A 461,373-nucleotide genomic window follows, 5' to 3' on the forward strand; every position below is an offset into this window, starting at 1 on the left:
TTATAGCCAAAACCTAGATAGGCTCGATTGATACTTCCAGTTCCAGTAAATCTAGAATATACGGTTTCTGTAATGCTACCTATTTCATAACCTACCGAGTTGAAAGGTACTAGGCCAAACCCAAAAGCTGCTTTTTTGCCCAAGGGAATACCTATGCTCACATATTCTATCGTAGTAGCAGAATAGGTATCGCTTTCTGTTTCAGTAGACGCCCAAGTTTCAGAATGAACTGCTCCTAACGCGTAAGTAGTAACTCTAAGGTTACCATAGGCAGCAGGGTTTCTCAAATTTATGTGAACACTGTCTACGTAAGTAAGCATGCTTCCCATACTACGATTTTCAATTGTGCCTTTAAATGTTTGTTGCCCTAAACCAAAGAAGGAGTAAGGTGATGAAGTGCGTGATTGTGCAAAGCAATTTATGCTTGTAAAAATTACTATCGCAATTACTAAACTTCTTATCATAGGTTCTTATTAAATAGGTATAAATTATAGATGCCGTAAAGCATCAAAAAAGGCGTGGCAAAGAAACGGTTTTTTAGTTGTTTTACCAATAGCTCGCTATCGCCTCCAGTTATTAATACTTTTAGGTCTTTATGTGCTTTTCTATATTGTTTTATGGCTCCTTTTAATTCAAGGGTCATTCCGAGTACAACTCCACTGTGTATCGAGGTTTCGGTATTGTAACCTGTAATATTTTTAGTGGGTTGAGGTTTTAATAACGGTAGGTTTTCTGTAAAATTATGAAGCGATTGATAACGCAACTGTAATCCTGGGGAAATAGCTCCGCCAAAGTAGTTTTTATCACTATCTATAAAGTCGTAAGTAACGCAAGTACCAGCGTCTATGACTAGTAGCGGTGTGTTGTTGCCTTCGGTAAACAAGCCTCCAGCAACAAGAGCTATACGGTCGTTACCCAATGTTAAGCTTTCATAACGATTGTTAAATGGAAGTTTTATTTGATGATTAATCTCAAAAACTACTTCAAAATTTACTTTTAAGAATTCTTTTAGTTCGTATGGAAAATCTCCTACATTGCAATAAGCAACTTCTTTAATATCTGGATAAACTTGCTTAAGATTTAAAATCTCATTTGTGAATGTAGATACATCTGAGCGTATAAGTTTATACACGTTTAAATGATCCATTACAGACAGTTTTATGGAAGTATTACCTATGTCAATTACTAATATCATCTAGTTATAAAATAGAATTGTAAAATACACTTCTTAAAACAAAAAGCCCGATCTTCAGATCGGGCTTTTAGTGGTACCTCCAGTACCACGTTAAATCCAACCTTGTTAAACGTAAATGAACTCAAATATACTAACAGTAGCTTATTGAGTCTTACACAGCCTTAATGTCAATTCTTTTTAATATCACAGAAATTTATAATTGCTCATCAATTGTTGTCCCTTTTGTTGTCTCTGATCTCTCAATAGCTTATCTTTAGTAATCTAAAAAAATATAAAGTGAGTAAAGTCAAGAGAACAACTGGTTCGATAAATTTCCGATTAAAAAAGGGTGCAAATATAGAGCAATCAATCTATATGGACTTTTCAAACGGTAGAGATTTTCGTTTAAAATATAGTATCGGATATGCAATTGATCCTAAGTATTGGGATTCTGCGAAAAAAAGAGTGAAGAATGTCGCTGTCGTTAGGAATAGTAATGAAATTAATGACTTAATGAGAGATTTAGAATCAGAGACTTTTGATTATGTGTCTGATTGTGACTCCAAACAGATTGCTTTTACTCGCAATGATTTAAAAGAGCATCTTAAACGATTTACAAATAAGTCTAGTGAGATTATTGAAGAGCAAGAGCCAACAACTTTTTTAGAATTTATCGAGAGTCACATCAATAGAAAAGAAAAAGAGCTGCCTGTTTCTAAGGGAAGGTCAATAAGTGCTACTGTTAGTACTTACAAGCAGACTCAAAACCATCTCATACAATTTGAAAAAGAGTCTGGTTATAAACTTGATTTTAATACTATTGATGAGGAGTTTTACTCAGAGTTTTTGGACTATATGAATAATAAAACGTATGGGAAGGATGATGATAAGTATTATAGTATCAATACTATTGGGAAACAGATAAAAAACCTTATTGGGTTTATGAATGCTGCATTATATGCTGAGTTACATACTAATTTCAAGTTTAAAAAGTTTAAGGTTTCTAAAGAAACGACTACGGCAGTTTTTCTAACAATGGATGAACTGATAACACTCTACAAAACTGAATTAGATAAAACTCATTATATTTTAGCAAGAGATGTATTCTTAATTGGTTGTGAAATTGGACAGCGTATTAGCGATTATCACGACTTAGCAAGTCAAGAGATTCAAATTAATGATGGGGTTAATTACATAAAGATTAAACAAGAAAAGACAGGGAAAGAAGTCCTATGTAGAATTACGCCTGTCATCCAACAAATCATGGATGATAGATATAATGGCGAATTACCACCTAAGATTGCTCCTCAGAAATTGAATGATTATATTAAAAAAGTAGCTCAAAAAGCAAAAATCAATCGAAAAATAAAAACTGAACAGACAATTGGAGGTAAAAAAATTACAAAATATACTGAAAAGTACAAACTCATAATGAGCCATACAGCCCGTAGAACCTTTTGCACACTTAAATATAAATCTGGTATGGATGTCCATCATATTATGGAGTTAAGTGGACATACTACAACAAAAGAGTTTTTAAAATACATCAGAGCTCCTAAAGACGATATAATAGCTCAAATAACAAGCACGAAAGAGTTTGAAAGCACTTCTATACCTATTGAGTAAATCATGAAAATAAACAATGATATAGACCATAACCTTGACTTTGACTCTTTAGTAAGGAATTTATTTTGGATTGACTCTGACATTAGACTGATTTCATTTTTTACCTCTTTATATTGTCTTCCTATGCCGATAGCAGGTTCATTGGATACAATAAATCCTTCATTGTATAAAAAAATACTAGAAGGTAGAATGATTGAGGAAATGCTTGCTGAGTATGAGAAAATGGAATCACAAGTTATTTTAGAGTGTCTTTATAGAAAGTATAGGAGAAGGTATATGAAGGCTGAATTCATAAATAATCTAAGAGATTTCAAAATCAGGTTTTATCAAAATAAGAGTTTGAAGAAATCAACTTTCGCAAATGAGTATATAGAGGAATTAATAGAACTTCAAGAGAAAATACATAAACATATCTCTAGCTATGGTAATTCGTTTTCTGAGATCAATCAAACTCATTTTTCTTTGAATCCGATGAAATTATATGACATTAGAGGGCTTAGGGCGGACTTAGTAAATAACAATCTTATTTCACCGAAGACCAAAACTGTCAATCTTCGACAAATTTTTATTTATCGAAAAAACCGAGTTCAGATTAATTGGATTGGTGGAAAAAATAAACTCGCTTGTTTTTTAAAGTTAATGAAAGGTAAAGATGCTTTTTTAAATAACTATATCTACTCAATAGCTAAATATATTTTTACCATTGAGGGAAACAAGATTGACAATCTAGTTCATCCAAAATCTAAAGACTATAAAAAGTATAGGGATAATATATCGGCTTTAATAGACCAAAATATATGTCTAAAAGATAAAAGGAACCGATCGTCTTTTTTATCTGACCAAAAGCAAAGTATTAAAAATCAGTAGTTAATGTGATTTTAGCCATTGGTCTTCCCCCCGAACTATTAAATTTTTTAAAATTCACTCTTGTCTGATTGAATAGTTTTGTACCATAATTTAAAAACAATTTATTATGAGCGAAATCGCTATTTCCCGACAAGGGACACAGAACGCCATCAATCTTGTGATTGACTCAATGGCTCAACTATTTTCTGAAAGAGTTTCAGAGAAATTAAAAGAAACAGGTTTTTTTCCTGTTCAAGAAATCGAGGTCAAAGCAGAGTCAGACCCAAACGAAGATGAACTTCTTAAAGTCCAAGATGTAATGGACATCTTAAAGGTCAAAAAGGGAGCTATTTATGATTGGAGAAAAAAGGGGATTCTTGTCCCTGACAGTTACGTAGGTCGTTCTCCTCGTTACAAGAGAAGTACCATAAACGATTATGTAAACACTAAAACTCCAATGATATGATTGACTATTTTAAAGGTAGGTTTACCTACAAAAATGAACTAGAAGAACTACTGAGGGCTAACAAATCTCTTGATTTAAATCAGAAATTTAAAGTAAACGATTCCAGTATAGAGTACCCTTTAAAAACTAATATTCAAAATTTAAGTATAAAAGTTTATGATGGGTATGCCTCAATAGAGCACTCACTACATACGTTTTTTAATAAAACTATTGGAGATGGAGTTGAAAACTCAAATGACTTTAGTTTCTGTGATTTACAAGCTAGTCTTGATAGGCTAGAAGAAACACTAGGTTATGACTTAGGGGATATAAGTTTAAATGTTCTGGAATTTGGATTAAATATAGATTTAGGAATTAATCCATCCCTGTTTTTAGAACGTTACGTTTTAATGCATAAGTTGAAAACCCCTTGCTATGATCCTAAGAATAACAAAAAAATGCGAATTAAAAAATTCACTTATGAAGAGTATGAGATTAAGATTTATGACAAATCACTACAGTTTGCAGGACTAATAAATAATCCTAATATTCTAAGGGTTGAAGTGAAGTATAAGACTAAAAAGCAACTTAATCGTTTAGGTATTTATAACCTTAATGACCTAAGAAGGTTTGATTGTATTCGTGTTTTATATCATGATTACTTAAATAAACTTAGTCACTTAAACATTGTAGATCGTTATGATGGAAATAGGCTAATGACTAAAAAACAATCAAATGAAATTTTGACTTATACACATCCGTCTTATTGGATTGATACTAGAGGTAATTTCAGTGCAAGTACTTTTCAAAAAAGGAAAGAAAAGTTTTCTAAACTTGTCAAAAAATTCAATTTAGATAGTTGGAAAAGTGAACTGTTTAAATTTATAAAAAGTAAGTTTACCCATTTGAGCTATTCCGATTGTGAAACTTATGATTCTGCTCCATTCCTTATGAATGATGAGTACTACTATTCCGATAATGTATTAATAGGATAAATGATATTATTATGCCAAAGGAATTAAAGCAATCCCTACTAGAAATTGAAGGGGTCATCAGAGTTGAATCGTATAAAGGGTTTAATGATAAAGGAACGATTAAATGTAAATGTTCCAATTGCGAAGTAAAAATCGATTATGGACACAATTACATTTTAAAAGATGAATCGAAAATTATGATATGTTATTATTGTAATAAGAAGGTTCACAATGAGAATGCATCAAATTTGAAATTTAAAAAAAATCTAAGTTGATGAAATATTTAAGATAGGAGAGGATAGTCGAAAGAGTGTCCTCTTTTTTATTGCTCAATTTTTTGTAGATTTTTATAAATAGCCTTTTTCAAGTATTGAGTTGAATTAACTTCTCTACCATAGTAAATAAGTATTGTACTAAAATCTTTATTTAAAGCTAATGTGTTGTCCCACCCATCTGTGAATACATAAAGGTCATTCTTAATTCCTTCAAATCTTAAAAAGCCACCTATTGCAATTGCACTATCGTTTCTTTTGTATTTGATTAGGTTCTTTGAAAAAGATATGTATGATGTTCCGTTCAAAGTGTTTAATTGCTCAAAATCCCCTGTATTGCTGTTATATTGAAAGTCCTTAATTTGACCAACGGAATAGACACCATTAACAATTTCATTTGGGCTTGATAAGTACCATTTAGATATTTCCTCAACATTTAAGATAATCTCTTTTAATTTTCTTTCATTGTTTTGCAGTTTTTTTATTAGCTCCTCAACTTGTTTAAAAGGCACATTATCTGGGTATTGGTCAATTATTAATTGCGGATTTAAAATCTCGATTTGTTTTCTATGAAGTTTAGATTCTTTGTAGTAGCCTTGGAATTGTTTTATGTATTCTAAACAGTTATCATAATATTCAAAACTATGATTGCGAACCTCTATTATTTTTTTACTATAATAATCATAGAGTTTCTGTTGTTGATTTCTATACTGCTGTTGCTTTTGTTGCATACTCGCAGATAATAAATCAAAGTCGTAAACTTCAATAGGATCGCCATATTTTCTAGGTGTGTATTGAGTAAAGTTATCAGAGTTTGACTTTTGGGAGTTTTTACCATCAAGAAAGCCTCTTTGGTATCCATCCTCATAGCTGTTGCTAGATTCGTTAATAGTTGGTAACGGGGATATAGGTGGGATGGGTGCAATGCATCCATAAATCTGGTAACAATGACCTTTTTTGTATCCTGTTTGATAACCATTTGAGAATGATGATTGTGCGATACTTATAAAGCTAGTTAATAGAATAAGTGAAAAAACTAAATTGTATTTGATATTTAAACTCATAATCACTTATTTCTTTTTACCCATGAAACTTCCCCAAACAAATAGCGCAAAAACGAATAAAACCAAAAGGACTATAAATCTCAATATTCCATAACTACTGGAAGAATTAGTGCCTTCATCAAAAGCGTGTTGAGCGTCCCACTGAGTAGAAGAGCCACCTTGTATTATATTGTTTAACATTAAAAATTTCATTGTAGTTGACATGTATGCTTACCCTTTGTGCTAAGATAAGGAGTAAAATTGACTTGTATGTCAACTCAGGATCAAGAACCTATTGAAATAAGTCAAAGCCAAAGAATAGCTTTTCAAAAAGCCTTTGGAAAAAGGTTAGCAGAGCTGAGAAAAGCAAGTGGTTTATCTCAACTTGATCTCGCATCTCTTATTAATGTTGAAAAGACTTCTATATCAAGAATAGAAAATGGTAGAGTCAATTTTACATTTTATACAGCAACTAGGTTAGCTTTAGCTCTAAACGTTGAGTTGTCTTCTCTTTTTAGTTTTTCTTTAAAATAAGGAAAGAGAGGTGTCTCTCAAACATTGGGTTAAATCCCTTTCCCTAGCTTTTTAATTCAAATAGGTAAACAACTAGTCACAACCTATCACTAAAATGAAAATTTGTCTCCTAAAAAAATATATCTTTGATGAATGGAAAAAGATGACAAAAAACTATCACTTAGCTTAAAGCAAGTTCAATTGATAATGTCATATCCGATCTACTTTCAGCATACTATTACGCAAGCTGCTTTGTTAGGAGAGTCAATTGAAGAGGTTGCAGAAGAGCTAGAAAAGGATTGGGCGTGTTTTACATGAAACTAAAAATAAACCTTTAAGATGTAGGATAAAACCGAATTAATGTATCATCTTTTTGTAAATGATAGTTTTTGATAAGCTTGGCTTCTTTAAGTTTTTTTGCAAGTGAAAGAAGTGGGGCTGTATTAGTAAATTTTTGTCTTTTGGTAGGCTCAAAGATGTTATTATGTCTTAAAGAGATGGAACTCAACAAATGTTGAATTTCTGAATTGCTTAGTTTCTGAAAATGATTATTAAGAATATTAACTTTTTCACTAGGCTTAATTTGTGTTTTATAAAAAACACTACTTAGCTCATCGTAAGTTAAATCATCTCTGTTAAATTTATTTGTTATTTTTCCTAAGGCAATAGAAATGGTATCACTTTCGGTAACTCTTTCTCTATTATATTTTTTAATTAATTGCTCTTTCATTAAATCGTCTACACTTTCCGAAAGTATAAGTCTGTCAACTTGCGCATTGTCTAAAGTCAATTCTTCTTTTGATAAAGAAAGTAGGATTTCTGAATTATTGTGTTCTAAAAATAAATTATCAAGACCTTGAAAAGAATCCTCAATTGAAGTAAGATTTTCTTCTGTTAATGATAGATTGTTGTTAATTATTAAAAACTTTACTTTTTCCTCATCTAAGTCGCTTATGTCGATATTTTTCCATCTTCTATAGGCTAACGGCAACAGCTCCATATATATTGAATAGGGAATTTCATTCAATTTGTTACACTTGATAAGTGACATGCTGAACGATTTTAGTTTTTTGTCTTCAATACTAATTAAACCATCATCTATTTTTTTTCCTTTAAGGCTTGTAAACACGCTTTCTCGATTTAAATACTCAATCAGTTCCTCATCTATTTCTTCATTAAGTTTTAAGTAAATCTCAATTATATTCTGCCAAGAATCACTTACCTTTTCATTCTTCATTAATATTTTACTGATTGATAGGTCTTCAATGTCCTTAATGTTATTGATTTTCGCCTTTTGCTTTGAGATTATTTTTGCTTTATTATCAATTTTGATATTAGAGTTGTTCAGTAAACGTAGAATCGAAATTTCACTTTCTTCTTTATTTTCTGTAATTCGTAATAACACAGATTCAACATACATGTTGATGTTTTTTTCTACATATTCTTTTAAAAACTTACAGTCGCTTTTTAAGATTGTAGTGTAATTAGCTTTGTCAAGTAAATTAATATCATTAGGTTCTAGTTCGGAATTATAAGCGACAAGTATTTCTCTGATATTTGTAGCAGATATTACATAGTGACAATTCTCGTAGATGTAATCATATAATGAAACATTTCGCTCATTTTTCTCTATCAGTTTTGAAAACTTAATTCCTAGTAATTGAATTAAAACCGCAAGTTTTTGAGCTTGATCTTGTTTAGAAAAAAGGTTGATGACTTTACTGTTTTCTGCTAAATAACTTTTAAACCTTTTGTTTTCTTTATTATTGGAAAAATCAGTAGGTTCTGAATGTTGTACAACTAACTTTATGTACTCATCAATTTGTTGTTGAGCAGTTGTGTTATTAGAAAGTAATGGATTCCATAATACACCTGTAAAGGTTGAAAGGATTTGAACTAATTCTGGAATTGAACCTGACGTCCTAGCTTTAGATTCTTCATTTGGATTTGTGTAAAACTGTATGTATCCGTCAACAAATTTAAAAATGTCTCTCTCTTCCTTAGTTCCAGACTTAACTGAACATAACTGTTGAATCAATGTGTTTTTTTTATCTTCAAATTCATCGCTCCACATGAGACTATACCCTAAAATATGATAATTAAGTATTTCTTTCCTTGAAAAATATCTATGAGGTATTTCTTTGATTACTTCACTCGGATCAGATAAAAAGTAATCGTAATTGCTCATTTGACCACTTTTAATTTTCTTAATGTAATTCTTATCAGTAAGAGTTAGTTTTGCTTCATGAAATAACGTTATGTATTCATTATAATTTTCGTCGATATATCCATTAGTAATTAAATTACCCATCAATTCTTCATATTTGAATTTTGATAGATAATTACCTATATCTAACTTTTTGAATATTTCAGTCAAAGTCCAAGATTGGATTTCTATTTTGAATTGTTTTTTAGACAAAAGTTGAGATTTAAGTTCTTCTATCGAGTCGTTATCTTTATTTTCTATATGCTCCTTTCGCTCTAGAAAGCTAAAATCCTTGTTGACTATATTTTGTAATGAACTAAAATCTGAATTACCATTTATTTTAGCGTATTCATACAATCCATCGTAAGAATTTCTTCTAAGTTTTCGATAAGTAAAGCTATCTTGTTCTATTAGAACTAATAGATTGTCATCCTGATATAAATGATTAAACCTAAACCATTCATTGTTTATTTGAATTTCTATCGCTTCTGTTTGTTCATATATGTTACTTATGTAAATATTTTTTAATTCTTCATATTCATTCACTCTTTCAGATTCTATACTTTGAATTTGAAATTCTAATTCTTTGATTTCCTTGTTTACTTCTTCGATTAGTTGCTTGACATAGCTTTTTTTACTATTCAGAAAATGGTATAAATTTCCTTTTCTTCTTGGTAACAATGTGAAATCGTTAGGATGTAAATTTTTATATAAAATAAGGGCAAATAAATTCTCGAAGTGTATTCCTGATCCCATTTGAATTTGGTAGATGCTGAATTCTTGAAAAACATTTGTGAGTAACCTCATGTCAATGTCATCGATATAGGTAACTACATCGTCAATAAATTCTTTTTTTAATTCACTTTCGAGTTTTTCGGCTTTGAGTAGATTATAAAATTGATCTTTTGCGTTAGAAGGATTAATAAAGGGAATTACAGGTACAATGTAATCAAAGAACTTTACTCGTTCGCTAGTCTCAAACATTTCATCTCTGATAGCATATATAAAAACAATCTTTCTATTTTGATTTCTTATTGATGAGGATTTATTTATTAGGAGATTGATTTCTCGCAACTTTGTAAAAATCTGTGTTGTCTTAAATCTGTCCACATCTTGAATAATTACAATATCGTATTTCGTTTGCTCAAAAAAGTATAATATTTCATCTAGGTGTTTGTTTAAAATTGATTTAGATAAATCTTTACCAAGCTCTACTTCTCCTTTAATATTAACCTTACTTATTTTGGAATTACTGAGAACTCTCCCAAGCCTAAACATAAAAAAACCTATTCCTAGTAAAAATATAGGAAGAGCTAAAAAGGACGGAAGGTCGAAATCATTTAGTTTAAACGTCCAATTATCTGGATTTACTTTATCAATACCATCAAATTTTAATAGTATAGCAGTTGAGATTAACCATAATACGCTTCCTATCGCAAACCATACTAAATCCGTATTGGAAAGTCCAACGATCCTTTGAAATCTAGAATCAGGTATTTCACTAGGTGGAGCTTGATATATTATTTGCTGTAGAATGCTCAGTTCTATTAATCTATCCGTATTATCAAAATCATGAGTTTCAGGATAATCGTCATGTACTATTTCTCTTTCGTCATCTTTAAAAGATGCAAGAGAAATATTTAAATAATTGAATTGAGGGTTTTGTTCTTCAAAAGTTAATAGAATAGTACTCTTTCCAGAGCCATAGTCGCCTGTTAAGGCAATATTTTTTACATCTGGTTCATCTATACCTTTTTTAAGAGAAACTAAGTAAGGTGTTATCTTTTTAAGCTTCTTACTTTCTTTTAAAACTTTAGGAGTTAAAGACCATATTGGTTTATCTAAAACATTTTTCTGTTTTGAGCTATCAGATTTATTACTCATTTAGTTTTTTTTAAAAATAGTCAAATAAATAGATAGAGTAACCACCCTCTTGAAACATGCCCAGTAGTAAAAAGTTTTTACCGTGTTACCCCTATCATTTGTTTAGCACAAAAAAAGTTACGATCGTGATTTTAGGTTCTTTTGTAATGATAAAAGTTTTTTAGACCAATAAGAAATTCCTTGATAAAGCTTTTTGAAAAGCATGTAAGTAAGTAAATAAGAAGTATTTGTCCCTTATGTTGTCCCTATTAAAAACAAGAAACCCACAATGTCTTGATAATAAGACGAATGTGGGATTTCATTGTGGTACCTCCAGGAATCGAACCAGGGACACAAGGATTTTCAGTCCTTTGCTCTACCAACTGAGCTAAGGTACCTTTTTGCTCGTAAGCGGTGGCAAATTTACATAATAATTGATTTGCTGAAAGCTTTTTTGTGTTTTTTTTGAAAAAACTTTAAAATACTTTCTAGTTTGTTTTTAAAATTTCTTCTAGTCCCATTCCTCTTGAACCTTTTATCAATATAACTTGTTCTTTATCAGTGTTCATGGAATAAGCATTATTGAATTCTTTTCTGGTTTTATATTTTACAGCTCTAGTGTTTAAGGTATTTTGAAAATTCTCACCAATTAAAAAGATGTCCTTTATTTTTAATTTTTCGGCTAAATCACAAATATTTTGATGTTCTTGTACGGCATATTCTCCCAACTCAAACATATCTCCTAAAATCGCCACTTTGTGCTTTTCTTTCTGACTAGCTAAGTTTTCCAAAGCTACTTTCATGCTGCTAGGATTTGCATTGTAAGCATCAAGAATAATTCTGGTGTTTTCTCTTTGAAGTATCTGAGAGCGATTGTTTTTAGGAATGTAGTTTTCTATACCTGATACAATATTATTAGGTTGTACATTCAGCAATTCTCCAACCGTATAAGCAAATAGCGCATTATGGTAGTTGTAAACTCCAGTTAGGTTAGATTTTATCAGTTGATTATTTACAATAAATGTGAGGTAAGGCGTTTCAGAGAAAATGAAGGTGTTTTCTGGTGTGAAGACTTGTTTTATTTTTGACGATCGTACAATTTGTTCTGGATCCCACCTTCCAACTATTACCGTTCCATCAGAGCTTTTTAAATAGTCGTACAGCTCGCTTTTGCTAGTTTTTACTCCTTCAATGCTTCCAAAGCCTTCAAGATGCGCTTTGCCGTAGTTTGTAATGAGTCCAAAATTAGGTCGTGCAATACTGCTTAACGTTTTAATTTCATTGGGATGGTTAGCGCCCATCTCAACAACACCTATTTCTATAGTGTCATCAAAAGATAATAAGGTAAGAGGAACGCCTATATGGTTGTTTAAGTTACCTTTTGTACCGCTAACTTTAAACTGAGTTGATAAAACCGAGAGAATAAGTTCTTTTGTAGTGGTTTTACCATTGCTACCTGTCAGTCCTATAATAGGAATATTTAACTCTAGTCGATGGTAAGTTGCGAGCTTTTGTAGACATTCTAATACATCAGTAACAACACTCACTCTTTTGTCGTCTTTCCATCGAGGATCGCTGGAAACGGCATGTAAGGCTCCTTTTTCTAGGGCTTTTTGAATATATTCATTACCATCAAAATTTTTTCCTGACAAGGCAAAAAATAAGTTTCCTTCTTTTAAAGACCTAGTGTCTGTGTTTACACCTGTGGAGCTTTTAAAAATATGATACAGCTTTTCAATCATATTAAATTTTAATTTTTAGTACCAAAAAAGCCCTTATAATAAGGGCTTTTTGTAATTGTGAAGAATACGTTTTAGTTACGTGGTCTTTTTGTTTTTTTAGCTTTAGAACCTACTCTAGACATTGCACAACGGAATCCTAAATCATCCTTAGCCATATCTTGTGGATAAGATCTTCTAGCGGCTGGATCTAACCAGTACGCTCTATCTCTCCATGAGCCACCTTTGATTACTCTCACTTCATTGTTGATAAGTGAAGTTCTATTAGAATCTTTATCGTATTGTCTGTCTAGATTTCCTATAGAATCAAAATCTACACTATGTCTAGGAGAGTTATACATTCTATTGTTCTCATCGTTAAGACGATCTCTTTTATCAAAGTACTTAGTTGATTGTGCATCTCCATCTCTGAAGTCTCTGTTATCACTTCTATCAAAGTTTGTTCTCAAATAAGTTTCATTATCATCCACAGATTCTCTTTGGATTTCACCTGGTAGAGCACGAGCAATTAATTTACCATTGCTCAATGTGTCGTAAGGAATAGAGTCAGCACTTACTACAGCGATCATTCCATCAGGACCTATTTTGTTTCTTGTATAAACATTACCACGGTAGTAGTTAAAGTCGTTGAATTCATCATCTACCATTGGACGGTATACATCTGCAACCCATTCTGACACGTTACCAGCCATTTCATAAACTCCAAAATCATTAGGCTCGTAGAATTTTACTGGAGCTGTAATATCTGCTCCATCATCACTCCATCCAGCGATACCACCGTAATCTCCATCACCTTGCTTAAAGTTTGCCATATGATCACCACGAGTCTTACGTTTTCCACTTCTTGTGTATTGACCATCCCAAGGGTACTTCTTTCTACCACGGTATGCGTTATATTCACGTACACTTCCTAATCCTAAAGCTGCATATTCCCATTCTGCCTCAGTAGGTAGTCTATAAGCTGGTAAAAGAATACCGTCTTTTCTTGTTACATAAAGTCCAGATACTTCACCATCGCCGCCTTGTTTTGCAGCTTTAGCAGTTTTCTTTTTTTCTAATGAAGCTGATCGTTTTCCACCTTTTGTTTTCTCTTCATCACCACCATAAGTTAATGTAGGTGCGTTTAAATACGTTTCTGTATTAAAAGTTGCGCCAGCTTCTTGGTTAGCTAGTGCTTCTTTTGAAGTATAACCTTGCTTGTTAAGAATAAGCTCATTAACACGCTCTGTTCTCCAGTTTGCATATTCTACTGACTGAATCCATGTTACACCTACTACAGGGTAGTTTTGATATGCAGGGTGACGTAAATAATTATTAGTCATCTCTTCATTATAACCTAAACGGTTTCTCCAAACTAACGTATCTGGAACTGCACCATTGTAGATGTTACGATATTCTTCATCTTCTGGTGGGAATACCGCTTTTATGAATTCTAGCATTTCAAGGTACATTCCATTAGTTACCTCAGTTTCATCTATATAAAAAGACTGAACGTGCTGTTGGTTTGGTGTGTTGTTCCAATCATGCATAGGGTCGTCTTTAACGCGTCCCATGGTAAAAGTTCCACCTTCAACAAATACAAGTCCAGGACCAGTTTCCTGTTCTTTATACTTAGTATTTAATTCAAATCCGTTTTTACCAGTTACGTCCCAACCGGTACCGCGAGATGTTGAGGTGTAATCGTTTCCACCACCACAACTCACTATCGCCATGCCGGCAAATAGTGCAAATACTGCTTTTACTACAAAGTACTTCTTCATTTTAAGAATTTATTTTGAAAAACGAGTCGCAATATAATTATTTCAATTAAATACGAAAGCATTAATTAACATTATTCGCACTACATTTGACAATCCATCATAATTAACGTCGACGAATAGTCTTTATTATACGTTTTTATGATTTTTTAAAAATTCATTCACATACTATTTAAAGTTAAGTGCCGTTAAATTATCGATGAAACATTTTTTAATCCTTACTCTTCTTCTCTCCAGTCTTTACATGAATGCTCAAAGAGGAAGCGAGTCCATTGAATGGAATGGATTCAAGTCTTTTGATATAGGAAGTCAACAGTTCAAGATTCCTTTTTTCAAACAGAACCATATTTATAATGGTGAAAAATTACTTTGGTCTAAAAGTTTTGAAACTGATCAAAGAGTTAGTGAGTTTTCCATACGTGTTACTAATGTGAAAACTCAGACTATTAATGAACGTGACTTGGGACAATTAGATACTTCTAGTATTCCTAATGAGTTTCAATATAGTTTGAGAAATGCGCTTTCGCGAAAGCGGAATTATGCAAAATTAAAAATATCTCCTATATATAAACAAGGTAATCAGTATAAAAAGGTGCTGTCATTTAGTTATTCATACGAGCAAGCGCAATTGCAAGCACAACAAAAGACGGCAAGTTTTGGAAATTCAATTTTAGCATCTGGAAATTGGTACCGTTTTAAAGTAGATAAAACAGGTGTGCATCGCATTAATCGTTCATTTCTTTCCAATTTAGGAATTGATGTCAATGCTATAGATCCTGCCCGAATAAAAATTTACGGTCATGGTGGTAAATCTTTACCTCTTGTAAGTAGTGAGGAGCAATTTTATGACGCGCCAGAACTTGCGATTACTGTAACTGGAGATGGTGACGGCTCCTTTGATAATGATGACCAGATCTTATTTTATGGAATTGCGACCGATACTGATTTTGTGTTAGAGAATGATAGTTTTATTAATCCTTATACAGATGATTCTTATTATTACATCACAGTTGATGGTGCAATAGGTAAAAGAATTCTCCCATTCATCCAGCCATCTGGAGTTCCAGCCGCTACCTACGATTATTATTATGGAAAACAACATCATGAAGTAGATGAGCGTAATATAGGATCAATAGGTCGTATATGGTATGGTGAGCGATTTGATTTTGAACCAGAACAAGTATTTGAGTTTGAATTTGAAAATGTTTTAAGCACTTTGCCTGCTCGAATAAGGATTACCGCTGGAGCTGTTGCTGATGACGTCACTAATATGTCTTTTTCCTTGAACGGACAGTCTTTAGGAGGATTAAGTTTATCTGGTATTTCGGGAACAAATATTTTCGCAGCCAGTAGGAGTGCTTTTTTAAGTACAAATACGAATATTTCTGACTCAAGCGTAAGTATTACTGTTACATATGACAACAACGGTAATCCTGGAGCGCGAGGTTTTTTAGATTATATAGATCTTCAAGTACCTCAAAGCTTGACAGGTACTGGTGACCAATTCAGGTTTAGTGTTCCTGATGCTTCTTCTCAAGCAGGTGTTGTTGCTTACCAATTTGCTAATTCTAGCGATATCGGAGAAATTTGGGATGTGACTGATCCTTATAATGTGCGTAAAGTTACCAATTCAAGTGCAGATGCTGCTTTTTCATTCACTGATGTAGGCGGAATGGTAAAAGAATATATTGCAGTAGATGATTCTGATTATTATAACGTCATTAGTATAAGCAATAGTAGAGTAGCAAATCAAAACTTAAAGGGTACCATATTTAATGATAGTTCTGGGAATTTTAGAGATATAGACTATTTAATTGTCACACCAGAATTTTTGGAAAGTGAAGCGCAGCGACTTGCTAATTATCATATTGTAGAAAGTAATCTCAACACCAAAGTTGTTACGTTACAGGAAATTTATAACGAGTTTTCTGAAGGACGTCAGGAAATAAGTGCGATAAGAAACTTTGTAAGATATATCTATGACAATGCTTCTTCTCCAGCAAATCGCATTCAATATTTGAATATGTTTGGTGATGCGAGTTATGATTATAAAGAAAGAATAAGAATACGAGATAATATTGTTCCTACATTTTTAAGTGCACAAAGTACTTCACTAATTACTTCTTTTTGTACAGACGATTTCTTTACTTTCATGGATAACGGAGAAGGAAATGTGGTTGCAAACGACTTGATGGATCTAGCGGTAGGACGTATGATAGTTAGTGATATACAGGAAGCTAGAGAAATGGTGGATAAAGTAATAAGTTATACTGCAGAGCCAGCATTTGATAAATGGAGAAATAATATTACCCTTATTGGAGATGATGTTGATGAGTTAGGTGATGCAATTTTGCAAGACAATGTAAATGCTCTAGGAGATGAGATTTTTACTAATAGACCAGACTACAATGTCAATAAAATACTATTAGATAGTTATCAGCAATTTAGTACGGCAGGTGGGCCTAAATATCCAGATGCGGTAGACGATATTCGTGATGCATTTGAGCAAGGCTCGCTGGTTATCAATTATTTTGGACATGGTAATGAAGATGGTTTAGCTAGAGAGTTTGTAATCACACAGTCTTTAGTTCAAAACTTAAGAAACCCTAATACATTACCTTTATTTATAACGGTAACTTGTGAATTTACTCGATACGATAATCCGTTGAGAGTAAGCGGCGGCGAGTTGACTTATTTGAATCCGCAAGGTGGTGCAATCGCTTCTGTTGCGACCAACAGATTAATTTTTGTGAGTGTAGGGGCTGGATTTAATAATATTCTGGATCAATATTTATTCGGTTATGATAATGTAGAGCCTATTTCTATGGCTGAGGCATTGAGGTTATCAAAAACAGATCCTAGTTTTCAAGGAGCTGGCACTCGTCGAGTTATCGCATTTATAGGCGATCCAGCTTTGAAACTAGCGTTTCCATTACCTAAGGTAGTGCTTACTTCGGTGAACGGTAATCCAGTTGCTACTAATACTGATGTATTACGAGCTCTTGACAGAGTGACTTTAGGTGGAGAAGTTCAAACCATTTCTGGAAGCCGTATTACTGATTACAATGGTACACTTGCGGTAACTGTGTTTGATAAAGAAATAAATCGAGAAACCCTGGGGAATGATAATACTGCTCCTACCAATCCACCAGGTCCAGTAATAATATTGCCATTTACCCAACTAGGTGAAGCGCTATTTAGAGGTCAAGCAACTATTACTGACGGCGAGTTTGAATTTGATTTTATCATGCCTCGAGATACTCAAATTCCCATAGGAGAAGGAAGAGTTTCCTTTTATGCAAAAAGAGATAATGTTCCTGAGGATCAAAACGGATTTTCCCAAGATCTTCAAATAGGTGGAATTAATCGCAATGCACCTGCTGATGATATCGGTCCAGAAGTAGAGCTGTTTATGAATGATACTAATTTCGTTTCTGGTGGGATAACTGATAGTGATCCATTTCTCCTTGCTTTTTTAAATGATGACAATGGAATTAATACTTCAAGTGGTATCGGTCATGACATTACAGGTATTCTAGATGGAGATGAGACAAACCCATATATTCTCAATGATTATTATGAAGCAAATGAAGATGATTTTACTCGCGGTAAAGTGTTTTTTCCGCTAAGAGATATTGAACCTGGTTTGCATACTTTAAAAGTAACTGCTTGGGATACCTATAACAATAGTGCGATGAATGAGATTCAATTTGTAGTTTCTGAATCTGATGGTATTGAGCTCACTAGAGTATTGAATTATCCTAATCCTTTTACTTCTTACACAGAGTTTTGGTTCAACCACAATAGGCCTTTTGAACCTTTAGATGTGCAAGTTCAAGTTATGACCATAAGCGGTAAACTAGTTTGGTCACAAAATAGAAATCTTACTACAACAGGTTTTACTTCTAGAGAAATAACTTGGGATGGAAGAGATGATTTTGGCCAGCGATTAGGAAAAGGTGTTTACGTTTATAAGATAACCGTAAAATCTACGTTAACTAACAAGTCTGCGAGCAAGATAGAAAAGCTCGTTATTTTATAATCATGCGGATTAACATATATTTGCGATCCGATAAAACTTATTGATGAAGAAGATATTATTACTTTTCATAGCAGCCACATTTGCAATTCCTAGTGTGAGCAAGGCTCAAGAGAACGATACAAGAGTTATAACAACAGCACTACCTTTTCTTAGAATAGCAGGAGACGCTCGTGCTGCTGGTATGGGAGATATGGGTGTAGCAACTAGTTCTGATGCTTGGTCTCAACAATGGAACCCTGCTAAATATGCTTTTAGTACTAGAGCACAAAAGTTTGGTATTGCCTACACGCCGTATTTAGGTAATCTAGTAGATGATATAGCAATCGCTCAGTTGGTTTATTCTAACAGAATTAATGAGCAAAGTGCATTTGCAGGAAGTTTAAGGTATTTCTCTTTAGGTTCTATCACATTAAGGCAAGATGCAGCAGATCCTGGTAGAGAAGAAAATCCTAATGAATTTGTATTAGATGGAACGTACTCTTTGAAGCTAAGTGAACAATTTGCAATGGCAGTAACAGGTCGTTTTCTTAGATCTGATTTGCGTATTCAAGGTGTAGATAATGATGCTAGCGCAGCAAATAGTTTTGCGGTAGATGTTTCTGGTTATTATCAATCTGAAGAAAATGCCTATGATAATTTTAATGGTCGCTGGAGAGCAGGATTCAATATAAGTAACATTGGTCCTAAAATCACTTATGATGCTGGTGGGCAAGAGAATTTTATTCCTACCAACCTTGCTTTAGGTGGTGGTTTTGACTTTATACTAAATGATGGTTTCAGTAAAATAGCAGTTACTGCTGAGGTGAATAAACTATTAGTTCCTACGCCTCCTATTAGAGAAGATGGTGATGCAAATGGAAATGGTGTTCCTAGAGAAATATTAGAAGGTGAAGATGATGATGTGACTTTTATTTCAGGAATTTTTCAATCTTTTGGTGATGCGCCAGGTGGTTTTAGTGAAGAGTTAAGAGAGTTTACATGGGCGTTAGGTGCAGAATATACTTATAACGAGGCATTTGCTTTACGTGCAGGTTATTTCAATGAGGCAGACGATAAAGGAGCTAGAAAGTTTCTATCGTTAGGTGCAGGATTTGAATTTTCACAGATCAATGTCGATTTATCATATCTATTCTCTACTAGTAGAATCAACAGTCCTTTAGAAGGTACACTTAGATTTGGTCTCACATTCAATTTTGGTGATGAATACACAGAATACTAGGTCATAAAAAAGCTAGAACTACATACTACATTAGCCGTCTATGATAATGCAGACGAGCTTAGCATACAAGATCGATCTTTAATGGACCAGGCGATAGAGGCAAGGCATAGAGCTTATGCTCCGTACTCTAATTTTACCGTTGGTTGTGCATTATTACTGGATAATGGCATTGTTGTAACTGGTAACAATCAAGAAAACGCTGCATACCCTTCTGGATTATGCGCAGAGCGTGTTGCGATATTTGCAGCTGGAGCTCAATATCCAGGTGTGGCAGTTTTAAAAATGGCAATAACCGCTAGTCCTAAAGATGATTCTTTTCATAAGCCGGTTCCGCCATGTGGAGCGTGTAGACAATCCATTGCTGAATATGAAAATAATCAGAAAGAGCCCATAGAACTCTACTTTATGGGTGCTGCTGGCAAGGTCATGAAATCAGACTCGATTAGTGATTTGTTGCCACTTATTTTTGATAAAAACTATTTATAACGTTTGCGTACATTTTTAACCCTTCAATAGGTTTTTCTTTCCCCTTTTTTCATCTATTTTTGTTATTCGCTTTGTCTTAGAGTTGGAATATGATCTTTATATTTGATCTTTAGTTCCGCTTTCGCGAAAGCGATATACCTAACAAATAATTACATGAAAAAAGTCACTAAAGAGGTATTACTCAATTGGTACGAGGAAATGCTATTCTGGAGAAAGTTTGAAGATAAACTTGCTCAAGTATATATTCAGCAAAAAGTTCGTGGATTTTTACACCTATACAACGGTCAAGAAGCAATTTTGGCAGGATCTTTACATGCAATGGATCTTACCAAAGATAAAATGATTACAGCTTATCGTAATCACGTTCAACCTATAGGAATGGGCGTTGATCCTAAAAGAGTTATGGCAGAGCTTTATGGAAAAGCAACAGGAACTTCACAAGGTTTAGGAGGTTCTATGCATATTTTCTCAAAAGAACATCGTTTTTACGGCGGTCATGGAATTGTAGGAGGACAAATACCTCTAGGAGCTGGAATCGCATTTGGAGATAAGTACCATAATGTAGATGCGGTTACACTTACGTTTTTTGGAGATGGTGCTGCTCGTCAAGGTTCTTTGCATGAAGCATTTAACCTTGCTATGTTATGGAACTTACCAGTAGTTTTCTGTGTAGAGAATAATGGATATGCCATGGGAACTAGTGTTGCAAGAACAGCAAACCATACTGATATCTGGAAACTAGGTTTAGGATATGAAATGCCTTGTGGACCTGTAGATGCAATGGATCCTGAAAAGGTAGCTGAAGCAATGCATGAAGCTATAGAAAGAGCACGTTCTGGTGGTGGACCAACTTTCCTAGAATTAAAAACCTATCGATACAGAGGTCATTCTATGAGTGATGCTCAAAAGTATAGAACTAAAGATGAGGTAGCAGAGTATCAAAAAATCGATCCTATTACTCAAATTAAGGATCGATTAATGAAAGAGTACGACGTAAAAGAAGACGAAATTAAAGTAATGGATAAGCGAGTAAAGTCTCGTGTTGCTGAGTGTGAGAAATTTGCAGAAGAATCTCCATTCCCAGAAAAGAATGTGATGTACGACGCCGTATATGAACAAGAAGATTATCCATTTTTACCAGCAAAATCATAACTCATGGCAGAGGTAGTAAATATGCCGCGATTGAGCGACACCATGGAAGAAGGTGTTGTGGCAGCGTGGCTCAAACAAGTAGGAGATAAAGTTGAAGAAGGTGATATTCTAGCTGAAATCGAAACCGATAAAGCGACAATGGAATTTGAATCTTTTCAAGAAGGAACTTTGTTACACATAGGTGTTCAGGAAGGAGAAACAGCTCCTGTTGATCAATTATTATGTATCATAGGTGAAGAAGGAGAAGATATTTCGGTTTTGTTAGAAGGAGACGCATCTTCAGATAAAAAAGAAGAAAAAGCTTCAAAAGAAGAGTCTTCTTCAAATGATGATAAAGATTCTTCAAATGATTCTGATGATAATTCTGACAGTGGTTCTAATTCTAGCTCATCTGATTTACCAGAAGGAGTTGTGATTGTAAATATGCCTCGCCTTAGTGATACTATGGAAGAAGGAACGGTTGCTTCATGGTTGAAAAAAGAAGGTGATGAGGTTGAAGAAGGAGATATTCTAGCAGAAATTGAAACAGACAAGGCAACTATGGAGTTTGAGTCTTTCAATGCTGGTACCTTGCTTAAAATAGGAATCCAGGAAGGAGAAACAGCAAAAGTAGACTCCTTACTAGCCATTATAGGTCCTGCAGGAACTGATGTTTCTGGAATATCAATGGATGCCGACACTACTCCAAAAAAAGAACCTAAGAAAGTAGAAAAGAAAGAAGAGCCTAAGAAAGAGGCTCCAAAAGCTGAAACTAAAAGCGAGCCTAAGGCAAGCACTTCAAGTACAAGCTCGAGTTCTGCTTCAAGTTCAAATTCTAATGGAGGAAGAATTTTTGCTTCTCCATTAGCAAAGAAAATGGCCGAAGAAAAGGGAATTAACTTAAGTCAGATTTCTGGATCTGGTGAGAATGGTCGTATCGTAAAAAGTGATATAGAAAACTTTACGCCTAGTGCTGCTGGAGCTTCAGCGGCTCCAAGCTCATTTGTAGCAGTTGGGACAGAAACTTTTGAAGAAGTACCTAACTCGCAAATGCGTAAAACAATTGCAAAACGTCTTGGCGAGTCTAAGTTTACGGCACCGCATTATTATCTAGGACTTGATTTAGATATGGATAATGCGATTGCTAGTAGAAAAGCAATTAACGAGTTACCAGACACAAAGATCAGTTTTAATGATATGGTGATCAAAGCGGCAGCTATGGCGCTTAGAAAACACCCTAAAGTAAATACGCAGTGGACTGATAAAAATACTATTATAGCTAAGCATATCCATGTAGGAGTTGCCGTTGCAGTAGATGATGGTCTTTTAGTACCAGTATTACCATTTGCAGACCAAATGAGTATGCAGCAAATAGGAGCTAAGGTTAAAGAACTTGCTAGTAAAGCTCGTAATAAGAAGTTGCAGCCTGACGAGATGCAAGGAAGTACTTTTACTATTTCTAACTTGGGTATGTTTGGTATCACAGAGTTTACCTCTATTATCAATCAGCCTAACAGTGCGATTATGTCTGTAGGAGCTATTGTTCAAAAACCAGTAGTTAAAGATGGTCAGATTGTAGTAGGCAACGTTATGAAAATAACGCTTGCGTGCGATCATAGAACAGTAGATGGAGCAACTGGAGCTGCATTTTTACAAACGTTTAAATCTTATATTGAAAATCCTATCGTGATGTACGTTTAGGAAATTTGAATAAAAATAGTGTAGATAAAGCTGAATCTCAGGATTCGGCTTTTTTTGTGCTTTGATTTTTTTTAATGAAAAACAGATTCATGATTGTGCCATCGATTTTTTATATGTTATCTAGGAGTTGGGTTCTTGTCTAGTTCATTATTATTGTAACATAAATCAATTATCTTTACTTTTTTACTAAACAACCAACATGAAAAAAATACTCTCCATTTTATTTATTGCATTCCTACTAGTCGCTTGTGGATCGCAAAAAAAAGCAGACCGCATAGGTCAGGCTTTAGATAAAGTAAATAAATCTACAGAAATAAAAATGCCTAAGGCTAGCCCGATACAAATCGCTCAAGATGTAGCTTTTCTTGCTAGTGACGATTTAAAAGGTCGCGATACAGGATCTGAAGGAATAGAGAAAGCCGCAATTTATATTTCAGAACGATTTCAGGAAATGGGAGTAAATCCTTTTAAAGGCTCTTATATGGACGATTTTCAAGCTAAAGGTACTGAGGCGTTTAATGTAGTAGGTGTCATTACAGGATCTGATAAAGATATGCTGGATGAGATCGTAGTAATAGGTGCGCATTATGATCATATAGGAGTGATGCAAGGCGTTCAAGGAGATAGTATTGCAAATGGCGCCAACGATAACGCTACAGGTACTGCTACAGTTCTCGCCATTGCAGAGAACTTCAAAAAATTAGAATTTAATAGAAGAACCGTGGTTTTTGCGCTCTTCTCTGCCGAAGAAAAAGGCCTCATAGGTTCTAAGCATCTCGCACAACGCATGAAAAAAGAAGGGATGAATGTCGTTGCAATGATCAATTTTGAAATGACAGGAACACCTATGATTGATAGTCCTTTTATAACTTATGTTACTGGCCATGACGGCTCTAATATGGCGGCTGTATTTAATGAGGCAAATGAGGATGTTACGGTTACAGGAAAATTAGAAAAAGCAGCAGAATTTAATTTGTTTATGAGATCTGACAACTATCCGTTTTTTCAAGAATTTAATGTGCCATCACAAACTTTTTGCACCTTTGACTTCACAAATTTTGATCACTACCATAAAGTAGGAGATGAAACCTCTCTTGTAAATACAGGTCACATGGCAAATGTTGTTGATGCAGTCATGCCCGGCGTGTTTAAGGTGGTAAACGGTGAAAAATTAAAATTAACGCCTCAACAACCTACTACTGATGAGTAAAAGAGTTATTGTTACAGGTGCAAGCCGTGGAATAGGATTTGAAATGATTCAATTATTTGCAAATGCAGGTCATGAGGTCATAGCGCTTTCGCGAAAGATAGATGCCATTCAATCACTTGATAACACTTCCATTCAAGCGATAGCTACAGACTTAAGTGCACAGTCTAGTATCGAGGAAACGGCTAAAACTATTCTAACAAAATGGGATCGCATAGATATTGTAATTCACAATGCAGGAATGTTAGTCAATAAGCCATTTCAAGAATTGACACCAGAAGATTTTCAGCAATGTTATGCGGTAAATATATTTGGAGTAGCATCATTAACCCAAGCACTATTACCAGCATTGACTAAAGATTCACACGTTGTTGCAATTAGCTCTATGGGCGGTATTCAAGGAAGCGCAAAATTTCCTGGTCTTGCGGCATATTCCAGCGCAAAAGGAGCTGTAATCACCTTATTTGAACTCCTCGCCGAAGAATACAAAGAAAACGGACCGTCATTTAATACACTTGCCTTAGGAGCAGTACAAACAGAAATGTTAGAAGAAGCTTTTCCAGGTTATCAAGCTCCATTAACAGCACCAGAAATGGCAAGCTATATCATGAATTTTGCCTTGACAGGAAATAAATTCTATAATGGAAAAGTGTTGCAAGTAAGTGCGAGCACGCCTTAGAGAAATTGAAATTGAACCTGAACTTGAAAAAATAAACAATCAATACAGAATATTGATTTAAGATATCAGATAATTGATTGGAGATGTTCGATTATAAAATTGTCAGTTCGAGCGACAGTCGAGAACGGTTTGAAGTCGAGAAGTTTTAAAATGAAGATCGTTTTAGCTAACAGTTAGGTTTTGCTTTGCAAACACTATTCAAATGCATAATGAATTCGTTCAGGCAGTCTCACAGATTGAGTTACTATTATGAGTAATTCGTAGTTATTAAAGAGAGCTATTAAAACATATAAATTGATAACAGTAAATCTTATCATCAAATGGCAATACTTGCCTACAAATGGTTGCGGCGGAGATTGCGTAACTCCTGATGTGTGGATGGTATTATCTGTCGTCGGACCTATTGTAGTGATAGGCTTGTTGTATTCATTTGTATTCAAAAAATGGATAGATAGAAGACAATAACTTTGGTACCAAATTTTAAAAATAAAATAGCGCTTCGAGGTTAAAGAGTTAATTGTGAGATAATAATGTTATATTAAAAAAATTATCAAATTAAACCTCCGCAACAACTCTTATTCTACCCTTCACCTTTTCGGCAAGCTCACGAGCTTCGACCACATCGCTAGCAACAACCGTAACGTGACCCATTTTTCTAAAAGGTCTGGTTTCTTTTTTTCCGTAAATGTGTGGTGTTACACCTGGTAACGCAAGTATATCTTCTATACCATCATAAATCACTTTGCCATTGTGACCTTCTTCACCTACTAGATTCACCATAACGCTAGCTACCGTACTTTCTGTTGCTCCTAAGGGTAAGTTGCATACACATCGTACATGTTGCTCAAACTGATCTGTAATGGCACCTTCGATAGAATAATGTCCAGAATTATGAGGTCTTGGCGCGACTTCATTAACAAGCAACTCGCCAGTTTTGGTCAAAAACATCTCTACTGCAAGCAAACCTACGTGCTCAAATGATTCTGATACTTTCAAAGCAAGTTCTCTAGCACGGTCAGATATATCCATGTTAATACGTGCTGGACAGATCACATACTCCACCTGATTTGCCTCTGGATGAAACTCCATTTCTACCACAGGATATGTTTTCATTTCTCCATCGTAATTGCGAGCAACAATAACTGCCAGTTCCAGATCAAAATCGATCATGTCTTCATAAATGCATTCTGCTTGAGGTAAATCGGTTAGATCACTAGCTTGTCTTATCACTTTGACACCTTTACCGTCATAACCACCTTCGGCACTTTTCCATATAAAAGGATAGGATCTCTCGTGACCTAAATTAGGTTTAGGGTAAACTTCAAATGCTGCAGTAGCAATTTGTTGCTTTTGATAAAAAGACTTTTGGCGTGCTTTGTTTCTTATAAGATTCAAAACTTTTGCACTTGGAGAAACAGCAATTCCTTTATCTTCCAGATCTTGCAAGGCTTGAACATTTACATTTTCGATTTCTATGGTCAGCACATCTACCTGCTCGCCAAATTCCATCACCGCTTCATATTGCATGATATCGCCTTCAAAAAATACATCGCAACCTTGAAAAGCTGGAGCTGTATCATCTTTGTCCATCACATAAGTTGCTATGTCCCATTTTCTAGTAGTGTAGAGCATCATTTTGCCCAATTGTCCACCGCCTAAAATACCTAGTGTAAAATCTGAAGAGAATTGTGTCTGTTTCATAATTCAAAAATAAGCGGTTCTCATGAATTTGAACTCGAACTCGAACTCGAATTTAAAATCAAATTAAAAAATAACGTTTGAGCCTTAACAAGCGCTGTAAACTGCAACAACATACTGTTCACTAATGATTATCTTTGCATAAAATTACCCATTGTGATTAAGATCGACGATCTTTATTTTAAACCTTTTTTGAGTGCGCAGGAAATTGCTGCTGCAATAGATAATTTAGCTTATCAAATTAACCGTGATCTTGCTGGAGAGAATCCTATTTTTCTAGGGATTTTAAATGGCAGTTTCATGGTACTTGCCGATCTTACACGCAAGTTCTCCCATGATTGTGAAGTAAGTTTTTTAAAAGCAAAAAGCTACGAAGGAACTAGTTCTACTGGCGTGGTATCTCTTGGTGACGAGCTAGATGTAAACTTAAAAGATAGGACCGTTGTAATCGTGGAGGATATTGTAGATAGTGGCTTGACAATAAGTACGCTTTCGCGAAAGCTACAACAGCATCAACCTAAAGAGTTAAAAATAGCCACCTTGTTTTTAAAACCAGAAGTCTATAATCAAGAGTTGAAAATAGATTATGTAGGAAAAAATATTGAAGATAAATTTGTCGTAGGATACGGCATGGATTATAATAATTTAGGGCGCAACTTGCCCGAACTTTACGTACAAACAGAACGCATGAAAAATATTGTATTATTCGGTCCTCCAGGAGCAGGAAAAGGAACTCAAGCAACACGTTTAAAAGATAAATATGGACTGGTTCATATTTCTACAGGAGATGTTTTCCGTTATAATATTAAAAATGGAACAGAATTAGGAACACTAGCCAAGTCCTATATGGACAAAGGAAATCTTGTTCCTGATGAAGTGACTATAAAAATGCTTAAAGCTGAGGTAGAAAAGACACCTGATGCTGAAGGGTTTATTTTTGACGGATTTCCAAGAACAGATGCTCAAGCAAAAGCTCTTGATGAACTCCTTGCTTCAAAAGGGACGGAAATTGCAGGAATGGTAGCTCTTGAAGTAGACGACGAGGTACTCGTAGAACGTTTATTAGAAAGAGGTAAAGACAGCGGCCGTGCAGATGATGCTAATGAAGGCGTTATCAGAGATCGTATTTCAGTTTATTATAAGCAAACAGCACCCTTGAAGAATTATTATGCAGCTCAGAATAAATATTACGGTGTTGACGGAGTTGGTGAAATGGATGCTATTACCGAACGTTTGAGTACAGAATTTGATAAATTATAAAAAACTGATTATATTAAACAACTCAAAATTAAATATTTACATATGAAACGATTTTTACTCACTTTAAGTTTAATTTGTTTTGCAACGATAGCCTTTGCACAAACAATAGGAATAGTAGGACCAGCAGCAAACGGCTGGCCTGATGCCGCAAATCCAACTCCAGATATCATGCTTACTGATAATGGTGATGGAACACACTCCATAAATGCGCTTACTCTTACTACCGGAGCAGCAAAATTTAGAGAAAACCAACAATGGAATACTAGTTATGGAGGAGATACTTTCCCATCTGGAATGGTTTCTGGGAATGATATTTCTGTTCAAGCAGGAATATATGATATCGTTTTAGACTTGAACACTAGTACGTATACTTTTATTTCAGTTTCTGGTTTTACAGATGTAGAGTTAGTAGGAACAGCGCTCAATGGAGCTGCTAGTCCTCAAATGGCTACTTTAGATGGAATCAGTTATGAGTTAACAGTAACCCAATTTGTAGCTGGTGATATTCAATTTCAAGAAGCTGGTACAACAACAACTTACGGAGGAAGCGCTTTTCCTTCTGGTACAGCAACTGCAGGGGCAACTAACATACCTGTAACAGCAGCTTATTACAAAGTAATGTTCAATTTAAATACATTGGATTATAGTTTTGAAATTCCAGACGTAGGACTAGTAGGTCCAGGAGCAGATGGATGGCCAGGAGCTACAGATACAGATATTACTATGAGCAGTACAGATGGTGACGTTTATACACTAGATAATCAAGTACTAACTACTGGAGCTGTTAAATTTAGACAAGACAAAGCTTGGAATTTAAGTTGGGGTGGAACTAGTTTTCCAAGTGGTACAGCAGATGTTAATGGTGCTGATATCAACGCAATGGCTGGAACTTATAATATCGTTTTCTCCAGAGGAGCACAAACTTATGCTTTCAACGAAATACTATCTACAGGTGAGGATAAATTTTCTAATTTTAAAGTATATCCTAACCCATCAAGTAACGAATGGTTTTTTGAAAATACAGATACGGCAATAAAAAGTATTACAGTTTATGATAGTCTAGGTAAGCAAATTTTGAACCTAACACCTGAAGCGACATTGACTAAAATAGATGCCAACTCATTTGTACAAGGTTTATACATTGCACGAGTTACATTAAACGATGAATCTGAAACCACAGTAAAACTTTTCAAAAAGTAGATTTTTAAGTTTTACGAATAATATTTGATCCAGTTGCTTTTAATATATAGTGCAAACAAAAGTGCTATTAAAAGAAACTGGATTTTATTTATCACGACATACATTAATCACAATTCTAATTTAAAATAAATTAGAAAAATATCGATCAATTTAATGGTCGGCTGAAAAAAGAATTATGACTGAAGGAAATTTTGTTGATTACACTAAAGTAACTATAGAATCTGGCCGAGGAGGAAAAGGAAGTACGCACTTGCATCGTGAAAAGTACATTGATAAAGGTGGTCCTGATGGTGGTGATGGTGGTCGTGGTGGTCATATCATCCTTAAGGGAAACAAGAATTTATGGACCTTATATCACTTTAAATATAAGCGTCATTTTAAAGCTGCTCAAGGTGGTAATGGAGCAAAACAACGTCGTACAGGTAATGATGGTGAAGACATTGTTATAGAACTGCCTTTAGGAACAGTTGTAAAGGATACTGAAACAGGTCAAGTAGTTCATGAAATTCTTGAAGACGGCAAAGAATTCATCATTTGTGAAGGAGGAAAAGGAGGAAGAGGAAACTGGCATTTTAAGTCGGCAACAAGGCAAACACCTCGATATGCACAAACAGGAATGGATGGGCAATCGCTTGACGTTACCTTTGAGCTTAAGATTCTTGCAGATGTAGGATTAGTAGGTTTTCCTAATGCAGGAAAATCGACTTTACTATCAGTTCTTACCGCTGCAAAACCTAAGATAGCTAACTATGAATTCACAACCTTAAAGCCCAACTTAGGAATTGTAGAATATCGTGATTTTAAGACTTTTGTCATTGCAGATATTCCAGGAATTATAGAAGGTGCTGCAGAAGGTAAGGGAATAGGACATCGTTTTTTAAGACATATAGAACGTAATTCTACCTTATTATTTCTGGTTCCAGCAGATTCAAATGACATCAGTGCAGAGTATGAAATTCTTGTCAATGAGTTGAGAAAGTACAATCCAGAGATGCTGGACAAAGAACGATTTGTCGTGATTTCAAAATGTGATATGCTTGACGAAGAATTAATGGAAGAAATGAAAGAAGAACTTGATAATGAAGGAGCTTTTAATGGAGCACCATACATGTTTATTTCATCTGTTTCACAAATCAATTTGACACAGCTCAAAGACAGACTTTGGGCGATGCTAAATGATTAAAAATAATAGTATTACTTTTCCAGTTCATAAATCAACACAATGAAAAAAATAACATTTATTGTAGCACTGTTTATCGCTATATCAGTGCAAGCTCAGGAATATCTAGGAACATGGAGTTTTGAAAGTGTAGATCGCTCTGCTATACAAGAAGAAGGTGCAGATGAAGCAGCGTTAGAGAAGAAAATCAAGATGGTCTCTAATATGTTTAGTTCTTTGAGGATGACTTTTGAAAAAGATGGCACGTATACTATGAGCTTTATGGGGCAAGAAGAAACAAAATCCTATACTGCAAATGAAAATATATTAGTTCTTGATAAAGGAGAAAAATTAGAAATTTTGACACCAAGTAAAGCGCGATTGTCTTCTGGTGACATGGTTTTACTACTTCAAAAAGGAGACCTCAGTGTTGAGAAAAGTTATACTTATCTGACAGAGGAATCTTATGAGACTAAAAAAATAGATCTCAAGGATCTTATAGGTAAATGGAAAGTTGAGGAAGTAAGAGTGAAAGATGGTGTCGAAGGAGCTGAGATGCAGGAGATGATTGCATTAATGATCACTTTTAATTTTATAACCGATACAGATATGGCTTTTGGAGCTATGGGAATGGAAACAGTAAAAAAATATGCTGTTGATCTAGAAACTAATGTTTTGACAGATAAAGACGCTAAGTCAGGTGTAGAGAAATCAACTTATACCATAAAAGAGTTAAATAAAGAGCACATGATTGTTTCTCATAATAAAGAGGGAACTTTATTATACTTAGTTAGGGAATAGTATTCACTATATAAAATTACAAAGCCATGAGGAATTCAATTCCTCATGGCTTTTTTTATGCATCACAACTTTCGGTAGCTAGACTCCAAATTGCTCAAAATGATGGTTCAAATGCTTCCATTGTAAAATGCCCCATTGTTCTTTAGTAAAAGTACCAAAAACGGGATGTGGCGTTCTATTTTCATTATCGCGATCTTCCCAAAGTTCCTGCATCCATTTCTTTAATTCAGCTTTTTCTTTTTCAAAATCAAAATCGCCTGTACTTCTAAATTGTGGTGGAGTAGGAGCGTTCTTTCTAAAAGGCTTGGGGCTGTAGAGCATCTTTTTAAAAAGTAGTTTTACTAACCAGTTAGGTTTTAAAGTCTTTTCAGATTTGTTTACCGCTATTTTGAGAGGTTCTTGACAGTGATTCATCATTTGCCCAGCATTCATTTTACCCCATAGCGGTTGTGAATCTGGTTTAATTTTTTCTAGACGTACTTCTAGCTCTTGATAAACTTCTGGTTGGAAAAATGATTTCATAGTCTTGGTATTATTCGTAAAGCAAGTATTTCACTCTCATTTTTTGATACTCTTCGAGTCCTTTCTCCCATGTAGCTGCGATTTCTTGAGCGCTCATGCCTTTCTCGATCTGAGCTTGCAGGGTTTCAGTTCCAGCGAGCTTGGTAAAAAAGGAGTTAAAGAACTTTGATTTGTATGGCGCTTTCGCGAAAGCGTCCACTAAAAATTCCAACTCGATATGATCAAGCTTTTCATATTCTCTTAGGTCTACACCGTAGCATTTCTTGCCGTTAAATAAAGGTCTTTTTGCTCCTACATTAGGCGTAGGAGTGAATTCAAAGTTGGTATATTTTACGAGAGATGGAGAGCCATAGACTTGAAACTGCATCTCTGTGCCACGACCTACGCTTACATCAGCTCCTTCAAAAAAGCACAGACTAGGATAGAGGTTTATAGATTGATCATTAGGTAAATTAGGCGACGGCTTGATCGGGATGCTATACGAAGAATCATGTGTATAATTTTTACATTTGATGATTTCAAGGTTGGCTCGTAATTCTTTTTCCAGCCATTTTTCACCATTGATCATTTGAGCATATTCTCCTATGGTCATTCCGTGAACTACGGGAACTGGATGCATACCTACAAAGCTTTGGTGTTCTTCTTCCAGAATAGGTCCGTCAATATAATGGCCATTTGGATTTGGTCTATCCAGCACAATTATTTTTTTGTTGTATTGAGCGCAGGCTTCCATTACATAATGAAGTGTAGAAATATAGGTGTAAAAACGAGCGCCTACATCTTGTATGTCAAATAAAACAATATCTACATCTTCCAGCTGTTCCTTAAAAGGCTTTTTATTCTTCCCGTAAAGCGAAATGATAGGAATTCCTGTCTTTGCATCTATTCCATCTTTAATGGTGGCACCAGCATCTGCCGTACCTCTAAAACCATGCTCTGGTGCAAAAACGCGTTTGATATCTATCCCATGTGCCAGTAATGTATCTACTAGATGTGTGTAGCGCAGTTTATCTTTAGATTTCCACTCTTTAGAAACAATAGTATCTCCGGTTCTTACAACGCTAGTTTGGTTTCCTACTAAAGCTACTTTTTTACCTTTAAGTTTACCGATCCATTCATTCAATAAATAGGCTGCGGGAACAGGCTCATTGTCATTTGTAGTAATAAGAACGTCCTTATAACGTTCTTCTGCTGTGACGATTTTTTCTTCCTTGGGAGATGTAGGAGAGTTATTGCCACTTACATGAGAATTACAAGAAGACATTCCTACAACCATAGCGATTATGGTATATTTGAATATTGAATTAGAAAAAGTGAATCTAGAGTATTTCATTGCTAAAAGGGTACAAAGTAGTACGAGCTATAAAAATAGCGTAAGTGCGCCGATAATAAAAATTGCGATAGCAGCAATTGCAATAGGTATCATTGTGATGTTGATCGCTATTGCCACTGGCGTCGGACTTCAAAAAAAGATAAAAGAAAAGGTAAGTGCCTTTAATGGTCACGTGAGTGTGTCACTTTTTGATCGAAATAACTCGATCACTACCATTAAACCTATTTCGAATAATCAAGATTTTTATCCAGATTTTACTGCTGTTCCAGAGGTAAGTCATATTCAAGCAGTAGCTACAAAAGGCGGAATGATACGCACAGCAACTGACTTTGAAGGCATCATTCTTAAAGGAGTAGGAAATGATTATGACTGGCAATATTTAAAGGGCTTCTTGCTGGAAGGAGCTTTGCCAGATGTTTCCTTAGAAAAAACATCTTCAGATATTCTTATATCAGATGATATTGCAGCGCGCTTGCAATTAAAAGTAGGTGAACAAGCGCCTACGTATTTTATGAATGCCAATGGTCAAGAGCCTATTGCGAGATTTTTTAAAGTCAGCGGTATTTATGACAGTGGTCTTGAAGAATATGATTCTAAGTTTATCATAGGTGATATAAGAAATATACAGCGCATCAATAAATGGGAGGAAGATCAAATAGGTAAATTTGAAATATTTATAGATGATTTTGATAGGCTCAATGAAATAGGTAGAGCGATTCAACTCAACACGCCGTCAGAATTAAACGCAACTACTATTGAACAAGAATTACCAGCGATCTTTCAATGGCTAGCCTTGTTAGATGGTAATATTTTTGGAATTATCGGTATCATTCTTATAGTGGGAATCATCAATATGATTACGGCATTATTGGTATTAATTTTAGACAGAACTAATATGATAGGCGTTCTCAAATCACTTGGAGCATCTAACTGGACCGTGCGCAAAATCTTTCTTTATAATGCAATGAATCTGGTCTTAAAAGGCCTAATTATAGGTAATGCCGTAGGATTAGGTCTTATTGCTATTCAATATTATTTCAGCCCGCTTACTTTAGATCCACAATCCTATCATGTGACCGAGATGCCAGTTTACATTTCTTTATGGCACGTTCTTGCTCTTAATCTTGGGACCTTTGCCGTTTGTTTACTTGCTTTGATTATTCCAACTTTAATCGTAAGTAAGATCAGTCCTGTAAAGGCGATGCGATTTGAGTAGAGTATTGATTAAAATTTTATAATAAACTTTACTATTTTGATAATCACCTTGTAATCAGCCTATGTTAGATAAACAAACATTTCCAGAATTTATAAAGCACATTTGCGAAAGACCTTTAATGTACTGCTTAGGAGAAACTTTTAATGAGGTTTCTGCATTCATAAATGGATATTCTTATGCAAAAGAAACACCAATAAGTGGAACTGATTTTCATCGTTTCGTTTGCTTGAAAAATTCATACCCAACAAATTATCATTGGGCTCACGTAATAAAAGCTCGTTCTAAAAATGATAAAGAAGCGTTAGAGATCATGGAATGTACAATTCTCAAATTTTGTGAATTAAAATTGCTGATGAATGAGGAAGAATTAATCCGCTACGCAACTGATAATAAAAAAATAGATTTTGAAAAGTAATTATTTGAATTCAAGTAACTAAAAAGATATACTGCTCAAATTTTTTTTGACTCTTCAATCAGATGTAATTTAATTTTGATAGTATCTCTTGATGCGATCTCTTATAAAATCACCATCCCTTAGAACTACTACTAGCCTCTAATTTATCTTCGATACTATCAGGAAGTGAAGCAAAAAAGTCGGTACCAGTAAGTTCTTCAATACGATCTACGCTGGTAATAAAATCATATATAGAAGCATCTGTTTCTTTATGAGGCATTAAAAAAGCGAGCATTTTACCGCCATTAGCATCGTTGCGGTATATAATTTTATAAAATCGCTCAGGAACAGACACTTTTTCTGTTCCTATCGTTTTCAAATTCTTTTTTAGAATAGAACCGGTAACTACATAAACTTCATCATATCGCTTTGCATAATACCTTGTTTTTTGTTCCAAAGTATTCCATATTCCTGCATTGAATTCATGAATTTGTGGGCTTATGTTAGATGTTAAAAATGTTTCATCATACGCAGCTTTTGTTGCTTTTCTATCTCCAGCAGGAACTAAATGGCCTCTATCATAACCGCTTTTCTTATAATTACGCCAGTGCGCCGTCTTTGTTTTTACTTTATCGTCTATTTCAAAATAGGGTCTTTTATAATCTCTACTTGTAATGTCGCTAGCTCTTAGAATATGAGCTGTCCATTCTGCTTGCTCGTGTTGTTCATTGTATGAAAGACTGTACGTGTGGTGGTGTACGATTTGATTTTCTGAACTAGGTAAAAGTGCTTTTCGCGTAAGCGGTATACTTCCATCGGAGTTATTTTCCTTACCATTTGTAATCTCTTCTAAACGTATGTTTTCTTCAGAATAGGCATCGCTACCGTTATCTTGATAAAAATAATAAGTCGCAGCGCATGCCAATATAATAATAGGGTAAATGTACTTTCTCATTTAGCTTGTTTTTACGTCCAAAGCATCTCTTAACGCGTTTCCTAGCAACATAAAAGCCATAACTAAAGTCATGATTGCAATGCCAGGAACGATCGCAAGATAAGCTTTGTCGAGAATGATATATTGATAATGATCTTTAATCATGCTGCCCCAACTAGGCATAGGCGGTCGTGCGCCTAATCCTAAGAAACTTAAACCACTCTCAATTAGTATGGAGGCTGCAAAATTTGCAGCGCTTATCACAATTACTGGAGCCATGATATTAGGTAAAATGTGTTTCGTAATAATTCTAAAGCTATTAAATCCTAAGGCTTTTGCTGCAGTAACGTATTGGTACTCTTTTGCAACGATCATTTGACCTCTTACCACTCGAGCAACTTCTACCCACATGGTTAATCCTACGGCGATAAAAACGGTTAGAAAACCTTTTCCTAATGCGATACTTATGGCAATTACCATGAGTAAAGTAGGGATGGACCAAGTAACATTAATGAGCCACATAATTGCTGCATCTATTTTGCCGCCGTAATATCCAGCAATTGCACCTAGCGAGATGCCTATAAGTAAGGATATCAGCACAGCGATAAAACCTATAGAAATACTTATTCTAGTACCTATTATCATACGACTCAAAAGATCACGGCCGTATTTATCAGTTCCTAAAAGAAATGTTTTTTGTGAAGTGTAGCTTTCGCGAAAGCGAGATAATTCCATCCCTTCTGGCACATTCCATCTTGTTTTTATAAAAGGCAATTCTTTACCATCGATATCAAACGGGCTATAGAAAACGGAACCGTTCTCTAGCTTTACTTCAGAAAAGGGAATTTCTTCCACATTTGAACTTTTGCCATTCCACCAATCCCAGAATTTTGGTTCTTCTTCATCTGTTCCTATACTAAGAAGGTCTACGGTAAATCCAGGCGGCTGAGAGTGTATAGAAATATGCATTTGATTAGCATACTTTGTGTCGTCTGGAGCAATCACATAAGCAAAAACTGCAATTAGTGCGTAAAAAAGAATGATCATAAAGCTCAAAACGCCCCAAAAATTCTTTTTGAACTTTTGAAGCGCTAATGAGCTTAATGATGTGGACTTATGAGCCATTAATCTTTAACGCTCCATTTGGTTTGATTTGCATTTTTGATATTGTTCATGCGTAAATCTTTAAGAACATTTACCGCTTCTGTAACGTAAATATCTTTCTTAAGATTTTTTATCCACGCATTACGTTTGTCACCCAAAGCACTATCTGTTTTTACCAACGCTTTTTCATAAGAAAGCATCTCAAAATTTAGGTTATTCTTATAGTCAGCTAAGGTTTCAAACTTATCGGTTTCTTTTTCTAGTCGATCTAATCGAGCAGCATATGCTTCAAAATTAAGTGGAATTTCATTATCCTCTCGTTGCTCGCTCAACCACTTTGCGTTATCATCTAAAAGTTTAAAGTTAGGATTTGCATCGATTCTTTCTTGCGCTTTTTCTATAGACTCTGCAAGGTTTGCGTAGCCTTGAAATTTAGAATAATCTGCTTTTGGGATTTCATCATAAGGTAGCGGGAATTCTTCATCTCTTTCACCTACATCAATATAACTAAATCTACTAGGAGTTACTACATCACTTTTAACACCTTCTAGTTGTGTACTACCTCCATTAATTCTATAGAATTTTTGAGTTGTTAGTTTAATGGCACCTAGATCACCGAATTGATTATTGCGCACCCATTGATTCAAATCTTCAAATACTTGAACCGTACCTTTTCCAAAAGTTTGCTTACTTCCTATAATCACTGCGCGATCATAGTCTTGCAAAGCAGCAGCAAGAATTTCACTGGCACTGGCACTAAATTCATTAACCATGATAACTAATGGTCCTTCCCATAAGATTTCACCACTGTCACTATCTTTAAGTGTGCGAACTCTTTTATCTTTTAAAGCAACTTGTACGACCGGTCCTTCATCTACAAATAGACCAGCCATTTCTATTACTTCTCTCAAAGAACCACCGCCGTTGTTTCTCAAATCAAGAATTAGACCGTCCATTCCTTCCGTTTTAAGTCTTTTTATTTCTTGAGCAATGTCATTTCCAGAAGCACGACCATTGACATCTTGTGGATCAAAATAGAATTTTGGGAGATTTATAAATCCGAACCTAAACTCATCATCTTGACCTATCAGAGATTTAGCAAATGTTTCTTCGATTTGCACTACATCTCTAGTTATAGTGATTTCTTCAATACTACCATCTACTTTTTTAAGGGTAAGCTTTACATTAGTTCCTTTAGGGCCTTTTATAAGTTCTACAGCATCGCTTATTCTCATTCCAACTATAGATGTAGCAATGGTATCTTTCTCTTGTGCTACTTTAAGTATTTTATCTCCTACCTCTATCAATTCACTTTTCCATGCTGGACCACCAGAAATAATTTCTAGTACACTGATGTAATCCATTTTTTTCTGTAGTCTAGCTCCTATACCTTCGAGTTTACCACTCATAGAAGTATCAAAACGATCTTTATTTTGTGGAGGGAAATAATTAGTATGCGGATCAAAATGTGTTGTGATGGCATTTACAAATAAAGAGAAATAATCAAGACGTTCTACGTCCTCATTTAAGTCAAAGTTTTCAAGCATTGATTTTTTAATTTCTGCTCTAGCTTCTTTTTCTAATTCTTCTAAGCTTTTCTTTTCCCCTTCAAAGTTCTCATCATTTTGCTCTTCGATCTTATCATAATAAGTCCCAATAGCAGAAAGTTTCATCATCTTTCTCCAGTGCTCTTTTAATTCTTTTCTATCTTTAGAATAAGCGATTTTTTCATAATCAGTATTGATATTCTCATCAACAGTAAAATCAAAAGGCATTTCAATTACCTCAGCAAATATTTTTTGAGACTCTTTTTGTCTTTGTACGAGTCTATCGTAAGTAAGATTAAATAGATCTACTTTACTATCTCGTATTTGATCATCGATAAGATATTCATAGGTTTTGAATTCTTCATAATCGCTTTCAAGAAAATATCTTTTTCCAGGATCTAAATCCTTTATGTAATTATTAAAGATGTCTTGAGAGAACTCATCAGTTAAATCTGCTGGTGAAAAGTGATTTCTTTTCAAAACATGAGAAATCAAATTTACAAGTAACTGTTCTTTTTCTTTGTCTCCAGGATCTATGCTATTGTTAGTGAAACTACAACTTGCAGTGGCTACAAGGAGTGTAAAAACTGCTAGTATAAAGTTGTTTTTAAGGAAATTCATAAGGATCTTCATTTGTCTTTTTCTATATAAGTAAAAACCGTGCCATTTTAAAGATGGTTAAAGTAAGGCAAGAATCTTATATGGTAAGGCTAATTTACTTAATTTTAACCACCTGAAAAATCTTATGGAAAATAAAAAGAAACCGCTCATTCTAGTAACTAATGATGATGGTATAACAGCTAAAGGAATAAGAACATTAATAAGTATAGCTAGAGAACTGGGTGACGTAGTTGTAGTCGCTCCAGATAAACCTCAAAGTGCAATGGGACATGCAATTACCATAAATGATACTTTATATATCAAAGAGTTTCTACAGCATGATTATGACCATAAGGAATACACAACTAGTGGGACACCGGTAGATTGTGTAAAAATGGCCAGTCATGAAATTCTTCATCGCAAACCAGATTTGTGTTTGAGCGGCATCAATCATGGAAGTAACAGTGCAATAAACGTCATTTATAGCGGTACGATGAGTGCTGCGATGGAAGCAGGAATAGAAGGTATTCCTGCAATAGGCTTTTCACTATGTGATTACAGTCACGATGCAGATTTTTCTCCAGCTCGCAATCATGTAAAACAAATCATTGAGCAAGTTTTAAAAAACGGAATGGCAAAGGGAGTAATTTTCAATGTCAACATCCCTAAAGCTACAAAGGAAGAAATTAAAGGTGTCAAAATCTGTAGACAAGCAAATGCGTATTGGGTAGAAGAATTTGATAAGCGTACTAACCCTTATGGAAAAGACTATTACTGGCTTACTGGTAAATTTGTTAATGATGATAAAGGTGAAGACACTGACGAATGGGCGCTAGCACACAATTACATATCTATCGTGCCTACACAATATGACCTTACTGCACATCATTATATAGGAGAATTAAACACTTGGGATTTTGGGAATTAAAATTTTAAAAGGATTTATCTTAGGACTTATAGCAAATGCTATTGGAACTTATTTGTATGTAGTTGTTTTCACCGCTTATGAGTTTGAAGATGCTATTAGAAGTGGTTATCAAGAAGGTTTTTTAGGTAAACTCATCGTTCTAGGAGCAGTTTTCAATTTGGTTTTATTTTTCTTTTTTCTCACTGGCAAGCTGGGTAATTTTATAAAACCCATTCAACATTATGAGGCTCGTGGCGTTCTTATGGCAACGATAGTTGCTGCAATTGCAGGATTCATTTTTAATTTTATGGTATGAAGTACTATTTGATTGCAGGAGAAGCCAGTGGCGACCTTCATGGCTCTTTGTTAATGAAGGAATTAAAAAAGCAAGATCCAAATGCCCAATTCCAATATTGGGGCGGCGATTTGATGCAACAGCAAGGCGGTACACTTGTAAAACATTATAAAGAACTCGCCTTTATGGGTTTTGTGGAGGTGTTGAGCAACCTTAAAACTATTCTCAAAAATATAGGTAGTTGTAAAAAAGATATCAAATCTTTTAATCCAGATGTAATTATTTACATCGATTATCCTGGATTCAACTTTAGGATTATGAAATGGGCACGTTTGAAAGGATATCGCAATCATTATTATATATCTCCGCAAATATGGGCTTGGAAAGAAGGTCGCATCAAGGATATAAAAAGAGATGTGGATGAGATGTATGTGATTTTACCCTTTGAAAAAGACTTTTATGAGCAAAAACATCAGTTTCCAGTTCATTTCGTTGGTCATCCATTGATAGACGCTATTTCTCAAAGACCACCAGTAGATCATGTGAATTTTTTAAAACAATATGACCTTGACGATAGGCCTTTAATCGCTCTCTTACCTGGAAGTCGTAAACAAGAGATTAAAAAGATGCTTGCAGTGATGCTAGAAGTAGTGGAGCAATATCCAGATTATCAATTTATTATTGCTGGAGCGCCTGGTCAGGATGCTTCATTTTACAGCACCTACTTAAAAAGTTATCCGGTCACTTTGGTTATGAATCGCACTTATGATTTAATGAGCTTGTGCCATGCTGCATTAGTTACTTCAGGAACTGCTACTTTAGAAACTGCTTTGTTTAAAGTTCCTCAAGTGGTTTGTTATAAAGGAAGTTCTATCAGTTATCAAATTGCAAAACGTGTCGTGAAATTAGACTACATCTCGCTGGTAAACTTAATTATGGATCAGCCAGTGTTAACTGAATTAATTCAATCTGATTTTAATATCAATAAATTAAAAGAAGAATTGGACTTGATTTTAAGTCCTACTCAGCGCAACCGTATTTTTGCAAATTACTATGATTTAGAAAAAAAACTAGGCGGTCTTGGTGCCAGTGAGAATACAGCAAGTCTTATTTATAAAGCTATTCAAAATTAGAATGAAGTTATTAGAACGCTTACTTTTTAGTTATAAATACGGGAGAGATTTTTTAAAATTCCGCTTTCGCGAAAGCGAGATCATACTACCTCACAAGACACTTCTTAATTCTTCAAAAAAAATTATTTTACTCACATTGTTTTCTTCAATTACACTGAGTATTACTTCCTGTGGTAGTTCAAAGCCACGCGTTATCACTACCAAAAAAGAAGCAGCTCGTATGGAAGGAAGAACTATGAAGAATCCTGCAACTAGAAATGACAGTAGAGCCAAACTAAGAAAACCAGATGAACAAGAGACTGAAGATAATGATGTAAAACCTTATGCTAGAAGTACCGATTTCATTGATGAGGTTGTGGAAAATGCAATGGATTATAAAGGTGTGAAATACCGTTATGGTGGTACAACTAGAAAAGGAATGGACTGCAGTGGGCTCATAGGAGTCGCTTTTGAAGAAGCTGGTAAAACGGTACCACGCACTAGTCGTGCTCTATATGCACAAGCCGAAGATATTTCACTGGATGAAGTGCGTAAAGGAGATTTTTTATTCTTTGCCACAGGTAAAAACAAACGACAAGTTAATCATGTGGCACTGATTACTAGAGTTACACCTGCCGAAATTGAATTTATTCATTCTACCACTTCCAGAGGCGTCATTACCTCTACATTAAATGAAGCTTACTGGCTCAATGCTTTTTTAAGAGCAGGAAGGATTGATTAAGAATTTGAACTCGAATTTGAACTCAAATTTAAATTGGGACTGGTCAAGCCGTTGTAGAGCGGCTTCGCTTTAAAATAATCTCGATGTTTTTATTTCGTATTTCCTAAGGGCAGAATTAATTCTGCCCTTAGGAATGGGATAACGGTCTTTGTAATCTATAAAAGTTTTAAAAACAAACCCCTTCGTTAATTCTAACTATAATGTGAGTTCGATATAAGAATTCTAGACATTTAAAGTTTAAAATATTGATGTTCAACTCCTCGCTTTAGAAAAGGCAAGGACAGATTGACCTCGTCGCACCAGCGACGATGCAATCAGGAGTGGTTGAAAGTCCCAAACCGTTGAAAGAATTCAATTCTATTTATTATAAAAATAAAAATCAAAATAACTTGTTGAATATCAATCATTATTACGTCGAACTCACGTTAACTATGACAATTTGAAATTTGCAACTTCTGCTTTGAATTATTATTAAATATTGATAATCAATTAGCTAAGATGAATTATATTTAATCATGCGATGGCTGGATTATCCTTTTTATAGAATTTTATTCTTTTTATTAGCTGGTATTGTATGTTCTAATTTTATAGAAATCAATACACAGCTATTCGTATATGGTATCGGTATATCCTTTTTGCTAAGTATTCTTTTTTTGATGTTGCGTAAGTATATGTCAATGGTGAAATTTCTATTTAATATTACAGTCTATACCTTTTTCTTTTTTCTAGGAGCGATTCATTTGCAATTTCAGAATGAGCTGTCAAACGATCACTTTATTCATAAACAAGTTCAAGGTCAAGATCATGTTTTACAACTTAAATTAAAGCAGCGATTAGCACCTAATAAGTTTAACGATAGGTTTTATGCTGAGGTGATAGCTCTAGATCAACTACAAGTTACAGGAAAGACTTTAGTATTGTTCAAAAGATCTGACAGTCTGGATTTTCAAGTAGGCGATCGACTTACGGTTTATGATGATGTTAATCTTCCTGCTTTTGAACGTAATCCAGGTGATTTTGATTATAGAAAATACTTGAAATCAATTGATGTTTACGGTCAGATTTATGTTGACACGCCAAAGATCTTAAGTTATGAAAATGGTTCTCAAGAATTAGGTTTTCTATTAGGGTTGAGAAATACTATTTTAGAAAAATTAGAGGATTCTGGTTTGAATGAAAATCCGCGTGGTGTGATTGAAGCGCTGGTCTTAGGACAACGACAAAACGTAGATCCAGAAGTTACCAAAAGCTTTAGAGACGCTGGTGTAATCCATATTCTTGCTTTAAGCGGTTTGCACGTAGGGATTATTCTATTAATTCTAAGAATTCTTACTAAGAGAATATTGAGAGTGAAATACGGTCGGTGGATTCAAAGTGTCGTCCTTATAATTCTTTTGTGGTCCTTTGCTTTATTGACTGGAATGTCTCCATCAATCATGCGAGCGGTTACTATGTTTTCTTTTGTTGCGATAGGATTAAATTTAAAACGCAAAGGCTCTGTTTATCATAGTTTGACTTTGTCTGCTTTTGTACTACTGCTATTTGATCCTCGATTACTATTCCAAGTAGGTTTTCAGCTCAGTTATATGGCGGTGTTCTCCATAGTTCTAATTCAGCCAGTTCTTGCTGGATTGTGGACGTGGCGCAATAAGGTAAAAGACTTTTTTTGGAACATATTTACGGTCACTGTTGCAGCGCAAATAGGAGTTGCTGGAATTAGCTTGTTTTATTTTAATCAGTTTCCAGGTTTATTTATTTTAGGAAATATGTTATTGTTGCCAGTTTTGCCATTGATAATTGGAGCAGCTTTACTTTTAATATTCTTGTTATTATTAGGTTTTCCTACAGACTGGTTGACTTCTGTTTTAAATGCGGTATTAGAATTTATTATTAATACAGTGGCAAGAATCAGTTCTTTGGATGCTTTTATTATTAAAGACATATATCTTACATTTTGGGAAACAGCTTTGATTTATGTCGCCTTATTTAGTTTTGTACTTTTCTTATTACCCTATTTTAAGCGAAGTAAAAGAGAACGTTTTTACCTCAAAAAACCCAACTGGATGTTGCATTTGAGTTTACTGTCTTTAGTGGTTTTGTTTGGTTTGAAAAGTTATGAAAAGCTAAATACTGATAAAGATTCTTTTTTGGTACTGCATCAAGCCACAGGAAGTGCGGTTAGTTTAAGTAATCAAGATCAAGCTACCTTATTTACAGATTTACACGTCATGGATTCTTTGCGAGCGGTAAATAGTTTAGAACGATTAAAAGCCATAGAAACTCACAGAGATAAGAATCTTTCTTTAGCTGATTTAAATAACCTCATTCAATATAGGAACAACCAGTTATTAGTAATAGGTGAAAACGGATTATATGATTCATCGATGAAGAATGCGACCGTTCTACTTTCTCATTCTCCTAAAATAAATCTCGAGCGATTGATTCTAGAAATCCAACCTAAACGCATCATTGCTGACGGTTCTAACTACCGCAATGTGGTAGAAGGTTGGAAAATTACTTGTGATAAAATGGGAATTGATTTGCTCAATACTTATGAAGTAGGAGCAGTGGAGTTGATGATTTCAAATGATTGATGAATATCATTTATCTCTTCAAAACTAGTTTCTTTAGGTTTATGTTTTTTAAAAGCCTTCGTTCGTAAGAATATCTAATATCGACGATTAATTTTAAGATCGTAAAACCTATCCGACCAAAACTCGCTACGGCTCCTTTTGCCCACCTTTCCTTTTTTAAGGAAAGGAGTTTGCTAGAATTTGTTATTTAGGAAAAATCTTTTAAGCTTATTTGCCCTGCAATTTATATTTAAAATTACGTTGGTAGTCGCTCCATTTTTGACCGGTATTGATGGATTTGTAGGTCTCATCTGCCAGCATGGTGATGTAAATTTCTAACTTTTTAGCATCTAGTTTTCCAGCTACTGGATTGATAATTGTTCCTTTTTCATCAAAGAAGACTAGTGTAGGATATTCAAATATCTTGATGAATTCGGCAAACTGATGTTGCGCGCGATCGTTCCTCTTCTTTAATGGATTTGCATAAGTCGCTCCTTTGTAATTGATGACTTCTGTTCCTTCTGCATTGAAACTTACGGGATAGTAATTCTCGTTGATGAATTTTGCTATGTCCGCTTTCGCGAAAGCGTACTTATCCATCCATTTACAATTAGGACACCAGTCTGTATAGGACTTCATCAAAATCTTGCGAGGTTCTTTTTTCTGTGCTTCAAGAGCTTCATTCATGGTCATCCAGTTCACTTGAGAAAAACCAAGTGCCGAAAACAATAGAAAAATAATAGGGAATAATTTCATGGTGCTAATTTACAAAATCATAAAAGCAAAAAACGCACCGTAATGGTGCGTTTTATGTTAAAATATAAAAATGGATTTTTATCTAATTCCGTGCATCATTTTTACAAGGAGCTTGCTTATTGCTAACATTATAATTCCTGCTGCAATAGGTATGATCGTGAAGATCATAAAGAAAGTAGCCATACCATAGTCTTCTACAATCGGATCAATAACGCTACCTGTAAGTCCAGCAGCAGTGTTTGCAATGAAGTTTGCTACAAACCAAATACCGAACATTAGACCGACAAGTTTAGCTGGGGAAAGTTTACTAACGTATGATAATCCTACCGGAGAAACGCAAAGTTCACCAAGCGTATGGAATAAATAAGCTAGAATTAAGAAAATCATGCTTACTGAAGCAGTTTTAGCTCCTAACGGAATTCCCATCGAACCAAATGCTAATATCCCAAAACCAATTCCCAATAAGATTAAACCGATAGCAAATTTTACTGGTCCAGAAGGGTTGTATTTAGATTCCCATATTTTTGAGAAAACAGGTGCAAAAGCTATGATAAAAAACGAATTTAAAATACCAAACCAAGACGCTGGAACTTCTGGAGCAGGATCAGTAAATTGTCTATATAACATCCAGATTACAATTGCCCAAATAACCACAAATCCAGATCCCAAAAGTATATTAGAAAGTGCATATTTTGAAAAAGTTTGTTTGAACAACATCCCAAGAACCCATGTTATTATAATCATAGGAATTACTGTAAGCAATGTGTTGAAGATTTTAAATATTAATGCGCCGTCACCTTCTAGAACTCTATCAGTATAATCTGCTGCAAAAATAGTCATCGATCCACCGGCTTGTTCAAATGCCCACCAAAAGAAAATGGTAAAGAATGCTAAAACTCCAATAACAATTAATCTATCAGAGGTAACTTTAGATTTTTTTGCTTGATCCATTGTTGCTTCAACAGCATCTTCAACATCTTCAAACGCTTCTTCAATTGCGTCATCAAAATCCTCAGCATCTTTAGGTGATAATCCTATTTTGCCAAAAATTTCTTGGGCGAAGTAAAATTGTAGCATTCCTATAAACATAAATATACCAGCAAGTCCAAAACCATAATGCCATCCTACAGATTCACCTATGTAGCCACACAATAGAATACCAAGAAAAGCACCAGCATTGATACCCATGTAAAAAATTGTATAACCAGCATCCTTTTCTTTGTCTTCAGTTTTGTAAAGTTTTCCAACCATCGAGGATATGTTAGGTTTGAACATACCGTTACCTATAATCAAAAGAATTAAGCCTAAATAGAAGAACGTACCTGTCAGGCCTTCTAATGCCATCGATGCATGACCTAGAGTCATTAATACAGCTCCTATAACAACTGCTTTACGGTAGCCGGTAATTTTATCTGCAATTAAACCTCCAAAAATAGGAGTAACATAAACTAAACCTGTATAAAAAGCATAGAGAGTTAAGGCGTCTGCTCGTTCCCAGCCCCAACCTTCATCAAATACAGAAGCAACTAAGAAGAGTACCAATAAAGCACGCATTCCGTAATAGGAGAAACGTTCCCACATTTCTGTAAAGAAAAGAACAAAAAGTCCTGATGGATGGCCGAGTACGGTCTTCTGGTTCGTTATAGAACCACCAAATTTATATTCCATAATTAAAGTTTAGTATTTTCAGATTAGTTGATTGTAATAATTATAAATTCTCTTTGATGAAGTTGGTCATCTTATTGTACAAATGAACCCTTGTGTTTCCACCGTATATTCCATGGTTTTTATCAGGATAAATTGCCCAGTCAAATTGCTTGTTTGCTTGTACCAGCGCTTCTACCATTCTCATTGTGTTTTGTACGTGTACGTTATCGTCTGCACTACCATGAATAAGCAAAAACTTTCCTTTTAATTTATCTACATGATTGATAGGACTATTTTCATCATAACCACTTGCATTTTCTTGTGGAGTTGTCATATAACGCTCTGTATAAATAGAATCGTAAAATCTCCAATTAGTAACAGGAGCAACAGCGATTGCCATACTAAAAGTTTCGTTTCCTTTAAATAAACAGTTAGAGCTCATAAAACCACCATAACTCCAGCCCCATATTCCTAAGCGATTTGCATCGATGTAATTCATCGCGCCAAGTTTTTTTGCAGCGGCGATTTGATCTTCTACTTCATATTTACCCAGTTCTTTTTGAGTGATTTTCTTAAAGTCGGCTCCTTTATAACCAGTACCTCTTCCATCTACACAAACCACTACATAACCTTCATTTGCTAGCATGCTGTACCAGAAGTCATTTGCACCATACCAGCTATTTGCTACAGATTGTGATCCAGGACCGCTGTATTGAGTCATGAATAATGGATACTCTTTATTAGGATCAAAGTCATTAGGCTTCATCGTCCACATGTTCAAATCATTTCCATTAATGTTAATCGTAGAAAATTCTTTTTGAGCAACTTGATAATCGTTTAATTTAAGTTTAAGATCGTTGTTGTTTTTGATTTCACGTACTTTCTCTCCATCTTTAGCATTATTCAAGGTGTAAACTGGTGGAGTAGTTGCACTGGAATACGTATTTATATAATAGGTAAAGTTTTTACTAAAAGAAGCACGGTTGGTACCTATTTGAGAAGATAGTTTTTTCTTCTTTTTCGCCTTGAGCGATATAGAATAAATACCACGATTTATAGATCCATCTTCTGTGCTTTGGTAGTAGATGCGTTTAGACTTTGTATCATATCCATAATATGAAGTTACATCCCAATTACCTGATGTAATCTGACGTTTTTCCTTACCGTTTGCATCATACAGATAGATGTGTCTCCAGTTGTCTTTTTCACTTGTCCATAGAAAACTACCGTCTTCTAGAAAAGTAAGATCATCTGTTACATCTACATAGGCCGCATCAGTTTCTGTGAAAGCAACACTAGCTTTACCATCAGGATTTACATAAAAAAAGTTTAATACATTTTGATGTCTATTAAGCAACTGAGCAGCTAGTTTACCGTTAGGAGAATATTTGATACGCGCAATATAAAACTCTTCATTTCTTCCCATAGAAACTTCTTTCCTACTACCTGTAGCAAGAGTAAAAAGATGAAGCGCTACAACAGCATTCTTTTCTCCAGCTTTTGGGTATTTAAAAACATAAGGCTTTTGATACAACTCATTTCCATAAACATCCATAGAGAATTCTGGCACTTCACTTTCATCAAAAGATATAAAAGCAATTTGCTCACTGTTAGGACTCCACTCATAAGCTTTTACAAAAGCAAATTCTTCTTCATAAACCCAGTCTGTTACACCATTTATAAGGGCATTAGTTACACCATCGTCAGTTGCTTGAATCACAGCGCCAGATGCTAAGTCTTTATAATAAAGATTATTTTCAAAAACGTAAGCGACTTTAGTCCCGTCTGGAGAAAAAGATGGACTTCTTACTAGATCGTCACTTAGTGAAGTCAATTTATTAGTTTCAAGGTTAAGGATATGAACCTTATCATAGGAACTACGTCTAAAGATTTGATTGCTCTCTGAGATAATCATCATTTGCTTTTCATCGTCGCTCAAGATATAATCTCTTATTGGCAAATTAATATCGGCACTGTTTACTAAAGTGGCTACTTTTTCACCAGTTTTGTAACTGTATTTATCTATGGTTTGAGTGCGATCTCTATTATAATTGAGAACGAGATATTCAGTTCCATTGTTTAAAGATGCTAGAGATTGAAGACCTTGGGTGCGAAACTCGCCTCTATAAATATCTTCAACGGTAATGTTTTTTTGTGCGGTAAGACTTTGACTTATAAATACAAAAGCCAATAAAATCATGCAATTCTTGATCATTCCTCAGTTTTAATTAAGTGTGACCTCAATTTTACTAAAAAAATACCAATAAAGCTACGGTTTTAGTGATTATCATGTGTCTACATATTCTCACTAAGTGATTGTATCTTTGCCGCTCAATTTTTACACCTATGCAACCTGTAACTGGATTTTCAAAACTTTCTAAATCGCAAAAGATCGATTGGCTTGTTTCAAACCATTTAAATGATGATGCGACAGCAAAGCAAACCTTGACGCAATACTGGAATGAAGATCAAAAGCTGCAAGATTTGCACGATGGATTTAGCGAGAATACGGTAACTAATTATTATTTTCCTTTTGGTCTAGCGCCTAATTTTTTGATTGATGGTGATTTAATTACCATTCCTATGGCGATAGAAGAGAGTAGTGTAGTCGCAGCAGCAAGTAAAGCCGCTAAATTTTGGCTGGATCGTGGTGGTTTTAAAACACAAATTAAAGGCACTAAAAAAGTAGGGCAAGTACATTTGATGTATCATGGTTTGAGCAGTGAAATGGATGCTTTTTACGCTTTCGCGAAAGCGGAATTACTACAATCCCTAGAACAAATAAATGCCTCGATGAAAAAACGTGGTGGCGGAATCCAATCTCTTGAATTGGTGAACAAGACCAAAAGCCTCGATGGATATTATCAATTGCATGCCACTTTTGAGACCAAAGATGCGATGGGTGCCAATTTCATAAACACCACACTTGAGCAACTGGCAAATACGTTAAGATTAAAAGCTTCAGAATTCAAAGGTTTTTCTAGCGATGCGCCAGAAGTGATTATGAGTATTTTGAGCAATTATGTGCCAGAATGTGTTGTGAATGTATCGGTTTCTTGTAAAATCGATGAAATCGGAACGATCAATGGAGTAACTGGAGCAGAGTTTGCTACGAAATTTGTTAGAGCAGTTGATATCGCAACAGTTGAGCCGTTCCGAGCGGTCACGCACAATAAAGGAATTATGAATGGTATAGATGCTGTTGTTATTGCGACTGGTAATGACTTTAGAGCGGTAGAAGCTGGAGTGCATGCTTACGCTTCTAGAGATGGACAATACCGCAGTCTGACCAGAGCAAGAATTGAGAACGACACCTTCATCTTTGAGGCCGATTTCCCACTAGCATTAGGAACCGTAGGTGGACTGACTTCATTACATCCACTTTCTAAGCTGGCTTTACAGATTCTAGATAATCCTAATGCTGAAGATTTAATGAAAATTACTGCGGTTGCAGGATTAGCACAAAATTTTGCTGCCTTACACTCATTAGTAACGACAGGGATACAAGCCGGACACATGAAAATGCATCTTGCTAACATGCTGGAACAAATAGGAGCAAACGATACAGAAAAAGAATCTCTACGTAAAGAATACAGCGATAAAACACCTAGTTTTTCAAGTTTGAGAGAAAGTCTGGACTTACTGCGTAAGTAAATTCGAACTTGAACTTGAACTCGAATTCGAATTTTAAATTGAATTCTCAATTTGTCAAGCCGTTGCAGAACGACTTCCCTTAAATGTGATCTAAGTTGGTAATATAACAACCGTTTGCTTGAGTAAATCATTATAGTTCAATAAATAAACGTTTTTGAAACTGCGATAGGGTTAGATCATTATTGTTACTCCAGTTGGCATACGACTTCTAATTGGATTGGAAACTTCAATATTCGATATTCGTTAATCTTTGATCGATATTCATTTTTCGAGTTCGAGTTCAAATTCTCTAGATCCAGTCCAGTTTATCTTTAGTCAACTTGTGCTCAACGTTACCTGTGTGTTTTATTGCTGCAGGTTCAAAAAGTAGTACATGAACCTCTTCTTTTGCAATGGGTTTGTGTTCAACACCACGAGGTACTATGTACATGTCTCCTTCATTAAGAGTAATGGTTTGATCTCTTAACTCGATAATAAGCTGACCTTTTATCACATAAAAAAGCTCGTCCTCATCTTTATGATCGTGCCATACAAATTCTCCTTGAAGCTTAGCAAGTTTTACATGCTGGCCATTAAGTTCTCCTATAACCTTAGGCGTCCATTGCTCTTGAAATAAATCGAGTTTTTGTTTTAGATTAATGACACTCATAGTTTTTCCATTAATTTTTTAGGGTTAGTGTAATAGATAGAATCGGCTGTGGGAATTTTTGATTTAATGTTTTCTAGAATTTCATCGTAAATTTCTATCTCTGGATGTATAGCAATACCACGTTCTTCCATGGAGTATTGTTGCAAGCTAATGAGCATTTTATCATTTTCGGGAGTGCGATCATATGATTTAAAACGATCTACTTTCTCTTCAATGATGAGATACCCACTTTTTGATTTTCCTGAATACAACATCATACTCAAATTTTCTGGAATCCATGTAACTTGAGATATTGCAGGCAAGAGCCAAAAGAAAAAGCCTAAGGTAATTATTAGACCTCTAGCAGCTCCTATTTTAAACTTACAGAAGGAGCTTTTCCTAAATAAAAATATTAGTACAGCTATCATCATCACGTTCCATGGGATGACAATGTAATTCCAGTCCAGCTTCCACGGGCCTAATTTCCAGATAATAATAAGATGCATGACTATGAGTAGGATACTTGCAAACTTTCGCGCAAGCGGAATCAATAAAAATAACCCTGCTACTGTTTCTAGTATAGCAAATGAATAGCCTATAGAATTGTTATAAGAAAATGGCAAAGAATGAAACCATAACCTAGGTGCGATATCAGTTACAAATCCAGCATTGAGTTTATGTAAACCACTAAATATATATATTCCTGAGGCAATGATTAAGAGTGCGGTAAAAAGCACACTGGAGTCGTATTTTAAAAGAATAAGTGATGTGAATATTCCCAAATACACTATCATATATGGTGTTAAACGATGTAGATCAAAAAGGATAAGTAGGGTGTAAACAAATACAGCTGTGATAAGCAACCATTTTGCAATTCTTACGTTTACAAATAAACCTATAACGGGAAAGGTAAAAGCAACTGCTCCTAAAATAGCAGTTAGACCATTACCTATCTGATAATTAATACTTGAAACCGTAAGTAAGTCGTGGGATTTAAAAAATCCATTGAATCCCAAAATAGCGGTTGCTAACCAGCAAATGATAAGCACAGCATTTAAAATATAACGGTTTGTGAAGTAAGATTTCAATCGCTCAAAGTTGATTTCAAGGTATAAAAAAAACGAGGAATTTACATTCCTCGTTTTAAAATTTCTTTTTTAAGATTAGTTCTCGTAAGAATGTTTGTAAGGCTGTCCAGTAACAATCTTCAACATATCTTTTTCAAGAGACTCTCTAGGTCGTTCTACATAACGTCCTATTTCTGTCCCATTACGGTAAAATATAAATGTAGGAACTCTTATAATATTATAATCAGATACTAACGCAACTGGCTTTTTCTTTGAACGATCTACTGTGATCATGGTAAGATTATCCATGTCGTAATAGGCTGCTTCTAGAATATTGTAAAATTGTGGAGTTTCCCTTTTTGAATCTCCGCACCAGGTTCCCATGTAAGCCCTAATCTCAACATCTTTAAGAGCAACTTTTAAATCTTCAATGGTTTCGGGATCTGCTTTATAAGATGCCATACGGCTGTTGAACCAAGAACTGAAAGGCTCTTGCATAAACGCATCTTTATCCACCTTGCCAGAAAGGTTTCCAGAAGCATCTTTAACATAATTAGAACTTGCTTCTATGGTTCCATCCACTTCAGCAATCTCTCTAGTTTTTTGAACAGTAGTAGAAGAAGTTGAGGTATTCGTTTTAGTAGTGGTTGCTTTTTGGGAACCACAAGCTGTTACTATTACAGCTGCTATAATTATTATTATCTTTTTCATAGGACTAAATTAAGGATTTTTGAGTCATTTCAATAGGTTGTTTAACACCTATTAACTTTAATACGGTAGGAGCAATGTCTCCTAAAATTCCATCTTTAACCTCTTTCAGGTCTTTATCTACTAAAATAATAGGTACAGGATTAGTCGTGTGCGCTGTGTTCACTGACCCATCTTCATTGAGCATTACCTCGCAATTACCATGGTCTGCTATTACAATTACAGTGTAATCTTGATCTATTGCTGCGGTAATAACAGCTTTAGCTGCTTGATCCACGGCTTCACAAGCTTTTACTGCTGCTTCCATAGAACCAGTATGTCCTACCATATCTGGATTTGCAAAATTTAGGCATATAAAATCTGCTGATTGCTTTTGTATCTCGGGAACAATTTTGTTTTCTACGCAATCTATTGACATTTCTGGCTGCAAATCATAAGTCGCAACTTTAGGCGAGTTACACATTAATCTATTTTCTCCTTTAAAAGGTTCTTCTTGACCACCATTGAAGAAAAAAGTCACGTGAGGATATTTCTCAGTTTCGGCAATGCGTATTTGTGTTTTTCCTGCGTTGGAAAGAACTTCTCCTAGCGTATTTTTTAAATTGTCTTTCTCAAAAATGACTTTTATGTTTTTATAACTATCGTCGTACTTAGTCATAGTTACGTAATATAAGTCAAGCGCGTGCGTGTTTTGCTCGTGATAATCTTGTTGAGATAACATTTGAGTTAATTCACGACCACGATCGGTTCGGTAATTAAAAAAGATTATCACATCTCCTTCTTCCACAAGTCCAGCTGGTTCTGTTCCATTAAGAACCACGATTGGTTCTATAAATTCGTCAGTTGTGCCATTTGCATAATTCTCCTCTACTGTGGCAACAGGATCATGAGTCGGAGCGCCCATTCCATGAACGATCACATCATAAGCTTTCTTCACTCGTTCCCATCTTTGGTCTCGATCCATAGCAAAATAGCGACCAGTAATACTGGCTAATTGAGCATTTGTCCCTGCAATGTGAGACATCAAATCCTGTACATGTCCTGCACCAGATTTAGGATCTACATCGCGACCATCAGTAAAAGCATGTACAAAAACATCTTTAACTTCTTGTTCTTGCGCCACATCAAGCAATGCTTTTAAATGATCAATATGTGCATGTACACCACCGTCAGATAGTAATCCTAAGAAATGTACTTTTTTAGAATTCGCTTTCGCGAAAGCGAGAGCATCCACCAGCACTTTCTCTTCCTTGAGCGTATCGTCTTTTATGGCTTTATTGATTTTGGCAAGATCTTGATATACAATTCTACCAGCTCCAAGATTCATGTGTCCTACCTCACTATTTCCCATTTGTCCTTCAGGAAGACCGACGTGTTCTCCATCGGTACGCAATGTCGCATGAGGATACTTCTTGTATAAACTATCTATGAATGGTGTGTTAGCTTGAGCGATAGCACTCACTTTAGAATCTTGTGTGATTCCCCAACCGTCGAGAATCATGAGTATGGTTTTCTTATTCAATGTTTCAAAATTTGAACTCCTAAATTACGAAAAATGCAGGTTTTAAGTTCAAGATTAAGAAATTGATTGATCGATTACTTACGAAAGCGATTGCGTTGTCTCAATAATTCTAAAACTAATAATATCGCAATTCCATTCACTTTATTTTAATAGCAATATTTTTTTTTGAAATTATTAATTAATAAGTATAATTGAATCCGAATTATATGTTTGATTAATAACACTTTAACTATAGGTTTTTTTACAGGGACAGGCGGTTTTTCCATTGAGTTTTTCTTGTAATACCTTAATAATTTCAATTTTCTTTATGGATCACTTCTCAAATCTTTCTCCGCTAGTTTTAATAATAATGATGATTTTATCATTTTCCATAGCATTGTTAATTCTCTTAGCTATAATTCCTGATCATAAAAGAACATCTGTTACTAGTAGCTTTGTTAAGATAATGAGATCAATTTTCAATAAATGATAGCCGATACTTTAGACTCTAGCAATCGCCCTCGCAATCATCCAGCCGCCAGTCCAGGCGTTTTGAAAATTAAAACCACCTGTTATGGCATCTATATTCAAAACTTCTCCAGCCAGATATAGATTTTTTTGTTTTTTTGAAGAAAAATTTTTGAAGTTAATCTCTTTTAGATCTACGCCACCAGCAGTAACAAATTCTTCCTTAAAGGTACTTTTGCCATTGATGGTAAATGTACTTGCTGTAAGAAGTGTAGCTAGATTTTGAAGGTCCACATTAGAACAGTCTGCCCAATTTTTTTCTGTTAGAGATATGCTTTCTACTAAGTATTTCCACAATCTTTTAGGAAGATCAAACAGCCACTCATTACCGACTTGCTTTTTGCTCTTTTTTCTTTTTGCGGCTAAAGTTTCAAAACATTCTTTTGTAGAAATGTAATTGAGCCAGTTGATAACCAAATCAAATTTATAACCAGAATCATGTAATTCTCGTGCGCCCCAAGCGCTCATCTTTAATATGGCTGGTCCAGAAAAGCCCCAATGTGTAATTAATAAAGGTCCTTGCGATTCAAGTTTTAGCTGAGGTATTTCTACTCGCGCTTCAATAGCGATTCCTGCGAGTTCGGTAATTTGCTTGTCGACTATATTAAAGGTGAAAAGTGATGGTACAGCATCTACAATCGTATGATCTAACTTTTTCATCATTTGCCAGACTTTAGGACTGCTTCCCGCAGTTACTACGAGATGATCACAAGTAAAGGTTTCGGTTTTAGTCTTGAGTTGCCAAGATTCTATTTTCTCAATGGAAGCTACATTCTGACTGGTAAGGATGTCTATGTGATGCTTTCGCGCAAGCGAGATAAAACAATCAATAATTGTTTGAGAAGAATTAGAAACGGGAAACATGCGCCCATCTTCTTCAATTTTTAATTCTACACCACGTTCTTCAAACCAGCTTATCGTGTCGCCAGTCATAAAACTATGAAATGGTCCCAGCAATTCTTTCTCACCACGCGGATAATTTAACGATAAAGGCTTCGGTTCAAACTGCGCATGAGTGACATTGCATCTTCCGCCACCAGAAATACGTACTTTTTGAAGGACATCTTTTCCACGTTCTAAAATCGCAATAGAATGGTTCTCGGTTTGCTCTGCTAGGTTAATAGCTGTAAAAAATCCAGCTGCTCCGCCGCCTATAATTATGGTGTTGTAGTGTGTTTTACTCAAAAGTTGGTAAAAATGAAGTGTTTAATTGATAAGCTTTATGTGCTGCGACAAAGTTAGTCGAATCATCAAACAATTCTAGAACAAACTCGCGGTCTACAAATGTTTTTACATCGTCTATAATTTCATGATACGATGACCATGGAAAAGAAATCGAATCTTCTACAAAGCCATCTTTTACTGGATTGCAATGAACATATAAAATCACATTTTTCAGATAGACTTCTGATTCAATCAATTTTCTTTTAAATGGTTTTTTAAATAAGCTGCCTGATCTGTTGTAGACTTTATTGTAGGCTTTTGCATAGCCAATAAATAAATTTGCAAAAGCTCTAGATTTTTTTAATTCTTCTATCTCTTGTTTTGTCTTGATGACCAGATGAAAATGATTTTTCATTAGACAAAAAGCAATGATCTCGCAAACTGGAGTTAAATGCTTTTCCATTTTATCAATAAAGAAAGGGTAATTGCGAGACTCTTTGAAGATATCGATCATACCATTTGCCTGATTGAAAATATGGTAATATTTATCGTTTTCAATTTTATGGTACATCTGGAAAAGATAAAGAGATCTTGTAAATCAACCAAACATGCCAAGACGCAAACTTGGCATGTTGGTTTCAAAATATTTTTTTGAAAAGAGTTTTTAAGATTTGACATGCCAACTATTCGTGTTGGCATTGTCTAAATCAAATCGGGATGCTGGTTGTTAGACCAGTATTTTAGTTTGTCGACATCAACCAAACATGCCAAGACGCATGTTAGTTTCGAAAGAGGTCTTGGCTGAGAAAAAGTTGGTAAGATTCGGCATACCAACTATTCGTTTTGGCATTGTCTAAACCAAATCGAGATGCTTGTTTTTAGACCAGTATTTAATTTTATCGATAGCAACCAAACATGCCAAGACAAATACTTGGCATGTTGGTTTCAAGAAGATGTTGGTTTTTAATTTATTTCTCTTTCCCTAATTCTACAGCTCGATCAAAAGCTGCGTAAGCTGCATCTTGAATAAGTTGCTTTACATTATTATCGTCCATTGAATCTATGGCAGCTTGAGTTGTCCCGCCTTTTGAGGCAACTTTATTGATCCAGCTTTTAGGAGAAATGTCAGACTGATTAAAAAGTTCAATCGCTCCTTCAAAAGTATTGCTTACTAAAACTTTAGAATCATAATCTGAAAAGCCCATTTTCAAAGCTGCATCCAGCATAGATTGCATAAAGTAAAAAACATAAGCCGGGCCACTTCCAGAAATACCAGTAGAGGCATCGATAAACTTTTCGGTTTCTACGTGAATAGATGTTCCAGTAGTGTCAAGTAAATGTCTTGCGGTTAATAATTCTATTCGAGACACTTCTTTTGCGCCTGTGTAAGAAGTTACTCCTTTACCTACTTTAGCAGGTAAATTAGGCATAGTTCTTATTACTTTAGAAACTTTTAGACCTTGTTGAATTGTGTCTATTGTAACACCAGCCATTAAAGATACAAACAATTGATCAGGTCTAACTAATGATTGCATCTCTTCAAAAAGATCTTGAGAATGATATGGTTTTACCGCTATAAAAACAATATCAGCTTGCGGCAAACAGTCTTCTAATGAAGTGTAGATGTCAAATTTATTTTCTTCTTGAAGCGTTTTAATTTTATTAGGATCGGTATCATAGATTCTTAACCTTTTACGCCCTAAAATCATGGAATCGCCCATTCCTTCGGCATAAGTAAGTCCCATGTTTCCTGCTCCTATAACTAATACTTTCATAACTGTTTTATGTTTTCTAGATAATTTGCAATTACTGTGCAATAGCCTTATGATACATAATTTATTTGAAATATAAAACCAAAAGTCCTTGAACCTCAGGCTGTAGTGGAAATTTAAAAAAATCATGTTTGAGAAAATACTGGTAACTGGTGACATCCTGTCGGTGACAGTTCTTAGTATTCGATACAAACATTCTTAGGTTCTGTAAAAAAGTCCAGTGCTTCAAAGCCTCCTTCACGACCTACGCCGCTGTCTTTCACGCCTCCAAAAGGTGTTCTTAAATCACGATTCAACCACGTGTTTACCCAAACAATTCCTGCATCGATTTCTTGCGTCATGCGCATGGTTCTCGATAAATCGTTGGTCCATAAAGTCGCGCTCAGTCCGTATTTGGTGCCATTTGCCAGTTCTAGTGCGTGCGCTTCATCTTTAAACGGCATGATGGTCACGACCGGCCCGAAGATTTCTTCTTGGTTCAATTTGCAGTCATTTGATGATACCTCGATTACGGTTGGTTCTAGGTAGTAACCGTTTTCAAAATTTGCAACGGTTACTCGATTGCCACCTGTTAAGATGGTGTAGGATTTGGGTTCCGCTTTCGCGAAAGCGAGATACTCTTCAATCTTTTCTCTATGAATAGCACTTACTACCGCACCGACTTTAGTGCTAGATTGCTCTGGATGGCCAACTCTAAGATCTTTCACACGATCAACAAAATCTTTTTTGAATCGTTCATAGATTTCTTGTTGGACAAAAATGCGACTACCACAAAGACAAATCTGACCTTGATTTGCAAAGGAAGAGCGCACGGTTGTATCTAACATTTTGTCATAATCGCAATCGGCAAAGATGAGGTTGGGATTCTTACCGCCTAATTCTAGAGATAATTTCTTAAACATGGGCGCAGCCGTTCTTGCGATGTGAGCGCCAGTAGTTGTGCCTCCAGTAAAACTGATCGCTTTGATATGTGGATGCGCCACAATCGCTTGACCGCAACTTGCTCCATTTCCATGCACGATGTTGAGAACTCCAGCTGGTAATCCAGCTTTTTTAACGATCTTGCCCAATAGATAAGCCGTCGCAGGAGTCACCTCACTAGGTTTTGCTACTACACAATTTCCAGCAGCTATGGCTGGAGCGATTTTCCAAGAAAATAAATATAAAGGCAAGTTCCAAGGAGAAATACAACCTACGACACCTATAGGTTTGCGCAACGTATAATTGATCGTGTTTTTACCTACACTTTCATGAGACTTGCTCGCGTACTGAGTGATCGCATTTCCATAGAATCTAAAGTTCGAACTCGCTCGCGGGATGTCAACAGCTTTGGCGAGCCAGAGTGGTTTTCCATTATCACGACTTTCGGCAGTGGCAAGTTCTTCTAGATTTTCTTCAATCAAGTCTGCGATGCGCAACATGATTTTAGAACGTTCATCAATGGTAGTTGTGGACCAAGATGGAAAAGCAGCAGCGGCCGCTTGATAGGCTTTTTCTACATCATCTTCATTAGAATTTGGGATATCGCCGTAAACTGTTCCCGATGCTGGTTCATAGTTATCCAGCCACATTCCCGATAGCGGAATCATTTCTTGATTATTGATGAAGTTTTTTATTTCCATGTTCCTTGCTTAGTGATTTTGTGAAGATACAAGTTGTGGCGAAAATAACTAGAATCGAGTTAACCTTTCCGTTAATCAAATAAGCTTTTTTAAGCTCCTCGCCTTGGAAAAGGCGAGGACAGATTTAACAGCTTTGCTGAAAATCAGGAGTGGTTGGATGCGGTATTTGAAAAAAGTCAAAGGTTCTTTTATAATCTAAAATGCATGTAACAAACATCGCATCCAACCTTTCCGACCAAAGCTCGCAACTGCTCGTTTTGTCCACCTTTCCTTTTCTTAGGAAAGGAGTTTTTTAATTATTTCAATTTTTAGGAAATAGTTCAGAGAATTATCAATTTACCCAATAACCCAATAACCCAATAACCCAATAACCCAATAACCCAATAACCCAATAACTCAAAATCTACTCCACTGTTATTTCATCCACAAAAATCCAAGCGTCACCATCATATGGATAACCTAAATGCCATTCAGGTAATTTACCATAGGTAACGGCTCTCATTTTTACAAAACGTACATTTTTTATAGAAGTTTTGATATCAACATCGTGAATGGCAACTATTTCTTCTTTATCGGTTTCTGGTAGTTTTTCTGATACATTCTTGAGCAGTTTTCTATTTTCGTCATATAGTTCAAAAACCACTTCCTTGGGGTAAAAAATCCAGCTGCGTTGATCTTTTAAGAAACTGGTACTTATTTGAGAAACATTCTTCGAACTTCCCAGATCTACTGTTGCTACGATATCTTCTTTTTGGGTTCCTTGCCAGGATCCAGATCGGAAATCTTCTGTTCCTTTCATTCCGTCTATTAATGCATCGTTTCCACCTGCACTGTACTCGTTTGCATATTCGTGCTCTAGCACAACCGACATATTCTTATCGTATTTAAAGAAATCTGTTGTTACCGTATAACTTATTTTATCGTTATGAATTGCGTAAATAGATAATTGAGACGGTTCTGAAATAGTTATAGGTTCTTGGTACAACTTAAACTCATCATCATTGATCTTGAAATAAATATCAGCATTTTCATCAATACTGTTCAATGAAATGGTAGTAGTGTCAGAAAATGAAATGTCTCCAGATTTAATATAAGGTACTGCTGGCATATGTTCTTCATTAATTGCACTTACTATTCTGTTTTCCTTTTCAGTCGCCCAATCTGTAGGTGTTTCACTCATGTTGTAGATCAATTTTCCAGATTTGGTAATCATTTCATGAGTTAGGAATGAACTCGAAATTAAATTTGAATTTGAACTCGAATCTATTTTGGATTCCGCTTTCGCGAAAGCGGAACTTGAATAATCAATTCCATCAATATACTTCCCATTTCCATTTTTAATCAATGTAAACTGCTCACCATTTTCTAGGTTGATCGTCGCTTTATCAAAAAGAGGCGTCCCAATCGCATACTGATTACTTCCTGGAGTTACCGGATAAAATCCTAGCGAACTCAACACATACCAAGCACTCATCTGGCCGCAATCTTCATTTCCAGAAACTCCATCTGGATCGTTGTGATATAAAGTAGTCAGTATTTCGTGAACTTTTTCTTGTGTTTTATGAGGTTTGCCTACATAATTATACAAGTATGCCATGTGATGACTCGGCTCATTTCCATGAGCATACTGACCTATGAGTCCAGTAATATCTGCTTGATGGCGACCAGAGGTTTCCATTTGTGCGGAAAACATATTATCGAGGTGTTTTTCATAAGCTGTAGCGCCACCCATTAAATTGATATGACCGGAAATATCTTGCGGTGCGTACAAGCTGTACTGCCAGGCATTTGCCTCGGTATAATTAAAGTTGACCTCTTCTGGTTTAAAAGGAGCAAACCAAGTATTGCGGTAGCGACCTTGCATAAAACCTGTTTGCGGATTATACATGTTTTTAAAATGCTGCGCTCGTTTGATGTATTCGCTATATTTTTCTTCATTACCCAAGGCTCTTGCCATTTGAGCAATAGACCAATCGTCATAAGCATATTCTAGCGTTTTAGAAACCGATTCACTTTCTTGTTCTACAGGAATGAAACCATATTTTTTATAAGATTCTAAACCTAATTTATCTTGAATAGAACTATGTAGCATCGCCTCAAAAGCTTTGTTAGTATCATAACCTCTGATTCCTTTTAAGTAAGCATCTGCAATTACAGGAACGGCATGATAACCTATCATACATCCAGTATAATTACCACTTAAATCCCAAATGGGCAGAATGCCACCTTCGTCATATTTTGCATTAAATGTGTTAATAAAATCATTAGTGCGTTCTTGCTCGATAATGGTATACAACGGATGTGCAGCGCGATACGTATCCCAAAGCGAGAATACGGTGTAGTAGTCAAAATCTTGCGTCTCATAAATTTCTAAATCCATGCCGCGGTAACGACCGTCCACATCTTGATATAAGTTAGGTGCAATCATCGTGTGGTACAATGCGCTGTAGAAGTTGACTTTATTATCGTAGTTCTCATCTTCAATAACGATTTTATTCAATTGTTTTTCCCAGGTGTCGTTTGCGGCTTTTCTGACTGTCTCAAAGTCTTTATCGCCTATTTCGGTCTCAAGATTAAGTTTTGCGCCAGCTTCATCTACTGGGCTGATTCCTATTTTGATGGTGATGGGTTCGTTGTTTGGGTTGTCAAATTCTAAAGCGATGACCTCGGGAATTGACTCCTGTTTTGCATTCCAATTTTTTATAGGGTGAGATGTTTTTACATAGAAAAATAGCATTTGATTTGTAGCCCAAGCGCTAGAAAATCTTTTGCCTTGAAACTCGGTTGAGCTATTGAATTGAAGGTCATGTTCTAGTAGCTTATCTCTATGTAGTAGATCTAGGATGACGTATTGGTTCTCGCTTTCGCGAAAGCGGTATTCATGTATTCCAGCACGTTCTGTAACTGTTAGTCGTACGTCTATATCAGTATCGTCTAGGTGTACTTCATAGTATCCAGGACTGGCTTTTTCATTGTTGTGAGAGAATTTTGAAGAGTAACCTTCATTTCCATCGGCTCCATTATTCAAGACTGGTTTGTTAGTAGGCATGAGTAAAATATCGCCATAATCGCTCACGCCTGTACCACTTAGATGTGTATGTGAAAATCCATAGATTACGTCATCACTATAATGGTAACCGCTGCATCCATCCCAACCGTCGAGTCTGGTATCTGGACTTAATTGCATCATCCCAAAAGGCATTGTGGCACCAAGATAAGTATGTCCATGACCGCCAGTTCCTATAAAAGTATTGACGTATTCGGTAAGTGGGCGATCTGCTGCGGCTTGTGAAATATCTAATTTTGTATCATCGGCTTTATTGCAGGAATAAAAGAGAGCACATGCCCAGAAGATGCTAATGAAGTTTTGTTTTACCATTTAAGATATTTTAAAATCCTAAAGATAATAGATATAAGTCGATCTGTTTTTAACGGACTTGATGATATAACAGAGTATGCAATACCTTTATCTTTGCACAAATGAATGAGATGAGATCACTATTAATTTTCTGTTTACTATGCTGTTGGATAGTTAAAACAGAAGCTCAGAATACGACGGTAAGAATAACTTTATTTGATCAAAATAGATTTGACAACGGTCTTTCTGCATCAGACGGATTGCTCATTGCGTTTGAGGCAGGTAATAATAACGGAGTAGATTCTTTTGATGCTCCTAAGATTTTTAATCTAGATGAATCATTTGCCAGACAGAATGGTACTAATTTATTAAGTATTGAGCGCAGGGATATTCCAGTTGATAATGAAACGCTACCATTCTTTATTACAAATTATAGAACTCAAGATTATGTTTTTGAGGTAACAGCGTTTCAATTACCAGGATTTTTGTGCTATATAGAAGACTTGTATACTGGCGAAATTTTTGAAATGGGAACTGGCCAAACAGAGGTAACAAGATTCAGCATTGATAACTCGATTCCAGAAAGTATAGATGTTAATCGATTTCAGATGACTTTTATGGAACAATCAGATTACATCTATGATAACACATGGATTAATCTTGATCCTTGTATTGCTCCTATCGCAGCAACAGATAATTTAAGTATTTTATCAGGTACAGCGATAATCGATTGTGATGCGGTTTTAAATAATCTTGCTATCTCAAATGGGGCAACTTTACAAATTGAATCTGGAAGAACAGTAACTATTAATGGAGAAGTATATAACTCAGGAGCTATTGAAGCACAAGATGCAACGGTTGTTTTAAATGGATCCTCTTCTGTTTTTTCTGCTAGCGCTCAATTAGGAAATCTCACTGTGACTGATAATAACAACATAGAACTCGCTGGTCTTTTTGATGTTTATGGTACATTAAAACATTCTGGAACTAGTGCATCCGTAGTTGATAATTCTAATGCCAATATCACCTTTAAAAGTTCGGTAAATAGAAATGCCTATTTTATTCCTACAGACGTACAATTAACGGCTCCTGTAGTTTCAGAAACCTATATGAGTGCCAAACGAGCTTATAGATTCTTGAGTAGTCCTGTAACAAGTAGTGGTAGTATTTATGAAAACTGGCAAGAGAATGGTGATGAATCTATCGTAGGTTTTGGAACCGATATCACTGGTACGGCTGGTGCTTCTGCTGGTTTTGACGTTACTGGAACAAATAATTCTTCTATGTTTGAGTGGGATAATGCTGGTCAAAACTGGACTGCACAAACTAGTACTAACAATGCAAGTGACATCATAGAGACTGGTAAGCCTTACCGTCTATTTATACGTGGTGATAGACAGGTAGATCTTACCACAAATGCTGATGCACAAAGAGAAACTGTACTTAGAACAAGAGGACTATTTGCTAATACAATCCCTACGCCTGTAATAAATACTACAGATGGTGCCTTTAATATGATAGGTAACCCTTTTCTTGCGCCATACGATTTAAACGGTATGTTAAGCAACCTTAATATGGGTGGTGTTCCTGTCGATGCGCCTAGTACTAGACCTACGTTTTTCTACGTTTGGGATCCTACAATTCAAACTAACGGTGCTTATGTAACTTATGATGTCATGGCTAATATGAATAACATGACGATAAGTGAAGTAAATGGTTATTTACAGCCGTATCAAGCTGCATTTGTTGTAGCTAACGGTAGTGCTGGCTCTTTTAATTTTAATGAGGCTTTCCTAGATGATAATCAAGGCAATGTACAAGTGTCCTCAACGCCTACTATCATGAGAGTAGAGTTATCAAAAAATGGCCATGTGAAAGATGGTGCTCTGATCAAATTTGATGCAACTTATTCAAATCAGCTTGATCTGTTTGATGCGACTAAGCTAGCTAATCTAGAAGAGAATTTATCAGTAAAAGAAGGTATTCAATTGACAAGTATAAATTCCAGAAACTATCCGGTTGCTGGAGAAATTATTCCTCTTCACGTAGAACAATTGACCTCAGGAACCTACTCTTTAAGCCTTTCACCTTTAGATTTTTCAAATTTAGATGCGTTTTTAGTCGACAACTTTTTAGGACAAACGACACCTTTGGATAGAACAACTATCACTAGCTACACTTTCGATTGGGATACTTTAAATTTTCAAAGTAGTGATGCTGCTCGTTTACAGATAGAGTTTTTAAATAGCACATTGAGTGTTGATGAGTCCGCTTTCGCGAAAGCGGTAACCATATACCCAAATCCATCTAAAAGCAGAATTATCAATGTAACGCTTCCTGAAGTAAGTCGTGTACAAAATATAGATGTATACAACACTTTGGGTCAAATGGTGAAGACTTTTAAAACCTTAGACCAAAATAATCAACTAGACTTATCTAGCCTGACAAATGGAGTTTATTTAGTAAGATTTGCTTTGGATGAAAGACTAGTAACTAAAAGAGTAATTCTAGAATAATAACAAGCTTTAAAAGATTGCTGTTTAATATTAAGATATGTTGACACCACTTTCAGAACAAGAATTGCATCAGCTTGCGATGAATATCGTTGGGAAAGAAATGGAAGAATTAGGTTTTGAGTTTTTATCAATCAATTCTAAACCAAAAAAAGATCCGCAGTTTGTAGCTTTAAAGGATAAATACCTGCATTTTGTAGTCGTGCGAGCGGTTACATATCCAGCAAATCCTGTTCAATATGATGAAAAATTAATGAACATGATGCGCGATCATGGTAACAAATACAAAGCGACTACATACTACGCAGGAGTAGGATTAGCAAATTCTCGTGATTATGAAATGCCAGTGCATCATGAAGATGATTATGTCGTAAATTTTGCAGGTTTGATTGAGATAAAATAAAATTAACAGTGTCAGTTCGAGCGCAGTCGAGAACGCTTTAAAATTGATAATGAGTCAATTTGCATTAGTATTAAAAATTTATTTATGAGAATTAGTCTTATTATAATATTGGTTTTAGTATTCGTTTCTTGTAAAAAAGAAGTTGAAAAACCTGTAGTTCCCGAACCACAAGAATTTGTAGGTCAGGCCATAGGTACTACGTACTCGATAAAACTCTTTGCAGAAGATGAGGTGACACTTAAAAGTGATGTGGATAGCATCATTGATATGTTTAATAATTCCATGAGCACTTGGGTAAAAGGTTCTTTGATTAATAGAATTAACGCTGGAGAAGATAGTGTGCTCGTAGGGAAACCATTCAAAGAAGTATTTGAACAAGCACAAGAAGTATATCGTAAAACCGATGGGTATTTTGACCCAACCGTTGGAAATCTTGTAAATGCTTATGGTTTTGGTGCTGATGGAAAACAAGAACGCATTCCTTCCCAAAAGAAAATAGACAGCCTAAAAAAGTTTGTAGGATTTTATAAAATGAATATAATTCCTTCTAAAGTTAAAGATTCTTTTTACATCAAATCCGATCAAAAAGGAATGTATCTAGAATTTAATGCCATTGCAAAAGGTACGCTAGTTGATTACATGGCGCGATTGCTCGATGATAAAGGAGTGGAGAATTATCTAGTGGAAGTAGGAGGCGAGCTAGTTACCAAAGGAATGAATTTAGAGCGCAACGGCAAATGGTCTGTAGGAATAGACGACCCAAATCAGAAACCAGGAGAGCGTGTTTATGTTACCGTGCTAGAATTGTCTAACGAGGCTATGGCAGGAAGTGGTAATTACCGCAAGTTTAAAATAGACGAAGAAAGCGGTCAGGAATTTGTGCATACGGTAAATCCTTTAACAGGAATGGCACAACCTAGCAACGTATTAGGAGTTAACGTCATCGCAAAAAATTGCACACTCGCAGACGGTTTTGCCACAGCATTTATGGCGATGCCGTTAGAAAAATCAAGAAAGCTGCTTAAAAACTTACCAGACTTAAACGTCGTTATTATGTATACAGACGAGAGTGGCTTGTTGAGATTTGAAACTACACCAGATTTTGAGAAGTTTGTGAAGAAGGCTGGGTAAATTTTATCCCGATTAACCTTATGAAGCGCAACAGTGTTATTCCCAAAGGGTAGAATTAATTCTACCCTTTGGGAAGTAAATGAGAACTTAATTCTAATTCAGAATTTACAGTTCCGTTGCTATGATGCATTTTCTGATTTCTGATATATTCTGCAATAAAGCTAATGTCTATTTTACTTACCGTAAAAGCCTCATAACCTCGAGACCATTCAAAGTAGTTACTTTGAGTAAGTTCGTTTAGAAACCTAGAATTTGGCGCTTTTAATTTTTTAACAACCGCTGCAACGGTTATGGTAGATGGTATTTTGATAAGTAAATGGACGTGATCTTGAATGCCATTAATCATTAGTGGCGTTAGTCCTAGTTCTAAAGACTTATTCCATAAAAACTGGTGAAGCTTACTCTCAACTCGATCAGTTATCAAGTAATCTCGATACTTAGTCACAAAAAACAGATGTATATAAAGCTGCAGATTATTTCTAGACATAGAATAAAATTACATTTTATTTCTTTAAGTGAAGAGAACAATATACTCAGGTTTTTGTTTTTCCTAAGGGTAGAATTAATTCTACCTTAAGGGAAAACTTTTGCTGTTAGTATCTGATACTAATTTGAGAAATGAGGTTTACTTTTTAACCACAGGAATCAATTCTCCAGCTGCGAGTCTATAGCGATCTACTCGTTTTGCACCTAAATCCTTGGTGTAATCGATTGCCTTTACTTCAAAGCCGACTTGAGCCAGTCTATCAAAGTAATCCATTCCATAAACTCTTACATGATCGTATTGTCCAAAAATTCGTGCTCGTTCTTTACGGTCGGTAATAGAATCGTCTTCAAAAGTCACCTCGCGATTATTTTCTAAAGGAATTTGAAGGATTGCAGTGCCGCCAGGCTTAAGAACTCGGTAGATTTCTTGCATCGCCTTAAAATCATCTGGAATATGTTCTAAAACATGATTACAAAGAATAAAATCAAACTCGTTATCTGTAAACGGTAAATCACAAATATCTGCAGGAACATCAGCTAGTGGAGAGTTGAGGTCTGTTGTGGTGTAGTTGATGGTCTCGCTTTCGCGAAAGCGTTTATAAAAACATTGCTCTGGTGCAAAGTGTAATAATTTTTGTGGTCGCGTTAATAAATCGGTCTCGTTTTGCAAATACAACCAAAGCAATCTGTGGCGTTCTAAAGAAAGTGTAGAAGGTGATAATACATTTTTACGTACATTTTCGTAACCATAAGGTAAAAAGCTTTTAAAAGTCTTCCCATCGATAGGGTCTTCATATCGATCACCTCGATACCACCATGCGATCAAAGGACGCACGTAATAACTTGCGCTAATGAGCCAAGGTCTTGGGATGAGGTTAAGGAAGAATTTGAAAATACGCTTCATTATTATAGTTGATCATTCCGCACTTGATGCGGAATCTGATTCAATCAGATTTATTTGAATTACTACAGAATAGTCTTGATCATTTTTTAAGTTTAAATTATCTGGGTGTTGGGTAGGAAATCATAATTTTTTCTAATTCTTTCAAAGTTGATTTGAAATAAGATTGATCACTAAATATTATAAAATTTAAAAAAGTATCAGAATTCAAATGCTGTTGATGTTTGCCAACTATTTCTATTTTTCCATTTGAATAAATTATTTCAAATTCGACGTCATATTCGCAAGATGAAAAATTTGCTTTACCATTAAGATTTATATTGCATTTATTGAGTTCATCATATAATTCGGATATTATTCCTGTTGATGAATAAAAAGTGTTTTTTAAATAGTAGCAATCACACTTGATTTCGATCTCCATTTTACAGCTATATCCACCTTCGAAGCATGTTGAGTTAGGAAAGCCGTATACTTCAAGAATTTCTAGCTTCAAATAGCCGTTTTCACCAGGGAATTCTATAGAATGATTCATTATTAACTTCTTTTACTCCTTCCATCGATAAGGATCTTCCTCATTTGAAGTAATTCCTAAAACTTCATAGATATAATCAAATGTACTTAACAATCGAGGCTCACCATCTACTATAGCAACATCGTGCTCAAAATGCGCGCTAGGTTTCATGTCTCTGGTTTTTATCGTCCAGCCGTCTGGATAGTGCTTGATGTTTTTAGTCCCTAAATTGATCATAGGCTCTATCGCAACCGTCATTCCTTCCACAAACTTCTTCCCACGCCCACGTTTACCGTAATTTGGCATTTGTGGATCTTCATGCATTACACGGCCTAATCCATGACCTACTAATTCACGTACAACTCCGTATCCAAATGATTCACAATATTCCTGTATCGCATGTCCTACATCGCCCACACGTTTGCCAACTCTAAATTGCTCAATTCCTATGTACAATGAGTTTTTAGTTCGCTCTAAAAGATCTAAAGTTTCTTGAGGCACTTCTCCTACCGTAAAGGTATACGCATGATCACCGTAAAAGCCATCTACTATCGCACCACAATCTATGGAAAGCACATCGCCTTCTTTAATAGCTACTTCTTTTGGAATTCCATGGACTACTTCTTCATTAGGCGAGATTAATAATGTACTCGGACAGTCGTACAACCCTTTAAAACCAGGAATTGCACCATTATCTCTTATATATTCTTCAGCTAGTGTGTCAAGGTGTAAAGTGGTAACACCAGGCTTGATTTCGGCAGCAATCATTCCTAATGTTTTACTTACCATTAAGGCTGCGCGACGCATAATTTCTAGCTCTTCTTTATTTTTTGTTACAATCATAATTTGTTGAAAGTCGCAAAGGTAATGATTCCGATAATCTTGATTCAAACAATATTCTATTTATCAAGCATCTTGTTACTTTTTCGCATTGCTCCAAAAAGTAACCAAAAAGATCTAGGCTGTGGAACACCTGTCTAAAAATTTCATTCTTTGCGCTAAAGAAAAATAAAACTCTTTAGAATTCAAATGCATTATCATTGATTTGTTTTTATAATATTCAAATCATATCCCTGAGAAATCAACAATTTTTCTTTTTTATGCTACATTCTTTTCATTTTTTACGACAGGCTTTCCAATGCCTTTTTAAAAAATCGACACACATCACAATTTTGTAACCCTATTAAGTGAATTAGGATAGATTTCGATAAAATTAATTAATACGGTTAACACTTAATTTTTATTTTCTCTAGGCAAAACGGTATTTTAAGGAGTTTTATAATCTTGTTGCTCTAGCTCGTAGTTTTAGCTTTCCTTTTTTGCATTTGAAGAGTGCAACAAGAGGGACGAACAATTACCTTAGTGGATTTAAAAAAAATGAACGTTATGAATTGTATGGGTTTTCTCCATTGGGGAAATGTACGCAGGACAATGGGGCTTGTGCATGAATGAAAAATCTGAAATCTTAATTTTTTAAATCTCCGTGTTCAACACTCTCGATTCTTATACCTCATAAAATATCTATTTTCCTTAAATTAGCCATATGAATATCAACTTAAAAGACAAAACTGCTCTCGTTTGTGGCAGCAGTACCGGAATAGGAAGGGAAACTGCAAAACAATTTGCTCAGGCAGGTGCTCGAGTGATACTACTCGCTCGCAACCCTAATAAATTGCAACAGGTTCTTAGTGAATTGGACACGAGTCATCGCGATGATCATACGTATTTAGTAGCCGATTTTTCTAACTTTAGAGAAGTGGAAGATGTGGTTTCCGCTTTCGCGAAAGCGAATCCTATACACATCATCATCAATAATACGGGCGGTCCTGCACCAGGATTTCTCATCGATGCTGAGGTAGATGCGTTAGAACAAGCTTTTACACAACATGTAAAATGCAACCAAGTTTTGATCAAAGCTTGTGCGCCAGGAATGAAAGAAGCTGGTTATGGTCGTGTGATCAATGTGATCTCCACGAGTGTAAAAGCACCTATCGAATTTTTAGGAGTTTCTAACGTAATACGTGGCGCTGTAGCAAGCTGGGCAAAAACTCTAGCGACCGAATTAGGACCACATGGTATTACAGTAAATAACATCTTGCCAGGATTCACAGCAACAGATCGATTAGATAAAATTATTTCTGGAAAAGCATCTCGTGCTGGTCACAGTGAAGAACAAGCTGCCGAAATCATGAAAAGCTACGTGCCAGCAAGAAGATTTGCACAACCAGAAGAAGTAGCAAATGCGATTACTTTTTTAGCAAGCGATAAAGCTGGCTACATTAATGGTATTAACTTGCCAGTTGATGGTGGAAGGACGAAGAGTCTTTAGGACATAGAATTAAATTGGATATATCATAAAGAGATAAAAAATGGCCTCACCTCTGATATTTGTTCTCGCCTTAATTCTGGCAATTTTTATAATAGTTCCAATTCTTTTTGTGACTAGAAGAAACAATAAGAAATTTGAGGCTTCTATTGATAAAGAACTGGAGCAACGAAAACTTCTTACTGATTCTTGGGATGATTTTTACGATTATTATTTGAAATTAGATTTTGAAAAGGACTTCATAACAGCCGTGGTAGATTCCGTAAAAATTTACTCTCCAATTGCTCAAATTATGATGTTACCTCATGATGATTTGTATAAGGATTTAAAACTAGATGCAGTAAACGAAGATGATGATGAAGTGATGAAACTTATTGAGAAGAAGATAGAAGGTTTTACTTATCAAGAAGGAGTATTGATAGATAATGATATCAATACTGTTTTTCAATTATTTAATTTTATTAGAGAGAAATAACGACTAATTTAAAAATTGTTCTTGAACCTATTGCTAGTATTCGAAAGTCTAGATTCTGCTTTTTAAGTCAAAATCTTTGTACTTTGTACTCCAGACTTAACACAGCCCCAAAATGAACAAAAAACTACGCATCAACGGTCATTCCCATTTACTTCCTTATCCAGAGCAAATTCCTGATTTCATGAGAGAAAAAGGGATTTTTTGGGTAGATCCAGAGCGTAAGAACATGCTGCAAAAAGACTGGTCACGTCCAGTTACTGATTCCAGTTTCTTTCTAGATGAAAAACTTGAGTGGATGGATAAGTACAAACTGGACCATGCTGTGATTCTTAATTTGAGTCAGCTATATGGAAATGGTTTGCGCCTGGAGGAAATGAAACAAGCATTACGTTTCCAAAATGATTTTAATGCCAAAGTACAACACGATCATCCTTCAAAATTCACGAGTGGTTTTGTGGTGCATCCAGGTTACGTGCGCGGTGCATTGTGGGAAATAGAGCGTTGTGTAAAAGTTTTAGGGATGAAGTTGCTTTGTCTGCCTACGCATTATATGGATACCATCGGGCAGTGGCGATGTATTTTTGATGAAGAAAATGAACCGATTTTTGAACTCGCCAGCGAGCTCAATCTTGCTATAGAAATTCATCCTTATGATGGAGAAAAATTTATAAAACTACAAAATACCTCTTGGCGTTTTCATTTGATTTGGATGCTCGCACAATGTGCAGATGCCTATCATTTTTTGACTTTAAACGGTTATGCTTTTAAATATCCTGGCATGCGTATATGTTTTGCGCATGGAGGTCAACTCGCTCAAATGAATCTGGGACGTAGAATTCAAGGTTTTGACGGTAGACCAGATTTATTTGAAGGTAAAACACACCCAAGAAAATCAGTAGGTCATCCTAATATTTTCTTTGATACGCTGGTTCATGATACTGGTTCTTTAAAGTTATTAGTAGAGAATCAAGGAGCCAAACAGGTTCTTGTCGGTCTGGACGATCCATATCCGCTTGGAGAAATGGATAGTGAAAAACAAAGTTCTTATCCTGGTAAAATTATTGATCTCGCCATGGAGCGCAACATTATTACACCAGATCAAGCAGACGATATGTGGGACGAGCATGTGGTGCGATGGCTTTTTGGTAGTGATGAAGCTGCTAAAAAGGTTTTTTATGAGCGTTTGAGAGCTTAGGTTCTTGAATTGTGTCTTCGTGTTTTGAGAAGCTACTTTAGTGATTATATGAAATAAACTGTTAAGATTATGGAACAAAAATTTGAACTTACAGAATCAGAAGAGCTTGGATACTACACAACTTTTAATAAATTATTTCCTGCGTTTCTATACCAAGACAGTAGCGAAAAAGTCCGAACTATTCAACTTAATTTTCAATTTACGGATGAAGATACACAACCTAATGAAGCTCAAATAGCTGCACATGATTATCTATTGACTCATTCTAATCAAATGCTTGAAAATTTAGTTGCATATCTCAAGCAAGATGAAGAGTATTTTATGGAGTTTTATGGAGTATATAGAGAAATTGACTACGAATATACCTTTAACGGAAAAAAACATACAAGCAAAAGCAAAAATGGTTTTCCAGCAGTTGAAAAAGCACAAGATTTTATAAATTTTTTATCAATAACTGGTATAAATATAAGTTCGTCTAATGAAAATGGAATTGCTTATATAGGTTTTACAGGTGAATGTCCATGGGATGTAGAACATGGTATTGGGGTTTCGTTCCATGAAAAAAAACTACTACATGTAGGTGCTTGGGATTACGGATATCATCCAAGTTGGGGAAGTCGTGAGGATCATGACTTGTTAACTAATAGTTTTTTAAAAGGTCATAACTTAGAACAATTAGATAAAAGAAGAAAACGATTATCCACAGCAAGTGAACTTATTCAAGTTAGTAATAGCGAGGAATATGACCGATTATTTGATTGGTTGGCAAAACATCAAATGATTTATGGTTATAGAAATAGTCATGTGGATTTAACTTCTAAGGAGAAAATAGTAGTTTTGAAAGAAATTAAAGAACTTTACTTAAGCGGTCAAAATATTCAAAATATCCCTGACTCTTTACATCTTTTAGAAAACCTTATTTCTTTGGAATTTTGGGTTAATAATTTAGGAATTATACCACCTCAAATATTTAAGTTACTAAAGTTAGAGAATCTTTCTATTAATAACAATCAAATAAAACTTGTTCCAGAAGAAATAGGTTTGTTAAAAAACTTAAGATCACTTAACCTAAGTAATAACGAATTAAATTCAATACCTGACCATATTTCACAGCTAGAAAAACTTGAGCATCTTGATTTATCGGGAAATCAACTTTATGATTTAAGCGTTTCTATTTTATTATTAAATAGATTAAAAACGCTTAATTTGATGAATAACAATTTAAGTGAAATTAATGAATCTATTTATGAACTTAAGAAGTTGGAACGACTAGATTTAAGGTATAATAAATTGTCCAAATTTCCTGAAACCATAATTGATAAATGGCATTCTCTCAACTTTATTTTTTTAGTTGGAAATCAATTTAGTATTAACGCCTTAGAGCGCATTATTAGATTCAACAATAGAAAAATAAATTCTGATATTGAAAAAGAGCTTTCTTTTACAAAAGATAAACTTATTAGAGAACTTAGGGAGGAAAAGAATAAATTAAACATAGAGAGAAGAGAAAGGCAAAAGCAAGAGAATTTAAAGTATCAGGAATTTAATAGAGCTCAATCTCAATCAAATTTGTCTGATTTTAAAAGCGATGATAAGCCTGAGACAAGGTGGTGGGAATTTTGGAAATAATTCTGATTTTATAAGTGATAATAGATAATCTATTTATTTTTCGCTTTCGCGAAAGCGGATTTTTTAAAAACATCTATCACAAATTCATATTTACTGTAGAGATTCACACTTATTTCCCATTTAGACATTTCTAAAATCCTATTTTTGCAAAACAAATACATTACATGGATTACGCAGAAAATATATTAGGTACTATAGGAAATACGCCACTTGTTAAAATGAACAAGTTAGTAGAAGATATTCCAGCATTAGTACTTGCTAAATACGAGACTTTTAACCCAGGAAATTCTGTTAAAGATAGAATGGGATTAAAAATGGTAGAAGATGCCGAAGCTGATGGACGCCTTAAACCTGGTGGTACCATCATTGAAGGAACAAGTGGTAATACAGGAATGGGACTTGCTCTCGCTGCCATTATGAAAGGTTACAAATTGATTTGTGTATTAAGTGATAAGCAGTCTAATGAGAAAATGGATATTCTTAGAGCAGTAGGTGCAGAGGTGCATGTATGCCCTACAGATGTTGCTCCAGATGATCCACAATCTTATTATTCTACGAGTAAACGTTTGAGCGAGGAAATTCCCAATTCTTGGTATGTAAACCAGTATGATAATCCATCCAATTGTAAAGCGCATTACGACAGTACAGGTCCTGAAATCTGGAAACAAACTGAAGGAAAAATAACGCATTTTGTAGTAGGAGTAGGAACTGGTGGAACAATTTCTGGTGTAGGAACTTTTTTAAAATTGCAAAATCCAAATATCAAAATTTGGGGAATTGATACTTATGGATCGGTTTTTAAAAAATACCATGAGACTGGAATTTTTGATGAGAATGAAATCCATTCTTATGTGACGGAAGGAATAGGTGAAGATATCTTACCATTAAACGTTCGTTTTGAAGTTATTGATGGATTTACTAAAGTAACCGATAAGGACGCTGCTGTTTATACAAGAAGACTTGCAAAAGAAGAAGGAATGTTTCTAGGTAACAGCGCAGGAGCTGCGATCAAAGGTCTAAAGCAGATTCATGAAGAAGTAGGATTCACTAAAGATGACGTGGTAGTTATTTTGTATCACGATCATGGTAGTCGTTATGTAGGTAAATTTTTTAACGATAACTGGATGCTAGAAAAAGGCTGGTTAAAAGAAGATGGCACCTACCATCCAGATGATAAGTAAACCGTAATACTGAAAAATTTACGAAGTAAATTTATTCAGTATCTCAAGCAATATAGCAACTACAGTTAATTCATAAAAACACCTCAAAAGCATTATGTTTTTGAGGTATTTCATTTCCCAAAGGGCAGAATTAATTCTGCCCTTTGGGAAAGAAGTTGGTTTCTATCGCAGCATACTTGCTTGTAACTCGTTTAAATTATTTAAATTATTTGAAATATTTGCTATATTTCATCTATGCAAGAAGATTTTATTCATTACCTCTGGAAGTTCAAGCAGTTGAGCGGTCAAGAACTCCTGACAACAGAAGGAAAAGAGATTAAGATAAAGTCTTTAGGAACGCACAATTTCTTTTCGGGACCAGACTTTTTTAACGGTCGTGTAGAGATAGACGGTCAGGATTGGGCAGGAAATATAGAAATGCATGTCAAAGCGAGCGACTGGTACCTGCACGGCCATGATGATGATCCTGCTTATGATAACGTTATTTTACATGTCGTCTGGATGCATGATGCCGAGATTACTCGCAGAGATGGAGTTAATATTCCTGTTTTAGAAGTTTCAAAATATGTTGATGAACATTTAGTACAATCCTATCGCAAGTTATTTGCTGTAAAAAATGACCAATTCATAAACTGCGAGAATCAATTTTCTAGTGTAGATGATTTTAAAAGAGATCAATGGTTAGAGAAGCTTTTCTTTGAACGACTAGAATATAAATCAGATCGCATTAAGCACATACTTGAGCAAAATAACAACGACTGGGAAGCGACTTTTTTTCAGTTGCTAGCCAGAAGTTTTGGAACAAAAACAAATGCCGATGCTTTTGAACAGCTTGCTAGCAGTATGGATCAAGCTGTGATACGCAAGCTTGCCAAAGATGCTTTTCAATTAGAATCTGTTTTATTAGGTCAGTGTGGATTGTTGAATGTTGAGAGAAAAGATCCTTATTATAAAGAGTTGGTTAATGAGTTCGCTTTCGCGAAAGCGAAATACAACCTACAACCTTCACTTACATCTATGAAGTTTTTTAGGCTGCGACCGGCTAATTATCCTACGATACGGATTTCACAACTATCAAGATTATATCAAAAGAATCCAATGCTTTTTGGTGAGGTTTTATTGGCTAAAAGCAGGAAAGAAATTCATAAGCTGTTTGAGGTCAAAGCTGCGAAATACTGGGTTACGCATCATGTATTTGATAAAAAAACGGAAGAAAGGGAGAAAACACTCTCCTCAGATTTTATTGATTTACTGATTATCAATTGCATCGTGCCTATAAAATTCATGCATGCGCAATTTGTAGGTAAGGATAAAACTGAAGAATTAATGGAGCTCATGTACGAATTGAAACCAGAGAAGAATACGGTTGTTTCAGGTTTTAAAAAACTCTTCAAGGTGGAGAACGCTCTGCAAACCCAGTCATTATTGCAATTAAAACCCAATTATTGTGATAAGAATTGTTGCTTAAATTGTGATGTAGGCGTTGCTCTTTTACGTAATTAGTATCTAAGTTTTAAACTATTGATCAAGTCCTGTTATTTTTGAGAGCTTTGGCTTAAATTTACATTATGGGAATAGTTACATATTTACGCACGCTTATGGAGAAATACGGTTTTTACGTATCTACTCGCGTTGCCGAAAAATTAGGTATGAAAGCTAGGAATGTAAGGTTAACGTTTATCTACTTTACTTTTGCCACTTTGGGAGCTGGTTTTGCCGTGTATTTAATAATGGCGTTTTGGATCAAAATCAAGGATCTTATATATACAAAGCGCAGTAGCGTTTTTGATCTTTAAACAAATCTTGTGCGCAGTAAACTTAAAATAGCATTTTCTCTATTATTTGTGATGCTCCTAGTAGGTGTGTTAGGGTTCAAGTTTACCATGGATTTGTCTTGGGTAGACTCTTTATACATGACGGTGATAACTATCACTACGGTAGGTTACAGAGAAATAGGAGAGCCTTCTCCACAAGCAAAGCTATTTACGGTTTTCTTTATTTTGATCAGTGTTATAGTTGTGGGTTATGCAGTATCTGCAATTACGGAGTATTTATTATCGCGCAATAGTCTGGCAGATTTAAGAAAAAAGCGAAAAATTAAACATTTAGAGTCTATGGAAAATCATATTATCGTTTGTGGATATGGTCGTAACGGTAAACAAGCCGTTCAAAAACTACAAGATTATAAAAGAGATTTTATTATCATAGAAAAAGACCAACAGGTTATAGATGATGCACCGCTGGATGAAGAAAATTTCTATCGTGGAAATGCTAATGAAGACGACGTTTTGCTAAGTGCAGGCATCGAAAGAGCATCAACTCTTATAACTGCGTTGCCTGAAGATGCTGATAATTTGTTTATTGTTTTGAGTGCTAGACAGCTTAATAAAAATTTGAAAATAATTTCTCGAGCAAGTGAAGAGAATTCTTATAAAAAATTAAAATTTGCCGGTGCAGATAATGTGATACTTCCAGATACGATTGGCGGACAGCACATGGCTTCTCTAATTGTAAGCCCTGACTTAATAGAGTTTTGGGATAATTTAAGCTACGGAGGTAATGAAGGTGTGAACCTCGAGCAAATTTCATTTGAGCAAATGTTTGATGAAGAAAGGGATTGCACCATTATCAACTTGAATTTAAGAAAAGAAACAGGCTGTACTATTATAGGTTATAAAGCTCCAGATGGCAATTATACCGTTAATCCAGACCCTACATTACCACTGGTGCCTGGTTCTAAAATCATTGTCGTTGGGAATTCTAATCAAATCGCAAAACTTCAAAAAGTTTATAGAATTAACAATGAGGTAACATAGTACTCTCAAAACTTTCAAAAAGCGATATTTTTGTGCATCTTGCTGGCTTAACCATAAAATTAATATTTATTCATATGAATCGTAATAATAAAGTGATGTTATCTATAGCATCGTTTTTACTGCCCGTTATTGGCTTTGCTCAGGAAGCAACAACAGAAGCTGCAGAAAAAGGAATTGATGAAAAAATCGATGACGCCTTTGGTTGGGCAACAGGTGATTACGTAAACGCCGTGTTTTACCAGATACCATTTACAGATGAGATTAAAATTTACTGGGTTTTATTTCCCTTAATTCTAGGTGCTTTATTCTTTACCATCTATTTCAAGTTTATCAATTTTACTGGGATATGGCGTGCTATTAAAGTGGTACAAGGTAAATATGAAGATATTGAAAAACATGGAGCAGAGATGCTTTATGGTGAAGATGGAATAGCAAATGGTGTTGACATTAATAAGGTCGATAATCTTGAGGAACATATCGACGAGGTTAGTGATGAAATCACTATTGATGGAGATATTAAAGATACGATCAGGGACGAAAGTTCTGATGGAGAGGTAACACACTTTCAGGCCTTAACGGCTGCTTTATCTGCAACCGTAGGTTTAGGAAACATTGCTGGAGTAGCAATCGCAGTTTCAGTTGGTGGAGCTGGTGCTACATTTTGGATGATTGTTGCTGGGTTCTTAGGTATGGCTTCTAAGTTTGTAGAGTGTACACTCGGTGTCAAATATCGTGACGTAGGTCCTGACGGTACTATTTACGGTGGGCCAATGTATTATCTTACTAAAGGTTTAAAATCAATGGGACTTGCAAGTTTAGGTAAAGTCCTTGCTGTTTTATTTGCAATTATGTGTATCGGTGGTTCCTTCGGTGGAGGAAATATGTTTCAAGCAAATCAAGCTGCTCAAATGGTAGAAAACATCACTGGAGGAACAGAATCATTCATGTATGGTTACCGTTGGGTATTTGGTCTGTTAATGGCAATATTTGTCGGAATTGTTATCATAGGAGGAATCAAATCAATTGCAAAAGTGACTGATAAAATTGTACCTTTTATGGTAGTAACTTATGTAGGAGCTGCGATCTGGGTGATTATTGCTAGATATGACATGATAGGAGATGCATTTATGCAAATCATTGATGGAGCTTTCAGTCCAGAAGGAGTTGCTGGTGGTGCCATAGGAGTTTTAGTTCAAGGATTTAGAAGAGCTGCATTCTCAAATGAAGCTGGAGTAGGATCTGCATCAATTGCTCACTCTGCTGTACGTACAAAATACCCTGCAAGTGAAGGGTTAGTAGCATTATTAGAGCCATTTATAGATACTGTTGTAGTTTGTACAATGACTGCTGTAGTGTTAATTATTACTGGTAACGTAAATCCAGAAAATGCAGGTCTTGCTGACGCTGATGCAATTCTTTTAACTTCTGATGCTTTTGCTTCAGTTATAAGTTGGTTCCCATATGTACTGACCTTAGCTGTTGTTCTTTTTGCCTTCTCAACAATGATCTCCTGGTCTTACTACGGTTACCAAGCTTGGGCTTACCTATTCGGTAGAACTAGCAGGACTGAATATACTTACAAAATCTTGTTCTGTATTTTTGTTGTAGTAGGATCGGCTGCGAGTCTAGGAAACGTTATAGGTTTCTCAGATGCGATGATCTTTTCTATGATGGTGCCTAACATGATAGGTATTGTTCTTCTTGCTCCTAAAGTTAAAAAAGAGATGTCTAAGTATATAGAGGCAATAAAATTAAAAAGACAAGCGATCGATTAATTTAATAATATGAGTATCATAAGATCCCTCTTTGCATTTGATAAAAAACAGCAAAGAGGGATTTTTGTATTGATGATACTTTTAATTATCGTTTTTTCAGGGTATATCTACTTGAAAAATATGCCTAAAGAACCCTTAGTTATTGAGGATTCTTCAGCTTATCAAAACAAATTAGATTCACTAGCAACAATTCAGCAAAGAAGAAAAGACACGATTTATCCTTTTAACCCTAACTATATTACAGATTATAGAGGATATAAATTGGGATTGAGTGTGGAAGAGATCGATCGATTGCACCGCTTTCGCGAAAGCGGAAAATGGATAAACTCCAAAAAAGACTTTCAACGTATAACTCAGGTTAATGACCGGTGGCTGGATAGCATATCTCCTTATTTTAAATTTCCAGAATGGGTGACTAATCCTAAGAAGTCATATACGAGTAATTACACGTCTTTTAAAGATCGAAAAGTTGTTGCAAAAGATATTAATACAGCGAGTCAAGATGAGCTTAAAAAAGTTTATGGTATCGGACCAGCGCTTTCTGGTCGAATTGTAAAAGAAAGGCAACTTCTCAAAGGGTTCATTGATATTTCCCAAGTTAGAGGAGTCTACGGCTTGACAGATTCTACGATGATTCAATTAAAGAAACACTTTTACGTTTCACCACCTTTAAATTTTAAGAAAATAGCACTTAATACTGCCACTGAAGAAGAGTTGTTATCTATTCCATATTTTGACGACTATCTAGTCGAGAAACTTATAGAACAAAGAACTTTGCGCGACGGATTTAAAAGTTGGGATAAAGTCTTGTTAACATCTAGGTTTCCACAAGAAAAATTAGGCTTAATTCAGCTATATTTGACGTTAAATTAATAATATCAGTTTTTACTGAGAATATCGCATTTAAAACGAGCTTTTAAATGTTTTTTAATAATTTACTTTATACTTTTTTATGTATTCAAAATATTTTACCGAAGAGCACGACGCTTTCAGACAAAGTTTTAGAGATTTCTTGAAAAAAGAAGCTGTTCCTCATATTGATAGATGGGAGGAAACAGGACAGATTGATCGTGAAATCTTTCAGAAAATGGGAGAAATGGGTTACTTCGGATTGTATTACCCAGAAGCCTACGGTGGTCTAGACTTAGACTTTTTCTACACCGTTATCTTTCTTGAAGAAATGCAACGTATTAATTCTGGAGGTTTTGCGGCAGCTATGTGGGTACAAGCCTTTCTAGGAGCACAACATTTGCTTAAAGAAGGAGATGAACGTATTAAGCAAGAATACCTTGTTCCTACACTTACAGGAGAGAAAATAGGTTGTTTAGGGATAACTGAGCCATTCGGTGGTAGTGATGTCGCGGGAATGAGAACTACAGCTGTAAAAGATGGTGACCATTACATTATTAACGGTTCTAAAACCTTTATTACAAATGGTGTGTACAGCGATTATCTCGTAATAGCTGCAAAGACTGACATGGACGCTAAAGGTCGCGGTATTTCCATTTTTGTAATGGATCGTGAGACGCCTGGTATAAGTGCCACAAAGCTTAATAAATTGGGATGGAGAGCAAGTGATACAGGAGAGATAGGATTTGATAACGTACGCATTCCTGCAGAGAATCTTATGGGTGAAGAAGGCAAAGGTTTTCCTTACATCATGCAGCATTTTGCCTTAGAGCGATTGATTATGGGTATAAATTCTCATGCCCGAGCAGAATATGCATTAGAATATACCATTGGGTACATGAAAGAACGTACAGCTTTTGGTAAATCTCTTGATAAGTATCAGGCATTGCGTCATAATCTTGCAGATATGATGAGCGAGGTAGAGATGGCAAAATGCTTTAACTATGCCATTGCTGAAGAGTTAGATAAAGGTTTGTATCCAGTAAAAGAAGCAAGTATGTCAAAATTAGTGACCACTAAAATTGCTGATGAAGTTATATATAAGTGTCTCCAGTATTTAGGAGGTTACGGTTATATAGAAGAATATCCATTGGCGAGAATGTGGCGTGATAGCCGCTTAGGTCCTATAGGTGGTGGAACTAGTGAGATCATGAGAGAAATCATTGCAAAAATGACTCTCGATGGTAAAGACTATAAGCCAGCCGCTAAGTAGTTTATGGGTTACGCTTTCGCGAAAGCGAGAACAAAAACTTGTTTTAAAACAAATAAAACTTTGAGATTGCAAAATAAAATGTATTTTTGCCGTCCCAAAGAAAGGAGGTGATGACACTATGTTAATAATACCAGTAAAAGACGGAGAAAATATCGATAGAGCCCTAAAGCGTTTCAAAAGAAAATTTGATCGTACAGGGAAGATGCGTGAACTACGTAGAAGACAGCAGTTTACTAAACCATCTGTTGCAAAACGTGCTCAAAACATTAAAGCAGCCTACATTCAAGGATTGCGTGACGCAGAGAACATCTAGATAATTTCTATCTAAAATATTTAACCGCTAGTTGTAAATTTATACATTTACAACTAGCGGTTTTTTTATGGACTTAGAATCATACATAGAGTATCTGGAACTGGAGAAGAATTATTCCTCTCACACTATAATAGCTTACAAAAAGGATTTAGATCTTTTTAATTCTTACCTCGAACTTGAAATGATCACCTCTGTAAAAGATGTTAATTTTAGTATAATAAGAGGATGGGTAACTTCATTACTAGAAGAAGGAATCTCAAATCGATCTGTTAATCGTAAAATGGCAGCTGTAAAATCGTATTTCAAATTCTTATTGAAGGTAGGTGTGATAAAATCAAATCCAGCGGCGGCCTATAAAAGTCTTAAGGTTGCTAAGAAGGTGCAAATACCTTTTTCTACAGAAGAAGTTTTAAAATTGCTGGATGCTCCTTATGATAAATCAAGTTTTATAGATTCTAGAGATGTTTTAATTATAGAACTTTTTTACGCAACTGGAATAAGAAGAGAGGAATTGATTAATATGAGTAAGAGCGATGTTGATTTAAATAACAAGACTATTAAAGTTATTGGTAAACGAAATAAAGAGAGAATTGTGCCGTTTGTAAGTACATTGATGCAACACATGGAGCAATATTTGTTATTGAGACGAGATGTGATTAATGGTCCAATTGATAATTTATTTCTGACCACTAATGGTGATAAAATTTATCCAAGCCTTGTTTATCGAGTTATAAAAACTTATTTTAGTAAAGTTTCTTTAAAGGTCAAGATCAGTCCTCATGTTTTGCGGCATACGTTTGCAACGCACTTATTAGATAAAGGAGCAGATCTTAATGCTGTCAAAGAACTTTTAGGACATACGAGCTTGTCTTCTACACAGATTTATACTCATTCTAGTATGGCAGTATTAAAAGGTGTTTATAGTAACGCTCATCCTAGATCAAAAAAATAATTAACCTAAACTATTAAATTATGAAAGTAAACACACAGGCAGTGAATTTTGATGCAGATGCAAAGCTGATTGATTTCATTCAAAAACGGTTAGATAAATTAGAGCAATTCTATAATAAAATTATCAATGCAGATGTGTATTTGAAAGTTCAAAAGACTTCTGCACCAGAAAATAAAATAACTGAGATACGACTTTTTGTACCAGGAGATGATATGGTGGTTAAAAAAACATGCAAGACATTTGAGCAATGTGTCGATGAATGTGCGGCAGCATTAGAGCGTCAACTGAAAAAAAGAAAAGAAAAATTATCAGCACACTAAAAAAAATAATAAAAATATTTGTGCAATTAAAAAATAGGCTTACATTTGCAGTCCGTTAGAAATAGCGGACTTTTTTTTGAATAAAAAGTTAAAGATTGCCGATGTAGCTCAGCTGGCTAGAGCAGCTGATTTGTAATCAGCAGGTCGTGGGTTCGAGTCCCTCCATCGGCTCTTTAAAATAGGAAGTTCTTTATGGACTTTTGGGGAGATACTCAAGCGGCCAACGAGGACGGACTGTAACTCCGTTGGGAAACCTTCGCAGGTTCGAATCCTGCTCTCCCCACAGAATATTATCTGAAAAGATAATTTGAAATATTGATTACCTTTTAGTTGTTAAAAACTAATAAATGCGAGAGTAGCTCAGTTGGTAGAGCGTCAGCCTTCCAAGCTGAATGTCGCCAGTTCGAACCTGGTCTCTCGCTCTAAATTAAACTCTATTTTTATTGAGTTTAAAGTCAAGTTGTCCTTTCCTTTAAAAAGGGTTTTGCCGGTGTAGCTCAGGGGTAGAGCGTTTCCTTGGTAAGGAAGAGGTCACGAGTTCAAATCTCGTCATTGGCTCATAAATAAAAATAGGTCTCATTTGAGACCATTACTAGTATAGACTGATTTGGTTTTAGCTCCGTATCTGTCTCTTTTAAATTGAAACACTAATATAAATTAAGATTTTAAGTTATGGCTAAAGAAACGTACGATCGTTCGAAACCTCACCTTAACGTAGGTACAATTGGTCACGTTGACCACGGTAAAACAACTCTTACCGCTGCAATTACGAAAGTACTTGCTGATGCTGGTTTTTCTAATGCAACAAGTTTTGACCAAATTGACAACGCTCCTGAAGAAAAAGAGCGTGGTATTACAATTAACTCATCACACGTAGAGTATCAAACAGAAAATAGACACTACGCTCACGTAGACTGTCCTGGTCACGCCGATTATGTAAAGAACATGGTTACTGGTGCTGCTCAAATGGATGGTGCTATTCTTGTTGTAGCTGCAACTGATGGTCCTATGCCACAAACTCGTGAGCACATCCTTCTTGGTCGTCAAGTAGGTATCCCTCGTATTGTTGTATTCCTTAACAAAGTGGATATGGTAGACGATGAAGAGCTTCTTGAGTTAGTAGACATGGAAGTTCGTGATCTTTTAAGTTTCTATGAGTATGATGGAGATAACGGTCCTGTTGTTTCTGGTTCTGCTTTAGGTGCTTTAAATGGAGAGCAAAAATGGGTAGATACTGTATTGGAATTAATGGCTGCTGTAGATGAGTGGATTGAAGAGCCAGTAAGAGATATGGATAAGCCTTTCTTAATGCCTATTGAAGATGTATTCTCTATTACAGGTCGTGGTACTGTTGCAACTGGTCGTATTGAAACTGGTGTAGCTAACACAGGAGATCCTGTAGAGATTATTGGTATGGGTGCTGAAAAGTTGACATCTACTATTACTGGTATTGAAATGTTCCGTCAGATTCTTGATAGAGGTGAAGCTGGTGATAACGCAGGTATCTTACTAAGAGGTATTGAAAAATCTCAGATTTCTAGAGGTATGGTAATTACTAAGCCTGGATCTGTTACTCCTCACGCAAAGTTTAAAGCTGAGGTTTATATCTTGAAGAAAGAAGAAGGTGGACGTCACACTCCATTCCACAACAATTACCGCCCTCAGTTTTACGTACGTACTACTGATGTAACAGGTAACATTGCTCTTCCTGATGGAGTAGAAATGGTAATGCCTGGAGATAATCTTACAATTACTGTTGATTTGATTCAGCCTATTGCACTAAACTTAGGTTTACGTTTCGCTATCCGTGAAGGTGGTAGAACAGTAGGTGCTGGTCAGGTAACTGAAATTTTAGATTAATTTCTAATTTAATAAACTAAGTATCCTGTCTTTTTAGGCAGGATACTTTCCCTATATATAAGGGATACATAACGTTCTTTAGAATGTTATGCGGGCTTAGCTCAGTTGGTAGAGCACTGGTCTCCAAAACCAGGTGTCGTGAGTTCGAGTCTCTCAGCCCGTGCACATTAATATACGCTCTTCTGCCGTGTTAATTATAATTGATTACCGATAAAGGAGTTTTGAATAACTAAAATATGAGTTTAATAACATACGTAAAGGAGTCTTATAATGAGCTGACTAATCATGTTACATGGCCGACGTGGGAAGAAACACAGAAGCTTACAGTAACTGTAGCAGTTTTTTCTATCATTTTTGCACTTATTGTTGCAGGTATTGACTATGTATTTAGCACTGCGATTGAAAACTACTTTAATTGGGTGAAGCCGCAATAATAATTTGATTATGTCAGAAGAGAAGGATTTAATGAAGTGGTATGTTGTTCGTTCTGTAAGTGGTCAAGAGAACAAAATTAAAGACTATATTGAGTCTGAAATTGCTCATCACAATCTTGGAGATTACTTAAAGAATATTTTGGTTCCTACTGAGAAAGTAGTTCAAATCAGAGATGGAAAAAAGTATAATAAGGAACGTGTTTACTTTCCTGGTTATATAATGGTTCAAGCTAGATTAGAAGGAGAAGTTCCTCATATCATTAAATCTGTAAATGGAGTTATAGGTTTTCTTGGAGAAACTAAAGGTGGAGATCCTGTTCCTCTAAGGAGATCAGAAGTTAACCGCATGTTAGGTAAAGTTGATGAATTAGCAGAACAAACAGATAATATTTCGATTCCTTACAAATCAGGGGAAACTATCAAAGTTATTGACGGACCTTTTAACGGTTTTAACGGGACTATCGAAAAAGTAAATGAAGAAAAGCGTAAGCTAGAAGTTATGGTTAAAATATTTGGCCGTAAGACTCCATTGGAGTTAAGCTATATGCAAGTAGAGAAAGTATAATATAAATGTTACAGTTTATAGTTGGTAAATAAGGCTTCCACTTTATTATCATCAAATAAGTGAAATAAATAAAAATGGCTAAAGAAGTATCTAAGGTTGTAAAATTACAAGTAAGGGGTGGAGCTGCAAACCCATCTCCTCCTGTAGGACCTGCTCTTGGTGCAGCTGGTGTAAATATCATGGAGTTCTGTAAGCAGTTTAATGCTAGAACTCAAGATAAAGCTGGTAAAGTTTTACCGGTAGCGATTACGGTTTATAAGGATAAATCCTTTGATTTTGTAATTAAAACTCCTCCTGCTGCAGTACAAATCCTTGAGGCAATTAAGTTGAAAGGTGGTAGTGGTGAACCTAATCGAAAAAAAGTTGGAACTATATCTTGGGATCAAATTAGATTGATTGCAGAAGATAAGATGCCAGACCTCAATGCTTTTACGGTAGATAGTGCTATGCGAATGGTAGCTGGAACTGCAAGATCAATGGGTGTGAATGTTAAAGGTGGCGATGCACCTGCTTAAAACTTGTAACAATGGCAAAATTGACAAAAAATCAAAAAGAGAGTCAAGCAAAAGTTGATAAGTCTACGACTTACACTGTTGCTGATGCATCTAAATTAGTAAAAGAAATTACAACAACTAAGTTTGACGCTTCTGTAGATCTTGCAGTTAGATTAAACGTAGATCCACGTAAAGCAAATCAAATGGTTCGTGGTGTGGTAACTTTACCTCATGGGACAGGTAAGGATGTAAAGGTATTAGCTTTAGTAACTCCTGATAAGGAAGAAGAAGCTAAGAATGCTGGAGCTGACTATGTAGGTCTAGATGAATATTTAGACAAGATCAAAGGTGGATGGACTGATGTTGATGTGATTATAACTATGCCTAGTGTAATGGGTAAATTAGGTCCTTTAGGACGAGTATTGGGTCCTAGAGGTTTAATGCCTAATCCTAAAACAGGAACAGTTACTATGGATGTCGCTAAAGCGGTTACTGAAGTAAAGGCTGGTAAGATTGACTTTAAAGTTGATAAGACTGGTATCATCCATGCTGCAGTTGGTAAAGCTTCTTTTGAAGCTGATAAAATTGCTGGTAACGCAAGAGAATTAATTAATACGCTAGTTAAATTAAAACCTACAACGTCTAAAGGTATTTACATTAAAAGTATCTTCATGTCTAGTACTATGAGTCCCAGTATTGAGATAGACGCTAAACGTTTTGCAGAAGACTAAAAATCTAGATCATGACAAGAGAACAAAAAGCAAATGTTATTCAAGATTTGACGGCTACGTTAGGCGAGAATTCAACTATATATTTAACAGACATATCTGGTCTAAACGCACAGGATACATCTAATTTACGTAGAGCATGTTTTAAAGCTAACGTAAAGATGTCAGTTGTTAAGAATACACTTCTTACAAAAGCAATGGAGGCTTCAGATAAAGATTTTGGCGAGTTGCCAGAATTATTGAAAGGTAATACATCGATAATGCTTTCTGAGGTAGCAAATGCTCCAGCAAAGGTTATTGAGAACTTTAGAAAAAAATCTAAAAAACCTGTATTAAAAGGAGCTTACATTGAAGAGGCTATTTATGTGGGTGACGATCAGATCGAGGCATTGAGTAATATCAAGTCTAAAGAAGAAATGATCGGTGAGATTATTGGATTATTACAGAGTCCTGCTAAAAATGTTGTTTCAGCACTTAAGTCTGGTGGTGGAAAAATAGCAGGAATCTTAAAAACACTTTCTGAAAGAGAGTAACAAATTAGTACGCAAACAATTATTTATAAATTTTATTAAAACGATAGAAAAATGGCAGATTTAAAAGATTTCGCAGAGCAGTTAGTAAATTTAACTGTAAAAGAAGTAAACGAATTAGCAGACATCCTAAAAGATGAGTATGGTATTGAGCCAGCAGCAGCGGCAGCTGTTATGGCAGGACCGGCTCAAGGTGGTGGAGAAGCTGCTGAAGAACAAACAGAATTTGATGTAATCCTTAAGGCTCCAGGTGGTGCAAAACTTGCTGTAGTTAAACTTGTAAAAGAACTTACAGGTGCAGGATTGAAAGATGCAAAAGCCTTAGTTGACGACGCACCATCTCCTATTAAGGAAGGTGTTTCTAAAGACGAAGCAGAAGCACTTAAAGCTCAGCTAGAAGAGGCTGGAGCTGAGGTTGAGTTGAAGTAATTCTACTTGATCATACATTATCGGTTTAGACCTGTGAGCAAGGCTCACAGGGCTAGACCATTTTGCGTATAAAGATGAGACGTCGTCGATAACGCTTTTTTTAATCATTTAATACCGTGCATTGATGCTAGCAACAAACACAGAAAGAATTAATTTTTCAACGGTAACTAACAAGGCAGAATATCCTGACCTGCTGGATATCCAAATTAAATCCTTTCAGGACTTTTTTCAGTTAGAGACTAAATCTGACAAGAGAGAAGTAGAAGGTTTGTATAATACCTTCATGGAGAATTTTCCAATTACTGATACTCGTAATCAGTTCGTATTGGAGTTCCTTGATTATTTCGTAGATCCACCTAGATATTCTATTCAAGAATGTATTGAACGTGGTCTAACTTATAGCGTACCTCTTAAATCGCGCTTAAAATTATATTGTACTGATCCAGAACATGAGGATTTTGAAACTATCGTTCAAGATGTATATTTAGGAACCATACCTTACATGACTCCTTCAGGTACTTTTTGTATTAATGGTGCTGAACGTGTTGTAGTTTCTCAACTGCACAGATCACCTGGTGTTTTCTTTGGACAATCTTTCCATGCAAATGGAACCAAACTATATTCTGCTCGTGTAATTCCTTTCAAAGGATCATGGATAGAATTTGCGACAGATATTAATAGCGTTATGTACGCTTATATTGATCGTAAGAAAAAATTACCTGTAACTACGTTATTTAGAGCAATAGGCTTTGAAAGAGATAAGGATATCTTAGGAATCTTTGATCTTGCTGAAGAAGTTAAAGCTAGTAAAACAGGTCTTAAAAAATACCTAGGTCGCAAGCTCGCAGCTCGTGTGCTTAGAACATGGCATGAAGATTTCGTAGACGAGGACACTGGTGAAGTAGTATCTATCGAGCGTAATGAAATCGTTCTTGACCGTGATACTATTTTAGAAAAAGAGCATATAGATGAAATTTTAGATTCTCAAGCTAAAACTATCCTTCTTCATAAAGAGGATAATATGTCTGCTGATTATGCGATTATTCATAATACATTGCAAAAAGATCCTACTAATTCTGAAAAAGAAGCGGTAGAACATATTTATAGACAATTACGTAATGCTGAGCCGCCAGATGAAGAAACTGCACGTGGTATTATCGATAAATTATTTTTCTCTGATCAAAGATATAATTTAGGTGAAGTAGGTCGTTACCGTATGAATAAAAAATTAGGTCTTGATATTGCTATGGATAAGCAAGTGCTTACTAAAGAAGATATCATTACTATAATTAAACATTTGATCATGTTGATCAACTCTAAAGCAGAGATTGATGATATTGATCACCTATCTAATCGTCGTGTACGTACCGTTGGAGAACAGTTGTCTCAACAATTTGGAGTAGGATTAGCTCGTATGGCTCGTACTATTCGTGAGCGAATGAACGTTAGAGATAATGAAGTATTTACTCCTATTGACTTGATTAACGCAAAGACTTTGTCTTCTGTAATTAACTCATTTTTTGGAACAAATCAGCTTTCTCAGTTTATGGATCAAACAAATCCATTGGCAGAGATTACTCATAAGCGTAGATTATCAGCTTTAGGGCCAGGTGGTTTATCAAGAGAAAGAGCTGGATTTGAGGTTCGTGATGTACACTATACTCATTACGGTCGTCTTTGTCCTATTGAAACTCCTGAAGGACCTAACATTGGATTGATCTCTTCACTTGCAGTATTTGCAAAGGTGAATGGGATGGGATTCATTGAAACTCCTTACCGCAAAGTAGAAAATGGCGTTGTTAATTTAAATGATGAGCCTATTTACTTAAGTGCAGAAGAGGAAGAAGGACTTCATATTGCACAGGCTAACTTACCTCTGTCCGACGGTAAGATAGATCAAGACAAAGTAATTGCACGTATGGAAGGTGACTTCCCAGTGGTAGAATCTAATGAGGTTGCATATGCAGACGTTGCACCTAACCAAATTGCTTCTATATCTGCTTCATTAATTCCTTTCTTGGAGCATGATGATGCAAACCGTGCCTTGATGGGGTCGAACATGATGCGTCAGGCGGTACCATTGTTAAGAGTTGATGCTCCTATTGTAGGGACTGGTCTTGAGAGACAAGTAGCTACAGACTCAAGAGTATTGATAAATGCAGAAGGTGATGGTGAGGTTGTTTATGTAGATTCTCAGAAAATCGTAATACGTTATGACCGTACCGAGAGAGAAGCTCTTGTGAGCTTTGAGCCTGAAGATACTTCCTATAACTTGATCAAATTCCGTAAAACGAATCAAGGTACAAGTATTACTTTAAAGCCTATCGTTGTTAAAGGAGATAGAGTAAGTAAAGGACAAGTTTTATGTCAGGGTTATGCAACTGAAGCTGGAGAACTTGCCTTAGGTAGAAACATGAAAGTGGCATTTATGCCATGGAAAGGGTACAATTTTGAGGATGCAATCGTAATCTCAGAAAAAGTAGTTCGTGAAGACATATTCACTTCCATACATGTTGATGAGTACTCACTTGAAGTACGAGATACTAAACTAGGTAATGAAGAGCTTACAGCAGATATTCCTAACGTAAGTGAAGAAGCTACTGCAAATCTTGATGAGCACGGTATGATACGTATCGGAGCCGAAGTAAAGCCTGGCGATATACTTATAGGTAAGATTACTCCTAAAGGAGAATCTGATCCTACTCCAGAAGAAAAACTTCTAAGAGCGATATTTGGTGATAAGGCTGGCGATGTAAAAGATGCTTCCTTAAAAGCTTCACCTTCATTAAGAGGTGTGGTAATCGATAAGAAGTTGTTTTCTCGTGCCGTAAAAGACAAGAGAAAGAGAGCTCAAGACAAAGAAGATATAGCGAGATTAGAACAAAAATATCAAGCTAAATTTGATGGTCTTCAAGAACGCCTTATTGAAAAATTATTTGAAATAGTAAGTGGTAAAACATCACAAGGTGTATTTAATGACCTAGGAGAAGAAGTTCTTCCTAAAGGAAAAAAATATACTCTTAAAATGTTGAACTCTGTAGATGACTTTACTCATTTAACTTCTGGTACTTGGACTACAAGTAGCGATGTTAATGATATGGTTGCAGATTTACTTCACAACTATAAGATTAAAGAGAATGATCTTCAAGGATCCTTACGTCGTGAGAAGTTTACGATTTCAGTAGGAGATGAGCTTCCAGCTGGTATTATCAAACTTGCTAAAGTTTACATTGCTAAAAAACGTAAACTTAAGGTAGGAGATAAGATGGCGGGACGTCACGGTAACAAAGGTATTGTTGCACGTATTGTACGTCAGGAAGATATGCCATTCTTAGAGGATGGAACACCTGTAGATATCGTATTGAATCCACTTGGTGTACCTTCTCGTATGAACATTGGTCAGATTTATGAAACTGTACTAGGTTGGGCAGGAGAGAAATTAGGTAAGAAATTTGCCACTCCTATCTTTGACGGTGCAACTCTAGATCAAATAAATGGTTATACAGATGAAGCTGGTATCCCAAGATTTGGTCATACTTATTTATATGACGGTGGTACTGGTGAGCGTTTTGATCAACCTGCAACAGTAGGTATTATCTACATGCTTAAACTGGGTCACATGGTAGATGATAAGATGCACGCACGTTCAATAGGTCCTTACTCATTAATTACACAACAGCCATTAGGTGGTAAAGCACAGTTTGGTGGTCAGCGTTTTGGTGAGATGGAGGTTTGGGCACTTGAGGCTTATGGTGCTTCCAGTACACTACGTGAAATCTTAACTGTAAAATCAGATGATGTAATAGGTAGAGCAAAAACTTACGAAGCAATCGTTAAAGGTGAACCTATGCCAGAACCTGGTCTTCCAGAATCATTTAACGTATTGATGCACGAGTTGAAAGGTCTAGGATTAGATCTAAGACTTGAGGATTAATTTTTCTGTGAGGATGGATACTTGTTCCGCTTTCGCGAAAGCGGAACTCTTAAAAGCCTCATTACTTTAAACTAAAAATAGTACCATTATTATGGCTAGACATAAAGAGAACCCAACACAAAAGAAATTTTCTAAAATTTCAATCGGTCTTGCATCTCCTGAAGCGATTCTTGCAGAGTCAAGAGGCGAGGTGTTAAAACCAGAAACGATTAACTATCGTACGCATAAACCTGAAAGGGATGGACTTTTCTGTGAACGTATTTTTGGTCCTGTAAAGGATTATGAATGTGCTTGTGGAAAATATAAGCGTATACGTTATAAAGGAATCGTCTGTGATAGATGTGGTGTAGAGGTTACAGAAAAGAAAGTAAGACGTGATCGTATAGGACATATTAATCTTGTAGTGCCTGTGGCGCACATTTGGTATTTCCGTAGTTTGCCTAATAAAATAGGTTATTTACTAGGGCTTCCTTCAAAGAAGCTGGATATGATCATTTATTATGAGAGATATGTAGTAATACAGCCAGGTATTGCAAAAAATGCCGAAGGTGAAGAGGTAAATAAATTAGATTTTCTTACCGAAGAGGAATATCTTGATATTTTAGATAGTCTTCCTCAAGAGAATTTATATTTAGAAGATTCAGACCCTAATAAATTCATCGCAAAGATGGGTGCAGAGTGTTTGATAGAGTTGTTGCAACGTATCGATCTAGAATCATTATCTTATGATTTAAGACATAAGGCAAACAATGAAACTTCTAAGCAACGTAAAACGGAAGCTTTAAAACGTCTACAGGTTGTAGAAGCTCTTAAAGATTCTAATGAGCGTCGTGAGAATAAGCCTGAGTGGATGATCATGAAAGTGGTACCAGTTATACCACCAGAATTGCGTCCATTAGTACCACTAGATGGTGGTCGTTTTGCAACATCAGATTTAAATGATCTTTACCGTCGTGTAATTATACGTAACAATCGTTTGAAGAGATTGATGGAGATTAAAGCTCCAGAAGTTATTCTCCGTAATGAAAAACGTATGCTACAAGAAGCGGTGGACTCACTTCTTGACAATACAAGAAAATCTAGTGCTGTTAAAACAGATTCTAACAGACCATTAAAATCATTATCAGATTCCCTTAAAGGTAAGCAAGGACGTTTCCGTCAGAACTTACTAGGTAAGCGTGTTGATTATTCTGCACGTTCGGTAATTGTTGTGGGACCAGAACTTAAATTATATGAGTGTGGTATCCCTAAAGATATGGCTGCTGAGCTTTATAAGCCATTTGTAATCCGTAAACTTATTGAGCGCGGTATTGTAAAGACTGTGAAGTCAGCTAAGAAAATAATAGATAAGAAAGAGCCTGTAGTTTGGGATATCTTGGAAAACGTTCTTAAAGGACATCCAGTTATGTTGAACCGTGCTCCTACGCTTCACAGACTTGGAATACAAGCATTCCAACCTAAGTTGATTGAAGGTAAAGCGATCCAGTTGCACCCATTAGTATGTACAGCATTTAATGCCGACTTTGATGGTGACCAGATGGCGGTACACCTGCCACTTGGGCCAGAGGCAATTTTAGAATGTCAGTTGTTGATGCTCGCATCTCACAACATTTTAAATCCTGCTAATGGTAGTCCTATTGCTGTTCCTTCTCAGGACATGGTATTAGGTCTATATTATATGACTAAATTACGTAGATCAGAACCTGGACACATAGTGAAAGGTGAAGGACTTACTTTCTATGGTCCAGAAGAATTAGTAATTGCTTTTAATGAGAAGCGTGTAGATATTAATGCTCCAGTAAAATGTAGAATCAATCTACTTCAAGGTGATGGTTCTTATAAAGCTGAAATCATTGAAACAACTGCTGGTCGAGTAATTTTTAATCAAAAAGTACCTGATGAAGCCGGATATATCAATGAAGTATTAACTAAGAAAGCTCTTAGAGATATTATCGGAGATATTCTTAAAGTAACAGATGTTCCAAGAACAGCTGCTTTCCTTGATGAAATTAAGGACTTAGGTTATGGATTTGCATTCCGTGGTGGATTGTCTTTCTCACTTGGAGATATTATGATTCCAGCAGAGAAGCAATCTATGATTGATGAGGCAAATACTAAAGTAGATGCTATACGTGGTAACTATGGTATGGGTCTTATTACTCAAAATGAACGATACAACCAGGTAATTGATGTGTGGACTGCGACTAATGCGCAGCTTACAGAATTATCCATGAAAAACATTAGAGAAGACCAACAAGGGTTTAACTCAGTGTACATGATGCTTGATTCTGGAGCGCGTGGATCTAAGGAACAGATCAGACAGCTTACTGGTATGCGTGGATTAATGGCTAAGCCTAAGAAATCTAATGATGGTGGTGGAGCAATTATTGAAAATCCTATTCTTTCTAACTTTAAAGAGGGACTTTCCATTCTTGAATACTTTATTTCTACTCACGGTGCTCGTAAAGGTCTAGCAGATACCGCACTTAAAACTGCAGATGCCGGTTACCTTACTCGACGTCTACATGATGTAGCTCAAGATGTAATAGTGAATCATGAAGACTGTGAAACATTAAGAGGTATTGAGGTCTCTGCGTTGAAGAAGAATGAAGAGGTAATGGAGAAATTAGGCGCTAGAGTTTTAGGCCGTACTGCATTACATGATGTTATTGATCCAGCGACACAAGATGTACTTGTTGAAGCCGGTCAATTAATTAGTGAGGATATCGCAGATGCAATTGAGGCATCAGATCTAGAATCAGTTGAAGTAAGATCAGCTCTTACTTGTGAGGCTCCAAAAGGTGTTTGTACTAAATGTTATGGTCGTAATCTTGCTACTAATCGTCTTGTAATGAGAGGTGAAGCAGTAGGTGTTATTGCTGCACAATCCATTGGTGAACCAGGTACACAATTGACATTGAGAACCTTCCACGTAGGTGGTGTTGCAGGTAACGTTTCTGAAGATAGCTCGATTGTTGCTAAGAATGATGGTATTCTTGAAATTGAAGATCTAAAGACAGTTAAAGGCGAAGATAATGAAGGTAATGCAGTAGAGGTAGTAATATCTAGAACGGCAGAATCTAAGCTACTTCATGAAAAGACTGGAATGTTATTGAACTCAAACAATATTCCTTACGGTTGTGAATTATATGCTAAGCCAGGAACAAAAGTTAAGAAAGGTGATCTAATTGCTAAATGGGATCCATTTAACGGTGTAATCATTTCTGAGTTTGCTGGTAAAATCAAATTTGAAAATATTATTCAAGGGGTTACTTTCCAAGTAGAAAGTGATGAACAAACAGGATATGAAGAAAAAGTAATTTCTGACTCAAGAGATAAAAAATTAATCCCTACTCTACATATCTTAGATAGTAAAGGAGACAATGTTATTTCTTACAACCTTCCAGTTGGTGCTCACTTGATGATCAATGATGATGAGAAAATTAAAGTTGGTAAGGTATTAGTTAAGATACCACGTAAATCTGCTAAAGCAGGTGATATTACTGGAGGTCTTCCTAGAGTAACAGAGTTGTTTGAAGCTCGTAATCCTTCTAATCCAGCTGTAGTAAGTGAAATCGATGGTGTTGTTTCTTTTGGTAAAATCAAGCGTGGTAACAGAGAGATTATCGTTACTTCAAAGACTGATGAAATCAAGAAATATCTAGTTAAACTTTCTAATCAGATCCTTGTTCAAGAAAACGATTATGTAAGAGCAGGTATGCCTCTATCTGATGGTTCAATTACGCCTAAAGATATTCTTGCAATTAAAGGACCTAGTGCTGTACAGCAGTATTTGGTAAATGAAGTTCAAGAAGTATATCGTTTACAAGGTGTAAAGATTAATGATAAGCATTTTGAAGTAGTAGTACGTCAAATGATGCGTAAAGTAAGAATCGTAGATTCTGGTGATGGAATGTTCTTAGAAAACCAATTGGTTCACAAGGAAGATTTCATTCTTGAAAACGATAGATTATACGGTAAAAAAGTGGTTGAACTAGCAGGTGACTCTGAGAACTTGAAAGAAGGTCAAATTATTACTTCAAGAGAATTGAGAGATGAAAACTCTATTCTTAGAAGAGAAGATAAAGCATTGGTAACTGCCCGTGATGTAATGCCTGCGACTGCAGAGCCTGTTCTTCAAGGAATTACTAGAGCATCTTTACAGACTAAATCTTTCATAAGTGCTGCATCTTTCCAAGAAACAACTAAAGTATTGAATGAGGCTGCTGTTGCAGGTAAGGTAGATACATTAGAAGGACTTAAAGAAAATGTAATTGTAGGGCACAGAATACCAGCAGGTACAGGTATGCGTAACTATGAAGACATTATCGTGGGTTCTAAAGAGGAATTTGAAAAGCTTCTTAATCAGAAGGAGGAACCTAAAGTGAATTATAACTAATAGTAATGGCAAAGAATAATCCTGATCATAAAATCAATATAGAAATTGATGGGGAAATTGCAGAAGGTCAGTACAGTAACCTAGCAATAATTAATCATTCAGTTTCTGAGTTTGTTGTAGATTTTGTTAATATTATGCCTGGTAACCCAAAATCAAAGGTTAAATCCAGAATTATTTTGACACCACAACATGCAAAACGCTTAGCCAAAGCTTTGCATGATAACGTGAGAAAATTTGAACAAGCTCATGGGGAAATTAAAGATCATGATCAACCGCCCATTCCTTTAAATTTTGGCCCAACAGGCCAAGCATAATTAAAAGCCTGATGATTTATCATCAGGCTTTATTATTTTAAAATAATAAGTAATAGATTTAACTTATAGTAAATTAATTTGAAAGCTCTATTACCGCTTTTTAAACGACTTTTTTCAGTTTTACTATAACATGTTTAGCTTCGTCTATTTTTACCTATCAAGGCTCTTTATTTTGCGTATTTGTATCCTTCTTCCGTTTTTTCAATCCTTTTATTTGATTTCATTTTTGCCTAACCATGATTCAAATTATTTCTTGTTCATATATATTTCAGCCTGTTAATGTTTTTAGACGACATTATAATGTCTTATATCGAAAGGCATTTACTTTACCTTAACTATTTGTTAATGAATATCGTTTTTATCTATATTTTCGTGTGTTAGTAAGATGTTGATAAGCTCAACACTTTATTCAAATAGATATATATGAGAAATTTTACCCCTTTCTTTATTGAAAAAGTAAAGTCCTTTTTGATAGTAATTTTATTGTTGAGTAGCTTTTTAAGTTATTCCCAGTTGACGTTAGATTTTCAAAACGCTACAATCAATAATGGAGGTCTTGATTTAGAAGTAGGTACCCAGTATCGTTTTGCTAACGTAGGAGTAGATCCTGAATCAGGAAATGCTGTGGATTGTTTGGTAACAATTGCTGCAGCTAATGCCTGTTCATTAACCCAATTTGATGATAATACCTCTATCTTGGCTACTGGAGTTTCGGATTTTAATCCAATCTTACAAATAGATGGAGCAACTATTGTAAATGGTTCTAGCGAAGGTGGTTACGTAGATTTTTTGTTTGAATTTGTTTGGAATGCTGATAACTCGGTACCTATTTTTATTGAAACCGATACATTTACTTATGATATTGATGGTAATAATGGTGATATAAGAGAATATATCGAAATTGACGGCTTTCGTAGTTATACCATTAATTCTCCTTCAGAATTAGACTTTGTTGCACCTAATCGATTTGAATCCAGAACTGATCTAGTAAATCCTGGCATCACGGCAGCAGATCAATGGATTGCTAGAACTCGATACTTATTTAATTCATCGTTTACGTACCGCGCTGGAGTAATGAGGGATGCTGGTACGTCGACAACAGCACGTTTAGTTGGTTTAGCTTTTCAACCGGTCGGATTTTCTAACCCTACAACAGTTACAGTTGATTCAGATGGTGATGGTTTAACCGACGATGTAGATCTTGATGACGATAATGATGGTATTTTAGATATCGTAGAATGTTTTACGGCGCCTACAGTAACTGGAACTTTTGATACCTCAAATACTTCGTTTGGTTTTACTGGTACGGGAGGAACTGGACCTGCAGAGCTTGATTTTGTGGAGATCAATTCGATACAATACAATAACTTTATACTTCCTGATACTTACGTTTCAAGTTTTCCAACAGCTGATGATGCAGATGTATACGAAGAGTTAAATAATACTAGTGGTCAAAATACTGGTCCCACTGGTGCTAACATAGAAAACCCCACTTGGGATAACCTCATTTTGGCAGCTTTTCGTGATCCGAATTTTAATCATTATCAGGCCCTATCTAACGGGATTCTTGCGACTGATTTCTATACTCTTACTTATGATACCCCAATTCCCGTTTCAGGAGAATCTTTTATATTAACCTCAGAGCGTGACGGTAATAATGGTTTTATCATTACTATGTTTGATGCAAATGGTAACACATTAGGAACTGAAAATATAGATCCTGCAGATGGTGATTATATTGATACTGGAATACCAACACGTCTTACTGGTCAAAATATTAATATTTCAGTAATTGCATTATCTGATATCGTTCCAGCTGGCTCTTTGATAAAGTCCATACGTGTTGCACCTTTAACTGCTGGTGATGGTGGTGATGGTAAGGTGTTTATAGTTTCAGGTGGATTTACTTGTGTAGATACTGATGGTGATTCTGTAATAGATAGTTTAGACTTAGATGCTGATAATGACGGTATTTATGATGCAGAAGAAGCAGGTCATGGCCAGCCGTATATTGACGGAAGAGTTACTGGTCCAGTTGGTACTGATGGTGTTCCTGATTCAGTTCAAGCAACTGGTCAAGAAGATAATGGTACAGTAAATTATACCATACAAGATTCAGATGGAGGTCTTCAAGAACCAGATTGGAGGGATACAGATTCTGACGAAGATGGTTGTTCTGATGCAAATGAAGCGTATTTTGATCAAAATGCAGACGGTGGGGATGATGGCCAGTATGGAGTTGATCCGGCGGCAGTAAACGGTTCCAATGGTTTAGTTATTGCTGCAAGTTATTCTACGGCAACACCTGTAGATTCAAATGGTAATTCCATTGATGACTATACCGAGAGCGGTCCAGATGTAGATGGCAATGGTGTTCCAGACAGTTGTCTTATCCCGGTAGATACTGATGGGGATGGTGTATTTGATAATAACGATATTGATGACGATAATGATGGTATTCTAGATATTGTGGAGTCACAAGGTTTGGGAGATCCATCTCAAGACAATGATGGTGATGGAATCTTGAATTATCAAGATGCAGATTTTTGTACACTGAATGTCAATGGTGTTTGTGCATTATTGGATGGTGATAACGATGGATTGCCTAATCATTTGGATTTAGATTCAGATGGCGATGGAATCCCTGATAACAATGAAGCTCAAGTAACTTTAGGTTATATAGCTGCAACCGATTCTAATAGTGATGGCATTCCAGATGTTAATGCAAATGGTCTACCTACAAGTTATGATTTTAATGGTGATGAACTAGGTTTATTACCTGTAAATACAGATACTGTAGATCAACCAGATTATTTAGATTTAAATTCTGATAATCAAGGTGCAAATGATACCATAGAGGCTGGACTAACTTTGTTAGGTGTAGACGAAGATAATGATGGTCTAGATGATGCTATTGATACTACGCCTGGTCCAATAGGAACTTATGCAGATCCTAATGGAACGATAAATGATACTGCCATTCTTCCAGATACAGATAATGATTTGAATGAAGGAGGAAATGTAGATTTTAGAGATCGACGTTTACCTAATGATGCTGATGGTGATGGAGTTAATGATATAGATGATCTAGACGATGATAATGATGGTATTACTGATGTTGTTGAAGGTTTTGAGTTCTTTACAGATAATTCAACGACATGTACCGGTCAAACTTATAATTTTACTGGCGCAACTTTAATAAGTGGAACTGCTGGTAACGTAGGTGCTAGGTATAGATTTCCGTCCGTAAGAACTGGAGTAGATGCGATCATAGAAATAACTCAAAGGTCTGCTGGTGCTACATTGAATAGCATAGATAATGCTTCTGGAGATCCTAATGCTTGGCAACCAGTTATTAATTATACAGCTGCTTCAAGTGGAGACCTGACTGTAAGTTTTAGAATAGAATTAGTAGATTCCGTTACCTCTTTGCCGGCAACTGTGGAGAGAATAGGTGGTTTTATACAGGACATTGATAGTGACGGTACAGGTAGGATTAGAGAGTTTTACAGACTTAATAACTTAGTAGGTTATTCTTTAAATGAGCCTACAAATGTGATTGCTCAAGATTTACCGGGCGGTCTTACTCAGTTTAGAGCAAATGGTACAGGTTCTGCTCCTATCGAGCCAGTTGATACAAATCCTGCATATAAAGTTTTCTTCCAAAGACAAGATGTTAATCAGTTTAATTATGTAATTGGAGTTACTAAAAATATAAATTCAACTGCAAGTAGGTTTTATAGTATTCAATTTGATGAATGTGTAATTGACGATTTTGGATCAAATCCTACGATTGTTATTTTAAATGCACCTGATCAAGACGGCGACTTGACTCCTAATTATTTAGATGATGATTCTGATGGTGATGGTTGTAGTGATACGGTAGAGGCTGGTTTTATTGACGCTTTCGCGAAAGCGGATGAGGACGGAATCCTTGGAAATGCTGCCCCTGAATCAGTGGATGGTAATGGTTTGGTTACTTCTGGAGAAATGGGACAAGGTTATACTTCTCCTGCAATGACTGGTACAACGACTTTTGACTTTTTAGATCCAGCGATAAATATTGCTTGTTCAACAACTTTAGATATTAATAAGACAAGTACTTTTAATCCCCTTACTGGGATTATCAACTATACTTACGAGGTTCTTAATTCAGGAACTAATTTTGCATTTGACATAGACGTTGTAGAAAACTTAGGAACATTTACAGGAAATAATACTCCTGTTCCTGTTCCTGTATATAGTTCTGGAGGTACTAATGAAGGAGGGAACCCAGCTATAATAGATTTAAGACCAGGAGCAACTTTGTTTTTTACAGCTACTTATACCATAAATCAAACAGATATAAATACTGGTCAAGTGGACAATCAGGCCACTGCATCAGCAACAGATGATAATGGCGACCCTATTTCAGATATTTCTGATGATGGAAATGATGGAGATGGTAATGTTGATGACGATATTACGGTAACTCTTTTACCTTCTGGATCAGTAAATGGACACTTGTACAGTGACATTAATGGAAATGGAACTCAAGACGTAGGAGAACCTGATCTCAATAACGTTGATGTTGTCATAACGCCTACTAATGGTAGTCCAGTTACTGTAACGACTGATGTAGATGGTAATTATATTGCCACTGTTCTAGTTGGTACCGCAAGTGTTGATATAGATAATACAGATCTTCCATTAAATTCAATTCAAACAGAAGGGACTGATCCTACCAATGTTACAGTGACAGATGGTAATAATGTTTTTGAGGAGGATAATGGATTTACATTACCATCAATCACGATTGGTAATGTAACGGTAACTGAAGGAACCGATGCAATAGCAACAGTACCAGTAAGTATTGATAATCCAAGCAGTGTAGATACGGTAGTAAGTATCACAACGGTAGATAACACAGCAGAAGATCCATCAGATTACACGAGTACGACAGTAACAGCAACGATTCCAGCAGGACAAACCACAGTAGATGTAACGATCCCAATTATCGATGACAACGTAGGTGAGCCAACGGAAGACTTTAATGTAAATGGAACAGTTGTAAGTGGTAACACCTCTAATACCGATCCAAGTGGAACAGTAACAGTATTGGATGATGATACGCCATCAGTAACGATTGGCAATGTATCTGTAACTGAAGGAACCGATGCAACAGCAACAGTACCAGTAAGCATTGATAATCCAAGCAGTGTAGATACGGTAGTAAATATCACCACGGTAGATAACACAGCAGAAGATCCATCAGATTACACGACCACGACAGTAACAGCAACGATTCCAGCAGGACAAACCACAGTAAATGTTAGTATTCCAATCACGGATGATAATGTAGGTGAGCCAACGGAAGACTTTAATGTAAATGGAACAGTTGTAAGTGGCAACACGAGCAATTCAAGTGATAGTGGAACAGTAACGATCACGGATAACGATACCCCAGCATTTAGTGTAGGAGATGTAACAGTAGCCGAAGATGGTGGAAGTGCCAGTGTACCAGTAAGCATTGATAATCCAAGCAGTGTAGATACGGTAGTAAGTATCACTACAGTAGATAACACGGCAGAAGATCCATCAGATTACACGACCACGACAGTAACAGCAACGATTCCAGCAGGACAAACCACAGTAAATGTTAGTATTCCAATCACGGATGATAATGTAGGTGAGCCAACGGAAGACTTTAATGTAAATGGAACAGTTGTAAGTGGCAACACGAGCAATTCAAGTGATAGTGGAACAGTAACGATCACGGATAACGATACCCCAGCATTTAGTGTAGGAGATGTAACAGTAGCCGAAGATGGTGGAAGTGCCAGTGTACCAGTAAGCATTGATAATCCAAGCAGTGTAGATACGGTAGTAAGTATCACCACAGTAGATAACACAGCAGAAGATCCATCAGATTACACGACCACGACAGTAACAGCAACGATTCCAGCAGGACAGACCACAGTAAATGTTAGTATTCCAATCACGGATGATAATGTAGGTGAGCCAACGGAAGACTTTAATGTAAATGGAACAGTTGTAAGTGGCAACACGAGCAATTCAAGTGATAGTGGAACAGTAACGATCACGGATAACGATACCCCAGCATTTAGTGTAGGAGATGTAACAGTAGCCGAAGATGGTGGAAGTGCCAGTGTACCAGTAAGCATTGATAATCCAAGCAGTGTAGATACGGTAGTAAGTATCACCACAGTAGATAACACAGCAGAAGATCCATCAGATTACACGACCACGACAGTAACAGCAACGATTCCAGCAGGACAAACCACAGTAAATGTTAGTATTCCAATCACGGATGATAATGTAGGTGAGCCAACGGAAGACTTTAATGTAAATGGAACAGTTGTAAGTGGCAACACGAGCAATTCAAGTGATAGTGGAACAGTAACGATCACGGATAACGATACCCCAGCATTTAGTGTAGGAGATGTAACAGTAGCCGAAGATGGTGGAAGTGCCAGTGTACCAGTAAGCATTGATAATCCAAGCAGTGTAGATACGGTAGTAAGTATCACCACAGTAGATAACACAGCAGAAGATCCATCAGATTACACGACCACGACAGTAACAGCAACGATTCCAGCAGGACAAACCACAGTAAATGTTAGTATTCCAATCACGGATGATAATGTAGGTGAGCCAACGGAAGACTTTAATGTAAATGGAACAGTTGTAAGTGGCAACACGAGCAACCCAAGTGATAGTGGAACAGTAACGATCACGGATAACGATACCCCAGCATTTAGTGTAGGAGATGTAACAGTAGCCGAAGATGGTGGAAGTGCCAGTGTACCAGTAAGCATTGATAATCCAAGCAGTGTAGATACGGTAGTAAGTATTACAACAGTAGATAACACAGCAGAAGATCCATCAGATTACACGACCACGACAGTAACAGCAACGATTCCAGCAGGACAAACCACAGTAAATGTTAGTATTCCAATCACGGATGATAATGTAGGTGAGCCAACGGAAGACTTTAATGTAAATGGAACAGTTGTAAGTGGCAACACGAGCAATTCAAGTGATAGTGGAACAGTAACGATCACGGATAACGATACCCCAGCATTTAGTGTAGGAGATGTAACAGTAGCCGAAGATGGTGGAAGTGCCAGTGTACCAGTAAGCATTGATAATCCAAGCAGTGTAGATACGGTAGTAAATATCACCACGGTAGATAACACAGCAGAAGATCCATCAGATTACACGACCACGACAGTAACAGCAACGATTCCAGCAGGACAAACCACAGTAAATGTTAGTATTCCAATCACGGATGATAATGTAGGTGAGCCAACGGAAGACTTTAATGTAAATGGAACAGTTGTAAGTGGCAACACGAGCAATTCAAGTGATAGTGGAACAGTAACGATCACGGATAACGATACCCCAGCATTTAGTGTAGGAGATGTAACAGTAGCCGAAGATGGTGGAAGTGCCAGTGTACCAGTAAGCATTGATAATCCAAGCAGTGTAGATACGGTAGTAAGTATCACTACAGTAGATAACACGGCAGAAGATCCATCAGATTACACGACCACGACAGTAACAGCAACGATTCCAGCAGGACAAACCACAGTAAATGTTAGTATTCCAATCACGGATGATAATGTAGGTGAGCCAACGGAAGACTTTAATGTAAATGGAACAGTTGTAAGTGGCAACACGAGCAATTCAAGTGATAGTGGAACAGTAACGATCACGGATAACGATACCCCAGCATTTAGTGTAGGAGATGTAACAGTAGCCGAAGATGGTGGAAGTGCCAGTGTACCAGTAAGCATTGATAATCCAAGCAGTGTAGATACGGTAGTAAGTATCACCACAGTAGATAACACAGCAGAAGATCCATCAGATTACACGACCACGACAGTAACAGCAACGATTCCAGCAGGACAAACCACAGTAAATGTTAGTATTCCAATCACGGATGATAATGTAGGTGAGCCAACGGAAGACTTTAATGTAAATGGAACAGTTGTAAGTGGCAACACGATCAACCCAAGTGATAGTGGAACAGTAACGATCACGGATAACGATACCCCAGCATTTAGTGTAGGAGATGTAACAGTAGCCGAAGATGGTGGAAGTGCCAGTGTACCAGTAAGCATTGATAATCCAAGCAGTGTAGATACGGTAGTAAGTATCACCACAGTAGATAACACAGCAGAAGATCCATCAGATTACACGACCACGACAGTAACAGCAACGATTCCAGCAGGACAAACCACAGTAAATGTTAGTATTCCAATCACGGATGATAATGTAGGTGAGCCAACGGAAGACTTTAATGTAAATGGAACAGTTGTAAGTGGCAACACGAGCAATTCAAGTGATAGTGGAACAGTAACGATCACGGATAACGATACCCCAGCATTTAGTGTAGGAGATGTAACAGTAGCCGAAGATGGTGGAAGTGCCAGTGTACCAGTAAGCATTGATAATCCAAGCAGTGTAGATACGGTAGTAAGTATCACCACAGTAGATAACACAGCAGAAGATCCATCAGATTACACGACCACGACAGTAACAGCAACGATTCCAGCAGGACAGACCACAGTAAATGTTAGTATTCCAATCACGGATGATAATGTAGGTGAGCCAACGGAAGACTTTAATGTAAATGGAACAGTTGTAAGTGGCAACACAAGCAACCCAAGTGATAGTGGAACAGTAACGATCACGGATAACGATACCCCAGCATTTAGTGTAGGAGATGTAACAGTAGCCGAAGATGGTGGAAGTGCCAGTGTACCAGTAAGCATTGATAATCCAAGCAGTGTAGATACGGTAGTAAGTATCACCACAGTAGATAACACAGCAGAAGATCCATCAGATTACACGACCACGACAGTAACAGCAACGATTCCAGCAGGACAAACCACAGTAAATGTTAGTATTCCAATCACGGATGATAATGTAGGTGAGCCAACGGAAGACTTTAATGTAAATGGAACAGTTGTAAGTGGCAACACGAGCAATTCAAGTGATAGTGGAACAGTAACGATCACGGATAACGATACCCCAGCATTTAGTGTAGGAGATGTAACAGTAGCCGAAGATGGTGGAAGTGCCAGTGTACCAGTAAGCATTGATAATCCAAGCAGTGTAGATACGGTAGTAAGTATCACCACAGTAGATAACACAGCAGAAGATCCATCAGATTACACGACCACGACAGTAACAGCAACGATTCCAGCAGGACAGACCACAGTAAATGTTAGTATTCCAATCACGGATGATAATGTAGGTGAGCCAACGGAAGACTTTAATGTAAATGGAACAGTTGTAAGTGGCAACACGAGCAATTCAAGTGATAGTGGAACAGTAACGATCACGGATAACGATACCCCAGCATTTAGTGTAGGAGATGTAACAGTAGCCGAAGATGGTGGAAGTGCCAGTGTACCAGTAAGCATTGATAATCCAAGCAGTGTAGATACGGTAGTAAGTATCACTACAGTAGATAACACGGCAGAAGATCCATCAGATTACACGACCACGACAGTAACAGCAACGATTCCAGCAGGACAAACCACAGTAAATGTTAGTATTCCAATCACGGATGATAATGTAGGTGAGCCAACGGAAGACTTTAATGTAAATGGAACAGTTGTAAGTGGCAACACGAGCAATTCAAGTGATAGTGGAACAGTAACGATCACGGATAACGATACCCCAGCATTTAGTGTAGGAGATGTAACAGTAGCCGAAGATGGTGGAAGTGCCAGTGTACCAGTAAGCATTGATAATCCAAGCAGTGTAGATACGGTAGTAAGTATCACCACAGTAGATAACACAGCAGAAGATCCATCAGATTACACGATCACGACAGTAACAGCAACGATTCCAGCAGGACAAACCACAGTAAATGTTAGTATTCCAATCACGGATGATAATGTAGGTGAGCCAACGGAAGACTTTAATGTAAATGGAACAGTTGTAAGTGGCAACACGAGCAACCCAAGTGATAGTGGAACAGTAACGATCACGGATAACGATACCCCAGCATTTAGTGTAGGAGATGTAACAGTAGCCGAAGATGGTGGAAGTGCCAGTGTACCAGTAAGCATTGATAATCCAAGCAGTGTAGATACGGTAGTAAATATCACCACGGTAGATAACACAGCAGAAGATCCATCAGATTACACGACCACGACAGTAACAGCAACGATTCCAGCAGGACAAACCACAGTAAATGTTAGTATTCCAATCACGGATGATAATGTAGGTGAGCCAACGGAAGACTTTAATGTAAATGGAACAGTTGTAAGTGGCAACACGAGCAATTCAAGTGATAGTGGAACAGTAACGATCACGGATAACGATACCCCAGCATTTAGTGTAGGAGATGTAACAGTAGCCGAAGATGGTGGAAGTGCCAGTGTACCAGTAAGCATTGATAATCCAAGCAGTGTAGATACGGTAGTAAGTATCACTACAGTAGATAACACGGCAGAAGATCCATCAGATTACACGACCACGACAGTAACAGCAACGATTCCAGCAGGACAAACCACAGTAAATGTTAGTATTCCAATCACGGATGATAATGTAGGTGAGCCAACGGAAGACTTTAATGTAAATGGAACAGTTGTAAGTGGCAACACGAGCAATTCAAGTGATAGTGGAACAGTAACGATCACGGATAACGATACCCCAGCATTTAGTGTAGGAGATGTAACAGTAGCCGAAGATGGTGGAAGTGCCAGTGTACCAGTAAGCATTGATAATCCAAGCAGTGTAGATACGGTAGTAAATATCACCACGGTAGATAACACAGCAGAAGATCCATCAGATTACACGACCACGACAGTAACAGCAACGATTCCAGCAGGACAAACCACAGTAAATGTTAGTATTCCAATCACGGATGATAATGTAGGTGAGCCAACGGAAGACTTTAATGTAAATGGAACAGTTGTAAGTGGCAACACGAGCAATTCAAGTGATAGTGGAACAGTAACGATCACGGATAACGATACCCCAGCATTTAGTGTAGGAGATGTAACAGTAGCCGAAGATGGTGGAAGTGCCAGTGTACCAGTAAGCATTGATAATCCAAGCAGTGTAGATACGGTAGTAAGTATCACCACAGTAGATAACACAGCAGAAGATCCATCAGATTACACGACCACGACAGTAACAGCAACGATTCCAGCAGGACAGACCACAGTAAATGTTAGTATTCCAATCACGGATGATAATGTAGGTGAGCCAACGGAAGACTTTAATGTAAACGGAACAGTTGTAAGTGGCAACACAAGCAACCCAAGTGATAGTGGAACAGTAACGATCACGGATAACGATACCCCAGCATTTAGTGTAGGAGATGTAACAGTAGCCGAAGATGGTGGAAGTGCCAGTGTACCAGTAAGCATTGATAATCCAAGCAGTGTAGATACGGTAGTAAGTATCACCACAGTAGATAACACAGCAGAAGATCCATCAGATTACACGACCACGACAGTAACAGCAACGATTCCAGCAGGACAAACCACAGTAAATGTTAGTATTCCAATCACGGATGATAATGTAGGTGAGCCAACGGAAGACTTTAATGTAAATGGAACAGTTGTAAGTGGCAACACGAACAACCCAAGTGATAGTGGAACAGTAACGATCACGGATAACGATACCCCAGCATTTAGTGTAGGAGATGTAACAGTAGCCGAAGATGGTGGAAGTGCCAGTGTACCAGTAAGTATTACTACTCCAAGCAGTGTAGATACGGTAGTAAGTATCACTACAGTAGATAACACAGCAGAAGATCCATCAGATTACACGACCACGACAGTAACAGCAACGATTCCAGCAGGGCAAACCACAGTAAATGTTAGTATTCCAATCACGGATGATAATGTAGGTGAGCCAACGGAAGACTTTAATGTAAATGGAACAGTTGTAAGTGGCAACACGAGCAACCCAAGTGATAGTGGAACAGTAACGATCACGGATAACGATACCCCAGCATTTAGTGTAGGAGATGTAACAGTAGCCGAAGATGGTGGAAGTGCCAGTGTACCAGTAAGCATTGATAATCCAAGCAGTGTAGATACGGTAGTAAGTATCACCACAGTAGATAACACAGCAGAAGATCCATCAGATTACACGACCACGACAGTAACAGCAACGATTCCAGCAGGACAGACCACAGTAAATGTTAGTATTCCAATCACGGATGATAATGTAGGTGAGCCAACGGAAGACTTTAATGTAAATGGAACAGTTGTAAGTGGCAACACGAGCAACCCAAGTGATAGTGGAACAGTAACGATCACGGATAACGATACCCCAGCATTTAGTGTAGGAGATGTAACAGTAGCCGAAGATGGTGGAAGTGCCAGTGTACCAGTAAGCATTGATAATCCAAGCAGTGTAGATACGGTAGTAAGTATCACCACAGTAGATAACACAGCAGAAGATCCATCAGATTACACGACCACGACAGTAACAGCAACGATTCCAGCAGGACAAACCACAGTAAATGTTAGTATTCCAATCACGGATGATAATGTAGGTGAGCCAACGGAAGACTTTAATGTAAATGGAACAGTTGTAAGTGGCAACACGAGCAACCCAAGTGATAGTGGAACAGTAACGATCACGGATAACGATACCCCAGCATTTAGTGTAGGAGATGTAACAGTAGCCGAAGATGGTGGAAGTGCCAGTGTACCAGTAAGCATTGATAATCCAAGCAGTGTAGATACGGTAGTAAGTATCACCACAGTAGATAACACAGCAGAAGATCCATCAGATTACACGACCACGACAGTAACAGCAACGATTCCAGCAGGACAGACCACAGTAAATGTTAGTATTCCAATCACGGATGATAATGTAGGTGAGCCAACGGAAGACTTTAATGTAAATGGAACAGTTGTAAGTGGCAACACAAGCAACCCAAGTGATAGTGGAACAGTAACGATCACGGATAACGATACCCCAGCATTTAGTGTAGGAGATGTAACAGTAGCCGAAGATGGTGGAAGTGCCAGTGTACCAGTAAGCATTGATAATCCAAGCAGTGTAGATACGGTAGTAAGTATCACCACAGTAGATAACACAGCAGAAGATCCATCAGATTACACGACTACGACAGTAACAGCAACAATTCCAGCAGGGCAAACCACAGTAAATGTTAGTATCCCAATCACGGATGATAATGTAGGTGAGCCAACGGAAGACTTTAATGTAAATGGAACAGTTGTAAGTGGCAACACGAGCAATCCAAGTGATAGTGGAACAGTAACGATCACGGATAACGATACCCCAGCATTTAGTGTAGGAGATGTAACAGTAGCCGAAGATGGTGGAAGTGCCAGTGTACCAGTAAGCATTGATAATCCAAGCAGTGTAGATACGGTAGTAAGTATCACCACAGTAGATAACACAGCAGAAGATCCATCAGATTACACGACTACGACAGTAACAGCAACGATTCCAGCAGGACAGACCACAGTAAATGTTAGTATTCCAATCACGGATGATAATGTAGGTGAGCCAACGGAAGACTTTAATGTAAACGGAACAGTTGTAAGTGGCAACACGAGCAACCCAAGTGATAGTGGAACAGTAACGATCTTAGATGATGACGCTATATCATTATTTATTGGAAACATTATAGTACCTGAGGATTCTGGAGTTGCTATGGTACCAGTAAGTATTACTACTCCAAGCAGTGTAGATACGGTAGTAAGTATCACCACAGTAGATAACACAGCAGAAGATCCATCAGATTACACGACTACGACAGTAATAGCAACGATCCCAGCAGGGCAAACCACAGTAAATGTTAGTATTCCAATCACGGATGATAATGTAGGTGAGCCAACGGAAGACTTTAATGTAAATGGAACAGTTGTAAGTGGCAACACGATCAACCCAAGTGATAGTGGAACAGTAACGATCACGGATAACGATACCCCAGCATTTAGTGTAGGAGATGTAACAGTAGCCGAAGATGGTGGAAGTGCCAGTGTACCAGTAAGCATTGATAATCCAAGCAGTGTAGATACGGTAGTAAGTATCACCACAGTAGATAACACAGCAGAAGATCCATCAGATTACACGACTACGACAGTAACAGCAACGATTCCAGCAGGACAAACCACAGTAAATGTTAGTATTCCAATCACGGATGATAATGTAGGTGAGCCAACGGAAGACTTTAATGTAAATGGAACAGTTGTAAGTGGCAACACGAGCAACCCAAGTGATAGTGGAACAGTAACGATCACGGATAACGATACCCCAGCATTTAGCGTAGGAGATGTAACAGTAGCCGAAGATGGTGGAAGTGCCAGTGTACCAGTAAGCATTGATAATCCAAGCAGTGTAGATACGGTAGTAAGTATCACCACAGTAGATAACACAGCAGAAGATCCATCAGATTACACGACCACGACAGTAACAGCAACGATTCCAGCAGGACAAACCACAGTAAATGTTAGTATTCCAATCACGGATGATAATGTAGGCGAGCCAACGGAAGACTTTAATGTAAATGGAACAGTTGTAAGTGGCAACACGAGCAACCCAAGTGATAGTGGAACAGTAACGATCACGGATAACGATACCCCAGCATTTAGTGTAGGAGATGTAACAGTAGCCGAAGATGGTGGAAGTGCCAGTGTACCAGTAAGCATTGATAATCCAAGCAGTGTAGATACGGTAGTAAGTATCACCACAGTAGATAACACAGCAGAAGATCCATCAGATTACACGACCACGACAGTAACAGCAACGATTCCAGCAGGGCAAACCACAGTAAATGTTAGTATTCCAATCACGGATGATAATGTAGGTGAGCCAACGGAAGACTTTAATGTAAACGGAACAGTTGTAAGTGGCAACACGAGCAATCCAAGTGATAGTGGAACAGTAACGATCACGGATAACGATACCCCAGCATTTAGTGTAGGAGATGTAACAGTAGCCGAAGATGGTGGAAGTGCCAGTGTACCAGTAAGCATTGATAATCCAAGCAGTGTAGATACGGTAGTAAGTATCACCACAGTAGATAACACAGCAGAAGATCCATCAGATTACACGACCACGACAGTAACAGCAACGATTCCAGCAGGACAAACCACAGTAAATGTTAGTATTCCAATCACGGATGATAATGTAGGTGAGCCAACGGAAGACTTTAATGTAAATGGAACAGTTGTAAGTGGCAACACAAGCAACCCAAGTGATAGTGGAACAGTAACGATCACGGATAACGATACCCCAGCATTTAGTGTAGGAGATGTAACAGTAGCCGAAGATGGTGGAAGTGCCAGTGTACCAGTAAGCATTGATAATCCAAGCAGTGTAGATACGGTAGTAAGTATCACCACAGTAGATAACACAGCAGAAGATCCATCAGATTACACGACCACGACAGTAACAGCAACGATTCCAGCAGGACAAACCACAGTAAATGTTAGTATTCCAATCACGGATGATAATGTAGGTGAGCCAACGGAAGACTTTAATGTAAATGGAACAGTTGTAAGTGGCAACACGAGCAATTCAAGTGATAGTGGAACAGTAACGATCACGGATAACGATACCCCAGCATTTAGTGTAGGAGATGTAACAGTAGCCGAAGATGGTGGAAGTGCCAGTGTACCAGTAAGCATTGATAATCCAAGCAGTGTAGATACGGTAGTAAGTATCACCACAGTAGATAACACAGCAGAAGATCCATCAGATTACACGACTACGACAGTAACAGCAACGATTCCAGCAGGACAAACCACAGTAAATGTTAGTATTCCAATCACGGATGATAATGTAGGTGAGCCAACGGAAGACTTTAATGTAAATGGAACAGTTGTAAGTGGCAACACGAGCAACCCAAGTGATAGTGGAACAGTAACGATCACGGATAACGATACCCCAGCATTTAGTGTAGGAGATGTAACAGTAGCCGAAGATGGTGGAAGTGCCAGTGTACCAGTAAGCATTGATAATCCAAGCAGTGTAGATACGGTAGTAAGTATCACCACAGTAGATAACACAGCAGAAGATCCATCAGATTACACGACCACGACAGTAACAGCAACGATTCCAGCAGGACAAACCACAGTAAATGTTAGTATTCCAATCACGGATGATAATGTAGGTGAGCCAACGGAAGACTTTAATGTAAATGGAACAGTTGTAAGTGGCAACACGAGCAATTCAAGTGATAGTGGAACAGTAACGATCACGGATAACGATACCCCAGCATTTAGTGTAGGAGATGTAACAGTAGCCGAAGATGGTGGAAGTGCCAGTGTACCAGTAAGCATTGATAATCCAAGCAGTGTAGATACGGTAGTAAATATCACCACGGTAGATAACACAGCAGAAGATCCATCAGATTACACGACCACGACAGTAACAGCAACGATTCCAGCAGGACAAACCACAGTAAATGTTAGTATTCCAATCACGGATGATAATGTAGGTGAGCCAACGGAAGACTTTAATGTAAACGGAACAGTTGTAAGTGGCAACACGAGCAATCCAAGTGATAGTGGAACAGTAACGATCACGGATAACGATACCCCAGCATTTAGTGTAGGAGATGTAACAGTAGCCGAAGATGGTGGAAGTGCCAGTGTACCAGTAAGCATTGATAATCCAAGCAGTGTAGATACGGTAGTAAGTATCACTACAGTAGATAACACAGCAGAAGATCCATCAGATTACACGACCACGACAGTAACAGCAACGATTCCAGCAGGACAAACCACAGTAAATGTTAGTATTCCAATCACGGATGATAATGTAGGTGAGCCAACGGAAGACTTTAATGTAAATGGAACAGTTGTAAGTGGCAACACAAGCAACCCAAGTGATAGTGGAACAGTAACGATCACGGATAACGATACCCCAGCATTTAGTGTAGGAGATGTAACAGTAGCCGAAGATGGTGGAAGTGCCAGTGTACCAGTAAGCATTGATAATCCAAGCAGTGTAGATACGGTAGTAAGTATCACCACAGTAGATAACACAGCAGAAGATCCATCAGATTACACGACCACGACAGTAACAGCAACGATTCCAGCAGGACAAACCACAGTAAATGTTAGTATTCCAATCACGGATGATAATGTAGGTGAGCCAACGGAAGACTTTAATGTAAATGGAACAGTTGTAAGTGGCAACACGAGCAATTCAAGTGATAGTGGAACAGTAACGATCACGGATAACGATACCCCAGCATTTAGTGTAGGAGATGTAACAGTAGCCGAAGATGGTGGAAGTGCCAGTGTACCAGTAAGCATTGATAATCCAAGCAGTGTAGATACGGTAGTAAGTATCACCACAGTAGATAACACAGCAGAAGATCCATCAGATTACACGACCACGACAGTAACAGCAACGATTCCAGCAGGACAGACCACAGTAAATGTTAGTATTCCAATCACGGATGATAATGTAGGTGAGCCAACGGAAGACTTTAATGTAAATGGAACAGTTGTAAGTGGCAACACGAGCAACCCAAGTGATAGTGGAACAGTAACGATCACGGATAACGATACCCCAGCATTTAGTGTAGGAGATGTAACAGTAGCCGAAGATGGTGGAAGTGCCAGTGTACCAGTAAGCATTGATAATCCAAGCAGTGTAGATACGGTAGTAAGTATCACCACAGTAGATAACACGGCAGAAGATCCATCAGATTACACGACCACGACAGTAACAGCAACGATTCCAGCAGGACAAACCACAGTAAATGTTAGTATTCCAATCACGGATGATAATGTAGGTGAGCCAACGGAAGACTTTAATGTAAATGGAACAGTTGTAAGTGGCAACACGAGCAATTCAAGTGATAGTGGAACAGTAACGATCACGGATAACGATACCCCAGCATTTAGTGTAGGAGATGTAACAGTAGCCGAAGATGGTGGAAGTGCCAGTGTACCAGTAAGCATTGATAATCCAAGCAGTGTAGATACGGTAGTAAGTATCACCACAGTAGATAACACAGCAGAAGATCCATCAGATTACACGACCACGACAGTAACAGCAACGATTCCAGCAGGACAAACCACAGTAAATGTTAGTATTCCAATCACGGATGATAATGTAGGTGAGCCAACGGAAGACTTTAATGTAAACGGAACAGTTGTAAGTGGCAACACGAGCAATTCAAGTGATAGTGGAACAGTAACGATCACGGATAACGATACCCCAGCATTTAGTGTAGGAGATGTAACAGTAGCCGAAGATGGTGGAAGTGCCAGTGTACCAGTAAGCATTGATAATCCAAGCAGTGTAGATACGGTAGTAAGTATCACCACAGTAGATAACACAGCAGAAGATCCATCAGATTACACGACCACGACAGTAACAGCAACGATTCCAGCAGGACAAACCACAGTAAATGTTAGTATTCCAATCACGGATGATAATGTAGGTGAGCCAACGGAAGACTTTAATGTAAACGGAACAGTTGTAAGTGGCAACACGAGCAACCCAAGTGATAGTGGAACAGTAACGATCTTAGATGATGACGCTATATCATTATTTATTGGAAACATTATAGTACCTGAGGATTCTGGAGTTGCTATGGTACCAGTAAGTATTACTACTCCAAGCAGTGTAGATACGGTAGTAAGTATCACCACAGTAGATAACACAGCAGAAGATCCATCAGATTACACGACCACGACAGTAACAGCAACGATTCCAGCAGGACAAACCACAGTAAATGTTAGTATTCCAATCACGGATGATAATGTAGGTGAGCCAACGGAAGACTTTAATGTAAATGGAACAGTTGTAAGTGGCAACACGAGCAACCCAAGTGATAGTGGAACAGTAACGATCTTAGATGATGACGCTATATCATTATTTATTGGAAACATTATAGTACCTGAGGATTCTGGAGTTGCTATGGTACCAGTAAGTATTACTACTCCAAGCAGTGTAGATACGGTAGTAAGTATCACCACAGTAGATAACACAGCAGAAGATCCATCAGATTACACGACCACGACAGTAACAGCAACGATCCCAGCAGGGCAAACCACAGTAAATGTTAGTATTCCAATCACGGATGATAATGTAGGTGAGCCAACGGAAGACTTTAATGTAAATGGAACAGTTGTAAGTGGCAACACGATCAACCCAAGTGATAGTGGAACAGTAACGATCACGGATAACGATACCCCAGCATTTAGTGTAGGAGATGTAACAGTAGCCGAAGATGGTGGAAGTGCCAGTGTACCAGTAAGCATTGATAATCCAAGCAGTGTAGATACGGTAGTAAGTATCACCACAGTAGATAACACAGCAGAAGATCCATCAGATTACACGACCACGACAGTAACAGCAACGATTCCAGCAGGACAAACCACAGTAAATGTTAGTATTCCAATCACGGATGATAATGTAGGTGAGCCAACGGAAGACTTTAATGTAAACGGAACAGTTGTAAGTGGCAACACGAGCAATTCAAGTGATAGTGGAACAGTAACGATCACGGATAACGATACCCCAGCATTTAGTGTAGGAGATGTAACAGTAGCCGAAGATGGTGGAAGTGCCAGTGTACCAGTAAGCATTGATAATCCAAGCAGTGTAGATACGGTAGTAAGTATCACCACAGTAGATAACACAGCAGAAGATCCATCAGATTACACGACCACGACAGTAACAGCAACGATTCCAGCAGGACAGACCACAGTAAATGTTAGTATTCCAATCACGGATGATAATGTAGGTGAGCCAACGGAAGACTTTAATGTAAATGGAACAGTTGTAAGTGGCAACACGAGCAACCCAAGTGATAGTGGAACAGTAACGATCACGGATAACGATACCCCAGCATTTAGTGTAGGAGATGTAACAGTAGCCGAAGATGGTGGAAGTGCCAGTGTACCAGTAAGCATTGATAATCCAAGCAGTGTAGATACGGTAGTAAGTATCACCACAGTAGATAACACAGCAGAAGATCCATCAGATTACACGACCACGACAGTAACAGCAACGATTCCAGCAGGACAAACCACAGTAAATGTTAGTATTCCAATCACGGATGATAATGTAGGTGAGCCAACGGAAGACTTTAATGTAAATGGAACAGTTGTAAGTGGCAACACGAGCAACCCAAGTGATAGTGGAACAGTAACGATCACGGATAACGATACCCCAGCATTTAGTGTAGGAGATGTAACAGTAGCCGAAGATGGTGGAAGTGCCAGTGTACCAGTAAGCATTGATAATCCAAGCAGTGTAGATACGGTAGTAAGTATCACCACAGTAGATAACACAGCAGAAGATCCATCAGATTACACGACCACGACAGTAACAGCAACGATTCCAGCAGGACAAACCACAGTAAATGTTAGTATTCCAATCACGGATGATAATGTAGGTGAGCCAACGGAAGACTTTAATGTAAATGGAACAGTTGTAAGTGGCAACACGAGCAATTCAAGTGATAGTGGAACAGTAACGATCACGGATAACGATACCCCAGCATTTAGTGTAGGAGATGTAACAGTAGCCGAAGATGGTGGAAGTGCCAGTGTACCAGTAAGCATTGATAATCCAAGCAGTGTAGATACGGTAGTAAGTATCACTACAGTAGATAACACAGCAGAAGATCCATCAGATTACACGACCACGACAGTAACAGCAACGATTCCAGCAGGACAAACCACAGTAAATGTTAGTATTCCAATCACGGATGATAATGTAGGTGAGCCAACGGAAGACTTTAATGTAAATGGAACAGTTGTAAGTGGCAACACGAGCAATCCAAGTGATAGTGGAACAGTAACGATCACGGATAACGATACCCCAGCATTTAGTGTAGGAGATGTAACAGTAGCCGAAGATGGTGGAAGTGCCAGTGTACCAGTAAGCATTGATAATCCAAGCAGTGTAGATACGGTAGTAAGTATCACCACAGTAGATAACACAGCAGAAGATCCATCAGATTACACGACCACGACAGTAACAGCAACGATTCCAGCAGGACAAACCACAGTAAATGTTAGTATTCCAATCACGGATGATAATGTAGGTGAGCCAACGGAAGACTTTAATGTAAATGGAACAGTTGTAAGTGGCAACACAAGCAACCCAAGTGATAGTGGAACAGTAACGATCACGGATAACGATACCCCAGCATTTAGTGTAGGAGATGTAACAGTAGCCGAAGATGGTGGAAGTGCCAGTGTACCAGTAAGCATTGATAATCCAAGCAGTGTAGATACGGTAGTAAGTATCACCACAGTAGATAACACAGCAGAAGATCCATCAGATTACACGACCACGACAGTAACAGCAACGATTCCAGCAGGGCAAACCACAGTAAATGTTAGTATCCCAATCACGGATGATAATGTAGGTGAGCCAACGGAAGACTTTAATGTAAATGGAACAGTTGTAAGTGGCAACACGAGCAATTCAAGTGATAGTGGAACAGTAACGATCACGGATAACGATACCCCAGCATTTAGTGTAGGAGATGTAACAGTAGCCGAAGATGGTGGAAGTGCCAGTGTACCAGTAAGTATTACTACTCCAAGCAGTGTAGATACGGTAGTAAGTATCACTACAGTAGATAACACAGCAGAAGATCCATCAGATTACACGACTACGACAGTAACAGCAACGATTCCAGCAGGGCAAACCACAGTAAATGTTAGTATTCCAATCACGGATGATAATGTAGGTGAGCCAACGGAAGACTTTAATGTAAATGGAACAGTTGTAAGTGGCAACACGAGCAACCCAAGTGATAGTGGAACAGTAACGATCACGGATAACGATACCCCAGCATTTAGTGTAGGAGATGTAACAGTAGCCGAAGATGGTGGAAGTGCCAGTGTACCAGTAAGCATTGATAATCCAAGCAGTGTAGATACGGTAGTAAGTATCACCACAGTAGATAACACAGCAGAAGATCCATCAGATTACACGACCACGACAGTAACAGCAACGATTCCAGCAGGACAAACCACAGTAAATGTTAGTATTCCAATCACGGATGATAATGTAGGTGAGCCAACGGAAGACTTTAATGTAAATGGAACAGTTGTAAGTGGCAACACGAGCAATTCAAGTGATAGTGGAACAGTAACGATCACGGATAACGTACCAGGAACAATAAGTGGAGTTGTCTACGAAGATATAAATGGAAACGGTGTACAAGATGCAGGTGAGCCAGGGATATCAGGAGTAGATGTTGTGATCACCGATTCTGCAGGAAATATGCAGACAGTAGTTACAGATGTGAATGGGGATTATACTGCCACGGTAGTAGCATCAGGAGACGCAACAGTTGATATTGATGAGACGATTTTACCGGCCGGCGCAGTTCAGACCGAAGGAACAGACCCAACGACAGTAACAGTAGTAGCTGGAGCAGACACTTTTGAGGAGAATAATGGATTCCAAGTACAGGGAAGCGTAACAGGTCATGTTTATGAAGACACAAATGGTAATGGAGTACAAGATGCAGGAGAGCCAGATTTAGTAGGCATAGATGTAGTTATCACCGATGTAAACGGTATTGTTCAGACAGTAATTACAGATGCCAATGGAGATTATACTGCAAATGTACCAGCTGGATCAACGACAGTGGATGTAGATGATACCACCTTACCATCAGGATCCGTTCTGACAGAAGGTACTGATCCTACAGTAGTGGATGTATTAGCAGGAGGAGTTAACTTCGAGGAGAATAATGGATACAATGTTCCGGTAAATGGAATAGTAACCGGTCATTTATATGATGATGTAAACGGCAATGGCGTTCAGGATGCAGGTGAGCCGGACTTATCAGGAGTATCAGTAGTTATTACGGATATGAATGGAGTTTCTCAGACAGTAGTTACAGATGTTAATGGAGATTATAGCGCAAGCGTTTTAGCAGGTACCGTAACGGTAGATGTAGATGATACTACGTTACCAACTGGAGCGGTTCAGACGGAAGGAACCGATCCAACCGTAGTAACAGTAACAGTAGGAGCAACTACGTTTGAAGAGAATAATGGATTTACGATTCCAACTAACGGAGTTGTAACAGGTCACTTGTATAATGATCTAAATGGAAACGGCATACAAGATGCAGGAGAACCAGACTTAACAGGAGTATCAGTAGTTGTTACTGATATGAATGGAGTTTCTCAAGTAGTAGTTACAGATGTTAATGGAGATTATAGTGCAAGCGTTTTAGCAGGTAGCGTAACGGTAGATGTAGATGATACTACGTTACCAACTGGATCAGTTCAGACGGAAGGAACCGATCCGACCGTAGTAACAGTAACAGTAGGTAGTAGCACATTTGAAGAAGACAATGGATTTACAGTTCCAACAGATGGAATAGTAGAAGGACATGTTTACAACGATTTAAATGGAAACGGAGTACAGGATGCTGGTGAGTTAGACCTATCAGGAGTATCAGTAGTTATTACGGATATGAATGGAGTTTCTCAGACGATTGTTACCGATATCAATGGAGATTATAGCGCAAGCGTTTTAGCAGGTGCTGTAACAGTAGACATAGATGAGACTACGTTGCCAGCGGGAGCAGTTCAGACGGAAGGAACAGATCCAACCGTAGTAACAGTAACAGTTGGTACTGTAACATTTGAGGAGAATAATGGATATCAAGTTCCGAATGAGTCAGGAACGATATCAGGACATGTATATAACGACTTGAATGGGAACGGCGTACAAGATGCTGGAGAACCAGACTTATCAGGAGTAAGTGTAATTATAACAGATACTTTCGGATTAGTTCAGACCATAGTTACAGATGCAAATGGAGATTACAGTGCTACGGTAAGAGCAGGACAGAATGCTACAGTAGATATCGATGATACTACGTTGCCAACAGGTGCAGTTCAGACCGAAGGAACAGATCCAACGACAATAACAGTAGTAGCAGGAGTAGATACCTTTGAGGAGAACAATGGATATAACGTACCAGGAACAATAAGTGGAGTTGTTTATGAAGATGTAAATGGAAACGGTGTACAAGATGCAGGTGAGCCAGGAATATCAGGAGTAGATGTTGTGATCACCGATTCTGCAGGAAATATGCAGACAGTAGTTACAGATGTGAATGGAGATTATACTGCCACGGTAGTAGCATCAGGAGACGCAACAGTTGATATTGATGAGACGATTTTACCGGCCGGCGCAGTTCAGACCGAAGGAACAGACCCAACGACAGTAACAGTAGTAGCTGGAGCAGACACTTTTGAGGAGAATAATGGATTCCAAGTACAGGGAAGCGTAACAGGTCATGTTTATGAAGACACAAATGGTAATGGAGTACAAGATGCAGGAGAGCCAGATTTAGTAGGCATAGATGTAGTTATCACCGATGTAAACGGTATTGTTCAGACAGTAATTACAGATGCCAATGGAGATTATACTGCAAATGTACCAGCTGGATCAACGACAGTGGATGTAGATGATACCACCTTACCATCAGGATCCGTTCTGACAGAAGGTACTGATCCTACAGTAGTGGATGTATTAGCAGGAGGAGTTAACTTCGAGGAGAATAATGGATACAATGTTCCGGTAAATGGAATAGTAACCGGTCATTTATATGATGATGTAAACGGCAATGGCGTTCAGGATGCAGGTGAGCCGGACTTATCAGGAGTATCAGTAGTTATTACGGATATGAATGGAGTTTCTCAGACAGTAGTTACAGATGTTAATGGAGATTATAGCGCAAGCGTTTTAGCAGGTACCGTAACGGTAGATGTAGATGATACTACGTTACCAACTGGAGCGGTTCAGACGGAAGGAACCGATCCAACCGTAGTAACAGTAACAGTAGGAGCAACTACGTTTGAAGAGAATAATGGATTTACGATTCCAACTAACGGAGTTGTAACAGGTCACTTGTATAATGATCTAAATGGAAACGGCATACAAGATGCAGGAGAACCAGACTTAACAGGAGTATCAGTAGTTGTTACTGATATGAATGGAGTTTCTCAAGTAGTAGTTACAGATGTTAATGGAGATTATAGTGCAAGCGTTTTAGCAGGTAGCGTAACGGTAGATGTAGATGATACTACGTTACCAACTGGATCAGTTCAGACGGAAGGAACCGATCCGACCGTAGTAACAGTAACAGTAGGTAGTAGCACATTTGAAGAAGACAATGGATTTACAGTTCCAACAGATGGAATAGTAGAAGGACATGTTTACAACGATTTAAATGGAAACGGAGTACAGGATGCTGGTGAGTTAGACCTATCAGGAGTATCAGTAGTTATTACGGATATGAATGGAGTTTCTCAGACGATTGTTACCGATATCAATGGAGATTATAGCGCAAGCGTTTTAGCAGGTGCTGTAACAGTAGACATAGATGAGACTACGTTGCCAGCGGGAGCAGTTCAGACGGAAGGAACAGATCCAACCGTAGTAACAGTAACAGTTGGTACTGTAACATTTGAGGAGAATAATGGATATCAAGTTCCGAATGAGTCAGGAACGATATCAGGACATGTATATAACGACTTGAATGGGAACGGCGTACAAGATGCTGGAGAACCAGACTTATCAGGAGTAAGTGTAATTATAACAGATACTTTCGGATTAGTTCAGACCATAGTTACAGATGCAAATGGAGATTACAGTGCTACGGTAAGAGCAGGACAGAATGCTACAGTAGATATCGATGATACTACGTTGCCAACAGGTGCAGTTCAGACCGAAGGAACAGATCCAACGACAATAACAGTAGTAGCAGGAGTAGATACCTTTGAGGAGAACAATGGATATAACGTACCAGGAACAATAAGTGGAGTTGTCTACGAAGATATAAATGGAAACGGTGTACAAGATGCAGGTGAGCCAGGGATATCAGGAGTAGATGTTGTGATCACCGATTCTGCAGGAAATATGCAGACAGTAGTTACAGATGTGAATGGGGATTATACTGCCACGGTAGTAGCATCAGGAGACGCAACAGTTGATATTGATGAGACGATTTTACCGGCCGGCGCAGTTCAGACCGAAGGAACAGACCCAACGACAGTAACAGTAGTAGCTGGAGCAGACACTTTTGAGGAGAATAATGGATTCCAAGTACAGGGAAGCGTAACAGGTCATGTTTATGAAGACACAAATGGTAATGGAGTACAAGATGCAGGAGAGCCAGATTTAGTAGGCATAGATGTAGTTATCACCGATGTAAACGGTATTGTTCAGACAGTAATTACAGATGCCAATGGAGATTATACTGCAAATGTACCAGCTGGATCAACGACAGTGGATGTAGATGATACCACCTTACCATCAGGATCCGTTCTGACAGAAGGTACTGATCCTACAGTAGTGGATGTATTAGCAGGAGGAGTTAACTTCGAGGAGAATAATGGATACAATGTTCCGGTAAATGGAATAGTAACCGGTCATTTATATGATGATGTAAACGGCAATGGCGTTCAGGATGCAGGTGAGCCGGACTTATCAGGAGTATCAGTAGTTATTACGGATATGAATGGAGTTTCTCAGACAGTAGTTACAGATGTTAATGGAGATTATAGCGCAAGCGTTTTAGCAGGTACCGTAACGGTAGATGTAGATGATACTACGTTACCAACTGGAGCGGTTCAGACGGAAGGAACCGATCCAACCGTAGTAACAGTAACAGTAGGAGCAACTACGTTTGAAGAGAATAATGGATTTACGATTCCAACTAACGGAGTTGTAACAGGTCACTTGTATAATGATCTAAATGGAAACGGCATACAAGATGCAGGAGAACCAGACTTAACAGGAGTATCAGTAGTTGTTACTGATATGAATGGAGTTTCTCAAGTAGTAGTTACAGATGTTAATGGAGATTATAGTGCAAGCGTTTTAGCAGGTAGCGTAACGGTAGATGTAGATGATACTACGTTACCAACTGGATCAGTTCAGACGGAAGGAACCGATCCGACCGTAGTAACAGTAACAGTAGGTAGTAGCACATTTGAAGAAGACAATGGATTTACAGTTCCAACAGATGGAATAGTAGAAGGACATGTTTACAACGATTTAAATGGAAACGGAGTACAGGATGCTGGTGAGTTAGACCTATCAGGAGTATCAGTAGTTATTACGGATATGAATGGAGTTTCTCAGACGATTGTTACCGATATCAATGGAGATTATAGCGCAAGCGTTTTAGCAGGTGCTGTAACAGTAGACATAGATGAGACTACGTTGCCAGCGGGAGCAGTTCAGACGGAAGGAACAGATCCAACCGTAGTAACAGTAACAGTTGGTACTGTAACATTTGAGGAGAATAATGGATATCAAGTTCCGAATGAGTCAGGAACGATATCAGGACATGTATATAACGACTTGAATGGGAACGGCGTACAAGATGCTGGAGAACCAGACTTATCAGGAGTAAGTGTAATTATAACAGATACTTTCGGATTAGTTCAGACCATAGTTACAGATGCAAATGGAGATTACAGTGCTACGGTAAGAGCAGGACAGAATGCTACAGTAGATATCGATGATACTACGTTGCCAACAGGTGCAGTTCAGACCGAAGGAACAGATCCAACGACAATAACAGTAGTAGCAGGAGTAGATACTTTTGAGGAGAACAATGGATATAACGTACCAGGAACAATAAGTGGAGTTGTTTATGAAGATGTAAATGGAAACGGCGTACAAGACGCAGGTGAGCCAGGGATATCAGGAGTAGACGTTGTAATCACCGATTCTGCTGGAAATATGCAGACAGTAGTTACAGATGCAAATGGAGATTATACTGCCACGGTAGTAGCTTCAGGCGATGCAACAGTTGATATTGATGAGACTACTTTACCGGCCGGCGCAGTTCAAACAGAAGGAACAGACCCAACGACAGTAACAGTCGTAGCTGGAGCAGATACTTTTGAAGAGAATAATGGTTATGTAAGTAATGGAACTCTTGAAGGATTTGTTTTTGAGGATATTGATGGTGATGGAATTTATGATCCTTCAGTAGATTTATTATTCCCAGCTGGTACAGTTGTGGTAATAACAGATTTAGCTGGTAATACTTTCAACACCACTGTAGATGCAAATGGAGACTGGTCAGTATCTGTTCCTGTAGGTGACTACACGGTAGATATAGATGAATCTACTTTACCTGTCAATTACCAACTTACAACAATTGGTTCTGATCCTGAAAACGCTACTGTAACCGGTGGTAATACAACATCTACTACAAATGATGGATATCAAGCCTTGCCAGATAACGATATGGATGGTATACCAGATGTAGATGATATTGATGATGATAATGATGGTATCTTGGATGTCTTAGAAGGTGGAGGAGATTCTGATGGGGATGGTATTCCAGATTGGTTTGATCAAGACTCCGATGGAGATGGAATTCCAGATAATGTTGAATCTCAAACATCTGCAGGTTATGTAGAGCCTAGTGGAGTTGATTCAGATGGAAATGGTCTAGATGATGCCTATGAGACTACACCAGGAAGTGGAGAAGGTATTGACCCACTAGATTTTGATGGTGATGGAGTGCCAGATTATTTAGATGACGATTCTGATAATGATGGTGTGCCAGATAGTACTGAAGGTTTTGACTTTGACAATGATGGTGTAGCTGATATTATGCCTTCTGGAAATGATGTAGATATGGACGGTATCGACGACGCATTTGACGGAGACTTGAACGGTTATGAAGATCCTAACGGTATAGTTGTAGTTAATGACCCTATATTTGATCTTAACAACACAGATCGAGATGGTGAACCAGATTACAGAGACATCGATGATGAAAATGATGGTATAGTAACAGGGCCAGATCCTATAGGTGATGACTTTGATGGAGATGGAATTCCTGATTATCTAGATGCAGACCCTAGAGTAGTAAGAGTATTTAACGCGATAACACCTGATGGTGATTCTCAAAATGATTTCTTCTTCCTTCAAGGAATTGAAAACTTTGAGAATACAGTACAAATCTTTAATAGATGGGGTGTTGAAGTTTATAATGCTGAAAACTATAACAATGCAAATAGAGCTTTCCGAGGTCTTTCTGAAGGTAGAGTAACAGTTTCTCAAGGGGAACAATTGCCGGAAGGTACTTATTTCTATGTTCTAGAGTATATTGATGATCAAAATCAGACCATCAGAAAAGCTGGGTATTTATATATTAATCGATAAAATTCGAGTTCTGCCTATTCCAGGCAGAACTTGTTTTAATAATAATCTGACATGAAGAAATTATTAACTTGTTTATTATTGTTCGCTTTCGCGAAAGCGGTAACAGCACAACAGGATCCTCAGTACAGCCAGTATGCTTACAATCCTATTGTAGTGAACCCAGCTTACGCAGGAAATCGTGGTGTTGCAAGTATTGTAGGATTGCACCGTAGTCAATGGGTAGGACTTGATGGGGCACCTCGCACGCAAACACTTTCCTTTCACACACCTATATCAAATAGTAGAGTAGGTCTAGGATTAAGTATCGTGAATGATGAAATAGGCCCGTCTGATGAAACTTATGTAGCTGCAGACTTTAGTTATACCATACCAGTAGGAGATGAAGCTCGATTAAGTTTTGGTTTAAAAGGTGGAGTTCATGTCTTGAATGTAGACTTTACTAGACTTAATATTTTCAACACGGGCGACCCAAGATTAACTGAAAATGTAGAGAATAAGTTATCACCTACTGTAGGTCTTGGATTATATTACCATACACAAAAGTTTTATCTTGGTTTGAGTAGTCCTAATCTATTGCAAACAGACCACTTTGACGATAGAAACGATTCAAGTAGCGCAACTTATATAGCTCGTGAACGTATGCATATTTTTGGTACAGCAGGATACGTCTTTGATGTGAGTGACGATATTAAATTTAAACCTGCAACTATGATAAAACTTGTTCAAGGAGCGCCTCTACAAGTCGATCTTACGGCAAGTTTCATATTCAATGAAAAACTTACAATAGGTGCAGCATATAGATGGAGTGCGGCCGTTACTGGTCTAGTTGGTTTTCAATTGAGTGATCAAATCTTGATAGGATTTGCATATGATAGAGAAACTACAGAGTTAGGGAACGCGGTTTTTAATGATGGTAGTTATGAACTATTCCTTAGATTTGAATTATTTAATAGTTACGATAGAATTATAACTCCTAGATTCTTCTAAAAAACAACTGAAAACGATGCTTAAAAAAATATCCATATTTGTGTTCCTTTTTACAGCGACTATTGTCTTTGGTCAAAAAGAGAATCTAGACAAAGGAAACAAAAAATATAAAGCCCTAGCTTTTATAGATGCTCAAAAGATTTATCTCAAACTAGCCGAGGACGGTTATGCAACTGCAGAAGTTCTTGCTAAATTAGCGGACACTTACTATTTTAATGATGAACTCAATCAAGCTCATAAGTGGTATGAAAAGCTATTTGCTCAATATGAGCAAAATGTAAAACCTGAGTACTTTTTCAGGTATGCGCAATCCCTTAAATCTGTAAATCGTTATGATGAGGCAGATCGTTTAATGGCAAAATTTAATACGTTCAAAGGATTTGACTCCAGATCTCAATTATATTCTGAAGAGCCTAATTATTTACAAATCATAGATTTTCAATCAGGAAGATTTGAAATAGCAAATACTCAAAAAATTAATACATATACCGTAGATTTCGGTCCTGCTTTTTATGCATCCCAAAATCAAGTAGTATATGCGACTTCTAGAGATTCTGGTTCTCTTGTAAATAGAAGACACTCCTGGAACGGCCAGGCATTCTTACAACTTTACACTGCAGATGCTGACGAAACTGGAAAATTGAGTAATCCTAAAAAGTTCTCGAGCCGCATAAATACAAAGTACCATGAAAGTACTCCTGCAATTAGTCCTGATGGAGAGACGATGTACTTCACACGTAATAACTACGAGAACGGTATTTATAGACAAGATATCGACGGAACTAATAAATTGAAAATTTTTAGATCCTTTAAACAAGAAGATGGCAAATGGAGCAAACCAGTGTCTCTTCCTTTTAATAATGACGAATACTCTGTTGCTCATCCAGCTTTGAGTCCAGATGGTAAATTACTATATTTTAGTAGTGATATGCCTGGGACATTAGGTTATGATATTGATGATGATTTCACAAAAGCTGATATTTGGGTGGTAGATATTTTAGAAGATGGTGGTTTTAGTGAGCCAAGAAACTTGAAAAATGTAAATACACCTGGTAGAGAAACCTTCCCATTTGTCAGCAAAAACAATACACTTTATTTTGCTTCAACCGGTCATCAGGGTTTAGGTGGATTAGATGTATTTGCCAGCTCTATTAAACCAGATGGTAGTACAAGCAAGGTAATTAACATAGGTAAACCTATTAATACTCCAGATGATGACTTTGCCTTCATAGTAAATGATGACACAAAAGTTGGTTACTTTAGCTCTAATCGTCCTGGAGGATCGGGCGATGATGATATTTATAGATTCATTCAATTAGAAGATCTTAGAGTACCATGTGAAATACTAGTGACAGGAACTGTAACAGATAGCAGATCTGGTGAGCCTATGGATCAAGCTACTGTTATGATTATGGATGCTAATAATAATAAAGTTGACGAACTTGTAACTAGTGAAAACGGTAAATATGCATTCAAAGTAGAATGTAATAAGCAATATTTTGTTAGAGCAGAAAAAGAAGATTATACCTCTGACGAGGAATTGTTCTCCACACCTAATAAATCTGATTTCATAGATTTACCTCTAGATATTGAAAATACACTTATAGCTGTTGTTGATTGTGATGATATTGCACCGCTGTTAGGTATAGAGCAAATATACTTTGACTTTGATAAATATAACATTCGTCCAGATGCAGAGTATGAGCTAGCTAAAATTAAAGCCTTTATGGAACTTTATCCTGACACAACTGTTGAGATTAGATCTCATACTGATAGTAGAGCTCCAGATGCTTATAATGTCACACTTTCTAATAATAGAGCTAATAGTACTATGAACTGGCTGGTTTCTAAAGGAATAGACGCCTCTAGATTGACGGCCAAAGGTTTTGGAGAAACACGATTAGTTAATGAATGTTCAAATGGAGTTCCTTGTACTGCAGCACAACATCAACTTAATCGTAGATCGGAGTTCATTGTTTCTGGTTTAGAAAAATTTAAAGACTGTAAATAATTATAATGTATTATTACAAAAAAGGATCTGTTCTCAATGTACAGATCCTTTTTTGTTTAGCTCAAAAGATACTTAATAGCTATCCGGACTCCATTTACTTGAGACTTGCTTCTGGTTCAAATTCAGAAATAAAGTGAAATTTAATACTTGGATATTTTTGCTGCGTCATTTGTAATGAGAAAGAAGAGTCGGCTAGAAACACCAGTTGACCTCGCTTGTCTTTGCATAAAAATTTTGATTTGACTCTTTTAAAATCAGTCATCTCTTCAGGTTTTGCAACAGATCCATCTACCCAGCATGCTTTATGAACGTTTAAATTCTCGTAAGAACAAGTAGCGCCATACTCATGCTCCAGTCGGTACTGTATTACTTCAAACTGTAAGGCACCTACTGTACCTATTACTTTGCGGCCGTTAAGTTCTAATGTGAATAATTGTGCTACACCTTCATCCATCAATTGGTCTATTCCTTTTGCAAGTTGCTTAGACTTCATAGGATCGGCATTGTTGATGTATCTAAAATGTTCTGGCGAGAAAGAAGGAATTCCTTTATAATGCAATTCTTCTCCAGATGTGAGTGTATCACCTATTTTAAAATTTCCAGTATCATGCAGTCCTACAATATCTCCTGGAAACGACTCGTCTACTATTTCCTTTTTCTCTGCAAAAAAGGCGTTAGGACTAGAGAACTTCAAATTTTTATCAAGTCTTACATGTTTATAGGCTTTATTACGCTCAAAGGTTCCACTTACGATCTTAATAAATGCAAGTCTATCTCTATGTCTAGGATCCATATTTGCATGGATTTTAAACACAAAACCACTGAAGTCTTTTTCATTAGGTTTTACCAGGCGTTCCTCAGCATTTTTTGCTCGTGGTGCTGGTGCTATTTCTATAAAACCGTCTAGAAGCTCTTTTACACCAAAATTATGTAAGGCACTACCAAAAAATACCGGTTGCAACTCACCATCAAGGTATTCTTGTCTATTGAATTCTGGATAGATTCCTGTAGCTAATTCTAATTCTTCTCTCAGAGTCTCTGCTGCTGGATCACCTATAAGTTGATTTAATTTCTCATCATTTAAATCGCTAATTGCGGTAGTACTATGAATGTCTTTTGAAGAAGCTCCAGTAAACAGGTTGACATTCTTTCTATGAATATTATAAATTCCTTTAAGATCATAACCCATCCCGATAGGGAAGCTAAGCGGTGTTACTCGCAGCTCTAGTTTTTGCTCAATTTCATCTAGTAAATCAAACGCATCTTTACCTTCACGGTCCATTTTATTTACAAAAACGATGATAGGTATTTGTCGCATCCTACAAACCTTCACCAGTTTTTCAGTTTGCTCCTCAACACCTTTTGCAACATCAATAACAACGATAACACTGTCTACTGCAGTTAAAGTTCTAAAAGTATCTTCAGCAAAATCTTTGTGACCAGGAGTATCAAGAATATTTATTTTCTTACCATCATATTCAAAGGCAAGTACAGATGTTGCGACAGAAATACCACGCTGGCGCTCTATCTCCATAAAGTCACTGGCGGCACCTTTTTTAATTTTATTACTTTTTACTGCACCAGCTTCTTGAATGGCGCCTCCATATAAAAGCAACTTTTCAGTAAGTGTTGTCTTACCAGCATCTGGGTGGGAAACGATCCCAAAAGTTCTTCTTCTTGCTATCTCGTCTGTAAACTTCATGTATATAATAAATCAGTTTGCAAAAATAGGCTAATCAAGCGTTTTATCAAGGACTTCTGTAGAACAGCTCTGTAATTGTTTTTAGAATCACGCCGAATAAAATAAATTTTTACTTTGTAAATTAATAATGATGTTCTCGCTTTCGCGAAAGCGGAATTTTTAACAAAACTAGAACAACCCTTTAAAATTTTAGGGATAGAAGAACGATTTAGTAATTAAATAGTAAATCTGCCTTATTTTTTAAGGGGTTTGTTAAATAATTATTAGTAATTCCATCATTTTATGGTTAGTACGTTTATGAAGCGTATGTTTGTTAATTCAATTTGTTTCATCCTAAAACTAGCAAATTATGATAACTCTTAAAGATCTTGCAGCAACGCTGGGTGTATCTGTTTCTACAGTTTCTAAAGCCTTGAAAGACAGTCCAGAAATAAGTAAAGACACGATAACTCGTGTAAAGGAAATCGCTAAAGAACTAAATTATAGACCTAATACTCTTGCCTTAAGTCTCAAGAACAGAAAGACTAAAACCATAGGAGTCATTATTCCAGATATTTTAAATACGTTCTTTGCTCGTATACTTTATGGAATAGAACAAGAATCTACCGCTTTAGGTTATAATATCATCACTTGCTTGTCTAATGAGACTTTTGAAAAAGAAAATAACAGTCTTCATTTATTAGCAAATGGTAGTGTAGATGGATTTATTATGTCAGTGTCTGAAGAAACGCAGTCTAAAGGAGAGGTAAAACACCTTAAAGAAACAATCAATCAAGATGTGCCTATTGTAATGTTTGATCGCGTGGCAAATGATGTCGATTGTGATAAGGTAATCATCGATGATTTTAACGCTGCTTTCAAAGCTACAGAAACCTTAATTAAGGAAGGTCGTAAAAAAATAGTTTTGGTTAATAGTTTAGGAGAATTGAGCGTTGGGAAATTGAGAGTGCTAGGATATAAAAAAGCCTTAGAAAAACATGATTCCTATACTGCCGATCCTATTGTGATTGAAGTAGACGACGATCAAGAGTTATTGAACGATCAGCTTGAAAAAATAATCACTGAACATAAAGACATGGATGGTCTTCTTTGTATTGATAATATAAGCGGTGTAATGTCAGTAAATATAGCGCAGCGATTAGGAAGAACAATTCCTAATGATTTGTCTGTAATAGGTTTTTCTTCAAATAAAATCTCGCATTTATCATATCCGCCACTTTCCACAGTAGCTCAGTATGCTGAAGAAATAGGGCAGGAGTCTGTAAAAATGCTGGTGGAACGTTTAGAAAATAAGACTAAAGGAAACACAAAAACGGTTACCATAAATTATAGTATAGAATTAAGAGGTACGACCTTGCCTGTTTCATAGTTTAAAGCATTTTGCAATTAATTATTTCAATTTTCATTTGATTTTATTGAAAAATAAATCAGTTGATCTGTAATTATAAATGGTTTTAACTACTTAATAAATGTTTAAGGAATCAGTTCATTTCCTTTTGTACTTTTGGTTTATAAATTTTAGAAATTATCGAACAAGTTATTTTAGTAAACGAGAACGACGAGCAAGTTGGTCTTATGGAAAAAATTGAGGCGCATGAAAAAGCTTTATTACATAGAGCTTTTTCTGTTTTTGTAGTAAATGATAAAAACGAAATCATGTTACAACAGCGCGCTTTGGGTAAATATCATTCTCCTGGATTATGGACTAATACTTGTTGCAGCCACCAGCGTGAAGGAGAAACAAATATTGAGGCTGGTAAACGCAGGCTCATGGAAGAAATGGGTTTTGTAACAGAGTTAGAAGAGCTGTTTCACTTTATCTACATTGCACCATTTGATAACGGGCTTACAGAGCACGAGCTTGATCATGTGATGATAGGGCAATATAACGATGCTCCTAATATTAATCCAGACGAAGTTGCTTCTTACAAATGGATGACTGCTCAAGATATCAAAGACGATATGGAGCGCCAGCCAGATATTTATACCGAATGGTTTAAAATTATTTTTGAAAAATATTATTCCCACATATCATGAGATTAACTGCCTACCGTAAAGCCCATTTTAATGCTGCGCACCGTTTACACCGAGAAGACTGGAGCGATGAAAAGAATCAGCAAATTTTTGGAAAATGCAATAACCCACATTTTCACGGGCATAATTACGACTTAGAAGTAGGAGTTACAGGAGAAGTGGACCCAGAAACAGGCTATTTAATTGATCTTAAAATTCTCAAAGATATTATCAAGGAAGAGGTAGAAGATGCCTTTGATCATAAAAATCTTAATAAGCAGGTCCCAGAATTTGCAAACCTCAATCCTACTGCAGAAAATATTGCCTTCGTTATTTACAATAAAGTAAAAGCTAAGTTAGATCCTAAATATGATTTAGAAATTAAACTTTTTGAAACAGAACGCAATTTTGTAGTTTATAGAGGAGAATAATAAGTGTAACGCTTTCGCGAAAGCGAGATACCTACCAATATTGCTATTCAATTTAGAATTATTTCTTAGCATAGAATAATTTAATCTGTATCTCTTTTATTCACTATTTTTGCAGCAAATTAAATTATTATGGCAAGTATTAGAGATCTGAAACAAGATATCAATTACGTATTAGGAGATATCATAGAGGCTGCTTTGATCACACAGGCAGCAAACCCTGAAAAAACAGAAGCTTCTGAAAAGGTAGTAGACGATTCTATAGATACATTTGACGAGTTAATCGCTCGTGTTAACGATCGTAAAGTAGAAAATCGCAAAGCACACATTAAAGCAGTACGTGCTGATTTAGAAACTAAAGGAAAAGCACTTATAGAACGCGTTAACGCTTTATAAGCTACTTTTATTCTTATCAATTAATGCAGACAATTGTTTCCCGTAAACAGTTGTCTGTATTTTTTTTGGCATTTTTTGAAATACGCTATCTAACAAAGCAGGATTTGCCTCGCTAGCTTCAGTTACTAAAATATAGGGTGCAACTTCCTTGTCCTTATGCAACTGTGCATAGTTGATGGCATACAGTACCTTTCTCTTCAGGTATTTATCGTACGCATTTTCTATAGAATCAGCTATTTCTGGAGTTCTAGTTTCATCAGTAAGTGACATACTTCTTTTTACGATGTTGGTATAGACTTTATTAAGCTTGTCATTATTCTCTTTAAAAACTTGGTAAATATCTTGATTTTTAGAACCAGTTATCACGGCATCTTTTTCAAATTGTTCAAGTGTGGAGTTGATGGTCATTAATGTGTCTTCTGCAAAAAATAGAAAACGATCATTGAACTCTCTACCATCCTTCACATCTAGATGAAGGTACAGCAACTCAGGTCCACTAATATCAGTTGTTAATGAATAATCAGAGTTGCCATTAAATTCTACAGAATCTACGTCAACTAAAACACTATCTTGGAAACGTTCTAAAAAAATCTTTCCCACCTTAACCCCATCTATCGTTCCTGAAACTGAGAAGTTGCTGGAATTAGGTTCACTGCAAGATGCTACAGCAATTATGACGATAAGAAAGAAAAGTACTTTTTTCATGGCTAAAATTTTACGGCTGCAAATATGCATTTTATCTTTTAATTTAAGAAGGTAAAATCCTTACGAAGTAGCTACGATTTGCATTAAAATGGTACATGCAATTGCTCCTATAGTTCCTACTACATAACCAAAAACGGCTAGTAAAACTCCTACACTAGTAAGTGAAGGATGAAACTCTGCTGCGACAATAGGTGCACTTGCAGCACCACCTACATTTGCTTGAGAGCCTACAGCGAGAAAGAAATAAGGTGATTTAGTAAGTTTTGCAACCAGTATCAGTAGACCAGCATGAATCGCCATCCATATAATACCCACAAGAATCAATAACGGATTTTCAACTATTTGAGTTAGATCCATTTTCATTCCTATGGTAGCTACTAAAACGTAGATAAAAATACTACCTATTTTACTTGCTCCGGTTCCTTCATAACTTTTTGCAGGAGTGAATGATAGTGTTATACCGATTAGTGTAGCAATAGAAATCATCCAGAAAAACTGGCTGGTTAGAAAGCTTAAATAAATGTTTTTTGCAATGGCATCCATACCGCTCATTGCTTCTGATAAATAATTTGCTCCAAAATGAGCAATGGCAACCGTACCAAAGCCAATTCCTAACATCACCATATTATCAGTAAATGTTGCTTCACGTTTCACACTTTCTGTATAATCAGATACACGTTTTTTGAGATCTTCAATGGCTGTACTATCGGCACCAAACCAGCGATCTATTTTTGCAGCTTTTCCTATTCCAAAAAGTAAAATACCCATCCATAAATTGGCTACAACTATATCGACAAGAACCATTCCACCATATTTAGCTTGATTAAATTGATATACTTCTAACATGGCTGTTTGATTTGCGCCGCCACCTATCCAGCTTCCAGCAAGAGTAGAAAGCCCTCGCCATACAGCATCAAAGCCTTCGCCGCCCACAGTTTCTGGAGAAAAAGAACCAACTATAAGAATAGCTATCGGGCCACCGATGACAATTCCTATGGTACCAGTCAAAAACATAATTAACGCCTTTGGTCCAAGATTAAAAACGGCTTTTAAATCTATGGAAAGTGTCATTAAAACCAAAGCTGCTGGCAACAGGTAACGCGATGCCATATAATAAAGAGAAGAACTAGCTTCTGTTACTGTTCCATCTTCTGCAACAGTTTTCCATTCTGGTGCAATAATTCCCAAAGAGCTTAAAATAGATGGTAATAAATAACACATCAAAAGTGCAGGAACTATTTTATAAAATTTAGACCAAAAACCTTCTTTCATTGAAGAAGAATAGAATACTAGAGCTAGACATATCATTAATAGTCCAAAAACTATAGTGTCATCGGTAATAAACGGTGTGGAGTCTTTTACCTTCTCTGCTACCTCTTGAAAAATCATATATTTCTATTTTGATGTGCTGCAAAATACAATTTTATATGAAGTTGTTTGTGAAAGTTTCGCTTTCGCGAAAGCGGATTTATTACAGCTTATTTTACGAAGCCCACTATAAGCTCAACAAGTCTGGTGCTTAAAGGAAAGTTGGGATTGATTTTACTTTTAGAGGCTTCTATTTCATCATCTCCTACTATTTTGAGAACATGATTCATATTTTCGATAATTTCTAAAGTTGCATTAGGAGCGGTATCTTTTAATAGTTGTGCTTCTGTGGGATTGCTCATGCGATTTCTAGAACCATTAATGATCACTACTGGGATTTGCAGTTTTTGAATTTCTTCAGCTGGATTATACTTCATCCAGGATTTCATAAACGGTTGCACTCGTGGACCGATAATAGGATATAAGTCGCGCTCAATAGCAATTACTGGCTTTTCAGATTTTTTTACTCTTTCAAAAGTTTCTGCGGCTACTTTATCGAGACCAGGTTGTTGTTTTGAAATTTGTTGTACAATCAACGCATCAATAGATTGTCCTGCGCCATTTAAAGAAATGAATCCATCGATGTGCTCATTAACGGCTAGCATTCCTACTAAAGAACCTTGTCCGTGACCGGCAATGTAGATTTTTGAAAATCGCTTATCGTTTTTGAAATAGGAAACAACTTCTTTTGCATCGATGATATAGTCACTAAATAGCGTTTTATCGCTAGGTTTGCGATTTTTCATTTGGGTAAAAATGCGCTTGTCATAACGATAAGTAGCAATTCCATTAGATAAGAGCGAGTCCGCTAGTTGTTGGTAGGCATTGCTTCTGGTTCTAGGTTCATTACCATTGCGATCTATCGCGCCTTGATCGCCTACTATAATAACTAATGGAACTGGGTTTTTCTTAGAATCTTTAGGCGTTAGAATGGTGCCTTTAATACTCTCACTGATATTTAATATCGTTAGATTTTCTACAGTTTTTTGAACCGATTGCTTAGAAAATGGATCTTGTGCGTAAGTAGCAAATGGTAAAAGAAATAAAAGTAAAAGTAACTTTTTCATGATTTGAGTTGGGTCTAAATAACAACGTTCAAATCTAGGCAATACGTATGCCATTGTAAATAATCTAGTAAAAAAAGTGAGCTTTATCTCTTGGCGATCTTATTACCTGTAGATCGCTGCATAGAACATTTAAAACGGCTCATTTCTGGATCACGTTGCGCACGGTGTTTTGTAGCACGACCTTGTACACGTTCACGCCACATTCTGAAACTGCTTTCTTTCATCTCGCTGCGCATGATCATGATCACTTCTTTTTCTGTCACACCAAATTGCGCTTCAATCGCATCAAAAGGAGTGCGATCTTCCCAACCCATTTCTATAATACGGTCTATCTGGCGATCGTTCAAATTTTCTAAAATGTCTTTTGCTCTTTTTCTAGCCATAATAGTAAAGTCGTTTACGATCGCAATAATTACAAATTTCAATTAAATAGCAACGTATTTATAAATGAATTAACAGAATGACAATTGCAGATTTTAGTTTGAACTAGCATCACCAACACCCAATTCTTATTTTCCCTCGAGGGAAAACGGTACCATGGGTGATGAACAATTTTAACGATATAGCTTTTTAGCTTGGTTTTCCCTCGAGGAAAATGTCTGCTAGGACAAAGTGTGTTTTCGATGCAGGTTTTTCTATATCAAGAATATTTCTATTATTCACTTAACCACCTTTCTAAAAGTCAAATTGATACGTAAATCTATTTCCCTTTTTGTTTTTGCAATCTGGTGTTTATAGGTATGTTGAGTTTGATCTTTCATTAATAACAAACTGCCGTTTTCTAATAAAAATTTAAATTTCCAGTCTTTATTTTCATTATGTCTTAAATGAAAAAACCGATCTTGACCTAGGCTTACAGAAGCAATAGTGGGATTTTGTCCTAACTCTGGTTCGTTGTCTGCATGCCAGCCGTTAGAATCTTGACCGGTGCGGTACTGGTTAAGTAAACAGACGTTGAACTCAGCTCCTGCTGCTTTTTCTACGTCGGCTTTGATTTGTGCTAGAGTTTCTGTCCACGGCAAAGCTTTGAATTTGATACCGCTATAACCGTAATCTAGTCCTTCGTCGCCATATAACTGTGTGAGCCTTGGTTCGTTATGTGTTTTACCAAATAGTTTGATTTCGTTTTGTCTCCATGGGGTTTCTTCTAACAAAGTGTCTTTTAAATGTTCCGCTTTCGCGAAAGCGTAAAAAGAACCATCATATTCTACAGTAGCGTCTGGTATCTTAGGAAAAGAATCTGGAAATAACTTACTATGCATGCATATCAAAATATCGTGTACTGCTAGCAATATACTATGATTGGGGCGTATCTTGCATCTAATTAAAATTTATTTATGTATACTTCTCGTATCACTGGAATGGGTAAATATGTTCCAGAAAACGTCGTTACTAATGACGATCTTTCTAAAGTAATGGATACTAACGATGCCTGGATCCAAGAACGCACCGGTATAAAAGAGCGCCGCCATATTAAAAAAGGTGATGGTAATTCTACTGCTATCATGGGAGTAAAAGCTGCCGAAATCGCTCTGGAACGAGCAAAAGTTTCTAAGGACGACATCGATATGATCGTTTTTGCGACATTATCACCAGATTATTATTTCCCTGGTTGTGGTGTGCAGGTTCAAAATCTTATGGATATTCATACTTGTCCAGCGCTTGATGTGCGTAATCAGTGTAGTGGTTTTATATATGCACTTTCTGTCGCAGACCAATTTATAAAAACTGGAATGTATAAAAACGTTCTTGTGATAGGATCAGAAAACCATAGTGGTGGACTGGATTTTTCTACTCGCGGCCGTGGTGTAACGGTAATTTTTGGGGATGGAGCAGGAGCAGCGGTAGTTTCACGATCAGAAAAAGAAGGTCACGGAATTCTTTCTACACATTTACATAGTGAAGGAGAACACGCGCTAGAATTATCATTGAAAGGACCATCAACTAATCATTGGGTTCCTCAAATTATAGAGGAGAATCCGCAAGAAGATATTCCTTATTATCCTTATATGAACGGTCAGTTTGTATTCAAAAATGCAGTACGACGTTTCAGTGAGGTAATTATGGAAGGTTTACAAACCAACCAGCTAGAAGTAAGTGATATTGATATGCTGGTGCCACATCAAGCTAACTTGCGTATTTCTCAATTTATCCAGAAGAAATTTCAATTAACAGACGATCAAGTTTACAATAATATCCAGCGATATGGTAACACTACAGCGGCTTCTATTCCTATCGCCCTTTGTGAAGCATGGGAAGATGGTAAGATAAAAGAAGGCGATACCGTTGTTTTGGCAGCCTTCGGTAGTGGGTTTACTTGGGGTAGTGCGATTATGAAGTGGTAATACGTATTCACTTTCACTTTCACAGGTGCGGACTCAAGTCCTCAACTGTGAATAATTGACATGATTGATAGAATCGGTATTTGAATAAGGAAGAATACGGATATCTAATTTTAAGGAAAAAATTGTTTGTAAGCCCTATCTTTAGGTTGCAATCAATTTTAAATAATCTAAAATAATATGGAAACTAAGTCATTTAGCCTTTTTGGTAGGAAAATAACAAAGAAGTACTTGTGGATCATCACAACTGTTTGGTTGATAGGTATATCTCTTACCGTACTTGCTGCAACAGATTTGTTTAATCAAACAATGTTTCAAAGGAAGTTTGTGCCTGTTGTTTTGTTATCGATACTTTCTACTGTAGTTGTTATTTATGCTCATATTTCGTATAATTCTAATTCTAAGAAGGTAAATTAACAATTCTTTGTAATATTCATAGGTGCGGACTTAAGTCCGCACCTATGAATATGGTATTATTTGATTATTTTTAGGAATGTCAAAGAATAATCTTCAGATTTACCTTCACATTATTTTTAGTACAAAGAGTAGAAATCATTTCATTTCTGATACAATAGAGAAAAAGTTATACCCTTTTATTTGGTCCGTTATACAGGATAATGATTGTGTGCCTATTACGATCAATGGAATGCCAGATCATGTCCATGTATTATTAAAAATGGACTCAAAAGTTTCCTTATCTGATTTGATGAGATTCATTAAAGGTAAAAGCTCTAGATTTCTCAGTGAGAATTACACATTTTTAGACGGTTTTGAATGGCAGCGTGGTTATGGAGCTTTTTCAGTAAGTCCAAAAAATGTCGATAAAGTGATAGGATATATTAAAAACCAAAAACAGCATCATAGAGAAGACTCTACTATTGAAGAGTTAGAGCTTTAAACTATTCACAGGTGCGGACTTAAGTCCGCACTGTAAATAGTAAATAGTGAATAGGAAATGACACAAAAAACAAAATCCCAAGCCTGCAAGCTTAGGATTTCTAAATCGTACAATAACACTAACCATTAATTATGAACTATACGATTATGTTTGCTGTCAGAAACTTTTAAAGGAGCCTGACAGACTTTAACCTTTTTGAATTCTTCTTTTTCATAAAAATTCACCAAATAAATCAGAAGGGTTTATCATGTCCTTCAACTAAAAGACGATCTATTTCGTATATTGTTACACAGCAAATCATAAAAAATGTCTAAAAAAACATTAGTATTAGGTGCTTCTCTTAAAGAACAACGCTATTCTAATATTGCCATCTATAGATTACGCAAATTTAATATAGAAACTGTAGCTATAGGATTGCGTGAAGGAATGGTAGATGATGTGAAGATCCATAAAGAATTGATCCCTTTTCAGGGAATTAATACCGTTACTTTATATTTAAATCCTACACGCCAAGAGCAATATTATGATTATATAATAAGTCTTCAACCAGAGCGAGTAATTTTTAATCCTGGAACTGAAAATCCCGAATTATACCAACTACTTTCTGAAAATAATATAGAAAGTGAAGTTGCCTGTACACTCGTTATGCTTGGTACAAATCAGTATTAGAATTTTGATTTGTAAAAGTAGCAGCTAGCAACAAACCTAAAAAGGTTACAAAACCGTTGAGTAATAAAATAAAGAAACCAAATTCAAATCCATAACGACTCGCTAGACTACTTATTCCAAAAGCAATAAATGGTGATAGAATCGCAATAACCGGAGTTATTTTATGGTTTACTTGAAGTTTTGTTAGAATTCCAAAACTGAACAACCCTAACAGCGGTCCATAAGTATAACCAGCAAAAACAAATAATTTATTGATCACGCTAGCATCCTTGATCAAATACTCAAAACTTACAATCACAAGTATCAATGTTAGAGAAAATCCTACATGGACTAGTTTTCTAATCCAGCGTTGCTTTTTCTCTTCATAGTTTTGCTCTAATCTCAAAATGTCTACAGAGAATGACGTTGTTAAGGAAGTCAGCGCGCTGTCTGCACTGGAATAGGCTGCTGCTACTAATCCGAGAATAAAAACCAGTCCTATCCCTATTCCTAGATTTCCATCTAAAGCGATGGCCGCAAATAATTTGTCTTTTGTGGCTGTTAATTGTTCCGCTTTCGCGAAAGCGGTAAGTAAAACACCTAATCCTAAAAATATAAGATTTACAAAGGTCAATACGATCGTAAACCAAAACATGTTTTTTTGAGCATCGCCAAGACTGCGACAAGTCAGGTTTTTTTGCATCATATCTTGATCCAGACCAGTCATTACGATAGCGATAAAAGCACCAGCAAAAAACTGTTTAAAGAAAAACTCTTTGGCTTTCCAATCATCAAAAAAGAAGATCTGGGACAATTCGCTATCAGAAATGAAACCAGTTATCTCGCCAATACCATTAAGGTTCAAACTGTCAGAAATGTAATAAATCGCTACACTTACAGCAATTAACATGAATAAAGTCTGTAAAGTATCGGTCCAGACTATGGTTTTTATTCCGGACTTGAATGTGTATAACCAAATCAGAATAACAGTAAAAGTTACCGTTTGCCAAAACTCAACGCCCATACTTTCAAAAACAAATTCTTGTAAGACACCAGCAACCAGATACAATCTAAAACTGGCACCTACCATACGAGAAAGTATAAAAAAACTAGAACCTGTAAATTGTGCAGCACTGCCATATCTGTCGTTGAGGTAAGAATAAATAGACGTCAGGTTCATTTTATAATATAGCGGTAAAAGTACCGTACCTATTACCAGGTAACCGACTATGTAACCTAGAACTACTTGAAAATAATTCATCGCTCCTTCTTCCACAGCGCCAGGAACAGAGATAAAAGTCACTCCACTAAGTGATGCTCCTATCATACCAAAGGCTACAATAAACCAAGGGGAAGATCTATTACCTCTAAAAAAAGTTGCATTATCGCTTTTGCGACCTACAATAAAAGAAATTGCTACAAGAACCGCAAAATAGCAAGCAATGGTAATGAGAATTTGGGTAGAAGTCACGTGAATTTATTATTTGCGGCTAAGGTAAGAATATGAACTTGAAATCGAATTTGAAATCGAACTTGAACTAAAATAATAAAAAAGCAAACACGAATAGGAGATGTCAGTTCGAGCGCAGCCGAGAACGATTTAGAAATCAAATTATAATATTTATTCAACCGTAAAACCTTTTTGGTTGCTCACTTGACTTCATCAAATTCATCGCCAACATGTTTCTTCCTTCAAAAAGGAATATGCTCTTGTTCTTTACGTAAATTTCAGTTTCTTGGTTGTGCGATATTCGAAACCTTTTGTGATTGATGATAGGCTTACTGCATTGGTAATCGTTTTCGACTGTCGCTCAAACTGACAAGGAATAGCATACAATTTGAAATAAGCTAATGCAGCAAATCTATGGAACCGGATCATAACCTTTACCGCCCCAAGGATGACAACTAAAAATACGTTTTAACGCTAGCCAGCCACCTTTAAAAGCGCCATGTTTGATTAGAGCTTCTTTAGAATATTGAGAACAAGTAGGAGAGTAGCGACAACTAGCAGGTGTAAATGGCGATATCACCGATTGATAAAACCTGATGAGTAATAGAAAAGGATATGCTAGTAATTTTTTCAATAGTAAACTAAAAAGGTCAATAGTATAAATTAAGGTCGATAGTAGGTGATAGCTTCTTGGTCACCCCATAAAATAAACACCTCTTTTTCATTCAATTTTATAAGCCTGCCAAAATATCTTTTGCTGTTCTTGTAAACAAATATGCTATCTTTTTTCAATTGGTATGGAAAAACTTGGTTTTTGTTATTTTCTACTTGAAAATCTTCTCTAAATATAGAGTACTCTTTTTTATTTTTCTTGCCATTTGTTAACCATTTCCCTTTAAACAAATCCATGTCAAATTCTTGTCCTGTAAACATTACTTCCTTTTCTACGGTAGATTTTGATGTTCCACAAGAGAGAAGTGTTAAAGCGACAAATAAAAGAAGATAGTTTTTCATAACATAATTTTTTAAACGTAAGCTAATCGATAGACGTTGAAGCATTCCTTGTTCATATCTCGTTGCCTTCTATTACTTCTGAGTACTCAAGTTCGCTTATTAGTTATTAATTTCAGATCTCAAAAATCCTGAACATTTAGGGCTTAGGAAAAGTTTTCGTTTTTAAATCATCGACATTTCCGTCAGACTGAAGTCTGCCGCTTAAGAATTAATTTGTCGCCTAAGGGCATTCTTTTTATTCAGCGAAATGAATTTCGCTTTTTTATTGCTAATTGAATTGAGAATTTCGATTTTTCTTAACTCTTAACTCTTAACTCTTAACTCTTAACTCTTAACTCTTAACTCTTAACTCTTAACTCTTAACTCTTAACTCTTAACTCTTAACTCTTAACTCTTAACTCTTAACTCTTAACTCTATTACTCCACACTATAACTAGTTCCGTCAACGCCATCTTTAAGGGCAATTCCGGCAGCAGCAAGTTCGTCTCTTATTTTATCACTCGTACTCCAGTCTTTATTTGCTCGTGCAGTAGCTCTTAAGTCGATAATCAATTTCATGGCGCCGTCAAGTCCTTTGTTTAAAGAACCACCAGTTTCTTCTTGAGCAATTTGAAGTCCTAGAATATCATAGAAAAATGCATCCATACTTGTAGAAAGATCATCAAGATCCTCTTTCGTAATAGTAGCATTTCCATCATTAATGGTATGAATTATTTTCACCGTGTCAAAAAGCTCTGCAACAAGAATAGGAGTATTGAAATCGTCATTCATGGCAGCATAGCATTTTGCTTTCCAAGCTGCCACATCTACGGTTGAGGTTTTAGAAACTGGTAATTGATTTATTAACTTCATCGCTTCAGTAAGACGGTTAAAACCTTTTTCGGCTGCAAGTATGGCATCGTTACTAAAATCTAAAATCGATCTATAATGAGCTTGCATCATAAAGAAGCGCACCACACTCGGGCTGAAAGCTTTTTGCATGAAATCGTTATCACCAGTAAAAAGTTCTACAGGTAAAATACTATTTCCAGTTGATTTAGACATTTTCTGACCGTTTAAGGTCAGCATATTAGCATGCATCCAGTAGTTTACTGGGCTATGGCCATGTGCTGCTTCACCTTGAGCGATTTCACACTCGTGATGGGGGAATTTAAGGTCCATTCCGCCACCGTGTATATCAAAAGTTTCACCTAGATATTTAGAACTCATTACCGTACATTCCAGGTGCCATCCAGGAAAACCATCGCCCCATGGACTAGGCCATCTCATAATATGTTCTGGACTCGCTTTTTTCCAAAGAGCAAAGTCAGCAGGATTTGATTTATCACTTTGCGCAGCTAGCTCACGAGAATTTGCCATCATATCATCCAGATTACGACCGCTTAGTTTCCCGTAGTGATGATCTTCATTAAATTTTACTACATCAAAATAAATGGAGCCATTTTTCTCATAGGCATATCCATTATCGATGATCGTTTTAATAATTTCTATTTGCTCTACAATATGGCCAGTTGCCGTAGGTTCAATACTTGGCGGGAACGCATTGAATTGCTTCATCACTGTATGAAAATCGATCGTGTATTGCTGCACGACTTCCATAGGCTCGATTTTCTCAAGCCTTGCTTTTTTTGAGATTTTGTCTTCTCCTTGATCGGCATCGTCAGTTAAATGCCCTGCATCAGTAATGTTACGCACATAACGCACTTTATATCCTAGGTGTTTTAAGTACCTAAAAATCATATCAAAACTGATGAACGTACGGCAATTTCCTAAATGTACATTGCTGTAAACCGTAGGTCCACAAACGTACATTCCTATGCGGCCTTCGGTAATCGATTGGAATACCTCTTTTTCGCCGTTCATGGAATTGTAAATCCTTAATTCATTGTCTTGATAAAGTGCCATGACTTATTTTTTGTGATGTTGATGGTGTTGATCTCGCTTTCGCGAAAGCGAAACAATCATAAATATGCTCTTCAAAAATAACAGTAATCTTTTTAAATTACTTGGGTGCAAGTTAAGGCGGAGATATTACTCGAAGATGGAGAATGATTTAAAACTTAGTGTCCATTTTAATATAATCGAGAAACTCTCTCTTAACAGCTGGGTCTTTAAATTTACCGCCAAATTCCCCTGTCACAGTGCTGCTCTCGATATCTCTTATACCACGACTGTTTACACAAAGGTGTTTTGCATCTATGATACAGGCCACATCTTCTGTATTCATGACTTGTTGTAACTCTCTTACAATCTGAATGTTAAGTCGCTCTTGAACTTGTGGTCGTTTTGCATAATAATCTACGATGCGATTCATTTTAGAAAGTCCTACCACGCTACCATTTGAGATATAAGCAACGTGTGCACGACCTACAATAGGAAGCAAGTGATGCTCGCAAGTTGAGTAAACAACGATGTCTTTTTCTACGAGCATTTCATTGTACTTGTATTTATTTTCAAAAGTACTGGCGCTAGGTTTTCTATCCGGGCGTAAGCCTCCAAAAATCTCGTTGACAAACATTTTTGCAACGCGATTAGGTGTTCCTTTTAGACTGTCATCTGTCATGTCCATACCTAGAGTCTCTAGAATGTTATGTACATCTTTTTTAATGGATGCAATTTTATCTGCATCGCTCATATCAAAGGCGTCAGGACGTAATGGGGTTTGCTCGTTAGAAGACAAATGATCATTATCTTCTATATTTTCTAGTAGATCTTCAATTTTCATACAGGAATTACTCTTAAAAGCGGTACTAATTTTTATGCAAATTTACAAATAGAATGCCTTAAAAGCATTATTTCTTAGCAATTACAGTAAAGTTTTGGCAGTAATCGTTAAGCTAGAGTTAACAAATTTTCTCATATTTGTTTATTACAAAAAAAAGCGCTCATAATTTTCTAAATTATTAATGATGAAAAGATTTCTCACTCTTTTACTGTTACTTCTCTCTTATTATTCTTATTCGCAGGCAAATATTAATATGCCGCTAGGTACTAATAATGGAAATGGCTTTAGATTTATTGGATGCAACAATTCTGCTTTTAATGATAGTGGCGGAAACGCGCCTTATGGAAACAATGAAGATAATATATCGGTATTTTGTCCTTCAATAGATACGGATAGAATGATACTAGAATTTAGAGTAGTTGATATTCTAGCTGGAGATGTATTAACTATTTACGACGGCGATTCTACTGCTGCACCTGTTCTGGCTACTATTACAAATTCAACAACACCTTTTGCTTTTCAAGCTAGCGCAACAAATCCAACAGGTTGTTTAACCGTACGGTTTGTATCAAATGGATCAGGTACTGCTACAGGCTGGAGAGCATTAAGAAGTTGTTTTAATCCATGTCAAGCTATTTCTACTGTTATCACAACAACACCAGCTACTAGTGTTGATGGTATTTTAAGGATTTGCCAAGGTGAGACCGTAACTTTTGATGGTTCTGCAAACTTTAACGTAGATGGAACTGGTGCTACTTATGAATGGGATCTTGCAAATGGTAATGGACTAAATACAGGACAAATTCAAACTGAAACGTATACGATTCCCGGTATTTACCAAACACGCTTTATAGTTACAGATAATACTGGCTGTCGTGATCGAGACGAAATAGATTTGGTAATTCATGTTTCTACTACTCCAGATTTTACAGGAACCGAGGCAGTTGACGACGAATTATGCTTTGGTGATTCCACAGATATCACAGGTGTAGTAAATACTACAGAGTTTGCTATTTCACCTTCTCCACCCATAGCAGGAACAACGTATTTAGAAGATGGAAGTGGTGTAAGTTATCAGACCTGTATTAACGTAGATTTATTTCCGACCGGTCAGGGTGTTGCTAGCGCAAGTGACTTGGTAAACATTTTTTTAAACATGGAACATTCATACTTAGGGGATTTACAAGTTACTCTAACATCGCCTAATGGAAGCTCCGTAGATTTACATGTTTTCTCAAATGGTGGCACTACCAATTTAGGGAATCCAGTTACCAATGTAGACCGTGTTCCAGGTACCGGATTTGATTATGTATTTAATGAAACTGCGGCGCAAACTTGGGCACAAGCAGCAGGTGGTGTAGCAACTATACCTGCAGGCGATTATTTACCAGTAGACCCTTTTAGTAATTTTATTGGTTCACCATTGAATGGTCTATGGTGTTTAACTGTGACTGATAACTTGGGAATAGATGATGGTTACATTTTTTCCTGGGGTCTTGATTTTAACCCAGCAATTATTCCTGCAGAGCTTTCTTTTACACCAGGAGAGACTTCAGAAATGTGGCAAACAAATCCTGATATAACGATGGTTAATGGTAATACTATAACGGTAACTCCATCTGTTGAAGGTCGAAATTGTTATGATTTCCAATTTACGGATAGTTTTGGTTGTATCTACATAGAACAAGTCTGTATAAATGTTTTAGCCGAGATTCCTTCTGAGATACCTGAGGATATAATCTTATGTAATACAACTGGTACAACAACCGTAGACCTTACTCAAAATGACTCGGTAATTTTAAATGGATTACCATCTTCAGATTATGTAATAACTTATCACAACTCACAAAGCGATGCAGAGAATGGTGTAGGTGCCATAACTAACGCAACTGCATTTCCCATCGTAATGCCTCCTATGACTGTGTTTTCTGCTATTACTTATACAACTACTAATTGTATTGTGGTAGATAGTTTTACTGTAGACGTTATAGATTTCAACAATCTGACTATTCCGGATTTTGAACAATGTGGTGCGATTACAAATTTTGATTTGGTTTCATATGTCACTACTGCCTTAAGTTCAGGAGGAAGTGGAAGTTCTTCTAGCTTTACGTTAGAGTTTTATATTAGTTTAACAGACGCACAAAATCAAACGAATCCTATTTTAAACCCAACTATGTTTGACCTGTCTGCAGGCACCGTGACTATTTACGTAAGGATTGTGAGTACAACAGATCCTGGATGTAATTCTATTAACCCTTTTAATATTACAGCAGGATTTATTCCTGTACCAACTATTCCGCCAAATATGGTTGTTTGCGACGACTTAAGTAATGATGGTCAAGAAATCTTTAATTTGAGCGATCAGGATGCAATAATATTGAATGGTCAATCAGGAATAACAGTTACCTACCATCTAACTGCAAATGACGCGGCTTCTGGTACATCACCATTAAATGCAGCTGGATATCAAAACATAAGTAATCCTCAAACAATCTATATAAGATTAGTCAATAATTCTGGATTGATGTGTGATTCAAATACTATTGCGACTTTTGACCTTGTTGTTAATAGAACTGGAATAGTAAATCCAGTTACTGATCTTATCGCTTGTGATGATGTTAATAATGGAATTGAGCAATTTGATCTTACAACTCAATTACCAGATATTCTTGGGTCACAAATACCTGCAGAAAATACGGTGACGTTCTACACATCGCAGGCAAATGCTGATGCTAGAACAAATGAGATTATTAATACTTCTATGTATACAGCTGTTTCTACTACTGGAGCAGTAACCATTTTTGTTAGAGTCGAAAATATAAATGCAACAAACTGTTATACAACAGGCTCATTTGATCTAATTATGAGTGCTACACCAGTTGCAAATCCAATAGCAGACTTTATAGTTTGTGATGATACGAGCAATGATGGATTTGAAGATTTCGTTTTAGGGAATAATGATGCGCAAATATTACTTGGTCAAGATCCATCAGTGTTTGTAGTAAGCTATTATTCCTCACAGGCAGATGCAGATGCAGGTAACAATCCTTTATCAACAACTTCATACACAAATGTTGCATCTCCCGAAACAATATTTGTACGTGTAGAAAACACATCCAATACAGATTGTTATGAAACAACTTCATTTGACATAATTGTTAACGAGTTGCCTAGGATAAGTACGGCTCCGGATATTTCGCTATGTGATGACCCAAGTGGTGATGGAGTAGAGTCATTTGATTTGACTCAAAACGATGTTGCTGTATTAAATGGTCTTGATCCTACAGAATACACAATTGAATACAGCAATGCATCAGGTGTAATTACCTCACCTTATACTAATTCTGGAAGTCCAGAAACGATTACGGTAACTGTACAGAACAATTTGACAACTTGTGTGAATACCACGACTTTTGACATTATTGTGAATCCAGTTCCTGCTATAATCACTCCTTTTACAATTGAAGAATGTGACGAAGACGGTAATGGATCGGCAGCGTTTACTTTAGGTGATCTCGATAATCAAATTTTGAATGGTCAGTCAGGAACAGTGATTACCTATCACGATTCTCAAGCAGATGCATTGTCTGACGTGAATCCGCTTGATACGGCACTTTATGAAAATACAAGCGCTATGCAAACCATTTTTTACCGATTAGAATTCAGTGGTTCGGGATGTTTTTCTATAGGTGAGTTTGTGATAGATTCAGTAGGTGCGCCGCTAGCTATTGTGCCTACACCGCTTGAAGCATGTGACGACGGAAACGGTAATGCAACCGTAGACGTGAGTCAAGCAGATGCTGAGGTAACTGCTGGTCAAACAGGTTCTACTGTTGTCTATTATTTAAATCAGTCAGATGCTGATAATGAAGTAAATGGTATAACAGGTGATTTTGATTACAGCACTAATACCACTTTAATAGCTAGAGTAGATGATGATAACACAGATTGCTTCAGTTTTACGACTTTAGATTTAATTATTAATCCATTGCCAGCACCATCATTATTAGATCAATACATCCTTTGTTTAGATGAAAATGGTAACCTAGTAAATGGTCCTGTTACTCTTGATACTGGTTTAAATGATACCGACTTTACTTTTCAATGGAGTAGGGATGGAGCTCCGATTGCGGCTTCTACGGCTTCCATTGACGTTGTAGAAGGTGGCGACTATGAAGTAAGAGCGACGAGAAATTCTACTGGTTGCGAAAATACTGCAATCACTAACGTTAGAGTTTCTAGCGTACCAGATGTTTTTGATATCGATATTACAACAGATCCGTTTAATAAAGATCATCAAGTAATTGTTACTGCTGAAGGTCCAGATCAATACTGGTTCCGTCTAGACGATGGTCCTTATGTTAATTCAGGAATTTTCAATGATGTTTCTCCTGGACCACATACGGTTACTATTGCAGAGCGCAGTGGTTGTGGGGAAATAGTAGTAGATATCTTTGTTTTCGGTTATCCTGATTATTTTACACCTAATGCTGATGGAATACATGACACATGGAATATTATAGGTGGCGATCTATTGCCAGGCACAAAATTGTACATCTTTGATAGGTACGGAAAATTCATTAAACAACTATCTCCTGACGGTATAGGTTGGGATGGTACTTATAATGGACAGCCGCTTCCTAGTAGCGACTATTGGTTCAAAATTGAATATGCATTTGATGGTCAGCAACGAGAAGCGACAGGCCATTTTGCAATGAAGCGATAGTATCAATTTTAATCTGGATACATCAATAAAATCCACAATCATTAAATAACAAGGCTCAAGAACATATTTTCTTGAGCCTTGTTATTTAATATATAAGTTAGCAGTCATAGAGCTCTCCTGAATGGAATTCTTACTATGTATATGAAACAAAAAAACCACCTTTCTTGAGGTGGCTTTAATAATTCCGCTTTCGCGAAAGCGACATCTAAAAATGTTTACAGATTGAATCCTAAAGTAAACACGATGTTATCCATTCTGTTTTGAACACCAGCTTGTGTATCTAGTCCAGTATCAAAAAGTTGTTGTGAAAAGTCTCTTTGTGAACTGTCATAAGAAATGTCTAAAATAGTTTTACCCCAAGTGTAACCGATACCTAGACTGTAACCTGTCAAATCACCCATAATTGATTCGTTTTCATAAGGAGATTCTTCCATACGATATCCGCCTCTAAGAGTCCAATTTTTAATTCTATATTCTCCACCTAATCTAATAGAAGCTGCACGTTGTAGGTTTTCGCTTGCAAATCGATTGTTATCTCTGAAAAGGATATTGTTATCGGGATTGAACCTAAGCTGGCTATAGTCACGAGAACTATAATCAATGCTTATTAAACCTTTACTACCAAAAATATATGCTAAACTACCAGTTACACTTCCTGGAGAACGTAATCGGTACGGTTCAAATAAATTGAGAATTTCAGGTCTTACTACTGCTGTTGGGCTGTTTAATCCAGATGTTGAGATGTCTTGTATTTGAGACTCCTCAACCGTGTACCAAGTAGGTGATTCATAAGTAGCTCCTACTCGTAAGCTGTTTGTTAGTTTACCTATAAGACCGAGTTGAAATGAAAACCCATTTGCATCAGTAAATAATGAGTTGTTGAATCTAACGTTGTTAATGCTTGCATCAGCATTAGAATTGTTTTCTTGGATACTTGTAAACCGCTCCATGCTTATAACGTGAGAGTTTAAATTAATTCCTAAACTCCATTTTTTATCAATTTCAAGGGCGCCGTTAAAACTTATTTTACTGTTGTAACCTAGAGTCTCTACAAAATAGTCTTGATTAAAACTTCCAGTTCCCGTATTACTCACATAACTTGTATTATCTATATCACTAGGATCAGTCGAGTCTAGAACGAAAGATTCATATCCTAAGAATCCTTGTTGCGCCCCAAACCCAAAATCTTGCCCTAAGAATTGATAGAGTCCACTTGCTGTTTCTCCTGGTCTTACCACAAAATTATCTAGAGCAATTCCATTGGCATTATTGAGAAAGTATTGAGAAACTGAAACAGGACTTACACCTCTAGCGTTTATAAAGTTGTCAAAATTTCTATTGAGATCATAATTGAGACTTATAGCAAATTTAGATATTTTACTATTTCCCGCACTTTCAAACACTAAAACTCCTCCAGCTTGATTTAAACTGATTTCATTTGAAGTTGTATTAGTATTAGTATTGAAATAATTAGTGTCATTTTCATTACCTAAGAATCCTAAAGATACTCCAGCATAATTATTGGCAAACACAACGGAGCTGGCAGGATTAGACCCTATGGCACTTAAATCTCCACCTAGTGCTCCAAAGGCACCACTTAAACCTCTGTAACGAGCTGTTCCTTGTAAATCTTGACCTGAATATAATAGTCCGTCTGCTACAGATTGAGCGTTACTAAAAAGCGCACCAGCAAATAGCGCGCTTAAAATTAAAAACTTTTTCATTTTAAATATGTTTAGTTGAATATTATCCTCTTCTACCAGATGATCTTCCTGAAGACCTGCTAGATCCTGATGATCTTGAACTAGATCCACTTGATCTCATAGTACCTGAAGAACGACCTGACGATCTTGAAGAACGCATTGTTCCAGACGATCTACTTGATGATGAGCGAGACGATCTCATTGTTCCAGAAGATCTATTAGATGACCTTGAAGACCTCATAGTCCCTGAAGATCTATTTGAAGAAGATCTACGAGTTGTAGTGCTTCTGCTCGACCTTGGGTTAGTAGATCTAACTCTTGTGGATGATCTACCATTTGTTGCAGAGGATCTTCTGTTAGCATTAGAGCTTCTTCCATAGTTGGTACTTCTGCTGTTTGTGACTGCTCTTCCTCTATTGTTATAAGATAATGCTTGTCCTCTTGCGCTTCTTCCTGTATTTTGATAAGAGTAACCCCTTATATTATTACCTCTAAAACGATTATTCCAGCCCCAACCGCCATTCCATGCATAAGGATTATTCCATCCGAATCTGTTGTTCCAGCCCCAGCCGCCATTCCATGCGTAAGGGTTATTCCAGCCCCATCCAGCGTTCCAACCGAAGCCACCGCCCCAACCAAAACCATTGTTCCATCCAAAGCCATTATTCCAGCCCCAGCCAAAGCCGCCGCCCCAACCGAATCCATTATTCCAACCAAAGCCGTTGTTCCAACCGAATCCATTATTCCATCCCCAACCGCTGTTGTAATAATTGACTACTACCTCGCTTGGATTAGTTCCCCATCCTGGTTCTCCACCACCATAACTCGCAGTATAATCAGGATTAGACTCGTCGTAGCTGCTAGAAGAATAAGATTCTACATCGGTAAAAACTTCCTCTTCTTGAAAATTATTTCCATGACTTTCTGCTCCTTGTCTAAAAAGAGTTTCATAGTAAGCTGAAGAACCATCTTCATATGTAACTTCTGCAGATTCTTGCTCTTTTTGATTATATGAATTATTGTTGTTTTCATCATCACCATAAATACCGTCATTATAAGAAACGCTTTGATACGAGCCACATGACACTGTTATTACAGCAAGAATTAGCATTGCTGAAATTTTATAGAAAAGCGATTTTTTAAGAATTATATTTTTCATGACGATTTTATTTGATAGCGTTTGATAAAAATAAGTAGTTTTGTCAAGCATTAAAAGCATTTAACAAAGTTACTAGATAGGAGCAAGTTTTATGCCAAACAAACAATTATGGGTAAAAACCTAACAAGTAGGAGTGAAGATTATTCAAAATGGTACAATGAACTGGTAGTTCACGCAGATCTAGCTGAAAATAGTGCGGTAAGAGGCTGTATGGTTATAAAGCCCTACGGATATGCTATCTGGGAAAAAATGCAAGCAGAGTTAGACCGTATGTTCAAAGAAACTGGTCATCAAAATGCTTATTTCCCTCTGTTTGTCCCTAAAAGTCTTTTTGAGGCCGAAGAAAAAAATGCAGAAGGTTTTGCTAAAGAATGTGCGGTAGTAACTCACTATAGGTTAGAGAATGATCCAGATAGACCTGGTAAATTAAGAGTTGATCCTAATGCTAAGTTAGAAGAAGAACTGGTAGTGCGACCTACTAGTGAAGCTATTATTTGGAATACATACAAAGGTTGGATTCAATCTTACAGAGATTTACCATTACTAATTAATCAATGGGCAAATGTCGTGCGTTGGGAAATGCGTACGAGGTTATTTTTACGTACTGCAGAGTTTTTATGGCAAGAAGGTCATACAGCGCACGCCACAAAGAAAGAAGCATTAATAGAGGCGGAGCAAATGAATAACATTTATGCTGAATTTGCTGAAAACTTCATGGCTATTCCAGTTATAAAAGGTCTAAAAACAGAAAGTGAGCGCTTTGCTGGTGCAGATGAAACATACTGTATTGAAGCACTAATGCAAGATGGAAAAGCTTTACAAGCAGGAACAAGTCACTTTTTAGGTCAAAATTTTGCAAAAGCCTTTGATGTAAAATTCACTTCAAAAGAAGGTAAACAAGAATATGTATGGGCGACTTCTTGGGGAGTTTCTACCAGACTTATGGGTGCATTGATCATGACTCATAGTGATGATCAAGGGCTTGTGTTACCACCTAATCTTGCTCCTAATCAAGTGGTGATCGTTCCTATTTTTAAAAATGAAGAACAACTTGACGCTATTACTAAAGTAGTTGATGGAATAGTATCAGACTTAAGGGCTTTAGGTGTTTCTGTAAAATTTGATTCTCGTGATACCTTGAGGCCAGGAGCAAAATTTGCCCAGCATGAGCTTCAAGGAGTTCCTCTTAGAATTGCAATAGGCTCCAGAGACCTGAATAATGGTACTGTGGAGTTAGCTCGTAGAGATACCTTATCAAAGGAGACTACATCCATAGAAGGGATAGCTGGCAAGGTAAAAGATTTACTTGAGGAGATTCAAAACTCTCTGCATAAAAAGGCCTTGGACTATAGAGACGGTCATATCACTGAAGTGAACAGCTTTGAGGAGTTTAAAGAGGTGCTAGAGGATAAAGGTGGTTTTATTTCGGCTCACTGGGATGGAACAACAGTGACTGAAGATAAGATTAAAGAACTTACTAAAGCAACGATAAGATGTATTCCTATGGATGCTGTGGAGGAAGCAGGTGCCTGTGTATTAACAGGTAAGCCTTCTACTAAGAGAGTGTTATTTGCAAAAGCATATTAATTTTTAAATTTTTTTAATTTCTTTGTTGCAGAATTAAAAAAAGTGTTTATTTTTGCAACCGCTTAAACGAGCAAAATTAATGGCCCGTTCGTCTATCGGCTAGGACGCATGGTTTTCATCCATGTAAGAGGGGTTCGATTCCCCTACGGGCTACAAATTAAATCGATCTTTAATTAGATCAAGTTTTATAAGATATGGCAAATCACAAAAGTGCTTTAAAAAGAATACGTAGAAACGAAGCTGCTAGAGTAAGAAATAAATACCAGCACAAAACTACGCGTAATGCAATTAAGAAATTAAAAGAAACTGAAGACAAGTCTGCAGCTGATAAGCTTCTTGTTGACATTTATTCTATGATTGATAAACTTGCAAAGAAAAACGTTATACATTCTAACAAAGCAGGTAACTTAAAATCTAAGTTAACTAAGCATGTGAATGCAATGTCTTAATTGATATTTTACCTTATAGAAAAAACCTTTCAGTTATTGAAAGGCTTTTTTTGTGGAAAGAAGTTGGATTCAGGATTCGCTTTCGCGAAAGCGTAACTTACAACCAATACTATCATAAGCACATTACTATTGTTCAGTTAAGATATGTTATACTGCAACTGATGTAGATAACTCAAAACGTAAAAAGCTCTTGATTCCTCAAGAGCTTTTATTTTAATAATAGTTTTTATATCTCTTATCTCAGGCGTATTCCAAAAGAAACATGTTTTTGCTCTAATGAAGAATTATCTAAGATATTATTCAACCCATAGGTTATAAAAAACTGAGCGTTATTCCATCCAGCATAGGCGCTTAAACCGTATTGAAACTCATTCACCACAAAATCATTTGTTAGGGTAGAAGTCACATCACGTCCTTCTCGATCAAATTTTACTTCTTGAGATGTCATGGTCACGTATCCTATATAACCGCCTATCCCAGCAACAAAAGGATCATCTCCTCCATAACGTTTAATGCCATCTTCATAATCTTTAAGGTCACGACGTCCTATCTCTATATGAAGCGGTGCGACAAAACTGAATTGTGTAAATCTAGAACGGTCTAAATCAAAAGGAGCATTAACTAAGTTAGTCACGCTGTTTTGTGTTTCAAAAACGCGATTATCATTAACTCGTAAAGTTTGAGTGCGCAAGTTTAGCCCATAGGTAAGTCTAAATAAATCATCTTCTTTATTTAATCTAGTAGAGAATTCTAGTCCTACATCAAATATTCCTGAACCCCAGAATCGGTAATCTTCTCCTATACCGTTACCATCGCCTAAAGCTTGATTGAAGCCAAAGGCCACAAATAATTTAGTATTAGTAAGAACGGTTTCTTTATCTCTTCTAGAGGAGTCAAATGCATCAAGAAAGTCATAAGGAGCTTCATAAAGTTCATTTTCTTTTTCATCTTCTTCTTGTGCAAAGGTAAATGCACTTATTAGTGCCATCGAAATGAGTAGTAGTTTTTTCATGTTGTATTATTTTGGATTAAAATTATTATTTAAATCAGTTGCATATTAGCTAGTTAACTTATTTTTAACCATGGAAAACTCTTGAACAAGTCAAGAGCTTCCCTGGCTAATCTGATATCATATTCTTATTGAATTCTTATCCCAAAAGCGACATATTGAGCATCAACAGATCCTGATTTGAACACATTGTTTAAGTTCATCCTTCCAAAGACGGTAATATCTCCTTTACCTACATAAGCATCCAGACCATAAAGAAATGTTTCATTATCAAAATTATTGACTCTAGTTTCTTTGATTTCTCTTCCATCTAGTTCGTATTTCAGCTTTAATCTGGAGGACATATTAAAACCTACAAATCCACCAATACCAAATTTCCATTCGTCATAATCTTGAAACCTTACTCGACCATCTTCATATTCCTTTCTTTCACTGCCACCTATTTCTAGATGTAATGGGAATACTAACTGGTCTTGTCTAAATTTTGCTTTGTCAGCGTTGAAACCTAAGCTTGCTATTTGTGCTTGATCTCCTTGGGTAATAAACCTGTTTCCATTTAACTCTGTTCCATGAGATTGATATTCTACTCCATATACTGCTCTAAAATTATTATTCTTGTCTAAACGTGTTTTCCATTGAAAACCAATGGAGAAGTAGTTGTTATTTGCATAACTAAAGTCATTTATGTCTAGGTTATCTCCATTCATAAAATTATAGGCAAAAGCAATGGTGAGTCCTATTTCAGTGTTTCTATATTGTTGATATTCTCTATCTTTATTCCTATTGCGGAATCGTATAAACTGCTTCGTTCCTATTTCTAACATAGCGCCACCTTCGTATGAAAACTTTCCGTTTTTTCTAACATATTCTTCTTCGAGCATGGCATACTGCTCGTAATACTTAATATTTAAGGCTGTACGTTCAGCAGCTGTTTTTTTAAGTTCTTCAGCTTTTTCTTTAGTGATTTTATTCTTTTCTAGTTTTTCATTGATTGCTTCAATGGTGTATTTTAAAGCTTCTTTTTCGTCTTTAATATTTTGTTCCTTTTCTTCAAGTAAATCTGCAATTCTTGCATTTATGGAGATGGAATCTTGCTGGATTTCACTCTGCGCGTGCACTTTTACAAATGATGTAAAACTTATTATAAAGCTTAAAGTGAGTATTAATTTTTTCATGAGAATGGATATTTAGATATAGTTTAGGCTGTCCGTTTAGGTAAACAGCTTGATTTTAATTGTTTATGATTTATTGATTATTTTCTTCCAGTTATGGTTGCGACCGCTTCTTTCTTAAGTTTACCTAATTGGTCATAAAGATAATTGTTGAAGCGATTGCGTCTATCAGCTTCGATGTCCCATTCGGTCTCTCTTACTAGTTGATCGATGTTGATGTCTTTTACAGCGTACTCTTTCGTTTCTACCTTCTTAATAGCTTCATTTAGCAATAGCTCCATTTCTTCTTCGGCAGTGAGTTTTTTAGTGCTTGCCTCAACTACTTCAACCGTTATTGCTGGATCAATAGAACTATCTTCAATAAAGGTTTTTTCTGGATGGTCAGCAAAAGATATTGCTGTGTTCTTTTTTGAATCTGGAAGGGTAACTCCGGTGTCTTCAATTTTAATATTTTCTTTGTTCTTCTGTTTTACAGTAGCTTTTGAATTATTATTATTCTCTTCGTTTGTTGCTAAAGCTTCCAGAGAGCTGTTGGTGTTTTTCAACGGATCATTCGTGGTTGGGGCGACCAGAATTTCGGTTTCTTTATTCTCGTTTGTAATATGTTCTGTTTTAGTTTGATCTATTACAACTTCATTTGACAAGTCTTCTTTAATCACGATATCAGATGATAGCATAGGATAGATGAATACACCTAAAATCAGTATGGCAGCAATAGCACCCAGCCAAAATAGTACTGGTTTCTTACTTTTCTTTTCTTCTTGATCTAATCGCGACTCCAGTTGATCCCATGCATTTGCACTAGGTTCTATCCTGCGATTTTCAAAAGAGTTTTTTATATTATTAAGCTTCATATTGTTGCTTTCTTATTCTTAAAATTTGTTCTTGCAATTGTAATCTTGCTTTACGGTATTGGGTCTTACTCGTATTTTCACTTATTTGTAGTGCTTGGGCTATTTCCTTGTGTTTAAAGCCGTCTATGGCGTACATCACAAAAACACTCTTATAACCATCAGATAAAGCATCAATACATTCTTGTATTAAGTCCAGTGGTAATTCTGACTCTTCTTCTTGTTCATCTTCACCACAGCCTACTTTTTCCTCGTTGATCTCATCTTTAAATTTAAAAGGGTCTTTTTTCCTCAAATGATCAATACATTCTCTGACCATTATTTTTCTTACCCAACCTTCAAAACTACCTTTATGAGTGTACGTATGTAATTTTGTGAATATCTTGAAAAAACCATTTAGCATAATTTCTTCGGCAGTTTCAACTGGAGAAATGTACTGTCTACAAACGCTCAGCATTTTAGGTGCATGCTTCTCAAAAAGACGCTTCTGGGCTTTTCTATCGTCCTTGGTCGCTTTTTCAATAAGCTTTTTCTCGTTAGTATAAAGTTGTATCACCTTCACAATTTACATGCTTTCTATTTATAAAGACGAGAGAGTTTGTAAAAGGTTGTCTAGAAAAGTGAAATTTTTCTAATCTTCGGTGAATACTTCTAATGCAGGAGTAGTTTTATGATCAAAATCAAACAAAGCAAGGTTTTCCCAACTGCTTCCGTTCATAAAGCTTTGATCACCTTGATCATGGGCAACCCAATCGGGAGCCCAATAACAAAAGCCTATTCCTTTGTTATCTGGTAAACCTTTAAGCATTGATTTTAATTTCATCAGGAAATCCTTTTGTCCTGAGAACGACGCAGAATAATTAGGAGCAAGTTGATTATTGAGACCTATGATGTTATTTAAATTATCATTCCAGTTTAAAGTAAATGGATAAGCAGTCTCTACAATCATAATTTTTTGCTCGATTTCTATTGCAAGTGAGTTTAAATCTGTTTCTATAGTAGACACGTTTGATCCATGCCACCATGGATAATAACTTAGGCCAGCTGTATCAAAATCGACATTGCGATTATTTAATTGCTCAAAGAAATAACGAGCATTACTTACGCCAGCATGATGAATCATTATTTGCGCTTCAGGTAGCGTAGACCGCACTGCACTTATTGCGGCATTAGTTATTTGTACATAGTTGTCAAAATCTTCATTGCCATTTTCATAAATTTTACCTAGCGGCCATAATAAACCATTGTTGGTCTCGTTGCCTATTTGAACTATGTCTGGTGCTGTTCCTTGGTTTTTTAATTCGTTAATCACCTGATTCGTATAAGTGTTTACAGCGACTGATAATTCTTGAATGGTTAAACCTTGCCAAGCAGCTGGTATATTTTGTCTTCCAGGATCTGCCCAAGTGTCTGAGTAATGAAAATCTAATAGCAAATCCATTCCAGCGGCTTTAATTTTTAAAGCTTGTGTTTTCAGATTTTGTAAATTATATTCTTGATCAAGGTGATTCTCCCATAATCTTACACGTACGAGGTTGACACCACGACTTGATAAATATGCATAATTGTCATTTATATCTTGATTATTTTCATCTTTGAAAACTACTCCTAGAGACTCATTCTCTGGTAAAAAAGAAAGATCCATCCCACGGTAGAGTGAACCTTCAGAAGGATTATTAACCAAATCATAATTTCCTTCATCCTCATTTTGAGAATCACAAGAAATAAATAGTAGTAGAATAAGGAGATAAATTAGCTTTTTCTTCATTGTATAAAAATACAATAGGAATCATATCAAATCAATGTGATTTAAAGATCATCTATATATTCAAAGCCTTGGTCTGATTTGAGCTGCGATAACTTATCAAAAAACTTATGAATCCGCTTATGATCGGCCTTTAATTTTACAAAATAATTGTCTTTATGAATACTGTATTCTTGAGCGCGACCTTTGTAAATAGTAAGTTTGTAGTACGGTATTGGAAGTGCAAATGTCTCTAGTAAAGAACGGAATCTTACAATAATACCCTTTTCCCTGATTTCTACATTGCAAGAATTGGCATTATTATCTAGGATTAATAAATTGTGAATTTGAATGCTACAAGAGGTAATAAATAATTTAGGAGAGCCTGATCCCTTCAACTTCCATCTTTCCTTTAAGGTAAGAACAGCACCTACTTCCTCGCTTATTTCACGATCAATTTTTTTATTATTATAAGAAACATTGTATAGCATACTAATTAGTTAAGGTGAAATAGGCTAGTTATTGATTGAAAATAAAGTAGGTCATCAATAATTTAAACCTAGTTAATGATTAGTTCGTTAGATTCCATAAGCCTTTCATAATACTTATCTTTGCAAGCTTAAAATTTGCAATTATGACGCTTTTTCAACAACTAGAAATCGCTACTAAAAATGCGGTAACCTCTATTTTTTCTGTAACACTGGAAAATGTAGAAATTACGCTTACGCGAAAGGATCAAAACGGAGACTTCACCATCATGGTGTTTCCTATGTTGCGTCATATCAAGGGTAATCCTGCAGTTATTGGTGAAAAAATTGGTACTTATTTAAAGGAAAACACCGATTTGATTACCGATATAGAAGTTATTAAAGGATTCTTGAATGTAAAAGTCTCCTCAAAAGCTTTCTTGGCAGATTTTAACCTCATGCTTAGTGATGAAAATTACGGTACTAAAGGGCAAGACAGTTCACAACCAGGAGTAATGGTAGAGTACAGCTCGCCTAATACCAACAAACCTCTTCACCTCGGACACGTTAGAAATAATTTATTAGGTTACTCGGTAGCTAATATTATTGAAGCAACTGGTCGTAAAGTCTACAAAACCCAAATCATAAACGATCGAGGAATTCATATTTGTAAATCTATGCTGGCATGGGAACGTTACGGCAATGGAGAAACTCCAGCGACTACTGGCTTGAAAGGTGATAAACTCGTTGGGAATTATTATGTAAAGTTTGATCAAGAGTACAAAAAAGAAATAGCACAACTCATAGCAGAGGGAAAAACAGAAGATGAAGCAAAAAAGCAAGCTCCTTCACTAATTGCTGCTCAACAAATGCTTCAAAAATGGGAGCAAGGAGATGAAGAAGTAGTAGCGCTTTGGAAAAAAATGAATGGTTGGGTTTATGATGGTTTTGACATTACTTATAAAAATTTAGGAGTCAATTTTGACAGCCTATATTATGAGAGTAATACTTATCTATTAGGAAAAGATGTAGTTCAACAAGGATTAGACAAAGGTGTTTTTGAAAAAGATCCTGATGGTTCTGTATGGATAGATCTTACAGAAGATGGACTAGATCGCAAAATTGTATTGCGTAGTGATGGAACAGCTGTATATATGACGCAAGATATAGGAACAGCTATACAGCGAGTAAAAGATCATCATATTAACTCTATGGTATATACAGTAGGAAATGAGCAAGACTACCACTTTAAAGTATTGTTTTTGATTCTTAAAAAATTAGGGTTTGATTGGGCAGAAAACTTATACCACCTAAGTTATGGTATGGTAGAATTGCCATCAGGTAAAATGAAATCTCGAGAAGGAACAGTCGTAGATGCAGATGAGTTGATGGAAGAGATGACAGCAACCGCTAAAGAAATTGCACAAGAACAAGGAAAACTAGAAGGACTTTCTGACTCAGAAAAAGAAAATCTGTATAAGATGATAGGTCTAGGAGCTTTAAAATACTTTATGCTTAAAGTAGATCCTAAAAAAAGCATGATGTTTGATCCAGAAGAGTCGGTAGATTTTCAAGGGAATACAGGACCATTTATTCAATACACGCACGCCCGTATAAAATCTATTCTCAAAAAATCAGGGTTTGATACTAATGCACTTAAAAGCGCTGTGAATTTAGATTTGACCGATAAGGATATTGCGGTAATCAAGTCATTACAACAATTTCCTGATGTGATTCAAACTGCTGCAGATAAATACAGTCCAGCACTTGTTGCAAACTATGTTTACGAACTAGTAAAAGAATTCAACTCCTTTTATCAAAACGTTCCAAAAATTGTAGAAGAAGAAAATGCCGATTTAAAACAGTTCCGTTTGTTGTTATGTTACAAGACAGCTGCAGTAGTAAAAAGTGCTTGTTCTTTAATGGGAATTGAGGTTCCCGAACAGATGTAGAGCGGATTTTAACTAATGTGGTCATCCCAGAAAATATGGCTCGAGAAATTTTAAATCTTCAATATAGTTTGTCCAAAACTTATTAGGTATCTCTTAATCAGGAAGCAATTTGTAATGTTTGACTATTCATAGATGCGGACTTAAGTCCGCACCTATGAATGTTACATATCTATCTCAAGGCATCCATTTTTTTACCTATCTCATCGGCCTTTGCAAATGCAGCATCACTCGCGGCGCGATCTGTAGTGGAAAGTCTGTGGTAATCTTTCATTAGTTTCTCGTATTGCTCTTGCAACTTTTCTAACTCTGTTTTCTTTTTAAATAATCCGAACATGGTATATGGTTTTTTAGGTAGTCGTTATTGAAAAGCTAACTTTCTCCATAAGAAAAAGATTAAGACTTATTTAGGTTTCTATCAAATAGGAATTGCTTCTATCTGCTAAATTGAGCTTATGATGCTCAAAAAAGTAATTTTTGAATCAAAAATCAGGTAGTTCATTCTAAGAAATTTAATTTTTCCTCATTACTAATTCAAATATTATTTCTAGAAATACTCACCGCGTTTGCAAACCATTGAAAGGCAAAAAAGCTTACTAAGAAAGCGGTTACAAAAACATTAGAAATATCACCAGTTGTAAAGGTGAGATACAAGGCGACTGCTGCAATTATAGTCATCACTCCAGCGGCTAGTGGCATCATAAATTTAGGTTTGGTTTCATTATAAAACATACTCCATGGAATCATTAAAATTAATCCAGCAATTCCTATCATGAGATACCTAAAATCGTCCAAAATCAAATAAGCGGTTACTCCAGTAAGACCTATGAGAACGCAAATTCCAGTAAATAGAACAGAACGTTTTTCTTTCTCATCTAGAAGAAATTTAGCATACTTATTAAAACTGAAAAGCAATTGCGATAATGGTGCTATAACCCATGTGCTCAATGCAATAAGAGCTAGTAAAATTACTACTGGTGTCAAGAATGGAGAGAGAGCAGGAACATTATCTGCAACATAGCTCAATCCTTGCATTCCTAAATAAAAACCAATGATAAAATACCATTGATATTTTGCTCCCATGTTCCCTAACCAAAACTGATACTTTAAAAACCACCTGTACACAAAATATCGCGCTTGTAAGGCTTGCATCATTCCGGCTTGAGCGTAGGAATTATTAGGATTATATCGCAACGATTCCTTGAAATGTTCTAAGGCCGCTTTATGATCGCCCATTTCTAACTTGTTCCAGCCATAGTTAGAATGCGTGTAAGAATCCTCTGGATTTTCTCCCAGCGCTCCTTTAAGAGTTTCCTCAGATTCCCTTTTTTTATTCTGTTTCAGTTGTGCCGTACTTTTCACATTTAAAGCAAGCAAATTTGCAGGATCTAGAGATAAAGCTTTTTCTGCCAGTTGTTCTGATTCCTTATACCGCTTTCGCGAAAGCGAGATATGAGCCAGCATCGCATAATATGAGGCTTCTTGCGCATTGAGTTGAATGGCTTGTTTTAATAGTTCCTCTGCATCATCATACTTTTCTACGTTAAGCATCACTTTTGCCTTGGTGGCAAATAAAGCGTCCATGTGCGGCGCTAGTCCTATGGCGATGTCTATAAAGTGTTTTGCCTTTTTAGGATCGTCTTGCGCTAGGTTTACCTCGGCGAGCAAGTGCAAACAATATATATTATTTGGGTCTTGAGTAAGTGCTTGATTGAGCAAGTCCTCAGCCTGAGCATATCTATTTTGCTGGTAGAGTAGGTAGGCTCTATCGTAAATGGCGTCTATCATTATTTTTTCAATTTCAAATAATGAAGTATATCATCATAAAGCCCAGACTCATTTGCATAAACAGCAAAATTCTTAGCCGTAGTAAACCATTCTTTAGTACTAGGTTTGTGCTGTTTAAGCGATCTCAAAAGGTCTTTTGTAGTAAGAGGTTGAGGCATTCCAGACTTTATAGCCTCTTCTAGTTTATTTTCGATTGCAATATCGATAACCGCTTCAATGTCAGCGCCAGAGTATTCGGGAGCCTTTTTTGCCAATGCTCTCGTGTCAATATCTTTAGTAGGCTTTTCTTCTAGTTTTAAATCAAAAATAGCCTCACGGGCAGGAGCATCTGGTGGCGGCACAAAAAGTATGCGATCAAATCTACCTGGACGACGGAAAGCCGTATCGAGATGCCACGGCATGTTAGTCGCGCCTAAAATCAATAAACCTTCATTATCATTAGAAATACCATCCAGCTCTTGAAGAAACTGATTGATCAAATTTTTACCAGCGCTTTGTTTCATATAACTACGACTTGCGCCTAATGCATCGATCTCATCTATGAATAAAACGCAAGGTGTATTATTTCTAGCTACTTCAAATATGCGGTGCAAATTCTTTTCAGAATTCCCGATCCACATATCAAGAATATCGTTGAGACTTAAGGAAATAAATTTGGCATTGATTTGTCCAGCGGTAGCCTTAGCAATATAAGTTTTACCACATCCTGGTGGACCATAAAGTAAAATTCCACCACCTATTTTCTTACCATAAGCTTTATAAATCTCTGGATGGAGTAGTGGTTGTACGATTTTTAAATCGATCTCGCGCTTCACGTTTTCCATGCCGCCCACATCTTTAAAGTCCATTTCTGGTTTTTCTATAAAGACACTAGACTCATTGTAGCCATCATCATAATCATCATCATAATCGTCTTCATCTTCCTCATAAACATCTGGAGCGTTAGAAGGCATTCTCAGTTCTTTATCCAGTTCACTATCGCTAAAGTCTGGATGGTGTTTCAATAAATCTTGATAGGCATCTATCGCTTGATCTGTATCGTTTGATCTGACTAGAGCTCGTGTGTAAAATAAATGCGTATCCAGGTCTTTATTTCCTTCCTGAATCAAACTTTCTAAAATAACGATTGCTTTGGAATAGTTTTTCTGCTTGTAAGAGATGAGAGCGAGACCTATTCTTGCTTTTGGCTCTGCTTTATATTGTAAAATAATCTCGTATTCTTCCTCAGCTTCTTCCAGCATATTAGCCAGACGTAGCGACTCTGCAAGATGTAATCTCAATGGAATATTATCTGGAGAAAACTCCAGCGCTTCTCTTAAATTTTGAATTGTTTTATCGTCCATTTAACTTCTTTAATTTTGTCCTTCTCCCATTTACAAAGAATCTATTTTATTATTTCAGGTATAAGTTTTTCTTCAATAATTTCTCCATCTTTTTCGTAAACGTAATATGAAAAAGATTTAGCGTCTGTGGATAAGCTTTTAATAGCTTTTCCATTAATAAAAAGTATACCAGAGTTGTCATCACAAGCATATCCGTTTGTTAGTTTTTTTTCTAAAATATTCTTGTGGTATAAAGGCTTTCTAGTTTTTTCTGAACTATAATGAGGGCAATGACTAAATTCTAAGAAACCAAGACCTTTAACAATCGATAGCTTTTTAGGTCTTGAGTCTGTGGTGCCAGCATTGAACCAACAAAGTGAGCCTGCACTTCCACCGGCTATCACTATTCCTTTGTCATAGGCTTTTCTTAGCGCTATATCTATTTTTTGCGCTTTCCAAATAGCAAGCATATTTAATGTGTTTCCACCACCTACGATTATTGCATCCATTTTTAGAAGCTTTTCTTCAAAAGATTCATTCTGACTTGATGAATTAATCCAGACCTCCATTACTTTAGGCTCTATTTTTAAGCCAGAACATATTTCGTACCAGTAATTTATGTAGTAAGGGCTGTCACCTGAGGCTGTAGGTAAAAAACAGATTTTAGGATTTTCTTTGCCCGTTAGTTTTGCAGTATATGCAATGAAATCCTTATTCACTTGCCCTCCGTAAATAAATAATTTTTTGTCAATTTCTCCAAGCGCCACATTGAAAGAAAAAAATAGCAGCAATAATAAAATTCTATTCATAAATCTATTTTAAAGAATTGTCCTTCATGATAAACATTTAATTCAAAAGTATTCCTAATCTAGCTTTTTAATCTCCAAGCTACAAATCTAGACTCCTTATTTCCAGTAGTCATTTCTACGACTCTGGTTTCGGCACCTAATTTTTCTAGTTGTTTCAATGGCTTTTTTAGGTTTTGCTTTCGCGAAAGCAAACACGTAAACCATCCTACTTGACTTTTAAAAGCTACAGATTCTTTAATCATTCTTTTTATGAATAAGGCTTCTCCACCATTGCACCAAAGTTCGTGCGCGTGACCAGCAAAATTACGACGCTCTTCATAAGTGCCTAATTTTCTTTGTTTATTCATATTAGCCTTTACTGCTTCTTCTTCACTACCATAAAACGGCGGATTACACATCGTGAAATCAAAGCTCTCGCCTTCACGTATCACATTTTTGAACAAATTTCTTTTATCTATTTGATGGCGTATTTCTATCGCGTCATTTTTTGAAGTGTTCTTTTTTGCAAACGCAACGCTTTCATCTGCGACGTCACAGCCTACCATTTTCCAGTCGTAAATGTTATTTCCTAAGATAGGATAAATGGCGCTTGCACCACAACCTATATCAAGTCCGTTTTTTTCACCTTTACCTACTAGATCAGAAATATGATGAATATAATCTGCCCGTCCTGGAATAGGTGGATACAGAGAACCTTCCGGTAATCGCCAGTATTTAACTTTATAGTGGTGTTTTAATAAAGCAGTATTAAATTCAAGAATAGAAGCCGCGTCACCAAAGTCTATTGTCACAGATCCTGTTGGACTGTTGATAAGGTATTTTTCTAATTCTGGATGTGTAGCGGTCAGTTTCTCAAAGTCATAACCGTACCTGTGTATGTTTCTTAAATGCATGGTGCAAAGATACCGTTAAGTAAAATCTTATTTTTAAACTTAAACTTAAACTTAAACTTAAACTTAAACTTAAACTTAAACTTAAAAGTAAAAGTAAAAGTAAAAAGGGCAGCTCTCTTTCTTCACATTTACACCTAAGTTTATGGATGCCTTCGGTTATTTTAAAAAGGTATCTTTGCAAAAAATTTATAGTATGAAACCTTTTGCAGATCTGAATCTTAAAACACCGTTGAGAAATGGTATTGAGGAGTTAGGTTTTGAAACCATGACTCCTATACAAGAAGAGGCTTTTCCAGTTATTCTTTCTGGTCGTGATATGATAGGTATTGCGCAAACAGGAACTGGTAAAACATTAGGTTACATGCTACCGTTACTTCATGAGCTTAAATATGCAAAGGTCGATGACCCTAGAGTTCTTTTGCTGGTTCCTACTCGTGAGCTTGTGGTGCAAGTTACTCAAAATATTGAAGAGTATTCTAAGTACATGAACTTAAGAGTGCTGGGTATTTATGGTGGAACTAACATCAATACGCAAAAAAAGGCCTATGCAGAAGGTGTAGATATCCTAGTTGCAACTCCAGGAAGATTGTATGATTTAATCATAAGCAATACCGTTAGTTTTAAAAACTGCAAGAAAGTAGTGATAGATGAGGTAGATGTGATGCTTGATCTAGGTTTTAGATTCCAGCTTACTAATATTTTTGATCACTTACCTAGAAAGAGACAAAACATCATGTTTTCGGCAACGATGACTGATCAAATTGAAGATTTCATAAAAGCTTATTTCTATAATCCAGATAAGATCTCTATTGCTGTTTCAGGAACAAGATTAGAAAATATCGATCAGACTTGTTATCAAGTAGAGAACTTTTACACTAAGGCTAATTTGCTGATGCATTTATTGAGTGATGCATCTACTTTTCACAAAGTACTAGTTTTTGTAGGTAATAAAAAAAGTGCCGATAGACTACAAGAAGTTATGAGTCCTCATTACGGTAATGAAATCTCTGTGATTCACTCTAACAAAACTCAAAATTATCGTTTACGCTCTATCGAACTATTTGATAGTGGAGCCAGTCGCATTCTAGTTTCTACAGATGTTATGGCACGTGGACTAGATCTTGATAAAATATCTCACGTTATCAACATCGATGTTCCTGCTTTTCCAGAAAACTACATGCACCGTATAGGAAGAACAGGTCGTGCCGAGGAAAAAGGAAAATCGATTTTATTTTACACAGATAACGAAAAAGACAGTAAGGAGCGTATAGAAGAGTTGATGGATTATAAAATTCCGGAACTTGACTTTCCTGAAGAGGTAGAAACTTCCAAAAGAAAAACACCAGAAGAGAAAACGGTAGTTAAAGAAATTTTCAATCCGCATAAGGTGATTGAAGAGGAGCGAGGAGACGCATTTCATGAGAAAAGCGAGAAAAACTCCAAGACTAATCAAGGAGGAAGTTACAGACGTATTATCGCAAAGAAATACAAAAAACCTAAAACGCGAGGAGACAAAGGTGCAAACCGTCGCAGGAAATAACAACAACAAAAAAGCCGTTTGAAACTTTTATCTTCAAACGGCTTTTTAATTAAAATTTAAATGAATTAAAAGGCTTACTCAATAACTGTGGTAGTTTTAGTCTCCATGGTTATTTTCATTTCTTGAGGCATCATTTCAGATTTCTCAATGGTCATAGATCCATCAAGTTCTTGTTCAATCTTTCCTTTCTTTATCCATCCTGTTTTCCTATCTAAGGTATAAGTCGCTGCGAGAGGTCCTGCAAGGTCTACTTTAGCCTTCAAACCCATCATATCCATTTCAGAATCTTCAGGACTTTGAATATTTGCTTGCGCAGTAATTATGTAATAATCATCAGTTACACTGTCTAATTCATAAGTAGTATTAGTATCAAATTTAACAACTGAATTAATAGTGGCCTCACTTTCCCAAATATCACCTAATTTAACCGCGTTATCAGGAAGTATTTTAGTTAGTAAATTGTAATTGACTATTTGATTTTCTGGGTTCATAGACTCTTTCATGGCAGCTTCAATTTGAGCAAGTTGTAATTCGGGCATATCTATTCCTTCCGTCATGTTTTCCAGTTGAGCGCTGTTGTCAAATGTCAATATCTCTCCTTTATTGTTCATAGTAATTTTGATAGGATCTTTTATCATGTTACTAAAAAGCTTGTTCATAGGATTTGATGCCGCACCTTCAGAATCCATAACTTGTTCTCCCATAGGAGTCTTAGTGGTGTTTGACATGCTGTTTACCATAATCTCTATGTGATAAACTCCTTCTACAATATCAATTACTTTATAGTCAGAGTTAGTCGCAACAATCGTAGTAACATCCTGTGGTGCACCGTTAATTACTTGAGACTGTTCACTAGTTACCACTTGATTTTGTGGGTAAGTTTTTCCTTTTTCTAAATTGTAAGTGATTTGGAATTGAGCGGTGGCTAGAATACTGCTACAAAAGGCAATAAGTAGTAATAGGTTTTTCATAGTTTTATTTTTGAATTAAATATAATGATTGACATTAGGAATAGATTTGTATTTAACGATAATGTAACTTTTGATAAAAGCTCAAAATTTTGAAAATCTTATTTTTACAAAAATTTAAGAGATTGAAACATCTATTCCTTTGGCTTCTTTTGGTTATGGGTTCCGCTTTCGCGAAAGCGCAATCAGTAAACACAGCTTACCTATGCCTTGCAAATGGAGATGTTGTCCTGGCCGATTTGAGCACGTGTAGCTCTACAGTAGTTGCTACAAATAATCAATCGATGTTTGATATTGCCGAAGGTGATACTGCAGACACTCTTTATGGAATTCGTAATCAAGACTTGTATTTAATTGATTTGAACACTGGTAATTTTTCATTGTTGGGAAATCTAACCATATTGGGTTATTCTGGTAATTTTAGAGTTGACTCTCTAGTAAAAGAGCAAAATGGTATCTTATTAGGTGTAAATAACGAGATCGGTGGAGAGTTATTTAGAATTGATGTCTCTGCTTTAACAGCTACAGGTTTAGGGTCTACAGGATTTAGAAGCGCAGGAGATTTGAGTTTTTTTCAAGGAGATTTATATCTAAGTGCTAGAAATAGTGAGCTAGTCAATATTAATATTAATAATCCACCAGCGTCCTTTTTAGTAGGAAGTATGGCAAGCGGTGGTTTTTCAAGCGTTTTTGGAGTAGTAACTATTATTACTGCGAATGCCTGTGCAACTAACCCTACGATCGAACTGGTAGCGACTGGTGGGCGCACTACAAAATTTGTAAATACAGCAAATGGTGCAACCTCCAATAACTGTACTAATCTTACTAATTCTGATATTTTTGGCGCAGCTGAGGTCACCTCAGACATTATTTGCCCAATCGATCTCGAGATATTTGATGATAATCAAATGACTCCTGATCCTACTCCTTATTGTATTCAAGCAAACACGTTACTTAACGCAAATCCTGATCCTATAACTCCGCAGAACAATTATCTTTATGAATGGAGAGTCTTAGGTAATCCTACTATTATTGCAACAAGTAGCACATTACCTTTAATGATCAACTCTACGACAACTTATGAATGTACGGTAATCGATACTGGTATAGCAGCGCCAAATAACTTTGCGGTAGATCAAATCACTATTACGGTAAATCCTGCTCCCGTATGGACTCCTTTAGCTCCAGTGTTTGCCTATCAATCCTACACATTGCCTTCCATTTCTGGATCTAATATTCCTGTAAATAGTGCTTATTATACTGGTCCAAGAGGTGCTGGAATGCAGTTTAATCCTGGAGATATTGTTACCGAAGCAGATTTTACTTCAAATCCTGTGACTCTTTTTGTTTATGGTGATGAGACTAATGGTTGTGAAGTCGTTGGTCAATTTGATTTAGAATTTATTGATGTTCAAGTGACTATCAATCCAGGTGGTATTCAGGAAATTTGTGAAGGCGATACATTAACGCTTACCGCAACACCTAATCCGTCAATGCCTATAGGTACTTATACTTATAATTGGACTGATTCTCAAAATACGGTATATCCCGATACTGCATCCATAACATTTACCGCAACTGTGGATACGACACTTTCAGTTACCGTAAATGATTCTGGTGTTGAAAATGGAACTGATATGGGCTTTGATATGACAGACTTTATTGTCTTGAGGCCTGTAGATTTGGCTGGTTTAGTAAATCAGAATGCAACTAGCACATATACATTTCCATCTATTTTTGGTACTGGATTGACAGGAGGCGAGCGATATTATACCCAGCCTAATGGAATGGGAACTGCGTATGATCCAGGAGATATTGTTAGTCCGGCAGACTTTAGTTCATTACCAGTTCAGCTATATACTTATGATAACAATGGCAGCTGTGATGACGAACAAAGCTTTTTTCTTGATTTTGATATACCTGTGGCACCTACATTAAATGTTTCTAGCTCTACAAATATCATTTGTGCTGGAGAAACAGTACTGATGACTGCGACTGCTATTCCATCCACACCTACAGGCAGTTATACATATGAATGGCGAGAAGTAGGAACTACTGCTGTTTTATCGGTAACTAATCAGTTGAGTATCGCACCGACAAGTTCAACATCATATGAATGTACCGTCACAGATACAGGACTGACGTCAAATAATACAGCAGCAGCTTCAATAACTATTACAGTAGAAGCACAACCACTAATTGATCCACTTGTAGATCAAATAGCCTTTGGTACTTTTACATTTCCAGTTATAACAGGTACAGATCTTACTGGTGCAGAAAGTTATTATACACAACCTGCAGGAATGGGAACCTCTTATAATGCTGGTGATACTGTGACCGCAGCAAGTTTTACAACTCTACCAGTATTTATATTTATCTATGATTCTAATGGTAATTGTAATGAGCAAGAAGGTTTTTTATTAGACTTTGATACACCACCGCCTTTATCATTAACTCTTAGAGCTCAGCCGCAAACGATTTGTGAAAGAGAGAATACGACTTTAACAGCAACTCCTAATCCTGCAATTCCTCAAGGTTCTTATACTTTTGAATGGATAGAACAAGCAACGGGAATTTTTATATCTAATTCTGATACAGTACAAGTTAATCCATCTGTAACTTCTACTTATGAATGTACAGTTACAGATACTGGCATATCTACCGGTAATACTGTTACAGCAAGCATAATAATTACAGTAGAAACAGCACCGCAGCTAGCACCAATTGCAGATCAAAGCATTTTCAATTCCTTTACTTTTCCGACTATTATTGGTACTAATTTGAGTGGTAATGAGAGGTACTATACAGTACCAGATGGTCAAGGAACTTCTTTTAATGCAGGTGATAATATACTTTTTTCAGACTTTGATTCTTATCCTATCACAATTTATGTTTACGATGTGAATGCGATAGGATGTCAAGATCAAGTAAGTTTTAACCTCACGATAGAAGAGCTTGAATTATTTATTATTCCTCAATATACGACGCCTAATAGTGATGGTTTTCATGATTTTTGGCAAATTGAGGTGCTTCACCCAGATGTGCTTATTGAAAACATATTCATATTTGATCGTTATGGTAAATTGTTAAAGCAACTTTCTATAGAAGGCCCAGGATGGGATGCCACCTATAATAATCAGCCGTTACCATCTTCAACCTATTGGTATAGTTTTGAATATTCATTCAATGGCAACCGATTTGAGGAGAAAGGTTTTTTTGCCGTGAAAAGGTAAAATATTTTAGAAGAAATTTAGGATTTCGCTTTCGCGAAAGCGAGATAAACATCATCATAACATTAATTAACACTTATAAGCCCAAAAGTGGCTCAATAGTTGAAAAGTGAACCATGAAAATGTCCAAAAGTGTAACTGGACTTAACTATATTGCACACTTTAATTTAAACAGAAAATGAAAAAATTATTATTAGTATTATTTCTAGCAGCAGGAACAGCAATGGGGCAAACAGCTTATGTAGCCTCAGAAGCATTATTACAATCTATGCCAGAATATCAAGTAGCCCAACAAGAAATTCAAAAATTAGCAGCATCTCTTCAAGCTGATGATAAAAAGGCAGAGTCCAACGCTAGAGAAAAAATGGCTATCATTCAAAAGAGAGTACAAGAACTTTCTAAAACAGCAGCAGATCAAGCAGCGTTTGACAAAGATATAAAACCACTTGAAGATCAGGCTAAAGCGATTGAAACAGAATTAGTGAATAGTAAGAAAAATGCTGAAAAAAGGCTTGTTGAAATGCAGCAAAAATTTATGGGGCCTATTACCATGAAATTAAATAAAGCCATAGAAAAAGTTTCCATTGCCAAAGGTTTTAAAATGGTTATAGACATTTCTGCAGTTGCTTATGCTACCGAAGATATCAACATAAGTAAAGATGTAGCATTAGAATTAGGTATTCCACTTGATCCTGAAGGAGAGTAGTAATATATTCTACATTAATATAAAAAAAAGAGCTTTCACAGAAGCTCTTTTTTTATATCCTTATTTTAAATAAAATGTTTAAATTGCTTGCATAGATAAATTAGTTTTATAGATATCATTAGACTAGTTTATGATTTTTGAAAAGAACTTGATATTGTATGATTAGTAAATTAAATCAGAATATTTTATTTACCTGTACGAGTGTTTTATTTTTAAGTGTATTCCTTATGTGTCAACCGCTGATTGAAACATGCTTAAAATTTGATGATACCGTTTCATTTGTTGAATTAGATGTTGATATTGAGAATGAAGTGAAAGACAAAAGTCTTCAAGAATTTGAAAAAGTTTCAAGTTTAAGAAAGGTATTTTCTATAGAATCAATTGATAGAGAAAGCAGTTTAAATAGCGCAAATATTTGTATTAAATATTATTGGATTAATCAATCTCAAGATATACTCACTCATCCTCCAAAATTAATATCTTAATAGTTACATTATAAATATTGAGATATCAAATCTCACTTTTTTTCATTTCCTGACTTTCAAAGTCGGTAACAAAAGTTCTTTTAAAGGGACAGCAACAATTTATGAATTCTTCAAATCCATTTAAAAATTTAAAAAAAGATATACCGGCTAGTATTGTCGTTTTCTTTGTGGCACTACCTTTATGTTTAGGTATAGCTCTAGCAAGTGGTGCGCCACCATTTTCAGGTCTTATAGCTGGAATAATCGGAGGTATCGTAGTAGGCTCACTTAGTAATTCTCAATTAGGAGTAAGTGGTCCTGCAGCTGGTCTTGCTGCCATAGTCGCCATAGCCATAACAGATTTGGGAGGCTTTGAAATTTTCCTTGTTTCTGTAGTTATTGCTGGTGTTGTTCAAATTGTTTTTGGATTTATGAAGTTAGGAATAATAGGTTACTATTTTCCGTCTTCGGTAATTAAAGGAATGCTTACGGGAATAGGTATCATTATATTCTTAAAGCAAATCCCACATTTTTTTGGATTAGATAAGGATCCAGAAGGGGACTGGGACTTTTTTCAAGTGGATGGTGAAACCACTTTTAGTGAAATTTTAAACATAGGTGAGTTTATAAGTCCAGGAGCGACTCTTATAGGTTGTGTTGCCTTAGCTATTTTACTAATCTGGAGTAATATATTAAGTGGAAGGTCTAAGTTATTTGAAATTATTCAAGGTCCACTAGTAGCTGTTGTAATAGGTATTTTATATTATGTTTTTACAATGAATTCGGATTACTGGAGTATTTCTGGTGAGCATTTAGTTAATGTACCTATTCCAGAGAATATTGATATGTTTATAGGTCAATTTTCTTTTCCCGATTTTAGTCAGATAGGTAATATAGATGTAGTAATAACTGGTTTTACAATTGCTATTGTAGCTGCTTTAGAAACATTGTTATGTGTCGAGGCAACAGATAAATTAGATCCGCTCAAAAGGGTAACACCTACAAATAGAGAGTTAGTTGCTCAAGGAGTGGGGAATGTAGCTTCAGGAATGATAGGAGGACTTCCTATCACGCAAGTAATTGTAAGAAGTAGTGCAAATATACAGTCAGGTGGTAGAACTAAAATGAGTGCTATTCTACATGGTTTTTTATTATTGGCCTCTATTATCCTTATTCCCACTCTTATGAATAAAATACCACTATCTGTGCTAGCGGCTATTCTTCTAATAGTAGGATATAAACTAGCAAAACCATCTCTTTTCAAAGAGATGTGGCAAGCTGGATGGCGACAGTTTGTACCATTTATTGTGACTGTTTTATTATTGCAGATAAATTTTTTACTTGGAGTTGGAGTTGGTCTCGCTATAGGAATTGTCATCACTCTATTCCAAAGTTACCAAAATTCACATTTTTTGCACGCGGTTGAAAGTGATGATTCTGGAAGACACGAAGTTAAAATGGTTCTCGCAGAGGAAGTAACCTTCTTTAACAAAGCGACTATACTCAAAGAGTTAGATAACCTGCCTAGAAACACCTATCTTGAACTAGATGTAAGAAAAACAACTTACCTAGATCACGATGTGATCGAAATTCTGGATGATTTCAGAGAAAAAGCAATCAATAGAGAAATCAATATTAAATTAATTTCAACTAGAGGAACTGTAGAGAATCCTGATAGTTTTGTAGATTTCTTCAAATTAAGACCGCAAGAAGATGTATTCAAATTTTAAATAGTAACAAATGAAAGCACATACTAAAGAATCACAATCTACCATGACACCTAAAAAAGCCTTAGCTTTTTTAGAAGAAGGAAATGAGAGGTTTCAAAATAATTTAAAAGCTAACAGAAATTTATTACAACAAATTAACGATACTCGAGATGGGCAATTTCCCTTTGCAACTATCCTAAGTTGTATCGATTCTAGAGTGTCTGCAGAGTTAGTTTTTGATCAAGGATTAGGAGATATATTCAGTGTGCGTATTGCAGGAAACTTTGTTAACGAGGATATTTTAGGAAGCATGGAGTTTGCTTGTAAACTAGCAGGCACAAAACTCATCGTTGTTTTAGGTCATACCAGTTGTGGAGCCATAAAAGGAGCTTGCGATCATGCACGATTGGGTAACCTAACTAAATTAATTGAAAAAATTGAGCCTGCAGTCTATGCTGTTGAAGAACCCAAGGATGAAGCTGTACGTAATTCAAAAAATCTGGAATTTGTAGATGCTGTATCTTCAAAAAACGTCGAGCTTACTATACAAAGAATACGAAGAGAAAGCCCAGTTCTTAAAGAGCTTGAAGATGACGGAGAAATTAAAATAGTAGGAGCAATGTATGATATTTCAAATGGCTCAGTTCATTTTTACGAATAAAACAGATACCTTTATAGTACTTGTTTCAAAATCTCTGATTGATCAATTGCTTTCAAAGCGGTTTCATAGCCTATTTTAAAAATATCTTTTAATCCTTTAAAACTAAACAGGCCATAATCATATAACTCTGGTTCTATCAATACGTCACACTGGTGAAACTTAATTTTATCTTGGTGATACTGGTTAATAGCATAAGCTCTTCCTGCTACATCATAAGAATGTTTAAGCTTGCGACTTTTAAAATCTACCTTATTAGTATAACTACCTATTTTAATATCACAATTATCTAATAAGTCTACAGGAAAATTATTAATTACTCCACCATCTACATACGTATTATTTTCAATTTCTACAGGAGTAAAAATACCAGGAAATGCCGCGCTAGCCAGAATAGGTAAATACAATTCACCTGTTTTAAAAATTTTTAGTTCTCCAGAATTAAGATCAGTAGCGGTAACCGTTAATGGAATGTGGAGAGATTCAAAACTATTGTCTGGAATAAAGAGAGAAATATGATCTGTAAATACCGAAGAGTTTATAAAACCAGCTTGTCTAAAAGCAAATTTTTTAGGGTGAAATAAATTTGACTTTTCAAAAAAATCAAAAATCTCTTCCACACTTATACCTTTAGCAAATAAAGCACCTACCAGTGCTCCGGCACTAGTTCCAGAAACCTGATGGATCTGTATACCGTTTTCTTGCAAGGCTTCAATAACTCCTGCATGAGCTATACCTCTTGCGCCACCGCCAGAAAGTGCTAACCCTACTTTCATTTATTTGTCTTTCTTCAATGGAACTGTTGGTTCTGGTTTCTTCAAAAATAAATAATATCCATTCACCACTAAAATTCCAACATTAGTAATTATAATAGGTAGGTTTGGGGAATCAAATAAGAATCCATAAATTATAAATAATGCACAGCCTAAGGAATTAACCGTTCTTAGAGTATTGATGCTTTTCATAAAAAATGAGAGCAATACTATAAAACTAGCTGCATATCCTACAAGATCTATCGTTTCAGTACCGAATTCCATTGCTATTTTTTAATTTGCAATATTAAAGTTTATAACTTACAAACGATTAGTTATTGCTACATATCGTTAAATTTGTGAATCTAATTAAGTCCTTGTCAATATGTACGAATACATAAAGTCTCTACATCTCATTTTTGTCGTTACATGGTTTGCTGGGCTTTTTTATATCCCTAGATTATTTGTGTATCAAATTGAGGCTCACGATAAGCCAGAACCAGAGAAGAGTATTTTACTAAAACAACTCAAAATAATGACCAGCAGGTTATGGTACATCATCACCTGGCCTAGTGCGATACTTGCTACAGCATTTGCTATATGGTTACTCATTCTAAATCCATACTGGTTACAGGCTTCATGGATGCATGTGAAATTAGGATTTGTTGCTTTGCTATTTATATATCAAGTAAAAACACAATTCATTTATAAAGAACTTCAAAACAATGTAGTAAAATGGACCTCAAATAGCATGCGTATATACAATGAAGGAGCTACGCTCATATTATTTGCAGTCGTGTTTCTCGTTATTCTCAAAAGTGCCATTAATTGGGTTTATGGCGTTGTTGGTCTTCTGGTTTTTGCTATCATATTAATGTTGCTATTTAAACTCTATAAAAGAGTGAGAGAAAAGAATAAGGATTAGTTTTAATAGTGTTCTCGCTTTCGCGAAAGCGTAACTAAAAAAAAACAGTAGAAAACAATACTGATAAAAAACTTATTCTTACCGCAGTTAAACATTAGTTGTTTTCTCCTACATTTACGTTTTTCAAATTTCTGTAGATGTACAAATCCTTTTCCAGCTTTTTTAGTTCCGTTTTTTTTCTGTTTTTATTTATTTCTCTTAACGCTCAGGAAAGAGAAAATTATTCTCTTTTGTGGGAAGTTCAAAACCCAAATACTAAAGAAATATCCTATGTATTTGGAACCATGCACTTGTCAGACGCTCGTGTATTTGAGTTTAGTGATGCCGTATTTCCTGCAATTCAAAGTACCGAGGCTTTTGCACTGGAGATTGCTCCAGATTCTTTAGAGGCAGGATTAGAAAAATATATGCTAGTCAAGAAAGATCTGTCTAGATATAAAAAAGTATTAGGAAAAGAAAAATATAAAGAGCTCGACTCAAAAATTCAAGGTGTTATCGGTATTTCTTTAGATAGTTTACAATACAATTCATTAGAATTTCTATCATCTATTCTAATACCAGATTTAACTAAAGAAAATGATGAAGAAACATTTCTAGATTTGTTTTTATACAACGTTGCCTTAAATGAAAATAAAGAGATAAGAGGACTGGAAAAAGTCGAAGATCAAATTATAGATATGGATTTATTATCTGATCAAGAACTTAAAGAATCACTTTTAGAGCTTCTAGAAGATCAAGAAGGTTTCTTTAGAAAAGAGCTGGATAATATGGTAGAGATTTATCATGGCGGCAATATAGAAGAAGTTTATTCTAAATTAAAAGAGTTTGAAACCGAAGAAGATTATGATCTTATCGCTCGCAATCAAGTGATGGCTTCTTCTATTGAGCAAATTACAAATCAGCGTACGTTATTTACAGCAATAGGTGTTGCGCATCTTCCAGGAAAGTACGGAGTTCTAGAATTATTGAAAAATAAAGGATTTAGAGTTAAAAAGTCTAAGGCTACTTTTAATAATCCCAACATGGACCTCATTGCACAAAGTAGTTTTGAATCATGGGAATCATACAGCTATGATAAGGAAGGTTATGAGTTAATTGCTCCACGTAAGTCTAATACTATAAAGACATCTTTGTCTCAAATCTCCTCTACAGGTACAGGAACAGATCTTATCAATGGTGTTGAAATCGTGCATTTGTCAATAAAGATTCCTGAAGATAAACTTACGGCTGCAGAAGAGATGATCATTTTAATGACAGACCGTTACAAAACCACTAAGGAAGGTTATGAATTTCAAGAACTCGATTCCTATAGTAAGAATGGTGTGGAGTACAATAGTATTTTAGCAACTAAAGAAAATAGGTTAAGTCGTTTAGATCTTTATCTAAGAAATGGAAGGGCTTATATTTTTACAGCCGATTTTAAAAATACTGCTAATTCTCAAAAAACAGCGAAACGTTTTTTTGATAGCATCCGTCTTTTTGAGCAAAAAGAAAAGGCTTTTGAATGGTCTGTTTTAGAACCAGAAAAAGCTGCGTTTAAAGTAGATTTCCCAGTTGACTTCAAAACTATGGAAAAGCAAATAGCAAATCCACAAGAAGAAAATGGAGATCCTTACAAGCTTACTATTTTTCATGCCGTAAATGCAGAAAAAAAAGAGCAATATCTCGTACGATACAATGATTATCCTTTAGGTTATTATCTTGAAGATATAGAAGGTGCGACCCAAGAGTATATAGAGCTTATTAAAACTAAAGGATTTAAAATACTAGAAAAAAACAAAACTACTCATCTAGGAGCTGTTGCTTATGACCTAGAAATAAAAATACTTGATACCATTCACGGTAGGATGAGAATATTCTATAGAGGTAATAGACTGTACTTACTTTTAATTCAAAGTTATGATGTAGATAAAGAAATCTCGATGAAAAACAGGCTCTTTGATACGTTTACTTTTAAAGATTACGTACCTGCAATTTATGATGAGATTGCTTTAGATGAAGGATACCGTTTTAAATTCCCTAAGTCAAATGTAGTAGCAGTAGATTCTAGTGATTATAATCAAGCAGATCTTCTTTTCTCAAGATTCTATCAAGGCTACGATGAGAATTCTGGAAATGCTTTTTCAGTATCGCAAACTAGATTTGGTAAATATTTCAGAACTAATGATAAGGACGTGTACTTCAAAGAATATGAAGATGAGCTTTTTGAAAATGATTCTATTGTTAAAAAAACGCCATTTACTTATAATAACATTTCTGGAATAGAATATTTGATAAATATTCCTTCCTCAAATATACAGCAGCGATATAGACTTTTTTACAAAGGCCAAAATGTATTTTTATTAGGTACGCATCAAGATAGATCAAATATTTATAGTGCAAATACAGAAGAGTTTTTTAATGGTTTTGAAACCTCAAATGAAGAAGTTTTTGATATGGAGGCCAGTAAGTCTAAAACATTACTTACTGATTTACTTTCTAATAATGAAGAAACCTATAATGATGCTCATAATGCCCTAGATTATTATGATTTTGAAAAGAATGATGCAAAAGATCTACTCACTTTTATAAAGAAAGATTACCCAAAAGACTCTCTTTATTACGGCACTAAAAATATGCTCATCTATAGTTTAGCTTTAGTAAAAGATCCCGCCTATTTAGATGAGTTTAAAAAGATTTATTTAAGTACAGGATCTGAATACACAAAGGCAATTATTATTCAATCATTACCTCTTTTTGAATCAGAAAAAGCAATTGAACTGCAAATGAGTTTATTGCAAAACAATGATATACCAAAACTTGAAGATTACAGTCTAACTTTTTTAGAGTCTGAAAATGACAGTCTCATAGATTTAACAAAGTATGGGAATCAGATTTGGGACTTACAAAAGAAATCAGGTTTAAGAGATCTCACTCTCAATTATTTCAATCGCAAGATAACTACTGACGAGAAAACCTTACCGTTTTTAAAAGAAAGGAAACAGGAGCTTGCAACCTTATTTCAAGAAGATGCGAGTGCCGTTGCTTCTGGTCTTGATGATTATACAAAACACCTTTCACCTTATGAGCTGAGTTCTTATTTTAAGTTACTCGATACACTTGAGGTAAAAGATCAGCAGACCATGAAATATATAAAAGAACTTGTGGCAGTTGAAGTTGATCGAGCTTACGTACATTTAAATGCACTAGAGCATTATTTAAAATATGAACCTAAAGTTGATAAAAAGCTAGTAAGAGGTTTTATTGAAGACTTATATTTTCGTTTTGAAGGCATGGAACTAATAGCAAAAAATGGTTACTCTAAGATGATTCCTAAATCATATTTTAAGGATGAAGAATTTGCCAAACTTTCTGTATATAATGCTCTTTACGACTATGACGAGAATATGTTGATAAAGCATCTAGGCGAGATTGAGGAAAACGAAGCTACTTACATTGTATACCAATTTAATTATACCACTTATGAAGACGATACCAACTACATAGCATTAGCTCGTAAACATAAAATTGATAAAAATAAACCAGAGCAATTTGAAGTGTGGCTTAGCGGTGATGGGTTTGTGAATAATCAATGGCAAGTAATAGCTCAAAGCTTGATCGAAGAATGGCAGGCAGAAGAAGTAGATGAAGAATAGATTTCTAAAATAGAATCATTTACCGATTTCATGTAGAAATGAAATTATAGAAAAAGCTAGAAAATTACTTTCTAGCTTTTTTTAGATCCTCTCATAAACATCATTTGATCGTTACGGGAGTAACATCAAGATAGCCATAAGAATCATAATAGCGTTTTCTATAAAAGTGGCTTCTGTCATTGGTAATTTAAGAGCAGTTCCTAAACACGCACATTGAATAGACTTCTTATCAAGTAATGTTTTAGTAACTCCTAAGGTCGTGATTCCCAAAATCACAAGAGTAGCAATTAACGCAATTTCTATTTCAAAACGCATCAAAAACATCAACCCTAGAGCCGTCTCGAGAAAAGGATACAGCCACCCATAAATAGGTAAAACCTTAGCCAGCGGATCGTACATTCTGAACGATTCGGGAAAACCTTTTAAATCCAACATTTTGAAAAAGCTGAATACGATGTAAAACATTCCCATAAAGTCCAGCATAGCTTCATCCCAATATTCACGCTGATAGTTCAATAAAATGGTGGCCACAACGATGTACCCCAGTATTAAAAACAATGGTTTTAACTGTTCTAGCTTAGATTTTTTAGGTTCCGCTTTCGCGAAAGCGGAATTATCAAAAACATTCTTTTTTTCTTGAATATCGTACTTGTCTGGCAACGCTTTTTGAAAGGTTTCTATTGCGATATGAGAGTTCATAGAAATCACCGCTTGCTCGTTTTCTAAAGTAACTGTTGCTTTCAAGACATCTGGAACTGCCTGAAGCCTTTTCTCCACATCAGTGCGACAACCGTTGCACGTCATTCCAGATATAGTATAAGTTTGTTTCATTAATTTTTAGGTAAATAAAGTTCTAGTTGATTCCCAAATACATTCTCACCAAAAATAGCATCTACATGTCCAGCGATTCCATCTTTAAAATCGGTTTTAAAATGCATATGTAGAAAGGTAGTATGATGTGTAAAAACAGCTTTATGCTTCTCTGAATAAAAGCCTATAATTTCTACTTCTTCATTCTCAAAAGTACCATGTGGTCCAGATTCTTGGTGTTTTTTATGATTATGCACCATGTCGCCATCTTTCCAATCGATCACATGCCATTTTAACAAAGAAGGTTTTCCTTTAATTAAAAATGGAAAAGGTTTTTCTACGTCCTTACCTTGCGCGATAGCTGCCGTTTTGATTTGCTTCTCTAGTTGTGAATTTGTGGTAAATTCATTTAATGATATCGCATCACTCCATTCAGGAACCTGAGCATAAACCAGTAAAGAAGCGTTATGATCATACGTAGGCGCTATTTTGACTTTATTAAACACTTCTTTTTTACTCACAAATGATGCGCCGTCAAAGATTTGAATTTCACCTTTAAGATTTTCTAATGCTCCTAATGCATAAAGATGAGGTAATGTCTGTAAAGAATCTAGAGACGCTGTCGCCTCTAGATTTCCTGACATAAGATTCATTAAAGCACCGCTATGGGATACTTCATGCTGTTTTACTTGATTATTTTGGCAAGAGAAGAGCACACTCAATGGTATTATATAAAGCAATAATTTCTTTTTCATATTATAAAGTAATTTATAATTAAACCTCCAGATAACCAGAAGAAGCATGCAAATGCAGTGTATTTCATAATCGATTCTAGGAGCTTGCTTTTCGGAGCCATTTCACTCATTGAATTTTCAATATTTTTCTTTTTAAAGAAACCTATATAAATTAGATACAATGAGAATAAAATAAAGGCCATATTTAAATAAAAGGTGTAATCCAATTTAAAGTATTCTTTATTCTTTACTATGACTTGAGATGGATCTGGTATTATTTCTAATAAATTAAATCCATAGTGTAAGAGTAGTGATGTCCCTATTAAAGCGGTAAATAATAAAAAGAGAATGAATAATGACATCTTCCACCCATAGTATTTTGCATTAATTCTCAATACTGGAAAAACTACAAGATCGCTAAATATAAAGGCCATGACGCCAGCAAAACTAACTCCTTTTCCAAAAAGTAATGCTGCTAATGGTATATTACCCATGGAGCCTATAAATGTAAGAAATGCAGCTATGGGTCCTATAATAACGTGTTGTAGAATTTCCCAAAAACTGAAATCTGTATTGCCTGAACCGCTATTTATAAAAAGTGTTTCAAAAAATGAATCAGGCACAAATGACGCAACAATTCCTGCAATAGTAAAGCCTACGGTGACATCTTTCCACACCATTTGCCATTCCATCTTGTATTTTTTTGACACTCGAGCCCAACTATCTTCATTTAGGATCTTTTCTTTCCAACTTTCAGAACCGTTCTTATTGTGATCACTGCTATCGTCATCTAAATTTTTTCGAGCCTTTTTGATTAATTTTTTTGGATTTATGAATCGAACTAGCGCCCAACTAATGAGTATCAATAGAACACCACCTACATATTCACCCACCACAAACTGCCAGCCTAAGAAAATTGAAATAATTATTCCTAATTCAATTACAAGGTTGGTGGAGGCTAGTAAAAAAGCTATAGAACTTATGAAACTGGCACCTTTTTTTAAAATAGATTTGGTAGAAGCTAGTGCAGAAAAACTACATGAACTACTTATAAACCCAAAAAATGTTCCAAGTAGGACTCCTTTAAATTCAGATCCACCCATAATTTTTTGCATCCTACTCTGAGTTACAAAAACTTGAATCATACTACTCAAAATATACCCTAGGATAAAAGCCCATAACGCCATCCAGAAAAACCCTAATGACGTATATGCAGCTTCACCCCAACTTTTTAAAAAAGTGTTCATTGTGATCAATTTTTCTTAATGATCGTGATCATCATGATGGTGATCTTCTTTTGTATTGCTTTTATCAACAGCTGTTGTATCACCTAATTTAAAAATTACAAGCTCACCTTTACGATAATTTGTAATTAACAACTGTTGGTCCATTACAATTACGTCGGTAGGCTTATGAATGTTAGTTTCAAGTATTTGCTTAACATTATAATCTAAACCAAAGACTACTATACGATTGTTTTCAAAATCGGTTAAGAATATCTCGTTGTCTGAAACAAAAATTCCAGTTGCGGCATTAAAATTATCATCTTGACCAAACTGTTCCAAAACTTTTCCAGATTTATCAAAAACTTGTCCTCGATTATTATACGCATCTGCAACATAAATTTTATCAGAGGTTATTTGCACATCAGTAGGATAATAAAAATCACCTAAAGCCTTACCTTCTTTACCAAAGCTTATCCATTCCTTACCATTATAATAAAGGATTCTGTTGGTATAGAAATCGGCAATAGCAATTTCATTTTTATATACACTTATTCCCGCAGGAGCGTCAAGCGAGTCATTAATTATAAGATAATCACGTTTATTATCTCTCATTACAGCAATGGAATCGCGTCCATACTCTGGAATAAAAAGCGCTCTTTCCTTGAGGATTGAGGTAGAAACCTTGTCGGTTATCTCCATATCTGCCTCGCCGAAATCAATATGCATAGGTCGTTCAAAATCTTCCATGGAAAATAGAATTTCTCCATCTAAGTTTACTTTAACGACGCGATTGTGATCACCATCACTTAAGAAAACATCATTTCCGTCGAGCGCGATACCTATAGGGTTAATACCATCAAGTTGAACTACTTTTTTAAATTGCCATTCTTGTGACACAGTCTCTTTCTCTTCACAAGAAATGATCCCGATAACTATCGGGATCAAGTATAAAAACTTCTTCATTATATCGCTCTTTTGTAGTGACAACATGCTGGTAAGGCATCATAGGTAGCATCGTCAGACTTTACCGTTGCGGTATCGTGTCCAGCATTTGCTACTGCTTTTGCTACTGCTTTTTTAGTCGTTAAACTTGTATCATGATCTAGAGTAAGCATACCGGTTTTCACGTCCCATGTAGCACTTGCTACTCCTGGTAAATCACTTACCGTTTTCTCGATACGTGCTTTACACATACCACATTTACCGTTTACATAAAGTTCTGAAGTCATTAGATTCTCTTGCTCTACCGCCGCGGTTTCTTTAGCGTTAGTTTCTACCGTACCATTTGCTCTTGTTATGGTAGCGAGATTAGGCGTGTAACCAGCTTTTTTAACTTGCTCAACAACTGCGTCCATAGTTAAGTTTTTACTCGCAGGATAGCTGAAAGAGAAATCCCCAGTTTCAATATCAATAGCTACATTTTTGATCCCTTTAAATTCTTTGAACTTTTTTTCTAATCCGTAGGCACAAAAAGGACATCCTAATCCATCCACTTGAACCTCAAATTGATCCATATCTTTATTTTTCTGTGCATCGGCTTTTACAATTGCAAATAATCCAATTACTATACTTAAAATTATTGTTACTTGTTTCATTTTGTCTTTAATAGTGCGCATTATATGCGCTGTTATTTTTATTTTTAAAAGGTGTATCTAGTTCCTAAAAACACGGAGTAATTCAAGGCACGATCAGCATCGATTTCTTGAACTAAAGGTAGTTGTACGGCAAGATCAAACGTAATGTTTTTAAGCGCGTATTGTACTCCTTGCGAATACAACAACTGGTACCAGTCACGTTCATGCAACCAGACACTATTATACTCAAAGTAAAGGTTGAGCTGTTTATTAGGATATTGCGGTTTTAAAAGCGGTAACCCAAAACCTAATTTAGCTCTAAACTCGTCAAGAGTTCCATTAGGCATTTCGTTATAACCTATTTCTCCAGAAATACCGTATTTGAGGGTTTCCAGTCCAGCTACTACACCGTAGTATCCAGCATATTTACCTGTAGATATATCCATTACATCAATCTCGTCTCCTGTGGGAAGAGTTAGCAGGGTTTTTGCCACCATACGGAATGTTTTACCAGTTCCATCTTTACGATAAAACTGATATTTCCCCATGATTTTAATATCGGCTAGACCACTGCCATCTACATCGCTTAGATTGTAGCTAGTATATGGAATATGTAAGGCTAATAGTATATTATTAGTAGGTAAATAGTGCAGCATGACAGGAGTGTAAACGATCGTTCCACGTTCTGTGTTTCTGATTTCAGTTAATGTTTTCATTGTGAAGCTTCCGCCTCCTAGCATGATAGGTTTATCTGCTGTTATGGGTGGTCCTTGTGAGTACGCTTTCGCGAAAGCGAAAACAATACCAACCACAGTAATTAAATATTTCATTGTTGTGTAAATTGAAGTTGCGCACTGTTTGCGCATATAATAATGATGTAATTGAACGCTTTAATAGCGTTGATACCGCGCAATTAATGCGCATAAAATCAATTTACTTAGATAAGAAAAGACTGGTGCAATACTGGTATGTCCCGTACGACCAGAGGTGGCGAGTAGGTTGTATAAGATGGGTCTTCTAAATGATTGCCAGAAAATAGAGAGACATAAGAATAAGTAAAGGCAATTAAAAATTGTTGCTGATCGATATCAAAATTAGAAAGAGACAGTTTTAAATCTTCCTGACCTTTTACTAATTCTACGATGTCATTACAACAGCTATTTTCAATGGATATTTTACAGAGGTCTTTAGGATTATTTGTTTCCATACCACACCCATGAGAAGGAACGATAACAGAAACATCTTTTAAAAACGGCCCGCAAAAATGTTTATGTACACTAAAAGATAGGGTAGAGCATAGCACAATTGCTGCCATGATCGTAATACCTATATTTTTTAACGCTTTAAACATATCGCAAAGATAAGAAACAGTTAGTACTTCATGTTTTTAAGGGTAAAATCTTAACATAAAATAGCAATCACAAATTTTAATCCACTTCTTCATTAGAGCCTAAATCTGGTCGGTCTTCATAGAAATCTTTGAAGGTCTTGTCTGTGGTGTAGTCGTCTTTGAGAACTTTGTAAACGGTTACTACTAGGAGCGCTTGTCCTGCAACAGTTAAATAAAATACCCAACTGAAGGATAGATTAATCGTTGCAAAAATAGTTACAGTAATTAATATTAAAGTGGTCATTGCAAGCCACTGCATGGCTGTAATTTTCATAGGAAATAATTTTTGTTTATAAATTTACTTAAAAAGTTAAACAAAAATACTAATGAAATCACAATATAAATTACCTTAGAACCATTGCATTACACTCTTGAACAGGCTGTGAAAGAAGGAATGGTTAAATTACAATCGAGCAATAAGTCTTAGGTTAAAAACTCGTGGTGTTAAACGCACAGGAACTGCATATTGAGCGCTAGAAGCTACGTCTCTTACCCAAAGATTTGAAATTTGATTTTGACGATCAAAGATGTTGAAAATTTGAGCTCCTATGGACAACTCTTCAAAATTTTCTAGCCAGCTGCCTGCTCTTGCTTTTTTCTTATCGTCCACAAGAACATACTGAATACCTAGGTCTGACCTGAAATAGTCTGATAATCTAAACTGAAAGTCATAAGGGTCTGCATAGCTAGGAGAGCCACCAGGCAATCCAGAGCTGTAAACCATATTGATGTAAGCTTTTAAATTAGGAATATTAGGAACATAATCCTGAAACAAGAAAGCAACTTTTAATCGTTGATCTGTAGGGCGTGCTATAAAACCACGATCATCAAGGTTTTCTTCTGTTCTTAAATAACCTAATGAAATCCAGCTTTCTGTACCTTTTATAAATTCTCCTGCGAGTCGCACATCGAGCCCATAGGCAAAGGCTTCGGCATTGTTATTTGCTCGATACCTAATTCTTACATTCTCTAAGGTATAGGTATTTACATCAGTTAAATCTTTGTAGTAAGCCTCACTAGTCAATTTAAACGGTCTTTTTTCACCATCTTTTGTGGTCCAGTTAAAACTCCAGTCGTTACCTAGCACAAAATGAACAGATTTCTGTGCCTTGACATCTGGTATAACCGTTCCTTGCTGGTTTCTCAACTCACGATAGAGTGGTGGCTGGTAATACAGTCCTGTGGAGAATCTAAAGAGCATATTAGTATTCTTCCAGTAAGGCTTTATCGCCACTTGTCCACGTGGTGAAAACACCGTTTGTGTGGTGCTTTGAATATCTTTTCCATCCACATTCCACGTGTGAGAACGCACACCTGCATTCCAGTACACTTCATGATCACCTAAATATCCACGACTGCTGTATTGAGCAAAAGCTTGCAATCTCGTTACTTGAACATCATTATCCGCTCTAGCAGATTCAAAGGATTCTAAAGGAGCAACATAAGAAAAATAAGGCTGGTCATTTGCAGGTACAGATGGTGGTCTTACATTAAAACCTGCGCTGTCTATAACCGTATATTCTCTCAAGCGATCTCGTATATCTTCTGAGTTAAACTTGATGCCCCAGTCCAACTGATCGTTTTCTTTTTTGTCTAGATTTAATTCTAAAGTTCCTTTATGTTCTAGACTTACAATTAATGCATCGAGATCATTACGACCATGGTCTAACTCACTTCCTATTCCACGAGTAAAATCAACTTCACCTAGATCATCACCACCTATATTTGTGTTAGGTCGTCCTATTCTATAACGTCCCAAAATATCAAAATGCTCCTGCTCTTTAGTGTGGTAAACGCTTGAAATGAATCTCAAATTCAATGCTTCATTTACATCGTAGCTCGCTTTTACAGCTCCAAAGTAGGTTTCATATTGATCGTCTTCTCCACCGTCGTAATTAATAATTAGTGCTTGTGCATCGTCTACGGTACCAAAGTTAGTTTGTGAGGTAAGTGGTTCAAATTCGTAACTGTTGATGGCAATATTTCCTAAGAAACTTAATTCAAATTTTGGACTTACTTCATAGGTTAAATAGGTTTGAGCATCTACAAATACTGGTCTTGTGATCGCCTCTGTCTCTCTAGAATTTACAAATAAACTGTTGTTTCTGTATCGCACACCTAGTATTCCTGTTGCGGCTTTCGCGAAAGCGGTACCTTCTACAAATGCGTTAACACCTAAAAAGCTTGCGTCTACTCCTGCGCCAAATTCTGTAGGACGACGGTAATTGATATCTAAAACAGAGCTCAATTTATCTCCATATTTAGATTGAAATCCACCAGCACTGAAATCAACACTGCGCACCAGATCTGAATTTACAATACTCAATCCTTCTTGCTGACCGCTGCGTATGAGAAATGGTCTATACACTTCGATTTCATTGATGTAAACTAGGTTTTCGTCAAAATTACCACCGCGCACGGTGTATTGAGTACTCAATTCATTGTTAGAAGAAACGCCAGGAAGTGATTTTAATAAATTCTCTACTCCAGGTTGGGCGCCAGGTATAGTCTTTATGACCGTAGGGCTGATATTAATAATTCCTGCAAACTCTCTTGTTTTAGTGTTGCTGATGTAAACCTCTACTATTTGCTCAATTACTGTACTTAAGACTGGATTAAATTCAAAAATGGCTCTACCGTCTAATTCAAAGTTTTGTCTCGCTGTTTTATAAGAAATGGAACTAAAAACAATAGTAATTTTTTGATTTGCTGGCACTACTAGTCTGTAAAATCCAGTGTCATCTGTTGCGGTTCCTATAGTTGTTCCAGCAACCTTTATACTCGCGTTAGGTATAGGTTGATTATTTTCATTTAAAATAATTCCTTGAATGACAGCATTTTGTGCGTGTAAGAATCCGGTTATAAGTAACGCGATGAAAAGTAAGAAGTTCTTCAAATTGTAGTATTAGCTTTTACGAAAAAATGTAGCTTCAAATGTAGTACTATTTCCTACGTTATCGGTAACGATTACTTTGAGCTCATTTTCTGTATCAGTAACGACTCCATCGTCAAAATCGTGTGTAAGTATTCCAGTTTTATAATCGTATTCCATTAAAATGAATTTACCGTTCACTGTTGCTCGATATGCATCAACTCCAGTATCAGCATCTGCTATTTTGAGTTTTAGTGTTTTATTTTTAGAAATCCACTGTTTGTTCTTGAAATTAATAGGTTTTATCGTAGGATCAACATCGTCTTTACTGATGGCATAAGTGCCTAATGTACGAGTGCTCGCGCTGAGAATGTTTCCTTTTCTTCTCGTATTGACATGATAAACCGCGCCCCAATCTGTCACGCGACCTATGTAGTATTGTTTTAAATTGTCGTCCTTTTTTGCACTGGCGTCGTAAGTTATGATCATATTCTTATGTAAAGGAACAATATCACTATGAACTTTTATAGTATCTGAGCTTTGCTGCAAATCCAAAAAGACACTTTCATACAAAGCTCCTTTAGGAATCATTAAAGTGTAAGGACCACTACTATTTCTATAAGTCATGTTATGGTCTACAAAGGTAAGCTGGTCGCCTTGATTAAGAACTATTGAGTCTGGTGCAGCATCGTTCTTAATACTCATATTAATTTGCACTTTATTTTCTTTATAGTCAGCTATTTCAATACGATATAAATGTGTTGTACCAGGATCAACTATCTGTAATACTCCATTATTCACATGGTCTTCATAAAGACTAAGCGGGCTATTATTAGGGATATAAAGTCTAGAAATACGACTTTTAGTTTTCTTGAAATGTTCATAATCGATCAATTGATTGATATGTCTGGATTCACTGAAAGCGTATCGATCAAAGGTCATTTCAAAGTTTTTAGTCCCGTTAAAAAAGCTAGCAATATGAAAAGTTCCATTTTGATTATTGGCACCGTTTTGTTGATCACTTGTATTCACGCCTATTCCTATGTCACCATAAGCACTAAATTCTTCTACTTTGAATTTCCCACCTTTTAAAGGGATAAGACGTAGTAACTGGGCTTCATGTTTACCGTTTATCGTGGAAGTTTTGCTTAGTGGAAATGCTTTAATTTGTTTTACCAGAGGTCTCTTAGTATCTGGGATTTCAATTCCCATCATCATAGGGTTTAAAGGTCTTGCAGCACTATCTCTTATTTCAAAATGTAAATGCGGTCCACCGCTACCACCAGAATTACCACTATAAGCAACCACCTCACCTTGATCGACTCTTAATTCTAGATCTGTAGGGTAGAGCTGGATGGAGTAACTTTCTTTTGCGTATTGTTTTTTCTTTAAATAAGCCTCTATGCGAGGGGAGAACTTTTTTAAATGGGCATAAACAGTCGTGTAGCCGTTAGGATGCGTAATGTAAAGCGCTTTCCCGTACCCATATCTTTCAATTTTTATACGGCTCACATAACCAGAAGCACTGGCATAAACTTTTGCACCTGTGCGCTGATTTGTTTTAATATCTAGACCACTGTGAAAATGATTAGACCTTAATTCTCCAAAAGTACCACTCAATTTCAAATCTATATCAAGCGGATTAACAAAGTAATCTTGAGGAAGATTTTTAATAGTTTGGCTTTCGCCAAAGCGAGAAATCAATAAAAAAAACGCCAGAAAACAAAATAAGTGTCTTATCATAGGATAAATATATAGAACTCGTTTGAACTTTTTGAATTTAAGCGAAAATTAAGGATTTTGTGATGTGTTGAAGTCATATTTTGCTTGCATAGCATCGTTACGGAAGTAAAATATGGCAAAGACATAGTGCAAAAAACGAATTTTTTAGCAAATTGAAAAAATTTAAAGGAGTTCATTATGTGAAAGTTATTTAAACGAATTAAATAAAGCTTTTCAAACTTTGTTCCATAAATATTTGAATTGTCACAAGGTAATCCTAGATTTGTAGTTACAGCATTTAATTAGTACGTATGCCTACATTATCTTCTCAGATTTCTGAAATAGAACTAAAGATCAAGACTTTAATATCTGAGAACAATAGATTAAAGGCTCAGATGAGTGATAAGGATCAACGCATTTTTGAACTTGAAAAAGAGAATAATGCGCTTATTACTGCGTTTAAGGAAAGTGAAGATAGAAATGTAGCGCTTAAAACAGCTAATGCGATGCTAGGTAGTGATGATTACAAAACAAAAACAAAGCTCAAAATAAATGCACTCATTAGAGAAATCGACCAGTGTATTGCACAATTGACTTAAAACAGTGGATAAACTTAAAATTAAAATATCAGTAGCTGATAGAGTTTATCCTCTTACTATCGATCCTTCTCGTGAAGAAGGTTTGCGTAAAGCAGCAAAAAGTATAGAAGCCATGATAAAGCAACTAGAACAAAGTTACGCGGTAAGAGATAAACAAGATCTTCTTGCCATGTGTGCTTTACAGTTTGCCGCAAAGTCTGAGCAAATAGTTATAGATGATAGTGCTGATGTAGAACAAGCTAGAGAACAATTACAGGTTCTTAATATGTTGCTAGATAAGCAATTGTCATAATCGTTCTTTAAATAAAAACAATTACTACCTACACTTGTTTCATTTTTTGGTGAACTCAACACATAATTCTTTAAAAAAGGTGAGTCGTGGTTGTAAAAGCAAGCCGAACGTATGAGTCGGATCCTTGATCAGCCAGTTAGCCTTAAACTTTATTTAAGGAGTTCATACAAAACCCAAACTCGTGTAGGTTTTTTTATATACAATAACCAATGGAATCAATGACAATTATAGCCGCAGTAGTGGCGCTCATAATAGGTCTAGCAATAGGCTTTTTTATAGCAAAATCAATAGTAGAAAAAGGAAAAGCGTCCAGCCTTATTGCAAACGCAAAGAAAGAAGCAGAGAGCATTCTCAAAGAAGCCGAAGTCAAAGGAGATAAAATTACCAGCGAGAAGCTTTATAGAGGTAAGGAAAAGTTTATGGATCTTAAATCTAAGCATGAGAAAGAAATCATGGCTAGAGAACAAAAAATGAAAGATTCTGAGAAACGAACAAAAGATAAAGAATCTGCTGTATCTAATGAGCTTTCAAAAAACAAAAAATTATCGCAATCTTTAGAGAGCAAACTTAAAGACGTAGAAGGGAAAAGAGAATCTGTCTACAAACGTATGGAAGAAGTGGACAAGCTACATGAATCCCAAGTAAAACAGCTTGAAGTCATAAGTGGTATGTCTGGTGAAGATGCAAAAAAGCAACTGGTAGAATCTTTAAAAGATAAAGCCAAAACAGAGGCAATGGGAATTATTCAAACGACCATTGAAGAAGCAAAACTTACAGCCCAACAAGAAGCCCGCAAAGTAATTATCAATACGATCCAGCGTATAGGAACAGAAGAAGCAGTAGAAAACTGTGTATCTGTATTTAATCTAGAAAGCGATGATGTTAAAGGTAGAATTATAGGTCGTGAAGGACGTAATATTAGGGCTATTGAAGCTGCCACAGGCGTAGAGATTATTGTGGACGATACTCCAGATGCAATTATTCTTTCTTGTTTTGATAGTGTGCGTAGAGAAGTAGCGCGTTTATCATTACATAAATTAGTTACTGACGGTCGTATTCACCCAGCACGTATTGAAGAAGTTGTAGCCAAAACTAGAAAGCAAATCGATCAAGAAATTGCAGAGGTAGGAAAGCGCACTGTTATCGATTTAGGAATTCATGGTTTACATCCAGAATTGATTAAAATGGTAGGTCGTATGAAATACCGTTCTTCTTATGGACAGAATTTATTACAGCACAGTAGAGAAGTAGCAAAGCTTTGTGGAACAATGGCTTCTGAGTTAGGACTTAATCCTAAGTTAGCAAAAAGGGCAGGACTACTCCACGATATTGGTAAAGTACCAGAAACGGAAGATGAAACGCCGCACGCAATACTAGGTATGAAGCTGGCTGAAAAGCACGGTGAAAAACCAGAAGTATGTAATGCAATAGGAGCACACCACGACGAGATAGAAATGACCTCTTTACTATCTCCTATCATACAGGTTTGTGATGCGATAAGCGGTGCACGTCCAGGAGCAAGAAGACAAGTACTCGATTCATATATTCAGCGATTAAAAGATTTAGAAGATATCGCTTTTGGATTTAAAGGAGTAGAAAAGGCATATGCGATACAAGCAGGTCGTGAGTTGCGTGTCATGGTAGAAAGTGAAAAGATTAATGATGATCGTGCTGCACAATTATCATTTGAGATTTCACAAAAAATACAAACAGATATGACCTATCCTGGTCAAGTGAAAGTTACCGTAATTAGAGAAACACGAGCGGTTAATATTGCTAAGTAATAGCATCCTAAATACAATTTACAAACGCTCCTTTAAACATTTTGTTTAAGGGAGTTTTTCTTTTACGCAATTTTTAGTAAAAGAAATACAACCTGCTTTGCTATTACATTTACTAGCGATTAGGATTAAATAATTTTAGTTTTAATAATTATCTTTCTGTTTTTTATAGAGTTAGCTTTCGCGAAAGCGAATAAAGCAATAACTTTACCTAACCTTATCATTTCCCCCTTAATAAAACAATTAAATATTTTATTATGAGAATGCTCTACGTATTAATGCTATTTACTGCTATTTCAAATGCGCAGTTTTACGGTCCAGATGATTTTAGGATAAGTGATGCTGGTGGTTTTGGGAACAACCTTATAGCGGTTGATTTTCCAGACATGGCTTATAATCCAGTAACACAAAACTATCTAGTAGTATGGGAAAGTGATGATACTGATCAAATAGGCGTTGTTGATAATAATACACAAATCGTAGGTCGTTTTGTTGACTTAAATGGAGTTATTCTAGGAAACGATTTCCTGATATCTTCACTTAATTTAGGAGATAATATGCTTACAAATACCAGACCTAGAGTAGCTTATAATTCAGTTGATAATAACTTTATGGTTGTTTACGAAGCAGAATTTATGATTGATAGAAGAGAAATATTTGGTGTCATTGTAGACGCAAATGGAGTGATCACTACGCCTGATTTTAGAATAACAAGCACTAGTAATGCCATCAACCCTACAATAAAATCTAGAACTCCTGCTATATCTTATAATCCAGTGCTTAATGAGTATTTTATGGTTTATGTCTATGTTATAGAATCAACTCCTACAATGCCAGGAACTGTAGAAATAGAAGGGCAAAGAATATCTTCTAACGGAGCATTGTTAGGTTCTACTATTTTCATTACAGATTCCAGTACCGGTGCCCAGACTAATAGTTCCATTCCAGATGTAATTTTTAATTCTCAAACTAATGAATATGTAGTTACTTATTCTGCATCACCGTTACCCTTGGAAGAAGAGGCTTATGTTACAATAGTTAGTCAGAATGGTACTGTAGGGATCGCAACACAAATAAGTAATAGAGGTTCTATAAGTAATGTTGCTTTTGGTGCTATAATGGTTAGAGCCGCTTGGGATCAAATTAATAATCAATATTTATTTGTTTATGAATCACCTAACAACTCTGCAAATGAATTTGATGTATTTGGAGTTATATATGATAATACGATGAATGTAGTTGTGCCAGAGTTTGAGATAAGTATGGTGGCAGGCAGTAGTACTACAAACGATGCCGTGACACCAGATGTGGAATGGTTGCCTGGAGATAATAATTATTATGTCGTTTTTAGAGCAAATCCATTTTTTACTAATAGGAATGAAGTAGAAATATTTATGCGGTCTGTTTCCAATACTGGAACTGTAGGAACGAATTTATTGAGAGTGTCTTCTGCACCGGTAGATGAAGCGGGAAGTGCTCGTTTTCCTAGAATATTAAGTAATGGAAATAGTGCATTATTAACAGTATATGCTGCCGAGGATACATCACCAGCGAGTATGATGGTAGATCGTGAATATGAAATTTATGGTCAATTTTATGGAAGCCCAACTTTAAGCGTAGCAAGTAATAATGATCAAGTGCTTTCTGTTTTTCCTAATCCGGTTGCAAATACACTTGCTATTGATAGTAATAGTGAAACACTTTTATCCTATTCTATTTGCAACGTAATGGGGAAAGAAGTTATCGCTGCTGAAACAGATGTTTCTGGTATACAAATTATTGACCTTTCGAAGCTCTCGGCTGGACTGTACTTTTTAAATGTTACAACTGATTCTCGTACTGAAGTTCACAAGATTTTGAAGAAATAAAAAACTCTAATTGGCTTTAACCGATTAGAGTTTTCATGTTTTATCAATTTAAAGACCTATGATCTACTCATCATAAATATTGTCATAGCCTTTCTCAGGCACTTCAAAGAACTTTCCTGTAACATAGCGGTAATGTTGATCCATTTCTGCTAGTTGTTTTAAGTCTTCTTTATCAAAGTTTACTCCAGCAGCAGCGAGATTTTCTTTGATACGGCCTTCATTAGTGGATTTAGGTATAACAGCTGTTCCTCTTTGTGCACTCCAGTTTATGAGCACTTGTCCTGGGCTCGCATTATGCTTTGATGCGATAGATTTAATCGTTTCATTCTCCAGCATGTTAGGTTCATTATCCTGTTTCATACCATCACTGCGATCACCGCTTCCTAATGGCGAGTAACCAGTCATATGGATTCCTTTATTAGAACAATATTCAAATAATTCATTTTGTTGCAATAAAGGATGTAATTCTACCTGATTCATTTCTGGAGTAACATCCGTTTTAGAAAGTAAATCGTCTAGTTTCTTAGTAGAAAAGTTAGAAACACCTATGTGTTTTGCCTTTCCAGATTTTTGAAGATCTATCATAGCACTCCATGTTTCATGTATAGGAGCTTCTTTAGGAGATAGATAATCTTCAGGCTTTTCTGGATTTTGTACGTCTGGTTTAAAAGCAACCGGCCAGTGTACTAAATAAAGGTCTAAATAATCCAGTTGCAAATCATTTAAGGTTTTCTCTAGTGCTGGCGCTACGTCCTCTTTTAAATGGGCGTTGTTCCATAATTTTGAGGTAATCCATACCTCTTCTCTCTTGATTTCTCCTTTAGAGAATACTTCATTAAAGGCTTCTCCTATTTCTTTCTCATTGCCATAGATTGCTGCACAATCGATGTGTTTATATCCTGCTTCTAATGCGGTAATGATTGCTTTTTTAACTTCTCCAGGTTTTGATTTCCACGTTCCTAAACCTATAGCGTCCATCTTGTCGCCATTTCTAAATTCTAAAGTCTTCATAAGTATCGTTTTGTTTTTTATAAAGTTAGCTTTCGCGAAAGCGGAATCCAAAAAATGTTCTTTACTTTATTAAAACTTTAGTAGAACCAAGGTGTTTATTAAAAGATAGGCTTAAAAAAAGGGTTAGTAACGACTTAAGCTCTAGGATGATGCTCGTTAATAACCTTAGCAAGGTGTACTCGGTCTACGTGCATATAGATCTCAGTCGTGGTGATGCTTTCATGTCCCAGCATCATTTGTATGGAACGTAAATCGGCTCCATTTTCAAGCAAATGCGTGGCAAAACTATGTCTAAAAGTATGCGGGCTAATTGTCTTCTCTATACCAGCTTTGATAGCTTGCTGTTTAATAATATGAAAGATCATCGCTCTAGTAAGTCCAGCGCCTCTTCTGTTTAAAAAAAGGGTGTCCGTATGATCTGACTTAACGGGAATATGAACGCGTACTTCATTTTTGTAAGTATTTATAATTTTCATAGTGTAGGAACCTATAGGCACAAATCGTTGTTTATCGCCTTTTCCTGTTACTTTTAAAAATCCTTCATCAAAGAATAAGTCGCTTATTTTAAGAGTAATCAACTCGCTCACGCGCAGCCCGCAAGCGTAAAGTGTCTCAAGTATGACACGATTGCGCTCTCCTTCTAGAGTAGATCGATCGATGCTATTGATGAGTGCATCTATTTCTTTGGTGCTTAATGTATCTGGAAGTTTACGACCTATTTTAGGAGTTTCTATCAATTCCATAGGTTGATCTTCTCTATAGCGTTCTAAAATAAGAAATTCAAAAAACGCTTTAAGACTGCTTATAGAACGCGCTTGTGATCGAGGTTGCACTGATTTTGCAAGGGCATAAATGTAAGAACGCAAGGTGTCTTGATTAACAATGGAAGGAGATTCTTCAATTTTATTTTCTTCAAGCCAGTAAATCAATTTATTGAGGTCTCTTTTGTATGCTTTAATGGTATTTAAAGAAAGACCTCTTTCTAATTGCATGTAGATACCAAAATCTTTTACGGCTTGCTTCCAGTTCATAGGGTAAAGGTAGAATATTAAGCTTAATCAAGGATTAAGAACAAGTAAATCCTTATGAATTCTAGTAGCAATAAATTGTAGGATAAAATGTACGTTATACATTTAATTTCACAGGATCTTAACATTTATGATCGTTTCTAACATTAGATTTGATTAAAATAACTAACAAAAAACTAAAATGAAAAAACTTTTATTAGCTGCTATAGCTATAGCAACAATGGGTATTACTAATGCTCAAACGGAGAAAGGAAAATGGACTTTCGGTGGGAGCACAACCGCTTCATTTGCTTCCAATACTTTTACACCAGAATTTAACGGTACCGAAGGAGAGGAGTCGACTATATCTGAATTTACATTTACGCCAAATGCAGGTTATTTTGTAATGGATAATCTTGCAGTAGGGATCGATTTATCTTACACTTCTTCTAAAGAGGAACAAAATGGTTTTGATTTTACAACAAATACTATTGCGCTTCTACCTAATGCGACCTACTTTTTTGAAGCTGGAGATAATTTTAAGCCATTTGTGTCAGCAGGTGCTGGTTTAATTAGTTCAAGCTTTGGTGATGATGATTCAGATAAATTTAGTGGTTTTGCATTTACTGGTGAGGCTGGTGTTGCATATTTTATCAATAGTAACGTATCATTAGATTTTATGGTTAGATATCTTAATGCCACTCTTTCAAACAAAGAGAATGATGATTTTAAGAATAAAAACTCAGCCTTGGGTGTAGGAATCGGTTTTTCTATATTCTTATAAATAGTGAAACAAACTGTATTAAAAGAATCGTTTATCTAGGTAAACGATTTTTTTGTGATTGCAAGTTTGCTGTAATTTGCAGGTTTAATATGATTTTTATTTTCGACAGGAATTTTTATTTTTTTGATTTAAAAACAAATTCTCCAATGCCTAAAGGGCGATAGGATTGATGTTTTTGCTCGTAAAGTAAATGACTTTTTATTTAAAATAAAATGCAAACTTCTTATTTCAACGTAGTTTTAAACTTGCATATTTACATTATTAATAATAAATTTTAAACATGATGAAACAATTATTGCTAGTCGCTATAGTACTTTTAAGCATATCAACTTCAAATGCACAAGAAATAAAACTGGGTGCTAAAGCAGGAGTGAATCTTTCTACAATAGAAGGAGATTTTACACAAAACATAGAAAGTTATACCGGTTTCCATCTGGGTGGCTTTGCGGAAGTTGTTATTTCAGAAAAATTTTCATTTCAGCCTGAATTATTGTTTTCAGCTCAAGGTTATAATGAAAGTTCCTTCGATTCTGGTTTTAATTTTTCTAGAGACTATAAAGCTGAAGTGCGAGCAAACTATCTAAATATGCCTCTTATGGCAAAGTATTATGTTACTGATGGGCTGAGTATAGAAGCTGGGCCATATGTGGGCGTTTTATTATCATCTAATATTGAGGGTAGGTTGAATCAAACATTTGATGGTGAAACAGAAATTACTTTGATTAACGAGGATTATAGCGATGAGTTAAACACTATAGATTATGGAGTAGGAGCTGGAGTAAGTTATAAAATGAGTAATGGGATAAATTTTTCAGCCAGATACAACCTAGGGTTGTCTAATACCGAAGGTCGTTTTGAAGACCAGATCAAACAACAAAATCAAGTTATTCAAATTTCAGTGGGTTATTTCTTTAACTAGTTTATGTATCAAGTCTTTTATTAAATCTTAAAAGCAGCTTCTATTCATTTGGAAGCTGTTTTTTATTTAGTATCTCGCTTTCGCGAAAGCGGAATTACTAATATCTTTACTTTATGAAAATATTGATTTTAAACGGTCCTAATTTGAACCTTTTAGGCACTCGAGAACCTGAGATTTATGGTTCAAAAACTTTTGAGGAGTATTTTTCTCAGTTACAATTCCAATTTCAAAAAATGGAATTGGGTTATTTTCAATCTAATAGTGAAGGAGACCTCATCGATAAGCTCCATTCTTCAAAAGAAGAAGGTTTTGACGCTGTGGTTTTTAATGCTGGTGCTTACACACATACTTCTATTGCAATAGGAGATGCTGTGGCTGGGATTTCTACACCAGTGATAGAAGTTCATATTTCAAATGTGATGAATCGTGAAGAATTTAGACATGTATCGTATATTTCTAAGCACGCAGTCGGTGTTATAAGTGGTTTTGGACTTAAGAGCTATGAGCTGGCTTTAAATTCTTTACACTAAATACACTGAACAAATTAAAATCAAAAAAGCTCGTTAAGATGATTCTTAACGAGCTTTCTTAAAAAATAAATAAATTACAGTCCAGGGTAATTACCTGTAAGTATATCTATTAAATCAACTAATGCCCAGATACCAAGACCTCCAAAAGTAAGAATAAACAAAATATTCCAACCTATAGGACTTTTTAAGAACCAGCGGTGAGCTGCAAATGGCCATAGAAAGACAAATAAAAGTGTTGCAATAGTTTGATCTTCTGACCACACAACCGCTGCTGGAGTTGTTAATGATGTTGAAGTTTCCTCCATAGTGGTGCCATTCTCAAGTTGTACAACCTTAGTAGTTACTTGTCTCTCGACTGGAAAAGATGCGTAAGCAAAAGTGCTTACCATCATAAAAAGGCTCATAAGAGCTAAAGTTACTTTTGTTTTCATAAGTAATATTTTAGTTAGTTATATTTACTCAAATATAAATATTAAAAATGAAATTAAAACTTTTAATCTGTTTCCTTATTTTTTTTACTGGTCAACTCTATGGACAGACGTATGAATATTTAGGTTTGCTCAAATTACCAGATAGTTCCTTAATACCATATAAATTAGATTTTAAAGAGATTGATGGCAAGATTTATGGATATTCTTATACAGATCTTAATGGACAACATGAAACTAAATCAAAAGTAGTAGGTAGATATGATAAAAAGGAAAACCTTTTAGAGTTTAGAGAAGTAGAATTAGTCTACACAAAATCAAATATGGCGGAGACATCATTTTGCAATGTGTATTTTAATGGCAACATGAGAAGGCTCAATGGTAAATCAAAGATAGAAGGTAAGTTTAAAGGTTATTATGACGACCTTACCAGTTGTATAAATGGAGAGTTATTTATGAGTGCTGCTGAGAAAATTCAAAAACGAAATGAAAAATTTCAAAGGAAAATAGACCGTACTAAACGCGTGCCTGATAGCATAAAAGAGAAGATCAATTTAGATAAAATGTTTAATCGTTATGCAAAAAACGATTTAAAGGGTGGAGAACAGCTCAATATTTTATGGGAAGATCAGTACTTGAAACTTGTTATATGGGACGATGGAGAAGTAGATGGAGATCAAATAGATCTAACCATTAACGGCAATAGAATCTTGAACGCATACAGTCCAGTGAGTAAAAAGAAAGAAATGATTCTTACTTTAAAAGATTCTGTTAACACCATTTCACTTAAAGCGATTAATCTAGGTAAAAAACCTCCTAACACAGCAAAGATTCAATTTGTAGATGAAAGTGGTGAAATCATTGATCTAGCCTCAAATTTACAGCTTGATGAAGAAGTTCGATTTGTTTTTTATAAAGAAAAACCTAAAGTTAAGAAGCCCTAACTATAGTTAACAGAAGTTTAAAATTGAGAGGATTACAGTTTATTTGATCTAGTTAACCAATAGCTAAATCATGAAAACCAAATTAACTCTACTCATTCCATTCTTATTTCTTTTCCCTTGTATAGTATTTAGTCAAGAAAATGCTCCTAATTCTACCAACCATCTTTTTGAATTTGAAGAACCAGTCGATCGCTGGAGCACAGGTTTAACTTTTCAAGCGCTGTCTGGTTTCCGTGAAATAAAGATGTCAGGTACTACTTATGATTCATTTGATGAAGCATGGATTGGACTAGGAGTAGGTTTTTATGCCGACTATAAAATAAATAAGGTATGGAAACTTAGGTCTGAAGTAGGTGTTAATGCCTATGTAGGCTTTGATCCTTACATCAACTTGCAATCAGAATTTAAATTTACTGATCGCTGGAGTTTTTATGCAGGAGCAGGAAGTTATTTTAATACAAGTGCTGATCATCTCGTACAGCGAGATGAAAACGGGACAGCTATTTTAAACCCTTATGTACAATTAGGTTTGAGATATAAGATGAGTAAAAGCTGGACGCTAGATTTAAGGTACCAGCAAGATCTTTATGCAAGACAGCGCGCCACAGATTTCAATCGCTTTTCTAAAGATGGACCTTTGAGTACTTTTAGTTTAGGATTTAATTATAGGTTTTAAGTATTCATGTCGATTTTTGAACTATTTTAAAAGTCGCCAAATAAATTAACAATTATGAAAAATAAATTAATCCTCGCCTTACTATGTCTTTGTGCCATTAACTTTTTAACTGCTCAGGAAAATTTACCAACTAATAACAATAACCAACTAGATTTTGAAAGCTCTGAGAACAAATGGAGTTTTGGGCTTATTGCAAATGGATCTGTCAGTCTTTCTAAACGAGAATTTGAATTAAATAATTTTGAAGATAGAGACACAGAATTAGGATATGGTCTAGGCGCATTTGCAGATTATAAAATTAATCAACAATTTGGTTTAAGATCAGAAATTGGTGTAAACGCTACTGGCTTTCTAAGACCTTACTTAAATCTACAAGCGGAACATTTTATAGGCAATAATTGGAGTTTGTATGCAGGCGCAGGAATTTACTACAATCCAGATACGACAAGTGTCTTTAAAAGAGATCGTGATGGAGAGTTAGGAGTAAATCCTTTTTTACTGATAGGAACACGTTATAGAATTAATCCAAAGTGGGCAATTGATTTAAGATACCAGCATGATCTATTACCTAGAGCAAAAGGAACAGGTAGCATAGGAGATTTTACTTTAGGTGGTAATAGAACTATAAGTTTAGGAGTGAATTATAGGTTTTAACGATAAGGACGACTCTGTTACTTGACTAATTTTCAATAAAGATTCCTATTATTGTTAGTTTAAATTAAAATCTTTAAGCGTGTCGAATAAATACCTCATCATCTTGTGTTCTCTATTCATGATCAGTAACTCTCTTGCTCAATCTGAAAAAGGAGAATTTGTGAATCTATCCATAGGTTTTGGGATCAGTGCAGCTAATCCAGATTATGATTTAAGTGCAAACGGATTCTATGCAAAAGGAGAATATATCTATAACTCTCGCACCTGGTTGAGCCTTAGACCTTATGTGGCGTATATAAATACATCATTAGATGAAGAAAACTCAGATCCAAATCTAGTTGCTGCAGGGTTTGATGTTTCAACAAATGCGTTATTTCTAGGTGGTAAAATTAGATTGTTAGCGCCTATTCCTTATGTAGCACCTTTTTTTGAGTTGGGTTATGGTTTAAATTTAGGATCGTTCAGAACATTTACACCTGAAGGTGATCAAAATGTTAGCGGGCTTTCTACTCATATCCCTTTTTCGATAGGATTAGCTATAGGTAAAAGACACAATTTTGAAATCTCATTCGATTATTTTTTCCATACCAAAGCAAAACAAACTTCTGGTGGAGGAGCGTTCGGGATCACTATTCCTTTGGAAACCTTGAAGAATTTATAAAGCTAACCAGATTATTTAGATTAAACATAATTCATAAAAAGAATCCCCAATTCAACTTGTTTGAATTGAGGATTTTTAAATTTATCTAATATCTAATATCTAATATCTAATATCTAATATCTAATATCTAATATCTAATATCTAATATCTAATATCTAATATCTAATATCTTAAAGGTGTATCACCTCACCATAAGCATCTGCAACGGCTTCCATCACAGCTTCACTCATCGTTGGGTGTGGATGAACTGCTTTTAATACTTCATGACCTGTAGTTTCCAACTTACGACCTAAAACTGCCTCAGCAATCATGTCGGTAACACCAGCACCTATCATATGGCAACCTAGCCACTCGCCATACTTAGCGTCAAAAATTACTTTTACAAAACCATCTTTTGCACCACTAGCACTTGCTTTTCCAGATGCGCTGAATGGGAATTTACCAACTTTCAACTCGTATCCGGCTTCTTTGGCTTGAGCTTCGGTCATTCCTACGCTTGCAATTTCTGGAGTAGAGTAAGTACAACCTGGTATGTTTCCATAATCAAGTGGTTCCACATGCATGTCTGCTATTTTCTCAACACATAGAATTCCTTCGGCACTTGCTACGTGAGCTAGTGCTGGTCCAGCTGTAATATCACCTATTGCATAATAACCTGGTAGATTCGTCTGGTACCATTGGTTTACTAATACTTTACCACGATCAGTAGAAATTCCTACTTCTTCTAGACCTATGTTAGATAAGTTAGTTTCAATTCCTACCGCACTTAAAACAATGTCAGCATCAAGAACTTCTTCTCCTTTTTTAGTTTTCACGTTTACTTTAACACCATCGCCAGAAGTATCAACGCTCGTCACCTCACTAGAAGTCATTACTTTTATTCCAGACTTCTTAAAGCTGCGCTCCATTTGTTTAGAAACATCAATATCTTCTACTGGTACAATACGATCTACATATTCTACTATCGTAACCTCAGTTCCCATAGCGTTATAGAAATAAGCAAATTCAACACCTATTGCTCCAGATCCTACAACAACCATTTTCTTAGGCTGCTCTTTTAGCGTCATCGCTTCACGGTATCCTATTACCTTTTTACCGTCTTGTGGTAAATTAGGAAGCACACGAGATTTTGCTCCTGTCGCAATGATAATATGGTTACCTTCTACAGTAGAGGTAGATCCATCTTCAGCTTTCACCTCGATTTTCTTACCTTTTTTCACTGTACCGTAACCCATGATTACGTCTATTTTATTTTTCTTCAATAAGAACTGCACACCTTTGCTCATTCCGTCTGCCACGTCGCGACTACGTTTTACAACAGCATTAAAATCCTTATCTACGTTATCAGCTTTAAGACCGTAATCTGCGGCATGGTTGAGGTAATTGAATACATCAGCACTTTTTATTAACGCTTTTGTAGGTATACAACCCCAGTTTAAACATACACCACCTAGAGATTCCTTCTCTACGATAGCCGTTTTTAATCCCAGTTGAGACGCACGTATTGCCGTTACATATCCGCCAGGTCCACTACCTAAAACGATCACATCATATTTACTCATATCAGTCATTTTTTAAGAGTCACAAAAATATGGAATAAAGTCCAACCGATTGTAAATTTGCACAACCTTATTATTATGTATAAATCCATCATTAGACCATTGCTTTTTTCGTTTGATCCAGAAGCGGTACATCACTTTTCATTTAAGAGTATCAAATTACTGAGCAAGGTGCCTGGTTTTAGTGCGCTTTCGCGAAAGCGTTACAAACAACAACATCCTGCCCTTAAAAGAGAACTCTTCGGTTTACAGTTTGAAAATCCTGTGGGAATGGCTGCCGGATTTGATAAAGATGCCAAAGCTTTTAAGGAGTTTTCTAATCTTGGATTTGGATTCATAGAAATAGGAACGCTCACACCATTGCCACAAGATGGAAATCCCAAACAGCGTCTTTTTAGATTAAAGAAAGATCAAGCTATCGTAAACCGTATGGGATTCAATAACGGCGGAGTAGATGCAGCGGTAGAACGATTGAAAAAAAATCCAAAATTAGGCCAACCTAATCACGTTCTAATAGGTGGAAACATAGGGAAAAACAAGGTCACTCCTAATGAGGATGCGGTAAATGATTACATCATCTGTTTTGAAAAGCTGTTTGATCATGTAGATTATTTTACGGTAAATGTGAGTTCGCCTAACACACCAGGTTTAAGAGAATTACAAGATAGAAAACCGTTAACGCATATACTTCAAACACTTCAAGACTTAAACGATAAAAAGCCTCAAAGAAAACCTATTCTGCTTAAAATTGCCCCAGATTTGACTGATGATCAGTTACTAGATATCATAGGAATAGTAGCAGACACTAAAATCGATGGAGTGATCGCTTCCAACACAACCATCTCTAGAGAAGGATTACAATCTGAAGAATCTCTAGTAAATCAAGCCGGCGGACTGAGCGGCGCACCATTAACAAATCGCGCTACCGAAGTCATTTCTTTTTTACATCAAAAAAGCAACGGCGCTTTCCCGATTATAGGTGTAGGCGGAATCATGACCGCGCAAGATGCGATTGATAAACTGAATGCTGGCGCTAGTCTGGTGCAGTTGTACACAGGTTTTGTTTATGAAGGTCCAGCGTTGATTAAGAAAATTAACGAAGAAATAATTAGGAAAGCTCGTTAGTTTTTTTGTTTTTTGATTAAACTTTTAAGAAACATGAAACATATTAAATTTTTATTGCCAGCCCTTTTTACATTTTTCCTTTTTAGTTGTGCGACAGTTGAAGACCATGTTGATAAAAAATGGAAAGGTAAAACGGTAGCTAGTATGATTAAAAAGAACGGCGAACCAGATGAAATAAAAGAAGGAGATGATGGTGGAAAAATCCTTATTTATTATGTTCAACAAACGAGCAAACTTGGGTATTCAAAAGCTACTAAACCTACATCTAATCGTGCTCAACAAATAAAAAATGAGCAGAAATTGAATAATCCTAAAACATACTCTTATATTCTTAATTTTTATGTAAATTCTAATGACAGGATATATAAAGTTACACAAACGCTTTAGGTTAAAATATTAAGACGTTATAAGGTATCCAAGGCTATCATTAATTTGATAGCCTTTTTTAATAGTTGACATTTAAATTTAAAGGGCTATTTGTTGAAACTGTCCAATATTTGTATCATTACTCTTTAATCTAAGAATAGATATGGTTTATTTAACTTGTGAAAAATGTAACGAGGAATTTCCCATGGCATTAAAGGGTTGTCCTTCGTGCACGGATATTGGCAAAAAAGCCAAAAAGAAATTTATAGAATCAGAAAAAAATACTTCTAAAGGAAAGTATTCTGAATTTGATCAGTACCACAACAAGAGTGAATCTAAAAGCATTTTTACTTTCAGAAATATCCTTAGTTTTATACTGATCACTTTTGCAATTGTTCGTATAATTATTAGGCTTAATAAGTGATAGAAACTCTTTTCTCTTTTGCATTTGCAACTTTACTCCTCGCAATAAGTCCAGGACCAGATAATATTTTTGTACTCACACAATCTGTTGCAAGAGGTTCAAAATATGGAATCGCCATTGCTAGCGGTCTAATTACAGGTTGTATTGTTCATACATCCATTGTTGCTTTAGGTTTTGCAGTAATTATAAGAGATAATGACTGGTTGCTGTATTCCATAAAAATAGCAGGTGCTATTTACTTGCTTTATATCGCTTATAAAATCTACAAGTCAGATGCAAGTATAGAATTTGGCGATTCAAAAGCTTCTTCCCAAAATTTATGGAAACTCTACAAAATAGGAATCACCATGAATTTGTTGAATCCTAAAGTGACCTTATTTTTTCTTGCCCTTTTACCACAATTTGTTATAGAGAATTCCTATCCAGACTGGATTCAGATCTATATATTAGGCGGTATTTTTATGCTCGTTTCTTTATTGACCTTTTCTACCATAGCACTATTGGCTGGTAAAGCAGCTAGTTTTATCAAATCATCCAAATGGTTTGCTCCAGCGATGAAATGGACGCAGATTGTTGTTTTTATTGGGATTGCAGTGGCGATTTTGATTCCTTAGAAATTTCTTCCCTTAAGGGAAGGCAAGGATGGATGTCTGCGATGTTAATTTTTACATTAAATAAATAGTTTTTATATTTACATTTTATAAATATAAATTATAATGGCGACATTCACATCTTCCCTTCCAGATGACCTGCTTAAAGAAATAGCTGATATAGCTAGCGAACTGAATATTCCTAAAAATAGATTAATTGAAAAAGCTCTTAAAGCCTATTTGAAAAAAGTCAAAAAAGCAAAGTACGCAGCATCATTTAAACGTATGGCAAATGATCCTGACATGATACAAATGGCAGAAGAAGGATTGCAAGAATGGGTACAGGAATTACAAAGAATAGAGAATGAAGAAGGGTGATATTTATCAAGCATTTCTTGATCCTGTCATAGGAAGTGAACAAGGAGGAAACCGTCCAGTGATTATCATTTCCGGAAATACATTGAATACTTTAGCAAATGTGGTGATTATTGTTCCGGTTTCTTCTAAGATTAAGTTTTATGAAGGTGATCCTATTTTAGAACCTAATAAAACAAATGGTTTGAAAGAGAAATCAGAATTATTTGTATTACATACGAAATCAATTGCAAAAGAAAGACTTAAAAAAAGAATAGGTAGTGTAGAACCTGAGGTTTTAAAGCAAATTTACAATTCGTTAACTGATATTTTTGAGTTGTGATTATGGTTATATTCAATTTCCGCAAACCTTTGCGTAAGCTTATATTTGCATCTTAATGGAAAAAGTAAAAATCATAGAATGTCCGCGTGACGCGATGCAGGGAATCAAAGAAATGATCCCTACAGATTTGAAAGTGCAATACATTCAGTCCTTGTTGCGTTGCGGTTTTGACACCATTGATTTTGGTAGCTTTGTTTCACCTAAAGCTATTCCGCAAATGGTGGATACGGCTGAGGTTCTTTCTAAATTAGATCTCTCAAAAACCGATTCTAAATTACTTGCCATCGTAGCCAACTTACGCGGTGCGCAAGCCGCTTGTGAGCATCCAGAAATTCAATATTTAGGTTATCCTTTTTCTATATCAGAAAATTTCCAAATGCGTAATACGCATAAAACGATTGCCCAAAGTGTAGAGTTGTTGCAGGAAATCATTGATTTAGCAAACAAGAACAATAAAGAATTAGTAGTGTACATTTCTATGGGATTCGGTAATCCTTATGGAGATCCATGGAATGTGGAGATTGTAGGTGAATGGACGGAGAAATTGTCTAAAATGGGTGTAAAAATCCTTTCTCTTTCTGATACCGTAGGAAGTTCTGATCCAGAAACTATAGAGTATTTGTTTTCTAATTTGATTCCTAAATATCCAGAAATCGAATTTGGTGCTCATTTACATACTACACCTGCAAAATGGCATGAAAAAGTAGATGCAGCCTATAAAGCAGGTTGCCGTCGTTTTGATGGAGCGATTCAAGGTTTTGGAGGTTGCCCGATGGCCAAAGATGAACTCACAGGAAATATGCCTACTGAGAAAATGGTAAGCTACTTCAACACATCAAAAGCCGATTCTAACGTAAATGCGATGTCATTTGAAAGCAGTTATAACGAGGCTACTAAGATTTTTAGTAAGTATCATTAATAACAATCGCATTTCGAAATCCTCAATGCTCTTCTTTAAGAATAAAGCGAGGTCTGAGGTTCTCGAAGACCGATTTTAATAAATTGAATTATGGCTTTCAAAACAGGTTTTATGTATATTTAAGAATGTTGTGATGGGTCATATTACACTGGTAGCACCATAGATTTAGAAAGAAGAATTAAGCAACATCAAGATGGTAAAGGAGCAAATCATACCAAAAAGAGATTGCCAGTTACTTTACTATATTTTGAAACATACCACAGAATTGATCTAGCCTTTTATCGAGAAAAGCAAGTCCAAGGATGGAGCAGAAGAAAGAAGGAAGCTTTAATAGAGGGAAAACTAGATGATTTGCCTGAACTTGCTTTGGCATACCGAGATATTGAAGATTATAAAAAAATCAGATAAAACGAGGTCTGAGGTTTCATGCTGAGCTTGTCGAAGTGCACTCGAAGACCGCATTTCGAGAGCCTCAATGCTCGCTCAAGAGAATAAAGCGAGGTCTGTGGTTCTCGAAGACCGAATTCATACTTTAATCATTATTTAAACCTTACCACATTCTTAACCCTAAGTAAAAACGCTTAGCTGTATTTTTGAATAAAATCTAGAATATCATGGCTTTAATAGGACCAATAATTAAGACAGCGTTGAACCTTCACGATTCGGTGAGTTCCACTACTAATCACGTAGAGGCACAAAAGAAAGTCTTAAAGAACTTGTTGAAAACGGCAAAAAATACCTCCTTTGGCTTGTACTATGACTTTGATGGTATTTTAGAAAATAATGATTTAGAGCACGCTTTCGCGGAAGCGGTACCGTTCTACGACTATCATAAAATGGACGAGCAATGGTGGTCACGCATGAAGGAAGGAAAACCTAATATCACATGGCCTGGCGTACCAAAATTTCTAGCAAGATCCAGTGGAACGACAGGGAAAAAATCCAAAACTATTCCAGTGACAGATGAGATGATCGCTGCCATAAAAGCTGCTGGGACGAAGCAAGTAAGTGCATTGACTAATTTTGATTTGCATGATGATGTTTTTGAAAGTGAGGTGCTGGCGTTAGGAAGTTCTACAGATTTAAGCAAAGAAGATGGTTTTACAATTGGCGAGATTAGTGGTATCTCGGCAAGTAATATCCCAGAGTTTTTAGATTCATTTTATAGGCCTGGGAAAGAAATCTCCTCTATTGATGATTGGGACGAACGTGTGGAGCGCATCGCCAAAGAAGCAAAAAATTGGGATATAGGAATGCTAAGCGGTATTCCATCTTGGCTAGAAATGATGCTCAAAAAGGTAATGGATTTTCATAAAGTGGATTCCATCCATGATATATGGCCTAATCTTGCGGTGTATACTTCTGGAGGCGTGGCTTTTGAACCTTATCGATCTAGTTTTGAGAAATTATTTACTAAGCCAGTTCAGATAGTTGATACCTATCTTGCTAGTGAAGGATTTATTGCTTGCCAACAAAGACCAGAAACCAGCTCTATGCAATTAATAACAGATGGCGGAATTTACTTTGAATTTGTGCCGTTCCAACCAGAATATGTCGAGCAGGATGGTAGTATTTCAAATAACGCACCTGTACTTTCTATGGCAGATGTGGAGTTAGAAACCGACTATGCTCTTATTATTTCTACTGTTTCTGGCGCTTGGAGGTATTTAATAGGCGATACTATTAAGTTTACAAACATTGATCACGCCGAAATTAAAATCACAGGTAGAACAAAGTTTTTCTTAAACGTTGTAGGTAGTCAGCTGTCTGTTCTTAAAATGGAAACTGCAATTACCGAGCTGCAAGAAAAATACAATACCAGTATTAAAGAGTTTACCGTTTCTGCAAAAAAAATAGATGGAGAATTTCACCACGTTTGGTATTTAGGAACAGAAACAGAAACATCAGAAGAAGAACTTGCAACTGCTCTTGATGACTCTCTTCAAGACGCTAATAAAAATTATAAAGTAGCTAGAACTAAAGCGTTAAAAGGCGTTCAAGTACATAAAGTGCAACCAGAAACCTTCTCAAAATGGAACGACTATAATAAGAAAAAAGGTGGTCAGGTTAAAATGGAAAAGGTAATGGACGAAGAGAAGTTTAAAGCCTGGGAAGAGTTTGTGAGTAGTCTTTGAGATTGTTAGCTCTGAGTCTCTGAGTCGCTGTGCTTTGAGTCTTTGAGTCTTTGAGAAAAATAAAATTAGAACTAATATTTTTTTTTTGCGAAGCAAAAAAACTCACGAACTCACGAACTCACGAACTCACGAACTCACGAACTCACGAACTCACGAACTCAGGAACTCACGAACTCACGAACTCACGAACTCACGAACTCACGAACTCACGAACTCACGAACTCACGAACTCACGAACTCACGAACTCACGAACTCACGAACTCACGAACTCACGAACTCACCAACTAATTCGGCGCCAGTTCATCTTGACTAGGCTTTTCTCCAGTTTCTCCATAACGGTTGATCAATTCCAAAATTTCTTCTGGTGAGAGATAGAATTTACGCATGTGTTTTTTATATTTTTCTGACAAGCTTGTATGATTCAGAATAAAATTCTTAGTTTTTAAAATGTATTCTCCCATTCCGTGACGCACAGCATAATCATCTGCGGCGCGCTCTACTTCTTGAATGTGAGCGTGCGAATAAAGATACTTTAATCCAAAAATGATCATATTAAAAGTCGAGCGAGATCGGTAATCCATCACATGACCCAACTCGTGGCCTAACCAGCCAGTAAGTACATCGCTCGGAATTTGATCGATAGTAAAAATCTCGTTTTCTACCTTAAATTCTTTACTAATGAGAATAATATAACTGCGGTTTTTACGCGATTTAAAAATACTTTTATAAGTAGGTTGTGCTTGCATAAAATTCTTTCGAACCATATCATTAAACTTAAATTCGATAGGTGTGTCCTTCAAAGCTGGATAAAAAGACATTGCTTTCTCCGCTTCAATGATGATAGAATCTGGTGCTGTAATATTAGTATATCGCATATATAGCAATATACGAGTGCCAGCGATTTGTGGTCGTGAAAATAGCGTTAAAGGTTGAGGTTATTGGATATTCCGCTTTCGCGAAAGCGGAGTGAAAAGTCTCAAAATCAGCCTTCAAACGATTGTAAATAAACATATTTGTTTTCCAAACTAACAAGTGTTAGTTTTGTGTAAACTTAACGACCTAATAATAGTGAGTAAATTTCATAACATAACATTATCACAAGTCTATAAAGAGACTGACGACACGACGGTAATTGCTTTTGACGTTCCGCAGGAATTGAAGGAAGAATTTAAATACCGTCAAGGTCAATTTTTGACGTTGCGCGCCATGATTAATGAGGAAGATGTGCGACGCAGTTACTCACTTTGTAGCAGTCCGCTAGATGATGAGTGGAAAGTCGCTGTCAAAGAAATTTTTGAAGGTAAGTTTTCTACTTATGTAAATCGTAAATTGAAAACTGGAGATACGTTGCAAGTTGCTGCACCAAGTGGTGATTTTGGAATCGACTGCTATGATGAAAAAGAAACTAAAAATTATATAGCATTTGCAGCAGGTAGTGGAATCACTCCTATGTTGAGTATTATTAAAACGCATCTCGCGAGTGAACCAAATGCTAAATTCAAGTTATTCTATCTCAATAGAACGGTAAAATCTATTATCTTTAAAGAAGAGATTGAAGCACTGAAAAACAAGTATTTAAGTAGGTTTGAGGTGTTTTATTTTTTAAGTCGTGAGCATAGAGATACAGAATTATTTAACGGTCGCTTTGATAAAGAAAAGCTTCAAATGCTTACCAAAACCTTAATCAACGCACCACATACAGACCATGCGTTTATTTGTGGTCCTGAAGAGATGATTTTCTTGATAAGAGATGAACTCGTTGCTGCAGGAATGAAGAAAGAAAATGTACACTTTGAACTATTTGTAAGCGGTTTAAGTGAAGAAGATAAGGCCAAAGCAGCAGCTGCGCTAGAGCAAAAAGTAGATGGAGTAGATGTAACCATTATTGATGGTAGTCGCGAGTTCAACTTTGTTTTAGGTGATGATTTTGATAATGTGTTGGATGGCGCTATTGCCGCAGGAGCAGACTTGCCTTATGCCTGTAAAGGTGGTGTTTGCAGTACTTGTAAATGTAAAGTTGTAGAAGGTAGCGTAGCCATGAAAGTAAATTATGCGCTTACTGATGAAGAAGTAGAAAAAGGATTTGTCCTGAGTTGCGTGAGCGTTCCTACGAGTAAGAAATTGGTTGTGGACTATGATGTGTAACCCAATTCCTGCGCAGGCAGGAATCTTTAACCTGAGTAACCGGAATTGAATTCTAGCAACTCAGATTGAACTAATATAAATATGGATTGTTGTTATCTCGCTTTCGCGAAAGCGGAATAAGAACAAGAGTTGAAATAGTAATAAGTGTATAGGTTTTAAAAAGCCTTTGAGATAAAAAGTAGCGAAGCCGTCCTGCGACGGCTTGACAAAGTAAGTTCGCATCGCATGCGAACAGAAACGAAGTATCATCGACGCATGCGATGCGTCTAAAACATAACAACATGAGTGAAGCAGAAATCAAAAGTTTAGAAGCGCAATTTGATGCAAAAATTGCGAGAGATGAAAAGATTGAGCCAAAAGACTGGATGCCGGAGAAGTATCGCAAGACACATATCAGACAGATTTCCCAGCATGCTCATTCTGAAATTGTGGGAATGCTTCCAGAAGGTAATTGGATCACACGTGCGCCATCGTTGCGTCGCAAGGTTGCCTTGTTAGCTAAGGTGCAAGACGAGGCTGGACACGGATTATACTTATACAGTGCTTGTGAAACTTTAGGAATCACTCGTGAGCAGATGTATGAAGATTTACACTCTGGTAAAGCAAAATATTCATCGATTTTCAATTACCCAACGATGACTTGGGCAGATATGGGAGCGATAGGTTGGCTCGTTGATGGAGCCGCGATTATTAATCAGGTACCATTATGTAGTACATCTTATGGGCCTTATGCTCGTGCGATGGTACGTGTTTGTAAAGAAGAAAGTTTCCACCAGCGTCAAGGATATGAAATCATGTTATCGCTGTGTAACGGAAGTGAAGAACAAAAGGAAATGGCACAAGATGCATTGAACCGCTGGTGGTGGCCGTCCTTAATGATGTTAGGTCCTACTGATGCGGCAAGTACGCACACAGAGCAATCTATGAAATGGAAGTTGAAGCGTAAGACGAACGATGAGTTGCGCCAGCAATTTATTGATCAAACTGTTCCGCAAGCAGAGCTTTTAGGACTAACTATTCCAGATCCAGATTTGAAATGGAATGAAGACACGGGAAGCTATGATTTTGGCGAGATCGATTGGGATGAGTTCTGGCAAGTGGTAAAAGGCCATGGACCGATGAATAAAAAACGTCTCGACGATCGTCGTAATGCATGGAATGAAGGTGCATGGGTACGAGAAGCAGCAACGGCTTTTGCGGCAAAACAGAAGGATAGAAAAGAGCAGTCCAAGACTGCGTAAAGGTGGATTGCATCCGCCAATTTAAAGTGAAGTGCATGCGTCCACTTTGAGTCAAGCGCATGCAATGCGCGCCAAACCTAGCGAAAGCGCTGAAAACTAAAAGAATATGAGCACAGAAATACCACTATGGGAAGTTTTTATACGATCTAAAAACGGACTAGAACACAGGCACTGCGGTAGCTTACATGCTGAAGATGCTGAAATGGCAATGAATAATGCACGCGACGTTTACACCAGAAGAAACGAAGGTGTGAGTATTTGGGTTGTAGAATCAAAAAATATCACTGCTAGCAGTCCAGAAGATAGTGGTGAGCTTTTTGAACCTGCCAGTGATAAAGTTTATAGGCATCCTACTTTTTATGAGTTACCTGAGGAGTTAAAACACATGTAAAAACGGTGCTTTTACATATTTTTTAATTCTTAAAGTTTAAACTTAAGTTTAAGTTGAAATTTAAAATTATGGATGTTTAAAAGTAGAAAATCAAAATCAAAACTAAAATCAAAATCAAACAGAAATGAGTGAGAAACCTTATGATGTAGAAGATAGATTGATTCTGTTTGCAGCAGATGTGGTTAAAGAATTTGATTTTCCGATTAAAACATATGCTTCCAAATATTATGCGGAGCAACTCATACGTTCTTCAGGAAGTGCTGCCTTAAACTACGGAGAGTTTGCAGGTGCTGGAACTTCTAAAGACAGAATTAACAAATTGAGAATATGTCTCAAAGAACTTAAAGAATGTAAGAACAACTTGAGAATCCAACTTAAAGCAGATCTTCTTAAAAATGATCAAAGAAACTTAGTTGATGAATCATTGCAGTTAAGCAAAATAGTAGCAACAATAATTAAAAACCAAAAATAGGCGTTTTCAAAATTGATTTTGATTTTGATTTTGATTTTCGTTTTGATTTTAAACTCATTTTATTTTTATAATGAAACAACCAATAAAAGAACTAAACCCACAATTCCTTGAGTCAAAGGAAAACAAACAACACCTAATCAACTACCTATTAGGAGTAGCAGATAACTATTTAATTCTAGGTCAGCGTTTAGGCGAACTTTGCGGTCACGGCCCAAATTTAGAGCCAGATATCGCTATTACTAATATTTCGCTTGACATGTTGGGACAAGTACGTAGTTTTTATCAATATATCGCACAATTAAGGGGCGACAAATCTACAGAAGACGATATTGCTTTTCTTCGTAAGGAACGTGAGTATAAAAATGTGCTGTTGGTAGAACAGCCCAACACAGATTTTGGTTATGTGATTGCCCGTCAGTTTTTCTTTGATGTTTACAATAGATTATTCTTGAACGCATTACAACAAAGTGCCGACGAGACTTTAAGAGCACTCGCTTTTAAAGGAATCAAAGAAGCAAGTTATCACGAGCGATTTTCTGGCGATTGGTTAAAGCGTTTAGGCGATGGAACCGAAGAAAGCAAAACTCGTGTGCAACAGGCAGTGAATGACCTTTGGATTTATACAGATGAGTTGTTCCATAAAACTAGTGCTGATGAGGCTATGGTAGCCGCAGGAGTCGCTCCAGACATGTTGCAGCTACGCGATTATTATTATGAAAAAGTTGAAGAACTACTAACTACTGCAACCCTAGAAATTCCTGAAGTAGCATATTTCCAAAAAGGAGGAAAACAAGGATTGCACAGCGAGTATATGGGCTACATCCTTGCAGATATGCAGTATATGCAGAGAACTTATCCTGACTCCAAATGGTAGAGAAGTTGAATTTGAATTCGGACTCGAAATCGAAACTGAAACTGAATTCGAAGTTGAAAATGAAATAAATATAGATTGATTGTGGCGAAAAATGATTATGACTTGGCGGATAGGCTTGAGAATTTTGCAGCCTCTATTATATTACAATATTCTAAAATGCCAACTTCCTATGCTGCTCAATATCTAGCACAGCAACTGATAAGGTCAAGTTGTTCTACTGCCTTAAATTATGGTGAAGCATTAGGCGCTGGAACGTTAAAAGATCAGCTTAACAAGCTAAGGATAACTCTGAAAGAATTGAGAGAATGTTTAAGAAATTTAAATATTCAATCAAAAGCTAAATTATTAGATGACGAAGTAGTCAATAAACTGAGGAATGAGAATGACCAATTAATTCGAATAGTAGTAACCATTATAAAAAATAAATCTTAGTCTTTAGTTCGATTTCAATTTCAGCTTCAATTTCAACTTTTTATTATCGATATTCCAAATGATCCAAAACTATAACATACCACAAGACCTATTAGAAATCCTAGAATCTGTCAAAGATCCTGAGATACCTGTTTTAAACGTGGTAGATCTTGGTGTTATAAGAGATGTTCAAGTGGAAGGCCAAGAAATCACTATAAAGCTAACTCCTACTTACAGCGGTTGTCCAGCGATGGATGTCATAGGTGATGACTTGGAACGTGCTTTCGCCGTTCAAGGGTACACTACTCACATACAATTAATTATGAGTCCGCCATGGACTACGGACTGGATAACCGAGCGTGGTCGCAAAGCTCTTGAGGAATATGGAATCGCTGCACCACTAGAAGAAACTGCCGATAAAGATGTGTTACTTAACGATAAGAAATTGGTAAAATGCACTAACTGTGGTTCGCAAAATACTAAGTTGGTGAGTCAGTTTGGTTCAACGGCTTGTAAAGCTATGTTTCAGTGTGAGGACTGTCTAGAGCCATTTGATTATTTTAAGTGTTTGAAGTGATTCTTAATTTAGAGTGAATTCAGTGTTTGCGAATCTCATGTGAATGATTCCAATATTTGGGACTAGAAAAATTTCGTTATTATTATTCTGATTATAAAGTCTAGTTACAGCACCGAAGGTGACTCCATTTAAAGTATAATTAGAAAGTTCTTCACGCAGTTTGGTAGAATAATAACCGCCAAAATTAGGCACGTTGTAATCTACAATGGTTGCTGTAAATCTGTTTGATTCAATTCTGTCTGATTCTAGGTCTATATAAATATCATAGCCAGAATTACTACGTATACTTACTCTTACATTTTCGAAGGAGTCTTTACAGCGACTTCCAGTAATGTTATTAAAACCACCGTTCTCATAGATATCTCTTTCATAAAACACATCATTGAAAGTTATAATATTTTGATTTTCATCTATAAAGGATGTGGAGTTAGTAGAATTATAAGGTAGCAATTTTACGTTATCTTCATTTAAATAATATGTATCGTTATCACAATAGCAAGATGCTAGAATCAGAGAGATTATTAAATAAATAAAAATCTTTATGACGGTAGCAATTTTAAAATTTGAGAAATCTTTTTCGAACATGAAGAAAAATTAAGAATTTTCTTGTATAATGATGGGATTATTATAACCTGACTTTCGCGAAAGCGAAACAAAAAACTATTTCTTTGCTAACTTCATACTGATAGTCTGATCATTATTATTCAATTTTAGAATATAAAATCCAGAATTAATTTCATTAAATTTTAAAGTTCCATTCTCAACATTCCCTTTCCATATTTCTTTACCGTCTAAGGAGTAAAGTTGTGCCGATCCAGTTTCAAAATTATTTAAGAAAAGTGTGTTGCCTGTCATTGGTATCGGATAAGCAGAAATTTCTTTTGCATCTTCAATACTCGCTGGTTGATCAGAATATCCATGAGCATAGTCAAATGGTAAGGCTAACGGGAAAGCTAATGGAAAAGGTGATTCACCATCAATTAAAAAATAATTAGTAAATGCTGTTGGGAATGAACTCTGATCTACAGTGCCAAAAAAAGCTCCTGCAGTATTTAACATACTACTAGGTATTTCTGCATACCACCATCCAGTTTCATTGGTCATAACTGAAAACATATTCCCGTTTTGATCACTTAAGTTTATGGTAGCATTTGAAATAGTAGTATCTGTTCCCTGAGTGTAAGCACCATCACCGTCATCATCTATATAGATAACTCCTATTCTTTCTGGCGTAGAGATTTGATAATCAGAAGAGCTGTCATCTACTCTATTACCTTGAAAATCAATTCCGTCAGATAGTTCAGTAATCGTGTTACCGTTTAAAATACCACTCACACTTGCTTGAGTAGAACCTAAAAAAGGAATTGAACCATTAAATCGATTTCCAGATATGGCGATTTTACCAGTGGCTGTTACGGTTGCACCAGGAGCAAGAGTTGAAGGGTTTAACGTCATTACAGGATTTATTGCGTCGGTATGATTTATGGTAAGGCTATTAATTGAATTATTAGAAATATTGGTTATTGTATAAGTTACGTCTGCATAGCCACCAACTCTACCCACAGTTACATCCATATCAAAATCAAGCTCGTTTTGAGCGTCAGAAAAGAGACATAATAAAGTAAATAGCAATAAGTGAGAAAGTTTCATGGCAGTAATTTCTTATAAAAATAAGAAATGAAAATTAAACTTTTACGAATTATGGTTTATTTCTTTGAATATGGAGGTTATCTCGCTTTCGCGAAAGCGGAACAACCATTAACTTTACAAAAACAATAATCATTAAATAAAATGTCCGTCTAAATTGTTACACTGAGGATGCTGAAGTGTTGTCAACGACGGTATTTGATTCCATAAACTTATGTCAGATTCTATCCTACTTCAAGTCGATAACGGCGTTGCAACCATCACCCTAAATAGGCCACAAGTCTTTAATTCTTTTAATCGTGAAATGGCATTTGCTATGCAAGAGGCGCTGGATCAATGTGCAACTAATGACGAAATTAGAGCGGTAATGATCGTAGGTGACGGTAAGGCGTTTTGTGCTGGACAAGATATACAGGAAATAACAAATCCAGATTTAAATCCTGGTTTTAAAGCGATTCTTGATGATCATTATAATCCGATAGTTTTAAAAATAAGAAACCTAGAAAAGCCTGTGGTGGCTGCTGTTAATGGAGTTGCCGCTGGTGCTGGAGCTAATATTGCTTTATGTTGTGACGTTGTCATTGCCACAGAAAGTGCCGCTTTTATACAAGCGTTTTCAAAAATAGGACTGATTCCAGATAGTGCTGGGACGTTCTTTTTACCACGATTAATTGGATTTGGTAAAGCAAGCGCCACCATGATGCTGGCCGATAAAATTACAGCAACTGAAGCCGACCAAATGGGAATGATTTACAAGGTCGTAAAGGATGAAGACTTTCTCGCTTTCGCGAAAGCGACATCACAAAAACTAGCTGCTTTACCTACAATAGCACTGGCTAATACAAAGAAAGCGCTGAATCAATCGTATAACAATACCGTAGAAGAACAGCTTGCGTTAGAAAGTAAACTGCAAATAGAAAGCGCTTCTACTGAAGATTATGCCGAAGGTGTTGCAAGTTTTATGGAAAAGCGAAAGCCTGTTTTTAAAGGAAAATAGAAAACAGTTTCTATAATTTAAAATAGTTCTTTAAGTAAACAAAAGCCTCTTCTATTGTTTCAAAAGTCTCAGACTCGCTTACCAGATCTGGTATGATATCAATAGATTCTAATTTATCTTTAGGTTGTTCTTGTAAACCAGTAAGGACTACTTTTACATTACGTTTTTCTAGGTCTAGAACCGCATTTTCTAAAGCATACAAACCAGATTGATCAATGTAAGGAACTCGATCTAGGCGAATTATCAACGCTTTTACTTCTGGAGAAAGTGCTTTAATAGTTTCTTGAAAGTGTGACGTGAAACCGAAGAATAGAGGTCCATAGAGGTGTTTTATATAAATTTGATTCTTAAAGGTCTCATAAAGTGCTTGCTCGTCTTTCCATGGTTGTTCACCGTCAAATCCTGCAAGAGTTCCTACTTCTAGTCCTTTTTCTCCTAGATCGCTTGCGCGTTTCATAAATAGTAAAGATGCCAGTATAACTCCTATACCTACCGCTTGTATCAAACTGCCAAATGTAGTCATCAACAGTACGATTATTAAAACTACGGCATCTGCACGTGGAACCGCAAGTAAATGTTTAAGTCCTTTTGTATCTATTATTTTAAAACCGATCGGGATCAAGATTCCGGCAAGAACCGCTAGCGGAATGTGCGCTGCAAGACCACTTAAACCTAATAAAACCGCTGCAAGAAACAATCCATGCAATACGCCGGATAGGCGCGTTTTACCTCCCGAATTGATATTTACTACCGTTCCTTTAGTAGCTCCTGCGCCAGGAATACCACCAAATATAGCAGCTACCATGTTCCCTATTCCTTGACCTATTAACTCTCTATTGCTATTGTGTTTGGTTTTGGTCATATTATCTGCGATGACTGATGTGAGTAAAGAATCTATAGACCCTAAAACAGCTAGAACTAAAGCATATTCGGCAACGAGAGCATAGGCACTCGAGTCAATATCCAAAATTCCATTCAACTTTAAAGAAGGTAATCCAGATGGAATATCACCTATGATAGGGACTTGCCATGGTAAAAAATAAGCTACTATTGAAACAACAATTAATGCTACAAGAGCGCTAGGAATTGCTTTAGTAATTTTAGGAAAAACATAATATATCAAAACAGTTAAAGCACCTAATACTAGTGCTTGCCAATTAAAACCTTCTATTAATAAAGGCATATCACCTAGGACTTTCAACGTGTTTTTAGGTGATACCATTCCGAAAAGCGGAAATATTTGAAGTAAAATGATGATTAAACCTACACCGCTCATAAAACCAGATACAACGGGATATGGGAAGTATTTAATGTATCCAGCTATATTTATAAAGCCAAAAAGCATTTGAATAATTCCACCGGTTAAAAATGTAAGGATGATAATAGGCATTGCGGCCTCTATGCTGCCTGTAAGTTCAATGGCTTTTACCACTAAAGCAGCAGATACAACAGTCATAGGTCCAGTAGGTCCACTGGCTTGAGTTGCAGTACCACCGAAGATAGCCGCAAAAACTCCTACAGCGATAGCACCGTATAATCCAGCAATGGCTCCTAAACCAGATTGAACGCCAAAAGCTAGTGCAAGAGGTAGAGCAACAACACCAGCCACTAAGCCACCAGTGAGGTCACCTTTTAAATTTTTAGTATCATAAAAAGAAGAAAGCATAGTACAATATTTTTATGTTGGCAAGTTATAAAAGTAACTTAATGTATGAAGTCATTAAACAAATCTAAGTCCTATTGCCTATAAGTTCAAAAAAAATTAATTATAAGAACATTTAATGATGTTTTCTATATATAAAGTGCTATTAAGACTTGTGAATTAAATAGATGACTTCCATAAGTAACTTATTATATTTGATGAGTAATAAAATGTAATAGTAACGAATACGATAAGGTGAACAATAAATTTATGGAAATTAATAAGTTAGGAGTCATAGGAGCGGGAACAATGGGAAGTGGTATTGCTCAGGTAGCTGCCACAGCTGGCTGTCAAGTGAAATTGTTTGATGTAAATCAGGCGCAACTAGACAAAGCCCGAGCTGCTCTAGAGAAGATAATGAACCGACTTATTGAAAAAGGTAGAATAGATGCTGCCGAGAAAAGTCGCATTCAGTCCAATATCTCTTATGTAAATACGATTAAAGATCTTGCTGACTCTGATCTTACCATAGAGGCAATTATCGAAAACCTAGATACAAAGAAAAAGGTATTTCAAGAACTGGAATCTTACGTGTCTGACAACTGCATTATTGCTTCTAATACATCTAGTTTAAGTATAGCGAGTATTGCAGCATCACTCGATAAACCAGAACGTTGTATAGGAATTCACTTCTTTAATCCTGCGCCATTGATGAAGCTTGTTGAGGTAATTTCTGCCGTACAAACATCCCAAAATGTGACGGACACTTGTGTAGAAACTATTGAGAATTGGAAAAAAGTTGTAGCTGTAGCAAAAGACACTCCAGGTTTTATAGTGAATCGTGTAGCACGTCCATTTTACAGTGAATCCTTGCGTATTTATGAAGAAGGAATAGCAAGTTTTGCCACTATAGATTACGCTTTAAAAGGACTTGGTTTCAAAATGGGGCCATTTGAACTGATGGATTATATAGGTCACGATGTGAATTATGTGGTAACGGAAACTGTTTTTGCAGCTTTCTACTTTGATCCACGTTACAAGCCGTCGTTAACTCAGAAACGATTGATGGAAGCCGGCTGGCTAGGGCGCAAATCTGGACGTGGTTTTTATGATTATGTAAATGTGGATAGTGAACACGCTTTCGCGAAAGCGGACCCAGTAAAATCTACTGAACTCATAAAAGAAATTCAAGATCGAGTTCTCGTAATGCTCATCAATGAGGCTGCAGATGCCTTGTTTTTAAACATAGCAACGGCTCAAGGAATAGATAGCGCGATGACCAAAGGTGTGAATTATCCAAAAGGATTGCTCGCTTGGGCAAACGAAAAAGGAATCGAATGGTGTGTAAATGAACTGGACGCGATGTATGATTTATACCGAGAAGATCGATATAGATGCTCACCAATATTACGTAAAATGAATAACAGTAATTTAGTCTTTGAGTTTGTGAGTCTCTGAGTTTAGAATTTAGGATAATGTTTAAAAGTGAATATCATTTTAAGTTTGAAGATTTAATTGTTTACCAAAAAGCGATGGCCTTTGGAGAGAGAATTAATAAAATAACGGAACAATTTCCCAAAAAAGAAATTTATAGGTTATCCTCTCAGTATTCTCGTGCCGCTGATTCTATTGCTGCAAATATTTCAGAAGGTTATGGAAGCACTGATGCTAATTTTAATAGATATCTCAAAATGGCATGGGATAGCAGTCATGAATGTGTGACTTGGAATACCAAAGCTTTCTTAAGGAAATATATAGATCATGAAGAGTTTGAAGAAAATAGAAGGATGTTGACAGAAATAGGTAAAATGATTTCGGCATTAAGACGAAGTCTTAAAAATAAATAACACTTTTACTCACAAACTCACAAACTCACAAACTCACAAACTCACAAACTCACAAACTCACAAACTCACAAACTCACAAACTCACAAACTCACAAACTCACAAACTCACAAACTCACAAACTCACAAACTCACAAACTCAATGACTCAAAAACTAAAAGGAACTGAGATACCAGCAAAAATGCTTTCACTTGATCCATATTCTACATGGTTAGGTATTGAAATCCTGTCGGTTGATATAGGTTGTGTAAAGTTAGGAATGACCATAAGACCAGAAATGCTCAATAGTATGGGAAAAGCACATGGTGGGATTACCTACTCGCTGGCAGATACTGCTTTTGGTTTCTCATCAAACACGCATGGTAAATTTGCCGTTTCTATAGAAACAAGCATCAACCACATAGAAGCACTTGAAGAAGGCGATTACATCACAGCAGAATGCACTCTAGACAAAACCAAAACCAAAGTAGGTTTTAACATCGTTGAGGTAAAAAAAGGCGATGAACTTGTAGCGCTTTTTAAAGGCGTGGTTTATAGGACTAATAAGGATTGGGAATGATTACTCCTTAATCAATTTCAGACTTTGTTTTCCAGTTTTATTCTCAACTTCGATGAAATAAAGACCTGCTTTTAGATTAGAAATACTGATCGACTTCTCTAAGATATCATTTTGTAAAGTAATCATTTTCACGATTCTTCCTAAATGATCAAAGATCTTTAAAGCTTTTATTTCAGATCGAGATTTAAGTGTTACTTCGTCCTTTGAAGGATTAGGGAATAGTGTTACACGATTTAAGCTTACATCTCCAAGTCCAGCTGTTTGAGCCACAGTAACCATGTAATCGTTTGTAATAATTGGGAAATTAAAGTCAAAGTAAATCTCTGCTTGATTCCCTATCATATCTCCTAACTGAAGTGTAGGTAACGACTTTATTTTGTAAATCAAGTAACCATCATTAGTCGCATCATTAAAATCTAGGTTGATGTTTTCAAAGATAAATTCAACTATGTTTCCTTCTATAATTCTAGTGCGCATAGGATGACTACTTGTTACTGGAATTAGCGTATTTATGTCGAGTTTAGAAAGGTCTATTTCATTTTTTACCACTATGTTAATGGCACTTGCAGTTCCTGTATTTTCAAACCTTATTTTATAGTGCAAATCCTTACCTAAATCTGTTGGGTCTAAAATTTCTCCTTCAAGACATGCGATGTCATTAGGATCAAAAGAGTTCACAACAATCTGATCGTATTCAAAAGTGTTATCTGCGGTGTTGATATCAGTTATTCCAGAAGGAGCAGAGATATTACCGTTAAAAGTCAATACATCACCACCATTCACTGATGGTGTCTCTATAGGTGAGTTGATATTAAAAGTTAAATTAATAATACGTTCTTCGTTAGGTTGCATTGTGCCAAAATCCCATCGTATAATACCGTTGTTTATACTTTGGAAAACGGTGTCTGAATTTAAAAAATCCATTCTAGAATCGTCAAAACTTAAAAATAGAATACCGTTTGAAGCTGCTGTTCCATTATTCTTATAGTGTAATTTATAGTCTGCATCAAAACCAGGTCTTGCCGGTTGATCTTCAAACATAATAGTAGAAAAATCTACAACTGTTCCATTAGGAATCAAACATATATCTTGAACAACATCTGGACTTCTCGTAGCAAAGTTTGCTGTAAAAAAAATTAATGAATTGTATAGTGCTGGTACAATAGGTTCTGGTGTGATCGTATACGTTCCTTCGGGCACATCAATTTGATAATCATATCCAGGCGATTCAAAAAAGATCGCACTAGACGTACCATTATTAACAGTAAATTTAAAGTCTGTGAATCTAAGGTCATTAACAGAACAGCCGTTGAGGTCTGAGTCTATACGCACAGTACCCATAATTTGATGTAAATCGCCTCCTGGAGAAAAGGTGCAATAAGTATTCAAATTTACATTAGATATACCACTGTTGTTGAGAGCTGCTGATAAGGATAGTATTTCGTCATTATCACCACATATATAATTGATATTATTAGTTCCAGTAAAGCTAATGATGTCTGTAATTCCATTTTTTATAATAAGTCGATCTATAGAACAATTATTAATTATAAAATTATTACCAAAAGTTGAAGTGTCTGTTTTTAAAAATGACAATTCCTGAAGATTTACCTCGTTATTAAATTGAAGATAATCTAATTGATTTCCATTTTCCAAACTTATATTTTCCAGTCCATTATTATCAGTATATAAGCCAAAAATGGAGTTATTATTTGCTTCTAAGTCGATTAGGTTAGGGTTATTTGTGATATTATTTCCAAAGAAGCCCACATTATTATTCATTTGAATTGATGTTAATAAAGGATTGTTTTCAATTTCAATTCCTGAAACAAATGCATTGTTATTATTGATAACAAGTGACGAGATATTAGTGTTTTTAATAAGTAATGAATCCAATTCTAACTTATTCGATAGACCAGTTAAAGACGTTAGCGGACAGTTGATAACAGACAGATAGTAAATACTAGTTTGACTAGATAAATCTAAAGCAGTGATAAGCGTGTTTTCCAGTTCTAAATTGCTAATATCGGGACTTGTGCTAACGTCTAAAACACTTATGTTGTTATTGTTTAAAGATAGTGATTGTAGAAGAGTGTTTTGAGATAAGTCAATAGAATTTAAAGAGTTATCATTTAATTTAAGATTCAGGAGATTATTATTTTGTGCAAGATCAATAGAGCTTAAGGAATTATTGTTAAGTCTTAGTAGTTCCAAATTTGGATTTTGAGTAACATCTATACTTGTTAAGCTATTATTTTCTAACGATAATTCTTTTAAATTAGGATTTTGTGTTACATCTATTGTGTTGATGGATGTATTGTCCAGCAATAATACTTCTAGGTTGGAAAGGTTACTTACGTCAATATTGGAAACTTGATTATCGTCTACAATAACGGTTTTTAGTGAACTCATAAAAAAAACAGGAACATAATTTACTTGACTATTTCTAATGATTAATTCCTCCAAGTTATTAAAAAACTGAATCCCTTCCAGCGATTGAATATTAACATTGAAACCCAAGTGTAGGATAGTAGCAGCATTAGCTTCAGACTGTTGGATTTGTCCGTCATTGTTTGTGTCTACATCAGAATCTGCGACTCCATTGCCAGTTGTGTCAGTTACATTGTTATTTACTAATATGTTTTTAAGTGCAACATCAGGTATAGTAATTATTTGCGCAGTGGTAGCAAAACAAATTAAAAAAGTAATAGCAATAAATAAATAGTTGGTTTTCAAAATAGTAAATTTTTGGTAAGATAATTCCTAATCACTTATAATACCTAATTATGGTATTAAAATCTCTAATGCGTATTTTTGATGAGAGAATTCCGCTTTCGCGAAAGCGGACTAAAAAAATAAATAAATGAAAAACACATATATAATAGACGGTGTACGTACACCAATTGGAAATTACAAAGGAACATTATCCACCATTAGGCCAGATGATCTTGCAGCGCACGTAATAAAAACCGTAGTAGAAAGAAATCCCAATATCCCAAAAGACGCCTACGCAGATGTCATAATGGGTTGTGCCAACCAAGCTGGTGAGGATAATCGTAATGTAGCGCGCATGGCTGGATTACTTGCTGGCTTACCAGTTACAGTTCCAGGAGAAACGGTAAACAGATTGTGTAGTTCTGGATTGAGTGCTATTGTGCATGCGCATAGAGCCATACAAACTGGTGATGGCGATGTCTTTATTTCTGGTGGAGTAGAGAACATGACACGTGGACCACTGGTAATTGCAAAACCTAGTAGTGCTTTTGGAACGGATTCAAAGATGTATGATTCTAGTTTTGGATGGCGATTTGTCAATCACAAAATGGCTGAAATGTACGGTGTAGACGGAATGGGTAATACAGCTGAAAACCTTGTAGAGAAATATACGATCTCTCGAGAAGATCAAGATGCCTTTGCAGCATGGTCACAGCAAAAAGCTGCTGCTGCTCAACAATCTGGAAGACTTGCTAAGGAAATAGTAGCCGTGGAGATTCCGCAACGTAAAAAAGATCCTATCATCTTTAAAGATGACGAATTTATAAGACCATCGACAACTAAAGAAATTCTTGCAAAATTACGTCCAGCCTTTAAAAAAGATGGTGGCTCTGTAACAGCAGGAAATTCTAGCGGATTGAACGATGGAGCTGCGGCCACTATTATCGCAAGTGAAGATGCGGTTAAAAAATATAACTTAAAGCCTATTGCGAGAGTGGTGAGTAGTGCGGTAGTAGGCGTGGAGCCTCGTATTATGGGAATAGGTCCTGTTGCAGCCAGTAATAAAGCACTAGAAAAAGCTGGATTGACTATGGATCATATGGATGTGATTGAACTGAATGAAGCATTTGCTTCACAAGCACTTGCCTGTACAAGAGCTTGGGGACTTGCAGATGACGATCCACGTTTAAACCCTAATGGTGGATCTATTGCAATCGGTCATCCACTAGGTGTTACAGGAACTCGACTAGCTTATAGTGCGGCTCTCGAACTCCAGTTGACTAAAAAGAAATATGCACTTATAACCATGTGCGTTGGCGTAGGACAAGGATATGCGATGGTAATAGAGAATGTTTAAAATTATAATTAACTTGCAGATAATCAATTAAATAAAATCACATGAAAAAATTATACACGTATTTAATAGTTTTTATATTATTCAGTGGTTTTATTCAGGCCCAAAATCCAGTCCTAACTGCAAGCGATTGGTTTTTAGAAGATCTATACGTAAACGGTAATTCTAATCTTCCATCTAGTATTAATTATATTACTTATAATGTAGAATTAAGCTTTACAGATACTGGCACAAATTATCAATTTGAAACATCTGTGTGTCCTGGAGCGGCTGACATAGCTGGTACTTTTGTTTATCCTAACGCGACTACAAATACCATGACACTTCAGTTTGTAGCACAAACGTTAGCACTTTGTTGCGACCCTAACCCCAATGGTATCCAAAACCCTGATCAAGACTGTTTAGATTTAGCAGGTTATAGTGGTATGTACATGCAATTTTTTGCAACCGGAATATCCCTTGATTTTCACTATGATATCGCCACGCTAGGTATTACTAATACTACCACTTTAACTATTACAAACCCCAATGGTGATTATGCCCGATATGGAAGTGTGCCATTATCTATCGATGAGGTTACAAGTGAAATCGATGTATTACTTGCCGCTAATCCTGTTAGAGATAGATTAATTCTTAAAGGATCGGATATAGATTACATTACAGATATTACGATATATGATCTAAGTGGTAAAAAATTATTGAACACAAATTTATACGATGAATTCATAGATATAAAAACATTAAAGTCTGGAATGTACTTATTACAAATTAAATTGTATGATAAGATGAAGACTATTAGATTTATTAAAGAATAGAATTAAGGATCAAATAATTATAATCAGTCAACCGCAAGAAAACTTTTGCGTGTATACCTTTCAACATAATACATTAATTCCATTAAAAAATTGATGCAAAATGCACCAATCAATTAAGTAAAAACAAAACTGTTTGGTTTAATGTGTAATGATTTAATCCAATCTTTCTATGAAAAAAGATGAAGTATCAACACTTCTCAAGTAAACGCGTCCAGCATCTTGAGTTTGACTCACGCGCACAGTTAACTCATCAAACGCGTTAAGATTGACGATTTCAGTGATGGTAATACTTCCATAATCTGGGCTAGTAGTATTTGCAGAACTCATTTCTTGACTTCTATATATTCCACCTATTGTTGTACCATTTATTTGCAACCTACCTTCCACAGCAAGTAAGCGCGCAGTAGTATTATTTGAAGTTCCTTCAAAGGATAAATTTATAACGACTTTGTATCTGCCTGATTCGCGCACTTCTAAGGTGGTATTGCTGGCTACGCGATAAACTGTCGCATTATCATTGAAATACACATTTCCAAAAATTTGTGCGTCTCTACCAACAGTATTTTGATTAAAATTATTGGTAGAACTTCCTGAAACAGAATTTCTGAATTTAGCCATACCTCCCACAACTCCAAAAATAGGCTCCCAGCGGTTGTTTTTGAAAAAGTAATAACCTGCTCCAGTTGTTGTATTAGTGTTATAAACTATAGTTCCATCTTCTGTTCCACTAGGCAAAGGAGCAACTGTGGAAAGATCATCTATGCTAACTTTAGGAAATAAAACTCCAGAAGTACCGGTAGGATCTTCAATTGTCAATGCAGCTCCCGTCGCCGGAGTATCTGTCCCGATCGCTACTTGCGCGTGTAAAAATGAGAAGGAAAGCAGTAAAAAAAATAATATGTAAAGAGATGTTTTCATTTGTAAGTTGGTTTAGGTCTATTCTCACTTTTCATGAGAATTATTACCTTAGTTTTTCAATAATTATAGCAGATAGATTGGGATCACGTTGATAAACCGCAGTTGTGCCTTCAACTCTCGTGCAGTTTACAGCAACTTTATCTCCTGCATTTAGTTCGATAATTTCAGTAAAGTATAATGTTCCATCATCATCAATTCCTCCTCCAGGATCTCCAGTTCGATCCAATTCTGAACTTCTGTGGTAACTACCGTCATATCTCACGACATTTGATGAATCTGTGATTTTTAATCTGCCTTGAATTGAGGCGCCTCCAGATACATTATCTTTCTCTAAACCTACGAAAACAGTAATTCTATAACGACCATCGTCGTCTACTTCTAAGTTTGTAAAACGCCCGTTAGCATCAGCTATTGGAGTGTATAGGGTAGAGGTTTCATCAAATACAGTATTGTCCATTAGCTCTACATCTACTCCAGCGCCTGCTTGATTTAAATTTACTGCAGCTACTGTTTCTATTGGGCCAGCGTGATCAAACTTTGCAGACCTATCAGCAAATAATTGAATAGGTGCCCATACAAAACCATTCCAGTAGAAATGACCTCTACCAGTAAATGCATTTGTATTATAAACCATTGTTCCTTCTTCTGTTCCCACAGGAAGTGGTGCAATTGTATTTAAATCAACAATATCAGCATCTGGCAGTTTAACACCTTTGGTCCCGCTACCATCATCAACATGAAGAACAGTCCCGACCGCAGGATCAGTTGTTCCTATACCGACTTGAGCAACAGTAAATTGACAAATCAAAAATGTTAAAATTAAAGCGAAGCTTACTTTCAAACTAGTGTTATCTTTGGTTAACGAATGCAATATTACATGATAACAACCTTGTTATAAATTCATTTTAAGTTAATTAAATTATTTTTCTACAAGAGGCACATTAAACCGTTTAAGCGTATAAAAATTAACTGATTAACAGATAATTAACTTAAGGTTTATTAAACATTTCAGATTGCAACTAACAATTGTTAGTCTTTAATTAGCACATTTTGTATTTTCGTCTCACAATTGGCTTTCCGCTTTCGCGAAAGCGAGATTACAACCATCTATTAAGAAATTATGATCCTAGAAAGTTACATCAATGGCCAGTGGCAAGCTGGTGAAGAGAAATCTACACGTAATATGTATGACGCCATTACTGGTGACATCATAGGTCTTACAAGTACTGAAGGTTTAGATATTGCTAGTGCGTTGCAATATGGTCGCGATCATGGTAAGGTGTTGAGAGATATGACGTTTCAGCAACGTGGTAACATGATTAAAAAATTAGCACTTTATCTTAATAAAAGAAAAAAAGCGTTTTACGACATCAGTTACAAAACCGGTGCGACTAGAGCAGATAGCTGGGTAGATATAGAAGGTGGTTTTGGAAACCTATTTGCAAATGCAAGTCTTAGAAAACTCTTTCCAGATCAGAGTTATGCCGTAGAAGGTGATCCTATCGATTTATCGCGTGGTGGTCGTTTTATGGCACATCACATTCTAGTACCTCGCAAAGGTGTCGCCGTGCATATCAATGCATTTAATTTTCCAGTTTGGGGAATGTTAGAAAAATGTGCTGTAAACTGGATGGCCGGTATGCCAGCAGTCGTATTGCCAGCGCCACAAACAGCCTTTTTAACAGAAGCTGTAGTACGCGAAATCATCAATTCAGGAATCCTTCCAGAAGGATCTTTACAACTCTTAAGTGGTTTGACCACAAGTATTCTAGATACGGTGAACTCACAAGATGTAGTCACCTTCACAGGTAGTGCGCATACCGGTAGAAAATTAAAAGCACATCCACGATTATTAGAAGAGTCAGTTCCGTTCACGATGGAGGCAGATTCATTAAATTCATCTGTCTTAGGACCAGATGCTGTTCCTGGAACTCCAGAATTTGACATATTTGTAAAAGAAGTACGTAAAGAGATGACCTCTAAAGCTGGACAAAAATGTACAGCGATTAGAAGAATTCTTGTCCCAGAAAACCTGATGGAAGACGTGCAAATCGAATTAGGAAAACAACTTTCTAAAACCGTTATAGGAGATCCTTTATTGAGAGAAACTCGCATGGGTGCTCTTATTAATAACGATCAAAGAGAAACTACTAAATCACAAATTTCAAAAATTGCTCAAACCGCACAAATGGTTTATGGTAACCTAGATGAGGTAGAAATTTTAGGAGATCGCGCCCAAAAAGGAGCGTTTATGTCACCTATTTTAATGCGAGAAGATCAACCGTTTAAAAATACCGCAGCTCATGAAGTAGAATGTTTTGGTCCTGTGAGTACGTTGATGCCATATAAAAATCTAGATGAGGCGATTGAACTGGCTCATATGGGTAAAGGCTCGTTGGTGAGCAGTGTAGTTACTGGTGATGACGCTTTCGCGAAAGCGTATACCATAAACGCAGCATCGTCACATGGTAGAATATTGACTTTAAATAGAGATAGCGCACCACAATCCACAGGACATGGCTCTCCATTACCACTGTTAGTACATGGTGGACCAGGACGTGCTGGTGGCGGCGAGGAAATGGGTGGACTGCGAGGTATAAAACATTACATGCAGCGTTGTGCCGTTCAAGGAAGTCCAACTTCATTAACTGAAATCACTGGAATTTATCAGCCTAATGGAGCTTATAAAAAAGCAGAGAATCATCCATTCTCATACCATTATGAGGATATCAAACCTGGAATGAGCCTAGAAACTCATAAACGAACTCTGACTGATACTGATATCCAGAATTTTGCAAACTTAACTTGGGATCATTTCTATGCGCATACAGATATTACCAGTCTAGATGGAAGTATTTTTAAGAAACGTACCGCCCACGGTTACTTTATCATCAGTGCCGCGGCAGGATTATTTGTTTATCCTAATAAAGGACCAGTAAGTGCAAATTATGGTCTAGAAGACATTCGTTTCTTGAGACCTTTATATCATAATGACACGATTTATGTACGCTTGACTTGTAAAGAAAAACGAGAAAGAGACGTTGCTGGTCGTGAACATCCATCTGGTATTGTAAAATGGTATGTAGAGGTTTTTGATGCAGAGCCAGTAGATTATGAAAATGGAAAGACTGATGAAGAAGCAACAGCTTTGGTAGCGGTAGCGACCATTCTCACCATGGTAGAGAAAAAGCAAACGGTATTTCCAGAAATTACAGAAGGCTATATAAAGTCTGCTTTAGCGAAATTAGATGCAAACGCAAAACCTAATTGGGGAACAATGACACCACAGCACATGGTAGAACATCTCGAGATGAGCTATAGAATTGCTAGTGGTGAGATTCAAGATTTTGAAGTTGCTACACCAGATGAATATCTAGAAAAAGTAGCAGCGACTTTGTGGAATTATGATAAAATGCCACAAAATCACAAAATGCCGTTGATGAAACAAGATGGAACGCTTGAAGATTTAAAACATGAAGATCTTGAAACTGCTAAAGCTAAAATGCTAGAGGCACGTGAGGAATATCTAGAATATTTCAAACGTAACCCTAAAGCAACGACAAAGAATGCTGTTTTTGGTGAGTTGAGTAAGTACGAGTGGACTTTGTTGGAGAGAAAGCATGTATATCACCATCTAACTCAGTTTGGAATAATTTCCGCGTAGGCTTATTTGTAGGTCAAGCCGCTGCAGAGCGGCTTCGCTAAATGCTAAAGAGATGACAATAAAAATTCGTATTCCGCTATGAAAACAATGTATACCTACATCATGGCTCATATAAAAAATAAGCTATTTTATGTAGGTGTGACAAACAATATTAAACAACGAGTCTTTGACCATAAAAATGCAACTTTTGAAACCCATGTAGGTAAGTATAATATTAAAGCATTAGTTTGGTTTGAGAAACACGATGAACCACTCGCAGCTATAAAAAGAGAAAAACTGATTAAAAAGTGGAAAAGAGAGTACAAGATTAATTTGATTGAGAGTGTAAATCCCGAATGGAACGATCTGGCTGCAGACTGGGATTTTACAGGCTTTATTACTAGTAAAGAACGATTTAAAAAAGATTGAGATAAATAATAAGCGAAGCCGCTATGCAGCGGCTTGACAGTTCAAGAGTCAAGCCGTTGCGGCACGACTTCGCTCAATACAAACACAAAAGCATATTAAAATGAGTGATCCCTACGTAAAAACCCAAACAGAAAACGCAATAACAATCATAGAATTCTTTCACCCAGCGCACAACTCTTTGCCAGGAGATATTCTAGCACAACTAGCACAAGCTATTACAGATGCTGGTAACGATGACGCTACTAAGGTGATCATCTTAAAATCTGGTGGAGAACGCACCTTTTGTGCTGGAGCTAGTTTTAAAGAACTGATTGCTATTGATGATGAAAAAACTGGCGAAGTATTCTTCTCTGGTTTTGCAAATGTGATCAATGCGATGCGCAAGTGCCCTAAATTTATCCTAGGTCGTGTGCAAGGTAAAACAGTCGGTGGTGGAGTAGGTGTTGCTGCGGCAACTGACTATTGCTTTGCGACTAAATTTGCTAGTATCAAATTGAGCGAACTCAACATAGGAATCGGGCCATTTGTGGTAGGTCCAGCGGTAGAGCGCAAACTTGGACTGACTGGAATGAGTCAGATTGCTATTAATGCAAACGAATTCTATACTCCAGAGTGGGCAAAGAATAATGGCCTTTTTGCAGAGGTTTATGAATCTACTGAAGCAATGGATGTCGCTGTACAAAAATTTGCAGAGAACCTTTGCACCTACAATCCAGATGCTATGACCGAGATGAAAAAGATGTTCTGGACCGGTTGTGAAGACTGGGATAGTTTACTTTTTGAGAGAGCAAAGATTTCAGGAAGGTTGGTGTTGAGTAAGTTTACTAAGGAGACTTTAAAAAGATTTAAATAATTTTCAATTTTTGACGCAACCATTTATGGTTTTTAATACTAGTATTAAAACAGGCCAATGAAAAATTTAGTAAAATCACTTATAGTAGTAGGACTATTAACTTTCATGAATTCTTGTGAATATGAGAGGTATGAAGATGATTTTCAATCGGTTGAACCGATTGAAGACCTTCCTTACATTACGGTAGATCCTAATCCTGATAATGATCCTTTGACTGATGGACTAGAAAATTGTGAATGGAGCACCGCAGTAGATGGTAAAACAATTGATTACCCTATAGCTCAGACTTTTCCCGATTCTATTGATCTCTCCAGTTTTATGCCGCCTGTAGGTTCTCAAGGAAGTCAAGGTAGTTGTGCTTCATGGGCAACTAGTTATTATCTAGGTAGTTACTTAAAAAATATTGAAAACGATAGTCTTATAGATTCTAATACTGAAATATTAAGTTCGTCTTTTGCTTTCAATCAAATTAAGTTGGGTAGTGGAAATTGTTACGGATCAAGCATCAACGATAACTTTGAGTTGATGAAAAATATCGGAACGCTTCCTATTGAAGATTTTCCAATCGATATTTCCAATTGTATTATTCAACCAGATTCTATTCAATTGGTAAACGCGCAAGATTTTAAGATTTCTAGTTATGAGTCTATTGGGCCTTATTATTCTGATACGCAGCCAGATATCATAATGCCTGTTATGGATGAGGTAAAATCTGCTTTAATCGATGGTCGTCCGGTCATCATTTCAATGATGACAGACTTACATTTCGGTAATGTATATGATGTTGAAAATGATATTTTTATAATTAATGAAGTCGTAGAATTAATTTTTAAAGGTTGTCATGCAATGACTATTGTAGGTTATGACGATAGTTTAGACGCATTTAAATTGATTAACTCATGGGGTTCAAACTGGGCAAATGAAGGCTACATATACCTAAGCTATGACTTTTTTAGAGGCTCTGAAGATCCTGATTTTAAAGTAGGTGTTTCTAGTTTATCAATAGCATTTAGAGACTAAACTTGGTCTTTATTTGCATATCACTTAAATCATTTTAAGGTTAGAAATCAAAGATGAGAAATCTTGTTATTTCTTGTCTCCGATCAATTTAGGTACGTGATTTATTTAAAATTTCGCTTTCGCGAAAGCGAAACACCATAAAATTTTACCGACAAATAAGTAAATTGCCATAAGAATCAATCTTATGGCAGTTTTTAGTTTCAAATCCCACATTCCTGTAATCCACGAGTCCAGTTTTGTCCATCCTCAAGCGACAGTAATTGGTAATGTGATTGTAGGTAAGAATTGTTACGTAGGTCCCAGTGCAGTGATACGAGGCGATTGGGGCGAGATAATTCTTGAAGATGGAGTTAATGTGCAAGAGAATTGTACTGTACATATGTTTCCTGGCAAAAGCATCACGCTTAAAGAAGGTGCTCATGTAGGTCATGGAGCAATTATTCATGGAGCAAACTTAGGTCGCAATTGTATGATAGGTATGAATAGTGTGATTATGGATGACGCAACCATAGGCGATGAATGCATAGTAGGCGCCATGGCATTTGTAAAAGCCGAAGCTGTTTTTGAACCGCGATCTTTAATCGTAGGAAATCCAGCAAAAAAAATAAAAGAAGTCTCCGATCAAATGATCGCTTGGAAAACAGCGGGAACAAAACTCTACCAGCAACTACCTGCTGATTGTCACGAGACCATGAAAGAAGTAGAGCCACTTCGTAAAATTCCTGAAAACAGACCAATTCAAGAAGATTTTTATAAGACGTTACAGGAAATGAAAAATAAGTAATTCAGATTTATTTATTATCTAGTAAAACTTTCAATTCATTTTCAAGTTCTTTTCTGTGGGCTTTTAATTTTCTAATTTTTTTCTCGTCTTGGTGTTTCCACACGAAGTAAGCGATAGTAATGCAAATAGAATAAACTACGAAAACATAAGCAACTGTGCCTACATAATCAAAATCGCTATAATCTAACGCTTTTACTGCTTTTTTTCTATAGATTCCATCTGGTTGGTGAGTCCAAACTGGTCCCACAAAACTGATAAAAACCCCAAATAAAAGCACATTAAACCAGTTTCTTCCTATCCAGTTCTTGTTGCGTTCTGCTCGTTCAATTTTATATTGATTAGCTAGCAGCGCTTTTTCTTTATAGTGAATTTGCATTGTTACTTCTTAAACAATGTGAAAATAAGTAATGATTTTTTGATTTTGAGAATCCCGCTTTCGCGAAAGCAGAATTACAACAGAATTTTCACTACTAACAAGCGTTAGTTTTCTTATTTTTATGCCATGGCAAAGACTATGGATTTTATACTCCCAAAAATGGGAGAATCAATTACCGAAGGAACGATACTCAACTGGCTTGTGCAAGAAGGTGAAGCTTTTGAAGAAGGCGATATTCTAGTAGAAGTAGGAACTGATAAAGTAGATAATGAAGTGCCAGCACCAACGGCAGGCGTTATGACAAAGCATTTATGCGCAAATGGTGATGTGGTAGAAATAGGTAGCGTGATTGCGCAATTTGAGGAGGCTGATGGTTCTTCTAGCCATGTGTCGAGTTCAGAATCTGCAATTTCAGAAATGCCTAGCGATAAGAAAGAACAGATGCTGAAACAAGTTCAGCATGACAAGTTGGATGCCAGTTCGAGCGAGAGTCGAGAACGTTTACCGAAGAAAAATGTAGGTTCAGTTTCAAACGCATTTGTCAATCAAGACCTATTCGTCAGTCCATTAATAGACTCTATCGCTCGTAAGAATCATATGTCCTACGAAGAGTTAGCTCGTATACCAGCAACTGGTCATGAAGGTAGATTACGCAAGAGTGACGTGGTAAATTATATTAATGAAGGTAGGCCATTTCAATTTGCACAAGCAGTAAATAATGAACCAGATCCTACAGCATATCGTATACCACAACTTAAACTAGATAAAGGAACTGGTACCATTATAAAAATGGACCGTATGCGCTCTATGATTGCAGATCATATGGTGTATTCTAAACATACTAGTCCGCATGTGACTGCTTATGTAGAAGCAGATCTTACCGATTTAGTGAACTGGCGTAATAAAAACAAAGGACCTTTTCAAGAAAAGTATGGCGAGCGATTAACGTTTACACCGCTTTTTGTAGATGCGGTAGCGAGAGCAATTGAGGAATATCCTAATATTAACGCAAGTGTAGATGGTTCCAATATCATCGTTAAAGAAAATATCAATGTAGGAATGGCAACGGCATTACCATCAGGTAATTTAATCGTTCCTGTAGTAAAAAATGCAGACCAAAAATCTCTACAAGAAATTGCTGCAGATGTGAATCGCATGGCAAACCTAGCACGTGAGAATAAATTAGGTGGAGACGATATTAAAGGAGGAACCTTTACGATATCAAATGTGGGAACTTTTGGCTCATTAATGGGAACACCTATTATCAATCAGCCAGAGGTAGCTATTCTTGCAACAGGAATCATTAAAAAACGTGCTGAGGTAATGACCAAAGATGACGTGGACAGTATTGAGATAAGAAGTATGATGATGTTATCATTATCATTTGACCATAGAGTAGTAGATGGGTTTTTGGGAGGAAGTTTTTTAAAGCAAGTGGCTTTGAATCTGGAAGCTGCACCTGAAAATGATTATTAAAGAAATTGATTTTCCGCGCTCGACGCGGAAACTGCTAGTTTTATCTAATGGCCAGTTACGAGCACAAATATTATGTCTATTTACTTTCTAACAAGAAAGATGGTGTTTTATATGTAGGAATGACGGATGATATAAAACATAGAATAAATCAGCACAAGGAAGAAAAATATAAAAAAGCATTCTCTAAAAGATACCAGACTAAAAAACTGGTCTATTTTGAAGAATTTCTATGGGTTCAAGATGCACAAGCAAGAGAGAAGAAGCTGAAGAAGTGGAAGCGGCAATGGAAAATAGACCTTATTGAAAAGGATAATCCAGAATGGCTAGATCTTGCAGAGGCTTTGTGGGATGATGAGAATTATTAATTAGTATTGAGTAAGTATAATCAGATTCCGCATCAAGTGCGGAAATTCAAGATATTATGAAAATAAGTAAAGAAATTTTAGAATTCGGATACAAAAACCTAACAACTGCCAAAGCCATGGCAGAGCTCTACGAAGAAAACTTTAAAACAGTTTCTAAGTACGTTCATGCTACCAGCCGCGGTCATGAGGTGATTCAGACTGCGCTAGGAATGCAGTTGTTACCACAAGATTATGCTTTTCCATATTACCGCGATGACGCGATGTTACTTTCTATAGGGATGAAACCTTATGATTTAATGTTGCAGTTACTGGCTAAAAAAGATGATCCTTTCTCTGGTGGACGTACCTACTACTCACATCCATCGTTGAATGATATCGATAAGCCTAAAATCCCTCATCAATCTAGTGCTACAGGAATGCAGGCTATTCCTGCTACTGGTGTTGCTTTGGGCTTCCATTACCGCGAAAGCGGTAATCTCTTCAATGAGAGTCCTGAACTTAATGATCAGTCGCAGACCATGGATGGTAAGGCGACTAACTCTTATGATAATTCTTTTCATACAGAAGATTCCCGCGTTCGCGGGAATAGTCCAATAGTTGTTTGTTCTCTAGGTGATGCATCTGTCACAGAAGGAGAAATTGCTGAGGCTTTTCAAATGGCAGCTTTAAAGCAATTGCCTATTTTATATCTAGTGCAAGATAACGGTTGGGATATCAGTGCAAATGCTGCAGAGACTCGTGCGCAAAATGCTGCTGAATATGCTGCCGGTTTTCACGGTATAGAAGCTATATCTATCGATGGGACAGATTTTGAAGAGAGTTACAACACCTTAAATGAGGTGATTGAAAAAATAAGAACAGAGCGCAGACCGTTTTTGGTTCACGCTAAAGTGCCATTGTTAAATCACCACACCAGTGGTGTAAGAATGGAGTTTTATCGCGATGATTTGGAAGAGGCGAGAAGCCGTGATCCATATCCGCGTATGAGGCAGTTATTGCTCGATAATGGATTTAGCGAGCAGGATTTAGATGGTTATGACGCTTTCGCGAAAGCGGAATCTAAAAAAGCTCTAGAACTCGCATTACAACAATCAGATCCAGAGCCATCAGATTTATACACACATGATTTTGCACCAACACCAATTACAGAAGAAAAAGGAGAACGCTCTCCAGAAGGTGCTGATAAAGTCGTGATGGTAGATTGTGCACTGTTTGCCATTGAAGAATTAATGAAAAAACATCCAGAATGCTTGTTATACGGACAAGATGTAGGTGGAAGATTAGGTGGCGTTTTTAGAGAAGCAGCGACGCTGGCACAAAAATTTGGTGATAATCGAGTATTCAACACGCCTATTCAAGAGGCGTTCATTGTAGGAAGTACGGTAGGAATGAGTGCCGCTGGTTTAAAGCCTATTGTAGAGGTGCAGTTTGCTGACTATATCTGGCCAGGATTGAACCAACTATTTACTGAGGTTTCAAGATCCTGTTATTTAAGTAATGGAAAATGGCCGGTTTCCATGATTCTACGAGTTCCTATAGGCGCTTACGGTTCGGGAGGACCATACCATTCTAGTTCTATGGAAAGCGTGGTTTCTAACATCAGAGGTTTAAAAATAGCCTATCCATCAAATGGTGCCGACTTAAAAGGATTGATGAAAGCAGCTTATTACGACCCAAATCCAGTAGTAATTTTTGAACACAAAGGATTGTACTGGTCTAAGGTAAAAGGAACTAAAGGAGCAACAAGTATAGAACCTAGTGAGGATTACGTGTTGCCATTTGGAAAAGCATGGGTACTTCAAGAAATCTGGAAAAAGGAAGAAGAAGAAACGCTATCCATCATCACTTATGGAATGGGCGTGCACTGGGCAATGAATGCTACAGAAGAACTAGGTTTACAGGATAGAGTAGAAGTAGTGGATTTAAGAACGCTGCATCCACTAGATTATGAGACGGTGTTTGAAAGCGTGAAAAAATGTGGTAAATGCCTAGTCGTTACCGAAGAACCTAGCGAAAATAGTTTCTCACGTGCATTACAAGGTCGTATTCAAGAAGAGTGTTTTAAATACATAGACGCACCAGTTATGGTGATAGGTTCTGAAAACATGCCTGCGATTCCACTGAATTCGGTTTTGGAGGAAACGATGATTCCGTCTACGGAAAAAGTAAAGGCTAAGATTGAGGAGTTATTGAGGTATTGATAACTCGTTATATTTAATTATATTAGGTTATTATTATTATTATTATTATTGAATTCAAGTAATGAAATCATGAAAAAAGTTTTTTACATTTTAATAACTGCCCTTATATTAATAGCAAGCACTGTTCTAATAGTTAAATGGGATCAGTGGAAATATTATTTTAGATTAGATAACACTACACTCGCCAAAAATCTAGTTGTTGCACCAGAAAACGAGGAGTTTCAAATAGGTAAAGCTTCCACTTATGTCTTTAACGTGAAAAATACTGGCTCGAAGGAATTAAGGATTGAAAATATTCTGACAGAATGTGAGTGTTTAATTTCAGATATTGAATCTCAAACTATCGATGCTGGAGAGTCCAGTAAGGTCACTATTCAATTTACTCCTGAAAATCGAGGCGAATTTACTAAATATGCCATGATTGAAGCAAACACAGCTCCGCCATATACGGTAATGACTATAGAAGGTGAGGTTAGATAAAGGTTCATAGTCTCAGGTAAGTTAGAAACTAAACATCTGTAGATTTTTAAGTTTAAGTTGGTATCTTGCTATTAGTATGGTTAGGATGCTAAACTTATATAAAGAAGATCTTGTTTTATTTCTAGATTACAGATCTCTCGCCCTTTGGAGAATTGTCACAAATTTGGCAGGCATTGGATGGTAGAAGATCGTTACGACCATGGAGAAATGAGCTGATTAATAGGTTTAATAACCCTACAGAAAATCAATTAACCTTTTTATTTGAAGATTATGAAACAGTTGCAAGTAATTTATAAGTTTATTCTCGTAATTGCATTGATTTTAATTTCAGGATGTACTGTTGAGGAAGATTTTAGCAGCTTTAATCTAGAAATAAAAAATGAGACAGGTCAAAATATAACTTTAGAATTTTACGAAACCAGTATAATCAATAATAGCAATAGTGCAATCTTGGCATATACAGAGGAGTTAAATGCAAGTGGATCTTATCTTTGCAATTATAGGTTTTCCAGTTTTGTAGGATTGAAGGCTTGCAGAAACAGAGCAGATGTCGATATTATCAACAGGATAATTATTCGTTTTGAAAATAACAAAGGCTATTTATGTGATTCTTTGGGAGACTCTATGACTTGTTTTGACGGTGACCGTGCTTTTTTCTTAGGAACATCTCTAGGCTGGGCAAGTTTAAATGATAATAACTACACTTTTACAATTACCCAACAAGATTTTGATAATGCATTTGATTTGCCTTAATTTAAAATTAAATAACCTTTTTATTTGAAGATTATGAAACAGTTGCAAGTAATTTATAAAATTAGTATTCTTTTTGTTTTGTTCTCCATGTTCCTATTTATTGGATGTTCGAAAGAAGATGATCAAAGAGAATATAATTTAATATTTTCTAATGAAAGTAATGTGCCAGTTACATTAGAATTTTATGGCGTTAATGCAAGCATTAGTGTTTTACTTGATTCTTTTGTAGTGGCTAGTAATTCTTCTTTTAACTGTGATTATGTAGCAGAAGGTTTTATGTCCTTACTCGGTTGTCCAGAAATAGACGGCATTGAGCGAGGTAATAAAATCATCATAAAATTTGAAGATAATCTAGGTTATGATTGCATAGTAATCGGAGATAACACAAAATGTTTTTCTGGTGATCGGAATTTATTTGCTGGGTCAACTATTGCTTGGCAACAAGACGGTAACAATTATACATTTACCATTACCCAACAAGACTTTGATAACGCATTTGATTTGCCTTAAAAAAATAAATTCTAGATAATAAAAATCCCATTTCAAATCAATGAAATGGGATTTTAAATTTTAAAATTGTCTTCAACAAGCTCAGACTAACATAAGTTACCTCTTAGGCATCGGTGGATATTGTTTCAATATTTCTTTCACAATTTTGTTAGTGCGTTCTACTTTTTGCTCAGGAGTTGATTTAAGTGGTGCCATAGATATTATTCATATTCTTAAAAAACAACGTCAAGAAATTACTAGTTATAAAGTAGAAGTAGAAGGCGATCGTTACCTATTAGATGACTCCATGCCTTTTAAATCTATGCACGTTAAAGTGATTCTAGAAGGAGAAATAGATGCTCAAAAAGCACAAAAAGCAGCGGATTTAAGCTTTGAAAAGTACTGCTCTGTTTCTAAGAGTTTTGATAAGTGTGTTGAGACTACTTATGCAGTTGAATTAAAAACAGTTTAAACTATTTCTTAAGAACTATTTTCTCAAGTCTGGCTATTCGTTCTTCTAAGGTACTAATTTCGCTCTTTTGGTCAGCGATAATTGCTTGTTGCTCTTGAATTGCCTTTGTAAGTACAGGTATCAATTCAGAATATCTCATACTAAGCATTCCGTTTTCATCTGTTTCAACCACATCTGGTATAAGTTCTTTCATTTCTTGAGCTATAAAACCTATTAGTTGGTTTTTAGTCTTATCCGATTTTAAATAATAAGAAACTGGTCTCATTTGTAACACTTCATCAAGACCTACTGAAACATCAATTATATTATCTTTTAGTCTTCGATCAGAACTTACATCTGGAGTATTGGTAAGAAAAATGGTTCCATACCTGTTGGTGCTACTACCGATGTTGTATCCAGTAAACTGAGGAATTAAAGATTCCGCGTTTGTATAGAACTTTTTCCATCTTCCATCCCATACATACATTCCTTCTGTATTGCTGCTACTAGATGTGTTGTAAGCCATGACGCCATCAACAGGACTACTTACTAACGGAGCAGAATTAGATAGGCTAGCAATACTTATTCTATTTGGTAAAAACCCTTTGTTAGAATGTGCTAATGCAAGTGATGCATAGTCAGGATTGGAATTGTTTCCTATCATGATATTTTCTCGATCTGGATTTGCGTTCAAAATTACCCCAGAGTCTCCTCGTATCTGTAAATTCATATTAGGATCACCATCTGGATTAAAAGTTATCTGACTTGAACTACCAAAAGATTGATGAGCTAGAAAATCATCACCATTACTAGTAAAAGTAAGGTTGAGATTACTTGAGCTCAAATAAATTCCAGAATTTGTTGAGTTCACGAAAGAATAACTAGGTGAAGTTTCGGTACCATTACCGACACTTCTTAAAGTACCATTTGTTTCAAATCTAAATCGATCTGTATTTCCAGTTTTAACGACTACAGCTATAAAATTAGTACTTCCTAATCTGTCTGAAGACGTAAGTGTATTACCATCTAATGACCAGTCTGCATCATTTCCTAAGGCAATCCATTCATCTGTACCATTCCAATAATAAAATCCCTCGTTTATAGCATTCGTACCAGTAACTACGTTAGTGTTGTAAACCAGAACTCCTTCTTCAAGGCTAACACCGACTAAATCAATACCAGTTAAACTATTGTTTCCAGATAAAGAGACTTTAGGAATAAGAATTCCTTTATCATTTACATTAATATCGAGTGCAGTACCGTCAGTAGGAGTGTCTGTATTGATTCCTACTTGAGAATAGGTTATGCTACAGATACAAATAAACGTAAGTGCGATATATAATTTCATAACCGAATAATTTGAGTTAAAAGTATGCAAAAAATATTAATTATGATCTGAAAATTAGTGTCTTAACTAGAGAGTCAGGCTTATTAATACTTGAGCTGGTTTTGCTGAGTTTAGTTTATTTAACGATAAAAACCCATTTCAATCGATTGAAATGGGTTTCTTCTTACAATTTAAGTTAATTTAACCTTTAGGCATAGGAGGATATTGATTCAATATTTCTTTAACTATTTTGTTCGTACGTTCTACTTTTTGCTCTGGAGTAGATTTAAGAGGTGCCGTACCTACACCTTGCCATATCAATTCTTTTTTACGGGCGTCTATCAAGTCTATATATAAAACACCTTCTGTAACACGGCTCACGTTATTACCCCAGCCGCCCCAGCCACCACCGAAGCCCCAGCCCCAGCCGCCGCCGAAACCCCAGCCCCAGTTGTTAAATACATCTACACGTTCCTTAGAATCTGTAAATATGCTTACCATCATGTCTGGATTGTCTGATTTTACGAAACCTTTTGCAGCCATTTCAGTATCTATCGCTCTAAGAATTCGCTTTTTATCAAGTTCTGAAATATTTGCTTCATCAATACCAGCTTTAAAATATGCATAGGTTTTATAATTGGTAAAGTTGGCATCAAGAGCATAATCTTGGGAAACACGCACGGTTTGGCAGCTTACTAAAAGAGTAAATACAACCACTAGAGTTACTAATTTTTTCATTGCTTTTATTTTTTGTTTGCTTTCGCGAAAGCGGAATCTACAACCACTTTCTTAAAAACGGATTACATATTTTTAATCAAATCATCACTTACCTCGTTAGGTATCGTAACTTTTAAAGAAGGATTGAGTTCCATGGCTCTTTCTATGGCAAAAACGGCGTTTTCATTTCTTGCCCAATTTCTACGAGCAATACCGTTGTTCACGTCCCAAAACAGCATGGACTCCAACTTGTTTTCTGACTCCTTACTACCATCAATTACCATTCCAAAACCTCCATTAATCACTTCTCCCCAGCCTACGCCACCACCGTTATGAATAGAAACCCATGTAGCACCTCTAAAGCTATCTCCTATGACGTTTTGGATAGCCATGTCTGCAGTGAAACGAGAACCGTCATAAATGTTAGAAGTTTCTCGATAAGGACTGTCTGTTCCAGAAACATCATGATGGTCACGACCTAGAACAACTGGTCCTATTTCTCCAGCTGCAATCGCATTGTTAAATGCTCGGGCAATTTCTATTCTTCCTACTGCATCGGCATATAAAATTCTGGCTTGTGATCCTACAACGAGTTTGTTTTCTTGAGCTCCTTTGATCCATTTGATATTATCTTGCATTTGTTGCTGGATGCGCTCTGGAGCTTTTTGCGATAACTTTTCTAGAACCTTAGTCGCAATATGATCCGTTTTCTTAAGATCTTCTGGATCATTTGATGCGCAAACCCATCTAAAAGGTCCAAAACCATAGTCAAAACACAAAGGTCCCATAATATCTTGAACATAAGACGGATATCTAAATTCTTTGTCTATTCCAGCAATATCAGCATTTGCACGGCTGGATTCTAGTAAAAAGGCGTTACCGTAATCAAAGAAATAGGTTCCTTTTTCTGTATGTTTATTAATGGCCTCTACATGGCGTCTCAAGGAATGCTGAACTTCTTTTTTGAATCGCTCTGGATCATTACTCATCATCTCATTTGCTTCATCAAATGTGAGGTCTACTGGATAGTAACCACCTGCCCAAGGATTATGTAAACTAGTTTGATCACTTCCTATAGCAACATGTATTTTGGCATGGAATAGTGCTTCCCATACATGAACAACATTTCCTTCATAGGCGATGGAAACAGTTTCTTTATTCTGCTGCGCTTTATGAACTCTCGCAATGAGATCATGAGTGTTTTTTATCACTATATCTACCCAACCTTGAGAGTGTCTTGTTTGAACCGCTTTAGGATTCATCTCAGCACAAATCGTGATACAACCGGCAATGTTACCAGCTTTGGGTTGTGCACCGCTCATACCGCCCAGACCTGAGGTTACAAAAATGTTTCCATTTGGTGATTTTTCAATTTTTCTAAATGCGTTCAACACAGTTATAGTAGTTCCATGAACTATTCCCTGTGGTCCGATGTACATATAAGATCCAGCCGTCATTTGACCATATTGGGTTACTCCTAGCGCATTATATTTTTCCCAGTCATCAGGTTGGGAATAATTAGGAATCATCATTCCGTTGGTAACCACACAACGAGGAGCGCTTTTGTGAGATGGGAACAATCCCATAGGATGTCCAGAATACATGACAAGTGTTTGCTCGTCGGTCATCTCGCTCAAATACTTCATAGTCAGTAAATACTGCGCCCAGTTAGAAAACACACCACCATTACCACCGTAGGTAATTAACTCATGAGGATGTTGGGCTACAGCATGATCCAGATTGTTTTGAATCATTAACATGATGCCAGCGGCTTGAGTTGATTTTGCAGGATAATCGCTTATATTTCTTGCTTTGATTTCATAATCTGGCATGAAACGGTACATGTAAATACGACCGTATGTATCTAGTTCTTCTTTAAATTCTGGTAATAAAACCTCATGATGTTTGGCATCAAAGTATCGCAGCGCATTACGCAATGCTAGCTTTTCCTCCTCAGGGCTTAGAATCTTTTTACGCTTAGGAGCATGATTAATTGTTGGATCGTATTGATGAGCTGGAGGCAATGTTTCAGGGATTCCTATTTGTATGCTTTCGCGAAAGCGTGCTAAAGAACTATCTACACTCATAACATCTAGTTTTGGCTGTTTGTTTTCTTATCATAACCATAAGGACAATGGCGGCAACCGCTCTCACAACAATAACCTCTTTTGAGGTGGTATTGCTCTGTAAAACAGCGGTATCCTTGAGGCGTTACATAATAATCACCTTCCTCTACGGGAATAATCTTTTTCATTTTATAAAAATACAACAGTATCTATAGAATAGAGAATCGAGTTAAGGTTGTTTTTAGCTTGTTAAAATGATGACCTATTAAATGATGCATAGAAAAGTAATTCAATAACTTTGCGATTCATGATTCCATTAAAAACTAAATATTTAAAAAACTATGCGGGCATGACGCTGTGGCCTTTTTTATTGATTAGGCACAAATCTAAGTTGGATGATACAGTTTTTATGAATCATGAATATATTCATGGTGCGCAGCAAAAAGAGTTGCTTATCATTTTTTTTCATATTTGGTACGGATTTGATTATTTGAGATGCCTTATAAAATATAGAAAACACAATCTCGCTTATAGGAATATAGTTTTTGAAAGAGAAGCTTATGAAATGGAGACCAATCAGGAGTATTTAAAAAGTAGAAAGCCATTTTCGTTTTTGAAGTTTTACAGCAAAAAGTACCGATATGAATGAATTGTTCTTACCGCAAAAAGCTGTTAATCAAAACTTCAAAAACTTTGAAGATCTAGGTGTTTTTATTGACATTAAAAGAGAAGATTTGCTCCATAAAGAAGTATCTGGCAATAAGCTGCGTAAACTCAAATACAACTTAATTGAGGCGCAAAAACAAGGTCACGATACGATTCTCACTTATGGAGGTGCTTTTTCAAATCATATTGCTGCCACTGCAGCAGCTGGAAAATTACTAGGTCTTAAAACTGTAGGTGTTATAAGAGGCGAGGAGCTAGGTAAAAATCAGGAACACACCCTTTCTAATAACAGTACCTTACAATTAGCACAAAAAAACGGAATGCAATTTCATTTCGTTTCTCGAGAAGCATATCGGCAGAAAGAGTCTAAAGATTTTTTTAATAAAATGAAGGCCGTCTTTGGTTCATTTTATCATATTCCAGAAGGAGGAACAAATGCTCTTGCAGTAAAAGGAACTGAAGAAATACTCTCCGAATTTGATAAAGAAAACTATGACCTTATTTGCGTGGCAGCTGGAACCGGTGGCACCGCTGCAGGAATAATAAATAGTGCTTCTAAGCATCAAAAAGTTATCGTTTTCTCCGCTTTAAAAGGTGATTTTATGAAAGCTGAAATTGAGAAATATACCTCTCACAAAGACTTTGAGGTAGTAAATGAAGATGTTTTTGGTGGTTATGCAAAGTCAGATGATGGATTAATAAGTTATATGAATACTCGCTTTCGCGAAAGCGTAACCCAAATAAATCCTCAAGGAATACCACTAGAACCTATCTACACTGCAAAAATGTTGTACGGTATAGAACATAAGGTTAAAACTGGCGTTATCAAAGGGAAAACTCGTATTTTAGCCATTCATACTGGCGGTTTACAGTCGATTGCTGGATTCAATAACGTGTTAGAAAAAAAGAGACGACTTAAGATAAGTTATGAAAATTACGTTTAGATATATTTGTACCCTATTGATTTTAGGAATGTTACTGGCTTCTTGCGGTTCTAAAAAACGTGTGGTTACTAGAAAGGCTAATAAAACGACTAGAACGGTAACAAAGCCTCCAATTACAGAAAAAGAAGAAGATAAAGTTACTTCTACAACAAAACCAAGAAGTGGTGATAAGGTAGAAAACTATGTAGATGATTATAAGGATGTCGCCATGGAAGAGATGAAGTTGTATAAAATACCAGCAAGTATTACTCTTGCGCAAGGTATTTTAGAAAGTGGTTCTGGTAGTGGAAGACTAGCGGTAGAGGCAAATAATCATTTTGGTATTAAATGCCATACGGGATGGACTGGTGGACGTATTTATCATGACGACGATGAAGATCAAGAATGTTTTAGAACATATAACGATGCGAGTTATTCTTATAGAGATCACTCTTTATTTTTAAAAGACCGCAAGCGATATGCAGGCTTATTTTTACTAGATATTGATGATTATAAAGGCTGGGCAAGAGGCCTGAGAAGGGCTGGTTATGCTACAGATAAGAGATACCCTCAAAAATTGATAAGTCTCATTGAGCGCTATGAATTGTATCGATATGATAACATAGCTCTAGGCAAAGATGTGGACGAGAAGCCACGAGTAATTGAAGAAGTTGAAGATACTCAAAATTCAGGCTTTGTAAAACAGCATATTGTTGTAAAAGGAGACAGTTTATACCGACTGTCTATTAAATACAATACAACAGTCGAGCAACTTAAAAAGCTCAACAAATTAAAATCAAACGATTTAAGTATAGGTCAAGTACTTATTGTAAAATAATTCAAAATTTTTCATGGCATTTAGTTATCAAAGAAGTAGTGCGCTATTTCAAGAAGCAAAAAAATATATTCCTGGTGGCGTTAATTCTCCAGTAAGAGCTTTTAATGCAGTAGGCGGCGATCCTGTTTTTGTAGAAAAAGCAAAAGGCGCTTACTTGCAAACGGAAGATGGTCATCAAATTATTGACTACATCGCCTCATGGGGACCCATGATCTTAGGTCATGCGTTTGAACCAGTGGTTGAAGCGGTTATAAAGGCTACTGAAAAAGGAACTTCTTATGGAATGCCTACTGCGCTAGAAACAGAAATAGCAAAGCTTGCCGTTTCTATGGCGCCTAATGTAGACCAAATACGTATGGTGAATTCTGGTACAGAAGCTTGTATGAGTGCTGTGCGTCTTGCCCGTGGATTTACAGGAAGAGATAAAATCATCAAGTTTGCCGGTTGTTATCACGGTCATAGCGATTCTTTTTTAATTCAGGCTGGTAGTGGTGCTGTAACCTTTGGTAGTCCTAACAGTCCTGGTGTAACTCAAGGAACTGCAAAAGATACCTTACTTGCACAGTACAACAACCTTGATCAAGTTGAGGAGATCTTCAAAAAAAATGAAGGTGAAATTGCTTGTGTCATCATTGAGCCTATTGCTGGTAATATGGGTTGTATTGTTCCAGAGAACGGTTTTCTAGAAGGAATAAGATCTTTGTGCGATGAGCATGGTGCTTTATTTATTTTTGATGAGGTGATGACTGGTTTTAGACTGGCCCGTGGCGGCGCACAAGAAACAACTGGTGTGAAAGCAGATATTGTTACTTACGGTAAAGTGATAGGCGGTGGTCTTCCAGTAGGAGCTTTTGCTGCACGTCAAGAGATTATGAATCATCTGGCTCCATTAGGACCTGTTTATCAAGCGGGAACATTGAGTGGGAATCCGCTGGCGATGAGTGCTGGGATGGCGATGTTAACCCACTTGAATAATCATCCTGAAATTTACGATAGTCTGGCCGCCAAAACAGAATATTTGCATAAAGGAATTGATAGTGTTCTTTCTGACAAAGGAATCGATTATAAAATCAACCGTTACGGTTCTATGATGTCCGTACATTTTACAGACCAAGATGTGGTAGATTTTTCTAGTGCTGCAACAGGTAACAACGAGTGGTTTAGAAAATTCTTTCACGGACTGTTAGAGCGTGGAATTTATTTGCCACCTAGTGCGTTTGAATCTTATTTCTTAAATGACGCACTCTCTTATGAAGATCTGGATAAAACCATTGAAGCGAGTAGAGAAGTCGTTTCCAGCTGGTAGTTATTAATTTTTAATTTTTTTACCGCTCGAGGCGAAAACAAGTGGAACACTAATTCTTAATTGAATTTAAGATGTTGAGAACATTACAGAATATAAAAAACCCATTCCCTAAAAGGAATGGCTTTCAAAGTTTATAAAGAATTTTTCTTATTTAGGATTCACTTTGCTTTGTAGCAAATTAAATTTTTCTGTACCTAATAGCTTTTCAAGTCGTTTCTTATAGTTGTCCATGATGTCATTGCGACGTCCATTATAATCTACAGCATCTTTTCCTTCTTTATCTAGTTTAGATAATGAAGATTCTTTTGACCCTACAATTTCTCTTAACTCACCGTGATTCTTTTTATCCAGCTTTGTAATCGCAACTATTGAAGAAACTTCACGTTCAAGATCTGCATTAAATGCATTCACTTTTTCCATCTTTTTCTTACTCAAGTCTTGCTGAGCCTTTGAAATTTCTTGCTGTGCAAAAGAAAAAGTTCCTGCAAGAAGAGCCACTATAAAAAGTAATTTTTTCATCGTATTTTGTTTATTAGAATTTTTAAAAGTAAGAATTAATTAAGTAACAACAAAGAAGCTTATTTAAATCAATCGTAAAATAAAAAAATTGTATCAGTAAAAGATGATCAAGCTGACCTCAACAAGCAATAGTTACAAGAATAAAAAAGCTGGATTTTTTAATAAAGCCCAGCTTGTAATTAATAAGGGTATGGTTTAATTGTAAAATCCTTTTACAAAGATTTACTCACCGTCATTACCTCTCTTGCCTTTTCTCTTTTTTGCACCTTTCATTTTTCTTTGTGCATTTTTTGCCATCATCTTTTCAAACCTAGCGTATTGATCATCATTAAGGATGCTTTTCATTTGACGTTTTATTGCGATGCGCTTTTCTAAAATTTCTTCCATTTTAGCGGCTTTTTGCGCACTAGTTAGTTTTGCTCTTTCTTCTCTAGTCAGTTTATTTGCTGCACGATCCTTAGCTTCTTCTAGAAAAAGCGTTTCAACTTTTGCTTGTTGATTTGCATCTAGATCTAACGCAAGTGTCATTTTTTTAGACTTAATAGAAGCCATTTGTTCTGGAGACATATCTCTCATTTCACGTTGTGCGTTTGTAATTCCTACGGTAAGTATCGCTACTAAAATCATTAACTTTTTCATTATTTTTCTTTTAAATGTTATAATTCTATGACGTAGAATTTTGAGTTTGGTTTAAAAGGGTACAAAACAAATCTGTTAACTTCTGTTATCATGAGATTTTAAAAAGTTGGATGAATTCATCATAGTTAAACTTCCACATAAGATTTAAACTATATAGATTTACGTACTTGGTTTTTTATCTTTGATAAAATCAATCGACTTAGGTTGTTTTAAAATACAAAAAAGATTTCAATGAATAAATTCACTTTACTGCTGATTGCACTATTAACCACTTTATTAGTGTCAGCAACTCGATCTCAAGCAGAAATAAAAGGAACTATTAAGAATTCTAGCTTTGAAGAAATTTCGGTTAAATCAATTAATAATAGACTCATTGAAAAAACTTCTATTAATTCTAATGGTGATTTTAAATTAAAACTTACAGTAGATAGAGGATATTACTTTTTAGAATATGGTAGAGAGTCTTTCTATATTTATTTGTTGCCTAAGGATAAGCTGGAAGTTTATTTTGACGCAAACGAAATGGAAAATACTTTAACTTTTAAAGGGGAACGTTCACAGGCAAATACGTACTTACAGCAAAAGTCTTCTATAATGGAAAAAATGACTGAAGATGTCAGTACTTTCTATGATGTCACAGAAAATCAGTACCTTAAGAATATAGCAGCTATCAAGTCAAGGCTTCAAAGTGAGATGAACAATTATCAATTAAGTAAGTCATTTATTACCGATGAAGAAAAATCGTTACAATTTAATTATCTATTGAGTATTCAAAATTATAAATCTAGTTACAAATATACCTTAGGTAAAGAAGTTGAGCCTTCTGATGCGTTTTATTCAGAGTTAGCCTCATTAGACCTTAGAAATATGGAGGATTATAAAGTACAACCTTATTATTACTATCTGGTTAACTCGATCTGGTCTAAAAGAATTAATGCAGAAGATGGTTTTAATAACATGGAAAAAAAACTTTTTGAAATTAAAGATAGAGAAGTATTAAATAATACTTTCAATGGTTTTTATTCTCAAATCACAAGAGACAAAGCAAAAGCAGAAGATTATTTTAAACTAATAGAAAAGTATTCATCGAGCAAAGACTTTACTAAGGCTGCCAAAAAGCAATTAGAATCTCTTTTCCTTATCAACAAAGGCGATGTTTCCCCTGGATTCACTTATAAGGATATCAATGACAAGGTCGTCTCTTTATCTGACTTTAAAGGTAAACTGGTCTATATCGATGTCTGGGCGACTTGGTGCGCTCCGTGTAAAAAGCAAATTCCTTTTCTTAAGAAACTAGAAGAAGAGTTTGCAGAAGAAAACATTGTGTTTATCAGTATCTCTGTTGATGCTAAAAAAGCATACAAGAGTTGGAAAACTATGGTTAAAGAAGAAGAATTAGGTGGCGTTCAATTATTTGCAGACAACTCTTTTGATAGCGAGTTTGCAGAAGCTTATGGGATCACTTCTATTCCTAGATTCATTATTGTTGATCAAGAAGGTAAAGTTTATGACGATAAGGCTCCTAGTCCTTCTTTTGAGCAAACTAAAGCGCTGTTGCAGGATTTACTCAAATAGGCAGTAAATTGAACCAATGGTAACTAATAAAGCCTGCATATATGGTAAATATGCAGGCTTTATTGAAATTTTCACTTTTAAGACTCAACTAAATTATAAAACATATAAGTTTAAAATATTTAGGTGATCTTATGACTATTAATTACTTCTCAGTTTCTGTACTTGATTCTTCAGTAGTAGAGGCTGTATCATCTTTACTGCTATACGCATCATTTAATTCTTTAATGATCGTCTCCGTAATATCACTAGCCTCGTTTCCATAAATTAATCCAGCAGATTTATTTTTTCCTAACACAAAAGAGTAATTATTTTTTTTTGCGTGTTCGGTGATAAACTCTTCTATATTCGTATCCAGTTCTTTTAAGTCTTTCTCAAGTTCTGCTTGCATGCTTTGTTCTTGAGCTTTAATCTGCGACTCAACCATTTGCCATTTTTGACTAAATGCTAAAATTTCAGGATTAGATTGTTGCTCTTGTTGACTCAATTTACCAAATTTAGCTTGCATCGGTGCTGCCTCCATTTGGTATGCCATTCCTAGACTATCAGTTTTCTTTTTAAAATCTTCCTGTTTCTTTGTGATTCCTGCTTCGATATCAATTTTTCCTTGATATTCTTCATAAACTTTTTCACTGTCTACAAAAGCAATTTTTTGTGTCTCTTGACAAGAAGTTAAAAGAAGTCCTAAGGCTATGATGCTCATTAATTTTTTCATGAATAATCGTATTTTATTTTGGGTTATATATTTGTATTTGAAATAGTTGAAGGATGATTAGATCAACTTCAGTTTTTATTTTAAAGGATTTTCACAAATAATCCTTCTTCTGTTTTTTCGACTTTGGCCACTGTTTTACCGGTCAATCCTTTAATGGATTTGTCCCATTTTTTATTACTCAATCCAGCTTGTTCTTTAAGAACGTTGAGATCCATTTTTTCTTCTTTTTTCAGAAGATCAAAAACCAATTGCTCTTCGTCATTTAATTCTACTGAAACCGTATTTTCTGGTTTCATTTGTGGAAAGAATAACACCTCTTGAATCGATGGATTGTTAGTTAAATACATAATCAATCGGTCCATACCTATTCCTAAACCAGAGGTAGGTGGCATCCCATACTCTAAAGCTCGTAAGAAATCTTGATCGATAAACATTGCCTCATCATCTCCTCTATCGGCAAGTTTAAGTTGCGCTTCAAAGCGTTCTCTTTGATCTATAGGATCATTCAGCTCTGAATAAGCGTTGGCAATTTCCTTACCGCAAACCATCAGTTCAAATCGCTCTGTAAGTTCTGGATTGTCTCTGTGTTGCTTACATAGCGGTGACATTTCCTTAGGATAATCTGTGATAAACGTAGGCTGTATGTAGTTGCCTTCACATTTCTCGCCAAAGATCTCATCAATTAACTTTCCTTTTCCCATGGTAGCGTCTACGTCTATTTTTTCCGCTTTCGCGAAAGCGTACAACTCTTCCTCACTTTTTCCATCGATATCAAAACCAGTGAAATCAATAATCGATTGACGCATAGTGACTCTAGGATAAGGAGCTTTCCATTCTATAGTGTGCTCGCCAAATTGGCTAGTAGTCGTTCCATTAACACTTACTGCACAACTCTCGAGCAATTCTTCTGTAAAGTCCATCATCCAGTTGTAGTCTTTGTAAGCCACATAAATTTCCATGGCGGTAAACTCTGGATTGTGAGTACGATCCATTCCTTCATTACGGAAGTTTTTACTGAACTCATACACGCCATCAAATCCGCCTACGATCAATCGCTTCAAATACAACTCGTTTGCGATACGCATATAAAGTGGTATGTCTAGCGAGTTATGATGTGTCATGAATGGACGAGCAGCTGCTCCACCTGGAATAGGCTGTAAAATAGGAGTTTCTACCTCAAAATACTCACGCTCATTAAAAAACGATCGCATAGCGTTAAAAAGCTTAGTTCTTTTAACAAAAACTTCCTTCACCTGCGGATTCACAGCAAGGTCTGCATAGCGTTGTCTGTAACGTGTTTCTGGATCAGTGAATGCGTCATAAACTTTTCCGTCTTTTTGCTTAGGAATAGGTAATGGTTTCAAAGATTTACTTAGTAATTCAAAATTCTTGACTAAAACGGTTTTTTCTCCCACTTGTGTGGTGAAAAGTTCCCCTTTAATTCCCACGAAATCACCAAGGTCTAAGAGCTTTTTAAAGACATCATTATACATGGTTTTATCTTCACCAGGGCAAATCTCATCTCTATTAAAATACAACTGGATGCGACCATCGCTGTCTTGTAACTGCGCAAAAGATGCTTTACCTTGAATATTAATCGCCATCAAGCGACCTGCGATGACAACCTGTTTACCTTCTTTGAAATCGGCTTTAATCTTTTTAGACGTAGTATCTACAGGATAAAGAGCTGCTGGATAAGGATCTATTCCCATAGCACGCAGTTTGCCGAGTTTCTCACGGCGTACGATTTCTTGTTCAGAAAGTTGCATAACGTTTGTTTGAATTAAGCCTGCAAAGGTAAAATAAAATCAAAGTCAAAATCAAAATATAAAACTAAAACAAACTCTAAGTTTTACAGCTGTAACAATATCATTTCTTGAGCGTCATATTTTGTGGATATGAGGGATGAGGCATGGGAAGTATGGTTTTTTTGCTTTGCAAACTGCAAACTGCGACTGCAAACTAATAACTAATAACATTAAACTAAAAATATGAGTATCTGGCGTGTGATTCTTGCCATAATTTTTCCTCCATTAGCCGTAATCGGTAAAGGCTGTGGTTCTATAATTATCGTTTTTCTTCTAACGCTTTTAGGATGGATTCCCGGTGTTATTGCGGCATTGATCATTTTGAATAATCCTGATAGGTAGGGTAGCGTAAAGTTTTATTTTTCTTTTGAACAGTCTATAAAGTCTTCTAGATTTAAAGGAGCTAGACCTATTTCTTTTCTTAAAGAATCAGACAGTTTTCTATTCTTTAAACATGGTTTTCCCCAGTTGGAACCATAAACTAATTTTCTGTCGCCTTCTTCATCTCTTTTGAAAAAATTGGGCTTATCTAAGACTTCCAATAATACAGAGAGTTCCAGTCTATCATCTTTTACTTCGTCTAAATATAGGTTCAAATACTCTTTTTCATTAATTAATCGATGTGGGCTATGCAGTAAAATTGCATATGCTGCTGAGGATACACATTCTTGTGTCATATATTTTTCTCCAAGAAGTTCTTCTCTTGGATAACCATGTTTTCTGACAATCTGACTAAGATTTTCAAACAAAGTAGAATCTGTAGGCCATATCAATAAATCCCATTTATTATTGAAACCTTTTGAGGTTCTAAGCATTTGATCTGCTCCATACATTTGACAGAGCGTAAATGCGAGACTGTCTTGCAATTTGGAGTCTATTTTAACATTAAGATACTCCTCATTGTTTTGAACTTTTTTGTAATTATCGCATGAACAAATGCAACAGATTATTAGAAGTATAATGGCAAGATTTATAAATGTAAGTTTCATATTAAGTAATAAAAATAGATAATATGTAATATAAGAATGAATTTCAATAGTTATGGCGTTTAAACTTGTTTTTACTGCTGTAATAGATAGAAATACTAGAAGATAGAATCCTATTCTCTTACCTTTGCAACATGAATAAAACTGTCAATTTTCAAGATCTAGGCCGCAGGGATTATAAAGAAACTTGGGATTACCAGGAGCAGCTGTTTAAGGCTATTCTGGAAACTAAAATCAAGAATAGGAGAGAAGAAGCAGGACTTGAAACGCAAAACCATTTACTTTTTGTAGAACATGACCATGTTTATACGCTAGGTAAAAGTGGAGATTTTGAAAACCTTCTTGCAAATGAAGACGTACTTGAAAAGATAGGGGCAACTTTTTATAAAATTAATCGTGGTGGTGATATCACCTATCACGGTCCAGGACAGATCACAGGTTATCCTATTTTAGATTTAGAAAATTTCTTTACAGATATTCATAAATACTTACGTTTTTTAGAAGAAGTGTTTATCAAAATCTTGGCTGATTACGGACTTAAAGGAGAACGCAGCGATGGTGAGACAGGTGTTTGGTTAGATGTAGGAACTCCATTTGCCCGCAAGATTTGCGCACTTGGCGTACGTGCTAGTCGTTGGGTTACCATGCACGGTTTTGCCTTTAATGTAAATACTAACTTGGGTTATTTTGATCACATCATTCCGTGTGGTATTGATGATAAAGCGGTTACTTCTCTTGCTGCAGAACTAAAAAGAGAAGTTGATCTGGACGAGATCAAAGACAAGATCAAGAAATACTTTATGGAGCTGTTTAAGGCTCATCTTCAATAGTTATCGTTTTAATATTTTCGCTTTCGCGAAAGCGGAATAACTAAACAATCAATAGCCACTTTGATATCCTTACATTTTTATTTAGAATTATTCTATATAATATCTCTATACACTTTCAAAGAATCATAAAAAATAACAATTGATAAAAAAGCTTCTTATGTTTATTTAATCTAAATAAGCGTTTTAAATTTGCAGCCGCAAATAAAATATTATTTATATTTAATCTAAATAAATGAAGAAGTTATTATGGTGCCTAGCTTTAAGCGGTACTTTACAATTGGCAAACGCACAAAATTCACAACCTGCAGATTCTGTAGAAAACTTGAAAGTGATTCATTTAAAACCTAACTCTTTAATAGGTAGCAAATTTGAAGCGCAAAACAGAACAGGTTCTTCCTATTATATGTCGCAGCGCGATCTAACTAAGTTCAATTACACCGATGTAAATAGAGCGCTATTATCCATTCCTGGTGTAAATGTTACTGAAGAAGATGGTTTCGGATTACGACCGAACATTTCTTTACGAGGTACTCAAGCAGAGCGTTCTTCTAAAATCACATTAATGGAAGATGGAGTTCTTATAGCTCCAGCACCATACTCAGCGCCAGCAGCTTATTATTTTCCTAACGTAGGTCGTATGGAAGCCATAGAAGTGTTGAAAGGAAGTAGTCAGGTTCAATACGGTCCATTTACAACAGGTGGAGCTATCAATTTTGTATCTAACTCCATTCCTAACGAATTGAAAGGATATGCAAGAATGAACATAGGTAATTATAATTCCAGACAGACGGAGCTGCGTTTAGGTGATAGTGGTAAACAATGGGGTTACCTAGTAGATTTTCTTAACTTTAGTAGTGATGGTTTCAAGAGTTTAGACAATGGAGGAAACACCGGTTTTGACCGTAATGATTACAGTGCAAAATTCACATATCGTTCTAAGGCTACTGCCAAAGTCCAGCAATCACTAACCTTAAAATTGCAGTATAGTGAAGGTTTAGATAATGAAACTTATCTAGGTCTTGCAGATGCAGATTTTGAAGAAAATCCTTACCGTAGATATTTAGCAAGTGCTGCAGATAATATCACTACGGAGCATGATCAAATACAGCTAACACATCTCATCAAACCTTCTCAGAATATTTTGATTCAAACAACTGCATATTCTAATAATTTTAAAAGAAACTGGTACAAATTAGATTATGTAAATACAGGAAATGGAAATGTGGGAATCAACAATCTTTTAGTTGATCCTGTAACATTTCAAGAAGAGTACAATGCCGTAGAAAGTGGACAAGACACTGCCGAGGATGTTTTTGGAGTGAAAGCTAACAATAGAGTGTATTATTCACGTGGTATTCAATCTAAAGTTAATTTTAAGTTTGGTGAAAATATTTTCAGTGATTTGGAACTAGGTGTGCGTTATCATGTAGATCAAGAAGACCGTTTTCAATGGGTTGACTTTTACGGAATAGAAAATGGACAGCTAGCACTTACTTCACCAGCAACTAGAGGTACAGATGCAAATCGCATTTCTGATGCTCAGGCATTAGCACTTCACGCACTGTATAAAGTAAACTTTGGTAAGTTAACTTTAACACCAGGCTTGAGATATGAAGATATTACCCTTACTAGAGATAATTATGGGAGTAATGATCCTGGTCGTACAGGTGTAGATTTAAGTTCAAGAGAAAATAATGTAAATGTATTTATTCCAGGAGTAGGCGCAAATTACCGTATCAATAATATGTGGTCGTTTTTTGGAGGAATCCATAAAGGGTTTTCTCCTCCGGGAAGTGCTCCAGATGTTGATGCCGAAGAAAGTACCAACTATGAATTGGGTTCAAGATTCTTAATAGGAGGACTAAGAGGAGAGTCAACAGTATTCTTCAATGATTACAGTAATTTGTTAGGTAGTGACCTCGCAGCTGGTGGCGGTGGCGGTACTACCGATATGTTCAACGCAGGAGAAGTGAACGTTGCAGGTATTGAAGTGAGTTTTACTTATGATGTATTACAAAGCAATGAGATATGGTCGTTACCGCTTACCTTAAATTATACACATACACAGACTGAATTCCAAAACGCTTTTGATAGCGACGTGTATGGTGAAGTAGAAATAGGAGATGAGATCCCATACATTGCTGAGAATCAATGGAACTTTCTTGCTGGAATATCACATGCCAAATTTGACATCAATGCAAATGCAAGATTTGTAGGAGAAATGAGAACTCAAGCTGGAACTGGTAGTATCTCAGCTACAGAACGAGTAGACCGTAATTTCCTTATTGATGTTTCTGGAAGGTACCATTTCAACAAGAACTTAACGGGAACTATAAATATGATCAATGTTCTTGATAACGAATATGCAGTTTCAAGACAACCGGCAGGTTTGCGTCCTGGACATCCATTTGGTTTAAATGCAGGATTAATAGCTAGGTTTTAATTTTATTTCCTAGTTGAAGTGTTTTATCTTTAGCTATCAATTAAAAATTATAACATGGGAAAATTTGAAATTTATACAAATAAATCAGGCGAGTTTCGTTTTAGATTAAAAGCATCAAACGGTCAAAGTATTCTGGCCAGTGAAGGTTACACTACAAAAGCTGCAAGAGATAACGGTATTGAGTCGGTACGTAAAAACTCACAAGATGAGAAGCGCTTCAAGAAAGGTATGAGTAAATCAGACCAGCCTTATTTTAATCTTACTGCAACTAACGGTCAGGTAATTGGTAAAAGCGAGATGTATAATTCAGATGCTGCGTGTGATAACGGTATTCAAAGCGTGATGAAAAATGCTCCAGATGCTAAGGTTGTAGAATCATAAGCTCTAATCCTACGAGATTTAAAAATCCCTTTTCAAATTAATTGAAAAGGGATTTTTAGTTTGTCAAGCCGTTGAAGAACGGCTTCGCTATATACATTTTTTAGAAAGTTTAAACCTGTGAGGTTGCTATTCAAATATTTTGATAACATAAGCTATATGCTATGGCTAAACCTCAGAAGTTGGACCATGGTATATTCCTTTCAAGTTCAAGTTTGAATTTAGAAGATACCTCACCCTTTAGGGTTGGGGAAGAGGTTTCGTTTTTCAAGTTCAAGTTCAAATTCATTTCCTAGCTTTAATTTCAAACAAAGTAGGAAACAATTGATTGTTTAAATAATAAAGTCCATCTTCTCGCAATTCCATATCAGGAAAAACGTCGTATGGACTACCGTCATGCTCTGCAAAAAGTTCTATCGTTAATCCGGCATCTATTAAAGACTGGATCACCTCACTTAGGGAATGATTCCAGCCATATTCTTTAGAGACCATTTTTGAATCTGGCGCAGCATAGGTACCAGGATACTCGTCATAAATAGCTTCATTTTGCGCATAATGATATTTGAGTGATGGTTTTTCCTCGTTATAATCATACATCCAGATAATAGGATGAAATTCTACGATGTAGAATATGCCACCAGGCTTTAAACGCTCAGCAATCATCTTTGCCCAAGGTTTTAAATCTGGCAGCCAGCCAATGGTGCCATAACTGGTAAAAACAATATCAAATAGGTCCTTTACATGTTGCGAGGTGTCCAAAACATTGCAGCACGCAAAATCTACTGGTAGTTTTAAATCTTCACTAAGTTTTTTACCTAACTCAATGGCTTTATCAGATATATCTACCGCTGTAACTTGCGCACCTTTGTTTGCCCAGCTCAAGGAATCTTGACCGAAGTGGCATTGTAAATGCAGCATCTTCTTGCCTGTTACATCTCCTAGAGCATTGATCTCGTAGGAGTTTAATGAGTTTTTCGCTTTCGCGAAAGCGTGCTTATCATAGAAATCGCTTTCATAATGAATGCTAGTCTTGGTGTTCCAAGTTTCTCGGTTGAGCTCAAATGCTTTTTGTAAATCCATACAGCAATTTAATAAAGTTTAAACATTTAGAAAGCTGTTCAAGGTCTTGTTTTGTTTTATATTTGGATCAATAAGTTAAACAAATGAAACACATCAACCTAAAACAACTGCAAGAATACGATCGATTTTATCGTGGTAATCTAGTAAATAGTATCACTGGATTTAAAAGTGCCAATCTTCTTGCGACACGTTCCAAAGATGGTATCGATAATGTTGCTGTTTTTAGTAGTGTGACGCATTTAGGAAGCAATCCAGCTTTGTTTAGTTTTGTACAAAGACCTTTGGGACACGGCGTAGGTCATACGTATTACAACCTAAAAGAAACAGGTAAGATCACATTGAATCATTTGCCTCAATCATTAATTGACCGTGCGCACCAATCGAGTGCTAAATATGATGAATCTATATCTGAGTTTGAGGAATTAGGAATTGAAAAACTGGAACGAGAAGGTTTTAGCGCTCCATTTATAAAAGATGCACCAGTTCAACTCGCAGCCGAATATGTGAATGAATATTATCTAGAAGAGAACCGATGTATTCTTGTGATTTGTAAAATTACAGATATCTTTTTACATGAAAATCACCTCGCAGAAGATGGTTGGGTGGACTTAGGAAAAGCTGGTACGGTAACAATAAATGGTCTGGACGGCTATGCTACTGCAAAAGTGGAAAAACGATTAAGCTATGCACAAGTTGATAAAGATTTGGAGGAGATTTCTATGAAGACTGGTAAGTCAAAATGAGTTCGAACTTCAACCTTAATTTGAACTCGAATTAGCAACTGGGACGATTGAACCTGTGAGGTTTCGCCCTAGAAACAGTTGGAAATTAAAAGATGAATTTAGAAAGGCAACCTCACAGGTTTTAATCCAGTAGAGAAAATTAATAAGAATCGAGAAACAATAAAGCGAAGCCAATCTGCAACGGCTTGACTTAACAAAAAGATTTCCGCCTGCGCGGAAAATGTTATGAAGCAAAAAGCACGCAATCAACATAATTTACCAACTAAAGTTTGTCCAGTATGTGAACGAGAGTTTACGTGGCGTAAGAAATGGGAAAAGAATTGGGAAACGGTAAAGTATTGCAGTAAAAAATGTAGTGGGAATAAATGAACTTATACGCGAACTCGAAAAAGATGTCAGTTCGAGCGCAGTCGAGAACGTTTTGAGTTCAGTTTCCTGTAGATTTAAGTTTAAGTTTAAGTTTAAGTTTAAGTTTAGATTTAATTTAAGTTTTAAGACACCTGAATTATAAGAAAGCGAAGTCGTCCTGCGATGGCTTGACAACTAATAAAGAAAGATTTAAGTTCAACAAAATAAGTTGAGTTTACATTTAAGTTTAGATTTTAATTTATAGAGTATGAGCAACCTAGTTTGGTTTAGAAACGATTTAAGAGTGACAGATAATCACAGTTTAAAAGCAGCTTGTGATAAAGAAGGCGATGTAATTGCTGTCTATTGTTTTGATCCTGCTTTTTATAAGGAAAGTGATTTTGGCTTTGATCTAGATTTCAAATTACCTTTTACAAAAACAGGTAAATATAGAGCACAATTTATACTTGAAGCTCTGGAAAATTTGAAGGTAGACTTAGAAGAACATGGTATTCCGTTACTTATTTATCATAATGCTCCAGCTGTTGTTTTCCCTGATTTAATTAAAGAACATCAAATAAAAAAAATCTTTTTACAAAAAGAATGGACATGTGATGAATTGCAACAAGAAGAAAAACTAGGAGAGGCTTTAGAACAAGCTGGACTTAAAGATCAGGTAAAAGGACATCGCGTGTACGATCAGTTTTTGTTTCATCCAGATGATGTTCCTTTTGAAAGTTTTAATCAGATTCCAAGAGTTTTTACAGAATTCCGTAAGAAGTGTGAGAAGCAGTCTGAGATTAGAGATTTAGTTAATATTGATGATTATAAGCAAGAATTACCAAAGGTAGAACAGACAGACCTTCCTTCTTTGAAAGATTTAGGACTGGAAGAATTTGAAAAAGATCACCGCAGCGCTTTTCCTTGGAAAGGTGGCGCGACTGCTGCCTGGGAACGACTGGATCATTACTTCTGGGAAACTAAAAAGCTGCAATACTATAAAAAAACCAGAAACGGATTAATCGGTACAGATTACAGTAGTAAGTTCAGTGCTTGGCTGGCTATAGGAAGTATTTCGGCACGAGAAATTTATTGGGAAGTTAAGCACTTTGAAAAAGAGGTTAAGAAAAATCAGGATACCTACTGGCTGATTTTTGAATTGATCTGGAGAGATTTCTTTAAGTATGTTTCACTAAAGCATGAAAGTGATATTTTCCAATTAGGCGGAATTCTTAAGAAAGATTACGAATGGAAATCTAGTGAGCGAGAGTTGGACAAATGGATCAATGGAGAAACGCACGAGAGATTTGTAAATGCTAATATGAAAGAGCTAGCTGCCACTGGTTTTATGAGCAATCGCGGTCGACAAAATGTAGCTAGTTATTGGTCCATGCATAAAGAGCAAGACTGGAGAATAGGTGCGGCCTATTTTGAGCACATTCTAATTGATTATGACGTGCATTCTAATTATGGAAACTGGATGTATAATAGTGGTGTAGGAAACGATCCTAGAAATAGAACCTTTAATATTAAATCTCAAGCAGATCGCTATGATAGCGATGGTAAATATCAGAATTTGTGGTTGCAGGAAGAATTGTTTTAAAAGAACTTGAACTTGAACTTGAATTTGAAATTGAAATTGAAAAGGATGGATCAACCTGTGAGATTTCGCCTTAGGAAAATTTTAGAAATTAAAACGAGAAGTATGCAAGGCAACCTCACAGGTTTGAAATTTTGTTGAGAAGCTTATAAATAATTGAGATAGAATAAAGCGAAGCCGTTCTGCAACGGCTTGACTAATTAATTTTGATTAACCTCTGAGATTTCGCCGAGGGAAATGAATTGTAAATTAAAAGAATAAATAGGAACGGCAACCTCATAGTATTGAGAAATGATAATAAATAAATAAAGCCGAATTCATTCGGCGTGATAAAAGAACGCCGCAAGGCGACAAAATAATTTTATAGGGGCAGAATTCATTCTGCCATTTATGATAAAATAGCCGTCCTACGACGTCCTTACAATAACAAAGGAACAATAGTGCTTGTAAAATTGAGATAAAAAGAGATATAATGATTAAAGCAAAAAGATTTCCGTCTGTGCGGAAATTGCAGACAATATGAAAACATTACGATTAATACTAGGAGATCAACTCAATCACAAACATTCTTGGTTCAACGGCAATCAGGATGATGTAATTTATTTCATGGCAGAGATGCGTCAAGAAACAGATTATGTCACGCATCACATTCAAAAAGTAGTTGCGTTTTTTATGGCGATGCGCGGTTTTAATGAATGGATGCAAGATCGTGGCTGGAATACGGTGTATTATAATCTCGACGATAAACGCAATACACAAGATCTGGTTAAGAATTTGAAACAACTAATTAAGGAGCATGATATTGAAAAGTTTGAATACCTCGCGCCAGATGAATGGAGACTAGATCAACAGCTTAAAGATTTTTGTAAATCTCTAGATATAGAGTGGCAAGGTTATAATACCGAGCATTTTTTGACCAAAAGAAAAGATGTAGAGAAGTTTTTTGAGGGAAAGAAACGCCTTACTATGGAGTATTTCTACCGCGATATGCGCAAGAAATACGATATCATGATTGAGGGCGATAAAGAGCCAGGAGGTGGAAAATGGAATTATGATCAAAGTAATCGTAAAAAATGGGATGAAAAAACCGAGATCCCACACGAGCGTGGTTTTAGAAAAGATGTCAAAGAAATTACCGACTTATTAGAAAAAGAAGGTGTGAAAACCATAGGCCGGATTGATCCAGATAATTTCAATTGGCCTACGACCAGACAAGATGGACTGGATGTTTTGAATTATTTCTGTGAACATTTGTTGGTTCATTTTGGAGATTTTCAAGACGCCATGCATACCGATCAAGACTATCTTTTTCATTCCAGATTGAGCTTTGCGATGAATTGCAAACTGCTTGCTCCGCTAGAGGTGATTCAGACGGTTTTATCTCGCTTTCGCGAAAGCGGGAAACCTAAAATAGACATTTCTCAAGTAGAAGGTTTTGTCAGACAAATTCTGGGCTGGCGTGAGTTTATGCGCGGTATTTACTGGAAGGAAATGCCAGATTATCAAACAAAAAATAAGTTAGAAAACAAAAATAAGCTGCCAGAATTTTACTGGACAGGAGAGACGAAGATGAATTGTCTCAAACATGCTATTAATAACTCTTTGGACAACGCTTATGCGCATCATATCCAACGATTGATGATCACTGGAAATTTTGCATTACTTAACATGACAGAGCCTAGTTATGTAGACGAGTGGTATCTGGGAATTTATATAGATGCTATAGAATGGGTAGAAATTACCAATACTAGAGGTATGTCACAGTGGGCAGATGGCGGCATAGTAGCTACAAAACCATACGTAAGTAGCGGTAGTTATATCAATAAAATGAGTAATTATTGTAAAGGCTGTGCATATAAGGTCACCAAGAAAAAAGCTGAAGAAGATGCCTGTCCTTTTAACTCGTTGTATTGGAATTTTCTTGACGAGAAAAATGAACATTTTGCCTCTAACCAGCGTATGAACATGATGATGGCTTTGCTTAAGAAAATGGATCCAGAATTGTTGAAAAAGCATAAAAATAGAGCGCAAGATGTGATTGATAATCCTGCTAAATACTAGAAAAAATAGTTTAATGTTTTGTAATATTTTGTTTCGGAGATGCTTACAGTTATTTAAGAATTACTTGTGATATACTATTCGTTTTGTAATTAACTTTAGGAAAAACACTCATTATGAAATCTTTACGTATTTTCTTACTTGTTTGTGCATCGTTAAGTTTGGTAAGATTAGATGCTCAAGTAGGTATTCAAAATGATAATCCGCAGGCTACGTTAGATATTTCAGCAGGCGCAACCGTAGATTCTAATGATGGTTTATTAATACCGCGTATAGAAAATTTTCCTTTGATTGATCCAGGTGCCGCACAAAATGGAATGTTAGTTTTCTTAGAAACAGCTTCAACAGGTAACACGGCAGGATTTTATTTTTGGAACAATAGCAGTACCTCTTGGGAGAAATTAGGTGAAGGCGGATTCTGGTCTCAAGGTAGCATAAACGATCGACCATATATTTTTTATCAAGATGCGCAAACTAATAATTCTATACCGCTACGAATATTTGAAGATGGTTATGTAGGTTTAGGTGCCGTAGATGAACCTCGAGAACGACTAGAATTGAGATTTGAAGGTGATAATGATGTCCAGTTGACTAGTAGTTTTCCTGCTAATCCTCCTAATTTAATTTATTACAATCAAGGTGGAACTTTTGAAAGCCCAGAATTTTTACGAAGAGATGAACCTATAGGTTACACTGTAGGGAAAACATGGGATGGAGATGATCAATCTGGAGACATCATAGGAATCCAATTTGATGCTGCAAATGTGCACACTGCAACTAGTTTGCCCACTAAAATGAGATTTGCTGTAACAAATGTTGATGAGGTAATTAATGAAGTTCAAATGACATTAGAGAGCTCGGGAGAGTTGCAACTTACGCAATTAAACAGCACTAATAATGTTGCAAATGATGGCGTGAGACCTGTTCCCGTATTTGTAAATGTTAATGGCGGATTTACTTTAAATGGTGACTCACAAATTCTAGTGGAACCAAGTGTCAAGTATACAAATTCAGACATTACAACCAATTTGAATGTAGATGCACTTGCTCCGGCAAATACTGCTGTAGGTTTCAATCTTCCAGTAATTGGAAATTTACAATGGAATGACGACACTAACTTATATCAAGTAGGAAGCTCAGGACAATTTATTAGAGTTAATGAAGCTGGTAGATATAATATTGTGGGTAATATTTACTTTAGAGGAAATGCACCAGGAGCTAGTCTCAAATGTTACGTTGTCATAGAACCAGCAAATGGAGATCCTGATTATGTCGCTAGCTCTATTTATGCTAATAGTTACATCGGAGGTTCTTTCAATCATAATTTGTCATCAATTTCATTTACAGAAGATATAGAAATTGACGCTGGGGATATTTTATCAATACGTGTTAAAGGTAATGGTAATCAAAATGCTACTATTACTATGGAAACCGCTGGTAGCAGTATGCTACAATTGACTAAAATTAGATAGAATTTTAGCCTTTTAATCAAATTATAAATTAGTCATCATTCTCGTGAACTATTATTTAATCTAATTTGTGTTCATCTGATCTAACTTTTCATTTATCTACTATTTTTATTTTTATCTAGAGTAGAATAATTTTGCGTGGCGCACAAAGCCTTATTTATACGTAAAGTTACAAGTTGAATTCTACCGTTATAATAAATTGACAAAAGGTGTCGTATTAATTTTAAATCCTTACGTTTTTTAGTTAAAAAATTTAAAATTGCTTTTTGTTTAACGTTTTAGGCTGTTTCCTTTTATTACTTTAGTCATGAACCATTAAAATATATATTATGAGAAGTTTGCTTTGGCTAGTAGCCGTAATTTGTATAATAGGTTGGGTGTTAGGTCTTCTAGGCGTTATCCCAGGACTTTCTACAGGAGGATTGTTTCATGCATTGATCGTTATCGCAGTTATCGTGATTTTAATCAATATCATATCAGGTAGAAAACCATTATAATTAAAAATCAACCATTTAAATATAATCAATTATGTTAAAAAAAGTTTTAGTTGTAGCAATAGCTGCCATGTTTACCTTAGGTACAGTAAGTTGTAGAGAAGAATCTACGGGAGAAAAAATAGAAGACGCTGCAGAAAGTGCAGCAGACGATGTTGAAGATGCAGTAGACTAATTAGTTTCATACTTCGAATGTAGAAAACCGCTTCATAATTGAAGCGGTTTTTTTGTGCCCTAACTTTAGGATTGATTATTGGATTTTGAATCGTAACTTTAGTGAATGAATTGTAGTATAGAAGAGTTGCGTAAAATTCCTGAATTTGCTCAGGTGCCACAGGATCAACTAGATTGGTTGCGACTAGAAAGTAATCTATTAGGATACAGCAAAGGAGATTTTTTATTTAAAAAGGGAGAGCCTATTAACAATATGTACCTTATGATTGAGGGACGTGTTGAGATTAAAGTAGAGCAAAATGGGCAGTACCGTCATATAGCCTTTATGGAACCAGATACAATAGGTGGTACGCTACCTTATTCTAGGGCGACCATTGCACAAGGATATGGAGAAGTGATTGAAAACTGTAAGGTTCTCGCTTTCGCGAAAGCGAAATTCAAAGAGTTAACCCAACACTATGAGCTGACCGAGTCGCTGGTGCATCACATGACCAGTCGTGTAAGAGAATTTACTAAAGTCAATGTACAGCAAGAAAAGATGATGGCTTTAGGTAAATTAAGTGCTGGCCTTGCTCATGAATTGAATAATCCTAGTAGTGCGATGCGCCGCAGTGCCATTGAGCTAAAGAAAAATTTATCCCTTTATCCTGAAAAGTTTAAAACTGTGATGACCATGAGGCTTACAGAAGAGCAGGTAGATCCAGTTAACGAAACGATTTTTTCACGTCTAGAAAGCAGACCAGAAAATAAGTTATCTCTTATGGAACGCACCGAGCAAGAAGATGATCTGGCAGATTGGTTAGAAGAAAAAGGAGTAGAAGATGGTTATGAGCTTGCAGAAACCTTAGTAGATTATTGCATGGGAATTGAAACTATGGAAGAAGTCTATGACATTATAGGTGAACGGGATTTTGCTGGAGTAGCAGCCTGGATTTCTAATGTACTCACTACAGAAAAAATGGTGAATGAAATAGAAGAAGCCAGCCAGCGCATAGAAGAATTAGTAACTAGTGTAAAAGGCTATACGCACATGGATCGTGCTCCAGAAAAAACTCCAGCCGATGTTCATAAAGGACTGGACAATACGCTCATCATGTTAAAGCATAAGCTTAAGAAAAACAGTGTAGAAGTAATTAAGGACTATTGTGAAGATTGTCCGCAACCATCACTGTATGTTAGTGAGATCAATCAGGTATGGACTAATTTGATAGACAACGCCATAGACGCCATGGAAAATGGTGGTGAGCTTACTATTAGAACCTATTATGACAAAGATATTTTTATTGAAATAAAAGATACGGGACATGGAATTCCAGAGGAATTGATCGATCAGATTTTTGATCCTTTTTTCACTACGAAAGCTATAGGAAAAGGAACTGGAATGGGACTTGAAGTATCGCAACGTATTATAGACCAACATAATGGTAGGATTCAAGTAAGTTCTTCTAAAGATGGAACAACCTTTGAAATTTGCTTACCGATAGCATAAAAACAATGAAAAAACCAATTTTATTTGCACTCGACGACGACACGCAGGTTTTAAGAGCGGTGACTCGAGATCTCAAATCCAGATATCGTAAAGACTATCGAATTTTAAGTACGGAAAGTCCTAGTGAAGCTTTAGACGCTCTAAATGATTTAAAGAAAAAAGGAGAAGTTATTGCTTTATTTCTTGTAGATCAACGCATGCCAGAGATGTTAGGAGTAGAATTCCTAGAAAAAGCGTTGAAGATTTTTCCAGAAGCAAAGCGAGTTTTATTAACCGCTTATTCTGATACAGATGCTGCTATAAAAGCAATAAATGATGTCAATTTAGATTATTATTTGACCAAACCGTGGAATCCGCCAGAGGAGAAATTGTATCCTGTTCTTGATGGACTGTTAGAGGCATGGCAACAAAATTTCAGACCAGAATTTGACGGTATTAAAGTATTGGGTTATCAATACTCTCCATTGTCACATAAAATAAAAGATTTCCTGACAGGCAATTTGTTTCCGTTTCAATGGCTGGATGCAGAGACTAGTGAGAAAGCGCAAGAAATAATTGACTTACACAAAATTACTGCGGCAGATATGCCTGTAGTTGCTTTCCCTGACGGCAGTTGTATGGAAAATCCTTCTATTACAAAACTAGCTGAAGCTTTGGGTTTGAACATTACTGCAAAAGAAGATGTCTATGATGTAGCCATTATAGGCGCTGGACCTAGTGGTCTAGCTGCCGCGGTTTATGGTGGCAGTGAAGGCTTAAAGACCTTGTTGATTGAGAAACATGCGCCCGGCGGACAAGCAGGTACAAGTTCTAGAATAGAAAATTATCTAGGTTTTCCTAACGGTTTAAGCGGTCAAGAATTGACGCATCGAGCTATTACACAAGCTAAACGTTTTGGGATTGAATTTCTGAGTCCGCGTGAGGTGTTGAATATATCTACTAAGGACGGTTATAAATCATTAGAATTAGATAATGGTGATTGCATAAGAACAAAATCGGTGATCATTACTACAGGAGTTAATTATAGAAAGTTACCTGCCAAAAACGTTGAAGATTACACAGGAGCAGGAATTTACTATGGCAGCAGTATGACTGAAGCAAAAGCCTGTGAAGACCGTCAGGTTTACATTGTAGGTGGCGGAAATAGTGCCGGGCAAAGCGCTGTTTATTTGAGCAATTTTGCAAAAAACGTTTACATCGTCATCCGTAAACCTGATTTAACAAGTAGTATGTCCAGCTACCTTATTGAGCAGATTGATAAAATCGATAATATAGAAGTTGTAGGAGAAGTAAATATCACTGAGATTAAAGGAGAAAACAATCGGTTGAGTCATGTGACTTTGGAAAGTTTAAACGGTAATATTCAAGAAAAAGAAGCACAAGCTTTATTCATTTTCATAGGGAATAAACCCTATACCGATTGGATAGAAATGAATATTATGAAAGATAAACGTGGCTTTATCAAAACAGGAAGAGATGTGGTACTTGATGCAGATTATAAAAACTCGTGGAAAAAAGATCGCGAACCTTTCTTGTTAGAAACATGCGAGCCAGGAATTTTTGCCAGTGGCGATGTGAGAAGTGGCGCCATGAATCGAGTAGCCAGTGCGGTAGGAGAAGGAGCGATGGCAATTAAGTTTGTTCATGAATACTTGGCGGAGATATAAATAAGAACTTGTACCTGAACTTGAATTATAATATTTAATTCGTACATAAATAAATGAAATTGCTTGATAAATTTCGGACTTATTATAAAAGTAAAATTATGAGAATAAAATTTTTATCTATCGTTGCATTCTTACTGAGTTTCTTTTACTCTAATGCGACTATGGTAAAGGAAAAATATGTAGTGATTAACCCAGAAGGAACAAAAATATACGACCAGCCCAAGTTTGATTCTAAAGTAGTGGCTTATTTAAATTTCGGTGATTTAGTTTTAAAGTCAGAATCAATTGTTTCAAAAGATTTGCTTTTAGTAGCTAATAATATCAGATTACCTGGAAATTGGATTGTAGTTAATAAAGAAAATACTAAAGCTTATATTTTCAGCGCACATTTGAGTAATCGTGAAAATATTTTATATGTAGATGACCATGGTGCTAAGACTTACAATTTAAAAGGTGAATTATTAGGAAGTTCTACTAACACTATTTCAAAACCTACAACTTCTGGCGGCACGTTCAAAACTACCACTAAAGATGAAGAATTTGAAAATGCCTTAAGAAAAGAAATCTTTACAGATTGTCTTTTTGTAACCATCAATTACAAATCTGCTGATCTTAATGAGCTGTATTTTGAAGTAATTCATAAATTTGTTCCATTATCTCAAGATGGTCAACTGGAACTTCCAGTTCGTAACTTTCAAAAATATAATGAAGTGATTTTTGAGAGTATGGGTGCTTTAGAAGATTTAAAAATTACTATTTCTGGCGAAGAAGGTTCTGTAATTAGTTATTACACTTGCGATTAAATGAAAAAGCTCTTTAAAACCTATGTTTCAAAGAGCTTCCGATGGGCTAATTAATATATCGACCTATTATTGTACAGTTACATCAAAACTTACTTGTACATCAGTTTCTCCACCTGCATCAGATAACGTACCGTTATTAGGCTTAGTAGGCTCATGGCGTAAAACGATTGTAAGCGTTCCTGTTCCAGCAGCACCTGTTGTCAAAGTTGAAGTAACTCCTAAAGGATTTCCATCAGCATCTACATCTGTTTTTGATACAACTACACCTGCAACCGTACTGTTGTAAAACACTTCATGCTCGTCTCCTTCTGCAATTACTTCCAATGTAATATTCTCAGCTGGTGATTCTAATTCATTTTCAAAACGAACTTCACCGTTGTAACTAGCTCCCGCAGTGAATGCTTTAGATACTGTTTCCACAGGATCTAGTGGTCCATCTCCGTCTGCATCCACAGACCGTAGAATAACCTCATCAGTATTATCTACCGCGTTTGTTAATGTGTAAGTTACCGTAGTAATTACTTCTTCTTCATTAATAATTTGTGGAGTATCGTCATCTTCACAAGATGTCATACTCACTACTGCGATTGCAGCCATTGCTAGGGTTTGAATTGCTTTTTTCATAGTTAAAAATTAAAAATTAAGGTTAAAAATTAAAGGTTATAAATAAATTGAACTTGTATGTCGCGACCTACTTCATCAGCATAAAAGCGCTGTCTATTGAGATAGTTGCGATAAGAGGTATTAAATATGTTGTTAGAGGTTATTGATAATTTCGCTTTCGCGAAAGCGTAACTTATACCAGCATTCCACAAACTGTAAGCCTCTGGAGTCTGAGATATTTGAACGGTACGATTTTCAAACGTTCCATCATCAAGTGGGACAAGAACTTCGTAATCGTTATCAGGGAATCTGTTTTGTTGCCACACATATTGATGTGTAAGTTGAAAATTAATTCCAGTATCAGCCACGTCGTGCCAAATGACGTCATTTTGAATTTGTACAGGTGGCATGTCAATAAGCGCCTGATCATTAGATGTGTCAGTTCCATGTATATAAGAAAAGCTAGTCGATAGGGAGATCAGTTTTTTAAGGTTATAGATAATCTCATTAGGATTAGATTTCATTTCTTTAGAAGGCTTTCTGGTATAGAAATCATAAGTAGCATGAGCATCTATTCCATAAAGAAGGGCATTAACTTGCTCATATTCAAAAACAGGGAACGCACCACGATTTGTGGTTTCCACGCCTGTAGGGATCAATTGTATGAAGTTTTGAACACGATTTAAATAGGGATTTACTTCAAAATCAAACTTGCCTTCCTGCACGTGAAAATTAGTATTGATTTTAAACGACTGTTCCTTTTCAAGATCCAGACTTCCTAATTCAATAGTGGCAAGAGCGTGGTGCAATCCATCGCTAAAAAGTTCGCTTGGATTAGGAGCTCTATTTGCTGCACTTAGATTAATCCCTAGATCGTAATGATCGCTGAAAAAGTATTTTGCTCCAGCGGTAAACGCAAGCAAATTGTAATCCAAAACTGGATTTGTAAGAATCTGATTTCCTTGCTCATTCACTTCAAATTGTGGATACTGAGTGTCGTAACCTAAATCTTCCCAACGACTTTGCAAGTAAAATTTATCGGCATCGATTTGATAATAATCAAAACGAACGCCAGCATCGAGGATCCACTTTTCATTTGGCTCATATAAAGCACTTGTAAAACCACCTAATCTATAAGCCGTGTAATCTGGTATGAGACGGCGTACTCCTGTGGCTGCATCTGGACTATTGAGTTGGTACATGGCGTCAGTGCCTATTTGCACGGTAAAGTCTTCTAGTGAGTCGATTAACAAGTGACCAGCTATCGTATGAGTTTGTAAGTCAATGTCTAGAGAAGCTCTGCCAGCATTATCACCTCGACGTATGTCAAATTCTTTTCTATTATTAAACTGAAAGGCATAGTCTACGTCTAGTTTTCCTAAACCTGCAAATCTCCTATACGTATTGAACTGGATGCCATGATGTTGAACAGCTTGTTTAGGAGCGTCTACATCATAGGTAAAATCATTTATAATCGTAGGTTGCCCGGAGTTGATGCTGGTAACAAGGTCTGCAGCGTTACCTATGTGAGAGGCGCGTAAAATTCCTATTTCTGTATCGTAAAAAGAATATTTAAGACTTGCTCCATATTCAAACTTCTTAAATCCTAAAGCAGCATTAAACGCAGCTGTCTCACTTCCTGTATTGCTGAGTATATAATCTGGTGACTCAAAGTCTCCCAACCTTTTATAGGTAAGAGTTGCTTGTTGATACCAGCCTGAATTACGGTAATTATTTACAGTAGCAGTTGCGCTTCCTCCACGGCCATTAGTCTGACCTTGAAGGATGGCTCGACCCATCAATGTGTCTTTAGAAATCACTCGTGATGGCTCGATGACTATCGTACCGCCTATCGCATCACCTCCATATCTCAATGCACTAGCTCCTTTGATCACTTCGATATTATTTGCCGAATTCACATCAATATTAGGAGCATGTTCTACGCCCCATTCTTGATCTTGCTGTCTCAAACCGTCGTTTACGATTGCTACACGACTACCGTAAAGTCCATGAATAACTGGTTTTACAACACTATTTCCTGTTTTAAGAGAGGTTACTCCTTGAACAGTTGCCAGCGCATCACCTAATGAGGCACCACTGAATTTTTCTATAGTTTCAGACTTAATTCTGGTACTGGACTGAGTGCTGGAATGATTATCATGAACATCTGCAATTACACGAACTTCATCAAGATCGCTAATATGGTGTTCTAGTTTAATGTCAACGATCTTATCAGCTTCTAATTGAACGCTAAGTTTTTTTGTGTCACAATCGTAATGAGAAACGCTCAAGTCATAGGTGCCAGAGCATAATCCATTGATCTCATAAGTGCCATCGGCCTTTGAGATGTAGGTTTTTTGCAACTGTACCACATAAATTTGTGCTAGTTCAAGAGGTTGCGCATCATGAAAATCAGTGATTTTCCCTTTAAGGGTGATATCACATGTCTGTGCATTACTGTAACAAAAGCTTATTAATAAAGCTATTGCTACCAAATGTTTAGTAAACATATTTGATAATTAAATTACTTTTAGGAACGGAGCAGGTCACTCCAGCTGGATCGGTAATTTTTGTAATTAATATTTTGATACATAAAGCGTAATTAAAAATCTGTTTTCAAAATATCTCGTTCTTGAGAATATTATAAAAACATGAAATACACCAAATAAAATATCGTCTTACAAATTTAATTAAGAAAGTGGCGGCGGCCGTGTAGTATGAATGGTAGGTTGGGATTCCGCTTTCGCGAAAGCGATATCAATAGCAATCTCTTTTTTTATAGGAGGACTTACCTGATAAGGCGCATCAATTGCTGGAGCAATATCATAAGAAATAGATTGAAAATCGTGAGCAACTAAACAGATCTCACAATCTTGCGCGTCGTCTTGATGAGAAAACTCATGTATAATAGACGCTTGAGCCGCTACAAATAGCAACAACAAGAATGAGACGATGATGTTTTGATATTTACGCACGATCCAAAGATAAAACATGTTATGTTAAGGAAAAGATAAGTAATAAAAAAAGCTGCCATGGAGGCAGCTTTTATCATTTTCAAAAGAAGTGTTTTTAGTTTCTTAAATAGAAATCTACAGAGCTTGCTCCAGCAAGAGTATTATTTATCGAGGGAGATATATTTCCACCAGATCCTACATTGTTAAATCCTAATACGCGTCCACCACCGTTAGCAATTTCTGCAATAATTACTGTGTTTGTGCTCGTATCATAGGTTACATCAATTGGGTTACCCATAAGTGTTGCGGCACCAGCAACTCTAGTTTGTATTCCAGCAATAGCTAAGGTTCCACCATCTGCAACTGCTGCAATATTACTTGTAGCGTTATTGATGATATGAAAACCGCCATCTGTATCACTGCCAGCACCAGAAGCTGCACCTATATCTGTCATGATAAGTACATCGTCTGTCGCGTCGTATGCGATACCATGTGTTCTCACAATTCCTTCTATAGTAATTCTTTTACTAGCTGTTAATGTACCACTAGTTGTATTTGATAGGAAATTATTGAAGATTGCGAGGTCTCCAGTTTGATCTACTACTGCATATAAATCGTTCCCTATAAATTCTACACCCCAAACGGCAAAGTTTACATCAAATTGATTTCTCAAAGAAAGTCCGCTTGCGGTACGTGTATATACATAGAAAGCGTTTGTTCCATTATCTGCAACTACAATAGAGTTACCACTAACGGCTAATGCTCTTGGGCTATTAAAATCTACAGAACCATTAACACCAACTACAGCAGATAATCCACCTGTTAAAAATGATTCTACGTTTACATAACTGTTCAATCTTAAAGAAGAACGAGAAGCTACGTAAAGTTCATCTGAAGAGGCGTCGTATTGAATACCTTCATTTGATGTTGAAGCTGTTGTCAAAGTTGTTACTTCGGCATTGTTTGCAAAATTGTATACAGTTATGTCTCCATTAGAAACACTTGTTGCATAAAGCTCTGCTCGGGAATTATCTGGCAAATTGTTATTGTCGTCATCACTATCACAAGATGTGAAAATCAGCGCACAAAACGCCATGCTAATACTTAAAATTTTAGTTTTCATAAAAAAGGTTTACGTTAATTTACTCTATTAACGTAGACAGGGTAATGACGGTTTTTTTAAATAATAACTTTCACTTTGGTTTAACATGAAACAACTCTAATCGTTAAACATTGATTAAAACATAGTATGCGTAAGAGAAAATTTTAAGAAATAGACTACAAAAAGAAATTCCATACCAGACCAAAACGAATGGTAAAGTCGCGGTAGGGATCAATATTTTTCCATTAACTCAATAAAGTCAGGATCTTCTTTATAGTGTTTCCAGTCTTGATCTTTTAAAACGTGGTCTTTATCAATTTGGCCTTTGGATAATGACTTTTTTAAATGTTTTAAAGCTTTGTTTTTTTCTTTTAATAAAGAATATATGCATGATAAATTATATGATGAGCCACCTAAATTAACAGTTTTTTCTGCTAAAGCCTTTGCTTTTTTTAAATTAATCTCCATTTCTTCTAAATATTCAAATTTAAAAATATGAAACATTATTAAAAGAGTAGAAGTATAATTATCATAAGCTAATTCGTACTCGGGATTTAATTCAATAGCCTTTTCATATTGATCAAAACTTTTTCTGAACAGGGTTAAATCTTTATTAAGCTCTGCTAAATCTGAAATTGCATTCCCATAGTTGAAATAAGTTGAGTGTTGTTTTGGGTTTAACTCAATAGCTTTTTCATATTGAATTAAACATTTTTCAAACAAAGTCTCATTTTGTTTAAGATTTGCTAATTCTGAAAGCGCAATTCCATAATTGTTATAAACTGAATAATTTTTAGGATTTAATTCAATAGCTTTTTCATATTGAATAAAACTTTTTTCGAACAAAGATTCTTCTTGCTTAAATTTAGCGAGGTCCGAAAGTGCAATGCCGTAGTTTATAAACGATGAAATATTGCTACCGTTTAAATTAAGAGCTTTTTCAAATTGAATAAAACTTTCTTTAAATTTTAATTCATCTTGATTAAGTTTTGCAATACCTAGAAGCAGCGTTCCATAGTTGTAATGAGCTAATTCACTTTTATGGTTTAATTCTATTGCTTTTTTATATTTTTCATATACTAAATCAATCATAGAATAATCTTTACTTCTTTGAATTGATTCGTGTAATTTATAACCCCAATTTACATAGAAATCTGAAAGTTCTGGTTTTGCATTTTTAAATTTGGATAATTTGATTTTTTCTAAAAAAGCGCCTTCGTTTTCTTCAAATTTTTCTTTTACATAGGCTTCTATTATTTCTTGTTTAAATTTTTTAACAGAATCTTTTTCTTGAATATCATTTATAGCCTCATCGATCCAGGAGTTGCTTATTTCCATACGTTCGGACAAACCTTTGTATAAATCTTTGTGATCTTCAATCACATCAATTTCTTCTGGCATTTTAATTTCTCGCATCATAGATTTTAAAAAGGAAAAAGGTTTATCTATGATTTCAGGAGTCGGTAGTCCTAATTTAGAATGCAAGTCTAGAAAAAAGGTGTCTGCATCATAACCTGAAATGGAATGGGCGTTTTTTGTACTAATGTTCAGTAGCTCATTTTGAACGATATCCGCTGCATTATTGTTTAGATAGTTTACCCAAAATAATTCATTATCAAAACTTGCAAATTCTTTAATACTATCAAAAACTTCGTCTTCACCACTATAACCTACTATTATAAATGTCCTATCATGACAAATTTTATTAAGGAGTAAAGGAATTCTGTCTTTTACTTTCTCTAGTTCTCCTTTTGCGTTCAATAACCATTCTCCATAATGCTGTCCATGCAGATAGGTGATGGATTCTTTTTGAAAAGTTGTAGTGGTAAATTCGTTTAAATTAGAAATGTCATAAGTAGGCATAGTGTAATTAAATAATCCACAAGCTCTCAACAATAAGTCATCGAAGTTTACTGTAAGAACATAATCTATATATCCTAATTTGACTAATTGAGCTAAATAAATATGCGCCGTATTCACTTTTGCTTCTTCTATGTAGTCTTGGAATAATTTACGTCTCTCCTTTGCATTGAGAGCGGTCATTAATTCATAATAATTATTTTTTTTATCAGGAGATAAATTTATTATAGCTGGCTTATCTTTAAAATCTTTTAGTATTCTTTCTATTATACCATTTGCCAAAGGAATTCCACCTGAAACTGATGCTCCAGCCCCTAAAAAGACAATGGGTTTTGGTTCATTATTGTCTTTTGCTTGTTTGATTAGATATGCTAAATCTTGAATTCCCTTTTTCATAACCATAAAGTTAGTCTTTTAGTTGAAAATGAGAACACTAATCCTACAAAAAGAAATTCCATACCAGACCAAAACGAATGGTGAAATCTCGGTAGGGATTGCGCGGTGCGCTGAAGTAATCTGTATTGCTTGAAAAAATACGGTTAGCGTGTTCTAACTTAAAGAAGATTCTTGTTTGTCTGATTTTGGCATTTACAAACAGATCAATTAAAGGAAAGCCACCTAACTCATCTGTGTTTTGAGAATAGAACTCACCGAGCACTGGATCATAGCCGTCCATAAAATATTCTGTAAAGTACTTTGCAGTAATCCCGGTTTGTAAAAGAAGGGCTTTTTTAAATAGTCGGTTTTTATAATACACCGTAGTTCTTGCCGTAAAATCAGGAACGTTAAGAATATCTTCTGATTGAGTCACGTTTTGATACATGACCGTATTGTCCCAACCGAAATACTTTAGAAACTTAATGTCTTTATTGAGCTTTACTTTAAGGTAAGTAATGTCATCACTGGTTTGAACTGGAGTAGAGTTGTAACCGGTTATTTCATTATTGGTATCTAATACTAGACTTTGAGCAAAATAGACATGATCTTGAATGGTGGTAAAGGTCACTTCAGCATTTAAAAAACGTTCGGAATCTAGCTTAAAACTTAGCTCTTGTTTTTCAATATTATTAAAGTTGTTTTGCCAGTTGTAATTAATGTAATCGCTTTGATGTAAGAGGTAATTAAAGTCAGGAGCCCGAGAACTTATAGCTAGTCCAGCGGTTACACTCATATCTTTAAAATCATAAGAGGCTTGCCCATTTAGAAACTGACCATCAAGATCTCCTGCGACATTAACGCCACCATTTGCAGTAACATCAAATTTACCGATGCGTTTTTCAAATTGTGCTTTAAATTGATATAATTCTCCTATCAATCGGTTAGTGATTACGCCACCAGCTTGATTGATCACTCGGTCATAACCATAATTATATTTATGTCTTGCGATTCCAGCTTTGTAAAAACCTAGAATATGGTGATCATAAGAAACACCAGCCTCTATCATTCCTTCTTCTAGATTAGTTTTATCCCTTAATCCAGAAGATATGAATGCTTCACCTAGAAAAGCTTCGTCTGCAGTACTCTGGTTAAATTCATAAAATTTATCTTCATAGTAGGCCTTGTTATATACACGACCGCTGTAATAGGTTGTGCTGTCTTTGTCACCTATGATTTCATAATCATGATCTATATAAAAGCGTCTTCCATCAAGGATACTTTCTGCATCGGTAAGATTAGGTTCTATTCTTCCACGATTGTCAAAATTTTCATCATCATCTATAAATCCCTGAAGAGAAGTAGCTTCTATACCACCATTTTCTTGATTTAAATGATCCTGAAAAACCGTATGGAGTCTTAGTCTGTAACGATTGTTTTTTGAAGTATAGTTAGAAGTAAATTTAAAATTACCTGAACTAGTAAGTGTATTTACATAATCTCCTGCACTACGTACACCTTTGTAGCTTATGGAAAAATTGAATTGGGGAGAAAGATTTGTGGTAAAAAGCGCTTCTAGTTGCTGGCCTTGATTTACTGCTGTCTTAAAATACAAATCACTCAATGGTGTCGGGACATAGTAATCCATGACATCATTTATTTCATAATAGTTTTGATGCCTCGCTCTTGCTCCTAATCTAGGAGAAAGCAATTCTAGATCAAAGGATTTACCGAGCTGATTATAAGGTTGTCCTACGTTATGAAATGGCATTAATTCAAAGTCATCTCTACGCAGGTAGTTGAATTTAAAGTCTTTTGCTATGGTGAGCGTAGTGTCCACATGTGTTGTGTCTCGTTTTTGAGAAATGATAAGATAATCTGTAATGGGAGGTTTCTCTCCTTCTACGTTTACTTCTTTATTAGTTTGCAGTCGCTGGTCAGGATCGGTAGTCAGTTCATTACGCAATCTTTCTTGCGAAAAAAGGAATAATGGCAAACAAAATATTAATATAAAAAGTCGATTCATAAACAAGGCTGCAAAACAGAATTCAAAAGTAACCATTTAAACGATTTTAAAGCACAGCTATTATGTACTTTTGAAAATGCTTTTAAATCAAATTCGGCCTATCCTAAATCCATTCCAGCGGAAAGGACTTTAAATGGAGATCATTTGACCATTTTGAAACATGAAAATCATCAAGTTATTTTATTATTTTAGAAAATGCTTTTAAATCAAATTCATAAAAATATAATAGAATGTGGTACAGATGAGGCTGGTCGTGGCTGTTTATCTGGTCCAGTTACTGCGGCGGCTGTCATATTGCCGCAAGATTTTGAATCGGTATTGTTAGATGATAGTAAGAAGCTTTCGCGAAAGCGGAGATACGAACTTAGAACTTTGATAGAGGAGCAAGCGCTGGATTATCATGTATCGCACGTGATGATGGAAAAGATAGACGAAATCAATATTTTACAGGCGAGTATTCTTGCCATGCATCAAGCGATCGATGGGTTGAAAATACGTCCAGAGCATATCGCCGTTGACGGTAATAAATTTAATCCTTACAAGGATATTCCTGCGACGACTGTAATAAAAGGTGACGGAAAATACTTGCATATTGCGGCAGCTTCAGTTCTTGCTAAAACTTATCGAGATGATTTTATGTCTCGTATAGCTGTAGAACATCCTGAATATGACTGGGAGAATAATCAAGGATACCCAACAAGAAAACATCGTGCTGCGATAAGAAAATATGGTGCAACACCATATCATCGCACCACTTTTAAATTACTTCCTACACAGTTAAAATTAGATGTATAAGTAGTTGTTTATTTTAAGGATTAGAGAAAGTAACTTATTACTTTTGTGGTTTAAAATGAATTCAATGCGTCCACTTTTTTCCGTTATTCTAATTGCTTTAACTTTATGGAGTTGTGAAGAAAATCCTGGAGTAAATAAGGATTTGATCAATCGCATTCCTACTGATTCTAAAATTATTATTCATACTGATGACCTGAATGATTTAGGTCAACTCATAAAAGGTAATCAATGGTATGAGCAGTTAGATGGGTTGTCAAGACTAGAAGAGATAGAGAAAGCCAGCTCTTTTCTCAGTAATTATGACGTTGATGAGGAATCATTGATCGCTTTAAGTATAGAAGGCAAGAATGAAGTAGTTATCACACTCATCACAGCACCTATAGAACAACGTGTAGACTCCACTAAAGTAAATACTACTATAGACTACAATAACGCCAAAATCAATAAGCACGCTACTGATGCGCAGACGTATTACTCTTTAAATCACAATGGAGCACACCTTGCCAGTAGTTCTAGATTAGTGATTGAGAGTTTGATAAGAAGAAATATTGACGACTATATCTTTGACGACGGATTTAAAGAAATCTATAAACGAACTAATAACGGCACTACATTTTACGTAAAAGCAAGTGAGAAAAAATGGCTGGAACAGTTTTTATTAGGTAGAAATATAAACGATAATGGCAACCACGCTTTATGGTATCAACTGGAATTAAGACCATCTGACAGTCATTTTCAAATGGATGGAGTTATCACTTATAAGGATAGTCTGAAAATGGACCACGACTTGTACAATCAAATCAAAGCGGTCGAAAATCAGATTCAAGAAATTGCGCCTACAAGTTTAAATATTTTAAAATCTGTTACTTATAAAAATCCTACTCAATTAATAGATAACCTAAAACGATTCCACAGCAAAGAAATTAAAATAGGAACGCAATTACAGGACATACTTGATAACACCCAAGAGATGACCGAAATTGCTCTGGAGAAAACTCAAGCTTTAGTTTTTACACTGAAACCTTATGAAGCGATATTTTTAAATTTAGATAGTCTTTCGACTGCAAAGTTTACCTATCGTGATCAAACCGTTTATGAACTGGATGAGCCTATTAAAACTAGTGACTTAAAACCATTAATTCAAGCAAAAGAATATCGATTTGTCACTGTTTTAGGTCAGCATTTAATATTGTCTAGTAGTCCTACTGCTCCAGAAGAGTTCATTTCAAATTTCCAAAATAACACGGTGCTTGGAAAGCAAGATTGGTGGCAGGAAGCTATGAAAGATATGAGCAGTAGCAGTAGCTTATTAAAAATAACCAGCACTAAAGAATTAAAACGTACCGCAGAGACAGCGAGCAGTGATGATGTAAAGTTGATTAATAAAATCAATGAAAGCGAGTATCCTTTATTGATTAGTCAGTTTGTACATGAAGATGAGTATGCGCATTATCATTTTGTCATTCCGCAGGTAAATAGTGCATCGACTGGGCAAATGGTAAGCCAGATAGGAACCTATAAATCACCTACTAAAATTATTACAGGTCCCTTTTTATTTCCAAATCATCTGAATAAAAAACACGACGTGGCTTTTCAAGATGAAAGTTTTAAACTTCACCTTTTGAGCGATACAGGTAAAAAACTATGGAGCAAAGCCCTTGATGGACCTATTTTAGGAGCCATAGAAGTTACTGATGCCTATAAAAACGGCCGTAAGCAAATGGTGCTTACCACAACTAAATCCCTTTATTTCATTGACAGAAACGGAAAGGATGTCAACACCTATCCTAAAACATTTAAAGATCCTATCACTCAGCCTGTAAGTGTTTTTGATTATGATAAAAAACGCAATTATCGTTTTCTAGTAACACAAAATAATCAGTTGACCATGTTTGATAGAGATGGAAAGGAAGTAAAAGGGTTTCAGTATAAAAAAGGAGCTGCAATTACTTCACAGCCTAAACATTTTAGAGTAGGAACAAAGGATTATATCGCTTTCGCGAAAGCGGATCAGACACTATCTATTTTGAATAGAACAGGAAAACCTAGAACTACAATCAATGAGAAAATTGATCTGAAAAGTGAGCTGTTTTCCCATAAGAATAAAGTTGTTGCTCTAACGGCTAAAGGTGACTATATTGAGATTAATTTAGGAACAGGGAAACTTAAAACCGTTACTACTTACGGTGAAGAATGTTTGCTGAGTGCAAGCGATAAAACAGTAGTGATCCAGTATAATAACGACTTAATTATAAATGGAGAAGAGCATGATTTACCATACGGTAGCTACTTACCTGCTCAGGTTTCTCATTTAAAAAGTGGTGATTTTATTCACCTAGTGGAAACAGGAGAAAACCGCGTTTACATATTTGATCGTAAAGGAGAGATTTTACCTTATTTTCCAGTATATGGGAAAACTAAAAGCGAGGTGGCGCAATCTAAAAGTCGCTACTTGACCACATTAGATGGTGACGACATTATAATTTATAAATGGTAATGATTAAAATCATATAAAATGAAATTCAACAGTCGTAAAGATCCATTGTTCCAGCTAGTGACTTTTGGTGTAAGTATGATTTTGTGTGTGGTGGTTTTTATGAGAATAACCTCTGATACACCTTTGTTTGGAGCATTTTTATTGGGTGATATTGTAGGTGTTCTAGTCGTTGCTTATTTGTTATGGGTCTATTTTGATACTAGTTATGAATTAACAGAGACGTCGCTCAAGTACAAAAGTGGTTTGATAAGAGGCTCGATCTCAACAGATAGTATAAGAAAAGTTATAAAAGGCAAAAGCTTATGGTCTGGTATTAAACCTGCTACTGCTAGAAAAGGCTTGATAATAAAATACAAAGACTTTCAAGAAATATATATAAGTCCAGAAACAAATGATTCATTTGTAGAAAAGTTATTAGAGTTTAATAAAGATGTTGAGATTACTACTCCATAATAGTTACACTATATAATGGTTAAGAAACATTTGTATCTGTGGCAAATTCAATCTCAAACTGATCAATAATTTCTTGAACACATTTTTCAGATGCCGCAAATAAGTCGGTGTCTGTGTAGTTTTTGTAACTTTCTCTATAGGGTGCAAATTGGTCTTCTGCATAGACATTAGGTAGTTGAGGATGCACATAATACTGTTTACAGACAGACCTTGTATTTCCTAAAGCTTCGGCGGCAGTATCGTAACCTTGTAAAATATTCTTTTCTCTTTCTTTAGCAGTTTTCGGTTCAGGAAGTTCAACCATTTTTAAGAAAAATTCTCTAGTTGCGCCCCATGTTCTAAAATCCTTTGCGCTGAAAATATCTCCTGCGATCTCATGCATGTACTCGTTAATCATCGTGCTATCTATAGAATGATGATCTCCTTTCTCGTCAAGATATTGAAATAATTCCCATCCTGGAATCCCTTCACATTCTTGAATTAATTCTACTAACTCAGGATCGTCTATAGTTGTATTTTGAGACACACCTTTCTTACCGGTAAATGAGAATTGGATTTTATTGTTACTATCGTCTACATGCTTCATTCTTAAGGTGGAGAGTCCGTAAGTTTTGTTCTTGTCTGCATAATATTGATTTCCTACTCTTATGTAGGTTTCATCCATGATGGATAAAACTAAAGCCAGACATTTTTCTTTGGTCATTCGATCTTGATCAAGATCTTGATGCAGTCTTTTTCTAATTTTAGGTAACGCTTTCGCGAAAGCGGACATTTTAAAAAACTTAGTTTGATTGCGCAGTAGCGACCAAATGTCATGATATAAATAGACTTTTCTTCCTTTTTCATCGCGGCCTACTACCTGAAGGTGTCCATTAGGGATTTTACTTATCCTTACTTTTTCCCATGCTGGAGGAATCACCAAAGACTTGATGCGTTTTAATTGATTTTTATCACTTAACCTTGTTTTATTATCTATTAGATAAGTAAAACCTCTTCCGTATTTTTTGCGGTGTATGGATAGATGTTGATCTTGAATATATACAAGATCTGCTAGATGTGCTGCTGCTTCTGGTTCAGTCAGACATTCTTCAATTTGTTGAGCAGTTAGAGTCATACTCAAAAGTAATAGCAAAGCAAAAAGAAATTACTTAAGGAAACTCTAATTAGTAAATCATTAATTCAAGTTTATAAATCAAATGCAATAGTAAATTTTTCTTTGTCAAATAATTAAGAATTATTGAAATAAAGGTCAAGAATTAAAGAGGTATCTTTGCATGCAATAAAATTTTATTGCATGATCTCCCACGACTCCAAATTTTTAGGTGAAGGTTTAACCTACGACGATGTACTTCTAGTACCAGCTTATAGCGAGGTGCTTCCTAGAGAAGTAAGTATCAAAACAAAATTTACCAAAAACATCACGCTCAACGCTCCAGTAATATCTGCCGCAATGGATACGGTTACAGAAAGTCGCATGGCGATAGCTATGGCACAAGAAGGCGGAATAGGTATTCTACATAAAAACATGACCATTGAAGCTCAAGCTCAAAAAGTGCGTCGTGTAAAGCGTGCAGAAAGTGGTATGATTATCGATCCAGTAACCTTAACTGAAAAAGCTACTATAGGCGATGCCAAAGCTAGCATGCGAGAGCACGGAATAGGAGGAATTCCTATCATCGATCAAGATGGCTACATTAAGGGTATTATCACAAATCGTGATTTGCGTTTTGAAAAAGATAATGCGAGATCAGTAACAGAGGTAATGACATCAGAGAATCTTGTTACTGCAAAAGCGGGAACTTCACTACAACAAGCTGAGATCATCTTACAGAAACATAAGATTGAAAAATTACTTGTAGTCGATGAAGATGGTAAGCTAGAAGGATTGATCACATTTAGAGATATTACAAAATTAACCTTACAGCCTAATGCAAACAAAGATCAATATGGTCGTTTGCGTGTTGCAGCAGCCATAGGAGTAACTGGTGATGCCGTAGAAAGAGCAGGAGCTCTCGTTGCAGCAGGAGTTGATGCTGTTGTCATCGATACTGCTCATGGACATACTAAAGGTGTTGTAGATGTTTTAAAACTCGTTAAAAAGAATTTTCCAGAATTAGAAGTAGTGGTAGGAAATGTGGCCACTGCTGAGGCTGCAAAGTACTTAGCTGATGCTGGTGCTGACGCCGTTAAGGTGGGAATAGGACCTGGGTCTATTTGTACTACTCGAGTTGTTGCCGGAGTAGGTTTTCCACAATTGAGTGCTATCATGGAAGCAGCGCATGCCTTAAAAGGTACTGGAGTTCCAGTAATTGCTGATGGTGGAATACGTTACACAGGAGATATCCCTAAAGCTATTGCTGCTGGGGCAGACTGTGTTATGTTAGGTTCTATGCTTGCAGGTACTACAGAATCTCCAGGCGAAACTATTATTTATGATGGGCGTAAATTCAAATCCTACAGAGGAATGGGTTCTGTAGAAGCAATGCAGCACGGTTCTAAAGACCGTTATTTTCAAGATGTAGAAGATGATATTAAAAAATTAGTTCCAGAAGGTATTGTAGGTCGTGTACCATATAAAGGAGATTTAGTAGAGAGTATGACTCAATTCTTAGGTGGTTTGAGAGCAGGAATGGGATATTGCGGTGCAAAAGATATTGAGACACTTAAAAACACAGCGCAGTTTATTAAAATAACCTCTGCTGGAATGATGGAGAGTCATCCTCATGATGTTACCATTACTAAAGAAGCTCCTAACTACAGTAGATAGACTATGAAAATTATTTGCATAGGTCGCAATTATACCGATCATATAAAAGAACTCGCAAACGAGCGTCCAGAAGATCCAGTTGTTTTCTTGAAACCAGATACTTCTATATTGTTACACAAACAACCGTTTTTCATTCCGCCATGGAGTGATGACGTGCACCATGAGGTAGAAGTGGTTGTGAAAATTAATCGTATAGGAAAACATATCGATCAGAAATTTGCTCATAAGTATTATGATGAGATCGGTTTAGGAATTGATTTTACTGCGAGAGATTTACAACAAAAATTAAAATCTAAAGGTTTGCCATGGGAAAAAGCTAAAGCATTTGACGGTGCTGCTGTTGTTTCTAGAGATTTTATTGATAAAAAAGAATTACCAGCATTAGACGCTTTGGATTTTCAACTATTTAAAAATGACCAGCTACAGCAAGATGGGAATACGTCCCTGATGCTTTGGAAAATTGATGAAATCATTGCTTACGTATCTCAGTACTTTACTCTTAAAATAGGAGACTTAATATTTACAGGAACGCCAGCTGGTGTTTCTAGAGTAGAAGAGAACGACGTATTGAAAGGAGTTCTCAACGGTCAAGAAATGTTTGAAATCAAGGTCAAATGAAAAAAATGACCTACGATTTATCTCAAATCAAAAATATTTCTGATAACGATCCTGATTTTATAAAAATGATGGTGGATACTTTCGTTAAAGAAATGCCTGTCGATTTAGAAAGACTTGCAGCCGCAGTTGTGGAAGAAGACAGAGTAAACGTTCATCGCTTTGCTCACAAGATGAAACCTTCATTAGAATTATTTGGATTGAAAAGTCATGAGCATGCTCACAATCTTGAGATATGGGGTAAAGAAGACATTCAAAAAGATATCAATGAAGATTTTATGATACTACATCAAGAATTAGAAAATACTCTTATAGAACTCAAAAGAGATTTTTAGATGAAGGCAACTATTATAACCATTGGTGACGAGATTCTGATAGGTCAAATCGTCGACACAAATTCTGCGTGGATGGCGCAAGAATTAAATAAGATAGGTGTTCACGTATTTGAAATTATAACTATTAATGACGACAAGGATCATATTCTATCCGCTTTCGCGAAAGCGGAATCACAATCAGACATCGTGCTGATAACTGGCGGTTTAGGACCTACAAAAGACGATGTTACCAAGGCGACTATTTGTGAATATTTTGATGATGAGCTGGTTTTAGATCAGCAAGTATTGGAGCATGTGACGCAGTTATTTGCTAAGTATGTAAAAGATCCTATGGTAGATATGAATAAGGCTCAAGCACTTATTCCTTCAAAAGCTGAGGTGATAAAAAACAGTTATGGAACAGCTCCAGGAATGTGGCTGGAACGTAATGATGTGGTTTTTGTTTCTATGCCTGGAGTTCCCTTTGAAATGAAGGAAATCATGACTAATGGTGTTATTCCTAGAATTCTGACGAATCCTGATTTACCATATATTCATCATAGAACGATTCTCACTGCTGGACAAGGAGAAAGTACTATTGCAACTCGTATAGAAAACTGGGAAAACCAGCTGCCTAGCCATATCAAACTGGCTTATCTACCTAGTTTAGGAACGGTGCGCTTGCGCTTGTCAACTTTTGGGACAGATAAGAGTATCGTAGAAAAAGAAGTAGACGACCAGATCAAAGAACTTTATACATTAATCACCGACATTATTGTAGGAGAAAGTAACAACGAAAGTCTTGTTGATCAAGTTAGTCGATTATTTAAAGAGCAAAATAAAACACTTGCTACGGCCGAGAGCTGTACCGGTGGGAAAATTGCCAATTTAATCACAGAGATTCCAGGAGCTTCTGCTTTTTTTAAAGGCAGCACAATTACGTATGCAACTCAGTCTAAGATTGATATTTTAGGTGTTGATGAAGCGCTTATTACTGAGCATTCTGTCGTTAGCGAGCAAGTTGCCGAAGCGATGGCTGTTGCAGCAAAGAAAAAATTTAAATCAGATTATGCAATTGCTACCACAGGAAATGCTGGTCCATCAAAAGGCGATAGTGATGCCACAGTAGGAACTGTTTTTATAGGAGTTGCTACTGAAAGTGAGAGTTTTGCAATGAAGTTTATGATGGGAAATCATCGAGAACGAGTGATTCAAAAGACGGTAAATAAGTCTTTTGAGCTCTTGCAAAAAGAATTATTAAAAAAGCCTGCAATTTAGGCTTGTGAGATCAAATTAATTATCGTTATTTTGCATTCCGATTTTAAACAACAATAATCATGTCTCGAGTTTGTGAACTTACTGGAAAAAAAGCGATGACAGGAAACAATGTTTCCTTTTCTATGAATAAGACGAAGCGTAGATTTAACGTAAACTTATTTAAGAAGAAATTCTATTTACCAGAAGAAGATAAGTGGGTTACTTTGAAGGTGTCTGCTAGAGCAATAAAAAACGTCAATAAAAAAGGAATTACTCAAGTAGTAAAAGAAGCTCGTCAAAAGGGCTACCTAACTAAGTAATTTTCTAAAAGTTATATAAGATGGCAAAAAGTAAAGGAAATAGAATACAAGTGATTCTTCAATGTACAGAGCACAAAGAATCTGGAATGCCAGGAATGTCTCGTTACATTACTACAAAAAATAAAAAAAATACGCCAGATCGTCTTGAACTTAAAAAATTCAATCCGGTTTTAAAGCGTATGACTGTTCATAAAGAAATTAAATAATTAAGACATGGCAAAGAAATCCATCGCATCCCTTCAAACGGGAAATGTAAGATTAACAAAGGCAATAAAAATGGTAAAGTCTCCTAAAACTGGAGCTTATACATTTGTAAGTGCTATCATGGCGCCAGATCAAGTAAACGACTTTTTGAATAAAAAATAAGTTGATTAATTAGAACGTAAAAAACGTCTTGCCTTATCGCAAGACGTTTTTTTATGCACTTATTTTTGAAAAATGTAGTACAAAATACACGCTTCGATAAGTGATAGCTAGTTCCTATAATTATCAAGAATATGCTCATAATTTCTCAATTCGTCATTCTAGAAAACTTGGGATGAGGTTCTAGATTCATAGAAAAGAAAGCCAGTTCTAAATTTATATGGAATCTGCTGATTGTTTTTCTGAGCTTTCATTTTAGTTTACCGCATGTTCTTCGATAGGATGGTAATGTAGATTTATTTTATTTTTCGTTTTGTTTTTGTTCTTATCTCGCCTTAAACTCATTCCATAGTCGTTATCAACTTTAACTTTCCTATTTTTGTATTTATTCCAATTAAACCATGAGTTTTTTTAAAAAAATATTTTCAAAAGAAAAAAAAGAAACCTTAGATAAAGGACTAGAAAAGTCTAAATCAAGTTTCTTTGACAAGTTAGGTAAAGCTGTTGCGGGAAAATCTACCGTAGATGCAGATGTTCTTGATGATCTTGAAGATGTACTTATATCCAGTGACGTAGGTGTAGCCACTACTGTAAAAATAATTGACCGTATTGAAGAACGTGTTGCGAGAGATAAATACTTAGGTACTTCTGAGCTTGATGCCATTCTACGAGAAGAAATCGCAGGATTGATGAGTGAGGTGAACCATGGCAACGCTACGGAGTTTACAATTCCTGAAATTGACGGGCCGTATGTGATTATGATCGTAGGAGTGAACGGCGTCGGTAAAACAACTACAATAGGTAAACTAGCACATCAACTTAAAAAGGCAGGTAAAAAAGTAGTTTTAGGTGCTGGAGATACCTTTAGAGCCGCAGCGGTAGATCAGTTAGATATTTGGGCAAACCGTGTAGGTGTAGAGATTGTAAAACAAGCCATGGGAAGCGATCCAGCCAGTGTAGCTTTTGACACTTTACAAAGCGCTGTAGCTCAAAATGCTGACGTAGTTCTTCTCGATACTGCAGGTCGCTTACACAACAAAGTTAATTTGATGAATGAGTTGTCTAAGATCAAAAGAGTGATGCAAAAAGTCATTCCTAACGCACCTCACGACGTAATGTTAGTTCTTGACGGCTCTACTGGACAAAACGCTTTTGAACAAGCAAAGCAGTTTACCGCGACTACAGAAGTAACTAGTCTAGCAGTCACAAAACTAGACGGTACTGCAAAAGGTGGCGTAGTCATCGGTATTTCTGATCAATTTCAGATTCCAGTTAGATATATAGGTGTAGGTGAAGGAATTGAGGACTTGCAAGTTTTTAATAAAGTCGAGTTTGTAGACAGTTTTTTTAATTAGAACCTACTTCATAGTAAATTTAAACTCTCGCAGATAGCTTATTATATCTGCGAGAGTTTTATTTTTAGGGAAATTTAATTCATGAAAAGGCTACTACTTTTTTTACCGTTTTTATTTTTAGCTTGTAAAACTTCTGACACAAGCGTTAAACCTGCATCAGACGATTTTAGAGAATTCAAGGTGTTAGATTCTCAGTATTTAGAAAAGGATCAGATTTTTGGTAATTTGCTGGAAGAAGTAGTCCGCTTTCGCGAAAGCGATAACTTAAAAAGCCTTATTCTAGAACAAAGTATACCAGATATTCAGGAAGCTGTTGCAAGTGGGAAGTTGACTTATCGAGAACTTACCTTATTTTATTTAAAGAGAATTTACACCTACGATAGAGAGAATCCTAAATCTCTTAATGCAGTTATTTCTATTAATTCGAATGCCTTAAAACAAGCCTCTCAAGCCGATGACGACCTGGCTTATTTAAAATCCCAAGGTGGGCAAATTCCTTTATATACTTTGCGTGGAATGCCTATTTTATTAAAGGATAATATCAATACGGTTGACATGCCTACGACTGCAGGAGCAGCTGTATTGTTAGAAAATACTGCAACACCAGACGCAAAAATAGTAGCAAGTTTAAAGCAGGATGGAGCTATTATATTAGGAAAAGCTAACTTAAGTGAATGGGCATATTTCTTCTGTGGCGATTGCCCGAGTGGTTATAGCGCGGTAGGAGGACAGACCTTAAACCCTTATGGAAGAAGAACTATCGATACTGGTGGATCGAGTAGTGGTAGTGGAGTAAGTGTTGCTGCAAATTTTGCTGTAGCTGCGATAGGTTCTGAGACTTCTGGGTCTATCTTATCACCTTCTTCTCAAAATAGCGTTGTAGGTTATAAGCCGTCTACAGGAACTTTTAGTGGGATAGGAATTGTTCCTATTTCAAGTTATTTAGATACGGCAGGACCTATGACTAAAAACGTTATGGACAATGCAATTCTAAGTCGTGCTCTAGGAGCTCCTTATGAGGTAATCGACAGTTACGGAACAAATGATTTTGAAAACGGAACGCTTGAAGGAGTTCGTTTTGGAGTGTGGACGTCATTCAAAGAAAATAAATTGTATGCAAAAGCACTTTCTGATCTAGAGGAAGAAGGTGCGATTTTAATTGAGCTGGACGATACACGACCGCAATTAAACGGTTTTCTGAAACTATTAAATTTAGATATGAAAAACGATCTTCCGGCTTATTTTGCTGGGCAGTCTGATTCAAAATATCGTGGTTGGGACGTTGAGAAAGTTATGGAATGGAATAAAAAAGACTCTTTGAAATCCATGCCTTATGGTCAGAAATTATTTCAAGGTATAATAGATGAACCTTCACTTACTGAAGAAGAATTATGGAAATTTAAAACAGCGATGACGGCAACAGCTCAAGAATACTTTGATAAGCTTATCAAGCAACATGATCTAAGTGGTTTTGTTTCTATAAATAATTACACAGCAGGAGCTGCAGCGGTAGCATTTTTTCCTGCAATGACAGTTCCTATGGGTTATGATGAATCTGGAGAGCCTTATGGACTTACTTTTATAGCACCTAACGAAGAGGATAAACTGCTATTTACATGGGCTTATCTTTATGAGAAAATTAGTAAGCATCGAGTAATGCCAGAAGAATATAGAGACTAAAAAAGTCTAGAAATATTATAATAAACGACCTTGGAAGATAATAAACCACCTATTCTCAACAGTAAAAATATTGCTTTGATCACAAAGATCATCGCGATTTATGCTGCGTTTTACCTTTGCGTAATAATTGTGCAATTATTTGTAAATCCGTTAGATGAGAATCCGTTGACTCCTCAAAATGCGTATGATCCTATTTACTTTATGGCAGCAGTTCATTTGATTGTATTGGCAATAAGTGGTTGGAGTGTTTTAAAAAAGAAGTTTCACTGGATAGTTGCATTAGTGTGCGCGGTTTTAGTAGCATTTTCTCGGTTTTATTATAATGAGATTGCAGAGTATATTTGGGGCTTGACTACGACCGTTTCCTGATTTAAATAAATTATATAATGATTTACAATTCTATGATGAAGTATATTTTTTTAGCTGTCTTTTTAATTACCTCAACAGCAGTTGTTGCTCAAGATTATAAGAAAGAATCAATAGATTACCGTCAGAAATTATCTCAGGAATACAAATCTGGAGAAAACAATGTGCTCACTGCTAGGGAGAAAAAGAACTTCGGATACTTAAATTTTTACGATTTTGATCCAGATTTTGTCGTAGAAGCACGATTTGAACCACTAGACAATACCGAAGAATTAAAGTTGGAAACTTCTACCACTCGCATTGCTTCTTATGTAAAATATGGTTATTTACATTTTTCTTTAAAAGGAAAGAAATGTAAACTGCTGGTATTATCAAGTCCAGATTTAAAAGATGATCCAGAATATTACAATTATTTATCGGTATATTTTACTGATGAGACTAATGGACAAGGATCCTATGATATAGGTCGTTATATGGAATTGAGATCACCTTTAAGTGAAAAGGTAGTGCTCAACTTTAATAATACATACAATCCTTATTGTGCTTACAGTAAAAGATTTTCTTGCCCGATACCACCTAAAGAAAATCATTTGCCGCTATCAGTAAAAGCTGGTGTGAAGAAAGGGTTTAAGAGTTTTAGGAAGTTTTAGAATCTTTTGTGTTTCTAGAAAAAAAAACAGAAACCAACATGCCAAGTATTTTTCTTGGCATGTTTGGTCGCCTGTCGCGATCTTGAAATTTTTCCTGATTAATTTTAGGCCTAATAAAACAACTTTTTATATTCTAGCATCGAGATTAGATTCAGACGATGCCAACACGAATAGTTGGCATGTCAAATCTTAAATGGTTTTTTTCTTGTTTTGAGACTTTTAAAAATTTTAGAAGTAAAAGTTATAACCTAGTCCTAATTGAAACTCTTCATAATCGGATAGGTGTTTGTAGTTTCCTGTGATATTCCATGATCGCCACCTATAATTCATTCTCAGGTTATATTCTTCAACTTTATTCCAATTAATATAATTAGCTTCAACATTTAAAAATCTGGTGATTTTTTTCTCTATACCAATGCCGTAACCATAATTTTCAAAATCAAGTTTGCCTTTATAATTCAGATAACCGCCTATTAATTGTAGCTTAAGGAAGTCATAGGATCCAAATAATGCGATGTCTTTCTCAGATTGGAGTTTATAAGAATGATATTGCATATTATCAAAGTCTGCATTTTCAGTTGAGGCTTTTATTTTCATACTAAAGTTATTAGTGAAATATATTCTTTTTTCAAGAGCTACTGCAGTTTGACTATTATTTTCAAAATCTGTAGCATAGCTTATCTCAATTGAAGAATTTAGAAAATTAGAGTTATTCTTATAATAAGCACCCCAAGTTTTGTAATTTATGCCATATTGTAAATAAATTTGATTTTGTGGTACATAGGGAAAGTAGCAAAGGATTAAGTCTGAAGTCAATGTTACATTGATAACCTTTTTATTACCTACAACGATCTCTTGAGGATCATACCCAGTATATGAAAACACCAAAACATCTTCTGGACTTGCCTCTAAAGAATAGTTTCCATCAAAGTCGGTCTCTGCAAAAACGCTTGTTCCTTTTACCACGACAGTTGCCCCTAAAAGAACATCATCTGAATCACTAACTACTCCGGTGACAGTTCTTTTATGAGGTACTTTACTAAAATCTAAATTAATGACTCCTTGATTACCTACTTTAACTTCTGTAGGTTCATAACCTATATTAAATATTAAAATATCTTCTGGTAATGCCTCTATAGAATACTTACCATCAAAATCTGTGTAAGTAAAAAAGCCTGTTCCTTTTATCGAAATGGTTACTCCTAATAAAGTTTCACCATCAGGACCAGAGACAGTTCCAGTAATTGTTCTTTGTGAAAAACAAAAACTACTGACTAAAAAACTTAAAAGGACTAAAAATTGATTCATTAAAATTTGTTCGGAAATTTAAATTTAAGCAAAGTTAGGATCATTAGATAATTAGAATGAGTAAACCTTTGATTTAAGTAGACTGAAAAATTGGCTTAAAATTGTTTAAGAATTGTATAATTAAACAAATTACCGCACCGATCCTTTCCGACCAAAGCTCGCTACCGCTCGCTTTGCCCACCTTTCCTTTGCCAAGGAAAGGAGTTATTACTTTTAACAAACAAATAGATGATTTGATTTCAAAACTATACCCTATACCTAGAAACTCCCAAAACCTCACCATTACTATTCCTAGTTTCTACCACTTTAAAATCTGTTTGAGAAACAAGGTTCCAACTTATTTCTTGCTCCACAAAAGGCTGATCACTTATTAAATGAAGTGTTAATGAATTCTCTTTAAACTCTAACTCTATACTTATAGCCTGATTCAAATTGTTAGTAAATCGCAAGTCCTTATAGCCATAAACAACCGTTGCGTCGCTTCCTAAAGGAGTGTAACGAGTTTCTTCTGTGTAGATATCTATAGAATGATGGTGTCGCTCTGTGATTTCTAATCCAGCTTTAAGTGCAGCGATATATAGCATTCCAGAAAGTTGACACAAACCACCACCATAATCTTCTTGTAATTTCCCAGCGAGCAAGTTGCGACCTTTCTTGAATCCGTTTTTTGCGATAGGAGCTGGAACGACATGCCAATAAGAAAAGTATTCTCCTGATTGTATGATCAAATGTTCCATTTGCTGGTAAGATAATTTAATGTTATGGATTTTATTAATCGCTCCAGCGTTGTTTTTAATAGGTTGAGTAACGCTAACTTTATGATGAAAACTTGAAGTATTTCCTTTGTGAGCACCTAGGTTTTTATAAAATCCAGACTGCTTATCACTACGAGCTCTTTTAAAGAGTTGCCATTGTAATTTTAATGATTTTGGAACGAGTTTGCGTATCATTTTTTCTCAAGAATTACCGCAATATAACTACTGTAAGACTTTAAAAAACTGCGACATAACAATTGATCGATTCCGTAAAACCATTTACGAGTACTAACTGGGAATTTATGAATAGGTAGAAATAGAAAACCTTGAGAATACATAATCGTAAAAAGATTTCCAGCGAGTTTTTCCATATCAGCAAGATCCAGACTCGTTGCACCATGCCAGTTGGCTGCTTTATAATGAATTAGTTTTCGCCTTTTTTGAGATGGGAAATCAAAAATCAATTGACCTCCAGTTTTTAAAATGCGATGCGATTCTTTGATGATTCCTTGAATCACTTCTTTATCCAGATGCATCATCACATGAAAGGAATAGATTTTTTCAAAACGTTCGTTTTCATATCTGGTGGCTGTTCCACTCGCGACTTGTAATTCTTTTTCAGGATGTTTTTCTTTGGCAACTGCCAGCATTTTATCGCTAGGATCGATACCGTGATTTGCATAATCCAGAAATCTTCCAGTTCCACAACCTAAATCCAAATGGTTTTCTAGTTCTTCCTTACCTATAAAAGTATCAAAAAACGTAATTTCTTGTCGGTGGATAAAATCTCCGTAAGAATTGGCAAACCGAGACTTGTCATAGTCTTTTGCGATTGTATCGTAGTATAATACGTTTTCATTTTTCTCCATCTTGGTAAGGATCTTCATTGCAAACTTGCATTAAAGTTAATTGATTTCTAGCTGTTAGTTTTAATGAATAGGTGGATAAGTGTTCTGCTTTCGCGAAAGCGAGATAAAAACAACCATTTTAACATCACTAAGTCGTAAATTTGCAGCCGCTTATGAGAACAAAAACGAGAAAAAAGAATAAGATCAACGTAATAACTTTAGGTTGTTCTAAGAATGTGTACGATAGCGAGGTGCTGATGGGCCAGTTGAAGGCTAGTGGTAAGGATGTTGTGCATGAGGAAGAAGGTAATATCGTGGTGATCAACACTTGCGGTTTTATCGATAACGCAAAGGAAGAATCTGTGAATACGATTCTTGATTTTGTAGAACGTAAGCAAAATGGTGAGGTAGATCAGGTGTTTGTTTCAGGTTGTTTATCTGAACGATACAAGCCAGATCTTCAAAAAGAAATTCCAGATGTAGACCAGTATTTTGGTACGACAGAATTACCATCACTTTTAAAAGCTCTAGGTGCCGATTATAAGCACGAGCTGATAGGTGAACGAGTAACGACTACACCTAAGAACTATGCGTATTTTAAAATTGCCGAAGGTTGTGATAGACCTTGTTCTTTTTGCGCGATCCCTTTAATGCGTGGTGGACATAAAAGCACACCTATTGAACATTTAGTCATAGAAGCTGAAAAGCTTGCTGCAAATGGTGTCAAAGAATTGATTCTTATCGCACAAGACTTGACTTATTACGGTCTTGATTTATATAAAGAAAGAAGACTAGCTGAGTTATTGCGCGAGCTGGCAAAAGTAGAAGGAATCGAATGGATCAGAATGCATTATGCGTTCCCAACAGGTTTCCCGTTAGATGTTCTCGATGTAATGAAGAGCGAGCCTAAGGTGTGTAATTATCTAGATATTCCATTGCAGCATATATCTACACCAGTTTTGAAGTCTATGCGTCGTGGTACTACATTTGAAAAAACCAACGCTCTTCTAGAAAAATTCAGAACACTTGTTCCTGAAATGGCGATACGTACGACTCTAATCGTAGGTTATCCAGGAGAAACAGAAGAAGATTTTGAAATCTTAAAGCAATGGGTAAAAGACCAGCGTTTTGAGCGAATGGGATGTTTTACGTATTCGCATGAAGAAAATACTCATGCTTACAAGCTAGAAGATGATGTTCCTGCTGAGGTAAAGCAAGAACGTGCTAATGAGATCATGGAAATTCAATCGCAAATTTCTTGGGAATTGAACCAGCAGAAGATAGGTCAAGAGTTTAGAGTGATGATTGATCGCAAACGTGGTAACCATTTTGTAGGTCGTACGGAGTTTGATAGTCCAGATGTAGATAATGAAGTCCTGATCAATGCTGAGCAACATTACTTATCAGTTGGTTCTTTTGTTAATGTAAAAATTACCGAAGCTGAAGATTTTGATCTGTTTGCAGTTCCTGTTGAGGAGTAGATAATCAGAAAGGAATTTATACACAAAATCAAAAGGGGCGGAATTAATTCCGCCCCTTTTGATTCTTATAATGTTTTTAAATTCTAATTAGCCGCAATTTGCTCACTTAATTCCAGCCACTCCATTTCTAGATCTTCTAGTTGAGATTTTGTTTTTTCTAGCTGTATGGAGTTTTCAGTCATTTGATCTGGATGAATCTCAGGATCAAGGAAACTGTCTTGTAGTTTTTTCTTAGTTTCTTCTAACTGTTTGATTTTATTTTCCATTCTAGAAAGCATTTTTTGTTGCTCTCTTGTTGGACCAGAGGTAGGAGTTACCGTTTTTACCACTTCTTTTTTTACTGGCGCAGGTTTTGCTTCTTCGGCCTCTTTATCTAGTGCCATGTCTGTATTACCTACGTAGGCTCTAAAGTCGCTGTAATTCCCAGGGAAATCGGTAATATTTCCAGATTGATTAAAGACAAATAAATGATCCACAATCTTATCCATAAAGTAACGGTCGTGACTTACTACTATAATACATCCAGGGAAATCCATTAAGAAATTCTCTAAGACATTTAGAGTAGGAATGTCGAGATCGTTAGTAGGTTCATCAAGAATCAAGAAATTAGGGTTTTGAATCAAAACAGTACATAAATACAGTCGTTTCTTTTCTCCACCGCTCAACTTCTCTACAAAGTCGTGTTTCTTTTTATTGTCAAAAAGGAATCGCTCCAGTAGCTGACTCGCACTAATGATCTTTCCCTTATTAAGAGGGATGTATTCACCAAATTGCTTTACCACATCAATTACTTTCATTCCAGGCTTTGCCTCGATACCACCTTGAGTGTAGTAACCCATTTTTACGGTTTCACCTACCACAACTTTGCCAGTATCTGGCTCTAATCCACCAGTAACCATGTTTAAGAAAGTGGACTTTCCCGTACCGTTTTTACCGATAATTCCTAGTCGTTCACCTCTTAAGAAATTATAGGAGAAATCACTGATCAAATGCTTGTCTCCAAAGGATTTACTTATTTTATGCAGCTCAACGACTTTGGTGCCTAGTCGCTCCATGTTGATCTCTAGTTCTACCTGATGATCTTTACGGCGGTTGTGTGCCGCTTCTTTAATCGCATAGAAGTCGTCGATACGTGATTTTGATTTGGTACGTCGCGCTTTTGGCTGGCGTCGCATCCAGGTCAATTCCTTTTTATAAAGTTGTTGTGCTTTTTCTTGATTAGTTTGTTCTATCTCCATACGTTCTTGTTTTTTCTCGACGTAATAGGAGTAATTACCTTTATAAGTGTAAAGTTGACCTTGATCTAATTCTATGATTTCGTTACAAACACGATCGAGGAAATAACGGTCGTGCGTTACCATGAGAATGGTGTAGTCTTCTTGTTTAAAATACGCTTCTAGCCACTCGATCATTTCTAGGTCTAAATGGTTAGTAGGCTCATCCATAATTAGCAATTGAGGATCAGAAAGAAGTGCCATCGCCATTGCGATACGTTTCTTTTGTCCACCACTTAGTTTTCCTACTTTTTGAGATAGGTCGTCCAGTTTAAGCTTGGATAAAATCTGGCGGTATTTAGTTTCAAAATCCCATGCATTTGCGGCATCCATGGCGTCAAGTGCTTTTTGCATCATTTCTGCATCGTCTGGATTTGCCATCGAGTGCTCATAGTCTGCAATGATTTTCATGGTAGGTACATCACTATCCAGAATCACCTCTTCAATAGTCATTTCTGGATTAAGGTTAGGTTCTTGAGATAAGAATGCCATTCTAAGATCGGTACGATAAGCGACATTACCGCTATCTGGTTCTTCTTGTTTTGTGATTATATTGAGCAGTGACGATTTACCGTAACCGTTTTTTGCTACAAAACCTATTTTCTGTCCTTGATTGATACCTATGGATAAGTCTTTGAAAAGCACTTTATCTGCAAAGGCTCTGGTTACGTTTTCTACGGTTATGTAATTCATTGTTGCACTGCTTAATTAGAGTTTGCAATATTACGGCGTTAAGCTGTTAGATTAGTATGGTCATCCCAGAAAATTTGGTATTTCATAAGCTGTTTGTAATCAAATAACTTTTCCCAAATTTATCTGGGATCTCTTGGTTCACTCTCTTGGCTCTGATTAATTCCGCTTTCGCGAAAGCGAGATTAATATAAAAATATCGATGGAAAACAAGAGTCTAGCTAGTAGCTATCTTTTCTAGGTTGATTACATTTGTTTTCTCAATAGAAAATTATGGTTCATCAAGATTTATTGTATCACAGTATCAATGCAGCGATTGCGGCAGGTGATGCGATCTTAGAAGTCTATCGTCAAGACGAGATAGAAACACAGTCCAAAGCTGATGAATCACCACTCACCAAGGCAGATCTTGCTTCTAATGCTATTTTAATAGAACAGCTGGAGCTCACTGGCATTCCTATTATCAGTGAAGAAATTAAAAATGTTCCTTTTAAAAAGCGTAAGAATTGGGACGAGTGCTGGATCATCGATCCGTTAGATGGCACTAAGGAATTTATCAATAAGAATGGCGAGTTTACGGTTAATATTGCTTTGTTAAGTGACGGGAAATTGCAACTAGGTATTATTTACGTTCCTGTAACTGGAGTCTTATATTTTACAGCTGGCGATATGAAAGCTGCTTATAGGTATACTCATAAAGACCAACTTCCAGAATTAGAAGAACTGATGACTGCTGCTCAAAAATTACAACCTCAAAAAAGTGAAGAGGTGCTCAAAGTAGTAGGAAGTAAATCGCATATGAATGAAGAAACGGTTGCTTTTATTGAAAGCTTAAAAAAGGAAACAGATCGATCTATTGAGGTAGAGAGTATAGGTAGTTCCTTAAAATTTTGTCTAGTAGCATCAGGTATTTGCGAAATTTACCCACGTTTTGGACCTACTATGGAGTGGGACACCGCTGCTGGACAAGCTATTTGTGAAGCTGCTGGACTTCAGGTAGTAGATGCAACGAGTCACTTACCTTTGCAGTATAATAAAGAAGATTTGTATAATCCGCATTTTATAGTGAAGTAATATGGAAGTTTCTAAGAAAAGGCATATTGCCAAAACCATTACCTGGCGCATTATCGCTAGTGTGACCACTTTTATCCTGGCTTATGTTTTCTTTAAAGAAGATCCAGAAGCAGTTTCTAAAGCAACTGGTGTAGCCGTTGCCGAGTCTGTTATTAAAATGTTGCTGTATTATTTCCATGAGCGTTTCTGGTATAAAAGTAATTTTGGATTAAAAGGACGAAAATCAGATCATGGAGAATAATATTTTTGCCTACGATTATGAGGAAGTAAAAGAATTGCGTAGTTCTGTAAAAGGGCATCGACCTATAGTAGTTTGGCTTACAGGTCTCTCTGGATCAGGTAAATCTACTATTGCCAAGGCACTGGAAATACAGTTGATCAAAGATGGTTTTCATACGTCTACTTTAGATGGTGATAATTTAAGAACTGGATTAAATAGTGGTTTAGGCTTTAGTAAAGAAGATCGAGAAGAAAATTTAAGAAGAGTCGCTGAGGTCGCAAAACTCATGACTGATGCTGGTCTAATAGTAATTGCCGCATTTGTATCGCCTTTAAAAGCGAATAGAGATTTAGTGAAGAAAACCGTAGGAGCAAGTCGATTTATCGAGGTTTTTATTGACACGCCGCTAGAAATATGTGAAGAGCGTGATGTAAAAGGATTGTACCAGCTTGCTAGAAAAGGAAAAATTAAAGATTTTACTGGGATTAATGCTCCGTATGAAAAACCAGAAAGTCCAGATGTTCATATAGAAACTAGTATTTTTACAGTTGAAAAATCCGTAGCGATATTATCCAAAGAAATACGTTCAAAAATTAAGTAATGAATAAGTTTTATCTCGATTATTTAGAAGAATTAGAGTCTGAAGCAATGTACGTGATCAGAGAAGTCTGGGCGCAATTTGAGAAGCCGGTGATTTTATTTAGCGGTGGTAAAGACAGTATTGTAGTTACTCATTTAGCACAAAAAGCCTTTTATCCAGCTCGAATCCCTTTTAAATTAATGCATGTAGATACAGGACATAATTTTCCTGAAACGATTGCCTTTAGAGATGCAATTGCCAAGGAGAAAAATGTAGAAATGATCGTTGCCAGTGTGCAAGAATCTATTGATACTGGTCGTGTTCAAGAGGAAAAAGGTAAAAATGCTACTAGAAACGCCTTGCAAACAACCACTTTATTAGATGCTATAGAAAAACATGGGATAGATTGTGCCATAGGAGGAGCACGTAGAGATGAAGAAAAAGCTCGAGCAAAAGAACGTTTCTTCTCTCATAGAGATGACTTTGGGCAATGGGATCCTAAAAATCAACGTCCAGAACTTTGGAATATCTTAAATGGTCATCATTATCAAGGAGAACACTTTAGAGCATTTCCTATATCTAACTGGACTGAAATGGATGTCTGGAATTACATCAACAGGGAACAAATAAAGATCCCTAATCTTTACCTAGCTCATGAGAGAAAGGTAGTGTGGATGAATGATGCCTGGATTCCTTATTCAGAATATTTATCACATGTAGATACTAAAGATGTAGTTACAAAAAAGATCAGATTCAGAACTTTAGGAGATATCACTATTACGGGCGGAATGGAGTCTGATGCAGATACTATTGATAAAATTATCTTAGAAGTTGCGGCATTGAAGCAAACAGAACGCGGTAATCGTAGTGATGATAAACGATCAGAAACTGCGATGGAAGATAGGAAGAAGCAAGGATACTTTTAAATTTAATTAGAGAGTAGGAAACAAGAGGCAAGATTCAAGAGTCAAGACTTAAATGTGGGCAATTTGATATTTGATAAACTGATTTTACGAGTAAAAAATGAATATAGATAACAACCAATTATTAAGATTTACAACAGCTGGAAGTGTAGATGATGGTAAAAGCACACTGATAGGTAGATTGCTGTACGATTCAAAATCTATTTTTCAAGATCAAATCAATGCCGTAGAAAACTCTAGCAAACAAAAAGGACTGGAATCAATTGATCTAGCCATGTTTACTGATGGTTTGCGAGACGAACGAGAGCAAGGGATCACCATAGATGTTGCCTACCGCTATTTTACCACACCTAAAAGAAAATTCATTATTGCAGATACTCCAGGTCATATTCAGTACACTAGAAATATGGTTACTGGTGCTTCTACTGCAAACGTTGCTTTGATACTTATTGATGCTCGTCATGGCGTTATAGAGCAAACTAGAAGACACGCTTTTATTGCTAGTTTATTGAACATACCGCATATCATTGTATGTGTGAATAAAATGGATCTGGTAGATTATGATGAGCAAGTTTACAATACTATAGTGAAAGACTTTGAAGAGTTTTCTTCTAAAATGCTTACTAGAGATATCACTTTTATTCCTATGAGTGCTTTGAATGGAGATAATGTGGTGCATAGATCAGAGCATATGAATTGGTATCCTGCGGCACCTTTATTATATACATTAGAAACCCTTCATATAAGCAGTGATTTAAATAAGTTGGATTTAAGATTTCCTGTTCAAACAGTTTTGAGACCACAACTTCAGGGTTTTGAAGATTACCGAGGTTATGCAGGTCGATTGAGTAGTGGCGTAGTACGTGTAGGAGATGAAATCACTGCGCTACCATCTGGATTTACTTCTAAGATAGCAAGTATAAACGTAGGTGAGCAAGAAGTGAAAGAGGCTTTTGCTCCTATGAGTGTAGCGATTACTTTGCAAGATGATATAGACATTGCTCGAGGCGATATGATTGTGCGCTCTAACAACCAGCCGGAGTTATCTCAAGAATTTGATGTTATGGTATGCTGGCTTAATGAAAAACCTTCTCAACCTCGTAAAAAATATAAAATCATGCATGCTAATAACGAGCAAGTGTGTATGATCAGACAAAAAGTTTACAAACTAGATATTGAAACTTTAAAGAGAGAAGAAACTACAGAAGAGTTTCATATGAACGAAATAGGTCGCATGACTTTTAAAACAAGTAAAGCCTTAATGATTGATACCTATCGAGAGAATAGAATCACGGGAAGTGTTATTCTTGTAGACGAGCAAACACATGAAACTGTTGCTGCTGGAATGATTGTGTAAGTAGTTGTTAGTGTTCTCGCTTTCGCGAAAGCGGATACATAAAAGGGAAAATTAAATTATACTACAATTTGCATTCAACTTAATGAAATTTTAATACTAAAGCTAGGTAATAATATTTAAACTACTGAGTTATTAAGGCAAGTAACGTTAGCAAATAAGCTTAATATCTCTTTATATTTGTAAATCATTTTATTTCAATTTAATGAACAAATTCTTAGGACTCATCATACTTTTATTATTACTAGTTACTTCTTGTGTACCTACTCGTAAAATTACCTATTTACAAGAATCTGATGCTGTTAAAAATGACACGTTGATCAGAATTCAAAAAGTGCAGGCTCCTTATCGTTTACAAATCAATGATATTTTGAGCATTCAAGTTAAAGCTCCTTATGATCAAAACGTTGTCTCTATGTTCAATGTTTCTGGCGGAGCAAATGCAGGAGCGCAAGGCGGTCAACAAGGTGGTGGTCTTTATTTCAATGGTTATACGGTAGATTTACATGGCGATATTCGTGTGCCTCAATTGGGTAAAATAAAAGCTTTAGGGTTGACCTTAGAAGAGCTGCGAGAGTATATTGAAAAGAGATTGCTCACAGAATATTTCAAAGATAATGCTGACTTATTTGTCACAGTAAGGCTTGGTGGATTGCGTTACGTGATGACAGGTGAAGTAGGAAGTAAAGGAGAACAAGTTATTTTTAGAGATCAAGCAACTATTGTAGAGGCTATTTCTAATGGTGGTGGCGTTCCAATCACGGGAGATTTAACAAATGTGAGAATTGTAAGGCAATATCCCGAAGGCGTGAAAGTACATCATCTAGATCTTACACAACTAGATGTGATCTACTCTCCTTATTATTATATACAGCCTAATGACATGATTGTTGTAGATCCATTACCTCAAAAAGCGCTAGGAACTGGTACTACCGGTTTAGCTTCGTTCACTACGATCATTTCTGTTTTTACAACACTGGTGACAACATTGTTATTTATAACTCGATTGTAAGATGGAAGAAGAAGACAAAGATGTAAACTCGCTATCTGGAATTTTTGATGTTAGACAGTTTTTTGTCAAAATCATCCGACTCTGGTGGTTGTTTTTATTATGTATAGGTATAGGTATGTGCTATGCTTACTATAAGAATCAATTCATAAAAACTGTTTACTATGCGAGTTCTTTAATAAGTATAAAAGATAATTCAAATCCTTTATTTACTAGCAACCAAAGTCTTACTTTTAATTGGGGTGGAACCACTGACAAGGTGACCACTGCTATAGTTCAATTTAAATCACGAACTCATGCTGAGAGTGTTGTGGATGAACTTCAATATTATATCAACTATATTAAGGAAGGCGAGTACTATAATACAGACGCTTACAAGCAAACTCCTTTCTATATTTATGCAGACAGCAGCAAACCACAATTATATGGTAAGCTTATAAGGATCAAAGTATTAGATCAAGATTACTTTGAACTTTCTACAAACTTTTCTGATAATCCAACTGCTAGAGGATTTCATTATGGTTTAAAAAAGAATACCACTGTTAACACTCCTACTGGAGACTGGAAGCAACAATTCAAATTTGGAGACTCTATAAAATTGCCCTTTTTAAATGCGTTAATCGAAAAGCGAGGTAAAAAAATTGCTACTGGTGGAGAGTGGCTTTTTAATTTCGGGAATTATTGGGGACAGGTTAATCGTTATAAGGGCATTTCCATAAGTCAAGAGCCAGAAGGTTCTTCAATATTAAAGTTGTCTCTATCAGGAGGAAATAAACAACGTCTTATAGATTATATCAACACGAGTTCTGTATTATTAGAACGAGGTGAGTTAGAACGTAAAAATAAATTTGCTGTTAGCACGATCAAGTATATAGATAGTTCTCTTGTATTGCAAGAGCAAGCCTTAAAAACCTCTGAGCAGGATATGAAAGAATTTAGAGATAAATCTCAAATGCTGGATGCGGTTTCTCAAAATTCTGATTTTAATAAGCGACTAACTGAATTTGAGATTCAGAAACGAGGCATTAACAGTAAGCTCAATTATTACGATAAATTAAAATCATACCTAAAAAATAAAACTGATTATACACTAATTCAAGCTCCTTCAGTAGTAGGGATACAAGAAGGAAGTATTTCAGCTGCTGTAGGTCGTTTGATAACACTTTCAGAGGAACGCAAAAGGCGTGAGTTTGCCATGAGGCAAGATGCTCCCATTTTTAAGGAAATCGACCGCGATATAAATGCTGTTAAAGATATCATCTATGAGAATATAAGCAGCTCTAAAAGTTTACTCAATTCAGAATTAAATCAATTACTAGTTCAAATTAACAAAGTAGAAACTCAAATTAAAAAGCTTCCTAAGGAACAACAAGAGTTTTTAAGAATACAGCGTCAGTTTGCTATTGATCAAAATGCATATAATGTCTTTAAGGCCAAAAGAGCCGAAGCTGAACTAGTAAAAGCAGCAAATGTATCTGATATATTTGTTATTGATGAAGCAAAGGATACAGGAAGTCCAGGTACTCGTAAAGATTCTAATATTAATTATTTGATAGCCATACTCATAGGGCTATCAATTCCCATTTCGCTTGCTTTTGTACTCACGATCTTAGATAATTATATTAATGCACCTAAAGATGTAGAGAAATTATCTAAAATCCCGCTTATAGGTGTAGTAGGTAAAATGGACCATCCTACTAATTTAATAGTAAGAGATAAACCAAAGTCTACTATTGCCGAATCCTTTAGAGGAATACGATCTAGTTTGCATTTTATTTATGATCAAGACTCACTGCACGGTTCTCGTACCATAATGGTAACTAGTAGTGTGAGTGGTGAGGGAAAAACTTTTACCAGTATCAATCTAGCTACGGTATTTGCTTTGAGTGGTAAACGCACGGTTCTGGTAGGAATGGATTTGAGAAAGCCTAAAATATTTGATGATTTTGAGATTGAAAATGACCTAGGAGTTTCTAATTACCTAGTAAATGATTGCAGCTTGAATGATATCATACGCTCGGCAGGAATGGAGAATTTAGATATAATACTTTCTGGTCCAGTACCACCTAATCCTAGTGAATTAATCATGTCCAGACGTGCTGGTGAGATGATTGAGCAGCTCAAAAAAGATTATGATTATATCATTTTAGATACGCCACCCTTAGGTCTAGTAGCAGATGCGTTGGAGATTGCAAAACATGCAGACGCTTCACTTTATCTTATACGCCAAGGTTACACTAAGCGTGGAATGTTAGATGTGGTTAATGAAAAGTTTGATAGAAAAGAGGTCAAAAATATCAGTTTTGTTTTTAACTATTTAAATGAACGTGGTAAATACGGTTATGGTTACGGTTATGGCTATGGTTACGGTTATGGGGCTTATGGAAATGGGTATCATGAAAACGATCAAAAGAAAAGTTGGGTAAATAAACTAGCTGGATTTGCCGAAAAGCTATTCAAAAGAAAATAATGCGTTTACAACGTCCAGTATTTTTAAATTGATAATTTTATCTCCACTTCAGTATTATTGAATCTTTATTAGAATATAATCCAATGCCTATCTCATTGCAGAAATGAATATGTCATACTCTCATCAATTTAAGGAAAAGCTTAAAATCAATTACGTTGATATGTGGCCTGATTTTCAAAATCAAAATAACATTTTTCATCAGTTATTAAGTAAGCGATATGATCTGGAAATAACAAGTACACCAGATTTTTTAATTTATTCCTGCTTCGGCAACGAGCATTTAAAATACTCTTGCGCTAAATTATTTTATACCGGCGAAAATCAGAAGTCTAATTTTTATGCTTGTGATTATGCTGTTACTTTTGAGATGTTAGCTAGTCATAAACAGTATTACTTACCATATTACGTGCTACGAGTTATCGAAGCTAATAAACTAAGTCAACTTAAAAAAATATATAATCAACAAGAGGCTCAAGACATTTTAGACTCAAAAACGCAATTTTGTTGTACCGTTGTTTCTAATGGCTTTGGTCAAGTGCGCAATCATTTCTTTAGAGAATTGAATAAAGTTAAAAAAGTAAATTCAGGTGGAAGATTTGAGAATAATGTAGGCGGTCCTGTTAAAGATAAAAACAGCTTTTGTCAACAACACAAATTTGTGTTTGCCTTTGAAAATGAGAAAGAAAAAGGATATTGCACAGAAAAAATAACCGATGCCCTTTTAAGTAACTCCATACCTATATATTTTGGAGACCCAACAGTAACCGAGGTATTTAATTCCAGCAGGTTTCTCAATTACGATGACTTTTCAAGCACAGACGACTTGATAAAGGCCATCTTAGATATAGACTCAAATGATAAAAAGTTTATGGAAATATTAAAACAACCAGTATTTAAAAATGCGCAAACTCCAGACTTTTTTGATTTGAATCATTTGCTAGATTTTATTTCAACGTGCATCGACGATTCTAAGCTAAACACACCAGTGTCACAAACCTATAAGAGACATATCTATTGGGTAGCAACAAAAGTCAAGAATGCTAAAAATAAAATTAGAAATACCTTAATTTTATCTAACCGGTGAGAAGGATGTGAGGTTTTTTAAGATTCACATATTAGTCTAGCCTCATGACTTTCATAGTTACTCTCAAAAATATAGAGTACAAGTAAAAAAAAATGAAAAGTAATTTTTATGTTATAGGACACCAAATTTCAGATTTATATTTCATAAAGAATTATTTTAAAATTGCTATTTTGACGTTTTAGAAGTAATACAATTTAGATAGTTGTTCTCTTGATGTTCAAGATAAAAATCACTTCAATAAAGTTTTAAAACATTACTTTTGTCTTGTTAAATAAAACTAAAAATCTGTTTTAATTGCTATAGTTTCAAAGCTTTTTTTCTAAAGTAAATATGATATTTAAAAGAAGAACAAAAGCATGAATAAAGCCTTTATTTTTTCGCTTTCGCGAAAACAAGTGCTTGTTAAATGCCGAAAATAGCGATCCAAAAAAGAAGCGACTAGCTCAATAAACAATTTAATGTCATTGGAAACCAAAATATACCAAAGAGGTAATAGTTTAAACCTCATGCAAATTCTTAAAGACTCTTTGAGTGATATTTACAAGTCTCGATTTCTAGCCAAACAGCTGGCTACAAGAGATATAAAATCTCAATATAGAGAATCCTTGTTAGGAATATTCTGGGCGTTTGTAACCCCTTTGAGTACGGCTTTGGTATGGATTTTTATCAATAAATCTGGTGCGGTATCTCTAGATGATACTGGCGTTCCCTATCCTTTATTTGTATTTGCAGGGACATTAATGTGGTCTACACTTACAGATGCGATCAATATGCCTATGATGGCTACGAGAGGTTCTTTGGGAATCATGAGCAAAATTAATTTTCCAAAAGAGGCACTTCTTGTTTCAGGGTTTTATAAACTCTTATTTAACAGCTCTTTTAAAATATTATTGATTGTTTTTTTCTTTTTCTTTTTTAGTGTGTCCTTAAGCTGGTACATCCTGTTATTTCCACTCACCTTTTTGATCTTAAATCTAGCCGGCATATCTGTAGGACTTTTAATAACACCTATAGGTCTATTATACAACGATGTTTCAAAGTTCATCAGTTTATCTTTGCGTTTTATCATGTATGTGACTCCTGTAGTGTATACGATTCCAGAAACTGGCCTTATGAAAACGCTCATGGAGTGGAATCCATTAACACCACTTATTTTAATTAATCGTAATGTGTTATTAGGTCTAGAATTATCTTTTTTAAATTATTTCATAGGCATAGCATTGGTGACGATTCCTTTATTACTATTAGGGTTACTGATCTATAGAGTTTCTATTCCAGTCATTGTTGAACGTTTTAATGCTTAATTATGGAAAATAAAGAAATTCTTGTAAAAGTAGAAGGGCTTTCTAAAAAGTTTTGTAAAAGCTTAAAGAAAAGTTTAAAGTATGGTATATACGACCTCGTGGCTAACTTGAGAGGTAAACCTTCTAGCGATGATTTGAGACCAGATGAATTCTGGGCGCTTAAAGACATTAATTTTGAGCTGCGACGTGGGGAATGCTTGGGATTGATAGGACACAATGGTGCAGGTAAATCTACCTTATTAAAAATTTTAAACGGATTGATCAATCCAGATCATGGTAAGGTCACCATGCGCGGCAGAGTAGGTGCATTGATCGAGTTAGGTGCCGGTTTTAATCAGGTAATGACCGGTAGGGAGAATATTTTTAATAATGGCGCCATCTTAGGGTTTTCACGAGAAGAGATTGATGCTAAAGTAGAAGAAATCATTGATTTTGCAGAGATCAGTGACTTTATTGATATGCCAGTACGTAATTATAGTTCTGGTATGAAAGTGAGACTAGGCTTTGCTGTAGCTGCGCAAATGGAACCAGATGTATTAATCATCGATGAAGTACTTGCTGTAGGTGATTTAGGGTTTGTGTTAAAATGCTTTAAACAAATCGATAATATATTACCCAATACGGCTATTATATTCGTTTCACACAATATGCCTATGGTATCTAGAATTTGTAATCAAGTTATTTTGATTGATAAAGGAAAATCAAGATTTCATGGAGCTGATGTAGGTCGTGCTATCGATATTTATTATTCAAGGTTTTCAGCAAATAAGAAACAAATTATTTTTACTAATGATACAGTGAAACTTAATGATTTACAAATTTCAAATAGTGAAATCAATTCAGAAGGCATTTCAACTTTAAATTGGGGTGATGATTTGATTTTGCTTCTCCATCTTAGTATCTTGAGGAATACACCATTTCCTAAATTCTACATAATGATTTCTGATAAGGAACAAAGGCCAGTAGCCATATTAAGGCCTAATGAGGATGATTTTATAATTGAGAACAATACTGATGATGTGAAGCTATTAGTTTCACATAAAAACTTACAATTATCAAAAGGACTGTATTCTATTAATTTAACTTTGTTAAAATCGTCGTCGACTGAGCCTATTCTTAGAGTTAATAATATTATATCATTTCAGGTTATAGATGAAAAAGAAATTTGGCCACCTTTTTTATTGAATTCTCAATATGAAACCGTGTAATCGATAACTAATTTTAATTCTAAATAATATGTTTACTTATCTAATATGAAAAATAAAATATTGAATAGTTTTGGTTTAAAGAAAAACAACTCAAAAATTGACGGAATCCATTTTATAACTGCTTTTCCAAAAAGTGGGTCTTCTTTTATTTCATTAGTAATAAGTGATTTATTAGGTTATCCAATTAGAGATTTGATCTATTCTCATTTTAGAGAACAAGACATTTATTTACCAGAGTTAAACAAGTATCTCAACCAAAATATTGTTAGTAAACATCACACTTTAGCTACTGAGCCTAACATAGATATTTTAAAGGAGAATAATATTCATCCAATTATATTAATTAGAAATTTGGCAGATGTTGTCATTTCTCTAAGGGACCATATAGTTAAAACTCTTAAATGGCCGCATTTTGAAGTTCCATTAGATTTTGATCAATGGAACGATAAGGATCAATTCAACTTTTTAATTGAGATGGCAATCCCTTGGTATATATTCTTCTATGTGAGTTGGAGAAAAGTTGAAAAAGAGAATAAATTGAGAACAAAGTTTATTTGCTATGAAGAATTCAATCAACGTCCCTTAGAAGTTTTTAAACAAATATTTGTTCATTATAATTTAAATATTGATGAGGATAAAATATTGGCAAGTATGAACAATGTGAAATCCATGTCTAAGAATAAGAATAGATTAAATAAAGGCATAATAGATAGATCTAGCAAGCTTTTAACGGTAGATCAAATTAACAAAATACATGATTACACTAAATTCTATCCTAACATAGATTTTGAACCAATTTTATAATTTTTTGATATGGAAAAGTTTATTTCTTACAGCCAGCATGCCGATGACTATATTTCTTGGCAATTCTTAAATAAGAAAAGTGAAGGAATTGTAGTTGAAGTTGGAGCTTTTGACGGGCAGCATTTAAGCAATAGTAAAAGTCTAGAAGATTTAGGTTGGAAAGCAATAAATGTGGAACCAAATCCTGTAATTTTTGAGTACCTTAAGAGAAATAGGCCAGAATCAATTAATCTTAATATGGCTGTTGTAGGTGACGATGCCATAAAAGAAATTGATTTTTATGCTGAAGAATTAGGTGTTTTATCTGGTTGTATTGTTGATGAGGACGATTTAAAAAAACGCTATAAAAATAGAGGTATAGAATATCAAGAACCTCAAAAAATTAAAGTTCCTGCAAAAACTTTAAATCAAATATTAGAAGATCATGAAATTGAAGAGGTAGATGTAATGTCTATAGATGTCGAAGGCTTTGAATTAGAAGTTCTAAAGGGCTTAGATTTGAACAAAGCCAAAATTAATTTGTTGATTATAGAAGCCAATAATGAAATTATAAAGAAACAAATTATCGATTTCTTTCAGCCATTTAAAGAGTTTACCTACGCTGGTAATAATTATCAAAATTTATTTTTTATTCAAACTAAATATTTATACAGAAAAAATATTAAAAACTTGGATTTTACAAATTACATTAGAGCAAAACAAATACACCCTAATGGACCGGATTACACTTTAAATTCAATGCAGCCTAATTTTTGTATGTCCAAACAGCTTATTAAATCCCAGAAATTTTTAGGTTTATTTTAGTATGTTAAAATTAATTCACATAATAAACCCAGTAAAAATAGGAGAAACTTCAGATTTATTTATAGCGCAACCGATTACTTTTGAAAGTATGCGAATAGCAAAAGAATTTGCTTCTCATGAGGTTGATGTGGAACTGCTTACTGCACATTTTTCTGAAGATCGTGAAATCATTCCTGATTATTTTACTCCAACAAAGGATCTACATAGATCTGTTCTAGATTTAAAAGAATTTAAAGTTCGACGAAAACTACCTCTAATTAAAGATATTTTGGAACGTGCGGTGAACTATAGTGATAATAGTGAATATATAGTCTATACTAATGTAGACATAGCATTGATGCCCCACTTTTATCTGTTCGTAAAGCAACAAATACAACTTGGATATGATTCTTTTGTAATCAATAGAAGAACTATCACAAAACAATATTCTAAATTAGATCAAATACCATTAATGTATGCAGAAGTTGGACATAATCACCCAGGTTTTGACTGTTTTGTTTTTAAAAAGAATTTGTATAATAAATTCATTTTAAATGATGTTTGCATAGGTGTTAGTAAAATAGGAGTTACATTATTATCAAATTTGCTTTGTTTTTCAAATAATTTTAGATTATTCCATGATAAAGCATTGACATTTCATATTGGGGAAGATAAAGTCTGGCAAAATAAAATTTTGCAAGATTATTATAATTTTAATTGTGATGAGGCATTGAAATCAATGACAGAATTATTATTAATTAAACCTAGCCTTTCTGAAAATCCTATTTTTGAAAAACATTTTAGTTTACTTAAAAATCCTAATAAAGATTTTAAAACCAAAATAACTATCAAACAAAGGATAAAAAAATCACTTGTTTACAAGGTAACAAATAAAATTTTGCGATTTGGTACTTAAATTTTTTATAGGTGGCTTACCTCGCTCAGGAACAACAATGGTTCAAAATATTCTTGACAGCCATCCGAATATTTATGGAGGATCAGAGTTTGATAGAATTCCTAATATTATTGATCTTAGAAAGAAATTATTAGCCACATTAGGTTTTGGAAGAATTACTGAATATACCTCAAAAGATCAGATCGATAAAGCTATAAAAAACCTTATCTTGGATTTATTCAACGGTATAGAATCTGAAAAAGATATTCAAATTATAAGTGAAAAAACTCCATGGAATATTCTATTTTTTGAAGAATTATACGAGTTATTCCCTGATGCAAAGTTTGTAATGGTTTTAAGGAATCCTTTGCACGTTCTTAATTCAATGAAGCAAGTGGCAATTAATGCTAAGGCTAATGGAGTGCAACCTCCCGACTTTACAACAAACTATCTTGTGGCAGTAGCTTACATGGAGCAAGTATATAGACTTATGACTAGACTCCTAAAGAATCATCCTAATAGTTTTTATTTGATTAAGTATGAGAATCTATTAGTAGATTTAAAAAAAGAATCTGTTTTTTTATGTGATTTTTTAAATATTTCTTGGAATCCAAAGTTATTAGAATTTAATTCAATTTCTCATCCAGGAGAAAAAACTATGACTAAAGATGGAATTTGGTATACAAAAGATAAATTTAAAGAAGATCCTAAATTAAAAAAAACGAAAAATAGCAGTTCAAACTTAACCTATTTAGAAGAATCTTTTGTAAAATATATATTTGGTAATAATCAATTGGTAAAGGGCTATTTGAAAAAAAATTCGCTGGCTGGTAGATTGATTAGTAAAATAATTTATCAAAAATATAAAATGTACTATCGATTTAAATCAATACCTAAAAGACTTCTGGATTAATGAAAATATCTGTTTATATCACTTCCTATAATCAAGTTGATTTTTTAACACAAGCAATTACGAGCGTTTTAAATCAAACGTTGCAAGCATATGAAATCATAATAATTGATGATTGCTCTTCAGATGGCTCCAGAGATGTTATAGAATCGTTTGCTATGAAGTATCCTCAATTAATCAGATTTTACTTTAATGAAAAAAATATAGGAATAACCAAAACTCGCAATAAAGCTATTTCTCTCATTACAGGAGATTATTTAACTTGGTTGGACGGTGATGACATTTTTAAACCTAATAAATTAGAGATTGAATCAAAACTATTGAAAGAGACTAACTCTAATTTAGTGTATAGTAATTTTTACTATTCAAATAACCGTATTGACGAAATATTTCAAATTTGGTGTACTCATATCGACGAATTACCGAAAAATCATAGAATATTTAAAGATGTTATTTCTAGAAGATTTCCTAAAGGAACTTTGTTTCGGTACGAATTAGTAGATATGAAATTAATAGAAAGAATAGGCAGCTATGATGAAAAATTAGATATTTATGAGGATTTTGATTTTAGAATTCGAACATCTCAAATAGCAAATACAGCTTTCACTTTGGAACCTTTGAGTGTTTATAGAATTCATGACCGAGGATTATCAAGAGCATCAAAAAAGATTCACTTAAAAAATTTGAGTTATATCTTTTCAAAATATAAAGAGCAAGTAATTAAACTAAGTGATCCTGAGAGTGCTTCAATTCAAGATTCTATCAAAAAGATTTTAGGGAAATTTGAAAATCTTGATGATTCTAAAAATGGTAAACCGTATTTTAAGGCAAGAATAAAAAACAAATTAATAAAGCTCATTAACAAATTTTGAAAGAGGAACAACTTGTATTTATTGTATCACAACCGCGAGCTGGTTCAACCTTTTTGCAAAATTTACTATCTAACAATCAAGATGTAAACACATGTAGTGAGCCGTGGATACTTTTACATTTTGCAAATCAATTCAAATCTGATTTGGTCACAGGTAAATACAATAACGTGTACGCAAATATTGCCTTTAAAGATTATTTGAGCAAACATGAAAAGTTTGAATTTAAAAATCATCTTAAGGCTCTTTTATTAAAAATTTACGAACCTCTATCAGTTGACCACAAAATAGTTATAGATAAGACACCGCGTTATTGGGAAATTTTAGACGAGATAGTAGAGCTTTTCCCTAGTAGTAAAGTCATAGTATTAAAACGCGATCCTTTAGACGTGGTTAGATCTATTATTAGAACATGGAATATCAAGGACTTTGATGATCTATCTAGATATAAAAGAGATATTATAATTGGCCCACGTAGAATTCATGAATTTTGTATCAAACACAAAGAGAATGAAAATGTATATCAATTAAAATACGAGGATTTGATTACTGATACGAAATCTGTAACAAATAGTTTGTATAAATGGTTGCGCATAGATTTTAAAGACGAGTACCTTGACACAAAAAATAATTTAAAAACTAAAGGCTTATTTGGTGATCCATTTCAAAACGAAAATAAATTTACAGTTAACCAGACAAAGTCTAAAAAATTATCAAGTAAATTTGAAAAAATGTTGAAAGGATTTTATAATCATTTGGGGACTAGTTTTTTAAGCGATTATGGTAACTATGATAAAAGAGGGATTGATTCAAAGAAAAGTATATCGTTTTATTATTACTTGCATTTAGCCAATGCTAATAATCTTGATCCAAATTATGTTTCATTTTTCAGCAAATGTAAAAGACTTTTTGCCACTTTGTATATTAGATATTTTAATTGATGTTCAATAGTCTAGTTTAGTCATAAACCTACTATTTTTATAACATTACCTTATTTATTTAGTTTTGAAATCATGTTTTATAAACGTAAACAACCGCTTATTTTATTTTATTCCAGCCGTAGAGGAGGTTCAACTTTGCTTGCACAGATAATGGAAGCAGCGAGATCTACGGTTTATGTAGATCAACCCTTTGATTTATGGAAGCCAAATACTGATAGAGGTCGCATAATTGCCAGCTATTTACCTTATAAACAGCAAAGTCAGTTTTTTGAGTTAGACGAGGAAGAAAAAAAAAGGTTGCTTTGTACTTAAAGGGTTTTTATCAAAAAAAATTACTTCATTTATCTACCGGAAAAAGAGCAAAACATATTGTTTTAAAAATTGTAAATGCACATGGCTTAATAGACGATTTAGCAACCCTTATACCATCAAAGACTGTAGCTTTGATGCGCCATCCTTTTTCACAATCATTATCTGTAATGCGCAATAAATGGGGCACTTGCGAGTCTGCATTTATTGAGTCATCAAATTGGTCAGAGCTATATCTGTCTCAGGATCAACTTCAATTTGCTAAGAAAGTATCCAACACTGGTAGTTATTTTGAAAAGGCAGTTCTCAATTGGTGTCTAGAGTGGCATTTTCCTTTGCATTATAGTAACACAGAAATTCTCAGGTTGTATTATGAGGATTTAGTTTTAAATGGTACTACCACTATAACTAGGTTGTATAATTATTTAGGCTTTAAAGAAATTCAAAATGGAGTAGATGTTTTGAACCAACCTTCTAAATCGTCAAATTTCAGTACAAAAGCGACTATCGAAGGAATTAAAAATAACAATAAAAATACCATGATATCTAGCTGGAGATCTCAGTTAGCAGAAGTAGATCTTGTTAATGGTCAAAAAATTCTAGATGCATTTAACGTTACGGTATACTCAAGATTTTCAGATACTCCTCAATTATGATTTCTATTATACTACCTACTTTCAATAGTAAATCGTTTCTAAAAGAGCGAGTAGACAGTATTTTAAACCAAACCTATAAAAATTGGGAATGCATAGTTATAGATGGAGAATCAACTGATGGTACATGGACTTATCTAGAACAAATAGCGATTAAAGACACAAGGTTTAAAATGTTTCAATTTCCTCCTAAAGGAGTCTATAATGCATGGAATATAGGTGTTCAAAAAGCTGTAGGTGAATATATTTATTTTGCAACTAGCGATGATACTATGAGCAATGATTGCTTAGAATACCTTCTACACGGATTTGATTTAGCTCCTGAATGCGGTATCTCTCACTGCTGTTTGCAAATTATAGATGAGTATTCTCAACCTTTGAAAGATTATGACTGGAACACTTTTCCAGCTCAGGAATATTTTAAAAATTATAATTTTAAAAGGCATATTCGTAAAGCACCATTAACAGGATTCTTATATGCAACTCATCAAACTGTTATCCATTCTTTTACGCAGATTTTGATTTCAAAAAAAGTATTTGACAAGTCAGGTTATTTTTTAGAAGATAAGGGACCAGCAGCAGATTTAGAATGGGGCATGCGAGTAGGTCTTACAGAAGATGTTATACATATACCTCGCGAGATGGCTACCTGGCGTGTGCACGGGAAACAATTAACTACAATAGAGGCTGATTACAACTATACTATTCAACTAATTGAATTAATGCGTTTGGCGATTTGTAATTCCACTTGTAAACCAGAGATAAAAAGCCTTAAGAAATACCTGCTAGCCTGGAAAAGAATGCCGTTGTTTGCCAAATTATCTTTGTACGATAAATTGGTAAATTTGCAATTCTTGAACTTGAAAATATCAATGCGTTTGTTTCCAGAATTTTATAAAGCATTTGAATCTAGAGAAGCTTACCAATTCTATTTACAAGCTAAATTAAATTTAAAAAAGGAAGAGTTAATTGAAATAATATAACATGGTTTTACATTATACATTATTTCAAGGTAATGAATTTGGCAATGGTGCTTACAGACGTTCATTTCAAATTACATCTTTATTAGAATCACTTAACGAAAATGTCCTAACCATTTCTCAACATCCAGTTGAAAAAAATGATACTAGTTTTTATGAACGTTTAAAGTTAGCATATCATTATTTGAAATTTATTGATTTTTCAAATATTAATTTACATAAACTACGGTATAAAGTATTGGATATTGTTTTATGGAAAAAATACTTGCAGACTTTAAAGAAATCTAATGAAAATTTGATAGTTGTCTATGAACTCACTTATTATTCTGATGACTCTTTAGTTTTTGCATGTCAAGATTTGGGTATAGAAATCATTGGTATTTTGCATAATATTGAATCATTAGTTCATAACCAAAAATCTTTAAAATCTGATCATTTAGCCCCTAATTGGTTCCAAGAGGAAATTAAATTATTGAGAACTTTTTCTTCAATTTTTACTATATCCAGAGAAGAACAGTGGTTGTTAAATTTATACCATATCGATGCCACATATCTTCCTTATGTGCCATCAAAAAATGTTAGAGATACATGCTTAAAAGTGAGATCTTTGCGTCAGGATGTGGATAAAAGTTTTTACCTAACTATTGGAACTGCTAGCAATCAACCTACCATCGATGGCTTTAAAGAACTCATCACAATTTTTGAAATATTGAAACTGAAAGAGGAACTTTTAATAGGTGGATATGATACGGATAAACTAGCCTCTTATCTTAATAATAAAGAAGCAAATATTCGATTATTGGGCTCATTAAATGATAAGCAGTTACAAGATGTTTTGATAAATTGTAAAGCAATATTTATTCATCAGAAACCTACCACAGGTGCTTTAACAAAAATCCCTGAACTATTATTAAGTGGAATTCCTGTTATTTGTAATACAGCAAGCGCTAGAAATTACTATTATCACAAAGGACTATACGTATACGACACGGCAAAGGAATTAGAATCCTTACTGAATGATCCCAAAATACTATCAAACTTTGATTTTATTTTAGAAAATAAAAATGAAGTGCTTTTAAGAAAAATTCAATATCGCAATGCCTGAATTATGTTGTTAGAAAAAAAAATATCTATAATAACCCCAGTATATAATCAAGTAGATTTTATAGAACAGACTATTGTATCTGTTCTGAATCAAAACTATTCTAACCTTGAATACATCATTATTGACGGTGGTAGTACAGATGGAACTCTTGATATTATCAAAAAATATGCTAGTGAGATAACAACTTGGATTAGTGAACCTGACAAAGGAATGTATGACGCCATAAACAAGGGTTTTTCATTATCAACAGGAGAAATTATGGCATGGATCAACAGTGATGATCTTTTATTACCAGATGCGTTGTGTAACATGAATCAATTGCTTGAAGATTTACCACAAGTAGAATGGGTTCAAGGAATGAATAGTGCAATAGATTTAAAGGGGAAAGTCATTGATTACCGATATGGAGATAAATTTAGTCTTATTAAGTTTCTTCAAAAGGATTACAAATATATACAGCAGGAATGTACATTTTGGAGACGAAGTTTGTATGAACGTGCAGGAAATAGATTAGATATCAATTTAAAACTAGCTGGAGATTTTGAGCTTTGGTTTAGATTTTCTCAATTTGCAAAACTTTATAATTGTAAACTGGATATTGGTACATGGAGAGATCGACCAGGTCAGTTATCTAGAGCTAACTTTGAAAACTATATCCTTGAGGCAGAAAATGTTATAGACAGATACGATCCTATTAAAACAGATAAAAAACGTTTAAAACAGATTAAGAATTGGCGAAAACTCATCAACTTCATTAAATCAATAACCTTCCATAAAATTCGTCCATTTCATAAAAAGCTTTTAAAGTTGCACGACATTGATAAAGCAGAAATTATTTATTCTCATAACTTGCAATCCTATATAATAGACCCAAAATCTTAATGTCCTCTAAGCCTAAAATATCCATCATCACTCCATCCTACAATCAAGGGCAATTTTTAGAACAAACTATTTTGTCTGTATTAGGACAAGAATATGAAAATCTAGAATACATTATAATGGATGGTGGTAGTACAGATGCGTCTGTCTCTATTATAAAAAAATACGAGTCAAGACTTGCCTTTTGGTTTTCTGGTAAAGATGGTGGACAAGCCGCTGCTATAAATACTGGATTTGAAAAAGCAACTGGAGATATATTCATGTGGTTGAACAGCGATGATATGTTGATGCCTGGAGTGCTGGACTTTGTAGCAAAGCAATATCAAGAACATGGAGATGCGATCTATTTCGGTAACTGTATTCATTTTCATGAAATCAATCAAGATGCTCTAGATACTAGAGGTAGCGATGTCGTTACTGCGCATAAAAAAAAGGATTTACAGGCGATAGATTATATCATCCAGCCATCTTCCTTCTGGAGTAAAAAAGTATGGGAGCAAAATGGAGTTCTCGATAGTGCGCTTCACTTTGGTTTTGACTGGGAATGGTTCTTAAGAGCCCAAAAAAATGGTATTAACTTTCACAGCTTTTCACGGCCTTTATCCTTATACCGCATACATGAAGATCATAAAAGCGGTGCTAGTGGCGATAAAAGACAAAGAGAGTTGCTCGTTATTTATGAACGTTATCATCGAGAAAATGCCATTCTTTTTCAAAAATTAAGGGAAGAAAGAGTTTGGGACACCGCTATTTTTAAACTTTTTAAAAAGCTTTGCAAGACTATAAACAGCACCTATTTTACTGATGCCGTCTTGCTGAAAATTTATAAGTACAATAAGTACAAGAATTATAAAACAAAAACGATAACCGCAGTAAGAGCCATGTTGTAGATCCTATTTTATGAAAATTTCCATAATTACTATTAATTATAACGATGCCGCTGGACTAGAGCGCACTTTAAAAAGTGTCCATGATCAAAACAGTACATCCTTTGAGCATCTTATTATTGATGGAAATAGTACCGATGGAAGTATAGCTATTATTGAGGAATATAAGGATAGAGTCAGTTTTTCAGTAAGTGAACCAGATCAAGGTATTTATGATGCTATGAATAAAGGGATACATCACGCTACAGGCGATTACTTACTTTTTTTAAATAGTGGCGATACCTTATTAAATGACACTGTTATAGAAAAGGCAGTTCCTTATTTAAAAAATAATATTGATTTAGTTTATGGTGCTCTTTATATAGTTCCTACTCAAGGTTCTGGTTTTAGACATACCTATCCTGACGTATTAGATTTCAATTTTTTCAAACAGACTTCTTTAGGACATCCATCTACATTTATTAAGAGAGAATTGTTTGATCTATATGGTAGGTATCGTACCGACTTAAAAATTGTGTCCGACTGGGAATTTTTCTTAAACCTAATTTGTAAAAAGAAGGTTTCTTATCAAAAAATAGATCTTACCATTTCGCAGTTTTATGAAGGTGGTATTTCCACATCTGCAGAAACTGTACAATTAAATAGGGCCGAAATTAATAAGGTACTTCTAGAGAATTTTGACCTCTATAATTCCAGTTTTGATGAACTGATTGCTATTCATAAGACAAAATCTATGATTATCAAAAAGTTACATCCTAATGTAGCATTCGTTACGACTAACTCTTATTTACTTAAAATTCTCAATAAATTTATAGGGTTGCTCTCTACTATTTTAAGAGTAAAACGATCTTAATTTTTTAAATAGCAGTATGTAGCTAGATGTTCATTCCGCTTTCGCGAAAGCGGGAAAATTATAACCACTATAGTTATAAAAAAGTCTAATTTTGCGACATGCTTGTATCAGCTATCATTCCATGTTATAATGCAGCATCTACAATTAGTAGGGCAATAGAAAGCGTTTTAAATCAGACCACAACGGTAGATGAAATCATTGTCATTAATGATGGATCTACAGATAATTCACTAGAAGAAATTCAAGGTCTTAAAAAGTTACACGATTCTATTGTAGTAATCCATCAAGATAACAAAGGCGTTTGTGCAGCAAGAAATGCAGGTATTGAATTTGCTCAGGGAACCTATCTTCTAACTCTCGATGCAGACGATTATTTTGAGGATAGTTTTGTAGAAAAAGCATTACTTGAATTTAAAAAGGATAAGGATTATGGCGCGATAATGTGCGGTTATGTACGTGTTGTAAATGGTAAGAAAGTCACTCCATATATTCCGCCAAAAATTACTCTAGCATCTTGTCTAATGAATAATGGCGCACTGTCGTGTTTGCTTTTTAAAAAAGAAGCGGTTGTTAAAGCAGGCCTTTATGATGAAGGCATGCATTTAGGGTACGAAGACTGGGACTTAAATATTAGAATCTTAAAAGAGGGTTATCGTTATGGCGTGGTGCGAGAAGTCCTTTTTAACTATACAGATACAGCATCTTCTAGAAACGATCATGCCGAGTCTAAAGATTTAGAATTGCGCATGCAATTATTTGATAAATATCGTCAAGATTATAAGCAACACGACGCCTATTTTTTTAAAGAATTTATCAAAGAAAACCATAGACTAAGAAAAGAGAATCAACGGATTAAAAATAGTAGATCTTTTAAATGGAGTCATTCCATAATATCACTTGTTGAAAGACTAAAGAAAATAGTTAAGACCAATTAATAATATGATTTCTATCATTATTGCCACTTATAATCGAGCAGCTTATATAGCAGAAACACTAAGTGCCATCCAGAATCAAACCTATGGTGATTTTGAATGTATCATCATAGATGATGGCTCGACAGATCATACTGATGAGATCGTACAAGAATTTGTAAATAATGACGAGCGCTTTATCTATTTGCAGAGACCTGAACGTGTACCAAAAGGCGCTAACTTTTCAAGAAACTACGGCTATACATTATCAAAAGGAGATTACGTAAAGTTTTTTGATAGTGATGATGTGATGTTGCCACATCATTTAGAGACGAGTATGAAGTATCTAAAAGAAGGGAATTATGATTTTGTCGTAGGCGACTGTGTCAACTTTGACGAGACTGGATTATTAGAAAGACCTTATGAGATCGATCGTACTACCGCAGAGTTAACTGCCATGAGATTTGCAGATTTTAAAACAGCATGGATCACTAATGACCTACTTGTAAAAAGAAAATATGCAGATCAGATCGAATTTCTAGCCGGTTTAAGAGACCAAGCTACGGAATATCAATATAATATAAAATTACTATTACTGACCGAAAATGGCTTTTTGATCAATGAGATTTTAACTCATCGTAGAATTCATGATCAAGGAATAGTTGAGATGGCAAAAAAGGACATGAATGTTTTTAAAGCGACAACCGCAGATAATTTTCTAGCTACCGTAAATTACTTTAAAAATTCAGGTGCTATAAAAATGAACAAATGGATGCTATCCAGTCAATTGCAAATTAATTATGAATTAGCTAAGTCCAAGGTTATGCCTGAGAAGATTTGGAAAACTACTTCACTTCTGGTTAAATTTTTTGGTGGAAAAGGGATATTATATCCATTTGCTATCGGAGTAACTTATCTCACAGGAAAAGGCTATGCGATAATGAAGTATATTCGTTCTTAATAATTAATTAAAGAATAGCATTATTTATTTTTTAAATGCAAACTGGCTATACAACACCTTTAATATCTATAATCTTACCTGTTTATAACGGTGAGGAGTTTCTAGCACAGGCATTAGATGGTTGTTTGAACCAAACTATAGAAAACTGGGAACTCATTATAGTTAACGATTGCTCCACCGATAAAAGCCTAGATATTGCAACTAAATATCAAAAATTAGACAACAGAATCAAAATTATCCAAAATGAAATAAATCAAAAACTTCCTTACACTTTAAACGCAGGTTTTGCTATCGCAAAAGGCGAATATGTCACCTGGACAAGCGATGATAATGTGATGAAGAGGAATTATTTAGAGGTTTTGTTAGATAGTATCATTAAAACTGAATCAGATTTTGTTTTTTCCAGCTACGACGTTATGGACCAAGATAATACCTTAATTAAAAAACAGTCTGTCGGAGCTGTGCGGGAATTGTTATTTCAAAACATTATAGGTCCTAGTTTTTTAGGTAAGGCGAGTTTATTTAAAGATAATTATTATGACGTTGATTTGTTTAGAATTGAGGATTATGAATTTTGGTTATCAAATTTGACTAGGTTGAAGTGCTGTAGGGTTGAGGAAAGTGTATATCAATATAGAGTACACGGTGCTTCTTTAACAGCAGAAATTAGTACCTCGGGAGGTTTTAAGCATGATTTAATGGACAGTATGTTTATTAAACTGCAACAATCATTTAAATATAATGAAATTACCAAGCGTTTTTTAGTTTTAAATCAATTAAATAAGAAAGAGGCTTCAGACTATTTTTTCAAAAACTACAAAGTCATCATAAATGGCATATTAAGTATTGATCAGAATAATTTTCTGCACAATGTAAATCCTGTATTTGACGCCCATGTCAAACACTATGTGAAGCTATTAGATTTTTTAGAAATTTCTAAGTCTCTCAAAGTGAGTTTTAATATCGTGAGAAAGTATCAAGTAAGTGGCTCTTCACTATTATGGTTGTTTCTATATTCTCTTAAAAGAATCAAAAGGCTAATTATTAAAAATACACAGTAGAAAATGAACATCGTTTTAGATCACACATTAATTCATCAATATGATTAAAGCTTCCACCGCGACACTTTTTTTTTATTATGAAAAGGTGAATTTTTTGAACACAAATTTGCTTTCTGTGTTAGGTAAGAATTATTAAATATGAAATTAATTAGCACCCAACCTTAATAGACTTATTTTATGAAAAAGATACTTGTTGTAATAGGTACTAGACCAGAGGCTATTAAGATGGCACCTTTAATTAAAGGATTCCAATCAAAGCCAGATGTATTTAATCTTCATGTTTGTGTAACCGCACAGCATAGACAAATGCTGGATCAAGTTATGGATTTCTTCGATTTAGTCGCAGATAGTGACTTGGATTTAATGAAGCCAGATCAGAGTTTATCATCTTTGTCTAGTAAGTTACTAGATGGTGTTTCTAACATTATCACTGGATTTAATCCAGACTATGTATTTGTGCATGGAGATACAAGCACTGCAATGATAGCGGCTTTGGCGTCTTTTTATGCTCAAAAGAAGATTGTGCACATAGAAGCAGGATTACGCACGCATAATATTTATTCGCCATTTCCAGAAGAAGCAAACCGTCAGATCATTTCTAGACTCGCTTCATTGCATATGGCACCTACAGCACGTTCTAAACAAGAATTGCTAAATGAAAAGATAGATGAGCAAACAATTGCTGTAACAGGAAACACAGTTATAGATGCTCTTTTTTTAGGTTTGAAAATTGTTGAGGAATCACCATCCCAAAGATTACTTGATTTTAAAAATTCTATAGGCGATTCTAAGGTGATTTTAGTCACCAGCCACCGTAGAGAAAATCAAGGCACGGGAATTCTAGAAATATGTAAAGCATTAAGAATAATAGCAAGAGAATTCCCGAATTATAATATTATTTTTCCAGTTCATTTGAATCCTAATATTCTTAATCCAGTAAGTAAAGAGCTAGAAGGAATACATAACATCATATTATTAGAGCCACTAGATTATGAGCTTTTTATATGGATAATGAAACGCAGTTATCTAATTATAACAGATAGTGGTGGAATTCAAGAAGAAGCACCATCGCTCAATAAACCTGTAATAGTAATGCGAGAATTTACAGAAAGACAAGAAGCTGTAGATAGTGGAGCCGTTATTTTAGTAGGTAATAATAAAGAGCTGATAGTAAGTGAGACAAGAAAACTTATTCTTGATAAAAGTCATTATGATCACATGGCTAGTGCAGTAAATCCTTACGGTGATGGAAAAGCCGTACCCCAGATCATAAAAATAATTTCTAATGAGCAAGTTTAAATCGCTAAAAATTGTAGTCTAGGCTTCATTCTATTAAAACCTATTAGATTTGTAAAAAATCTATTCAACTAATTCATGACTGACTCGCAGCCTAAAATATCTATTATTGTTCCTTGTTACAAGCAAGCACATTATCTAGATACTTCATTGAAGTCTGTTCTTGATCAATCATATGACAGTTGGGAATGTGTGATAGTAAATGACGGTAGCCCAGATCATACTGAGGCTGTAGCGCATAAGTGGAGTGAGAAAGATGCACGTTTTAATTATCTAAAAAAAGAAAATGGAGGTCTTTCTAGTGCTAGAAATGCTGGAATCGCAGTAGCAAAAGGTGTTTTTATATTGCCGCTAGATGCTGACGATGTATTGCACCCCAACTACTTAAAAGAAACAATTTCCGTTTTTGATACTAATAAAAAAGTAGCTATCGTAGGCTGTTATAGTATTTTCTTTAAAGAAAATATTGATAATGTAGTCATGATTCATAAACCTAAAGGAAACAATTGTAGAAATTTACTGTATGTCAATCAGTTAGTGGCCACTTCTTTATATAAAAAGCAACTTTGGGAAGAAGTAGGTGGTTATGATGAATCTATGAAGGATGGTTTTGAGGATTGGGATTTCTGGCTTTCAGTTACCAAAAGAGGAAATGAGTACGCTATTGTACCTGAACCATTGTTTTATTATCGCAAAGCCTCTCAATCTATGCTTGTAGATACTATTAAAACTAAAGCTGAGAAAGTAAAAGAATATTTGATACACAAGCATAGAGAAATTTATATAGAGGACTTTGATAATTGTGTTAGAGTTTTTACTCATCACCTAGTTACTAGTAGAAGAAAAGAACAACGACTGCAACAATCGCTAGAATATAAAATAGGAAAACTGATTTTAAAACCCTTCAAACTTCTAGGTCTTTTTAAGACGAAAACAACATCGACACAATGATATCTGTAGTTATAAGAACTAAAAATCAAGCCAATGCACTTTCATTTCTTTTAAAGAATTTGAGAGAACGTTATGCTGGCGATATTGATGAGATAATAGTCATAGATAATTTATCTACAGATAACACCGCAGCAGTATGTGAACAATTTGATGCTCGATTAGTAACCATAGAAAAATTTTCTTACGGAGGAAGTGCCAACCTTGCTGCCAGAGAAGCTATTAATAATATTGTAGTGATTTTTAGCGCGCATTCCTATCCAGTAAGTCATGATTTTTTCAGGGTAATAGTACAACGTTTTAAGGAAAAGCCACATCTCGCAGGATTAAGATGTTTGCATAGTACTAACGATTACAGAGCCTACATTAATCAATTAAAAGCTAGGGAAAACCCTAATCGAGCTGGATTGATTTTTTCAGGTTCCGCTTTCGCGAAAGCGGTATGGAAAAAACATCCTTTTAAAGATGATGTAGCTACTTTTGAAGATAAAGAGTGGTCTAAAAGAGTACTAGAAGCAGGTTATGACATTGAATTTGTGCCTGCTATATTTCATTATGAGATACGACGCAATAGGGAGCAACTCTTTTTTAGATTTAAAAATGATGTTATAGGGAATTATCAATTATGGCATGAAGAGGTGTCTGTTAAAAATGCTTTTAATGGTGTTGTAGCAGGTTTATGGAAAAGTATACGAGACGCTTTTTTAGATATTTACTATTCTTTGAAGCGTTTTATTTACGTAGTCAAGTTTAATTCAAGAAAGCCAGAAAAATTTTAAATCTGTAGTGCCTTTATTCAGTAGCTAAGTAAAATAAACTCTAATTAGTAAATTGATGCTCAAAAGCTGGTGTAATGTCCTTACTTTGTTAATAGATCTTGAATGGAATTATTAATTTAAATATAAATAGTGAGAATGAATATAACATAGCTCAAGGCCCATGTTTACCTGCATCACTTAAAAGCATAATGAAGATAAATAACCACCTTGATATTAAGAATTATATTTTGCGGCTTGAAGCTAGATTTCCTGTGGATATTTGGAAGGCAAACGGTATAGACTTATGGCCTCATATCAGGATCAAGATTTATTATCAATTGATCCAGTTTTTAGGAGAGTCTAGTTCAAGTACTACAAAAAATATAATTATCAGGAAATCAAGTAGACTAAGTGAAGTAAAAGGTTTTCTAGTAGGCATGATATACTATTTAAGATTCTATTTTAATCTATCAAATAAGAAACTTATTTTTTTTGGATTAAAAATGCACAAAGTTCAAAAAGATGGTATATGGTTCAATCGCTTTTTTGATTCTATGATCGCTTATCATTGCCTTTCAAATGATGTTTACAGCTTTGAACTAAATGAAATACAAAAGCCGTCATATAACGAGCAGTATGTTTTTGATATGAATTTGCTTTTAAAGACCTACTCTTACGTGCAAAAGTTAAAGAAAAAGCTGTTTAGGTCACAGAATCAAATTTCAGAGTTAACAATTACTCATCTTAAAGAATTTAATGGAAGTTTGAAACAGGAAGAATGGTATACAGAATACCTTGATTTTAGTGAAGCAAATTTAAATTTATGGAGTTTAAAAATTCAACTATGGGAATCGTTTTTTAAAAAGATTTACAAGAAAACAAACCCTAAAAAAGTAATTTTTTTAAGTTACTATGGATTTGATGCCATGGCTGCCGCGATGAGTGCTGCAAATAAATTAAATATTTTAACCGTTGATATGCAACATGGTACTCAGACAAATGTGCACATGGCGTATAGTTATTGGACTAAAATACCTACTACTGGTTTTAATACGATGCCTAGAGAATATTGGAACTGGGATCAATATTCAAAGTTAAACTTAGAGTCTTGGTGGCATCCAGTCAACGCAGTAAAAAAAATTGGACATCCTTGGTTATCATTTTGTATGGATGGAATTAGTAGTAAGGCCACTCTTTCCAACAATATATTATATACTCTGCAAAAATTTGATGGATCAAATCTAGAATTCATTTTTTCAAAACAACTTATTGAATCCCTAAAGTTAACAAAAGAAAATTGGACACTTAGAATTCACCCTAGAAATGATGATACGATAGAGGTATTAATCAATTTTCTAGAAAGTCATGGTGTGAACCCATCAGATTATGTAATAGAATACAGTAAAGAGGTAAGCATATATGAATCTTTATCAAACTGTTTGCTTCATATTACCAATTATTCTGGTTGTTTTATTGAGGCATATCTTTTAGGTGTAAAATCAATAGTTATCGATGAAATAGGTTATGATCTATTTACAGATTATTTTGAGGCTGATAACAATTACTATCTCAATAAATATCAATTAGACTTTAGTAAACAACTGAATAGATATCTTGAAAATTTAGAAGCAAAAAGTTTGAACGAGTTAGATGATATATGGGATCCCTTAAATTAAATTTATGAAAATCCTACTAGTTTCTATGAATAACCACCATTTTAAGCGATGGGCAGAGCAGCTAGAAGGGCAAGGTTTTGAGCTGCACTGGTTTGATATCTTAGACCAAGGTAAAGCTACTTCCTTATCTTTTATGAATCCAATTACTGATTGGAAAAAAGGGTTTTTAAAAAAACGTGGTCGAACTTTGGTCAAAAGTAAATTTCCTCAGTTGTACAACAAACTTGTAAAACACTACGATGTTACGGTGGATATCGCTTTTTCCAAAGCGATACAAAATATAAAACCAGATATCATACACTGTTTTGAAATGAAAATAGCTGGGCTTAAAATTCTTTCGGTGATGCAAAAGAATCAATTGCCACTAATTTATTCTTCTTGGGGAACAGATTTATATGATCTTAATGTTCTAGGAATAAAGAAAGAGCAAGCAAGAGAGTTTTTAACTCGTGTTGATTATCTTATCACCGATTGTCAAAGAGATGCCCAAATAGCTATGGATTTGGGATTTCAAAATAAGCATTTAGGCGTTTTTCCTGGAAACGGAGGTCTTGATATTTCAGAAGGACATCGATTACCAGTAGATCAAAGAAATTACATACTTGTAAAAGGCTATGAAAGTGCTATAGGTAAAGCCTTAACTGTGATGAAAGCAATTGAATTAGTACCTCTTGAACTTATACAGCCTTTTAAGATTCTGATTTACAGTGCAGACGAGTCTGTGATAGAATATGTGTTGCAAAGTAAGATCTTAAGTAAGCTAGCTTATAAAATTGTACCGCGTTCAGAAAATGTACCAAATAAAGACTTACTCAATTATATGGGTAGAGCGGCTATTCATATAGCTAATAGCAATTCTGACGGAATGCCTAACGCCTTGTTAGAAGCTATGTGTATGGGAGCTTTTCCTATACAATCTAATCCAGGACAAGTCACAGAAGAAGTCATCAAGCATGGTGAAAATGGATTTTTAATTGAAGAGGTAAACGATCATAAAAAAATTGCCCAACTAATTACAGAAAGTCTGAGGAATACTTCATTGCGTATGGCCGCTCAAGAATATAACATTGGCTTTATTGCTAAGAATTACAATCGTGATAAATTGCGTCCACAAATAATAAATTTGTATTTATAGGTAAAAGGTTCTAAGAATTCTATATGAAAATTTCATTTCTTATTGTCACGCGACACCGGCCTGAGGAGTTGAGCTTTACTTTGAACAAATTAAAACAACTTATTCAACCAGAGCTTCATGAGGTACTGGTGTTTATAGATTATTGTTCTGACACAGAGCAAATTGTTTCAAAATTTCAATGGGTAAAATGGTATACATCTGGAGTACAATTAGGAGCTTCTCCTGCTAGAAATCAGTTGTATCAACATGCCGCAGGTGAGGTTTGGATAGGGCTAGATGATGACGCACATCCTTTAGGAACAAATTTTATTAAACGAGTGTTGTCTCGCTTTCGCGAAAGCGAAAATACAGCCATCATCGCTTTTCAAGAAGTACGAGGCTCATTTCAGAATGATCAAATTGCTATGAACATAGCTCGAGAAGGAGTAGCATTTCCGGTGAGTGAATTTGTAGGATGTGGATTTGCAATTAGAAAGGATGTTTATCTAAAAACAAACGGTTTTCCTTTATGGATGGATATTTATGGAGAAGAAAGCGCCGTGTCGCTGGAGGTTGTTGACCTAGGATACGATATTATTTATGATTATTGTATTATGGTAAACCATCGTAAAGATGTTGTAAAAAGAACATTAGAGAATAAAAATTATTTTAGGTTTGAAAAGCAACTGGTCAACGTGGTTAAATTTTACATGGTGTATTATAAACAGCCTACTTATTTAATCTTCAGAGCGTTATTTCATAATTTCAAAAAATATGCTATTACAGATTTTAATTACTTAGGGCGATTTCTTAAAGCTATATTTACAATAATTGTTTCTTTGCCTGATACATTATCCCATAGAAATCCAATAGATGACAGCTCCATTAAAAGATTTAGATCCCTTAAAGCTCCATTTTATCAATAGAACATTAATAAATATGTCCAATGGTCTTTATTTAGATAGGTTATTGAATAGTTTACTTATTTTTGCGGTACAAATATTTTTATGAAATCCATAGGATTTATACCACTACGTGCAGGTTCTAAAGGCATTCCTGGCAAAAACAAAAAGAAGCTCCTAGGTAGACCTCTTTTTTGTTGGACACTAGGTGAAGCCATTGCTTCAAATCTCGACGAAATTTACGTTTATACAGACGATGCCGACATTCTATCTTTTATAGAAAAAGAGTACCATTGGACTACTAAGGTAAAAGCGATAAAACGCAGCGATGCCAGCGCTACAGATACTGCAAGTACGGAACTTGCGATCATGGAATTCTTAACTGATCTCGAAGTTAAATTTGACCTCTTCTGTTTACTTCAAGCGACTTCACCATTTACCGAGGCTGCCGATATCAACAACTGTCTAAATGCCGTTGCAAATGGTAAGAATTATGACAGTGCACTTACGGTTGTAAACTCTCATCGTTTTACTTGGCATACAGACGGTACTCCAAAGAATTATGACATCTTCAATAGACCTAGAAGACAAGATTTTGAAGGTTTATTAATAGAAAATGGTGCGTGTTATGTTACTACTGATTCCGCTTTACGCGAAAGCAAGAATAGAATCTCTGGTAATATCGCAACCATCAAAATGCCAGAAGACAGTCTTACCGAAATAGATTCCTTGACCGATTGGAAAATTGTGGAAGAACTACTTGCTGCTCGATTAAAATCCAAGAAACAAAGTGACAGAATTACTCATTTAATTCTTGATGTAGATGGTGTTTTTACCGATGGTTGTATTTACTACGGAGCAGATGGCGAATTGATGAAAAAATTTGATATGCGGGATGGTATGGGACTAGAAATCTTACGCCAGTATGGAGTTGAAGTAATGGTCATGACTTCAGAAGATTCTTCCATAGTTGCAAGCCGTATGAAGAAGTTAAAAATTGATGACGTGTTTCTAGGAGTAAAAGATAAATACAGTTTACTCTCTAGAATAATTACTGATAGAAACCTATCCCTTTCTAACGTCGCCTACATAGGTGATGATGTGAATGATATGGCAAACATATGTGCTGCTGGCTGGTCATTTACACCAGCAAATGCCACTCAACCTATAAAAAATCATGCAGACGTAATTCTGCAAAACAACAGTGCCGAAGGAGCTATCCGTGAGGCTACAGAATTTATTATAAAATATAACAACCGATATGAGTCATTATAAAGCACCTTATACCATTGCAGAGATAGGTGGAAACCATAAAGGCGATATGGAAATCGCAAAAGAGCTTATTAAAGTGGCTGCTATTTTTTGTAAAGTAGATGCTGTAAAGTTTCAAAAGCGCCATAACGTAGAGTTGTTGACCAAAGAGCAATACGAAGCACCGCACCCTAATCCTGTAAATTCTTACGGAGATACTTATGGAGCTCACAGAGAGTTCCTAGAGTTTGACGTCAACCAGCATGCAGAGTTAAAAGCATATTGTGAAGAAGTAGGGATAACTTACTCCACAAGTGTTTGGGATGTAACCAGTGCCAAAGAAATAGCAGGTCTTAACCCTGAATTTATTAAAATCCCAAGCGCTTGCAACAACCATTATGAGATGTTAGGATGGTTGTGTGAGAATTATAAAGGTGAGATTCACTGTTCTACAGGAATGACTACTAAAGATGAGGTACAAGAGCTAGTGGAATTCTTTGAAAAGCATAATCGTGCAAAAGATCTGGTATTATACAACTGTACTTCTGGTTATCCAGTACCATTTCCAGATGTGTGTTTGCTAGACATTACCACCATGATTCAAAAATATGGCGACCGCGTTAAAACCATAGGGTTTTCTGGTCACCATTTAGGTATCGCTGTAGATGTTGCTGCTTATACACTTGGAGCAAATGTAGTAGAGCGTCATTATACACTTGATAGAACCTGGAAAGGAACAGATCACAGTGCTTCATTAGAACCTGCTGGAATGAGAAAATTAGCGCGAGATTTAAAGGCCGTTTATCAAGCTTTGGATTATAAATCGACAGATATTTTACCTATTGAGCAAGTACAACGTGATAAGTTGAAGTATAGAAAGTAGTCGGTGAGTCTTTGAGTTGGTGAGTTGTGAGTTCTGAATAATTTTTATTTTAAAACTTAAACTTAAACTTAAACTTAAACTTAAACTTAAACTTATAATGTAATGTCAGTTCGAACGCAGTCGAGAACGATTTAAAAATTCAGATGCCTGATCATAAAAATAGCAAACCCAAAGTATTTATTCTCTTTCCTGATGGAGTAGGACTGCGCAATTTTGCATTTACTCGATTTAAAGAAATAGGCGAGCAGCAAGGTATTGATATCACGTACTGGAACAATACTGTCTTTTCTCTTGAAAAGGAATTAGGCTATCCAGAAGTAAAAATAGAAAGCACTAGAATACATTCTAAAACACCGGTAATTAACCACGCACGTAAAAGAGTGGAGTTATCGCTTTCGCGAAAGCGGACTAATGACCCAGTTTATTCCACGTACCGATTTCCCTTAAAATGGAATAATGTCAAGAATATTGTTAAAAGTGCTTTTGTAAAGTTTCATGAAACCTTTAGCGCAAGTTCTAAAGGCTGGCAGAGTCTTATGGATCAAATGAATGCTGCCGAACGTTATACACAACGGTATCAAGAAGTGAAAGCACAGCTAGAAGAGCATCGGCCAGATTTGGTATTTTGTACTACTCAAAGAGCAACACAAGCTATAGCACCTATACTTGCGGCTCAAGATTTACGAATTAAAACCGCTTGCTGGATTTACAGTTGGGACAATCTTCCTAAAGGAATGACCACCATTGAAACCGATTATTATTTTGTCTGGTCGGAGTTGATGAAAGAGCAATTGCTGGAGTATTATCCTAAAACTAAACCAGAACAAATATTTGTCACAGGAACACCGCAATTTGAACCTCATTATAATGCTTCTTTATTGCTTTCGCGAAAGCAGTTTTGTGAAAATCATGGATTGCGAGAAGAAACGCAGTACATCTGTTTCTCTGGTGATGATCAAACTACTTCACCTCTTGATCAATATTACCTAGAAGATACTGCGATTGCTGTGCGACAGCTGCGCCAAGAAGGTCGTGATATAGAGATTATTTACCGCAAAGTTCCGATTGATTTCTCTGGTAGATATGATGCGGTTCTAGAAAAATATAATGATGTGATTACGGCTATTGATCCTTTATGGAAGCCTATGGGCGAGCAATGGAACCAGGTCATGCCTACAAAGGAAGATTTTGCATTACTAGTCAATACTTGCTATCACTGTGAACTGGTAGTTAATATATGCTCTAGTATGGTGTTTGATTTTATTGCACATGATAAACCTACTATTTATCCTAATTATGAGCAGCCACAGCTTAAAAAGGGAATACGCGATATAGGGCAAAATTATAAGTACGTACACTTCCGTTCTATGCCAGATTATGATAAAAGTGTAACTTGGGCCATGAATAAGTCTGAAATTTATGACGGTATTAAAGGCTTGCTGGATGGAAAAATAAATCCAGTTCCAGTCACCAAAAAATGGTATGGAATCGTAAACAAACCAGAATCTCCTGAAATGGCTAGTGAGCGCATTTGGGAAGGGATTAAGTCGATTTTATAATATGCTATTTAATTCTTTTGAATTTTTAATTTTTCTACCAGTCGTTTTTATCATGTACTGGTTTGTCTTTAAAGGAAATTTAAAAGCGCAGAATATTTTTATACTAGTTGCGAGTTATTTCTTTTATGGCTGGTGGGACTATAGGTTTCTTGCATTAATTGCTTTTAGTACGATAGTAGATTATTCTATTGCTGTTGTTATGAGCGGTTCTGAAAATAAAGCCAAAAGGAAGATGTTGCTAATCACTTCTTTAGTCGTTAATCTAGGGCTACTTGGTTTCTTTAAATATTATGGCTTTTTTGTTAATTCTTGGGTGGATGCTTTTAGCTCGTTAGGAATAGAAATGCATAGAAGTACATTAAATATTATATTGCCAGTAGGAATTTCATTCTATACGTTTCAAACATTAAGTTACACGATCGATGTATATCGACGCAAGCTACCAGCATCAAAACACTTTATAAATTTTGCTGCATATGTAGCCTTCTTTCCGCAGTTAGTAGCTGGTCCTATTGAGAGAGCAACTAATTTGTTACCACAGTTTTCTAAGGAAAGAACCTTCAATGAAGAGCAAGCGATTTCTGGAATCAATCTTATTTTATGGGGTTTATTTCAAAAGGTGGTTATAGCTGACAGTTGTGCACCTTATGTCAATAGTATTTTTGACAACTATGAGAGCATGAATAGCCTAAGTCTTATTCTAGGTGCTGTGTATTTTGCTTTTCAGATCTACGGAGATTTTGCAGGATATTCAAACATTGCTATAGGAACAGCGAGGTTATTAGGTTTTGATTTGATGCGTAATTTCAATTATCCATATTTTTCTAGAGATATGGCTGAATTTTGGAGACGCTGGCATATATCGTTATCAACATGGTTTAGAGATTACCTTTATATACCACTAGGTGGTTCTAGAGGTTCTAAATGGATGCAACTGCGCAATGTGATGATCATTTTTATCGTAAGTGGTTTCTGGCATGGAGCTAATTGGACTTTTGTTTTTTGGGGATTTTTACATGCTTTATTTTTTATTCCCATTTTATTATTAAATAGAAATCGTAGTAACTTGAATCAGGTAAGTGAAAACAGAATTCTACCTAGTTTAAAAGAATTGAGCCAGATGCTAATGACCTTTTTTTTAGCTTGTGTTGCTTGGGTATTTTTTAGAGCTTCAAATATTACCGAGGCATTTCAATATTTACAGAATATCTATGAAAATTTGAGTTTTAATATTCAATACCTTAACATAGAGCGCTACAGCGTAGAAATGCTACTAATTATTTTTATCTTTATATGTTATGAATGGTTTCATAGGGGTAAAGAGCATCCATTTTATGGAAAATGGAAATGGCTAAAAATTGCTAGTGTTATTCTTTTGTTGCTTACTTTAGGTGTTTACTCTAATCATCAAGATTTTATATACTTCCAGTTTTAATGAAGAGTTTTTGTAAACATATCGCAATTATAATCTGTATCGTTATCACGGCGATGGTAATTATGGATAAAATATATACGGTTGCTTTTAACCAAGGAACACCAAGAAATAAAGTACAATACATTACCCAACTCCAAAATACTCATATTGATTATATTTTTTTGGGTAGTTCTAGAGTAGAGAACCATATCGATTGTGCCGTTGTGGAGAAATTGACTGGTAAAAGCTGTATTAACTTAGGCCTACAAGGAAGTAAGACTAATGACAGTGCCGCATTTTTACAAATGTTACAAAATAATGAGGTTACTTATGATAAGGTTTTATTTCAACTTGATTATGCGGTAAATTTTGATGCCTACTCACCACAATTTAAATCTTATATCACTCCTTATCTTAATAATGAAACAGTATCTGAAAATATTAAAGAAGATTTAAATCAACCATGGGGCTATAAGATTCCATATATAAGATATGCGGCAAACGATAAACTAATAGGATTTAGAGAAGTGTTGCTCCAGCTAACACACAAGAAGCCTAATGTAGATTTGAATAATGGCTATGTTTTGTTGACTGGTAACTCTGTAGCGGTAAATGGTTCACTACCACAGAATATTCAAAAAGAAAATGATGGGGTTCAATTGTTGCAGCAACTCGAACCAAATCATTTGATCTTTTATACATCTCCTTATTGCAACAATGTCCCTAATCGGGAAGCCTTTATGAAGGAGCTTACAAGTAATTATCCTCAAGTTTTCAATTATATTGGATTGTTTGATAACCAAAAAGGTAAGTTTAGTGATTGTGGCCATTTGAATTTAAATGGCTCACAGCTATTTACAGCTCAAATTACTCAAGATATTTTACTCAATTCTCATTAATGCATATAGCCTACCTCACACCAGAATATCCTCATGCTAGAATCAATAACGGAGGTGGCATGGGGACAAGTATTGAAAATCTTGTAAAAGCTCTGGTAAAAAACAATCAACAGGTCTCTGTTTTTGTTTACGGGAGCAGGAGAAGTGAAGTTTTTACTGATGGAGGAATCACTTTTCATCTCATTGCACAAAAGAATTATAAAGTTGGAGGTTTTTATTTTTATCGCAAACATATTGAGCAGTATATTAATAACAATGCTCAAAACATAGATATCTTAGAAGCTCCTGACTGGACAGGCATTACCGCTTTTATGAGGTTGAAATTGCCGTTAGTAATTCGGTTTCATGGTAGTGACACTTACTTTTGTCATATTGAAAAAAGAAAGCAAAAGCTTAAAAATAAATGGTTTGAAATGTTGGCAGTTAGAAAGGCTATGGCTTATATCGCACCTACATACTTTGCTGGAGAAAAAAGTATGGAGCTTTTCAAGCTACCCAAAGAAAAACTTAAGGTCATACATTACGGTCTTGAACTAGAAAATTTTAATAACAATCATCCTGAAGAATTTGAAAAATATCGAGTTCTCAATATAGGAACACTGATAAGAAAAAAAGGTGTTTTTCAACTTATAGAAACCTTCAATAAACTAGTTGAAATAGAGCCCAAAAGTACACTAGTTTTCATAGGTGCTGATAGCGTTGATATTCATACCGGTTCTGATTCTACATGGGAATTGATGCAAAATAAAATGACCGATAAAGCTGCATTATCCATTACCTACCTAGGCAAAATCCCTTATGAATTAGTACAAGAACAAATTAAAAAAGCACATGTTTGTGTTTTTCCATCTCTAGCAGAAACCCTAGGAATGGTGACGATTGAATCTATGGCACTTCAAAAAGCAGTGGTAAATACAAATATAGGTTGGGCACAAGATTTAATAGAACATGGTGTAAATGGGTTCATGCACCATCCAGACGATATTGATGCCTATGTTGCTAGTATTAAAGAACTATTTGAAGATTTAAACTTAACCATTAAATTAGGTCAAGCAGGTAGAGTCAAGACAGAAGACAAGTTTGATATTCAAAAAATTGTATATCAAAATCTTGAATTATATAAAAGTATTAGTTCCCTATGATTAACTTAATGCATCATGATGGTATTGCTGTTACTGAGAGTTATAAAGGGCTACCTATAATTAAAGCTATTTATAAATGTGCTCAAGAACATCCTGATGATTACCTTTTGATTTATCATAAAGATGCGGATTTACACACATTTAAAAAGTCTTTACCAGAATTAAACCATAATGCATACTTTTTCTCGAACTATAACAACATCAGTGAAGATTTAGGGTATGTGGAGGATAGTCCTTTTTTAAGTATTAATAAAAGAGTCATCTATCCCACCTGGTTAAAAGGAACTACTATCGTTTGTGTTCATGCTCAACTAGTTGAAATGACAGCAGGCACTCATACGTCTGAACACAATTTGTTGTACTGGTTAAATTCCATAGGAAGGTTATCGCGATCTTTAGGCGTTTTAAATTATCAAGTCCCTTCCATAATTCAAAATGAACATTTTAATGATTTCCAGCTATATAGATTTGTGAAACAACATTATAAATCAAGATGGATCTTCATTTTGCTCTTATGTCATTTATGGTATGAGAGACGATTTCCATTTTTGGCTTTTATTAAATCGTTTTTTTATAAAAAGTATTCCGTAAACCTTGATATTCAAGTTTTACAAAAACTAAGTATTGAAAAGGTTGTGGAGCACAACCAGTATGATGTTGTTATTCCTACCATGGGTAGATCAAGATATTTAGAGAATGTATTGATCGACCTAAGCAAGCAAAAAATACTTCCTCAACAAGTCATTATTGTAGAACAAAATCAAGATACATCAGCTAGTTCAGAACTTGATTTTTTGAAAACTGAGAATTATCCTTTTGGGATAATACACCATTTTATACATCAAACAGGTGCTTGTAATGCTCGCAATCTTGCAATAGAGAAGTCGTCTGCTTCTTGGGTATTATTATTTGATGATGATGTGAGAATTGATCCTAGTTTCTCCGAACTCATATTTAATTTTCTCAAAAGAATGCATGTAAAATGTCTTACATTTTCATGTTTGCAAAAAGGAGAAAAAGAGAAATTTCAAACTTTTTTACAATGGCCGGCTTTTGGTTCGGGATGCTCTATTGTTCATAGAGACGTGATAAAGAAATGTAAGTTTGATATGGCTTTAGAACATGGCTATGGGGAAGATGTGGATTATGGAATGCAAATACGCAACGCGGGATATGACGTAATCTATGCACCACAAATTCAGATGTTGCATTTGAAAGCGCCCATTGGTGGATTTAGAAAGCCGCATGTTTTTCCTTGGCAGCATGATGCTATTCAACCTAAGCCTTCACCACAAATTATGTTTCATCGTAAGAAGAATTACACAGCAAAACAGTTGCTAGGTTACAAATTGACCTTGTTTATTAAGTTTTATAAAGATTACTCTATTAAGAATCCCGTATCCTACTATAAGTACTTTAAAAAAGCATGGAGTAATAGTATATATTGGTCTAAAAAATTAGCGCAGGATGCAAAATCATAAGCTCAGTCTTATCATCTGTACTTACATGAGGCCAGAACCTTTGACTAAGTTATTAGAATCTGTGATGACTCAATCTAAAGTGCCTGATGAGATTTTAATCATTGATGGTTCTGTAGATGATAGTACTGGATCTCGCTTTCGCGAAAGCGGAAACAATATCATACATTATCACAATGTACCACCTGAACATCGAGGACTTACCAAACAGCGCAATTATGGAATAGAACGTGTTTCTGAAGATATAGACGTAGTTGCCTTTCTAGATGATGATACAATTCTCAATTCAGATTATTTTGAAAAATTAATAGCAACGTATGCTCAATTTCCAAAAACAGTGGGAGTAGGAGGCTACATCACTAACGAAGTATCTTGGGAGAAAGTTACACAAGATCATCCAGAAAATGTCGATTATTTCTATTATGATGGTTATCGTCGTAAAGAAAGTAGCCGTTATAGACTGAGAAGAAAGCTAGGTCTAGCTCAAAAAACGCCACCAGCGGTTTATCCAGCGTTTGGTCATGGTAGGTCTATTAGTTTTTTACCACCATCAGGTAAGATTTATAAAGTTGAGCAATTAATGGGCGGTGTTTCTAGTTTTCCATTGTCCATTTTAAAAGTACACAAATTCTCTGAATATTTTGAAGGTTACGGCCTCTATGAAGATGCAGATTTTACTTTAAGACTTTCAAATATTGGAGATTTATATGTCAATACGGCCGCTCAATTAGAACACCATCATGATGCTGCCGGAAGACCTAATCAATATAAATACGGTAAAATGGTAGTGCGCAACGGCTGGTATGTGTGGCGTGTTAAGTATCCCAATCCATCGTTCAAAAATAAAGTGAAATGGTATCAAATCACCATTTTGTTAACTGTTATAAGATTTCTCAATATCTTTACTACTAATCAACGCAAAGAAGCTTTTACAGAAAGTTTAGGTAGAGTAGTAGGGTGCTTGAGTTTGATAAGCAATAGTCCTAAGTTGAAAAGGACATAAATTGACCAATTACAATTACAATTATATTTCTTTTCTATGAAATTAGAGCTATCTGTATGGACACATCATTTGAATCACTTATTGTATTCATATCACTACTATTGTGTTCAAAATAACTTGAAGCTCAATGTCGTATTCGATAAATCTGTAATGCATAATGGAGCGATTCTATACGTAAATTCTAAAACTGTTTTCTTTGACTATAGCGACGATGTTTTGTTTTTAGAAGACCATAGTAAGTACGATTTCTATTTTAAAAGATCATTGAGTATTGACGCTAAAATTTATAACGTGTACCCTTTAAATTTTAATGTTCCTATCAGTTATAAAACAACCAGTTTACTATTAAGTTTAAATAGGGATTTTTTGTTTTACAAGCATAATAAAACAGAGCTGTATCGTGCTTTAGATTTTTTACATTTGAAATCAAATTCTGCTCACTCCTTACTAGATGTACGAAAGTTAAATAGAAGCGTCTCTAAAGGGAATGGTGAACCGCTTTACTACACTAGGTTATGGAATCCTAATTCTACCAATGATCCACAAGAGAAAGAGCGCCGATTCATTCAAAATGAGTTTAGAATAAATGCTTGTAGAATAATTAAGAATACTTTTAAAAATGCTAAAACAGGCCTTTTTCCAGACCCTTATTCTATCAAGCGTACATCAGATATCGTTTTAGATTTAAATTCTTGTAAGAAGAGTAACTATTTAAAAACCTTAAAGCAATTTAGTATAGGTGTTGCAGATGATGGATTAAAAGATACTCCTGGATGGAAAATAGGTGAATATTTACTTTATGGTAAAGCTGTAATTTCAACACCTATTAAAGTTCAGATTGATCAATTTAAAATAGGTGAAAATTATCTATCACTTTCTGATAGAACCGCTTACAAAGAATTGCCAGATAAGATTAGGGATTTACAGCGGGATGAGCGTTATATGGAGATGGCTCAAGAAAATTTGAAATGGAGCAAGCAATATTTACATCCTCAAAACTATTTAAACCGAGTGTTAGAAATTATAGATAACAGTAAAAAATAATGATCAAGTTTCTAGTAGTCACAGACGCACATTTGATCCGACAGAACGGCAAGAAGGTAGCCTATGCTCCTTATGTTAAGGAAATGGATCTATGGATGCGTTATGTAGATGAGGTTACATTTATCTGTCCTAGTAAAATTACAGGTAAATTATTAGCACAGCCTTTTTTAAGGCAAGATTTTAATCAAATAGGTTTAAGAAGACTAGAGTTTCACACGCTTGGCTCGGCTATTATTTCTTTTATTACTGTCCCTTATCAGTTTTTTGTTTTGTGTTTCGCTTTCGCGAAAGCGGATCACATACACTTAAGGTGTCCTGGAAATCTAGCGTTACTGGCCAGTATCGCACAGGTTTTGTTTCCTTCCAAAAAGAAAACAGCAAAGTATGCTGGTAATTTTGATCCTAATGCAGTGCAGCCTATCGCCTATAGATGGCAAAAAAGAATTCTTTCCAATTCATTTTTGACCAAAAATATAGACATACTTGCCTATGGAAAATGGCCAGATCAATCTGAAAATGTAAAGCCTTTTTTTACAGCTACCTACAAAAGAAACCAAATAACACCACTAACGAAAAGAGACTGGAATGGTCCTTTTAAAGCCGTATTTGTGGGAACAATGGGAGCTAATAAACGACCAATAGAAGTTTTTGAGATAATAAAGGAAATGATCGACAAGGGAATTGATATTTCCATAGATTTTTACGGCGACGGACCATTAAGAACTGAGTTGGAGTCCAGAGTTAAGCTGGTAGGTCTAGAAGATAAGGTGCGATTGCACGGTAATGTGGATAATAGCATAGTTACTGAAGCCTATAAAAATGCGCATTTCTCATTTCTTCTTTCTAAAAGTGAGGGCTGGCCTAAAGCCGTTGCTGAGGCTATGTTTTGGGGTTGCATACCTATTGCGAGTCAAGTAAGTTGTGTCCCATGGATGCTTGGAGCAGAAAATTCCAAATTCCAAATTCCAAATTCCAAATTTGAAAATGATACTAGTTCGTCAAAGAACAATGCCAGTTCGAGCGAGAGTCGAGAAGAGGCTTGTTGTGAACGAGGTATTTTAATCAAAGAACTTTCAACAGCTGAAGAACAAGTAACAGAATATTTAAGTCAGCCAGATGTGCTTCAAAAATTTTCAGAAAACGCGGCAACCTGGTCTAGACAATATACTCTTGATGATTTTGAAGAAGCGATTCAGCAATTAATACAAAATGATTGATCTATGAAGGTATTGCAAATCATAGATAGTATGGAAGCTGGTGGAGCAGAGCGTATGGCAGTGAATATTGCTAACGTTTTAGCTGATGCAGGTCATGATTCACATCTTTGCGTTACAAGAAAAGAAGGATTGCTTAAAGAATCCATTGACGATCAGGTCAATTATTTGTTTTTAGAGAAGAAAGGTAAAATAGGATGGAACGCCATTTTAAAACTTAGAAATTACATTAAAAAGCATAATATTGAAGTCGTTCACGCTCATAGCACATCGGCCTTTATAGGTGTTTTGAGTTGCATCACTTTACAAAATAAACTGAAGTTCATCTGGCATGATCACTATGGTAAAGCAAACGAACTAGAAGCAAGACCTGCTCAGATGTTACAACTTATTTCGTACTTTTTTGATCACGTGATCAGTGTAAATCAGTTGTTGAGAAGGTGGGCTATCGATAAGTTAAAGAGTAAACAGGTTACCTTCTTGGAGAATTTTGCTGTAAAGTCAAAGGAGTCTCAGCTTTCATTACCCTTAAAAGGCATACAAGGCAAACGCATGATATGCTTAGCCAACCTGAGAGAACAGAAGGATCATTTGAATCTTATACATGCTTTTGCTGGTGTTCATGAAGATTATAAAGACTGGACGCTGCACCTATGTGGTCAAGATTTTAATGATGCCTATTCTCTAAAAGTAAAAAATCTTATTACAGAAAAGAACTTGCAGAATCACGTATTTCTTCTTGGTTCCAGATCAGACGTAAGTGCAGCGCTTAATGAATGCAATATTGCTGTTTTATCCTCAAAATCTGAAGGTTTACCGGTTGCTTTACTAGAATACGGATTGCACAAATTGCCAGTAATTACTACCGATGTAGGTGCTTGCGCGGAGGTTATTAAGGAACACGGAATTGTAGTGCCATCACAAGACTCCATTGCCTTATCAAAAGCATTAATCGATATGGTTAATAATGAAAGTAATCGTCAAACTTTGGCTAGTAAGTTCCATCATCACGTGATTGAAAATTATGGAACGGAGCGTTACGTGGAGAAGCTTTTGGTAATTTATACGAGCTAGTTATTATCAAAGTTCTTCCAAAACGGTTAAAGCTAGATGAAGATGTTCAGTTTAATTTTGTTTTTCGTTTTGATTTTATTTTTACTTTTACTTTGCATTCTTCTCTACCGCATCCCAGTATTCATAGGCACGACGTAAATGTGGTATAACAATAGTTCCTCCTACTAAGGTTGCAATAGACAGTGCCTCAACGACTTCTTCCTTGGAAATTCCTTCTTTATGACTTGCTTCCAGGTGGTATTTTACACAATCATCACATCTTAAAACCGTGCTTGCCACAAGGCCTAATAGCTCTTTTGTTTTCTTGTCTAATTTTCCAGCTGCAAAGGCATTGGTGTCTAGATTAAAAATACGTTTGATGATCTTGTTGTTATCTTCAAGAATGGCATCGTTCATTTTTGCGCGGTACGCATTGAATTCTTCTACTTGATTACTCATATTTTAAGGGGTAGCTAATTTCTTTTCTCTTCTTTTTTGTCTATAAAGGACAAATTTAGATATGAAAATGCTCACTTCGTATAAAATTAACACAGGTATAGCAACTATTATTTGACTCGCAACATCTGGTGGAGTAATTACCGCTGCTACTATTAAAACTATAACGAGCGCAAACTTTCTGTTTTTTCTCAAACCTTCAGGCGTTGCCAGTCCTATTTTAGTAAGAAAGTAAATAATCACTGGTAATTCAAATAGTAATCCAGAGGCTAGTATTGAAGCTCTTATGTAAGCAATGTAGCTTTCAAGACTTGGCTCAGGAACAATTTGATCACTTAATCCATAAGTAATCATAAAGTGAACAGAAAGCGGAGCAATCATATAATAACCAAATAAGACACCAATGAAAAACAATAAGGAGCATATGATGATAAATCCACTACTATATTTTTTTTCAGAAGACTTTAATCCAGGTGCTATAAATCGCCAGACTTGATACAATACCCATGGAAATGCTACTACAAAACCAACAAGGATGGATGTCCATATATGAGCTGAAAATTCATCTGACATCCCTTTAGATTGAATTTTAAAGGTGAAATTAGGATCACAAAAATCACTTTCAATCCCCATAAATCTTCCCATTTTACAGAAAAACTCATACGTTAAGAAGTCAGCTTTCTTAGGACCAAAAATGACAGTGTCAAAAATGAATTCTTTAAAAAAACCAGCGATCACTGCACCTACCAGAATACCTGCGATAGAACGTATCAAACACCAGCGTAGTTCTTCTACGTGGTCGAGAAACGACATGTTATTGGGGTCTGCTTTTTTGCGAGCCATAATTAAATGATTCCTTCTCTTATTAAATCGTGAATGTGCACAACACCTGAGTAGCCTTTATCATCTACTGAGATCAATTGGGATATATTGAATTCTTCCATCATTTCTCTAGCTTTTACAGCCATGGAAGATGCTTTAATCGTTTTGGGATTACCGCTCATAATATCACTAGCGTGAAGGTAATCTATGTTTTTACCGCTAGAAAGCATACGTCTCAAATCACCGTCAGTAATAATACCTACAGCTTTATTATCTGCTGTAACTACCGTCATTCCTAGCATGTTTTCTGAAATGTTCACAATGACGTCTCTCAAAGAAGTGGATGCAAGTACTTGTGGTTTGTTATTTTTCTCAGCTAAATCTTGTACTCTTAAATATAATTTTTTCCCCAAAGCACCGCCTGGATGGTATCGAGCAAAATCTTTATCAGTAAAACCTTTTAACTCTAATAGACTTATCGCTAGAGCATCTCCTATAACTAGTTGTACGGTCGTACTCGTAGTAGGAGCAAGACCATTGGGACAAGCTTCTTCTTGAATAGCAGCATGTAAAATATAATCTGCAGCTATACCAAGAAAAGAATCTTTATTGCTCGTTATGGCAATGAGCTTGTTTTTAAAATTCTTGATAAGAGGAACAAGGACTTTAATTTCTGGCGTGTTACCGCTTTTAGAGATACAAATGACCACATCATTAGTTTGTACAATTCCTAAATCTCCGTGAATAGCATCTGCGGCGTGCATGAATATAGCAGGAGTTCCTGTAGAGTTCATTGTTGCTACTATTTTTTGAGCAATGATCGCACTTTTGCCTATTCCAGTGATGATAACTCGGCCTTGAGAGTTGTGTATGTGTAATACCGCTTTCGCGAAAGCGATATCGATACCATTTACGAGATCTGTAACCGCTTGTGCTTCAGTTCTAATGGTTCTTTTTGCTACTTCTAAAATTTTATTTTCTTGTTCCAAATACGATTACTTTTAGGTATAATTTGTGATAAAGAAATTATATCGTAAATTTAGCTTACAAAGATAAACAAAACGCACCAGCTGCATGGCAGATACGCAAATAGGATTAGAAGAAAATCTAAAGAAATATTTTGGATTTGAACAATTTAGAGGTCTACAAAAACAGGTCATAACGTCATTACTCAATAAAGAAGATTGTTTTGTCATCATGCCTACTGGTGGTGGTAAATCATTATGCTATCAATTACCGGCATTAATGCAAGAAGGTACTGCAATCGTGGTATCACCACTTATAGCATTAATGAAAAATCAAGTAGATGCCATAAGAGGTGTCTCTGATCACGATGGGGTCGCTCACGTATTGAACTCCTCACTGTCAAAAACAGATGTGCAGCAGGTTAAAGATGATATAGAGAACGGTATCACCAAGTTATTATATGTAGCTCCAGAATCATTAACCAAAGAAGAATATGTAGATTTTTTAAAACAACAGAAAATCTCCTTTCTCGCAGTTGATGAAGCACACTGTATTAGTGAATGGGGACACGATTTTAGACCAGAATATAGAAACTTACGTAAAATTATAGACCGCATAGGCTCAGATATTCCTATCATAGGATTAACCGCTACGGCGACGCCTAAAGTACAAGAGGATATTCTTAAGAATTTACAAATTACAGATGCGACTACATTTCAGGCGTCATTTAATAGACCTAATTTATTTTATGAGGTACGTCCTAAAACAGCAAATGTAGATGCAGATATCACTCGCTTTATCAAACAAAATGAAGGCAAGTCAGGAATAGTTTACTGTCTGTCTAGAAAAAGAGTGGAAGAACTGGCACAAGTTTTACAAGTTAACGGCATTAAAGCGGTTCCTTATCATGCAGGGCTGGACGCAAAGACTCGTGTAAAACATCAAGATATGTTCTTGATGGAAGATACTGATGTAGTTGTAGCAACCATAGCTTTTGGGATGGGAATTGATAAACCAGATGTTCGTTTTGTAATTCATCATGACATTCCTAAAAGTATAGAATCTTATTATCAAGAAACAGGTCGTGCTGGTCGTGACGGAGGAGAAGGACACTGTCTTGCTTATTATTCTTATAAAGACATAGAAAAATTAGAAAAGTTCATGTCAGGAAAACCTATTGCTGAGCAAGAGATAGGACATGCTTTACTGCAAGAAATGGTAGGTTATTCTGAAACTAGTATGAGTCGTAGGCAGTATATCCTGCACTATTTTGGTGAAGAATTTGATCCTGCTACAGGTGAAGGAGGCGATATGGATGATAACATGCGTAATCCTAAACCTCAAAAAGAAGCCGTTGAAGAAGTAAAGAAATTAATTAAGGTAATTGATGCCGCTGGTGAGCGTTATAAATCTAAGGATATTGTAAATATTCTTATGGGTAAGAATAATGCTATGATTTCTAGCCATAAACTAGACCAGCACGATTACTTTGGAAGTGGTAAGAATAAAGAAAAGGCTTTTTGGACGGCATTAATCCGTCAGGTATTGGTCGCTCGATTGATACGTAAAGACATTGAATCTTATGGTACGCTTAAGGTTCTAGAAGCTGGTCATGATTTTATCAAAAATGGAGAAACCTTCATGATGAGTGATGATCATACCTATGGTGATGACTCTAATCAAATAGTAGCAGCTTCAAAAGGAGGCGCTATTGATACACAACTCGTAAAGTATTTAAAGGACTTGCGTAAAAAGGTTGCCAATCAGAAAAATGTACCTCCATATGTAGTTTTTCAAGATCCTTCTTTAGAAGACATGGCTACTAAGTATCCTATTTCTATGGAAGAAATGGCAAACATTCACGGAGTAGGTGAAGGTAAAGCTAGAAAATATGGGAAGTCTTTCATTGAGCTTATTGCAAAATACGTAGAAGAGAATGACATCGTACGACCAGATGATCTTGTTATTAAAAGTACTGGCGCAAAATCAGGAAATAAGCTTTATTTTATAACTAGTATTGATCGCAAGCTGAGTTTTGATGACATGGCTAGTGCCAAAGGTCTAGAAATGAATCAGTTGATCAATGAGTTAGAAAGTATCGTTTATAGTGGTACTAAATTAAATGTAGGTTACTGGATTGATGAAATGCTAGACGAAGAGCAACAAGAAGAACTGCATGAGTACTTTCTTGAGTCAGAAACTGATAAAATAGATGCTGCGGTTGAAGAATTTGACGGCGATTATGAAGAAGAAGAAATACGCTTGTACCGCTTGAAGTTTATCAGTGAAGTGGCAAATTAAACTATCATTTGACCTCTTCAAAAAAATTAGAACTGAATAGTAATTTTCTGATAAACTCTTCAATTGATAAATTAGGTTCATATCTATCAAATTATCCTGATGGTATTTTAGATGATTATCATAATTTAGCAATCAAAAAAATATCGTAAAATTCTGATAGGTTTAAAGTTTTTAAATACTATAAGTTTCAACGATTTGATTATGATTATGCGATTTGTATAATTAATCTGAATCCAAAATCTTCTGATCATACTTTAATAGAACTTAGTTTTATAAAAGGAGAAGCTATTAAAGATGCTTGGAGGTTTGCTCTATTAATAGGCTTTGGTATTTCCACTATGACCTTATTAATTCTTCATAATTATGTAGATATTATCTTTTTTTATTATTTCCTTATTCCTTTAATAATTTTTGTAGGTTCTCAAATAGCAATGAAATTATATTCAAAAAAAATGTTTGAGATTCAGTCTAAACGAATCATCAAGTCAATTAAAAGCGAAGTTTCAAAAATTAATCAATCAAATTAAAAATTATCCCGCTTTCGCGAAAGCGATCTTACAATCCATTTAATCAACATCTTACATATTTATAAAAATAGATTTACGAAAACTTTTCGTAAATGGCACGGCTCTTGAATACAGATAAACAAGGGCAAGCCGAAAACCTAATAGAGTAGGCATTATTTAAAAACAGAAATCATGAAAAGAATGTTACTTTTTATCGCAACTAGTTTGATGATGATAACCACTGCTCAGGCAAATGAAATCGACCTGAAAGAATCAAATGATTTCAAAATGAACCAAACAATTTACCGAAACGTTCAACCTGTTTTGTTCACTTATAATAATGTAGATTATGCCATTTTTCCTGATGGTAGAATTGAATTTGAAGTGCCGCAGGGCAATACAAGATCTAATTATTACAGACGAAGTACTTCAAGAAGGTATACTACCTATTCTACTTCTTTATTAAATAATCGTAGACAATTTGTACGATATAATAGAAGAGGTCAAGTAGTGAAAATAGGTAATACACGCTTGTTCTATAATAGACTAGGAGCTATTCAAAAAGTAGGAACTCTTAATGTAGGATACGCCTATGGTGTAGTGAATAGAGTAGGCGGACTGGAAGTTTTATATAATAGACGCGGCAGGTTGATCGCAGCAAGAGGTCATGTACTGGTAAGAAACTTTTACGGACATGGACATGATTGTAATGATCATAATTTCGGAGAATTTATAGATGATCATCAAGATTGGGATGACGGTATTTATTTTAAAAGAAAGGCTACTAAATAAGGACTATTCCTTATAGAAAAAAGCTCTCGGGAGAATCTCTCGAGAGCTTTTTATTTTCTATTAAAATGAATATTTGCTAAAATTCCAAAGTAACGACCACCTCAAAGTTGTCATGGATAAAGTTATCGCCTAGTCCTTTAAAGAAACTTTTAGAACCATACTTTACATCATATTTACTACGGTCTATTATTAAAGTTGAGATTAATTTATCACCTTCTTCTAGTAATTGAAAATTGATAGGGTTTGTAATTCCTTTAATGGTAAGATCTCCAGTAGCTTGATAAATACCCTTATTGTCTTTACTGATGGAAGTAATTACAAGATTTGCTGTTGGATGTGTTGCAGTAGAAAAGAAATCATCACTTTTTAAATGACCTTCTAGTTTGCCTTTCATTTCTCCTTCTAGATCTGTCACATGGAGACTATCCATATTCATTTTAAAAAATCCTCCAGAGATTTTATCATCTGTGTAGTCTAAGTTTCCTTCCTGTAATTGAATAGTTCCTGTGTGTGAACCACCAAATTTTTTACCGGTCCATACTGCTGTGCTTTTTGTTGTGTTTACTGTTTTCATTTTTATTGATTTAAGGGTTTCCTTTTATAGGAAACAGGATTAATATAATTGTTTATATGATAATTGTATATACAAATAAATAAGTAAATTTTTTAAATTTTGTTGAGTCCTTCTATTAAGGTGTTCAATTCCTTATTGTTGAGGTCATTGGTAAGTGTAGTTTCTACGTCGTCTACTTTTTTATCTAGAACTTTTAATAGTTTCAAACCTTCATCGGTAATGTTCAATTCTATTTGTCTTCTATCAGTAGGACATTGTTTACGACTTACTAGCTCTTTATCTACCAGTTTATCGATTACGCGAGTTGTATTTGAGTTGGCATGAATCATATTTTTACTTACGTCTTGAAGACTAGCAAGCTCACCTTTGCGTCCTCTTAAAATGCGCAAAACATTGAATTGTTGAATCGTGATTCCATGATCTTTTAAATTGAGGCTTATCGCTTCTTGAACCTCAGTACCTTTTTTTATTAAGGTGGTTATTAGCTTTCGCGAAAGCGGAACAGCAGCAGAATCATTCGACATATTCATTTACACTTACATTAATTGTTGGTACAAATATATTTTAGTTCGTGAATATTTCAATAGAATTTATTGTTAAAATTGAAATAGTAGATGTATAATTTTACTTATTTTTACGTAGCTAACTAATAATCAGCATTATGAAAGGTATTACAAGATTCAATAAACAGGACATTTTAAGAGCATTTTTGGTTCTTAGTTTATTATGTTCAAGCTTCTTAGGAACTGCACAGTCGTCCAACGGTTTTGGAATTACGGCTGGTGTGAACTACGGCTCTACAGGAGACTTGTCACAAAATGGCCAGACGATCATAGATAATCCAGAAGAGAAAATAGGATATCACGCGGGAATCTTCTATAAAGCAGATGTTGCACTCATTTATTTAAGACCTGAATTAAAGTTTACGCAATTGAGCAATGAATATGATGGAGATCAACTGGACATTCAAAAGTTAGATTTACCGATTCTTGTAGGAACTAAAATTGTAGGTCCATTGCATATTTTTGCAGGTCCTTCATTGCAATATATTTTGAATACTGAAATAGGAGATGTAGATTATAGTGACGTTCAAGAAGAATTTACTGTAGGCGCTCAAGTTGGTCTTGCTGCTAACTTTGGTAATATAGGTATTGATGTGCGTTATGAACGTGGCTTTACCACAAATGAAATCATGCAAATTGAGAACGTTATCGATATTAATGGCCCTATTACTATAGACACTAGGCCAGAACAAATCATACTTGCAATAAGTGTCAAGCTGTAAATTTGCTCTTAGCTTTTATGATAAACTAGCGATCTCATTTTTAATGTTTTCTCGAGCTTGATTCTCATATTTATCAAAAAACTCGTCTGTTTTGAAAATTTGTTCTTGTTCTAGAAAATGGATCATCGCTTTTCTACGAGCTGGTTTATACAGGAAGTTAGGATAGATGCAATATTCTTTTCTGATTTTTTGAGTATAAGAGATATATGTTTCTGGGGTTTGACCTAGAATTGCCAGATCAAGATCTAATAAAAGATTGATATCGCTATTTGTTGATTTCTTATGCTCTTTAGTTGCTAGTATAGATTCTTTGCATAGATGGATATGTTTAAAATCTGTTTTAGAAAGATGTTTTTCTAAAACTATCGCGCTTTGCATTTCGTTATCTTTTTTACTTGCTTTGTAGATGATATCGTGGTAATAGATACTTAATATAAGTGCATCTCTATTATCTGGTTTGCAACTGCACCGTTGTAACTCATCCATCATAAATGTTAAATGTTGCAAATTATGATAAGGTCTTGAAGAGGAAGAATATTGTTTTACTAAAAAATCCAGACACGTACTTATATAAGTCATATCTGGAGTGTATTTTTTCAATATCGCAATGTAAAGCTCTAATAACTGCACTTACTCTACATGAATTTTATCAATCAAAAGTTTAAATGAAGCTTCTTTGTTTCCTATGAATAGAGATAGTTCATCTATAAACATGTGATGAAAATTATCCATATTAAGCTGGCTACCTCTAAAGGAAGCTGTCATTTCATCCAGTTCTAATTCTACAGTTTCCCATTCTCCAGTGGTAGAAAAAGGGATAATATAAGAATGACCGTCTGAGGAATTTTCTTTAAAACGTAATTGATACTCATTTCCATCACCTTTTACTCTCAAAACAGCCTTAGTAGCATCTCCAAGTTTTTGATCTGGGCATTCGTATCTTACGGAGGCAAATCCGCCATTATTCTCTAATGATACTTCTCCACTAAAACATGCGTGTCCTTCATCGTTTATAGTAAATGAGCTTGATGAAACGCCACCCATTACAGTGTCATTAATAGGTTTCCAATTATCTAATTCTGTATCTGAATTAAAATCAAATAAAACAATAGTTGTTTCCATAGACGGGAAAGATAAAGTTTAACGTCACTTTTTTCCAACGATTTAGAAATATTTTAAGTAATTATTGTAGCGTAATATGTAATAATCCTACTTTTCTTTTCTTACACGAGTAAGATCAAGCATATTGACGGCATTGCTTTCTAGATTCTTTACATCCTTAGAAATAAAACGCACACTTTGATCGTAATAAAGAGGTACAATAGGAGCTTCTTCTATAATAAGACTGTCCATTTTTATGTAAAGATTCTTTCTTTTTTCAGGATTGGTACTTCGTAGCGACCGCTCGTATAAGCTATCGTACAAACTATTTTTAAAATGAGTATAGTTGGGTCCAGCTGGAGAGAAGTTTTTGGAATAAAAAAGCGCTAGATAATTTTCCGCATCAGGATAGTCTGCAATCCAGCTGCTTCTAAAAATATCCAATTGCCCATCTTTACGAGCTTGTCGCAATGCAGATGGTGTCATCACATCTATTTTAACCTCGAGACCTATTTTTTGCATTTCTTTCTGTATGAACTCGCAAAGGTCAAGGTAATTTGCTCCAGTACTTATAGTAATACTAGGTTGAAAATCTCCCGTCTCTTTTTTATAAGAGTCAATTAATTTTTGAGCTAATTCAGGGTTATAACTGTAACCTTTTACAACGCCGCCAGCAGGAAGTCCATCAGGAATAAAACCATGTTGAGCAGGAGTTCCTATATTGTTGCGCAGGTATTTGATCATTTTATTTCTATCAAAACCATAATTAATAGCTTTTCTTAGATTCTTGCTTTGTAGCTCTGGTACATCATTATCGATCTTAATACCTAAATATTCTGTATTTAAAAACGGAGATTTAATAAGATGTACATCTTCTAGGTATTTTAATTTTAAGGTTCCAGATGTCGTCAACAGTTCATCTTTATAACTAGGGTCTATCGCGTTGATAAAATCGAGGTTACCTTGAGCAAATTCTAAAAATTCACTCTGTTTATCGGTTTTAAATGTAATCGCAACTGCTTCTAGATAGGGCAACTGCGCGCCGTTCTTATCCTTCTCAAAGTAACGTTCATTTTTACGCAATACCATTTTTACATTTTCTTGCCATCTTTTGAGATAGAAAGGTCCAGTACCTATAGGGTGTTCTCTTAGGTTTGTGCTTCCATCGGGCACCACACTGCAGTACTTCATGGATAGCAATCCTAAAAATGCAGGAAAAGGTTGTTTTAAGGTAATTTCTAATTCTAGTTCTCCTAATGCTTTTATCTCTTCCACATTTTGCAGTACAGAAGCACCAGGCGATGCCACTTTAGGGTCTATTAATCGCTCGAGGGAATATTTAAAATCTTGTGCTGTTACTGTTCTCGCTTTCGCGAAAGCGTCATTAAAATAAACATCTTTCTTTAAGTAAAATTTGTAAATAGTAGCAGTAGAATCTACTTCCCAGTGAGAGGTAAGATCTGGAACAACGTCTAAATTTTGATCTAATTTTACAAGGCCATTGTACAATAGGTTACATACCCAAATATTACGTTGATCTTTTGCAAACGCAGGGTCCAGACTGGTCACGTTTGCATGCTCGTTGTACCTAAAAACCGTTGTAGGATCAATTTCTTGATCTGATTCATTACATGAAGTAATAATTACCAAAATAACTATCCAATGGAAGTATTTAAACATAGGGTAAATATATTGCGCTTATGATACTATGTAAGTAGAAAGGTTTGTTAATTTTATTATTGTGATAATAGCAAATTTCTTTTAATATTCTAAACCGATCAAAGACCTTACATGATCTAAAGTTTTTATAAGATCTAAACTAAATTGATGCGTCATAAGATCGCTTTCGTTTTTATTATTTTTTAGACAGGCCACGACTTCTTTGATTTCGTGCGTGTAACCATTACCATCTATTACAGTATTAATAATTTGTGTTTCTTGATGTTCTATTTCTACAACTAATTTTCTGGTGCTGTGAAAAGGTTCTTCCATAGTAATCTTACCTTTACTACCGTATATAATGGTTTCAATAGGTATTTTAGAAGTGAAGTCAGATTTTAATGATGCAGTAGCATTATTTTTAAATTTCATAATCATTGCACAATGCTGGTCTACGTTATTTGAGTTTAATTGACCTACGGCATAAGTTTCTTTAGGAAGGCCTAATAATAGTAAACTTATAAATATGGGATAGATTCCTATATCTAGTAAGGAGCCACCGCCTAAATCTTTACGGTTCAAACGGCTATTGGGTTCACGCGTAGCGGCAAATCCAAAACTAGATGAAATAGAATTGATTCTTCCTATCGCACCAGAATCAATCAACTCCATTACTTGGAGTGTTCCTGGTATGAATCGAGTCCAGAGTGCTTCCATAAGAAATAGGTTTTTCTCTTTTGCGGTTTTAATCATGTCTTTTACTTCACTTGTATTCATGGCAAATGGTTTTTCACAAATAACTGCTTTGCCAGCATGGAGACACATCATAGTATTTTTATAATGAAAGGTATGTGGTGTGGCGATGTAAATAACATCAACCTCAGGATTTGCAGCCACCTGCTCATAAGAATCGTAATAATATAGGGCATTATAGCTAGTGGCAAACTCTCTTGCTTTTTCTTTATTTCTAGAACCGACGGCTTTTAAAGTGCAGCTATCTACTAGTGCTATATCATGAGCAAATTTGTGCACTATCTTCCCTAATCCTATAATTCCGAAGTTTACCATTCTTATCATTTTATCTTACAAAGTAAGCGAATATCACCTACAGAAGTCTATGAAAACACAATTGATTTGATTGTAAATGACAAATTATTACAATTCAGGTATGAAATGTTACAGTTGAGTCAGGAGTATTATTTTGAACTGTAAAGCTGCTGCATATTTGTCCTGTCTAACAAATTAAACAACACATTATGAAAACTTTATTTACATCTATCATCGTTTTATTTATTTCCATCGCAATGAATGCACAAGAAACATTCACTCTTAAAGTCACTGTTAATAATGCAAAGGATGATCAAGGAAAAATGGTTTATTCTTTAAGTACTCAAAACCAATTCATGAAAGCCGCGCCATTACAATCTGCAAGCGTAGAAATAAAAGATGGAGTAGCCGTTGCAACCTTTGAAAATGTTCCAATAGGTGATTATGCGGTGATGGTGTTGCATGATAAAAACGGAAATAACCAAATGGATTTTTCTGAACAAGGAATGCCTACTGAGGCTTACGGAATGAGCAATAACCCTATGAGTTATGGTCCTCCTACTTGGGAAGATGCAAAAATCACTGTGGACTCAGACAAAGAAATCACCGTACGATTGTAGAAGAGAATTAGCCACCACATTCTTTTTAAAAACAGGTAAGTATCTCAATTGATACTTACCTGTTTTCATGTTAATTTACTCCAAAGACAATAGGCTTCTAGAGTTTTGATATTTAAATTCGTTATATGGTTGTACTTATAACAGGAGCTACTGGTCTAGTAGGCTCAAAGATTTCAGAAGATTTACGTTCTCAAGGTCATACGGTTCATTATTTGACCACTAGGCAAAGTGCCATTAAAAACGAGGAGAAAAATAAAGGGTTTCTATGGGATGTTAAAGAAATGACCATAGACCCAAAATGTATTGATGGAGTAGATGCCTTGATCCATCTTGCTGGTGAGACTGTTTTTCAAAGATGGACAGATGATGCTAAAAAACGTATTCTGGACAGCCGCATCGATAGCACGCAACTTTTGTTGAAGCTACTACAAGAGAACGAGCATCAAGTTAAACATGTTGTAACAGCCAGCGCAATAGGTATTTATCCAGACTATCAAAACGGAAAGGCATTAAAAGAAAACGATATACCGCCCACAGCAACTAATTTCCTAGCTGATGTTTGTATCGCTTGGGAAAAAGAAGGTGCTAAGTTTCAAGATTTAGGTTTAAAACACGCCGTCGTACGCATAGGAATTGTACTTTCTGCAAAAGGTGGAGCGCTAGATCAAATGGCAAAGCCAGTTAAATTTTATGCGGGAGCTGGATTTGGTAATGGTAAAATGTGGCAAAGCTGGGTAGCAATAGATGATCTTTCGGGAATTTTTATTCATATTATAAAACATACTTTAGAAGGTATTTATAATGGAGTTGCACCACATCCTGTAAGAAACCGTCCTATGATGGAAGCGATAGGTAAGGTGTTAGGAAAACCAGTTTTTTTACCTAATGTTCCAGAATTTGTAATGAAATTAATGTTAGGAGAGATGTCTTCTATAGTTCTAGCAAGTCAGCATGCAAGTAGTGAAAAAATTATGGAAAAAGGATATCATTTTGAGTTTCCAGAATTAGAAAGTGCATTGAAGCAGTATTTGAAATAAGTAGAAAAATTAGTATATGAATAAAATTTTGTTCCTTTTGTGTTTAATCCTATTAAGTGGTTGTGCAAAGAATACTCCAAAAATATCTACAGGTAATTCTGAGTTGACTTTAATAACTAAAGATAACAGATATGGCTTTATTGATGTCGATGGCAATATTGTTATAGAACCGATCTTTTACTCTGCGAGAGATTTCTCTGAAGGACTAGCATGGGTATCATTAGGAGGTTTTGACAATAAGGGTTATATAGATAAAACGGGAAAAATAGTATTTAAATCAAAATATTACAGCACTAGTGATTTCAAAAACGGTTTAGCTACAGTTATTGATTATAACGGAAGGTACGGCTTTATAAATAAAAAAGGTGAAACTGTTGCGGAACCAATTTTCCATATGGCCTATGATTTTAATGGGGATTTAGCGCCTGTAAGACTAGATCGTAAATATGGATTTATAAACAAAAAAGGACAATTAGTCATCGATTTTAAATATGATGACGTGTTTGATTTTAGTGATGGTTTATCTAAAGTAAGAATAGGTAGGGAATATAGTTTTATTAATGAAAATGGCGAATCTATAATTAAACCTAACTTCGATAAGGTTGAAAGTTTTTCTGAAGGCTTAGCAACATTTACGGTTGATGGTAAAGATGGTTGTATTGATACAAATGGAAAAGTGGTAATTGAACCCAAGTTTTCCAAGATATATGAGTTTTCAGAAGATAAAGCCGCCTTCATTGTTGTTTCTGAAAAAATAAAAAAATTCTCCTTTTCAGATTATGAGTTGAAAACTTATACCGAAAGACTAGGATATATCAATAAATCTGGCAATATTGTTATTGAGCCCAAATTTAGAAAAGCAGGAAAATTCATTGATGGCTTGGCGGTGGTACAACTATTAAAAGTTGGAGACGAATATTTTAAATCTGCGCATATTGACTTTGAAGGTAACATTATAAAAAATGCAACTTATGACGAAGCCTTCCAATTCTCAGAAGGATTAGCTCTTGTAAAACTCAATTCTAAATATGGATATGTGAATAAGCAAGGAGATGTTGTAATTCCATTAAACTTTGATAGTGCAGATGCTTTTCACAATGGTTTGGCGTTTGTGAAACTGGGAGATAAAAGCGGTTATATAAACAAAATGGGAGACTTTATTTACGTTCAAAATTAAATAAGTTTTAAAATTTATTTGAACTAAGTAAACCTTCAGTTTTACTCATTATATCGATCCCATTGCTCTTGGCTTTGCTTCTTGCTCTTTCTTATAACGAGATAAATAACTAATATAACAAGACCTATAACTAGAGCAAAACAAATAAATCCACCCATCATATACCCTAAATTGTAGGCGCTAGACATTTCAGAATCTTGATTAAATAAACTTAGATCTCCAACACAATTAGTATACTGATTTTTGCCTGTATAGGCTTCATTGATTTGAATACTGTTGAAAAAGTCATCGGCAATAGATTTATCTAGACTCCGTGCCGGCTGAAACAAACTAATTTGATACATGGTTTCTTTGATCTGTATGAACCTGTAATCATTATTATATAAAACTTCATCGATTGGATCAATGTCATTGTATTCCAACACGCCTTGATATACACCATTATCAATAAATGCAGAATTGTATTTCACACGCTGCTGGTTTTCTCCATCAAGTAAGTAATCATTTACCTCTTGGTAATGCTCTTTTAATTGTTGCCTGTTTTCTAAACAAATAAACTCTTCTGAGGTGATTTTATATACGGAATACGTAATATCCTCAAAAGTTCCGTGAGTGACCAGTCTCTTGATTCCATCCAGACTGTCATTCTCTATGTAATTGTAATTATCTACAGGCAGTTGAATACTCAATATCGAGTCTATGGCTACTTGTTCATAATCCTGAGCAAAAAGGCAATTAGAAAAGAATGTGGAAATAAAGAGTAATAAAAAGTAATTTTTCAAACGAGAAGCTATTAAAGTTGAAATACAATAATAAAGCAATTGCTTAAGATGTAGTAGGAGAATTCGTTGAAAATAATAATCTAGTATTTAATTTGTAGGTAAAAAAAAGTCCTGTGTTCAACGAACACAGGACTTTTTAAAAATTGAAACAAATTCTAATTACTTCGTAGCAACTAGGTTGATCGTTAACTTGATATCATCAGAGATAGCTTTGTCAGCAACAACATCTGCAAGGCTAGAAGAACCATACTTAATTCCCCAGTCAGTTCTGTCTATAGTGAATTCTTCACTATTCAACATCATTTTGTCACCGTCGTAAGCTACAGTTACAGGAAAAGAAACATTTTTAGTTACGTCTTTTAAAGTAAGATTACCTTCAAGCATTGCTTTACCATCTGTCATATTAAGGCCAGTAACTACAAATTTTGCAGTAGGATACATTGCTGTATTAAAAAAGTCAGAAGAAGTACCTTCACGCTCACCGGTTAGGTGTGCTTTTAAGCTTGCTGCTTTATCACCTTCTAGGTCAGTTACCTCAATAGAGTTCATGTCTATGGTAAATTCTCCACTTTCTAACTCTTCACCGTTTACCTTTACCATACCACTAGAAAGAGATATGTTACCAGTATGATCTTCAGTAGGCTTAGAACCTACCCATGCAATATTAGACGCTTGTGTATCTACATTATAAGTCACTGCTTCTACAGTAGCTACTGCTACTTCTTCTTCAGCGCTTGCATCTACTTCATTTTGATTGTCTTTACAAGCAACTGTAAAAGCGATTACCGCTGCCATTCCTGTAATTTTTAATAAATTCTTGTTCATCGTTTTAGTTTATGATTAATTTGAAGCACAAAATTACATGTATGTACAAATGTTTAAGTTAAATCTATACTAATAATTTCCTGTGACATTTTGACACACATACTTTAATGGCAACACTTTTGCCATATCGCGCGTAGGTAGGTGTGAATAGATTGTATTTATCTCGCTTTCGCGAAAGCGTAATTTTCATAAACACCTCGATAACAAGTGTTGAATATATTTAAAAGATACCGTCAGAAAATGGCAAAGGATAAGAAAGAAAAAGACTTGAAAGAGCAAGAGGCTCCAGAAGTAATGGAGCAAGAAACCGAAGAAGTGCAAGACGAGCGCACAGAAGTGGAAATTCTTGAAGAACAAGTAAAAACAGAGAAAGATAAATTCATGCGTCTTTTTGCTGAATTCGAAAATTTTAAAAAACGAACAGCAAAAGAACGTATCGAGCTTTTCAAAACGGCAGGTGAAGGTGTTTTAAAAGACATGTTGCCAGTTTTAGATGATTTTGACAGAGCAATGGTAGAAATCAATAAGTCTGAAGACGAGCAACTCATTACTGGAGTGAAGCTTATCTCTGGAAAATTACGTACTACTTTAAATAGCAAAGGGCTAGAAGAATTTGACGTAAGAGCCGGAGATACTTTCAATGCAGATATTCATGAAGCCATCACTCAAATACCAGCACCTAGTGATGATATGAAGGGTAAGATAGTAGACGTGATAGAAAAAGGATACAAGCTAGGAGACAAAATTATACGTTTTCCTAAAGTGGTAATAGGACAATAATTATGGCAGATTTTTATGACATTCTAGATATTAACAAAGGAGCAACTGCTGCTGAAATTAAAAAAGCCTACAGGAAAAAGGCAATTCAGTACCATCCTGATAAAAATCCAGGTGATGCAGCTGCTGAAGAGAATTTCAAAAAAGCGGCAGAGGCTTATGAAACATTAAGCGATCCACAGAAGAAATCAAGTTATGATCAACTAGGACATCAAGCCTATACTTCTGGCGGTGGTGGCGGTTTCGGCGGTGGTGCTGGAGGATTTGATATGGATGACATCTTCAGTCAGTTCGGTGATATTTTTGGCGGCGGTGGCGGCGGCTTCTCTGGTTTTGGAGGATTCGGCGGTAGTCGTGGTGGACAACGTCGTGTTAAAGGTAAAGACCTACGCATAAGAGTTTCCTTGACTCTGGAAGAAGCAGCAAATGGAGTTGATAAGAAAGTAAAGGTAAAGCGTAAAAAGCAAGCACCAGGAGTAACTTATAAAACTTGTAGCACTTGTAATGGTAGTGGGCAAGTGACCAGAATTCAAAATACAATTTTAGGTCGCATGCAAACTGCTGCACCATGTAATGTTTGTGGTGGAGCAGGACAGACTATGGATAACAAACCAGCCGGAGCAGATGCTCAAGGAATGGTAGCGTCTGAAGAAACTGTGACTATTCAAATTCCTGCAGGTGTAGAGTCTGATATGCGTTTAAAAGTATCTGGTAAAGGAAACGATGCGCCAGGTAATGGTGTAAGCGGTGATTTACTAGTAGATATAGAAGTAAAACCTCATGCTGAGTTACAACGTGAAGGAAATAATCTTCATTATGATCTTTACGTAAGTGTACCAGAAGCAATTTTAGGAACCTCTAAAGAGATACAAACAGTTACTGGTAAAGTACGTATTCCTGTAGAAGCAGGTATTCAAAGCGGAAAAATATTACGATTGAGAGGTAAAGGAATGCCTAGTCTCAATGGATATGGAACTGGTGATTTATTAGTTCATGTAAATGTATGGACTCCACGTAACCTGACTAAAGAGCAAAAAGACTTTTTTGAAAGCATGATGACCGATTCAAATTTTGAACCTGCACCAGAAAAAGGTGATAAATCTTTCTTTGAAAAGGTAAAAGATATGTTTTCTTAAAGAAAACCTAATGAATTAGAAAAATTTGTATATATTTATCCCAACGAATGGTCAACCAACCATTTGTTATTTTTCTTTTTCATAGCAATTTTTCCCACCTCTTGTTTTTCAAGAGGTGGGTTTTTTTTAGACTATTGGTAATTTAAAGTTGCTGATAAGTAGTTCATTTAAATTAAAAATATGTCTTAGAACGATAGTCATAATAAATCCTATTAAAATCTTCTAAATCTTTAGCAATACCATATCCTTCTTGTTAATTTAGCACAATTCATTAATGTATGTCAAACGCACTAGAAGCAATACAAATTAAAAAGGTCTACGGAGATTATACCGCACTAAATAATGTGTCTATTTCTGTACCTAAAGGAAGTGTTTACGGCCTATTGGGTCCTAACGGAGCAGGTAAAACATCACTTATAAGAATTATAAATCAAATCACTATGCCCGACAGCGGGCAGATTCTTTTAAATGGATCGGCATTAGAACCGAGACATATAGAAGACATAGGTTATATGCCAGAAGAACGTGGCTTGTATAAATCTATGAAAGTAGGTGAGCAATGCATTTATCTAGCCCAATTAAAAGGACTTACCAAAGCGCAAGCAAAGGAAAGACTTACTTACTGGTTTGAAAGATTAGGTATCGAAGGATGGTGGAATAAAAAATTACAAGAGCTCTCTAAAGGAATGGCTCAAAAAGTTCAGTTTATTGTTACTGTTTTACATGAACCAAGTTTATTAATATTTGACGAACCATTTTCTGGTTTTGATCCTGTTAATGCAAATTTAATCAAAGATGAAATCCTGAAATTGCGCGATGATGGTGCTACCATCATTTTTTCTACTCACCGCATGGAAAGTGTAGAGGAAATGTGTGATCATATTGCCCTTATCAATAAATCAAATCTAGTTTTAGAAGGAAAGCTTAGTGATGTGAAACAGCAATATAGAGATCGTAACTATGCTGTTTCTTTAATTTGTGATCATAATGATGCCGCCTTTCAACAAATTCCTCAAGAATTTAATCCTAAACCAATACGACTTTCAGGATTAGATAATACACTAGATTTTCAGATCAAAATACCTACCGATATTGATATACCATCTGCTATAAATAGACTTACACAAATAGGTGAGTTAACGCATTTTAGCGAGGTTATTCCTAGTGTGAACGATATCTTTATACAAACCGTACAAGAAAATGGATAAACTTTGGCTTATCATAAAAAGAGAATACCTAAATAAGGTTAGGAACAAAACTTTTGTCATAATGACATTTGTAAGTCCATTGATCTTTGTAGGTGTGGCGTTATTAATAGGTTGGTTAACAAGTATTAATTCAGACACGGCTAGGAAAATTGCTGTTTTAGATCAAACAGATAATCAGTATGAAACCTTATTTGAAAACACAGAGCGCAATCAGTATATTATATTAGATGGTTTATCTAAAAGTGCTGCAATCGCTGCGAGTAAAAAAGCAGATTATTATGGTTTGATTCTTATCGAAGGTAATAATGGTACTTTAGAAAATTTCAGTTTCTATTCAGACGATTCCCCATCTCCAGACTTCATTAGTTCTATTGAAGATAAAATCAATAAAAAAGCTTCTGAAAGTAATCTTGTAAACAACAACATCGATTTAGACTTACTAGAAAGGCTTACCGTTAATAAAGAAATAGAACTCCAAAATTTTACTGGAGAAAAAACAAGTAAACTATCTGGCTGGATCAAAATAGCCACTGGAGGCGCAGCAGGTTACCTACTCATGATGTTTATCATTATTTATGGTAATATGGTAATGAGGTCTGTGATTGAAGAAAAAACAAACCGTATTATAGAAATTATAGTAAGCAGTGTTAAACCTATTTACTTAATGGTAGGAAAGATAACAGGTACATCACTTGCAGGTATTACTCAGTTTTTAATATGGGTTGTAGTAGGCTTTATTCTCATGATAGCAGCAACTGCATTCTTTGGTGTTGACGCTTTCAGTAATCCAGCTAATGCTGATATGATGGCTCAAACACAAGATATGAGTAAGATGGAGTTGATCTTGAATGACGTCGCTCAGTTGCCTATTCTCAAGCTGATCTTTTGTTTCTTCATTTACTTTATAGGTGGTTACTTTTTATATGCTTCTATCTATACAGCTATAGGCGCTGCTGTTGATAATGAAACAGACACTCAACAATTCATGTTACCGGTTATATTACCTTTAATGCTTGCCATTTACGTTGGTTTTTTCTCAGTAATGGATAATCCACATGGTACGGTTGCAGTAATTTTTTCCTATATTCCACTTACTTCTCCGATTGTTATGTTAATGAGAATACCTTTTGGAGAGATTGCTTGGTGGGAAATTGCATTGAGTATGTTATTATTATATGTGAGTATAATAGGAGTTGCTATCTTGGCGTCAAAAATTTACAGAATAGGTATATTGATGTACGGTAAAAAAACCAACTGGAAGGAACTTTACAAATGGCTCCGTTATTAAATTATGAATATAGACTGGGATAAAATACAAGACTTCCTGACGTATGAAATCATACCATCAGGAAAAAATGGTGGTTTTCATTTTGACACGTGGATGTTGATTCTTGCCATTATTGCGATTTTAGTCACTACTTTAATCTTGCGAGGGATAAAGAAAGTGATTACTCGTAAAATGGAGGATTCAGATAAGTTGAAGTTTGAAAGTGTTTTTAAGTTCTTCAACTATCTAGTTTACATCATAGTTGTTATTACAGTTCTACATTCTAGCGGTGTGCAGCTTACTGGTTTACTTACCGCAAGTGCCGCGCTATTTGTAGGTTTAGGTTTTGCATTACAAGACTTATTTAAAGATATCATCGCTGGTGTAACCATCTTAATAGATAAATCTGTTTTGGTTAATGACGTGATTGAGATGAATAACAAAGTAGGTCGTGTTTTTGAAGTTAAACTTAGAAGTACGAGAATTATAACACGAGATGATAAAATTCTGATCATTCCTAATCATCTCTTTATGTCAGAATCGGTCTATAATTATACGCAAAACCATCCCAAAACAAGAGAAAGCGTTCTAGTAGGAGTAGCTTATGGAAGCGATACAGAATTAGTAGCAAGAGTGCTGAAACAATGCGCTATTGATCAAAAAGGGATACTTAAGAGTCCCGAGCCTTTTGTTATGTTCAACGACTTTGCTGACAGTTCTTTAAACTTTGGTGTTTACTACTTTATAAAAGACGCTTTTAATGACCCTAGAATTAAAAGTGCTTTACGATTTGCCATTGACAAAGCTTTCAGAGAAAACAATGTTACAATACCTTTTCCTCAAAGAGATTTACATATCATTACCAATAAATCTGATCAAATTATACATGAGAAAACAAATGAATAAAGTAAATACTTTGTCCATAGTATTATTACTGGTTTTTGTTATCGCTTTCGCGAAAGCGGATGCACAAGGAACAGATTTATTTAGAGCAGAATATACTTATTTTCCTCAGAGAGATTCTGATAACAGCTTTAGAAGATTCAGAACTTTTGCAAATGTACCTTTGAAGGTCGCAGAAGGAACTTACATAGTACCATTTTTTGAGTACCGAAACGTTCAATATTTAGTAAGAGACAATTTCAATTCAACAAATTTTGGTTCTGATAGATACGAAAGCTTTGAGCTATCCTTAGGCTATACTTTTCCTATGAAGAATAATTGGAGATTTGGTTCAAGAGCAGGAATTTTAGCAGCTTCTAACTTTGATAAAGCAAGAGCGCAAAGCGATGATTATTTTGTTACCGCTAGCGTTTACTTTATTAAAAATGAGAAAAAACGAGACGATGGAGGTAAACCATGGCAACTAGTTTTAGGAGTTCAATATGCTACTACTGCAGGAAGACCTTTTCCATTACCTTATGTAAATTATTACAGAGAGCTCAATGAAGACTGGAGTTTTACATTAGGAGCTCCCAAAATGAATCTTAAATACAGATTCAATGATAAAAACAGTATGCAACTTTATGCAAGACTAGATGGTTTTTATGCAAATATTCAAGGTGATGAACCTACTTCATTAGGCATTGCCGAAGATGTTTCTATGACCGTAGCTATGTTTGGTCCAGGATATCAACATAATTTTACTAAACATATTTCAGCTTACCTTTATGCTGGGTACACTTTTGTAAATGATATACGACTAAGAGATGATAATGGTGACGATGTAGTTACCCTCAATGATACCAATACCTTTTACTCGAGAATAGGTCTAAAATTTAAAATATAACAATGGCACAAATACTTATTATAGAAGACGAAAATGCAATAAGACGTGTTTTAGGAAAAATTTTGTCCGAAGAAAGTAAAGATTATAACGTTAGTGAAGCCGTTGATGGTCTTGAAGGCATCGAGCTTATTAAAGATAATGATTATGATCTGGTATTGTGTGACATAAAAATGCCTAAAATGGATGGTGTAGAGGTTCTTGAAGCAATAAAGAAGATCAAGCCAGAAATTCCTGTAGTTATGATTTCTGGACATGGAGATCTTGATACCGCTGTGAATACCATGCGTCTTGGAGCATTTGATTACATTTCAAAGCCACCAGATTTAAACAGACTCTTAAATACGGTACGCAATGCATTAGACAGAAAAAATCTGGTTGTAGAAAACAAAAGACTTAAGAAAAAGGTAAGTAAGAATTATGAGATGATAGGAGATAGCGAGTTAATAGTTATCATAAAAAATATCATTGAAAAAGTTGCCCCTACAGATGCTAGAGTTCTTATAACAGGACAAAATGGAACAGGTAAAGAATTAGTAGCTCACTGGCTGCATGAGAAAAGTAATAGATCTAACGGGCCATTTATTGAAGTTAACTGTGCTGCCATACCTAGTGAATTAATAGAAAGCGAATTGTTCGGCCATGTTAAAGGTAGTTTTACCGGTGCAAATAAAGATCGTGCAGGTAAATTTGAAGCCGCAAATGGTGGGACTATATTCCTTGATGAAATAGGTGACATGAGCGCCAAAGCCCAAGCTAAAGTTCTTCGAGCATTACAAGAGAACAAAATTCAACGAGTAGGAAGCGATAAGGATATTAAAGTAGATGTTCGCATTCTCGCGGCAACTAATAAAGACCTCAAAAAGGAAATAGAAGACAAAAAATTTAGAGAAGATTTATACCATCGTCTTGCGGTGATTCTTATTAATGTCCCGACTTTAAATGATAGAAGAGAAGATATTCCTTTATTAATAAATCATTTTGCAGAAAAGATTGCCAAAGAGCAGGGTAATGCTGCAAAAGAGTTTGAAGAAAAAGCATTCAAGTTACTTCAAGAATATGACTGGACAGGAAACATACGTGAATTGCGCAATGTAGTAGAAAGATTGATTATACTAGGAGGAACCACTATCAGTGAGAAAGATGTGAAGCTCTTTGCAAGTAAATAAAAAACTATGAAAACCTCACAAGATTATATAGTAAGAGAAAAAATTACCTTATCCCAAAGAGCAACTTTGCCTAAGAATTTGCTGTCTAAAAAAGACGCCAAAAAAGAACTCTCGAAAGTAAGAAGAGAACTAGCAGAGTTTCAAGCCAAACTTTATGCTCATGATAAACATGCCGTACTTGTTTGTTTTCAAGGAATGGATACCTCTGGAAAAGATAGTCTGGTAAGAGAGGTTTTTAAAGATTTTAATGTCAGGGGCGTTATTCAGCATAGCTTTAAAGTGCCTACAGACATTGAGCGATCTCATGGATATTTATGGAGACATTATATAGCATTGCCGTCTAAAGGGCATTTTGGAATTTTCAATAGAACCCATTATGAGAACGTGCTGGTTACTCGTGTGCATCCAGAATATCTAATGGCAGAAAATCTTCCACAATTTAATGGTCCTGAAGATGCTACAGAAGAGTTCTGGCAAATGAGATTTGAACAAATTAATAATTTTGAAAAAGAACTTGCTCAAAATGGGATATTTGTATTCAAGTTTTACCTTCATTTAAGCAAAGAAGAGCAAAAAAACCGTTTGCTTAGAAGATTGCGCAGGCCAGAAAAGAACTGGAAGTTTTCTGAAGATGACCTAAAAGAAAGAAAGCTTTGGGATAAATACATGCATTGTTACGAGCAAGCCATTAATAATACAAGTAAAGATAATGCACCATGGCACGTCATTCCTGCTGATGATAAATCAAACGCGAGGCTGTTAGTGGCAAAAATTTTGCTAGAATCTTTATCTGAACACAAGGAGATCCAGCCGCCACAATTAGATGATGAAACATCTGGAAATATCGATAAATACATAAAAGCATTGGAGAATGAATAAGATCTTATACTGTTGCGTTATTAGTTTGTTAGGTTCCGCTTTCGCGAAAGCGCAATCCCCACAATATTCAAAGATAGATTCTACGATGCTGCGTAGTATTTATAATTATAATCTTACAGAATCTGACAGCTACGAATGGCTCGACTACTTGTCTAACAACATAGGTGGTCGACTTTCTGGATCTATTCAAGCGGAACGTGCAGTCGATTATACTGAAAACGAGATTAAAAAATTTGCCGATCGCACAGAATTACAATCTGTAATGGTGCCAAAATGGTCCAGAGGCACTCCAGAATTTGCTTATATACAACTAAACGATTTGTCAACGATTAACGTAAATATTTGTGCTTTAGGCGGTTCTATCCCTACGAGGCAAGAAGGTTTAAAAGCTCCAGTAATTGAAGTCAAATCTTTAGAGGAGTTATCTAGTCTAGGTCGAGAGCAAATAGAAGGTAAAATAGTTTTTTATAATCGACCTATGGATCCTAAAAAGATACAAACCTTTGAAGCTTATGGAGGTTGTGTAGATCAAAGGTACAGCGGCGCTGAAGAGGCAGGTAAATATGGAGCAGTTGCGGTAATAGTTCGATCTATGAATCTAAGATTAGACGATTATCCACATACAGGATTTATGAGTTACGGTGATTTACCAGTAGAAAATTTTATTCCAGCAGCAGCCATAAGTACAAATGATGCTGAGAAGCTAAGTGCTTATCTAGCTTTAGATAAGGAACTCAAGTTTTATTTGAAACAAGATTGTACCGTTTGGGGCGATGTAGAAAGCTTTAATGTTATTGGTGAAATTAAAGGAACAAGGTACCCAGATGAGTATATAATTGTAGGAGGCCATTTGGATTCTTGGGATTTAGGCGATGGTAGTCATGATGATGGCGCAGGGGTTGTGCAGTCTATGCAGGTGTTAAAAACCTTAAAAGAGTTAAATTACAAACCACAACGTACTATAATGGTAGTACTATTTATGAACGAAGAAAATGGGTTGAAAGGGGCAAGAGAATACGCAAAGCAGGCTGAGCTGAAAAATGAAAAGCACATTTTTGCTTTAGAAAGTGATGCTGGTGGTTTTTCACCTAGAGGTTTTAGTTTTGACACCACTACAAAACAAATGAAAGTTATTGAATCTTGGAAGCCTTTGTTTAAACCATATTTAATCCACTTTTTTGAATTAGGAGGCAGCGGCGCAGATGTAGGTCCGTTGAAAGGCGCAAATACTGTTTTGGCTGGATTGAGACCTGACTCTCAAAGATATTTTGATTTTCATCATGCTGCAAACGATACGTTTGATGCAGTCAATAAAAGAGAATTAGAACTAGGAGCTGCGACAATGACAAGCCTTGTTTATCTTTTTGATAAATACGGAATTGAAAACTAGCCATACCTTTCTACGATTTGAATATTTTACATTCTTTTAGACTTTACGATGGTATTTAGTAATTATCTGAAGGAGTTTCCTAAAAACCTGAAGATAGCGGTTCCTATCATGCTAGGCCAGGTAGCCCACTTACTCGTCGCCTTTGCAGATAATGTTATGGTAGGTAAGCTGGGCGATGCACAGCTGGCAGCAGTCTCCTTAGGGAATACACTTATCTTTATTGCACTCTCAATAGGAATAGGTTTTTCTTTTTCAATTACACCACTAGTCGCAGAGGCTGATGCCAAAGGAGATACAAATAAGGTAATATCAGTATTTCATTCTGGTTTTTTGATGTGTTTTATAATGGGGCTTCTGTTGATGGTTGTTACCATTTTTGCAGCACCTATTTTATATTTTCTTGATCAACCAAAGGAGGTTGTTGACTTAGCCATTCCATACACTTATTGGGTAGCATTCTCTTTACTTCCTTTAATGATGTTTCAAGCATTGAAACAATTCGTAGATGGCTTGTCTAAAACTACATACTCCATGATAGCTTCGTTGCTCGCTAACGTTATCAATATAATTGTAAACTATTTGTTCATTTATGGGGAGTTTGGGTTTCCACGACTAGAAGTAGAAGGAGCCGCTATCGGTACTTTCGTTTCCAGAGTTATAATGTTTTTGATTCTATTTATTCTTCTGTTTTATAAAACACAATTCAAAGTTTATTTTAAACGATTAAAGAGTTATTCCTCTGGAGTGATTAAGAAAATTTTTCAGTTAGGTTTACCTACTTCTCTTCAAATGCTCTTTGAAGTATCTTTATTTACTATTGCTATATTTTTATCAGGTACTATAGGCGTAAAGAGTCAAGCTGCAAATCAAATTGCTTTGAACCTTTCAGCACTAACATTTATGGTAGGAGTAGGTTTGGGCGTTACTGCTACAATCAGAATAGGAAACCAAAAAGGAATAGGTAATATAACTTATTTAAAAACGGTGGCAACTTCTCTCTTCTTGATGACGTTATTAGTTGAATTAGTTTTTGCATTTACTTTCTTAATATTTCATGAACATCTACCTGGTTTGTATATCAGCGATTTGGATGTAATTAAATTAGCCTCAGAAATTTTAATAATTGCTGCGCTATTTCAAATTAGTGATGGGTTTCAAGTGGTACTCTTGGGCATTTTAAGAGGTTTACAAGATGTTTGGATTCCCACGATCATATGTTTCATCTCATATTGGTTAATAGGTTTTCCTATAATGTATGTATTAGGCAACTATTATAGTTTAGGAGTAAAAGGAATTTGGATCGGCTTATTATCTGCTTTAACAGTTTCCGCTATTCTCATGTTTTATCGTTATCGTGAATTGGTTAAAAAGTAAGAATTGGCATGAAAAACTGTTTTGTTATTATGTTTAGAATAATTTCGAAAAAAGTTTTAAAATTATATTATTGATTATAAATGTATTAGATATTATTTTTAATTTATTTCATTTTTTTTCATGAAATTGTTTGGTTGGTAAGAGAAAGTGTCTGTATATTTGCATCCGCTTAGGAAAACAAGTAGTGTTTAAATAAGCAAATGTTCTTCAAACAAGGCTAGAAAATCAACAAATAAATCGTGAAGATTCGGTGTTAGATTTTAGTTTTAAAACTTTGAAGATGTTCATTGAGATATTGATTGACAAGAATTACAATATGAAAAGTAACATATTGTGATAACCAAAATAAAATAAGCACAAAGCTAATTAAGTCGATTTATTTAGTATCATATTAAATGATCTTTAAAAAGATTCGACGATGAAGAGTTTGATCCTGGCTCAGGATGAACGCTAGCGGCAGGCCTAACACATGCAAGTCGAGGGGCAGCATATCTAGCTTGCTAGATGATGGCGACCGGCGCACGGGTGCGTAACGCGTATACAATCTGCCTATCACTGAGGGATAGCCCGAAGAAATTTGGATTAACACCTCATAGTATTATTGAATCGCATGGTTTAATAATTAAAGGTTACGGTGATAGATGAGTATGCGTCCTATTAGCTAGATGGTAAGGTAAAGGCTTACCATGGCTACGATAGGTAGGGGTCCTGAGAGGGAGATCCCCCACACTGGTACTGAGACACGGACCAGACTCCTACGGGAGGCAGCAGTGAGGAATATTGGACAATGGGCGCAAGCCTGATCCAGCCATGCCGCGTGTAGGAAGACGGCCCTATGGGTTGTAAACTACTTTTGTACAGGAAGAAATCTTTTTACGTGTAAGAAGTTGACGGTACTGTAAGAATAAGCACCGGCTAACTCCGTGCCAGCAGCCGCGGTAATACGGAGGGTGCAAGCGTTATCCGGAATCATTGGGTTTAAAGGGTCCGTAGGCGGGCTGATAAGTCAGTGGTGAAATGCAGGGGCTTAACTCCGGCACTGCCATTGATACTGTTAGTCTTGAATTATTGTGAAGTGGTTAGAATATGTAGTGTAGCGGTGAAATGCTTAGATATTACATAGAATACCAATTGCGAAGGCAGATCACTAACAATATATTGACGCTGATGGACGAAAGCGTGGGTAGCGAACAGGATTAGATACCCTGGTAGTCCACGCCGTAAACGATGGTTACTAGCTGTTTGGTACGATTGAGTACTGAGTGGCCAAGCGAAAGTGATAAGTAACCCACCTGGGGAGTACGTTCGCAAGAATGAAACTCAAAGGAATTGACGGGGGCCCGCACAAGCGGTGGAGCATGTGGTTTAATTCGATGATACGCGAGGAACCTTACCAGGGCTTAAATGCAGATTGACAGGTTTAGAAATAGACTTTTCTTCGGACAATTTGCAAGGTGCTGCATGGTTGTCGTCAGCTCGTGCCGTGAGGTGTCAGGTTAAGTCCTATAACGAGCGCAACCCCTATTACTAGTTGCCAGCGAGTCAAGTCGGGGACTCTAGTGAGACTGCCGGTGCAAACCGTGAGGAAGGTGGGGATGACGTCAAATCATCACGGCCCTTACGTCCTGGGCCACACACGTGCTACAATGGTAGGGACAGAGAGCAGCCACTTCGTGAGAAGGAGCAAATCTTCAAACCCTATCTCAGTTCGGATCGTAGTCTGCAACTCGACTACGTGAAGCTGGAATCGCTAGTAATCGCATATCAGCCATGATGCGGTGAATACGTTCCCGGGCCTTGTACACACCGCCCGTCAAGCCATGGAAGCTGGGGGTGCCTGAAGTCGGTGACCGTAAGGAGCTGCCTAGGGTAAAACCGGTAACTGGGGCTAAGTCGTAACAAGGTAGCCGTACCGGAAGGTGCGGCTGGAACACCTCCTTTCTGGAGCTTCTGAAATAATGAAGTTACAATCAGATATTATCTAAGTTGCTTAATTAGCGTGTTTATTTATATAAAGTCAATCATTTTGCCTTAAGGCATTTAATTTCATAGTCTCATAGCTCAGCTGGTTAGAGCGCTACACTGATAATGTAGAGGTCGGCAGTTCGAGTCTGCCTGAGACTACTTTAAAATGGTTAATTCCATTCGTTCATTAAAATAAGGAAATTTAGACGTTGAGAAATTGTATTCCATATTCATGATTTTGAATTTATCTTCTAAATTTCGAATAAGGGGAATTAGCTCAGCTGGCTAGAGCGCCTGCCTTGCACGCAGGAGGTCATCGGTTCGACTCCGATATTCTCCACATGTGATTATTCACAACCGTTCATTGACATATTGAAAAGATTAAACGAGTAACGTAGATTAATTTCTACTTATAATAGTAAAATAATTAAGTTGTTTATCTTGTATCGTTGCAAGATAAACTAGAATATCATAAGCAAATTAAGGGCGTATGGGGAATGCCTAGGCTCTCAGAGGCGATGAAGGACGTGATAAGCTGCGATAAGTTGCGGGGATCAGCACATATGATTTGATCCGCAAATTTCCGAATGGGGCAACCTGTTATATTGAAGATATAATATCCGAAAGGAAGCAAACCTGGTGAACTGAAACATCTAAGTAGCCAGAGGAAGAGAAAACAAAAGTGATTCCGTTAGTAGTGGCGAGCGAACGCGGATTAGCCCAAACCAATAATGTTACGGCATTATTGGGGTTGTAGGACCGTAATGTTTAATGTGTAGTGAATAGGAATTTTTTGGAAAAAAGAATCATAGAAGGTGATAATCCTGTACTGGTAAGCTACATTATTGATAACGGTATCCTGAGTAGTGCGGGGCACGTGAAACCCTGTATGAATCAAGCGGGACCATCCGCTAAGGCTAAATACTCCTGAGAGACCGATAGTGAACTAGTACCGTGAGGGAAAGGTGAAAAGAACCCTGAATAAGGGAGTGAAATAGATCCTGAAACCATACGCTTACAAGCGGTCGGAGCCCATTTATGGGTGACGGCGTGCCTTTTGCATAATGAGCCTACGAGTTACCGTTGTTAGCAAGGTTAAGGATTTTAGATCTGTAGCCGTAGCGAAAGCGAGTCTGAATAGGGCGTATAGTTAGCAGTGGTAGACGCGAAACCGTGTGATCTACCCATGGGCAGGGTGAAGCTGTGGTAACACACAGTGGAGGCCCGAACCGGTTGACGTTGAAAAGTCTTCGGATGACCTGTGGGTAGGGGTGAAAGGCCAATCAAACTCGGAAATAGCTCGTACTCCCCGAAATGCATTTAGGTGCAGCGTTAATTTAGTTTTGTAGAGGTAGAGCTACTGATTGGATGCGGGGGCTTCACCGCCTACCAATTCCTGACAAACTCCGAATGCTACAAAATGTTGATTAGCAGTGAGGGCATGGGTGCTAAGGTCCATGTCCGAAAGGGAAAGAACCCAGATCATCAGCTAAGGTCCCAAAATGTATATTAAGTTGAATAAACGAGGTTGTTCTGCATTGACAGCTAGGATGTTGGCTTGGAAGCAGCCATTCATTTAAAGAGTGCGTAACAGCTCACTAGTCGAGCGGAACGGCATGGATAATAATCGGGCATAAATATACTACCGAAGCTATGAACTTTATAAAAGTGGTAGGGGAGCATTCTATTAGTGTTGAAGATGTTTCGTGAGAAGTGTTGGAATTTATAGAAACGAAAATGTAGGCATAAGTAACGATAAAGAGGGCGAGAAACCCTCTCACCGAAAGACCAAGGTTTCCTCAGCTATGCTAATCAGCTGAGGGTTAGTCGGGTCCTAACGCGTACCCAAACGGGAAAGTGGATGGACAACAGGTTAATATTCCTGTACCTGCTCACAATAAAAGTGACGGAGGTGTGAATCTAATGCGTACTGACGGAATAGTACGTTGAACCAATTTTTAAGATTGGGATAGTACCATGAGGTTACGACTGATTGGATAATTTAGAGTAGCAACTTCCAAGAAAAACAAGTGAAGCAGCCCGTACCGTAAACCGACACAGGTGGTTGGGATGAGAATTCTAAGGTGCTCGAGTGATTCATGGCTAAGGAATTAGGCAAAATAGACCTGTAACTTCGGGAGAAAGGTCCCCTATTTATAGGGCGCAGTGAAAAGATCCAAGCGACTGTTTATCAAAAACACAGGGCTCTGCTAAATCGAAAGATGATGTATAGGGCCTGACACCTGCCCGGTGCCGGAAGGTTAAGAGGAGGGTTTAGCTTCGGCGAAGATCTTAATTGAAGCCCCGGTAAACGGCGGCCGTAACTATAACGGTCCTAAGGTAGCGAAATTCCTTGTCGGGTAAGTTCCGACCTGCACGAATGGTGTAACGATTTGGATACTGTCTCAGCCATGAGCTCGGTGAAATTGTAGTATCGGTGAAGATGCCGATTACCCGCTACGGGACGAAAAGACCCCGTGCACCTTTACTATAGCTTAGTATTGATTTTGGATAAGTAATGTGTAGGATAGGTGGGAGACTTTGAAGTGTTATCGCTAGGTAATATGGAGTCATTGTTGAAATACCACCCTTTGCTTATTTGAAATCTAACCTTTACTGAAGGGACATTGCTTGGTGGGTAGTTTGACTGGGGTGGTCGCCTCCAAAAGAGTAACGGAGGCTTCTAAAGGTACCCTCAGCACGCTTGGTAACCGTGCGTAGAGTGTAATGGCATAAGGGTGCTTGACTGAGAGACATACAGGTCGATCAGGTTGGAAACAAGAGCATAGTGATCCGGTGGTTCCGTATGGAAGGGCCATCGCTCAAAGGATAAAAGGTACGCCGGGGATAACAGGCTGATCTCCCCCAAGAGCTCACATCGACGGGGGGGTTTGGCACCTCGATGTCGGCTCGTCACATCCTGGGGCTGGAGAAGGTCCCAAGGGTTGGGCTGTTCGCCCATTAAAGTGGCACGCGAGCTGGGTTCAGAACGTCGTGAGACAGTTCGGTCTCTATCTGTAGTGGGCGCAAGAAATTTGAGTGAATCTGACTTTAGTACGAGAGGACCGAGTTGGACTGACCTCTGGTCTACCAGTTGTTCCGCCAGGAGCATTGCTGGGTAGCTACGTCGGGAAGGGATAAGCGCTGAAAGCATATAAGCGCGAAACCCATCACAAGATGAGATTTCTTTAAAGGGTCGTGGGAGACTACCACGTTGATAGGTCATAGGTGTAAAGGCAGTAATGTCATAGCCGAGTGATACTAATTACCCGTAAGCTTAGATATTCAAACTTTATTTTACATTGTTTAATTTTTCAATATGTCAACTTATACAGTTTTAATTAACTGATTATTTTAAGGTGGTTATAGCGATGGGGCTCACCTCTTACCTTTCCGAACAGAGAAGTTAAGCCCATTTGCGCAGATGGTACTGCTATTTGTGGGAGAGTATGTCGCCGCCTTCTTTTTAAAGCCTTTATCTTAATTGATAAAGGCTTTTTATTTTTAGCCTTTTTTGCTATTAGTATTGATAATTCAAGATTAAAATTTCTGATGAATTTGTAGACTCTACATGGTCATGCGATTACTGTGATCCTTAGAGCATTTAGTGTTTTAATTACATTTTTATATATCTTATTTAATTCTATGATGGAAATTCATGGGGTGATGAGTGGTAGGAGTCTATAGTGGTTATTGACAGGATTTTTTTCGAGTTGTTGAGAGTAAAAAATTATAGGACAACCTTGGTCCGTATTTATTATAATTGTTGTGAACCTTTAATACATTGTACTTCGATGAATCAACAAAGTTAATATAGAAACAGTATTTATAGTAATAGCTTATAATCTGAAAGAGAGCGCTTAAGCTTTTTTATTGCAAGCTGCATACTCGTAACCTAAAATTTAAAGGCAAGTCACGAATCTTGTAATTCAAATTACCATCAAAGCGAATAAAAAGGCTGCCTGGATTGTTCCAGACAGCCTCTCGAATGACCCTTATAATCTCAATAATTGGAATTGATTATTTAAGATTAGATAGTTTTATTCGGTTCTGTTTTACTCTTCAGTTTTGAAATAAAGGATAACCTGCTGTGAGATTAAAAACATCATCACTTAACTTTTCCAGTAGCACTTGTGGTTTATCTTGAATACAACGATCTATGATATCAACGATTTTAATCATTTCATTTTCTTTTAAGCCTCTACTTGTGATGGCTGCTGTGCCTATTCTTATACCACTAGTAACAAAAGGAGATTCTGTATCAAATGGAACCATGTTCTTGTTTACGGTTATGTGAATTTTCCCTAGTAATTCTTCCGCTTCTTTTCCGGTAATGTTTTTATTTCTAAGATCAATCAGCATCATGTGATTATCAGTCCCTCCAGATATTAGATGATAATCTCTCCTGACAAACTCTTCAGCCATTACCTTTGCATTCTTTTTTACTTGAACCATATAATTCAAGAAATCGTCTGATAAAGCTTCCTTAAATGCAATTGCTTTCGCAGCAATTATGTGTTCTAATGGACCACCTTGGTTACCTGGAAAAACACCACTATTCAGTAAACTAGACATTTTTTTAAGATTGCCATTTTTTAGTTTTTGACCAAAGGGATTCTCAAAATCCTTCCCCATAATAATTAATCCACCCCTTGGGCCCCTTAACGTTTTATGTGTTGTCGTTGTGCAGATATGAGCGTAAGGAACTGCATCCATTAAAATTCCCTTGGCTATTAATCCAGCTGGATGGGCTATATCTGCAAGAAGTACAGCATTAACCTTGTCTGCTATTTCTCTAAACCTCTTGTAATCTATCTCTCTACTATAAGCAGATGCTCCTGCTATAATCATTTTTGGCTTTTCGCAGACAGCTATTTCTTCTATTTTATCATAGTTCAATAACCCAGTTTCTTTTTCTACTCCATAAAAAGAATTTTTATAAAGCTTACCTGAAAAATTCACCGGCGATCCGTGTGTTAAATGGCCTCCATGTGATAGATCAAAACCTAAAATTTTATCTCCTGGATTTAAACACGCATGATAAACAGCTGTATTTGCCTGACTTCCAGAATGAGGTTGAACATTTACGTATTCTGCATTGAACAAAGTTTTTGCTCTCTCAATCGCTATATTTTCTATTTCATCGACTACTTCACAGCCACCGTAATACCTTTTTCCAGGATAACCTTCGGCGTATTTGTTAGTAAGAATTGAACCAGCAGCTTCTAAAACGTCGTTGCTTACATAATTCTCACTTGCGATTAACTCGATACCTTTTGTTTGACGAATTCTCTCTTTTTCAATTAAGTCGAAAATTTCTTGATCCACTTGAGCCATTTTGATAAAAATTAGATCACAAAAATAAGTTACAGATGCTATCATACCACACTAAAATGATATATTTGAATATACTTTTTAACAAGAAATCAATACAACATGCCTAATAAAACAAACGACCCTAAAAGAAATTCATGGATAGGATACAATAGAGATACTCATTTCCCTATTCAAAACATTCCATTCGGTGTTTTCCTTACCAGAGACAATGTTATAACTATAGGTACACGAATTGGAGACTATGCGATTGACTTAGGAGCCCTTCAAGAAATGGGCTACTTTAGTTCAGTTCCGTTAACGGATGATATGTTCATGCAAGACACTTTAAATGATTTCATTTCAGATGGTAAAAAGACATGGAAATTAGTTCGAAATAGAATTGGAGATATTTTTGATAAAGAAAATCCAGAATTAAGGGACAATAAAGAGCATAGAGATCGTATCATTTTTGCGATGGATGAAGTAGAGATGCAATTACCAGTATTAATAGGTGACTATACCGATTTTTATAGTAGCAAGGAGCACGCTACCAATGTAGGTACGATGTTTAGAGATCCAGAAAATGCTTTACTTCCTAACTGGCTACACATGCCAGTAGCTTATCATGGTAGATCTAGTTCAATAATTCCGTCGGATATACCTATTCATCGTCCACAAGGTCAGACTTTTCCAGCAAATGCTGATCAACCTACCTTCGGTCCATCAAAGCTTGTTGATTTTGAATTAGAAATGGGATTTATTACAACAGACGCAAATAATTTAGGACAACCTATTCCTGTAGACGAAGCAGAAAAATACATCTTTGGAATGGTAATGCTTAATGACTGGAGCGCTAGAGATATTCAGAAATGGGAATATGTACCTTTAGGACCGTTTTTAGCAAAAAACTTTGCTAGTTCCATCTCACCTTGGATTGTTACTTTAGACGCCTTAGAACCATTTAGAACAGAAAGTCCTAAAAGAGAAAAACCAGTTTTTGATTATTTAGATTCAAGTAAGAACTCTAGTTTTGATATCAATTTAGAGGTTGATATTACACCACAGCAAGGCCGACCTACTACAGTATGTAAATCAAATTTCAAGCATTTATATTGGAATATATCACAACAGCTAGCGCATCACACAGTTAACGGTTGTCCTGTTAATAGTGGTGATTTAATGGGAAGTGGTACTATTTCCGGTCCTACACCAGATTCTTACGGTTCTATGTTAGAATTGAGCTGGCGAGGTGAAAAGCCTGTAAAATTAAATGATGGTACTGAGCGCAAGTTTATAGAAGACTACGATACGGTAACCATGAGAGGTTACTGTCATAAAGGCGATTTAAGAATTGGATTTGGAGAAGTTTCAACCAAACTTCTTCCTTTTTACAAGCCTAAAAGCAAGTAGAATGAAACAAATTATTTTTGTTTTCCTTACCGCATTATTAATTGTTTCGTGTAGTGGAGTTAAAGAAACTCAAACGGCTATCAATCAAGGCGATTATGATAATGCTATAAAAATCGCAGTTGATAAGTTGGTTGATGGTAAAGATTTAAAACGAAATCAAGAGTATATTCCATTACTTGAGCAAGCTTATAGAAAAGCAAATGAGCAAGATAAGTTACTTATTAAAAGATGGAGTATTGATCCTAATCCTGCAGTTTTAGAACCTATCTATGAGACGTATTTAAGATTAGATCGTAGACAGAATTTAATAAAACCTTTACTACCACTTAGAGAAAAAGGAAAAAGCAAAAATGCACAATTTGAATTTGCAGAGTACGACGTACAAATCTTAGACTCTCGTACGGCGTTAAGCGATCATTTACTAAATAACTCTTCATCTGCTTTGAGAGATGCAAACACAATTGAATCTAGACAGATTTATAAGGATCTCGTTTATCTAGATAGAATCAATCCTAATTTTAAGAATACTCGTGCTCTTATACAAACTGCATTAGAACAAGGTACACACTTTATATTAGTAAGTTTACAAAATGAGTCTGAAGTGATACTTCCAGAAAAACTAGAAGATGAATTATTGAATTTTTCTACTTATGGTATAAACAATAAATGGACCCAGTATCACAACAATACCGTAGATAATCTAGATTATGATTATGAACTAGATGTAATTGTTTCAAATATATCAGTTTCTCCTGAGCAAGTTTTGCTCAAGGAATTAGTTAAAGAAAAAGAAATCAAAGATGGCTTTATCTATGAGTACGATGCAAACGGTAATGTTAAGAAAGATAGCTTAGGTAACGATATTAAGAAAGATAAATTGATAACTATTAAGGCAACGGTACTTCAAAATACTCAACTTAAAGAGTCAAAAGTAAACGCTGTTGTTCAGTTAAAAGATAAAAGAACACTTCAAGTTGTCGATCGTTTTCCTGTGAACAGCAATTTTGTTTTCACCTATTTATATGGTTCGGTTTATGGAGATAGAAGAGCGCTAGATGCTAACTATATCGAGACGCTTAATCCACAAGCCATACCTTTTCCTACAGATGAGCAAATGGTATATGAAACTGGAGAAGACCTTAAACTCAAAATAAAACAGATCTTAATGAGGATCAATTATGATTGATGGTATACCGCTTTCGCGAAAGCGAGATCGACACAAGAATCTCCATTATTTTCATTATTTATCTTAGGAAATACTTCACAGTTCAAATCTTATCTTTGATCTCATTTCAAAATTAAAAGATGCAATGCAGCAACCTTATCAATCTATAAGACATTTTTCTGATTTAATGTCTGATTTTCTAGATGAAAAGGAACATCTCAAGCCGTTGTATCATAGGTTTCCTCATTCTAAAAATTTTGAAGATCAAATAGTTGAGAAGAAGACAGAATGGAAAGACGCTCAAAATAAGCGTGATGTACTCTCCAAAGTTTTAGAGAAGCAATATCAAACCATAGAAGATAAAAAGCTAAGTTTTGAGAACATAAAACTTTTACAAGACCCCAACACCTTTACCATAACAACTGGACACCAGCTTAATTTGTTCACTGGGCCGCTTTACTTTTTGTATAAAATTATTTCCACAATTAATTTATGTAAGAAGTTGAAACAACTGCATCCTACTTGCAACTTCGTGCCTATTTACTGGATGGCGACGGAAGACCATGATTTTGAAGAAATTCAATTTTTTAATTATGCTGATAAGAAAGTAGTTTATAATAGAGAGGCAACAGGCGGAGTAGGAAGACTTTCTACCCAAGGATTAGACGATGTACTATCAGTATTTAAGAATATTCTAGGTAAACATGATAACGCTTTAGAAGTCATCCGTTTATTTAAAAAAGGCTATTTAGAAAATGAAAACCTAGCAGATGCCACTAGAGCTATCGCACATGAACTTTTTAAAAATGATGGTTTAGTTGTTTTAGATGCTGATGATGCATCTTTGAAATCAATTGCTACACCTTACTTTAAAGACGAATTGATTTCACAGGCAAGTTTTCATGCCGTTAAGAATACACTAGAAGAATGGCCGGAGCAATATAAAATACAAGTGAATCCTCGAGAGATCAACTTGTTTTATTTAACAGATGATTACCGCAAGCGTATCATTGAAAAAGACGGAACCTATTTAATTGATGAAACAGAATTAAGTTTTTCTAAAGATGAAATCCTAGAAGAACTTAAAAAGCATCCCGAAAGATTCTCACCTAATGTGATCATGAGACCGCTTTATCAGGAAATCATACTTCCTAATTTATGCTATATAGGTGGTGGTGGTGAAATGGCCTACTGGCTGGAGTTAAAGAATTATTTTGACTCTCAAAAAGTTACATTTCCTATCCTTTTATTACGCAACTCTGCTTTACTAGCAACTTCAAAGCAATTACAGAAAGTAGAAAAGTTGGGACTTTCTATTTGGGATTTATTTCAATTAGATCATGAACTTACCACGCAGCTTACGCATCAAATAAGCGATATTAAAATAGACTTCACTCCTCAAAAATTACATTTAAAAAAACAGTTTGCAGAGCTTCATGAATTAGCTCTTAAAACAGATCCTTCATTTGAAAATGCCGTTAGTGCACAAGAACGCAAACAAATAAAAGGTTTAGAGAAACTAGAAAAAAGGCTTTTAAAGGCACAAAAGCGTAAACTTAAACATCATTTAGATCGAGCCTTGTTGCTTAAAAAAGAGCTCTTTCCTAATGACAGCCTACAAGAACGACAGACTAATTTTTCTTATTTCTATCAAGAATATGGTACAGAATTTATAGAGATCATAAAGGAAAGTTTAGATCCACTCGATCTGAGATTTACGGTGATTGAATTGTAGTAGCAATAAATCACCTTTTGTTTCAAAAAGTGTCTTGAAAACAAGTTAACAAATCTGTGTAATCTCAAGGAACTTTAGTTTTTAAAAAAGTAAATTTGCTCATGCAACACGACAAGATATTAATATTAGATTTTGGATCGCAATACACACAGCTTATTGCGCGTAGAGTTAGAGAGTTAAACATCTATTCTGAAATTCATCCTTTTAACAAAGTACCAGCTAACCTAGATTCGTACAAAGCAATTATCCTTTCAGGAAGCCCGATGTCGGTCAGGTCAGAAGCAGCTTTTCATATAGATTTACAAGAAATACGTGGTAAAAAACCTTTATTAGGTGTTTGCTATGGCGCTCAATATTTAGCGCATTTTCATGGAGGTGAAGTAGGTGCATCTAGTACAAGAGAGTATGGTCGTGCCAATTTATCTTTTATAAAAGAAGACCTTTTTCTAGAAGGAATTGAGGTAGGTAGTCAGGTATGGATGAGCCATAGTGATACCATAAAAAAGTTACCTTCTAACAGTACTTTATTGGCAAGTACTAATGACGTTCCTAATGTTGCCTACAAAATAGAAGGAGAGCAAACTTATGCAATTCAATTTCATCCAGAAGTATACCACTCAACAGATGGTAAAAAACTTTTAGAAAATTTCCTTATAAAAATTGCAAAAGTTACTCCAGACTGGACTCCAGATAGTTTTGTAGAAGAAACCGTAGAAAAACTTCAAAAACAGATAGGCGGTGACCGAGTAGTTCTAGGACTTTCAGGAGGCGTAGATTCTTCAGTCGCGGCAATGTTATTGCACAAAGCGATAGGAGAGAACCTCTACTGCATATTTGTAAATAATGGTTTACTACGTAAAGATGAATTTACTCAGGTACTCAAACAGTACGAAGGTATGGGCTTAAACGTAAAAGGCGTTGATGCTTCGGCACGGTTTATGGATGCCCTTGCTGGTGAGAGTGATCCAGAATTAAAACGTAAAGCAATAGGCCGTGTTTTTATAGAGGTTTTTGATGATGAAGCTCATGACGTTAAAAATGTGACTTGGCTCGCTCAAGGAACTATTTATCCTGACGTGATTGAAAGCGTAAGTGCAACCGGAGGACCTAGTGCAACAATTAAATCGCATCACAATGTAGGTGGATTGCCAGATTTTATGAAATTGAAAATTGTGGAGCCTTTAAAAGCGTTGTTTAAAGATGAAGTGAGAAGAGTAGGTAAATCAATGGGTATGGCTGCAGAGCTTTTAGGAAGACATCCTTTTCCTGGTCCTGGACTAGCTATTCGTATATTGGGAGATATTACTGCAGAAAAAGTAGCTATTCTCCAGGAAGTAGATGCAGTATTTATTAATAACCTCAAGAAATGGGATTTATATGATAAAGTATGGCAAGCAGGTGCAATTTTACTGCCAGTAAACAGCGTAGGAGTGATGGGAGATGAGCGCACTTATGAAAAGTGTGTCGCGCTTAGAGCGGTAGAAAGCACTGATGGAATGACTGCAGACTGGGTAAACTTGCCTTATGAGTTTTTACAGGCAACCAGTAATGAGATAATAAATAAAGTAAAAGGCGTTAATAGAGTGGTGTATGACATAAGCTCTAAGCCGCCAGCAACCATTGAATGGGAATAATTAGATGATGAGAAATATTATAATAGTAGTATGTATGTGTCTCGCTTTCGCGAAAGCGGAAGCAACAATCCTGCAAAATTATAGGCAGCATACTGTAGCACAAGGAGAAACTATTTATACACTAACTCAAAAGTATAAGGTAACTTCTAAACAATTACTAGAACTTAATCCAGACTTAAGCTCAGGTTTAAGATATGGTCAAGTTTTGTTGATACCGGCACAAAATAAGGTGTTAACTCAGCGTAGAATAAAGAAATACAAAAAGCATCGTGTACGACGCAAGGAAACTTTGTATAGTCTAGCAAAAAAATACGAAATTACTGAGTTAGACATTAAAGAGGCAAATAAAGAATTGTATTCTAATCCTCTGAAGAAAGGAGATCGCATTCAAATTCCTGTTTTTGAAGAAGTAGAACTTACTGTTGTAGAACCTAACAAAGAAGAAGTTCCAGCTATTGAGGTGCCGCTTGAAGATGGCAAGTACAAAGTGAAGCAAGGCGAGGGAATGTACGGTATTGCGACTAAATTTGGGATCAAAGTTTTAGATCTTAAAAAGCTCAATCCTAATATAGGAGATTTAAAACCAGGAATGGTATTGAATGTTCCTAAATCAAATGCTGTACAAAATGAAGGAGAACTCATTGGTCAAGATGGAAACGATACACAAATAGATAATCAAAAATTAATTGAATATACCATTCCTAAGAAAATGGGAATGTACTCGCTTAAAAAATTGACTGGAATCTCAGAAGACTCTTTAATTCAATGGAATCCTAAGTTAAAGGATGGTCTAAAGGAAGGAATGAAAATCATTTATCCTAACCCTAATTATGGAAAAGAGGTCGTTAAGGTTCCAACTAAGGTGAATTCAAACAAAATAGCTTCTTTAGTAGATAGTTTAAACAATTTTGAAAGACAGCGACTTGCGATCATGTTGCCATTTTCACTTCAGAAAATCGATGGAGAAAATACAGATCGAGATAATCTGAAACAAGATCGTGCTATGCGTATAGCGCTAGACTTCTATAGTGGTGTGAAAATAGCAATCGACAGTGCAAATACTATGGGGATACCAGTAGATCATGATATTTTTGATACGCAAAAAAGTCTTCAGGCAACTAAGAATATTCTTGACGCCACTGATTTTGCAGACTACAATACCGTGATAGGACCGCTTATTTCTACAAATGTTGTCGAGACCGCAAAAGAATTGAAATCTTTCAATACTCCGGTGGTTTCTCCACTTACCTCTACAGATGTTAGGCTGTACCGTAACTTATTCCAAGCAAGACCAGAAGAAGAAGTTCTTAAAAATAAACTCAAGGAATACTTAATAGAATATGCAAAAGGTAAGAATGTGATAATTGTTACAGATAATAATAACCAAGAGTTAAAAAATGAATTTACTACCATTTTACCTGCCGCAAATGTCTTAGTCCCAAATGCTAAGAAGAATTATATTTTTAGTATAGAGTATATCAAACAATTGAAGCCAGATGTAGAAAATGTAATTGTTCTTGCAGTAGATAATGTAGGTTTCATTACAGACGCCGTGACAAATTATTCTGCGAAAACAGATACTCATAAAATAACGATGTTCGGTTTAGGAAATTATGAAGAGATGGAACTGTCTAATATAAGACTATCTAAATTAAATTATGTATTTCCCCAAATGTTCAAAGAAAGTGTAGATACGAATTCATTTATTGAAAAGTATTATAGCATACATCAAATCACACCTAATTCTTATGCGACAAGAGGATTTGATATTACACTTGATATCATATTGAGACAGGCAAGCGCTTCTGATTTATATGAGAGCGCTATGAAAAATGGTAAGACAGTGATGACAGAGAATAAATTTGATTATTCTAAAAAGTTTCTAGCAGGCTTCTATAACGATGCCGTTTATCTTTTACAGTATCAAGAAGATTTGAGTATTAAAGAATTAGATATTAACAATCTTAAAGTTGATACAGAAGAATGACCGCAATCGTTGAGTATAAAGGTGATTTAAGGTGCGAGTGTACGCACTTGAAAAGTAGCGACAGTTTTGTAACTGATGCGCCTGTAGATAATAACGGTAAAGGTGAAGCTTTTTCTCCTACTGATACTGTGGCAACGGCACTTGCTAGTTGCATGCTCACTGTCATGGGAATCAAGGCAAGAGAGATGGAAAAGGAATTGAAAGGTAGTGTTGCTAAGATTGCTAAAATTATGGCCTCAAATCCACGCAGGATTTCTCAAATTGATATTGTACTTGATATGAATGGTCAATGCGACAAAAGGTCTCAATTAATTCTAGAACGAGTTGCAAATACATGTCCTGTCTTAAATAGTTTACATCCAGATATTAAGAAAAACATTGTATTCAACTGGAATTAAATGAAATTGTTTTTTGCTTTTATATTAGTCGTTTTATTATTTGAAGGAGAACCGTCCGAGCGTTTTACCTATCAAGAACGACCAGTTTTAAGTTGGGAAGACTTCAAAGGAGTACCACCTAAAAATGCGATTTACCGTGCTAGTGTTAATAGTAGTTTAGGATATACGTTTACTAGTGAAAGTACAAATGGTAAATTATCGGTTTCAGTTGTTGTAGAGAGTTACTTTTATCCTCAATTAAGCTGGAAGAAAAACCAAAACGAAAATAATGAGGCTCTTTTAAAACATGAGCAATTGCATTGGGATATTAGTGAGTTATACGCTCGTAAATTGAGAGCAGCATACCAAAATTACGTACCGCAAAAGAATCCTAAAAAGGAAGTGGATTTCATTTTCAGAAAATTTGAGAAAGAACGTCAAGTTACTCAAAAATCTTATGATCGAGAAACTCGACATGGAACTATCAAAGACGCTCAATCTCAATGGGAGATAAAAATAATGGAAGAGCTTTTTAAAACGAGTGAGTATACTAGCAAAGACTAGAAATTAAACGACGCGTTTACTACAGTTATAACTTGCGGGACTTCATTTACTTTAAATACAAGAGAAACATCATAACCATGATCTGTTTTAAGTAAATTGAGATCGCCTTTGTTTATTTGGTAGAAGCCTGTTGCGCCTCTACAGTAACATAATCTTCCATATAGCACTCCAGCTTCCTTCAGTGATTCATCTTTTAGAGATAAACTTTTGATGCTTTTATCAATTTGAATGTAGATGATTTCGGTGTAAAAATCATCAGCTAATTTTATTTCTTGATTTCTGTTGTATTCAAATTTTAAGGTCCGTATTCCTTCTTTTTTCTCTAATGACTGATAACTATATCCATACTCGTCTACCTTAACAATGACTTGAGTATCCTCAATAATTGTAGTAATGCAGCTTCCATCATCAGGGCAATTGGTTTGATTTTGATTAGTTTTTGTAATCTCATTCTTAGTAGTACAAGAACTTATCAATAGGACTAAAAAAAAGATGTAAAAAGGTTTTCTCATTGATTTTTCATTCTATTTGATTTTTTTCAGTCCGCTTTCGCGAAAGCGAGATATCTTTTAACTTTAAGAATATCAAAAACTTTCATCAAGATAATTGTTTTAAATTAAGTTATACTTATCTGAATAAAACAATTTTGTGATGAATTTCTATTATTATTGTTGATCAAATTTTATTTATAATGATCCAATATTACAAATTCCTGGCAGTGGCATTTTTTCTATGCACTTGTTTTATAATGCCTATTACTGCTCAAAATAGTAAATCTTCATGGAGTCCTGTGAATATTTCCCAATTACAAAATGATGCAAAATGGTCTAGAAAAACGGAGCCTACTGTAGCTTCTTATTATCAATTAGATCTTACTACACTTAAGAATAAACTTTCAAATGCTCCGCAAAGAGGAGCGTCTAATTTACCTTCAGGCGTATTAATCGATTATCCTACCTCAAACGGAATTCAAACCTTTAGAATAAAAGAGGCTAGTGTCATGGCTCCTGAATTACAAGCTAGATATTCAGAAACAAGATCTTATGTGGGAGAAAGTGTGAATGACTCTTCAAATCAAATACGTTTTTCTATTACATCTCAAGGGTTTCATGGTATGATGTTTTCGCCGCAATTGGGAACTCAATTTGTAGATTCTTATACACAAGACAATAATGCTGTGGTTGTTTATAAAAAATCTGATCTAATTGATTACGGAGATAGATGGGAATGTCATGTAGATGAAGAATTTAACACGAGCCAAAGAAATGCATTGAGTCAAACACCTTATCAAATTAATAATGCAAACGACGGAGTTCTACGAGATTTTAGATTGGCAATTTCTACAACTGTAGAATATTCTAGTTTTCACTGGATGCGAGCGGGAATACAACCTAGCGCTCCAGATCTCATTAAAAAAATGGCAGTAATGGACGCTATGGTGGTTACTATGACCAGAAATAATTTTATATATGAGCGTGATTTAAGTATAACGATGACATTTGTTCCTAACAACGATTTGCTTATATCTATTGGCACAGATAATTTTTCTAATAACAGCGCTGGTGCAATTCTAGGTGAGAATCAAAATGCAATAGACTCTATAATTGGTTTTGGGAATTATGACATAGGTCATATATTCTCTACTGGTGGTGGTGGTCTTGCCTCATTAGCTTCTCCATGTACTAATAGAAAAGCGCAAGGTGTAACAGGAAGAGGAGCTCCGGTAGGTGATCCTTTTGATGTAGACTTTGTAGCACACGAGATAGGACATCAAATGGGTGCGCCACATACTTTTAATGGAAATGCAGCAAATTGTGCTGGTGGAAACAGGTCTGCAAATAATGCTTATGAGCCTGCAAGTGGAACAACTATAATGGCTTATGCTGGAATTTGTCCTCCACAAAATATTCAAAATAATAGTGACGCTTATTTTCATCAAACAAGTTTAGAAAGCATATTTAATAATGTGTCAAGTGGTTTGAGCACTTGTGCACAGCAAATTCCTACTGGAAATAGCGCACCTGTTGCAAACGCAGGGCCTAATTATACCATTCCTACTGGAACTCCATATAGATTAGAAGGTAGTTCTACAGATGCAGATGGTATCGTTTCACATACTTACACATGGGAGCAATTTGACTTGGGTCCATCAGGATTACCTCAAAGTAATAATTTGGACGGTCCTTTAGTTAGGTCTTTTGAAGGAACTGATAATCCTAATAGAATTATCCCAAGATTACCAGGGATAGTTGCAAATGGTGGTTTCTCCGCTCAATGGGAAAAATTGCCCGAAGTGGCTAGACAAATTAATTATAGACTCACTGTTAGAGACAATGATTCACGAGGTGGACAAACCTCTGTAGATCAAATGACAATTCAGGTAGATAATAATGCTGGTCCCTTTAGAGTTACTTCTCAAAGTAATAGTGGAATAGTTTGGTTACCTAATACCACAGAGACAATAACGTGGGATGTTTCAGGAACAGACTCAAACTCCGTAAACACAAGTAGTGTTAACATACTTCTCTCCACAGACGCAGGAGTGACTTTTGATACCGTACTAGCTTCTGGAGTGCCTAATAATGGTAGTTACGATTTACTTGTTCCAGGTGGAATTGTAGCAACTAATTGTAGAATTATGGTTGAAGGTGCAGGAAATATTTTCTTTGCTATTAATCAAAGTGATTTTAATATTAATGCAAGTGTTCAAATTAATTGTACAACGTATCAATCTGGAGCATTAAACATAGCTATTCCAGATAACGATAGAGTAGGAATCTCTAGTATAATCAATGTTCCTACCACCGATGATGTCGATAGCATTAAATTAGGAGTAGATATTTCACATAATTATATACAAGATATGATCATTCGTATTTCAGATCCTTCTTCTAACAATGTAGCTCTCGCGTGGAATAGAGAATGTGCTAATCAAAATGATTTGATGGCTACGTTTGAAGATGGTGCTGGCCCAGTTTTGTGTCGACAGCCTACAGTAGGAACTTTTGACCCTTCATCAACCTTCAGTGTTTTTGAGAACTTGCCATCAAATGGTGACTGGACATTAACTATTTCGGACAATGCAGATACTGATGCAGGAACATTGAATAGCTGGACTTTAGAGGTTTGTGTTAAGACAATTACACCACTTAGTAATGAAGATTTTCAATTAGAAAATCTATCTATCTATCCAAATCCAAATAATGGAACCTTCAATATTCTTTTTGATAATGCGATAAGTGATCTTGTACAGGTAGATGTTTATGATTTGAGCGGGAGATCTGTATTCACAAATGAGTATGAAACGTCGTCCACTTTTAATGAAAGTATTAATTTAACTGGCGTCACAGCTGGAATGTATCTTGTTAAAATAACCGATGGAGATCGTGTGGTTACTGATAAGATTATCATCAAATAGATGTTTTTAAGATAATTAAGCAACGTATTTTTCAATCGCTCATTCTAGAGAAAAAGAAAATAATTCACAAAAGCCGACAAAATCTGTCGGCTTTTGTCAGTTTATAGATTACCATTTCCATAAGAAAGTTCTCGTTTCTCTTATTCAAAATACCTACTTTTGCAGCTGTTTAAAAAATGCTTAAAATCTAATTATGGCAAATGCTAAGTACATATTTGTAACAGGTGGTGTAACCTCTTCCTTAGGAAAAGGAATCATCGCAGCATCTCTTGCAAAATTACTGCAAGCCAGAGGATTAAGAGTAACGATCCAAAAGCTAGATCCATACATTAACGTAGATCCAGGAACACTTAATCCTTACGAGCATGGAGAATGTTATGTCACAGAAGATGGAGCAGAAACTGATCTTGATTTAGGACATTACGAGCGCTTTTTAAATGTAAACACTTCTCAAGCAAATAATGTCACCACAGGAAGAATATACCAAAGCGTTATCAATAAAGAGCGACGTGGTGAGTTTTTAGGTAAGACGGTTCAAGTTATTCCTCATATCACTGATGAAATCAAGGAGCGAATTCAAATTCTTGGGAAATCAGGTGATTATGATGTGATTATTACCGAGATAGGTGGAACCGTAGGTGATATAGAGTCGTTACCTTACATTGAAAGTGTGAGACAACTTCAATGGGAATTAGGAGAACACAATTCACTAGTTATTCATTTGACATTAATTCCATATTTAAGCGCTGCAGGAGAATTAAAAACTAAACCTACCCAACATAGTGTAAAAACCTTAATGGAAAGTGGAGTACAGGCAGATATTCTTGTATGTCGTACAGAGCACGAACTTTCTGATGAGATACGTATAAAATTAGCGCGTTTTTGTAACGTGAAACAGGAAGCTGTTATCCAGTCTATAGACGTAGAAACGATTTACGATGTTCCTAATAAAATGCTTTTAGAAGGTTTAGACCGTGTGGTCATTAAAAATCTTCAAATTAAAACAGAAGAGCATCCAGACCTCAGAAGCTGGAATGAATTTGTGCAAAGACATAAAAACCCTAAAAGTACTGTTACCATCGGTCTAATAGGTAAATATGTAGAACTTCAAGATTCTTATAAATCAATTTTAGAAGCATTTATCCACGCTGGGGCTGCAAATGAAGTTAAAGTCAAGATTGAGTCCATACATAGTGAGTATTTAGAAGTGGAGAATGTACGCAAAAAATTATCACATTTAGATGCTGTACTTGTTGCCCCTGGATTTGGAGAGCGCGGTATCGAAGGGAAGATAGAAGCCGTACGATACGCACGAGAGAATAAATTACCTTTCTTTGGAATTTGTTTAGGAATGCAAATGGCAGTAATTGAATATTCTCGTAACGTTTTAGGGATTGAGGACTCTAACTCTATAGAAATGGACGAGAAAACTTCAAATCCAGTTATTTCATTGATGGAAGATCAAAAGAATATTTTGGACATGGGCGGCACGATGCGTTTAGGAGCTTGGGATTGTAAATTAGTGGAAGGTAAAATAAAGGATATTTATGGAACCGCTATGATAAGTGAGCGTCATAGACACAGGTATGAATACAATAACGATTATAGAGAGCAACTTGAAAATGCTGGTTTGATAACAACGGGAATCAACCCTAAATCAAATCTAGTAGAGACCATAGAGGTAAAAGATCATCCATGGTTCATTGGAGTTCAGTATCATCCAGAGTACAAGAGTACGGTAGCTGTTCCACACCCATTATTTAAATCGTTTGTGAAAGCAGCAGCAGCTTATAAGTTAACCAAATAATATTTAAGAATTTTATAATCAATTCTTTATAGAAAACCATTTGAATATCGCTCAAGGCGAAAGTGAGATAAAATTAGTACCCCAAATTAAATTAACAGCCTGATAGGGCAGCAATATGGAAGAACAAAAAACGGATTGGAAAAGCATGCTAGGACTAGCTCTCATTTTTGGGATAGTAGCATTCATGTTTTTAAGAAATCAAGACGAACCGCAAACCGCTGAAGAAGAAGTTCCAACGACTGAAACAGTTACGCAAACAGCATCTCCTGCTACTACCGCTGCAGTTTCAAACGATTCGATTTCTGCACCGTTGGTCAATACAGGTGAAGAAATTCAATTTAATAACGATTTAGTAGATTTTAAAATCAATACTAAAGGAGCTTATATCAGCGAGGCTTTATTAAAAAAATTCAAAACCTACGATTCCTTACCAGTTTATCTAGTAAAAGGTGGAGACCATAAATTTGACCTGAAATTTATGACCAAAGACGGCCGTACACTTCATACTCAAGATATGATTTTTACTGCTCAAGAGTCCATGAATGGTAATAACAAAGTTTTAAGTCTTAAAGCAAATCCTGCAAGCGGTGCTTCATTAGAGTTTCGTTATGAGATGAAGCCAGAAGACTACATGCTGGATTTCAATATTAGATCTCAAGGTTTATCTCAGGTTGCAAATACCTCAGAAGAGGTAGCTCTTAATTGGGAATTACAAGGCTACCGTCGTTCAAAAGGAATGGATAATGAAAGTCGTTATACTGAAGCAAAATTTGAGTACGATGATGGTAGCGATGATTACACAGGTCAAGGAGAACTTGCTGAAGAAGAAGCAGAAAAAATTACCTACATAGCTTATAAACAGCATTTCTTTTCTTCTATCTTATTAACTGATACTCCATTTAAATCTGGAGTAATTGAAACTTACAACAATTATTCTGCAAATGATGAGCAAACGGTATTGACTAAAAAGTTTATGACTACTGCACAACTAGAGTATTCTGGTGGGGAATTAGTTTATAATATGGACTGGTATTTTGGTCCTACAGATTATGAAATTCTAGATGGATATGACCGCAATTTAGATGAGGTTGTAGATTTAGGCTGGGGAATTTTCGGTGTTATTAATGAATGGGCGATCCGTCCATTGTTTACGCTTTTAAGTCATCCTGTTAAAGGAGCTGGTATTCCTTATGGTATTGCAATTATCTTATTGACTGTTTGTGTAAGACTAGTGTTGTCTCCAGTATTGTATAAGAGTTATTTGACTCAGGCCAAAATGAAAATACTGCGTCCAGAGATCAATAAAATTGCAGAGAAGTACAAGGATAATGCAATGAAAAAGCAGCAAGAGACCATGAAGGTACAAAGCGAGGCTGGAGCAAGTCCTTTGAGTGGTTGTTTGCCAGCGTTACTTCAAATGCCTGTGTTCTTTGCACTCTTTAAATTCTTCCCGACAGCGTTTGAATTAAGACAAAAAAGCTTCCTTTGGGCAGACGATTTATCAAGTTATGATGAGATCATAAGTTTACCATTTAAGATCCCATTTTATGGAGACCATGTGAGTTTATTCCCAATATTAGCATCGATTTCTATTTTCTTTTACATGCAAATGACTACAGGACAGAATATGCAAGCCAGCCAGCAACCTGGAATGCCTAACATGAAATTTATCATGTACCTGTCTCCATTGTTTATGCTTGTTTTCTTTAATAATTATGCCAGTGGTTTATCATTGTACTACTTTATATCCAACTTAATTACCATTGGTATCATGCTTGTCATCAAGCATGTTATTATTGATAAGGATAAGGTTCTTGCCAAAATTGAAAAAGCTAAAGCAAAACCTAAGAAAAAGAAAGGGAAATTTGCTAGCAAAATGGCAGAGATCATGGAGCAAGCCCAGGCGCAACAAGAAGAACAAAAGAAGAAGAAAAAATAATTTTTTGTTTTTTATATATTTAAATCCTCTGTTATAAAAACGGAGGATTTTTTATTTTGATTGATCCTGGAATCCTTAAAACAAAGCTTACATCAAAAACCATTTCTCAAGAAACTCTTGAATATCTGTAATAGTCATTACATTTGGTATAGAATTTACCTACTTGAAAATTACAGTTCAAAAATACCTTTCAGAGAATGCTGCTGCATGGAATGCCTTCTTAAAAAAGTGTGATCTCAATACTTTTTTGTTTGATCGCAATTTCATGGATTATCATAGTGATCGATTTCAAGATCATAGTTTAATGATCTTTGAAGATGATGCGTTGATAGGCGTTGTTCCTGCTCATGTAAAAGAAGATTCATTTTATAGTCATAGAGGTTTAACTTATGGAATGCCTGTAGCACGTAGAAATAATCAAGCTACGGTATTAGATGCAGTCTTAGATCATTTAAATGTTTCCGCTTTCGCGAAAGCGGAATTTAATCTACTTCCAGATTTTTACAATCAAGATTCTGACGGAATACTACTTTCCAAACTACAAGTTAATGGATTTCAAAAAGAACGAGTGTCCAATTATTTATTTGTTGACTTACAAGAAGAAATAGACTTTTCACCTAAAAAGACTGTAGGTTATCGCAATGGAAAATTTGACGGATTTAGAATACAACGAGATCATGATTTTAAGTCTTTTTGGGAAGAAGTGCTCGTTCCTTCACTTAATGTCAGGCATGATGCTGCACCAGTTCATAATCTTGAAGAAATAGAATTATTAGCTTCTCGTTTTCCTAAAAAAATTATTCAGCATAATTTATATCGCGAGAACAAGCTGCTAGCTGGAATTACATTTTTTATAAAAGGAACTATAATCAAATCTCAATATGCGGCATCTACGGCTTTAGGAATGAAGACTGATGCGGTAGGATATCTTTACATGGAAGCGATGAAAGAATACAAGAAACTAGGTTTTCATTTTATGGACCTAGGACCTGTAAATGAAGATAACGGTTCTATAAATAAAGGGCTGTTGCGTTTTAAAAAACAGTTAGGCGGCAAAATGCAAGAAGTGATGCGACTTGTTAAAACCTATAAATAGAAAAAACCACCGATAATAAGACGCTATCAAACACTTATCACCAGTGGTTATTCAACCAAACTTAACTTTTTCTTTTTCATAATATCTTCAGTTGCTTATCATTAATAAAGGCTAATTCAATAATCTAAACAGTTACTTCTAATCTTATGATGATACAAATTTACGCCTATAGAGAAGTAAGTCATGTTAGGATCCAGTTAAGCACTGTTAAGTAGTGTTATCTATAATTTTAAAAGGCGTTATGTTTGCAGCATAATTACAACCAATGAAGTACACAAAAAAATCCTTTCATTTCTCCATAATTTCTTGTTTGCTGCTGGCAGTATTTACTGTACTCTCACAAACGACAAGAACGTCCAATAATAATATCAATGATATTACTGGTTACTTAATGACCTTGTATTTTGTAACGGTCATTTTAGGGGTGATTTTTAGTGTTTTAAGTATCAAAGAAGTCTACCACTGGAAAAAGTACGTAGGTTTAGGAATCAACATATTTCTCTTTGTCATGACTGGTATTGCAATCGCTGGAAATTTACAAGACATCGTGGAAGCATTTAGTTAATGCACTTTTCTTGTATTATATTCGTTAACAAGCAAACCATAAAATGAATCAACCCTACATTCCATATTTAGATCTCAAGCCTTTGAACGACAGATTCAAAGAGCAAGATTTAAATGTTTTTGAGCAAATTCATGCTTCGGGACGTTTTATAGGTGGAGATTGGGTTGGGGATTTCGAAAACAAGTTTGGCGTATACTGCGGCGCATCTAATTGTATAGGAACAGGTAATGGACTTGATGCACTCACCATTATTCTTAAATCAGAGATCGCGCTGGGGAATTTGCCTAAGAACGCCCGTATTTTGGTGCCTGCTCATACGTATATCGCCACATTTTTAAGTATCATTCATGCCGGATTACAACCTATTCCTGTAGACGTAGAGGAGTTGATATTAACGGCTTCTGTTTTAGAAAAAACAACTATTTCTTATGATGCTATTGTAGTCGTAGATATCTACGGCAAACTGGTGGAGGATGAGGTGTACGCTTTCGCGAAAGCGAATAACATAAACATCTATTGCGATACTGCACAATCTCACGGCGCTACAAACAATAGCGGTATAAAATCTGGAAATATAGCTAGAGCGAGTGCCTTCTCATTTTATCCCACTAAAAATTTAGGAGCTATAGGTGACGCCGGAGCAATAACTACAAATGATCTCGAGCTCGCCAATATGTGTCGTAAGATTGCTAATTACGGCCGTGATAGCCGATTTGTAAACGATGTCTTAGGAGTAAATTCAAGACTTGATCCATTACAAGCAGGTTTTTTAATAAATAGATTACCGTTTCTTGATAGCGACAATAATCGTAGAAATGAGATCGCAAAATATTATTACGACAGTTTAAAAAATGAAAAAGTCAGACTGCTCGATAATGATTTCTTATCAAATAATGCCATGCATGTTTTTCCAGTTTGTGTGCAAAACAGGCGTGTTTTTATAGATTATCTCGATCACATAGGAATAGGCACGAGCATACATTATGAAGTGCCGCCGCATCATCAAAAGGCTCTAGAACAATTTAATAAGTTGTCTTTTCCTATCACCGAAGAATTTCATCGTACAGAGGTAAGTTTACCATGTCATCCACTATTGACAGATGATCAACTAGAGCGTATTGTAAGTGCTGTAAATGCTTATTAAATGAAGAGACTACTTCATCAACTTAATAAAAACGTACTGCTCAAGTTAGCTGGTTTTAACTCCATTCACGTTTTTATAAAAATAGGTACTGGAGCAATCATGTCCTGGATACTAGCTAACTTTGTAGGTGCTGCTGGAATGGGAATTTTAGGAAACCTGCGCAACTTTATGCAAGGTTTGCTCAGTTTTTCAGTGTTAGGTCTTGAAAACGGACTGGTAAAAAACACTGCACAATTTCAAGAAGATTCTACTGCACTAAAAAGAACCTATAACACTAGCTGGGTTTTAAGTTTCAGTGCTAGTATAATTGCAGCTGTAGCAATTTTTATTTTTGCTCCTTGGCTTGATGAGCAACTGATTGCAACAGATGTTGATTTTTCACTAGCTTTTAAATTGATAGCTGTTTCTTTGCCGTTTTATGTGGTGTTTGTTTTTGTTACGAGCATGATGCAAGGACTGGAATGGTATAAAAAATTCATCACTCTTAATATCGTTGTCAGTCTTTTAGTTTTTTGCTTTTCGGCATATCTGGCATTTCAATACAATCTAGAAGGTGCGTTGTATGCTCTTGCTATTGTTCCTTTTTTGCAGTGTTTTGTGGCTGTTTTTTATTGGAGTCTACAAAAGAACGTTACGATTAGATTAAAAGAATTATTACAATTTAATTTTGATAAAAAAACAAGTAAGCAATTACTTAAATATAGTGTCATGGCGCTGGTGAGTGCACTGTTGATACCGTTAGTTAATATATTAGTTAGAGATCAAGTAAGGGTAGAAGTAAGTGATGAGGCTGCTGGATTGTGGGAAGCGGTTGTGCGTATTTCTGGACATTACATGCTTTTTGTAACCAGTTTAATTAGTCTTTATGTATTACCTAGTTTGAGTAAAGATGCTAGTACTAGTAATTACAAGAAAACTATAATGGCTTTTTATAAAAATATTTTACCGTTAGTTTTTTTAGGTCTTCTAGGTGTTTACTTATTTAGAGATTTTATTATTGCAGTTCTGTTTTCAGAAGAATTTGAACCAGCAAGCGCTCTATTTAAATGGCAGCTTTTAGGAGATTTTATCAAGGTGATTACCACCGTAATGGCATTTAGATTTATCGCTCTTAACGATTTAAAAAGATACCTAATCGCTGAGGTATTAAGTATTCTGTCCTTCTACTTACTCGCCCTAGTTTTCATTAAACAATATCAAGAAGAAGGTGTAGTTATTGCGTATTTGGGCAATTATATATTCTACTTCCTCCTTTTATTAATCATTTTAAGAAAGGAATTATTCAAAAGAGAAGTTGTAGATTAATTTTTTTTAGGAACACTGCGTCGCACTTGTTTTGTTACAGAGTCTGACTTTTTAAAGGATAGACTATTTTCCTTTTCGGTAACGATTGCCATGTAAGTATGGGTTGTGTCAGCATTCTTAAGAGGAATTAATTCTATGAGATCCACTTTAGTTTTTGCTGGAATCGTTTTGATCATAGGTCGGTCTGCGCGCCTTCTAAAACCTTCACTTTCTACTCTAAAAAACAGGTCCAGATCTTGATCTGTAATATTTTCTGCCACGTATACGATGCTTCGGCGTTCTTTGCGTATGCTTATCTCGATCCCTTTGTGAGAATTTTGAAAAGGTGCTGTAAAAAGAAACAAAAAGATGACAGTAATAAATTTCATGACTTGATTTTGTAAAAGAGTTCAAATTGTATGCCTTACTTAATTACGCAAACTTATATTTGTAAAAATAGTAATTTTCTATTTTGTGATGGTGGAGATTCCGCTTTCGCGAAAGCGAGAAACTTTAAATTCAAAACGATTATTCAATATGAAACTTCAACTTACTAGACCTATCTGTTTTTTTGATTTAGAGACAACAGGAACCAATATTTCGAAAGATAGAATTGTAGAAATATCCATCCACAAGGTCTTCCCTAATGGTGATGAAAAAACGTTTACATTTAAAGTTAATCCTACGGTTCCTATTCCTGCAGAAACAACAGCCGTTCATGGAATTACTGATGAAATGGTAAAAGATGCTCCTACGTTTAAGGAACGAGCTCATGAGGTTTTTAATATTATCAAAGATTCAGACCTTGCAGGGTTCAATTCTAATAGATTTGACATACCATTGCTAGCTGAGGAAATGTTGAGAGCTGATGTTGATTTTGACATGGGAAATAGAAATGCTATCGATGTTCAAAATATCTTTCATAAGATGGAGCAACGTACGCTAGTTGCTGCGTATAAATTTTACTGTGACAAAGATTTAACAGATGCTCACAGCGCTGAGGCAGATACAATTGCTACTTACGAGGTTTTAAAAGGTCAGTTAGACCGTTATCCAGAATTAGAAAATAACATGAAATCTCTAGCGGAATTTTCTACACGTAGAAAGCCCGTAGATTTTGCTGGAATGCTCGCATTTAATAGTAAAGGAGAAGAGTGTTTTAATTTTGGAAAACATAAAGGGAAACGTATTGTTGATGTGCTTGAGAGTGAGCCAGGTTACTACAGCTGGATTCAAAATGCCGATTTCCCACTTTATACAAAGAAAGTACTTACTGCAATTAAGCTAAGAGGTTTCAATAAGAGCTAGTGAAGCAGTAAAGTGTTTAGTTTATTGTGTTACACAATGTGCTGAAAACCAGAGTATAGAATCGTTTTTACTATGAATTTGTAATACAAATGATGTGTTGTATTTTTACCTATATTTGGGTAAAATGTAACTTTTGAAACATCTCATTCTTTTTTTAGTTGTTATTTGTGCTTACTTCACTAGTGGTCAGGAATTGCCTTCTCTTAATAATTACGAGCCATCTACCTATCAAGCAGGGAATCAAAACTGGATGATCAGTGAGTCAAATGATCATTTTATTTATGTAGCAAATAATAAAGGTCTTCTAGAATATAACGGCTCTCAATGGACATTATATAAAACTCCTAATGAGAGTATTATGCGATCGGTAAAAACCCAAGGTGATCGCATATATACTGGATGTTACATGGATTTTGGTTATTGGTTGCGCGATAGCACTGGCACTTTAAAATACACTTCAATAATTCAAGAGTCTAATTTTAAGCTACAAGAAGATGAACAGTTTTGGAACATTATTGTTAAGGAGGATTATGTGCTCTTTCAATCACTAAGCCATGTATATTCTTACAATAAAGAAAATGGTCAAGTAACACAAATCGCTGAACAAGTTGAAATCAACAAATTTTTTGAGGTAGGTGATTCTTACTATTACCATGTTTTGGGCGTTGGTTTATTTCAGGTAATCGATGGGAAATCTGAATTACAAGGAGCAGTTGATTTTTTTAAAAATGAAACAGTTGTTCTGGTGTATGAGTTCGATTCTAAAGTTTATATAGTTACTCAGTACGCAGATATTTACGAGTATCATGATGGCGTGGTAGAAAAAACCGCATCTTCTAAATTTGACGAACAAATAACAGTCTACAGTGCATCTTTACTAAGTGATAGTACCCTTATGTTAGGTACCATTTCTCATGGAATTATTTCTATGTCTTTAGATGGTAAAGTAAATTATGCCATGGATCAAAGCGATGGTTTGCTCAATAACACCTGCTTGTATGTCTTTGAGGATAGTGCCAAAAATGTTTGGCTTGCATTAGACAATGGTCTCAGCTCTATTAACATAGAATCTCCATACAGGATGTTTCACGATAAAGATGGTGAGTTGGGAACTATCTATGCATCGTTTCAAGATGATGATTATTTATACTTAGGAACTAATCAAGGTCTTTTTTACAAAGAAAAACTTTCTGATAATTTCGTTTTTATAGAAGGAACTCAAGGCCAAGTCTGGTCTATAGATAAAGTAGGGGATTCTGTATTATGCAGTCATCATTTAGGGGTTTTTGAAATTAAAAAATCTGAAGCAGATTATATTAAAGGCACTAATGGAGCATGGGAGGTTCTATCTATTCCAGATTACGATGATTTGATACTTGTAGGAACTTATAAAGGTCTTCAAGTATTGGAGTTTTCAGCCAATGAATGGACATTTAAAAATAACATTGAAGGCTTCAAGATAAGTTCAAAAGATGTCGTAGTACAAGATGATTACGTCTATGTAAATCACGAGTATAAAGGTGTTTTTCAATTAAAAATTGATGAAAACTATTCCAAGTTAGTAGAATCTCAAAAAATTAATGAATTAGGTAAAGGAATAGGTTCTGACATCACTGTTTATAATGATAGAATTTTCTTCTCAAAACGTGATGCTATTTATATTAAAGAAAAGTCTGATGAGAAATTCCTTAAAAATGAAGGGCTAAGCAAGCTCGTATCTAAAAACAAATATACTTCTGGTACATTTATAAAAAATGATGGCTACCTCTGGATTTTCAATAAAGAAGGTATTCAAAAAATTAATATTGAGGTTATCAATGGTAGTTATGACATAGAAAGTATTCCTTTGACGTTTGAATTAAGAAGAGAAAAAATCGGTTACGAAAATTTAACCAAAGTAGGTTCAAAACTATATTTAATTGGTACATCCTATGGTTATACGACAGTTGATGAAGGCTATAAGTATAGTAGAGATCATCAGGTTTATATAAATACAATTAAGAAGTATGATAAGAATAATGCAATCGCCTTAGACCTAAAGGAGCCTATTGAAATACCATATTCAAATAATGTTACTGAAATAGGATTCTCAACACCTTATTACAATACACTAAGTAATATTGAGTATAAATACAGATTAATCGGTCAGTATGATGAATGGAGCAACTGGACTAAATTGAATGATATTAGATTTAAAAATTTAAGCTACGGAGATTATATTTTTGAAGTGAAGTCAAGAGTTAATTCAGTTGTGAGTCAAAACACCGCTCAGCAAGAATTCTCAATCGCTCGACCTTACTATTTAACCACTGGTGCTATACTGCTGTACGTTGTTCTTCTCGCTCTCTTAATTATTGGTTTAAACCTTGCGTATATATGGTACTTTAAACGACAACGAGAGTATGCTCTTCAAAAACAACAAAAAGAGCTTGAACTTAATAACCTGACAATAGAAAAGAATTTAGTTGAATTAAGGAATGCTAAATTGAGAAGCGATATCGAACATAGAAATAGAGAGCTAGCTATTTCTACCATGGCGATGATAAAGAAAAATGAGACCTTAAATGAATTAAAATCAGAATTAGAGAACTTACCAAAGACCAAAGAATCAAAGTCTTTGAAAAAGATGCTTGATAAGAATTTGAATAGCAAACAAGATTGGCTCACATTTGAAGAAGCATTTAATAATGCCGATAAAGATTTTTTCAAAAAAATAAAGGAATTACATCCTTCATTAAGTTCTGGAGATCTTAGACTTTGTGTTTATCTACGACTCAATTTATCTTCTAAGGAAATAGCACCACTTCTTAATATTTCACCTCGTAGTGTTGAAATAAAACGATATCGTTTGCGTAAAAAATTGGCTTTAAGCCGAGAAGAGAGCTTAACTAGTTACATTGTTGAGATTTAATTCTTTCTTTTAAAAGGATGATCTAACTCATCATTACTACATCATTTGAATCAAATAGTTTTTCCTTCAGTATTCTTATTTATTTTAAAATATTGAAATTCAATGGTTTGGTCTTATTTCTTAAATAATTTATAATTTCTGAACAAAAATTTCTTTTTGTATATTTTTTGTTGTGGAGGCTATTTAGATTTTTTTTAACTGCTACGGTTATATTTAACTGTCAGAAAACGATCATTTTTTGATACCATAAAACCAATCTTTTTTTAAAACATTATTTATGAAGAATTTCTTTTTAACGATGACTTTGCTACTGTCTGTAGTATCTGTTTTTTCTCAGAGTCAGAGAGTATCTATTTTAGAAAGTGCGAATGGACAAACACTGTTAGTAGATGGAAAGCCATTTATCATAAATGGAATGAACTGGGATTACGTTCCTATCGGTACTAATTACTCTTATAATTTCTGGGCTCAACCAGATGATTTTATCGAAGCGGCTCTTGAAAGTGAGATGGGATTGTTAAAAAATATGGGAGTGAACACCATTCGTGTTTATACTGGTATTCAACCTAAATGGGTTGAGTATATTTATAAGAACTATGGTATTTATACAATGATCAATCATTCATTTGGTCGCTATGGGTTGACTTTAGATGGAGCATGGATGTCTAATACAGAATATGCCGATCCAAGGGCAAGAAAATTTCTAATTCAAGAAGCTATTAATATGACTAATGAGTTTAAAGATACTCCTGGTCTATTATTATTCATGTTGGGTAATGAGAATAATTATGGTCTTTCATGGGGTGGCGCCGCTACTGAGGATATTCCTGTTGAAACTGAGGGAACAGTAATTACTCGTGCAAGAGCTATGTACAAAGTTATGAATGAGGCTATAGTAGAGATGAAAAAAATAGATTCAAGTCATCCTATAGCTATATGTAATGGAGATTTACTATATATAGATTTAGTTGCTGAACATGTAACTGATCTCGATATATACGCTACCAACATGTATCGCGGCGAATCTTTTGGAGATGCGTTTGAAGTAGTAAAGCAAAAATTAAATAAACCAATGATGTTTGCTGAGTTTGGTTCTGATGCTTTTAACGCTATTTCAAATAAGGAAGATCAAAAGATGCAAGCTTACTACATGGTGGAAAACTGGAAGGAGATATATGCTAATGCATCCGGACTTGGAAAAGCTGGTAACTCTCTAGGAGGATTTACTTTCCAATGGGCAGATGGATGGTGGAAAGATGGACAAACTGAAGACTTAGATATTCATAATACGGAAGCCATTTGGACGAGTGCTGGTTATAATATAGATTCAAAGGATGGTTCAAAAAATATGAACGAAGAATGGTTTGGAGTCTGTGCAAAGGGTCGTCCAAACGAGAGCGGTTTATATGATCTATATCCACGTGCAGCTTACTATGCTTTGAAAGAAGTACACGAACTCGACCCTTATAAAGATGGATTGAGTGCGGCAAATTTGCAAAGTCATTTTGAAAATATAGAATTAATGGATGCGGTTTTACGCGCAAGAGGTGATAAAGCAGCATTAGGAGGTGGAGATTCTGAAAAATTGAGAATTAGTAGGTTAAGTGCTAGGTTCACCACGTTCAACACTGGAGGAAGTCTCATCACTACTCCTGACACACCGGATCCTGATTCGCAAGTCTTTCCAAATCAATTAGGTTTCGATCACATGCAATCCTATTTTGTCGGGATTGAAGGAAAACCAGCTTCTAATATGAGAGCTAATGTGAATTTTAATATAATAGGAAAGGTCGCTGAAAATCCAATTGATGAAATCTTTTATGAGAATAGGGCTCGACCAATTTTTTCTTTAGACTCCAATGGTCAACAAGTTATAGAAAACGACGTAAACCGCGTGAATGTATATGACGCAGAGTTTGAGTGGAACGCTAAAGATTTTGACCTCAGAGGTTTCTACCGTACCGGTCATTATCATTGGGGTTATGAAGGTGATTTCTTTGCTTTATATCCTGAAGCAAACTATGGGCCTAACCTTGATATTTACGGAGGTGAAATCTTAGGATTTGAAGTTGATGGTAAAGGAGTTGCTGAAGGAGTTAAAGCAGCCTTTGGGCCTCAGCTTTGGTGGGGCGCAAATCCTACTGCATTAATAAAGTATAGTAGAAAAGTGGGTCAATGGGGTGTAACTGGTATTTATCACAGAGATTTTGAAACAGATATTGAATTAGATGAAACTGGACGACGTGTTCTTGATCAAAATCAAGTAAGAAGTGGTATTATTCCAGCTTTTCCGACAGAAAGAGCTACGCTAGTTTTAGAACGAGAAATAGGTGCTTTCGGATTTACTTTAGGTGGTATCTGGGCTGGAAGTCCATTAAACGGAACAACATATCAAGATGTTACTGGTTCCTCAGGGAATTATACTGTCTTTGATGACATTGTATCATCCAAGGATAATTGGGGAGGAAAAGGAAAGATTACTTATCAAGGTGGAAAATTTAACGCTTATGTTCAAGGTGGTGTAATGGGACTTGTAGCAAATGGAGGAGCAGATCAAACGCAAACCTTTACTGGATGGAAGTTAAGAGATAATGGTAGTGGAAATCAGTCTAATTTCTTAGCTGGTATGACCTACACCTTAGGGAATTTTCAAATTGCACCTAACTTCCTATGGCAACAACCACTAGTAGATCCTATGCCTAACGATGTAGGAGCTCCAGGAAGGTTAAGAAATGTGATTGATGATCCGTTTGCTGTAAGAGGCAATAGAGAAACAACCGCTGGTGAAATCTTAATAACTTTTGACCCAACTCCCGGAACATGGATGTATGAGTGGAATAACGATAGGGCAGAAGATGCAAAATTTGCAATGAGCGCAGGTTTCGTATTTCGTCATTTACCTACCACTCAGGATGCTCACATTGGTTTTCAAGCAGATCGTACTTTCTTTGCATTTCCAAATTCTGCTCCTGCAGAAGATTTATGGGAAGCGCACACGCGTATGGTTTCTAAATTAAGTCCTAATTTAGGAATTATCGGAAATTTCTTTTACGGAAATGGCCAAGCAAATGGAGATAGTGAAAGATTAATTAAAAGATATGGTGGTGATGTCAGAATGATCTACAATAAAATGATGGTACAAACTCATTTTAAATTTAATGATTGGGGACCTTTCGATTACCATAGGGATTTTAACTTAACTTATCCTGTACAATTAATGCTAGATGTCTCAACATCACTAGGAAAACCTGATTGGTTTATATTACCAAGCACCGTAGTTGGTATTAGAGGAACATGGAGAACAATGAATGAATTTTCCCCAAGATATTCTCCTAATGTAGCCCCTCCATTTGGTGCACCACCCATTAGCCCAGTTGGATTTCCTGACGGTACAGAATGGGAAATTAGAACTTATATTCATATAAATATTGGAAATTAAAAACTATTGTAATGAAAAATAAAAAACTTATTTATTTTAAGTCTTTTGGGCTTCTCTTAATTTCATTCCTCTTTTTAGTTGGATGCGAAAGAGAATTATCTGATGATTCTGTTTTGGCAACGTTTCCTGCAACAGCCGAAATTTTTACGGATGCTCCAGTAGGACTTACTGACGAATTCTTTATTTCTTTTGATCCAGCTCAAGGAGCAAATACAGAGGGATTTGGAACAGATGACAACGTGGCTTTTGAAGGCACTAGCTCCATACGTATTGATGTTCCAGCACCTAACGATCCTAACGGTGGTTTTATAGGTGGAATATTTAAAGATCGTGGAGCAGGTAGAGACTTAACAGGTTTTGATGCGCTTACATTTTGGGTAAAAGGTTCAACTACTGCTACTGTGGGCCTATTCGGTTTTGGAACTGATTTTGAAGAAAATAAGCATGCTGTGAGTCTTGAAAATGTACAACTTTCTACAGATTGGAGAAAAGTTACTATACCTATACCTAACGCTTCTAGGCTTACTCAAGAAAAAGGTATGTTCATATTTTCTGCTGGTACACAAGGTTCTGGCGGCTTTGGTTTTACCTTTTGGATTGATGAGCTTAAATTTGAAAACTTAGGTACAATAGCCCAGCCTAGACCTAATATTTTAAATGGACAGAATCTTACACAACAATCGTTTACTGGCTCAACAGTCCCAATTTCAGGATTGACACAAACATTTAACCTTGAATCTGGTCAGAATGTGACGGTTTTGGCAGCGCCTTCTTATTTTGATTTTCAGTCGTCAAATCCTAGTGTTGCAACAGTTGATGAACTTGGAATAGTAACAGTGGTAGGTGCTGGAACCACTTTAATAACAGCTACTATTGATAACGTTTTAGCCGGTGGCTCATTAGAGATTTCATCAAATGGTGCCTTGCCTTCTGCAGATCCACCAACATTGCCTCAGTCTAATGTTAAATCTATTTTTAGTGATGCTTACATTTCTGAAACATCTATTAATTTTTCACCTGGTTTTGGAGGTTCAACAACGCAAACAACTTTAAGTAATAATAATGGAGACTTTATTTTAGCCTACACAAATAATAATTTCACAGGGATTATTTTTGATAGTACAGTAGACGCGTCTGCTTTAACTTTCATGCATGTTGATGTATTTGCACAAGAGGCAGGAGTGCAAGTAGAATTCCAAATCAGGGACATAGGACCTAATGGTGTCATTAATACTAATATTTTTACTGGTCAACCTGAAGTGGATGATGCAGATAAAAGATTTTTAGCTTCAGGTCTAACTGTTGGCAGCTGGAATTCAATCGATATACCATTAAATGGTGCATTAGCCACGCAAAAGAATAATCTCGGAGCAATTATTCTAGCCGGAGGTCCTAATTTTTTATTAGATAATATTTACTTCTACACTCCTTAGAACAATCGTTATCGATCTTATAAATAATACAGCAATGAAAAATATAAATAATAGAATGATTTTAAGAAACGCCATAAGAATTTGCTCAGTTGTATCATTATTAATAGTAGTGAGCTGTAATCCTGACGAGACTCAAGTAGTTGCCGAACTTAATAATTTAGTAATGCAAGACGAGTTTGATGTAGAAGGCGCTCCTAATAGTGCATTATGGACTTATGATATAGGTACTGGTGATAATGGTTGGGGAAATAACGAGCTACAATATTATACCGATAGAACAGAAAATGTAACAGTAGAAAATGGAATGCTTTTAATCACTGCAAATCGTGAGCAGTTTAATGGCTCTTCTTACACATCAGCAAGAATTAAAACAGAAGGTCTGTTTGAACAAGCTTATGGAAGATTTGAAGCTCGTATTCAACTTCCTTACGGTAAAGGCTACTGGCCAGCATTCTGGTTGTTAGGCAATGATTGTGATCAGAATCCATGGCCTCAATGTGGAGAAATTGATATCATGGAATACTTAGGCGATGCACCTACTTCTATCTTTGGCACGGTACACGGACCAGGATTCTCAGCGGGAGAGTCTATTTCAAAGGAATACGTTTTAGAAAATGACCGTTTTGATACAGGTTTTCACGTATTTGGTATAGAATGGGGTCCTGATTATATCAATTATTATGTAGATAATGTGCTTTATAATCAAATCACAAAAGCTGATGTTCTAGAAGAAACTGATGGACAAGGAGAATGGGTTTTTGACCATCCATTTTATATAATTCTTAATGTTGCGATAGGCGGAAACTTACCAGGATCTCCTGATGCCGAAACTGTATTCCCTCAAACCATGCTAGTTGATTATGTAAGAGTATATCAATAATGATAGCTATTATAAATGGCGTAAATATTTAAAATTTCTATTATCAATATAAAATAATGTTTTTTTGACAGTCAAAACTCTTATAAAATGAAAAATATATTTAAAACAATTACAACATTATTTCTTGTAGTTTTTGCTATGGGTTGTAGTGATGAAGATCCTCTTTTCTCACAGAGTTTCTCAGCTGGATTTACACAAACTATTAATCAGTCTACTGGAACTGTGCGATTCATTAATACATCCTTTGACGCAAATTCTTATGCTTGGGATTTTGGAGATGGAACAACTTCTACATTGATTAATCCTATCAAGGTTTACACTATGGGCGGCACTTACACAGTACGTTTGCAGGTAACCAATAACAAAGGTGCTACAGCTCAATTTGAAGATGTGATAGTAATTAATGAGCAGTTTAACGGAGGCTTATTAGTTAATGGAGATTTTGAAAATGGAAACACGGCTTGGATTCAAGGAGTAGACGATAATAATCCTGCGCCAATCGTGACCGTTGGAGCTAATACTTTTTATCAAACTAATGTGACTAACCCCAATCCATCACAGCCATTTTTAGTAAATGTGAGTCAAAAAGTAGAGATTACTCAAGGATCAACTTACATATTGACTTTTGACGCTTGGTCAGATGTTAATAGAGATATCATAGCTGGAATAGGACTAAGTGGTGGCAGTTTTGCAAATACTGTTCAAACAGTGAGTATCAATGACATTCAACAACAGTATCAACTCACTCTAATTGCAGCAGGTTTTGGCGCTTCAGATGCACGAGTATTATTTGATCTAAATGGGCAAGCAGGTTTAGTAAATATTGATAATGTATCACTAGTACTACAGTAAAAGTAAATTATTAATTTATCTAATTATTGAATTCAAATAGAGAATTACCTTTAAATAGAAATTCACACATAACAATTTAAATTGTTATTAATGTTAAGGAATTTTATTTAAAATAAGTTCATTTTTTTGATCATTAAAAAGCGCAAATGAATTTCAAAAAACATATTTTTTATCTGTCAATTTTGACATGTTTTATATTTTTAATGTTTACTTCAAGTTGTGAAAGAGATTTATCTGATGACGCAACATTGGCAACTTTCCCTAAGACTGGAGAAATCTATACAGATTCTTTTGTTAGTATGGGTAGCGATTTCTACTTGCCGTTTGCCGACTCAAAACCTGATGCCTTCTCCATCGATAATGAAGAAGGTTATCAAAGCAACTCTTCCATACGCATCGATGTCCCTAATGCCGTTGATCCTAATGGAAATTATGCAGGGGCGATTTTTAGAGTTGATGGTGCGCCTAGAGATTTGACAGGGTTCAATGCTCTTACTTTTTGGGTAAAAGCTTCAAGAGGCGTGAGTATAGATGCGATAGGTTTTGGTCAAGATTTTTTAGGTGATAAGTATCAAGTTACCGCAAACAATGTTAATGTAGATACTAACTGGTCTCAAGTAACTATACCTATTCCAGATGCCTCAAAATTAATTGAAGAACGTGGCGCCTTCTGGTATGCTATGGGAACTCAAGGGACAGGTGGTTCTGCCTATATAGTCTGGTTTGATGAGATTAAGTTTGTCAACTTAGCAACTGTAGCACAACCTAGACCAGCAATCTCAAACGGTAATGACATAGTTACTAACTCCTTTACCGGTGTAAATCTTTTAGTTAGTGGCTTGATAGAAACATTTAGTTTAGGATCAGGTGCAGATCAAGTGGTAACAGTTGCGCCTAACTATTATAATTTCACCTCTTCAGATGAGAGCGTAGCAACGGTAGACGATTTAGGAAATATTACCGTAAATGCTGCTGGAACAACAACAATTACAGCAACTTTAGGTAGTTTAAATGCCGCTGGATCTTTAACGATCAATTCACAAGGGGCTTTTCAATTGCCACCAGCACCTACTTTAGACGCTAGTAGGGTAATTTCTATTTTTAGCGATGTATATACTAATGTTCCTGTGGACTATTATAATGGGTTTTGGTTACCAGGATCTTCAACCGGTTCTGCAGATTTTTCTGTAAACGGAGACAATATCTTAAATTATACAGACTTCAATTATGTAGGTACTCAAACTGGAAACCCACTTACGGACGCTTCTAACATGACTATGATCCATTTTGATATGTATGTACCAGGAGTCATACCTCCTAATTTTGATTTTCTTATCTCTATCGAGGATTGGGGTGCAAATGGTATCGATAACGGTGGCGATGACACCAGACAGCAAATATTTGTGCGTCGCAATCAAGTAGTTGCTGATACTTGGATTTCTATCGACGCACCTTTAACTTTAGTAAATAAGAATAATATCGGTTTAATTATATATGAAAATATCAATGGTTCCTCATTGAGAAATTTTTATTTAGACAATGTCTATTATTATAATTAGTTGATCGAACCTAATATTGAAATAATAAATAAAATTAAAAAGAGTGATTGTTTTTATTCCGCTTTCGCGAAAGCGAGACAGAAACAAGCAATTCAATACTATTTTACAACAACAGATTTGAATCTGTTATGAAGATAATTTAATAACCCACATGACTGACAAAAATTTATATTTAGGAAATCAAAAAGCAACCTTTAAAAAACAAGAAGTTAAAGGAGAATTGGTAGAATTCCAAAATGAACAATATTATAAAATAAGTAACCACGATGCTATGCGTCCATTTTTTATGAGCATAGTGAGTGATTCAAATCACTGGATGTTTATTTCGAGTAATGGAGGTCTAACTGCTGGTCGTAAAAACAGTGATTCGGCATTATTTCCTTATTACACCGATGATAAAATAACAGAGTCTAGTGATATAACTGGAAGTAAAACGATTATTAAAGTATATAAAAATGATCGTGTTTTATTATGGGAACCGTTTTCTAAAAGGTATAATGGCATTTACAGTATTACTTGTAATTTGTACAAAAATGTCTATGGGAATAAGGTAGTTTTTGAAGAAATTAATCATGACCTAAAACTTACTTATCGCTATCACTGGAACTCAAGTGATGCCTACGGATTTATAAAAAAATCAGAGCTTATTAATAATGCTTCAGAACAAGTTAAGGCTACCGTTTTAGATGGTTTACAAAACATGTTACCAGCGACAGTAGGAGAGGATTTGCAAAAAGCCTCTAGTAACCTTGTTGATGCTTATAAAAGATCTGAACTTAAAAAAGAAACAGGCATCGGCATAATTGCTTTAAGTGCCGTTATCGTAGATAAAGCAGAACCTAGCGAGGCTCTTAAAGCAAATATTGCTTGGTCATTAGGTTTGAACAATCCTACTTATTTGATGTCTAGCCTGCAGTTAGAAAACTTCAGAAAAGGAGAAACTGTACGTCAGGAAGATGATATAAAAGCAGAAAAAGGAGCCTATTTTACTGTTTCAGAAATGACTATAGAAGCAGAAGCTACAAAGGAGTGGTTTTTTATTGCTGACGTGAATCAAACAATAGTTTCCATAACCGATATTTCTAATCAAATCAAAACGGATGCTCATCTGATAGAAAAAATAAACGATGATATTGCGTTAGGAAGCGAGAAGTTAGTGAAACTCATCGCGGCTTCTGATGGTTTACAGCTTACGGAAGACCCACTTACCAACAATCGTCATTTTGCAAATACCATGTTCAATATCATGCGTGGTGGGATATTTGACAATAATTATGTCATTGAAAAAGTAGACTTTATCAATTATATAAAGAAAGCAAATAGCGAAGTTTATGATGAAACTAAGGAGCTTTTAAATGAACTTTCAGAAACTTTTAATCAGCAAGTTCTTTTAGAGTTAACTAATACTAATGAAAATCCGCATTTTAAAAGATTAGTTATTGAATACCTACCATTGAAATTCAGTAGAAGACATGGTGACCCTAGCCGACCTTGGAATAAGTTTTCTATCAATACACGTAGTGAAGTAGACGGTTCTAAAATACTAGATTATGAAGGGAATTGGAGAGATATTTTTCAAAATTGGGAAGCACTAGCACATTCTTATCCAGAGTTCATTGAAGGCATGATTCATAAATTTTTGAATGCCACTACTTTCGATGGTTACAATCCATATCGTGTCACAAAAGGAGGCTTTGATTGGGAAGTTATTGAAGAGGACGATCCATGGTCTTATATAGGATACTGGGGTGATCATCAAATCATATACTTACTTAAATTTTTAGAATTTATAAGAGATCACTATCCTAGCAGGCTAGCCAGCTTCATTAATGAGGACGTATTTGTATATGCAAATGTTCCATATAAAATAAAGCCTTATAGCGATATTTTAAAGAACCCTAAAGACACTATCGACTTTGATTACAAACTTCAAGAAGTTATTGAAGAGCGTAGAGAAAAATTAGGTGCCGATGGCGCTCTTCTAAAAGACAATTCTAGCGCTATTTATCGAGTGAATTTAATTGAAAAATTACTTGCTACGGTATTAGCAAAAGTTTCTAATTTTATTCCAGAGGCTGGAATATGGTTAAATACACAACGTCCAGAGTGGAATGATGCAAATAACGCTCTAGTAGGAAATGGTGTCTCCATGGTAACTCTTTACTACCTAAGACGATTCTTAAATTATTTTGAGGAATTTATTACTGCTGCAAATTTTGACACGACTTCAGTTTCCGAAGAATTGGAATCGTTTTTTGATGCTGTAAATAAAACACTTGAGAAGCATCAAGAAGTATTAGATGGTAATGTTGATAACGGCCAGCGTAGAGCTATTTTAGACGGTCTTTCTCAGCCAGCGAGTGATTACCGTGAACAAGTTTATGACAATAATTTTTCTGGAAAAAAGGAAAATGTTTCTAAGCAAGAGTTGTTAGAATTTGTTAGAATGACTTTGAAATATTTAGATCATAGTATTGATGCAAATAAGCGATTTGATAATATGTATCATGCATATAACTTAATGACTATTGAAGATAATGGAGAGATAAGTGTTTCTTATTTATCAGAAATGTTAGAAGGTCAAGTGGCTGTTTTAAGTTCTGGATACCTGACATCATATCAAGCTCTAGAGGTGATGGACGGTTTAAAAGCAAGTGCTTTATTCAGACCAGATCAATACAGCTATATTTTGTATCCTAATAAGAATCTTGCAGGGTTTGAGGAGCGTAACATTATTCCTAGCAACTTAGTAGATCAATCAAAACTGTTGCAAAAACTTGTAGCAAATGATAATCATCAGATTATCGTCAAGGATTTAAATGGCACATACCATTTTAATGCTTCTTTCAATAATGTAAATAGTCTTAAAAAAGCTCTTAAGGATCTTGATATTGATACCTACTCTGATTTAATTGCTGATGAACAAAAGCAATTAGAAAAAACATTTGAAGCAGTTTTTAACCATAAAGCATTTACTGGTAGATCAGGAACCTTCTTCGGTTATGAAGGTTTAGGATCCATTTACTGGCACATGGTTTCTAAATTACTACTAGCTGTACAAGAGTGTAGTCTTAAAGCGGTGAATGAAGGAGCAAGTCCTGTTGTTATAGGTAAAATGCTGGATCATTATTATGAGATCCAGGCTGGAATAGGTGCTCATAAATCACCAAAATTATACGGTGCAGTTCCTACAGATCCCTATTCACATACTCCAGCTACTAAAGGTGCTCAACAACCAGGTATGACGGGACAAGTAAAAGAAGATATTTTGAGCCGTTTTGGAGAGTTGGGTCTTGTGGTGAGTGATGGAATATTACATTTTAAGCCCAGCTTATTGCGCGATCAAGAATTCCTCAAAGAAGCAAAATCATTCGATTACATCAATGTGAATCAGGAGAAAAAATCCCTTCAGGTAGCAGCTGGCTCGCTGGCATTTACCTATTGTCAGGTGCCTGTTGTATACACGCAAAATAATAAAGAAGCTGTCAAGGTGACTTTTGTTGATGGAAGTGAGACTTCATTTGGTAATTTACAATTGGATACTGAAATGAGTGAGCAATTGTTTAAGCGTACAAATAAAATAGAACTCATAGAAGTTCATCTTAAGAAATAATGAATGAAGATAGTTTGTGTTTTCGCTTTCGCGAAAGCGGAAATTCAAACCAATTAAAACATAAAACTAGTCATGAAGGCCATACTCACATCTTTAGTAATGATTTTAATCGTTTTTACAGCTTGTAAAGATGTTAACGAGCCTTATAAAACAATGTCAAAACCGACAATGAAAACAGCCAAAGAAATTTTATCAAATCCAGAATATCTAGCCATTTCTTATGGCGGTTATCGAGGTAAAACTAGAGATGAGCAACCTACTGTTGCACAACTTAAAGATGATATGAAAATATTGTCGGCAATGGGTATCAAGATTCTTCGCACTTACAACGTGCAGTTACCTCAAGCATCTAATATTGCAAAGGCAATTGATGAGCTCAAGAAAGAAGATCCTCAATTTGAGATGTACATCATGCTTGGAGCATGGATCGATTGTAAAAATGCATGGACGGGATTAGAACCAGATCATAATGTAGAAAGTGAAGCAAACGCTGGAGAAATAGAGCGAGCCGTAGCATTAGCAAATCAATATCCTGAAATCGTAAAAATAATTGCGGTCGGTAATGAGGCGATGGTAAAATGGGCAGCGAGTTATTACGTACAACCTGAAGTCATTCTCAAATGGGTGAATTATCTACAGAATTTAAAGAAAACGGGAAAGCTACCATCTGATTTGTGGATCACAAGTTCTGATAATTTTGCTTCTTGGGGTGGAGGCGATTATATCTATCACACGCCAGATTTGACAGAGCTTTTCAAAGCAGTAGATTATGTGTCTATTCATACCTATCCTATGCATGACACGCATTATAATCCTGTTTTTTGGGGAACTTTAAATTATGAAAAAAGTTTGACCGATCTTGAAAAGATAGATACTGCGATGCATAAATCCTTAGATTATGCAAAGTCTCAATACCGCAGTGTGGTAGATTATATGCATGTTATAGGAGTAAACAAACCTGTTCATATAGGTGAAACAGGATGGGCAACTGTTTCTAATGGGCATTATGGACCAGATGGCTCTAGAGCTACTGACGAGTATAAGTCTGCAAAATTCTATCATTTGATGAGAGACTGGACCACAAGTGAAGGGATTGCTTGTTTCTATTTTGAAGCCTTTGATGAACAATGGAAAGATGCTAGAAACCCTAAAGGATCTGAAAATCATTTTGGGTTATTTACAATAAAAGGAAAGGCAAAATATGCCTTATGGGATCTTGTAGATCAAGGCAAGTTTAAAGGCCTTTCTAGAGATGGAAAAAAGATCACAAAAACTTATGATGGAAACAAAAAGAAACTAATGAAGGACGTTCACTTACCTCCTTTAAAATAAATCAATCACGCTCTGAGGAAGATGAAGAAAGATAAAACAAAAGCTTATGAAACTAAAATCTTATGGAACAATTTGCATGCTAATTCTTCTTATGACAAGCTGTAAAAATCTCAATGAATCTCAGTCAATGGTTGACGATAATAAACTTGATGTAAAGGTGTATGAAACATCTGCAGCAGGTAATAACCTAACTGAGGTAACACCTTTTACCGTTGCTGACAGTGCAGCCATCATTACAATAAATGAAGATAAAAAGTTTCAAACTATTACGGGCTTTGGCGGCGCATTCACAGAATCTTCTGCCTATTTGCTCAATCGATTGAGCAAAAAAAACAGAGATACGATTATAAATGCATATTTCTCTAGAGCAGGAGCTAACTACTCTCTAACGCGCACGCACATGAACAGTTGTGATTTCTCATTATCACAGTATTCTTTTTCTCCCGTAGAAAATGATATGAATCTAGAGCACTTCACCATTGAGGAAGATCGTGATGATTTGATCCCTATGATTAAAGATGCTATGGCGGCTTCAGAAGATGGCTTTGATATTTTTGCTTCACCATGGACAGCAGCTCCTTGGATGAAGGACAACAACAAATGGGTAGGAGGCAAGCTGCTTCCTAAATATTATGACACCTGGGCACTTTTCTTTTCTAAATATATAGATGCTTACGAGGCAGAAGGTATTCCTATATGGGGTTTTACGGTAGAAAATGAACCTCACGGAAATGGGAATAACTGGGAAAGTATGCATTATACACCTAAAGAAATGACAGATTTTGTCGAGTTTCACTTAGGTCCTAAACTGGAAGCAGATGGTCATGGAGATAAAATTATATTAGGATACGATCAAAATAGAGCAGGACTTAGAGAATGGGTAGATGAGATGTACAGAGATGAAGCTTCCTCAAAATATTTTGACGGTACAGCAATTCACTGGTATGAAAGTACCTATGATTACTTTCCAGAAGAATTGCAATATGCTCATAACAAAGCACCAGATAAATATTTAATAGAGACAGAAGGATGCGTAGATTCTGAAGTGCCAGCTTGGAAAGATGATAACTGGTACTGGTCTAAAGAAGCAACCGATTGGGGTTGGGACTGGGCAAGTGAAGAAGATAAACATTTGCACCCTAAGTATGCCCCAGTAAATCGTTATGCACGTGATATTATAGGCTGTATGAATAACTGGGTAGACGGTTGGGTAGACTGGAATATGGTACTGGACAAACAAGGTGGTCCTAACTGGTTTGAAAACTGGTGTGCGGCTCCTGTGATTGTAGATCCAGAAAATGATGAGGTTTATTTCACGCCATTGTATTATACCATGGCACATTTCAGCAAGTTTATACGACCTGGTGCTGAGGTGATCGAAGCAAATAATACAGATAAAAACTTGATGGTTACCGCCGCAAAAAATCCTGATGGAACTATTGCTGTGGTAGTTTTTAATGAAGGCATGGAGGATAAAAGTTATTCGTTACGCTTTCGCGAAAGCGAGATCAACATCAAACTAGGTCCTCAAAGTCTACAGACCGTTTTAATACCAAACCAAAACTAAAATTATGTCGAACACTTCTAAAGTAGCTTTCGGTCAAAAAGTAGCCTTTGGGCTTGGAATGCTGGCAAATCAGATGTTTCCAGCTGCATTGGGTATTTTTATGGTCGTACTAGTTCAAAACCTTGGGTTTCCTACGTGGATGTGGGGAATATTGTTTTTTTTACCTAGAGTTTTTGATTCTATAACAGATCCGATTATGGGTTTCATTTCTGATAATACTAGATCTGTTTGGGGAAGGCGTAGACAATATGTGCTGATAGGAGCTGTTATGATGGGAATATCATTCAGTCTCATGTGGCAACTTTATGAAGTTGATAGCCTCTCGTATAACTTTACCTACTTTTTATTATGGTCTTTAGTTTTCTATTTAGGGTTAACGATATTTAGTGTTCCTTACGTTGCTATGGGTTATGAAATGAGTGATGATTTTCATGAGCGTACTAATATTATGGCCGTAGCGCAATGGATAGGTCAATGGGCTTGGGTTATAGCTCCTTGGTTTTGGGTCATTATGTACGATCCAGAATGGTTTGAAAATGGAGCCGTCGCAACCAGAACGATAGCTGTTTGGGTAGGAGTGATATGCGCTATTCTAGCAATGGTTCCAGCATTTTTTATAAATAGCAAGTCCACCTTAGATGATGAAAGTTTAACGCCTCTCACCATGAAAACCATAGGTGGAAGTTTAAAACAAATCATAGATAATTTCAAAGAAGCTTTTAAAATTGATGATTTCAAAAAACTATGTTTTTCTACGTTTTTAATTTTTAACGCTTTCAATACGGTTGCTGGTTTTTCATTCTTTATAGTAGTTTACTATTTGTTTAATGGAGACGCAGGCGCTGCAGGAATTTGGCCTACTTTGCTAGGTAGTATTGGTGCTTTGGTAACTACATTTTTAGTGATTCCTATTGTGGCAAAAATGTCTAAAACGCTAGGTAAGAAAAAGGCTTTCCTTTGGTCTCAGGGAATATCGATTATTGGATATGTAATGCTCTGGTTTTTGTTTATTCCTGGTAAACCATACATGTTTTTATTTGCCTTGCCGTTTTTCTCTTTTGGAATAGGTAGTTTATTTACTTTAATGATGTCTATGACTTCTGATGTTATCGACGTCGATGAATTAAATACTGGCAAAAGACGAGAAGGAGTATTTGGCGCAATTTACTGGTGGATGGTTAAATTTGGTTTTGCTATCGCAGGACTTCTAACTGGTGCAATCATGGCATTAGTTGGTTTTGTTCCTGACACAGTGAACTCAGAAGAATCTATAACAGGAATTAGGTTGTTTTATTCAGGTCTTCCTATTGTTGGAACTCTTGCTGCCATGTGGATCATGCGTAATTATACATTAACGGAAGAAAAAGCACTAAAAATAGGAGCTCAACTGGCAGACAGAAAAAAGGAAAAAATCATACCTACAAGCTCTTCTTATTATGCTTTAGATAAACTGGTGTCTTTAGGAGCTCTTGAAGAGACTAAGTTCTCCACAGATTTAGACCCTAATATAAGTTCTCTAGAGCTTAGTGCTCAATTCAAAATAGCTTTAAATTCTGATTTACACGGTATTTGCTTCAGTCCATACAAAGAACATCAAGACGTAAAAGACCAGCTTTCGGGCACTCAAATCGATCAAAGAATGGCGGTAGTAGCTCCTTATGTAAAGTGGATACGTTCTTTCTCTACCACTAAAGGAAATGAATTAACACCATTATCTGCTAGGTCAAAAGGACTTAAGACTATGGTAGGAGCATGGATAAGCGGCAACAAAGAAAAGAACGATCTTGAGATGGAAAACCTTATCGCTCAAGCTCAAAAAGGAATGGTAGATATTGCTGTTATAGGAAACGAAGTTTTATTAAGAAATGAATTGACACTGGAAGAGCTTATGGGCTACATCAAGCAATTTAAAGAAGCCATGCCTGATGTTCCCGTAGGTTATGTTGATGCTTACTATCAGTATGTTGAAAGAACAGAGTTAGTAGATATTTGCGATGTGATCTTAATTAATTGCTACCCTTTTTGGGAAGGCTGTGGAATTGATAACGCCACTGCTTACTTAAATGAGATGTACAACGTAGTAAAGAGTGTCTCAAAAGGTAAATCAGTAATAATTACAGAAACAGGCTGGCCTAACGAAGGTCAGAAAAATAAAAATGCAGACCCTTCTAACGAGAATGCTATAAGGTACTTTGTAAATGTAACTAATTGGGCAAAAGAGAAAGGTGTAGAAACCTTCTACTTCTCATCATTTGATGAGTCTTGGAAAGTACGTCAAGAAGGAGAGTTAGGAGCTCGTTGGGGACTTTGGAATAAAAACGAAAAACTAAAATACTAACATGTCATTTAGAAAAGAACAATTTTTACAATCAAATAGAGCGCAACATACGCAATCAGACGGTATTGTTTTAGATAGCTATAATGAAGAAGACTTAAAGCAACTCTGGCGTGATACATTAAAAAACGGTCAGCATGGAATATGTTTCAGTATGTATGAAGATGGTCAGGAACCTGGTGATCATATTACTGAAGAACAGGTGGAGCGTCGCATCAAAATTTTAAAGCCTTATACAAAATGGATCCGTTCTTTTTCTTGTATTGAAGGTAATGAGTTTGTTGCGCATACTGCTCACAAGCATGGTCTCAAAACATTAGTAGGAGCATGGCTTAGTGATGATCTTGAGAAAAACGAGTTAGAAATCGAGGCGCTGATTGATTTAGCTAAAAAAGGAGTGGTAGATATAGCAGCAGTAGGTAATGAGGTACTCTACCGCAATGACCTATCCGTTGAACAGCTTCTTGCATACATAAAAAGAGTAAAAGAAGCTATTCCAGATGTTCCAGTAGGTTATGTAGACGCCTATTATGAATTTGTAGTACATCCAGAACTTGTTGAGAATTCTGATGTGATCCTTACTAATTGCTACCCATATTGGGAAGGAACTGCCATCGATTATTCCTTAGGTCATATGAACGACATGTACCATCAAGTATTAAACGTTTGCAAAGGCAAAAGAGTAATTATAACCGAAACTGGATGGCCTAGTAAAGGAGAAAGTCTAGGAGCTGCTCATTCTACAGAAGTAAACGCAATGAAGTATTTCATTGACACACAAAAATGGTCTCAAAAAAACAAGATCGATGTTTTTTACTTTTCATCATTTGATGAATCATGGAAGAAAGGAGATGAAGGTGAGGTAGGAGCTTACTGGGGACTTTGGGATAAAAATGAAAAATTAAAATTTTAGAACTATACTTTTTAATATAAACTACAACTTGCTGAGGAGATGAAAATTCTACTTAGCAAGTTTTTAATTATAATCTTGATAGTAATTCCGCTTTCGCGAAAGCGGGATAACAACCATCTTTAGAAAACAAGCTAGACCACATGATAAATAAAGTATTTAAACCCATATTTAGTGCCACTTTTTCAATCAGTATGTTGACCATTTTTTTAATGAGTTGTACAGAAAATAAATCCATCGATTTAGAAAATAATGACTCAATAGTAATTGAAAATAGTCGTCTTGATGGTCAAGTAGATTCATTATTAAACTTAATGACTTTAGAAGAGAAGATAGGTCAAATGAATCAATACAATGGTTTCATGGACTTTACGGGACCAGTGCCTGATGAAGACGAGTCCGAAATGAAATATGAACACATAAAAATGGGATATGTTGGTTCTATGTTGAATGTGAGAGGTGTTGAAGAAGTAAGAGCAGTTCAAAGAATCGCAGTCGAAGAATCTCGATTAGGTATTCCATTAATTTTTGGATATGATGTCATACATGGTTATCGAACTATGAGTCCAATTCCTCTTGCTGAGGCAGCGAGTTGGGATTTAGAAGCTGTTGAAGAGTCTGCACGCCTGGCTGCAAAAGAAGCTAGTGCTGCAGGTATTAACTGGACATTTGCTCCTATGGTAGATATATCTAGAGACGCCCGATGGGGCAGAGTTATGGAAGGAGCAGGTGAAGACCCTTTCTTAGGTAGTGAAATAGCTAAAGCTAGAGTGCAAGGATTTCAAGGTGATGATCTTGCGCACAAAGAATCTATTGTCGCTTGCGCTAAGCATTTTGCCGCTTATGGATTTCCCGAGGCAGGAAGAGAATATAATAATGCAGATTTAGGAACTTCAACTTTGTATAATAGCGTATTGCCACCTTTCAAAGCTGCAAACGACGCTGGTGTCCGAACGTTTATGAATAGTTTTAATCAACTTAATGGTATTCCTGCAACTGCAAACGATTTCTTACTCAGAGATATTTTAAAAGAGAAATGGCAGTTTGAAGGGTTTGTAGTTTCTGATTGGGGCTCAATAGCAGAATTAGTACCACATGGATTTGCGCCAGATGGAACAGCTGCCGCCAGATTAGCTGCAAATGCTGGTACTGATATGGATATGGAGTCCAACCTTTATGTAAATGAACTAGCTGGTTTAGTAAAAAGTGGTAAGGTCGACATCAAAACAATTGACGATGCTGTCAAACGTATTTTGAAGGTGAAATTTGAATTGGGACTCTTTGATGATCCCTACAGGTACTGTAATCTTGAATCAGAAAAGAATGTCATAGGTAGTAAAGAAATTCAAGAAGGAGCATTGGATATGGCTTTAAAATCTATAGTTCTCCTCAAAAATGAGAATCAACTTTTACCACTTAACAAGGCCAATAAAAAAGTTGTTTTAATAGGTGCACTAGCTAGTGATAAAAATAGTCCTTTAGGAAATTGGAGAGCAACTGCTGTTGATGATTCGGCGATAAGTGTTCTAGAGGGAATGCAAGAGTACAACGAGAACATCATTTATTCAAGAGGTCCGGAACTAGTAGTTGGTAAAACTGCATTCTCAAAAGAGGTAAAGATCAACGATAGCGATGTTTCAGGTTTTCAAGAAGCAATACAAACTGCAAAAAATGCAGATGTAGTAGTGTTAGTCTTAGGAGAGCACGGTTTGCAAAGTGGTGAAGGTAGAAGCAGGTCAGAGCTAGGACTGCCTGGCTTGCAGCAAAAATTGTTAGAGGATGTGTATCAAGTGAATAAAAATATCGTTTTGGTACTCAATAATGGAAGACCTCTGGCTATACCATGGGCCAAGGAAAATATTCCTGCAATAGTTGAAGTATGGCAACTAGGTTCCCAAAGCGGTAACGCGATAGCAAAAGTGTTATATGGTGACTACAATCCATCTGGTAAATTACCAATGACTTTTCCTAGAAGTGTAGGTCAGGTGCCTATCTATTACAATGGTAAAAGTACTGGAAGGCCAAATTTACCTTCACCAGATTTTGTTTTTTGGTCTCATTATCAGGATGTACCGAATGATCCATTATGGGTTTTTGGTCACGGACTTAGTTATACAGATTTTGAGTATTCAAATCTTCAGATAGTTGACAATTTTTCAAAAGATAAATCAATCAAAATAACTGTTGATTTGAAAAATGCAGGACCAGTAAAAGGAAAAGAGGTGGTGCAGTTGTATATAAGAGACAGTTATTCTAAAGTTGTCAGACCATTGAAAGAATTAAAGGGTTTTCAACTAATTGACTTAGAAGTTATGGAATCAAGAGAAGTAGTTTTTAACCTAACAGAAAATGATTTGGGATATTTTGATAATGAAGGCAACTGGTTTTGTGACCCTGGTACTTTTGATGTTTTTTTAGGTGGAAGTTCAAACACTGAAATCAATTCTAGTTTTGAATTGACATTTTAAATAATAGGTCGTTTTAAGATGTAGTTTTAGCTATTTCGTCTTTTGAGGGATTTAAGTTTTTTTTAAGTATTTTTTCAATCGTTAGAGTAAGGTTATAGAATCACTTTATTACCACAACATTACTACATCATTTATGAATATTTAAACAATTATTTAAATATCAAGTCTCTACAGAGAATGTTTCAAGTATTTAATAATCAGTGATTTATTGTTTTTTTTCACTTTGCATTGTAAAATTACGATCTGTATGTTTTTTGTAAAGGTCTTATTTTGATGTTGTAAGTATCTATTCATTAAATTCATAACGTTAATTAAAATTATTCTTTTAAATCTTGTACTATGAAAAAAATTACTTTTCTTTTAATTCTATTTATTACTAATTTGGGTTTTGCCCAACCGAGCACATCACCAGCGGCTCCGACAAATAACGCAGTCGATGTGATTTCTATTTTTGGAGATACATACACTAATATTGCTACTAATTACGACCCAAACTGGGGCCAGTCTGGACACACTCAGGTAAATCCAGCTTTTGATCCAGGTAACGGTGAACTCCTTCTAGCTTATCCTAACTTTAACTATCAAGGGACAGAGTTGACATCAACTAATGCTTCAACTATGGAATTCTTGCATGTGGATATATGGACATCAGCATCTCCTGGTGCAACCGATATCCAAGTAAGTCCAATCAATAGTGGATCAGGAGCAGGAGAAACATTAGTTTCTATCGCTTATACTTCTGGTACATGGACGTCAGTTGATATACCTAAATCTTCTTTTACAGGTATGACTTGGGATAATGTTTTTCAAATGAAATTCGCTGCTAATGGTCCTGGAAGTACAGTGCCAGTAGATATTTATTTAGATAACGTTTATTTCTGGAAGAATCCAACGGTAGCTGGTGCTGATGCGACTTTAAGCACTGTTGAGATTGATAATGCACCACTAGCTAATTTTTCTGCTGGAGTTTTCTCCTATAATGTAGACCTTCCTGCTGGAACTACAACGGTTCCACAAGTGACACTAGCTACTGCTACTGATGCAGGCGCAACTGTAGTTATAAATCAAGCGACTGCTCTTCCTGGTGATGCGACGATAGGGGTAACCTCTGCAAACGGAATGAGTAATGAAACTTATACTATCTCTTTTGCTGCCGTAGGTCCTTCAATGGGTACAGCAACACCTCCTAATAGACCTGCTGCTGATGTGATTTCAATTTTTAGTGACGCCTATACTGATATTGCTGTTGATACATTTGATACTTCATGGTGTCCTGGTGGCACTTCTGATGTGGTAGTTGCAGGAGAGGCGATGAAAAGAATCGATGGACTTGGATGTGAAGGAATAGACTGGCAAGGTGCAAGAACTATTGATGCTACAGGATTTACTCACTTTCATATGGATGTATTTATTGATGAGCCTAACTTGATAGGTAAAGAAATTAACATGAAGTTCTCTCAATGGGGTGGAACAGGTGGTGAAGTTTCTGCTTTCAACATTAATGTAGGTGATGGTGCAGCAGCTGCACAAACTCTGGTAAATGGTTGGAATATCATTGATGTAACTATCGATACTGCGTTCACAGGTGATACTACAAGAAATGACATTGTTCAATTTGTGATTACTTCAAACGTACCTACCATATGGTACGATAATTTATATTTACATAAAAACACTACAGCTAGTGTAAATGATTTTAGTATAGCGCCATTTAAGGTATATCCAAACCCTTCTTCAAGCGAATGGACTATCTCTTCTACAGATACTATTTTACAATCGGTTCAAGTTTATGATCTTTCAGGTAAACTAGTGATTAGTCAAGAAGTGAATAATGATTCTGTTTTGATCGATGCGAATAGCTTAACAAGTGGTGTATACATTGCTAAAGTGACTTCTGCTGAAGGTACTCAGAACTTAAAGCTAGTTAAAAATTAGGAAAGTTAATTTTGTTTAGAATAAAAGGGTTGTCTAATGGCAACCCTTTTTTATTATACCTTTTTAAATGATTCGTAAATCAAAGAAATAAATACATGCAGTAGGAGCACTAAAACTTCAATAACTTCAAAGAAAAAAGGTCTCCCTAATCTATATTATTATAAGCTACATTTTATGTGAATTATCAGTAAATGCCTACTTTGCATTTAATCATAAATCTAAAGAGCGAATTTTTAACATATATTCTCTACGATTATATTTATTTTTAAAAATGGGGAAAAAGGAATTTTCATCGAAAACTTTTAATAAAAGCCTAATTGTCTTTATAGCAATCTTGTTTGTTGTAAATGTGATAACTGTGTTTTTCTTCGACTTGATGATTTCAAAAATATTTCGTTTGGCGAGCTCTATATCAATCGTACTATTTTTATTATACCATAAGTTCAATCACCGATTAGTTTATATCGTATTAGCTATAATAGTTGTGTCAGATATTGCAATAGTAGGTTACGAACATACCTGGGGAGTTTTACTTTACGGAATATCTACAACAGTAGCATACTCTCTTCTTGGATTAAACGTACTCAGATTTGTTCAATGGAGACAAGTGAATTGGTACGAATATCTTATATATATGTTTATACTAGTTTTCAATGTTTACGTATTTAATTTTTTAGTGAATAATATAAGTGTTGATTTTGAATCAGACATAGCTTTTTATTCCATTAAGATTTGTGGGATAGTAGGCATTGCAATGTGTTTATTCTCGGGCTTGTATAATTCTACTAGATTGAGTTTTAAAACTGCATATTATATGTATGCTACTTTTGGGTTAGTGTTTTCAGATTTTGCTGCTTTATTAGCCTACTATTATAAGATGGAGCCTTTTCTTTTCTACTTCTTAGACAGGACACTCTACCTATTTGCATTTTACTGTCTTGTGAAATACGTCTTTTTTTATACGGAAGAGCAAAGCAACCTAGATAATAGTATCAAAGGATCTTTCGAGGATTCAAAAGTCCTTTAGGATCCATAGTTGTTTTTAATAAACGCATTAAATTAATTTCTTCTTCATTTCTACATAAATGTAGATAATCTTTCTTGTGAAGTCCTATGCCATGCTCTGCACTGACCGAGCCACCTATTTTTTGTAGTCCATCATAAATACAATGATCTATCCTTTTCTTTAATTCAGTACTTAAATTTGATTTTCCCACCATAAAGTGAATATTCCCATCTGCTACATGTCCGAAAGCATAAACTTGATTTACTCCTTTTATTTTTCTAAGGGAATTATACCTTTCTTCAATATAGCTACCTATATAAGGAATCGGTAAACTGATGTCAAAATGCTGATCATGTTCCATAAAATCGACTAGATTATTAACATCTTCTCGTATTCTAAAAAACCACTCGACATCACTTTGAGAATTTGCCATCACAGCATCCAGTATCAACTCTTCCTCTAGTGCTTGCTCTAGTAAATTTTGAAATTCATTCTGATCATTGAATTGATTGCCGCCTAGAGATTCTATTAAAACATAATAGTTGTAATCGTAAGGTAATGGAGGTCTCACGCTTTCATTCACACTAGTCATTTGAACATAACTATTTTTCCAAATCAATTCAAATCCACTTAGTTTTCCAGCTAGCTTACTATCGCAATATTTAAGAAACGTTACTACTGCATCATAATTATCAAACCCTATGAAAGCGGCATTACGACTTTTAGGAAGCTCTTCAAGTTTTAAAATGACTTTTGTTATAATTCCTAAAGTGCCTTCACTTCCTATAAATAGTTGTTTGAGATCGTAGGCACTATTATCCTTAATTATTTTCTTCATAGACGATATGACCGTTCCTTCTACTGTTACAGCTTCAAGCCCCAATACCAGCTGTCTGGTCATTCCGTATTTAAGAACTCTTAGTCCGCCAGCATTAGTTGAAACGATACCACCTATTTGGGCACTTCCTCTCGCACCAAAATTTAAGGGGAATAACAAACCTTCTTCTTCCGTCGCGTTATGAATATTTTCTAAAATAACCCCAGATTGAACAGTGATTGTTCTACTAGCTTTATCAATTTCTTCAATACGATTTAATCGCTCTGTAGAAATAACTACTTCGTTTCCTATTGTTTCAGTACTTCCTACGAGATTAGTTAAGCCACCGTGAGTAACTACTGGTAGATCATTTTGATAACATACTTTCATGATCTTACTTACTTGTTCAGTGTTCTTTGGTAATAGTACACATAAAGCTTTTAATGGCTCATCCATGTGCCATATATGATGATATCTTTGCTCTAGAGCTTTATCCGTTAAAATTTGACCTTCCTCTAGAAATGAGTTGAATAGTTGAGATGGATTCATTAAAATTGAAAATATTTTTTAAAAGTAAAGCATATTGGTATTATGGAATAGATATGGCTGGTAAACTCAACATCAATGACATTTATAAAGACAGTGTAAAGTAATTGTATTTTGTAGTTCACCGATTGAAAATTATTCTATATATGCGTTTAAACCTTTTTAATTGTATTTAGTCTATAGTATAAGCATTCTGTGATCTGTTCAATATCTTTTATTTTACTTAGACTACTTTCATTTTTATATGACGAAAAGTTACTTACATATTTCTAAAAAATGGTATTTATTGATGGCCATATTTTTTCTGATCATCAATTATCTTATAATATACACAGATAATCTTGAGGTGGTGAAATGGAGTAGAGTTGGCAATTCTATCTTAATGTTTACTTATCTGATGATTTGGCACCGATTATATACTAATAAGCGATATTTAATAGGTGTTATATTTTCAATACTTTCAGATCTTTGTTTGGTTTATTTTGAAAACCATTATTTGCCTTACCTGTTATTTTTTGTTTTTACAGCAATAGGTTATGCGGTTTTCTTATTCGACATATTTAAATTCATTAGTTGGAAACAAATAACTATAGGTAATTCATTGATAATATTAACTTTACTGTTGTTTGAAAGTTACCTTATTCATTTTATAATAACATTAATAAGTCCGGGATTAGAATCATGGTTGGTAATTTTGTTTTATATCTATGGGTTTACTTCCTTGACTTATTGTATCATAGCGACAATTGGATATTTGCAAATGGATACGTACAAAAATGAACATTATTTGATCATTCCATATGCATACTTAATTTCTAGTGCGTTTTTTGCTATAGCATTGTATTCATCAAATTATGTCAGTTATTATTATTCAAGGTTCTTCTATCTAATGACTATATTCACTCTAGCTCACTTAATCGCCTTTAAACTTCATGAGAGACAGAGTATAAAAGTAGAAATAGAAGAATCCACCTCAGGTAGTTAAACTAGAAGTTTAGGACCATTTGTCATTCTACCCATAACTGACCACGATGAGGTTTTAAAGCATTTCTTACAGGAGGCATGTGAATTTCTTCAAGCGCTAGAAAAGCAATATGATGCCTATCGTTTACTTTTTCAACTCCTGTTGCTATAGCTTCAACTTTTTCATTTTTCACATATTCATCTAGATGGATCAAATGGTGTGCAGCAGTTTTTTCTGCATTGGGTCCTTTAAAATCCCATATCAATTTTAATTTTCTCATCACTTGTTGGTTATAAAATCGTCTTGATGTTCTGCAAAGGTCTTAAAATCTTGCATATGTTGTAATGTTTGTCCTTTAAATAATTGTGGTTGTGCTTTGCCTATAAGGCGCATAAATCCAGTAAATTTAAATGTGCTAGTGGCATCCCATAAGGTAGTTTTTATCAATTTACCATTAATTTTTGTCTCGCTTTCGCGAAAGCGGTTACTCTGCTTATTCAAAACACCTTTTGTACGATACGTTGCCTCCCATAAGTGTGGAAGGTCTACGGTAGTGATTTCTTCCTTCATTTTGATAAGTGCTCCGGCAACTTTGATACTCATTTCTCTAGTGCTGTTTACAGCTCCAGGTGCGCCAGAAATTGCTTTAGAATCAACGAGTCCTTTTTGCCAAAACTTAAAGTAATCTTGATTTTTAAATAATTCCATTACCTCATTTATGGGCAATAAAACTTCAATGGAATGCTTACTTTTTATCATATTTTTAGAGTCGATAGATGTTGCTAAAACTTAACACTAATTCATCAAAATATTTAGGAAATTTAATCGTTTTGAAAGGCAATCTTAAATAACTATTTTTGCACCTCTTGAATAGAAAAAAAATATGAAGTATTTCAGTACATTTTTTTTGATAACGTCACTGTTATTAAGCTCCGGAATAAAAGCTCAGGATTTAAATGATCAAACAATTCTAAGCATAGATGGTAAAGATTATGATGCAGGAACTTTTATGAAGTTCTATTTTAAAAATATTGATATCGTTCAGGATGAAGATCAAAAAGACGTTGATAACTACTTACAGCTTTATATAGACTATAGATTAAAGCTTCAACAGGCTTATGATTTAGGTCTAGACCAAAAAGAAAACCACCTTAAGGATATTAAGAACACAAGAGCTAGCCTTGCACAACCTTACTTGACAGACAATAAAGTAACAGAAAGTCTAATTAGAGAAGGATACGAGCGCGGTAGAGAAGAAGTAAATGCAAGTCATATCTTAATTAAATTGAATCGTGGTGCTGCTCCTGCTGACACGCTTAAAGCCTGGAATCGAATTCAAGAAATTTATAAAGAATTAGAAAACGGTGCAGATTTTGGTGAATTAGCACGCAAAAAGAGTGAAGGACCTAGTGCTGGTAATGAAGGAAATCTAGGATGGTTTGGATCTTTTAGAATGGCATATGAATTTGAAACTGCTGCTTATGAAACTCCAGTAAAGACTTATTCAAAACCTACTCGCACAGATTTTGGTTATCATATTGTTTATGTGAATGATAGAAGACCTAATCCAGGAGAAGTTACTGTGGCTCATATCATGACATTTGATAAAAAAGATGCCGATGAGAAAACTGCAAAGTCTCGTATCGATGAAATTTACAAACAACTAGAAGAAGGTAAGCGATTTGAAGAGCTTGCAAGAGAGTTTTCTGACGATGCAAACACGGCTCCTAGAGGTGGAAAACTAAATAAATTTGGAACTGGCGGAATAGATCAAACTTTTGCTGAAGCTGCCTTCAAATTAAATGAGCTCAATGAATACAGTAAGCCTATTGAAACTCAATACGGCTGGCACATCATTAAATTGCTTGAAAAGCATCCATTAAAAGAGTTTGATGAAGTTAAAAAGGAGTTAGAAAGTAAAATTCAAAAATCACCTAGGTCTAGGATCATTACACAAGCATTTACCGATAAACTGAAGACCCAGTATAATATTTCTAAAAAACTACGCTTACCTCAAGAAGTATATCAAATGGTAAATGATAGCTTGATCATGACATCAAGCTACGTTTTTGATAAAAACGGCGCTGCAAACGAGACTAAGTTGTTCAGTATTCAAGAGGTAAACTTTAAAATAAAAGACTTTTTATCTTACCTAGAATTAAAGCAAACTAAAGACTATACCAGTTACTCTTCTAAGAATGAAAAACTAGACGCATTTTATCAATCCTTTATTACAGATAAAATCATTGAGTATTATGATGAAAATCTAGAAAGAGATAATGAAGACTTTAGATTTTTATACAATGAGTTCAAAGAAGGTTTTTTAGTTTTTGACCTGATAGAAACTCAAATATGGAATAAAGCAGATAATGATTCTATCGGGCAGCAGCGTTATTACGACGCTCATAAAGAAGATTATGTATGGAAACGTAGAATTGATATTGTCTTGACGCAAAGCACTTCTGATGATGTGGCTCAGGAAGTACAAAAAATGTTGCGTCAAGGCGTTGCGACTGACACGATCAAAGCTCGTATAAATATTGATAATAAAACCAGAGTGATTATTTCTTCAGGGACTGTAGAAGATGATTACAACAGGTTACCTGACGATTTTGAAGTTGAAGTAGGTGTTTCAGAAGTATATCATGATCAAGGTGATAGTTTTCATAAAGTAATAGAAGTAAAAGAAATCATAGAACCATCGCTTAAAACTTTGGAAGAAGCTCGTGGTCGTGTTATTAATGACTATAAGCAAGAGCTTGAAAAACAGTGGATCGATGGACTGAGAGATGGACATAAGATCAAGATTCATAAAAAGATTCTTAAAAAAGTAAAATCCCAAATAGAAAAAGAGCTTGGTTAAAAACGGTCTGTACATACTGTTGTTGCTATCTCTGGTATCCTGTGAGTATTTTAAAAAAGATTCCGTACCGGATGCTGTTGTTGTGCTAGGTAAAAGCTATTTAGATAAAGACGATATCGAGCGACTCTTACCTGCAAATTATACCACACAGGACAGTACGCGTATTGTCACCGCTTTTGTTAATCAATGGGCGACGGATCAGCTGCTATTAAAAAATGCCATCGATAATATCGATCAAAGCAGGCAGGATGAGCTGGATAGGCTTATTAATAATTACAAGGTGGAGCTTTATGCCCAAGAATATCTAGGAGAATTAACTAAGCAAAATCTTGATACTTTAATAAAAGATAGAGATATAGAGGCCTATTATGAAGATCGTAAGGAGGACTTTAAACTCAATGAAGATTTAGTGCAGTTTAGGTACGTTCAAATGGATCCTCTTAACACTGATTTGCAAAAAATAACAAAACTCTTCAATAAAGGAGACGTAACTTCGTTGTCTCAATTAGACAGCCTTAAACTCTCTTATCGCAATTACTTTCTCAATGACAGCATTTGGGTTAAAAAAAGCAATCTTTTTGACGCAATGAATGTGATCAACCCTTCAAATGAAAAGTATTACATAAAAGAAAATAAAACGTGGAAGCTAGAAGATAGTCTTGGTGTATATTTGGTGCGGTTCAATAAAGTCCTTAAACGCGGCGATCGCGCGCCTCTATCCTATGTAAAGCCTACGATTAAACAGGTTTTACTCAACAAGAGTAAACTGGCTTATATTAAAAAAATAGAAAAAGATTTATTAAATGACGCTATTAACAGTGATAAACTTAAAATCAATAACTAAATACATCAGTGTTTTTATTGTTCTCGCTTTCGCGAAAGCGGTAACAGCACAAACCACTTCAAATGAAGAAATTACTGCGGCAGATAAAAAGAATGTTCAAGAAACTCTTGCGGCATTAGACAGCGTAAGACCTACAACTAAAAAGAGATTTCTAATAGAAGGTGTTGCAGGTGTTATAGGAGACTATGTAATTTTAGGATCTGATATCGCCTCTGCAAAGGCACAAGCTAAAAGGCAAGCTGGTATTTCTGATATTTCCAGCTGTGAACTTATGGAGAGTTTACTTTCTGAAAAAATGTACGCACACCACGCTATTCAAGATAGTATCACAATAAGTGATAGAGAAATAGAAGGTAGAACTGAGCAACAAATACAATATTTCAAAAATGCCCTGCAGACTGAAGATGATAAGGAAATAGCAAAGTTCTATAAGAAAGACAATATTACTCAGGTACGAGAAGCTCTTAATCGTGTAAATCGCGACGGACTTCTTGCACAGAGAATGCAAGAACGTATTACAGAGCAAGTAGAAATTACACCAGAAGAGGTACGTGACTTTTTTAAATCTATTCCAGAAGAAGATCGACCACTTTTTGGATCTGAAGTAGAAATGGCACAAATTGTAGTCATTCCAGAGCCAGATGAAGATGAGATTAAATTAGTCATCGATAAGTTAAAAGGCTATAGAGCTGATGTTCTTGATAATGGAGCCGACTTTGCCGCAAAAGCAACCCTTTATTCTGATGATACTGGTACAGAGCGTCAAGGAGGTGTTTTGTCTTTAAAACGCAGTGATCCATTTGTTAAAGAATTTAAAGATCAAGCCTTTTCATTACAAGAAGGTGAGATAAGCGAGCCTTTTGAAACTATTTTTGGATGGCATATTCTATACGTAGAAAAGATCCGTGGGCAGATTAGAGATGTGCGTCATATCTTGTTAACTCCTTATATTTCTGTAGCTCAAGTCGAGAAAGCACGTAAGAAGCTTAATGACATGAGGGATCGTATTATTCTGAATGAAATAAGCTTTGGAGATGCGGCAAGAGAAATAAGCGATGAAGAAAAAACTGCCGAAAATGGTGGTAGAATCATTAATCCTAATACCGGAACTGGTAGAGTAGAGGTGATAAGGTTAGAATCTGATATGGCTTCCACCGTTCAATTTCTAGAAAAGGGCGATGTAAGTGGTATTATAGAAGAGACTGATCCTCGTATGAGAAACAAAACCTTCAAAATAGTTAAGATTATTGATAAGATTACCGACCACAAAGCAAATTATGCTCAGGACTTTTTAAAAATAAAAGATTTAGCTTTAAAGGATAAGCAAGTAAGAGCAATCAACAAATGGCGCAATGAAAAGCTAGCTGATACTTATATTAAAATAGGACCAGAATATATTGATTGCGATATTCTTAATAGTTGGAAGTAATACCATAAACCACCACTTACATGTCAGACGTAGCCGCTATAGATAATCTGGTTAAAAAACACCAGCAGCTTAAAAAAGAAATTGCCAAAGTCATAATAGGACAAGAAAAAGTCATCGATGAAATATTGATTTCTGTTTTCTCTGGTGGTCATGCGCTGCTTGTAGGAGTTCCAGGACTTGCAAAAACATTGATGGTAAATACCATCTCGCAGGCTCTAGGTTTGAACTTTAAAAGAATACAGTTTACACCAGACTTGATGCCTAGTGATATTTTAGGTAGTGAAATACTAGATGAGAATAGAACTTTTAAGTTTTTAAAAGGACCAGTTTTTTCAAATATTATTCTAGCAGACGAGATCAATCGTACACCTCCTAAAACTCAAGCAGCACTTCTTGAGGCGATGCAAGAAAAATCGGTAACCGTAGCTGGTCATAATTACCAGTTAGATAAACCTTATTTTGTTCTTGCAACTCAAAATCCTATCGAGCAAGAAGGAACCTATCCTTTGCCAGAAGCGCAACTGGATAGATTTATGTTTTCTATCTTGTTGCAATATCCTTCTTTTCAAGAAGAAATAGATGTGGTGAAGTCTACAACTAGTGATCATAAACCTGTTGTGAACGCTCTTTTTACAGCTCAGGAAATTGTAGATTTCCAGCAACTAGTAAGACGTATTCCTGTTGCAGATAATGTGATTGAGTACGCTGTCTCTTTGGTAGGTAAAACTAGACCTAAGGGTGATACTGCTCCAGATATCATAAAGGAATATATTGATTGGGGCGCTGGTCCTAGAGCATCCCAAAACTTAATATTGGCAGCAAAAACTCACGCAGCTGTAAATGGAAAATACAGTCCAGACATTGAAGATGTAAAAGCTGTAGCTACTGGAATTCTAAGACATAGAATCATCAAAAATTACAAAGCCGAAGCAGAAGGTTATACCGAGGAAAGCATCATAGATAAGATCTTATAATTGCATTAAATTAAAAAGGCACTATTTTGTTTTCAAAATAGTGCCTTTTAGCAATAGCTAATTCAATTCTACTACGGGCAATTTTCAACCGAAATACTTATTTCAATGACGTTAGTAGCGCCATTCACTCCATAAGTGATACCTACATAAAAGTCTTGCATTAAACTAGTGTTGTTGTAAATAACAGAAGAATCAATGGCGTTGCTTGAAGTAAGCGCATCATTTTCATTTTCATAATATGCGATGGTATCAAGTGACTCATCTAATCGCATGATCTCAAATATACAAGCTGTATAGTCATCTAAAATTATATCTGCTATTCCAGGAGTTAAATCATTTTCACAGGCTATAAAATCAAGATTAAAACAATCATTAGTGTCATCAGGAGAGCAGTAACGGTTTATTATAAGCTCATCTCCATTATCTGTAGTTAAGGTCATGGTTTCTGGTGACCAAGATTCAACACGCCAATTTTTATTGAAACGCTGACCGTATATCGATGTATCATCTAATAAGTTGATATTGATGAATAATTGGTCTTCTATAAATAATGAGTTCCAAGATCCTTCATCACTATCATCACCATATTCAAAATAAGTAATGCCATCTCCATCAAATTCGGCACCTAAGAAGTCATTTGTATCATTGAAAGAATAACCTACTTTCCATATACAGTCTTGGCCGCCGTTTAATAATCCGTCACATTCTCTAATGATCTCTTCTTGTCGTTCAATACAGGATTCTATACTGTCCAGTAATTCGTCGTTATTAGTCACAGAAACTATAGTGCCATCAGATAGTGTGGTTTCTATAGGGTAACTTATAGAGATGTTATCAGTTGGGTTTAAATTGTTTAAAAAATCAAAAAATGCCTGATTACCAACAATCACATCTAGACTTATGACCACATCATTTTCATCTACAGTATATAGACCTATAGGGTAGACAAATTTAATACAGGTCACATCATCTTGATCAGCGCCATCTTGTGCCATGGACTCAACATAATCGTATAATGTAGTGTCTTGCTCTATAACTTCTTGGCGTTTTTCTAGATCATCTATGTCTTCATAGTAGCAAGATGTAATCGCCAGCATACTTAGTATAAAAAGTGACTTTAAAATGTTTTTCATTTGAATTTGTTTAATGGATTCATTCATTAGTATTGAAATTTTCAAATGGTTGCGTGACAATAGCTTTTTTTGATGTAATATTTTATAAAATTTACCGCTTTCGCGAAAGCGGAATTACTATTATTCAAGTCTTTGTACATAAAAATTATAATTTATAATGAGTATTTGTATGATTTGAATAATAAAGTAGTATTATCGTGGCTTTTTTTTAACTTTTATTTATTAAACATGATTCGCAAATTAATTTTCACATTCTTTTTATTCTTTTCTATCAATGCATTTTCTCAAGGTATGTCTTACGGTGTAAGCTACGGGCAAGGATTAGGTGATAACTTGAATTATTCTATTTCTATAGAGTATAATTATTATTTTATTGAGTTAGGCGATAATTTGGAGCTAGGACTAGCAACATCAGGTACTTATAGAGATATCGATTTTGAACCTACAGAATTTAATCCAGATGGGTATTCTGAGGCTGTTTTTCAAGGTGGTGTAGGTGTTGCGACAAGGTATTATTTGAGTGATTTATTTAAAGTAAATCTTGACGCTGGCTATGAGTTTAGTTCGTCGTCTGATCAAATAGCTAGTCTTACTTTTATTAAACCCTACTTAGAATTAGATTTAGATTCCTTTTCCATTATTTCTGGACCTTCATTTGCTTTTAATAGCGATTATACCTTTACTTCTTTCAATCTTGGTTTCAGATTTAAAAATTTATATTAAACCTCTATTCACATGGATCAATATATTTATTGTATAAATTAATAATTTCCACAATGCCTTTTTCAAAAATTGTATACCTCTTTTTATTTCTATCCATTACTTTCAATTTAAACGCACAAACAAATGATATTGTAGAATACAGTGGCGTTGTTAGAACAAAGAAAACCGATAACTCTGGTTTTGCATTGAAAAAGCCTGATGGAGGAACCTACGTTTTAGTTTACAATTATAAACGTGAGATTCAGTACATCAATGAATTCAAAAGTGATATGAAGTTGCTGAAGTCCACAAAGATTAGAGCAACAGACGATAGAATAGTATCTGCCGCATTGATTGATGGAAAAATTAGGGTTTTTGCCGTGGAGATAGGTAGAGGTCGTGGTAAAGTTTTAGAAGTAGATTTTGACAAGAAAAAGTTTGTTGAAGTAGATGACGCTGCTTATGATCTAGATTTAAAGAAAAAGTCTATGAGGAAAAACTATGCAAAAATTGATGATAATCTTAATGCCGTGAATGAGCAAATAGGAATTGAGGATATCGACTCATCTTTATTTACTTTTAAAAGTGATAACAATAACTTTACTATTATCTCAACTGTAAATAATTTTACTAAACCTGGCATGACTACATTTAGTAAATCAAAACCTAGACTTAATTCAACTCATACATTAATCAAACTAGATGAAAAATTAAAGGTAGTTTCTAATCAAGAAATCACTTTAAACTCTAAAGGTTTTAGAGATTTTAATGTTTATAATATTGATTACTTTGAAGAAAATGACACCTACATCTTTTATGGTAAAGGAGAAAAAGAAAAAGATAAAAAGCGTAGTAAGGAGGAAAGAAAATTAGACGGTTCTAGGTTTGAAACAGTTTTTATTGTTAAAGGAAATGAGAAGCCTGTGATGTTACAACTTCAAGATTATAATGATCTTCTGGCAACATCTAAAGCAAAAATTATAGGCGATACCGTTACATTCGCTAGTATTAGTTTTACTCGTGCATATGAAGATGGAGAAGATATTGATATGGGAATGGTTATCAACAATTACAGTCTATCAAGTTTAGAGAAAATAGGAGAGACGATCACCACTAAAATAACAAATAGCAATTTGAGACCTTATGTTGCAGGAGACGCAAGTGATGAAGATATAAACGCATTTGATTTTAGAACCATGGAAAAATCAAACGGTAATTGGATACTTGCATATCATTGGTATGATGTAGCTAGAGAATCTATGAAAATGGTTGTAGGACGAGATCGCAATGAGGTGGTTTCTTCTATGAGGCATAGAGGTGATTTAGAAATTCTAGTTATTGATTCGGCAAACGGTAATTTACTCAATGAGTACAAAATTGAAAGAGAAATAACTGCAAATAAAAGAGATCGTATTTATAATGAAGGTGATTACGGCAACAGAGAGAGATTTCAATATACTAAAAGTGGTCGCTATGAATACTGGAACCACGGTATATTTTCACAATACAAAAATGAAAAATTTAGTTTTATGGTTAATGCGAGTACTATTAAAACAGATGTAAAAAATGGTACTCTTACTTATGTAAATGCTAACACAAAATCTGATAAAGAACTACTTAAGTCTATACCTTATTTACTGACGCTTGATCTTGAAAATGGATTTGAATACCAGCCATTGCTTAAAAGCGGTACCTCTCTCAATGGTTTAATGGTAGATAAAATGGTTCAAATTTCTGAGAGCGAGTTTATAACAAATACACCTAAGACCAAAGAAAAACGTTACGTAAAAATAACATTAGATTAAAGACCTTTTACCTTATTTCAAAAGCACCATTCTATGTAAATGGTGCTTTTGTTTTTATTATCTATTAGTAGAGAAAATCTTAGAATTGCTAAATTGTTGGTCATCGAGAAGGAAACTTATATACCACTATAGAATTATATGATCACGCTTTCGCGAAAGCGGAATTACCATAAACTACACCCTTAATTGCGAAACTCTCAATTTATCGCTCCTATAATTATCATTTTCATAAATTACATGGTGTCAAACTATCGCTATTTTGATAATATCTAAACTGCTGTACTAGTGGGATAGCGCTTTCATTTCACGTCTCATTTTTGTAACTTCGCAAACCTTAAAAAATTAAATAAAAACTAGATATATGGCTTTTGATATTGATATGATTAAAAAGGTGTATGCTGAGATGCCAGCTCGTGTAGATAAAGCACGTGAGATTACTGGTAAGCCACTTACACTTGCTGAGAAGATTTTATATTCTCACTTATGGGATGGAACTCCAGGTAAACCTTTTACTAGAGGGAAAGACTATGTAGATTTTGCCCCAGATCGTATCGCATGTCAAGATGCTACGGCTCAAATGGCATTATTGCAATTTATGCAAGCTGGTAAAGATAAAGTTGCCGTTCCTACTACAGTGCATTGTGATCACTTGATCCAAGCAAAAAACGGAGCGAGCATGGACCTTCAAAGCGCTATGAATACTTCTAATGAGGTTTTTAACTTTTTAGAGTCAGTATCCGATAAATATGGGATCGGTTTCTGGAAACCAGGAGCTGGTATTATTCACCAAGTAGTTCTTGAAAACTATGCATTCCCTGGCGGAATGATGATCGGGACAGATTCTCACACGGTAAACGCTGGTGGACTAGGAATGGTTGCTATAGGTGTAGGTGGAGCAGATGCTGTAGACGTAATGGCAGGAATGGCTTGGGAATTGAAATTTCCTAAATTAATCGGTGTTAAACTTACTGGTAAATTATCAGGATGGACAGCACCTAAAGATGTTATTCTTAAAGTTGCTGAAATCCTTACCGTAAAAGGTGGAACAGGAGCAATTGTAGAATACTTCGGTGATGGAGCGTTAAACCTTTCTTGTACTGGAAAAGGAACGATTTGTAACATGGGTGCTGAGATAGGAGCAACGACTTCTACCTTTGGATACGACGATTCTATGGAGCGTTACCTGCGTGCTACAGAAAGAGCTGATATTGCAGATGCTGCAAACGAAGTAAGAGAATATCTTACTGGTGATGATGAGGTGTACGCAAATCCAGAGCAGTATTTTGATCAAGTAATCGAGATCGATTTAGACACATTGATGCCACACATTAATGGACCATTTACGCCAGATCTTGCTACCGAAGTAGGTTCTATGAATGAAAAGGCAACTAAAAACGACTGGCCACTTAAAGTAGAATGGGGATTGATAGGTTCTTGTACTAACTCTTCTTATGAAGACCTTTCACGTGCTAGTTCTATTGCCCAACAAGCTATTGATAAAAAATTAAAAACTAAAGCAGAGTTTGGTATCAATCCAGGTTCTGAAAAAGTACGTTATACGACAGAGCGTGACGGTATTTTAGGGATATTTGAAAATGTAGATGCTACTATATTTACAAATGCTTGTGGACCATGTATCGGCCAGTGGGCGCGTTATAGCGATCCTAAAAACGCTCCTAAAAACTCAATCATCCACTCATTTAATAGAAACTTTGCAAAACGTGCAGATGGTAACCCTAATACGCATGCCTTCGTAGCTTCACCAGAAATGGTTGCTGCAATTGCAATTGCAGGTAGACTAGACTTTAACCCAATTACAGATAAACTGATCAATGAAGACGGTGATGAGGTAATGCTAGACGAGCCTACAGGATGGGAATTACCTCCTAAAGGTTTTGAAGTAAAAGACGATGGTTACCTAGCTCCACAAGAAGATGGAAGCAGTGTTGTTGTAGATGTTGCTGATGATTCAGAACGTTTACAATTGCTGGAGCCGTTTACTCCTATAGGAACAGATGTTAACAATGCAAAATTGTTGATCAAAGCGTTCGGTAAATGTACTACAGACCATATCTCTATGGCGGGACCATGGTTACGTTTTAGAGGTCACTTAGATAACATTGCAAATAATACACTTATAGGTGCGGTTAACGCTTTTAATAAGAAGACTAACTTTGTTAAGAATCAATTAGATGGCGAGTATGGAGCTGTTCCTGATACGGCAAGAGCATACCAAGATGCTGGTATCCCTTCTGTAGTAGTTGGAGATCACAATTATGGTGAAGGTTCTTCTCGTGAGCACGCAGCAATGCAGCCACGTCACTTAGGAGTGGTAGCTGTGATTGTAAAATCTTTTGCTCGTATTCATGAAACGAACTTGAAGAAGCAAGGAATGTTAGGCCTTACATTTGCAAATGAGGCAGATTATGACCTGATCCAAGAAGATGATACTTTCAACTTTGTAGATCTAGCTAACTTCACTCCAGATGTTCCATTAACTATTGAGATCACTCATAAAGATGGTTCTAAGGACACGATCAAAGCAAATCATACTTATAATGCTGCTCAAATTGAGTGGTACCGCAAAGGAAGTGCTTTGAACAAAATCAAAGAAGACAACGCAGCTTAAGAAACTGTTTTTCTAAATATAATTAAAATGCCTCTTGATTTTAAAGAGGCATTTTTTGTTTGTTGGGGTTTTCGCTTTTTTTGCAGAAGTAAGATTTACTAAGGTTTTAATATTTAAATGAATATTTACGTAGTTGAAACAGAACCATTCATTATGGTTATATTTGTAATTATAAATAGTAATCTCATGGAAACCATAGAATTAAGAAATCTTATCGCTCAATATACAAACCATGCAGACGAAAAATTATTAAAAATTATCAAGTCTGTTTATGAGGCATATCAAAAAAATGAAGAGGATTTCTATGATGAATTGCCTACTGAAGTTCAAGATTTGTTACAATTGAGTCATAAACAAATAAAAAGTGGCGACCTTACTTCACATAAAGAAGTAATGAACAAGCATAGAACTAACTATAGTGCATGATTTGTTGAAATACATTGTTGAGTGGACTTTACTGGCTGATGCGTCTTTTGAAGATGAATTAGATTTTATCCTACTTAAATGGAACAATCAAGAGGTTTTGAAATTTATAGATTTGGTAGACCAAACGATAACTACCTTAGCGACAGGTACTATTCAAGGAAAAGTCTCTAAGAAGTCAAAAATACGCTCATTTTTAATTTCAAAACAAACTACACTTTTCTTCTCTGTAGATGAGCAGAATAAACAAATTTATATTTTGTTATTCTGGAATAATAAATCTAATCCTAAAACCTTGAAAAGGCTTTTAGAGCGTTTTGAATAAAAATTTTGTACCCATCAAAATCCTGTCAAAGCTCGTTTCGGCATAGATCCAATAGATTACAAATACAACAGCGCATGAAATTATGGAAATGACGATCATACGATTATGGAAATAGATTTGAATTAAGTAAGTCACTAGCGAGACGCTCTCGACAGTTGACAATTACCTCTTAGACGTTTTCCTTATGTTATTACATATTAATATACTCGTCGTGAAATATGCGTTTACTCTATATTTATTACGCATCAAGATCCAAGTAAAAATATAGATATAATTTAAAAAACTTTAAATTATATCAAATGCCTCTTGATTTTTCAAGAGGCATTTTTTGTTTGTTAAAGTTTCGCTTTCGCGAAAGCGGAATTAGTAGCAACTACTTTTTAATAACTACCTTCTTAGTAATGATTTGATTATTAGAATAAAACTTAGCTAAAATCACATTTTGTTTTCTATTTAAATGTTCTAGGCTCAAATTGTAATCTAAAGGAAACTGAGTAGATAATAATCTACCTAAAGTATCATAAAGTTCTACCTTATCAATAGGTAAGGTAGTTTGAAAATTAAGAATACCGCTGGCTGGATTAGGGAATACTTTAAAATCTATAGTATTAACATCTTCGTTACTCAAAGCTGCATCTGGAATTAATATTTTCATAACAACAGCATCAAACCATGTAGGTGCAAAATTATTACCAAATCCTAAAGTAAAAAGCGTACCATCATCCATAAGCTCCATATCATAAAACTCTGAAATGGTGGTGCTGGCATTAAGACTAAAGTTATTATTAGAATGACCTAAACTACTAGGTGCAAAGCTGGTATCAACTGTTCCATCTGTATTCAATCTAGTTAACAAACTGTTATAACCAGCACCAGATGGTGTAGATCGATACATCATCAATAGCTTACCATCTGGTTGAAAAAGTATATCATTTGCTCTATTATTTTGACTAGGTATAATTTGATAGGTGTTGATTCCTGTTGGAGAAAAAGTAGTATCAAAACTACCATCAGCATTTAAAACACTTACATTAAGAACATCATCAGTTCCAGAAAAAAATGTACTGTATGTTCCGAGTAGTCCTATTTTACCGTTTTCCAAAAAAATCCATAGAGCTACTGAGTACAGCATCTGGGAAAATAACACTACCGTTATTTCCAAAAGAAGTTATCAAATTACCGCTAAAATCATACTTCTGTACATAAGCAGAAGTTTGCGGAATGCTAACATTAGATAATTCTAATCCTATAATAAATGAATTATTATCATACTGCTTAATTGTTCTAGATCGAATGTATTCTGAATTTAAATTAAAGTTAAATTCTAAAATTCCGTTATTCCCAAAATTAGGATCTAGCAATCCATTATCATCCATTTTATAAATAATATGGTCAGAGGAAGGTCCAAATGTACTGTAACTTGCTGATAGTAAGAATCCATTATTGTTTTCTAGTGGTAGTATTGTAAATACACCACCTCCTAAAGCATTTGATGGTAATAGATAGGTCATTATACCATTCGTTCCAAAAGTAGTGTCTAAGGAACCATCAGCATTTAATCTCATAATATTACGATCGCTAAATCTACTTACAAAACACAAAATTTTATCATTGTCTTGAATTGCAAATGCCCAAATTGTTGTCACCGTTCCAAAGGGATTCACACCACTATCAATCGTTCCGTTCGTACCAAAATTAGAACATCTGGTACCATTGCTATTCAAACAAATAATTTCAAAATCTTGCAAAAAACTATTTGCGCCAGAACCGTAAGTAATACCTAATAATAGACTACCGTCTGACCTTTTCATTATTGTTTGCCCTTTCTCGTATCGATTTGACGTATCAAACACTTGCCTTCCACTAGGTGAATTGAAATTTTGGGTGTCAAAAGATTGTGCATTTCCTATAGTCAATAGAAAAAGGAAAACAGGAGTAATAAGATATTTCATAATCTGAAGTTAGATAGTTTGTTGCAAGTAAAGCAGTGGTTTGAAGCAGTCTATTGATCATATATAGAACCTATAAAAACTACTCTATACTTTAACTACAAATGTAGCTGTTTTCTTTATAACTGTTTGTTTATTAATGTGTCAACTTAAAAAAGTCTTCCAAGCTCGCGCTCTCAGATATTGAAACAACGTCGCGCGCATTTGCAACGCGTTCGTTCTTAGTCAAGCATTTGCAATGCGGTTTATAAATAATATTCATGTTCTCATGCCATTTTGTAATTTGAACATGTTAGGTAGTCAATCTCTCTTCATTTAAAAACGCTCTTCAAAAACAATTCTGGTGTCATAACGGCTAGTTGACTGTGTTTATAGTCTTTGATATTTCTGGTAATAATCGTGTCTATTTTTCCAGATGCTTCAGCGCTATAGTTCTGTAACGCATCTTCAAAGTCATTGAAGTTGGAGTCCAGGGCTTGTAGGATTTGAGGTTTGCCTATTTGTAAAACGTCGATAGTGTTTAAAAGATTTTTAATAATTGATCTACATAAGGAATCAGAGAGACGTTTATGCATTAAGTAATACACATTTGCCAAAATTACAGGTGTGGTATGACCGTAAATCTCATTTAACTCACACATTTCAATAATTTTTTTAGAATCATTTACAAATGGTTCTCGGTAAGCTAAAACATCTAAAATAATATCAGAATCTATGAGGATACTTTTCATTTTTTCAAATACTTCTTTTCTCGGCGTTCTTGTAACTCTTTTTCAGGATCAAAATCTTTAGGTAATTTCATGACTCCTAGCAAACTTGTAGTGTACGGAGTAGGATCTTCAGCAACTTCCTTTATTTTCTCTTCGGTTCTAGAAGTACTAGAAATCATTTTAAAATAATTTTCTACGAGATCAGATAAACTACGACCTTCTTCCTTTGCGTATTTTTTTGCCATTTCTATAACGGCTTTGTCCATGGTAAGCGTTAACTTAGTATTCATTATTGACACGTGTAAAGTTTATTAAAAAAGACACGTGTAAAGATAATAATTTTTATTAAAACGCTTTAAATCAAAGGATCACATTGTCCCAACAAATTACAACTCTTACTTTTTTTAATTATCCAAACCTAAAACAAAAGCTATGGGCGTTTGGAATGATGCAATTTGCACATCGCCCTATGAAAAAGGTAAAAGGATTACAGTTTTATAAATTATTAGGTTCTGGAAAAGAGAATTTTGATCCTAAACCAGACTGGAGCGTCTATGGATTGTTACAAGTTTGGGATAATGAAGAGGTAGCAAGAGAGTTTCTTACCAACTCAAAACTTTATAAACGCTACCAAAACCATAGCGAGCAACAACTTACTTTTTATATGAAAAGCATAAAAGCTCATGGACAATGGTCAAAGCAAAATCCGTTTGAGGCTAGTGACTCGCTTGATGAAAACAATTCGTACATATCGGTTATAACAAGAGCTACGATTAAGATAAGCATGTTGAAGAAGTTTTGGGATTATGTTCCTACTTCGCAATTGGATTTAGTCGATAATCCTAATTTATTGTTTACTGCTGGAGTAGGAGAGCGACCAGTCACACAAATGGCTACTTTCAGTTTATGGAATGATGCAAGAGCTTTAAAGAAATTTGCCTACCGCAGTCAGAATCATAGACATGCCGTGCAACAAACGCAGGCGCTACAATGGTACAAAGAAGAAATGTTTACCAGATTCCAGCCTTATCAAATAACAGGTAATTGGTCTAACTTTGAAATCCCTACTGATCTAAAAGCCTAAGAGCTTCAAAAAGTATCCATTGAAAGAGAAGGAGAAAAAATATAATGATTTTGGACTTGGTGAGAAGCCAGAAACTGATGGTTATCGTGCTGTCAATAAAGATGGTTCCTTCAATATTGTAAAAACCAATATTCCTTTTTTTGAAAAACTCAATTTCTTCCACAACCTAGTCACCATGTCTTGGTCACATTTCTTTCTGTATATACTGATAGGCTATTTTGTGATCAATATTTTATTTGCTTCTATTTATGTGGCAATAGGAGTGGAAAACCTTACCGGTACTTCAGGAAATACGCTTTTGCAAGAATTTACAGAAGCTTTTTTCTTTAGTGCCCAAACTATAACCACCTTGGGTTACGGTCGTGTTGCTCCTATAGGAATTCCTGCAAATATTGTAGCAGCGATTGAGTCCATGTTAGGATTGCTCACCTTTGCACTTGCAACAGGATTATTATACGGTAGATTTTCAAAATCGCGAACTAAAATAAAATACAGCGATATAGGAGTCATTGCGCCTTATCTAGATATTAATGGTTTCATGATACGAGTGGTGAATCCGCAGAAGAATGAATTACTGGAAGTAAATGCTGATTTGAGCGTCTCTTTTTGTAAGAAAGACTCTCAACTAAGAGAATTTCATAACCTAGAATTAGAAAGAGATATGGTCTTTTTCTTTCCTTCTGTATGGACTATTGTTCATCCTATTGATGAATCTAGTCCATTATATCAAATGACTCAAAAGGAATTTCAAGAAAGAGATGTTGAATTTATAGTCATGCTTAAAGCCTTTGATGAATCTTCTTCCCAGACATTATATTCGAGATCTTCTTATAAGGCAAATGAAATTGTTTGGGGAGCAAAATTCACTTATTTGGGCGAACACGATGACGGTAAATTAAATATAGATGTAAGCGGTTTAAACAAGTATGAAAAATATAAACTTCAATAGATCACTTAGAATAACTTTCTGAAAAAAGCGCTTAAAAAGGGTTTTGAAGTCATGGGTAACATAATACCGAGTTCTTCTCCAAAACTAGTTTCTTCATCCAGAAAACGGAAAATAGTATTTATGTTGTTCTTTTTATAAAGCGTATGAAATACTTGAGCGCCGCGTTCATTATCGCCATGCAAAACATCTAGCATGATCTCATCATAAAATCTAAATTTCTTAGAAATCATTCTATAGTTGAGGTCGCGATTTGCAATTATATTATCTACCAGTTGATAAGCTTTTTTCTCACTCATTTTAAAACTGTATCCAGTAGAAGGTTTTACCCAGCCGCCAGCAGTTCCTATTTTAAAAAGGTTTTTTTCATGATGCCTTTCAAACTTATAGGTAGTCATAGGTATGATGCCTTGTTCTGTTTTTTGAATGGTGAAAGCATCGATTTTTAAAAAATCACTGATATATTCTTTGAGATATTTGTCATAAGTCTCATCAGAAACGACATCTTTAGAGAAATAAGTAAACTCTACTAAAGCTTCGGTGGCAGAATGTGGTAAGACGTATGTAAAGCTCGTTGTACCTTTATCCCTAAGCCGGTAATCCATCATAACAAATTGATGTGGATCAAATACTGGATCTTCTGTTTTAATCACCCAACCTTTGAAATGCTGTTTTAATGTAGTTGCATTTGTGTCTTTAAAAAATGCTGGGTCTATACGGCTGTCTAATATGAGATTTGCTGTTATTTCTACCGTATCGCAATAAATCGTTCTTAATTCCTTACCAGATACTCGTTGTACTTTTTCTTCTATTAAAGTGAAATTGGAGGCTTTTTGTAGTTCCGCTTTCGCGAAAGCGATAAAATCACGACTTTCTATAGATTTATATACATAATCGTTAAGACCAAAATCTATTCTATTCTCTGGTACGATGAAGCTCCCGTTTTTCCAACTATGAGAGATCAAATGATCCCATTTACCTTTTCCCACCTCCCAAAAAGACCATGTTTTATCTAACGAATCTGATTTAAAATCGTCTATAACGACTATTTTAAGGTCTGTTTTACGACGCAACAATTCCTGCACCACGTGACTTCCTGCGCAGCCCATACCTATAATCGCTATATCGTAATGATGATCCATAATCCTAGTGCAAAAATAAGTTGAACTCCGTAGAGGTGATATGAGATAAGCGCATTTCCTTTGAGCTTAAATTTAAATGAAATAGCATGTAAAACAGCAGCAATTATGAACCAGCATACGTAATTGAACCATCCTGCGCCATTTTCAAAATGCCAAAAGCCAGAGAAATCGCAAATTTGTTCTAAGAAGAAGTCTAAGCCTACCATAAGTGCAGCGCCAGCCGTAATCACAGCAATAGCCGATTTGAAAAATTGCCTTGCGATTACATGTGTAATAAAGGTAAGAATAGCCCAATTTACTCCGATAAGAAGTGGGATGCCGTCTATTTTTGGACCAAAGTTTTTACCGTAATAATAGTCTCCAAATAAGCTGCCTGTATGAACTCCTATCCATTCAACGCCTATTCCTACAACCATGAAAACTCCGAAAAGAATCAATTTGATGCGAGAATCTATTTTAAATAAAAACACCATCAAAAAGAATAAATAAACTAATGTGAATGGAGATTTAGGTAAAAAGAAATCTTCATATCCTAGCGCTATTCCTATAAGCGCAGCCGCATGGATAATCCATAGAAATATAATTGCGGCTAACTTCATTGTTCCTTTTGGATTAAATCTGCCGTTATTTGTGCGCTCAACAAACATAATGGAATACCGCCACCAGGATGAACCGAACCACCAACGTGATATAAGTTTTTGATCTTTCCATTAAAATTAGGATGTCTTAAAAACGCAGCAAATTTATTGTTGCTAGCCGCTCCGTAAAGAGCTCCACGATAAGAACTCGTATTTTTCTCAATTCCTTGAGGAGTAAGAATATATTCTGTTGTAATGTGTTTTGAAATATCTACATGAAGACATTTCTTAATTTTTGCAATGATTTGCTTTTTTGATTCTTCCACGAGTTGTTCCCAGTCTTGACCATAATCTCCAGGAGCGTTGATCATAACAAACCAATTCTCGTGACCTGCCGGCGCGTCATTACTAGATTCTTTACTGGTTATATTAATGTAAACGGTAGGATCTTGGGCTAATGTCTTATGTTCAAAAATATGTTCAAATTCTGTTTTGTAATCCTCACTGAAAAGAATATTGTGAAGATCCAATTCTGGAAATTCTCGATCAATTCCCCAATAGAAAATGAGTGCGCTGCTGGATCGTTCTTGGCTCAACGTTTTTTCTGGAGCAGGCACATCCTTCATAAGATTCCTATACGTAGGCACAATGTCCATGTTAGAAACAACCAGATCTGACAAGTAAGAACCGTTTTTAGTTTCTACTCCAGTAACTTTATTTTTTGAGGTGGTGATATTAGTTACGCTTTCGCGAAAGCGGAATTTTACACCTACTTTTTGTGCTAATTCAAATAATGATTGAGAAATACGGTGCATACCGCCATCAGGATAATAGGTTCCTAAGCCTAGTTCCAAATGTGGAATCATGGTCATAATTCCAGGAGTTTGATACGGAGAGGAACCGTTATAAGTTGCATACCTATTGAAGAGCTGCGTTAGTTTTGGGTTTTTAAACTTGCTGTTTTCATCATTCAAGGTATTATTTAAACCTAAAAATGGTGCGTGTACGATAGCTTTTACAGTATCAAGTGAAAAATAGGTAGTTGCTTTATGTAAAGATTTTTCTAGAAAAAGGCTTTTAGTAAGCTCGTATTTTGATTTGCTTTTTGCGAGATACTTTTTTATTGTTGACTTCTCTTCTTTAAATACCTTTGATGCATCTTCAATGAATTGTGACGAGTCTGTACTTGCTTTAAATAGAGTACCGTCATCCCAAAAATAATGGAATGAAATCGCTTTACTTTTATAGCCAAAATCAATTATTTCTTCTGGAAAAAGCGCAAACAAATTTTCTACGAGATGCGGTAAAGTGAAAAGAGATGGTCCTAAATCAAAACGATAACCATCCTTTTCTATGGCATGAAGTTTTCCACCAGCATAATCATTTTTTTCAAATATCGTAACGGAATATCCTTGATGTCTTAGTCGTAATGCTGCAGCAAGACCACCGATTCCAGCGCCTATGACAATGGCATTTTTCATATGTTATTTGAAATACTTGAGCGGGACGATGAGCATACCGAAGTTTTCTCCATCTTCCTTACCTATATGTTTATGGTGCATTTTGTGAGCTCTACGAACTCCTTTGGCATACTTATTATTTGCCTTGCGCAACCATTTAAATCTTTGATGTATAAAGATATCATGAACAACAAAATAAGCAATCCCATAAGCGAGAATTCCAGCACTGAGAGGTAGGCACCACCATAAGTCTAATTCACTATGTGCAACTTTAAGTCCTATACTGATGACTGCATAAAAGACAAAAAAGAAGTCGTTTTTCTCAAACCAGCTGTTGTGCTTTTTGTGGTGATGATCTTCATGTAAATTCCATAAAAATCCATGCATTACGTATTTATGCATCCACCAAGCATTGAACTCCATAATGAAAAAGGTTGCCAGAAAAATGACGATCCACAATGCTATTTCCATATCTTAAATGAGATTGAGACGGTAAGTTACATAACCTTTTGAAAGAAGAAAAATCTTTTCATAATTAGGTACTCTTATTCTCTTATTTCTTATTTCCTTAGAAGGTGTACGCTCCAGTCTAGTCAGTAACCTTCTGTAGTAAGTGTAAGCAGTGTAAACACCTAATTTAGCCTCAATCGGCAATCTTTTTATACCTCTAAGTCCTGCATCAAAGTCGTCTTTTATTTCTTCAATAAGTCTTGCCTTATCTTCTTCACTTAAATCATGAAGATCTGTATTAGGGAAGTAGCTTCTTTCTAAAGTCTCTAAATCTGCCTTTAGATCTCTTAGGAAATTTACTTTTTGAAAAGCACTTCCTAATCTCATCGCATCATCTTTGAGATCGTTATATTTATCCATATCTCCTTTTACAAAAACTTTTAAGGACATAAGGCCTACAACGTCTGCACTTCCATAAATGTAGTTTCTGTATTCTTCGTCAGTTAGATAAATAGATTTATCGAGATCCAGTCTCATGCTATGGATAAAAGCGCCATACATGTCTGGAGTAATATTATATTTATTTACTGTTTCTTGAAACGAATTTAATATAGGATTTAAACTAATCTTATCTTCGATCGCATGAGCTAAGTCTTGCTCAAAACGATCCAATAAGGTACGTTTATCATAATCGTGAAAAGTATCTACGATTTCATCAGCAAATCTGACAAATCCATAGATATTGTGAATGTCTTGCCTAATTGAAGGGCCTAACATTTTACTTGCTAGAGAAAATGAGGTACTATAATTGTGAGTAACTGTTTTACTACACTCTCGGGAGACTTTGTCAAATAAGCTTTTCATTATTGATCGTATTTTTTAATCAGTTCAGCTGCTAGTTTACCAGAAATAAGGGATGGCGGAACTCCTGGGCCAGGAACCGTGAGCTGTCCTGTAAAGTAAAGGTTTTTAACTTTGCGACTTCTTAAATTTGGCCTAAGAAATGCGGTTTGTAATAAAGTATTGGCCATACCATAGGCATTTCCTTTATAACTGTTATATTCTGAGATGAAATCGTTGACGCAAAAAGATTCTTTAAATAGTATGTGAGACTTCACTTCTTGATTAGTTCTTTTCTCAAATCTTGTAATTATTTTATCAAAATACTCTTCTCTCAATTCTGGAGTGTCTTCAAGATCTGGAGCTAAAGGAATCAGGAAAAAACCATTTTCACAACCTTCAGGTGCAGTTGAAGGATCTGTCAGTGAAGTGAAATTTGCGTAAAATAGTGGTTCTTCTGGCCATTTAGGGTCTTCGTAAATTTCATTTGCGTGTTTAGTAAAATCTGTGTCAAAAAATAGATTGTGATGATCTATGTTTTTGAGCTTTTTATCAAAACCAACATAGAAAATCAATGAACTAGGAGCAAAGGTTTTCTTTTCCCAATAGCTTTCTGAATACTGTCTGTGTTTTTTTTCTAAAAGAGTTTCTGAATGATGGTAATCAGCTCCAGATAACACGATAGGATAAAGATGCTTTTGACCATTAGTTGTTAATCCTTCAGTTCTTCCTGCATCATCTACAAGTATGTTGTCTACTGGACTGTTAGTTTTGATAACTACTCCGAGTTCTTCCGCAAGTTTTTTCATCGCCAGAATTACTTCATACATTCCGCCTTTAGGATGCCATGTTCCTAGACCAAAATCGGCATAGTTCATGAAATTGTAAAAACTTGGAGTGTTTTGTGGAGTTGCCCCAAGAAATAACACTGGAAATTCAAGGATACTAACTAATTTAGGGTTAGTAAACTTCTTTCTCACGTCTTTAGAAACGTTACCTATAAAAGCTCCTACTTTTTGGGCAGTTTGCGGCGTAATCAGTTCTAGAGGAGATTCACCAGGTCTGTATACTAAATTCTTTATCGCTATCTCGTAATTCTCTTCTGCCTTAGACATGAATTGCTGCAACGGCTTAGAGCTCCCTTTTTCTATAGATTCAAAAGTTTTTTTGATATCATCAAGATTATCTGCGATATCAATTTTCTCATCTTCAAACACTACAGAGTACGCAGGATTTAATTTATCCAACTGATAGTAATCTGAAGGTTTCTTATTAAAATCTGCAAAAAATCTTTCAAAAATATCTGGCATCCAATACCAGGAAGGCCCTATATCAAATATAAAACCATCTTTAATCAGTCTTCTAGCTCTACCGCCTACGGTATCATTTTTTTCATAGATAGTAACTTCATAACCAGCTTGTGCTAGATAACAAGATGCTGATAATGAAGAAAATCCAGAACCAATTATTGCTACTTTATTCATGACTCTATTAATTCCGGGATTCTATCAATTACTTCAGATATTCCTTTAAAAACGGTTTGATTTGATTGGATATCTTTAGCCTTAATTTTTTGTGCTAGATGGCCTAATACCCATAGCTCTACATCATCTTTCTTAGCTACTTTTCTATTGAATTTTTTTAAGAATGATGGCAATTCCTTTTCTGTTGGTTGAACAGTTATATAGGTAATGTAAGTAGGGTTCGTTCCTTTATCCTTAAAGTAAGGAAGTGCGTCTAAAACCATACTTGCTCCTAAATAAATAGTTTTACAACCCTTTTTTAGTAGTTCATAATTTAGGAATAAAAGACCTAGGTCATGCATTTCATTTTCAGGTAGAAATAATACATAAACTTTATCATCATTTTTTGCACTTTGATATTGTACACTTTCTAAATTGATAAGTACTTTTTGTTTAATCAGATGACTTATAAAATGCTCATGTGCAATATTGATAGTTTTAGATTGCCATAAATATCCCAATTCTTCTAAGAAAGGAATGAAAAGATCATAAAAAACACCTGAGAAACCAACCTCTTTCAAAACGGAATCATAGACTCTTTGAAACATAAATTGGTCAAAATTTACCATGGCCAATTTCAACTCTTGAACTGCATGGTCATTTTTGTTATTTCTTTCAGCAAGATTTCTAACTTGATTCTCAATTTCTGAAGTGGTTAAATTTGCTATCGTAGATATTTTTATACCTGCATTTTTGAGATAACTTACGTTGAGAATTTTTCTTAAAGCATCAAGATCATATGTTCGGATATTGGTATCAGTTCTATCCGGCTCTAGCAGATTGTATCTCTTTTCCCAGATTCTTATAGTGTGAGATTTGATACCGCTTAGGTTCTCAAGATCTTTAATACTAAACTTACTTTTTATCAAAACAGATTTGTTTACTTATTTAACGGTAAAGTTAAACAAATAATCTACATCCTATTCATTTTGATATTTAATTAACGAATAGATTTGAAAAGAAGGGAGAGACTACAAAAACACTTAGGTAATAAACGGATCAGGTATATAATCTGATTCAAATAAAGTACCTGAGATGGGACTTGAACCCACACGTACAAAGTACACACGGCCCTCAACCGTGCCTGTCTACCAATTCCAGCACTCAGGTAAATAAAAAAGTCCTTAAAAATAAGGACTTTTTGTTAGATAATGTGATCTGGCTGGGGCTCGAACCCAGGACCCTCTCCTTAAAAGGGAGATGCTCTGCCAACTGAGCTACCAGATCGTTTTGCGTTAGCGGCTGCAAATATATAGCTTATTAATTATTCCAACCTAATTTTTTTAGATTAATTTCCCGAAATATTATTTTCATCAAAATTTCAAAGTACAATGTCATTAAAAATTGTTTTGCTAGGTTACATGGGATCAGGTAAATCCACCGTCGGAGAGCTGCTTTCAAGTCAAATTTCTTTTTCGTTTTTTGATTTAGATCATGAAATAGAACAGCTAGAAAAAAAGAGCGTAACCAAAATATTTGATGAGAATGGAGTAATTTATTTTAGGAAAATAGAGAATAAAGTTCTAGATAAAATTATAAACTCTGAAAATGATCTCGTGTTATCTTTAGGAGGAGGAACACCTTGTTATTATGATACAATGAATTATCTAAATTCAAAAGAAAATATTAAGACTATTTACTTGGATGTGCCAATTCCTGTTTTAGTTCAAAGATTATTTGCAGAAAGGTCTACACGACCTTTAATAGAAAAGATCGATACTCAAGAAGAACTCACCGAATTTATTGGTAAACATCTCTTCGAGAGAAGAGAATTCTACAGGCAAGCAAAAATGATTATATCAGTTGCTGATCAATCTCCAACTGAAATCGCGGCAAGAATTGAAACCTTATTATTTCAATAAAACACTAAATGGTTTTTTATCTAATTGTACCTCAATGTGTTCTTCCAAAGTCGTAGATAGAGAAATGCCTTTAAAATCTGCTTTAACTGGGTACTTTTTATGATTTCTATTAACTAAAACCGCTGTTTTTAACCGGGCCAAAGGTACATTTAGAAAGTGTCTTACCGCATAAATTAGGGTCGTACCGCTATTTAAAACATCATCGCATATTATGACTCCGCAATCTTGATATTCGCTTTCTTTTAAACTTGTTTTTACTTGATTTAATGGGTTTTGTTTATCAATCTGTATTTTGCATAATACAATATTGATGGGAATAATTTTGGAGAGTGTTTTTTTTATTTCTTTTGCTAATGTATAGCCGCCAGAATCAATACCAGCAAGAATAACTTTATCGTAATTAAGATAAACTTCAGCGATTTGATATGCAATTCTCCTAATTTTATGTTCTACTTGGCTGTGATTCAATATCTCATTTTCCATTTTTCTTAATTTTAATTACTAGTTCCTTGTTTTTTCTAGAAGATTCAGAAAATAGACACCTTTCTAATTTTAGAATATCAAATTTTTCTTGAAATAAATCTATGTACTCATCTAAACTTCCTGAAAAAGGAGGTGTCTCTCGATTATCTTTAAAATCAAATAATACACCTTCAAGACAACCATAGTCATTCAATAATTCATTAGCTTTTACGACGTACTTTTCGCGTAAGCTAGGGTCCAATGCACAAAAGAAAGTTTGTTCTAGAATTAAATCATAAAACCCTTCATGATTAAAAAAATCTTCATTTACGATTTTGACACTGCTGTCATTGCTTATTCTATGTGCTAGCTCGTCAAGTGGTTCTCTCGCTATATCTAGCACCGTAATATCTGTAAATCCTTTTTCAATTAAGTATTGAGCCTCGTGAGCGTTTCCAGCCCCAGGAATTAAAATCGAAAGCTCTTTGTTTTCTATAGAATCGATAATCCTTTTCATAGGACTCGAAACATGACCTAAATCCCAGCCTGTAGAATCATTAACATATCGATCTTGCCAATACTTTTTATCTAAAATCATTCTTCCTCATCTTGATTTAATAGATCAGATAGGTCTCGACGGTCCTTTTTAGTAGGTCTACCTTCTCCTTTTCTTCGGTAATAATCTTGATTGAGAGCTATTAATTTTTTTGCTTCAAAATTCTCCTTTGGGGTGATGTCTGTCCGGTATAAGCCTACAATTTTGTTCCCAACTCGGCTATCTGGCAGATCAATCACTTCAACCTTATATTCAATTTGATCTTTTCTTAAATCTATAACATCACCAGCATATACATCTCTAGCTGGTTTCACTACAGCTCCATTTACTCGTATTCTACCTTTTTTTGCGGCGTCAGTAGCTTTACTTCTAGTCTTATAGTAACGAACACTCCATAAATATTTATCTACTCGCATAAATGCTTTGTTATTAAACGTTATCACAGCAGTACAAAAATAACGGAAAATACTATCTTTGACCGCTATAAAAAATGATGATGAAAAAAATAAAATATATAATACCTTTTCTAACGCTAGGTTTACTATTTACTTCATGTGGTGATGATGACGATGGGAATGGGGTAGCAGTAAGAGATAGGACTGAAGTATTTGCTGAAGACTTAATAGAGTTACAAGATTATTTGAATACTCATTTTTATAATTATGAGGAATTTTCTTCAACTCCAGCAGGACAAGATTTTAAAATAGAATTTGATACCATTGCTGGTACAAACTCTAATAAAATTCCACTTGCAAATCAGGTTTCTTCTAAAGTCTTAAACCGAGATGGAATAGACTATACTTATTATACGCTCAATGTACGTCAAGGTGGTGGTACTTTAAGGCCTACTTTTGCAGATAGTACTTTGGTAACCTATGAAGGAAGACTTTTAAACAATAGCATTTTTGACAGCTCAGTGAACTCTATATGGTTTGATTTGCCTTCTGTTGTAGATGGTTTCACCGCTGGAGTGACTGAACTCAATGGAGCCTCTTCAATAACACCAAATAACGATGGGACTTTCAGTTATCAAGATTCTGGTGTAGGGGCTGTATTTATGCCTTCAGGTATAGGTTATTTTAATTCAACTTTGACAGGAATTCCAGCATATTCACCTTTAATTTTTACGTATCAGTTGAGAAGCGTCAAAATTACAGATCATGATAATGATGGCATACTATCCTTTTACGAAGATCTTGACGAAGATGGTGATCTAACTTCACCTAACCCTATAGATAATACAGATAACGATCGAGGTTCAACTGGAAGAATATTACACAATTATATAGATATAGATGATGACGGTGATGGTGTAGCAACAATATTTGAAAATGCAGACCCTAATGGTGATGGTAACCCAGACGATGCCGAAGATTTAGATGGAGATGGAATTCCAGGTTATCTAGATGCTGACGAAGTAAATATCGACTTAGACGGCGATGGGATTCAAAACAGATTTGAAAATCCAGACCCTAATGGAAATGGTAACCCTGGTGACGCTAGAGATACCGACGGAGACGGAATTCCAGATTATTTAGACGCAGACGATGATGGCGATGGGATTCCTACTGCGCAAGAAAATGCAGATCCAAATGGAAATGGAAACCCTATAGATGCTATAGATACGGACGGCGATGGAATTCCTGATTACCTTGATGCAGACTCATAGAGAAGTATTAAGATCGTACAAATTAATAAAGCGAGTTTTGAAATTTTCAAAACTCGCTTTTGTTTAAATAACTTTTCTAAAGAATACATAATTTTTCAATGGCGATAGTTCGATTCCGCTTTCGCGAAAGCGGAATTTCACCTACTTAAATAAAATAATTAATTAACTATCAGCTTTTTTAAGAGCCTTCAATCTTTTCTTTTCTGCCTTTTTCTTTCTTCTTTGTTCTCTTCTACTTTCTCTAGTTTCTTGAGAGTATCTAGATTGAAGAATAGGTATTTTCAAGCCGGCATATACATCGGCAGCTCTTGAGTCGTCAGTTATAAGATTACTAATTATAGAACCGCTACCTACAGTTAAAAGACCAAATCTAAAACCAGCACCCCAAATAAAATCAGAGTATTCCATAACACTTAAGTTGGTGTACAAAGTGAACAGTCTAGATTCATATCTTGGCACAATGCTGGTGTAGTTTAATCTTCTACTAGATAATGGAGAAGTGTCGTCATTTAATGATAAAACGCCAGATAACCCTAAATAAAGATTTCTATTGACCCTATAATCTGCCATGTACCTTAACGTAGTAGGCAATTGAATATCTACATCTTGAACTGTACTTGTTTGAGCATAGTTGTCTTCTAGCCCTTGTTGAAAATCTTCCTCAAAATCTGCGGCACTTACGGTACCAGAAATCACATATTCTTCTACATTAACGCTTTCGTATGACAGTTGTCCCATATCTTGAAGGGATAGACCTACTTTAAATCTATACTGATTATGTCCTTTAAGCGAGGTAGTGTCCATTTTAGTATCTCCTAAATCTGGACGGTATTCATATATCAAACCAAAATCTGCCGAGAAACCTGACGATCCACTGCCGAATTCAAATTCATCATCGTCACTATTGGTATCATCTAAAGTCTGACCGTAAGTAAGGTCTCCAGAAGC

General features: G+C 35.6%; 389 protein-coding genes, 11 tRNA genes, 3 rRNA genes, 1 other RNA gene and 1 pseudogene (2 of these 405 running past the window's edge). 269 read left to right on the plus strand and 136 right to left on the minus strand.

Going from position 1 to position 461,373, the window contains the following annotated elements:
• Window positions 1–464 carry the start of a hypothetical protein gene (locus DDD_RS09495; RefSeq protein ID WP_041567066.1) on the minus strand. Its footprint begins 802 nt before the window's first position, so only the first 464 of its 1,266 coding nucleotides appear in the window; the start codon lies at window positions 462–464; its stop codon lies off the left edge, out of view.
• Window positions 461–1,195, minus strand: coding sequence for a type III pantothenate kinase (locus DDD_RS09500; RefSeq protein WP_041567067.1), 735 nt, complete (start codon window positions 1,193–1,195; stop codon window positions 461–463). The genes DDD_RS09495 and DDD_RS09500 overlap by 4 nt, the downstream gene beginning before the upstream one ends.
• A gap of 276 nt (window positions 1,196–1,471) precedes the next feature.
• Here DDD_RS09500 and DDD_RS09505 point away from each other — a divergent pair, with 276 nt between their 5' ends.
• The 4 genes from DDD_RS09505 to DDD_RS09520 all read left to right on the plus strand — a co-directional run bounded on the left by DDD_RS09505 (window position 1,472) and on the right by DDD_RS09520 (window position 5,086).
• Window positions 1,472–2,800 carry a tyrosine-type recombinase/integrase gene (locus DDD_RS09505; protein WP_111474706.1) on the plus strand — a complete coding sequence of 443 codons (1,329 nt, stop codon included), beginning with the start codon at window positions 1,472–1,474 and terminating at the stop codon, window positions 2,798–2,800.
• 3 nt (window positions 2,801–2,803) lie between these two features.
• Window positions 2,804–3,667, plus strand: a complete 864-nt coding sequence (locus tag DDD_RS09510; RefSeq protein ID WP_015362626.1) for a hypothetical protein — start codon at window positions 2,804–2,806, stop codon at window positions 3,665–3,667.
• 106 nt (window positions 3,668–3,773) lie between these two features.
• A complete protein-coding gene (locus DDD_RS09515; RefSeq protein ID WP_015362627.1) occupies window positions 3,774–4,112 on the plus strand; it encodes a helix-turn-helix domain-containing protein in 339 nt (112 codons plus the stop codon).
• Window positions 4,109–5,086, plus strand: a complete 978-nt coding sequence (locus DDD_RS09520; RefSeq protein WP_015362628.1) for a hypothetical protein — start codon at window positions 4,109–4,111, stop codon at window positions 5,084–5,086. Before DDD_RS09515 ends, DDD_RS09520 begins: the two co-directional genes overlap by 4 nt.
• A 301-nt stretch (window positions 5,087–5,387) precedes the next feature.
• Here DDD_RS09520 and DDD_RS09530 read toward each other — a convergent pair whose 3' ends face one another.
• On the minus strand, window positions 5,388–6,401 hold the full coding sequence (locus DDD_RS09530) for a hypothetical protein (RefSeq protein WP_015362629.1): 1,014 nt from the start codon (window positions 6,399–6,401) through the stop codon (window positions 5,388–5,390).
• Between the two features lie 6 nt (window positions 6,402–6,407).
• The gene (locus DDD_RS17990) at window positions 6,408–6,581 is read right to left on the minus strand and encodes a hypothetical protein (protein WP_015362630.1); all 174 of its coding nucleotides are present in this window, start codon (window positions 6,579–6,581) and stop codon (window positions 6,408–6,410) included.
• Window positions 6,582–6,650: 69 nt separating this feature from the next.
• Here DDD_RS17990 and DDD_RS09540 point away from each other — a divergent pair, with 69 nt between their 5' ends.
• A complete protein-coding gene (locus DDD_RS09540) occupies window positions 6,651–6,914 on the plus strand; it encodes a helix-turn-helix transcriptional regulator (protein ID WP_015362631.1) in 264 nt (87 codons plus the stop codon).
• A gap of 132 nt (window positions 6,915–7,046) precedes the next feature.
• Window positions 7,047–7,211, plus strand: a complete 165-nt coding sequence (locus tag DDD_RS17995) for a hypothetical protein (protein WP_015362632.1) — start codon at window positions 7,047–7,049, stop codon at window positions 7,209–7,211.
• Between the two features lie 16 nt (window positions 7,212–7,227).
• On the opposite strand, the gene DDD_RS09545 is transcribed toward DDD_RS17995, so the two are convergent.
• From DDD_RS09545 to gldJ, 4 genes are all read right to left on the minus strand, one after another.
• Complete coding sequence (locus DDD_RS09545) at window positions 7,228–10,983, minus strand: YobI family P-loop NTPase (RefSeq protein WP_015362633.1); 3,756 nt, start codon at window positions 10,981–10,983, stop codon at window positions 7,228–7,230.
• A gap of 304 nt (window positions 10,984–11,287) precedes the next feature.
• Window positions 11,288–11,360, minus strand: a tRNA-Phe gene (locus DDD_RS09550).
• Window positions 11,361–11,450: 90 nt separating this feature from the next.
• Entirely contained in the window at window positions 11,451–12,704 is a 1,254-nt protein-coding gene (locus DDD_RS09555; RefSeq protein ID WP_015362634.1) for a UDP-N-acetylmuramoyl-tripeptide--D-alanyl-D-alanine ligase, read from the minus strand.
• Window positions 12,705–12,775: 71 nt separating this feature from the next.
• On the minus strand, window positions 12,776–14,461 hold the full coding sequence (gene gldJ, locus DDD_RS09560) for a gliding motility lipoprotein GldJ (protein ID WP_015362635.1): 1,686 nt from the start codon (window positions 14,459–14,461) through the stop codon (window positions 12,776–12,778).
• Window positions 14,462–14,657: 196 nt separating this feature from the next.
• Between gldJ and porU the strand changes: the two genes are divergently transcribed.
• The 8 genes from porU (at window position 14,658) to DDD_RS18000 (ending at window position 25,388) form a co-directional block, all read left to right on the plus strand.
• The gene (porU, locus tag DDD_RS09565; protein WP_041567070.1) at window positions 14,658–18,500 is read left to right on the plus strand and encodes a type IX secretion system sortase PorU; all 3,843 of its coding nucleotides are present in this window, start codon (window positions 14,658–14,660) and stop codon (window positions 18,498–18,500) included.
• A 43-nt stretch (window positions 18,501–18,543) separates the two neighbouring features.
• Window positions 18,544–19,719 carry a type IX secretion system outer membrane channel protein PorV gene (porV, locus tag DDD_RS09570; protein ID WP_015362637.1) on the plus strand — a complete coding sequence of 392 codons (1,176 nt, stop codon included), beginning with the start codon at window positions 18,544–18,546 and terminating at the stop codon, window positions 19,717–19,719.
• Between the two features lie 3 nt (window positions 19,720–19,722).
• Window positions 19,723–20,205, plus strand: coding sequence for a cytidine deaminase (locus DDD_RS09575; protein ID WP_041567071.1), 483 nt, complete (start codon window positions 19,723–19,725; stop codon window positions 20,203–20,205).
• A gap of 153 nt (window positions 20,206–20,358) precedes the next feature.
• Window positions 20,359–21,357: a pyruvate dehydrogenase (acetyl-transferring) E1 component subunit alpha gene (pdhA, locus tag DDD_RS09580; protein WP_041567072.1), complete on the plus strand. Its 999-nt coding sequence runs from the start codon at window positions 20,359–20,361 to the stop codon at window positions 21,355–21,357.
• 3 nt (window positions 21,358–21,360) lie between these two features.
• Window positions 21,361–23,037: a pyruvate dehydrogenase complex dihydrolipoamide acetyltransferase gene (locus DDD_RS09585; protein WP_015362640.1), complete on the plus strand. Its 1,677-nt coding sequence runs from the start codon at window positions 21,361–21,363 to the stop codon at window positions 23,035–23,037.
• Between the two features lie 199 nt (window positions 23,038–23,236).
• On the plus strand, window positions 23,237–24,247 hold the full coding sequence (locus DDD_RS09590) for a M28 family metallopeptidase (protein ID WP_015362641.1): 1,011 nt from the start codon (window positions 23,237–23,239) through the stop codon (window positions 24,245–24,247).
• Complete coding sequence (locus DDD_RS09595) at window positions 24,240–24,923, plus strand: SDR family NAD(P)-dependent oxidoreductase (protein WP_015362642.1); 684 nt, start codon at window positions 24,240–24,242, stop codon at window positions 24,921–24,923. Before DDD_RS09590 ends, DDD_RS09595 begins: the two co-directional genes overlap by 8 nt.
• A 294-nt stretch (window positions 24,924–25,217) precedes the next feature.
• Complete coding sequence (locus tag DDD_RS18000; RefSeq protein WP_015362643.1) at window positions 25,218–25,388, plus strand: hypothetical protein; 171 nt, start codon at window positions 25,218–25,220, stop codon at window positions 25,386–25,388.
• Window positions 25,389–25,478: 90 nt separating this feature from the next.
• Here DDD_RS18000 and purK read toward each other — a convergent pair whose 3' ends face one another.
• Window positions 25,479–26,624 (minus strand): 5-(carboxyamino)imidazole ribonucleotide synthase, encoded by a 1,146-nt coding sequence (gene purK / locus DDD_RS09600; RefSeq protein ID WP_015362644.1) that lies wholly within the window; start codon window positions 26,622–26,624, stop codon window positions 25,479–25,481.
• Window positions 26,625–26,777: 153 nt separating this feature from the next.
• Here purK and DDD_RS17525 point away from each other — a divergent pair, with 153 nt between their 5' ends.
• From DDD_RS17525 to DDD_RS09620, 4 genes are all read left to right on the plus strand, one after another.
• A complete protein-coding gene (locus DDD_RS17525; RefSeq protein WP_015362645.1) occupies window positions 26,778–27,881 on the plus strand; it encodes an adenylate kinase in 1,104 nt (367 codons plus the stop codon).
• Between the two features lie 42 nt (window positions 27,882–27,923).
• Entirely contained in the window at window positions 27,924–29,081 is a 1,158-nt protein-coding gene (locus tag DDD_RS09610; RefSeq protein ID WP_015362646.1) for a T9SS type A sorting domain-containing protein, read from the plus strand.
• A 175-nt stretch (window positions 29,082–29,256) separates the two neighbouring features.
• Window positions 29,257–30,264, plus strand: a complete 1,008-nt coding sequence (obgE, locus tag DDD_RS09615; protein ID WP_015362647.1) for a GTPase ObgE — start codon at window positions 29,257–29,259, stop codon at window positions 30,262–30,264.
• A gap of 39 nt (window positions 30,265–30,303) precedes the next feature.
• The gene (locus tag DDD_RS09620) at window positions 30,304–31,041 is read left to right on the plus strand and encodes a hypothetical protein (protein WP_015362648.1); all 738 of its coding nucleotides are present in this window, start codon (window positions 30,304–30,306) and stop codon (window positions 31,039–31,041) included.
• Between the two features lie 78 nt (window positions 31,042–31,119).
• Here the strand turns inward: DDD_RS09620 and DDD_RS09625 are convergent, their stop codons facing one another.
• Both DDD_RS09625 and DDD_RS09630 read right to left on the minus strand, forming a co-directional pair.
• Window positions 31,120–31,563, minus strand: a complete 444-nt coding sequence (locus DDD_RS09625) for a DUF1569 domain-containing protein (RefSeq protein WP_015362649.1) — start codon at window positions 31,561–31,563, stop codon at window positions 31,120–31,122.
• A 10-nt stretch (window positions 31,564–31,573) separates the two neighbouring features.
• Window positions 31,574–32,896, minus strand: a complete 1,323-nt coding sequence (locus DDD_RS09630) for an exo-beta-N-acetylmuramidase NamZ family protein (RefSeq protein WP_041567073.1) — start codon at window positions 32,894–32,896, stop codon at window positions 31,574–31,576.
• On the opposite strand from DDD_RS09630, the gene DDD_RS09635 reads away from it, so the two are divergent.
• Together DDD_RS09635 and DDD_RS09640 are read left to right on the plus strand one after the other, a co-directional pair.
• Window positions 32,847–34,112 carry an ABC transporter permease gene (locus DDD_RS09635; RefSeq protein ID WP_015362651.1) on the plus strand — a complete coding sequence of 422 codons (1,266 nt, stop codon included), beginning with the start codon at window positions 32,847–32,849 and terminating at the stop codon, window positions 34,110–34,112. The genes DDD_RS09630 and DDD_RS09635 overlap by 50 nt on opposite strands.
• Before the next feature lie 61 nt (window positions 34,113–34,173).
• The gene (locus DDD_RS09640) at window positions 34,174–34,527 is read left to right on the plus strand and encodes a hypothetical protein (protein ID WP_041567074.1); all 354 of its coding nucleotides are present in this window, start codon (window positions 34,174–34,176) and stop codon (window positions 34,525–34,527) included.
• Window positions 34,528–34,636: 109 nt separating this feature from the next.
• On the opposite strand, the gene DDD_RS09645 is transcribed toward DDD_RS09640, so the two are convergent.
• From DDD_RS09645 to DDD_RS09655, 3 genes are read right to left on the minus strand one after another with little or no spacing between them, the layout of a single operon-like run.
• Window positions 34,637–35,461: a DNA/RNA non-specific endonuclease gene (locus tag DDD_RS09645; RefSeq protein ID WP_015362653.1), complete on the minus strand. Its 825-nt coding sequence runs from the start codon at window positions 35,459–35,461 to the stop codon at window positions 34,637–34,639.
• On the minus strand, window positions 35,462–36,565 hold the full coding sequence (locus DDD_RS09650) for an ABC transporter permease (RefSeq protein ID WP_015362654.1): 1,104 nt from the start codon (window positions 36,563–36,565) through the stop codon (window positions 35,462–35,464).
• Window positions 36,565–38,724, minus strand: coding sequence for a carboxy terminal-processing peptidase (locus DDD_RS09655; RefSeq protein WP_236613371.1), 2,160 nt, complete (start codon window positions 38,722–38,724; stop codon window positions 36,565–36,567). The genes DDD_RS09650 and DDD_RS09655 overlap by 1 nt, the downstream gene beginning before the upstream one ends.
• A gap of 112 nt (window positions 38,725–38,836) precedes the next feature.
• Between DDD_RS09655 and surE the strand changes: the two genes are divergently transcribed.
• From surE to DDD_RS09680, 5 genes are all read left to right on the plus strand, one after another.
• Entirely contained in the window at window positions 38,837–39,619 is a 783-nt protein-coding gene (gene surE, locus DDD_RS09660; protein ID WP_015362656.1) for a 5'/3'-nucleotidase SurE, read from the plus strand.
• On the plus strand, window positions 39,609–39,914 hold the full coding sequence (locus DDD_RS09665; protein ID WP_015362657.1) for a hypothetical protein: 306 nt from the start codon (window positions 39,609–39,611) through the stop codon (window positions 39,912–39,914). Before surE ends, DDD_RS09665 begins: the two co-directional genes overlap by 11 nt.
• Window positions 39,911–41,026 (plus strand): lipid-A-disaccharide synthase, encoded by a 1,116-nt coding sequence (lpxB, locus tag DDD_RS09670; protein WP_041567076.1) that lies wholly within the window; start codon window positions 39,911–39,913, stop codon window positions 41,024–41,026. Before DDD_RS09665 ends, lpxB begins: the two co-directional genes overlap by 4 nt.
• 1 nt (window position 41,027) lies before the next feature.
• The gene (locus DDD_RS09675; RefSeq protein WP_015362659.1) at window positions 41,028–41,747 is read left to right on the plus strand and encodes a C40 family peptidase; all 720 of its coding nucleotides are present in this window, start codon (window positions 41,028–41,030) and stop codon (window positions 41,745–41,747) included.
• 515 nt (window positions 41,748–42,262) lie between these two features.
• Window positions 42,263–44,341 carry a ComEC/Rec2 family competence protein gene (locus DDD_RS09680; protein ID WP_015362660.1) on the plus strand — a complete coding sequence of 693 codons (2,079 nt, stop codon included), beginning with the start codon at window positions 42,263–42,265 and terminating at the stop codon, window positions 44,339–44,341.
• 207 nt (window positions 44,342–44,548) lie between these two features.
• Here DDD_RS09680 and DDD_RS09685 read toward each other — a convergent pair whose 3' ends face one another.
• From DDD_RS09685 to DDD_RS09695, 3 genes are all read right to left on the minus strand, one after another.
• Window positions 44,549–45,076: a thioredoxin family protein gene (locus DDD_RS09685; RefSeq protein WP_015362661.1), complete on the minus strand. Its 528-nt coding sequence runs from the start codon at window positions 45,074–45,076 to the stop codon at window positions 44,549–44,551.
• A gap of 78 nt (window positions 45,077–45,154) precedes the next feature.
• Window positions 45,155–46,744, minus strand: a complete 1,590-nt coding sequence (locus DDD_RS09690; protein ID WP_015362662.1) for a peptide MFS transporter — start codon at window positions 46,742–46,744, stop codon at window positions 45,155–45,157.
• 40 nt (window positions 46,745–46,784) lie between these two features.
• Window positions 46,785–48,938 (minus strand): S9 family peptidase, encoded by a 2,154-nt coding sequence (locus DDD_RS09695; RefSeq protein WP_015362663.1) that lies wholly within the window; start codon window positions 48,936–48,938, stop codon window positions 46,785–46,787.
• Window positions 48,939–49,069: 131 nt separating this feature from the next.
• On the opposite strand from DDD_RS09695, the gene DDD_RS09700 reads away from it, so the two are divergent.
• Window positions 49,070–50,377: a hydroxymethylglutaryl-CoA reductase, degradative gene (locus DDD_RS09700; protein ID WP_015362664.1), complete on the plus strand. Its 1,308-nt coding sequence runs from the start codon at window positions 49,070–49,072 to the stop codon at window positions 50,375–50,377.
• A 289-nt stretch (window positions 50,378–50,666) separates the two neighbouring features.
• On the opposite strand, the gene DDD_RS09705 is transcribed toward DDD_RS09700, so the two are convergent.
• The 9 genes from DDD_RS09705 to DDD_RS09745 form a co-directional block, all read right to left on the minus strand.
• Window positions 50,667–51,026 carry a cupin domain-containing protein gene (locus DDD_RS09705; protein ID WP_015362665.1) on the minus strand — a complete coding sequence of 120 codons (360 nt, stop codon included), beginning with the start codon at window positions 51,024–51,026 and terminating at the stop codon, window positions 50,667–50,669.
• Window positions 51,023–52,093: a DoxX family protein gene (locus DDD_RS09710; protein ID WP_015362666.1), complete on the minus strand. Its 1,071-nt coding sequence runs from the start codon at window positions 52,091–52,093 to the stop codon at window positions 51,023–51,025. Before DDD_RS09710 ends, DDD_RS09705 begins: the two co-directional genes overlap by 4 nt.
• Before the next feature lie 75 nt (window positions 52,094–52,168).
• On the minus strand, window positions 52,169–52,783 hold the full coding sequence (locus DDD_RS09715) for a thioredoxin family protein (protein ID WP_015362667.1): 615 nt from the start codon (window positions 52,781–52,783) through the stop codon (window positions 52,169–52,171).
• Between the two features lie 4 nt (window positions 52,784–52,787).
• The gene (gpmI, locus tag DDD_RS09720; RefSeq protein WP_041567077.1) at window positions 52,788–54,302 is read right to left on the minus strand and encodes a 2,3-bisphosphoglycerate-independent phosphoglycerate mutase; all 1,515 of its coding nucleotides are present in this window, start codon (window positions 54,300–54,302) and stop codon (window positions 52,788–52,790) included.
• A gap of 480 nt (window positions 54,303–54,782) precedes the next feature.
• On the minus strand, window positions 54,783–55,994 hold the full coding sequence (locus DDD_RS09725; protein WP_015362669.1) for a BaiN/RdsA family NAD(P)/FAD-dependent oxidoreductase: 1,212 nt from the start codon (window positions 55,992–55,994) through the stop codon (window positions 54,783–54,785).
• Complete coding sequence (locus DDD_RS09730; protein WP_015362670.1) at window positions 55,987–56,544, minus strand: transposase; 558 nt, start codon at window positions 56,542–56,544, stop codon at window positions 55,987–55,989. Before DDD_RS09730 ends, DDD_RS09725 begins: the two co-directional genes overlap by 8 nt.
• 397 nt (window positions 56,545–56,941) lie before the next feature.
• Window positions 56,942–57,748, minus strand: coding sequence for a pyrroline-5-carboxylate reductase (proC, locus tag DDD_RS09735; protein ID WP_015362671.1), 807 nt, complete (start codon window positions 57,746–57,748; stop codon window positions 56,942–56,944).
• A gap of 173 nt (window positions 57,749–57,921) precedes the next feature.
• A complete protein-coding gene (locus DDD_RS09740) occupies window positions 57,922–59,367 on the minus strand; it encodes an aldehyde dehydrogenase (protein WP_015362672.1) in 1,446 nt (481 codons plus the stop codon).
• Between the two features lie 403 nt (window positions 59,368–59,770).
• The gene (locus DDD_RS09745; protein WP_015362673.1) at window positions 59,771–62,746 is read right to left on the minus strand and encodes a GH92 family glycosyl hydrolase; all 2,976 of its coding nucleotides are present in this window, start codon (window positions 62,744–62,746) and stop codon (window positions 59,771–59,773) included.
• Window positions 62,747–62,856: 110 nt separating this feature from the next.
• On the opposite strand from DDD_RS09745, the gene DDD_RS09750 reads away from it, so the two are divergent.
• The 3 genes from DDD_RS09750 (at window position 62,857) to DDD_RS09760 (ending at window position 66,772) form a co-directional block, all read left to right on the plus strand.
• Window positions 62,857–65,241, plus strand: a complete 2,385-nt coding sequence (locus tag DDD_RS09750) for a T9SS type A sorting domain-containing protein (RefSeq protein ID WP_015362674.1) — start codon at window positions 62,857–62,859, stop codon at window positions 65,239–65,241.
• A 37-nt stretch (window positions 65,242–65,278) separates the two neighbouring features.
• A complete protein-coding gene (locus tag DDD_RS09755) occupies window positions 65,279–65,641 on the plus strand; it encodes a hypothetical protein (protein WP_015362675.1) in 363 nt (120 codons plus the stop codon).
• Window positions 65,642–65,725: 84 nt separating this feature from the next.
• Complete coding sequence (locus DDD_RS09760) at window positions 65,726–66,772, plus strand: FAD:protein FMN transferase (RefSeq protein WP_015362676.1); 1,047 nt, start codon at window positions 65,726–65,728, stop codon at window positions 66,770–66,772.
• Between the two features lie 61 nt (window positions 66,773–66,833).
• Here DDD_RS09760 and tnpA (DDD_RS09765) read toward each other — a convergent pair whose 3' ends face one another.
• From tnpA (DDD_RS09765) to map, 4 genes are all read right to left on the minus strand, one after another.
• Complete coding sequence (gene tnpA / locus DDD_RS09765; RefSeq protein ID WP_015362677.1) at window positions 66,834–67,259, minus strand: IS200/IS605 family transposase; 426 nt, start codon at window positions 67,257–67,259, stop codon at window positions 66,834–66,836.
• A 138-nt stretch (window positions 67,260–67,397) separates the two neighbouring features.
• On the minus strand, window positions 67,398–68,162 hold the full coding sequence (locus DDD_RS09770; protein ID WP_015362678.1) for a class I SAM-dependent methyltransferase: 765 nt from the start codon (window positions 68,160–68,162) through the stop codon (window positions 67,398–67,400).
• A gap of 97 nt (window positions 68,163–68,259) precedes the next feature.
• The gene (locus DDD_RS09775) at window positions 68,260–68,691 is read right to left on the minus strand and encodes a WapI family immunity protein (protein ID WP_041567079.1); all 432 of its coding nucleotides are present in this window, start codon (window positions 68,689–68,691) and stop codon (window positions 68,260–68,262) included.
• A gap of 12 nt (window positions 68,692–68,703) precedes the next feature.
• A complete protein-coding gene (map, locus tag DDD_RS09780) occupies window positions 68,704–69,513 on the minus strand; it encodes a type I methionyl aminopeptidase (protein WP_015362679.1) in 810 nt (269 codons plus the stop codon).
• Between the two features lie 700 nt (window positions 69,514–70,213).
• On the opposite strand from map, the gene DDD_RS09785 reads away from it, so the two are divergent.
• From DDD_RS09785 to DDD_RS09940, 32 genes are all read left to right on the plus strand, one after another.
• Window positions 70,214–70,999 (plus strand): SDR family oxidoreductase, encoded by a 786-nt coding sequence (locus DDD_RS09785; protein WP_015362680.1) that lies wholly within the window; start codon window positions 70,214–70,216, stop codon window positions 70,997–70,999.
• Between the two features lie 40 nt (window positions 71,000–71,039).
• Window positions 71,040–71,471 carry a hypothetical protein gene (locus tag DDD_RS09790; RefSeq protein ID WP_015362681.1) on the plus strand — a complete coding sequence of 144 codons (432 nt, stop codon included), beginning with the start codon at window positions 71,040–71,042 and terminating at the stop codon, window positions 71,469–71,471.
• A gap of 112 nt (window positions 71,472–71,583) precedes the next feature.
• Window positions 71,584–72,666 (plus strand): amidohydrolase family protein, encoded by a 1,083-nt coding sequence (locus tag DDD_RS09795; RefSeq protein ID WP_015362682.1) that lies wholly within the window; start codon window positions 71,584–71,586, stop codon window positions 72,664–72,666.
• Between the two features lie 69 nt (window positions 72,667–72,735).
• Entirely contained in the window at window positions 72,736–74,295 is a 1,560-nt protein-coding gene (locus DDD_RS09800; protein WP_015362683.1) for a leucine-rich repeat domain-containing protein, read from the plus strand.
• A 164-nt stretch (window positions 74,296–74,459) separates the two neighbouring features.
• A complete protein-coding gene (locus tag DDD_RS09805; protein WP_015362685.1) occupies window positions 74,460–75,476 on the plus strand; it encodes a PLP-dependent cysteine synthase family protein in 1,017 nt (338 codons plus the stop codon).
• Window positions 75,477–75,710: 234 nt separating this feature from the next.
• Window positions 75,711–76,979 carry a DUF2851 family protein gene (locus tag DDD_RS09810; protein WP_015362686.1) on the plus strand — a complete coding sequence of 423 codons (1,269 nt, stop codon included), beginning with the start codon at window positions 75,711–75,713 and terminating at the stop codon, window positions 76,977–76,979.
• A gap of 65 nt (window positions 76,980–77,044) precedes the next feature.
• A complete protein-coding gene (locus DDD_RS09815) occupies window positions 77,045–77,272 on the plus strand; it encodes a hypothetical protein (RefSeq protein WP_015362687.1) in 228 nt (75 codons plus the stop codon).
• Between the two features lie 51 nt (window positions 77,273–77,323).
• A complete protein-coding gene (locus tag DDD_RS09820; RefSeq protein WP_052329263.1) occupies window positions 77,324–78,292 on the plus strand; it encodes a potassium channel family protein in 969 nt (322 codons plus the stop codon).
• A gap of 74 nt (window positions 78,293–78,366) precedes the next feature.
• Window positions 78,367–80,067: an alanine/glycine:cation symporter family protein gene (locus DDD_RS09825; RefSeq protein WP_015362690.1), complete on the plus strand. Its 1,701-nt coding sequence runs from the start codon at window positions 78,367–78,369 to the stop codon at window positions 80,065–80,067.
• Between the two features lie 9 nt (window positions 80,068–80,076).
• The gene (locus DDD_RS09830; protein ID WP_041567081.1) at window positions 80,077–80,940 is read left to right on the plus strand and encodes a ComEA family DNA-binding protein; all 864 of its coding nucleotides are present in this window, start codon (window positions 80,077–80,079) and stop codon (window positions 80,938–80,940) included.
• Between the two features lie 79 nt (window positions 80,941–81,019).
• Window positions 81,020–82,189, plus strand: a complete 1,170-nt coding sequence (locus DDD_RS09835; RefSeq protein ID WP_015362692.1) for an acyl-CoA dehydrogenase family protein — start codon at window positions 81,020–81,022, stop codon at window positions 82,187–82,189.
• 118 nt (window positions 82,190–82,307) lie between these two features.
• The gene (rpsU, locus tag DDD_RS09840; protein WP_015362693.1) at window positions 82,308–82,502 is read left to right on the plus strand and encodes a 30S ribosomal protein S21; all 195 of its coding nucleotides are present in this window, start codon (window positions 82,308–82,310) and stop codon (window positions 82,500–82,502) included.
• A 67-nt stretch (window positions 82,503–82,569) separates the two neighbouring features.
• Window positions 82,570–83,454: a tyrosine-type recombinase/integrase gene (locus tag DDD_RS09845; RefSeq protein ID WP_015362694.1), complete on the plus strand. Its 885-nt coding sequence runs from the start codon at window positions 82,570–82,572 to the stop codon at window positions 83,452–83,454.
• Window positions 83,455–83,474: 20 nt separating this feature from the next.
• Window positions 83,475–83,774, plus strand: a complete 300-nt coding sequence (gene hpf, locus DDD_RS09850; protein ID WP_015362695.1) for a ribosome hibernation-promoting factor, HPF/YfiA family — start codon at window positions 83,475–83,477, stop codon at window positions 83,772–83,774.
• A 97-nt stretch (window positions 83,775–83,871) separates the two neighbouring features.
• A tRNA-Thr gene (locus DDD_RS09855) sits at window positions 83,872–83,945 on the plus strand.
• A 31-nt stretch (window positions 83,946–83,976) separates the two neighbouring features.
• A tRNA-Tyr gene (locus tag DDD_RS09860) sits at window positions 83,977–84,057 on the plus strand.
• Between the two features lie 66 nt (window positions 84,058–84,123).
• Window positions 84,124–84,196 (plus strand) — tRNA-Gly (locus tag DDD_RS09865).
• A gap of 64 nt (window positions 84,197–84,260) precedes the next feature.
• Window positions 84,261–84,332, plus strand: a tRNA-Thr gene (locus tag DDD_RS09870).
• A 114-nt stretch (window positions 84,333–84,446) separates the two neighbouring features.
• A complete protein-coding gene (gene tuf / locus DDD_RS09875; protein WP_015362696.1) occupies window positions 84,447–85,634 on the plus strand; it encodes an elongation factor Tu in 1,188 nt (395 codons plus the stop codon).
• A gap of 90 nt (window positions 85,635–85,724) precedes the next feature.
• Window positions 85,725–85,797 (plus strand) — tRNA-Trp (locus DDD_RS09880).
• A 73-nt stretch (window positions 85,798–85,870) separates the two neighbouring features.
• The gene (gene secE / locus DDD_RS09885; protein ID WP_041567082.1) at window positions 85,871–86,068 is read left to right on the plus strand and encodes a preprotein translocase subunit SecE; all 198 of its coding nucleotides are present in this window, start codon (window positions 85,871–85,873) and stop codon (window positions 86,066–86,068) included.
• 10 nt (window positions 86,069–86,078) lie between these two features.
• Window positions 86,079–86,633: a transcription termination/antitermination protein NusG gene (nusG, locus tag DDD_RS09890; RefSeq protein ID WP_015362697.1), complete on the plus strand. Its 555-nt coding sequence runs from the start codon at window positions 86,079–86,081 to the stop codon at window positions 86,631–86,633.
• A 74-nt stretch (window positions 86,634–86,707) separates the two neighbouring features.
• Window positions 86,708–87,148 (plus strand): 50S ribosomal protein L11, encoded by a 441-nt coding sequence (rplK, locus tag DDD_RS09895; RefSeq protein WP_015362698.1) that lies wholly within the window; start codon window positions 86,708–86,710, stop codon window positions 87,146–87,148.
• 11 nt (window positions 87,149–87,159) lie between these two features.
• Window positions 87,160–87,858 (plus strand): 50S ribosomal protein L1, encoded by a 699-nt coding sequence (rplA, locus tag DDD_RS09900; RefSeq protein WP_015362699.1) that lies wholly within the window; start codon window positions 87,160–87,162, stop codon window positions 87,856–87,858.
• A gap of 11 nt (window positions 87,859–87,869) precedes the next feature.
• Window positions 87,870–88,388, plus strand: coding sequence for a 50S ribosomal protein L10 (gene rplJ, locus DDD_RS09905; RefSeq protein ID WP_015362700.1), 519 nt, complete (start codon window positions 87,870–87,872; stop codon window positions 88,386–88,388).
• A gap of 51 nt (window positions 88,389–88,439) precedes the next feature.
• On the plus strand, window positions 88,440–88,814 hold the full coding sequence (gene rplL / locus DDD_RS09910) for a 50S ribosomal protein L7/L12 (RefSeq protein WP_015362701.1): 375 nt from the start codon (window positions 88,440–88,442) through the stop codon (window positions 88,812–88,814).
• Between the two features lie 124 nt (window positions 88,815–88,938).
• Window positions 88,939–92,748, plus strand: a complete 3,810-nt coding sequence (rpoB, locus tag DDD_RS09915; protein WP_015362702.1) for a DNA-directed RNA polymerase subunit beta — start codon at window positions 88,939–88,941, stop codon at window positions 92,746–92,748.
• Window positions 92,749–92,839: 91 nt separating this feature from the next.
• On the plus strand, window positions 92,840–97,147 hold the full coding sequence (gene rpoC / locus DDD_RS09920) for a DNA-directed RNA polymerase subunit beta' (RefSeq protein ID WP_015362703.1): 4,308 nt from the start codon (window positions 92,840–92,842) through the stop codon (window positions 97,145–97,147).
• A 5-nt stretch (window positions 97,148–97,152) separates the two neighbouring features.
• Window positions 97,153–97,461 (plus strand): DUF3467 domain-containing protein, encoded by a 309-nt coding sequence (locus DDD_RS09925; protein ID WP_015362704.1) that lies wholly within the window; start codon window positions 97,153–97,155, stop codon window positions 97,459–97,461.
• Between the two features lie 423 nt (window positions 97,462–97,884).
• Window positions 97,885–126,630, plus strand: coding sequence for a Calx-beta domain-containing protein (locus DDD_RS17860; protein WP_015362705.1), 28,746 nt, complete (start codon window positions 97,885–97,887; stop codon window positions 126,628–126,630).
• 51 nt (window positions 126,631–126,681) lie between these two features.
• Window positions 126,682–127,617, plus strand: a complete 936-nt coding sequence (locus DDD_RS09935; protein ID WP_015362706.1) for a PorP/SprF family type IX secretion system membrane protein — start codon at window positions 126,682–126,684, stop codon at window positions 127,615–127,617.
• 16 nt (window positions 127,618–127,633) lie between these two features.
• Window positions 127,634–129,628, plus strand: coding sequence for an OmpA family protein (locus DDD_RS09940; RefSeq protein ID WP_015362707.1), 1,995 nt, complete (start codon window positions 127,634–127,636; stop codon window positions 129,626–129,628).
• A gap of 94 nt (window positions 129,629–129,722) precedes the next feature.
• Here DDD_RS09940 and DDD_RS09945 read toward each other — a convergent pair whose 3' ends face one another.
• The gene (locus DDD_RS09945; protein WP_015362708.1) at window positions 129,723–131,330 is read right to left on the minus strand and encodes a peptide chain release factor 3; all 1,608 of its coding nucleotides are present in this window, start codon (window positions 131,328–131,330) and stop codon (window positions 129,723–129,725) included.
• A gap of 349 nt (window positions 131,331–131,679) precedes the next feature.
• Here DDD_RS09945 and DDD_RS09950 point away from each other — a divergent pair, with 349 nt between their 5' ends.
• The 4 genes from DDD_RS09950 (at window position 131,680) to DDD_RS09965 (ending at window position 134,167) form a co-directional block, all read left to right on the plus strand.
• The gene (locus DDD_RS09950) at window positions 131,680–132,699 is read left to right on the plus strand and encodes a LacI family DNA-binding transcriptional regulator (RefSeq protein WP_015362709.1); all 1,020 of its coding nucleotides are present in this window, start codon (window positions 131,680–131,682) and stop codon (window positions 132,697–132,699) included.
• Between the two features lie 155 nt (window positions 132,700–132,854).
• Entirely contained in the window at window positions 132,855–133,367 is a 513-nt protein-coding gene (gene idi, locus DDD_RS09955) for an isopentenyl-diphosphate Delta-isomerase (RefSeq protein ID WP_041567083.1), read from the plus strand.
• A complete protein-coding gene (locus DDD_RS09960; protein ID WP_015362711.1) occupies window positions 133,364–133,774 on the plus strand; it encodes a 6-pyruvoyl trahydropterin synthase family protein in 411 nt (136 codons plus the stop codon). Before idi ends, DDD_RS09960 begins: the two co-directional genes overlap by 4 nt.
• Window positions 133,775–133,903: 129 nt before the next feature.
• Window positions 133,904–134,167, plus strand: coding sequence for a hypothetical protein (locus DDD_RS09965; RefSeq protein WP_015362712.1), 264 nt, complete (start codon window positions 133,904–133,906; stop codon window positions 134,165–134,167).
• Here the strand turns inward: DDD_RS09965 and DDD_RS09970 are convergent.
• From DDD_RS09970 to DDD_RS09990, 5 genes are all read right to left on the minus strand, one after another.
• The gene (locus DDD_RS09970) at window positions 134,162–134,872 is read right to left on the minus strand and encodes a DUF4369 domain-containing protein (protein WP_015362713.1); all 711 of its coding nucleotides are present in this window, start codon (window positions 134,870–134,872) and stop codon (window positions 134,162–134,164) included. The two genes, DDD_RS09965 and DDD_RS09970, sit on opposite strands and share 6 nt — an antisense overlap.
• A gap of 60 nt (window positions 134,873–134,932) precedes the next feature.
• Window positions 134,933–136,261 carry a DUF819 family protein gene (locus tag DDD_RS09975; protein WP_015362714.1) on the minus strand — a complete coding sequence of 443 codons (1,329 nt, stop codon included), beginning with the start codon at window positions 136,259–136,261 and terminating at the stop codon, window positions 134,933–134,935.
• An 89-nt stretch (window positions 136,262–136,350) separates the two neighbouring features.
• Window positions 136,351–137,361, minus strand: a complete 1,011-nt coding sequence (locus tag DDD_RS09980; protein ID WP_015362716.1) for an alpha/beta hydrolase — start codon at window positions 137,359–137,361, stop codon at window positions 136,351–136,353.
• A 29-nt stretch (window positions 137,362–137,390) separates the two neighbouring features.
• Window positions 137,391–137,732 carry a TIGR03643 family protein gene (locus DDD_RS09985; RefSeq protein ID WP_015362717.1) on the minus strand — a complete coding sequence of 114 codons (342 nt, stop codon included), beginning with the start codon at window positions 137,730–137,732 and terminating at the stop codon, window positions 137,391–137,393.
• A gap of 234 nt (window positions 137,733–137,966) precedes the next feature.
• Window positions 137,967–138,569 carry an alpha-ketoglutarate-dependent dioxygenase AlkB family protein gene (locus tag DDD_RS09990; RefSeq protein ID WP_015362718.1) on the minus strand — a complete coding sequence of 201 codons (603 nt, stop codon included), beginning with the start codon at window positions 138,567–138,569 and terminating at the stop codon, window positions 137,967–137,969.
• Between the two features lie 75 nt (window positions 138,570–138,644).
• Between DDD_RS09990 and DDD_RS09995 the strand changes: the two genes are divergently transcribed.
• From DDD_RS09995 to DDD_RS10010, 4 genes are all read left to right on the plus strand, one after another.
• Entirely contained in the window at window positions 138,645–139,652 is a 1,008-nt protein-coding gene (locus DDD_RS09995; RefSeq protein ID WP_015362719.1) for a 3-oxoacyl-ACP synthase III family protein, read from the plus strand.
• 177 nt (window positions 139,653–139,829) lie between these two features.
• A complete protein-coding gene (locus tag DDD_RS10000) occupies window positions 139,830–140,066 on the plus strand; it encodes a hypothetical protein (protein WP_015362720.1) in 237 nt (78 codons plus the stop codon).
• 76 nt (window positions 140,067–140,142) lie between these two features.
• Window positions 140,143–140,547, plus strand: coding sequence for an IS200/IS605 family transposase (gene tnpA / locus DDD_RS10005; protein WP_041567085.1), 405 nt, complete (start codon window positions 140,143–140,145; stop codon window positions 140,545–140,547).
• Window positions 140,548–140,853: 306 nt separating this feature from the next.
• Entirely contained in the window at window positions 140,854–141,216 is a 363-nt protein-coding gene (locus DDD_RS10010) for a CoA-binding protein (protein WP_015362722.1), read from the plus strand.
• On the opposite strand, the gene DDD_RS10015 is transcribed toward DDD_RS10010, so the two are convergent.
• The 5 genes from DDD_RS10015 to folE form a co-directional block, all read right to left on the minus strand.
• The gene (locus tag DDD_RS10015) at window positions 141,191–142,666 is read right to left on the minus strand and encodes a sodium:solute symporter (RefSeq protein ID WP_015362723.1); all 1,476 of its coding nucleotides are present in this window, start codon (window positions 142,664–142,666) and stop codon (window positions 141,191–141,193) included. The two genes, DDD_RS10010 and DDD_RS10015, sit on opposite strands and share 26 nt — an antisense overlap.
• Window positions 142,667–143,057: 391 nt before the next feature.
• Window positions 143,058–143,279 carry a membrane protein insertion efficiency factor YidD gene (gene yidD / locus DDD_RS17700; RefSeq protein WP_015362724.1) on the minus strand — a complete coding sequence of 74 codons (222 nt, stop codon included), beginning with the start codon at window positions 143,277–143,279 and terminating at the stop codon, window positions 143,058–143,060.
• A gap of 29 nt (window positions 143,280–143,308) precedes the next feature.
• Window positions 143,309–143,659: a hypothetical protein gene (locus DDD_RS10020; protein WP_015362725.1), complete on the minus strand. Its 351-nt coding sequence runs from the start codon at window positions 143,657–143,659 to the stop codon at window positions 143,309–143,311.
• 417 nt (window positions 143,660–144,076) lie between these two features.
• A complete protein-coding gene (gene cysS / locus DDD_RS10025; RefSeq protein WP_015362726.1) occupies window positions 144,077–145,564 on the minus strand; it encodes a cysteine--tRNA ligase in 1,488 nt (495 codons plus the stop codon).
• A gap of 148 nt (window positions 145,565–145,712) precedes the next feature.
• Window positions 145,713–146,384, minus strand: coding sequence for a GTP cyclohydrolase I FolE (gene folE, locus DDD_RS10030; RefSeq protein WP_015362727.1), 672 nt, complete (start codon window positions 146,382–146,384; stop codon window positions 145,713–145,715).
• A 184-nt stretch (window positions 146,385–146,568) separates the two neighbouring features.
• Here folE and DDD_RS10035 point away from each other — a divergent pair, with 184 nt between their 5' ends.
• Window positions 146,569–151,113, plus strand: coding sequence for a T9SS type B sorting domain-containing protein (locus DDD_RS10035; RefSeq protein WP_111474708.1), 4,545 nt, complete (start codon window positions 146,569–146,571; stop codon window positions 151,111–151,113).
• A gap of 215 nt (window positions 151,114–151,328) precedes the next feature.
• Here DDD_RS10035 and DDD_RS10040 read toward each other — a convergent pair whose 3' ends face one another.
• Window positions 151,329–152,837 carry an OmpP1/FadL family transporter gene (locus DDD_RS10040; protein ID WP_015362729.1) on the minus strand — a complete coding sequence of 503 codons (1,509 nt, stop codon included), beginning with the start codon at window positions 152,835–152,837 and terminating at the stop codon, window positions 151,329–151,331.
• Between the two features lie 22 nt (window positions 152,838–152,859).
• Entirely contained in the window at window positions 152,860–153,975 is a 1,116-nt protein-coding gene (locus DDD_RS10045) for a hypothetical protein (protein ID WP_041567409.1), read from the minus strand.
• Window positions 153,976–154,083: 108 nt separating this feature from the next.
• On the opposite strand from DDD_RS10045, the gene proS reads away from it, so the two are divergent.
• The 3 genes from proS (at window position 154,084) to rpsT (ending at window position 156,011) form a co-directional block, all read left to right on the plus strand.
• Window positions 154,084–155,562 (plus strand): proline--tRNA ligase, encoded by a 1,479-nt coding sequence (gene proS / locus DDD_RS10050; RefSeq protein ID WP_015362731.1) that lies wholly within the window; start codon window positions 154,084–154,086, stop codon window positions 155,560–155,562.
• A gap of 81 nt (window positions 155,563–155,643) precedes the next feature.
• Window positions 155,644–155,715 (plus strand) — tRNA-Glu (locus DDD_RS10055).
• A gap of 41 nt (window positions 155,716–155,756) precedes the next feature.
• Window positions 155,757–156,011, plus strand: a complete 255-nt coding sequence (rpsT, locus tag DDD_RS10060; protein WP_015362732.1) for a 30S ribosomal protein S20 — start codon at window positions 155,757–155,759, stop codon at window positions 156,009–156,011.
• Between the two features lie 235 nt (window positions 156,012–156,246).
• Here rpsT and DDD_RS10065 read toward each other — a convergent pair whose 3' ends face one another.
• The 6 genes from DDD_RS10065 to DDD_RS10090 all read right to left on the minus strand — a co-directional run bounded on the left by DDD_RS10065 (window position 156,247) and on the right by DDD_RS10090 (window position 161,278).
• Complete coding sequence (locus tag DDD_RS10065; RefSeq protein ID WP_015362734.1) at window positions 156,247–157,023, minus strand: hypothetical protein; 777 nt, start codon at window positions 157,021–157,023, stop codon at window positions 156,247–156,249.
• Window positions 157,024–157,148: 125 nt separating this feature from the next.
• Window positions 157,149–158,195 carry a secreted protein gene (locus DDD_RS10070; RefSeq protein ID WP_015362735.1) on the minus strand — a complete coding sequence of 349 codons (1,047 nt, stop codon included), beginning with the start codon at window positions 158,193–158,195 and terminating at the stop codon, window positions 157,149–157,151.
• Window positions 158,196–158,272: 77 nt separating this feature from the next.
• Window positions 158,273–159,046: a hypothetical protein gene (locus tag DDD_RS10075; RefSeq protein ID WP_015362736.1), complete on the minus strand. Its 774-nt coding sequence runs from the start codon at window positions 159,044–159,046 to the stop codon at window positions 158,273–158,275.
• Window positions 159,036–159,599, minus strand: a complete 564-nt coding sequence (locus DDD_RS10080) for an RNA polymerase sigma factor (RefSeq protein ID WP_322785934.1) — start codon at window positions 159,597–159,599, stop codon at window positions 159,036–159,038. Before DDD_RS10080 ends, DDD_RS10075 begins: the two co-directional genes overlap by 11 nt.
• A gap of 75 nt (window positions 159,600–159,674) precedes the next feature.
• Window positions 159,675–160,811: a glycoside hydrolase family 53 protein gene (locus tag DDD_RS10085; RefSeq protein WP_015362738.1), complete on the minus strand. Its 1,137-nt coding sequence runs from the start codon at window positions 160,809–160,811 to the stop codon at window positions 159,675–159,677.
• Between the two features lie 41 nt (window positions 160,812–160,852).
• Complete coding sequence (locus DDD_RS10090) at window positions 160,853–161,278, minus strand: hypothetical protein (RefSeq protein WP_015362739.1); 426 nt, start codon at window positions 161,276–161,278, stop codon at window positions 160,853–160,855.
• Window positions 161,279–161,421: 143 nt separating this feature from the next.
• On the opposite strand from DDD_RS10090, the gene argS reads away from it, so the two are divergent.
• A complete protein-coding gene (gene argS / locus DDD_RS10095) occupies window positions 161,422–163,206 on the plus strand; it encodes an arginine--tRNA ligase (RefSeq protein WP_015362740.1) in 1,785 nt (594 codons plus the stop codon).
• A 169-nt stretch (window positions 163,207–163,375) separates the two neighbouring features.
• On the opposite strand, the gene DDD_RS17865 is transcribed toward argS, so the two are convergent.
• The 5 genes from DDD_RS17865 to rlmF form a co-directional block, all read right to left on the minus strand.
• Window positions 163,376–163,540 (minus strand): Lacal_2735 family protein, encoded by a 165-nt coding sequence (locus tag DDD_RS17865; protein WP_015362741.1) that lies wholly within the window; start codon window positions 163,538–163,540, stop codon window positions 163,376–163,378.
• 197 nt (window positions 163,541–163,737) lie between these two features.
• Entirely contained in the window at window positions 163,738–164,991 is a 1,254-nt protein-coding gene (locus DDD_RS10105) for a tetratricopeptide repeat protein (protein WP_015362742.1), read from the minus strand.
• Window positions 164,991–166,334 (minus strand): AAA family ATPase, encoded by a 1,344-nt coding sequence (locus DDD_RS10110; protein WP_015362743.1) that lies wholly within the window; start codon window positions 166,332–166,334, stop codon window positions 164,991–164,993. The genes DDD_RS10105 and DDD_RS10110 overlap by 1 nt, the downstream gene beginning before the upstream one ends.
• Window positions 166,335–166,375: 41 nt before the next feature.
• Complete coding sequence (locus DDD_RS10115) at window positions 166,376–167,122, minus strand: Type 1 glutamine amidotransferase-like domain-containing protein (protein WP_015362744.1); 747 nt, start codon at window positions 167,120–167,122, stop codon at window positions 166,376–166,378.
• A 59-nt stretch (window positions 167,123–167,181) separates the two neighbouring features.
• A complete protein-coding gene (gene rlmF, locus DDD_RS10120; RefSeq protein ID WP_015362745.1) occupies window positions 167,182–168,015 on the minus strand; it encodes a 23S rRNA (adenine(1618)-N(6))-methyltransferase RlmF in 834 nt (277 codons plus the stop codon).
• A 193-nt stretch (window positions 168,016–168,208) separates the two neighbouring features.
• Here rlmF and DDD_RS10125 point away from each other — a divergent pair, with 193 nt between their 5' ends.
• Window positions 168,209–169,555: a DEAD/DEAH box helicase gene (locus tag DDD_RS10125; protein WP_015362746.1), complete on the plus strand. Its 1,347-nt coding sequence runs from the start codon at window positions 168,209–168,211 to the stop codon at window positions 169,553–169,555.
• Window positions 169,556–169,629: 74 nt separating this feature from the next.
• On the opposite strand, the gene DDD_RS10130 is transcribed toward DDD_RS10125, so the two are convergent.
• Window positions 169,630–170,526 (minus strand): DUF6263 family protein, encoded by an 897-nt coding sequence (locus DDD_RS10130; protein WP_015362747.1) that lies wholly within the window; start codon window positions 170,524–170,526, stop codon window positions 169,630–169,632.
• A 122-nt stretch (window positions 170,527–170,648) separates the two neighbouring features.
• Between DDD_RS10130 and DDD_RS10135 the strand changes: the two genes are divergently transcribed.
• From DDD_RS10135 to DDD_RS10155, 5 genes are all read left to right on the plus strand, one after another.
• Window positions 170,649–173,756: a T9SS type B sorting domain-containing protein gene (locus DDD_RS10135; RefSeq protein ID WP_015362748.1), complete on the plus strand. Its 3,108-nt coding sequence runs from the start codon at window positions 170,649–170,651 to the stop codon at window positions 173,754–173,756.
• A 175-nt stretch (window positions 173,757–173,931) separates the two neighbouring features.
• On the plus strand, window positions 173,932–174,459 hold the full coding sequence (locus DDD_RS10140; protein ID WP_015362749.1) for an OmpH family outer membrane protein: 528 nt from the start codon (window positions 173,932–173,934) through the stop codon (window positions 174,457–174,459).
• Window positions 174,460–174,617: 158 nt separating this feature from the next.
• The gene (locus DDD_RS10145) at window positions 174,618–174,944 is read left to right on the plus strand and encodes a hypothetical protein (RefSeq protein ID WP_041567086.1); all 327 of its coding nucleotides are present in this window, start codon (window positions 174,618–174,620) and stop codon (window positions 174,942–174,944) included.
• A gap of 101 nt (window positions 174,945–175,045) precedes the next feature.
• Entirely contained in the window at window positions 175,046–176,653 is a 1,608-nt protein-coding gene (locus DDD_RS10150) for a SulP family inorganic anion transporter (RefSeq protein WP_015362751.1), read from the plus strand.
• Window positions 176,654–176,663: 10 nt separating this feature from the next.
• Complete coding sequence (locus DDD_RS10155; RefSeq protein WP_015362752.1) at window positions 176,664–177,293, plus strand: carbonic anhydrase family protein; 630 nt, start codon at window positions 176,664–176,666, stop codon at window positions 177,291–177,293.
• Between the two features lie 11 nt (window positions 177,294–177,304).
• On the opposite strand, the gene DDD_RS10160 is transcribed toward DDD_RS10155, so the two are convergent.
• Window positions 177,305–178,066, minus strand: coding sequence for a patatin-like phospholipase family protein (locus tag DDD_RS10160; protein ID WP_015362753.1), 762 nt, complete (start codon window positions 178,064–178,066; stop codon window positions 177,305–177,307).
• Window positions 178,067–178,327: a hypothetical protein gene (locus DDD_RS10165; RefSeq protein WP_015362754.1), complete on the minus strand. Its 261-nt coding sequence runs from the start codon at window positions 178,325–178,327 to the stop codon at window positions 178,067–178,069. It abuts the gene before it with no gap.
• Between the two features lie 100 nt (window positions 178,328–178,427).
• On the opposite strand from DDD_RS10165, the gene DDD_RS10170 reads away from it, so the two are divergent.
• Together DDD_RS10170 and DDD_RS10175 are read left to right on the plus strand one after the other, a co-directional pair.
• On the plus strand, window positions 178,428–178,967 hold the full coding sequence (locus DDD_RS10170) for a CopD family protein (RefSeq protein ID WP_015362755.1): 540 nt from the start codon (window positions 178,428–178,430) through the stop codon (window positions 178,965–178,967).
• A gap of 137 nt (window positions 178,968–179,104) precedes the next feature.
• Complete coding sequence (locus DDD_RS10175) at window positions 179,105–182,602, plus strand: TraB/GumN family protein (RefSeq protein ID WP_015362756.1); 3,498 nt, start codon at window positions 179,105–179,107, stop codon at window positions 182,600–182,602.
• Window positions 182,603–182,713: 111 nt separating this feature from the next.
• Here DDD_RS10175 and DDD_RS10180 read toward each other — a convergent pair whose 3' ends face one another.
• From DDD_RS10180 to DDD_RS10225, 10 genes are all read right to left on the minus strand, one after another.
• A complete protein-coding gene (locus DDD_RS10180; protein ID WP_015362757.1) occupies window positions 182,714–183,433 on the minus strand; it encodes a heavy metal translocating P-type ATPase in 720 nt (239 codons plus the stop codon).
• Window positions 183,433–184,167, minus strand: coding sequence for an acetolactate decarboxylase (locus DDD_RS10185; RefSeq protein ID WP_015362758.1), 735 nt, complete (start codon window positions 184,165–184,167; stop codon window positions 183,433–183,435). Before DDD_RS10185 ends, DDD_RS10180 begins: the two co-directional genes overlap by 1 nt.
• Window positions 184,164–185,393 (minus strand): permease, encoded by a 1,230-nt coding sequence (locus tag DDD_RS10190; RefSeq protein WP_015362759.1) that lies wholly within the window; start codon window positions 185,391–185,393, stop codon window positions 184,164–184,166. Before DDD_RS10190 ends, DDD_RS10185 begins: the two co-directional genes overlap by 4 nt.
• 15 nt (window positions 185,394–185,408) lie before the next feature.
• Window positions 185,409–186,335 (minus strand): NHL repeat-containing protein, encoded by a 927-nt coding sequence (locus DDD_RS10195; RefSeq protein ID WP_015362760.1) that lies wholly within the window; start codon window positions 186,333–186,335, stop codon window positions 185,409–185,411.
• Entirely contained in the window at window positions 186,335–186,967 is a 633-nt protein-coding gene (locus DDD_RS10200; protein ID WP_041567412.1) for a heavy-metal-associated domain-containing protein, read from the minus strand. Before DDD_RS10200 ends, DDD_RS10195 begins: the two co-directional genes overlap by 1 nt.
• Before the next feature lie 44 nt (window positions 186,968–187,011).
• A complete protein-coding gene (locus tag DDD_RS10205) occupies window positions 187,012–187,776 on the minus strand; it encodes a hypothetical protein (RefSeq protein WP_041567087.1) in 765 nt (254 codons plus the stop codon).
• 107 nt (window positions 187,777–187,883) lie between these two features.
• Complete coding sequence (locus tag DDD_RS10210; protein WP_015362763.1) at window positions 187,884–188,297, minus strand: HYC_CC_PP family protein; 414 nt, start codon at window positions 188,295–188,297, stop codon at window positions 187,884–187,886.
• Between the two features lie 76 nt (window positions 188,298–188,373).
• The gene (locus tag DDD_RS10215; protein WP_015362764.1) at window positions 188,374–188,610 is read right to left on the minus strand and encodes a hypothetical protein; all 237 of its coding nucleotides are present in this window, start codon (window positions 188,608–188,610) and stop codon (window positions 188,374–188,376) included.
• A gap of 129 nt (window positions 188,611–188,739) precedes the next feature.
• Entirely contained in the window at window positions 188,740–191,232 is a 2,493-nt protein-coding gene (locus DDD_RS10220; RefSeq protein ID WP_015362765.1) for a TonB-dependent receptor, read from the minus strand.
• Between the two features lie 9 nt (window positions 191,233–191,241).
• A complete protein-coding gene (locus DDD_RS10225) occupies window positions 191,242–192,951 on the minus strand; it encodes a M23 family metallopeptidase (protein ID WP_041567088.1) in 1,710 nt (569 codons plus the stop codon).
• Window positions 192,952–193,241: 290 nt separating this feature from the next.
• Here DDD_RS10225 and DDD_RS10230 point away from each other — a divergent pair, with 290 nt between their 5' ends.
• The 5 genes from DDD_RS10230 to DDD_RS10245 all read left to right on the plus strand — a co-directional run bounded on the left by DDD_RS10230 (window position 193,242) and on the right by DDD_RS10245 (window position 197,470).
• Window positions 193,242–193,529 (plus strand): hypothetical protein, encoded by a 288-nt coding sequence (locus DDD_RS10230; protein WP_015362767.1) that lies wholly within the window; start codon window positions 193,242–193,244, stop codon window positions 193,527–193,529.
• Window positions 193,530–193,533: 4 nt separating this feature from the next.
• Window positions 193,534–193,821: a cell division protein ZapA gene (locus DDD_RS10235; protein WP_015362768.1), complete on the plus strand. Its 288-nt coding sequence runs from the start codon at window positions 193,534–193,536 to the stop codon at window positions 193,819–193,821.
• A 53-nt stretch (window positions 193,822–193,874) separates the two neighbouring features.
• Window positions 193,875–193,985, plus strand: a non-coding RNA gene (gene ssrS / locus DDD_RS17705) — 6S RNA.
• A 45-nt stretch (window positions 193,986–194,030) separates the two neighbouring features.
• Window positions 194,031–195,605 (plus strand): ribonuclease Y, encoded by a 1,575-nt coding sequence (rny, locus tag DDD_RS10240; protein WP_174270038.1) that lies wholly within the window; start codon window positions 194,031–194,033, stop codon window positions 195,603–195,605.
• A gap of 260 nt (window positions 195,606–195,865) precedes the next feature.
• The gene (locus DDD_RS10245; RefSeq protein WP_236613372.1) at window positions 195,866–197,470 is read left to right on the plus strand and encodes a T9SS type A sorting domain-containing protein; all 1,605 of its coding nucleotides are present in this window, start codon (window positions 195,866–195,868) and stop codon (window positions 197,468–197,470) included.
• A 63-nt stretch (window positions 197,471–197,533) separates the two neighbouring features.
• Here the strand turns inward: DDD_RS10245 and DDD_RS10250 are convergent, their stop codons facing one another.
• Together DDD_RS10250 and xerD are read right to left on the minus strand one after the other, a co-directional pair.
• Entirely contained in the window at window positions 197,534–198,481 is a 948-nt protein-coding gene (locus DDD_RS10250; RefSeq protein ID WP_041567089.1) for an aldo/keto reductase, read from the minus strand.
• A 134-nt stretch (window positions 198,482–198,615) separates the two neighbouring features.
• Window positions 198,616–199,512 carry a site-specific tyrosine recombinase XerD gene (gene xerD / locus DDD_RS10255; protein ID WP_015362772.1) on the minus strand — a complete coding sequence of 299 codons (897 nt, stop codon included), beginning with the start codon at window positions 199,510–199,512 and terminating at the stop codon, window positions 198,616–198,618.
• A 178-nt stretch (window positions 199,513–199,690) separates the two neighbouring features.
• Between xerD and DDD_RS10260 the strand changes: the two genes are divergently transcribed.
• The 3 genes from DDD_RS10260 (at window position 199,691) to aroQ (ending at window position 201,721) form a co-directional block, all read left to right on the plus strand.
• Window positions 199,691–200,272, plus strand: a complete 582-nt coding sequence (locus DDD_RS10260; RefSeq protein WP_015362773.1) for an outer membrane protein — start codon at window positions 199,691–199,693, stop codon at window positions 200,270–200,272.
• Window positions 200,273–200,552: 280 nt separating this feature from the next.
• Complete coding sequence (locus DDD_RS10265) at window positions 200,553–201,191, plus strand: porin family protein (protein ID WP_015362774.1); 639 nt, start codon at window positions 200,553–200,555, stop codon at window positions 201,189–201,191.
• 113 nt (window positions 201,192–201,304) lie between these two features.
• A complete protein-coding gene (aroQ, locus tag DDD_RS10270) occupies window positions 201,305–201,721 on the plus strand; it encodes a type II 3-dehydroquinate dehydratase (RefSeq protein ID WP_015362775.1) in 417 nt (138 codons plus the stop codon).
• Between the two features lie 74 nt (window positions 201,722–201,795).
• Here aroQ and DDD_RS10275 read toward each other — a convergent pair whose 3' ends face one another.
• Window positions 201,796–202,152 (minus strand): TM2 domain-containing protein, encoded by a 357-nt coding sequence (locus DDD_RS10275; protein ID WP_015362776.1) that lies wholly within the window; start codon window positions 202,150–202,152, stop codon window positions 201,796–201,798.
• Between the two features lie 47 nt (window positions 202,153–202,199).
• Here DDD_RS10275 and DDD_RS10280 point away from each other — a divergent pair, with 47 nt between their 5' ends.
• The 4 genes from DDD_RS10280 to DDD_RS10295 all read left to right on the plus strand — a co-directional run bounded on the left by DDD_RS10280 (window position 202,200) and on the right by DDD_RS10295 (window position 205,084).
• Window positions 202,200–203,093 (plus strand): hypothetical protein, encoded by an 894-nt coding sequence (locus DDD_RS10280; RefSeq protein WP_015362777.1) that lies wholly within the window; start codon window positions 202,200–202,202, stop codon window positions 203,091–203,093.
• A gap of 70 nt (window positions 203,094–203,163) precedes the next feature.
• Entirely contained in the window at window positions 203,164–203,769 is a 606-nt protein-coding gene (locus tag DDD_RS10285; RefSeq protein WP_015362778.1) for an outer membrane protein, read from the plus strand.
• 54 nt (window positions 203,770–203,823) lie between these two features.
• Window positions 203,824–204,423 carry an outer membrane beta-barrel protein gene (locus tag DDD_RS10290; protein ID WP_015362779.1) on the plus strand — a complete coding sequence of 200 codons (600 nt, stop codon included), beginning with the start codon at window positions 203,824–203,826 and terminating at the stop codon, window positions 204,421–204,423.
• Between the two features lie 118 nt (window positions 204,424–204,541).
• On the plus strand, window positions 204,542–205,084 hold the full coding sequence (locus DDD_RS10295) for a hypothetical protein (protein ID WP_015362780.1): 543 nt from the start codon (window positions 204,542–204,544) through the stop codon (window positions 205,082–205,084).
• A gap of 170 nt (window positions 205,085–205,254) precedes the next feature.
• Here the strand turns inward: DDD_RS10295 and lpdA are convergent, their stop codons facing one another.
• Window positions 205,255–206,646, minus strand: coding sequence for a dihydrolipoyl dehydrogenase (gene lpdA, locus DDD_RS10300; protein ID WP_015362781.1), 1,392 nt, complete (start codon window positions 206,644–206,646; stop codon window positions 205,255–205,257).
• 75 nt (window positions 206,647–206,721) lie between these two features.
• Here lpdA and DDD_RS10305 point away from each other — a divergent pair, with 75 nt between their 5' ends.
• The 8 genes and pseudogenes from DDD_RS10305 to DDD_RS10345 all read left to right on the plus strand — a co-directional run bounded on the left by DDD_RS10305 (window position 206,722) and on the right by DDD_RS10345 (window position 212,899).
• Entirely contained in the window at window positions 206,722–207,768 is a 1,047-nt protein-coding gene (locus DDD_RS10305; protein WP_015362782.1) for a quinone-dependent dihydroorotate dehydrogenase, read from the plus strand.
• A gap of 33 nt (window positions 207,769–207,801) precedes the next feature.
• Window positions 207,802–208,155 carry a hypothetical protein gene (locus tag DDD_RS10310; RefSeq protein ID WP_015362783.1) on the plus strand — a complete coding sequence of 118 codons (354 nt, stop codon included), beginning with the start codon at window positions 207,802–207,804 and terminating at the stop codon, window positions 208,153–208,155.
• Window positions 208,156–208,554: 399 nt separating this feature from the next.
• The gene (locus tag DDD_RS10320; RefSeq protein ID WP_015362784.1) at window positions 208,555–209,172 is read left to right on the plus strand and encodes a LysE family translocator; all 618 of its coding nucleotides are present in this window, start codon (window positions 208,555–208,557) and stop codon (window positions 209,170–209,172) included.
• Window positions 209,173–209,274: 102 nt separating this feature from the next.
• On the plus strand, window positions 209,275–209,526 hold the full coding sequence (locus DDD_RS10325; RefSeq protein WP_015362786.1) for a ribbon-helix-helix domain-containing protein: 252 nt from the start codon (window positions 209,275–209,277) through the stop codon (window positions 209,524–209,526).
• Window positions 209,513–209,845 (plus strand): type II toxin-antitoxin system PemK/MazF family toxin, encoded by a 333-nt coding sequence (locus DDD_RS10330; RefSeq protein ID WP_015362787.1) that lies wholly within the window; start codon window positions 209,513–209,515, stop codon window positions 209,843–209,845. The genes DDD_RS10325 and DDD_RS10330 overlap by 14 nt, the downstream gene beginning before the upstream one ends.
• 55 nt (window positions 209,846–209,900) lie before the next feature.
• On the plus strand, window positions 209,901–210,764 hold the full coding sequence (locus DDD_RS10335) for a hydroxymethylglutaryl-CoA lyase (protein ID WP_015362788.1): 864 nt from the start codon (window positions 209,901–209,903) through the stop codon (window positions 210,762–210,764).
• Window positions 210,765–210,908: 144 nt separating this feature from the next.
• Window positions 210,909–211,172 (plus strand): annotated as a pseudogene (locus tag DDD_RS10340) (GIY-YIG nuclease family protein); the annotation flags it as partial.
• A 206-nt stretch (window positions 211,173–211,378) separates the two neighbouring features.
• Window positions 211,379–212,899 (plus strand): GH3 family domain-containing protein, encoded by a 1,521-nt coding sequence (locus tag DDD_RS10345; protein ID WP_015362790.1) that lies wholly within the window; start codon window positions 211,379–211,381, stop codon window positions 212,897–212,899.
• Between the two features lie 285 nt (window positions 212,900–213,184).
• Here the strand turns inward: DDD_RS10345 and DDD_RS10350 are convergent, their stop codons facing one another.
• The gene (locus DDD_RS10350; protein WP_015362791.1) at window positions 213,185–213,775 is read right to left on the minus strand and encodes a hypothetical protein; all 591 of its coding nucleotides are present in this window, start codon (window positions 213,773–213,775) and stop codon (window positions 213,185–213,187) included.
• A gap of 193 nt (window positions 213,776–213,968) precedes the next feature.
• On the opposite strand from DDD_RS10350, the gene DDD_RS10355 reads away from it, so the two are divergent.
• The 7 genes from DDD_RS10355 to paaD all read left to right on the plus strand — a co-directional run bounded on the left by DDD_RS10355 (window position 213,969) and on the right by paaD (window position 219,011).
• On the plus strand, window positions 213,969–215,045 hold the full coding sequence (locus DDD_RS10355) for a 2Fe-2S iron-sulfur cluster-binding protein (protein WP_041567093.1): 1,077 nt from the start codon (window positions 213,969–213,971) through the stop codon (window positions 215,043–215,045).
• Between the two features lie 281 nt (window positions 215,046–215,326).
• On the plus strand, window positions 215,327–216,286 hold the full coding sequence (gene paaA, locus DDD_RS10360; protein ID WP_015362795.1) for a 1,2-phenylacetyl-CoA epoxidase subunit PaaA: 960 nt from the start codon (window positions 215,327–215,329) through the stop codon (window positions 216,284–216,286).
• A gap of 106 nt (window positions 216,287–216,392) precedes the next feature.
• On the plus strand, window positions 216,393–216,677 hold the full coding sequence (gene paaB, locus DDD_RS10365) for a 1,2-phenylacetyl-CoA epoxidase subunit PaaB (protein ID WP_015362796.1): 285 nt from the start codon (window positions 216,393–216,395) through the stop codon (window positions 216,675–216,677).
• Between the two features lie 124 nt (window positions 216,678–216,801).
• Window positions 216,802–217,149 carry a four helix bundle protein gene (locus tag DDD_RS10370; protein WP_015362797.1) on the plus strand — a complete coding sequence of 116 codons (348 nt, stop codon included), beginning with the start codon at window positions 216,802–216,804 and terminating at the stop codon, window positions 217,147–217,149.
• A gap of 70 nt (window positions 217,150–217,219) precedes the next feature.
• Window positions 217,220–218,023 (plus strand): 1,2-phenylacetyl-CoA epoxidase subunit PaaC, encoded by an 804-nt coding sequence (gene paaC, locus DDD_RS10375; protein WP_015362798.1) that lies wholly within the window; start codon window positions 217,220–217,222, stop codon window positions 218,021–218,023.
• A gap of 81 nt (window positions 218,024–218,104) precedes the next feature.
• Entirely contained in the window at window positions 218,105–218,455 is a 351-nt protein-coding gene (locus tag DDD_RS10380) for a four helix bundle protein (RefSeq protein WP_041567414.1), read from the plus strand.
• Between the two features lie 58 nt (window positions 218,456–218,513).
• Window positions 218,514–219,011 carry a 1,2-phenylacetyl-CoA epoxidase subunit PaaD gene (gene paaD / locus DDD_RS10385; RefSeq protein WP_015362800.1) on the plus strand — a complete coding sequence of 166 codons (498 nt, stop codon included), beginning with the start codon at window positions 218,514–218,516 and terminating at the stop codon, window positions 219,009–219,011.
• Between the two features lie 3 nt (window positions 219,012–219,014).
• Here paaD and DDD_RS10390 read toward each other — a convergent pair whose 3' ends face one another.
• The gene (locus DDD_RS10390; RefSeq protein ID WP_015362801.1) at window positions 219,015–219,596 is read right to left on the minus strand and encodes a hypothetical protein; all 582 of its coding nucleotides are present in this window, start codon (window positions 219,594–219,596) and stop codon (window positions 219,015–219,017) included.
• Window positions 219,597–219,671: 75 nt separating this feature from the next.
• On the minus strand, window positions 219,672–220,661 hold the full coding sequence (locus DDD_RS10395) for a T9SS type A sorting domain-containing protein (RefSeq protein ID WP_015362803.1): 990 nt from the start codon (window positions 220,659–220,661) through the stop codon (window positions 219,672–219,674).
• A 211-nt stretch (window positions 220,662–220,872) separates the two neighbouring features.
• Here DDD_RS10395 and DDD_RS10400 point away from each other — a divergent pair, with 211 nt between their 5' ends.
• Window positions 220,873–221,655, plus strand: a complete 783-nt coding sequence (locus DDD_RS10400) for an enoyl-CoA hydratase-related protein (RefSeq protein ID WP_015362804.1) — start codon at window positions 220,873–220,875, stop codon at window positions 221,653–221,655.
• A 10-nt stretch (window positions 221,656–221,665) separates the two neighbouring features.
• On the opposite strand, the gene DDD_RS10405 is transcribed toward DDD_RS10400, so the two are convergent.
• Complete coding sequence (locus tag DDD_RS10405; protein WP_015362805.1) at window positions 221,666–223,321, minus strand: SulP family inorganic anion transporter; 1,656 nt, start codon at window positions 223,319–223,321, stop codon at window positions 221,666–221,668.
• A 246-nt stretch (window positions 223,322–223,567) separates the two neighbouring features.
• On the opposite strand from DDD_RS10405, the gene DDD_RS10410 reads away from it, so the two are divergent.
• From DDD_RS10410 to DDD_RS10420, 3 genes are all read left to right on the plus strand, one after another.
• A complete protein-coding gene (locus tag DDD_RS10410; RefSeq protein ID WP_015362806.1) occupies window positions 223,568–224,755 on the plus strand; it encodes a 3-hydroxyacyl-CoA dehydrogenase NAD-binding domain-containing protein in 1,188 nt (395 codons plus the stop codon).
• A gap of 17 nt (window positions 224,756–224,772) precedes the next feature.
• The gene (locus tag DDD_RS10415) at window positions 224,773–225,144 is read left to right on the plus strand and encodes a four helix bundle protein (RefSeq protein ID WP_015362807.1); all 372 of its coding nucleotides are present in this window, start codon (window positions 224,773–224,775) and stop codon (window positions 225,142–225,144) included.
• A 140-nt stretch (window positions 225,145–225,284) separates the two neighbouring features.
• Window positions 225,285–225,701: a PaaI family thioesterase gene (locus DDD_RS10420; protein WP_015362808.1), complete on the plus strand. Its 417-nt coding sequence runs from the start codon at window positions 225,285–225,287 to the stop codon at window positions 225,699–225,701.
• Here DDD_RS10420 and DDD_RS17280 read toward each other — a convergent pair whose 3' ends face one another.
• On the minus strand, window positions 225,702–228,437 hold the full coding sequence (locus DDD_RS17280) for a T9SS type A sorting domain-containing protein (RefSeq protein ID WP_015362809.1): 2,736 nt from the start codon (window positions 228,435–228,437) through the stop codon (window positions 225,702–225,704).
• Window positions 228,438–228,564: 127 nt separating this feature from the next.
• Here DDD_RS17280 and DDD_RS10430 point away from each other — a divergent pair, with 127 nt between their 5' ends.
• On the plus strand, window positions 228,565–229,773 hold the full coding sequence (locus DDD_RS10430) for an acetyl-CoA C-acyltransferase (protein ID WP_015362810.1): 1,209 nt from the start codon (window positions 228,565–228,567) through the stop codon (window positions 229,771–229,773).
• Window positions 229,774–229,814: 41 nt separating this feature from the next.
• Window positions 229,815–230,585, plus strand: a complete 771-nt coding sequence (locus DDD_RS10435) for a T9SS type A sorting domain-containing protein (RefSeq protein WP_015362811.1) — start codon at window positions 229,815–229,817, stop codon at window positions 230,583–230,585.
• 153 nt (window positions 230,586–230,738) lie between these two features.
• Here the strand turns inward: DDD_RS10435 and DDD_RS10440 are convergent, their stop codons facing one another.
• A complete protein-coding gene (locus tag DDD_RS10440; protein ID WP_015362812.1) occupies window positions 230,739–231,503 on the minus strand; it encodes a hypothetical protein in 765 nt (254 codons plus the stop codon).
• 43 nt (window positions 231,504–231,546) lie between these two features.
• Window positions 231,547–232,311 carry a hypothetical protein gene (locus tag DDD_RS10445; protein WP_146250778.1) on the minus strand — a complete coding sequence of 255 codons (765 nt, stop codon included), beginning with the start codon at window positions 232,309–232,311 and terminating at the stop codon, window positions 231,547–231,549.
• 312 nt (window positions 232,312–232,623) lie between these two features.
• On the opposite strand from DDD_RS10445, the gene paaZ reads away from it, so the two are divergent.
• The 5 genes from paaZ to DDD_RS10470 all read left to right on the plus strand — a co-directional run bounded on the left by paaZ (window position 232,624) and on the right by DDD_RS10470 (window position 238,232).
• Complete coding sequence (gene paaZ, locus DDD_RS10450; RefSeq protein WP_041567095.1) at window positions 232,624–235,167, plus strand: phenylacetic acid degradation bifunctional protein PaaZ; 2,544 nt, start codon at window positions 232,624–232,626, stop codon at window positions 235,165–235,167.
• Window positions 235,168–235,245: 78 nt separating this feature from the next.
• Window positions 235,246–235,575: a GIY-YIG nuclease family protein gene (locus DDD_RS10455; RefSeq protein WP_015362816.1), complete on the plus strand. Its 330-nt coding sequence runs from the start codon at window positions 235,246–235,248 to the stop codon at window positions 235,573–235,575.
• A gap of 100 nt (window positions 235,576–235,675) precedes the next feature.
• Window positions 235,676–236,428: an enoyl-CoA hydratase/isomerase family protein gene (locus tag DDD_RS10460; protein WP_015362817.1), complete on the plus strand. Its 753-nt coding sequence runs from the start codon at window positions 235,676–235,678 to the stop codon at window positions 236,426–236,428.
• A 57-nt stretch (window positions 236,429–236,485) separates the two neighbouring features.
• Window positions 236,486–237,448 carry a C1 family peptidase gene (locus DDD_RS10465; protein ID WP_015362818.1) on the plus strand — a complete coding sequence of 321 codons (963 nt, stop codon included), beginning with the start codon at window positions 236,486–236,488 and terminating at the stop codon, window positions 237,446–237,448.
• Window positions 237,449–237,632: 184 nt separating this feature from the next.
• The gene (locus DDD_RS10470) at window positions 237,633–238,232 is read left to right on the plus strand and encodes an acyltransferase (RefSeq protein ID WP_015362819.1); all 600 of its coding nucleotides are present in this window, start codon (window positions 237,633–237,635) and stop codon (window positions 238,230–238,232) included.
• Window positions 238,233–238,239: 7 nt separating this feature from the next.
• Here DDD_RS10470 and DDD_RS10475 read toward each other — a convergent pair whose 3' ends face one another.
• The gene (locus DDD_RS10475; protein ID WP_015362821.1) at window positions 238,240–238,608 is read right to left on the minus strand and encodes a hypothetical protein; all 369 of its coding nucleotides are present in this window, start codon (window positions 238,606–238,608) and stop codon (window positions 238,240–238,242) included.
• 126 nt (window positions 238,609–238,734) lie between these two features.
• Here DDD_RS10475 and DDD_RS10480 point away from each other — a divergent pair, with 126 nt between their 5' ends.
• The 8 genes from DDD_RS10480 to DDD_RS10510 all read left to right on the plus strand — a co-directional run bounded on the left by DDD_RS10480 (window position 238,735) and on the right by DDD_RS10510 (window position 244,844).
• On the plus strand, window positions 238,735–240,084 hold the full coding sequence (locus tag DDD_RS10480; RefSeq protein ID WP_041567096.1) for a dihydrolipoamide acetyltransferase family protein: 1,350 nt from the start codon (window positions 238,735–238,737) through the stop codon (window positions 240,082–240,084).
• Between the two features lie 47 nt (window positions 240,085–240,131).
• Entirely contained in the window at window positions 240,132–240,449 is a 318-nt protein-coding gene (locus DDD_RS10485; protein ID WP_015362823.1) for a GIY-YIG nuclease family protein, read from the plus strand.
• Window positions 240,450–240,505: 56 nt separating this feature from the next.
• Complete coding sequence (locus DDD_RS10490) at window positions 240,506–242,650, plus strand: alpha-ketoacid dehydrogenase subunit alpha/beta (protein WP_015362824.1); 2,145 nt, start codon at window positions 240,506–240,508, stop codon at window positions 242,648–242,650.
• Between the two features lie 69 nt (window positions 242,651–242,719).
• Window positions 242,720–243,130, plus strand: coding sequence for a DUF1573 domain-containing protein (locus tag DDD_RS10495; RefSeq protein ID WP_015362825.1), 411 nt, complete (start codon window positions 242,720–242,722; stop codon window positions 243,128–243,130).
• Window positions 243,131–243,282: 152 nt separating this feature from the next.
• Complete coding sequence (locus DDD_RS18005; protein ID WP_158441682.1) at window positions 243,283–243,426, plus strand: hypothetical protein; 144 nt, start codon at window positions 243,283–243,285, stop codon at window positions 243,424–243,426.
• Complete coding sequence (locus DDD_RS10500; RefSeq protein WP_041567097.1) at window positions 243,401–243,883, plus strand: hypothetical protein; 483 nt, start codon at window positions 243,401–243,403, stop codon at window positions 243,881–243,883. The genes DDD_RS18005 and DDD_RS10500 overlap by 26 nt, the downstream gene beginning before the upstream one ends.
• Before the next feature lie 33 nt (window positions 243,884–243,916).
• Window positions 243,917–244,393, plus strand: coding sequence for a hypothetical protein (locus DDD_RS10505; protein ID WP_041567098.1), 477 nt, complete (start codon window positions 243,917–243,919; stop codon window positions 244,391–244,393).
• Between the two features lie 151 nt (window positions 244,394–244,544).
• Window positions 244,545–244,844, plus strand: coding sequence for an OsmC family protein (locus DDD_RS10510; protein WP_015362829.1), 300 nt, complete (start codon window positions 244,545–244,547; stop codon window positions 244,842–244,844).
• A 1-nt stretch (window position 244,845) separates the two neighbouring features.
• Here DDD_RS10510 and DDD_RS10515 read toward each other — a convergent pair whose 3' ends face one another.
• The 4 genes from DDD_RS10515 to DDD_RS18010 all read right to left on the minus strand — a co-directional run bounded on the left by DDD_RS10515 (window position 244,846) and on the right by DDD_RS18010 (window position 249,121).
• Window positions 244,846–246,171: a tail fiber domain-containing protein gene (locus DDD_RS10515; RefSeq protein WP_015362830.1), complete on the minus strand. Its 1,326-nt coding sequence runs from the start codon at window positions 246,169–246,171 to the stop codon at window positions 244,846–244,848.
• Window positions 246,172–246,351: 180 nt separating this feature from the next.
• On the minus strand, window positions 246,352–246,888 hold the full coding sequence (locus DDD_RS10520; protein ID WP_015362831.1) for a DUF4136 domain-containing protein: 537 nt from the start codon (window positions 246,886–246,888) through the stop codon (window positions 246,352–246,354).
• Between the two features lie 62 nt (window positions 246,889–246,950).
• On the minus strand, window positions 246,951–248,954 hold the full coding sequence (locus DDD_RS10525; RefSeq protein ID WP_015362832.1) for a urocanate hydratase: 2,004 nt from the start codon (window positions 248,952–248,954) through the stop codon (window positions 246,951–246,953).
• A gap of 5 nt (window positions 248,955–248,959) precedes the next feature.
• Window positions 248,960–249,121: a DUF5522 domain-containing protein gene (locus DDD_RS18010; protein WP_158441683.1), complete on the minus strand. Its 162-nt coding sequence runs from the start codon at window positions 249,119–249,121 to the stop codon at window positions 248,960–248,962.
• Window positions 249,122–249,240: 119 nt separating this feature from the next.
• Here DDD_RS18010 and DDD_RS10530 point away from each other — a divergent pair, with 119 nt between their 5' ends.
• The 4 genes from DDD_RS10530 to hemL are packed head-to-tail and all read left to right on the plus strand — an operon-like array spanning window position 249,241 to window position 252,666.
• A complete protein-coding gene (locus DDD_RS10530; protein WP_015362834.1) occupies window positions 249,241–249,582 on the plus strand; it encodes a hypothetical protein in 342 nt (113 codons plus the stop codon).
• Entirely contained in the window at window positions 249,575–250,543 is a 969-nt protein-coding gene (locus DDD_RS10535; RefSeq protein WP_015362835.1) for a 1-aminocyclopropane-1-carboxylate deaminase/D-cysteine desulfhydrase, read from the plus strand. The genes DDD_RS10530 and DDD_RS10535 overlap by 8 nt, the downstream gene beginning before the upstream one ends.
• A complete protein-coding gene (locus DDD_RS10540; RefSeq protein WP_015362836.1) occupies window positions 250,527–251,360 on the plus strand; it encodes a glucosaminidase domain-containing protein in 834 nt (277 codons plus the stop codon). Before DDD_RS10535 ends, DDD_RS10540 begins: the two co-directional genes overlap by 17 nt.
• A 13-nt stretch (window positions 251,361–251,373) precedes the next feature.
• The gene (gene hemL, locus DDD_RS10545; protein WP_015362837.1) at window positions 251,374–252,666 is read left to right on the plus strand and encodes a glutamate-1-semialdehyde 2,1-aminomutase; all 1,293 of its coding nucleotides are present in this window, start codon (window positions 251,374–251,376) and stop codon (window positions 252,664–252,666) included.
• Between the two features lie 147 nt (window positions 252,667–252,813).
• On the opposite strand, the gene DDD_RS10550 is transcribed toward hemL, so the two are convergent.
• Window positions 252,814–253,185 (minus strand): hypothetical protein, encoded by a 372-nt coding sequence (locus DDD_RS10550; RefSeq protein ID WP_015362838.1) that lies wholly within the window; start codon window positions 253,183–253,185, stop codon window positions 252,814–252,816.
• Between the two features lie 222 nt (window positions 253,186–253,407).
• Entirely contained in the window at window positions 253,408–253,824 is a 417-nt protein-coding gene (locus DDD_RS10555; protein ID WP_015362839.1) for a hypothetical protein, read from the minus strand.
• Window positions 253,825–254,055: 231 nt separating this feature from the next.
• On the opposite strand from DDD_RS10555, the gene DDD_RS10560 reads away from it, so the two are divergent.
• Window positions 254,056–255,399: a TlpA family protein disulfide reductase gene (locus DDD_RS10560; protein ID WP_015362840.1), complete on the plus strand. Its 1,344-nt coding sequence runs from the start codon at window positions 254,056–254,058 to the stop codon at window positions 255,397–255,399.
• A 142-nt stretch (window positions 255,400–255,541) separates the two neighbouring features.
• Here the strand turns inward: DDD_RS10560 and DDD_RS10565 are convergent, their stop codons facing one another.
• Window positions 255,542–256,111 carry an OmpH family outer membrane protein gene (locus DDD_RS10565; protein WP_015362841.1) on the minus strand — a complete coding sequence of 190 codons (570 nt, stop codon included), beginning with the start codon at window positions 256,109–256,111 and terminating at the stop codon, window positions 255,542–255,544.
• Between the two features lie 80 nt (window positions 256,112–256,191).
• A complete protein-coding gene (gene lysS / locus DDD_RS10570) occupies window positions 256,192–257,880 on the minus strand; it encodes a lysine--tRNA ligase (RefSeq protein ID WP_015362842.1) in 1,689 nt (562 codons plus the stop codon).
• Between the two features lie 222 nt (window positions 257,881–258,102).
• Here lysS and DDD_RS17710 point away from each other — a divergent pair, with 222 nt between their 5' ends.
• On the plus strand, window positions 258,103–258,261 hold the full coding sequence (locus DDD_RS17710) for a YqaE/Pmp3 family membrane protein (protein WP_015362843.1): 159 nt from the start codon (window positions 258,103–258,105) through the stop codon (window positions 258,259–258,261).
• 14 nt (window positions 258,262–258,275) lie between these two features.
• On the opposite strand, the gene DDD_RS10575 is transcribed toward DDD_RS17710, so the two are convergent.
• Entirely contained in the window at window positions 258,276–258,908 is a 633-nt protein-coding gene (locus DDD_RS10575) for a hypothetical protein (RefSeq protein ID WP_146250779.1), read from the minus strand.
• 131 nt (window positions 258,909–259,039) lie between these two features.
• On the opposite strand from DDD_RS10575, the gene lipB reads away from it, so the two are divergent.
• The 3 genes from lipB (at window position 259,040) to DDD_RS10590 (ending at window position 262,559) form a co-directional block, all read left to right on the plus strand.
• Window positions 259,040–259,735: a lipoyl(octanoyl) transferase LipB gene (lipB, locus tag DDD_RS10580; protein ID WP_015362845.1), complete on the plus strand. Its 696-nt coding sequence runs from the start codon at window positions 259,040–259,042 to the stop codon at window positions 259,733–259,735.
• A gap of 232 nt (window positions 259,736–259,967) precedes the next feature.
• Window positions 259,968–262,178, plus strand: a complete 2,211-nt coding sequence (locus tag DDD_RS10585) for a TonB-dependent receptor family protein (protein ID WP_015362846.1) — start codon at window positions 259,968–259,970, stop codon at window positions 262,176–262,178.
• A 54-nt stretch (window positions 262,179–262,232) separates the two neighbouring features.
• Window positions 262,233–262,559: a YegP family protein gene (locus DDD_RS10590; protein WP_015362847.1), complete on the plus strand. Its 327-nt coding sequence runs from the start codon at window positions 262,233–262,235 to the stop codon at window positions 262,557–262,559.
• A 282-nt stretch (window positions 262,560–262,841) separates the two neighbouring features.
• On the opposite strand, the gene DDD_RS10595 is transcribed toward DDD_RS10590, so the two are convergent.
• The gene (locus DDD_RS10595) at window positions 262,842–263,636 is read right to left on the minus strand and encodes a class I SAM-dependent methyltransferase (protein ID WP_015362848.1); all 795 of its coding nucleotides are present in this window, start codon (window positions 263,634–263,636) and stop codon (window positions 262,842–262,844) included.
• A gap of 83 nt (window positions 263,637–263,719) precedes the next feature.
• Between DDD_RS10595 and DDD_RS10600 the strand changes: the two genes are divergently transcribed.
• From DDD_RS10600 to DDD_RS10635, 10 genes are all read left to right on the plus strand, one after another.
• On the plus strand, window positions 263,720–264,379 hold the full coding sequence (locus DDD_RS10600; RefSeq protein WP_015362849.1) for a flavin reductase family protein: 660 nt from the start codon (window positions 263,720–263,722) through the stop codon (window positions 264,377–264,379).
• Window positions 264,380–264,604: 225 nt separating this feature from the next.
• Window positions 264,605–264,748, plus strand: a complete 144-nt coding sequence (locus DDD_RS17715) for a DUF2256 domain-containing protein (RefSeq protein ID WP_015362850.1) — start codon at window positions 264,605–264,607, stop codon at window positions 264,746–264,748.
• Between the two features lie 247 nt (window positions 264,749–264,995).
• Window positions 264,996–266,330 (plus strand): DASH family cryptochrome, encoded by a 1,335-nt coding sequence (locus DDD_RS10605; protein ID WP_015362851.1) that lies wholly within the window; start codon window positions 264,996–264,998, stop codon window positions 266,328–266,330.
• Between the two features lie 516 nt (window positions 266,331–266,846).
• Window positions 266,847–268,388, plus strand: a complete 1,542-nt coding sequence (locus tag DDD_RS10610) for a cryptochrome/photolyase family protein (RefSeq protein WP_015362852.1) — start codon at window positions 266,847–266,849, stop codon at window positions 268,386–268,388.
• A 113-nt stretch (window positions 268,389–268,501) separates the two neighbouring features.
• Complete coding sequence (locus DDD_RS10615) at window positions 268,502–269,857, plus strand: hypothetical protein (protein ID WP_015362853.1); 1,356 nt, start codon at window positions 268,502–268,504, stop codon at window positions 269,855–269,857.
• Window positions 269,858–270,183: 326 nt separating this feature from the next.
• Window positions 270,184–270,351, plus strand: a complete 168-nt coding sequence (locus DDD_RS17870) for a lmo0937 family membrane protein (RefSeq protein ID WP_015362854.1) — start codon at window positions 270,184–270,186, stop codon at window positions 270,349–270,351.
• Between the two features lie 31 nt (window positions 270,352–270,382).
• Window positions 270,383–270,523, plus strand: a complete 141-nt coding sequence (locus DDD_RS18110) for a hypothetical protein (protein WP_015362855.1) — start codon at window positions 270,383–270,385, stop codon at window positions 270,521–270,523.
• A gap of 105 nt (window positions 270,524–270,628) precedes the next feature.
• Window positions 270,629–272,011, plus strand: a complete 1,383-nt coding sequence (locus tag DDD_RS10625; protein WP_015362856.1) for an ATP-binding protein — start codon at window positions 270,629–270,631, stop codon at window positions 272,009–272,011.
• A 5-nt stretch (window positions 272,012–272,016) separates the two neighbouring features.
• Window positions 272,017–273,678, plus strand: coding sequence for an FAD-dependent oxidoreductase (locus DDD_RS10630; RefSeq protein WP_041567100.1), 1,662 nt, complete (start codon window positions 272,017–272,019; stop codon window positions 273,676–273,678).
• Between the two features lie 98 nt (window positions 273,679–273,776).
• On the plus strand, window positions 273,777–274,481 hold the full coding sequence (locus DDD_RS10635; RefSeq protein ID WP_041567101.1) for a hypothetical protein: 705 nt from the start codon (window positions 273,777–273,779) through the stop codon (window positions 274,479–274,481).
• A 66-nt stretch (window positions 274,482–274,547) separates the two neighbouring features.
• Here the strand turns inward: DDD_RS10635 and DDD_RS10640 are convergent, their stop codons facing one another.
• The 6 genes from DDD_RS10640 to DDD_RS10665 form a co-directional block, all read right to left on the minus strand.
• Complete coding sequence (locus DDD_RS10640) at window positions 274,548–275,105, minus strand: type 1 periplasmic binding fold superfamily protein (RefSeq protein ID WP_052329265.1); 558 nt, start codon at window positions 275,103–275,105, stop codon at window positions 274,548–274,550.
• A 29-nt stretch (window positions 275,106–275,134) separates the two neighbouring features.
• Window positions 275,135–277,594 (minus strand): TonB-dependent receptor, encoded by a 2,460-nt coding sequence (locus tag DDD_RS10645; protein WP_041567102.1) that lies wholly within the window; start codon window positions 277,592–277,594, stop codon window positions 275,135–275,137.
• A 180-nt stretch (window positions 277,595–277,774) separates the two neighbouring features.
• Entirely contained in the window at window positions 277,775–278,077 is a 303-nt protein-coding gene (locus DDD_RS10650; protein ID WP_015362861.1) for a hypothetical protein, read from the minus strand.
• A gap of 76 nt (window positions 278,078–278,153) precedes the next feature.
• Entirely contained in the window at window positions 278,154–279,161 is a 1,008-nt protein-coding gene (locus DDD_RS10655; protein WP_041567103.1) for a hypothetical protein, read from the minus strand.
• A 210-nt stretch (window positions 279,162–279,371) separates the two neighbouring features.
• A complete protein-coding gene (locus DDD_RS10660) occupies window positions 279,372–281,396 on the minus strand; it encodes a tetratricopeptide repeat protein (protein WP_158441684.1) in 2,025 nt (674 codons plus the stop codon).
• A 43-nt stretch (window positions 281,397–281,439) separates the two neighbouring features.
• Entirely contained in the window at window positions 281,440–283,371 is a 1,932-nt protein-coding gene (locus DDD_RS10665; protein ID WP_201764093.1) for a putative porin, read from the minus strand.
• 225 nt (window positions 283,372–283,596) lie between these two features.
• On the opposite strand from DDD_RS10665, the gene DDD_RS10670 reads away from it, so the two are divergent.
• From DDD_RS10670 to DDD_RS10680, 3 genes are all read left to right on the plus strand, one after another.
• Window positions 283,597–284,196: a ribonuclease HII gene (locus tag DDD_RS10670; protein WP_015362865.1), complete on the plus strand. Its 600-nt coding sequence runs from the start codon at window positions 283,597–283,599 to the stop codon at window positions 284,194–284,196.
• A gap of 64 nt (window positions 284,197–284,260) precedes the next feature.
• Window positions 284,261–286,693 (plus strand): PQQ-binding-like beta-propeller repeat protein, encoded by a 2,433-nt coding sequence (locus DDD_RS10675; protein WP_015362866.1) that lies wholly within the window; start codon window positions 284,261–284,263, stop codon window positions 286,691–286,693.
• An 18-nt stretch (window positions 286,694–286,711) separates the two neighbouring features.
• Window positions 286,712–287,146 carry a PH domain-containing protein gene (locus DDD_RS10680; protein ID WP_015362867.1) on the plus strand — a complete coding sequence of 145 codons (435 nt, stop codon included), beginning with the start codon at window positions 286,712–286,714 and terminating at the stop codon, window positions 287,144–287,146.
• A gap of 19 nt (window positions 287,147–287,165) precedes the next feature.
• On the opposite strand, the gene DDD_RS10685 is transcribed toward DDD_RS10680, so the two are convergent.
• Complete coding sequence (locus DDD_RS10685) at window positions 287,166–288,260, minus strand: DNA topoisomerase IB (protein ID WP_015362868.1); 1,095 nt, start codon at window positions 288,258–288,260, stop codon at window positions 287,166–287,168.
• A 180-nt stretch (window positions 288,261–288,440) separates the two neighbouring features.
• On the opposite strand from DDD_RS10685, the gene guaB reads away from it, so the two are divergent.
• The 11 genes from guaB (at window position 288,441) to DDD_RS10735 (ending at window position 296,833) form a co-directional block, all read left to right on the plus strand.
• Window positions 288,441–289,913, plus strand: a complete 1,473-nt coding sequence (guaB, locus tag DDD_RS10690; protein ID WP_015362869.1) for an IMP dehydrogenase — start codon at window positions 288,441–288,443, stop codon at window positions 289,911–289,913.
• A gap of 3 nt (window positions 289,914–289,916) precedes the next feature.
• The gene (locus DDD_RS10695) at window positions 289,917–290,531 is read left to right on the plus strand and encodes a fumarylacetoacetate hydrolase family protein (protein WP_015362870.1); all 615 of its coding nucleotides are present in this window, start codon (window positions 289,917–289,919) and stop codon (window positions 290,529–290,531) included.
• Window positions 290,528–290,863, plus strand: a complete 336-nt coding sequence (locus tag DDD_RS10700) for an Hpt domain-containing protein (protein WP_015362871.1) — start codon at window positions 290,528–290,530, stop codon at window positions 290,861–290,863. The genes DDD_RS10695 and DDD_RS10700 overlap by 4 nt, the downstream gene beginning before the upstream one ends.
• Window positions 290,864–292,120, plus strand: a complete 1,257-nt coding sequence (locus tag DDD_RS10705) for a CinA family nicotinamide mononucleotide deamidase-related protein (RefSeq protein WP_015362872.1) — start codon at window positions 290,864–290,866, stop codon at window positions 292,118–292,120. It abuts the gene before it with no gap.
• 59 nt (window positions 292,121–292,179) lie between these two features.
• Window positions 292,180–292,419, plus strand: a complete 240-nt coding sequence (gene rpmB, locus DDD_RS10710; RefSeq protein WP_015362873.1) for a 50S ribosomal protein L28 — start codon at window positions 292,180–292,182, stop codon at window positions 292,417–292,419.
• A gap of 20 nt (window positions 292,420–292,439) precedes the next feature.
• Complete coding sequence (gene rpmG, locus DDD_RS10715; RefSeq protein WP_015362874.1) at window positions 292,440–292,625, plus strand: 50S ribosomal protein L33; 186 nt, start codon at window positions 292,440–292,442, stop codon at window positions 292,623–292,625.
• A gap of 7 nt (window positions 292,626–292,632) precedes the next feature.
• Window positions 292,633–292,785, plus strand: coding sequence for a DUF4295 domain-containing protein (locus DDD_RS17720; RefSeq protein WP_015362875.1), 153 nt, complete (start codon window positions 292,633–292,635; stop codon window positions 292,783–292,785).
• Window positions 292,786–293,183: 398 nt separating this feature from the next.
• Window positions 293,184–294,137 (plus strand): signal recognition particle-docking protein FtsY, encoded by a 954-nt coding sequence (gene ftsY / locus DDD_RS10720; RefSeq protein WP_015362876.1) that lies wholly within the window; start codon window positions 293,184–293,186, stop codon window positions 294,135–294,137.
• Between the two features lie 81 nt (window positions 294,138–294,218).
• Window positions 294,219–295,817: an amidase family protein gene (locus DDD_RS10725; RefSeq protein ID WP_015362877.1), complete on the plus strand. Its 1,599-nt coding sequence runs from the start codon at window positions 294,219–294,221 to the stop codon at window positions 295,815–295,817.
• Window positions 295,818–295,847: 30 nt separating this feature from the next.
• Window positions 295,848–296,186: a hypothetical protein gene (locus DDD_RS10730; protein WP_015362878.1), complete on the plus strand. Its 339-nt coding sequence runs from the start codon at window positions 295,848–295,850 to the stop codon at window positions 296,184–296,186.
• A gap of 35 nt (window positions 296,187–296,221) precedes the next feature.
• Complete coding sequence (locus DDD_RS10735; RefSeq protein ID WP_158441685.1) at window positions 296,222–296,833, plus strand: DUF1684 domain-containing protein; 612 nt, start codon at window positions 296,222–296,224, stop codon at window positions 296,831–296,833.
• 228 nt (window positions 296,834–297,061) lie between these two features.
• Here the strand turns inward: DDD_RS10735 and DDD_RS10740 are convergent, their stop codons facing one another.
• The 3 genes from DDD_RS10740 to DDD_RS10750 form a co-directional block, all read right to left on the minus strand.
• Complete coding sequence (locus DDD_RS10740; RefSeq protein WP_015362880.1) at window positions 297,062–298,141, minus strand: carboxypeptidase-like regulatory domain-containing protein; 1,080 nt, start codon at window positions 298,139–298,141, stop codon at window positions 297,062–297,064.
• A gap of 245 nt (window positions 298,142–298,386) precedes the next feature.
• On the minus strand, window positions 298,387–299,091 hold the full coding sequence (locus tag DDD_RS10745) for a VanW family protein (RefSeq protein WP_015362881.1): 705 nt from the start codon (window positions 299,089–299,091) through the stop codon (window positions 298,387–298,389).
• Window positions 299,088–299,783, minus strand: a complete 696-nt coding sequence (locus DDD_RS10750) for a class I SAM-dependent methyltransferase (protein ID WP_111474692.1) — start codon at window positions 299,781–299,783, stop codon at window positions 299,088–299,090. Before DDD_RS10750 ends, DDD_RS10745 begins: the two co-directional genes overlap by 4 nt.
• Before the next feature lie 134 nt (window positions 299,784–299,917).
• On the opposite strand from DDD_RS10750, the gene rimO reads away from it, so the two are divergent.
• On the plus strand, window positions 299,918–301,225 hold the full coding sequence (rimO, locus tag DDD_RS10755; RefSeq protein ID WP_015362883.1) for a 30S ribosomal protein S12 methylthiotransferase RimO: 1,308 nt from the start codon (window positions 299,918–299,920) through the stop codon (window positions 301,223–301,225).
• Between the two features lie 83 nt (window positions 301,226–301,308).
• On the opposite strand, the gene DDD_RS10760 is transcribed toward rimO, so the two are convergent.
• Window positions 301,309–303,192 carry an ABC-F family ATP-binding cassette domain-containing protein gene (locus tag DDD_RS10760; protein ID WP_015362884.1) on the minus strand — a complete coding sequence of 628 codons (1,884 nt, stop codon included), beginning with the start codon at window positions 303,190–303,192 and terminating at the stop codon, window positions 301,309–301,311.
• 270 nt (window positions 303,193–303,462) lie between these two features.
• Here DDD_RS10760 and cysQ point away from each other — a divergent pair, with 270 nt between their 5' ends.
• The 43 genes from cysQ to DDD_RS10975 all read left to right on the plus strand — a co-directional run bounded on the left by cysQ (window position 303,463) and on the right by DDD_RS10975 (window position 347,871).
• Complete coding sequence (gene cysQ / locus DDD_RS10765) at window positions 303,463–304,263, plus strand: 3'(2'),5'-bisphosphate nucleotidase CysQ (RefSeq protein WP_015362885.1); 801 nt, start codon at window positions 303,463–303,465, stop codon at window positions 304,261–304,263.
• Between the two features lies 1 nt (window position 304,264).
• Window positions 304,265–304,504: a DUF2061 domain-containing protein gene (locus DDD_RS10770; RefSeq protein WP_015362886.1), complete on the plus strand. Its 240-nt coding sequence runs from the start codon at window positions 304,265–304,267 to the stop codon at window positions 304,502–304,504.
• Window positions 304,494–305,084 carry an adenylyl-sulfate kinase gene (gene cysC / locus DDD_RS10775; RefSeq protein ID WP_015362887.1) on the plus strand — a complete coding sequence of 197 codons (591 nt, stop codon included), beginning with the start codon at window positions 304,494–304,496 and terminating at the stop codon, window positions 305,082–305,084. Before DDD_RS10770 ends, cysC begins: the two co-directional genes overlap by 11 nt.
• Window positions 305,084–305,989, plus strand: a complete 906-nt coding sequence (gene cysD, locus DDD_RS10780) for a sulfate adenylyltransferase subunit CysD (RefSeq protein WP_015362888.1) — start codon at window positions 305,084–305,086, stop codon at window positions 305,987–305,989. The genes cysC and cysD overlap by 1 nt, the downstream gene beginning before the upstream one ends.
• A gap of 97 nt (window positions 305,990–306,086) precedes the next feature.
• Window positions 306,087–307,343: a sulfate adenylyltransferase subunit 1 gene (locus DDD_RS10785; RefSeq protein ID WP_015362889.1), complete on the plus strand. Its 1,257-nt coding sequence runs from the start codon at window positions 306,087–306,089 to the stop codon at window positions 307,341–307,343.
• Window positions 307,344–307,545: 202 nt separating this feature from the next.
• Window positions 307,546–308,352, plus strand: coding sequence for a polysaccharide biosynthesis/export family protein (locus DDD_RS10790; protein ID WP_015362890.1), 807 nt, complete (start codon window positions 307,546–307,548; stop codon window positions 308,350–308,352).
• 1 nt (window position 308,353) lies between these two features.
• Window positions 308,354–310,819, plus strand: coding sequence for an exopolysaccharide transport family protein (locus tag DDD_RS10795; RefSeq protein ID WP_015362891.1), 2,466 nt, complete (start codon window positions 308,354–308,356; stop codon window positions 310,817–310,819).
• Between the two features lie 103 nt (window positions 310,820–310,922).
• Entirely contained in the window at window positions 310,923–311,903 is a 981-nt protein-coding gene (locus DDD_RS10800) for a glycosyltransferase family 10 domain-containing protein (RefSeq protein ID WP_083892394.1), read from the plus strand.
• A 464-nt stretch (window positions 311,904–312,367) separates the two neighbouring features.
• The gene (locus DDD_RS10805) at window positions 312,368–313,207 is read left to right on the plus strand and encodes an ABC transporter permease (protein ID WP_158441686.1); all 840 of its coding nucleotides are present in this window, start codon (window positions 312,368–312,370) and stop codon (window positions 313,205–313,207) included.
• 2 nt (window positions 313,208–313,209) lie between these two features.
• Window positions 313,210–314,415, plus strand: coding sequence for an ABC transporter ATP-binding protein (locus tag DDD_RS10810; protein WP_015362894.1), 1,206 nt, complete (start codon window positions 313,210–313,212; stop codon window positions 314,413–314,415).
• Window positions 314,416–314,460: 45 nt separating this feature from the next.
• Window positions 314,461–315,219, plus strand: coding sequence for a sulfotransferase domain-containing protein (locus tag DDD_RS10815; RefSeq protein WP_111474694.1), 759 nt, complete (start codon window positions 314,461–314,463; stop codon window positions 315,217–315,219).
• 9 nt (window positions 315,220–315,228) lie between these two features.
• Window positions 315,229–316,023, plus strand: a complete 795-nt coding sequence (locus DDD_RS10820; RefSeq protein WP_015362896.1) for an FkbM family methyltransferase — start codon at window positions 315,229–315,231, stop codon at window positions 316,021–316,023.
• A 1-nt stretch (window position 316,024) separates the two neighbouring features.
• Complete coding sequence (locus DDD_RS10825) at window positions 316,025–316,918, plus strand: hypothetical protein (RefSeq protein WP_015362897.1); 894 nt, start codon at window positions 316,025–316,027, stop codon at window positions 316,916–316,918.
• Window positions 316,908–317,810: a sulfotransferase family protein gene (locus DDD_RS10830; RefSeq protein WP_015362898.1), complete on the plus strand. Its 903-nt coding sequence runs from the start codon at window positions 316,908–316,910 to the stop codon at window positions 317,808–317,810. Before DDD_RS10825 ends, DDD_RS10830 begins: the two co-directional genes overlap by 11 nt.
• Complete coding sequence (locus tag DDD_RS17285) at window positions 317,810–318,679, plus strand: glycosyltransferase family 2 protein (protein WP_015362899.1); 870 nt, start codon at window positions 317,810–317,812, stop codon at window positions 318,677–318,679. The genes DDD_RS10830 and DDD_RS17285 overlap by 1 nt, the downstream gene beginning before the upstream one ends.
• Window positions 318,676–319,617 (plus strand): sulfotransferase family protein, encoded by a 942-nt coding sequence (locus tag DDD_RS10840; protein WP_015362900.1) that lies wholly within the window; start codon window positions 318,676–318,678, stop codon window positions 319,615–319,617. Before DDD_RS17285 ends, DDD_RS10840 begins: the two co-directional genes overlap by 4 nt.
• A gap of 72 nt (window positions 319,618–319,689) precedes the next feature.
• Window positions 319,690–319,929, plus strand: coding sequence for a hypothetical protein (locus tag DDD_RS10845; RefSeq protein WP_041567104.1), 240 nt, complete (start codon window positions 319,690–319,692; stop codon window positions 319,927–319,929).
• Window positions 319,920–320,582: a sulfotransferase domain-containing protein gene (locus DDD_RS10850; protein WP_041567105.1), complete on the plus strand. Its 663-nt coding sequence runs from the start codon at window positions 319,920–319,922 to the stop codon at window positions 320,580–320,582. The genes DDD_RS10845 and DDD_RS10850 overlap by 10 nt, the downstream gene beginning before the upstream one ends.
• Complete coding sequence (locus DDD_RS10855; protein WP_015362902.1) at window positions 320,579–321,562, plus strand: glycosyltransferase; 984 nt, start codon at window positions 320,579–320,581, stop codon at window positions 321,560–321,562. Before DDD_RS10850 ends, DDD_RS10855 begins: the two co-directional genes overlap by 4 nt.
• Window position 321,563: 1 nt before the next feature.
• A complete protein-coding gene (locus DDD_RS10860; RefSeq protein WP_015362903.1) occupies window positions 321,564–322,664 on the plus strand; it encodes a glycosyltransferase family protein in 1,101 nt (366 codons plus the stop codon).
• A 3-nt stretch (window positions 322,665–322,667) separates the two neighbouring features.
• Window positions 322,668–323,546 (plus strand): glycosyltransferase family 2 protein, encoded by an 879-nt coding sequence (locus DDD_RS10865; RefSeq protein WP_015362904.1) that lies wholly within the window; start codon window positions 322,668–322,670, stop codon window positions 323,544–323,546.
• Window positions 323,546–324,433: a glycosyltransferase family 2 protein gene (locus tag DDD_RS10870; RefSeq protein ID WP_015362905.1), complete on the plus strand. Its 888-nt coding sequence runs from the start codon at window positions 323,546–323,548 to the stop codon at window positions 324,431–324,433. The genes DDD_RS10865 and DDD_RS10870 overlap by 1 nt, the downstream gene beginning before the upstream one ends.
• Before the next feature lie 10 nt (window positions 324,434–324,443).
• Entirely contained in the window at window positions 324,444–325,283 is an 840-nt protein-coding gene (locus tag DDD_RS10875) for a glycosyltransferase family 2 protein (RefSeq protein WP_015362906.1), read from the plus strand.
• 98 nt (window positions 325,284–325,381) lie between these two features.
• Window positions 325,382–326,218 (plus strand): glycosyltransferase family 2 protein, encoded by an 837-nt coding sequence (locus DDD_RS10880; protein WP_015362907.1) that lies wholly within the window; start codon window positions 325,382–325,384, stop codon window positions 326,216–326,218.
• Window positions 326,219–326,222: 4 nt separating this feature from the next.
• Entirely contained in the window at window positions 326,223–327,155 is a 933-nt protein-coding gene (locus DDD_RS10885; RefSeq protein ID WP_015362908.1) for a glycosyltransferase family 2 protein, read from the plus strand.
• A gap of 35 nt (window positions 327,156–327,190) precedes the next feature.
• On the plus strand, window positions 327,191–328,216 hold the full coding sequence (locus DDD_RS17290) for a glycosyltransferase family 2 protein (protein ID WP_015362909.1): 1,026 nt from the start codon (window positions 327,191–327,193) through the stop codon (window positions 328,214–328,216).
• A gap of 177 nt (window positions 328,217–328,393) precedes the next feature.
• A complete protein-coding gene (wecB, locus tag DDD_RS10895; protein WP_015362910.1) occupies window positions 328,394–329,515 on the plus strand; it encodes a non-hydrolyzing UDP-N-acetylglucosamine 2-epimerase in 1,122 nt (373 codons plus the stop codon).
• A 75-nt stretch (window positions 329,516–329,590) separates the two neighbouring features.
• Complete coding sequence (locus DDD_RS10900) at window positions 329,591–330,463, plus strand: glycosyltransferase family 2 protein (RefSeq protein WP_015362911.1); 873 nt, start codon at window positions 329,591–329,593, stop codon at window positions 330,461–330,463.
• Window positions 330,460–331,239, plus strand: a complete 780-nt coding sequence (locus tag DDD_RS10905) for a glycosyltransferase (protein WP_015362912.1) — start codon at window positions 330,460–330,462, stop codon at window positions 331,237–331,239. Before DDD_RS10900 ends, DDD_RS10905 begins: the two co-directional genes overlap by 4 nt.
• Window positions 331,240–331,427: 188 nt before the next feature.
• A complete protein-coding gene (locus DDD_RS10910; protein ID WP_041567106.1) occupies window positions 331,428–332,894 on the plus strand; it encodes a hypothetical protein in 1,467 nt (488 codons plus the stop codon).
• Window positions 332,895–332,898: 4 nt separating this feature from the next.
• On the plus strand, window positions 332,899–334,029 hold the full coding sequence (locus tag DDD_RS10915; protein ID WP_015362914.1) for a glycosyltransferase family 4 protein: 1,131 nt from the start codon (window positions 332,899–332,901) through the stop codon (window positions 334,027–334,029).
• Window positions 334,030–334,052: 23 nt separating this feature from the next.
• A complete protein-coding gene (locus DDD_RS10920) occupies window positions 334,053–334,934 on the plus strand; it encodes a glycosyltransferase family 2 protein (RefSeq protein WP_015362915.1) in 882 nt (293 codons plus the stop codon).
• 81 nt (window positions 334,935–335,015) lie between these two features.
• Complete coding sequence (locus DDD_RS10925) at window positions 335,016–336,185, plus strand: acylneuraminate cytidylyltransferase (protein ID WP_015362916.1); 1,170 nt, start codon at window positions 335,016–335,018, stop codon at window positions 336,183–336,185.
• The gene (locus tag DDD_RS10930; RefSeq protein WP_015362917.1) at window positions 336,172–337,044 is read left to right on the plus strand and encodes an N-acetylneuraminate synthase family protein; all 873 of its coding nucleotides are present in this window, start codon (window positions 336,172–336,174) and stop codon (window positions 337,042–337,044) included. The genes DDD_RS10925 and DDD_RS10930 overlap by 14 nt, the downstream gene beginning before the upstream one ends.
• A gap of 143 nt (window positions 337,045–337,187) precedes the next feature.
• A complete protein-coding gene (locus tag DDD_RS10935; RefSeq protein WP_015362918.1) occupies window positions 337,188–338,603 on the plus strand; it encodes a glycosyltransferase family protein in 1,416 nt (471 codons plus the stop codon).
• Between the two features lies 1 nt (window position 338,604).
• Window positions 338,605–340,038, plus strand: coding sequence for an MBOAT family O-acyltransferase (locus tag DDD_RS10940; RefSeq protein WP_041567107.1), 1,434 nt, complete (start codon window positions 338,605–338,607; stop codon window positions 340,036–340,038).
• Window positions 340,039–340,100: 62 nt separating this feature from the next.
• The gene (locus tag DDD_RS10945) at window positions 340,101–340,916 is read left to right on the plus strand and encodes a hypothetical protein (protein WP_041567108.1); all 816 of its coding nucleotides are present in this window, start codon (window positions 340,101–340,103) and stop codon (window positions 340,914–340,916) included.
• The gene (locus DDD_RS10950; RefSeq protein WP_041567109.1) at window positions 340,916–342,058 is read left to right on the plus strand and encodes a glycosyltransferase family 4 protein; all 1,143 of its coding nucleotides are present in this window, start codon (window positions 340,916–340,918) and stop codon (window positions 342,056–342,058) included. Before DDD_RS10945 ends, DDD_RS10950 begins: the two co-directional genes overlap by 1 nt.
• A complete protein-coding gene (locus tag DDD_RS10955) occupies window positions 342,055–343,539 on the plus strand; it encodes a glycosyltransferase family 2 protein (RefSeq protein WP_015362922.1) in 1,485 nt (494 codons plus the stop codon). The genes DDD_RS10950 and DDD_RS10955 overlap by 4 nt, the downstream gene beginning before the upstream one ends.
• Window positions 343,526–344,539: a glycosyltransferase gene (locus DDD_RS10960; RefSeq protein WP_015362923.1), complete on the plus strand. Its 1,014-nt coding sequence runs from the start codon at window positions 343,526–343,528 to the stop codon at window positions 344,537–344,539. Before DDD_RS10955 ends, DDD_RS10960 begins: the two co-directional genes overlap by 14 nt.
• A 36-nt stretch (window positions 344,540–344,575) precedes the next feature.
• Complete coding sequence (locus tag DDD_RS10965; protein WP_146250781.1) at window positions 344,576–345,583, plus strand: hypothetical protein; 1,008 nt, start codon at window positions 344,576–344,578, stop codon at window positions 345,581–345,583.
• Entirely contained in the window at window positions 345,583–346,800 is a 1,218-nt protein-coding gene (locus tag DDD_RS10970; protein WP_015362925.1) for a glycosyltransferase, read from the plus strand. The genes DDD_RS10965 and DDD_RS10970 overlap by 1 nt, the downstream gene beginning before the upstream one ends.
• Window positions 346,801–346,803: 3 nt before the next feature.
• Window positions 346,804–347,871: a glycosyltransferase gene (locus tag DDD_RS10975; protein ID WP_015362926.1), complete on the plus strand. Its 1,068-nt coding sequence runs from the start codon at window positions 346,804–346,806 to the stop codon at window positions 347,869–347,871.
• Between the two features lie 87 nt (window positions 347,872–347,958).
• On the opposite strand, the gene DDD_RS10980 is transcribed toward DDD_RS10975, so the two are convergent.
• From DDD_RS10980 to DDD_RS10990, 3 genes are read right to left on the minus strand one after another with little or no spacing between them, the layout of a single operon-like run.
• Window positions 347,959–348,309 (minus strand): carboxymuconolactone decarboxylase family protein, encoded by a 351-nt coding sequence (locus DDD_RS10980; protein WP_015362927.1) that lies wholly within the window; start codon window positions 348,307–348,309, stop codon window positions 347,959–347,961.
• 3 nt (window positions 348,310–348,312) lie between these two features.
• Window positions 348,313–349,149: a twin-arginine translocase subunit TatC gene (gene tatC, locus DDD_RS10985; protein WP_015362928.1), complete on the minus strand. Its 837-nt coding sequence runs from the start codon at window positions 349,147–349,149 to the stop codon at window positions 348,313–348,315.
• A gap of 2 nt (window positions 349,150–349,151) precedes the next feature.
• Window positions 349,152–350,117 (minus strand): KpsF/GutQ family sugar-phosphate isomerase, encoded by a 966-nt coding sequence (locus tag DDD_RS10990; RefSeq protein WP_015362929.1) that lies wholly within the window; start codon window positions 350,115–350,117, stop codon window positions 349,152–349,154.
• An 85-nt stretch (window positions 350,118–350,202) separates the two neighbouring features.
• Here DDD_RS10990 and recQ point away from each other — a divergent pair, with 85 nt between their 5' ends.
• Both recQ and DDD_RS11000 read left to right on the plus strand, forming a co-directional pair.
• Window positions 350,203–352,395: a DNA helicase RecQ gene (gene recQ, locus DDD_RS10995; protein ID WP_015362930.1), complete on the plus strand. Its 2,193-nt coding sequence runs from the start codon at window positions 350,203–350,205 to the stop codon at window positions 352,393–352,395.
• Between the two features lie 698 nt (window positions 352,396–353,093).
• Window positions 353,094–353,693 (plus strand): hypothetical protein, encoded by a 600-nt coding sequence (locus DDD_RS11000; protein WP_015362933.1) that lies wholly within the window; start codon window positions 353,094–353,096, stop codon window positions 353,691–353,693.
• Window positions 353,694–353,769: 76 nt separating this feature from the next.
• Here the strand turns inward: DDD_RS11000 and DDD_RS11005 are convergent, their stop codons facing one another.
• Together DDD_RS11005 and DDD_RS11010 are read right to left on the minus strand one after the other, a co-directional pair.
• A complete protein-coding gene (locus DDD_RS11005) occupies window positions 353,770–354,267 on the minus strand; it encodes a YceI family protein (RefSeq protein ID WP_015362934.1) in 498 nt (165 codons plus the stop codon).
• A 92-nt stretch (window positions 354,268–354,359) separates the two neighbouring features.
• Window positions 354,360–354,797 (minus strand): MarR family winged helix-turn-helix transcriptional regulator, encoded by a 438-nt coding sequence (locus DDD_RS11010; RefSeq protein ID WP_201764094.1) that lies wholly within the window; start codon window positions 354,795–354,797, stop codon window positions 354,360–354,362.
• Window positions 354,798–354,928: 131 nt separating this feature from the next.
• Between DDD_RS11010 and DDD_RS11015 the strand changes: the two genes are divergently transcribed.
• Window positions 354,929–355,552, plus strand: a complete 624-nt coding sequence (locus DDD_RS11015) for an outer membrane beta-barrel protein (RefSeq protein ID WP_015362936.1) — start codon at window positions 354,929–354,931, stop codon at window positions 355,550–355,552.
• Window positions 355,553–355,567: 15 nt separating this feature from the next.
• On the opposite strand, the gene DDD_RS11020 is transcribed toward DDD_RS11015, so the two are convergent.
• From DDD_RS11020 to DDD_RS11035, 4 genes are all read right to left on the minus strand, one after another.
• Window positions 355,568–356,152 carry an HD domain-containing protein gene (locus tag DDD_RS11020; RefSeq protein WP_146250782.1) on the minus strand — a complete coding sequence of 195 codons (585 nt, stop codon included), beginning with the start codon at window positions 356,150–356,152 and terminating at the stop codon, window positions 355,568–355,570.
• Window positions 356,153–356,182: 30 nt separating this feature from the next.
• Window positions 356,183–356,674 carry a CIA30 family protein gene (locus DDD_RS11025; RefSeq protein WP_015362938.1) on the minus strand — a complete coding sequence of 164 codons (492 nt, stop codon included), beginning with the start codon at window positions 356,672–356,674 and terminating at the stop codon, window positions 356,183–356,185.
• Between the two features lie 87 nt (window positions 356,675–356,761).
• Window positions 356,762–358,333: an ABC transporter substrate-binding protein gene (locus tag DDD_RS11030; protein WP_041567111.1), complete on the minus strand. Its 1,572-nt coding sequence runs from the start codon at window positions 358,331–358,333 to the stop codon at window positions 356,762–356,764.
• An 81-nt stretch (window positions 358,334–358,414) separates the two neighbouring features.
• Window positions 358,415–359,380, minus strand: coding sequence for a Gfo/Idh/MocA family protein (locus tag DDD_RS11035; RefSeq protein WP_015362940.1), 966 nt, complete (start codon window positions 359,378–359,380; stop codon window positions 358,415–358,417).
• Between the two features lie 188 nt (window positions 359,381–359,568).
• On the opposite strand from DDD_RS11035, the gene DDD_RS11040 reads away from it, so the two are divergent.
• From DDD_RS11040 to DDD_RS11050, 3 genes are all read left to right on the plus strand, one after another.
• Window positions 359,569–359,979, plus strand: coding sequence for a DUF2141 domain-containing protein (locus DDD_RS11040; RefSeq protein WP_015362941.1), 411 nt, complete (start codon window positions 359,569–359,571; stop codon window positions 359,977–359,979).
• A gap of 125 nt (window positions 359,980–360,104) precedes the next feature.
• Complete coding sequence (locus DDD_RS11045) at window positions 360,105–361,016, plus strand: TIGR01777 family oxidoreductase (protein ID WP_015362942.1); 912 nt, start codon at window positions 360,105–360,107, stop codon at window positions 361,014–361,016.
• A gap of 16 nt (window positions 361,017–361,032) precedes the next feature.
• Window positions 361,033–362,193, plus strand: a complete 1,161-nt coding sequence (locus DDD_RS11050; RefSeq protein WP_015362943.1) for a WG repeat-containing protein — start codon at window positions 361,033–361,035, stop codon at window positions 362,191–362,193.
• A 41-nt stretch (window positions 362,194–362,234) separates the two neighbouring features.
• On the opposite strand, the gene DDD_RS11055 is transcribed toward DDD_RS11050, so the two are convergent.
• Both DDD_RS11055 and DDD_RS11060 read right to left on the minus strand, forming a co-directional pair.
• The gene (locus DDD_RS11055; RefSeq protein WP_015362944.1) at window positions 362,235–362,975 is read right to left on the minus strand and encodes a hypothetical protein; all 741 of its coding nucleotides are present in this window, start codon (window positions 362,973–362,975) and stop codon (window positions 362,235–362,237) included.
• A gap of 159 nt (window positions 362,976–363,134) precedes the next feature.
• The gene (locus DDD_RS11060; RefSeq protein ID WP_015362945.1) at window positions 363,135–363,800 is read right to left on the minus strand and encodes a YceI family protein; all 666 of its coding nucleotides are present in this window, start codon (window positions 363,798–363,800) and stop codon (window positions 363,135–363,137) included.
• A gap of 240 nt (window positions 363,801–364,040) precedes the next feature.
• On the opposite strand from DDD_RS11060, the gene DDD_RS11065 reads away from it, so the two are divergent.
• From DDD_RS11065 to rrf, 15 genes are all read left to right on the plus strand, one after another.
• Window positions 364,041–364,580: a nucleotide exchange factor GrpE gene (locus tag DDD_RS11065; protein ID WP_015362947.1), complete on the plus strand. Its 540-nt coding sequence runs from the start codon at window positions 364,041–364,043 to the stop codon at window positions 364,578–364,580.
• Entirely contained in the window at window positions 364,580–365,713 is a 1,134-nt protein-coding gene (gene dnaJ, locus DDD_RS11070; RefSeq protein WP_111474699.1) for a molecular chaperone DnaJ, read from the plus strand. Before DDD_RS11065 ends, dnaJ begins: the two co-directional genes overlap by 1 nt.
• 278 nt (window positions 365,714–365,991) lie before the next feature.
• Window positions 365,992–366,921 carry an ABC transporter ATP-binding protein gene (locus DDD_RS11075; protein WP_015362949.1) on the plus strand — a complete coding sequence of 310 codons (930 nt, stop codon included), beginning with the start codon at window positions 365,992–365,994 and terminating at the stop codon, window positions 366,919–366,921.
• The gene (locus DDD_RS11080) at window positions 366,914–368,209 is read left to right on the plus strand and encodes an ABC transporter permease (protein WP_041567113.1); all 1,296 of its coding nucleotides are present in this window, start codon (window positions 366,914–366,916) and stop codon (window positions 368,207–368,209) included. Before DDD_RS11075 ends, DDD_RS11080 begins: the two co-directional genes overlap by 8 nt.
• Window positions 368,210–368,212: 3 nt before the next feature.
• Window positions 368,213–369,094, plus strand: coding sequence for a mechanosensitive ion channel family protein (locus DDD_RS11085; RefSeq protein ID WP_015362951.1), 882 nt, complete (start codon window positions 368,213–368,215; stop codon window positions 369,092–369,094).
• The gene (locus DDD_RS11090) at window positions 369,075–369,977 is read left to right on the plus strand and encodes a DUF6268 family outer membrane beta-barrel protein (RefSeq protein WP_015362952.1); all 903 of its coding nucleotides are present in this window, start codon (window positions 369,075–369,077) and stop codon (window positions 369,975–369,977) included. The genes DDD_RS11085 and DDD_RS11090 overlap by 20 nt, the downstream gene beginning before the upstream one ends.
• A gap of 2 nt (window positions 369,978–369,979) precedes the next feature.
• Window positions 369,980–371,143, plus strand: coding sequence for a sigma-54-dependent transcriptional regulator (locus DDD_RS11095; RefSeq protein ID WP_015362953.1), 1,164 nt, complete (start codon window positions 369,980–369,982; stop codon window positions 371,141–371,143).
• 6 nt (window positions 371,144–371,149) lie between these two features.
• Complete coding sequence (locus DDD_RS11100; protein ID WP_015362954.1) at window positions 371,150–372,022, plus strand: PPK2 family polyphosphate kinase; 873 nt, start codon at window positions 371,150–371,152, stop codon at window positions 372,020–372,022.
• Complete coding sequence (locus DDD_RS11105; protein ID WP_015362955.1) at window positions 372,015–373,412, plus strand: M20/M25/M40 family metallo-hydrolase; 1,398 nt, start codon at window positions 372,015–372,017, stop codon at window positions 373,410–373,412. The genes DDD_RS11100 and DDD_RS11105 overlap by 8 nt, the downstream gene beginning before the upstream one ends.
• 48 nt (window positions 373,413–373,460) lie before the next feature.
• The gene (locus DDD_RS11110; protein WP_015362956.1) at window positions 373,461–374,786 is read left to right on the plus strand and encodes an MATE family efflux transporter; all 1,326 of its coding nucleotides are present in this window, start codon (window positions 373,461–373,463) and stop codon (window positions 374,784–374,786) included.
• A gap of 415 nt (window positions 374,787–375,201) precedes the next feature.
• A 16S ribosomal RNA gene (locus DDD_RS11115) occupies window positions 375,202–376,727 on the plus strand.
• A 109-nt stretch (window positions 376,728–376,836) separates the two neighbouring features.
• A tRNA-Ile gene (locus DDD_RS11120) sits at window positions 376,837–376,910 on the plus strand.
• Window positions 376,911–377,017: 107 nt separating this feature from the next.
• A tRNA-Ala gene (locus DDD_RS11125) sits at window positions 377,018–377,091 on the plus strand.
• Window positions 377,092–377,219: 128 nt separating this feature from the next.
• Window positions 377,220–380,036, plus strand: a 23S ribosomal RNA gene (locus DDD_RS11130).
• Window positions 380,037–380,106: 70 nt separating this feature from the next.
• Window positions 380,107–380,215, plus strand: a 5S ribosomal RNA gene (rrf, locus tag DDD_RS11135).
• Together the 16S, 23S and 5S rRNA genes with 2 tRNA genes alongside form the textbook arrangement of a ribosomal RNA operon.
• Before the next feature lie 598 nt (window positions 380,216–380,813).
• Here the strand turns inward: rrf and glyA are convergent.
• A complete protein-coding gene (glyA, locus tag DDD_RS11140; RefSeq protein WP_407635536.1) occupies window positions 380,814–382,133 on the minus strand; it encodes a serine hydroxymethyltransferase in 1,320 nt (439 codons plus the stop codon).
• 54 nt (window positions 382,134–382,187) lie between these two features.
• On the opposite strand from glyA, the gene fahA reads away from it, so the two are divergent.
• The 7 genes from fahA to DDD_RS11175 all read left to right on the plus strand — a co-directional run bounded on the left by fahA (window position 382,188) and on the right by DDD_RS11175 (window position 390,939).
• Window positions 382,188–383,477: a fumarylacetoacetase gene (fahA, locus tag DDD_RS11145; RefSeq protein ID WP_015362958.1), complete on the plus strand. Its 1,290-nt coding sequence runs from the start codon at window positions 382,188–382,190 to the stop codon at window positions 383,475–383,477.
• 1 nt (window position 383,478) lies between these two features.
• Window positions 383,479–384,663: a hypothetical protein gene (locus tag DDD_RS11150; protein WP_015362959.1), complete on the plus strand. Its 1,185-nt coding sequence runs from the start codon at window positions 383,479–383,481 to the stop codon at window positions 384,661–384,663.
• Between the two features lie 124 nt (window positions 384,664–384,787).
• On the plus strand, window positions 384,788–386,377 hold the full coding sequence (gene bshC / locus DDD_RS11155; protein ID WP_015362961.1) for a bacillithiol biosynthesis cysteine-adding enzyme BshC: 1,590 nt from the start codon (window positions 384,788–384,790) through the stop codon (window positions 386,375–386,377).
• A 101-nt stretch (window positions 386,378–386,478) separates the two neighbouring features.
• Window positions 386,479–388,011, plus strand: a complete 1,533-nt coding sequence (gene guaA / locus DDD_RS11160; protein WP_015362962.1) for a glutamine-hydrolyzing GMP synthase — start codon at window positions 386,479–386,481, stop codon at window positions 388,009–388,011.
• A 7-nt stretch (window positions 388,012–388,018) separates the two neighbouring features.
• Entirely contained in the window at window positions 388,019–389,998 is a 1,980-nt protein-coding gene (locus DDD_RS11165) for an ABC transporter substrate-binding protein (protein ID WP_111474731.1), read from the plus strand.
• The gene (locus tag DDD_RS11170) at window positions 389,995–390,396 is read left to right on the plus strand and encodes an OsmC family protein (protein WP_015362964.1); all 402 of its coding nucleotides are present in this window, start codon (window positions 389,995–389,997) and stop codon (window positions 390,394–390,396) included. Before DDD_RS11165 ends, DDD_RS11170 begins: the two co-directional genes overlap by 4 nt.
• Window positions 390,397–390,939 (plus strand): DUF922 domain-containing protein, encoded by a 543-nt coding sequence (locus tag DDD_RS11175; protein ID WP_015362965.1) that lies wholly within the window; start codon window positions 390,397–390,399, stop codon window positions 390,937–390,939.
• Here DDD_RS11175 and DDD_RS11180 read toward each other — a convergent pair.
• Window positions 390,936–391,451 carry a hypothetical protein gene (locus DDD_RS11180; RefSeq protein ID WP_015362966.1) on the minus strand — a complete coding sequence of 172 codons (516 nt, stop codon included), beginning with the start codon at window positions 391,449–391,451 and terminating at the stop codon, window positions 390,936–390,938. The genes DDD_RS11175 and DDD_RS11180 overlap by 4 nt on opposite strands.
• Window positions 391,452–391,657: 206 nt before the next feature.
• Here DDD_RS11180 and DDD_RS11185 point away from each other — a divergent pair, with 206 nt between their 5' ends.
• From DDD_RS11185 to DDD_RS11215, 7 genes are all read left to right on the plus strand, one after another.
• On the plus strand, window positions 391,658–394,357 hold the full coding sequence (locus DDD_RS11185; protein WP_158441687.1) for a T9SS type A sorting domain-containing protein: 2,700 nt from the start codon (window positions 391,658–391,660) through the stop codon (window positions 394,355–394,357).
• A 193-nt stretch (window positions 394,358–394,550) separates the two neighbouring features.
• Window positions 394,551–396,164, plus strand: a complete 1,614-nt coding sequence (locus DDD_RS11190) for a CTP synthase (protein ID WP_015362968.1) — start codon at window positions 394,551–394,553, stop codon at window positions 396,162–396,164.
• Between the two features lie 115 nt (window positions 396,165–396,279).
• Window positions 396,280–398,103, plus strand: coding sequence for a membrane protein insertase YidC (gene yidC / locus DDD_RS11195; protein WP_015362969.1), 1,824 nt, complete (start codon window positions 396,280–396,282; stop codon window positions 398,101–398,103).
• 163 nt (window positions 398,104–398,266) lie between these two features.
• The gene (locus tag DDD_RS11200; RefSeq protein ID WP_015362970.1) at window positions 398,267–399,199 is read left to right on the plus strand and encodes a gamma-carotene hydroxylase; all 933 of its coding nucleotides are present in this window, start codon (window positions 398,267–398,269) and stop codon (window positions 399,197–399,199) included.
• Between the two features lie 265 nt (window positions 399,200–399,464).
• A complete protein-coding gene (locus tag DDD_RS11205; protein WP_041567114.1) occupies window positions 399,465–399,764 on the plus strand; it encodes a hypothetical protein in 300 nt (99 codons plus the stop codon).
• 43 nt (window positions 399,765–399,807) lie between these two features.
• The gene (locus tag DDD_RS11210; protein ID WP_015362972.1) at window positions 399,808–400,908 is read left to right on the plus strand and encodes a DegT/DnrJ/EryC1/StrS family aminotransferase; all 1,101 of its coding nucleotides are present in this window, start codon (window positions 399,808–399,810) and stop codon (window positions 400,906–400,908) included.
• The gene (locus tag DDD_RS11215; protein WP_015362973.1) at window positions 400,909–402,213 is read left to right on the plus strand and encodes an O-antigen translocase; all 1,305 of its coding nucleotides are present in this window, start codon (window positions 400,909–400,911) and stop codon (window positions 402,211–402,213) included.
• On the opposite strand, the gene DDD_RS11220 is transcribed toward DDD_RS11215, so the two are convergent.
• Complete coding sequence (locus DDD_RS11220) at window positions 402,210–402,581, minus strand: hypothetical protein (protein ID WP_015362974.1); 372 nt, start codon at window positions 402,579–402,581, stop codon at window positions 402,210–402,212. The genes DDD_RS11215 and DDD_RS11220 overlap by 4 nt on opposite strands.
• Before the next feature lie 30 nt (window positions 402,582–402,611).
• On the opposite strand from DDD_RS11220, the gene DDD_RS18015 reads away from it, so the two are divergent.
• The 13 genes from DDD_RS18015 to DDD_RS11280 all read left to right on the plus strand — a co-directional run bounded on the left by DDD_RS18015 (window position 402,612) and on the right by DDD_RS11280 (window position 424,334).
• Window positions 402,612–402,749, plus strand: a complete 138-nt coding sequence (locus tag DDD_RS18015; protein ID WP_015362975.1) for a hypothetical protein — start codon at window positions 402,612–402,614, stop codon at window positions 402,747–402,749.
• Window positions 402,730–403,500, plus strand: a complete 771-nt coding sequence (locus DDD_RS11225; protein ID WP_015362976.1) for a 3'-5' exonuclease — start codon at window positions 402,730–402,732, stop codon at window positions 403,498–403,500. The genes DDD_RS18015 and DDD_RS11225 overlap by 20 nt, the downstream gene beginning before the upstream one ends.
• Window positions 403,501–403,633: 133 nt before the next feature.
• A complete protein-coding gene (locus DDD_RS11230; RefSeq protein ID WP_015362977.1) occupies window positions 403,634–406,411 on the plus strand; it encodes a helix-turn-helix and ligand-binding sensor domain-containing protein in 2,778 nt (925 codons plus the stop codon).
• Between the two features lie 277 nt (window positions 406,412–406,688).
• Window positions 406,689–409,850 carry a glycoside hydrolase family 2 TIM barrel-domain containing protein gene (locus DDD_RS11235; protein WP_015362978.1) on the plus strand — a complete coding sequence of 1,054 codons (3,162 nt, stop codon included), beginning with the start codon at window positions 406,689–406,691 and terminating at the stop codon, window positions 409,848–409,850.
• A gap of 11 nt (window positions 409,851–409,861) precedes the next feature.
• The gene (locus tag DDD_RS11240) at window positions 409,862–411,283 is read left to right on the plus strand and encodes an Ig-like domain-containing protein (RefSeq protein ID WP_015362979.1); all 1,422 of its coding nucleotides are present in this window, start codon (window positions 409,862–409,864) and stop codon (window positions 411,281–411,283) included.
• Window positions 411,284–411,317: 34 nt separating this feature from the next.
• Entirely contained in the window at window positions 411,318–412,163 is an 846-nt protein-coding gene (locus DDD_RS11245; protein ID WP_015362980.1) for a glycoside hydrolase family 16 protein, read from the plus strand.
• Window positions 412,164–412,250: 87 nt separating this feature from the next.
• A complete protein-coding gene (locus tag DDD_RS11250) occupies window positions 412,251–413,015 on the plus strand; it encodes a PKD domain-containing protein (protein ID WP_015362981.1) in 765 nt (254 codons plus the stop codon).
• A gap of 203 nt (window positions 413,016–413,218) precedes the next feature.
• On the plus strand, window positions 413,219–414,574 hold the full coding sequence (locus tag DDD_RS11255) for an Ig-like domain-containing protein (protein WP_015362982.1): 1,356 nt from the start codon (window positions 413,219–413,221) through the stop codon (window positions 414,572–414,574).
• Window positions 414,575–414,725: 151 nt separating this feature from the next.
• Window positions 414,726–418,187, plus strand: coding sequence for a hypothetical protein (locus tag DDD_RS11260; protein ID WP_015362984.1), 3,462 nt, complete (start codon window positions 414,726–414,728; stop codon window positions 418,185–418,187).
• A 153-nt stretch (window positions 418,188–418,340) separates the two neighbouring features.
• Window positions 418,341–419,519 carry a glycosyl hydrolase family 17 protein gene (locus tag DDD_RS11265; RefSeq protein ID WP_407635538.1) on the plus strand — a complete coding sequence of 393 codons (1,179 nt, stop codon included), beginning with the start codon at window positions 418,341–418,343 and terminating at the stop codon, window positions 419,517–419,519.
• Window positions 419,520–419,565: 46 nt separating this feature from the next.
• Window positions 419,566–421,086 carry a glycoside hydrolase family 30 protein gene (locus tag DDD_RS11270; RefSeq protein WP_015362987.1) on the plus strand — a complete coding sequence of 507 codons (1,521 nt, stop codon included), beginning with the start codon at window positions 419,566–419,568 and terminating at the stop codon, window positions 421,084–421,086.
• Between the two features lie 4 nt (window positions 421,087–421,090).
• Window positions 421,091–423,424, plus strand: a complete 2,334-nt coding sequence (locus tag DDD_RS11275; protein WP_015362988.1) for an MFS transporter — start codon at window positions 421,091–421,093, stop codon at window positions 423,422–423,424.
• A gap of 1 nt (window position 423,425) precedes the next feature.
• On the plus strand, window positions 423,426–424,334 hold the full coding sequence (locus tag DDD_RS11280; protein ID WP_015362989.1) for a glycoside hydrolase family 17 protein: 909 nt from the start codon (window positions 423,426–423,428) through the stop codon (window positions 424,332–424,334).
• A gap of 67 nt (window positions 424,335–424,401) precedes the next feature.
• Here DDD_RS11280 and DDD_RS18340 read toward each other — a convergent pair whose 3' ends face one another.
• Complete coding sequence (locus tag DDD_RS18340) at window positions 424,402–424,536, minus strand: hypothetical protein (RefSeq protein ID WP_015362991.1); 135 nt, start codon at window positions 424,534–424,536, stop codon at window positions 424,402–424,404.
• A 7-nt stretch (window positions 424,537–424,543) separates the two neighbouring features.
• On the opposite strand from DDD_RS18340, the gene bglX reads away from it, so the two are divergent.
• The 3 genes from bglX (at window position 424,544) to DDD_RS11295 (ending at window position 429,761) form a co-directional block, all read left to right on the plus strand.
• The gene (gene bglX, locus DDD_RS11285; RefSeq protein ID WP_236613373.1) at window positions 424,544–426,799 is read left to right on the plus strand and encodes a beta-glucosidase BglX; all 2,256 of its coding nucleotides are present in this window, start codon (window positions 424,544–424,546) and stop codon (window positions 426,797–426,799) included.
• 339 nt (window positions 426,800–427,138) lie between these two features.
• Window positions 427,139–428,734, plus strand: a complete 1,596-nt coding sequence (locus DDD_RS11290) for a T9SS type A sorting domain-containing protein (protein WP_015362992.1) — start codon at window positions 427,139–427,141, stop codon at window positions 428,732–428,734.
• Window positions 428,735–429,218: 484 nt separating this feature from the next.
• Window positions 429,219–429,761 (plus strand): hypothetical protein, encoded by a 543-nt coding sequence (locus DDD_RS11295; protein WP_148285389.1) that lies wholly within the window; start codon window positions 429,219–429,221, stop codon window positions 429,759–429,761.
• Here DDD_RS11295 and DDD_RS11300 read toward each other — a convergent pair.
• From DDD_RS11300 to DDD_RS11315, 3 genes are all read right to left on the minus strand, one after another.
• Window positions 429,727–431,106 (minus strand): FAD-binding oxidoreductase, encoded by a 1,380-nt coding sequence (locus tag DDD_RS11300; RefSeq protein ID WP_015362995.1) that lies wholly within the window; start codon window positions 431,104–431,106, stop codon window positions 429,727–429,729. The genes DDD_RS11295 and DDD_RS11300 overlap by 35 nt on opposite strands.
• A 1,004-nt stretch (window positions 431,107–432,110) precedes the next feature.
• On the minus strand, window positions 432,111–432,347 hold the full coding sequence (locus DDD_RS11310) for a hypothetical protein (protein WP_015362997.1): 237 nt from the start codon (window positions 432,345–432,347) through the stop codon (window positions 432,111–432,113).
• Window positions 432,347–432,826, minus strand: coding sequence for an SRPBCC family protein (locus DDD_RS11315; RefSeq protein ID WP_041567117.1), 480 nt, complete (start codon window positions 432,824–432,826; stop codon window positions 432,347–432,349). Before DDD_RS11315 ends, DDD_RS11310 begins: the two co-directional genes overlap by 1 nt.
• A gap of 124 nt (window positions 432,827–432,950) precedes the next feature.
• On the opposite strand from DDD_RS11315, the gene DDD_RS11320 reads away from it, so the two are divergent.
• The 4 genes from DDD_RS11320 to DDD_RS11335 are packed head-to-tail and all read left to right on the plus strand — an operon-like array spanning window position 432,951 to window position 438,177.
• Window positions 432,951–434,930 (plus strand): peptidylprolyl isomerase, encoded by a 1,980-nt coding sequence (locus DDD_RS11320; RefSeq protein WP_041567118.1) that lies wholly within the window; start codon window positions 432,951–432,953, stop codon window positions 434,928–434,930.
• Window positions 434,923–435,774, plus strand: coding sequence for a hypothetical protein (locus tag DDD_RS11325; RefSeq protein WP_111474726.1), 852 nt, complete (start codon window positions 434,923–434,925; stop codon window positions 435,772–435,774). The genes DDD_RS11320 and DDD_RS11325 overlap by 8 nt, the downstream gene beginning before the upstream one ends.
• Window positions 435,734–437,203 carry a peptidylprolyl isomerase gene (locus DDD_RS11330; RefSeq protein WP_015363001.1) on the plus strand — a complete coding sequence of 490 codons (1,470 nt, stop codon included), beginning with the start codon at window positions 435,734–435,736 and terminating at the stop codon, window positions 437,201–437,203. The genes DDD_RS11325 and DDD_RS11330 overlap by 41 nt, the downstream gene beginning before the upstream one ends.
• A 20-nt stretch (window positions 437,204–437,223) precedes the next feature.
• Window positions 437,224–438,177 carry an AAA family ATPase gene (locus tag DDD_RS11335; protein WP_015363002.1) on the plus strand — a complete coding sequence of 318 codons (954 nt, stop codon included), beginning with the start codon at window positions 437,224–437,226 and terminating at the stop codon, window positions 438,175–438,177.
• Between the two features lie 71 nt (window positions 438,178–438,248).
• Here DDD_RS11335 and DDD_RS11340 read toward each other — a convergent pair whose 3' ends face one another.
• Window positions 438,249–439,310 (minus strand): hypothetical protein, encoded by a 1,062-nt coding sequence (locus DDD_RS11340; protein WP_146250797.1) that lies wholly within the window; start codon window positions 439,308–439,310, stop codon window positions 438,249–438,251.
• A gap of 228 nt (window positions 439,311–439,538) precedes the next feature.
• On the opposite strand from DDD_RS11340, the gene DDD_RS11345 reads away from it, so the two are divergent.
• From DDD_RS11345 to DDD_RS11365, 5 genes are all read left to right on the plus strand, one after another.
• Window positions 439,539–440,033: a hypothetical protein gene (locus DDD_RS11345; RefSeq protein WP_015363005.1), complete on the plus strand. Its 495-nt coding sequence runs from the start codon at window positions 439,539–439,541 to the stop codon at window positions 440,031–440,033.
• A gap of 53 nt (window positions 440,034–440,086) precedes the next feature.
• Window positions 440,087–441,817: a hypothetical protein gene (locus DDD_RS11350; RefSeq protein ID WP_015363006.1), complete on the plus strand. Its 1,731-nt coding sequence runs from the start codon at window positions 440,087–440,089 to the stop codon at window positions 441,815–441,817.
• A gap of 361 nt (window positions 441,818–442,178) precedes the next feature.
• Window positions 442,179–444,446 carry an aconitate hydratase gene (locus DDD_RS11355; RefSeq protein ID WP_015363007.1) on the plus strand — a complete coding sequence of 756 codons (2,268 nt, stop codon included), beginning with the start codon at window positions 442,179–442,181 and terminating at the stop codon, window positions 444,444–444,446.
• Between the two features lie 186 nt (window positions 444,447–444,632).
• The gene (locus DDD_RS11360; RefSeq protein ID WP_015363008.1) at window positions 444,633–444,872 is read left to right on the plus strand and encodes a hypothetical protein; all 240 of its coding nucleotides are present in this window, start codon (window positions 444,633–444,635) and stop codon (window positions 444,870–444,872) included.
• Window positions 444,873–444,876: 4 nt separating this feature from the next.
• Entirely contained in the window at window positions 444,877–445,194 is a 318-nt protein-coding gene (locus tag DDD_RS11365; protein WP_015363009.1) for a type II toxin-antitoxin system RelE/ParE family toxin, read from the plus strand.
• A gap of 373 nt (window positions 445,195–445,567) precedes the next feature.
• On the opposite strand, the gene DDD_RS11370 is transcribed toward DDD_RS11365, so the two are convergent.
• The 4 genes from DDD_RS11370 to DDD_RS11385 form a co-directional block, all read right to left on the minus strand.
• Entirely contained in the window at window positions 445,568–446,326 is a 759-nt protein-coding gene (locus DDD_RS11370) for a T9SS type A sorting domain-containing protein (RefSeq protein ID WP_041567119.1), read from the minus strand.
• Entirely contained in the window at window positions 446,283–447,146 is an 864-nt protein-coding gene (locus DDD_RS11375; protein WP_015363011.1) for an NHL repeat-containing protein, read from the minus strand. The genes DDD_RS11370 and DDD_RS11375 overlap by 44 nt, the downstream gene beginning before the upstream one ends.
• Window positions 447,147–447,454: 308 nt before the next feature.
• Window positions 447,455–447,874, minus strand: a complete 420-nt coding sequence (locus DDD_RS11380; RefSeq protein WP_015363012.1) for a PIN domain-containing protein — start codon at window positions 447,872–447,874, stop codon at window positions 447,455–447,457.
• Window positions 447,871–448,143: a DUF6364 family protein gene (locus DDD_RS11385; protein WP_041567120.1), complete on the minus strand. Its 273-nt coding sequence runs from the start codon at window positions 448,141–448,143 to the stop codon at window positions 447,871–447,873. The genes DDD_RS11380 and DDD_RS11385 overlap by 4 nt, the downstream gene beginning before the upstream one ends.
• 179 nt (window positions 448,144–448,322) lie before the next feature.
• On the opposite strand from DDD_RS11385, the gene DDD_RS11390 reads away from it, so the two are divergent.
• Both DDD_RS11390 and DDD_RS11395 read left to right on the plus strand, forming a co-directional pair.
• Window positions 448,323–448,937, plus strand: a complete 615-nt coding sequence (locus DDD_RS11390; protein ID WP_236613374.1) for a DUF3291 domain-containing protein — start codon at window positions 448,323–448,325, stop codon at window positions 448,935–448,937.
• 19 nt (window positions 448,938–448,956) lie between these two features.
• Window positions 448,957–449,886 carry an ion channel gene (locus DDD_RS11395; protein ID WP_015363015.1) on the plus strand — a complete coding sequence of 310 codons (930 nt, stop codon included), beginning with the start codon at window positions 448,957–448,959 and terminating at the stop codon, window positions 449,884–449,886.
• 5 nt (window positions 449,887–449,891) lie between these two features.
• Here the strand turns inward: DDD_RS11395 and DDD_RS11400 are convergent, their stop codons facing one another.
• The 9 genes from DDD_RS11400 to DDD_RS11440 form a co-directional block, all read right to left on the minus strand.
• Window positions 449,892–451,025: a lycopene cyclase family protein gene (locus tag DDD_RS11400; protein ID WP_041567122.1), complete on the minus strand. Its 1,134-nt coding sequence runs from the start codon at window positions 451,023–451,025 to the stop codon at window positions 449,892–449,894.
• On the minus strand, window positions 451,004–451,624 hold the full coding sequence (locus DDD_RS11405) for a carotenoid biosynthesis protein (protein WP_015363017.1): 621 nt from the start codon (window positions 451,622–451,624) through the stop codon (window positions 451,004–451,006). The genes DDD_RS11400 and DDD_RS11405 overlap by 22 nt, the downstream gene beginning before the upstream one ends.
• The gene (gene crtD / locus DDD_RS11410) at window positions 451,621–453,084 is read right to left on the minus strand and encodes a 1-hydroxycarotenoid 3,4-desaturase CrtD (RefSeq protein ID WP_015363018.1); all 1,464 of its coding nucleotides are present in this window, start codon (window positions 453,082–453,084) and stop codon (window positions 451,621–451,623) included. The genes DDD_RS11405 and crtD overlap by 4 nt, the downstream gene beginning before the upstream one ends.
• A 3-nt stretch (window positions 453,085–453,087) precedes the next feature.
• Entirely contained in the window at window positions 453,088–453,534 is a 447-nt protein-coding gene (locus DDD_RS11415) for a sterol desaturase family protein (protein WP_041567123.1), read from the minus strand.
• Between the two features lie 3 nt (window positions 453,535–453,537).
• Window positions 453,538–454,377 carry a phytoene/squalene synthase family protein gene (locus DDD_RS11420; RefSeq protein ID WP_015363020.1) on the minus strand — a complete coding sequence of 280 codons (840 nt, stop codon included), beginning with the start codon at window positions 454,375–454,377 and terminating at the stop codon, window positions 453,538–453,540.
• Complete coding sequence (locus tag DDD_RS11425; protein ID WP_015363021.1) at window positions 454,377–455,837, minus strand: phytoene desaturase family protein; 1,461 nt, start codon at window positions 455,835–455,837, stop codon at window positions 454,377–454,379. Before DDD_RS11425 ends, DDD_RS11420 begins: the two co-directional genes overlap by 1 nt.
• Window positions 455,834–456,745, minus strand: a complete 912-nt coding sequence (locus DDD_RS11430; protein ID WP_015363022.1) for a MerR family transcriptional regulator — start codon at window positions 456,743–456,745, stop codon at window positions 455,834–455,836. The genes DDD_RS11425 and DDD_RS11430 overlap by 4 nt, the downstream gene beginning before the upstream one ends.
• A 158-nt stretch (window positions 456,746–456,903) precedes the next feature.
• Window positions 456,904–456,986, minus strand: a tRNA-Leu gene (locus DDD_RS11435).
• A 44-nt stretch (window positions 456,987–457,030) separates the two neighbouring features.
• A tRNA-Lys gene (locus tag DDD_RS11440) sits at window positions 457,031–457,103 on the minus strand.
• A 134-nt stretch (window positions 457,104–457,237) separates the two neighbouring features.
• Between DDD_RS11440 and DDD_RS11445 the strand changes: the two genes are divergently transcribed.
• On the plus strand, window positions 457,238–457,738 hold the full coding sequence (locus DDD_RS11445) for a shikimate kinase (protein ID WP_236613375.1): 501 nt from the start codon (window positions 457,238–457,240) through the stop codon (window positions 457,736–457,738).
• On the opposite strand, the gene DDD_RS11450 is transcribed toward DDD_RS11445, so the two are convergent.
• The 3 genes from DDD_RS11450 to DDD_RS11460 are packed head-to-tail and all read right to left on the minus strand — an operon-like array spanning window position 457,727 to window position 459,172.
• Window positions 457,727–458,221 carry a phosphoribosyltransferase domain-containing protein gene (locus tag DDD_RS11450; protein ID WP_015363024.1) on the minus strand — a complete coding sequence of 165 codons (495 nt, stop codon included), beginning with the start codon at window positions 458,219–458,221 and terminating at the stop codon, window positions 457,727–457,729. The two genes, DDD_RS11445 and DDD_RS11450, sit on opposite strands and share 12 nt — an antisense overlap.
• The gene (locus DDD_RS11455; RefSeq protein ID WP_015363025.1) at window positions 458,211–458,798 is read right to left on the minus strand and encodes a class I SAM-dependent methyltransferase; all 588 of its coding nucleotides are present in this window, start codon (window positions 458,796–458,798) and stop codon (window positions 458,211–458,213) included. Before DDD_RS11455 ends, DDD_RS11450 begins: the two co-directional genes overlap by 11 nt.
• Window positions 458,795–459,172, minus strand: coding sequence for an RNA-binding S4 domain-containing protein (locus DDD_RS11460; RefSeq protein ID WP_015363026.1), 378 nt, complete (start codon window positions 459,170–459,172; stop codon window positions 458,795–458,797). The genes DDD_RS11455 and DDD_RS11460 overlap by 4 nt, the downstream gene beginning before the upstream one ends.
• A gap of 80 nt (window positions 459,173–459,252) precedes the next feature.
• Here DDD_RS11460 and DDD_RS11465 point away from each other — a divergent pair, with 80 nt between their 5' ends.
• Window positions 459,253–460,425: an FKBP-type peptidyl-prolyl cis-trans isomerase gene (locus DDD_RS11465; protein ID WP_015363027.1), complete on the plus strand. Its 1,173-nt coding sequence runs from the start codon at window positions 459,253–459,255 to the stop codon at window positions 460,423–460,425.
• A gap of 162 nt (window positions 460,426–460,587) precedes the next feature.
• Here DDD_RS11465 and DDD_RS11470 read toward each other — a convergent pair whose 3' ends face one another.
• A protein-coding gene (locus tag DDD_RS11470; RefSeq protein WP_015363028.1) for a DUF5723 family protein crosses the window boundary here: on the minus strand, window positions 460,588–461,373 show its 3' portion. The gene runs 651 nt beyond the window's last position; the window shows 786 of its 1,437 coding nt (coding positions 652–1,437); its start codon lies off the right edge, out of view — the gene reads right to left on this strand; it ends in the stop codon at window positions 460,588–460,590.

This window comes from Nonlabens dokdonensis DSW-6, from assembly GCF_000332115.1.
Classification (GTDB): Bacteria; Bacteroidota; Bacteroidia; order Flavobacteriales; family Flavobacteriaceae; genus Nonlabens; species Nonlabens dokdonensis.

What these genes read in the sequence shown, in the direction of transcription:
- DDD_RS17990 (WP_015362630.1), bottom strand. Translation starts at nt 6,581, where the DNA reads ATGTTAAACAATATAATACAAGGTGGCTCTTCTACTCAGTGGGACGCT.
- DDD_RS10210 (WP_015362763.1), bottom strand. Translation starts at nt 188,297, where the DNA reads ATGTTTAAAGCGTTAAAAAATATAGGTATTACGATCATGGCAGCAATT.
- DDD_RS10960 (WP_015362923.1), top strand. Translation starts at nt 343,526, where the DNA reads ATGCAAAATCATAAGCTCAGTCTTATCATCTGTACTTACATGAGGCCA.
- DDD_RS10400 (WP_015362804.1), top strand. Translation starts at nt 220,873, where the DNA reads ATGTCAGATTCTATCCTACTTCAAGTCGATAACGGCGTTGCAACCATC.
- DDD_RS10980 (WP_015362927.1), bottom strand. Translation starts at nt 348,309, where the DNA reads ATGAGTAATCAAGTAGAAGAATTCAATGCGTACCGCGCAAAAATGAAC.
- DDD_RS09655 (WP_236613371.1), bottom strand. Translation starts at nt 38,724, where the DNA reads ATGAAGATCCTTATGAATTTCCTTAAAAACAACTTTATACTAGCAGTT.
- DDD_RS10250 (WP_041567089.1), bottom strand. Translation starts at nt 198,481, where the DNA reads ATGAAGACTTTAGAATTTAGAAATGGCGACAAGATGGACGCTATAGGT.
- porV (WP_015362637.1), top strand. Translation starts at nt 18,544, where the DNA reads ATGAAGAAGATATTATTACTTTTCATAGCAGCCACATTTGCAATTCCT.
- DDD_RS10530 (WP_015362834.1), top strand. Translation starts at nt 249,241, where the DNA reads ATGATTCCATTAAAAACTAAATATTTAAAAAACTATGCGGGCATGACG.
- DDD_RS09745 (WP_015362673.1), bottom strand. Translation starts at nt 62,746, where the DNA reads ATGGTAAAACAAAACTTCATTAGCATCTTCTGGGCATGTGCTCTCTTT.
- DDD_RS10675 (WP_015362866.1), top strand. Translation starts at nt 284,261, where the DNA reads ATGCGTCCACTTTTTTCCGTTATTCTAATTGCTTTAACTTTATGGAGT.
- DDD_RS10790 (WP_015362890.1), top strand. Translation starts at nt 307,546, where the DNA reads ATGAACAAATTCTTAGGACTCATCATACTTTTATTATTACTAGTTACT.
- DDD_RS09990 (WP_015362718.1), bottom strand. Translation starts at nt 138,569, where the DNA reads ATGCATAGTAAGTTATTTCCAGATTCTTTTCCTAAGATACCAGACGCT.
- DDD_RS09545 (WP_015362633.1), bottom strand. Translation starts at nt 10,983, where the DNA reads ATGAGTAATAAATCTGATAGCTCAAAACAGAAAAATGTTTTAGATAAA.
- DDD_RS09695 (WP_015362663.1), bottom strand. Translation starts at nt 48,938, where the DNA reads ATGATCAAGAATTGCATGATTTTATTGGCTTTTGTATTTATAAGTCAA.
- DDD_RS09785 (WP_015362680.1), top strand. Translation starts at nt 70,214, where the DNA reads ATGAATATCAACTTAAAAGACAAAACTGCTCTCGTTTGTGGCAGCAGT.
- DDD_RS09740 (WP_015362672.1), bottom strand. Translation starts at nt 59,367, where the DNA reads ATGGAAATAAAAAACTTCATCAATAATCAAGAAATGATTCCGCTATCG.
- DDD_RS10975 (WP_015362926.1), top strand. Translation starts at nt 346,804, where the DNA reads ATGAAGGTATTGCAAATCATAGATAGTATGGAAGCTGGTGGAGCAGAG.
- DDD_RS09940 (WP_015362707.1), top strand. Translation starts at nt 127,634, where the DNA reads ATGCTTAAAAAAATATCCATATTTGTGTTCCTTTTTACAGCGACTATT.
- DDD_RS10885 (WP_015362908.1), top strand. Translation starts at nt 326,223, where the DNA reads ATGATTTCTATCATTATTGCCACTTATAATCGAGCAGCTTATATAGCA.
- DDD_RS09825 (WP_015362690.1), top strand. Translation starts at nt 78,367, where the DNA reads ATGAATCGTAATAATAAAGTGATGTTATCTATAGCATCGTTTTTACTG.
- DDD_RS09685 (WP_015362661.1), bottom strand. Translation starts at nt 45,076, where the DNA reads ATGAAATTATTCCCTATTATTTTTCTATTGTTTTCGGCACTTGGTTTT.
- DDD_RS10180 (WP_015362757.1), bottom strand. Translation starts at nt 183,433, where the DNA reads ATGAAACAAACTTATACTATATCTGGAATGACGTGCAACGGTTGTCGC.
- wecB (WP_015362910.1), top strand. Translation starts at nt 328,394, where the DNA reads ATGAAAAAGATACTTGTTGTAATAGGTACTAGACCAGAGGCTATTAAG.
- DDD_RS10075 (WP_015362736.1), bottom strand. Translation starts at nt 159,046, where the DNA reads ATGAAGCTTAATAATATAAAAAACTCTTTTGAAAATCGCAGGATAGAA.
- DDD_RS11005 (WP_015362934.1), bottom strand. Translation starts at nt 354,267, where the DNA reads ATGAAAACAGTAAACACAACAAAAAGCACAGCAGTATGGACCGGTAAA.
- DDD_RS11180 (WP_015362966.1), bottom strand. Translation starts at nt 391,451, where the DNA reads ATGAGAAAACCTTTTTACATCTTTTTTTTAGTCCTATTGATAAGTTCT.
- DDD_RS09975 (WP_015362714.1), bottom strand. Translation starts at nt 136,261, where the DNA reads ATGATTTTTCAAGAGGTAGCAGAGAAGGTAAAAGACTCCACACCGTTT.
- DDD_RS10305 (WP_015362782.1), top strand. Translation starts at nt 206,722, where the DNA reads ATGTATAAATCCATCATTAGACCATTGCTTTTTTCGTTTGATCCAGAA.
- DDD_RS09925 (WP_015362704.1), top strand. Translation starts at nt 97,153, where the DNA reads ATGGCAAAGAATAATCCTGATCATAAAATCAATATAGAAATTGATGGG.
- DDD_RS09630 (WP_041567073.1), bottom strand. Translation starts at nt 32,896, where the DNA reads ATGAAATACTCTAGATTCACTTTTTCTAATTCAATATTCAAATATACC.
- DDD_RS09705 (WP_015362665.1), bottom strand. Translation starts at nt 51,026, where the DNA reads ATGAGTGTCATTAATCTAAAACAAAAACTCGATTTATTTCAAGAGCAA.
- lysS (WP_015362842.1), bottom strand. Translation starts at nt 257,880, where the DNA reads ATGCAACTTTCTGAACAAGAAATCGTACGCCGTGAGAAACTCGGCAAA.
- DDD_RS11375 (WP_015363011.1), bottom strand. Translation starts at nt 447,146, where the DNA reads ATGAAATATCTTATTACTCCTGTTTTCCTTTTTCTATTGACTATAGGA.
- DDD_RS10855 (WP_015362902.1), top strand. Translation starts at nt 320,579, where the DNA reads ATGATTTCTATTATACTACCTACTTTCAATAGTAAATCGTTTCTAAAA.
- DDD_RS10410 (WP_015362806.1), top strand. Translation starts at nt 223,568, where the DNA reads ATGGAAATTAATAAGTTAGGAGTCATAGGAGCGGGAACAATGGGAAGT.
- crtD (WP_015363018.1), bottom strand. Translation starts at nt 453,084, where the DNA reads ATGAAAAATGCCATTGTCATAGGCGCTGGAATCGGTGGTCTTGCTGCA.
- DDD_RS09625 (WP_015362649.1), bottom strand. Translation starts at nt 31,563, where the DNA reads ATGAAATCATTTTTCCAACCAGAAGTTTATCAAGAGCTAGAAGTACGT.
- DDD_RS10925 (WP_015362916.1), top strand. Translation starts at nt 335,016, where the DNA reads ATGAAATCCATAGGATTTATACCACTACGTGCAGGTTCTAAAGGCATT.
- DDD_RS09730 (WP_015362670.1), bottom strand. Translation starts at nt 56,544, where the DNA reads ATGTACCATAAAATTGAAAACGATAAATATTACCATATTTTCAATCAG.
- DDD_RS10945 (WP_041567108.1), top strand. Translation starts at nt 340,101, where the DNA reads ATGGATAAAATATATACGGTTGCTTTTAACCAAGGAACACCAAGAAAT.
- DDD_RS09775 (WP_041567079.1), bottom strand. Translation starts at nt 68,691, where the DNA reads ATGAATCATTCTATAGAATTCCCTGGTGAAAACGGCTATTTGAAGCTA.
- DDD_RS11260 (WP_015362984.1), top strand. Translation starts at nt 414,726, where the DNA reads ATGACTGACAAAAATTTATATTTAGGAAATCAAAAAGCAACCTTTAAA.
- DDD_RS10640 (WP_052329265.1), bottom strand. Translation starts at nt 275,105, where the DNA reads ATGAAAAAAGCAATTCAAACCCTAGCAATGGCTGCAATCGCAGTAGTG.
- DDD_RS11045 (WP_015362942.1), top strand. Translation starts at nt 360,105, where the DNA reads ATGGTTGTACTTATAACAGGAGCTACTGGTCTAGTAGGCTCAAAGATT.
- DDD_RS11150 (WP_015362959.1), top strand. Translation starts at nt 383,479, where the DNA reads ATGAAACAAATTATTTTTGTTTTCCTTACCGCATTATTAATTGTTTCG.
- DDD_RS10605 (WP_015362851.1), top strand. Translation starts at nt 264,996, where the DNA reads ATGAGCAACCTAGTTTGGTTTAGAAACGATTTAAGAGTGACAGATAAT.
- tnpA (WP_015362677.1), bottom strand. Translation starts at nt 67,259, where the DNA reads ATGTCTAGAAATAATCTGCAGCTTTATATACATCTGTTTTTTGTGACT.
- DDD_RS10465 (WP_015362818.1), top strand. Translation starts at nt 236,486, where the DNA reads ATGAAAAATTTAGTAAAATCACTTATAGTAGTAGGACTATTAACTTTC.
- DDD_RS10515 (WP_015362830.1), bottom strand. Translation starts at nt 246,171, where the DNA reads ATGAAATTATATATCGCACTTACGTTTATTTGTATCTGTAGCATAACC.
- DDD_RS10685 (WP_015362868.1), bottom strand. Translation starts at nt 288,260, where the DNA reads ATGACTCTAACTGCTCAACAAATTGAAGAATGTCTGACTGAACCAGAA.
- DDD_RS10600 (WP_015362849.1), top strand. Translation starts at nt 263,720, where the DNA reads ATGAAACACATCAACCTAAAACAACTGCAAGAATACGATCGATTTTAT.
- DDD_RS09815 (WP_015362687.1), top strand. Translation starts at nt 77,045, where the DNA reads ATGGGAATAGTTACATATTTACGCACGCTTATGGAGAAATACGGTTTT.
- DDD_RS10010 (WP_015362722.1), top strand. Translation starts at nt 140,854, where the DNA reads ATGTCTAAAAAAACATTAGTATTAGGTGCTTCTCTTAAAGAACAACGC.
- DDD_RS11010 (WP_201764094.1), bottom strand. Translation starts at nt 354,797, where the DNA reads ATGAATATGTCGAATGATTCTGCTGCTGTTCCGCTTTCGCGAAAGCTA.
- DDD_RS10115 (WP_015362744.1), bottom strand. Translation starts at nt 167,122, where the DNA reads ATGAATAGAATTTTATTATTGCTGCTATTTTTTTCTTTCAATGTGGCG.
- DDD_RS10595 (WP_015362848.1), bottom strand. Translation starts at nt 263,636, where the DNA reads ATGGATTTACAAAAAGCATTTGAGCTCAACCGAGAAACTTGGAACACC.
- nusG (WP_015362697.1), top strand. Translation starts at nt 86,079, where the DNA reads ATGTCAGAAGAGAAGGATTTAATGAAGTGGTATGTTGTTCGTTCTGTA.
- DDD_RS18010 (WP_158441683.1), bottom strand. Translation starts at nt 249,121, where the DNA reads ATGAAAAAGATTATTCCCGTAGAGGAAGGTGATTATTATGTAACGCCT.
- DDD_RS11240 (WP_015362979.1), top strand. Translation starts at nt 409,862, where the DNA reads ATGAAAAATAAAAAACTTATTTATTTTAAGTCTTTTGGGCTTCTCTTA.
- DDD_RS09555 (WP_015362634.1), bottom strand. Translation starts at nt 12,704, where the DNA reads ATGATTGAAAAGCTGTATCATATTTTTAAAAGCTCCACAGGTGTAAAC.
- DDD_RS10325 (WP_015362786.1), top strand. Translation starts at nt 209,275, where the DNA reads ATGGCGACATTCACATCTTCCCTTCCAGATGACCTGCTTAAAGAAATA.
- DDD_RS09995 (WP_015362719.1), top strand. Translation starts at nt 138,645, where the DNA reads ATGTATACTTCTCGTATCACTGGAATGGGTAAATATGTTCCAGAAAAC.
- DDD_RS10335 (WP_015362788.1), top strand. Translation starts at nt 209,901, where the DNA reads ATGGAAAAAGTAAAAATCATAGAATGTCCGCGTGACGCGATGCAGGGA.
- DDD_RS10130 (WP_015362747.1), bottom strand. Translation starts at nt 170,526, where the DNA reads ATGAAAAACCTATTACTACTTATTGCCTTTTGTAGCAGTATTCTAGCC.
- DDD_RS11270 (WP_015362987.1), top strand. Translation starts at nt 419,566, where the DNA reads ATGAAACTAAAATCTTATGGAACAATTTGCATGCTAATTCTTCTTATG.
- DDD_RS11455 (WP_015363025.1), bottom strand. Translation starts at nt 458,798, where the DNA reads ATGATTTTAGATAAAAAGTATTGGCAAGATCGATATGTTAATGATTCT.
- DDD_RS10405 (WP_015362805.1), bottom strand. Translation starts at nt 223,321, where the DNA reads ATGCTTTCTTCTTTTTATGATACTAAAAATTTAAAAGGTGACCTCACT.
- DDD_RS10655 (WP_041567103.1), bottom strand. Translation starts at nt 279,161, where the DNA reads ATGAAAACTAAAATTTTAAGTATTAGCATGGCGTTTTGTGCGCTGATT.
- DDD_RS11060 (WP_015362945.1), bottom strand. Translation starts at nt 363,800, where the DNA reads ATGAACAAGAATTTATTAAAAATTACAGGAATGGCAGCGGTAATCGCT.
- rpoB (WP_015362702.1), top strand. Translation starts at nt 88,939, where the DNA reads ATGCTAGCAACAAACACAGAAAGAATTAATTTTTCAACGGTAACTAAC.
- rny (WP_174270038.1), top strand. Translation starts at nt 194,031, where the DNA reads ATGGAATCAATGACAATTATAGCCGCAGTAGTGGCGCTCATAATAGGT.
- aroQ (WP_015362775.1), top strand. Translation starts at nt 201,305, where the DNA reads ATGAAAATATTGATTTTAAACGGTCCTAATTTGAACCTTTTAGGCACT.
- hemL (WP_015362837.1), top strand. Translation starts at nt 251,374, where the DNA reads ATGGCATTTAGTTATCAAAGAAGTAGTGCGCTATTTCAAGAAGCAAAA.
- DDD_RS11420 (WP_015363020.1), bottom strand. Translation starts at nt 454,377, where the DNA reads ATGAAAAGCTTATTTGACAAAGTCTCCCGAGAGTGTAGTAAAACAGTT.
- DDD_RS09805 (WP_015362685.1), top strand. Translation starts at nt 74,460, where the DNA reads ATGGATTACGCAGAAAATATATTAGGTACTATAGGAAATACGCCACTT.
- DDD_RS10575 (WP_146250779.1), bottom strand. Translation starts at nt 258,908, where the DNA reads ATGAAACTTACATTTATAAATCTTGCCATTATACTTCTAATAATCTGT.
- lpdA (WP_015362781.1), bottom strand. Translation starts at nt 206,646, where the DNA reads ATGAGTAAATATGATGTGATCGTTTTAGGTAGTGGACCTGGCGGATAT.
- DDD_RS10140 (WP_015362749.1), top strand. Translation starts at nt 173,932, where the DNA reads ATGAAAAAATTATTATTAGTATTATTTCTAGCAGCAGGAACAGCAATG.
- DDD_RS10205 (WP_041567087.1), bottom strand. Translation starts at nt 187,776, where the DNA reads ATGAAATATTTAATTACTGTGGTTGGTATTGTTTTCGCTTTCGCGAAA.
- DDD_RS10900 (WP_015362911.1), top strand. Translation starts at nt 329,591, where the DNA reads ATGACTGACTCGCAGCCTAAAATATCTATTATTGTTCCTTGTTACAAG.
- DDD_RS10865 (WP_015362904.1), top strand. Translation starts at nt 322,668, where the DNA reads ATGTTGTTAGAAAAAAAAATATCTATAATAACCCCAGTATATAATCAA.
- proC (WP_015362671.1), bottom strand. Translation starts at nt 57,748, where the DNA reads ATGAAAGTATTAGTTATAGGAGCAGGAAACATGGGACTTACTTATGCC.
- DDD_RS11340 (WP_146250797.1), bottom strand. Translation starts at nt 439,310, where the DNA reads ATGAAAAACATTTTAAAGTCACTTTTTATACTAAGTATGCTGGCGATT.
- DDD_RS09690 (WP_015362662.1), bottom strand. Translation starts at nt 46,744, where the DNA reads ATGGAATATAAATTTGGTGGTTCTATAACGAACCAGAAGACCGTACTC.
- DDD_RS10955 (WP_015362922.1), top strand. Translation starts at nt 342,055, where the DNA reads ATGATTAACTTAATGCATCATGATGGTATTGCTGTTACTGAGAGTTAT.
- DDD_RS10520 (WP_015362831.1), bottom strand. Translation starts at nt 246,888, where the DNA reads ATGAAAAAATTAGTAACTCTAGTGGTTGTATTTACTCTTTTAGTAAGC.
- DDD_RS10550 (WP_015362838.1), bottom strand. Translation starts at nt 253,185, where the DNA reads ATGAAAAAATTACTTTTTATAGTGGCTCTTCTTGCAGGAACTTTTTCT.
- DDD_RS09520 (WP_015362628.1), top strand. Translation starts at nt 4,109, where the DNA reads ATGATTGACTATTTTAAAGGTAGGTTTACCTACAAAAATGAACTAGAA.
- DDD_RS10330 (WP_015362787.1), top strand. Translation starts at nt 209,513, where the DNA reads ATGAAGAAGGGTGATATTTATCAAGCATTTCTTGATCCTGTCATAGGA.
- DDD_RS10490 (WP_015362824.1), top strand. Translation starts at nt 240,506, where the DNA reads ATGAAAATAAGTAAAGAAATTTTAGAATTCGGATACAAAAACCTAACA.
- DDD_RS11360 (WP_015363008.1), top strand. Translation starts at nt 444,633, where the DNA reads ATGGAAACCATAGAATTAAGAAATCTTATCGCTCAATATACAAACCAT.
- DDD_RS10195 (WP_015362760.1), bottom strand. Translation starts at nt 186,335, where the DNA reads ATGAAGAAGTTTTTATACTTGATCCCGATAGTTATCGGGATCATTTCT.
- DDD_RS10670 (WP_015362865.1), top strand. Translation starts at nt 283,597, where the DNA reads ATGCTTTTAAATCAAATTCATAAAAATATAATAGAATGTGGTACAGAT.
- DDD_RS11320 (WP_041567118.1), top strand. Translation starts at nt 432,951, where the DNA reads ATGAAGTATTTCAGTACATTTTTTTTGATAACGTCACTGTTATTAAGC.
- DDD_RS09755 (WP_015362675.1), top strand. Translation starts at nt 65,279, where the DNA reads ATGTTGACACCACTTTCAGAACAAGAATTGCATCAGCTTGCGATGAAT.
- DDD_RS10590 (WP_015362847.1), top strand. Translation starts at nt 262,233, where the DNA reads ATGGGAAAATTTGAAATTTATACAAATAAATCAGGCGAGTTTCGTTTT.
- DDD_RS17860 (WP_015362705.1), top strand. Translation starts at nt 97,885, where the DNA reads ATGAGAAATTTTACCCCTTTCTTTATTGAAAAAGTAAAGTCCTTTTTG.
- DDD_RS11165 (WP_111474731.1), top strand. Translation starts at nt 388,019, where the DNA reads ATGAGAAATATTATAATAGTAGTATGTATGTGTCTCGCTTTCGCGAAA.
- DDD_RS11170 (WP_015362964.1), top strand. Translation starts at nt 389,995, where the DNA reads ATGACCGCAATCGTTGAGTATAAAGGTGATTTAAGGTGCGAGTGTACG.
- DDD_RS11215 (WP_015362973.1), top strand. Translation starts at nt 400,909, where the DNA reads ATGAAGAGACTACTTCATCAACTTAATAAAAACGTACTGCTCAAGTTA.
- guaA (WP_015362962.1), top strand. Translation starts at nt 386,479, where the DNA reads ATGCAACACGACAAGATATTAATATTAGATTTTGGATCGCAATACACA.
- DDD_RS10705 (WP_015362872.1), top strand. Translation starts at nt 290,864, where the DNA reads ATGAAGGCAACTATTATAACCATTGGTGACGAGATTCTGATAGGTCAA.
- DDD_RS10290 (WP_015362779.1), top strand. Translation starts at nt 203,824, where the DNA reads ATGAAAAATAAATTAATCCTCGCCTTACTATGTCTTTGTGCCATTAAC.
- DDD_RS09510 (WP_015362626.1), top strand. Translation starts at nt 2,804, where the DNA reads ATGAAAATAAACAATGATATAGACCATAACCTTGACTTTGACTCTTTA.
- gldJ (WP_015362635.1), bottom strand. Translation starts at nt 14,461, where the DNA reads ATGAAGAAGTACTTTGTAGTAAAAGCAGTATTTGCACTATTTGCCGGC.
- DDD_RS10935 (WP_015362918.1), top strand. Translation starts at nt 337,188, where the DNA reads ATGCCTGATCATAAAAATAGCAAACCCAAAGTATTTATTCTCTTTCCT.
- DDD_RS10230 (WP_015362767.1), top strand. Translation starts at nt 193,242, where the DNA reads ATGCCTACATTATCTTCTCAGATTTCTGAAATAGAACTAAAGATCAAG.
- DDD_RS10610 (WP_015362852.1), top strand. Translation starts at nt 266,847, where the DNA reads ATGAAAACATTACGATTAATACTAGGAGATCAACTCAATCACAAACAT.
- DDD_RS11330 (WP_015363001.1), top strand. Translation starts at nt 435,734, where the DNA reads ATGACGCTATTAACAGTGATAAACTTAAAATCAATAACTAAATACATC.
- DDD_RS17285 (WP_015362899.1), top strand. Translation starts at nt 317,810, where the DNA reads ATGAAAATATCTGTTTATATCACTTCCTATAATCAAGTTGATTTTTTA.
- DDD_RS11065 (WP_015362947.1), top strand. Translation starts at nt 364,041, where the DNA reads ATGGCAAAGGATAAGAAAGAAAAAGACTTGAAAGAGCAAGAGGCTCCA.
- porU (WP_041567070.1), top strand. Translation starts at nt 14,658, where the DNA reads ATGAAACATTTTTTAATCCTTACTCTTCTTCTCTCCAGTCTTTACATG.
- folE (WP_015362727.1), bottom strand. Translation starts at nt 146,384, where the DNA reads ATGAAAATTGAAGATCTACTAGAAAATATAGAAGATAATGATCATTTG.
- DDD_RS10040 (WP_015362729.1), bottom strand. Translation starts at nt 152,837, where the DNA reads ATGAAAAAGTTTTTAATTTTAAGCGCGCTATTTGCTGGTGCGCTTTTT.
- secE (WP_041567082.1), top strand. Translation starts at nt 85,871, where the DNA reads ATGAGTTTAATAACATACGTAAAGGAGTCTTATAATGAGCTGACTAAT.
- DDD_RS10625 (WP_015362856.1), top strand. Translation starts at nt 270,629, where the DNA reads ATGAATTGTAGTATAGAAGAGTTGCGTAAAATTCCTGAATTTGCTCAG.
- DDD_RS17995 (WP_015362632.1), top strand. Translation starts at nt 7,047, where the DNA reads ATGGAAAAAGATGACAAAAAACTATCACTTAGCTTAAAGCAAGTTCAA.
- DDD_RS11100 (WP_015362954.1), top strand. Translation starts at nt 371,150, where the DNA reads ATGAAAACCTCACAAGATTATATAGTAAGAGAAAAAATTACCTTATCC.
- DDD_RS09515 (WP_015362627.1), top strand. Translation starts at nt 3,774, where the DNA reads ATGAGCGAAATCGCTATTTCCCGACAAGGGACACAGAACGCCATCAAT.
- DDD_RS10430 (WP_015362810.1), top strand. Translation starts at nt 228,565, where the DNA reads ATGAAAAACACATATATAATAGACGGTGTACGTACACCAATTGGAAAT.
- DDD_RS10555 (WP_015362839.1), bottom strand. Translation starts at nt 253,824, where the DNA reads ATGAAAAAGTTAATGATTTTAGTAGCGATACTTACCGTAGGAATTACA.
- DDD_RS11190 (WP_015362968.1), top strand. Translation starts at nt 394,551, where the DNA reads ATGGCAAATGCTAAGTACATATTTGTAACAGGTGGTGTAACCTCTTCC.
- DDD_RS10815 (WP_111474694.1), top strand. Translation starts at nt 314,461, where the DNA reads ATGAAAAATAAAATATTGAATAGTTTTGGTTTAAAGAAAAACAACTCA.
- DDD_RS10870 (WP_015362905.1), top strand. Translation starts at nt 323,546, where the DNA reads ATGTCCTCTAAGCCTAAAATATCCATCATCACTCCATCCTACAATCAA.
- DDD_RS10635 (WP_041567101.1), top strand. Translation starts at nt 273,777, where the DNA reads ATGAGAATAAAATTTTTATCTATCGTTGCATTCTTACTGAGTTTCTTT.
- DDD_RS10880 (WP_015362907.1), top strand. Translation starts at nt 325,382, where the DNA reads ATGCTTGTATCAGCTATCATTCCATGTTATAATGCAGCATCTACAATT.
- bglX (WP_236613373.1), top strand. Translation starts at nt 424,544, where the DNA reads ATGAGTTGTACAGAAAATAAATCCATCGATTTAGAAAATAATGACTCA.
- DDD_RS11210 (WP_015362972.1), top strand. Translation starts at nt 399,808, where the DNA reads ATGAATCAACCCTACATTCCATATTTAGATCTCAAGCCTTTGAACGAC.
- paaZ (WP_041567095.1), top strand. Translation starts at nt 232,624, where the DNA reads ATGATCCTAGAAAGTTACATCAATGGCCAGTGGCAAGCTGGTGAAGAG.
- DDD_RS11280 (WP_015362989.1), top strand. Translation starts at nt 423,426, where the DNA reads ATGTCATTTAGAAAAGAACAATTTTTACAATCAAATAGAGCGCAACAT.
- DDD_RS10065 (WP_015362734.1), bottom strand. Translation starts at nt 157,023, where the DNA reads ATGAAAAAACTACTACTCATTTCGATGGCACTAATAAGTGCATTTACC.
- DDD_RS10345 (WP_015362790.1), top strand. Translation starts at nt 211,379, where the DNA reads ATGGCTTTAATAGGACCAATAATTAAGACAGCGTTGAACCTTCACGAT.
- DDD_RS10645 (WP_041567102.1), bottom strand. Translation starts at nt 277,594, where the DNA reads ATGTTTACTAAACATTTGGTAGCAATAGCTTTATTAATAAGCTTTTGT.
- DDD_RS09980 (WP_015362716.1), bottom strand. Translation starts at nt 137,361, where the DNA reads ATGGCATACGTATTGCCTAGATTTGAACGTTGTTATTTAGACCCAACT.
- DDD_RS10825 (WP_015362897.1), top strand. Translation starts at nt 316,025, where the DNA reads ATGTTAAAATTAATTCACATAATAAACCCAGTAAAAATAGGAGAAACT.
- DDD_RS09965 (WP_015362712.1), top strand. Translation starts at nt 133,904, where the DNA reads ATGGCAAGTATTAGAGATCTGAAACAAGATATCAATTACGTATTAGGA.
- DDD_RS09680 (WP_015362660.1), top strand. Translation starts at nt 42,263, where the DNA reads ATGCGATGGCTGGATTATCCTTTTTATAGAATTTTATTCTTTTTATTA.
- DDD_RS10795 (WP_015362891.1), top strand. Translation starts at nt 308,354, where the DNA reads ATGGAAGAAGAAGACAAAGATGTAAACTCGCTATCTGGAATTTTTGAT.
- DDD_RS09610 (WP_015362646.1), top strand. Translation starts at nt 27,924, where the DNA reads ATGAAACGATTTTTACTCACTTTAAGTTTAATTTGTTTTGCAACGATA.
- proS (WP_015362731.1), top strand. Translation starts at nt 154,084, where the DNA reads ATGGGTAAAAACCTAACAAGTAGGAGTGAAGATTATTCAAAATGGTAC.
- DDD_RS10910 (WP_041567106.1), top strand. Translation starts at nt 331,428, where the DNA reads ATGAAGATAAATAACCACCTTGATATTAAGAATTATATTTTGCGGCTT.
- DDD_RS10200 (WP_041567412.1), bottom strand. Translation starts at nt 186,967, where the DNA reads ATGAAACAAGTAACAATAATTTTAAGTATAGTAATTGGATTATTTGCA.
- DDD_RS10260 (WP_015362773.1), top strand. Translation starts at nt 199,691, where the DNA reads ATGAAAAAACTTTTATTAGCTGCTATAGCTATAGCAACAATGGGTATT.
- DDD_RS09750 (WP_015362674.1), top strand. Translation starts at nt 62,857, where the DNA reads ATGAGATCACTATTAATTTTCTGTTTACTATGCTGTTGGATAGTTAAA.
- DDD_RS11175 (WP_015362965.1), top strand. Translation starts at nt 390,397, where the DNA reads ATGAAATTGTTTTTTGCTTTTATATTAGTCGTTTTATTATTTGAAGGA.
- DDD_RS11035 (WP_015362940.1), bottom strand. Translation starts at nt 359,380, where the DNA reads ATGGTAAACTTCGGAATTATAGGATTAGGGAAGATAGTGCACAAATTT.
- DDD_RS11460 (WP_015363026.1), bottom strand. Translation starts at nt 459,172, where the DNA reads ATGCGAGTAGATAAATATTTATGGAGTGTTCGTTACTATAAGACTAGA.
- DDD_RS10215 (WP_015362764.1), bottom strand. Translation starts at nt 188,610, where the DNA reads ATGAAAATTACAGCCATGCAGTGGCTTGCAATGACCACTTTAATATTA.
- DDD_RS11040 (WP_015362941.1), top strand. Translation starts at nt 359,569, where the DNA reads ATGAAAACTTTATTTACATCTATCATCGTTTTATTTATTTCCATCGCA.
- DDD_RS11335 (WP_015363002.1), top strand. Translation starts at nt 437,224, where the DNA reads ATGTCAGACGTAGCCGCTATAGATAATCTGGTTAAAAAACACCAGCAG.
- DDD_RS11370 (WP_041567119.1), bottom strand. Translation starts at nt 446,326, where the DNA reads ATGCTGTACTCAGTAGCTCTATGGATTTTTTTGGAAAACGGTAAAATA.
- DDD_RS11000 (WP_015362933.1), top strand. Translation starts at nt 353,094, where the DNA reads ATGAAAAGAATGTTACTTTTTATCGCAACTAGTTTGATGATGATAACC.
- DDD_RS10750 (WP_111474692.1), bottom strand. Translation starts at nt 299,783, where the DNA reads ATGAAGATCCTTACCAAGATGGAGAAAAATGAAAACGTATTATACTAC.
- DDD_RS10440 (WP_015362812.1), bottom strand. Translation starts at nt 231,503, where the DNA reads ATGAAAACATCTCTTTACATATTATTTTTTTTACTGCTTTCCTTCTCA.
- DDD_RS11300 (WP_015362995.1), bottom strand. Translation starts at nt 431,106, where the DNA reads ATGAATCCATCTCAACTATTCAACTCATTTCTAGAGGAAGGTCAAATT.
- rimO (WP_015362883.1), top strand. Translation starts at nt 299,918, where the DNA reads ATGAGAACAAAAACGAGAAAAAAGAATAAGATCAACGTAATAACTTTA.
- DDD_RS09675 (WP_015362659.1), top strand. Translation starts at nt 41,028, where the DNA reads ATGAAGTTATTAGAACGCTTACTTTTTAGTTATAAATACGGGAGAGAT.
- DDD_RS10020 (WP_015362725.1), bottom strand. Translation starts at nt 143,659, where the DNA reads ATGAAAAACTATCTTCTTTTATTTGTCGCTTTAACACTTCTCTCTTGT.
- map (WP_015362679.1), bottom strand. Translation starts at nt 69,513, where the DNA reads ATGATTGTAACAAAAAATAAAGAAGAGCTAGAAATTATGCGTCGCGCA.
- DDD_RS10475 (WP_015362821.1), bottom strand. Translation starts at nt 238,608, where the DNA reads ATGCAAATTCACTATAAAGAAAAAGCGCTGCTAGCTAATCAATATAAA.
- DDD_RS09585 (WP_015362640.1), top strand. Translation starts at nt 21,361, where the DNA reads ATGGCAGAGGTAGTAAATATGCCGCGATTGAGCGACACCATGGAAGAA.
- DDD_RS10045 (WP_041567409.1), bottom strand. Translation starts at nt 153,975, where the DNA reads ATGAAAAATATAATTCTTAAAAAATCGCTTTTCTATAAAATTTCAGCA.
- DDD_RS10350 (WP_015362791.1), bottom strand. Translation starts at nt 213,775, where the DNA reads ATGCGATATACTAATATTACAGCACCAGATTCTATCATCATTGAAGCG.
- DDD_RS11345 (WP_015363005.1), top strand. Translation starts at nt 439,539, where the DNA reads ATGATTCGCAAATTAATTTTCACATTCTTTTTATTCTTTTCTATCAAT.
- DDD_RS09645 (WP_015362653.1), bottom strand. Translation starts at nt 35,461, where the DNA reads ATGAGAAAGTACATTTACCCTATTATTATATTGGCATGCGCTGCGACT.
- DDD_RS10175 (WP_015362756.1), top strand. Translation starts at nt 179,105, where the DNA reads ATGTACAAATCCTTTTCCAGCTTTTTTAGTTCCGTTTTTTTTCTGTTT.
- DDD_RS10700 (WP_015362871.1), top strand. Translation starts at nt 290,528, where the DNA reads ATGAAAAAAATGACCTACGATTTATCTCAAATCAAAAATATTTCTGAT.
- DDD_RS18340 (WP_015362991.1), bottom strand. Translation starts at nt 424,536, where the DNA reads ATGGTCAACATACTGATTGAAAAAGTGGCACTAAATATGGGTTTAAAT.
- lipB (WP_015362845.1), top strand. Translation starts at nt 259,040, where the DNA reads ATGAATAAAACTGTCAATTTTCAAGATCTAGGCCGCAGGGATTATAAA.
- DDD_RS09770 (WP_015362678.1), bottom strand. Translation starts at nt 68,162, where the DNA reads ATGAAGCGTATTTTCAAATTCTTCCTTAACCTCATCCCAAGACCTTGG.
- DDD_RS09635 (WP_015362651.1), top strand. Translation starts at nt 32,847, where the DNA reads ATGGTATATTTGAATATTGAATTAGAAAAAGTGAATCTAGAGTATTTC.
- DDD_RS10970 (WP_015362925.1), top strand. Translation starts at nt 345,583, where the DNA reads ATGATCAAGTTTCTAGTAGTCACAGACGCACATTTGATCCGACAGAAC.
- DDD_RS10680 (WP_015362867.1), top strand. Translation starts at nt 286,712, where the DNA reads ATGAAATTCAACAGTCGTAAAGATCCATTGTTCCAGCTAGTGACTTTT.
- DDD_RS09970 (WP_015362713.1), bottom strand. Translation starts at nt 134,872, where the DNA reads ATGAAAAAAGTACTTTTCTTTCTTATCGTCATAATTGCTGTAGCATCT.
- DDD_RS10150 (WP_015362751.1), top strand. Translation starts at nt 175,046, where the DNA reads ATGAATTCTTCAAATCCATTTAAAAATTTAAAAAAAGATATACCGGCT.
- tatC (WP_015362928.1), bottom strand. Translation starts at nt 349,149, where the DNA reads ATGGCTCGCAAAAAAGCAGACCCCAATAACATGTCGTTTCTCGACCAC.
- DDD_RS11225 (WP_015362976.1), top strand. Translation starts at nt 402,730, where the DNA reads ATGAAACTTCAACTTACTAGACCTATCTGTTTTTTTGATTTAGAGACA.
- cysQ (WP_015362885.1), top strand. Translation starts at nt 303,463, where the DNA reads ATGGTTCATCAAGATTTATTGTATCACAGTATCAATGCAGCGATTGCG.
- DDD_RS10165 (WP_015362754.1), bottom strand. Translation starts at nt 178,327, where the DNA reads ATGGAATTCGGTACTGAAACGATAGATCTTGTAGGATATGCAGCTAGT.
- DDD_RS10785 (WP_015362889.1), top strand. Translation starts at nt 306,087, where the DNA reads ATGAATATAGATAACAACCAATTATTAAGATTTACAACAGCTGGAAGT.
- DDD_RS11095 (WP_015362953.1), top strand. Translation starts at nt 369,980, where the DNA reads ATGGCACAAATACTTATTATAGAAGACGAAAATGCAATAAGACGTGTT.
- DDD_RS10950 (WP_041567109.1), top strand. Translation starts at nt 340,916, where the DNA reads ATGCATATAGCCTACCTCACACCAGAATATCCTCATGCTAGAATCAAT.
- surE (WP_015362656.1), top strand. Translation starts at nt 38,837, where the DNA reads ATGGAAAATAAAAAGAAACCGCTCATTCTAGTAACTAATGATGATGGT.
- DDD_RS11050 (WP_015362943.1), top strand. Translation starts at nt 361,033, where the DNA reads ATGAATAAAATTTTGTTCCTTTTGTGTTTAATCCTATTAAGTGGTTGT.
- DDD_RS11220 (WP_015362974.1), bottom strand. Translation starts at nt 402,581, where the DNA reads ATGAAATTTATTACTGTCATCTTTTTGTTTCTTTTTACAGCACCTTTT.
- guaB (WP_015362869.1), top strand. Translation starts at nt 288,441, where the DNA reads ATGATCTCCCACGACTCCAAATTTTTAGGTGAAGGTTTAACCTACGAC.
- DDD_RS11110 (WP_015362956.1), top strand. Translation starts at nt 373,461, where the DNA reads ATGGTATTTAGTAATTATCTGAAGGAGTTTCCTAAAAACCTGAAGATA.
- DDD_RS10560 (WP_015362840.1), top strand. Translation starts at nt 254,056, where the DNA reads ATGAATAAATTCACTTTACTGCTGATTGCACTATTAACCACTTTATTA.
- DDD_RS10760 (WP_015362884.1), bottom strand. Translation starts at nt 303,192, where the DNA reads ATGAATTACATAACCGTAGAAAACGTAACCAGAGCCTTTGCAGATAAA.
- DDD_RS09820 (WP_052329263.1), top strand. Translation starts at nt 77,324, where the DNA reads ATGCTCCTAGTAGGTGTGTTAGGGTTCAAGTTTACCATGGATTTGTCT.
- DDD_RS10310 (WP_015362783.1), top strand. Translation starts at nt 207,802, where the DNA reads ATGAAACATATTAAATTTTTATTGCCAGCCCTTTTTACATTTTTCCTT.
- rpmG (WP_015362874.1), top strand. Translation starts at nt 292,440, where the DNA reads ATGGCAAAAAGTAAAGGAAATAGAATACAAGTGATTCTTCAATGTACA.
- argS (WP_015362740.1), top strand. Translation starts at nt 161,422, where the DNA reads ATGACGCTTTTTCAACAACTAGAAATCGCTACTAAAAATGCGGTAACC.
- DDD_RS09640 (WP_041567074.1), top strand. Translation starts at nt 34,174, where the DNA reads ATGTTAGATAAACAAACATTTCCAGAATTTATAAAGCACATTTGCGAA.
- DDD_RS10435 (WP_015362811.1), top strand. Translation starts at nt 229,815, where the DNA reads ATGAAAAAATTATACACGTATTTAATAGTTTTTATATTATTCAGTGGT.
- bshC (WP_015362961.1), top strand. Translation starts at nt 384,788, where the DNA reads ATGCAGCAACCTTATCAATCTATAAGACATTTTTCTGATTTAATGTCT.
- DDD_RS10105 (WP_015362742.1), bottom strand. Translation starts at nt 164,991, where the DNA reads ATGATAGACGCCATTTACGATAGAGCCTACCTACTCTACCAGCAAAAT.
- rplK (WP_015362698.1), top strand. Translation starts at nt 86,708, where the DNA reads ATGGCTAAAGAAGTATCTAAGGTTGTAAAATTACAAGTAAGGGGTGGA.
- DDD_RS11105 (WP_015362955.1), top strand. Translation starts at nt 372,015, where the DNA reads ATGAATAAGATCTTATACTGTTGCGTTATTAGTTTGTTAGGTTCCGCT.
- DDD_RS10285 (WP_015362778.1), top strand. Translation starts at nt 203,164, where the DNA reads ATGAAAACCAAATTAACTCTACTCATTCCATTCTTATTTCTTTTCCCT.
- DDD_RS09935 (WP_015362706.1), top strand. Translation starts at nt 126,682, where the DNA reads ATGAAGAAATTATTAACTTGTTTATTATTGTTCGCTTTCGCGAAAGCG.
- DDD_RS11275 (WP_015362988.1), top strand. Translation starts at nt 421,091, where the DNA reads ATGTCGAACACTTCTAAAGTAGCTTTCGGTCAAAAAGTAGCCTTTGGG.
- DDD_RS09715 (WP_015362667.1), bottom strand. Translation starts at nt 52,783, where the DNA reads ATGAAAAAGATAATAATAATTATAGCAGCTGTAATAGTAACAGCTTGT.
- paaC (WP_015362798.1), top strand. Translation starts at nt 217,220, where the DNA reads ATGAAACAACCAATAAAAGAACTAAACCCACAATTCCTTGAGTCAAAG.
- DDD_RS11390 (WP_236613374.1), top strand. Translation starts at nt 448,323, where the DNA reads ATGAAAAAGGTAAAAGGATTACAGTTTTATAAATTATTAGGTTCTGGA.
- DDD_RS10660 (WP_158441684.1), bottom strand. Translation starts at nt 281,396, where the DNA reads ATGAAAAAGGGAATTCAAGATTTAGCATATCTAATCAAACAAGCAAAA.
- DDD_RS10245 (WP_236613372.1), top strand. Translation starts at nt 195,866, where the DNA reads ATGCTCTACGTATTAATGCTATTTACTGCTATTTCAAATGCGCAGTTT.
- tnpA (WP_041567085.1), top strand. Translation starts at nt 140,143, where the DNA reads ATGTCAAAGAATAATCTTCAGATTTACCTTCACATTATTTTTAGTACA.
- DDD_RS09540 (WP_015362631.1), top strand. Translation starts at nt 6,651, where the DNA reads ATGTCAACTCAGGATCAAGAACCTATTGAAATAAGTCAAAGCCAAAGA.
- DDD_RS09830 (WP_041567081.1), top strand. Translation starts at nt 80,077, where the DNA reads ATGAGTATCATAAGATCCCTCTTTGCATTTGATAAAAAACAGCAAAGA.
- DDD_RS10170 (WP_015362755.1), top strand. Translation starts at nt 178,428, where the DNA reads ATGTACGAATACATAAAGTCTCTACATCTCATTTTTGTCGTTACATGG.
- DDD_RS09950 (WP_015362709.1), top strand. Translation starts at nt 131,680, where the DNA reads ATGATAACTCTTAAAGATCTTGCAGCAACGCTGGGTGTATCTGTTTCT.
- cysC (WP_015362887.1), top strand. Translation starts at nt 304,494, where the DNA reads ATGGAGAATAATATTTTTGCCTACGATTATGAGGAAGTAAAAGAATTG.
- DDD_RS10810 (WP_015362894.1), top strand. Translation starts at nt 313,210, where the DNA reads ATGGAAAATAAAGAAATTCTTGTAAAAGTAGAAGGGCTTTCTAAAAAG.
- DDD_RS11385 (WP_041567120.1), bottom strand. Translation starts at nt 448,143, where the DNA reads ATGAATACTAAGTTAACGCTTACCATGGACAAAGCCGTTATAGAAATG.
- DDD_RS17720 (WP_015362875.1), top strand. Translation starts at nt 292,633, where the DNA reads ATGGCAAAGAAATCCATCGCATCCCTTCAAACGGGAAATGTAAGATTA.
- DDD_RS10500 (WP_041567097.1), top strand. Translation starts at nt 243,401, where the DNA reads ATGAAACAGTTGCAAGTAATTTATAAGTTTATTCTCGTAATTGCATTG.
- DDD_RS17290 (WP_015362909.1), top strand. Translation starts at nt 327,191, where the DNA reads ATGCAAACTGGCTATACAACACCTTTAATATCTATAATCTTACCTGTT.
- DDD_RS10110 (WP_015362743.1), bottom strand. Translation starts at nt 166,334, where the DNA reads ATGGACGATAAAACAATTCAAAATTTAAGAGAAGCGCTGGAGTTTTCT.
- DDD_RS10145 (WP_041567086.1), top strand. Translation starts at nt 174,618, where the DNA reads ATGATTAGTAAATTAAATCAGAATATTTTATTTACCTGTACGAGTGTT.
- DDD_RS11445 (WP_236613375.1), top strand. Translation starts at nt 457,238, where the DNA reads ATGGGATCAGGTAAATCCACCGTCGGAGAGCTGCTTTCAAGTCAAATT.
- DDD_RS09810 (WP_015362686.1), top strand. Translation starts at nt 75,711, where the DNA reads ATGCAAGAAGATTTTATTCATTACCTCTGGAAGTTCAAGCAGTTGAGC.
- DDD_RS10695 (WP_015362870.1), top strand. Translation starts at nt 289,917, where the DNA reads ATGAAAATTATTTGCATAGGTCGCAATTATACCGATCATATAAAAGAA.
- DDD_RS09795 (WP_015362682.1), top strand. Translation starts at nt 71,584, where the DNA reads ATGAACAAAAAACTACGCATCAACGGTCATTCCCATTTACTTCCTTAT.
- rpmB (WP_015362873.1), top strand. Translation starts at nt 292,180, where the DNA reads ATGTCTCGAGTTTGTGAACTTACTGGAAAAAAAGCGATGACAGGAAAC.
- DDD_RS11265 (WP_407635538.1), top strand. Translation starts at nt 418,341, where the DNA reads ATGTCAAAACCGACAATGAAAACAGCCAAAGAAATTTTATCAAATCCA.
- DDD_RS10455 (WP_015362816.1), top strand. Translation starts at nt 235,246, where the DNA reads ATGAAAACAATGTATACCTACATCATGGCTCATATAAAAAATAAGCTA.
- DDD_RS17710 (WP_015362843.1), top strand. Translation starts at nt 258,103, where the DNA reads ATGAGTATCTGGCGTGTGATTCTTGCCATAATTTTTCCTCCATTAGCC.
- DDD_RS11290 (WP_015362992.1), top strand. Translation starts at nt 427,139, where the DNA reads ATGAAAAAAATTACTTTTCTTTTAATTCTATTTATTACTAATTTGGGT.
- paaD (WP_015362800.1), top strand. Translation starts at nt 218,514, where the DNA reads ATGATCCAAAACTATAACATACCACAAGACCTATTAGAAATCCTAGAA.
- DDD_RS11450 (WP_015363024.1), bottom strand. Translation starts at nt 458,221, where the DNA reads ATGGAAAATGAGATATTGAATCACAGCCAAGTAGAACATAAAATTAGG.
- DDD_RS10265 (WP_015362774.1), top strand. Translation starts at nt 200,553, where the DNA reads ATGATGAAACAATTATTGCTAGTCGCTATAGTACTTTTAAGCATATCA.
- DDD_RS11465 (WP_015363027.1), top strand. Translation starts at nt 459,253, where the DNA reads ATGAAAAAAATAAAATATATAATACCTTTTCTAACGCTAGGTTTACTA.
- fahA (WP_015362958.1), top strand. Translation starts at nt 382,188, where the DNA reads ATGCCTAATAAAACAAACGACCCTAAAAGAAATTCATGGATAGGATAC.
- DDD_RS17865 (WP_015362741.1), bottom strand. Translation starts at nt 163,540, where the DNA reads ATGTTCGGATTATTTAAAAAGAAAACAGAGTTAGAAAAGTTGCAAGAG.
- DDD_RS10000 (WP_015362720.1), top strand. Translation starts at nt 139,830, where the DNA reads ATGGAAACTAAGTCATTTAGCCTTTTTGGTAGGAAAATAACAAAGAAG.
- xerD (WP_015362772.1), bottom strand. Translation starts at nt 199,512, where the DNA reads ATGAACTGGAAGCAAGCCGTAAAAGATTTTGGTATCTACATGCAATTA.
- rpoC (WP_015362703.1), top strand. Translation starts at nt 92,840, where the DNA reads ATGGCTAGACATAAAGAGAACCCAACACAAAAGAAATTTTCTAAAATT.
- DDD_RS10535 (WP_015362835.1), top strand. Translation starts at nt 249,575, where the DNA reads ATGAATGAATTGTTCTTACCGCAAAAAGCTGTTAATCAAAACTTCAAA.
- DDD_RS10395 (WP_015362803.1), bottom strand. Translation starts at nt 220,661, where the DNA reads ATGAAACTTTCTCACTTATTGCTATTTACTTTATTATGTCTCTTTTCT.
- rplJ (WP_015362700.1), top strand. Translation starts at nt 87,870, where the DNA reads ATGACAAGAGAACAAAAAGCAAATGTTATTCAAGATTTGACGGCTACG.
- DDD_RS10370 (WP_015362797.1), top strand. Translation starts at nt 216,802, where the DNA reads ATGAGTGAGAAACCTTATGATGTAGAAGATAGATTGATTCTGTTTGCA.
- rpsU (WP_015362693.1), top strand. Translation starts at nt 82,308, where the DNA reads ATGTTAATAATACCAGTAAAAGACGGAGAAAATATCGATAGAGCCCTA.
- DDD_RS11075 (WP_015362949.1), top strand. Translation starts at nt 365,992, where the DNA reads ATGTCAAACGCACTAGAAGCAATACAAATTAAAAAGGTCTACGGAGAT.
- DDD_RS10860 (WP_015362903.1), top strand. Translation starts at nt 321,564, where the DNA reads ATGGTTTTACATTATACATTATTTCAAGGTAATGAATTTGGCAATGGT.
- DDD_RS10800 (WP_083892394.1), top strand. Translation starts at nt 310,923, where the DNA reads ATGAATATGTCATACTCTCATCAATTTAAGGAAAAGCTTAAAATCAAT.
- hpf (WP_015362695.1), top strand. Translation starts at nt 83,475, where the DNA reads ATGAAAGTAAACACACAGGCAGTGAATTTTGATGCAGATGCAAAGCTG.
- DDD_RS10585 (WP_015362846.1), top strand. Translation starts at nt 259,968, where the DNA reads ATGAAGAAGTTATTATGGTGCCTAGCTTTAAGCGGTACTTTACAATTG.
- DDD_RS10415 (WP_015362807.1), top strand. Translation starts at nt 224,773, where the DNA reads ATGTTTAAAAGTGAATATCATTTTAAGTTTGAAGATTTAATTGTTTAC.
- paaA (WP_015362795.1), top strand. Translation starts at nt 215,327, where the DNA reads ATGAGTGAAGCAGAAATCAAAAGTTTAGAAGCGCAATTTGATGCAAAA.
- DDD_RS09945 (WP_015362708.1), bottom strand. Translation starts at nt 131,330, where the DNA reads ATGAAGTTTACAGACGAGATAGCAAGAAGAAGAACTTTTGGGATCGTT.
- DDD_RS09835 (WP_015362692.1), top strand. Translation starts at nt 81,020, where the DNA reads ATGTATTCAAAATATTTTACCGAAGAGCACGACGCTTTCAGACAAAGT.
- DDD_RS10125 (WP_015362746.1), top strand. Translation starts at nt 168,209, where the DNA reads ATGAAACCTTTTGCAGATCTGAATCTTAAAACACCGTTGAGAAATGGT.
- ftsY (WP_015362876.1), top strand. Translation starts at nt 293,184, where the DNA reads ATGAGTTTTTTTAAAAAAATATTTTCAAAAGAAAAAAAAGAAACCTTA.
- DDD_RS11080 (WP_041567113.1), top strand. Translation starts at nt 366,914, where the DNA reads ATGGATAAACTTTGGCTTATCATAAAAAGAGAATACCTAAATAAGGTT.
- DDD_RS11090 (WP_015362952.1), top strand. Translation starts at nt 369,075, where the DNA reads ATGAGAAAACAAATGAATAAAGTAAATACTTTGTCCATAGTATTATTA.
- DDD_RS11025 (WP_015362938.1), bottom strand. Translation starts at nt 356,674, where the DNA reads ATGGAAACAACTATTGTTTTATTTGATTTTAATTCAGATACAGAATTA.
- DDD_RS11355 (WP_015363007.1), top strand. Translation starts at nt 442,179, where the DNA reads ATGGCTTTTGATATTGATATGATTAAAAAGGTGTATGCTGAGATGCCA.
- paaB (WP_015362796.1), top strand. Translation starts at nt 216,393, where the DNA reads ATGAGCACAGAAATACCACTATGGGAAGTTTTTATACGATCTAAAAAC.
- DDD_RS11085 (WP_015362951.1), top strand. Translation starts at nt 368,213, where the DNA reads ATGAATATAGACTGGGATAAAATACAAGACTTCCTGACGTATGAAATC.
- DDD_RS18110 (WP_015362855.1), top strand. Translation starts at nt 270,383, where the DNA reads ATGTTAAAAAAAGTTTTAGTTGTAGCAATAGCTGCCATGTTTACCTTA.
- DDD_RS09760 (WP_015362676.1), top strand. Translation starts at nt 65,726, where the DNA reads ATGAGAATTAGTCTTATTATAATATTGGTTTTAGTATTCGTTTCTTGT.
- rpsT (WP_015362732.1), top strand. Translation starts at nt 155,757, where the DNA reads ATGGCAAATCACAAAAGTGCTTTAAAAAGAATACGTAGAAACGAAGCT.
- DDD_RS09530 (WP_015362629.1), bottom strand. Translation starts at nt 6,401, where the DNA reads ATGAGTTTAAATATCAAATACAATTTAGTTTTTTCACTTATTCTATTA.
- DDD_RS17715 (WP_015362850.1), top strand. Translation starts at nt 264,605, where the DNA reads ATGAAGCAAAAAGCACGCAATCAACATAATTTACCAACTAAAGTTTGT.
- DDD_RS11380 (WP_015363012.1), bottom strand. Translation starts at nt 447,874, where the DNA reads ATGAAAAGTATCCTCATAGATTCTGATATTATTTTAGATGTTTTAGCT.
- DDD_RS09595 (WP_015362642.1), top strand. Translation starts at nt 24,240, where the DNA reads ATGAGTAAAAGAGTTATTGTTACAGGTGCAAGCCGTGGAATAGGATTT.
- rlmF (WP_015362745.1), bottom strand. Translation starts at nt 168,015, where the DNA reads ATGCATTTAAGAAACATACACAGGTACGGTTATGACTTTGAGAAACTG.
- DDD_RS11250 (WP_015362981.1), top strand. Translation starts at nt 412,251, where the DNA reads ATGAAAAATATATTTAAAACAATTACAACATTATTTCTTGTAGTTTTT.
- DDD_RS10745 (WP_015362881.1), bottom strand. Translation starts at nt 299,091, where the DNA reads ATGATACGCAAACTCGTTCCAAAATCATTAAAATTACAATGGCAACTC.
- DDD_RS09500 (WP_041567067.1), bottom strand. Translation starts at nt 1,195, where the DNA reads ATGATATTAGTAATTGACATAGGTAATACTTCCATAAAACTGTCTGTA.
- DDD_RS10280 (WP_015362777.1), top strand. Translation starts at nt 202,200, where the DNA reads ATGAAATTAAAACTTTTAATCTGTTTCCTTATTTTTTTTACTGGTCAA.
- DDD_RS18015 (WP_015362975.1), top strand. Translation starts at nt 402,612, where the DNA reads ATGCCTTACTTAATTACGCAAACTTATATTTGTAAAAATAGTAATTTT.
- DDD_RS11405 (WP_015363017.1), bottom strand. Translation starts at nt 451,624, where the DNA reads ATGAAGTTAGCCGCAATTATATTTCTATGGATTATCCATGCGGCTGCG.
- DDD_RS10275 (WP_015362776.1), bottom strand. Translation starts at nt 202,152, where the DNA reads ATGAAAACAAAAGTAACTTTAGCTCTTATGAGCCTTTTTATGATGGTA.
- DDD_RS11415 (WP_041567123.1), bottom strand. Translation starts at nt 453,534, where the DNA reads ATGGAAATAGCATTGTGGATCGTCATTTTTCTGGCAACCTTTTTCATT.
- DDD_RS11235 (WP_015362978.1), top strand. Translation starts at nt 406,689, where the DNA reads ATGAAGAATTTCTTTTTAACGATGACTTTGCTACTGTCTGTAGTATCT.
- purK (WP_015362644.1), bottom strand. Translation starts at nt 26,624, where the DNA reads ATGAAACAGACACAATTCTCTTCAGATTTTACACTAGGTATTTTAGGC.
- DDD_RS10185 (WP_015362758.1), bottom strand. Translation starts at nt 184,167, where the DNA reads ATGAAAAAGAAATTATTGCTTTATATAATACCATTGAGTGTGCTCTTC.
- DDD_RS10225 (WP_041567088.1), bottom strand. Translation starts at nt 192,951, where the DNA reads ATGATAAGACACTTATTTTGTTTTCTGGCGTTTTTTTTATTGATTTCT.
- DDD_RS10820 (WP_015362896.1), top strand. Translation starts at nt 315,229, where the DNA reads ATGGAAAAGTTTATTTCTTACAGCCAGCATGCCGATGACTATATTTCT.
- DDD_RS10770 (WP_015362886.1), top strand. Translation starts at nt 304,265, where the DNA reads ATGGAAGTTTCTAAGAAAAGGCATATTGCCAAAACCATTACCTGGCGC.
- DDD_RS10480 (WP_041567096.1), top strand. Translation starts at nt 238,735, where the DNA reads ATGGCAAAGACTATGGATTTTATACTCCCAAAAATGGGAGAATCAATT.
- cysD (WP_015362888.1), top strand. Translation starts at nt 305,084, where the DNA reads ATGAATAAGTTTTATCTCGATTATTTAGAAGAATTAGAGTCTGAAGCA.
- glyA (WP_407635536.1), bottom strand. Translation starts at nt 382,133, where the DNA reads ATGATAGCATCTGTAACTTATTTTTGTGATCTAATTTTTATCAAAATG.
- DDD_RS11350 (WP_015363006.1), top strand. Translation starts at nt 440,087, where the DNA reads ATGCCTTTTTCAAAAATTGTATACCTCTTTTTATTTCTATCCATTACT.
- DDD_RS11310 (WP_015362997.1), bottom strand. Translation starts at nt 432,347, where the DNA reads ATGAGAAAATTAAAATTGATATGGGATTTTAAAGGACCCAATGCAGAA.
- DDD_RS10725 (WP_015362877.1), top strand. Translation starts at nt 294,219, where the DNA reads ATGAAAAGGCTACTACTTTTTTTACCGTTTTTATTTTTAGCTTGTAAA.
- DDD_RS10905 (WP_015362912.1), top strand. Translation starts at nt 330,460, where the DNA reads ATGATATCTGTAGTTATAAGAACTAAAAATCAAGCCAATGCACTTTCA.
- DDD_RS10615 (WP_015362853.1), top strand. Translation starts at nt 268,502, where the DNA reads ATGAAATCTTTACGTATTTTCTTACTTGTTTGTGCATCGTTAAGTTTG.
- DDD_RS09800 (WP_015362683.1), top strand. Translation starts at nt 72,736, where the DNA reads ATGGAACAAAAATTTGAACTTACAGAATCAGAAGAGCTTGGATACTAC.
- DDD_RS11255 (WP_015362982.1), top strand. Translation starts at nt 413,219, where the DNA reads ATGTTTACTTCAAGTTGTGAAAGAGATTTATCTGATGACGCAACATTG.
- DDD_RS09790 (WP_015362681.1), top strand. Translation starts at nt 71,040, where the DNA reads ATGGCCTCACCTCTGATATTTGTTCTCGCCTTAATTCTGGCAATTTTT.
- DDD_RS10485 (WP_015362823.1), top strand. Translation starts at nt 240,132, where the DNA reads ATGGCCAGTTACGAGCACAAATATTATGTCTATTTACTTTCTAACAAG.
- DDD_RS10915 (WP_015362914.1), top strand. Translation starts at nt 332,899, where the DNA reads ATGAAAATCCTACTAGTTTCTATGAATAACCACCATTTTAAGCGATGG.
- yidC (WP_015362969.1), top strand. Translation starts at nt 396,280, where the DNA reads ATGGAAGAACAAAAAACGGATTGGAAAAGCATGCTAGGACTAGCTCTC.
- DDD_RS10930 (WP_015362917.1), top strand. Translation starts at nt 336,172, where the DNA reads ATGAGTCATTATAAAGCACCTTATACCATTGCAGAGATAGGTGGAAAC.
- DDD_RS10085 (WP_015362738.1), bottom strand. Translation starts at nt 160,811, where the DNA reads ATGAAGAAAAAGCTAATTTATCTCCTTATTCTACTACTATTTATTTCT.
- DDD_RS10390 (WP_015362801.1), bottom strand. Translation starts at nt 219,596, where the DNA reads ATGTTCGAAAAAGATTTCTCAAATTTTAAAATTGCTACCGTCATAAAG.
- DDD_RS10965 (WP_146250781.1), top strand. Translation starts at nt 344,576, where the DNA reads ATGAAATTAGAGCTATCTGTATGGACACATCATTTGAATCACTTATTG.
- DDD_RS17870 (WP_015362854.1), top strand. Translation starts at nt 270,184, where the DNA reads ATGAGAAGTTTGCTTTGGCTAGTAGCCGTAATTTGTATAATAGGTTGG.
- rplA (WP_015362699.1), top strand. Translation starts at nt 87,160, where the DNA reads ATGGCAAAATTGACAAAAAATCAAAAAGAGAGTCAAGCAAAAGTTGAT.
- DDD_RS10035 (WP_111474708.1), top strand. Translation starts at nt 146,569, where the DNA reads ATGAAAAGATTTCTCACTCTTTTACTGTTACTTCTCTCTTATTATTCT.
- DDD_RS10070 (WP_015362735.1), bottom strand. Translation starts at nt 158,195, where the DNA reads ATGAAAAAATTAATACTCACTTTAAGCTTTATAATAAGTTTTACATCA.
- DDD_RS10565 (WP_015362841.1), bottom strand. Translation starts at nt 256,111, where the DNA reads ATGAAAAAATTAATGAGCATCATAGCCTTAGGACTTCTTTTAACTTCT.
- tuf (WP_015362696.1), top strand. Translation starts at nt 84,447, where the DNA reads ATGGCTAAAGAAACGTACGATCGTTCGAAACCTCACCTTAACGTAGGT.
- DDD_RS11400 (WP_041567122.1), bottom strand. Translation starts at nt 451,025, where the DNA reads ATGGATCATCATTACGATATAGCGATTATAGGTATGGGCTGCGCAGGA.
- DDD_RS10525 (WP_015362832.1), bottom strand. Translation starts at nt 248,954, where the DNA reads ATGAGTGTAGATAGTTCTTTAGCACGCTTTCGCGAAAGCATACAAATA.
- DDD_RS10090 (WP_015362739.1), bottom strand. Translation starts at nt 161,278, where the DNA reads ATGCTATACAATGTTTCTTATAATAATAAAAAAATTGATCGTGAAATA.
- DDD_RS10940 (WP_041567107.1), top strand. Translation starts at nt 338,605, where the DNA reads ATGCTATTTAATTCTTTTGAATTTTTAATTTTTCTACCAGTCGTTTTT.
- lpxB (WP_041567076.1), top strand. Translation starts at nt 39,911, where the DNA reads ATGAAGTACTATTTGATTGCAGGAGAAGCCAGTGGCGACCTTCATGGC.
- DDD_RS10650 (WP_015362861.1), bottom strand. Translation starts at nt 278,077, where the DNA reads ATGTTTTATCTTTGGATCGTGCGTAAATATCAAAACATCATCGTCTCA.
- DDD_RS09700 (WP_015362664.1), top strand. Translation starts at nt 49,070, where the DNA reads ATGCAACCTGTAACTGGATTTTCAAAACTTTCTAAATCGCAAAAGATC.
- DDD_RS10875 (WP_015362906.1), top strand. Translation starts at nt 324,444, where the DNA reads ATGAAAATTTCCATAATTACTATTAATTATAACGATGCCGCTGGACTA.
- rplL (WP_015362701.1), top strand. Translation starts at nt 88,440, where the DNA reads ATGGCAGATTTAAAAGATTTCGCAGAGCAGTTAGTAAATTTAACTGTA.
- DDD_RS09845 (WP_015362694.1), top strand. Translation starts at nt 82,570, where the DNA reads ATGGACTTAGAATCATACATAGAGTATCTGGAACTGGAGAAGAATTAT.
- DDD_RS11425 (WP_015363021.1), bottom strand. Translation starts at nt 455,837, where the DNA reads ATGAATAAAGTAGCAATAATTGGTTCTGGATTTTCTTCATTATCAGCA.
- DDD_RS11245 (WP_015362980.1), top strand. Translation starts at nt 411,318, where the DNA reads ATGAAAAATATAAATAATAGAATGATTTTAAGAAACGCCATAAGAATT.
- DDD_RS10505 (WP_041567098.1), top strand. Translation starts at nt 243,917, where the DNA reads ATGAAACAGTTGCAAGTAATTTATAAAATTAGTATTCTTTTTGTTTTG.
- DDD_RS10420 (WP_015362808.1), top strand. Translation starts at nt 225,285, where the DNA reads ATGACTCAAAAACTAAAAGGAACTGAGATACCAGCAAAAATGCTTTCA.
- DDD_RS10920 (WP_015362915.1), top strand. Translation starts at nt 334,053, where the DNA reads ATGAAAATTTCATTTCTTATTGTCACGCGACACCGGCCTGAGGAGTTG.
- DDD_RS10160 (WP_015362753.1), bottom strand. Translation starts at nt 178,066, where the DNA reads ATGAAAGTAGGGTTAGCACTTTCTGGCGGTGGCGCAAGAGGTATAGCT.
- DDD_RS10495 (WP_015362825.1), top strand. Translation starts at nt 242,720, where the DNA reads ATGAAAAAAGTTTTTTACATTTTAATAACTGCCCTTATATTAATAGCA.
- DDD_RS10735 (WP_158441685.1), top strand. Translation starts at nt 296,222, where the DNA reads ATGAAGTATATTTTTTTAGCTGTCTTTTTAATTACCTCAACAGCAGTT.
- DDD_RS10630 (WP_041567100.1), top strand. Translation starts at nt 272,017, where the DNA reads ATGAAAAAACCAATTTTATTTGCACTCGACGACGACACGCAGGTTTTA.
- DDD_RS10190 (WP_015362759.1), bottom strand. Translation starts at nt 185,393, where the DNA reads ATGAACACTTTTTTAAAAAGTTGGGGTGAAGCTGCATATACGTCATTA.
- DDD_RS10845 (WP_041567104.1), top strand. Translation starts at nt 319,690, where the DNA reads ATGTTTTATAAACGTAAACAACCGCTTATTTTATTTTATTCCAGCCGT.
- DDD_RS09620 (WP_015362648.1), top strand. Translation starts at nt 30,304, where the DNA reads ATGAAAAAAATAACATTTATTGTAGCACTGTTTATCGCTATATCAGTG.
- DDD_RS09650 (WP_015362654.1), bottom strand. Translation starts at nt 36,565, where the DNA reads ATGGCTCATAAGTCCACATCATTAAGCTCATTAGCGCTTCAAAAGTTC.
- DDD_RS09960 (WP_015362711.1), top strand. Translation starts at nt 133,364, where the DNA reads ATGAGATTAACTGCCTACCGTAAAGCCCATTTTAATGCTGCGCACCGT.
- DDD_RS11205 (WP_041567114.1), top strand. Translation starts at nt 399,465, where the DNA reads ATGAAGTACACAAAAAAATCCTTTCATTTCTCCATAATTTCTTGTTTG.
- recQ (WP_015362930.1), top strand. Translation starts at nt 350,203, where the DNA reads ATGGCAGATACGCAAATAGGATTAGAAGAAAATCTAAAGAAATATTTT.
- DDD_RS10155 (WP_015362752.1), top strand. Translation starts at nt 176,664, where the DNA reads ATGAAAGCACATACTAAAGAATCACAATCTACCATGACACCTAAAAAA.
- cysS (WP_015362726.1), bottom strand. Translation starts at nt 145,564, where the DNA reads ATGGCACTTTATCAAGACAATGAATTAAGGATTTACAATTCCATGAAC.
- DDD_RS10740 (WP_015362880.1), bottom strand. Translation starts at nt 298,141, where the DNA reads ATGAATCAATTTTTAGTCCTTTTAAGTTTTTTAGTCAGTAGTTTTTGT.
- DDD_RS11030 (WP_041567111.1), bottom strand. Translation starts at nt 358,333, where the DNA reads ATGTTTAAATACTTCCATTGGATAGTTATTTTGGTAATTATTACTTCA.
- DDD_RS09590 (WP_015362641.1), top strand. Translation starts at nt 23,237, where the DNA reads ATGAAAAAAATACTCTCCATTTTATTTATTGCATTCCTACTAGTCGCT.
- pdhA (WP_041567072.1), top strand. Translation starts at nt 20,359, where the DNA reads ATGAAAAAAGTCACTAAAGAGGTATTACTCAATTGGTACGAGGAAATG.
- obgE (WP_015362647.1), top strand. Translation starts at nt 29,257, where the DNA reads ATGACTGAAGGAAATTTTGTTGATTACACTAAAGTAACTATAGAATCT.
- DDD_RS10460 (WP_015362817.1), top strand. Translation starts at nt 235,676, where the DNA reads ATGAGTGATCCCTACGTAAAAACCCAAACAGAAAACGCAATAACAATC.
- DDD_RS10470 (WP_015362819.1), top strand. Translation starts at nt 237,633, where the DNA reads ATGGCAGTTTTTAGTTTCAAATCCCACATTCCTGTAATCCACGAGTCC.
- DDD_RS10295 (WP_015362780.1), top strand. Translation starts at nt 204,542, where the DNA reads ATGATCAGTAACTCTCTTGCTCAATCTGAAAAAGGAGAATTTGTGAAT.
- DDD_RS11015 (WP_015362936.1), top strand. Translation starts at nt 354,929, where the DNA reads ATGAAAGGTATTACAAGATTCAATAAACAGGACATTTTAAGAGCATTT.
- DDD_RS11315 (WP_041567117.1), bottom strand. Translation starts at nt 432,826, where the DNA reads ATGATAAAAAGTAAGCATTCCATTGAAGTTTTATTGCCCATAAATGAG.
- DDD_RS10540 (WP_015362836.1), top strand. Translation starts at nt 250,527, where the DNA reads ATGAAAATTACGTTTAGATATATTTGTACCCTATTGATTTTAGGAATG.